The sequence below is a fragment of the Pseudocitrobacter sp. 2023LY-00077 genome, assembly GCF_055796175.1.
The window spans coordinates 170887-538018 of record NZ_JBSPEI010000001.1; the positions used below are offsets into that span (position 1 = coordinate 170887).

At 53.8% G+C, this 367132-nt stretch carries 312 protein-coding genes, 2 tRNA genes, 5 pseudogenes, 2 riboswitches and 1 other annotated feature (1 of these 322 cut by a window edge); of the genes and pseudogenes, 201 read left to right on the forward strand and 118 right to left on the reverse strand.

All coding sequences use genetic code 11. From position 1 onward, the window contains the following. A protein-coding gene (pgtP, locus tag ACWWFX_RS00850) for a phosphoglycerate transporter PgtP (RefSeq protein WP_276219684.1) crosses the window boundary here: on the reverse strand, positions 1 to 593 show its beginning. The gene continues 796 nt to the left of window position 1, outside the view; 593 of the gene's 1389 nt are visible here — the first part of the coding sequence; it begins with the start codon at positions 591 to 593; the stop codon falls past the left edge of the window. A 413-nt stretch (positions 594 to 1006) separates the two neighbouring features. Between pgtP and pgtC the strand changes: the two genes are divergently transcribed. From pgtC to pgtA, 3 genes are read left to right on the forward strand one after another with little or no spacing between them, the layout of a single operon-like run. Next, a complete protein-coding gene (gene pgtC, locus ACWWFX_RS00855; protein WP_473223136.1) occupies positions 1007 to 2218 on the forward strand; it encodes a phosphoglycerate transport regulator PgtC in 1212 nt (403 codons plus the stop codon). Then, positions 2215 to 4224: a two-component system sensor histidine kinase PgtB gene (pgtB, locus tag ACWWFX_RS00860; protein ID WP_473222983.1), complete on the forward strand. Its 2010-nt coding sequence runs from the start codon at positions 2215 to 2217 to the stop codon at positions 4222 to 4224. Before pgtC ends, pgtB begins: the two co-directional genes overlap by 4 nt. After that, positions 4214 to 5461: a two-component system response regulator PgtA gene (pgtA, locus tag ACWWFX_RS00865; protein ID WP_276219688.1), complete on the forward strand. Its 1248-nt coding sequence runs from the start codon at positions 4214 to 4216 to the stop codon at positions 5459 to 5461. The genes pgtB and pgtA overlap by 11 nt, the downstream gene beginning before the upstream one ends. Positions 5462 to 5492: 31 nt before the next feature. Here pgtA and ACWWFX_RS00870 read toward each other — a convergent pair. Both ACWWFX_RS00870 and ACWWFX_RS00875 read right to left on the reverse strand, forming a co-directional pair. Beyond that, positions 5493 to 5567: transfer RNA gene (locus ACWWFX_RS00870), tRNA-Arg, on the reverse strand. 75 nt (positions 5568 to 5642) lie between these two features. After that, positions 5643 to 6572 carry a formate/nitrite transporter family protein gene (locus ACWWFX_RS00875; protein WP_473222984.1) on the reverse strand — a complete coding sequence of 310 codons (930 nt, stop codon included), beginning with the start codon at positions 6570 to 6572 and terminating at the stop codon, positions 5643 to 5645. 289 nt (positions 6573 to 6861) lie between these two features. On the opposite strand from ACWWFX_RS00875, the gene mlaA reads away from it, so the two are divergent. Further along, positions 6862 to 7617 carry a phospholipid-binding lipoprotein MlaA gene (mlaA, locus tag ACWWFX_RS00880; protein ID WP_231826616.1) on the forward strand — a complete coding sequence of 252 codons (756 nt, stop codon included), beginning with the start codon at positions 6862 to 6864 and terminating at the stop codon, positions 7615 to 7617. A 63-nt stretch (positions 7618 to 7680) separates the two neighbouring features. On the opposite strand, the gene fadL is transcribed toward mlaA, so the two are convergent. Then, positions 7681 to 9000 (reverse strand): long-chain fatty acid transporter FadL, encoded by a 1320-nt coding sequence (gene fadL / locus ACWWFX_RS00885; RefSeq protein WP_276219693.1) that lies wholly within the window; start codon positions 8998 to 9000, stop codon positions 7681 to 7683. A 372-nt stretch (positions 9001 to 9372) separates the two neighbouring features. On the opposite strand from fadL, the gene ACWWFX_RS00890 reads away from it, so the two are divergent. The 4 genes from ACWWFX_RS00890 to sixA all read left to right on the forward strand — a co-directional run bounded on the left by ACWWFX_RS00890 (position 9373) and on the right by sixA (position 13975). Beyond that, positions 9373 to 9657 carry a YfcZ/YiiS family protein gene (locus tag ACWWFX_RS00890; protein ID WP_015963594.1) on the forward strand — a complete coding sequence of 95 codons (285 nt, stop codon included), beginning with the start codon at positions 9373 to 9375 and terminating at the stop codon, positions 9655 to 9657. Positions 9658 to 9819: 162 nt separating this feature from the next. Next, positions 9820 to 11130 (forward strand): acetyl-CoA C-acyltransferase FadI, encoded by a 1311-nt coding sequence (fadI, locus tag ACWWFX_RS00895; protein ID WP_276219695.1) that lies wholly within the window; start codon positions 9820 to 9822, stop codon positions 11128 to 11130. Further along, positions 11130 to 13280: a fatty acid oxidation complex subunit alpha FadJ gene (gene fadJ, locus ACWWFX_RS00900; RefSeq protein ID WP_473222985.1), complete on the forward strand. Its 2151-nt coding sequence runs from the start codon at positions 11130 to 11132 to the stop codon at positions 13278 to 13280. The genes fadI and fadJ overlap by 1 nt, the downstream gene beginning before the upstream one ends. Positions 13281 to 13489: 209 nt before the next feature. Beyond that, positions 13490 to 13975 carry a phosphohistidine phosphatase SixA gene (sixA, locus tag ACWWFX_RS00905; RefSeq protein ID WP_149461970.1) on the forward strand — a complete coding sequence of 162 codons (486 nt, stop codon included), beginning with the start codon at positions 13490 to 13492 and terminating at the stop codon, positions 13973 to 13975. Between the two features lie 86 nt (positions 13976 to 14061). Here the strand turns inward: sixA and smrB are convergent, their stop codons facing one another. Then, positions 14062 to 14613: an endonuclease SmrB gene (gene smrB / locus ACWWFX_RS00910; RefSeq protein ID WP_015963598.1), complete on the reverse strand. Its 552-nt coding sequence runs from the start codon at positions 14611 to 14613 to the stop codon at positions 14062 to 14064. Positions 14614 to 14777: 164 nt separating this feature from the next. On the opposite strand from smrB, the gene prmB reads away from it, so the two are divergent. The 6 genes from prmB to ACWWFX_RS00940 are packed head-to-tail and all read left to right on the forward strand — an operon-like array spanning position 14778 to position 19321. After that, positions 14778 to 15710, forward strand: a complete 933-nt coding sequence (gene prmB, locus ACWWFX_RS00915; protein WP_276219704.1) for a 50S ribosomal protein L3 N(5)-glutamine methyltransferase — start codon at positions 14778 to 14780, stop codon at positions 15708 to 15710. A 39-nt stretch (positions 15711 to 15749) separates the two neighbouring features. Continuing rightward, positions 15750 to 16835: a chorismate synthase gene (aroC, locus tag ACWWFX_RS00920; RefSeq protein ID WP_456146076.1), complete on the forward strand. Its 1086-nt coding sequence runs from the start codon at positions 15750 to 15752 to the stop codon at positions 16833 to 16835. A 2-nt stretch (positions 16836 to 16837) separates the two neighbouring features. Then, on the forward strand, positions 16838 to 17662 hold the full coding sequence (gene mepA / locus ACWWFX_RS00925) for a penicillin-insensitive murein endopeptidase (protein ID WP_473222986.1): 825 nt from the start codon (positions 16838 to 16840) through the stop codon (positions 17660 to 17662). Further along, positions 17662 to 18471: a sulfite exporter TauE/SafE family protein gene (locus tag ACWWFX_RS00930; RefSeq protein ID WP_456146074.1), complete on the forward strand. Its 810-nt coding sequence runs from the start codon at positions 17662 to 17664 to the stop codon at positions 18469 to 18471. The genes mepA and ACWWFX_RS00930 overlap by 1 nt, the downstream gene beginning before the upstream one ends. Then, the gene (locus tag ACWWFX_RS00935) at positions 18471 to 19019 is read left to right on the forward strand and encodes an elongation factor P hydroxylase (protein WP_276219711.1); all 549 of its coding nucleotides are present in this window, start codon (positions 18471 to 18473) and stop codon (positions 19017 to 19019) included. Before ACWWFX_RS00930 ends, ACWWFX_RS00935 begins: the two co-directional genes overlap by 1 nt. A 26-nt stretch (positions 19020 to 19045) precedes the next feature. Next, positions 19046 to 19321: a YfcL family protein gene (locus ACWWFX_RS00940; RefSeq protein ID WP_108473553.1), complete on the forward strand. Its 276-nt coding sequence runs from the start codon at positions 19046 to 19048 to the stop codon at positions 19319 to 19321. A gap of 57 nt (positions 19322 to 19378) precedes the next feature. On the opposite strand, the gene mnmC is transcribed toward ACWWFX_RS00940, so the two are convergent. After that, on the reverse strand, positions 19379 to 21379 hold the full coding sequence (gene mnmC, locus ACWWFX_RS00945) for a bifunctional tRNA (5-methylaminomethyl-2-thiouridine)(34)-methyltransferase MnmC2/FAD-dependent 5-carboxymethylaminomethyl-2-thiouridine(34) oxidoreductase MnmC1 (RefSeq protein WP_473222987.1): 2001 nt from the start codon (positions 21377 to 21379) through the stop codon (positions 19379 to 19381). Positions 21380 to 21539: 160 nt separating this feature from the next. Here mnmC and fabB point away from each other — a divergent pair, with 160 nt between their 5' ends. Together fabB and ACWWFX_RS00955 are read left to right on the forward strand one after the other, a co-directional pair. Then, entirely contained in the window at positions 21540 to 22757 is a 1218-nt protein-coding gene (gene fabB / locus ACWWFX_RS00950) for a beta-ketoacyl-ACP synthase I (RefSeq protein WP_276219716.1), read from the forward strand. 202 nt (positions 22758 to 22959) lie between these two features. Further along, complete coding sequence (locus ACWWFX_RS00955) at positions 22960 to 24138, forward strand: MFS transporter (protein ID WP_276219722.1); 1179 nt, start codon at positions 22960 to 22962, stop codon at positions 24136 to 24138. Between the two features lie 21 nt (positions 24139 to 24159). Here ACWWFX_RS00955 and ACWWFX_RS00960 read toward each other — a convergent pair. Then, a pseudogene (locus tag ACWWFX_RS00960) lies at positions 24160 to 24883 on the reverse strand (GntR family transcriptional regulator). Positions 24884 to 25116: 233 nt separating this feature from the next. Here ACWWFX_RS00960 and ACWWFX_RS00965 point away from each other — a divergent pair. Together ACWWFX_RS00965 and ACWWFX_RS00970 are read left to right on the forward strand one after the other, a co-directional pair. Continuing rightward, positions 25117 to 26448, forward strand: a complete 1332-nt coding sequence (locus ACWWFX_RS00965; RefSeq protein WP_473222988.1) for a PTS sugar transporter subunit IIC — start codon at positions 25117 to 25119, stop codon at positions 26446 to 26448. 26 nt (positions 26449 to 26474) lie between these two features. Beyond that, complete coding sequence (locus ACWWFX_RS00970; RefSeq protein WP_473222989.1) at positions 26475 to 27275, forward strand: HAD family hydrolase; 801 nt, start codon at positions 26475 to 26477, stop codon at positions 27273 to 27275. Here the strand turns inward: ACWWFX_RS00970 and flk are convergent. Further along, positions 27272 to 28276, reverse strand: a complete 1005-nt coding sequence (gene flk / locus ACWWFX_RS00975; protein ID WP_473222990.1) for a flagella biosynthesis regulator Flk — start codon at positions 28274 to 28276, stop codon at positions 27272 to 27274. The two genes, ACWWFX_RS00970 and flk, sit on opposite strands and share 4 nt — an antisense overlap. Before the next feature lie 111 nt (positions 28277 to 28387). On the opposite strand from flk, the gene pdxB reads away from it, so the two are divergent. From pdxB to hybG, 17 genes are all read left to right on the forward strand, one after another. Then, entirely contained in the window at positions 28388 to 29524 is a 1137-nt protein-coding gene (pdxB, locus tag ACWWFX_RS00980; protein ID WP_456146068.1) for a 4-phosphoerythronate dehydrogenase PdxB, read from the forward strand. Positions 29525 to 29586: 62 nt separating this feature from the next. After that, entirely contained in the window at positions 29587 to 30600 is a 1014-nt protein-coding gene (locus ACWWFX_RS00985; protein WP_276219728.1) for an aspartate-semialdehyde dehydrogenase, read from the forward strand. Further along, a complete protein-coding gene (gene truA / locus ACWWFX_RS00990) occupies positions 30600 to 31412 on the forward strand; it encodes a tRNA pseudouridine(38-40) synthase TruA (protein ID WP_473222991.1) in 813 nt (270 codons plus the stop codon). The genes ACWWFX_RS00985 and truA overlap by 1 nt, the downstream gene beginning before the upstream one ends. Positions 31413 to 31440: 28 nt before the next feature. Then, positions 31441 to 32100, forward strand: a complete 660-nt coding sequence (locus ACWWFX_RS00995; protein WP_276219729.1) for a DedA family protein — start codon at positions 31441 to 31443, stop codon at positions 32098 to 32100. Positions 32101 to 32253: 153 nt separating this feature from the next. Continuing rightward, on the forward strand, positions 32254 to 33168 hold the full coding sequence (gene accD / locus ACWWFX_RS01000; RefSeq protein ID WP_231828311.1) for an acetyl-CoA carboxylase, carboxyltransferase subunit beta: 915 nt from the start codon (positions 32254 to 32256) through the stop codon (positions 33166 to 33168). A 72-nt stretch (positions 33169 to 33240) separates the two neighbouring features. Beyond that, entirely contained in the window at positions 33241 to 34509 is a 1269-nt protein-coding gene (gene folC, locus ACWWFX_RS01005) for a bifunctional tetrahydrofolate synthase/dihydrofolate synthase (protein ID WP_473222992.1), read from the forward strand. Continuing rightward, positions 34499 to 35200 (forward strand): cell division protein DedD, encoded by a 702-nt coding sequence (gene dedD, locus ACWWFX_RS01010; protein WP_456146066.1) that lies wholly within the window; start codon positions 34499 to 34501, stop codon positions 35198 to 35200. The genes folC and dedD overlap by 11 nt, the downstream gene beginning before the upstream one ends. Positions 35201 to 35466: 266 nt before the next feature. Then, a complete protein-coding gene (gene cvpA, locus ACWWFX_RS01015; protein ID WP_015963619.1) occupies positions 35467 to 35955 on the forward strand; it encodes a colicin V production protein in 489 nt (162 codons plus the stop codon). Between the two features lie 33 nt (positions 35956 to 35988). Further along, entirely contained in the window at positions 35989 to 37506 is a 1518-nt protein-coding gene (gene purF, locus ACWWFX_RS01020; RefSeq protein ID WP_473222993.1) for an amidophosphoribosyltransferase, read from the forward strand. Between the two features lie 386 nt (positions 37507 to 37892). Continuing rightward, on the forward strand, positions 37893 to 39011 hold the full coding sequence (gene hybO / locus ACWWFX_RS01025) for a hydrogenase 2 small subunit (RefSeq protein ID WP_015963621.1): 1119 nt from the start codon (positions 37893 to 37895) through the stop codon (positions 39009 to 39011). Between the two features lie 2 nt (positions 39012 to 39013). After that, positions 39014 to 39997 (forward strand): hydrogenase 2 operon protein HybA, encoded by a 984-nt coding sequence (gene hybA / locus ACWWFX_RS01030; RefSeq protein WP_473222994.1) that lies wholly within the window; start codon positions 39014 to 39016, stop codon positions 39995 to 39997. Continuing rightward, positions 39987 to 41165: a Ni/Fe-hydrogenase cytochrome b subunit gene (gene hybB / locus ACWWFX_RS01035; protein WP_108473566.1), complete on the forward strand. Its 1179-nt coding sequence runs from the start codon at positions 39987 to 39989 to the stop codon at positions 41163 to 41165. Before hybA ends, hybB begins: the two co-directional genes overlap by 11 nt. Then, positions 41162 to 42865 carry a hydrogenase 2 large subunit gene (gene hybC, locus ACWWFX_RS01040; protein WP_473222995.1) on the forward strand — a complete coding sequence of 568 codons (1704 nt, stop codon included), beginning with the start codon at positions 41162 to 41164 and terminating at the stop codon, positions 42863 to 42865. The genes hybB and hybC overlap by 4 nt, the downstream gene beginning before the upstream one ends. Then, the gene (locus ACWWFX_RS01045) at positions 42865 to 43359 is read left to right on the forward strand and encodes a HyaD/HybD family hydrogenase maturation endopeptidase (RefSeq protein ID WP_276219735.1); all 495 of its coding nucleotides are present in this window, start codon (positions 42865 to 42867) and stop codon (positions 43357 to 43359) included. The genes hybC and ACWWFX_RS01045 overlap by 1 nt, the downstream gene beginning before the upstream one ends. Next, complete coding sequence (gene hybE, locus ACWWFX_RS01050) at positions 43352 to 43843, forward strand: hydrogenase-2 assembly chaperone (protein WP_276219736.1); 492 nt, start codon at positions 43352 to 43354, stop codon at positions 43841 to 43843. The genes ACWWFX_RS01045 and hybE overlap by 8 nt, the downstream gene beginning before the upstream one ends. Then, on the forward strand, positions 43836 to 44177 hold the full coding sequence (gene hypA, locus ACWWFX_RS01055; RefSeq protein ID WP_276219737.1) for a hydrogenase maturation nickel metallochaperone HypA: 342 nt from the start codon (positions 43836 to 43838) through the stop codon (positions 44175 to 44177). The genes hybE and hypA overlap by 8 nt, the downstream gene beginning before the upstream one ends. Positions 44178 to 44189: 12 nt before the next feature. Next, positions 44190 to 44438, forward strand: coding sequence for a hydrogenase maturation factor HybG (gene hybG, locus ACWWFX_RS01060; protein WP_149461992.1), 249 nt, complete (start codon positions 44190 to 44192; stop codon positions 44436 to 44438). Positions 44439 to 44646: 208 nt separating this feature from the next. Here the strand turns inward: hybG and ACWWFX_RS01065 are convergent, their stop codons facing one another. Both ACWWFX_RS01065 and ACWWFX_RS01070 read right to left on the reverse strand, forming a co-directional pair. Continuing rightward, a complete protein-coding gene (locus ACWWFX_RS01065; RefSeq protein WP_473222996.1) occupies positions 44647 to 46608 on the reverse strand; it encodes a glycoside hydrolase family 127 protein in 1962 nt (653 codons plus the stop codon). A 10-nt stretch (positions 46609 to 46618) separates the two neighbouring features. Beyond that, complete coding sequence (locus ACWWFX_RS01070) at positions 46619 to 48025, reverse strand: MFS transporter (RefSeq protein ID WP_473222997.1); 1407 nt, start codon at positions 48023 to 48025, stop codon at positions 46619 to 46621. Positions 48026 to 48358: 333 nt separating this feature from the next. On the opposite strand from ACWWFX_RS01070, the gene ACWWFX_RS01075 reads away from it, so the two are divergent. The 7 genes from ACWWFX_RS01075 to hisP all read left to right on the forward strand — a co-directional run bounded on the left by ACWWFX_RS01075 (position 48359) and on the right by hisP (position 54314). Beyond that, positions 48359 to 49345, forward strand: coding sequence for a LacI family DNA-binding transcriptional regulator (locus ACWWFX_RS01075; RefSeq protein WP_473222998.1), 987 nt, complete (start codon positions 48359 to 48361; stop codon positions 49343 to 49345). A 58-nt stretch (positions 49346 to 49403) separates the two neighbouring features. Beyond that, on the forward strand, positions 49404 to 49973 hold the full coding sequence (locus tag ACWWFX_RS01080; RefSeq protein WP_276219741.1) for a UbiX family flavin prenyltransferase: 570 nt from the start codon (positions 49404 to 49406) through the stop codon (positions 49971 to 49973). 294 nt (positions 49974 to 50267) lie between these two features. Next, a complete protein-coding gene (gene argT / locus ACWWFX_RS01085) occupies positions 50268 to 51050 on the forward strand; it encodes a lysine/arginine/ornithine ABC transporter substrate-binding protein ArgT (RefSeq protein WP_276219742.1) in 783 nt (260 codons plus the stop codon). A gap of 232 nt (positions 51051 to 51282) precedes the next feature. Continuing rightward, positions 51283 to 52065 (forward strand): histidine ABC transporter substrate-binding protein HisJ, encoded by a 783-nt coding sequence (hisJ, locus tag ACWWFX_RS01090; protein WP_276219743.1) that lies wholly within the window; start codon positions 51283 to 51285, stop codon positions 52063 to 52065. 68 nt (positions 52066 to 52133) lie between these two features. After that, a complete protein-coding gene (locus tag ACWWFX_RS01095) occupies positions 52134 to 52820 on the forward strand; it encodes a histidine ABC transporter permease HisQ (protein ID WP_015963632.1) in 687 nt (228 codons plus the stop codon). After that, positions 52817 to 53533: an ABC transporter permease gene (locus tag ACWWFX_RS01100; protein WP_015963633.1), complete on the forward strand. Its 717-nt coding sequence runs from the start codon at positions 52817 to 52819 to the stop codon at positions 53531 to 53533. Before ACWWFX_RS01095 ends, ACWWFX_RS01100 begins: the two co-directional genes overlap by 4 nt. A 7-nt stretch (positions 53534 to 53540) precedes the next feature. Then, entirely contained in the window at positions 53541 to 54314 is a 774-nt protein-coding gene (gene hisP, locus ACWWFX_RS01105; protein WP_473222999.1) for a histidine ABC transporter ATP-binding protein HisP, read from the forward strand. Positions 54315 to 54340: 26 nt separating this feature from the next. On the opposite strand, the gene ACWWFX_RS01110 is transcribed toward hisP, so the two are convergent. The 6 genes from ACWWFX_RS01110 to yfcG form a co-directional block, all read right to left on the reverse strand. Next, complete coding sequence (locus tag ACWWFX_RS01110; protein ID WP_473223000.1) at positions 54341 to 54847, reverse strand: GNAT family N-acetyltransferase; 507 nt, start codon at positions 54845 to 54847, stop codon at positions 54341 to 54343. Positions 54848 to 54902: 55 nt separating this feature from the next. Continuing rightward, positions 54903 to 55466, reverse strand: coding sequence for a helix-turn-helix transcriptional regulator (locus ACWWFX_RS01115; RefSeq protein ID WP_473223001.1), 564 nt, complete (start codon positions 55464 to 55466; stop codon positions 54903 to 54905). 3 nt (positions 55467 to 55469) lie between these two features. Next, entirely contained in the window at positions 55470 to 55727 is a 258-nt protein-coding gene (locus tag ACWWFX_RS01120) for a hypothetical protein (RefSeq protein WP_276219747.1), read from the reverse strand. A gap of 201 nt (positions 55728 to 55928) precedes the next feature. After that, positions 55929 to 56822, reverse strand: coding sequence for a TIGR01777 family oxidoreductase (locus tag ACWWFX_RS01125; RefSeq protein WP_473223002.1), 894 nt, complete (start codon positions 56820 to 56822; stop codon positions 55929 to 55931). A 21-nt stretch (positions 56823 to 56843) separates the two neighbouring features. Further along, positions 56844 to 57206, reverse strand: a complete 363-nt coding sequence (folX, locus tag ACWWFX_RS01130; protein ID WP_015963638.1) for a dihydroneopterin triphosphate 2'-epimerase — start codon at positions 57204 to 57206, stop codon at positions 56844 to 56846. A gap of 58 nt (positions 57207 to 57264) precedes the next feature. Continuing rightward, entirely contained in the window at positions 57265 to 57894 is a 630-nt protein-coding gene (gene yfcG, locus ACWWFX_RS01135) for a GSH-dependent disulfide bond oxidoreductase (RefSeq protein ID WP_473223003.1), read from the reverse strand. Positions 57895 to 58044: 150 nt separating this feature from the next. Here yfcG and yfcF point away from each other — a divergent pair, with 150 nt between their 5' ends. The 3 genes from yfcF to yfcD are packed head-to-tail and all read left to right on the forward strand — an operon-like array spanning position 58045 to position 59904. Further along, positions 58045 to 58689, forward strand: coding sequence for a glutathione transferase (gene yfcF, locus ACWWFX_RS01140; protein ID WP_276219750.1), 645 nt, complete (start codon positions 58045 to 58047; stop codon positions 58687 to 58689). 56 nt (positions 58690 to 58745) lie between these two features. Continuing rightward, a complete protein-coding gene (yfcE, locus tag ACWWFX_RS01145) occupies positions 58746 to 59297 on the forward strand; it encodes a phosphodiesterase (protein WP_473223004.1) in 552 nt (183 codons plus the stop codon). A 55-nt stretch (positions 59298 to 59352) separates the two neighbouring features. Then, positions 59353 to 59904, forward strand: a complete 552-nt coding sequence (gene yfcD / locus ACWWFX_RS01150; protein ID WP_108473583.1) for an NUDIX hydrolase YfcD — start codon at positions 59353 to 59355, stop codon at positions 59902 to 59904. 98 nt (positions 59905 to 60002) lie between these two features. On the opposite strand, the gene pta is transcribed toward yfcD, so the two are convergent. Together pta and ackA are read right to left on the reverse strand one after the other, a co-directional pair. Then, positions 60003 to 62144: a phosphate acetyltransferase gene (gene pta, locus ACWWFX_RS01155; RefSeq protein WP_276219752.1), complete on the reverse strand. Its 2142-nt coding sequence runs from the start codon at positions 62142 to 62144 to the stop codon at positions 60003 to 60005. Between the two features lie 78 nt (positions 62145 to 62222). After that, on the reverse strand, positions 62223 to 63425 hold the full coding sequence (gene ackA, locus ACWWFX_RS01160) for an acetate kinase (protein ID WP_015963644.1): 1203 nt from the start codon (positions 63423 to 63425) through the stop codon (positions 62223 to 62225). 337 nt (positions 63426 to 63762) lie between these two features. On the opposite strand from ackA, the gene yfbV reads away from it, so the two are divergent. The 4 genes from yfbV to ACWWFX_RS01180 all read left to right on the forward strand — a co-directional run bounded on the left by yfbV (position 63763) and on the right by ACWWFX_RS01180 (position 67384). Beyond that, entirely contained in the window at positions 63763 to 64218 is a 456-nt protein-coding gene (yfbV, locus tag ACWWFX_RS01165) for a terminus macrodomain insulation protein YfbV (RefSeq protein ID WP_108473586.1), read from the forward strand. An 82-nt stretch (positions 64219 to 64300) separates the two neighbouring features. Next, on the forward strand, positions 64301 to 64795 hold the full coding sequence (locus tag ACWWFX_RS01170; protein ID WP_149462008.1) for a YfbU family protein: 495 nt from the start codon (positions 64301 to 64303) through the stop codon (positions 64793 to 64795). A gap of 11 nt (positions 64796 to 64806) precedes the next feature. Beyond that, positions 64807 to 65466: a sugar phosphatase gene (locus ACWWFX_RS01175; RefSeq protein WP_473223005.1), complete on the forward strand. Its 660-nt coding sequence runs from the start codon at positions 64807 to 64809 to the stop codon at positions 65464 to 65466. Between the two features lie 85 nt (positions 65467 to 65551). Continuing rightward, a complete protein-coding gene (locus ACWWFX_RS01180; protein ID WP_015963648.1) occupies positions 65552 to 67384 on the forward strand; it encodes an SLC13 family permease in 1833 nt (610 codons plus the stop codon). A 114-nt stretch (positions 67385 to 67498) separates the two neighbouring features. Here ACWWFX_RS01180 and yfbR read toward each other — a convergent pair whose 3' ends face one another. Both yfbR and ACWWFX_RS01190 read right to left on the reverse strand, forming a co-directional pair. Further along, positions 67499 to 68098: a 5'-deoxynucleotidase gene (gene yfbR, locus ACWWFX_RS01185; protein WP_276219755.1), complete on the reverse strand. Its 600-nt coding sequence runs from the start codon at positions 68096 to 68098 to the stop codon at positions 67499 to 67501. Positions 68099 to 68175: 77 nt separating this feature from the next. Beyond that, on the reverse strand, positions 68176 to 69393 hold the full coding sequence (locus ACWWFX_RS01190; RefSeq protein ID WP_473223006.1) for a pyridoxal phosphate-dependent aminotransferase: 1218 nt from the start codon (positions 69391 to 69393) through the stop codon (positions 68176 to 68178). Positions 69394 to 70323: 930 nt separating this feature from the next. Between ACWWFX_RS01190 and lrhA the strand changes: the two genes are divergently transcribed. From lrhA to ACWWFX_RS01270, 16 genes are all read left to right on the forward strand, one after another. Next, complete coding sequence (lrhA, locus tag ACWWFX_RS01195) at positions 70324 to 71265, forward strand: transcriptional regulator LrhA (protein WP_015963651.1); 942 nt, start codon at positions 70324 to 70326, stop codon at positions 71263 to 71265. Positions 71266 to 71894: 629 nt separating this feature from the next. Next, positions 71895 to 72341: an NADH-quinone oxidoreductase subunit NuoA gene (nuoA, locus tag ACWWFX_RS01200; RefSeq protein WP_276219756.1), complete on the forward strand. Its 447-nt coding sequence runs from the start codon at positions 71895 to 71897 to the stop codon at positions 72339 to 72341. Positions 72342 to 72356: 15 nt separating this feature from the next. Further along, positions 72357 to 73031: an NADH-quinone oxidoreductase subunit NuoB gene (nuoB, locus tag ACWWFX_RS01205; RefSeq protein WP_015963653.1), complete on the forward strand. Its 675-nt coding sequence runs from the start codon at positions 72357 to 72359 to the stop codon at positions 73029 to 73031. Between the two features lie 86 nt (positions 73032 to 73117). After that, positions 73118 to 74923: an NADH-quinone oxidoreductase subunit C/D gene (gene nuoC, locus ACWWFX_RS01210; protein ID WP_276219757.1), complete on the forward strand. Its 1806-nt coding sequence runs from the start codon at positions 73118 to 73120 to the stop codon at positions 74921 to 74923. Positions 74924 to 74925: 2 nt separating this feature from the next. After that, complete coding sequence (nuoE, locus tag ACWWFX_RS01215) at positions 74926 to 75426, forward strand: NADH-quinone oxidoreductase subunit NuoE (protein ID WP_015963655.1); 501 nt, start codon at positions 74926 to 74928, stop codon at positions 75424 to 75426. Then, complete coding sequence (gene nuoF / locus ACWWFX_RS01220; protein WP_276219758.1) at positions 75423 to 76760, forward strand: NADH-quinone oxidoreductase subunit NuoF; 1338 nt, start codon at positions 75423 to 75425, stop codon at positions 76758 to 76760. The genes nuoE and nuoF overlap by 4 nt, the downstream gene beginning before the upstream one ends. A 56-nt stretch (positions 76761 to 76816) precedes the next feature. Beyond that, a complete protein-coding gene (gene nuoG / locus ACWWFX_RS01225; RefSeq protein ID WP_473223007.1) occupies positions 76817 to 79543 on the forward strand; it encodes an NADH-quinone oxidoreductase subunit NuoG in 2727 nt (908 codons plus the stop codon). Continuing rightward, the gene (gene nuoH / locus ACWWFX_RS01230) at positions 79540 to 80517 is read left to right on the forward strand and encodes an NADH-quinone oxidoreductase subunit NuoH (protein WP_015963658.1); all 978 of its coding nucleotides are present in this window, start codon (positions 79540 to 79542) and stop codon (positions 80515 to 80517) included. Before nuoG ends, nuoH begins: the two co-directional genes overlap by 4 nt. Before the next feature lie 14 nt (positions 80518 to 80531). After that, positions 80532 to 81074: an NADH-quinone oxidoreductase subunit NuoI gene (gene nuoI / locus ACWWFX_RS01235; protein WP_000172742.1), complete on the forward strand. Its 543-nt coding sequence runs from the start codon at positions 80532 to 80534 to the stop codon at positions 81072 to 81074. 11 nt (positions 81075 to 81085) lie between these two features. Next, positions 81086 to 81640, forward strand: coding sequence for an NADH-quinone oxidoreductase subunit J (gene nuoJ / locus ACWWFX_RS01240; RefSeq protein ID WP_015963659.1), 555 nt, complete (start codon positions 81086 to 81088; stop codon positions 81638 to 81640). Next, entirely contained in the window at positions 81637 to 81939 is a 303-nt protein-coding gene (nuoK, locus tag ACWWFX_RS01245) for an NADH-quinone oxidoreductase subunit NuoK (RefSeq protein WP_003861496.1), read from the forward strand. Before nuoJ ends, nuoK begins: the two co-directional genes overlap by 4 nt. Continuing rightward, positions 81936 to 83777, forward strand: coding sequence for an NADH-quinone oxidoreductase subunit L (gene nuoL, locus ACWWFX_RS01250; RefSeq protein WP_276219760.1), 1842 nt, complete (start codon positions 81936 to 81938; stop codon positions 83775 to 83777). The genes nuoK and nuoL overlap by 4 nt, the downstream gene beginning before the upstream one ends. Before the next feature lie 174 nt (positions 83778 to 83951). Then, positions 83952 to 85481, forward strand: coding sequence for an NADH-quinone oxidoreductase subunit M (gene nuoM / locus ACWWFX_RS01255; protein ID WP_276219761.1), 1530 nt, complete (start codon positions 83952 to 83954; stop codon positions 85479 to 85481). Between the two features lie 6 nt (positions 85482 to 85487). Beyond that, complete coding sequence (gene nuoN / locus ACWWFX_RS01260) at positions 85488 to 86945, forward strand: NADH-quinone oxidoreductase subunit NuoN (protein ID WP_015963662.1); 1458 nt, start codon at positions 85488 to 85490, stop codon at positions 86943 to 86945. Between the two features lie 150 nt (positions 86946 to 87095). After that, positions 87096 to 88418 (forward strand): AAA family ATPase, encoded by a 1323-nt coding sequence (locus tag ACWWFX_RS01265; RefSeq protein ID WP_473223008.1) that lies wholly within the window; start codon positions 87096 to 87098, stop codon positions 88416 to 88418. Further along, entirely contained in the window at positions 88419 to 89018 is a 600-nt protein-coding gene (locus ACWWFX_RS01270; protein ID WP_473223009.1) for an HNH endonuclease family protein, read from the forward strand. It begins immediately after the preceding gene. Here the strand turns inward: ACWWFX_RS01270 and ACWWFX_RS01275 are convergent. Next, positions 89015 to 89995: a M28 family peptidase gene (locus ACWWFX_RS01275; protein ID WP_473223010.1), complete on the reverse strand. Its 981-nt coding sequence runs from the start codon at positions 89993 to 89995 to the stop codon at positions 89015 to 89017. The two genes, ACWWFX_RS01270 and ACWWFX_RS01275, sit on opposite strands and share 4 nt — an antisense overlap. A 376-nt stretch (positions 89996 to 90371) precedes the next feature. On the opposite strand from ACWWFX_RS01275, the pseudogene ACWWFX_RS01280 reads away from it, so the two are divergent. Beyond that, positions 90372 to 91862: pseudogene (locus ACWWFX_RS01280) on the forward strand (vWA domain-containing protein); the annotation flags it as partial. Positions 91863 to 91892: 30 nt separating this feature from the next. On the opposite strand, the gene rbn reads toward ACWWFX_RS01280, so the two are convergent. Continuing rightward, positions 91893 to 92810, reverse strand: coding sequence for a ribonuclease BN (rbn, locus tag ACWWFX_RS01285; protein ID WP_473223011.1), 918 nt, complete (start codon positions 92808 to 92810; stop codon positions 91893 to 91895). A gap of 51 nt (positions 92811 to 92861) precedes the next feature. On the opposite strand from rbn, the gene ACWWFX_RS01290 reads away from it, so the two are divergent. From ACWWFX_RS01290 to menE, 8 genes are all read left to right on the forward strand, one after another. Continuing rightward, entirely contained in the window at positions 92862 to 93323 is a 462-nt protein-coding gene (locus ACWWFX_RS01290) for a GNAT family N-acetyltransferase (RefSeq protein ID WP_276219767.1), read from the forward strand. 55 nt (positions 93324 to 93378) lie between these two features. Continuing rightward, complete coding sequence (elaB, locus tag ACWWFX_RS01295; RefSeq protein ID WP_015963665.1) at positions 93379 to 93675, forward strand: stress response protein ElaB; 297 nt, start codon at positions 93379 to 93381, stop codon at positions 93673 to 93675. An 86-nt stretch (positions 93676 to 93761) separates the two neighbouring features. After that, positions 93762 to 95054 (forward strand): isochorismate synthase MenF, encoded by a 1293-nt coding sequence (gene menF, locus ACWWFX_RS01300; RefSeq protein ID WP_473223012.1) that lies wholly within the window; start codon positions 93762 to 93764, stop codon positions 95052 to 95054. Between the two features lie 78 nt (positions 95055 to 95132). Next, positions 95133 to 96803, forward strand: coding sequence for a 2-succinyl-5-enolpyruvyl-6-hydroxy-3-cyclohexene-1-carboxylic-acid synthase (menD, locus tag ACWWFX_RS01305; RefSeq protein ID WP_473223013.1), 1671 nt, complete (start codon positions 95133 to 95135; stop codon positions 96801 to 96803). Further along, positions 96800 to 97561, forward strand: a complete 762-nt coding sequence (gene menH, locus ACWWFX_RS01310; RefSeq protein ID WP_473223014.1) for a 2-succinyl-6-hydroxy-2,4-cyclohexadiene-1-carboxylate synthase — start codon at positions 96800 to 96802, stop codon at positions 97559 to 97561. Before menD ends, menH begins: the two co-directional genes overlap by 4 nt. Before the next feature lie 14 nt (positions 97562 to 97575). Next, positions 97576 to 98433, forward strand: coding sequence for a 1,4-dihydroxy-2-naphthoyl-CoA synthase (menB, locus tag ACWWFX_RS01315; protein ID WP_108473603.1), 858 nt, complete (start codon positions 97576 to 97578; stop codon positions 98431 to 98433). Continuing rightward, on the forward strand, positions 98433 to 99398 hold the full coding sequence (gene menC / locus ACWWFX_RS01320) for an o-succinylbenzoate synthase (RefSeq protein WP_473223015.1): 966 nt from the start codon (positions 98433 to 98435) through the stop codon (positions 99396 to 99398). Before menB ends, menC begins: the two co-directional genes overlap by 1 nt. After that, positions 99395 to 100756: an o-succinylbenzoate--CoA ligase gene (menE, locus tag ACWWFX_RS01325; protein ID WP_473223016.1), complete on the forward strand. Its 1362-nt coding sequence runs from the start codon at positions 99395 to 99397 to the stop codon at positions 100754 to 100756. The genes menC and menE overlap by 4 nt, the downstream gene beginning before the upstream one ends. Here the strand turns inward: menE and nudI are convergent. After that, positions 100748 to 101173: a nucleoside triphosphatase NudI gene (gene nudI, locus ACWWFX_RS01330; protein ID WP_276219774.1), complete on the reverse strand. Its 426-nt coding sequence runs from the start codon at positions 101171 to 101173 to the stop codon at positions 100748 to 100750. The two genes, menE and nudI, sit on opposite strands and share 9 nt — an antisense overlap. Before the next feature lie 256 nt (positions 101174 to 101429). On the opposite strand from nudI, the gene ACWWFX_RS01335 reads away from it, so the two are divergent. Continuing rightward, entirely contained in the window at positions 101430 to 101972 is a 543-nt protein-coding gene (locus tag ACWWFX_RS01335; protein ID WP_231826680.1) for a YfaZ family outer membrane protein, read from the forward strand. Positions 101973 to 102066: 94 nt separating this feature from the next. Further along, positions 102067 to 103263 carry a nicotinamide mononucleotide deamidase-related protein YfaY gene (locus tag ACWWFX_RS01340; protein WP_276219775.1) on the forward strand — a complete coding sequence of 399 codons (1197 nt, stop codon included), beginning with the start codon at positions 102067 to 102069 and terminating at the stop codon, positions 103261 to 103263. Positions 103264 to 103656: 393 nt separating this feature from the next. Here ACWWFX_RS01340 and glpC read toward each other — a convergent pair whose 3' ends face one another. The 4 genes from glpC to ACWWFX_RS01360 form a co-directional block, all read right to left on the reverse strand. Then, positions 103657 to 104850, reverse strand: a complete 1194-nt coding sequence (gene glpC / locus ACWWFX_RS01345) for an anaerobic glycerol-3-phosphate dehydrogenase subunit GlpC (protein ID WP_456146045.1) — start codon at positions 104848 to 104850, stop codon at positions 103657 to 103659. Then, positions 104847 to 106106 carry a glycerol-3-phosphate dehydrogenase subunit GlpB gene (glpB, locus tag ACWWFX_RS01350; protein WP_473223017.1) on the reverse strand — a complete coding sequence of 420 codons (1260 nt, stop codon included), beginning with the start codon at positions 106104 to 106106 and terminating at the stop codon, positions 104847 to 104849. Before glpB ends, glpC begins: the two co-directional genes overlap by 4 nt. Then, positions 106096 to 107718, reverse strand: coding sequence for an anaerobic glycerol-3-phosphate dehydrogenase subunit A (glpA, locus tag ACWWFX_RS01355; protein WP_473223018.1), 1623 nt, complete (start codon positions 107716 to 107718; stop codon positions 106096 to 106098). Before glpA ends, glpB begins: the two co-directional genes overlap by 11 nt. A gap of 116 nt (positions 107719 to 107834) precedes the next feature. Continuing rightward, positions 107835 to 108713, reverse strand: a complete 879-nt coding sequence (locus ACWWFX_RS01360) for a LysR family transcriptional regulator (RefSeq protein ID WP_473223019.1) — start codon at positions 108711 to 108713, stop codon at positions 107835 to 107837. A gap of 169 nt (positions 108714 to 108882) precedes the next feature. Between ACWWFX_RS01360 and ACWWFX_RS01365 the strand changes: the two genes are divergently transcribed. Together ACWWFX_RS01365 and inaA are read left to right on the forward strand one after the other, a co-directional pair. Next, positions 108883 to 110073: an MFS transporter gene (locus tag ACWWFX_RS01365; protein ID WP_276219780.1), complete on the forward strand. Its 1191-nt coding sequence runs from the start codon at positions 108883 to 108885 to the stop codon at positions 110071 to 110073. A gap of 76 nt (positions 110074 to 110149) precedes the next feature. Further along, positions 110150 to 110800 (forward strand): lipopolysaccharide kinase InaA, encoded by a 651-nt coding sequence (gene inaA / locus ACWWFX_RS01370; protein WP_473223020.1) that lies wholly within the window; start codon positions 110150 to 110152, stop codon positions 110798 to 110800. A gap of 27 nt (positions 110801 to 110827) precedes the next feature. Here the strand turns inward: inaA and yfaE are convergent, their stop codons facing one another. The 3 genes from yfaE to nrdA all read right to left on the reverse strand — a co-directional run bounded on the left by yfaE (position 110828) and on the right by nrdA (position 114620). Next, positions 110828 to 111082 carry a class I ribonucleotide reductase maintenance protein YfaE gene (gene yfaE / locus ACWWFX_RS01375; protein WP_015963680.1) on the reverse strand — a complete coding sequence of 85 codons (255 nt, stop codon included), beginning with the start codon at positions 111080 to 111082 and terminating at the stop codon, positions 110828 to 110830. After that, positions 111082 to 112212 carry a class Ia ribonucleoside-diphosphate reductase subunit beta gene (nrdB, locus tag ACWWFX_RS01380; RefSeq protein ID WP_015963681.1) on the reverse strand — a complete coding sequence of 377 codons (1131 nt, stop codon included), beginning with the start codon at positions 112210 to 112212 and terminating at the stop codon, positions 111082 to 111084. Before nrdB ends, yfaE begins: the two co-directional genes overlap by 1 nt. A gap of 122 nt (positions 112213 to 112334) precedes the next feature. Continuing rightward, a complete protein-coding gene (gene nrdA / locus ACWWFX_RS01385) occupies positions 112335 to 114620 on the reverse strand; it encodes a class 1a ribonucleoside-diphosphate reductase subunit alpha (protein ID WP_276219782.1) in 2286 nt (761 codons plus the stop codon). 689 nt (positions 114621 to 115309) lie between these two features. On the opposite strand from nrdA, the gene yfaL reads away from it, so the two are divergent. After that, positions 115310 to 119104 (forward strand): AIDA-I family autotransporter adhesin YfaL/EhaC, encoded by a 3795-nt coding sequence (gene yfaL, locus ACWWFX_RS01390; RefSeq protein ID WP_473223021.1) that lies wholly within the window; start codon positions 115310 to 115312, stop codon positions 119102 to 119104. A 29-nt stretch (positions 119105 to 119133) separates the two neighbouring features. Here the strand turns inward: yfaL and ubiG are convergent, their stop codons facing one another. Further along, a complete protein-coding gene (gene ubiG / locus ACWWFX_RS01395) occupies positions 119134 to 119856 on the reverse strand; it encodes a bifunctional 2-polyprenyl-6-hydroxyphenol methylase/3-demethylubiquinol 3-O-methyltransferase UbiG (protein ID WP_015963684.1) in 723 nt (240 codons plus the stop codon). A gap of 158 nt (positions 119857 to 120014) precedes the next feature. On the opposite strand from ubiG, the gene gyrA reads away from it, so the two are divergent. Both gyrA and rcsC read left to right on the forward strand, forming a co-directional pair. After that, entirely contained in the window at positions 120015 to 122651 is a 2637-nt protein-coding gene (gene gyrA / locus ACWWFX_RS01400) for a DNA topoisomerase (ATP-hydrolyzing) subunit A (RefSeq protein ID WP_473223022.1), read from the forward strand. 121 nt (positions 122652 to 122772) lie between these two features. Then, positions 122773 to 125622, forward strand: coding sequence for a two-component system sensor histidine kinase RcsC (gene rcsC / locus ACWWFX_RS01405; protein ID WP_276219786.1), 2850 nt, complete (start codon positions 122773 to 122775; stop codon positions 125620 to 125622). 45 nt (positions 125623 to 125667) lie between these two features. On the opposite strand, the gene rcsB is transcribed toward rcsC, so the two are convergent. Next, entirely contained in the window at positions 125668 to 126318 is a 651-nt protein-coding gene (rcsB, locus tag ACWWFX_RS01410) for a response regulator transcription factor RcsB (RefSeq protein WP_015963687.1), read from the reverse strand. Between the two features lie 16 nt (positions 126319 to 126334). After that, positions 126335 to 129010: a phosphotransferase RcsD gene (gene rcsD, locus ACWWFX_RS01415; protein WP_276219787.1), complete on the reverse strand. Its 2676-nt coding sequence runs from the start codon at positions 129008 to 129010 to the stop codon at positions 126335 to 126337. An 808-nt stretch (positions 129011 to 129818) separates the two neighbouring features. On the opposite strand from rcsD, the gene ACWWFX_RS01420 reads away from it, so the two are divergent. From ACWWFX_RS01420 to mgtE, 6 genes are all read left to right on the forward strand, one after another. After that, entirely contained in the window at positions 129819 to 130949 is a 1131-nt protein-coding gene (locus tag ACWWFX_RS01420; RefSeq protein WP_276219788.1) for a porin OmpC, read from the forward strand. A 104-nt stretch (positions 130950 to 131053) separates the two neighbouring features. Then, entirely contained in the window at positions 131054 to 132106 is a 1053-nt protein-coding gene (gene apbE / locus ACWWFX_RS01425) for an FAD:protein FMN transferase ApbE (protein ID WP_456146035.1), read from the forward strand. 72 nt (positions 132107 to 132178) lie between these two features. Then, positions 132179 to 133243, forward strand: coding sequence for a bifunctional DNA-binding transcriptional regulator/O6-methylguanine-DNA methyltransferase Ada (ada, locus tag ACWWFX_RS01430; RefSeq protein ID WP_473223023.1), 1065 nt, complete (start codon positions 132179 to 132181; stop codon positions 133241 to 133243). Continuing rightward, entirely contained in the window at positions 133243 to 133893 is a 651-nt protein-coding gene (alkB, locus tag ACWWFX_RS01435; protein ID WP_473223024.1) for a DNA oxidative demethylase AlkB, read from the forward strand. The genes ada and alkB overlap by 1 nt, the downstream gene beginning before the upstream one ends. 76 nt (positions 133894 to 133969) lie before the next feature. Further along, positions 133970 to 135613, forward strand: coding sequence for a multidrug ABC transporter permease/ATP-binding protein (locus ACWWFX_RS01440; RefSeq protein WP_473223025.1), 1644 nt, complete (start codon positions 133970 to 133972; stop codon positions 135611 to 135613). A gap of 139 nt (positions 135614 to 135752) precedes the next feature. Then, positions 135753 to 137189 carry a magnesium transporter gene (mgtE, locus tag ACWWFX_RS01445; protein WP_108473624.1) on the forward strand — a complete coding sequence of 479 codons (1437 nt, stop codon included), beginning with the start codon at positions 135753 to 135755 and terminating at the stop codon, positions 137187 to 137189. Here the strand turns inward: mgtE and ACWWFX_RS01450 are convergent. Then, entirely contained in the window at positions 137152 to 138390 is a 1239-nt protein-coding gene (locus ACWWFX_RS01450) for a SulP family inorganic anion transporter (RefSeq protein WP_276219793.1), read from the reverse strand. The genes mgtE and ACWWFX_RS01450 overlap by 38 nt on opposite strands. Positions 138391 to 138664: 274 nt before the next feature. Between ACWWFX_RS01450 and mqo the strand changes: the two genes are divergently transcribed. Then, positions 138665 to 140317, forward strand: coding sequence for a malate dehydrogenase (quinone) (gene mqo / locus ACWWFX_RS01455; protein WP_276219794.1), 1653 nt, complete (start codon positions 138665 to 138667; stop codon positions 140315 to 140317). A 161-nt stretch (positions 140318 to 140478) separates the two neighbouring features. Here the strand turns inward: mqo and eco are convergent, their stop codons facing one another. Then, on the reverse strand, positions 140479 to 140964 hold the full coding sequence (gene eco / locus ACWWFX_RS01460) for a serine protease inhibitor ecotin (RefSeq protein ID WP_015963697.1): 486 nt from the start codon (positions 140962 to 140964) through the stop codon (positions 140479 to 140481). A gap of 141 nt (positions 140965 to 141105) precedes the next feature. Next, complete coding sequence (locus ACWWFX_RS01465) at positions 141106 to 141855, reverse strand: DeoR/GlpR family DNA-binding transcription regulator (protein ID WP_276219795.1); 750 nt, start codon at positions 141853 to 141855, stop codon at positions 141106 to 141108. Between the two features lie 83 nt (positions 141856 to 141938). On the opposite strand from ACWWFX_RS01465, the gene ACWWFX_RS01470 reads away from it, so the two are divergent. After that, positions 141939 to 142538: an NUDIX domain-containing protein gene (locus ACWWFX_RS01470; RefSeq protein ID WP_276219796.1), complete on the forward strand. Its 600-nt coding sequence runs from the start codon at positions 141939 to 141941 to the stop codon at positions 142536 to 142538. A gap of 83 nt (positions 142539 to 142621) precedes the next feature. Then, positions 142622 to 143572, forward strand: a complete 951-nt coding sequence (locus tag ACWWFX_RS01475) for a helix-turn-helix domain-containing protein (protein ID WP_473223026.1) — start codon at positions 142622 to 142624, stop codon at positions 143570 to 143572. Here ACWWFX_RS01475 and ACWWFX_RS01480 read toward each other — a convergent pair. The 5 genes and pseudogenes from ACWWFX_RS01480 to ACWWFX_RS01500 all read right to left on the reverse strand — a co-directional run bounded on the left by ACWWFX_RS01480 (position 143569) and on the right by ACWWFX_RS01500 (position 148745). After that, positions 143569 to 145308, reverse strand: a complete 1740-nt coding sequence (locus ACWWFX_RS01480; protein WP_473223137.1) for a cytochrome P450 — start codon at positions 145306 to 145308, stop codon at positions 143569 to 143571. The genes ACWWFX_RS01475 and ACWWFX_RS01480 overlap by 4 nt on opposite strands. 15 nt (positions 145309 to 145323) lie before the next feature. Continuing rightward, positions 145324 to 146319: pseudogene (benC, locus tag ACWWFX_RS01485) on the reverse strand (benzoate 1,2-dioxygenase electron transfer component BenC); the annotation flags it as partial. A 265-nt stretch (positions 146320 to 146584) separates the two neighbouring features. Beyond that, positions 146585 to 146661: transfer RNA gene (locus ACWWFX_RS01490), tRNA-Pro, on the reverse strand. Between the two features lie 76 nt (positions 146662 to 146737). Next, positions 146738 to 148498 carry an LPS biosynthesis-modulating metalloenzyme YejM gene (yejM, locus tag ACWWFX_RS01495; protein WP_276219798.1) on the reverse strand — a complete coding sequence of 587 codons (1761 nt, stop codon included), beginning with the start codon at positions 148496 to 148498 and terminating at the stop codon, positions 146738 to 146740. A 19-nt stretch (positions 148499 to 148517) separates the two neighbouring features. Further along, a complete protein-coding gene (locus tag ACWWFX_RS01500) occupies positions 148518 to 148745 on the reverse strand; it encodes a YejL family protein (RefSeq protein WP_108473632.1) in 228 nt (75 codons plus the stop codon). A 186-nt stretch (positions 148746 to 148931) separates the two neighbouring features. Between ACWWFX_RS01500 and yejK the strand changes: the two genes are divergently transcribed. Further along, entirely contained in the window at positions 148932 to 149936 is a 1005-nt protein-coding gene (gene yejK, locus ACWWFX_RS01505) for a nucleoid-associated protein YejK (RefSeq protein ID WP_015963704.1), read from the forward strand. Positions 149937 to 149990: 54 nt separating this feature from the next. On the opposite strand, the gene rplY is transcribed toward yejK, so the two are convergent. Together rplY and radD are read right to left on the reverse strand one after the other, a co-directional pair. After that, complete coding sequence (rplY, locus tag ACWWFX_RS01510; RefSeq protein WP_276219799.1) at positions 149991 to 150275, reverse strand: 50S ribosomal protein L25; 285 nt, start codon at positions 150273 to 150275, stop codon at positions 149991 to 149993. Between the two features lie 123 nt (positions 150276 to 150398). Continuing rightward, positions 150399 to 152159 carry a DNA repair helicase RadD gene (gene radD, locus ACWWFX_RS01515; RefSeq protein ID WP_473223027.1) on the reverse strand — a complete coding sequence of 587 codons (1761 nt, stop codon included), beginning with the start codon at positions 152157 to 152159 and terminating at the stop codon, positions 150399 to 150401. A gap of 151 nt (positions 152160 to 152310) precedes the next feature. Here radD and rsuA point away from each other — a divergent pair, with 151 nt between their 5' ends. From rsuA to ACWWFX_RS01530, 3 genes are all read left to right on the forward strand, one after another. Further along, positions 152311 to 153018: a 16S rRNA pseudouridine(516) synthase RsuA gene (rsuA, locus tag ACWWFX_RS01520; protein ID WP_473223028.1), complete on the forward strand. Its 708-nt coding sequence runs from the start codon at positions 152311 to 152313 to the stop codon at positions 153016 to 153018. A 14-nt stretch (positions 153019 to 153032) separates the two neighbouring features. Next, on the forward strand, positions 153033 to 154226 hold the full coding sequence (locus ACWWFX_RS01525; protein WP_473223029.1) for a Bcr/CflA family multidrug efflux MFS transporter: 1194 nt from the start codon (positions 153033 to 153035) through the stop codon (positions 154224 to 154226). A gap of 341 nt (positions 154227 to 154567) precedes the next feature. Beyond that, positions 154568 to 154912, forward strand: coding sequence for a YejG family protein (locus tag ACWWFX_RS01530; RefSeq protein WP_015963709.1), 345 nt, complete (start codon positions 154568 to 154570; stop codon positions 154910 to 154912). Between the two features lie 3 nt (positions 154913 to 154915). Here the strand turns inward: ACWWFX_RS01530 and yejF are convergent, their stop codons facing one another. The 9 genes from yejF to ACWWFX_RS01575 all read right to left on the reverse strand — a co-directional run bounded on the left by yejF (position 154916) and on the right by ACWWFX_RS01575 (position 166504). Then, the gene (yejF, locus tag ACWWFX_RS01535; RefSeq protein ID WP_473223030.1) at positions 154916 to 156505 is read right to left on the reverse strand and encodes a microcin C ABC transporter ATP-binding protein YejF; all 1590 of its coding nucleotides are present in this window, start codon (positions 156503 to 156505) and stop codon (positions 154916 to 154918) included. 1 nt (position 156506) lies between these two features. Beyond that, positions 156507 to 157532 carry a microcin C ABC transporter permease gene (locus ACWWFX_RS01540; RefSeq protein ID WP_276219804.1) on the reverse strand — a complete coding sequence of 342 codons (1026 nt, stop codon included), beginning with the start codon at positions 157530 to 157532 and terminating at the stop codon, positions 156507 to 156509. After that, the gene (locus ACWWFX_RS01545) at positions 157529 to 158626 is read right to left on the reverse strand and encodes a microcin C ABC transporter permease YejB (RefSeq protein ID WP_473223031.1); all 1098 of its coding nucleotides are present in this window, start codon (positions 158624 to 158626) and stop codon (positions 157529 to 157531) included. The genes ACWWFX_RS01540 and ACWWFX_RS01545 overlap by 4 nt, the downstream gene beginning before the upstream one ends. Positions 158627 to 158635: 9 nt before the next feature. Then, positions 158636 to 160429 (reverse strand): extracellular solute-binding protein, encoded by a 1794-nt coding sequence (locus ACWWFX_RS01550; protein ID WP_473223138.1) that lies wholly within the window; start codon positions 160427 to 160429, stop codon positions 158636 to 158638. 70 nt (positions 160430 to 160499) lie between these two features. Next, on the reverse strand, positions 160500 to 162065 hold the full coding sequence (locus tag ACWWFX_RS01555; protein WP_473223032.1) for a cyclic di-GMP phosphodiesterase: 1566 nt from the start codon (positions 162063 to 162065) through the stop codon (positions 160500 to 160502). Positions 162066 to 162186: 121 nt separating this feature from the next. Continuing rightward, entirely contained in the window at positions 162187 to 162759 is a 573-nt protein-coding gene (gene mepS / locus ACWWFX_RS01560; RefSeq protein WP_108473642.1) for a bifunctional murein DD-endopeptidase/murein LD-carboxypeptidase, read from the reverse strand. A gap of 413 nt (positions 162760 to 163172) precedes the next feature. After that, positions 163173 to 163889 (reverse strand): phosphatase PAP2 family protein, encoded by a 717-nt coding sequence (locus ACWWFX_RS01565; protein ID WP_276219807.1) that lies wholly within the window; start codon positions 163887 to 163889, stop codon positions 163173 to 163175. A 44-nt stretch (positions 163890 to 163933) separates the two neighbouring features. Continuing rightward, a complete protein-coding gene (locus ACWWFX_RS01570; protein ID WP_473223033.1) occupies positions 163934 to 164911 on the reverse strand; it encodes a CobW family GTP-binding protein in 978 nt (325 codons plus the stop codon). A gap of 123 nt (positions 164912 to 165034) precedes the next feature. After that, complete coding sequence (locus ACWWFX_RS01575; protein WP_473223034.1) at positions 165035 to 166504, reverse strand: mannitol dehydrogenase family protein; 1470 nt, start codon at positions 166502 to 166504, stop codon at positions 165035 to 165037. 205 nt (positions 166505 to 166709) lie between these two features. Here ACWWFX_RS01575 and uxuA point away from each other — a divergent pair, with 205 nt between their 5' ends. Beyond that, positions 166710 to 167900: a mannonate dehydratase gene (uxuA, locus tag ACWWFX_RS01580; RefSeq protein WP_473223035.1), complete on the forward strand. Its 1191-nt coding sequence runs from the start codon at positions 166710 to 166712 to the stop codon at positions 167898 to 167900. Between the two features lie 175 nt (positions 167901 to 168075). Here uxuA and yeiP read toward each other — a convergent pair whose 3' ends face one another. Beyond that, positions 168076 to 168648 (reverse strand): elongation factor P-like protein YeiP, encoded by a 573-nt coding sequence (gene yeiP / locus ACWWFX_RS01585; RefSeq protein WP_456146020.1) that lies wholly within the window; start codon positions 168646 to 168648, stop codon positions 168076 to 168078. A 150-nt stretch (positions 168649 to 168798) separates the two neighbouring features. Here yeiP and ACWWFX_RS01590 point away from each other — a divergent pair, with 150 nt between their 5' ends. The 4 genes from ACWWFX_RS01590 to ACWWFX_RS01605 all read left to right on the forward strand — a co-directional run bounded on the left by ACWWFX_RS01590 (position 168799) and on the right by ACWWFX_RS01605 (position 178021). Beyond that, entirely contained in the window at positions 168799 to 169053 is a 255-nt protein-coding gene (locus ACWWFX_RS01590) for a YkgJ family cysteine cluster protein (protein WP_276219858.1), read from the forward strand. Between the two features lie 577 nt (positions 169054 to 169630). Then, positions 169631 to 174901: a peroxidase family protein gene (locus tag ACWWFX_RS01595; RefSeq protein WP_473223036.1), complete on the forward strand. Its 5271-nt coding sequence runs from the start codon at positions 169631 to 169633 to the stop codon at positions 174899 to 174901. 49 nt (positions 174902 to 174950) lie between these two features. Then, positions 174951 to 176693: a type I secretion system permease/ATPase gene (locus ACWWFX_RS01600; protein WP_473223037.1), complete on the forward strand. Its 1743-nt coding sequence runs from the start codon at positions 174951 to 174953 to the stop codon at positions 176691 to 176693. Between the two features lie 2 nt (positions 176694 to 176695). Next, entirely contained in the window at positions 176696 to 178021 is a 1326-nt protein-coding gene (locus ACWWFX_RS01605; protein WP_276219814.1) for an HlyD family type I secretion periplasmic adaptor subunit, read from the forward strand. Here ACWWFX_RS01605 and setB read toward each other — a convergent pair. Then, positions 178018 to 179199, reverse strand: a complete 1182-nt coding sequence (gene setB, locus ACWWFX_RS01610) for a sugar efflux transporter SetB (protein WP_473223038.1) — start codon at positions 179197 to 179199, stop codon at positions 178018 to 178020. The genes ACWWFX_RS01605 and setB overlap by 4 nt on opposite strands. A gap of 370 nt (positions 179200 to 179569) precedes the next feature. Here setB and fruB point away from each other — a divergent pair, with 370 nt between their 5' ends. From fruB to ACWWFX_RS01640, 6 genes are all read left to right on the forward strand, one after another. Next, on the forward strand, positions 179570 to 180700 hold the full coding sequence (gene fruB / locus ACWWFX_RS01615) for a fused PTS fructose transporter subunit IIA/HPr protein (protein ID WP_473223039.1): 1131 nt from the start codon (positions 179570 to 179572) through the stop codon (positions 180698 to 180700). Next, complete coding sequence (gene fruK / locus ACWWFX_RS01620; protein WP_015963724.1) at positions 180701 to 181639, forward strand: 1-phosphofructokinase; 939 nt, start codon at positions 180701 to 180703, stop codon at positions 181637 to 181639. A gap of 16 nt (positions 181640 to 181655) precedes the next feature. Next, positions 181656 to 183341: a PTS fructose transporter subunit IIBC gene (gene fruA / locus ACWWFX_RS01625; RefSeq protein WP_276219816.1), complete on the forward strand. Its 1686-nt coding sequence runs from the start codon at positions 181656 to 181658 to the stop codon at positions 183339 to 183341. Between the two features lie 287 nt (positions 183342 to 183628). Beyond that, on the forward strand, positions 183629 to 184570 hold the full coding sequence (locus ACWWFX_RS01630; protein ID WP_276219817.1) for a pseudouridine kinase: 942 nt from the start codon (positions 183629 to 183631) through the stop codon (positions 184568 to 184570). Then, the gene (locus ACWWFX_RS01635) at positions 184558 to 185493 is read left to right on the forward strand and encodes a pseudouridine-5'-phosphate glycosidase (protein ID WP_473223040.1); all 936 of its coding nucleotides are present in this window, start codon (positions 184558 to 184560) and stop codon (positions 185491 to 185493) included. Before ACWWFX_RS01630 ends, ACWWFX_RS01635 begins: the two co-directional genes overlap by 13 nt. Positions 185494 to 185582: 89 nt before the next feature. After that, on the forward strand, positions 185583 to 186833 hold the full coding sequence (locus ACWWFX_RS01640) for a NupC/NupG family nucleoside CNT transporter (protein ID WP_276219819.1): 1251 nt from the start codon (positions 185583 to 185585) through the stop codon (positions 186831 to 186833). A gap of 22 nt (positions 186834 to 186855) precedes the next feature. On the opposite strand, the gene ACWWFX_RS01645 is transcribed toward ACWWFX_RS01640, so the two are convergent. The 3 genes from ACWWFX_RS01645 to ACWWFX_RS01655 form a co-directional block, all read right to left on the reverse strand. Next, complete coding sequence (locus tag ACWWFX_RS01645; protein WP_473223041.1) at positions 186856 to 187950, reverse strand: sugar kinase; 1095 nt, start codon at positions 187948 to 187950, stop codon at positions 186856 to 186858. Between the two features lie 2 nt (positions 187951 to 187952). Next, positions 187953 to 188810 (reverse strand): deoxyribonuclease IV, encoded by an 858-nt coding sequence (nfo, locus tag ACWWFX_RS01650; RefSeq protein ID WP_473223042.1) that lies wholly within the window; start codon positions 188808 to 188810, stop codon positions 187953 to 187955. A gap of 80 nt (positions 188811 to 188890) precedes the next feature. Further along, positions 188891 to 189940, reverse strand: coding sequence for a YeiH family protein (locus ACWWFX_RS01655; protein WP_276219822.1), 1050 nt, complete (start codon positions 189938 to 189940; stop codon positions 188891 to 188893). A gap of 118 nt (positions 189941 to 190058) precedes the next feature. On the opposite strand from ACWWFX_RS01655, the gene yieE reads away from it, so the two are divergent. The 3 genes from yieE (at position 190059) to cirA (ending at position 194871) form a co-directional block, all read left to right on the forward strand. Further along, on the forward strand, positions 190059 to 190928 hold the full coding sequence (yieE, locus tag ACWWFX_RS01660) for a DNA-binding transcriptional regulator YeiE (RefSeq protein ID WP_276219823.1): 870 nt from the start codon (positions 190059 to 190061) through the stop codon (positions 190926 to 190928). A 164-nt stretch (positions 190929 to 191092) separates the two neighbouring features. Next, positions 191093 to 192562, forward strand: a complete 1470-nt coding sequence (locus tag ACWWFX_RS01665; protein ID WP_473223043.1) for an amino acid permease — start codon at positions 191093 to 191095, stop codon at positions 192560 to 192562. Positions 192563 to 192900: 338 nt separating this feature from the next. After that, positions 192901 to 194871, forward strand: coding sequence for a catecholate siderophore receptor CirA (cirA, locus tag ACWWFX_RS01670; protein WP_473223044.1), 1971 nt, complete (start codon positions 192901 to 192903; stop codon positions 194869 to 194871). A 132-nt stretch (positions 194872 to 195003) separates the two neighbouring features. Here cirA and fghA read toward each other — a convergent pair whose 3' ends face one another. Beyond that, positions 195004 to 195840, reverse strand: coding sequence for an S-formylglutathione hydrolase (gene fghA, locus ACWWFX_RS01675; protein WP_473223045.1), 837 nt, complete (start codon positions 195838 to 195840; stop codon positions 195004 to 195006). Between the two features lie 138 nt (positions 195841 to 195978). Here fghA and ACWWFX_RS01680 point away from each other — a divergent pair, with 138 nt between their 5' ends. From ACWWFX_RS01680 to mglC, 7 genes are all read left to right on the forward strand, one after another. Further along, on the forward strand, positions 195979 to 197127 hold the full coding sequence (locus ACWWFX_RS01680; RefSeq protein WP_276219827.1) for a YbfB/YjiJ family MFS transporter: 1149 nt from the start codon (positions 195979 to 195981) through the stop codon (positions 197125 to 197127). Between the two features lie 102 nt (positions 197128 to 197229). Then, positions 197230 to 197898 carry a GTP cyclohydrolase I FolE gene (gene folE / locus ACWWFX_RS01685; RefSeq protein WP_041686408.1) on the forward strand — a complete coding sequence of 223 codons (669 nt, stop codon included), beginning with the start codon at positions 197230 to 197232 and terminating at the stop codon, positions 197896 to 197898. A gap of 14 nt (positions 197899 to 197912) precedes the next feature. Beyond that, entirely contained in the window at positions 197913 to 199070 is a 1158-nt protein-coding gene (yeiB, locus tag ACWWFX_RS01690; protein ID WP_473223046.1) for a DUF418 domain-containing protein YeiB, read from the forward strand. Between the two features lie 155 nt (positions 199071 to 199225). Further along, positions 199226 to 200248 (forward strand): HTH-type transcriptional regulator GalS, encoded by a 1023-nt coding sequence (gene galS / locus ACWWFX_RS01695; RefSeq protein WP_276219859.1) that lies wholly within the window; start codon positions 199226 to 199228, stop codon positions 200246 to 200248. 293 nt (positions 200249 to 200541) lie between these two features. Then, the gene (gene mglB, locus ACWWFX_RS01700; RefSeq protein WP_276219829.1) at positions 200542 to 201540 is read left to right on the forward strand and encodes a galactose/glucose ABC transporter substrate-binding protein MglB; all 999 of its coding nucleotides are present in this window, start codon (positions 200542 to 200544) and stop codon (positions 201538 to 201540) included. Positions 201541 to 201642: 102 nt separating this feature from the next. After that, the gene (gene mglA / locus ACWWFX_RS01705) at positions 201643 to 203163 is read left to right on the forward strand and encodes a galactose/methyl galactoside ABC transporter ATP-binding protein MglA (RefSeq protein ID WP_276219830.1); all 1521 of its coding nucleotides are present in this window, start codon (positions 201643 to 201645) and stop codon (positions 203161 to 203163) included. A 15-nt stretch (positions 203164 to 203178) separates the two neighbouring features. Further along, on the forward strand, positions 203179 to 204189 hold the full coding sequence (gene mglC, locus ACWWFX_RS01710) for a galactose/methyl galactoside ABC transporter permease MglC (RefSeq protein WP_015963738.1): 1011 nt from the start codon (positions 203179 to 203181) through the stop codon (positions 204187 to 204189). A 100-nt stretch (positions 204190 to 204289) separates the two neighbouring features. Here the strand turns inward: mglC and ACWWFX_RS01715 are convergent, their stop codons facing one another. The 10 genes from ACWWFX_RS01715 to ACWWFX_RS01760 form a co-directional block, all read right to left on the reverse strand. Next, entirely contained in the window at positions 204290 to 204757 is a 468-nt protein-coding gene (locus tag ACWWFX_RS01715; RefSeq protein WP_456146005.1) for a DUF1097 domain-containing protein, read from the reverse strand. A gap of 46 nt (positions 204758 to 204803) precedes the next feature. Beyond that, entirely contained in the window at positions 204804 to 206039 is a 1236-nt protein-coding gene (preA, locus tag ACWWFX_RS01720) for an NAD-dependent dihydropyrimidine dehydrogenase subunit PreA (protein WP_473223047.1), read from the reverse strand. Then, positions 206033 to 207274 (reverse strand): NAD(P)-dependent oxidoreductase, encoded by a 1242-nt coding sequence (locus ACWWFX_RS01725; RefSeq protein ID WP_473223048.1) that lies wholly within the window; start codon positions 207272 to 207274, stop codon positions 206033 to 206035. Before ACWWFX_RS01725 ends, preA begins: the two co-directional genes overlap by 7 nt. Positions 207275 to 207505: 231 nt before the next feature. Next, positions 207506 to 207964, reverse strand: a complete 459-nt coding sequence (locus tag ACWWFX_RS01730; protein ID WP_473223049.1) for a helix-turn-helix transcriptional regulator — start codon at positions 207962 to 207964, stop codon at positions 207506 to 207508. Next, complete coding sequence (locus ACWWFX_RS01735) at positions 207961 to 208458, reverse strand: hypothetical protein (protein ID WP_473223050.1); 498 nt, start codon at positions 208456 to 208458, stop codon at positions 207961 to 207963. Before ACWWFX_RS01735 ends, ACWWFX_RS01730 begins: the two co-directional genes overlap by 4 nt. Before the next feature lie 121 nt (positions 208459 to 208579). Further along, positions 208580 to 209290, reverse strand: coding sequence for an outer membrane permeability protein SanA (gene sanA / locus ACWWFX_RS01740; protein WP_015963741.1), 711 nt, complete (start codon positions 209288 to 209290; stop codon positions 208580 to 208582). 122 nt (positions 209291 to 209412) lie between these two features. Next, complete coding sequence (gene cdd, locus ACWWFX_RS01745; RefSeq protein WP_276219836.1) at positions 209413 to 210297, reverse strand: cytidine deaminase; 885 nt, start codon at positions 210295 to 210297, stop codon at positions 209413 to 209415. Positions 210298 to 210423: 126 nt separating this feature from the next. Then, positions 210424 to 211119 (reverse strand): CidB/LrgB family autolysis modulator, encoded by a 696-nt coding sequence (locus ACWWFX_RS01750; RefSeq protein ID WP_149462464.1) that lies wholly within the window; start codon positions 211117 to 211119, stop codon positions 210424 to 210426. Further along, positions 211116 to 211514 carry a CidA/LrgA family protein gene (locus tag ACWWFX_RS01755; RefSeq protein ID WP_149462463.1) on the reverse strand — a complete coding sequence of 133 codons (399 nt, stop codon included), beginning with the start codon at positions 211512 to 211514 and terminating at the stop codon, positions 211116 to 211118. Before ACWWFX_RS01755 ends, ACWWFX_RS01750 begins: the two co-directional genes overlap by 4 nt. 105 nt (positions 211515 to 211619) lie before the next feature. Beyond that, the gene (locus tag ACWWFX_RS01760) at positions 211620 to 212543 is read right to left on the reverse strand and encodes a LysR substrate-binding domain-containing protein (protein WP_015963745.1); all 924 of its coding nucleotides are present in this window, start codon (positions 212541 to 212543) and stop codon (positions 211620 to 211622) included. A 125-nt stretch (positions 212544 to 212668) separates the two neighbouring features. Here ACWWFX_RS01760 and mhbT point away from each other — a divergent pair, with 125 nt between their 5' ends. The 6 genes from mhbT (at position 212669) to dusC (ending at position 218651) form a co-directional block, all read left to right on the forward strand. Continuing rightward, positions 212669 to 214027 carry a 3-hydroxybenzoate transporter MhbT gene (gene mhbT / locus ACWWFX_RS01765; RefSeq protein WP_276219838.1) on the forward strand — a complete coding sequence of 453 codons (1359 nt, stop codon included), beginning with the start codon at positions 212669 to 212671 and terminating at the stop codon, positions 214025 to 214027. An 11-nt stretch (positions 214028 to 214038) separates the two neighbouring features. Beyond that, positions 214039 to 215076, forward strand: coding sequence for a gentisate 1,2-dioxygenase (gene gtdA / locus ACWWFX_RS01770; RefSeq protein ID WP_473223051.1), 1038 nt, complete (start codon positions 214039 to 214041; stop codon positions 215074 to 215076). Positions 215077 to 215090: 14 nt separating this feature from the next. Beyond that, positions 215091 to 215792 carry a fumarylacetoacetate hydrolase family protein gene (locus tag ACWWFX_RS01775; RefSeq protein WP_276219840.1) on the forward strand — a complete coding sequence of 234 codons (702 nt, stop codon included), beginning with the start codon at positions 215091 to 215093 and terminating at the stop codon, positions 215790 to 215792. Between the two features lie 8 nt (positions 215793 to 215800). Next, positions 215801 to 216445, forward strand: a complete 645-nt coding sequence (gene maiA / locus ACWWFX_RS01780; RefSeq protein WP_473223052.1) for a maleylacetoacetate isomerase — start codon at positions 215801 to 215803, stop codon at positions 216443 to 216445. 14 nt (positions 216446 to 216459) lie between these two features. Beyond that, entirely contained in the window at positions 216460 to 217653 is a 1194-nt protein-coding gene (locus ACWWFX_RS01785) for a 3-hydroxybenzoate 6-monooxygenase (protein WP_276219842.1), read from the forward strand. A gap of 62 nt (positions 217654 to 217715) precedes the next feature. Further along, positions 217716 to 218651: a tRNA dihydrouridine(16) synthase DusC gene (dusC, locus tag ACWWFX_RS01790; RefSeq protein ID WP_276219843.1), complete on the forward strand. Its 936-nt coding sequence runs from the start codon at positions 217716 to 217718 to the stop codon at positions 218649 to 218651. Here the strand turns inward: dusC and ACWWFX_RS01795 are convergent. Beyond that, on the reverse strand, positions 218648 to 219379 hold the full coding sequence (locus ACWWFX_RS01795; protein WP_276219844.1) for a class I SAM-dependent methyltransferase: 732 nt from the start codon (positions 219377 to 219379) through the stop codon (positions 218648 to 218650). The two genes, dusC and ACWWFX_RS01795, sit on opposite strands and share 4 nt — an antisense overlap. A 259-nt stretch (positions 219380 to 219638) precedes the next feature. Here ACWWFX_RS01795 and mdtQ point away from each other — a divergent pair, with 259 nt between their 5' ends. Continuing rightward, positions 219639 to 221078 (forward strand): multidrug resistance outer membrane protein MdtQ, encoded by a 1440-nt coding sequence (gene mdtQ, locus ACWWFX_RS01800; protein ID WP_473223053.1) that lies wholly within the window; start codon positions 219639 to 219641, stop codon positions 221076 to 221078. Here the strand turns inward: mdtQ and ACWWFX_RS01805 are convergent. Next, positions 221073 to 221636 carry a DedA family protein gene (locus ACWWFX_RS01805; RefSeq protein WP_456145998.1) on the reverse strand — a complete coding sequence of 188 codons (564 nt, stop codon included), beginning with the start codon at positions 221634 to 221636 and terminating at the stop codon, positions 221073 to 221075. The two genes, mdtQ and ACWWFX_RS01805, sit on opposite strands and share 6 nt — an antisense overlap. Positions 221637 to 221787: 151 nt before the next feature. On the opposite strand from ACWWFX_RS01805, the gene ACWWFX_RS01810 reads away from it, so the two are divergent. Together ACWWFX_RS01810 and pbpG are read left to right on the forward strand one after the other, a co-directional pair. Then, complete coding sequence (locus ACWWFX_RS01810; protein WP_015963755.1) at positions 221788 to 222375, forward strand: Yip1 family protein; 588 nt, start codon at positions 221788 to 221790, stop codon at positions 222373 to 222375. A gap of 179 nt (positions 222376 to 222554) precedes the next feature. Further along, positions 222555 to 223499, forward strand: coding sequence for a D-alanyl-D-alanine endopeptidase (gene pbpG / locus ACWWFX_RS01815; protein ID WP_456145997.1), 945 nt, complete (start codon positions 222555 to 222557; stop codon positions 223497 to 223499). A 125-nt stretch (positions 223500 to 223624) separates the two neighbouring features. Here the strand turns inward: pbpG and ACWWFX_RS01820 are convergent, their stop codons facing one another. Both ACWWFX_RS01820 and dld read right to left on the reverse strand, forming a co-directional pair. After that, positions 223625 to 224173 (reverse strand): GNAT family N-acetyltransferase, encoded by a 549-nt coding sequence (locus ACWWFX_RS01820; protein ID WP_276219848.1) that lies wholly within the window; start codon positions 224171 to 224173, stop codon positions 223625 to 223627. Positions 224174 to 224271: 98 nt separating this feature from the next. Then, positions 224272 to 226035, reverse strand: coding sequence for a D-lactate dehydrogenase (dld, locus tag ACWWFX_RS01825; protein ID WP_276219860.1), 1764 nt, complete (start codon positions 226033 to 226035; stop codon positions 224272 to 224274). 196 nt (positions 226036 to 226231) lie between these two features. Here dld and bglX point away from each other — a divergent pair, with 196 nt between their 5' ends. The 5 genes from bglX to osmF all read left to right on the forward strand — a co-directional run bounded on the left by bglX (position 226232) and on the right by osmF (position 234189). After that, positions 226232 to 228529 carry a beta-glucosidase BglX gene (gene bglX / locus ACWWFX_RS01830; RefSeq protein ID WP_473223054.1) on the forward strand — a complete coding sequence of 766 codons (2298 nt, stop codon included), beginning with the start codon at positions 226232 to 226234 and terminating at the stop codon, positions 228527 to 228529. A 441-nt stretch (positions 228530 to 228970) separates the two neighbouring features. Then, positions 228971 to 230308 (forward strand): glycoside hydrolase family 28 protein, encoded by a 1338-nt coding sequence (locus tag ACWWFX_RS01835; protein ID WP_473223055.1) that lies wholly within the window; start codon positions 228971 to 228973, stop codon positions 230306 to 230308. Between the two features lie 66 nt (positions 230309 to 230374). Continuing rightward, on the forward strand, positions 230375 to 231934 hold the full coding sequence (locus ACWWFX_RS01840; RefSeq protein WP_276220527.1) for an MFS transporter: 1560 nt from the start codon (positions 230375 to 230377) through the stop codon (positions 231932 to 231934). Between the two features lie 54 nt (positions 231935 to 231988). Further along, positions 231989 to 233224, forward strand: a complete 1236-nt coding sequence (locus ACWWFX_RS01845) for an MFS transporter (protein WP_473223056.1) — start codon at positions 231989 to 231991, stop codon at positions 233222 to 233224. Between the two features lie 47 nt (positions 233225 to 233271). Further along, a complete protein-coding gene (gene osmF / locus ACWWFX_RS01850; RefSeq protein WP_276220525.1) occupies positions 233272 to 234189 on the forward strand; it encodes a glycine betaine ABC transporter substrate-binding protein OsmF in 918 nt (305 codons plus the stop codon). 34 nt (positions 234190 to 234223) lie between these two features. Here osmF and ACWWFX_RS01855 read toward each other — a convergent pair whose 3' ends face one another. The 6 genes from ACWWFX_RS01855 to ACWWFX_RS01880 form a co-directional block, all read right to left on the reverse strand. Beyond that, positions 234224 to 234943: a fimbrial assembly chaperone gene (locus ACWWFX_RS01855; RefSeq protein ID WP_473223057.1), complete on the reverse strand. Its 720-nt coding sequence runs from the start codon at positions 234941 to 234943 to the stop codon at positions 234224 to 234226. After that, positions 234909 to 236234 (reverse strand): fimbrial usher protein StbD, encoded by a 1326-nt coding sequence (stbD, locus tag ACWWFX_RS01860; protein ID WP_276220523.1) that lies wholly within the window; start codon positions 236232 to 236234, stop codon positions 234909 to 234911. Before stbD ends, ACWWFX_RS01855 begins: the two co-directional genes overlap by 35 nt. A gap of 4 nt (positions 236235 to 236238) precedes the next feature. After that, a complete protein-coding gene (locus ACWWFX_RS01865) occupies positions 236239 to 238794 on the reverse strand; it encodes a fimbrial outer membrane usher protein (RefSeq protein WP_473223058.1) in 2556 nt (851 codons plus the stop codon). Then, positions 238778 to 239533, reverse strand: a complete 756-nt coding sequence (locus ACWWFX_RS01870) for a fimbria/pilus periplasmic chaperone (protein WP_473223139.1) — start codon at positions 239531 to 239533, stop codon at positions 238778 to 238780. The genes ACWWFX_RS01865 and ACWWFX_RS01870 overlap by 17 nt, the downstream gene beginning before the upstream one ends. A gap of 53 nt (positions 239534 to 239586) precedes the next feature. Further along, on the reverse strand, positions 239587 to 240123 hold the full coding sequence (locus tag ACWWFX_RS01875; RefSeq protein WP_276220521.1) for a fimbrial protein: 537 nt from the start codon (positions 240121 to 240123) through the stop codon (positions 239587 to 239589). Positions 240124 to 240509: 386 nt separating this feature from the next. Beyond that, on the reverse strand, positions 240510 to 241340 hold the full coding sequence (locus tag ACWWFX_RS01880; protein WP_473223059.1) for a winged helix-turn-helix domain-containing protein: 831 nt from the start codon (positions 241338 to 241340) through the stop codon (positions 240510 to 240512). A 531-nt stretch (positions 241341 to 241871) separates the two neighbouring features. On the opposite strand from ACWWFX_RS01880, the gene ACWWFX_RS01885 reads away from it, so the two are divergent. Genes ACWWFX_RS01885 through ACWWFX_RS01895 form a run of 3 tightly spaced genes read left to right on the forward strand, consistent with a single transcriptional unit; the run spans position 241872 to position 244693 of the window. Continuing rightward, complete coding sequence (locus ACWWFX_RS01885) at positions 241872 to 243032, forward strand: ABC transporter permease (protein WP_473223060.1); 1161 nt, start codon at positions 241872 to 241874, stop codon at positions 243030 to 243032. Continuing rightward, positions 243025 to 243972: an ABC transporter ATP-binding protein gene (locus ACWWFX_RS01890; protein ID WP_473223061.1), complete on the forward strand. Its 948-nt coding sequence runs from the start codon at positions 243025 to 243027 to the stop codon at positions 243970 to 243972. Before ACWWFX_RS01885 ends, ACWWFX_RS01890 begins: the two co-directional genes overlap by 8 nt. Further along, positions 243956 to 244693, forward strand: coding sequence for an ABC transporter permease (locus tag ACWWFX_RS01895; protein WP_473223062.1), 738 nt, complete (start codon positions 243956 to 243958; stop codon positions 244691 to 244693). Before ACWWFX_RS01890 ends, ACWWFX_RS01895 begins: the two co-directional genes overlap by 17 nt. Here ACWWFX_RS01895 and ACWWFX_RS01900 read toward each other — a convergent pair. Together ACWWFX_RS01900 and ACWWFX_RS01905 are read right to left on the reverse strand one after the other, a co-directional pair. Next, entirely contained in the window at positions 244668 to 244781 is a 114-nt protein-coding gene (locus ACWWFX_RS01900; protein WP_015963773.1) for a protein YohO, read from the reverse strand. The two genes, ACWWFX_RS01895 and ACWWFX_RS01900, sit on opposite strands and share 26 nt — an antisense overlap. Before the next feature lie 59 nt (positions 244782 to 244840). Then, a complete protein-coding gene (locus tag ACWWFX_RS01905; RefSeq protein WP_456145983.1) occupies positions 244841 to 245572 on the reverse strand; it encodes a MerR family transcriptional regulator in 732 nt (243 codons plus the stop codon). A 210-nt stretch (positions 245573 to 245782) separates the two neighbouring features. Between ACWWFX_RS01905 and ACWWFX_RS01910 the strand changes: the two genes are divergently transcribed. Genes ACWWFX_RS01910 through ACWWFX_RS01920 form a run of 3 tightly spaced genes read left to right on the forward strand, consistent with a single transcriptional unit; the run spans position 245783 to position 248700 of the window. Then, positions 245783 to 247468, forward strand: coding sequence for a sensor histidine kinase (locus ACWWFX_RS01910; RefSeq protein WP_276220515.1), 1686 nt, complete (start codon positions 245783 to 245785; stop codon positions 247466 to 247468). After that, positions 247465 to 248184: a two-component system response regulator BtsR gene (btsR, locus tag ACWWFX_RS01915; RefSeq protein ID WP_015963776.1), complete on the forward strand. Its 720-nt coding sequence runs from the start codon at positions 247465 to 247467 to the stop codon at positions 248182 to 248184. Before ACWWFX_RS01910 ends, btsR begins: the two co-directional genes overlap by 4 nt. Positions 248185 to 248229: 45 nt before the next feature. Beyond that, positions 248230 to 248700, forward strand: a complete 471-nt coding sequence (locus ACWWFX_RS01920; protein ID WP_149462426.1) for a YehS family protein — start codon at positions 248230 to 248232, stop codon at positions 248698 to 248700. 85 nt (positions 248701 to 248785) lie between these two features. On the opposite strand, the gene ACWWFX_RS01925 is transcribed toward ACWWFX_RS01920, so the two are convergent. Both ACWWFX_RS01925 and metG read right to left on the reverse strand, forming a co-directional pair. Further along, positions 248786 to 249298, reverse strand: coding sequence for a YehR family lipoprotein (locus ACWWFX_RS01925; RefSeq protein WP_276220514.1), 513 nt, complete (start codon positions 249296 to 249298; stop codon positions 248786 to 248788). Positions 249299 to 249593: 295 nt separating this feature from the next. After that, a complete protein-coding gene (gene metG, locus ACWWFX_RS01930) occupies positions 249594 to 251627 on the reverse strand; it encodes a methionine--tRNA ligase (protein WP_473223063.1) in 2034 nt (677 codons plus the stop codon). 531 nt (positions 251628 to 252158) lie between these two features. Here metG and yehD point away from each other — a divergent pair. The 5 genes from yehD to apbC all read left to right on the forward strand — a co-directional run bounded on the left by yehD (position 252159) and on the right by apbC (position 258181). Then, positions 252159 to 252695, forward strand: coding sequence for a fimbrial protein YehD (gene yehD, locus ACWWFX_RS01935; protein WP_473223064.1), 537 nt, complete (start codon positions 252159 to 252161; stop codon positions 252693 to 252695). A gap of 55 nt (positions 252696 to 252750) precedes the next feature. Then, positions 252751 to 253434 carry a fimbria/pilus periplasmic chaperone gene (locus tag ACWWFX_RS01940; RefSeq protein ID WP_473223065.1) on the forward strand — a complete coding sequence of 228 codons (684 nt, stop codon included), beginning with the start codon at positions 252751 to 252753 and terminating at the stop codon, positions 253432 to 253434. A 12-nt stretch (positions 253435 to 253446) separates the two neighbouring features. Beyond that, on the forward strand, positions 253447 to 255927 hold the full coding sequence (locus tag ACWWFX_RS01945; protein WP_473223066.1) for a fimbrial biogenesis outer membrane usher protein: 2481 nt from the start codon (positions 253447 to 253449) through the stop codon (positions 255925 to 255927). Positions 255928 to 255942: 15 nt separating this feature from the next. Further along, on the forward strand, positions 255943 to 256962 hold the full coding sequence (locus ACWWFX_RS01950) for a fimbrial protein (RefSeq protein ID WP_473223067.1): 1020 nt from the start codon (positions 255943 to 255945) through the stop codon (positions 256960 to 256962). A 109-nt stretch (positions 256963 to 257071) separates the two neighbouring features. Further along, positions 257072 to 258181: an iron-sulfur cluster carrier protein ApbC gene (gene apbC / locus ACWWFX_RS01955; RefSeq protein WP_473223068.1), complete on the forward strand. Its 1110-nt coding sequence runs from the start codon at positions 257072 to 257074 to the stop codon at positions 258179 to 258181. Positions 258182 to 258223: 42 nt separating this feature from the next. Here the strand turns inward: apbC and ACWWFX_RS01960 are convergent, their stop codons facing one another. Together ACWWFX_RS01960 and ACWWFX_RS01965 are read right to left on the reverse strand one after the other, a co-directional pair. Continuing rightward, positions 258224 to 258538 (reverse strand): RcnB family protein, encoded by a 315-nt coding sequence (locus ACWWFX_RS01960; RefSeq protein ID WP_015963781.1) that lies wholly within the window; start codon positions 258536 to 258538, stop codon positions 258224 to 258226. A gap of 130 nt (positions 258539 to 258668) precedes the next feature. Then, positions 258669 to 259676: a zinc-binding alcohol dehydrogenase family protein gene (locus tag ACWWFX_RS01965; protein ID WP_473223069.1), complete on the reverse strand. Its 1008-nt coding sequence runs from the start codon at positions 259674 to 259676 to the stop codon at positions 258669 to 258671. A 104-nt stretch (positions 259677 to 259780) separates the two neighbouring features. Here ACWWFX_RS01965 and ACWWFX_RS01970 point away from each other — a divergent pair, with 104 nt between their 5' ends. Continuing rightward, positions 259781 to 260689 carry a LysR family transcriptional regulator gene (locus ACWWFX_RS01970; RefSeq protein ID WP_473223070.1) on the forward strand — a complete coding sequence of 303 codons (909 nt, stop codon included), beginning with the start codon at positions 259781 to 259783 and terminating at the stop codon, positions 260687 to 260689. Here the strand turns inward: ACWWFX_RS01970 and crcB are convergent. Then, on the reverse strand, positions 260686 to 261060 hold the full coding sequence (gene crcB / locus ACWWFX_RS01975) for a fluoride efflux transporter CrcB (RefSeq protein WP_149462419.1): 375 nt from the start codon (positions 261058 to 261060) through the stop codon (positions 260686 to 260688). The two genes, ACWWFX_RS01970 and crcB, sit on opposite strands and share 4 nt — an antisense overlap. A 15-nt stretch (positions 261061 to 261075) precedes the next feature. After that, positions 261076 to 261498 (reverse strand): universal stress protein, encoded by a 423-nt coding sequence (locus tag ACWWFX_RS01980; protein ID WP_276220501.1) that lies wholly within the window; start codon positions 261496 to 261498, stop codon positions 261076 to 261078. A gap of 77 nt (positions 261499 to 261575) precedes the next feature. Next, positions 261576 to 261643, reverse strand: a riboswitch (Fluoride riboswitch). Positions 261644 to 261739: 96 nt separating this feature from the next. Further along, positions 261740 to 261837, forward strand: a riboswitch (TPP riboswitch). A gap of 34 nt (positions 261838 to 261871) precedes the next feature. On the opposite strand from ACWWFX_RS01980, the gene thiM reads away from it, so the two are divergent. Together thiM and thiD are read left to right on the forward strand one after the other, a co-directional pair. Further along, positions 261872 to 262657 carry a hydroxyethylthiazole kinase gene (gene thiM, locus ACWWFX_RS01985; RefSeq protein WP_473223071.1) on the forward strand — a complete coding sequence of 262 codons (786 nt, stop codon included), beginning with the start codon at positions 261872 to 261874 and terminating at the stop codon, positions 262655 to 262657. Continuing rightward, complete coding sequence (thiD, locus tag ACWWFX_RS01990; protein ID WP_473223072.1) at positions 262654 to 263454, forward strand: bifunctional hydroxymethylpyrimidine kinase/phosphomethylpyrimidine kinase; 801 nt, start codon at positions 262654 to 262656, stop codon at positions 263452 to 263454. The genes thiM and thiD overlap by 4 nt, the downstream gene beginning before the upstream one ends. Positions 263455 to 263644: 190 nt before the next feature. Here the strand turns inward: thiD and ACWWFX_RS01995 are convergent, their stop codons facing one another. After that, entirely contained in the window at positions 263645 to 264988 is a 1344-nt protein-coding gene (locus tag ACWWFX_RS01995; protein WP_253897544.1) for an NCS2 family permease, read from the reverse strand. Continuing rightward, entirely contained in the window at positions 264989 to 266773 is a 1785-nt protein-coding gene (locus tag ACWWFX_RS02000; RefSeq protein WP_473223073.1) for an adenine deaminase, read from the reverse strand. It abuts the gene before it with no gap. Positions 266774 to 266911: 138 nt separating this feature from the next. On the opposite strand from ACWWFX_RS02000, the gene ACWWFX_RS02005 reads away from it, so the two are divergent. Next, positions 266912 to 267829: a LysR family transcriptional regulator gene (locus ACWWFX_RS02005; protein WP_456145964.1), complete on the forward strand. Its 918-nt coding sequence runs from the start codon at positions 266912 to 266914 to the stop codon at positions 267827 to 267829. Between the two features lie 79 nt (positions 267830 to 267908). After that, complete coding sequence (locus ACWWFX_RS02010) at positions 267909 to 268655, forward strand: GntR family transcriptional regulator (RefSeq protein WP_015963798.1); 747 nt, start codon at positions 267909 to 267911, stop codon at positions 268653 to 268655. Here the strand turns inward: ACWWFX_RS02010 and ACWWFX_RS02015 are convergent. The 3 genes from ACWWFX_RS02015 to ACWWFX_RS02025 are packed head-to-tail and all read right to left on the reverse strand — an operon-like array spanning position 268629 to position 271866. Next, complete coding sequence (locus ACWWFX_RS02015; RefSeq protein WP_473223074.1) at positions 268629 to 269585, reverse strand: PfkB family carbohydrate kinase; 957 nt, start codon at positions 269583 to 269585, stop codon at positions 268629 to 268631. The genes ACWWFX_RS02010 and ACWWFX_RS02015 overlap by 27 nt on opposite strands. After that, positions 269582 to 270586 carry an ADP-ribosylglycohydrolase family protein gene (locus ACWWFX_RS02020; protein ID WP_473223075.1) on the reverse strand — a complete coding sequence of 335 codons (1005 nt, stop codon included), beginning with the start codon at positions 270584 to 270586 and terminating at the stop codon, positions 269582 to 269584. The genes ACWWFX_RS02015 and ACWWFX_RS02020 overlap by 4 nt, the downstream gene beginning before the upstream one ends. Continuing rightward, positions 270583 to 271866, reverse strand: coding sequence for a nucleoside permease (locus tag ACWWFX_RS02025; protein WP_473223076.1), 1284 nt, complete (start codon positions 271864 to 271866; stop codon positions 270583 to 270585). The genes ACWWFX_RS02020 and ACWWFX_RS02025 overlap by 4 nt, the downstream gene beginning before the upstream one ends. 247 nt (positions 271867 to 272113) lie before the next feature. Here ACWWFX_RS02025 and fbaB point away from each other — a divergent pair, with 247 nt between their 5' ends. The 7 genes from fbaB to ACWWFX_RS02060 all read left to right on the forward strand — a co-directional run bounded on the left by fbaB (position 272114) and on the right by ACWWFX_RS02060 (position 279820). Beyond that, entirely contained in the window at positions 272114 to 273166 is a 1053-nt protein-coding gene (fbaB, locus tag ACWWFX_RS02030; RefSeq protein ID WP_149462408.1) for a class I fructose-bisphosphate aldolase, read from the forward strand. Between the two features lie 282 nt (positions 273167 to 273448). After that, positions 273449 to 274603 carry a mandelate racemase family protein gene (locus ACWWFX_RS02035; RefSeq protein WP_473223077.1) on the forward strand — a complete coding sequence of 385 codons (1155 nt, stop codon included), beginning with the start codon at positions 273449 to 273451 and terminating at the stop codon, positions 274601 to 274603. Between the two features lie 39 nt (positions 274604 to 274642). Then, entirely contained in the window at positions 274643 to 276265 is a 1623-nt protein-coding gene (locus ACWWFX_RS02040) for an ABC transporter substrate-binding protein (RefSeq protein ID WP_473223078.1), read from the forward strand. Next, the gene (locus ACWWFX_RS02045; protein WP_473223079.1) at positions 276262 to 277299 is read left to right on the forward strand and encodes an ABC transporter permease; all 1038 of its coding nucleotides are present in this window, start codon (positions 276262 to 276264) and stop codon (positions 277297 to 277299) included. Before ACWWFX_RS02040 ends, ACWWFX_RS02045 begins: the two co-directional genes overlap by 4 nt. Next, on the forward strand, positions 277296 to 278201 hold the full coding sequence (locus ACWWFX_RS02050) for an ABC transporter permease (RefSeq protein WP_473223080.1): 906 nt from the start codon (positions 277296 to 277298) through the stop codon (positions 278199 to 278201). Before ACWWFX_RS02045 ends, ACWWFX_RS02050 begins: the two co-directional genes overlap by 4 nt. Beyond that, positions 278173 to 279036, forward strand: a complete 864-nt coding sequence (locus tag ACWWFX_RS02055) for an ABC transporter ATP-binding protein (RefSeq protein ID WP_473223081.1) — start codon at positions 278173 to 278175, stop codon at positions 279034 to 279036. The genes ACWWFX_RS02050 and ACWWFX_RS02055 overlap by 29 nt, the downstream gene beginning before the upstream one ends. A 10-nt stretch (positions 279037 to 279046) precedes the next feature. Further along, complete coding sequence (locus ACWWFX_RS02060) at positions 279047 to 279820, forward strand: ABC transporter ATP-binding protein (RefSeq protein ID WP_276220490.1); 774 nt, start codon at positions 279047 to 279049, stop codon at positions 279818 to 279820. Positions 279821 to 279909: 89 nt separating this feature from the next. Here ACWWFX_RS02060 and yegS read toward each other — a convergent pair whose 3' ends face one another. The 12 genes and pseudogenes from yegS to ACWWFX_RS02120 all read right to left on the reverse strand — a co-directional run bounded on the left by yegS (position 279910) and on the right by ACWWFX_RS02120 (position 296267). After that, positions 279910 to 280809: a lipid kinase YegS gene (yegS, locus tag ACWWFX_RS02065; RefSeq protein ID WP_276220489.1), complete on the reverse strand. Its 900-nt coding sequence runs from the start codon at positions 280807 to 280809 to the stop codon at positions 279910 to 279912. A gap of 265 nt (positions 280810 to 281074) precedes the next feature. Beyond that, a complete protein-coding gene (gene trhP / locus ACWWFX_RS02070) occupies positions 281075 to 282436 on the reverse strand; it encodes a prephenate-dependent tRNA uridine(34) hydroxylase TrhP (RefSeq protein WP_015963810.1) in 1362 nt (453 codons plus the stop codon). 101 nt (positions 282437 to 282537) lie between these two features. Continuing rightward, positions 282538 to 282699: pseudogene (locus ACWWFX_RS02075) on the reverse strand (type II toxin-antitoxin system RelE/ParE family toxin); the annotation flags it as partial. Between the two features lie 26 nt (positions 282700 to 282725). After that, positions 282726 to 283023, reverse strand: a pseudogene (locus ACWWFX_RS02080) (type II toxin-antitoxin system ParD family antitoxin). Positions 283024 to 283100: 77 nt separating this feature from the next. Next, a complete protein-coding gene (locus tag ACWWFX_RS02085; RefSeq protein ID WP_473223082.1) occupies positions 283101 to 284594 on the reverse strand; it encodes a HEAT repeat domain-containing protein in 1494 nt (497 codons plus the stop codon). Then, entirely contained in the window at positions 284512 to 285198 is a 687-nt protein-coding gene (locus tag ACWWFX_RS02090; protein ID WP_473223140.1) for a tetratricopeptide repeat protein, read from the reverse strand. Before ACWWFX_RS02090 ends, ACWWFX_RS02085 begins: the two co-directional genes overlap by 83 nt. A 56-nt stretch (positions 285199 to 285254) precedes the next feature. Further along, on the reverse strand, positions 285255 to 285977 hold the full coding sequence (gene baeR, locus ACWWFX_RS02095; protein WP_015963811.1) for an envelope stress response regulator BaeR: 723 nt from the start codon (positions 285975 to 285977) through the stop codon (positions 285255 to 285257). Further along, positions 285974 to 287401, reverse strand: coding sequence for an envelope stress sensor histidine kinase BaeS (gene baeS / locus ACWWFX_RS02100; protein ID WP_456145956.1), 1428 nt, complete (start codon positions 287399 to 287401; stop codon positions 285974 to 285976). Before baeS ends, baeR begins: the two co-directional genes overlap by 4 nt. Next, positions 287398 to 288813 carry a multidrug transporter subunit MdtD gene (gene mdtD / locus ACWWFX_RS02105; RefSeq protein WP_473223083.1) on the reverse strand — a complete coding sequence of 472 codons (1416 nt, stop codon included), beginning with the start codon at positions 288811 to 288813 and terminating at the stop codon, positions 287398 to 287400. The genes baeS and mdtD overlap by 4 nt, the downstream gene beginning before the upstream one ends. Next, positions 288814 to 291891, reverse strand: a complete 3078-nt coding sequence (gene mdtC / locus ACWWFX_RS02110; RefSeq protein ID WP_473223084.1) for a multidrug efflux RND transporter permease subunit MdtC — start codon at positions 291889 to 291891, stop codon at positions 288814 to 288816. It lies immediately after the preceding gene. After that, positions 291892 to 295014 (reverse strand): MdtB/MuxB family multidrug efflux RND transporter permease subunit, encoded by a 3123-nt coding sequence (locus tag ACWWFX_RS02115; protein WP_473223085.1) that lies wholly within the window; start codon positions 295012 to 295014, stop codon positions 291892 to 291894. Beyond that, on the reverse strand, positions 295014 to 296267 hold the full coding sequence (locus tag ACWWFX_RS02120; RefSeq protein WP_473223086.1) for an MdtA/MuxA family multidrug efflux RND transporter periplasmic adaptor subunit: 1254 nt from the start codon (positions 296265 to 296267) through the stop codon (positions 295014 to 295016). The genes ACWWFX_RS02115 and ACWWFX_RS02120 overlap by 1 nt, the downstream gene beginning before the upstream one ends. A gap of 276 nt (positions 296268 to 296543) precedes the next feature. On the opposite strand from ACWWFX_RS02120, the gene ACWWFX_RS02125 reads away from it, so the two are divergent. Further along, positions 296544 to 296603: a type I toxin-antitoxin system Ibs family toxin gene (locus ACWWFX_RS02125; protein WP_473223141.1), complete on the forward strand. Its 60-nt coding sequence runs from the start codon at positions 296544 to 296546 to the stop codon at positions 296601 to 296603. A gap of 87 nt (positions 296604 to 296690) precedes the next feature. Here ACWWFX_RS02125 and yegD read toward each other — a convergent pair whose 3' ends face one another. After that, entirely contained in the window at positions 296691 to 298043 is a 1353-nt protein-coding gene (yegD, locus tag ACWWFX_RS02130; RefSeq protein WP_473223087.1) for a molecular chaperone, read from the reverse strand. Between the two features lie 133 nt (positions 298044 to 298176). Between yegD and alkA the strand changes: the two genes are divergently transcribed. Then, a complete protein-coding gene (alkA, locus tag ACWWFX_RS02135; protein WP_473223088.1) occupies positions 298177 to 299016 on the forward strand; it encodes a DNA-3-methyladenine glycosylase 2 in 840 nt (279 codons plus the stop codon). A 4-nt stretch (positions 299017 to 299020) separates the two neighbouring features. On the opposite strand, the gene ACWWFX_RS02140 is transcribed toward alkA, so the two are convergent. Next, positions 299021 to 301606 (reverse strand): diguanylate cyclase, encoded by a 2586-nt coding sequence (locus tag ACWWFX_RS02140; RefSeq protein ID WP_473223089.1) that lies wholly within the window; start codon positions 301604 to 301606, stop codon positions 299021 to 299023. A gap of 324 nt (positions 301607 to 301930) precedes the next feature. Between ACWWFX_RS02140 and udk the strand changes: the two genes are divergently transcribed. The 3 genes from udk (at position 301931) to asmA (ending at position 305107) form a co-directional block, all read left to right on the forward strand. Then, on the forward strand, positions 301931 to 302572 hold the full coding sequence (gene udk / locus ACWWFX_RS02145; RefSeq protein WP_015963820.1) for a uridine kinase: 642 nt from the start codon (positions 301931 to 301933) through the stop codon (positions 302570 to 302572). Positions 302573 to 302651: 79 nt separating this feature from the next. After that, on the forward strand, positions 302652 to 303233 hold the full coding sequence (gene dcd / locus ACWWFX_RS02150; RefSeq protein ID WP_276220476.1) for a dCTP deaminase: 582 nt from the start codon (positions 302652 to 302654) through the stop codon (positions 303231 to 303233). Positions 303234 to 303259: 26 nt separating this feature from the next. Further along, on the forward strand, positions 303260 to 305107 hold the full coding sequence (gene asmA, locus ACWWFX_RS02155; protein ID WP_473223090.1) for an outer membrane assembly protein AsmA: 1848 nt from the start codon (positions 303260 to 303262) through the stop codon (positions 305105 to 305107). 121 nt (positions 305108 to 305228) lie between these two features. Here asmA and cbpM read toward each other — a convergent pair whose 3' ends face one another. From cbpM to ACWWFX_RS02170, 3 genes are all read right to left on the reverse strand, one after another. Next, positions 305229 to 305522 carry a chaperone modulator CbpM gene (cbpM, locus tag ACWWFX_RS02160; protein WP_276220474.1) on the reverse strand — a complete coding sequence of 98 codons (294 nt, stop codon included), beginning with the start codon at positions 305520 to 305522 and terminating at the stop codon, positions 305229 to 305231. Further along, complete coding sequence (gene cbpA / locus ACWWFX_RS02165; protein WP_276220473.1) at positions 305522 to 306439, reverse strand: curved DNA-binding protein; 918 nt, start codon at positions 306437 to 306439, stop codon at positions 305522 to 305524. Before cbpA ends, cbpM begins: the two co-directional genes overlap by 1 nt. A gap of 162 nt (positions 306440 to 306601) precedes the next feature. Further along, complete coding sequence (locus ACWWFX_RS02170) at positions 306602 to 308188, reverse strand: TerC family protein (RefSeq protein ID WP_473223091.1); 1587 nt, start codon at positions 308186 to 308188, stop codon at positions 306602 to 306604. 673 nt (positions 308189 to 308861) lie between these two features. Here ACWWFX_RS02170 and ACWWFX_RS02175 point away from each other — a divergent pair. From ACWWFX_RS02175 to wzzB, 37 genes are all read left to right on the forward strand, one after another. Beyond that, positions 308862 to 309995 (forward strand): polysaccharide export protein, encoded by a 1134-nt coding sequence (locus ACWWFX_RS02175; protein WP_276220471.1) that lies wholly within the window; start codon positions 308862 to 308864, stop codon positions 309993 to 309995. Between the two features lie 6 nt (positions 309996 to 310001). Then, positions 310002 to 310445: a low molecular weight protein-tyrosine-phosphatase Wzb gene (gene wzb / locus ACWWFX_RS02180; protein WP_473223092.1), complete on the forward strand. Its 444-nt coding sequence runs from the start codon at positions 310002 to 310004 to the stop codon at positions 310443 to 310445. Positions 310446 to 310447: 2 nt separating this feature from the next. Beyond that, positions 310448 to 312610, forward strand: coding sequence for a tyrosine-protein kinase Wzc (gene wzc / locus ACWWFX_RS02185; protein WP_473223093.1), 2163 nt, complete (start codon positions 310448 to 310450; stop codon positions 312608 to 312610). A 135-nt stretch (positions 312611 to 312745) separates the two neighbouring features. Next, positions 312746 to 313588 (forward strand): colanic acid biosynthesis glycosyltransferase WcaA, encoded by an 843-nt coding sequence (wcaA, locus tag ACWWFX_RS02190; RefSeq protein ID WP_473223094.1) that lies wholly within the window; start codon positions 312746 to 312748, stop codon positions 313586 to 313588. Between the two features lie 2 nt (positions 313589 to 313590). Further along, entirely contained in the window at positions 313591 to 314079 is a 489-nt protein-coding gene (gene wcaB / locus ACWWFX_RS02195) for a colanic acid biosynthesis acetyltransferase WcaB (RefSeq protein WP_456145946.1), read from the forward strand. Next, entirely contained in the window at positions 314076 to 315293 is a 1218-nt protein-coding gene (gene wcaC / locus ACWWFX_RS02200) for a colanic acid biosynthesis glycosyltransferase WcaC (protein ID WP_473223095.1), read from the forward strand. The genes wcaB and wcaC overlap by 4 nt, the downstream gene beginning before the upstream one ends. Next, positions 315268 to 316491, forward strand: a complete 1224-nt coding sequence (wcaD, locus tag ACWWFX_RS02205; RefSeq protein ID WP_473223096.1) for a colanic acid polymerase WcaD — start codon at positions 315268 to 315270, stop codon at positions 316489 to 316491. The genes wcaC and wcaD overlap by 26 nt, the downstream gene beginning before the upstream one ends. Before the next feature lie 13 nt (positions 316492 to 316504). Further along, positions 316505 to 317251: a colanic acid biosynthesis glycosyltransferase WcaE gene (gene wcaE / locus ACWWFX_RS02210; protein ID WP_473223097.1), complete on the forward strand. Its 747-nt coding sequence runs from the start codon at positions 316505 to 316507 to the stop codon at positions 317249 to 317251. A 15-nt stretch (positions 317252 to 317266) separates the two neighbouring features. Then, positions 317267 to 317815, forward strand: a complete 549-nt coding sequence (gene wcaF, locus ACWWFX_RS02215) for a colanic acid biosynthesis acetyltransferase WcaF (RefSeq protein ID WP_473223098.1) — start codon at positions 317267 to 317269, stop codon at positions 317813 to 317815. A 27-nt stretch (positions 317816 to 317842) separates the two neighbouring features. Continuing rightward, complete coding sequence (gene gmd / locus ACWWFX_RS02220) at positions 317843 to 318964, forward strand: GDP-mannose 4,6-dehydratase (RefSeq protein ID WP_015963835.1); 1122 nt, start codon at positions 317843 to 317845, stop codon at positions 318962 to 318964. Between the two features lie 2 nt (positions 318965 to 318966). Further along, entirely contained in the window at positions 318967 to 319932 is a 966-nt protein-coding gene (gene fcl, locus ACWWFX_RS02225) for a GDP-L-fucose synthase (RefSeq protein WP_473223099.1), read from the forward strand. Between the two features lie 3 nt (positions 319933 to 319935). Next, complete coding sequence (locus ACWWFX_RS02230; protein WP_473223100.1) at positions 319936 to 320415, forward strand: GDP-mannose mannosyl hydrolase; 480 nt, start codon at positions 319936 to 319938, stop codon at positions 320413 to 320415. Continuing rightward, on the forward strand, positions 320412 to 321635 hold the full coding sequence (wcaI, locus tag ACWWFX_RS02235) for a colanic acid biosynthesis fucosyltransferase WcaI (protein WP_473223101.1): 1224 nt from the start codon (positions 320412 to 320414) through the stop codon (positions 321633 to 321635). The genes ACWWFX_RS02230 and wcaI overlap by 4 nt, the downstream gene beginning before the upstream one ends. Before the next feature lie 3 nt (positions 321636 to 321638). After that, positions 321639 to 323075, forward strand: coding sequence for a mannose-1-phosphate guanyltransferase (gene cpsB / locus ACWWFX_RS02240; protein WP_473223102.1), 1437 nt, complete (start codon positions 321639 to 321641; stop codon positions 323073 to 323075). Positions 323076 to 323182: 107 nt separating this feature from the next. Beyond that, the gene (gene cpsG / locus ACWWFX_RS02245) at positions 323183 to 324553 is read left to right on the forward strand and encodes a colanic acid biosynthesis phosphomannomutase CpsG (protein WP_473223103.1); all 1371 of its coding nucleotides are present in this window, start codon (positions 323183 to 323185) and stop codon (positions 324551 to 324553) included. Positions 324554 to 324678: 125 nt separating this feature from the next. Continuing rightward, positions 324679 to 326073 (forward strand): undecaprenyl-phosphate glucose phosphotransferase, encoded by a 1395-nt coding sequence (gene wcaJ / locus ACWWFX_RS02250; RefSeq protein WP_276220457.1) that lies wholly within the window; start codon positions 324679 to 324681, stop codon positions 326071 to 326073. A gap of 9 nt (positions 326074 to 326082) precedes the next feature. Then, on the forward strand, positions 326083 to 327561 hold the full coding sequence (gene wzxC, locus ACWWFX_RS02255) for a colanic acid undecaprenyl disphosphate flippase WzxC (protein ID WP_473223104.1): 1479 nt from the start codon (positions 326083 to 326085) through the stop codon (positions 327559 to 327561). 15 nt (positions 327562 to 327576) lie between these two features. Then, positions 327577 to 328857, forward strand: coding sequence for a colanic acid biosynthesis pyruvyl transferase WcaK (wcaK, locus tag ACWWFX_RS02260; RefSeq protein ID WP_473223105.1), 1281 nt, complete (start codon positions 327577 to 327579; stop codon positions 328855 to 328857). Next, positions 328854 to 330080: a colanic acid biosynthesis glycosyltransferase WcaL gene (wcaL, locus tag ACWWFX_RS02265; RefSeq protein ID WP_473223106.1), complete on the forward strand. Its 1227-nt coding sequence runs from the start codon at positions 328854 to 328856 to the stop codon at positions 330078 to 330080. Before wcaK ends, wcaL begins: the two co-directional genes overlap by 4 nt. A 6-nt stretch (positions 330081 to 330086) precedes the next feature. Continuing rightward, positions 330087 to 331478, forward strand: a complete 1392-nt coding sequence (gene wcaM / locus ACWWFX_RS02270; RefSeq protein WP_473223107.1) for a colanic acid biosynthesis protein WcaM — start codon at positions 330087 to 330089, stop codon at positions 331476 to 331478. 146 nt (positions 331479 to 331624) lie between these two features. After that, positions 331625 to 332518, forward strand: coding sequence for a GalU regulator GalF (galF, locus tag ACWWFX_RS02275; RefSeq protein ID WP_001572832.1), 894 nt, complete (start codon positions 331625 to 331627; stop codon positions 332516 to 332518). 543 nt (positions 332519 to 333061) lie between these two features. Then, a complete protein-coding gene (locus tag ACWWFX_RS02280) occupies positions 333062 to 334273 on the forward strand; it encodes a polysaccharide biosynthesis protein (protein ID WP_473223108.1) in 1212 nt (403 codons plus the stop codon). A gap of 18 nt (positions 334274 to 334291) precedes the next feature. Next, positions 334292 to 335254, forward strand: coding sequence for a polysaccharide pyruvyl transferase family protein (locus ACWWFX_RS02285; RefSeq protein ID WP_473223109.1), 963 nt, complete (start codon positions 334292 to 334294; stop codon positions 335252 to 335254). A 61-nt stretch (positions 335255 to 335315) separates the two neighbouring features. Then, entirely contained in the window at positions 335316 to 336569 is a 1254-nt protein-coding gene (locus ACWWFX_RS02290) for a glycosyltransferase (protein ID WP_473223110.1), read from the forward strand. A gap of 2 nt (positions 336570 to 336571) precedes the next feature. Next, on the forward strand, positions 336572 to 337765 hold the full coding sequence (locus ACWWFX_RS02295; RefSeq protein ID WP_473223111.1) for a hypothetical protein: 1194 nt from the start codon (positions 336572 to 336574) through the stop codon (positions 337763 to 337765). After that, entirely contained in the window at positions 337762 to 338469 is a 708-nt protein-coding gene (locus tag ACWWFX_RS02300; RefSeq protein WP_473223112.1) for a glycosyltransferase, read from the forward strand. Before ACWWFX_RS02295 ends, ACWWFX_RS02300 begins: the two co-directional genes overlap by 4 nt. Next, positions 338466 to 339545 (forward strand): glycosyltransferase family 4 protein, encoded by a 1080-nt coding sequence (locus tag ACWWFX_RS02305; protein ID WP_473223113.1) that lies wholly within the window; start codon positions 338466 to 338468, stop codon positions 339543 to 339545. Before ACWWFX_RS02300 ends, ACWWFX_RS02305 begins: the two co-directional genes overlap by 4 nt. Further along, positions 339546 to 340664, forward strand: a complete 1119-nt coding sequence (gene gmd / locus ACWWFX_RS02310) for a GDP-mannose 4,6-dehydratase (protein ID WP_473223114.1) — start codon at positions 339546 to 339548, stop codon at positions 340662 to 340664. A 3-nt stretch (positions 340665 to 340667) separates the two neighbouring features. Next, positions 340668 to 341633 carry a GDP-L-fucose synthase gene (gene fcl, locus ACWWFX_RS02315; RefSeq protein ID WP_473223115.1) on the forward strand — a complete coding sequence of 322 codons (966 nt, stop codon included), beginning with the start codon at positions 340668 to 340670 and terminating at the stop codon, positions 341631 to 341633. Between the two features lie 2 nt (positions 341634 to 341635). Beyond that, entirely contained in the window at positions 341636 to 342097 is a 462-nt protein-coding gene (locus ACWWFX_RS02320; protein ID WP_473223116.1) for a GDP-mannose mannosyl hydrolase, read from the forward strand. Positions 342098 to 342102: 5 nt separating this feature from the next. Continuing rightward, positions 342103 to 343518, forward strand: a complete 1416-nt coding sequence (locus ACWWFX_RS02325; RefSeq protein WP_473223117.1) for a mannose-1-phosphate guanylyltransferase/mannose-6-phosphate isomerase — start codon at positions 342103 to 342105, stop codon at positions 343516 to 343518. Then, positions 343518 to 344264, forward strand: a complete 747-nt coding sequence (locus tag ACWWFX_RS02330; RefSeq protein WP_473223118.1) for a glycosyltransferase family 2 protein — start codon at positions 343518 to 343520, stop codon at positions 344262 to 344264. Before ACWWFX_RS02325 ends, ACWWFX_RS02330 begins: the two co-directional genes overlap by 1 nt. Before the next feature lie 5 nt (positions 344265 to 344269). After that, positions 344270 to 345691 (forward strand): phosphomannomutase, encoded by a 1422-nt coding sequence (locus tag ACWWFX_RS02335; protein ID WP_473223119.1) that lies wholly within the window; start codon positions 344270 to 344272, stop codon positions 345689 to 345691. A gap of 201 nt (positions 345692 to 345892) precedes the next feature. Then, the gene (gene gndA, locus ACWWFX_RS02340) at positions 345893 to 347299 is read left to right on the forward strand and encodes an NADP-dependent phosphogluconate dehydrogenase (RefSeq protein WP_473223120.1); all 1407 of its coding nucleotides are present in this window, start codon (positions 345893 to 345895) and stop codon (positions 347297 to 347299) included. A 293-nt stretch (positions 347300 to 347592) separates the two neighbouring features. Continuing rightward, positions 347593 to 348726, forward strand: a complete 1134-nt coding sequence (locus ACWWFX_RS02345) for an acyltransferase family protein (protein ID WP_473223121.1) — start codon at positions 347593 to 347595, stop codon at positions 348724 to 348726. Positions 348727 to 349288: 562 nt separating this feature from the next. Further along, positions 349289 to 350455: a UDP-glucose 6-dehydrogenase gene (ugd, locus tag ACWWFX_RS02350; protein WP_473223122.1), complete on the forward strand. Its 1167-nt coding sequence runs from the start codon at positions 349289 to 349291 to the stop codon at positions 350453 to 350455. A 169-nt stretch (positions 350456 to 350624) separates the two neighbouring features. Beyond that, complete coding sequence (gene wzzB / locus ACWWFX_RS02355; RefSeq protein ID WP_473223142.1) at positions 350625 to 351599, forward strand: LPS O-antigen chain length determinant protein WzzB; 975 nt, start codon at positions 350625 to 350627, stop codon at positions 351597 to 351599. Positions 351600 to 351830: 231 nt separating this feature from the next. Here wzzB and hisIE read toward each other — a convergent pair whose 3' ends face one another. From hisIE to hisL, 9 genes are all read right to left on the reverse strand, one after another. Next, positions 351831 to 352430, reverse strand: coding sequence for a bifunctional phosphoribosyl-AMP cyclohydrolase/phosphoribosyl-ATP diphosphatase HisIE (gene hisIE, locus ACWWFX_RS02360; protein WP_231826868.1), 600 nt, complete (start codon positions 352428 to 352430; stop codon positions 351831 to 351833). Next, entirely contained in the window at positions 352424 to 353200 is a 777-nt protein-coding gene (gene hisF, locus ACWWFX_RS02365) for an imidazole glycerol phosphate synthase subunit HisF (protein ID WP_473223123.1), read from the reverse strand. The genes hisIE and hisF overlap by 7 nt, the downstream gene beginning before the upstream one ends. Continuing rightward, positions 353182 to 353919: a 1-(5-phosphoribosyl)-5-[(5-phosphoribosylamino)methylideneamino]imidazole-4-carboxamide isomerase gene (gene hisA, locus ACWWFX_RS02370; RefSeq protein ID WP_473223124.1), complete on the reverse strand. Its 738-nt coding sequence runs from the start codon at positions 353917 to 353919 to the stop codon at positions 353182 to 353184. Before hisA ends, hisF begins: the two co-directional genes overlap by 19 nt. After that, positions 353919 to 354509, reverse strand: a complete 591-nt coding sequence (gene hisH / locus ACWWFX_RS02375) for an imidazole glycerol phosphate synthase subunit HisH (RefSeq protein ID WP_473223125.1) — start codon at positions 354507 to 354509, stop codon at positions 353919 to 353921. The genes hisA and hisH overlap by 1 nt, the downstream gene beginning before the upstream one ends. Beyond that, the gene (gene hisB, locus ACWWFX_RS02380) at positions 354509 to 355576 is read right to left on the reverse strand and encodes a bifunctional histidinol-phosphatase/imidazoleglycerol-phosphate dehydratase HisB (protein WP_473223126.1); all 1068 of its coding nucleotides are present in this window, start codon (positions 355574 to 355576) and stop codon (positions 354509 to 354511) included. Before hisB ends, hisH begins: the two co-directional genes overlap by 1 nt. Continuing rightward, on the reverse strand, positions 355573 to 356634 hold the full coding sequence (gene hisC / locus ACWWFX_RS02385) for a histidinol-phosphate transaminase (protein WP_473223127.1): 1062 nt from the start codon (positions 356632 to 356634) through the stop codon (positions 355573 to 355575). Before hisC ends, hisB begins: the two co-directional genes overlap by 4 nt. Next, the gene (gene hisD, locus ACWWFX_RS02390) at positions 356631 to 357935 is read right to left on the reverse strand and encodes a histidinol dehydrogenase (protein WP_473223128.1); all 1305 of its coding nucleotides are present in this window, start codon (positions 357933 to 357935) and stop codon (positions 356631 to 356633) included. Before hisD ends, hisC begins: the two co-directional genes overlap by 4 nt. A 5-nt stretch (positions 357936 to 357940) precedes the next feature. After that, positions 357941 to 358840, reverse strand: coding sequence for an ATP phosphoribosyltransferase (hisG, locus tag ACWWFX_RS02395; protein ID WP_015963868.1), 900 nt, complete (start codon positions 358838 to 358840; stop codon positions 357941 to 357943). Between the two features lie 33 nt (positions 358841 to 358873). Further along, positions 358874 to 358994, reverse strand: a sequence feature (His leader region). Further along, positions 358970 to 359020: a his operon leader peptide gene (gene hisL, locus ACWWFX_RS02400; protein WP_113857321.1), complete on the reverse strand. Its 51-nt coding sequence runs from the start codon at positions 359018 to 359020 to the stop codon at positions 358970 to 358972. Its footprint overlaps the feature before it by 25 nt. 178 nt (positions 359021 to 359198) lie before the next feature. Here hisL and ACWWFX_RS02405 point away from each other — a divergent pair, with 178 nt between their 5' ends. The 6 genes from ACWWFX_RS02405 to tsuB all read left to right on the forward strand — a co-directional run bounded on the left by ACWWFX_RS02405 (position 359199) and on the right by tsuB (position 364103). Next, entirely contained in the window at positions 359199 to 360023 is an 825-nt protein-coding gene (locus tag ACWWFX_RS02405) for an SDR family oxidoreductase (protein ID WP_473223129.1), read from the forward strand. 37 nt (positions 360024 to 360060) lie between these two features. After that, positions 360061 to 360978, forward strand: coding sequence for a LysR substrate-binding domain-containing protein (locus ACWWFX_RS02410; RefSeq protein WP_473223130.1), 918 nt, complete (start codon positions 360061 to 360063; stop codon positions 360976 to 360978). Positions 360979 to 361208: 230 nt separating this feature from the next. After that, complete coding sequence (gene yoeI, locus ACWWFX_RS02415) at positions 361209 to 361271, forward strand: membrane protein YoeI (protein ID WP_108475379.1); 63 nt, start codon at positions 361209 to 361211, stop codon at positions 361269 to 361271. Then, positions 361261 to 362619: a putrescine/proton symporter PlaP gene (gene plaP / locus ACWWFX_RS02420; RefSeq protein WP_015963871.1), complete on the forward strand. Its 1359-nt coding sequence runs from the start codon at positions 361261 to 361263 to the stop codon at positions 362617 to 362619. The genes yoeI and plaP overlap by 11 nt, the downstream gene beginning before the upstream one ends. Before the next feature lie 186 nt (positions 362620 to 362805). Next, positions 362806 to 363861: a thiosulfate utilization transporter TsuA/YeeE gene (gene tsuA / locus ACWWFX_RS02425; protein WP_456145921.1), complete on the forward strand. Its 1056-nt coding sequence runs from the start codon at positions 362806 to 362808 to the stop codon at positions 363859 to 363861. Between the two features lie 14 nt (positions 363862 to 363875). After that, positions 363876 to 364103 carry a thiosulfate utilization sulfurtransferase TsuB/YeeD gene (gene tsuB / locus ACWWFX_RS02430; RefSeq protein WP_015963873.1) on the forward strand — a complete coding sequence of 76 codons (228 nt, stop codon included), beginning with the start codon at positions 363876 to 363878 and terminating at the stop codon, positions 364101 to 364103. Positions 364104 to 364135: 32 nt separating this feature from the next. On the opposite strand, the gene sbcB is transcribed toward tsuB, so the two are convergent. Then, complete coding sequence (gene sbcB / locus ACWWFX_RS02435) at positions 364136 to 365560, reverse strand: exodeoxyribonuclease I (protein ID WP_473223131.1); 1425 nt, start codon at positions 365558 to 365560, stop codon at positions 364136 to 364138. 190 nt (positions 365561 to 365750) lie between these two features. Here sbcB and dacD point away from each other — a divergent pair, with 190 nt between their 5' ends. Continuing rightward, positions 365751 to 366917: a serine-type D-Ala-D-Ala carboxypeptidase DacD gene (gene dacD / locus ACWWFX_RS02440; protein WP_473223132.1), complete on the forward strand. Its 1167-nt coding sequence runs from the start codon at positions 365751 to 365753 to the stop codon at positions 366915 to 366917. Positions 366918 to 367132 lie beyond the last annotated feature (215 nt).

Sequence of the window (367132 nt, forward strand, 5' to 3'; positions counted from 1 at the left end):
ACGGCCACGCAGGCCGGGACAATATAGCTGGCGCTTTGCCAGTGCTCGCTGCCCAGAATAGCAAATCCGGCCCCAACGATTGGTGCGACAATACCACCGCCCACGTTATGAGAAATATTCCAGAACGCCCCTACGCGCCCGCGTTCCCGACGAGGGAACCAGTTGGCAATAGTAATAAAAGAGGGGCCAACGCCCATCCCCTGAAACAGACCATTAAGAATAACCAAAGCAGCGAAAATCCAGAAAGCGGTGCTGAAACCCAGGCCTACGTTGACGATGGCGCACAGCACCAGACCCGCAGCCATAAATACTTTCGGGCTGGCTTTATCTGCCAGACTACTCATCACGCCCTTACTGATGCCGTAGGCAATAAGCATACAGCTGCTGAGTAAACCGATCTGGGTTGCGCTGAGATCTAATTGCTCTTTTAAATAGGGCGTCGAGAGAGTGAAGTTATTACGTACTATATAATATGCCAGATAGCCCAAAAATACGCTAAGCAATGCTTGCATCCGGTATCGATTATAGGTTGCCTGAACTTTCTCCGCAGGAACTTTGTCTGCGGATTGTCCTGTTTTAAATATTGATAACATGTCGTCACCTGTACTTTTAATTGATATAGACAGCAGGAGTAATCGACAGAAAGAGTGCGGTAATTACCGTGTGTCTTCAAGTTCATGTAATGTGTCAAAAATGACTCAAATTAATGGGCTGGCTGGATATTTTTGACTCAATTATTAATGAGTGAATGACCTGTTATTCTTTTTGATATCAGATTTATCTTCGTCTTGTGCGGCTATTAACATATTCCGCAACCATCATCTGGTATCCTTATTACGGTTCATCAATGCTTGCGAAGATATCTCCGTGTTCGTCGCAGTCGTTACGGATAATTGAAAACGGGTAAGTTTTGCCACAATTTTTATTTCGCGGGAAATTGAGATTTATGAGAGGGATCACAATCGTGTTTTGTCACCGGCTCAAAACACTCTGCAAAATCGGCGTTTTGTTATCGCTGATTCTGCTTTCCAGGCCGGTGCTGGCACAACATGGCGAACTGGTGATGGCGACAACATTTTCACCCGGCGCTACCGCGTGGATTATTCAGCGCTGGCAAACACAGCCCGACGCCGTGACTATTCGCACACTCAACCGTACCAGCGCTTCTCTGGAGCAATTGCTGGATACGTCTAACGCTGAGAATGTCGATCTTATTCTGACCTCCTCACCGATGCTGCTACAGCATCTTCAGGAACATCAAAAGCTTGCACCACTGGAAGACATTCCACAGAACAGTCAGCGCCTGGTGCCAGAATCGATTCGTTCCACCTCCGTTGCCGTTGCGATTTCGGGGTTTGGCCTGTTGATTAACCGTTCGGCACTGGCTGCACGTCATCTTCCCGCTCCCGCAGATTGGGATGATTTGATGCATCCGCGCTACCAGGGTGCTTTGCTGATGAGTAGCCCGTCCAGATCGGATACCAACCATTTGATGATTGAAGCGCTGTTGCAGCAAAAAGGCTGGGCGCAGGGCTGGGAAACGCTACTGGCGAGCGCCGGCAATTTAGTGACGATTTCATCGAGAAGTTTTGGCGTTGCCGATAAAATTAAGAGCGGGCTCGGCGTCGCCGGGCCGGTTATTGATAACTATGCCAATTTGCTGTTAAACGATCCGCATCTGACGTTTAGCTATTTCCCACAGTCGGCGGTCTCGCCTACCTATGTGGCTGTGCTTAAGAAAAGCCAGCATGCGGGGGAAGCCAGGCGTTTCATGCGTTACCTGCTCAGCCCCGAAGGTCAGCGCATCCTCGCAGACGCCAACACCGGGAAATATCCGGTTACGCCGTTGAGTTCCGGGAATCCAAGAGCCGCGCAGCAGGCCGTGTTGATGAATCAGCCGCCGTTGAACTATCGCCTGATACTGAAACGTCAGCAGTTGGTGCAGCGCATGTTTGATACGGCGATTAGCTTTCGTCTCGCGCAATTAAAAGATGCCTGGCGAGCGCTACACAGTGCTGAAGCGCGACTTAAACGTCCCTTGCCTGAAATTCGTTCGCTGCTTACCCGCGTGCCGGTTGATCCTGCGAGCAGTGAAAATGAAGCCTGGCTGGCGCAGTTCGATAATAAAAGTTTTGCAGAGCAACAAATGATGGAGTGGCAGCTTTGGTTTCTGAATAACCAACGCCAGGCAATCAATAAACTGGAAGAGCTGAAATGAAGGGTAGGTCGCTTCTGCAACGTTTGCGGCAAATGAGCATCAGTAATAGCCTACGTGGCGCTTTTTTAATGGGGGCGCTTCTTACCCTGATTGTCAGCAGCGTTAGTCTTTACTCATGGCATGAACAAAGTTCGCAGATCCGTTATTCACTTGATGAGTATTTTCCGCGTATTCATTCTGCTTTTCAGATTGAGGGAAGCTTAAATCTGGCCGTCGATCAGTTAAACGAGTTTTTACTGGCGCCCAACACCACGGTACGTTTACAGCTGCGAAAGCAGATTATCCAGCAATTAGATAAAATTGAGCGGCTCAGCCAGGGCCTGACGCCCGAGGAGCATCAGCAGCTATCGATGATTTTGCAGGATAGCCGGAAATTGTTATCCGAGCTGGACAGGGCGCTCTATAACATGTTCCTGGTGCGTGAAAAAGTGAGTGAGCTCTCCGCCAGAATTGATTGGCTGCATGATGATTTTACGACCGAACTTAATTCGCTGGTGCAGGATTTTACCTGGCAGCAGGGAACATTGCTCGATCAAATAGAAACACGCCAGGGCGATACCACACAATACCTGAAGCGTTCTCGGGAAGTGCAGAATGAGCAACAGCAGGTCTATACGCTCTCGCGAATTGAAAATCAGATTGTTGACGATCTGCGTGACCGCTTAAACGAACTGAAATCCGGGAATGACGACGGGATGTTGGTCGAGACACATATTCGTTATCTTGAAAACCTCAAGAAAACGGCAGATGAAAATATCCGCGCGCTGGATGACTGGCCCAGCACCATTACGCTGCGACAAACTATCGATGAGCTGCTGGAAATCGGCATGGTGAAGAACAATATGCCTAATACCATGCGTGATTACGTCGCCGCGCAAAAAGCGCTTATCGATGTCAGCCATACCCGTGAAGCAACGCTGGGGCGATTTCGAATATTGCTTGAGACACAGCTCGGTAATAGCCATCAGCAAATGCAACGGTTTAATCAGCGAATGGAACAGATTGTGCGCGTGAGCGGCGGATTAATTCTGGTGGCGACATTTCTCGCGCTGTTGCTGGCATGGGCATTAAACCATTATTTTATTCGATCGCGACTGGTTAAGCGGTTTACCGCGCTGAATCAGGCGGTGGTGCAGATTGGATTGGGCACAACCACCACGGATATCCCTGTATATGGCCGGGATGAACTTGGGCGCATTGCCGGTTTACTGCGTCATACGCTTGGCCTGTTAAATTCGCAAAAACGGCAGCTGGAGCAGGAAATTACCGAGCGAAAAGCCATCGAACAGGATTTACGCTCAACGCAGGATGAACTGATTCAGACGGCAAAACTGGCGATGGTCGGGCAAACGATGACTACGCTTGCGCATGAAATTAATCAGCCACTGAATGCGTTATCGATGTATTTGTATACTGCGGGCCGTGCTATCGATATGGGGCAAACCGATCAGGCCAAGGCAACCTTGCTTAAAGGAGAGGGGCTGGTCAGCCGGATTGGCGCCATCATACGGTCATTGCGGCAATTCACGCGGCGAGCGGATCAGGATATTGCGCTAAAACCCGTCGACTTGACGCAGACCTTTAATGCAGCCTGGGAATTACTCGCTATGCGCCATAAACCGCAGCAAGCAGTAATGAATCTGCCCGAGAGAAATGCATGGGTGTCCGGGGAAGACGTTCGCCTGCAACAAGTTCTGGTGAACGTTCTGGCGAACGCCCTTGATGCGTGTCCTGGCGGCGCGGAAATTACCGTAAGCTGGCAAACAGAGGGAAACACACTCTGTGTGTTTATTGCCGATAATGGCCCTGGGTGGCCCGAATATTTGCTGCCGACGCTGTTGAAGCCTTTTACGACCAGTAAAGATGTTGGGCTGGGCATTGGTTTATCGATTTGCGTCTCGCTCATGACGCAAATGGGGGGAGAGCTGCGTCTGGCATCGACCGTAACAAAAAATGCCTGCGTGGTGCTGGAATTCAAAATAATGGAAGTAAGCGATGTCGAGTAACGATTTTTCCATTCTGCTGATCGATGATGATGCTGATGTGCTGGATGCCTATACTCTTCTGCTTGAACAGGCGGGTTACCGCATTTTTGTGTGTAATAACCCGCTGGATGCACAGCAATGGATTCAGAAAGACTGGCCAGGGATTGTGCTCAGCGATGTCTGTATGCCGGGATGCTCTGGCATCGATTTAATGACGCTGCTGCATCGTGATGATAAACAGTTGCCCATCTTACTGATTACCGGTCATGGCGATGTCCCAATGGCCGTAGAGGCGGTGAAAAAGGGGGCCTGGGACTTCCTGCAAAAACCCGTAGAACCTGGAAAATTACTGACTCTGGTTGATATCGCGCTACGTCATCGGAAGTCGGTTATCGCCCGCCGTTTACGCCACCAACAAAGATTACAGGTTGAGGTGGTAGGGCGCAGCGAATGGACGCAACGCTTCCGACAGCGTCTTGAGCAACTCAGCGAAACGGACATTGCCGTCTGGTTTCATGGAGAAGCGGGAACCGGGCGTATGACAGGTGCGCGTTATCTCCATCAGTTAGGGCGCAATGCAGACGGGCCGTTCATCTGTCATGAAGTGATGCCAGAAAATAAGACTCTGTTTCAGGAGATCGTTGCACAGGCTTACGGTGGCACGCTGGTTTTGAGTCGTCCTGAGAATCTGAGTCGCGAGCAACAATATCAACTTGCGCAGCTTCAAAGTCTGGAACAACGTCCGTTCCGTTTGATTGGTATCAGCCACTCTTCTCTGGTTGAGTTAGCCGCCGCCAATAATATCGTTGCTGAGCTTTATTACTGTTTCGCCATGACGCAAATTGTCTGTCAGCCCTTATCACAGCGCCTGGACGATATAGAGCCTCTATTTCATTACTATTTAAACAAGGCCTGCCAGCGGCTAAATCATCCTGTTCCCGAAGTAGGGGCCGAAATCCTTAAAAGAATGTTGCGCAGAGGGTGGTCAAATAATATCCGTGAACTGGCAAATGCTGCTGAATTATTTGCGGTTGGCGTTTTGCCGCTGGCGGAAGTGGCTAATCCTCACATGCATGTCAGTGAACCGACGCCACTGGATCGGCGCATTGACGAAATTGAACGGCAGATCATTACTGAGGCGTTGAATATTCATCAGGGAAGAATTAACGAAGTCGCAGAGTATTTGCAAATTCCGCGCAAAAAGCTGTATCTGCGAATGAAAAAGCATGGCCTGAGTAAAGAGCATTACAAGATGTAGTGGAACGAAAATGATGGCAGGCGGGGATACATGGTGTCCCCTGCAGGAATCGAACCTGCAACTAGCCCTTAGGAGGGGCTCGTTATATCCATTTAACTAAGGGGACGAAGCGGCACGAGTATAGCGTTTTTTGCCCTGCCGGGTAAGTCTCGTGCCGCTTAACTGCTCAAAGCATCGCCATTTAGCGCTGTTTTTTCGACATTTTTTGCTGGCTATCGGGCTGTTTTGCCTCTTCCTTGCGCTTGTTACTCATATCATTGCGAATTTGCGCGTGGCTCATCAGCGCGAAGATAAAGGTGCCGCCGCAAATGTTTCCGGCAAGGGTGGGCAGGGCGAAAGGCCAGAAGAATTCGCTCCAGTGCACGGTGCCGTTGAAGACCAGATAGAGGATCTCGACCGAACCGACCACGATATGCGTGGTGTCTCCCAGTGCGATAAGCCAGGTCATCAGAATAATGACCACAATTTTCGCCGCACCGGCGGCGGGGAACATCCATACCATCGTTGCGATAAGCCAGCCGGAAATAATGGCATTGGCAAACATCTCGCCAGGGCTGTTTTTCATCACGTCCATGCCGATTTTGACAAACGCGTCGCGCGTCTCTTCATCAAATATCGGCATATACTCAAACGCCCATGCCGCTACGCCGGTGCCCAGCACGTTGCCAAAAAGCACGATGCCCCACAGGCGCATCAACAGGCCGAAATTACCGGTCGTCGGTTTCTGCATGACCGGCAGAACCGCGGTGACGGTGTTCTCTGTGAAAAGCTGCTGGCGCGCCATGATGACAATAATGAAGCCGAAGGTGTAGCCGAGATTCTCCAGCAGAAAACTACCGGGCACGCCGTCCAGCTGGACGTGAAAAATGCCTTTTGCCAGCAGCGAAGCCCCCATTGAAAGCCCGGCGGCGATGGCGGACCACAGCAGCGCCATGGCGTCGCGCTCCAGCTCTTTTTCGCCGTCCTGGCGGATATGCTCGTGGATAGCCATCGCGCGCGAGGGAAGACGCTCTTCGTCTATCTCAATTTTCTTCCCGCTTTGCTTCTCTTCGCTTTCGACTTCCAGCTCGTCGCTGTGACCGTCAATTTTATCGTCTTTGAGGTTATCCATCGCGTTGTCCTTTTCTGTACACAAACCTGTTAAAGCGTAGCGGTTTTTGTAACAGTCAGGTCGGGAGTTATTCTGAAATGACAAGAATGGTAACGTTTAATGTCAACGGCTTCGGTAGAATAGATATGCACAATGCGGCGGTTACCAGGCTAAAATTAGAGCAACGAGACCGCGAATATAGACATCATTCGACGTGCTGTTACAATCGCTCACACCTAAACAGGCGGACACTCATGCGTTCCGTCATGGATGGCAATCAGCGATAGCCATAATTAACAGGGAGACACTTATGAAGCTTCGCCTGTCGGCGGTTGCGCTGGGCACCACACTGCTTGTCGGGTGTGCGAGTTCCGGCACTGAACAGCAAGGGCGGTCAGACCCTCTGGAAGGTTTTAACCGCTCGATGTACAACTTCAACTTTAACGTGCTGGACCCTTATGTGCTGCGTCCGGTGGCCGTTGCGTGGCGCGACTATGTTCCACAGCCCGCGCGTACCGGCCTGGGTAACTTCACCAGTAACCTGGAAGAGCCCGCCGTGATGGCTAACTACTTCCTGCAGGGCGATCCCTACCAGGGGATGGTGCACTTTACGCGCTTCTTCCTGAACACCATTCTGGGGATGGGCGGCTTTATTGATGTGGCCGGTATGGCAAACCCGAAACTGCAGCGCGTAGAACCGCACCGCTTCGGCAGTACGCTGGGGCACTATGGCGTCGGTTACGGCCCGTATATGCAACTGCCATTCTACGGAAGTTTCACCCTGCGTGATGAGGGGGGCGATATGGCCGATACGCTGTATCCGGTGCTCTCCTGGCTGACCTGGCCCATGTCTATCGGTAAATGGGCGGTGGAAGGTGTGGAAACGCGAGCTCAGTTGCTCGACTCCGATGGCCTGCTGCGTCAGTCCTCTGACCCGTACATTCTGGTACGTGAAGCTTACTTCCAGCGCCACGACTTTATCGCCAACGGCGGTAAGCTGAAACCGGAAGAGAATCCGAACGCCCAGGCGATTAAGGATGATTTGAAAGATATCGATTCTGAATAAATCGCAGGGTATAGATAAAGAAAAGGTGAGCACTGAGGCTCACCTTTTTTATTGGGGTAAAACTTAGAAGCGGTAGTTGAAGTTGGTACCGAACAGCCAGGCTTTACCTTCAGATTTAAAGGTGTACGGGCCTTCCTGGAATTTAACGCTCTGTCCGTGCATGTAGGATACGCCCACATCAACAGACGCATCTTCATTAAGCGCATAGGTCGTACCGGCGCTCAGCCACAGGCGGTCCTGATCCGGAATAGAGATTGAACGATAGTTAGACGGAACCGGGCTATCATCGAAGGCGATACCGGTACGGAAGGTCCAGTTATCGTCATAGTAATAGGTGGTACCCAGCGCCAGGCGCCATGCATCTTTAAAGTTCTCGTCTTTCTGGAACAGCGTGCCGCTGCTGTTGGTTGCTTTCAGTTCTTCGAACTGGCTCCAGCTGGTGTAGGTTGCGCTATAGTGGATAGCCCACTGCGGAGCCACACGGTTGTAACCGGAGATTTCCCACATTTCTGGCAGATTCAGCGTCAGAGAACCGTTGGTGGTGCTGCCATTGGTGCCTGCCGGAAGGCCGAAATTACCGAGGATTTGGTTATATGCGGACGGCAGGTCGCTCTTATAATCGCCATCAAAGTCGATTTTCACTTCAGAACGATAGGTGAAGCCGTAACGGTTATTCTTATCCAGTTCAAACAGAATACCGGCGTTCCAGCCAAAGCCCCATTCGTCACCTTTCAGGTGCGCGATTTTAGTATCCGCCGGGATCTGGCCTACCTGGCCTGCCAGAGCCGGAGGAAGCACGCCAGAGCCTGCAACGATCTGACCTAAATCACCCGCATAGCGGTCGATCTTTGCACGGGCATAAACAGCGTTAACACCGGCCCCGAAGCTCCACTGACTGCTGAGGCGGTATGCGCCGCTCAGATTCAGGTTCACGGTTTGCAGGTCGGTTGTACCGCCGTACGCGCCAGCGGCGTAGGTGTCGTTAAACTCGGTTGCCAGACCATAGTTAGAGGTCACGGAAGCCCCCCAACCGAACTGATCGTTGATAGGCATCACGAAGTGAACGTTTGGCACCCATGCGGTAGGCGCAATGTTATCCGCTTTCAGACTGTTGCCGGTTGGCGAACGGCCTGAAACGTTTACATCCGGGTCAATATAAACCGCACCGGCAGAAAACGTCGGGCGATCAAACATCATAATCAGCGCGGGGTTACGGCTGGCGTTGCCTGCATCGTCAGCGATGGCACCTTCACCGGAATAGGCGCGGCCCAGACCAGAGGAAGAAAACTCATTAAGCTGGAAGCCTGCAGACCAGGCGTGGGTAGAAACGAGTGCCACTGCGACTGCGAGAGCAGACTTTGTAAACCGGGTTTTCTGGCTCATGACCATAACCTCATTGAGTTATTTTTATACAAAAAATGTTACATGTAGTAACAGAAGCGCGAAGTGTAGGGGCTGGACTACGTCAGAGAAATCAGACCAGTGACGAGAGTATAGGTCTGACCAGATGTGATGTTGCAATATTGTTTCTCAGATTTTACGCAGATGATCACCGAAACGGGATCTGGTTAGCAAATTTGGTGAGGTCGAGCTTCATCTGTTTGGGTGATTTTTGTTTTAGATCATTTTTAAGTGTGATTTCGGTCACTTATCTCAATTGGCATAATTAACAACTGGAGGGAGCTTTCCGGGGAGCGTAAAATAACGGCATCGTTTATCTGGCACCTTCGCGTGCATATACAGAGGAAATCTACAATGAGTAAATGCAGTGCTGATGAAACCCCGGTTTGCTGCTGTATGGATGTTGGTACCATCATGGACAACTCCGATTGCACAGCCTCCTATAGCCGCGTTTTTGCAACTCGCGCTGAAGCTGAAGAAACCCTCGCTGCGCTGACTGAACGCGCGCGTGGCGTTGAATCCGATCCGTGCGTCATCACCCCGGTCTTCAAAGACGTTGAGGGCGGCGTACAGATGGATATCGATTTTGTTTTTGCCTGCGAAGCAGAAACGCTGATCTTCCAGCTGGGTCTGCGTTAATCCTTCCCAAACGCCTCTGCGATGCAGGGGCGTTTTCTTTTCCCCCTCCAGTGTGTTTTAGCTCCCATTTTTCTCTCTCTCCGATTGGCTTAATGTAAAAAATTAGTTAAGACTGTTATCAGGTCCGACCACTTTGGTTTTATCTTTTAACAGGGGAGTTTTATGAGTCAGGCATTACCGCTTATCACCCGTCAGGGCGATCGCATTGCCATTGTCAGTGGTTTACGTACCCCATTTGCCCGTCAGGCCACCGCCTTTCACGGCGTACCGGCGATTGACCTCGGCAAAATGGTCGTGGGCGAAATGCTGGCGCGTAGCGAAATTCCCCCTGAAATGATCGAACAACTGGTCTTCGGCCAGGTTGTTCAGATGCCAGAAGCGCCAAACATTGCCCGCGAAATTGTCCTCGGTACGGGGATGAACGTGCATACGGATGCCTACAGCGTTAGTCGCGCCTGCGCTACCAGTTTTCAGGCGGTCGCCAACGTGGCCGAAAGCCTGATGGCAGGGACTATTCGCGCGGGTATTGCGGGCGGGGCGGATTCCTCTTCCGTGCTGCCGATTGGCGTCAGCAAAAAGCTGGCGCGAACGCTGGTGGATGCCAATAAAGCGCGTACGCTTGGGCAGCGTCTGAAACTCTTTTCCCGCCTTAAGCTGCGCGACCTGATGCCGGTCCCCCCGGCGGTTGCGGAGTATTCTACCGGCCTGCGGATGGGCGATACGGCTGAACAGATGGCGAAGACGTACCACATCACGCGTGAACAGCAGGATGCGCTGGCACATCGCTCGCATCAACTGGCAGCACAGGCGTGGGCGGAAGGCAAACTGGCGGATGAAGTAATGACGGCCTACGCGCCGCCGTTCCGCGACCCGCTGGAGCAGGACAACAACATACGCGGCACCTCGACGCTGGCGGATTACGCCAAACTGCGCCCGGCATTCGACCGTAAACATGGTTCTGTTACGGCGGCCAACAGTACGCCGCTGACCGATGGCGCGGCGGCGGTGATATTAATGACCGAATCGCGTGCCCGCGAGCTGGGCTTAACGCCGCTGGGCTATCTGCGCAGCTACGCGTTTACCGCCATTGAGGTGCAGCAGGATATGCTGCTCGGCCCGGCATGGGCCACGCCGCTGGCGCTCGATCGTGCGGGCCTCACCCTCGCAGATTTAACGTTGTTTGATATGCATGAAGCGTTTGCCGCACAAACGCTGGCGAATATTCAGTGCCTCGCAAGCGATCGGTTTGCCCGCGACGTGCTGGGGCGTGCTCAGGCCACCGGTGAGATTGACGAAAGCAAATTCAACGTTCTGGGCGGATCGATAGCCTATGGGCACCCCTTTGCCGCCACTGGCGCGCGAATGATCACGCAAACGCTCAATGAGTTACGCCGCCGGGGAGGCGGTTTTGGCCTGGTCACCGCCTGTGCGGCGGGTGGTTTGGGCGCGGCAATGGTACTGGAGGCTGAATAATGACGACAATATCCGCATTTTCTCTCACCGTTCGCCCGGATAACGTCGCCATAATTACCATCGATGTGCCGGACGAGAAAATGAATACCCTGAAGGCTGAGTTTGGCACGCAGGTGCGGGCTATCCTCAAGCAAATTCGCGACAACAAAGCGCTTCAGGGCGTGGTGATTACCTCTGCCAAGCCTGACAACTTTATTGCCGGGGCCGATATCAACATGATTGGCAACTGTGCCAGCGCGCAGGAAGCCGAAGGGCTGGCGCGGCAGGGGCAGCAGATCATGGCGGAGCTGAACGGCTTGTCTCTCCCGGTGATCGCCGCCATTCACGGGGCGTGCCTTGGCGGCGGGCTGGAGCTGGCGCTTGCCTGTCACGGGCGCGTCTGTTCTGACGATCCTAAAACGGTGCTTGGGTTACCGGAAGTGCAGCTTGGTCTGCTGCCGGGCTCTGGCGGTACCCAGCGATTGCCGCGCCTGGTTGGCGTGAGTACGGCGCTGGATATGATCCTGACGGGGAAGCAACTGCGCGCGCGTCAGGCGCTGAAGGTTGGGCTGGTGGATGACGTGGTGCCGCAGACCATCTTGCTGGAAGCCGCGGTTGAGCTGGCAAAGCAAGCGCCATCACGCTCACGCCATCTGCCGGTAAAAGAGCGCATTCTCGCGGGCCCCCTGGGGCGCAATATTCTCTTTACGCTTGCCGGAAAGAAAACCGAGCAGAAAACGCACGGTAACTATCCGGCGACCAAAAAGATTCTGGAAGTGATTGAAACCGGGCTGGCGCAGGGCACCAGCAGCGGCTATGACGCGGAAGCGCGCGCGTTTGGCGAGCTGGCGATGACCTCACAGTCTAAAGCGCTGCGGCATATTTTCTTCGCCAGTACGGAGATCAAAAAAGATCCGGGTGCCAGCGTCGAGGCCGGACCATTGCGTGCGGTGGGGATCTTAGGCGGCGGCCTGATGGGCGGGGGGATCGCCTTCGTGACCGCGACCAAAGGCAAACTTCCGGTACGTATCAAAGACATCAATGCTAAGGGCATCAACCATGCGTTGAAGTACAGCTGGGAGCTGCTTGATAACAAGGTGCGTCGCCGCCATATCAAGGCTAATGAGCGTGATAGCCAGCTGGCGTTGATTTCCGGATCGACCGATTATCGCGGATTTGCGCATCGGGATCTGGTCATTGAGGCGGTGTTTGAAGATCTGGTGCTGAAACAGAAGATGGTCAGTGAAGTCGAGCAGCAGTGCGCGCCGCATACGGTCTTTGCGTCGAATACGTCGTCGCTGCCGATTGGCGATATTGCCGCCCAGGCGCAACGGCCTGAACAGGTCATCGGCCTGCACTTTTTCAGCCCGGTCGAAAAAATGCCGCTGGTGGAGGTTATCCCCCACGCGACAACCTCTGAGCAGACTATCGCCACCACGGTGAAGCTTGCGAAGAAACAGGGGAAAATGCCGATTGTGGTGGCCGATCGCGCTGGGTTCTATGTAAACCGTATTTTAGCGCCGTACATTAACGAAGCGATGCGTATGCTGACCGATGGCGAACGCATCGAAGATATTGATAATGCTCTGGTTAAATTCGGTTTTCCCGTTGGGCCCATCCAGCTTTTGGATGAGGTGGGAATTGATACAGGCACCAAAATTATGCCGGTGCTGGAAGCGGCGTATGGGGATCGTTTCAGCGCCCCTGCAACGCTTATTTCAGCGATTTTGAACGACGATCGCAAAGGCAGAAAAAACGGTCGTGGATTCTATCTTTATGGCCCAAAAGGGCGTACAAGCAAGAAACAGCCGGATAGTGCAATTTATTCGTTGCCGGGAATGGCGTCGCGTAACAGCCAGCTTTCGCCGCAACAGATAGCCGAACGCTGCGTGTTGCTGATGCTCAACGAAGCGGCGCGCTGCTTTGATGAACGCGTGATCCGCAGCGCGCGCGATGGCGACATTGGCGCGGTGTTTGGCATTGGTTTTCCACCGTTCTTAGGTGGCCCGTTCCGTTACATGGATTCGTTGGGCGCGGGTGAAGTGGTTGCCAGATTGCAACGACTGACGACGCAGTACGGTCCACGTTTTACGCCATGCGAGGCGTTAGTCGCTATGGCAGAGCGGGGAGAAACTTTTTGGTCTCCCGTGGAAACTGGCTTACAGGCTTGAGGTCAAAGGTATATCTTTCGGCGAGTGACGTTGTCCCGGTCAGTTCTGGTTATTTTGTAAACAAAGATTGACTATACTTACGCCATTAAGGTAAAAGACAGCGTTTCATTCATTGGATGGATCAGGCACAATGCCCGGCTACCGAAACATCGCAGGTCTCGTTGCCTGCGATATTGATCGGTGCTTCTGTTTAACAAAAGCGGTGCAATATGCAAGTTTTTATTATGCGTCACGGCGACGCTGCTCTTGAAGCAGCCAGTGACTCGGTTCGTCCTCTTACGGGATGTGGTTGTGATGAATCCCGTCAGATGGCAACCTGGCTGAAAGGCCAAAAAGTGGATATTGAACGTGTTCTGGTTAGCCCGTTCCTGCGTGCGGAGCAGACTCTTGATGTGGTAGGGGAGTGCATGCACCTGCCTGAAGATGTCGAAGTGCTGCCTGAACTGACACCATGCGGCGATATCGGCCTCGTCGGCGCGTATCTGCAAGCGCTGGCGAACGAGGGTGTCGCGTCCGTGCTGGTGATATCCCATCTGCCACTGGTTGGCTACCTGGTCTCTGAACTCTGCCCTGGCGAAACGCCGCCAATGTTCACCACCTCTGCAATCGCCTGCGTCACGCTGGAAGCTGACGGGCTGGGCGTTTTCAAATGGCAAATGAGCCCCTGCAATCTGAAAATGGCGAAAGCGATTTAAGATCCTGCCTGATGTTGTGCCGGATGGCGCTTGCGCTTATCCGGCCTACAGGTATACCCGAGTTGCCATCCGGCAACGCTTTGCGCCTACGGCAACTCCGGCGGTAGCCACTCTTCCACTTCAATCAGCACCAGCAGCGCGGCGTCTCCGCCATACTCTTTCGATGCCTGATGAAATGCCATGACGTGCGGATGCTGCGCCAGCCACAGCGGCGTTTGCTGTTTAAGAATATGCTTTCCGTGTCCGTGCATTACGCAGGCGCAAAACACATGTTCGCGGCGGCAGGCGGCAATCAGCGCGCCCAGCTCCTGCTTGGCCTGTTGTTGCGTCAACCCGTGCAAATCCAGAAACAGCTCCGGGGAGTAATCGCCACGGCGCAGTTTTTTCAGCTCGAAATGGCTGACGCCTTCTCGCACGTACCTTACCGGCCCTTCGCTATTCAGCAGCGGTTGAAACTCGTCGGAAAAATAGTGGCTGTTGTCCACCTGCTCCTGAATCAGCCGTTTCACCGGCACTTCACTCACTTTCTTACGTAACGGGCGATGGACAATGGTGTCCTGCTTAATTTTGCGCGTCCCCGTCATCAGTTGCTGAAACAGCGCCTGATCCTCCTCGCTAAGTGATGCTTTCTTTTTCATCGATTCTTCTCATCTGGCATTTCCGTTAGTTTACCTTCTGAATGCGGCGGTTGGCAGTGAAAACGGTTTTTTCCCCTGTCGCCTGCGCAAGAATGCTGATTTATCGGCGTCTTCGTGGCAAACTAGCCGCCGAATTTACCCCGACGCATGCCCTGGAGAATAATGTGGATAAGATTTTTGTCGATGAAGCGGTCAATGAGCTGCAAACCATTCAGGACATGCTGCGCTGGGCGGTGAGCCGTTTTAGCGCGGCGAACATCTGGTACGGCCACGGCACCGATAACCCGTGGGATGAAGCCGTACAGCTGGTTCTGCCTTCACTCTATCTGCCGCTGGATATCCCGGAAGACATGCGCAGCGCGCGCCTGACCTCCAGTGAAAAGCATCGCATCGTGGAACGCGTGATTCGCCGCGTCAACGAGCGTATTCCGGTCGCGTATCTGACCAACAAAGCCTGGTTCTGCGGCCATGAATTTTACGTCGATGAACGCGTGCTGGTGCCGCGCTCGCCGATTGGCGAATTAATCAACAATAAGTTCGCCGGGCTTATCAATCATCAGCCGCAGCACATCCTCGATATGTGCACCGGCAGCGGCTGCATCGCGATTGCCAGCGCCTATGCCTTCCCGGAAGCAGAAGTGGATGCCGTGGATATTTCGCTGGATGCCCTGGCCGTCGCCGAACAAAATATTGAAGAACACGGCATGATCCACAACGTCACGCCGATTCGCTCAGACCTCTTCCGCGACCTGCCGAAGTTGCAGTACGATTTAATCGTCACTAACCCACCGTACGTCGATGCTGAAGACATGTCCGATCTGCCGAGCGAATACCGTTTCGAGCCAGAGCTGGGCCTCGCATCGGGTACGGATGGGCTGAAGCTGACGCGCCGCATTCTGGCCTGCGCGCCGGATTACCTTGCGGACGATGGCGTGCTGATTTGTGAAGTTGGCAACAGCATGGTGCATCTCATGGAGCAGTACCCGGACGTACCGTTTACCTGGCTGGAGTTTGATAACGGCGGTGACGGCGTCTTCATGCTGACCAAAGCGCAGCTGGTGGCTGCCCGCGATCATTTCGCGATTTACAAAGATTAATCCAGCACGCAACAACACAACAACGACAGCGGAGCCGTGATGGCAGGAAATACAATTGGACAACTCTTTCGCGTAACCACCTTCGGTGAGTCGCATGGTCTGGCACTTGGCTGTATTGTCGATGGCGTGCCGCCAGGCATTCCGTTAACGGAAGCAGATTTGCAGCACGACCTCGACCGTCGTCGCCCGGGCACCTCGCGCTACACCACCCAGCGCCGCGAGCCGGACCAGGTGAAAATTCTCTCTGGCGTATTTGAAGGCGTGACCACCGGTACCAGCATTGGCCTGCTGATTGAAAATACCGATCAGCGCTCGCAGGATTACGGCGCTATCAAAGATGTGTTCCGCCCAGGGCATGCTGATTACACCTATGAACAGAAATATGGCCTGCGCGACTATCGCGGCGGTGGCCGTTCTTCTGCTCGTGAAACCGCGATGCGCGTGGCGGCTGGCGCCATTGCCAAAAAATTCCTCGCGACAAAATTCGGTATTCAAATCCGTGCATGCCTGACTCAAATGGGTGAGATTCCTTTGGCGATCAAAGACTGGGATCAGGTTGAGCAGAACCCGTTTTTCTGCCCGGACCCGGACAAAATCGACGCGCTGGATGAACTGATGCGTGGCCTGAAAAAAGAGGGCGACTCTATCGGGGCGAAAGTCACCGTGGTTGCCGATGGCGTGCCTGCGGGCTTTGGCGAGCCGGTCTTTGACCGCCTGGATGCCGATATCGCGCATGCACTGATGAGCATCAACGCGGTGAAAGGCGTGGAAATCGGCGACGGTTTTGAGGTGGTGAAACTGCGCGGTAGTGAAAACCGCGATGAAATCACCAAAGAAGGTTTCCAGAGCAACCACGCGGGCGGCATTCTGGGCGGGATCAGCAGCGGTCAGCAGATCGTCGCGAACATCGCCCTGAAACCGACCTCCAGCATTACCGTGCCGGGTAAAACGCTCAACCGCTTTGGTGAAGAAGTTGAGATGATCACCAAAGGCCGCCACGACCCGTGCGTCGGTATTCGAGCAGTGCCTATCGCGGAAGCGATGCTGGCCATTGTTCTGATGGATCACTTTATGCGTCAACGCGCGCAAAACGCCGATGTGACGACCACTCTTCCACGCTGGTAACCATGAAAAAAACCGTTCTCGCTCTGCTGGCCCTTGTGGCCAGCACCGCCAGCCTGGCGGCAACGCCGTGGCAAAAAGTTGTTCAGCCGATCCCCGGAAGCGCGCAGTCAATCGGCGCTTTTGCGAATGGTTGTATCGTCGGAGCAGAAGGGTTGCCGCTGCAATCCAGTACGTATCAGGTGATGCGCACCGATCAGCGTCGCTATTTCGGCCACCCGGACCTGGTGCGCTTTATTCAGCGCCTCAGTCAGCAGGTGCAGAACAACGGCATGGGAACGGTGTTGATTGGCGATATGGGCATGCCTGCCGGTGGGCGTTTTAACGGCGGTCACGCCAGCCACCAGAGCGGTCTGGATGTCGATATCTTCCTGCAACTGCCGAAAACCCGCTGGACGTCGGCGCAGCTGTTGAAACCGCAGGCGCTGGATCTGGTCGCGGCTGATGGTAAAAACATCAATTCGCGCGTCTGGCAGCCGGAAATTGGCAACCTGATTAAGCTTGCCGCGCAGGACAGCGAAGTCACGCGTATCTTTGTGAACCCGGCAATTAAGCAACAGCTTTGCCTGGAAGCGGGGAGCGATCGCGACTGGTTACGTAAAGTTCGCCCGTGGTTCCAGCATCGTGCGCACATGCACGTGCGTCTGCGTTGCCCGGCGAACAGCCTCGAATGTGAAGATCAAGCTTTGCCGCCGGCAGGTGACGGTTGCGGTGCGGAGTTACAAAGCTGGTTCGAACCGCCCAAACCGGGCGCCACCAAACCTGTGAAGAAGACGCCGCCGCCATTACCGCCTTCCTGCCAGGCGTTACTGGATGAGCACGTACTCTGATGGACAGTTTTGTTGAGATATTCACAGTCTCCCCCCTCATGCTGGCGGTGCTGTTTTTTATCGCCGCGCTGGCCGGGTTTATCGATTCTTTAGCGGGCGGCGGCGGTTTACTCACCGTTCCCGCGCTGATGGCAGCGGGGATGTCGCCTGCGCAGGCGCTGGCAACCAACAAATTACAGGCCTGCGGCGGCTCGCTTTCCGCGTCGCTCTACTTTGTCCGCCAGAAGGTGGTGAACCTGGCCGATCAGAAGCTCAATATCCTGATGACCTTTATCGGTTCAATGGCTGGCGCGCTGCTGGTTCAGTATGTGAAAGCGGATGTGCTGCGCCAGATTTTACCGCTGCTGGTTATTGGTATTGGGCTGTATTTCCTGCTGATGCCGAAAATTGGCGAAGGCGACCGCGCGCGTCGTCTGCATGGCCTGCCGTTTGCCCTGGTGGCGGGCGGCTGCGTCGGTTTTTATGACGGCTTCTTTGGCCCCGGCGCGGGCTCTTTCTACGCACTGGCGTTTGTCACTCTGGCGGGTTTTAACCTCGCCAAATCGACCGCCCATGCGAAAGTACTGAACGCCACGTCAAACGTTGGCGGGCTGCTACTGTTTATTCTGGGCGGCAAAGTTATCTGGGCAACCGGCTTCGTGATGATGGTCGGTCAGTTCTTCGGTGCCCGAATGGGGTCACGGCTGGTTCTCAGCAAAGGGCAATCGCTTATTCGCCCGATGATTGTCATCGTCTCGGCGGTGATGAGCGCCAAACTTCTGTACGACAGCCATGGACAGGAAATCCTTCAGTGGTTAGGGATGAATTAATGAACGCAACGCATAACGCGCAGCAGCTGATCGCTATTTTCGATGGCTGTTTTGCCGATGATTTTAATACCCGTCTGATTAAAGGCGACGACGAACCGATCTATCTTCCTGCTGATGCCGATGCGCCCTATAACCGCATCGTCTTCGCCCACGGCTTTTACGCCAGCGCGTTGCACGAGATTTCGCACTGGTGCATCGCCGGAAAGGCGCGCCGTGAACAGGTCGATTTCGGTTACTGGTACTGCCCGGACGGGCGCGATGCCAAAACACAGGGGCAGTTTGAAGATGTGGAAGTGAAACCACAGGCTTTTGACTGGCTGTTCTGCGTGGCGGCAGGCTATCCGTTTAACGTGAGCTGCGACAATCTGGAAGGCGACTTCGAGCCGGACCGCATCGTTTTTCAGCGCCGCGTGCATGCGCAGGTGATGGAATATCTGGAGAAGGGCATTCCTGCACGCCCGGCCAGATTTATCAACGCATTACAAAACTATTATCAGACGCCGCCGCTCGCGGCAGAACAATTTCCGTGGCCGGAAGATCTTAACTAACGCCACGTTCAAAAAGAGGAAAGAAGATGATCGCCGAGTTTGAATCACGCATTCTGGCGTTAATTGATGACATGGTGGAGCACGCCAGCGACGATGAACTGTTTGCCAGCGGTTATCTGCGTGGTCACCTGACGCTGGCGGTTGCCGAGCTGGAAGAGGGCGACGATCATACTGCTGATGCCGTGTCGCATAACGTGACCCGCAGCCTGGAGAAAGCGATTCAGGCGGGCGAACTGTCACCGCGCGACCAGGCCCTGGTGCTGGGAATGTGGGAGACGCTGTTCCAGAAAGCGCAGCAGTAATTATCGCAGCGATGTAGGCCCGGTAAGCGCAGCGCCACCGGGCAACACACGCCGCACTTACTTAACCTGCTTCCCCTTCAATAACTTCCTCACCCACAACCGGTTCGGATTCAACGCCGATAATGTCCGGGCATCCAGCGGCAGCGGTTCATTGCTCATCTGCGATGCCAGCACTTCCGCTGATAACGGCGCGGTACATAATCCGCGAGACCCAAGCCCACCCAGCATAAACAGATTCGGATAAACCGGGGCCGTGACTGCGGTTTCCTGCTCCTCAAGCAGTTGAGCATATTGCGTCAGCGTGGCGTCATAATCCGGCACATTGCCGAGCATCGGCAGATGGTCACGCGTGGCGCAACGCACGCCAACACGCGCCTCGTTGGCACTGACATCGACCTCTTTCGCCCATTCGGCATCGGGGAAACAGTTGAGCAATCGCTGACGATTATGCTGCTGGTCTTCCTCGTTAAAGGTCATCTCTCGTTCGCCACGATGGTAGCTTGCGCCAATGCAGTGATGCTGATTGGCCGGGTTTTGCGGCGTCAGATAACCGTCATAGCACAGTACCTGGCGAAGCTGCGCCAGCGAAGGGCCCGTGGGAATATGGCTTACCTGTCCGCCTACAGCGTACACAGGCAACGCTGCGGTTTGTGGTAGCTGGTTAATATTATGCCCGGTCGCCAGCACCACGCTCGCTGCGCGGGCGCTTTCACTATGAGTAAAATTCAGTTGCCAGGCACCATCCTGCTGTTCAAGCGAGACGAGGGATCTGTTCCAGTGCACGATCAGCCCTTGTTGCCGGGCCAGCGCCAATACGCCTGCCGTGAGCTGTGCCGGAGAGAGCCAGCCGCCCGCCGGATACTGAATGCCGCCGCAGCCTGTTTCTACGCCGATACTTTCGGCAACGTCCTGCGCGCTCACCGCGTGTGCCAATGCTTCAGGCAGCTCCAGCAACAGCATCTGGTCGATTTTCTGCTGACTTTTTTCATCCCAGCCAAGCTGGGTAACGCCGCACCACTGATGATCAAATGCCACCGGGAGCGAATCATAAAGCCGACGTGCGAAGGTGAACGCTGCCGGGAAGAACGTTTCCAGCGCGGGATCGTGCGCGCTCAACAACGGATACAGCGCCCCCTGACGATTACCGGATGCGCCCTGCGCCGGGGCATCGTCGGCACAGTAAAGTGTCACCTGCCAGCCGCGTCTCAGCAGGGCCAGTGAGAGCAGGGCGCTGGCGATACCGCCGCCGATAATCGCGGTTTCACGCGTGCTGGCGCCGGTGCGGGCAAACCACGGCGCACGCGCGGGAAGTGCGTTCGACTGCGTCATTTCACCGACCAGCATCTCACGCTTGCGGCCAAAGCCTTTGGTTTTATGCATCGTAAAACCAGCGTCCTGCAACCCGCGACGGACAAAACCCGCCGAGGTGAACGTAGCCAGCGTGCCGCCGGGCCGGGCCAGGCGCGCCATCGCGGAAAAGAGCTGCGGCGTCCACATATCCGGGTTTTTCGCCGGGGCAAAACCGTCAAGGAACCAGGCATCTACCTGCTGATTGAACGAATCATCCAGTTGGTCAGTTAGTTCGTTGATATCGCCGAACCATAAATCGAGCGTCACCCGTCCGCCGTCGAGCAATAAACGGTGGCAGCCCGCCAGCGGCAGCGGCCACTGGGCCTGAAGCTGTTCCGCCCACGGCGTCAGTTCCGGCCAGTGCTGATGCGCCAGGCGCAGGTCGCCGGCGGTGAGTGGGAATTTTTCAAAGCTGACAAAATGCAGCCGTTGCAGCGTCGCCTCAGGGTTGGCGAGGCGGAAGGCATCGAAAGCCTGCCAAAGCGTCAGGAAGTTGAGCCCGGTTCCGAACCCGCTTTCCGCTACCACAAACAGAGGATGCGGATGGGTAGGGAAGCGTGCCTCTAACTGGTTACCCCCCAGAAAGACGTAGCGCGTTTCTTCCAGACCATTGTCATTGGAGAAGTAGACGTCGTCGAAATCTCGGGAAACAGGTGTACCCTCACTGTTGAATTCGAGGTTGGCAGATTGTATGGCGTTTTGTTTCACGTAAGTTACTCGTGCGGCAAGGAGTCCGCCGATCTTAGCGATGCGTGCCGGAAGGCGCAAATTTATGCATAAATTGGCTGATCGGACTTGTTCGGCGTACAAGTGTACGCTATCTTGCCTCTCGAAACTTTAAAATAGTGATGACTTACAGAGGTTATGAATGAAACGTGCAGTGATTACTGGCCTGGGCATCGTTTCCAGCATCGGTAGCAACCAGCAGGAAGTCCTGGCATCTCTGCGTGAAGGACGCTCGGGGATCACTTTCTCTCAAGAGTTCAAAGATTCTGGTATGCGTAGCCACGTATGGGGTAACGTCAAACTGGACACCACCGGTCTTATCGACCGCAAAGTGGTCCGTTTCATGAACGATGCCTCTATCTACGCTTACCTCTCTATGCAGCAAGCCGTTGAAGACTCTGGTCTGAAAGCTGAAGATTATCAGAACAACCCGCGTGTGGGACTGATTGCAGGTTCCGGTGGCTCCTCCAAAGCGCAGGTATTCGGCGCTGACGCAATGCGTAGCCCGCGTGGCCTGAAAGCGGTCGGCCCTTACGTGGTGACCAAAGCCATGGGTTCTGCGGTTTCCGCGTGCCTGGCAACACCGTTTAAAATTCACGGTGTGAACTACTCTATCAGCTCTGCGTGTGCCACTTCCGCGCACTGTATTGGTAATGCGGTAGAACAAATTCAACTGGGCAAACAGGATATCGTGTTTGCAGGCGGCGGCGAAGAGCTGGGCTGGGAAATGGCCTGTGAGTTCGACGCAATGGGCGCACTGTCCACTAAATTCAACGAGACGCCGGAAAAAGCGTCCCGTACGTATGACGCACACCGTGATGGCTTCATCATCGCGGGTGGCGGCGGTATGGTTGTCGTAGAAGAGCTGGAACACGCTCTGGCGCGCGGCGCGCATATCTATGCAGAAATCGTGGGCTACGGCGCAACGTCTGATGGCGCTGACATGGTTGCTCCGTCTGGCGAAGGCGCAGTGCGTTGCATGAAGATGGCGATGAACGGCGTTGATACGCCAATCGACTACCTGAACTCCCACGGTACTTCTACGCCGGTTGGCGACGTGAAAGAACTGGGCGCTATCCAGGAAGTGTTTGGTAATAACAGCCCGGCTATCTCCGCAACCAAAGCCATGACCGGTCACTCTCTGGGTGCGGCTGGCGTGCAGGAAGCTATCTACTCTCTGCTGATGCTGGAACATGGCTTTATCGCGCCAAGCATCAACATTGAAGAGCTGGACGAGCAGGCTGCTGGTCTGAACATCGTTACCGAACCGACCGAGCGTGAATTGACTACCGTTATGTCCAACAGCTTCGGCTTCGGCGGTACCAACGCAACGCTGGTGATGCGCAAGCTGAAAGCGTAATTGCTGAATGTGATAAAAAAGGAGCCGAAAGGCTCCTTTTTTGTGCGTTGACATCTTGCTGTTAAAAAAGGCAAAATCTGCCCTCAACACTCTTATATGAGTGCGTAAGCGTTTAACGTCAATCAACGCGCCGACACCCTGATTATCAGGTGGAGGAGGCGTGGTCTTATTCCCCGCCTTACTCTGCATTCTGGAGTAAAGCATGTCTGAAGTTTCTCAATCTGTTCCAGCATCTTCCGGTAACGGATCGCTGTTCCGTATCGCATTTGCCGTTTTTCTCACCTATCTGACCGTAGGCATTCCGCTGCCCGTTATTCCGCTATTTGTGCATCAGGAACTGGGGTATGGCAATACCATGGTTGGTATCGCCGTGGGTATTCAGTTTCTTGCCACCGTGTTAACGCGCGGCTATGCCGGGCGTTTGGCCGATCAGTACGGTGCGAAGCGTTCGGCGCTTCAGGGAATGGCCGCCTGTGCGCTGGCCGGAGCGGCCTGGCTGGCGGCGGCACTGCTGCCCGTCGATGCGATGGTGAAGTTTGGCCTCCTGATTGTGGGCCGTTTGATTCTGGGCTTTGGTGAAAGCCAGTTGCTAACCGGAACACTCACCTGGGGCATGGGGCTGGTTGGCCCAAAACGCTCCGGGAAGGTGATGTCGTGGAACGGGATGGCGATTTTTGGCGCGCTGGCGGTCGGTGCGCCGTTGGGGCTTTTCCTCAACAGCCATTACAGTTTTGCCACGCTTGCCGTGGTGACGATGCTGTTGCCCGTGGCGGCGTGGGCCTTTAACGGCAGCGTACGCAAAGTGCCCGCTAACGCAGGCGAGCGGCCTTCGCTGTGGAGCGTCATTGGGCTTATCTGGCAGCCGGGTCTGGGCCTGGCGTTGCAGGGCGTGGGCTTTGCGGTGATCGGTACTTTTGTGTCGCTTTACTTTGCCAGCAACGGCTGGGCGATGGCGGGTTTCACCTTAACGGCCTTCGGCGGCGCGTTTGTGCTGGTGCGTATTCTGTTTGGCTGGATGCCTGACCGTTTCGGCGGCGTGAAGGTGGCGGTAGGCTCGCTGCTGGTTGAAACGGTGGGCCTGGCGCTGCTGTGGCAGGCACCAGATGCATGGATGGCGCTCGCCGGTGCGGCACTGACCGGCGCAGGTTGTTCGCTGATTTTCCCGGCGCTGGGCGTCGAAGTCGTCAAGCGTGTACCGCCGCAGGTGCGCGGCACAGCGTTAGGCGGCTATGCGGCATTTCAGGATATCGCGCTCGGTGTCTCCGGCCCGCTGGCGGGGATGCTGGCGACAATGGCGGGATATCCTTCCGTCTTCCTCGCCGGGGCGATTTCGGCGCTGCTGGGCATTGTGGTGACGCTCGTCGCGTTTCGTAAAAAGTAAGTAATGGTGTTCCTCAGCCCTCTATTCCTGAGGGCTGATACCCGCTTTGCGCGGCAGAAAATACTTCACCTGAAACTCAAACATATTGGTGTACAGAATCGAATAGTCGATGGGATTGTGCTGTTCGTCGATCGCCTGCGTGTGCATTTTGATGATGGGGTCCTGCTGGCTGATTTGCAGTAGCTGCGCCAGCTCAGGGGAGGGCAGTGCCGGGACGATTGACTCATAGCAGCCATGTATACGGATCCCGCAAATATTCTCGATATAGGCAAATTTCGATGTCTTCATGTGCGCCAGCGTCAGGTCAGGAAAACGACTGGCGGAAAGCCAGGTTTCTTCCATCTGCATCGCCACGTTATCAATAAAACGCAGCCTTTTGGCGTAGTAAACCTGCTCGCCGTCCTCCAGTTGCAGACTTTTGGCAATCTCCGCCGAAGGGGTTTGCAGCTCGAAGCGTAAAATCTGACTGGACGGCGTCTTCCCTTCATTGCGTGCAATTTCGGTAAAGCTGTCCAGGGGGGGTGACCGACGCCTGAAAATGTTTATTGCGGATCCAGGTTCCCGCGCCATGTCGACGCTCAATGAGCCCTTGATCTTCCAGTTCCTTCAGCGCCTTACGCAGCGTGTTGCGCGAGACGCCGTACTGCACGGCTAAGGTTTTTTCCGCCGGAAGAAGGTCGCCCACGCTGTAGAGCGGGCTGTTGATTTTGGCCTTAAGCTGCCGGGTAATCTCTTTATGAACCACTTTTGAACCTCTGTGTTTGATTTAAAAACATAGGGTTAGTGAAATGTATAGTTTAATTTACCCCGTGACGTTCATCTTTATCCTTGTTTTTGAACATCTTTCTGACTGCTAACTGTGATCCATTAAGTAGTTGAAAAACGTAATCCTGATTACAGTTCCCGTCAATTGCTCTCGCCGGGAAAGCGAACAGGCAAGGAAATAACAGACTACTCATCAATAACAAAGGATTCAGTATGAGTCTAATGGACAGCTTTGAGCGCGGGATGGAAAAGGTCCTGGTTCCGGTTGCGATCAAATTAAATTCGCAGATCCATGTTTCCGCCATTCGGGACGCATTTATTTTATCGTTCCCCATCGTGATGGCCAGTTCGCTCATCATTTTAATCAACTTTGCCATTCTTTCGCCCGACGGTTTTATTGCCAGCCTGCTGCATCTGGGCGCGCTGTTTCCCAATCTTGCCGACGCACAGCAAATATTTACGCCGGTCATGAACGGTTCGGTCAGTATCATGTCGATCCTGATCACTTTCCTGGTGGCGCGAAATATTGCTATTCAGTATCGCCAGGACGATCTGCTGTGCGGGCTTACCGCGATTGGCGCGTTTTTTGTGGTTTATACGCCTTATAAAGTGATTTATGGGCAGACTTACCTGACCACGAAATTTCTCGGGCCGCAGGGGCTTTTTGTGGCGGTGATTGTCGCGCTGATTGCCAGTGAGATCTTTTGTCGGCTGGCGCGCAACCCGAAAGTGACCATCGCAATGCCGGACGCGGTGCCGCCTGCGGTGGCGCGGTCGTTTAAAGTCTTACTGCCGATATTTTTCGTGATGATCCTCTTTTCTGTCATGAACTATCTGCTGACTAAAATCTCTCCTAACGGGCTTAACGATCTGATCTACACCCTGATTCAGGCTCCTCTCAAGGATATGGGAACCAATATTGTCACCGTGTTAATTCTTGGTCTGGTCTCTAATTTCCTGTGGGTGATCGGCATCCATGGGCCGAATACGGTGGCGGCCATTCGCGAAACGATTTTCTCGGAAGCGAATCTGGAGAACCTCTCATATGCCGCATCGCACGGCACGACCTGGGGTGCGCCATATCCGATTACGTGGGTGGGCATTAACGATGCGTTCGCCAACTGCGGCGGCTCGGGCATGACGCTCGGTCTGTTGCTGGCGATATTTATTGCCTCACGGCGTCAGGATTATCGCGATATGGCCAAAATGGCCTTTGTACCAGGCCTGTTCAATATCAACGAACCGGTTATGTTTGGTTTGCCCGTTGTGCTTAACCCCATTCTGATTATTCCGTTTGTACTGGTTCCGTTTATTAATTCCCTGATTGGTTATTTCTTTATCGTGATGGAGTTTATTCCGCCGATGGCCTACGCAGTGCCGTGGACCACGCCCGGCCCTTTAATTGCTTTCTTTGCGTCAGGCGGAAACTGGCTGGCCTTATTTGTCGGAGTATTGTGTTTAGGCGTCTCTACGCTGGTATATCTGCCGTTCGTGATTGCCGCGAATAAAGTGAATATGTCGGCGGCGAATCAATCTGAGAATTAACCGAAGCGCACTTTTACGAGGTAAACATGATTAAACTGATTATCACCGATCTCGACGGCACGTTTCTCAACAGCCATGGCGATTACAATCGTCCGCTGTTTCCAACAGTCAGAAAGATGATGCAGGCTCAGGGCGTGGCGTTTGCGCTCTGTACCGGCAAGCAGTGTGAACGTGTGGAAGAGTTGTTTGGCGACCAGGCTCGCGATTTCTGGATTCTGGGCGATAGTGCCACGCGCATCAAACATCAGGGTGAATATGTTTACCAGTCACTCATTGCCAACGCGCTGGGGCGCGAAATGATTGCCTGCGTGGAGGCGGTAAACCCTGAGGTCGTGATTATCGCCTGTACGCCGGTGGGGGCATTTGTGCGTGAGTCCGTCTCACCAGATATGCTGCAGAAAGTGAAAATGTCTTATGCGAAAGTCACGCAGGTTGCTGATTTTGCCGAGGTGCAGCACGACTTCGTGAAAATTTCGGTGTTTGATCTTAAAGGCCGTTGCCCACAAATCAAACCGCATCTCGCGCCCTGGTTCGATAAAGCTTACATTGTGGTCTCTGAAGATGCGTGGATCGACATCGCCGATGCGGGCGTTCACAAAGGCCACACGGTCGAGATCCTGCAAAAGCAGCTGAAGGTTAGCGCCGAAGAGACGCTGGTGTTCGGCGACGGCCTGAACGATATCGAACTGATGACCCGGGCGACGTGGAGCTTTGCGATGCGTAACGGCTTTGAGGAAACGAAACGGGCGGCGAATTTTATTACCGGAACGAATGATGATGACGCGGTGATGACCACCATCATTCGCCTGTTGTCATTGCAGGCTTAAAGCACCATCCATAACAGCGCCATCACCACGATGACGACAATCAGCATCAGGCCAGGGCGCGCAGAGGCAGCTTTATACGCCTCAATAAGCGGTGCGAACGGACTGGTGATAGGCTGCACATATCGCACATCCAGCGTGTCCTGCGAACGCTCGACGCGCTTAAGGAACAGCTGATTCAGCAGCGTTTGCACCTGCGTCATCGTCAGCACCGTCTGTGGCGTAATGTTCCAGTTTTGCTGACCGTAATCCTTCAGGGCCTGCCATTCGTGCGGCTCCATCGGCTGTTTGAGCGCGGCCTGCAACGCATTGAGCGTCGGCGCGGGCTGGGTGCTTAGCGTTTGACGGGCCTGTAACCAGGTCGCCAGTGCCGTAAAATGCTTGGCCGGAATCAACTCGCCGGTTTTCACGCCGGAAAGCTCCAGCATCGACTGCCAGATAATCTTGCTCGACTCGCCCGTGGCCGCGGCAAGTTTGGTCACCAGCTGATTCAGCGTATTGTGCTCGGCTGGCTGCAATGGGCGATCGGTCGCCGGACGCTGCTGCGGTTGCGGAATCGACAGTTGACCGTTTTGCAGCAGCTGTAACACGTTTTTCAGTTGGTCGGGCGTCAACTGGCTCAGCGCGGTTTGCCCGTACTGTTGGCGAATGAAATCGCTGACCGCCTGGCGATTATTACCGTGATTCAACAGTTCCGTCAGCTGTGACAGGGTTTGTCGGGTGCTGAGATTCTGCTGCGCCGTTTCGAGGCGCTGATTCAGGTTCTGCTCGGCGGCAGGAAAATTACGCGACACCAGCGGGGCGTCGTTCTTCAACCCCAAATCGTGACGCACGCCAGCCCACACCTGCGCATTCGTTTGTGAGGTCAACGCCATAAGGCGCGTGATGAGGCGTTCAAGTACCGTGCGCTGCTGCGTGGAGAGCGGTTGTTCCCCTGCGACGGAAGGGGCGGCAGTGCCTTCCCCCGGAGGGCGCGAGGGCATACCTGAAATGGGTTGCGTCATGATTTATCCTTAACCTTATTGCTTTACTTAACCAGGAAGTCGAGTATGCCTGGCGGCCAGATTATGGCACACTTCCCCGGTTAACTCTCGTTCTCAGACAGGTACCGTAACGTGAAAATCCTTGTTGATGAAAATATGCCCTACGCCCGTGAGCTCTTCAGCCGTTTGGGTGAGGTGAAGGCTGTTCCTGGACGCCCCATTCCGGTTGCGGAACTGGCGGGCGCCGACGCGCTGATGGTGCGATCCGTCACGAAGGTGAACGAGACCCTGCTGGCGAATCAGTCGATCAAATTTGTTGGCACGGCGACCGCGGGTACGGACCATGTCGATCAGGCGTGGCTTGCGCAGGCGGGCATTGGTTTTTCCGCAGCTCCTGGCTGTAATGCCATTGCGGTAGTGGAATATGTTTTCTCCTCGCTGCTGTATCTCGCTGAGCGTGACGGTTTCACGCTTACTGACCGTACGGTCGGGATTGTAGGCGTCGGTAATGTGGGCGGACGCCTGCAAAAACGCCTGGAAGCGTTAGGTGTACGCACGCTGCTGTGCGATCCGCCACGTGCCGATAACGGCGACGAAGGCGATTTCCGTACGCTGGATGAACTGGTACAGGAAGCCGATATTCTGACCTTCCATACGCCACTGTTTAAAGATGGCCCGTATAAGTCGCTGCACCTGGCGGATGACGCGCTGATTCGCCGCCTGAAACCAGGGGCGATTTTAATTAACGCCTGCCGTGGCCCGGTGGTGGATAACGCAGCCTTGTTAAAATGCCTTGAAGCCGGTCAGGACCTGAGCGTTGTGCTCGACGTCTGGGAGCCAGAGCCGGATCTCAATCTGGCGCTGCTCGATAAGGTGGATATCGGCACATCACACATTGCGGGCTATACGCTGGAAGGCAAAGCGCGCGGCACCACCCAGGTGTTTGAAGCCTATAGCAAGTTTATCGGTCAGGCGCAGCAGGTGGCGCTGGATACGCTGCTGCCGCCGCCAGAATTCGGCCGCATCACCTTGCACGGTAAGCTCGATCAGCCAACGCTGAAAAGGCTGGTGCATTTGGTGTATGATGTGCGCCGCGATGATGCGCCGCTGCGAAAAGTAGCGGGCATTCCGGGTGAATTCGACAAGCTGCGTAAGAATTACCTTGAGCGCCGCGAGTGGTCGTCACTGTATGTCCAGTGCGATGACGCAGATGCGGCTACGCTTTTGAAAAAGCTCGGGTTTAACGCTGTGCATCACCCAATTCGTTAAGATTATTTCTTTTGTGCCTTGCCTGTCGGCGAGGCACGTCGCTATTTCTGGAGTAAATCACCATGTCTGAAGGCTGGAATATTGCCGTACTGGGCGCAACGGGCGCCGTTGGGGAAGCCCTGCTTGAAACACTGGCGGAGCGAGAGTTCCCGGTAGGTGAGCTCTATGCGCTGGCGCGAAGCGAAAGCGCCGGGGAATCTCTGCGCTTTGGCGGGAAAACCGTGCGCGTTCAGGATGCGGCGGAATTCGACTGGACGCAGGTTCAACTCGCGTTCTTTGCGGCGGGCGTGGAAGCCACGTCCACTTACGTGGAAGAAGCCACTAACTCAGGCTGCCTGGTTATCGATTTGAGTGGACTGTTCGCGCTTGAACCGGACGTGCCGCTGGTGGTGCCGGAAGTGAACCCGTTTGTGCTGGCCGATTATCGTAACCGTAACCTGGTTGCCGTACCGGACAGCCAGACAAGCCAGCTGCTGGCCGCGCTGAAACCGCTGATCGACCAGGGCGGTCTGGCGCGTATCAACGTGACGTGCCTGCTTTCCGCATCGGCTCACGGCAAGAAAGCCGTCGATGCGCTGGCGGGGCAGAGTGCAAAACTGCTCAACGGCATTCCGATTGATGATGACGATTTCTTCGGTCGCCAGCTGGCGTTCAACATGCTGCCGCTGCTGCCAAATCGTGAAGGTATCGTGCGTGAAGAGCAGAGAATCGTCGATCAGACGCGCAAAATTTTGCAAGACGAGGGCCTGATTATCTCCGCTAACTGCGTTCAGTCGCCGGTCTTCTATGGTCATGCACAAATGGTCGGATTCGAAGCCATGCGCCCGCTGGCAGCCGACGAAGCCCGTGATGCTTTCGCTCGTGGCGAAGATGTCGTGCTTTCTGAAGAGAATGAATTCCCGACGCAGGTGAACGATGCTTCCGGCAGCGCGCATCTTTCTATCGGTTGTGTGCGCAATGACTACGGTATGCCGGAACAGGTACAGTTCTGGTCGGTCGCCGATAACGTTCGCTTTGGCGGCGCGCTGATGGCGGTGAAAATCGCTGAAAAATTAGTGCAGGAGTATATGTACTAATGTCGGAAGTGCAGCAACAGCCCGTCTTTAAAATTGCGCTGGGCATCGAGTATGACGGCAGCAAATATTATGGCTGGCAGCGTCAGAATGAAGTACGCAGCGTGCAGGAAAAGCTCGAAAAGGCACTGACTCAGGTCGCCAATGAACCGATCACCGTATTTTGCGCCGGGCGTACCGATTCCGGCGTACACGGTACCGGGCAGGTGGTGCATTTTGAAACCACCGCCGATCGCAAAGACGCGGCATGGACATTGGGTGTAAATGCGAATTTACCTGGTGACATTGCCGTGCGTTGGGTGAAACATGTGCCGGAAGATTTTCATGCACGTTTTAGCGCCACGGCTCGCCGTTATCGCTACATCATCTACAATCATCGGTTGCGTCCGGCGGTGATGAGTCAGGGGGTGACCCACTATCATCAACCGCTGGATGAAGCGCGGATGCACCGTGCAGCGCAGTGTTTGCTTGGCGAGAACGATTTCACCTCGTTCCGCGCGGTGCAGTGCCAGTCACGCACGCCGTGGCGCAATATTATGCATATTAATGTTGCTCGCTATGGCGCGTATGTGGTGGTGGATATCAAAGCCAATGCCTTTGTGCATCATATGGTAAGGAATATCGTCGGCAGCTTGATGGAAGTCGGCGCCCAAAACCAGCCAGAGAGCTGGATTGCTGAGTTGTTAGCCGCAAAAGACAGAACGCTGGCGGCAGCAACGGCGAAAGCGGAAGGTTTGTATCTGGTTTCTGTTGATTACCCGGAACGTTTTGACCTGCCGCGCGTACCCATGGGGCCGCTATTTTTAGCGGACTGAGAGCAGTTCACAAAGGCTGAAGACAATTATGGATCTGATTCACTTTCTCATTGATTTTATTCTACATATTGATGTGCATCTGGCAGAGCTCGTCGCGCAATACGGCGTGTGGGTTTATGCCATTCTGTTTTTAATTCTCTTTTGTGAAACAGGCCTGGTTGTTACGCCGTTTTTACCAGGAGATTCCCTGCTGTTTGTTGCCGGGGCACTGGCCTCTCTGGGCACCAACGACATTAACGTCCATCTGATGGTGGCATTAATGTTGGTTGCCGCGATTGCCGGTGACGCAGTGAATTACACGATAGGGCGACTGTTTGGTGAGAAGCTATTCAGTAACCCGAACTCGAAAATTTTCCGCCGCAGCTACCTGGATAAAACACACCAGTTTTACGAAAAACACGGCGGAAAAACGATTATTCTGGCGCGATTTGTACCGATTGTGCGCACCTTCGCACCGTTTGTCGCCGGGATGGGGCACATGTCCTATCGTCATTTCGCGGCCTATAACGTGATTGGCGCGGTGCTGTGGGTACTGCTGTTCACCTATGCAGGCTACTTCTTTGGCACGATTCCGATGATTCAGGATAATCTTAAGTTATTGATTGTCGGCATTATTGTGGTCTCTATTTTGCCGGGAATTATCGAGATTGTGCGCCATCGTCGCGCGGCGGCAAAACAAGCGAAGTAAGCGCGAATTCGCGGTTCGACCACTTTTTTGTCCAAAGTTTCGGGCTGTTATGTTTTAATGTGCAACATTCATGGTCTGTAAGGGGCAAAAATGGCATCATGCGCCCCTTATGACAAAACTGGCATCGACCAGGTTCAGGCAGAAAGGTTATCAATGAGCTGGATTGAACGAATTAAAAGCAACATCACCCCTACACGCAAAGCGAGCATTCCTGAGGGTGTATGGACCAAGTGCGACAGCTGTGGGCAGGTTCTCTACCGCGCCGAGCTGGAGCGTAACCTGGAGGTTTGCCCTAAGTGTGACCACCACATGCGTATGTCAGCGCGTAATCGCCTGCATAGCCTGCTGGATGAAGGTTCACTGGTGGAACTGGGAAGCGAGCTTGAGCCCAAAGACGTGCTGAAGTTCCGTGACTCCAAAAAATACAAAGACCGTCTGGCGTCTGCTCAGAAAGAAACGGGCGAGAAAGATGCGCTGGTGGTCATGAAAGGCACGCTGCACGAAATGCCAGTGGTGGCTGCGGCATTCGAATTCGCCTTTATGGGCGGTTCGATGGGCTCCGTGGTCGGCGCGCGTTTTGTCCGTGCGGTTGAGCAGGCACTGGAAGATAACTGCCCGCTGATTTGCTTCTCCGCATCCGGCGGTGCGCGTATGCAGGAAGCGCTGATGTCGCTGATGCAGATGGCGAAAACCTCTGCGGCGCTGGCGAAAATGCAGGAACGCGGTCTGCCGTACATCTCCGTACTGACCGACCCAACCATGGGCGGCGTATCGGCGAGCTTCGCGATGCTGGGCGACCTGAACATCGCTGAACCGAAAGCGCTGATCGGCTTTGCCGGCCCGCGTGTAATCGAACAAACCGTTCGTGAAAAACTGCCGCCGGGATTCCAGCGCAGTGAGTTCCTGATTGAGAAAGGGGCAATCGATATGATTGTTCGTCGTCCGGAAATGCGCCTGAAACTGGCGAGCATCCTGGCGAAGCTCATGAATCTTCCGGCGCCACATCCGGATGAAGCCCACGAAAGTGTGGTGGTACCGCCGGTACCGGATCAGGAACCAGAGGCCTGATAATGCAAAGGGCAGGGCCAGACGGCGCTGCCCTTTTTGCTTCTCATCACCGTTAAAGAAATCGCGGGCACCATGGACAACAAACTTATTCCTCAGGCCACGTCGCCCCTGGCTACGTGGCTTTCTTATCTGGAACACCTCCACACCAAAACTATCGACCTCGGTCTGGAACGCGTGGGCGAGGTGGCTGCCCGGCTGAATGTGCAAAAGCCAGCGCCATTTGTTTTTACCGTTGCCGGAACCAACGGCAAAGGGACCACCTGTCGGACGCTGGAAGCGATACTGACGGCGGCGGGCTTCAAGGTCGGCGTTTACAGTTCTCCGCATCTGGTGCGTTATACCGAACGCGTACGCGTGCAGGGCGCGGAACTCGCAGAAAGCGCGCATACGGCGTCGTTTGCCGCTATTGAGCAGGCGCGCGGCGAAATCTCTTTGAGCTATTTCGAATATGGCACGTTGTCGGCGCTGTGGTTGTTTAAACAGGCCGGGCTGGATGTGGTTATCCTTGAAGTGGGGCTGGGCGGACGACTGGATGCGACGAATCTGGTGGACCCGGACGTGGCGGTCATTACCAGCATCGCGCTGGATCACACCGACTGGCTGGGGTCGGATCGCGAAAGTATTGGCCGTGAAAAAGCCGGTATCTTCCGTGCCGGGCGTCCGGCGGTTGTGGGTGAACCGGATATGCCGACAACAATTGCTGATGTGGCGCGTGAAAAGGGCGCACAGCTGTTACAACGTGATATTGCCTGGCAGTATGGTGTGGACGCTGAAAGCTGGTGGTTTAGCGATGCGACAGGCCGCCTGAACACATTGCCGTTGCCACAGGTGCCGCAGCCGAACGCCGCCACTGCGCTGGCGGCACTGCGCGCCAGCGGCCTTAATGTCAGCGAGCAGGCCATTCGTGAAGGCATATCCAGCGCGATTCTGCCGGGACGCTTTCAGACTATCCAGACCTCGCCGCGCGTGATTCTGGACGTCGCGCATAACCCGCATGCCGCTGCGTATCTCGCCGGGCGTCTCAAATCTGAGCCGCTGACCGGGCGCGTTCTGGCGGTTATTGGTATGCTGCATGATAAGGATATCGCCGGTACGCTGGCGTGTCTGGAAGGTATTGTCGATAGCTGGTATTGTGCGCCTTTAGAAGGGCCGCGCGGGGCCACCGCTGAAGAGCTGGTGAAACACTTACGCGCAGGAACCGTCTACGCCAGCGTGGCGCAGGCGTGGCATGCGGCAATGGCCGATGCCGGGCCAGAAGATACGGTGCTGGTGTGTGGTTCATTCCACACGGTAGCGCATGTAATGGAAGAGTTAGACGCGGGGAGAACCGGTGGCAAGTAAGTTTCAGAACCGCTTAGTCGGGACAATTGTGCTGGTAGCGCTGGGCGTCATCGTGCTGCCAGGGCTGCTCGACGGGCAGAAAAAACACTACCAGGATGAGTTTGCCGCGATCCCGTTGGTGCCAAAACCGGGCGACCGGGATGAGCCCGATATGCTGCCGACGGCGACGCAGGCGCTGCCTGCGCAGCCGCCGGAAGGCGCGGCGGAAGAAGTGAGGGCGGGCGATGCGGCAGCACCGTCGCTCGATCCGGGGCGTTTTGCTGCGGCAAACAATAACGGCATCGATCCTGCGCCGGAACCGGTGGAACAACCGAAGCCAAAACCAAAACCGGTTGAACCGCCGAAACCGAAGCCGCAGCCAACGCGTGATGTCGCCAGCGAGCAAATCGCCGCCGCGACCGAAACGCCGCCAGCCAAACCGACGCCAGCTGAAAAACCGGCCCCGGAAGGGAAGGCGTACGTTGTGCAGCTTGGCGCGTTGAAAAACGCCGATAAAGTAAATGAGATTGTCGCGTCGCTTCGCGGTGCGGGCTATCGCGTCTACACGTCGCCTTCCACGCCGGTTCAGGGTAAAATTACCCGCATCCTGGTGGGGCCTGACGCGTCGAAAGATAAGCTGAAAGGCTCGCTTGGCGAGCTTAAGCAGCTTTCCGGGCTGAGCGGGGTGGTGATGGGGTATTCGCCGAATTAAAGGCGACCCCTCACCCTAACCCTCTCCCTCAGGGAGAGGGAACCGATCGAGCACGATGTAAAGTTCGGAGCGTGCTTTCTCCCTCTCCCTGAGGGAGAGGGCCGGGGTGAGGGGATTAAAAACCCCCTCCATAAGCGATGGCGTTGAACATTTTTTCAGCGCCTTTTTTATTTTCGCAGGGAAAGGAAATCCCTACGCAAACGTTTTCTTTTTCTGTTAGAATGCGCCCCGAACCGGATGACAGGGCGTAGCATCGTGGGACACATATGGTCTGGATTGATTACGCCATTATCGCGGTAATAGGTTTTTCCTGTCTGGTTAGCCTTATCCGTGGCTTTGTTCGTGAAGCGTTATCGCTGGTGACATGGGGCTGTGCCTTCTTTGTCGCGAGTCATTACTACACTTACCTGTCCGTCTGGTTCACGGGCTTTGATGATGAACTGGTTCGCAACGGGATTGCTATCGCGGTACTGTTTATCGCGACGCTTATCGTCGGCGCTATCGTTAACTACGTTATCGGTCAACTGGTGGAAAAAACCGGTTTGTCGGGAACGGACAGAGTGTTGGGCATCTGCTTTGGTGCACTGCGCGGGGTGTTAATCGTCGCCGCCATTCTGTTCTTCCTTGATACCTTTACGGGCGTTGCGAAAAGCGAAGACTGGCATAAATCGCAGCTTATCCCGCAGTTCAGTTTCATCATCAGATGGTTCTTTGACTATCTGCAAAGCTCGTCAAGTTTCTTGCCCAGGACATAAGTCCTGAGATGTGGCTTAACGAGGAAAAGACGTATGTGCGGTATTGTCGGTATCGCCGGTGTTATGCCGGTCAACCAGTCGATTTATGATGCGTTAACGGTGCTGCAGCATCGTGGACAGGATGCCGCGGGCATCATCACCATTGATGCGAACAACTGCTTCCGTTTACGCAAGGCAAACGGGCTGGTCAGCGATGTCTTTGAAGCTCGCCATATGCAGCGTATGCAGGGCAACATGGGGATTGGCCACGTGCGCTACCCAACCGCTGGCAGCTCCAGCGCGTCTGAGGCGCAGCCTTTCTACGTCAACTCCCCGTATGGCATTACGCTTGCCCATAACGGCAACCTGACCAACGCGCACGAACTGCGTCAAAAACTGTTCGAAGAGAAGCGCCGCCACATCAACACCACCTCTGATTCCGAGATCCTGCTGAATATCTTCGCCAGCGAACTCGACAATTTCCGCCATTATCCGCTGGAAGCCGATAACATCTTCGCCGCGATTGCCGCGACTAACCGCCAAATCCGTGGCGCTTACGCCTGCGTGGCGATGATTATCGGTCACGGCATGGTCGCCTTCCGCGACCCGAACGGTATCCGTCCGCTGGTGCTGGGCAAACGCGATATCGGCGATGGCCGTACGGAATATATGGTTGCTTCCGAAAGTGTGGCGCTCGATACCCTGGGCTTTGAGTTCCTGCGCGATGTCGCGCCGGGCGAAGCGATGTACATTACCGAGAAGGGCCAGCTCTTCACCCGCCAGTGCGCGGACAACCCGGTCAGCAACCCGTGTCTGTTCGAGTACGTCTATTTCGCGCGTCCGGACTCCTTTATCGATAAGATTTCCGTTTACAGCGCGCGTGTAAATATGGGCACCAAACTCGGTGAAAAGATTGCCCGCGAGTGGGAAGATCTGGACATCGATGTGGTGATCCCGATTCCGGAAACGTCCTGCGATATCGCGCTGGAAATTGCGCGTATTCTGGGTAAACCGTATCGCCAGGGTTTCGTGAAAAACCGCTACGTTGGCCGTACCTTTATCATGCCGGGCCAGCAGCTGCGTCGTAAATCCGTACGCCGTAAGCTGAACGCTAACCGTGCCGAGTTCCGCGATAAAAACGTCCTGCTGGTTGATGACTCCATCGTGCGCGGCACCACCTCAGAGCAGATTATCGAGATGGCGCGTGAAGCAGGGGCGAAGAAGGTGTATCTGGCGTCAGCCGCACCGGAAATTCGCTTCCCGAACGTGTACGGTATCGACATGCCAACCGCCACCGAGCTGATTGCCCACGGTCGTGAAGTTGACGAAATCCGCCAGATCATTGGCGCAGATGGTCTTATCTTCCAGGATCTGGACGATCTGATCGACGCGGTACGTGCAGAAAACCCGGATATTCAGCAGTTTGAGTGTTCGGTGTTTAACGGGATTTACGTCACCAAAGATGTCGATCAACAGTACCTCGATTATCTCGATTCCCTGCGTAACGACGACGCCAAAGCGGTGCAGTTGCAGAACGAAGTGGAAAACTTAGAGATGCATAACGAAGGTTAACGCGTCTAACGCCAGGGAAACCTGGCGTTTTCTTTTCTGTACCCCCAATCCTATCCCTCTCTTTTCGCAGTAATTTCGCCTTCCTCACATTTTTCAGAATCCGTTTTTCAATAGTGTGAACAAACCGGATAAACATCACTGCCATAAATTTTATAGTAGCCCCATTAACCATTTTTAATATGTGGATAATGCCAATTAGGGGTTAATGGGGTGGTAAGAAAAACTGCTTTCATTGGTTACAAAACCCTCTCGACCCTTCGTTTTGTCTATATGGCGGAGTAGTATGCTGCCAATAACCATAAAATAAATGTGGTCAATGGTGCGCCTTTTGCAACCTGCGAGAGGTGCAGGAGAAACCCAAGTCTTCGTTACGGAATAACAACAAGATGACTGGAGATAACACCCTCAGCACTTCTCATGGCGTTAACCGCCGTGATTTTATGAAGCTTTGTGCAGCGCTGGCCGCCACGATGGGGCTCAGTAGTAAAGCGGCCGCCGAGATGGCCGAATCAATCACCCGCCCGCAGCGTCCGCCGGTTATCTGGATTGGCGCGCAGGAGTGTACCGGATGCACGGAATCTCTGCTCCGCGCTACCCACCCAACCGTCGAAAACCTCGTGCTGGAGACTATCTCTCTGGAATACCACGAAGTACTCTCCGCCGCCTTCGGCCATCAGGTTGAAGAGAACAAGCACAACGCCCTGGAAAAATACAAAGGTCAGTACGTGCTGGTGGTCGATGGCTCGATCCCGTTAAAAGATAACGGTATTTATTGCATGGTCGCCGGTGAGCCGATTATCGACCATATCCGCAAAGCGGCAGAAGGGGCAGCGGCAATTATTGCGATTGGCTCCTGCGCTGCCTGGGGCGGCGTGGCGGCGGCGGGCGTTAACCCGACCGGCGCGGTAGGGCTTCAGGAAGCCTTGCCGGGCAAAACGATAATCAACATTCCTGGCTGCCCGCCCAACCCGCACAATTTCCTCGCGACCGTCGCGCATATCATCACCTTTGGTAAACCGCCGAAGCTGGATGCCAAAAATCGCCCAACCTTCGCCTATGGTCGCCTGATCCACGAACACTGCGAACGTCGTCCGCACTTTGATGCCGGGCGCTTTGCGAAAGAGTTTGGCGATGAAGGTCACCGTCAGGGCTGGTGTCTGTACCATCTGGGCTGCAAAGGGCCGGAAACATACGGTAACTGCTCAACGCTGCAATTCTGCGACGTCGGTGGCGTGTGGCCGGTGGCGATTGGTCATCCGTGTTACGGCTGTAACGAAGAGGGCGTCGGTTTCCACAAAGGTATCCACCAACTGGCAACGGTTGAAAATCAAACACCGCGCGCGGAAAAACCCGATGTAGACCTGAAAGAGGGCGGCGAGATTTCAGCGGGCGCCGTGGGTTTACTGGGAGGCGTGGTTGGCCTGGTGGCGGGCGTCAGCGTGATGGCCGTTCGCGAGCTGGGGCGTCAGCAGAAGAAAGATAACACTGACTCACGGGGAGAATAACCGTGAACAGAAGAAACTTTATTAAAGCTGCCTCCGGCGGCGCCTTGCTGCTGGGGGCTGCCCCTTCCGTGGCTCAGGCGGCGGAAAACCGTCCGCCCATTCCTGGTTCGTTGGGGATGTTATACGACTCAACGCTTTGTGTCGGCTGCCAGGCCTGCGTGACCGAGTGCCAGAATATCAACTTCCCGGCACGCAACCCGCAGGGCGAACAAACCTGGTCCAACAACGACAAACTTTCGCCCTACACCAATAACATCATTCAGGTGTGGCGTAGCGGAACGGGGGTTAACAAAGACAGCGAAGAGAACGGTTACGCCTACATCAAAAAGCAGTGCATGCACTGTGTAGACCCGAACTGTGTCTCCGTTTGCCCGGTTCAGGCGCTGAGAAAAGATCCGAAAACTGGCATTGTGCATTACAACAAAGATGTCTGCACCGGCTGCCGTTACTGCATGGTCGCCTGCCCCTATAACGTGCCGAAATACGATTACAACAACCCGTTTGGCGCGATTCACAAATGTGAACTGTGTAATCAGAAGGGCGTTGAACGTTTAGATAAAGGCGGATTGCCCGGCTGCGTCTCTGTTTGTCCGGCGGGTGCGGTGATTTTTGGTACGCGCGAAGAGCTGATGGCGGAAGCGAAAAAACGTCTGACCCTGAAGCCAGGAAGCGAATACCACTACCCGCGTCAGACCCTGAAAACAGGGGATACCTACCTGCATACGGTACCGAACTACCATCCACACCTTTACGGTGAGAAAGAGGGCGGCGGAACGCAGGTGCTGGTGTTGACCGGTGTGCCTTATGAGAATCTGGGTTTGCCGAAGCTGGATGAGCTCTCTACCGGGGCGCGTTCTGAACACGTACAACACACCGTTTATAAAGGCATGATGCTGCCGCTTGCGTTGCTGGCGGGGTTAACCGTGCTGGTGCGTCGCAATACCAAAAGCGGCCCTCACGATGGAGGAGACGATCATGAGTCATGATCCAAAACCGCTGGGCGGGAAAATTATCAGCAAGCCGATCATTATTTTCGCTCCGCTGGCTGTGCTGTGCCTGATCATGATCGTCAAACGTCTGATCTGGGGATTGGGTTCCGTTTCCGATCTTAACGGTGGATACCCGTGGGGGATCTGGATCGCCTTCGATTTATTGATCGGCACCGGCTTTGCCTGCGGCGGTTGGGCGCTGGCCTGGGCTGTATATGTCTTCAACAAAGGGCGTTATCACCCGCTGGTGCGTCCGGCGCTGCTGGCCAGCCTGTTTGGCTACTCTCTCGGTGGCCTGTCGATCACCATCGACGTTGGGCGTTACTGGAACCTGCCGTACTTTTACATTCCGGGGCACTTTAACGTTAACTCGGTGCTATTTGAAACCGCCGTCTGTATGACCATCTATATCGGCGTCATGGCACTGGAGTTCGCGCCCGCGCTGCTGGAACGTATGGGCTGGAAGGTGCCGCTGAAGTTCCTCAATAAACTGATGTTCTTCATCATTGCGCTCGGCGCGCTGCTGCCGACAATGCACCAGTCCTCCATGGGGTCATTGATGATCTCGGCAGGCTATAAAGTGCATCCACTGTGGCAAAGCTACGAAATGCTGCCGCTCTTCTCGGTGCTGACCGCGTTCATCATGGGCTTCGCCATTGTGGTGTTTGAAGGTTCGCTGGTGCAAACCGGGCTACGGGGAAGAGGGCCGGATGAGAAATCGCTGTTTGTGAAGCTGATGAATACCGCCAGCGTATTGCTTGCATTGTTCCTGGTATTGCGCGTCGGTGAGCTGATTTATCGCCACAAACTGTCGTATGCCTTTGCGGGGGATTTCTACTCCTTCCTGTTCTGGCTGGAAGCGCTGCTGATGCTCTTCCCGCTGGTGGTACTGCGCGTCGGGAAACTGCGCAATGATTCGCGCATGCTTTACCTGTCCGCACTGAGTGCGCTGCTGGGCTGTGCGACCTGGCGTATCTCCTATTCGCTGGTGGCATTCAACCCCGGTGGCGGCTACCACTACTTCCCAACCTGGGAAGAACTGCTGATTTCTATGGGTTTTGTGGCAATTGAGATTTGTGCATACATCCTGCTCATTCGTCTGTTGCCGATACTTCCCCCTTTAAAACAAAACGACAACAAGCGTCATGAGGCGAGCAAAGCATGAGCCAGAGAATTACGATTGACCCGGTAACCCGAATTGAAGGGCACCTGCGCATCGACTGCGAAATTGAAAATGGGGTGGTGTCTAAGGCCTGGGCGTCCGGCACTATGTGGCGCGGCATGGAAGAGATTGTCAAAAATCGCGACCCCCGCGATGCCTGGATGATTGTGCAACGTATTTGCGGCGTGTGTACCACCACGCATGCGATTGCCTCCGTGCGTGCGGCGGAGAGCGCGCTGAAAATTGATGTGCCGGTGAATGCCCAGCATATCCGCAATATCATCCTGGCGGCGCACACCACGCATGACCATATTGTGCACTTTTATCAGCTCTCGGCGCTCGACTGGGTGGATATCACGTCAGCCCTGAAAGCCGACCCGGCGAAAGCCTCGGCGATGCTGACCGGCGTATCGAGCTGGCACCTGAACAGTGCGGAAGAGTTCACCAAAGTTCAGAATAAAATCAAGGACCTGGTGGCCAGCGGTCAGTTAGGGATTTTCGCCAACGGCTATTGGGGGCACCCGGCGATGAAACTGCCGCCGGAAGTAAACCTGATTGCTGTTGCGCACTATTTACAGGCGCTGGAGTGCCAGCGCGACGCGAACCGCGTGGTGGCGTTGCTGGGCGGTAAATCACCGCACATTCAGAACCTCGCCGTCGGCGGGGTAGCGAACCCTATCAACCTTGATGGCCTGGGCGTGCTGAACCTTGAACGCCTGATGTACATCAAATCCTTTATCGATAAGCTGAGCGATTTCGTTGAGCAGGTTTATAAAGTTGATACGGCGGTCATTGCGGCGTTTTATCCGGAATGGCTGGAGCGCGGTCGCGGAGCGGTGAACTATCTGGCAACGCCGGAATTCCCGACCGACGGTAAAAACGGCAGCTTCCTCTTCCCGGGCGGCTATATCACCAACAGTGACCTCTCGACCTATCGCCCTATCAGTTCGCAGTCTGATGAGTTCCTGATTAAAGGGATTCAGGAGAGCGCGAAGCACGCGTGGTATAAAGACGAAGCACCGCAGGCGCCGTGGGAAGGCACCACCGTGCCGAACTATACCGGCTGGTCAGACGACGGGAAATACTCGTGGGTGAAAGCGCCGACCTTCTACGGTAAAACCGTCGAAGTGGGGCCGCTGGCGAATATGCTGTGCAAACTGGCGGCAAAACGCGAATCAACCCACGCGAAACTCAACGAAATCATCGCCATTTACACTAAGCTGACGGGTAAAACGCTGGGCGTTGAACAACTGCACTCAACACTTGGTCGCATCATCGGGCGTACCGTTCATTGCTGCGAACTGCAACATATTCTTCAGCATCAGTACAGCGCGCTGGTGACGAACATCGGCAAGGGTGACCATACCACCTTTGTGAAACCGAATATTCCGGCAACGGGTGAGTTTAAAGGCGTCGGCTTCCTCGAGGCACCGCGCGGTATGCTGTCACACTGGATGGTGATCAAAGACGGCATTATCAGCAACTATCAGGCGGTTGTACCCTCTACCTGGAACTCCGGCCCGCGTAACTTCAACGACGAAGTCGGCCCGTATGAACGTTCGCTGGTGGGTACGCCGGTCGCCGATCCGGAAAAACCGCTGGAAGTGGTGCGCACGATTCACTCCTTTGACCCGTGCATGTCCTGCGCGGTGCATGTTGTGGACGCCGACGGCAATGATGTTGTCGCGGTGAAGGTGCTGTGATGCGGATTTTAGTCTTAGGCGTTGGCAACATTTTGCTCACCGATGAGGCTATCGGCGTGCGTATTGTGGAAGCGCTGGAGCAGCGTTACATCTTGCCGGATTACGTCGAGGTACTTGACGGCGGCACGGCGGGCATGGAGCTGCTGGGCGATATGGCCGATCGCGATCATCTGATTATCGCCGATGCTATTGTTTCACGCAAAAATGCGCCGGGCACGATCATGGTGCTGCGTGACGATGAAGTTCCGGCGCTGTTTACCAATAAAATCTCCCCGCATCAGCTTGGGCTGGCCGACGTTCTGTCGGCCCTGCGCTTCACAGGGGAGTTTCCGAAAAAACTCACCCTGGTAGGCGTTATCCCTGAATCCCTTGAGCCCCATATCGGTTTAACGCCAACCGTAGAGGCGATGATCACGCCCGCGCTGGAGCAGGTGCTGATGGCGCTGCGCGAATCGGGTGTTGAAGTAGTTGTCCGGGAGGAAACGCATGTCTGAAGAGATCAGCGGTTTCTCAACGTCGCCGCAGTTATTGGTGCAGGCGGCGTTTGAAGAGGTGGCTCGTCGTTCGATGCATGACCTGGCGTTTCTCCACCCAGCAATGCCCGTTTCCGTGTCGAACTTCACGGTATTTGAAGGGCAGTGGACGGGCTGCGTTATCACTCCGTGGATGCTGAGCGCAGTTATTTTCCCTGGCCCGGACCAACGCTGGCCGCGTCGCACCGTCAGTGAAAAACTGGGGCTGCAACTGCCTTACGGTACCATGACCTTCACTGTGAGTGAGCTGGAAGGCGTTTCGCAATATCTATCATGCTCGCTGCTGTCGCCGCTGCCTAAAGCGCTTTCGGTGGATGAGGGGCTGCGGCTGGTGGATGATTGTGCGCGGATGCTGCTTTCCCTTGCGGTGAGCAACCCGGATGCGCCGAGTATGGCAAGTCGTCGCTCGCTGTTGTTTGGCCGTCGGAGCGTGGCGGATGCATGAGCTGTCGCTGTGCCAGAGCGCGGTGGAAATCATCCAGCAGCAGGCCGAGCAGCACGGTGTTAACCGCGTGACGGGCGTATGGCTGGAGATCGGCGCGCTCTCCTGCGTGGAAGAGAGCGCCGTGCGTTTCAGCTTTGATATCGTCTGTCAGCACACTGTCGCGCAAGGCTGTGAATTGCATATTGAGTACCGACCCGCACAGGCCTGGTGCTGGGATTGCAGCCGCGCGGTTGAAATCACCCAGCATGATGCGCGCTGCCCGCAGTGTGATGGTGCGAATTTGCGCGTCGATACGGGCGATTCGTTGCGGGTAAAAAGTATTGAAGTGGAATAACCGGAGTTAATTATGTGTATTGGCGTACCGGGCCAGGTGCTGGCCGTGGGTGAAGATATTCACCAGCTCGCGCAGGTGGAAGTCTGTGGCGTGAAGCGCGATGTGAATATTGCGCTTATCTGCGAAGGCGACACCGCCGACCTCGTTGGGCAGTGGGTGCTGGTGCACGTGGGGTTTGCCATGAGCATTATTGATGAAGCCGAAGCGCAGGCGACGCTGGCAGCGCTGCGGCAGATGGAGTATGACGAAACGGTAGCCTAAGGCGCTCCCGTGTGGGAATGCCTGAGACTGATGACAAACGCAACATTGCCTGATGCGCTGCGCCTATCAGGCCTACAGCGTTTCTGCAATTTATTAAATTTGCACTGTTTTGTAGGCCGGATAAGGCGCTTACGCCGCATCCGGCAAGAACAAAGCGCACTTTGTCCGCTATCTGAGGCGTTCCCTTATGGGAACGCCTGTCTAATCATTACGCTTGTTCGTTTAGCCAAATACGCATTTCACCTTCGCCACGATTTGCCCAACTGAACCACGGTATAAAGGTGAGCGTTTGCGGCTGAAGGGCAGTGCGTCGATGGTTAAAGTGATACAACGCTTCGCCTTCTGAGGGCGTCGCCAGTCGGGTGCCTTCAGTCTGAAGCAGCACTTTTCCTTTCAGTACACCGATACCTTGCTTGAGACGAAATTCAGCGCCTTGCGGCAAATTAAGGTTGTGCAAGTCCGCCCCGTTATCTGCTTCTTCCAGACAGTAAACCAGCGGCCCACGCTGTATAGCGACTTTCCCGGCAATGTGGCGGACCCGAGGATTGGCGTATACACGCATGATCGTCATCGGTAAGGTGAGCGTTATGCAGTCTCCCTTTTGCCAGTGGCGATGGACGTGAAGATACCCTTTAATGACCTCTCCCTGCGCTCGTTCACCGTTAACCTGAACAGTTGGGTTTTCGCACCATTCCGGAAGGCGCAGGGCGAGCGTATGCGCAACTGGTGTCGCATTATCGAAGGTTATGGTCACCCGTTCTTCCCACGGATAGTTGCCGTCTATACGCAGTTGCAGCGATTTCCCTTCAATTTCAAACCGTGCTTTGCTCCCCGCATAGATGTTGATAAACAGCGCATCTTTACGCGGAGTGAAAAGATAATGCCCGATAGCGACCAGCGTGCGGGCGATATTGGGCGGGCAGCAGGCGCAGCCGAACCAGCGCTGACGTACCGGTTTGATATGATCGTACACATGGTTGCAGGCTATGCTTTTGGGCTGCGTTTCCAGCGGGTTAACGTAGAAGAAGTGTTTACCATCCAGCGCCATACCGCCGAGCACGGTATTGTAAAATGCGCGTTCCATGACGTCGGAATACTGGGCGTCGCCTTCCATCTCCAGCATTCGACGGGCGAACATCATCAGGCCGATGGAGGCGCAGCTTTCGGCGTAGGCGGTATCTGAGGGCAGATCGTAATCGCTGGTGAACGCTTCACCCACGGCCTGCGAACCAATGCCTCCGGTGATATACATGCGCTTGTGTACCATATTGTTCCAGATCCGCAGGCAAGTTTGGCGTTTTTCTTCGTCGTGAGTCATGCGTGCGAGATGGGCCAATCCCGTCATCAAATAAACAGAACGTACGGCATGGCCGACGGCTTGATGCTGCTCGTTGAGCGGTTTATGCGCGTGGGTGTATGCTTTGTCTTTCACCATCCACGCGTCACCCCAGTCATTCCAGTGCCAGGTTCCGCCACGCTTCTCAAATTCAATATCGTAGTAGTAGGGCTGTTTTCCACGCTCTTCAAGGAAGAAGCGAGCCAGCTCTTTATAGCGGTTATCCAGCGTGACTTCGTAGAGTCTCATCAGCGCAAGTTCAATTTCCGGGTGTCCTGGGTATCCGCGTCGTTGACCTTCATTAGGGCCAAAAACCGTGTCGATATGGTCGGCAAAGCGACAGGCGATTTCCAGTAGACTACGCTTCCCGGTCGCCTGATAAAAGGCGACTGCTGCCTCGAACAGATGACCCGCACAATAAAGCTCATGACACTCCGCAACGTTTGTCCAGCGCAGGCCAGGCTCCTTCACGCTGTACCAGGTATTAAGATAGCCGTCTTCACATTGTGCCTGAGCCAGTAATTCAATAACGTCATCCGCCGTTTGTTCAAGCGCCGAATCGGGTTTCTGTGACAATGACCAGGCAACGGCTTCCAGCCATTTCGTGACGTCACTATCCTGAAAAACCATGCCGTAGAATTCGCCCTTCTGCATTCCTGCGGCAATGCGATAGTTAGCCAACGCATGGCTGGGTTCCGCTTCCGGAATGGCATCGTTAAGCGCCTGCCATTGATAAGGGATAACCACATCGCGGATAAGTCTTTGATACTCTCCAAGAAATGGGTCAGTAATGGTGATGTGATTCAAAGGTGCTTCTATCACTTCAGCGTGCATTTTCTATTCCTCAGGATAACTGTGAATGACGTTGATGAAGATCGGTGGAAATGCGCTGCATCATAGGGCCATTCAAACGGCACTTGAGCAGGCATAACGCCAGTACCAGATGGAAAATGGCGGGCGCGAGGCTTTGCAGCGCGGTGATACCCTGAATTGACGCCGCAGTCTGATTTTCAAGCCCAGGTTGATAAGCGACCATGATGAGAATCAGGCTGATAATTCCGCCGGAAGAGGCCCAGGAGAGCTTGATAAAAAAGAGGTTAAAGGCAAAATTCATACCCGAAGAACGGACGCCATTTTTCCATTCGCCGTAGTCGTCGGCGAAAGCCATAATGGAAAAGTGCAGGGGCAGGGTGAATCCCAGAACGATGTTGTTGATCAAAATGCAGCCTAACCACAACGTTTGATGCTGCGCTCCGGTTGGCAGGAACCACATCATGACGCCAAAGGCGACCAGCACCAGATTGGTGTAAAAATAGAGCTTCACCATGTCGATGCGGCGGGAGAGCGGGTTAACCACAATGGCGCCAAGAATGGCCGCAATGGTCACCACCGCGAAAAACAGCGACATAAACCCGGCGCTGCCTTCCAGCGCGTACGAGATAAAGTACATATAACCGCCGCCGCGAATGCACAGAATATTCACCAGCAGAAAGGACATCACCAGCATCAGCAGTAACTGGTCGTTCTTCCATAAGCCTTGCAGGTGCTGACGCAACGTAAATTTTCCGGCAAGTGAAAGCGGTACGCGTTCCTTCACCCAGAAAAAGCACAGAAGAAACATCACCACGCCGACCGTACAGATAACAGTGACGCCGTATTGATAGCCTTTTGCCAGATTCCCCTTGCCGAAAAATTCCACCATCCACGGCAAGCCTACGGCGACAAGAAAACCAGCAATGCCGCTTAATACAAAGCGCCAGGATTGACAGGACATCACCTGGTCGTGGCGATTGGTCATTGCATTTATCAACGCACAGTACGGGACGTTGATGGCGGTATAGCCCACAGAGAGCAGGAAATAGGTACCGAATGCCCAGGCGATTTTCATATTCGGGCCCATCTCAGGAACGGTGAAGGTAAGAATGCCAATAACGCCTAATGGCACCGCAATCCATAACTGCCAGGGGCGGAAGCGGCCCCAGCGGCTACGTGTGCGGTCCGCGATGACGCCCATCACCGGGTCAGAGATGGCATCGAAAATACGCAAGATCAGGAACATTGCCCCAACGATAGCGGGGCTTAAACCAAATATATCGGTGTAAAAAAAGAGCAGAAAGCCGCTGATTAAATCGGAGATACAGTGCCCGCCCGCATCACCTAATCCATAGCCGATTTTTTCGCGTGTTGAGAGCGTCTCTCCGGCATCCTCTCTCCTGAGTACATCACCATCCAGATTATCGGCAGTAGCCATAATCAATCTCCATAAGTGTTAGCAGTTTCTATTGGCTAAACAGTCATTACGGCGCATCTCTGACAGTTTTTTAGTAAAAATAGTGCGATTTTTAGAGTAGGGCTGATGAGGCTAAGACGTAAATGATGAGATGTTTTCAATGTGAATTTGATCTATTTTTTACTAGAAACAAATAATTAAATGTGATTTGAGTCACTTTTGAGGGCTGGAATGGCCGTTGGCGGGCTTGCTAATCGTTCGCATTTTGAAGAATTAACGATTGTTTTTTAGTAAAAACACTTATACTGAAACGCTAAATGAACAACGGATGGCGAAAGGCGGCAAAAGAGAGGGATGGTAAAAAAAACACGAATCAAGGATATCGCGGCAGCAAGCGGTGTCTCTATTGCCGCGGTATCCCGCGCGCTGAAAGGGCAATCTGGCCTTGCTGAAGAAACACGTCAGCGCATTCTGGCAATTGCCGAAGCGCAGGGCTATGACTTTACGCGACTACGTGGCGGGCGTATTAAGCGACTGTTGTTTCTGCTCCATCGTCAACATAACATCGCCAGCGCGCTGCCGTTTTATTCGAACGTCATGCTCGGCGTTGCCGATGCCTGTCGCGAAAATGACATTGCCATGAGTTTTCAGCCCGTTGGGCCGGACGATGCGCTTGCTGAAGTAATTCAGTTGCATCAGCCGGATGCGGTGATGGGGGCCGGGTATCTGGAGCCTGAAATTCTGGCAGAGCTTAGCAAAATCACTTTACCGACGGTGTTGGTTGATCTGTGGGCGGCTGATTTTCCCTGCGTAAACCCTGATAATTTTTACGGTGGGTTTATCGCTACGCGCCACCTGATCGAGCAAGGTCGACGCCGGGTTGCATTTTTAGGTAATTCACAGGGGCATTACAGCATTCGCCAGCGTGTAGAAGGCTACCAGCAGGCGATTTTTGATGCGGGTTTAACCGTTTCTTCTGACTACAGAATTGAAGTTCCTCCGGTTAAAGATATCGAAGATGCGCTGGTGAATGGGATGGAAAAGCTGTTGGCTTTGCCCGAACCGCCCGATGCCATCTTTGCCTACAACGACGTGGCGGCGCTGGTCGCGATGCGGGAATGCGCGCGTCGGGGCGTACGCGTACCGCAGGATATCGCGATTGTTGGTTTTGATGATATTGACGCTGCAGCCTGGGCTTATCCCCCGTTAACTACCGTGGCTATCGACAAGCGTGAACTGGGCCGCGATGCTTTCCGCTTATTGCTTAATGATGAGAGCGACAGGAATATGCTCCTGCCAGTAAAACTGGTGGTGCGTGAAAGTTCGGTTAATGGCGCATAGTTGCACGGCAGACAATAATTCGGCAAAGTTGCAGCATTACGCAAAAAGGGCAGTCACAGTGAAACGACTTATTATTGGAATATCCGGTGCCAGCGGCGCAATTTATGGCGTACGCCTGCTTCAGGTTTTACGCGACGTGCCTGATATTGAAACGCATCTGGTGATGAGCCAGGCCGCGCGGCAAACCCTTTCGCTGGAAACGGATCTCTCGTTGCGCGATGTGCAGGCCTTTGCTGATGTCGTGCACGATGCGCGCGATATCGCCGCCAGCATTTCATCAGGGTCCTTCAAAACCATGGGCATGGTGATTCTGCCGTGTTCGATGAAAACCCTTTCCGGCATTGTGAACAGTTATACCGACGGGCTGCTGACCCGCGCGGCGGATGTGGTGCTCAAAGAGCGTCGCCCGCTGGTGCTCTGCGTGCGGGAAACACCGTTGCATCTGGGGCATCTGCGCTTAATGACTCAGGCCGCCGAAATTGGCGCGGTGATTATGCCGCCTGTTCCGGCGTTTTATCATCGGCCGCAAACCATTGATGATATTATAAATCAAACAGTTAACCGCGTTCTCGATCTCTTCAATATCGACCTGCCGCAGGATCTCTTTACCCGCTGGCAAGGTGCCTGAGCTGCACCAATGTGGTGCTAATCTGTGCTTTTCGCCCTGTTGCAGGGCGATTTTGTAACGCCGATCAAATCCTCGATATTTAATCACGTATTTTGCGTTTTACTGCTGCGGATTATGTGTCCGAACTGCTATCTTCCTATCTTGTTACCATATTGCATCTTTTTATTAACAAATTTAACGTCAAAGTCAGCGCTGACGATAAAGATGGCATAAAAGCTGCACTGTTGGTCTGCAACACACAACACAACCTATTAGATAGCAGCTCACTGCATCACGATTTTTAAAGGGGTATGTATGAAGAAGACGGTTCTGGCTCTCTCTTTACTGCTCGGTCTTGGCAGCGTGTCCAGCGCGTTCGCCGCGTTGCCGCAAAGTATCCGCATCGGCACTGACACCACCTATGCGCCGTTTTCCTCGAAAGATGCCAAAGGCGATTTCATCGGCTTTGATATCGATCTGGGTAATGAAATGTGTAAACGCATGCAGGTGAAGTGTTCCTGGGTCGGCAGTGATTTTGATGCCCTGATCCCCTCCATGAAAGCGAAGAAAATCGACGCAATTATCTCTTCTCTCTCTATCACCGAAAAACGACAGCAGGAGATTGCCTTCTCCGACAAGCTCTACGCGGCAGATTCACGTCTGATTGCCGCAAAAGGTTCGCCTATTCAGCCAACGCTGGATTCGTTGAAAGGTAAGCACGTCGGCGTATTGCAGGGCTCGACTCAGGAAGCGTACGCTAACCAAAACTGGCGCAGCAAAGGCGTTGATGTCGTCGCGTACCAGAACCAGGATCTGATTTATTCCGACCTGGCCGCGGGGCGTCTGGATGCCGCTTTGCAGGATGAAGTGGCCGCCAGCGAAGGTTTCCTCAAACAGCCTGCCGGGAAAGATTTTGACTTCGCCGGGCCTTCCGTGAAGGACAAAAAATTCTTTGGCGACGGCACGGGCGTTGGATTGCGTAAAGATGACGCTGAGCTGAAGCAGGCGTTTGATAAAGCGCTTTCTGAACTCCGCGCCGATGGCACGTACGACAAGATGGCGAAGAAGTACTTTAACTTCAACGTCTACGGGGATTAATTTCTCCGGCAGCGTCAATGCACTTAAATGGTGCATTGACACTGCCAATGTTTCGAAGCTGTGCACTCCGTGCACAAAAGTGGTGCATTCCTGCATAAATACGCATTTTTAGTGAGAAAAAAGCCAACAGACAGGGCAGAATGCTTTGCCATTCTGGGCTGAAAAGTGGCACGATAACTGCTCAGGATTTTTTGGACAAACCCGCAGAAATCAAAGGCAGTCGAGGATAATTATGAAAAAGCTGGCGTTATCTTTTTCTCTGGTATTGGCGCTTTCAAGCGCTTCGAGTGTTTTCGCAGCAATCCCACAAAAAGTACGAATTGGCACCGACCCAACCTATGCACCGTTTGAATCAAAGAATGCGAAGGGTGAATTGATTGGTTTTGATATCGATCTGGCAAAAGAGCTGTGTAAGCGTATCCAGACACAATGTACCTTCGTTGAGAACCCGCTGGACGCGCTGATCCCGTCTTTGAAAGCGAAGAAAATCGATGCCATTATGTCTTCGCTGTCGATCACCGAAAAACGTCAGCAGGAAATCGCGTTTACCGACAAACTTTATGCAGCAGACTCTCGCCTGGTCGTGAAAAAAGGCTCTCCGGTAACGCCTGATCTCGCCACCCTGAAAGGCAAACGTGTCGGTGTATTGCAGGGCACTACCCAGGAAACCTACGGGAATGAACACTGGGCGGCAAAAGGGGTTGAGATTGTCTCTTATCAGGGTCAGGACAACATCTACTCCGACCTGACCGCAGGCCGCATTGACGCTGCTTTCCAGGATGAAGTCGCGGCAAGCGAAGGTTTCCTGAAACAACCGATTGGTAAAGATTACGCATTTGGTGGCCCGTCCATCAAAGATGAAAAACTGTTTGGCGTGGGCACCGGTATGGGCTTGCGTAAAGACGACAATGAACTGCGTGAAGCGCTGAATAAAGCGTTTGCTGAAATGCGTGCTGACGGCACGTATGACAAGCTGGCGAAAAAGTACTTCGATTTTAACGTATACGGCGAATAACCTTCGCTGACCACCCGTCGCCCCGCCTCAGAATGGGGCGACGGTGATAATAAGACAGGACAGGCTGAATGCTTTACGGGTTTTCACAAGTCATTTTTCAGGGCGCGCTGGTGACCCTCGAGCTGGCAATCAGTTCGGTGGTACTGGCGGTGCTTATCGGCCTGGTTGGGGCTGGCGCAAAGCTTTCCAATAATCGCGTGATGGCGCTGATATTTGAAGGCTATACGACGTTGATTCGTGGCGTGCCAGATCTCGTGCTGATGTTATTGATTTTCTATGGGTTGCAGATGGCGCTGAACGTGGTGACCGATTCACTCGGCTTGAGCCAGTTCGACATCGACCCAATGATCGCCGGTATTATTACGCTTGGGTTTATCTACGGCGCCTATTTTACCGAGACCTTCCGCGGCGCGTTTATGGCGGTGCCGAAAGGGCACATCGAAGCGGCGACGGCCTTTGGCTTTACCGGCGGGCAGACGTTTCGCCGCATTCTGTTCCCGGCGATGATGCGTTACGCGCTACCGGGGATTGGCAACAACTGGCAGGTTATTCTCAAATCGACAGCGCTGGTGTCGCTGCTGGGGCTGGAAGATGTGGTGAAAGCCACGCAGCTGGCCGGGAAAAGTACCTGGGAACCTTTCTATTTCGCCATCGTCTGTGGCCTGATTTATCTGGTATTTACAACCGTTTCCAATGGTGTGCTGCTGTTGCTCGAACGCCGTTACTCCGTGGGCGTGAAGAGGGCTGACCTGTGATCGAGATTATTCAGGAATACTGGCAATCCCTGCTGTGGACGGATGGTTATCGCTTCACCGGCGTCGCCATTACGCTGTGGCTGCTGATTTCTTCGGTGGTGATGGGTGGAATTCTGGCGCTGTTTCTCGCCATTGCCCGCGTCTCCAGCAATAAATACATCAAATTCCCGGTGTGGCTGTTTACCTATATTTTTCGCGGCACGCCGCTGTATGTACAGCTGCTGGTGTTCTACTCCGGCATGTATACGCTCGAAATCGTGAAAGGCACCGAGCTGCTTAACGCTTTTTTCCGTAGCGGCCTGAACTGTACGGTGCTGGCGCTAACGCTGAATACCTGCGCTTATACTACCGAGATTTTCGCGGGCGCGATTCGCGCGGTGCCGGCGGGTGAAATTGAAGCGGCGCGCGCCTATGGTTTCTCCTCCTTTAAGCTTTACCGCTGCATTATTTTACCGTCGGCGCTGCGTATTGCGCTGCCGGCTTACAGCAATGAAGTGATTCTGATGCTGCACTCGACGGCGCTGGCATTCACCGCCACCGTGCCGGACTTACTGAAGATTGCCCGGGATATCAACTCTGCCACTTATCAGCCGTTTACGGCATTTGGGATTGCGGCGGTGCTTTATCTGATTATCTCGTATGTGCTGATCTCTCTGTTCCGCAAAGCGGAAAAACGCTGGTTGCAGCATGTAAAACCTTCTTCTTCGCACTGAGAACACGATGCCTGAGAATAAATTAAACGTAATCGATCTGCATAAGCACTACGGCGAACACGAGGTGCTGAAAGGGGTATCACTGAAGGCGGACGCCGGGGATGTGATCAGTATTATTGGCTCGTCCGGGTCGGGGAAAAGTACTTTTCTGCGCTGCATTAACTTCCTCGAAAAACCAAGCGAAGGCACGATTGTGGTGAGCGGCCAGAATATCGGGCTGGTGCGTGATAAAGACGGTCAGTTGAAAGTCGCTGACAAAAATCAGCTGCGCCTGCTGCGTACTCGCCTGACGATGGTCTTCCAGCATTTTAATCTCTGGAGCCACATGACGGTGCTGGAGAACGTGATGGAAGCGCCAATTCAGGTGCTGGGCCTGAGCAAGCAGGAAGCGCGCGAGCGAGCGGAAAAATATCTCGCGAAGGTGGGCATCGACGCGCGTCAGCAGGCGAAATATCCGGTGCATCTTTCCGGCGGCCAGCAGCAGCGTGTTTCGATTGCCCGCGCATTGGCGATGGAGCCGGAAGTCCTGCTGTTTGATGAGCCGACCTCCGCGCTGGACCCGGAGCTGGTAGGCGAGGTGCTGCGTATCATGCAGCAACTGGCGGAAGAGGGGAAAACCATGGTGGCGGTGACGCATGAAATGGGCTTTGCTCGTCACGTTTCGTCACACGTTATCTTCCTGCATCAGGGAAAAATTGAGGAAGAGGGTAACCCTGAACAACTGTTCGATAGCCCGCAAAGCCCGCGTTTGCAGCAGTTCCTCAAAGGTTCGCTGAAGTAATCTTTTCAGCCCGGCGCTCCGCCGGGCTATTCGTGCGGACGTTCCAGCCGATAGACCCAGTCGTCGTAGTCAATACCGTTCAGATGATAGGCATTTTCCAGTACCTGAATGCGCACAAACCCCTGTTTTTCCAGCAGGCGCGAAGAACTGCGGTTCTCGCCCAGCACCCAGGCATTAATGGCATTCACACCCAGTTCAGTAAACCCGTACTGGCAGATAGCGCTCAGGGCTTCGCGTGCATAGCCTTTTCCCTGCGCGCACGGTAACAGCGCATAGCCGACGTCTGCTTCATGTGGGTTTTTACTGCTGATACGTAAGCCAATATCACCGATTGGCTCAACGCTGTTTTCGCGCAGCACGAATACGCCACTATCGGCGCAGCGCGCATCGAAAACCGTTCGCAGCGCAGCGTCACTCAATACATCCCCCATATAACGCATCACCTGAGGATCCTGGCGGAGTCGCAGGAAAAAAGGCCAGTCAGATTCGTTGAAGGATGAGAGCAGCAGACGCGGCGTGGTGAGGGTAATCATATTCAATGCCATAACGGGTAAAGAAGCGATTACCTTAACACCTCAACGTGTGGGATTACAGGCTCTTGAGTGCAGCGTGGTGATTGCTAAGATCATGGTAATAGTTGAGTACCGTCTGGCTTTCCAGTGAGGCTCGAAGCTGTAGCGCAAGGTTCAGGCTATCCATGATGTGTGCCTGCGTGACCAGTGGGGAATCTGCGGAAATGCGTGCTTCAGAGACCAGCCAGTCAACGATGCTGCTCCAGCGCCAGAGCGGGGAGTTACCTTTCACGCGTTGTACAGGCCCTGGGAAATTACCGCTACCACGCGCACCTTCCTTTAAAAGTGCAACTGCCTGGCGCGTCAGCCCGGTTAATCCGGCGATATCACTTAAGCCAACCAGCGCAGAATCGACGGACTCCACACGAGCATGTAGCGAGGTGGATGATTCGATGTCACGAATGGCGGATAGAATGGCAGCATCCAGCGAGGGGCTTTCACGGTCAAATTCAAGATAGACCGAAGTGCCGTAAAAACAGACTAGCGCATCCTGGCAGCCTGCTGCATATAACGCATCCTCAAGGCCGGGTGTGCTGGCGTTGACGCCCGAGAGCGTTAACGTGAAATTAAAGAGTGGCATTGTTCACTGCTCCTTTGTGTTGTTTCGGATGAGTATCACGCCTGGCTTACACCTTTCCACCATACGGATAATTTGGTGTGCGTGGTGTACGGGTACGGCAGGTGTAGACCAGATGCTCATCATATGTTCCTGATGTTTGGGAGTGCCGCATTTCAATCTGCCAAAACAGTGGGCGCTTTTACCGCCAGCGACAAATATCCAATCTTGTTCCAACGCGTAGTGGATTGCTGCTCTGATATGTTTATCTGGATGTTCCTTCATCAGCGAGGTCCCGTGAGTATGAAGAGGGTGTTGACGTTCGTCAACATTATTGTGATGTAAAATAATCACGGGAGGGTTATGACAGAGCTTTTTTGACGATGTTGGAAGCGACCTCACGTTGATGAAAGTCGTTAACCAGGCAAAGTGACGTTATGCGAGGCGCCTTCAGGAAAGCACTCCCGTTTACAGGAGTGCCCTGTTTCAGGCTAAAAGATCCTCTAGCGCTTCATCGAGATCGTGCCAGCGGAAGACAAAACCGCTCTCTTCCAGCCGTTTTGGCAGGGCGCGTTGCCCGCCCAGCACCAGTACCGACGATTCCCCCATCAGCAGACGAATGGCCGTGGCGGGTACGCGAAGAATGGCGGGGCGATGTAATGCGTGCCCGAGGGAATGGGCGAATTGTTCATTGTGGACCGGGTAGGGGGAAACCATATTGAACGGCCCGCGCAGCGGATTATCGAGCAACCACAAAATGCCGTTGACCATATCGTCGATGTGGATCCACGCCAGATATTGTCGGCCGCTACCGATTGGCCCGCCGAGCCCAAGTTTGAACGGTGGCAGCATTTTGCCGAGAATACCGCCTTTCGCGGCCAGCACGACGCCGGTGCGAAGTAGGCAAACGCGGGTACGATCGCTTTGCGCGGTGCAGGCGATCTTTTCCCACTTCGCACAGAGTTTGTGGGTAAATTCATTGTGCGGCGGTTCTTCTTCGGTCACCACAACTTCACCGAGATCGCCATAATACCCCGCCGCAGAGCCGGATATCAGCACTTCAGGCGGCATTTCGCTGGCCTGAATTAATGCGCTAATCTTTTCCGTGATATGCCAGCGACTTTCGCACAGCCGTTGTTTTTGCGTATCGGTCCAGCGCTTATCGGCGATCGGCTCGCCCGCCAGATTGATGACGGCATCAATGCCATCGAGCGTGCGCTTGTCGTCAAGCCCCTTCCAGACCTCAACGCGCGAGCCAAAACGCTGCCGGGCTTTATCCGGGCTGCGGGTAACCACGGTCACCGCATGACCCAGCTCCAGCAGGCGCGGAATTAAATGGCCGCCAATCAGCCCGGTTCCTCCGGTAATCAGAATCTTCATGCCACCTCCGTCAGGAAGCGCTTAACGTTGCCAGCTCATTGCAATGGAAACGGAGTCGGCGTAACGCAGCGCGTGAAGTTTATCGACCTCAACTTCAGCATAGGTGACCCAGTGATGTTCACGTGCGATATCGAGCACATCCTGAGTTAATTTCTCCAGCAGTGAGAAGCGGTTACCCTCAATGTGGCTAATGATATTTTTGGTGATCGTGCGGTAGTTCAGCGCATCGTTAATATCTTCGCTGTTGCGCGCCCGGTCCGCCGGATAGCGGATTTCGATATTGATAACCACATCCTGTCGGTTGGCTATCTCTTCGTCTTTAATCCCGATGAAGGTGCGCAGGCGAAGGTTTTTGATGCGGATAATAGCGTCTGGCTGAGACATTGCAGATTACTCCCTTTTATAGTTGTCCCAGCCATCATACACGAAAGCAATCGGCCACTTAATGGGGCTGCGCCTGTTGCATGGCCCGCGCGGTTGCCGGGCGCTGGCGGATGCGCTCAAACCAGTTTTGCACCGCCGGGTAGGTGGTAAGATCGATACGTTGCCGCACGTGGGAATTTACCCACGGCCAGCAGGCGATATCGGCAATGCTGTAGTGATCGCCTGCAATCCACGGGTGACTGGCAAGGCGTTGATTCAGCACGCTATACAGGCGCTGGGTTTCCACCTGGTATCGCTCAATGGCGTAGGGAACGGGTTGCGGGGCGAAGTGATTAAAGTGATGGTTTTGCCCCAGCATCGGGCCCAGGCCGCCGACCTGCCAGAACAACCACTGTAACGTCGTGTGGCGCTCGCGCAGTTCGCCGCTCAGCAACTTGCCGGATTTTTCTGCCAGATAGAGAAGGATGGCCCCGGATTCAAACAGGCTAAATGGGGCGCCGCCGTCCTCCGGCTGATGATCAACAATGGCCGGGATTTTGTTATTCGGTGAAATATCGAGAAATTGCGGCTTAAACTGCTCGCCTTTATTGATATCGACGCGAATCAAGCGATAGGGCAGTTCAGCCTCTTCAAGGAAAAGCGTAATTTTGTGGCCGTTCGGGGTGGGCGCATAGTAGAGATCTATCATCGTCTCTCCGATTTTTGGCGGGTTGATTTCTACAGTATAGGCTCAAGTATCGACTCGGGGCTGACATGCAAAATCCTCATGGCGGCGATAAGTGACAAGCATGAAAAGACAGGATATGTTGATTTATCGCCATCAGACAGTGAGTATATTATGAGCACCCCTGCAATTACCCTTTGGTCCGATTCCGATTTTTTCTCGCCTTATGTTTTGTCCGTTTACGTGGCGCTGCAGGAAAAAAGCCTGCCGTTCACGCTCAAAACCGTGTCGCTGAATAACGGCGAACATCTTCAGTCAGGCTGGAAAGGCTATGGTCAGACGCGACGCGTACCCTTGCTGGAAATCGACGAGTTCCAGCTGAGCGAGTCATCGGCAATCACCGAATATCTTGATGAACGTTTTGCCCCGCCGCAGTGGGAGAGACTTTATCCGCATGATATGCAAAAACGCGCCCGCGCCCGGCAAATTCAGGCATGGTTGCGCAGCGACCTGATGCCGATTCGCGAAGAACGATCGACGGATGTGGTATTTGCTGGTGTAAAAAAACCGCCATTAACCCGCGCGGGAGAAGCAAGCGCCGCTAAACTGTTTGACACGGCGAGCGCGTTACTGGCTCACGGGCAGCAAAATTTGTTTGGTGAATGGTGTATCGCGGATACGGATCTGGCGCTGATGCTTAATCGCCTGGTGCTGAATGGAGATGATGTTCCTCAGGCGCTTGCCGACTACGCCGAGTTCCAGTGGCAACGTTCTTCGGTTCTGCGCTACGTTGCGCTTTCAGCGAAACGCGCAGGCTGAAAACGCGCACGGAATCCATTATGATAGTACGGTTTTCATGTGTGGAGATTTGATAAATGAAGCTGATGTTTGCATCGGATATTCATGGTTCTCTGCCCGCGACTGAACGCGTATTGTCACTCTTTGCACAAAGCGGTGCCCGCTGGTTGGTTATCCTTGGCGATATCCTCTATCACGGGCCGCGTAATGCATTGCCTGAGGGCTACGCACCGGCGCAGGTAGCCGAACGCCTCAACCCGCTGGCGAGCCAGATTATTGCCGTTCGCGGCAACTGCGACAGCGAAGTGGACCAGATGCTGTTGCACTTTCCCATCACCGCGCCCTGGCAGCAGATCCTGACTGAAAATCAGCATCTGTTTTTGACGCATGGTCATCTCTATGGCCCCGATAACCTTCCGCCGCTGGCGGCAGGTGATGTGCTGGTCTCCGGGCATACGCATCTCCCGGTTGCCGAGAAGCGCGGCGAGATTTTCCTGTTTAACCCCGGCTCGGTCAGCATTCCGAAAGGCGGTAATGTCGCCAGTTACGGCATGCTGGACGGCGATAAACTGCAAGTTTTCGCACTCAATGATCAACAGGTTATTGCAGAGGTTGTGATTAACCCGTAATTTAGCCGACAAACGTAAAATGCGCCGCAAGAGCGCTTCTGGAGAAACTTTTCTGATGGTCGAGCAGAATCATTTGGCAAGCACGGAATGGGTAGATATCGTCAACGAAGACAATGAGGTTATCGCGCAGGCCAGCCGTGAACAGATGCGGGCTCAGTGTCTGCGTCATCGCGCTACCTACATTGTCGTTCATGACGGTATGGGGAAAATACTGGTGCAGCGTCGCACCGATACCAAAGATTACCAACCTGGCTTGCTGGATGCGACGGCAGGCGGTGTGGTGCAGTCTGATGAGCAGATGCTCGACTCAGCGCGTCGCGAAGCAGAAGAAGAGCTGGGCATTGCTGGTGTGCCGTTTGCCGACCATGGACAGTTTTACTTTGAAGATAAGCACTGCCGCGTCTGGGGAAGCCTGTTCAGCTGTGTTTCTCACGGGCCGTTTGCGTTGCAGGAAGAAGAGGTCAGCGAAGTGTGCTGGCTGACGCCGGAAGAGATCACCGCGCGCTGTGACGAATTTACCGCAGACTCGCTAAAAGCGCTGGCGCTGTGGATGAGTCGCAATGCGAAGAATCAGTCACACGAACCGGAAACTGCTGACAAAGAGTAGCGTGCTGAAAATGTGATGGCGTATCGCGCCCATAAAAAAATCCAGAGGTTTAACCCCCTGGATTTTTTTTCGCCCCGGTGAAGGGGCGGCAGGCTGTATTAGTCCTGCTGAGACGACTGAATCGCGGTCAAAGCGATGGTGTAGACGATATCGTCAACCAGCGCGCCACGGGACAGGTCGTTAACCGGTTTGCGCATGCCTTGCAGCATCGGCCCGATGGAGATCAGGTCGGCAGAACGCTGTACCGCTTTGTAGGTGGTGTTACCGGTGTTCAGATCCGGGAAGATGAACACGGTAGCGCGACCTGCAACCGGAGAGTTCGGCGCTTTAGATTTCGCAACGTCAGCCATAACGGCGGCGTCATACTGCAGCGGGCCGTCGATCATCAGGTCAGGACGTTTTTCCTGCGCCAGACGAGTCGCTTCGCGAACTTTCTCTACATCGCTACCTGCACCAGAGGTACCGGTGGAGTAGGAGAGCATCGCTACGCGCGGTTCGATACCGAAAGCAGTAGCGGAATCAGCGGACTGAATCGCGATTTCTGCCAGCTGTTCAGCGGTCGGGTCTGGGTTGATCGCGCAGTCACCGTAAACATAAACCTGTTCCGGCAGCAGCATGAAGAACACAGAGGAAACCAGAGAGCTGCCCGGCGCAGTTTTGATCAGCTGCAGCGGCGGACGGATGGTGTTCGCAGTGGTGTGAACCGCACCGGAAACCAGACCGTCAACGTCGTCCTGTTCCAGCATCAGGGTGCCGAGAACCACGTTGTCTTCCAGCTGTTCGCGGGCAACGGTTTCGGTCATCCCTTTGTTTTTACGCAGTTCAACCAGACGAGCAACATAGCTTTCGCGAACCACATCCGGGTCAACGATTTCTACGCCAGCGCCCAGTTCAACGCCCTGTGCAGCAGCAACGCGGTTGATGTCATCCGGGTTACCCAGCAGCACGCAGGTTGCGATACCACGTTCAGCACAGATAGCGGCTGCTTTAACGGTACGTGGTTCGTCGCCTTCCGGCAGAACAACACGTTTACCCGCTTTACGCGCCAGCTCGGTCAGCTGATAACGGAACGCTGGCGGAGACAGACGACGGCTGCGCTCGGAGGTCGCAGTCAGAGACTCGATCCAGTCTGCGTTGATGTAGTTAGCAACGTATTCCTGAACTTTCTCAATACGCTCGTGATCGTCAACCGGGACTTCCAGGTTGAAGCTCTGCAGGCTCAGAGAGGTCTGCCAGGTGTTGGTGTTCACCATGAATACCGGCAGGCCGGTCGCGAAGGCACGTTCACACAGTTTGCTGATACGCGCGTCCATTTCATAGCCGCCGGTCAGAACCAGTGCGCCGATCTCCACGCCGTTCATTGCTGCCAGGCAAGCGGCAACCAGAACGTCAGGACGGTCAGCGGAGGTCACCAGCAGTGAACCCGGACGGAAGTGTTCCAGCATGTGCGGAATGCTACGTGCACAGAAGGTCACGGATTTCACGCGGCGGGTGTTGATATCGCCTTCGTTGATGATGGTCGCATTCAGGTGACGCGCCATGTCGATAGCGCGCGTCGCGATCAGATCGAAACTCCACGGAATCGCGCCCAGAACCGGCAGAGAGCTGGCAGAGCTCAATTTAGCAGGATCGACTTTAATCACTTTTGCAGTGGTGGAATCGTCGAAGATCTCAGACAGATCCGGGCGAGTACGGCCCTGCTCATCAACCGGGGCATTCAGTTTGTTAACGATAACGCCGGTGATGTTGGTGTTTTTCGCGCCGCCGAAGCTGCTGCGGGTCAGCTCAATGCGTTCGTTGATCTGTTCCTGGGTATCGGTACCCTGGGACATTACAAAGACGATTTCGGCATTCAGCGTTTTAGCAATTTCATAGTTCAGAGACTGGGCAAACTGATGTTTGCGAGTCGGAACCAGACCTTCAACCAGAACCACTTCCGCGTCTTTGGTGTTCGCGTGGTAGTTAGCGATGATCTCTTCCATCAGCACATCTTTCTGATTGCTGGACAGTAGAGACTCAACGTGGCTCATCTTCAGCGGTTCAGCCGCCGGGATAGCAGAGTTCGCACGCACGATAGTGGTGGTCTGGTCTGGCGCATCGCCACCGGTACGCGGTTGAGCGATAGGTTTGAAGACGCTCAGACGAACGCCTTTACGTTCCATAGCACGGATGACGCCCAGGCTGACGCTGGTCAGGCCGACGCTGGTTCCGGTAGGAATAAGCATGATAATACGGGACACGGTTTATCCTCTTTTGCTCGTTGCCGCCGATTTTGGCGGGCACAAAACAGCACCGCCAGCATTGCTGGCGGTGTGGAATCAGGCGGTCAGACGGCAGGCGTCTTGCGCGATAACCAGCTCTTCGTTGGTCGGGATCACAACAGCAGGGCGGGTGCCTTCTTTGTTGATGAAGCCAGATTTACCGAAACGAGCAGCCAGGTTACGTTCGTGATCAACTTCGAAGCCCAGAACGCCCAGTTTACCCAGGGAGAGTTCGCGAACCATTGCAGCGTTTTCACCGATACCACCGGTGAAGACAACCGCGTCCAGACGACCGTCCATCAGTGCAGTGTAAGAACCGATGTATTTCGCCAGACGGTGGCAGTAAACGTCCATTGCACGTTTAGCGTCAGCTTTCTCTTTGTAGTTGTCTTCAACATAACGGCAGTCGCTGGTGACTTCGGTCAGACCCAGCAGGCCAGACTCTTTGGTCAGCATTTTGTTGATAGCGTCAACGCTCATGCCCAGGGTGTCGTGCAGGTGGAAGATGATAGCCGGGTCGATATCGCCAGAGCGCGTACCCATTACCAGACCTTCCAGCGGAGTCAGACCCATAGAGGTGTCAACGCATTTGCCGTTACGGATTGCAGAAACAGAACCACCGTTGCCCAGGTGGCAGGTAATGATGTTCAGTTCTTCAACCGGTTTGTTCAGCATTTTGGCCGCTTCCTGAGTCACGAAGAAGTGGCTGGTGCCGTGCGCGCCATAGCGACGAACGCCGTGCTCTTTGTACAGGCTGTACGGCAGAGCATAAAGGTAAGATTCTTCCGGCATGGTCTGATGGAACGCGGTATCGAATACAGCCACGTTTTTGTCTTTCAGATTCGGGAAGGATTTCAGCGCTTCGGCGATACCGATCAGGTGAGCCGGGTTGTGCAGCGGAGCAAAAGAGGCAGAGTCTTTGATGCCCTGAATGACGGATTCGTCGATAACAACGGAGCTGGTGTACTTCTCGCCGCCGTGTACGATACGGTGACCAATCGCAGTCAGCTGTGCAGACAGTTCTGGTTTTTGTGCCAGAATAGTGTTAACGATAAAGTTCAGCGCTTCACTGTGAGCGGCGCCTGCACCTAAAGCCGCTTCTTGTTTGCTGCCGTCCATTTTCCATTTGATACGTGCTTCAGGAAGATGGAAACATTCGGCCAAACCAGAGAGGTACTCGTCACCGTTCAGTGCATCGATGATGGCAAATTTCAGTGAGGAGCTACCGCAGTTCAGAACCAGTACTAACTTACTCGACATGGAAGTACCTATTTATGATACGTGGCTAAAAAAACGTCAGGAGTCACAAAGCGTAGCGCAGGATGAAGCTGACATTTATGATTAACATCATGCCTGAATCGATTTTGAGGCAGGATGAAAGAAATACATATTGATTCTAAGTCATTTTGCATATTTTTCAGCCAATGGCAGAATATGCGATAATTTGACGGACTGGACGAGATAGACTAGCCCTCATCTCAGGCTGGCACAGGATACCCGATTGCAGGGTTTATGCCAAAATGTTTTGAACGTTGTCATACCCAGTTGTGGATTTGCACGAATTTTTTAATTTTTATATGTGAAGTTGAGGTAAGCCATGTCGACGCCCGAAAATCGCTCGGTCAGTTTTTTTAGTTTGTTCCGCCGGGGGCAGCACTACTCTAAGACGTGGCCGCTGGAAAAACGCCTTGCGCCGGTGTTTATTGAAAACCGCGCGATCCGTATCACTCGCCACGCAATCCGCTTTATGCCGCCGGTAGCGGTCTTTACCCTGTGCTGGCAAATTGCCCTGGGTGGGCAACTTGGTCCGGCCGTCGCCACCGCGCTGTTTGCCCTGAGCCTGCCGATGCAGGGGCTATGGTGGTTGGGGAAACGCTCCGTTACGCCGCTGCCGCCGTCCACCTTGCAGTGGTTCTACGAAGTGCGTGGCAAATTACAGGAAGCCGGGCAGGCGCTCGCCCCGGTAGAAGGCAAGCCTGATTACCAGGCGCTGGCTGACACGCTTAAGCGCGCCTTCAAACAACTGGATAAAACTTTCCTTGATGATTTGTAATTAACCATCAAAAACGCATATAAAAGAAGGCACAACGTTTGTGTCTTTTTTTATGCTGCAAAGCGCAACAGGAGTCGTAAAAATGGAAATGACCCATGCTCAACGTCTGATTTTGTCTAATCAATACAAAATGATGACGATGCTTGATCCCGATAACGCGGAACGCTATCGCCGTCTGCAGACCATCATCGAGCGCGGTTTTGGCCTGCAAATGCGCGAACTGGATCGCGACTTCGGTGAGTTAAAAGAAGAAACCTGCCGCATTGTTATCGACATCATGGAGATGTATCACGCGCTGCACGTTTCATGGACCAACCTGAAAGACGCCGACACTATCGATGAACGTCGCGTCACCTTCCTTGGTTTTGACGCGGCAACCGAAGCCCGCTTCCTGAGCTATGTCCGCTTCATGGTTAATGTTGAAGGCCGCTATACCCATTTCGACGCAGGAACGCACGGCTTTAACGCCCAGACCCCAATGTGGGAAAAATATCAGCGCATGCTGAACGTCTGGCACTCCTGCCCGCGCCAGTACCACCTGAGCAGCAACGAAATTAATCAAATCATCAACGCCTGAGGGAGGCGCCTGTGCAGTGTAAAGGTTTTCTGTTTGATCTGGACGGTACGCTGGTGGATTCTCTGCCGGTCGTGGAACGCTCATGGTGCAGTTGGGGCGATCGTTTCGGGATACCGCACGATGAGATCCTCGGTTTTATCCACGGTAAACAAGCGATCACCTCGCTGCGCCACTTTATGCCGGGGCAATCTGAAGAGGCGATCCAGGCCGAGTTCACCCGCCTTGAGCAGATTGAAGCCAGCGATACGGACGGCGTGATTGCACTGCCAGGCGCGCTTGAGTTGCTCGAAACGCTGAACGCGAACCACATTCCGTGGGCGATTGTGACGTCGGGCTCGATTCCGGTTGCTCATGCGCGCCACAAAGCGGCGGGGCTGCCGATGCCGGAAGTCTTTGTCACCGCCGAGCGCGTGAAACGCGGCAAGCCAGAGCCGGATGCGTATCTGCTTGGCGCGGAGCTGTTAGGGCTCGCCCCGCTGGATTGTACCGTCGTGGAAGATGCGGCGGCGGGCGTGCTCTCCGGTCTGGCGGCAGGGTGTCATGTGATAGCGGTTAACGTGCCGGCAGATGCGCCACGTCTTAACGAAGCCGATTTTGTGCTGACGACGCTTGATGTGCTCAATATTGCTAAACAGCCCGACGGCACCGTTGATGTGACGTTAAAAGCATAAACTTATGATTTGGCCCCGCATACACGGGGCTTTTTTCTGCCATGATATAACCACTTATCACTTATCTTTCTGACAAGGATGTGTTTTGAACGGTGAATTGATTTGGGTGCTCTCTCTACTGGCTATCGCGGTTGTGCTGTTCGCGATGGGCAAAGTGCGCATGGATGCTATCGCACTGTTGGTCATTGTGGCCTTCGTACTAAGTGGCACCTTAACCCTCAGCGAAGCCTTTTCAGGTTTTAGCGATCCCAACGTTATTCTGATTGCCGCCCTGTTTATCATCGGCGATGGCCTGGTGCGTACTGGCGTCGCCACCAAGATGGGCGCGTGGCTGGTGCAGGTTGCCGGCAGCAGCGAAACCAAGATGCTGGTCTATCTGATGCTCACCGTCGCCGGTCTCGGTGCGTTTATGAGCTCAACCGGCGTGGTGGCTATCTTTATTCCCGTCGTCCTCAGCGTGTCGATGCGCATGAATATCTCGCCGTCGCGCCTGATGATGCCGCTCAGTTTTGCCGGGCTTATCAGCGGTATGATGACGCTGGTGGCGACGCCACCGAACCTGGTGGTCAACAGTGAATTACTTCGCGAAGGGCTGCACGGCTTTGGCTTCTTCAGCGTCACGCCGATTGGCCTGGTCGTGCTGCTGCTCGGCATCGTTTATATGCTGCTGATGCGCTTTATGTTCAAAGGCGAAGACCCGTCATCGTCACGCGATGGCGGCAAACGCAGCTCGTTTCGCGATCTCATCAAAGCTTATCGCTTAACGGGGCGTGCGCGCCGCCTGGCGATTCGCCCCGGCTCGCCAATGATTGGCCAGCGACTCGATGACCTGAAGCTGCGTGAACGCTACGGCGCGAACGTTATCGGCGTGGAACGCTGGCGTCGTTTTCGCCGGGTGATTGTGAACGTTAACGGGGTCTCTGAATTCCGCGCGCGCGATGTGCTGCTGATCGACATGTCGGCGGCAGACGTGGACCTGCGTGAGTTTTGCGCCGAACAGATGCTTGAGCCAATGGTGCTGCGTGGTGAATACTTTGCCGATCAGGCGCTCGATGTAGGGATGGCGGAAGTCTCGCTGATCCCGGAATCGGAACTGCTGGGGAAAACGGTGCGCGAAATAGCGTTTCGTACCCGTTATGGTCTGAACGTCGTTGGGATGAAACGTAACGGCGAAGCGCTGGACGGCTCGGTGGTAGACATCCCGCTGGAACTTGGCGATATCGTGCTGGTGGTGGGGAACTGGAAACTCATCAATCAGCTGGCGCAGAAAGGGCGCGATTTCGTGGTGCTTAACCTGCCGGTTGAAGTGAGCGATGCTTCGCCAGCGCATAGCCAGGCTCCGCATGCGATTTTCTGTCTGGTGCTGATGGTTGCTTTGATGCTCACAGATGAAATACCTAACCCGATTGCGGCGATTATAGCCTGCCTGCTGATGGGGAAATTCCGCTGTATTGATGCGCAAAGCGCGTATAAATCCATTCACTGGCCGAGCATCATTTTGATTGTGGGGATGATGCCGTTCGCGCTGGCGCTGCAAAAAACCGGTGGTGTTGATTTGGTGGTGAAAGGGCTGATGGATATCGGCGGCGGGCAGGGACCGTACTTGATGCTGGGCTGTCTGTTCGTGATGTGCGCCACTATCGGGCTGTTTATTTCCAACACGGCAACGGCGGTATTGATGGCGCCGATTGCGCTGGCGACAGCGAAATCGATGGGCGTTTCACCCTATCCGTTTGCCATGGTAGTGGCGATGGCGGCCTCGGCGGCCTTTATGACGCCGGTATCATCGCCGGTGAACACGCTGGTGCTGGGGCCAGGGAAATATAGCTTCAGTGATTTCGTGAAAATCGGGGTTCCGTTCACCATTCTGGTGATGATTGTCAGCGTGCTGCTGATACCGGTATTGTTCCCGTTTTGAGTGGCGGTAAAGCCGGATGGCGGCTTCGCCTTATCCGGCCTAAGCGGGTTGATAATGTTGGATGCACCTGTAGGCCGGATAAGCGCCAGCGCCATCCGGCAACAACAGACCGCACTACAGCGGCGAATCGGTACTGATCTCGTCCAGCGACAAATGGAAGCTCGGCACAAACACGTCCATAAAGTAGTCCATCTCTTCGCTACGCCGTTCTGACAGCGTTTTCTCCAGCCGACCTTTTGCCAGCAAAAACTCGTTATTCCCGGCCGATAACTCTTCCAGGCATTTCAAATACGCACACAACGCATCGGCCTGTTTAACCAGCGATTTCTCTTCCTCGCTGTATTGATGTTCATCGATCAGCGGTGCAAAGATATCCTGCAACTCCTCCGGCACCATCTCGACCAGCTTCTGCTGGGCAATCTTTTCGATAGCTTTATATTCCTGGGCGATTTGCGAATTGAAGTATTTCACCGGTGTCGGTAAGTCTCCGGTAAGCACTTCCGATGCGTCGTGATACATCGCCAGCAGTGCGATGCGCTCGGCGTTAACCTGTCCGCCAAATTTACGGTTTTTAATCGCGGCCAGCGCGTGGGCAACCATCGCCACCTGCAAGCTGTGTTCAGAGACGTTTTCCGTGCGCACGTTGCGCATCAATGGCCAGCGGTTGATTAATTTGAGGCGGGAGAGGTGGGCAAAAAAATGACTCTGATTCATAGCGACCCTTACTCGGTTACATCAGTAAGGGTCATTGTGCGCTGAGATGCGGGCCGGATGCAAATCCGGCCAACGCCTTACGCCTGACGATAGCCCGACAGGAAGCGGCCAAAGCGGGTAATTGACATCTCGAGGTCGTCGATGCGCGGCAGTGTGACGATACGCACATGGTCCGGCCACGGCCAGTTAAACGCCGTTCCCTGAACCAGCAGCACTTTTTCCTGCAACAGGAAATCGAGCACCATTTTCTGATCATCGTGAATGTTAAAGCGTTTAGCATCGATTTTCGGGAACATGTAGAGCGCGCCGTTAGGCTTCACGCACGAGACGCCAGGGATCTCGTTAATCAGTTCCCACGCGCGGTTACGCTGCTCATATAAACGACCGCCCGGTACGATAAACTCGCTGATACTCTGATACCCGCCCAGCGCCGTCTGGATGGCGTGCTGCGCCGGAACGTTGGCGCACAGGCGCATTGAGGCCAGCATTTCCAGCCCTTCAATATAACCTTTCGCATGTTTTTTCGGCCCGTTCAGTACCATCCAGCCCTGACGGAAGCCCGCCACGCGATAGGTTTTTGACAGGCCGTTAAAGGTCACGGTCAGTAAGTCTGGGGCCAGCGCGGCGATAGAGTGGTGCTGGGCGTGATCGTAGAGGATCTTATCGTAGATTTCGTCAGCGAAGATGATCAGGTTATGTTCGCGGGCGAGCTCGACGATTTCCAACAGCAGCTCTTTGGGATAGACCGCCCCGGTTGGGTTGTTCGGGTTGATGATCACAATGCCGCGGGTTCGCGGGGTGATTTTGGCGCGAATATCGTCGAGGTCCGGGAACCAGCCTGCGGATTCATCGCACAGATAGTGCACCGCATTGCCGCCGGAAAGCGAGACTGCTGCTGTCCATAACGGGTAATCCGGTGCCGGCACCAGCATTTCATCGCCGCTGTTCAGCAATGCCTGCATGGCCTGCACAATCAGTTCAGATACGCCATTGCCGATATAAATATCTTCTACCGTCACATCGCGCATGCCGCGTGCCTGGTAGTGTTGCATGATAGCTTTACGGGCGGAGTAGAGCCCTTTGGAGTCGCAATAACCTTGCGCTGTTGGCAGGTTGCGGATCACATCGACCAGGATTTCATCCGGCGCGTCAAACCCGAAGGGGGCCGGGTTGCCGATGTTGAGCTTCAGAACTTTGTTGCCTTCTTCTTCAAGGCGTTTGGCCTCTTTCAGAACCGGGCCACGGATGTCGTAACAGACGTTGTCTAACTTGCTGGATTTTTCGATGGGGGACATGAACCTTTAACCTTTTTAGCTGTTATCGCCACTCCCAGCCATGGAAGTCAGCTTGGAATAATGTACTCCGCATCACCGGTGTTTTGAAGGGTCAACAGGAGAAGATTTTGTCAGTTTTAATGTCGCAGCACATTCTTTTTATCTAAAATTCAGCGACAATGCCGATTGTATGTATTGTTAATTTATTGTTTTATAGCGTCTTGTGTTGGTTGCTTGTTGATTTTCAGTTGTTTTAACTGATTAAAAACAAAACAGTTAAGTCAGGCGAAAATGTGCCGCGATATACTTTAGCAATGCTTTAGTAATATTAATTGTGAATGAATTTATGAAACATATACATCATGGCTAATACATTTCTCTGTGAATTCAATGTTAATCATTGTTAATGAACACCTCTGCCGGTCATTAATGTTTTATTTTAAATTGCAAAGTAATCATTAAGAATTGTTAGTTTTATTAAAGCATTTTGATTTTAATGGAATTTTTGCCTAAAGATCTTACTTATTAATACTTATAAATATAATGGTTTTAGGTTAGGATAATGATGTTATCGCGGACATTCATTCATCATACTTGTGAGTGATTATCGCTGCAAACAGACAACGTGATGTTATTAAACACTTTTTAATCATTTGTTTCCCTCCGGTATTATTGGGTAGTCAGCATTATATCGACTGGCCAGACAACCGGATTTTGAAAGAGCTCACACAAAGGTACTGAGAACAATAGTCTCACACCTGAAGATAAACACTTTATCGCAGAGGGGACTGTCACCCGATGGGAGGCAGACAATTTTAATGTAATACCGCTCCGTCAGGCAGTCATTCGGTTGCATCATGCCGAAGGATGGGCTTTTAAAAGGATGAGCCTGATTTTAGAGCGCGGCATCAACAAGGCAGGTTAGCCTTAGCGACCTGTAAGTGAATAAATATGATAAATGCAAATCGTCCGATACTGAACCTCGACCTCGATCTGCTGAGAACATTTGTTGCGGTCGCCGATTTGAGCACTTTTGCCGCAGCAGCAGCAGCCGTTTGTCGCACCCAATCCGCCGTTAGCCAGCAAATGCAGCGGCTTGAACAACTTGTTGGCAAAGAACTTTTTGCCCGTCATGGCCGTAATAAACTGCTGACCGAACACGGTATCCAGCTCTTAGGCTATGCACGTAAAATCCTGCGCTTTAATGATGAAGCCTGTACATCGCTGATGTTCAGTACGCTTCAGGGGCAACTGACGATTGGTTCGTCCGATGAGTCAGCGGATACCATCCTGCCGTTCCTGCTCAACCGTATTAGCTCCGCCTGGCCGAAGCTTGGGCTTGATGTGCGTGTTAAGCGACACGCGGACATGGCGGACATGCTCCATAAGAACGAGGTTGATCTGGTACTCACCACGCACCGGATCGACGCGTTCCACTCGACGGTGTTACGTACCTCGCCGACGCACTGGTACTGCGCCGCAGAGTTCGCCCTGCGTCCGGGAGAGCCCGTACCATTGGTGTTGCTTGATGATCCGAGCCCGTTCCGCGATATGATTATCTCCACCCTGGATGCGGCAAATGTGCCGTGGCGTCTGGCGTATGTGGCCTCTACACCGTCAGCGGTACGCGCTGCGGTGAAGGCGGGGCTTGGCGTTACCGCAAGGCCGGTAGAGATGATGAGCCCGGAACTGCGCGTGCTGGGAAGAGCCGACAAAATGCCGGTGTTGCCAGATACCGAATATTTACTAAGCTGTAACGTGCAGAATCCAAATGAATTAATGCAGATGATCTTCCAGTCGGTTGAGACGAGCATCAAGCCATGGACACAGAGCACTGTCTATACCCTGGAAGGGGGAGATAATTCCCATGCTGATGACGAGGTTATTGAGTAACAACCTTGTAGAAAACTGGTAACAAAATGTAAGTGTAAAAAAGAGTCACTGGCCAGCGAAAATGAGCCAGTGGCTTTTTTTTCGCCTGCGCTAATGCTTTTTGCAATTAATGCTTTTTACTATTCGTAATGCAATCAGTTAATTAAGTGATTACTTGCCGTAAATTCGGGCAATTGTGATCCACTTTTAACATATCCTGCTAATGTTAAAAAACCGGGTGTTTTGTTGCTGTTTTTCAGGTCGAATTAACAGAACCGTGTCTTAGATCAAGAAAATACTCCTCCAGAGGGGGAGGAATCGTGTGAAATTCCTGTCAAAATAGAAGGGTACTAATTGTTATTGTTCTTAAACGGACACGATTCACCAGCACTCAATCCGGAGGGTGACATGAGTCGAAATGCCGCAAAGGGCACGTAATGTTAATGAAATGGAATTGATGTAAATTAATGTGATGAAACCTTTGTTAAAGTTGACAAAAGGTTATCGAAAGGAGTAAAAAACCTCAAATTTTTTCGGTCTATGCTTTGATTCTGGCCGTTTTGCTGGTTTTTTAATCCTCCCCATGAATCGATGTAGCGTCCATCTGCCGGTAAGAGCAGAAGTGGTTATGCTACCTATTTGGTAAAGCTTTGCGTATGTCAACATCCACTGAAATCATCGCTCATCACTGGGCATTTGCTATCTTTCTGCTCATCGCCGTTGGCCTGTGCTGCCTCATGCTGGTTGGCGGTTGGTATCTTGGCGGTCGCGCGCGCGCAAGAAGTAAAAACACGCCGTTTGAATCGGGTATCGACTCTGTGGGTACCGCACGCCTGCGCATGTCCGCGAAGTTCTATCTGGTCGCCATGTTCTTCGTCATCTTCGACGTGGAAGCGCTCTACCTTTTCGCCTGGTCAACCTCTATCCGCGAAAGTGGCTGGGTAGGGTTTATCGAAGCCGCAATTTTCATTTTGGTGCTACTGGCTGGTCTGGTTTACCTCGTTCGTGTTGGCGCACTTGACTGGACGCCTGCGCGTTCTCGCCGCACCCTGGTGAACTCCGATACTGACAGCGTCACTAACCGTAATACGCAGTAAAAGCGAGGCAATAAGATGGATTATACGCTCACCCGCATAGATCCTAACGGTGAGAACGACCGTTATCCCCTGCAAAAACAGGAGATTGTTACCGATCCCCTGGAGCAGGAAGTTAACAAAAGCGTGTATATGGGCAAGCTCGAACACGCGATGCACGATATGGTCAACTGGGGTCGCAAAAACTCAATCTGGCCATACAACTTTGGTCTTTCTTGCTGCTACGTTGAGATGGTGACGTCTTTCACTGCGGTGCATGACGTGGCGCGTTTCGGTGCGGAAGTTCTGCGTGCTTCCCCGCGTCAGGCTGACCTGATGGTGGTAGCGGGAACCTGCTTCACCAAGATGGCCCCGGTTATTCAGCGCCTGTATGAACAGATGCTGGAACCTAAGTGGGTTATCTCAATGGGCGCCTGCGCGAACTCTGGCGGCATGTACGACATTTACTCTGTCGTGCAGGGCGTTGATAAGTTTATTCCGGTTGATGTTTACATCCCGGGCTGCCCGCCGCGTCCGGAAGCCTATATGCAGGCACTGATGCTGCTGCAAGAGTCTATCGGCAAAGAGCGCCGCCCGCTGTCGTGGGTGGTGGGCGATCAGGGCGTTTATCGCGCCAACATGCAGTCGGAACGCGAGCGTAAACGCGGCGAACGAATTGCAGTGACGAATCTGCGCACGCCTGACGAGATTTAATTTGCGCCTGCGGGCGGGATAAAAACTTCGCAAATCAATCTACTACAACGCGAAGCCTCGTCAGCAGTCACCACGGACCTTTTGCAATGGTGAACAATATGACCGATTTAACCGCGCATGACGCAGCCGTTTGGCAAACCCGCGATCACCTTGATGATCCGGTCATCGGCGAACTGCGCAACCGTTTTGGGCCGGATGCTTTTACCGTTCAGGCGACCCGCACCGGGGTTCCCGTCGTTTGGGTCAAGCGCGAACAGCTGCTGGAAGTCGGCGACTTCCTGAAGAAACTGCCTAAGCCTTACGTCATGCTGTTTGATTTACACGGCATGGACGAACGTCTTCGCACGCACCGCCAGGGTTTACCCGCGGCGGATTTCTCCGTTTTCTACCACCTGATTTCTATCGATCGCAACAGCGATATCATGCTCAAGGTGGCGCTGTCTGAAAACGATCTGAACGTGCCGACCTTCACCAAACTCTTCCCGAACGCCAACTGGTATGAGCGTGAAACCTGGGAGATGTTTGGCATTACCTTTAACGGCCACCCGAATCTGCGTCGCATCATGATGCCGAATACCTGGGAAGGCCACCCGCTGCGTAAAGATTATCCGGCGCGCGCCACCGAATTCGATCCGTTTGAGCTGACTAAAGCCAAGCAGGACCTCGAAATGGAAGCGCTGACCTTTAAACCGGAAGAGTGGGGCATGAAGCGCGGTACCGAAAACGAGGACTTTATGTTCCTCAACCTCGGCCCGAACCACCCGTCTGCGCACGGTGCATTCCGTATTATCCTGCAGCTTGATGGCGAAGAGATCGTTGACTGCGTGCCTGACGTGGGTTACCACCACCGTGGCGCGGAGAAAATGGGCGAGCGCCAGTCCTGGCACAGCTACATTCCGTATACCGACCGTATCGAATACCTCGGTGGTTGCGTCAACGAAATGCCGTACGTGCTGGCCGTTGAGAAGCTGGCGGGGATCACCACGCCGGATCGCGTGAACGTTATTCGCGTGATGCTCTCCGAACTGTTCCGCATCAACAGCCACCTGCTGTATATCTCTACGTTTATTCAGGACGTCGGCGCGATGACGCCGGTATTCTTTGCCTTTACCGATCGTCAGAAAATCTACGATCTGGTGGAAGCGATTACCGGTTTCCGTATGCACCCGGCATGGTTCCGCATCGGCGGCGTAGCGCACGACCTGCCGAAAGGTTGGGATCGCCTGCTGCGTGAGTTCCTTGAGTGGATGCCGAAGCGTCTCGACTCTTACGAGAAAGCCGCGCTGCGTAACACCATCCTGATTGGCCGCTCTAAAGGCGTTGCTGCCTATACCGCGAAAGAAGCGCTGGAGTGGGGCACCACCGGTGCTGGCCTGCGCGCCACCGGTATCGGCTTCGACGTGCGTAAATGGCGTCCGTATTCTGGCTATGAAAACTTCGACTTTGAAATCCCGACCGGCGGTGGCGTTTCTGACTGCTACACCCGCGTTATGCTGAAAGTGGAAGAGCTGCGCCAGAGCCTGCGTATTCTTCAGCAGTGCCTCGACAACATGCCGGAAGGCCCGTTCAAAGCGGATCACCCGCTGACCACGCCGCCGCCGAAAGAGCGCACGCTGCAACATATCGAAACCCTGATCACCCACTTCCTGCAGGTTTCCTGGGGCCCGGTCATGCCGGCGCAGGAATCGTTCCAGATGGTGGAAGCGACCAAGGGTATTAACAGTTACTACCTGACCAGCGACGGCAGCACCATGAGCTACCGCACCCGTATCCGCACGCCGAGCTATGCGCACCTGCAGCAGATCCCGTCGGCTATTCGTGGCAGCCTGGTATCAGACCTTATCGTCTATCTGGGTAGTATCGATTTTGTTATGTCAGACGTGGACCGCTAATTATGCACGAGAATCAACAACCACAAACCGAGGCTTTTGAGCTGAGTGCGGCAGAGCGTGAAGCTATTGAGCACGAGAAGCACCACTACGAAGACCCGCGTGCGGCGTCCATCGAAGCGCTGAAAATCGTTCAGAAACAGCGTGGCTGGGTGCCGGACGGCGCGATCCACGCGATTGCCGATGTGCTGGGTATTCCGGCAAGCGACGTCGAAGGCGTGGCAACGTTCTACAGCCAGATCTTCCGCCAGCCGGTGGGCCGTCACGTGATCCGCTACTGCGACAGCGTGGTGTGTCACATCACGGGTTACCAGGGTATCCAGGCGGCGCTGGAGCAAAAGCTTAACATCAAACCGGGGCAGACGACCTTTGACGGTCGCTTTACGCTGCTGCCGACCTGCTGCTTGGGGAACTGCGACAAAGGGCCGAACATGATGATTGATGAGGATACTCACAGCCATCTGACGCCGGAAGCCATTCCTGAACTACTGGAGCGGTATAAATGAAAAACGTTATCCGTACTCCCGAAACGCATCCGCTGACCTGGCGTCTGCGTGATGACAAACAGCCGGTCTGGCTGGACGAATACCGTAGCAAAAACGGCTATGAAGGCGCGCGTAAAGCGTTGCTGGGGCTTTCCCCGGATGAAATCGTCAATCAGGTGAAAGACGCAGGCCTGAAAGGGCGTGGCGGCGCAGGCTTTTCTACCGGCCTGAAGTGGAGCCTGATGCCGAAAGACGAATCCATGAACATCCGTTACCTGCTGTGTAACGCCGATGAAATGGAGCCGGGCACCTATAAAGACCGTCTGCTGATGGAGCAACTGCCGCACCTGCTGGTGGAAGGCATGCTCATTTCCGCGTTTGCGCTGAAAGCGTATCGCGGCTACATCTTCCTGCGCGGTGAATACGTTGAAGCGGCGGTCCATCTGCGCCGCGCGATTGCCGAAGCAACCGAAGCCGGTCTGCTGGGCAAAAACATCCTCGGCACCGGGTTTGATTTTGAACTGTTCGTGCATACCGGGGCAGGGCGTTACATCTGCGGTGAAGAAACCGCACTGATCAACTCGCTGGAAGGGCGTCGTGCCAACCCGCGTTCCAAGCCGCCGTTCCCGGCGACCTCTGGCGCATGGGGCAAACCGACCTGCGTTAACAACGTGGAAACCCTGTGCAACGTTCCCGCTATTCTCGCCAACGGCGTGGAGTGGTACCAGAACATCTCTACAAGCAAAGATGCGGGTACCAAGCTGATGGGCTTCTCCGGTCGGGTGAAAAATCCGGGCCTGTGGGAACTGCCGTTCGGCACCACCGCGCGTGAAATCCTCGAAGATTACGCGGGCGGCATGCGCGATGGCCTGAAATTCAAAGCCTGGCAGCCAGGCGGTGCGGGAACTGACTTCCTCACCGAAGCGCATCTTGACCTGCCAATGGAGTTCGAAAGCATTGGTAAAGCGGGCAGCCGTCTGGGTACGGCGCTGGCGATGGCCGTTGACCACGAAATTGGCATGGTTGGCCTGGTGCGTAACCTGGAAGAGTTCTTCGCCCGTGAGTCGTGCGGCTGGTGTACGCCATGCCGTGATGGCCTGCCGTGGAGCGTGAAAATTCTGCGCGCGCTGGAAAAAGGCGAAGGCCAGCCGGGCGATATCGAGACACTTGAGCAACTGTGTCGATTCCTGGGCCCAGGTAAAACATTCTGTGCGCACGCACCTGGCGCGGTAGAACCGTTACAGAGCGCGATTAAATATTTCCGCGAAGAATTTGAAGCGGGCATCAAGCAGCAGTTCAGCAATACCCATGCGATCCATGGGATTCAGCCGAACCTGTTGAAGACGCGCTGGTAAAACAGAGAATTTCGATTAACGCTCAGTCTCTGACTGGGCCAACTGGAAGCATGCTAATGGCTACAATTCATGTAGACGGCAAAGAATATGAGGTCAACGGGGCGGACAACCTGCTACAGGCGTGTCTCTCCCTCGGCCTTGATATTCCGTACTTTTGCTGGCATCCGGCGCTGGGCAGCGTCGGCGCTTGCCGCCAGTGTGCGGTGAAGCAATACCAAAACGCGGAAGACACGCGTGGCCGCCTGGTGATGTCCTGTATGACACCGGCCACCGATGGCACCTTTATCTCTATTGATGACGACGAAGCGAAGCAGTTCCGTGAAAGCGTGGTCGAGTGGTTGATGACCAACCACCCGCACGACTGTCCGGTCTGTGAAGAGGGCGGTAACTGCCACCTTCAGGATATGACCGTGATGACCGGCCACAGCTTCCGTCGCTACCGTTTCACCAAGCGTACCCACCGCAATCAGGACCTGGGGCCGTTCATCTCTCACGAAATGAACCGCTGCATCGCCTGCTACCGCTGCGTGCGTTACTACAAAGATTATGCGGACGGTACCGACCTGGGCGTGTATGGCGCACACGACAACGTCTACTTTGGTCGTCCGGAAGACGGTACCCTGGAGAGCGAATTCTCCGGCAACCTGGTCGAAATTTGCCCGACCGGCGTATTCACCGACAAAACGCACTCCGAGCGTTACAACCGTAAATGGGACATGCAGTTTGCGCCGAGCATCTGCCAGCAATGTTCGATTGGCTGTAACACCAGCCCGGGCGAGCGCTACGGTGAACTGCGTCGTATCGAAAACCGTTACAACGGTACTGTTAACCACTACTTCCTCTGCGACCGTGGTCGTTTCGGCTATGGCTATGTGAACCTGAAAGACCGTCCACGTCAGCCGGTGCAGCTGCGCGGTAGCGACGTCATCACCCTCAACGCCGAACAGGCGATGCAGGGCGCGGCGGATATTCTGCGTCAGTCGAAGAAAGTGATTGGTATCGGCTCCCCGCGCGCCAGCGTGGAAAGCAACTTCGCGCTGCGTGAACTGGTCGGTGCGGAAAACTTCTATACCGGCATCGCGAAAGCGGAGCAGGAACGTTTGCAACTGGCACTGACCGTGCTGCGTGACGGCGGTGTGCATACACCTGCGCTGCGTGAAATTGAGTCTTACGATGCGGTGCTGATTCTGGGCGAAGACATTACCCAGACCGGCGCACGCGTGGCGCTCTCTGTTCGTCAGGCGGTGAAAGGTAAAGCACGCGAAATGGCGGCGGCGCAGAAAGTGGCTGACTGGCAGATTGCGGCAATCCTCAACATCGGCCAGCGCGCGAAGCACCCGCTGTTTGTCACCAACGTTGATAACACCCGTCTGGATGACATTGCCGCGTGGACCTATCGCGCACCGGTTGAAGATCAGGCGCGCTTCGGTTTCGCTATCGCCCACGCCCTGGATAACAGCGCTCCGGCGGTAGACGGTATCGATCGCGACCTGCAAAACAAAATTGACGTCGTGGTTCAGGCCCTGGCTGGCGCGAAGAAACCGCTGATTATTTCCGGTACCAACGCCGGAAGCGCGGATGTCATTCAGGCGGCAGCAAACGTTGCGAAAGCACTGAAAACCCGTGGCTCTGACGTTGGCATCACCATGGTTGCCCGCGCGGTGAACAGCATGGGCCTCGGCATGATTGGCGGCGGCTCTCTTGATGATGCACTGAACGAGCTGGAAAGCGGCGCGGCAGATGCGGTTATCGTGCTGGAAAACGACCTGCACCGTCACGCTTCCGCCAGCCGTGTGGATGCCGCACTTTCCAAAGCGCCGCTGGTGATGGTGATTGATCATCAACGCACGGCGATTATGGAAAAAGCGCATCTGGTACTGCCTGCGGCAAGTTTTGCCGAAAGCGATGGTACGGTCATCAACAACGAAGGCCGCGCACAGCGCTTCTTCCAGGTTTATGACCCGGCGTACTACGACAGCAACACCGTGATGCTGGAAAGCTGGCGCTGGCTGCACTCCCTGCACAGTACGGTGCAGAGCCGTGAAGTAGACTGGACGCAGCTTGACCACGTCATCGACGCGGTTGTCGAAAAACTGCCACAGCTGGCTGGCATCAAAGATGCTGCGCCGGACGCGACCTTCCGTATTCGCGGCCAGAAACTGGCGCGTGAACCGCACCGTTACAGTGGTCGTACCGCAATGCGCGCCAATATCAGCGTGCACGAACCGCGTCAGCCGCAGGATAAAGACACCATGTTCGCCTTCTCAATGGAAGGGAACAACCAGCCAGGCGCGCCGCGCTCGCAAATTCCGTTTGCATGGGCACCGGGCTGGAACTCCCCGCAGGCATGGAACAAGTTCCAGGCCGAGGTGGGTGGTCATCTGCGTCACGGCGATCCGGGCGTGCGTCTGATTGAAGCGTCTGAAAACGGTCTCGATTACTTCACCACCGTTCCGGCAAGCTTCCAGGCGGAAGAAGGCAAATGGCGTATTGCACCGTATTACCATCTGTTTGGTAGCGATGAAATGTCACAGCGTTCTCCGGTCTTCCAGACGCGTATGCCGCAACCGTATATCGCCCTTAACCCGGCGGATGCGGCGAAACTTGGCGTTAACGCTGGCGCGAAAATCGCCTTCGGCTATGACGGTCAAACCGTCACCCTGCCGCTGGTGATTTCCGAAGGTCTGACGGCAGGGCAGGTTGGCTTACCGATGGGGTTACCTGGCATCGCGCCAGTGCTGGCCGGTGGACGTCTTGAAAATCTGCAGGAGGCACAGCAATGAGTTGGTTAACACCGGATCTGATCGAGATCCTGCTCACTATTCTCAAGGCGGTGGTCATCCTGCTGGTGGTTGTCACCTGCGGCGCATTCATGAGCTTCGGCGAACGTCGTCTGCTCGGTCTGTTCCAGAACCGTTACGGGCCGAACCGTGTAGGCTGGGGCGGCTCGCTCCAGCTGGTGGCGGACATGATCAAGATGTTCTTTAAAGAGGACTGGATCCCGAAATTCTCGGACCGCGTCATCTTTACCCTGGCACCGATGATTGCCTTTACCTCGCTGCTGCTGGCGTTTGCGATTGTGCCAGTGAGCCCGACGTGGGTGGTGGCTGACCTGAACATCGGTATTCTGTTCTTCCTGATGATGGCAGGGCTGGCGGTTTACGCCGTGCTGTTCGCAGGCTGGTCGAGCAACAACAAATACTCCCTGCTGGGCGCGATGCGTGCCTCTGCCCAGACTCTGAGCTATGAAGTGTTCCTCGGACTCTCCCTGATGGGCGTGGTGGCGCAGGCCGGTTCATTCAACATGACCGACATCGTCAACAACCAGGCCGACATCTGGAACGTGATCCCGCAGTTCTTTGGTTTTGTGACCTTCGCAATCGCGGGCGTGGCGGTGTGTCACCGTCACCCGTTTGACCAACCCGAAGCCGAGCAGGAACTGGCCGATGGTTACCACATTGAATATTCCGGTATGAAATTCGGTCTGTTCTTCGTGGGGGAATACATCGGTATCGTGACCATTTCGGCCATGATGGTGACTCTGTTCTTCGGTGGCTGGCAAGGCCCGTTCTTACCGCCGTTCATCTGGTTCGCGATCAAAACCGCGTTCTTCATGATGATGTTCATTTTGATTCGCGCCTCATTACCGCGTCCGCGTTATGACCAGGTAATGTCCTTCGGCTGGAAAATTTGTCTGCCGCTGACGCTAATCAACTTGCTGGTAACGGCGGCTGTCATTCTCTGGCAGCAGCCATAAGGGGCGAATAGACCATGACCTTAAAAGAATTATTGGTAGGTTTCGGCACCCAGGTACGCAGTATCTGGATGATCGGCCTGCATGCGTTCGCCAAACGCGAAACGCAAATGTACCCGGAAGAGCCGGTTTATCTGCCGCCGCGCTATCGTGGCCGTATCGTGCTGACGCGCGACCCGGACGGTGAAGAGCGCTGCGTGGCCTGTAACCTGTGTGCGGTAGCCTGCCCGGTAGGCTGTATCTCGCTGCAGAAAGCAGAAACCAAAGATGGCCGCTGGTATCCGGAGTTTTTCCGCATCAACTTCTCACGCTGCATTTTCTGCGGCCTGTGCGAAGAAGCGTGCCCGACCACGGCGATTCAGTTAACCCCGGACTTTGAACTGGGCGAATACAAACGTCAGGATCTGGTGTACGAGAAAGAGGATCTGCTGATTTCCGGCCCGGGCAAATACCCGGAATATAACTTCTACCGGATGGCGGGTATGGCAATCGACGGCAAAGATAAAGGCGAAGCAGAGAACGAAGCCAAGCCTATCGACGTCAAGAGCCTGTTACCTTAAGGAGAGGGGCAATGGAATTCGCTTTTTATATCTGTGGCCTTATCGCCATCCTCGCGACGTTGCGGGTTATTACGCACACTAATCCGGTACACGCCTTGCTGTATCTGATTATTTCGCTGCTGGCTATCGCAGGCGTCTTCTTCTCGCTGGGCGCGTACTTCGCCGGGGCGCTGGAGATCATCGTTTACGCCGGGGCCATTATGGTGCTGTTCGTGTTTGTGGTGATGATGCTGAACCTCGGTGGGGCAGAAATTGCCCAGGAACGCGAGTGGCTGAAGCCGCAAATCTGGATTGGCCCGGCGATCCTCTCCGCCGTTCTGCTGGCGGTGATGGTGTACGCCATTCTGGGCCTCAACGACCAGGGTATCGACGGCAATCCAATCAGCGCGAAAGAAGTGGGTATCGCCCTGTTTGGTCCGTATGTTCTGGCGGTTGAACTGGCGTCCATGCTGCTGCTGGCAGGCCTGGTTGTCGCCTTCCACATTGGCCGTGAAGACCGTCCGGGTGAGCTTATCAGCAACCGTCCGAACGACAGCGCGAAAAGAAAACCGGAGGAGCACGCATGATCCCCTTAACACATGGACTGATCCTCGCCGCGATCCTCTTCGTTCTCGGTCTGACCGGTCTGGTTATCCGCCGCAATCTGCTGTTTATGCTGATTGGGCTGGAAATCATGATTAACGCCTCTGCGCTGGCCTTTGTGGTCGCCGGAAGCTACTGGGGCCAGACCGATGGTCAGGTGATGTATATCCTCGCCATCAGCCTTGCGGCTGCGGAGGCGAGTATTGGCCTGGCGCTGCTGCTGCAGCTCCATCGTCGCCGCCAGAACCTGAACATCGATTCAGTAAGTGAGTTGCGCGGATGAATATGCTTGCCTTAACCATTATTCTGCCATTGATTGGCTTTGTTCTGCTGGCCTTCTCCCGTGGTCGTTGGTCGGAAAACCTTTCCGCCACCGTGGGCGTGGGTTCAATTGGCCTGGCGGCGCTGGTGACCGCGATTGTCGGCGTCGATTTCTTTAATAACGGCAAACAGGCGCTCAGCGTTCCGCTGTGGACCTGGATGTCAGTGGGCGATTTCAACATCGGTTTCAACCTCGTGCTGGACGGCCTGTCGCTGACCATGCTCTCGGTCGTGACGGGCGTTGGCTTCCTGATCCACATGTTCGCCTCCTGGTACATGCGCGGTGAAGAGGGGTACTCCCGCTTCTTCGCCTACACCAACCTGTTTATCGCCAGCATGGTGGTTCTGGTGCTGGCCGATAACCTGCTGTTGATGTATCTCGGCTGGGAAGGCGTGGGCCTCTGTTCCTATCTGCTGATCGGTTTCTACTACACCGATCCGAAGAATGGCGCGGCGGCGATGAAAGCGTTTGTCGTGACCCGCGTGGGTGACGTCTTCCTCGCCTTCGCGCTGTTTATTCTCTACAACGAACTGGGCACCCTGAACTTCCGCGAAATGGTGGAACTGGCGCCGGCGCACTTCGAGGCGGGCAACAACATGCTCACCTGGGCGACGCTGATGCTGCTGGGTGGCGCGGTCGGTAAATCGGCACAGCTGCCGTTGCAAACATGGCTTGCAGATGCGATGGCGGGCCCGACGCCTGTCTCCGCGCTGATCCACGCCGCAACGATGGTCACCGCCGGTGTCTACCTGATTGCGCGTACCCACGGTCTGTTCCTGATGACCCCGGAAATTCTGCATCTGGTCGGTATCGTGGGTGCGGTCACGCTGGTTCTGGCAGGCTTTGCCGCGCTGGTGCAAACCGACATCAAACGCGTACTCGCCTATTCCACCATGAGCCAGATTGGCTACATGTTCCTGGCGCTGGGCGTTCAGGCGTGGGATGCGGCGATTTTCCACCTGATGACGCACGCCTTCTTTAAAGCGCTGCTGTTCCTGGCGTCCGGCTCGGTTATCCTGGCCTGCCACCACGAACAGAACATCTTTAAGATGGGCGGCCTGCGTAAATCCATTCCGCTGGTGTACGCCTGCTTCCTGATTGGTGGTGCTGCGCTCTCCGCGCTGCCGCTGATTACCGCAGGCTTCTTCAGTAAGGATGAGATTCTGGCGGGTGCGATGGCGAATGGTCATATCAACCTGATGGTGGCGGGCCTGGTCGGCGCGTTCATGACCTCGCTTTACACCTTCCGTATGATTTTCATCGTCTTCCACGGAAAAGAACAAATTCACGCTCACGCAGGGAAGGGGATCACCCACCACCTGCCGCTGATTGTGCTGATGATCCTCTCCACCTTTGTTGGCGCGCTGATTGTTCCGCCGCTGCAGGGTGTACTGCCGGATACTGCCGAGCTTGAACATGGCCGCGTACTGACGCTGGAAATTACCTCCGGTGTGGTGGCGATTGCGGGCATCCTGATTGCCGCATGGCTGTGGCTGGGCAAACGGACTCTGGTGACGTCGATTGCCAACAGCGGCCCTGGCCGTCTGCTGGGAACCTGGTGGTATAACGCCTGGGGCTTCGACTGGCTCTACGACAAAGTGTTTGTTAAACCGTTCCTGGGTATTGCGTGGCTGCTGAAGCGCGACCCGATGAACGCCATGATGAACATTCCGGCCATTCTTTCTCGCGTTGCGGGCAAAGGGCTGGTGTTGAGTGAGAACGGTTATCTGCGTTGGTATGTGGCTTCCATGAGCATTGGTGCCGTGGTTGTGTTGGCGCTGCTGATGGTATTGCGTTGAGTTTGACGAATGCGGTTTTGCCCGGTGGCGCTGCGCTTACCGGGCCTACAGGGTTCCGTAGGTCGGGTAAGCGTTAGCGCCACCCGACACCACAAACCGCACTCAACCGTGAAATTTGTCGAATTCGTTGAAAATCGGTCCTTGATAGGACTTTAACAAGGAATAAAGATCGCCATGTTATTACCCTGGCTAATACTGATTCCCTTTATCGGCGGCTTCCTGTGCTGGCAGACTGAACGCTTTGGCGTGAAGATGCCGCGCTGGATTGCGCTGATTACCATGGGATTGACGCTCGCACTTGGCCTGCAACTGTGGCTGCAAGGCGGTTACTCACTGACGCAATCCACCGGCCTGCCGCAGTGGCAGTCTGAGTTTATCCTGCCGTGGATCCCACGCTTCGGTATCACTATCCATCTGGCTATCGACGGACTGTCGCTGCTGATGGTGGTGCTGACCGGCCTGCTGGGCGTGCTGGCGGTACTCTGCTCGTGGAATGAAATCCAGAAATATCAGGGCTTTTTCCACCTCAACCTGATGTGGATCCTGGGCGGTGTTATCGGCGTGTTCCTCGCCATCGACATGTTCCTGTTCTTCTTCTTCTGGGAGATGATGCTGGTACCGATGTACTTCCTGATCGCGCTTTGGGGCCATAAGGCGTCCGACGGTAAAACGCGTATCACGGCGGCGACCAAATTCTTCATCTATACCCAGGCGAGTGGTCTGGTGATGCTGATTGCGATTCTGGCGCTGGTCTTTGTGCACCATAATGCGACCGGCGTCTGGACCTTCAATTACGAAGACCTGCTGAAAACCCCGATGTCCCACGGCGTGGAATACCTGCTGATGCTGGGTTTCTTCATCGCCTTCGCGGTGAAAATGCCGGTGGTTCCACTGCACGGCTGGCTGCCGGATGCGCACTCTCAGGCTCCGACCGCTGGTTCCGTTGACCTCGCGGGGATTTTGCTGAAAACCGCGGCCTACGGTCTGCTGCGTTTTGCACTGCCGCTGTTCCCGAATGCCTCTGCCGAGTTCGCACCCATTGCCATGTGGCTGGGCGTGATTGGTATCTTCTACGGCGCGTGGATGGCTTTCACCCAGTACGATATCAAGCGTCTGATTGCGTACACCTCCGTTTCCCACATGGGCTTCGTGCTGATTGCTATCTATACCGGCAGCCAGTTGGCCTACCAGGGCGCGGTGATTCAGATGATTGCTCACGGTCTGTCGGCGGCGGGTCTCTTCATTCTGTGTGGCCAGCTTTACGAGCGTCTGCATACCCGCGACATGCGTATGATGGGCGGCCTGTGGAGCAAAATTAAGTGGTTGCCAGCCTGTTCCCTGTTCTTCGCTGTGGCGACGCTGGGGATGCCGGGCACCGGTAACTTCGTCGGTGAATTCATGATTCTGTTCGGCAGCTTCCATGTGGTGCCGCTGATCACCGTCATCTCGACATTCGGTCTGGTCTTCGCTTCCGTTTACTCGCTGGCGATGCTGCACCGCGCTTACTTCGGTAAAGCGAAGAGTGAAATTGCGGCCAAAGAGCTGCCAGGGATGTCGCTGCGTGAACTGTTCATCATTCTTCTGCTGGTCGTGCTGCTGGTTCTGCTGGGCTTCTATCCTCAGCCGATTCTGGACACGTCACACTCTGCGATGGGCAACATTCAGCAGTGGTTTGTTAATTCTGTTTCAACTACAAGGCCGTAATTCGCCATGACAATAACTCCACAACAACTGATCGCGCTGTTACCGCTGCTGATCGTCGGCTTGACGGTGGTGGTTGTGATGCTCTCCATTGCGTGGCGACGCAATCACTTCCTCAACGCTACGCTTGCGGTTATCGGGCTTAACGCGGCGCTGGTTTCGCTCTGGTTTGTTGGCCAGGCGGGCGCAATGGATGTGACGCCGCTGATGCGCGTCGACGGCTACGCCATGCTCTACACCGGTATGGTGCTGCTGGCGAGCCTCGCGACCTGTACGTTTGCTTACCCATGGCTGGAAGGCTACCCGGATAACAAAGAAGAATTCTACCTGCTGGTGCTGATTGCCGCACTGGGTGGCATTCTGCTGGCGAACGCCAATCACCTGGCCGCGCTGTTCCTGGGTATTGAGCTGATCTCGCTGCCGCTGTTCGGTTTGATTGGCTACGCTTTCCGTCAGAAACGTTCGCTGGAAGCGAGTATCAAGTACACCATTCTGTCTGCCGCAGCATCGTCTTTCCTGCTGTTCGGTATGGCGCTGGTTTACGCCAACTCTGGCAATCTGTCGTTCGTCGCGCTCGGTAAGAGCCTGGCGGATAACATGCTGCATGAACCGCTGCTGCTGGCGGGGCTGGGCATGATGATCGTTGGCCTTGGCTTTAAACTCTCTCTGGTGCCGTTCCACCTGTGGACGCCAGACGTCTACCAGGGCGCGCCAGCCCCGGTTTCCACCTTCCTGGCGACGGCGAGCAAAATCGCTATCTTCGGCGTGGTGATGCGTCTGTTCCTCTACGCGCCAGTGGGCGACAGCGAAGCGGTACGTATTGTGCTGGGCCTGATTGCCTTTGCCTCCATCATCTTTGGTAACCTGATGGCCCTGAGCCAGACCAACATTAAACGTCTGCTCGGTTACTCTTCTATCTCTCACCTCGGCTATCTGCTGGTGGCGCTGATTGCGCTGCAAAGCGGCGAAATGTCGATGGAAGCGGTTGGCGTGTATCTGGCCGGTTACCTGTTCAGCAGCCTCGGCGCGTTCGGCGTAGTGAGTCTGATGTCCAGCCCGTACCGTGGCCCGGACGCAGAATCTCTCTTCTCCTACCGTGGCCTGTTCTGGCATCGCCCGATTCTCTCTGCGGTGATGACGGTGATGATGCTGTCGCTGGCCGGTATCCCGATGACGTTGGGCTTTATCGGTAAGTTCTACGTACTGGCCGTCGGTGTGCAAACTCACCTGTGGTGGCTGGTTGGCGCGGTGGTAGTTGGTTCGGCAATTGGCCTCTACTACTACCTGCGTGTGGCGGTAAGCCTGTACCTGCATGCGCCGGAACAGCTGAACCGCGATGCGCCGTCGAACTGGCAGTACAGCGCGGGCGGTATCGTGGTGCTGGTTTCCGCACTGCTGGTACTGGTGCTGGGCGTCTGGCCGCAGCCGTTAATCGACCTGGTGCAGATGGCGATGCCGCTGATGTAAGGTTGAGTGTTGATGTGAAAAAACCGCCGATTTCGGCGGTTTTTTTATGTATGGAACTGCGAGGGATTACGCAGAAAAGAGCGCATGGTGATTACAGATGTGACAGTGAGTGTAGTATGTGTTCATGGAGAGTGATTCAGGGATTGAACGATGGAACAACGATACCGAATTGAGAGTGTAACGCTTAGAGATACCGGCGTTTTCGAGCACACCCATATTGAATTCCCCGAGGGGAGTCGTTCCGGTCACGAAGCGAAAAAAGCGGAAATTCATATTTTTACCGGGCCCAACGGATGTGGCAAAAGCACCATGCTGTATGCGCTTGCTGGCATTTTTGATCACGCCTCACCCAATCTTTCACCTCTCCATCAGCGATTCCGTAGCCGTAAGGCATCCGTTGTGTGTCGTTTCTGCGAAGAGCGTGCTGTTATCTCTGCCGGGGAAGAACGCGCTACGCGAAAAATAGCGATTGTTGGTGATGAACTGAGCCTCCTTACGTCATACAGGATGATTTCCCAGAGCGAACATTGGCCTGTAGAGGCATACGTAGATTTCGCCGCGTTTGCCTACTCAGGGCAGCGTTCGAACAGAGAAAAACTGCATACGTCAAAGATCGAAGAACTCGCTATTTCGCCATTTGAAGATGCTTTATCTTTCGATGCAACGGTCAGGCCTGCTGTTCTGGCAAAGTGGATTGCCAATAATCGAACCAAGGCCGCGCTGGCGCGCCTGGATTTAGCAGAAAGTGAGGCTGAAATTTATGATGAATCCTTATTAAGGATTTGCCGGTTTGTGAAAAATGTCTCGGGGCTCACGATATCATTTCGTTTAGAACGTTCGCCGCTGAGCGTAAAAGTTGAGCTCGAAGGCGAGAGCATTAAATATGATGTTCTACCCGATGGCCTGAAGTCCATCATCTCCTGGATTGCCGATTTAGCATTGCGTCTCGAATCCGTTCCGTGGCGTGTGCCGCGCGATATTTTTTCGCAACCTATTATTCTCTTTCTCGATGAAGTCGATATCCATCTTCACCCTGGCTGGCAACGTCGCATTTTACCGGCAATTCAAACGCTCTTACCTAACGCGCAGGTTTTTGTCTCAACGCACTCTCCGTTTGTGGTGGGCTCGGTAGAAGATGCCTGGGTATATCGACTGCCAGAGCAACGCTACGATCTGTGTAAGGATTCGGGGTCAATGGAATTAATTACCGCCATGAATTCATCTGCGGGGAAAAGCTATCAACTTATCCTGTCTGAAGTATTTGATATCAATGAGGAGTTTGACGTAGAAACCGAGTACCAGCTTGCCGAATTTAAACAGGCAATTCGAAAACATATTGTAGATAAGAATAATAAAGATGCCGTTATGCAGCTGGCCGCGCTTTTACAGGCTAAAGGTGAAGAGCTTAATGCCCTGGTAACAATGGAACTGCGCCAGATGCAACGGATATTGGCAAAATATACGGGAGATTAAATGTACGCATTTCACCGCAGCCAATGCCCGGATTATCTTACCGATTGCTGGGAACGCCTGGGACGTCATTACGAAGCGCGAAAACTACGTAATCAACGCTATCGATTCAAATGGTTTTCTGAATTTCGTTATCCGCTAACCAAACAGAAACTTTACGAGATGACGCAAGGGCATTGCGCCTTTTGTGATGGAGGAAGCTTAGGCGCTGAAAGTCGCATGACGCTCGAACATTTTAAACCTAAATCCCGAAAGCAATTTTATCGGCTAGCTTATCAATGGGAGAACCTCTATCCGTGTTGCGATACGTGTCAGGCGCAAAAGAGGGACGACTATGATGCAGCATTATTAGTTGGCGACCAACCTGGCTACGTTTTTGGTGATTACTTTATGGTGAACTATATTACGGGTGACCTGGAGCCTAATCCGTTGGTCGCATCTGAAAACCAGCATCGCGCTGATGTCACCATCGCGACATATGGCCTGAATTTAGGTGTGCGTAAAATCAGCCGCAAAAGAGAACTGCGCTATTTCCGACATCGTGATGCAAGTTTAGAGTTTATTGATGATTTTAGTTATCGCTACTTTTTAAGCGATGCTTAACGGTGATGAGTCAATAAGGCTAAAACCCCATCCACCACCTGCGCCATCCGCTCATAATCCAACCTTTCCGCGGTATCGCCCTTTAAATGGTACTCGGTATTTCGGAAAAACGCCGTGTCGGTAATCATCACTGCCGGAATACCTCGCTGCCAGTAGTTAAGATGATCCGAAAAGTCGATGCCGGGAACAAATGACGGTGCGTTGATGGAATATACGGGTAATGTTTTAACTGATAATAAACCGGCCTTTACCTGACGTACGGCGCTAATATCCTGCATTCTACCGACAACGGCAATGAAATTGCCGCGACCAGGGTACAGCCAGTTCAGCCCGGCGATGGGGTAACGTTGGCTGTCGGGCGCGTCGTCATAAAAGCCAATCATCTCCAGCGCCACCATTAGCTTTACCGGGCGGGTGAGTGACGCGGCATGTACGGCGCTGCCCATTTCATCACTGCGAAAGAAGGGCGGTTCTTCTGAGGCATAGGCAACCAGCTCAACGCTCGCAGTGGGGGCCTGCTGCCCGAGCAGGCGCGCCAGTTCCAGTAACCCGGCAACCCCACTGGCGTTATCATCAGCGCCGGGCGTCCAGCGTGTTTGCTCGCCCTCCATGGCGACCGCAGCATCATAGTGCGCGCCAATGATGATAAGCGGCCCTTGCTGCGAACCATAACGGGCGATGATGTTTTTGTAAGGCCCGCCGACGATCGGAACATCCTGCTCGCTCACCGATGCGCCGCTACGCTGGAATGTTTCGCGAATATATTTCGCAGCGGTATTGAGATGTTCGGTGTTATCAAAACCGCGTGGATAGAGCGTTTCCGACAGGTAGCGAACATCTTTTTCCAGCCTGGCAGGGCTGGCATGTTGTGTCAATGTGGGCAATGGAGAAACCCATGGCTGATAAACAGCAAATATAAAACTCACCAATATCACTATCGATATAAATATTATCTGCACCCAGCGTGCTTTTTTCATGTTTTTCAATGTGGCTGTATTTTATTTAGTGCTGAATCTTATCTCTTTAAAGGGTGCCGTGAAATGTTATTTTTTATCATTCATGCAATGAATGTGAAGGTGTTTATTATTCATAATTTCCATCCTCTCCAGGAATAATCCGCAAGATAGAGCTTGAGTGATAATTAACTGTATCAGATATAATGCTGGGTATATTTTATGATTTAGGTGTTGTTTTATTTAAAAAGGATTTTATATGTACAAGAATAAACTATTAATAATATCAATATGTAGTTTAACCCTCAGCGGTTGTTCTCATGGGCCCGCTTATACATCGGGTTCGATGTCAGGTTATACCTTGATGGGATCAGTAGCTGGCGCCTCTGCGCAGTTCGATACCTCTCGCTACACCCATTACGACGACAATCCGGTAAAACAGGTCGCACAATCTCCACTGGCGACGTTTAGCCTCGATGTGGATACGGCCAGCTATGCGAATGTGCGTCGTTTTCTGAACCAGGGGCAATTGCCTAACCCGGATGCCGTGCGGGTTGAAGAGATGCTGAATTATTTTCCCTTGAGCAAACGCCCGAATGATAAAACTGCTTTTGGGTGTCAGGAGGGACAGAATTCCGCAGAGCGCGGCGTTCATATTGAAATTACCTCCGGCTGCGAACCTGTTTCTCATCCTTTCACCGTTCAGTACGAACTCACTCCCGCTCCGTGGAATGAACAACACACCTTATTACGTCTGGATATTGCCGCGAAAGACTTAGCCAGCAGCGAGCGTCCAGCCGCCAACCTGGTTTTCTTGATTGATACCTCCGGTTCGATGGAAGGAGATGGCCGACTGCCGCTGATTCAATCGGCGCTTAAAATGATGGTCAATGACCTGCGCCCGCAGGATCGCGTCTCTATCGTCACCTATGCAGGTTCTTCCGAAGTCTTGCTGTCAGCGACCTCCGGGTCGGAGAAACAAACAATTATTCATGCGCTTAACGATCTCAGCGCTGGTGGCAGCACCAACGGCGGCGCCGGGCTTCAAATGGCCTACGAGCAGGCGCAAAAGGGTTTCATCAAAGGCGGCGTAAACCGCATCCTGCTGGCGACGGATGGTGATTTTAACGTCGGTATCGACGACCCGAAAGCCATCGAATCGTTGGTGAAAAAAGAGCGCGACACCGGCATTACGCTCTCCACGCTCGGCGTGGGTGATGACAACGTCAATGATGCAATGATGGTGAAAATTGCCGATGTGGGCAACGGCAACTACAGCTATCTCGACTCGTTATCGGAAGCGCAAAAGGTGCTGGGTCAGGAGATGCAACAAACGCTGGTCACGGTCGCCAAAGATGTCAAAGCGCAAATCGAGTTTAACCCGGCGCAGGTGATTGAATATCGCCAGATCGGTTACGAAAAACGCCAGTTGCGCGATGAAGATTTCAATAATGACGCTGTTGATGCCGGTGATATCGGTGCGGATAAACACGTCACTGTGCTGTTTGAGCTGACGTTAGCCGGGCAGAAAGGTTCGGTGGATGCGTTACGCTATGGCAACACGTTCGCGAAAGCCGCCACCGGCAAAGAGAATGAACTGCTGTGGGTGAAGCTGCGCTACAAAGCGCCGCAGGGTGAAACCAGCCGCTTGATGAGCCAACCGGTGATGGCGACATCGTTACAAAACAGCTTTGAAATGGCGTCCACGGATATGCGTTTTCTCTCAGCGGTAGCCGCTTACGGGCAAAAACTGCGCGGTTCTGATGAACTGGCAAAAACGTCCTGGCAGCAGATTGCCGGCTGGGCGGAGCGGGCTAAAGGTACGGATGAAAAAGGTTACCGGGCGGAGTTTATCCGGCTGGTGGATCTCACCGCAGGGCTGTCGCGCTGAACGAAGGGGGCGGTTTCGCCCCCGTCACGATTACAGCGAAATGACGGTAAAATCCTCCGCCATTTCGCTGGCCGGAAAAATATCCCGGCACTCTGCCAGCATTCGCCTGCATCCTTCGGCGTCATAGCGCGAGCTGACGTGCGTAATAACCAAACGCCCCACGCCCGCATCGCGCGCCAGTTCGGCGGCCTGACGCGTTGATGAGTGCCCGCGGCTGTTGGCTTTCTCTTCCATCGCCGTTTCCAGGGTGGTTTCATGCACCATCATATCCACCCCGTGTGCCAGTGCGGACGCGCCCTCGCAGGGTGCCGTATCGCCAAAAATCGCCAGCGTTTTACCCGGCGTGTTGGGAGAGAGATAGTCGCGACCATCAATCACGCGGCCATCTTCCAGCGTCACGCGCAGCCCGTCCTTAAGCTGCTGGAACAGCGGCCCCGGCTTCACGCCTGCGTTAATCAAGGCTTTTGCATCGAGTGCGCCCGGTTTTTCATGCTCTTCAACCCGATAGCCGTAGCACTCAACCGGGTGATTAAGCGGATAGGCCGTAACCTTTCGCAGACCATCGTCCATCACAAAACCGGCGCTCACCTCGACGACTTCCATTGGATAGTCAGTCCATGAGCCGCTCAGGCGCAGCGTGGTTTCAACAAACTCGCGTAAACCTTTTGGCCCGTATAGCGTTACCGGGTTCATATTGCCCGCCATTGAACGACTGCACAGCAGCCCCGGCAGGCCAAACAGATGATCGCCATGCAAATGGGTGATGAAGATGCGGTCGATTTTTCCCGGATGCAGCGTGGTTTCCAGCAGTTGATGCTGCGTGCCCTCGCCGCAGTCAAACAGCCAGACTGCCGGTTGCGTTGGATGCTGATGATGCAGCAGAATGGCGGTGACGTTGCGCGTCCGGGTCGGTACGCCAGCGGATGTTCCCAAAAAAGTCAGTTGCATAACGCCGCTCCCATGGCGGTAATAAAAACAATAACGATTAAGGAGCCTACCATGATTCAGTGGCAAGATTTGCACCATTCTGATTTAACCGTCCCGCAGCTGTACGCGCTGCTTCAATTACGCTGTGAAGTTTTTGTGGTTGAGCAGGCTTGTGTCTATCAGGACATCGATGGCGATGATCTGGTTGGCGAGAACCGTCATCTTCTCGGCTGGCAGGGCGATACGCTGGTGGCATATGCGAGACTTCTGAAAAGTGAAGATGATTTTTCCCCCGTTTCTATTGGTCGGGTGATTGTCAGCCCTGCCGTTCGTGGGGAAAAAGTGGGTTATCAACTGATGGAACGCGCGTTAGCAAGTTGCGCGCAACACTGGCCGGAACACGCGCTGTATCTGGGCGCGCAGGCGCATCTGCAGAATTTTTATCGCCACTTTGGTTTTATTCCGGTCACCGATGTTTACGACGAAGATGGTATTCCGCACGTCGGGATGGCGCGCGAGGTCGGGCAGGCGTAACCGGCAAGCGTTGACTATAGTTATCCCACAGGTTTAGCAAACATGGAGATAAACTATGGTTAATGAAACACATATTGACGACGACCTGACTCTGCTGAGCGATACCCTGGAAGAGGTGCTTCGTTCTTCCGGCGATCCCGCTGACCAGAAATACGTCGAGCTGAAAGCCCGTGCGGAAAATGCGCTGCATGATGTTAAATCCCGCGTGAGCCATGCTTCTGACACTTACTATTACCGGGCGAAAAAAGCGGTGTATCGCGCCGACGACTATGTGCACGAAAAACCGTGGCAGGGTATTGGCGTAGGTGCAGCGGTCGGGCTGGTGTTAGGTCTTTTATTGACCCGTCGCTGAGCCAAATCACACTCCCTAATCATGGGTACTGCTTTTTATAACCAGTACCCCGTATAATGTACGGTTTTTAGAATAGGGAGGTTCGCGTGCTATCCGTTTCTGCTGCGCTAAAGAGTCTGGCTGACTCTCTGTCGGACGATTTTCCCGCTTCACCCGGCACGCGAATTATCGAGATCCCATTCCCGTTAACTGACGCATTCGACCCGCTTTGCTGGTTGAATGCGCAGGCCATCTGGCCGCAATTCTGGTGGCAGCAGCGCAGCGGCGCTGATGAACTTGCTGCCCTTGGCGCGGCCGTGTCGTTTTCCTCACTGGCTCAGGCCGAAGAATATTTAGATCGCTATGATGCTGATGATATTCGTATTTGTGGCCTGAATAGCTTTGATGACAGGCAGAGAGCACTTTTTTTGCCGCGTCTGGAGTGGCGTCGTGAGGGCGGACATGCGTCGTTAAGAGTAAACCTCGCGAGCGACACCTCGTTGCAGGCAGACGCCGTGGCAGCGAAAGCGTTTATTGCGCAGCTGTCGTCACAAAGCGTCTGTCATACCTCCGCGCTGACGCTGGAAAGCGAGATACATCGACCGGGTGAAGCCGGATGGCGCGGGCTGATTGAACAGGCTACGCGTGCCATCGCCGACGGCGAGCTCGATAAAGTCGTGCTGGCGCGCGCTACCGATCTCACGTTCACGACACCGCCCGATGCTGGCGCATTAATGGCCGCCAGCCGCCGGGTAAATCTCAACTGCTATCACTTCTTTATGGCGTTTGACGCTCAGCAGGCTTTTTTCGGCTCGTCCCCGGAACGGCTGTGGCGCAGGCGCGGTCTCGATCTGGTCACTGAAGCGCTGGCGGGGACCGTCGCCAGCCATTCTGACCCGGCTCAGGCGCAGCATCTGGCCGACTGGCTAATGAATGACGACAAAAACCAGCGCGAGAACATGCTGGTGGTGGACGACATCTGTGCGCGTTTGCAGGGGTACGTCGATACGCTGGATATCCTGCCTGCGGAAACGGTCCGCTTGAGAAAAGTTCAGCATTTACGCCGCATTATCCAGGCTAAGCTGAAGGAAGCGAATGATTACCGCTGTCTGATGCAACTGCAACCCACTGCAGCCGTGTCTGGCTTACCGCGTGCGCAGGCCTTCGATTTTATTGATTGCTTTGAGCCGTTTTCGCGGGAATGGTACGCGGGCTCGGCGGGCTATATCAGCCGCCGTCAGAGCGAGTTTTGCGTCACGCTGCGTTCGGCAAAAGTGAGTGGCAACACGGTGCGCCTGTATGCGGGCGCAGGAATTGTCGCCGGTTCGCAGGCCGATTCGGAATGGCAGGAAATAGAAAATAAAGCAGCGGGGCTGCGTTCTTTATTGTTCTCTGAGTAGAACATTAACGACTCATATCAAAATCTCATTGTTTCGTATTATTTATACTGAGTCGCAATATTGATACCGGACAAACATATGTCAGTAAGCGCTTTCAACCGACGCTGGGCGGCGGTGATCCTTGAAGCTTTAACCCGTCACGGCGTGCGCCATATCTGCATCGCTCCGGGGTCACGTTCCACACCGCTTACCCTGGCGGCCGCTGAAAACCGTACATTTATTCATCACACGCATTTTGATGAGCGTGGGCTGGGCCATCTGGCGTTAGGGCTGGCGAAGGTCAGTCGCCAGCCGGTCGCGGTGATTGTTACCTCAGGAACTGCGGTGGCGAATCTCTATCCAGCGCTGATCGAAGCCGGGCTCAGCGGGGAAAAAATCATACTTCTGACCGCCGACAGGCCGCCGGAGCTGATTGACTGTGGGGCGAATCAGGCGATTCGTCAGCCGGGCATGTTTGCTTCACATCCCTCTGAAACGCTTTCTCTGCCGCGTCCGAGCCAGGATATTCCGGCTCGCTGGCTGGTCTCTTCGATTGATCATGCGTTGGGCTCGCTCCATGCGGGCGGCGTACACATTAACTGCCCGTTCGCTGAGCCGCTGTATGGCGAAATGGACGACACGGGCCTCGACTGGCAGCAGGCGCTGGGCAAGTGGTGGCAGGAAGACAAACCCTGGCTGCGCGAATCGCTGCATCTTGAAAGCAATAAGCAGCGCGACTGGTTCTTCTGGCGGCAAAAACGCGGCGTTGTGGTTGCCGGGCGCATGAGCGCCGAAGAGGGTAAAAAGGTTGCCGAATGGGCGAAAACGCTCGGCTGGCCGCTGATTGGCGATGTCCTTTCGCAAACCGGCCAACCGTTGCCCTGCGCGGATTTGTGGCTGGGTAATGCGGCGGCAGTGAGTGAACTGGCGCAGGCGCAAATCGTGGTGCAGATTGGCAGCAGTCTGACGGGCAAACGCCTGTTGCAGTGGCAGCAGGCCTGTGAGCCGGAGGAGTACTGGCTGGTGGATAATCTCACCGGGCGGTTAGACCCGGCACATCATCGTGGTCGCCGACTGGTAGGCGAAATTGACCATTGGCTGGAACTGCATCCGGCAGAAAAACGCACGCCATGGTGTACAGCGATCCCGCGTCTTGCTGAGCAGGCATGGGAGAATGTCCGCGCCATTAGCGAAACTTTCGGCGAAGCGCAGCTGGCGCATCGCATCCGCCATTATTTGCCGCAGCAGGGGCAGCTTTTTGTCGGCAACAGTCTGGTGGTCCGTTTGATTGACGCGCTAAGCCAGCTGCCTGCCGGGTATCCGGTCTACAGCAATCGCGGGGCCAGCGGTATCGACGGTTTGATCTCAACGGCGGCGGGGGTGCAGCGCGCCAGCGCCAAATCAACCCTGGCGATTGTGGGCGACCTCTCCGCGTTATATGACCTCAACGCGCTTGCGCTGCTGCGCCAGGTTTCCGCGCCTTTCGTACTCATCGTGGTGAACAACAACGGCGGGCAGATTTTCTCGCTGCTGCCCACTCCGGTGGAGGAGCGTGAACGCTTCTACGCCATGCCGCAGAATGTGCATTTTGAACATGCGGCGAAAATGTTTGGCCTGAATTATCATCAGCCGCAGGACTGGGCCGCGCTTGAAGCCGCGCTCGATAAAGCCTGGCGTACGCCCGCCACCACGGTAATTGAACTGGTGGTGAACGACACCGATGGCGCGCAAACTTTGCAACAGCTGCTGGCGCAGGTCAGTCATCTATGATGTTAAATGCCGTTGCGCGCGAAGGTGATGCCGGGCAACCGTGGCTGGTATTCCTGCACGGTTTCTCCGGTGATTGCCGTGAGTGGCAAACGGTAGGCGAGGCGTTCCCACGCGCCTCGCGGCTTTATATTGATTTGCCCGGTCACGGCGGTTCTGCCGATTGCCGGGTAACCCATTTTGCCGACGTCTGCGCGGCGCTCCAGGCGACGCTACTTAGTTACAACATCCTCAAATACTGGCTGGTGGGTTACTCGCTGGGCGGACGCATTGCGATGACATTTGCCTGCCAGCATCATCGGGAAGGATTGCTGGGCGTGGTGGTTGAGGGCAGTCATCCGGGGCTGCAAAGCGCAGAACAACGCGCGCAGCGCTGGCAATCGGACAGTTGCTGGGCGCAGCGTTTTGCCCGTGAACCGCTGAACCAGGTGTTTGACGCCTGGTATCGGCAGCCGGTCTTTGCCAGCCTGACGCCTGCGCAGCGCGACGCGCTGGTGGCGCTACGCCAAAACAATGACGGCAGCGCGCTGGCGGCTATGCTATTAGCAACGTCGTTAAGCGTGCAGGACGATCTGCGCGATGCCCTGCGCGATCGTCACTTCCCATTCTGGTATCTCTGCGGCGAACGCGACAGCAAATTCAGGGCCATAGCCGATGAGCTTGCCGCGCCTTGCCATGTAATTCGTAACGCCGGACACAACGCGCATCGGGAAAACCCCGAGGGCGTGGTGGCGTGTCTGGCGCAGATTGTGCATCTCTGACTATAGGACACACTATGATCTATCCTGATGAAGCTATGCTTTACGCGCCGATTGAATGGCAAGACTGTTCTGAAGGCTACACCGACATTCGTTACCAGAAATCTGCTGACGGCATTGCCAAAATTACCATCAACCGTCCGCAGGTGCGTAACGCCTTCCGTCCGCTGACCGTTAAAGAGATGATTCAGGCGCTGGCGGATGCGCGCTATGACGACAATATCGGGGTGATTGTCCTGACTGGCGAAGGCGACAAAGCGTTCTGTTCCGGTGGCGATCAGAAAGTGCGCGGCGACTACGGCGGATACCAGGATGATGCAGGCACGCACCATCTGAACGTACTCGATTTCCAGCGCCAGATCCGCACCTGCCCGAAACCGGTAGTCGCGATGGTGGCAGGCTATTCCATTGGCGGCGGTCACGTACTGCATATGATGTGTGACCTGACGATTGCGGCAGAAAACGCCATCTTCGGTCAGACGGGCCCGAAAGTGGGCTCCTTCGACGGCGGCTGGGGCGCATCCTACATGGCGCGTATCGTCGGGCAGAAAAAAGCGCGTGAAATCTGGTTCCTGTGCCGTCAGTACAATGCTCAGGAAGCGCTGGATATGGGTCTGGTCAACACCGTTGTGCCGCTGGCTGACCTCGAAAAAGAGACCATTCGCTGGTGTCGCGAAATGCTGCAAAACAGCCCAATGGCGCTGCGCTGCCTGAAAGCTGCACTGAACGCCGACTGTGATGGTCAGGCGGGTCTGCAGGAACTGGCGGGTAACGCCACGATGCTGTTCTACATGACCGAAGAAGGTCAGGAAGGGCGCAACGCGTTTAACCAGAAACGCCAGCCTGATTTCAGCAAATTTAAACGGAACCCGTAATGCGACACGCGCAGGTTTACCGCTGGCAGGTACCAATGGACGCGGGCGTGGTACTGCGCGAACGGCGGCTAAAAACCCGCGACGGATTGTTTGTCTGGCTGCGTGACGGTGAGCGCGAAGGCTGGGGAGAAATCTCCCCGCTGCCGGGCTTCAGCCGTGAAACGCTGGACGAGGCGCAATCCGCTTTGCTGGGCTGGGTGCAAAACTGGCGACAGGGTGCTGAGACCCCGTTGCCGGAACTGCCCTCGGCGGCGTTTGGCATTAGCTGTGCGCTGGCGGAACTGGACGACACGCTGCCGACGACGGCGGATTATCGTGCCGCGCCGCTGTGCACTGGCGACCCGGATGAACTGGTGCTGGCGCTGGCTGACATGCCCGGCGAAAAAGTGGCGAAGGTGAAAGTCGGACTGTATGAGGCCGTGCGAGACGGCATGGTGGTGAATCTGCTGCTGGAAGCGATCCCTGATTTGCAGCTGCGGCTGGATGCCAATCGCGCCTGGACGCCGCTAAAAGCGCAGCAGTTTGCCAAATACGTCAACCCGGCATTCCGCGATCGCATCGCGTTTCTCGAAGAACCGTGTAAAACACGCGATGATTCGCGCGCGTTTGCTGCGGAAACGGGGATTGCTATCGCGTGGGATGAAAGCCTGCGCGATGACGATTTCCGCTTCGAAGCCGAGCCTGGCGTGCGCGCGGTGGTGATTAAACCGACTCTCACCGGTAGCCTGCAAAAAGTGCAGGCGCAAGTGGCGGCGGCGCACGCGCTGGGTTTGACGGCGGTCATCAGCTCTTCCATTGAGTCGAGCCTTGGCCTGACGCAGCTGGCGCGCATTGCGGCCTGGCTGACGCCGAATACGATCCCGGGCCTTGATACCCTCAATCTGATGCAGGCGCAGCTGATTCGCCGCTGGCCGGATAACCCGCTGCCGTGCCTGGATATGCTGTCGCTGGAGCCGTTGCTGTGAGTTTTTCTACCTGGCCCTGGCGTGACTGGCGAGAGCAGCGGGGCGTTGCGTCTGCGCTGCGCCTCGACAATGAGACGCTTCACTGGACGCAGCTGTGTGAGCGAATCGACGCGCTGGCAGCCGGTTTTCAGGCGCAGGGCGTACGCGATGGTGACGGCGTAGCGCTATGCGCGCGCAACCGGGGTGAAACGGTGCTGGCCTGGCTGGCATTGTTACAGTGCGGGGCGCGTGTTTTACCGCTTAACCCGCGTCTGCCCACCACGCTGATTAACGCCTTACTGCCGGGGTTAACGCTGCGTCACGTGCTCAACCTGGAAAACAGTGAGATTGCCGATTCACTGCCACGCCTCACGCTGCGAGAATCCCCGGGTTATCACGATGTTGGCTGGCGGCCTGAACGCCTGGCCTCGATGACTCTCACCTCGGGCTCCACGGGCCTGCCAAAAGCGGCGGTGCACACCTGTGCGGCGCATTTTGCCAGCGCGCAGGGCGTGTTAAGTTTGATTCCATTTGCGCAGGATGAATGCTGGCTTTTGTCGTTGCCGCTGTTCCATGTCTCCGGGCAAGGGATTTTCTGGCGCTGGCTCTATTCTGGCGCGCAGATGGCGGTGAGCGAGCGACCACTCGCCCAGGCACTACACGGATGTACACATGCCTCACTCGTGCCGACTCAGCTTTGGCGCTTGTTGAATGATGAACAGCCGCTGTCGCTGAAAGCCGTGCTGTTGGGCGGCGCGGCCATTCCTGCCGACCTGACCAAACAGGCAAGCTCTATGGGGATCCGTACCTTCTGTGGCTACGGACTTACCGAATTTGCCTCGACGGTTTGTGCGCGTGAAGCCAACGGCGGCGATGATGTGGGAACGCCGCTTGCCGGGCGTGAGCTCAAACTGGTGAAGGATGAAGTCTGGCTGCGCGCGCAAAGTATGGCCTCGGGCTACTGGCGCGATGGCGCGCTTGTGCCGCTGGTGAATGCCGAAGGTTGGTTTGCCACGCGCGATCGTGGCGAAATTCGCGACGGTAAGCTCTATATTGTCGGGCGCATGGATAACCTCTTCTTTAGCGGCGGGGAAGGTATCCAACCTGAAGCCGTGGAGCGGGTCATTGTGGCGCATCCTGCGGTCTCTCAGGTGTTTATCGTTCCTGTGGATGATCCTGAGTTTGGGCAGCGCCCGGTCGCGGTAGTGGATAGCGAAAGCGATGTCGATCTTTCTGTACTGGCGGGTTGGGCGAAAGATCAACTGGCGGGCTTCCAGCAACCGTGCCGCTGGCTGCGGTTACCGGAAACGATGAAAAATAGCGGGATTAAGGTCTCTCGCCATCAGTTGCGAGAGTGGGTTGCGCAAAAATTAAAGTAACCCTTTCAGCGTCAATGTCTTGCGAGTGGCGACGTTCAGATCGTAGCTCGCGAGATCTTCCGGTTTTACCCACGCGTAGTCCTGAAACTCATCGTTCAGCACAATCTCACGGTTGGCGCTGACGCAGTCGAAAATCAGGTAAATCATATAAATCTCTTCCTGATGGCCATCGGCGTAAGTTTTGGTGCGCACGTCGTCGCTAAAGGTCCACGGTGTAATGTGGCTTAACACCAGTTTTTCCCCAAGTTCTTCGCGAATTTCGCGACGTAGCGCCTCTTCAATTTTCTCGCCGGGCTCTACGCCGCCACCCGAAAGCGCCCACTGACCGGGGAAGACGCCACGATCGTCCGCCATTTTGCACAGTAACCAGGCGCCATTATTTTGAATGAGCGGGCATACAATCGTTCTTTGACGCATAAGTAAATCCTTATATAAGACGGAGTTAATCCTATTGTACGTTGATAATCGTCAGTAATTTGCGAGGCTTCTCCGGAATGAGAGAAAAGACCGTATTAAGGTCCACATTCCCTCACCTTGAGTGATACTTTCATGTCGCAATTAGTTACAATTTGAAGAGTGATCGCCCTTTTAGTTCATGGATTTGGCGATATTCAGCAGTACAATTCGCCTGATTTTTTGGTGATTCACACTGTGCTTGCGGGAAAGGATTAAAATGAAAAAGAGCATACTATTTGGCCTGATGGGGATGCTGTTGCTCCCGGTTGCGGCAAATGCAATCAGCGTTAGCGGCCAGGCTGGCGAAGAATATACCAACCTTGGCGTCGGCTTTGGCACCGAATCGACGGGCCTTGCGCTGAGCGGTAACTGGGCGCATAACGACGATCACGGCGATATCGTGGGTGCGGCGTTGGGAGTGAACATTCCATTAGGGCCGTTTATGGCAACAGCGGGCGGCAAAGGTGTTTATCTGAGCCCGAACTACGGTGATGATGGTTACGCGGCGGCGGTTGGCGGCGGTTTACAGTGGCAAATCGGCGAACGCTTCCATCTGTTTGGTGAGTATTACTACTCGCCGGATTCGCTGTCCAGCGGCGTAAAAGACTACGAAGAAGCCAACGCGGGCGGTCGCTTTATGATTATGCGTCCGTTGAGCGTGGAAGCGGGATACCGCTATATCAACCTCGCCGGCAAAGATGGCAATCGCGACAGCGCCGTCGCAGATGGCCCTTACGTCGGCGTCAGCGCTAACTTCTGATTCTCCCCGGCGCGGCACTCAGCCGCGCCAGTTTTCTCGTTTTTATTCCTCGCCTTGCGCTATAGTAAATCGTCCTCTTTTACTGGAGAAAGCGATGATTAACGTAGAGATGCTGTCTACGGGCGACGAAGTCTTATACGGGCAAATTGTTGATACCAATGCGGCCTGGCTTGCTGATTTCTTATTTGAACAAGGTTTACCGCTTTCCCGGCGTAACACGGTGGGCGACAAACTCGATGACCTGGTGTCGATTCTGCGCGAGCGCAGCACGCAGGCTGATGTCCTGATTGTTAACGGCGGTTTAGGACCGACGAGTGATGATTTAAGTGCGCTTGCCGCTGCAACGGCGAAAGGCGAATCACTGGTTCTGCATGAACCATGGCTGGCGCAGATGGAGAAATTCTTCAAAGAGCGTGGCCGCGTGATGGCGCCGAGCAATCGCAAACAGGCGGAAATTCCTGCCAGCGCCGAGTTTATTGATAACCCGGTGGGTACGGCCTGCGGTTTTGCCGTTAAGCTCAACCGTTGCCTGATTTTCTTCACCCCTGGCGTGCCGTCTGAATTTAAGGTGATGGTTCAGCAGGAAATTCTGCCACGCCTGCGCGCACGTTTTGATATCCCTGAGCCGCCGCTGTGTTTGCGACTCACCACGTTCGGGCGTTCGGAAAGCGATCTCGCGCAAAGTCTCGATCACCTGACGCTGCCTGCGGGCGTATCGATGGGCTATCGTTCATCGATGCCGATTATTGAACTCAAGCTGACTGGCCCGGCGAGCGAACGTCAGGCAATGGAAGCCCTGTGGCCGGAAGTGAAAAAGGTGGCGGGCGATAGCCTGATTTTTGAAGGCACCGAAGGCTTGCCGAAACAGCTTGCCCGCGCATTGCAGGATAAGCAGCTGAGCCTGACGCTGAGCGAACAGTTCACCGGCGGGCTGCTGGCGCTGGAGCTGCAACGCGCGGGTGCGCCGCTGCTGGCCAGTGAGGTGATTCCTTCGCAGGAAGAGACGCTGGCGCAAACGGCACGGTGGGCGGAAGAGCGCCGCGAAAACCATTTTGCCGGCGTAGCGTTGTCGGTGACCGGGCTTGAAAACGAGCATCTGAACTTTGCGCTCTCCACCGCAGAAGGTACGTGGGCGCTGCGCGTGAAGTTCAACACCACGCGTCACAGCCTGGTTGTGCGCCAGCAGGTTTGCGCCATGATGGCGATGAACATGCTACGCCGCTGGCTTAACGGGATGGATGTCGCCAGCGAGCACGGCTGGATTGAAGTGGTGGAAACGCTGAAAGTGTAGCGGCGTGGCATTGCCGGATGCGGCTACGCCTTATCCGGCCTACAGATTTCGCATAAACCGGTAGGCCTGATAAGCGAAGCGCATCAGGCGTTGTGCAGGCGGAATTGCCGGATGGCGGCTACGCCTTATGCGGCCTACAGATTTCGCATAAACCGGTAGGCCTGATAAGCGAAGCGCATCAGGCATTGTGCAGGCGGCATTGCCGGATGGCGGCTACGCCTTATCCGGCCTACAGATTTCGCATAAACCGGTAGGCCTGATAAGCGAAGCGCATCAGGCGTTGTGCAGGCGGAATTGCCGGATGGCGGCTACGCCTTATCCGGCCTACAGATTTCGCATAAACCGGTAGGCCTGATAAGCGAAGCGCATCAGGCATTGTGCAGGCGGAATTGCTTATGCCGATAGCGCTTGAGCCAGCAGGGTAATCGGATGCTCGCAGCGCTTGCTGGTCGACATCTCGATTTGCCATTTACAGGTTTCGCAATCGGTCACCACGATATCCGCGCCGCTTTCCTCAATCTGGCGGAACAGCGGCGCGCCGACGGCCTGCGAGGTGGGGTAATTCTCCGACTTAAAGCCATAGGTGCCCGCAATGCCGCAGCACTGGGAATCGAGCACTGTTAGCTCCAGCCCTGGGATTTGCCGCAGCAGTTCCAGGGTGTAGAGCGTCCAGCCCATTTTCTCCATATGACACGGCGTGTGATACACCACCTTCAGCGGCAACGGTTTAAGCGGCAGCGTTTTCCCTTCATCCAGCTTCCGCCACAGCCAGCGTGTGGCAAGGTCGATATGCTCACGCAGGCCGCCGTTATCGACATTTAGCAGATGCGGATATTCATCGCGCAGCGTAAATGTGCAGGTAGAGGAGGTTGCGATCACGGGCAGCGATTTATCCTCAATGGCCTCGCGCAGTGACGCGACGTTGCTTTGCGCCTGCTTGCGCGCCTTATCGGTAAAACCGTTAGCAATCAACGGCACGCCGCAACATTTCTCTTTGCTCAATAGCTGGACGCCTGTTCCCAGCGCATTCAGCACCTTAATTAGATCTTTGCCCAATTGCGGATGGTTGTAGTTGACGTAGCAGCCATGGAAAAATGCCACCTGCTCGGCAAACTGCGCCTGCTGTTTTGCCACGCTGCGATACCAGCGGCGGAAGGTGCCGAAGGAGTATTTCGGCAGCGTGCGACGATGATCAATTTTTAGCGCCGCATCAAGCAGATGACGCACGGGCTTCAGCCCCGTTGCCGCATTCACCAGCGGCGCAAACGGCGTGGACATCTGCCCCATCAGGTCTGTATGGCTCAGTATGCGGTTACGCAGCGACGGTGGGGTGACGTCATAGCGCGCGCGGGCGCGCTGGATGATATCGCCAATTTTGACATCAGACGGGCACGCCACTTCGCAGCGTTTGCAGTTGATACAATATTTCAGCGCCTCATCGTACAACGCGCCGTCTTTCAGGCGCAGCCTCTCGCCGTCAGGGCCCGCCTGTTTCGGCCCCGGATAGCGCGGATTCACCCGGCTTACCGGGCAGGCCGTGGTGCAGGCGGTACATTTGATGCAATTCTCGAACTGGCCGCTACTCATGCTTCACCTCCCGTCAGCAGGGTAATTTGCTGCGCGGCATGGAGCGCCGTCACCGCACAAACGCCGCCGCCGCAGCCCTGAGCGATGGCATCGCAGCCGCCCAGCACTGAACCAATCACAAACAGATTTTCCAGCCGCTGGCCGGCAATGGCCGGACGCAGCGTTGCATCGGTCGCGACGCCAAACTGCTGCCATGGCTGAGGGTCAAAGACATCCGGGCGATACCATAATGCGCGGGTGGCCGCCTGCATCACGTCAAGATTAAGCACTGGTTCGCGAATCGTTTCACGGTTGGCGATTAACCCATTACTGAAGAAACTGCCGCTCGCCAGCACGACATAACGTGCGCGCAGGGGAATGTCGGCGTGATTACGCGTCCAGACGGCGGTGGCAAGTTGATTTTCCAGCGTCACCTTTTGCACTTCATCGCCCGGCATCCAGACGCCACCCGCGCGGATAAATTGCCGTTGAAGCTGCGCCTGCAAACGCATGCCGGGTACGGATGGCGGCAGCGTCGGCAACAGATGTAGCGCACAGCTGAGCGTTGCGCAGAGCCAGTCATACAGCTGGCTATCGCTGGCGCCAAAACAGGCCGGAAGCCACAGGGCATCGTAACCTTCCGCCAGCGGAGCGAGCGCATCGTACAACGGTTGCCACTGTTCCGGCTGGTCGAGCAGGCGAGCGATGTTTGCCGCGCGGAATTCGCTGGCGTTTTCGCGCAGCACATCCAGCTGTGGCAGGTCGATTTCAACCGTATCGACGTCAAGTCCCTGTTTGCGTAATGATTCGGCGGCAAGGGGTGCCTGAAAATCGAGAAAACCGGTTATCCCCACAACGCGGACTTTACTGGCCGCTGGCGGGAAGTGTGGCGTTTCGCGAGGGCTAAGCCAGGCGCTACGCAACAGGCCCAGCGGGGTAACTCGCTGATGCGACTGTCCGGCGTCGCCCTGAAAATCGATGCCACAATCACTGAGCAGCACCTGCGCCTGACGGGCGTACGACAGGACGTTTTCGCAGCCTACCTTGTTGTAAGGATGTTCCGGAGCTTGCCGCGTTAATGCTTCCAGTCCGAGTTGAATATCCTCTACGGGCTGCCCGTCGGGCAACGTGCTGAGGAGATCCAGCGAACCCGATGCGAAGTTCAGCGCACTTTGCCCGCGGCTGACAATGGCGCAGCGCAGGCCTTGTGACTGCAGCTTTAACCCGCACAGTAACCCGGCCAGACCGCCGCCGATGATAACCGTATCAAATTTCATCCTGATGCTCCTTTTGCAGCCCGCACAATCCCTGATAGACCCAGCGTGTCAGTTCGCTTTCGCGCAGCGCATCACCCCAGGCAATTGGCTGCACGCCTTTCCAGCGCTCATTGAGGAAATCCGACAGCTGTTTTAGCGACTGGCTGGCATCGGTCGCGTGAAAACGTGGCAGCAGTCCCGCCGCTCGGCAGGCGCACAGTTCGCCCTGGCAGGTACCCATGCCGACGCGGGTGCGGCGACGCAGATCGAGCAAATTGCGCACATTCAGGTTTTCTACCGCGTATTGTACTTCCCCTGCCGTAACGGCTTCGCATTCGCACACCAGGCTACGATGCAGACGGTTGTCGCCGATCCAGCCCGGCGTGCGGTCACCGTGGCGATAAATCACGGAACCGCGTAGCGGCGCAGGCAATGAGATGATGCGCTGGAGTGTTTTCTCCTGGCTTTCACGCGAGCCGGGCAGTGGGGTAGTGGCGGTGGTACACGATGTCGTGTTGCCCACTTTGCGACACACCGCATCGGTGGCCCATTCGGCCATCAGGCGATAGGTCATCAGTTTGCCGCCGGTGATGGTTATGAAACCTTCCATGCCGTCGCGCTGCGCGTGATCGAACAAGACAATGCCACGGCTGACGTTGCGCCCGGTCGGGTCATCATCGCAGGCAACTAACGGGCGTACGCCCGAGTAAGCGCGCAGAATACGCGTGCTGCCCATGCGCGGTGCCAGTTTTTCGCCTTCGCGGATCAATGTATCGACTTCCTGCGCGGTAACGCGGTTGTCGTCAATTTCGTCGTAATCGATGTGCATGGAGGTGGTGCCAATCAGCGAAATGGTATCGCCTGGCACCAGAATATCGGCATCCGCAGGCTTGCGGCAGCGGTTAATTACGTGCTGGTTGATACGATGATCGAGAATGAGCAGCGACCCTTTGGCCGGGAACATACGGATGCTCAGGTCGGCATATTCGGCGATGCGTTGCCCCCAGATCCCGGCGGCGTTGACCACCACCTGCGCACGGAGCTCACGCGTTTCCTGCGTTTGACGATCGTGCAACCGCACGCCGCGCACGTTCGCGCCGTCGCGAATAAGCCCGATGACTTCATGCCCGGTGAGAATGTCAGCACCGTGTTCGCGTGCATCCAGCATATTGGCTGCTGTCAGACGGAAGGGATCAACCGTGCCATCCGGGACTTTTACCGCGCCTGTCAGCGCCGGGTTAACGCCCGGCTCAATGCGTCGCGCTTCCTGCGGGTCAATCGCCTGCGCGTCAATACCTGCGCTGGCGCAGGCTTGTAAAAAGGTGGCCTGAAAGTCGAGGTTGTCTTCCGGCAAGGTGATAAACAGCCCGCCGGTGGGTTCGATACAGTGGCGGGCGATATGTCTCAGAATGCGGTTTTCGCTGATGCATTCCCGGGCCGATTCGCTATCGGTGACGGCATAGCGTGCGCCGCTGTGAAGCAGACCGTGGTTACGCCCGGTCGCGCCGGTGGCGATGTCGTGGCGTTCGACCAGTACTACCCTGAGACCACGTAGCGCGCAGTCGCGAGCAATTCCCGCGCCGGTTGCGCCACCGCCGATGATAATCGCATCGTACTCCCCTGATTGCTGCATTCTCCTGCCCCTACATAACAATATCCTTGTCTTCAGTAGGCCATAATTTGTAGGGAATTTGTTTGATTCTGCGCACATTCGAACTTATTACTTTCGTTTTCGAGCATTTATTGGTGTCAGAATGCGCGGCTTTCGACCAGGTTTTGCAGACAATCGCTCAACAACTGTACCGGGCTTCCTTCGGTGGGGGGCGTTTGGGCGATAAGCGAAATATGGCGATAAAAATCGGGTTCCAGAGGCACGGAACAGAGCGTGTGTTCTACCGCCTTTAAGGTCAATTCCGGTAATAAGGCAATCCCTAATCCCTGGCGAATAAAACTGATTGCCGTACCGGGATGATTAAATTCGTAGCGAATTTGCGGGGTGATATTTCGTGCCTGAAATAACGACATAATGGTCAACTCATAGCGCCCTTTACTGATAATCAGCGGCTGATTCACCAGGTCTTCCAGGGTAAGAGCGGTTCGCGCGGCAAAAGGATGATCGGCGGGCACGACGACGGTGAATTTATCTTTGTAGACGGCGTGAGAGTAGAGCGAGGTGACCGGAAAATGCACCAGCCCGGCGCTAAATTCTCCGGCGCGTACGGCATCAATAATTTCCGGGCCGTTTGCTTCGTGGGGAATAATATGAATATGCGGATGATGCTTCGTGAAATAACGGACAATCGGTGGAAGAATACAGGCGCAGGCGCTGGGAAAACAGCCAATATGTAGCCAGCTTACCGGCTGCGTTTTTTCCAGCGCGGCAATTTCTTTGATGGTGCTGACTTCCTGCATCACGTTGCGAAAGTGACTGACGATACGCTCGCCCACGGGCGTCAGGCGAATGGCACGCGCGCGTTCGCGAATAAAGATTTTTACCTGCAACTCATCTTCGATAGCTGAGATGGCCTGGCTTACCGCCGATTGGGTCATAAACAGGCGTTTTCCCGCTTCGGTAAAACCGCCGTAATCCAGCACCGCAAGGAGCGCGGTCATTTGGGTTATTGTCATTAGTTTTTACTACTGTTGATTATTAAAGCAATGAATTTTACTAATAGAATAAAGCGCGCCTAAAATAGGTTCTCTTCACGGTGTCACAAAACGGCGTTAATGCTTTATATATTTGTTTTGTGAATGTTTTTTTATAATTCATAAATGCTATTTATTTGGTTATCAGGATATGAAAGAAAAATTATGGACGAAGGATTTTTGGGCGATAACAATAATTAGCTTTATTATCTTTTTTGTCTTCTATGTGCTGCTTACGCTATTACCGCTTTATATCGCCGATCAACTACATGCTTCGGCGAGCAAAGCAGGCCTGCTGGTTACCTTCTTTTTAGCTGCCGCGATCGTCATTCGCCCATTTTCCGGGCAGTGGGTCGGCAAATTTTCGAACAAAAAAATTCTGGTGCTCTCCTCTCTGGCCTTTTTTATCGTCAGTGCGTTGTATCCTTTTTGCCAGTCGATTGAAGCGTTGCTTTTTATTCGCGTGCTTCATGGTATCACCTTTGGGGTGATCACTACGGTAAAAGGGACCATTTCCGCACGGCTGATACCGGCCTCCCGACGTGGCGAGGGCATCAGCTTTTTCTCATTAGCAATGGGGCTGGCGATGGTCGTCGGCCCGTGGGTGGGGCTGAACCTGGCGCAGCATCAGATGTATAACGCGGCGTTTGGTTTGTGCGCAGGCGTGGCGGCGGTGGGCATTATTTTGTCGTTCACCATGAACGTACCGGCGGTGCTTCAGCATGCGGATGGCGCGAAACCGAAAATAGGCTTTGCGGCGATGTTCGATCGCGCCGCGCTGCCGTTCGCGCTGGTGACCTTCTTCATGACCTTCTCGTATGCGGGCGTGTCGGCTTTTCTGGCTCTCTACGCACGTGAACTCGACCTGATGTCTGCTGCCAGTAATTTCCTGCTGTGCTACGCTATTTTCCTGATGATTTGCCGAACCTTCACCGGAAATATCTGTGATAAGAAAGGGCCTAAGTGCGTGGTTTATCCGTGCCTTGCCTTTTTCGCCGTGGGGTTAGTGGTGCTGGGCTACGTTAATGGCAGCGCGATGATGATTTTTTCCGGGGCGCTTATTGGGATTGGCTATGGTTCCGTGACGCCGGTATTTCAGACGCAAATTATCAGTTCTGTCGAACCGCATAAAATTGGTGTCGCCAACTCCTTGTTTTTCAATGCAATGGATGCCGGTCTGGCGTTGGGGGCTTTCGTTATGGGAATGATGGCGGAAGGCTGCGGCTATCGTGCAATTTATCTTTGTGGCGCGGTGCTGGTGGTTATTGCCGGGGGCATCTATGGTGCGCAGATGAAAACAAACGTTAAACGCCAGATTGATTTGCACAGCAATGCCGGATAAACGCTAAAAACTTTGCCGAAGGTAATATATGATTATTCCTTTGCATATTCTTAAGCGTTAACGGGCGAGGCAAGTCATGGCAGTATCAACTGGGCTGGATGAATTTAATCAGTGGTGGGCAACAGAAGGCGACTGGGTTGAAGAGCCGAACTACCGCCGAAACGGAATGAGTGGCGTCCAGTGTGTAGAGCGTGATGGTAAAAAACTGTACGTGAAGCGTATGACGCAGCACCTGTTCCGCTCGGTGCGTTATCCGTTTGGTCGCCCGACCATTGTGCGTGAAATCGCAGTGATTAAAGATCTGGAAAAAGCGGGCGTTATCGTGCCGAAGATCGTTTACGGCAAAGCGATGAAAATTGATGGCGAGTGGCGCGCGCTGCTGGTCACTGAAGATATGAAAGGTTTTATCTGCATCGGTGACTGGTATCACCAGCATGCGGTCACGCCATTTCCGGACGACGTGCGTGAAGCGATGCTGAAAGCCGTCGCCGTTGCCTTCAAAAAGATGCACAGCGTGAATCGTCAACACGGTTGCTGCTACGTTCGTCATATCTATGTGAAAACGGAAGGGACGGTGGAAGCCGGTTTCCTCGATCTGGAGAAAAGCCGTCGTCGTCTGAGCCGCGAAAAAGCGATTCATCATGATTTCGCACAGCTGGAAAAATACCTCGATCCGATTCCGAAAGCGGATTGGGAGAAGGTCAAAGCGTACTACTACGCGCTGTAATGAAATGGCCGCCCAACGGGCGGCCATTTACATTTCTATCTCAATATCACCCTTCGCCCGGCAACAGCAGGGCAAAATTTCCCCTGGCTGGATGAACGCCAGCGGTTCCGTTAGCCAGTCGACCTGGCCTGCAACCAGACGCGTGCGGCATGAGCCGCAGTAGCCTTCACGGCACTGATACTCAACCTCAACATTGTGGGATTCCAGCGCGGCCAGCAGGGAAGGGTGTTCATCCTGGCACAGCAGTTGTGTGCCAGAGATGCGAAGGATAACGCGGCTCATCAGAGCTGGAAATCACTCAGGTCGTCAGTGTTGACTTCAGAGTCTATCTGGCCGACCAGGTAAGAACTGACTTCCACTTCCTGCGGTGCAACCTGTACGTTATCGGACACCAGCCAGGTGTTGATCCACGGGATCGGGTTAGAGCGCGTCTGGAAAGGCAGATCAAGACCTACCGCCTGCATGCGGATGTTGGTGATGTATTCCACGTACTGGCAGAGAATATCTTTGTTCAGGCCGATCATCGAACCGTCGCGGAACAGATAATCTGCCCACTCTTTCTCCTGAAGGGCTGCCTGCACGAACAGGTCATAGCACTCCTGTTTGCACTCTTCGGCGATTTCAGCCATTTCCGGATCATCGACGCCGCTGCGCAGCAGATTCAGCATATGCTGAGTGCCGGTCAGGTGCAGCGCTTCATCGCGGGCGATCAGGCGAATGATTTTGGCGTTGCCTTCCATCAGTTCACGTTCCGCAAAGGCGAAGGAGCAGGCGAAGCTGACGTAGAAGCGAATCGCTTCCAGCGCGTTTACGCTCATCAGGCACAGGTAGAGTTTTTTCTTCAGTTCGCGCAGGCTGACGGTGACGGTTTTACCGTTCACGGAATGCGTGCCTTCGCCCAGCAGATGCCAGTAGCTGGTCATCTCGATCAGTTCATCGTAGTAGCTGGAGATGCCTTCCGCGCGCTTCTGAATCTGCTCGTTGGTCACAATGTCATCAAACACAATCGCCGGGTCGTTGACGATATTACGGATGATATGGGTGTAAGAGCGGGAGTGGATGGTTTCAGAAAACGCCCAGGTTTCTACCCAGGTTTCCAGCTCCGGAATAGAAATCAGCGGCAGCAGCGCGACGTTCGGGCTACGGCCCTGAATGGAGTCGAGCAGGGTCTGATATTTCAGGTTGCTGATGAAAATATGTTTTTCGTGCTCCGGCAGCGCCTGATAATCGATGCGGTCGCGGGAGACGTCAACCTCTTCCGGACGCCAGAAGAAGGAGAGCTGCTTTTCAATCAGCTTTTCAAAGATGTCGTATTTTTGCTGATCGTAGCGGGCCACGTTGACCGGTTGGCCGAAGAACATCGGCTCTTTGAGCTGGTCATTTTTCGTCTGTGAAAAGGTGGTATATGCCATGAATGTGTCCTGTGGTTTTAATGCCCCCTCACCCTAACCCTCTCCCGGAGGGAGAGGGAATGGCTCGGTGCTTTTTCACCCTCTCCCTCAGGGAGAGGGCCGGGGTGAGGGGAATATAATTATCAGATCTTACACGCGCCGCTTTCGCAGCCATCGTCCTGAATAGACGGCACCAGGTCATCCTGTGCATCTTCAGCCCCGTCGCGGGTGTTCTGATAGTACAGGGTTTTCACGCCAAATTTATAGGCGGTGAGCAGGTCTTTCAGCAACTGCTGCATCGGCACTTTCCCTGACGGGAAGCGTGACGGATCATAGTTGGTGTTAGCAGAAATCGACTGATCGATGAATTTCTGCATGATGCCCACCAGTTGCAGGTAGCCGTCGTTGTTCGGCATATCCCACAGCAGTTCATACGCGTCGTGCAGGTGTTCGTAGTCCGGCACAACCTGACGCAGGATACCGTCTTTCGACGCTTTGATGCTGACGTAGCCGCGCGGCGGTTCAATGCCGTTGGTGGCGTTGGAAATCTGCGACGATGTCTCGGATGGCATCAGGGCAGAGAGCGTGGAGTTACGCAGGCCGTGGGCCTTAATAGACTCGCGAAGCGCTTCCCAGTCCAGATGCAGCGGCTCGTTGGCGATCGCATCCAGATCTTTCTTATAGGTATCGATCGGCAGAATACCTTTGGCGTAGGTGGTTTCATTGAACCACGGGCACGCGCCCTGTTCGATAGCCAGCTCGTTAGAGGCTTTCAGCAGGTAGTACTGAATCGCTTCGAAGGTTTCGTGCGTCAGGTTGTTGGCGCTGCCGTCGGAGTAACGTTTACCGTTCTTCGCCAGCCAGTACGCAAAGTTAATCACGCCAATACCCAGAGTACGACGACCCATCGCACCGCGTTTGGCCGCCAGAATTGGGTAATCCTGATAATCGAGCAGCGCATCCAGCGCACGCACCGCCAGCACTGCCAGTTCTTCCAGCTCGCTGAGATCTTTAATCGCACCCAGGTTGAACGCAGAGAGCGTACACAGGGCGATTTCACCGTTTTCGTCGTTAACGTCGTTCAGCGGTTTGGTCGGCAGCGCGATTTCCAGGCACAGGTTAGACTGGCGCACTGGCGCAATCGCCGGGTCAAACGGGCTGTGGGTGTTGCAGTGGTCAACGTTCTGAATATAGATACGGCCGGTAGAAGCACGTTCCTGCATCATCAGCGAGAACAGTTCAACCGCTTTCACGCGCTGTTTGCGGATGCTGTCGTCGTTTTCATACTGCACGTACAGGCGCTCGAACTCGTCCTGATCGGCGAAGAACGCATCATACAGGCCAGGGACGTCGGACGGGCTGAACAGCGTGATGTCGCCGCCTTTCAGCAGACGGGTGTACATAAGTTTGTTGATCTGTACGCCGTAGTCCATGTGACGCACGCGGTTGCCTTCGACGCCACGGTTGTTTTTCAGTACCAGCAGGCTTTCCACTTCCAGATGCCACATCGGGTAGAACAGCGTTGCCGCACCGCCGCGCACGCCGCCCTGAGAGCAGGATTTTACTGCCGTCTGGAAGTGTTTGTAGAACGGGATACAGCCAGTGTGGAAGGCCTCGCCGCCACGAATCGGGCTACCCAGCGCACGGATACGACCGGCGTTGATACCGATACCGGCACGCTGGGAAACGTATTTCACAATCGCGCTGGAGGTGGCGTTGATGGAATCCAGGCTGTCGCCGCACTCGATCAGCACGCAGGAGCTGAACTGGCGAGTCGGGGTACGCACGCCGGACATAATCGGCGTCGGCAGCGAGATTTTGAACGTGGAGACCGCATCATAGAAGCGTTTCACGTAGCTCAAGCGGGTGTCGCGCGGGTAGTTCGAGAACAGGCACGCGGCAACCAGAATATAAAGGAACTGCGCGCTCTCGTAGATTTCGCCGGTAACGCGGTTCTGTACCAGGTATTTACCTTCCAGCTGTTTGACAGCAGCGTAAGAGAAGGTCATGTCACGGTCGTGAACAATGAACGAGTCCATCTGCTTGAACTCTTCTTCCGTATAGTCTTCCAGCAGATGATTGTCGTATTTACCCAGCTCAACCATTTTCAGTACGTGGTCGAACAGCTTCGGCGGCTCAAACTGGCCGTAGGCTTTTTTACGCAGGTGGAAAATCGCCAGGCGCGCGGCCAGGTACTGGTAATCCGGGGCGTCGCGGGAGATCAGATCGGCTGCGGCTTTGATGATGGTTTCATGGATATCGGAAGTTTTGATCCCGTCATAGAACTGGATGTGAGAACGCAGTTCAACCTGAGAGATAGAGACGTTTTCCAGACCTTCAGCCGCCCAGTCGAGCACGCGATGGAGCTTGTCCAGGTTGATGCGCTCAGTACGGCCATCACGCTTAGTCACCAGCAGACTCTGATTCATGTATGTAGTACCTGTTTGAGTTATCTCCGCAATAGTTCCGCCTGAACAACCTGTAGTGAGGTACGTCACGGCGAACACTATATATAGGGGGTGTGTTTACGATTTACTGCAAGATAGTGTGAAAATGGGTGTCTTGCAAGTGCATAACATTGTGGATAAGTCAGGGGGAGAAAACGGGCTCCGGCGCAACTTAGGTCACACAAGGTGTTCAGGAAAGTCAATGGGAAGAGAAAAATTTGTTAAAAATATCTGTTCGCTGATTTCTTGAACGCCTGAATAACACAGCTTATTGATCCAGTCGATTTACTGCCTGTTCATTATGCATCACTAAAATTGATTTTTAACCTGTTTTCGATGCGAAAAAGTGATGCTCATTACCGTTGTTCATAATATGAACGTATGTAAGCGTGTGTTATTTTTCATCAGCCGTTTACTTAAACAGCAAATGTTAACAATATGTTTATTTTGTTTGACTGTCGGAGCAAAAGAAATCTGCACATTAAAATTGCATATATTATTTTCGACTTTTGCGTTCTCCGGTGTAGATTTGCTTAATTTCTTTTTTAATAGAATTAAATGTTGTGCGGTAATTCTTATTGTAGTCGTTATTATTTTTACAAATCTGTGTTTCGCTTATTTCCGAGTTAGATTTTAAATGATTTTCTGTATTGACCCATCGGTTTTGGATTATGCGAAATAAAAAACAGCGAGTTTTTAGAAGGAAAGGATACCTGCTGATACTGCCCCCTGTGCTGGCCTGGCCAGCGATACAGGCGCAGGCGGTGCAGACATGCCAGGGAGACCAGGTCATCACCAGTTGTCAGGCCAGCCGCCAGAGCCTCTCGGGAGGCAGTGCGAACTGGCGCGTAGCCGATGACCAATGGCTCATCTTCCAGAATGCGAATGAAAATACCAGCGGCGGGGCGGTTTTTCTTGCCGGAGGGGCGAGCTTCAGCGCCTCACCGAAAAATAATAATGGAATGACACTCTTTGCCAACAACCATGTGAGCGGAGAATATAATAATGGTGGGGCGATTTTCGCTAAAGAAAACGCGACGATTGATCTTGACCATGTGATCTTCAGTAATAATATTGCGGGCGGTTATGGCGGGGCTATCTATTCCGGGGGCACGAACGATAGCGGCGATGCGGATCTGATTGCCACAAATACGCTCTTCACCGGGAATATTGCCAACGATGGCAAAGGTGGGGCAATTTATTCTATTAATAACAGCAACTATTTTAGCGATGATGTATTTGATAATAATCAGGCCTATACATCAACCACTTATAGTGATGGCGATGGTGGTGCGCTGGACGTTACGGATAATGAAAGTGATAAATCGCATCTTTCTGGTGTAACTGTCATTAATAATACCCGCTTTACTAATAATATTGCTGAAGGGGAAGGCGGTGCAATTTATACCAACAGTGGGAGTGACCCCTACATTATTGATATCTCACTGGATGAAAGTTACCAGCAAAATGGGGGCGTACTGATAAATGACAATAATAGTGCACAGGGATATAGCGGCAGCGCCTCAACGGCAGCGGGCGGTTTCCTGTATGTTGGCAACAGCAGCGTGGATTTTGATATTGCAGCTAATAAAACCATGGTGATTGGCGACGTCGCCAATGACGGTGCGATAGATTCGATTGCGGGCACCGGGCTTATTACCAAAACCGGTGCGGGTGAACTGGTGCTCAATGCCGATAATAACGATTTTACCGGTGAAATGACTATCCAGAATGGGGAAGTCACGTTAGGGCGCGATAATTCACTCATGAATGTCGGAGATACCCATTGTCAAAGCGATCCGCAGAATTGCTATGGGCTGCAAATAGGCACTCCGCTTAACGCCGACAATCAGGCCGAATTGAATGTGGGGAATACGCAGCAGACGTTTGTCCACTCGCTGACCGGGTTTGAAAATGGCGTGCTGCATATTGATGAGGGCGGAAATGTCACCGTCAACAGCGGCGTATTCCGCGGCACAATCGAAGGTGCGGGGCAGTTAACCGTCGCGCAAAACGGCAGCTATACCCTGGCAGGCGCAGCGGCAATGGCCTTAACCGGCGATGTAGTGGTGGAAGATAACGGCGTGCTTTCTCTGGTGGGCGATCAAAACGATTTGCAGGCCATGCAGGCTGATCCTCAGTCGATTGTCTTAAACGGCGGCGTGCTGGATCTCTCTGATTACGCTACCTATGACGGCGAAAATACCGCCAATGATGGCCTGGCAATCAGCGGCAGCGGCGGTACGGTGATCGGTCAAAACGATGTGGTGGATATCAGCGGCGGTGAGAACACGCAAATTGCTGGCGACGGTGTTTACGTGGTGATTAATGCCAGCGACCAGCGCGTGAGCCTGGCGAACGACAATACCTATTTGGGTGATACGCAAATTGCCTCGGGCATTCTTGAGGTCAGTGATAACACACAACTGGGCAATACCGATTACAACCGCTCACTGATTTTTACCAACCCTCAGCAGCACAGCGAAATGGATGTGACCGCCGATGTCGATACCCGCTCAGCAACCGCGGGTCATGCGCGCAATATCGAAATGCGCGCCGATGGAGAAGTTCGCGTGGAAGACGGCGTGGATACCCAGTGGGGCGGGCTGATGGCCGACAGTACGGGCGCACAGCAGGATAGCACCAGCACGTTCACCAAAACCGGCACTGGGACACTCGAACTGACCGCCAGCGGCACGGCGACGTCGGCGGTGAGGGTGGAAGACGGAACACTGAAAGGCGATGCGGTAGACATCATTCCCTATGCGTCATCGCTGTGGGTCGGCGAGGGCGCGACCTTTGAAACCGGGATGGATCAGAATGTGCAATCTATTGACACGACTTCCGCCGGAACCATCGACATTACCGACGGTACCGTGCTTCGCCTTAACGATCAGGATACCGCCAGCGCGTTAGATGCCTCGATATTTAGCGGCACGGGGACGCTGGTGAATGCCACTGACGGCGTAACGCTGAGCGGTACGTTAGACACGAATCTCCAGACCGACAGCGTCACCAATCTGGCCGGTGTGACGGTGAACGGCAATCTGACCAATACCACGGGAACCATCAGCATGGCGAACGGTACGGCGGGCGATACGCTGACGGTCAACGGTGATTATATCGGCGGCGGCACGCTGGAGATGGACAGCGAACTGGATGGTGATGATTCAGCCAGCGATATGCTGGTGCTTAACGGTAACACCTCCGGCACTACGACGGTGGTGATTGATCCGGTTTCCGGCATAGGGCAGCCGACGGCGACAGGAATTAAAGTGGTCGATTTTACGGCCGATTCTGGCAGTTATCAGAATGCGGCGCAGTTTAGCCTGGCGGGCAATGGCTATATCAATATGGGCGCGTACGACTATAGCCTTGTGGAAGATAACAATGACTGGTATCTGCGCTCCCAGCAGATTGCCCCGCCCGCGCCACCAGAACCACCTGCGCCGCCCACGCCGCCAGATCCTCCCGCACCGCCGTCGCCCCCGGCACCACCTTCGCCTCCCGATCCGGATCCAGACCCAACGCCGGATCCAACACCCGCATTTGAACCCGTGCTCAATGCCAAAACGGGGGGGTATATGAACAACCTGCGCGCGGCAAATCAGGCGTTTGTGATGGAGCGTCGCGACCATGCGGGCGCGGATGGGCAACCGCTGCATGTGCGGGTAGTCGGAGGTCGCCGTGACAGCACGCTCGCCGACCAGCTGGCGCAGCATGAGGATTTTTCTACGGTACAGCTCAGCGGCAATATCTTAACGCGGCTCACGGGGGAAGATGGCCGGTGGATGCTGGGCGTGGTCGGCGGTTATAGCGATAACCAGGGCGAAAGCCGCTCAACGGTCACCCAAACCCACGCCGATAACAGCAACCACGGTTATGGCCTGGGCATCACCGCAACCTGGTTGCAGCATGGTTTTAACCGGCAGGGCGTGTGGCTCGACAGCTGGTTGCAGTACGCGTGGTTTGATAACCAGGTGTCTGAATCACAGGCCGGGGAAGATCGCTACCACAGCAACGGCGTACTGGCCTCGCTGGAAGGCGGCTATCAATGGCCGCTGGGCAACGGTTTTCTGCTTGAGCCGCAGGCGCAGGTGATTTATCAGGGGGTGAAGCAGGCGGATTTCACCGCCAGCAACCACTCTCGGGTTACGCAGGCGCAGGGCGATGATGTGCAAATGCGGCTGGGTCTGCACAGCGAATGGCGTGTTCCTTCGACGAACGCACTGCACATAATCCCGACGCTTGATGTCAATTATCTCCGCGAGCCGCACGCGGCCACGCTGGATGAAGATGGCAGTACGATAACCGATGAGGCAGGCGATACGCGCGGTGAAGTTAAAATGGGGATTCAGGCGGCGCTCAGCCCGCGCATGTCGCTACGCGCCAATGTGGCGTGGCAAAAGGGAACGCAGGATTTCTCACAGACGGCGGGGTATCTTTCGTTTACGGCGAAGTGGTAAAAGGCCCGCGCGCAGGCGCGGGCAGACAACTATTTATTTTTGGTATGCACCATGTAATTCACATCGACGCCCGGGGCCAGCTTAAAGGTGTTGGTCAGCGGGTTGTAGTGCAGGCCGATCATATGCTGTTCGCGCAGGTCGGTTTCATCGACCCAGCTCAGCAGTTCGGCGGGCTTGATAAACTTCTTAATATCGTGCGTCCCTTTTGGCACCATTTTCAGAATGTATTCCGCGCCGATCACCGCCATCAGCCAGGATTTGCCGTTGCGGTTCAGGGTGGAGAAGAAAACATGACCGCCCGGTTTCACCAGTTGCGCGCAGGCTTTTACGACGGATTGCGGGTCCGGCACGTGCTCCAGCATTTCCATGCAGGTGACAACATCGTATTGCTGCGCATGTTTTGCCGCGTGTTCTTCCACAGTTTCCTGCACGTAATCGACGTGAATGCCAGACTCCAGCGAGTGCAAACGCGCGACCTGTAACGGTTCAAAGCCCATATCCAGGCCGGTGACTTCCGCGCCTTCGCGCGCCATGCTCTCGGCAAGGATGCCGCCGCCGCAGCCGACATCCAGCACTTTCTTGCCGAAAAGGCCGTCAGCGCGTTCGGCGATATAGCCCAGACGCAGCGGGTTGATCCGATGCAACGGTTTAAACTCGCCTTCCAGATCCCACCAGCGCGAAGCCACGGCTTCAAATTTGGCGATTTCGTCGTGGTCAACGTTGGGCGCTAACGTGTTTTTTTCGGCATTCATGGGCACTCCTGGTCCTTATTTCATTATTACCGCGAGTATATCAGCACAACGACGCGAATAAAGCTCTGGCAGAACGCTATAGGTTTACCTGTCTTTACGCGGTTGTGTTATAATTTGCGACCTTTGAATCCGGGATACAGTAGAGGGATAGCGGTTAGATGAGCGACCTTGCGAGAGAAATTACACCGGTCAACATTGAGGAAGAGCTGAAGAGCTCCTATCTGGATTACGCGATGTCGGTCATTGTTGGCCGTGCGCTGCCGGATGTCCGAGATGGCCTGAAGCCGGTACACCGTCGCGTACTTTACGCCATGAACGTATTGGGCAATGACTGGAACAAAGCCTACAAAAAATCTGCCCGTGTCGTTGGTGACGTAATCGGTAAATACCATCCCCATGGTGATTCCGCGGTGTATGACACCATCGTCCGTATGGCGCAGCCGTTTTCACTGCGTTACATGCTGGTTGACGGCCAGGGTAACTTCGGTTCTATCGACGGCGACTCCGCTGCGGCAATGCGTTATACGGAAATCCGTCTGGCGAAAATTGCCCATGAGCTGATGGCCGATCTCGAAAAAGAGACGGTAGACTTCGTGGATAACTATGACGGCACGGAAAAAATTCCGGACGTCATGCCAACTAAAATTCCTAACCTGCTGGTGAACGGTTCTTCCGGTATCGCAGTAGGTATGGCGACGAACATTCCGCCACACAACCTCACGGAAGTGATCAACGGCTGTCTGGCTTACATCGATGATGAAGACATCACCATCGAAGGCCTGATGGAACACATTCCGGGTCCGGACTTCCCTACAGCGGCCATCATCAATGGTCGTCGCGGTATTGAAGAAGCCTACCGTACCGGTCGTGGCAAAATTTACATTCGCGCCCGCGCGGAAGTGGAAACTGACGCGAAAACCAACCGCGAAACCATCATCGTGCACGAAATTCCGTATCAGGTGAACAAAGCTCGCCTGATCGAGAAAATCGCCGAACTGGTGAAAGACAAACGCGTGGAAGGCATCAGCGCGCTGCGTGACGAGTCTGATAAAGACGGTATGCGCATCGTGATTGAAGTGAAACGCGATGCGGTGGGCGAAGTGGTTCTTAACAACCTCTACTCCCAGACTCAGCTACAGGTTTCCTTCGGTATCAACATGGTGGCACTGCACCATGGTCAGCCGAAGATCATGAACCTGAAAGATATTCTTTCCGCGTTCGTACGTCACCGTCGTGAAGTGGTGACGCGTCGTACCATTTTCGAACTGCGTAAAGCGCGCGACCGTGCGCACATCCTTGAAGCGCTGGCTGTTGCGCTGGCGAACATCGACCCGATCATTGAACTGATCCGTCGTGCGCCGACGCCTGCTGAAGCAAAAGCAGGCCTGGTCGCACAGCCGTGGGATCTGGGCAACGTTGCCGCGATGCTGGAACGTGCGGGTGATGACGCGGCGCGTCCTGAGTGGCTGGAGCCGGAATTCGGCGTACGTGACGGTAAATATTACCTGACCGAACAGCAGGCACAGGCCATTCTGGATCTGCGTCTGCAGAAACTGACCGGCCTGGAGCATGAAAAACTGCTCGACGAATACAAAGAGCTGCTGGAACAGATCGCCGAACTGCTGCACATTCTGGGCAGCGCCGATCGTCTGATGGAAGTGATCCGCGAAGAGCTGGAGCTGGTGCGTGAACAGTTTGGCGATAACCGTCGTACTGAAATCACCGCGAACACCGCTGACATCAACATCGAAGACCTGATCAGCCAGGAAGATGTTGTTGTGACTCTGTCTCATCAGGGCTACGTGAAATATCAGCCGCTTACCGATTACGAAGCACAGCGTCGTGGCGGTAAAGGCAAATCAGCAGCACGTATTAAAGAAGAAGACTTTATCGACCGCCTGCTGGTGGCCAACACCCATGACACGATCCTCTGCTTCTCCAGCCGTGGTCGTTTGTACTGGATGAAGGTTTATCAGTTGCCGGAAGCCAGCCGAGGCGCGCGTGGTCGTCCGATCGTCAACCTGCTGCCGCTGGAAGCCGACGAACGTATCACCGCCATTCTGCCGGTACGCGAGTACGAAGAGGGCGTGAACGTCTTTATGGCGACCGCCAGCGGTACCGTGAAGAAAACGGCGCTGACCGAGTTCAGCCGTCCGCGTTCTGCCGGTATCATCGCCGTGAACCTGAACGACGGCGACGAACTGATTGGCGTTGACCTGACGTCCGGTTCTGATGAAGTCATGCTGTTCTCTGCTGCCGGTAAAGTGGTGCGCTTCAAAGAAGACGCCGTCCGCGCCATGGGTCGTACGGCGACCGGTGTACGCGGCATTAAACTGGCAGGTGAGGACAAGGTCGTTTCTCTGATCATTCCGCGTGGCGAAGGCGCAATCCTGACCGTCACCCAGAACGGTTACGGTAAACGTACTGCGGCGGAAGAGTATCCGACCAAGTCACGTGCGACACAGGGCGTTATCTCGATCAAAGTGACCGAGCGTAATGGTTCCGTTGTGGGCGCGGTGCAGGTTGACGATTGCGATCAGATCATGATGATCACTGATGCCGGTACGCTGGTGCGTACGCGCGTTTCCGAAGTGAGCATCGTCGGTCGTAACACCCAGGGCGTTATCCTCATCCGTACTGCGGAAGATGAAAACGTAGTGGGTCTGCAACGTGTGGCTGAACCGGTTGATGACGAAGAACTCGACGCCATCGACGGCAGCGCCGCAGAAGGTGACGATGAAATCGCACCGGAAACGGACACCGATGACGACGTAGCGGACGACGCTGACGAGTAAATCGTGAGACGCAACAATAAAGGCCGGTTATAAACCGGCCTTTTTTCTGCGTTGCGGCAAATGGGTTTTACCGTTACCTTAACCACATCCTGTTAGCCTTTGATGGCGGAGTTTCGCCCCTTTGAAATATCTTGTCTCCTTTCGTACGACGCTTAAAGTCTCACGCTACCTGTTCCGGGCGCTGGCGCTGCTACTCTGGTTGCTGATTGCCCTCGCATCGGTTTTCTATATCGTGAATGCCTTGCATCAGAAAGAGTCAGAGATACGTCAGGAATTTAACCTGAGTTCCGATCAGGCACAGCGCTATATCCAGCGTACGTCGGATGTCATCAAAGAACTGAAGTACATTGCCGAAAACCGTCTTACGGCAACGAACGGCGTGCTGCCTCCCGCGTCGATAAAAGATAATACTGAAGTCCCGGACTTCGAGCCTCTGTTTGCCGATTCAGATTGTTCCGCGCTGGACGATGCGTGGCGCGGCTCGCTGGAGTCGCTTTCCTGGTTCCTGCGTTACTGGCGCGACAATTTCTCCGCCGCCTACGATCTCAACCGTGTGTTTTTAATTGGCAGTGAAAACCTGTGCATGGCGAACTTTGGCCTGCGGGATATGCCGATTGAACGTAACCAGGCGCTGAAAACCCTGCATGACCGCATTGTGAAGTACCGCAGTGCGCCGCAGGATGAGAGCGGCAGCAACCTGTTCTGGATTAGCCAGGGGCCGCGACCGGGTGTCGGCTATTTCTATGCCTTAACGCCGGTGTATCTGGCAAACCGTTTGCAGGCGTTGCTGGGCGTTGAACAAACCATCCGTATGGAAAACTTCTTCACGCCGGGGAGTTTACCGATTGGTGTCACCATTCTTGATGAAAACGGCGATTCGCTGATCTCCCTCACCGGGCCGGACAGCAAACTGCGCATCGATCAGCGCTGGATGCAGGAGCGTGCGTGGTTTGGCTACAGCAGCGGCTTCCGCGAACTGGTGCTGAAAAAGAATCTGCCGCCCTCGTCGCTGAGCATTGTCTACTCCGTACCGGTGGATTTGGTGCTTGAGCGCATCCGCATGCTGATCCTCAACGCCGTGCTGCTTAATATCCTGACCGGGATAGCGCTGTTCACCATGGCGAGAATGTACGAGCGGCGGATATTTATTCCTGCCGAGTCAGATGCCCAACGTCTGGAAGAGCATGAGCAGTTCAACCGTAAAATCGTTGCCTCCGCGCCGGTCGGGATCTGTATTCTGCGCACCCAGGACGGCACCAATATACTGAGTAATGAACTGGCGCATAACTACCTGAATATGCTGACGCACGAAGACAGGCAGCGCTTAACGCAGATTATCTGCGGCCAGCAGGTTAACTTTGTCGATGTGCTAACCAGTAACAATACCAACCTGCAAATCAGCTTTGTGCATTCGCGCTATCGCAATGAAAACGTGGCAATTTGTGTGTTGGTAGACGTAAGCTCGCGCGTCAAAATGGAAGAGTCGTTGCAGGAGATGGCGCAGGCGGCGGAGCAGGCCAGCCAGTCGAAATCGATGTTCCTTGCCACCGTCAGTCACGAACTGCGTACGCCGCTGTATGGCATCATCGGTAACCTTGATTTGTTGCAAACCAAAGAGTTACCGAAAGGCGTCGGGCGTCTGGTGACGGCGATGAACAACTCCTCGAGCCTGCTGCTGAAGATCATCAGCGACATTCTCGATTTCTCGAAAATTGAATCTGAACAGCTAAAAATCGAGCCGCGCGAGTTCTCGCCGAAAGAGGTGATGAACCACATTACCGCCAACTACCTGCCGCTGGTGGTGCGTAAACGGGTCGGAATGTACTGCTTTATCGAGCCTAATGTGCCGCCGCAGATGCTAGGCGATCCGATGCGTTTGCAGCAGGTTATCTCCAATATCCTGAGTAATGCCATCAAGTTTACCGATATTGGCTGCATCATTTTGCATCTTAAGCGTGAAGGTGATTACCTGAGTATCAGCATCCGTGATACCGGCGTGGGCATTCCGGCGAAAGAGGTGGTACGCCTGTTTGACCCGTTCTTCCAGGTCGGAACCGGCGTGCAGCGCAACTTCCAGGGCACCGGGCTGGGGCTGGCGATTTGTGAGAAGCTCATCAACATGATGGACGGTGATATTGCCGTCGATACGGAACCGGGCATGGGCAGTCAGTTTACGGTGCGTATTCCGCTGTACGGCGCGCAGAATGCCGCGCCGCTGGTGATTGACGCGCTGGCGCAAAAACGCTGCTGGCTGGCGATTCGCAACGAATCTCTGTATCAGTTTATTGAAACGCTGCTGACATGGCACGGCGTGGACGTGCAGCGCTACGAAGGTGAAGAGCCGGCACAGGATGATTTGCTGATCACGGACGATGATCTGGAGAAACCGTGGGCGGGCAGGGCGGCGGTGATCTTCTGTCGTCGCCATATCGGCATTCCTCTCGAACGCGCGCCGGGCGAATGGGTGCACAGTATTGTTTCCCCGCACGAGTTAATGACCCTGCTGGGGCGTATTTACCGGATTAAAGTGGGCAATGCGGATCACGCGGAGTCGTCATCGGCGCACGAAGTGGCTGTGGATAGCAATGACGATATGATGATCCTCGTGGTGGACGATCACCCGATCAACCGTCGCCTGCTGGCGGATCAACTGGGTACGCTGGGTTATCAGTGTATGACGGCGAATGACGGTGTCGATGCGCTCAATGTGCTGAGCAAAAATCATATTGATATTGTGCTCAGCGACGTGAACATGCCGAACATGGATGGCTATCGTTTAACGCAGCGTATCCGTCAGCTTGGCCTGACGCTGCCGGTTGTCGGCGTTACCGCCAACGCACTGGCGGAAGAGAAACAGCGCTGCCTGGAGTCAGGGATGGATAGCTGCCTGTCAAAACCGGTGACGCTGGATGTGCTGAAGCAAACACTGGCAGTCTATGCGGCGCGGGTGAGAAAAACGCGGGAATCATAAGATAAAAAAATCCCCCGGCTGGCCGGGGGATTCATTCTTAGAGCATTACTCTTTATCTGTCGGGGAAAGCGTGACAGAGGAGAGATAGTTCAGCAGAGCAATATCGTTTTCCACACCCAGTTTCATCATTGCTGATTTCTTCTGGCTACTGATGGTCTTGATACTGCGATTCAGTTTCTTGGCAATCTCGGTCACCAGGAAGCCTTCTGCAAACAGGCGCAACACTTCGCTCTCTTTTGGTGACAAACGTTTGTCGCCATAACCGCCCGCGCTGATTTTCTCCAGCAGGCGAGAGACGCTTTCCGGGGTGAATTTCTTCCCTTTTTGTAACGCGGCCAGCGCTTTAGGCAGGTCGGTCGGCGCACCCTGTTTCAGGACAATACCTTCGATATCCAGATCCAGCACCGCGCTCAGAATAGCCGGGTTGTTATTCATGGTCAGAACGATAATGGAAATACCTGGGAAATGACGCTTAATGTATTTGATAAGCGTGATCCCATCGCCATATTTGTCGCCCGGCATGGAAAGGTCGGTGATCAGGACATGTGCATCCAGTTTCGGTAAATTGTTAATCAGCGCGGTGGAGTCTTCAAATTCGCCGACAACGTTGACCCATTCGATCTGTTCCAGTGATTTGCGAATACCAAACAGAACTATCGGATGATCATCGGCAATAATTACGTTCATATTGTTCATAATAAAGGCTACCTTGCTACAGCAAGCTCTTGACGTAGGCGTCAATGTCGCTGACATATTTTTCTATGGCCGGAGCATCTTTCTCACGAATGACATGCTCAAGCGTTTCACACAACTGCTTGCCAGGAACCAGGTTAAGCATAGCAAACACCCCCTTCAGGCGGTGGGCTGTCTGTGCCAACGCGGCAAAATCACGCGCGTCGCATTCAGTATACAGCCTGCTAACATCTTCCGGTACCGTATCAACAAACAGCGCATAATAGCCGCTGGCCTGAAGCTCGGCGTTTTCATCGCCGCCAAGAGGTGATTCCGTGACCTCTTCCTGTGCCAGTTGCTCTTCAATAAGCTGAAGGACAGCGTCCTGCATAGCATTACTGATATTAAAGTTAACACGCAGTTGGCCAGGGCCAATTTTGCGTATCCCAGCTTCATCATCGCTTAAAAGCAAGCCCGAAGCAGTAAGATTAGACGGATTATCTGTTAAAAAGATATCAAATTCTTGACTCGTCGCCCTTTCGTCCGGCGTGATGCAGGTCGCCCCCCAGCTTTCCAGCTGACGCGTCACGATGGTGCGAATCTCGTTTGAGGTGATATCCACCATGGCAACCACGTCGTCCAGCAGGCGTTCTTCCTGCTCGCTGTCCTCTTCGCGCGGTGCCATTTTTACGTGCAGCGAGTAGCGGGTACCCAATGATTCGCGCGCTTTAATATTCAGATGCCCGCCCAGCTTACGAGCCAGTTGGTCACACAGCCAGAAGGTGAGGGCGTTCGCTTTACCGTAACGATCGGACTGGGTGTCGTTCAGATACGGGAAATGCAGGTTATCAATTTCACCGTGTGATACGCCGTTGCCGGTATCCAGAATGCGGAAGGTCAGGCGCTCGCCCGCAGACTCATCGGCATTCACTTCCAGCGTGATTTTGCCAATCTGAGTCGTGGTTACCGCGTACTGAATCAGCAGCAACAGAATACGGCGCAAGGCATCGCGATCGCCGTGACGCTGCTCTTTGGCCGGAAGCTGATTGTTGATTAGCAGTTGCAGGCCTTTACGTTTGATTGCGGGCAGGACTTCAGGCACTACTTCATCAATCAAATCCTGGAGCGAGAAGAGCGTGGATGCGCCTTTCCAGCTGTCATTCTCCAGCATATTGGCGAGCTGTATTTCATCAACCAGACGGACCAGCAGGTCGGCATTATTCGCCAGCTTCTGGCTTTCAGTGGTGTCTATCGCGGCGGCCTCGGCGGCCAGCGTTTTGATCGGTTGCTTTAAGGTGTCGCTGATATTTTGCATAAAGGCCGCGCGGCCCTGCTGATTTTTTTCATACAGACGCTGCGCCTGCTTGAGCTTCTTATTCACCAGCACTTCGCGGTCTTGATCGCGAATAATGAAGATCTGCATCCGTGGTGAGACCTGACTGCGGAACTGGCGAATTTCGTACAGTTCATTATTAATAGTGGCCTGAATCACGCCCTGATGCTGATCCGCCATGCTGGTGATATTTTGCAGGTTAAGGTGCGGCAACAGATGATCGGCGATTTTATTGCTAATTAACGTACGGTTCGATTCCTGATCGTGCACCAGCAGCCCCAGCGGCAGCAGCGACACAATCTCTTCATTGATAGCGCGCAGTAAACGCAGTTCGTTATTAGCGCCAGACACCGGCGCGGTAGCTGCGCTTTTGCGGCCCGTCTGATGGCGGAACGTGGAGTAACCGAACAGCGCCAGCGCCAGCAGGCCGATATTCAGCAGCAGCGGTAGCATGATGTTCTGGAAGGTATCCAGCAACAGCGTGCCAAACGGGACCTGCCACACCAGACGCATGCCGGTCGAATTCAGCGATGAAGAGATCTCAATACGCGAGCTGTTGAAGTTAATCGCGACGCTATCACTGGGCTCTTTATCCTGGCTACGCAGGGCGTTCTGCGACGGGTCCTGTTCGAGGCGGAAACTGTCGAGAGACATCGCCGGTGGCACAAGATCGTTAATCGGCAGGTCAAATGCCACCACCGTCGCAAGATGTCCCGGCTGGTTAAAGGTGGTGCGCAAAGTGAAGTAGTGGCCGTTTTGCCACGCCAGCCGGCGCAGGGAAGAGAAGGTTTCACGTTCGTCCAGCGTATTTGCCTGCTGGAGCATCTCGGCGCGGCGCGAATCGACGATGCTACCCACCGTAGATTCTTTGAATCCGGAGGAGAGATCTTTTAACGGCAGCGTAGAAATAAGGATCAGGCTGTTATCCTGGCCGTTCAGGTAATACATCGACCATGGGATGGTTTCCGCGCCCCACAGTGTATCGAGATAGGTGGACATGCGCTGAGTAATTTCCAGCGTCGAACTGTCGTGGGAGCCGAAAATCAGCGCCTCGGTTTTACGTCGCGGCTTTTCCAGATAATAGACGTCCTGTTTAAGACGCGTTTCCTGTAACCCTTCGCTGGACGTGGCGCTAGAGGGGGCGGCGGCAATGTTGTCGTAAATCTGCCAGGTCGCATAACGCCAGGTATCAATGCGCTTATGCACGGCATGGGTCATGTCGACTATCTGATAGCTTTTGTCCTTCAGCCACGCGTTTACCGCGCTCTGAATCATCACACCCATCGTTACCAGTAGTACGATGATCATTAACAGGAAGAAGCGGGTGATGCTGCCCGGCAGCAGGGAAAATTTACCGGACGTTTTCTTGTCAGACTGACTCATTGGCGTGTGTAACCCATCATAACGGCATCTGAATGAGAATATGCTCAGACATAGGTGAGCGTGGGACGTCTTAACCTGTTTTGCGCGGCGAACCTACGTCAAATTCTCTCTAACAGGTGAGAGTACAGCAGGCAGTATAAAGGGAACTGTGCCAATTGCCATACTTCAGCGGTTTTCAGCTCCTGAAAGGGAGAAAAATGCGAGGAATAAAAAGGCGATGGAGAGGTAAAACCGCATTTGCGTTAGGTAAAAACAGCATGAATTAACAAGAAATTATCACGTGAAATTATGTTAGTAATTTGTTATGGATTTTGCGGATGATTAATTAATGAACGTTATAATTCACGAGAGTTAGCATGTGGGGATTAAAGTTACGTAAAGAAAGGTAAAAAAAACCGGATGCGATGCATCCGGTGGAAATAGGGGTAAACAGACATTCAGAACTGAATGACGGTAATAAATAAAGTTAATGATGATAGCGATATCTATTTTAGTTGCGGGTGAAACTTTTGTTTTACCATTCAGTGCTATACCTGTAACCAATTTTAATTCATTGATTATGAAAGACTATTTCAAAACTCTTTGTTTATCCGTGCTATTTTTCTTACCCATTTGTGCGAAAAAAAGTTCCGTAGAATTTACATTTTGAAACACCTATATGGATAAATGAAACACCTTTAAGGTTTTAGTATCATTTTGGTGTTGGATTATTCTGCATTTTGCAGCACAATGGGTTTGCCGACTGGTTAATGAGGGTTGACCAGTAAGCAGTGGCATATAAAAAGGCATATAACAGAGGGTTATTAACATGAAAGTTAAAGTACTGTCCCTCCTGGTACCAGCACTGCTGGTAGCGGGCGCAGCAAATGCGGCTGAAATTTATAACAAAGACGGCAACAAATTAGATCTGTACGGTAAAATCGACGGTCTGCACTACTTCTCCGATGACAACGGCGTAGACGGCGACCAGACCTACATGCGTATCGGCGTTAAAGGCGAGACTCAGATCCAGGACCAACTGACCGGTTACGGCCAGTGGGAATACAACGTTCAGGCGAACAATACTGAAGATTCCAGCGATCAGGCGTGGACTCGTCTGGCATTCGCCGGTCTGCGCTTCGGTGATGCAGGTTCCTTCGACTACGGTCGTAACTACGGCGTTGTTTACGACATCACTTCATGGACCGACGTTCTGCCGGAATTCGGCGGCGACACCTACGGTTCTGACAACTTCCTGCAGTCTCGTGCTAACGGCGTTGCAACCTACCGTAACACTGACTTCTTCGGTCTGGTTGATGGCCTGAACTTTGCTCTGCAGTACCAGGGTAAAAACGGCAGCGTAAGCGGCGAAGGTACGACTAACAACGGTCGTGGCGATCTGAAACAGAACGGTGACGGCTTCGGCGGCTCCCTGTCTTATGACATCGGCGAAGGCTTCAGCGTGGGTGGTGCGATTGCCAGCTCTAAACGTACTGATGCTCAGAACACCAACCCGGCCTTTGGTCGTGGTGACAAAGCGACTACCTACACCGGTGGTCTGAAATATGATGCGAACAACATCTATCTGGCCGCGCAGTACACCCAGACTTACAACGCAACTCGCTTCGGCAAAGTTAACAATGACACGAACTTCGGTGGCTACGCTGATAAAGCGCAGAACTTCGAAGTGGTTGCACAGTACCAGTTCGACTTCGGTCTGCGTCCGTCCGTTGCTTACCTGCAGTCTAAAGGCAAAGACCTCGTAGCTGCTGGTGGCCGCGACTTCGGCGACCAGGATCTGGTTAAATATGTTGATGTTGGTGCGACCTACTACTTCAACAAAAACATGTCTACCTATGTTGATTACAAAATCAACCTGCTGGATGACAACACCTTCACCCGCGCTGCTGGCATCTCTACCGATGACGTCGTAGCACTGGGTCTGGTTTACCAGTTCTAATCGACTGCGAACCTGCAAAAAAGGAGCCGAAAGGCTCCTTTTTTTATGCCTTGTTTAAGATAATTGGTGTACTCTTGCGCGCATTGCAGGAGAAATAATACCGGATGGAAATGAATATCTTACGTGCGGCCCTGGTGAGCGTCGCGTTACTGCTTGCTGGCTGCGATAATGCCAGTACTGCCACGCCATCAAAAGAAACCGCAACGGTGCTCGAAGGCAAGACAATGGGCACCTTCTGGCGCGTGAGCGTGGTGGATATCGATAAAAAACGCGCCGATGAACTGCGCGAAAAAATCCAGACACAGCTTGATGGTGATGACCAGCTACTCTCGACGTGGAAAAACGACTCCGCGTTGATGCGCTTTAACCTCTCTTCCAGCACCGCGCCGTGGCCGGTCACCGAAGCCATGGCGGATATCGTCACCGAATCCCTGCGTATCGGGCAAAAAACCCGGGGTGCGATGGACATTACCGTGGGCCCGCTGGTGAATCTGTGGGGCTTTGGCCCGGATAAACAGCCAGTCAGTACGCCGACGCAGGAACAAATCGATGCGGCAAAAGCCAAAACCGGCTTACAACACCTGACGGTGATTAACACCGCAGGTCGCCAGTATCTGCAAAAAGATCTCCCTGAACTCTATGTTGATCTCTCGACCGTTGGCGAAGGGTATGCGGCGGATCATCTTGCGCGCCTGATGGGACAGGAGGGGATCTCGCGCTATCTGGTGTCCGTTGGCGGCGCGCTGTCGAGCCGCGGCATGAATGCGGAAGGCCGCCCGTGGCGCGTGGCGATTCAAAAACCGACTGATAAAGAGAACGCCGTACAGGCGATTGTCGATATCAATGGTCACGGGATCAGCACATCCGGCAGCTATCGCAACTACTACGAACTGGACGGTCAGCGAATCTCTCACGTTATCGACCCGCAAACCGGCCGACCCATTACCCACAAACTGGTTTCCGTGACGGTGATTGCGCCGACGGCGCTGGAAGCCGATGCCTGGGATACCGGCCTGATGGTTCTCGGCCCGGAAAAAGCCAAAGAAGTGGTGCGCGAGCAGGGGCTCGCGGTGTATATGATCATGAAAGAGGGTGATAACTTCACCACCTGGATGTCGCCGCAGTTCAAAGCGTTTCTGGTAAACGGTAAAAATTAAAAAGCAAGATTGCCGGTTTTTTGCTGTCTCCTCCAGGGCAAAGTCGTCGTACACTTACTGGAGGAGCCTGATATGACATCTCACACTTTCCATACTGATGAGCGCCGCTGGCAGGCGGTGCTTGAGCGCAATGCCGGAGCCGACGGGCAGTTTGTCTTTGCGGTCCGCACCACCGGTATTTTTTGTCGCCCCTCCTGCAAAGCGCGCCATGCGTTGCGCCAGAATGTGCAATTTTATCCTGATGCTGATGCGGCGCTGCAGGCAGGTTTTCGCCCCTGTAAACGCTGCCAGCCGGATACGCTCGATCCCCAGTTGCAAAAAGTGAACAAAGTGGCGATAGCCTGCCGAATGCTCGAACAGGATGTGCCCGTTACCCTGGACACGTTAGCCGAGGCGGTAGCTCTCAGTCCCTACCATTTCCACCGTTTGTTTAAGTCGGTCACCGGCGTCACGCCAAAAGCGTGGCAGCAAGCGTGGCGCGCCCGGCGCCTGCGTGAAGCGCTGGCGGAAGGCGAGGCGGTGACCCATGCCGTACTCAATGCCGGTTTTCCGGACAGCAGCAGCTACTATCGCCATGCCGATCGGCTTCTGGGTATGACGGCAAAACAGTATCGACGCGGTGGTGAAGAGGCCGTTATCCATTATGCGCTGGAAGATTGCCGTTTCGGACGTTGCCTGATAGCGCTGAGCACGCGTGGCATCTGCGCCGTGCTGTTGGGCGATAGCGATGCACAGCTGACGACAGAGCTTCAGCAACTTTTCCCCTCGGCGCAATCGCAGCAGGGCAGCCCGGCTTTTCATCAGCAAATTCATGAGGTGGTGAGGCGGCTGGATGATCAACAGTTGCCGCTGAATTTGCCGCTGGATATTCGCGGCACCGCCTTTCAGCAGCAAGTCTGGCAGGCATTGCGCGCGATTCCGCTGGGTGAAACGCGCAGCTATCAGCAAATTGCCACCGCCATTGGCAACCCGAAAGCCGTGCGTGCGGTGGCCGGTGCCTGCGCGGCGAACAAACTGGCGATCGTTATTCCGTGCCATCGGGTGGTGCGTGAAGATGGTAGCCTGTCGGGATACCGCTGGGGCGTGGGGCGCAAAGCGGCGCTGCTGGCGGATGAGAAAAATGCCGGAGGGAAATAATGCTCGATCTCTTTGCTGATGAAGCCCCCTGGCAGGAACCGCTGGCGGCGGGCTCCATCATCCTTCGTCGCCAGGCGTTAAGCCAGGCCAGCGAATTGCTGGCGGCGATTGAACAGGTTGCCGCGTTGTCACCGTTTCGCCAGATGGTGACGCCCGGCGGCTATACCATGTCGGTGGCGATGACCAACTGCGGCCCGCTGGGCTGGAGCACCGATCTGCACGGTTACTGCTACACGCCGCGCGATCCGCTGACGGGCAAATCCTGGCCGTCCATGCCGGATGTGTTCCGCAGCCTGGCGCTGGAGGCGGCGACGCTGGCGGGCTATGCCGATTTTTCGCCGGACGCCTGCCTGATTAACCGCTACCTTCCGGGCGCGAAACTGTCGCTTCATCAGGATAAAGACGAAGCCACGCTGAGCGCGCCGATTGTGTCGGTTTCGCTGGGCTTGCCCGCTGTGTTCCAGTTTGGCGGCCTGAAGCGTAACGATCCGCTCCAGCGCGTGTTGCTGGAACATGGCGATGTGGTGGTGTGGGGCGGCGAATCGCGCCTCTTTTATCATGGTATTCAGCCGCTCAAACCGGGTCACCATCCACAGGTTGGCCCACTGCGCTATAACCTCACCTTTCGTCATGCAGGTAATAAAGAATAAAAATAAGAATTATTCTTGATGTACTCGTACGGCAGTTTACACTGCACGCTGTTTTTATTTTCCGGGTTGCTGTTTTATGGAACTTCTCCTGCTTGTCTGGCGCCAGTACCGCTGGCCATTTATTGCCGTTATGGCGCTGAGTTTACTGAGCGCGGCGTTGGGGATTGGGCTGATTGCCTTCATTAACCTGCGTTTAATCACTACGGTAGATATGTCACTGACAGTGCTGCCAGAGTTTCTCGGGCTGCTGCTATTGCTGATGGCGGTTACGCTGGGTTCGCAGCTGGCGCTGACCACGCTCGGACATCACTTTGTTTACCGTCTGCGCAGCGAATTCATTAAACGTATTCTGGACACCCAGGTTGAACGCATCGAAAAACTCGGCAGCGCGGCGCTGCTGGCGGGCCTGACCAGCGATGTACGGGCGATCACCATCGCTTTCGTCCGTCTGCCGGAACTGGTGCAGGGGATTATCCTGACCTTTGGCTCCGCCGCTTACCTGGCATTTCTGTCGACCAAAATGCTGCTGGTGACCGCACTGTGGATGGCGGTGACCATCTGGGGCGGGTTTGTGCTGGTGGCGCGGGTCTACAAACATATGGCGATTCTGCGTGAGACGGAAGATGCGCTGTATCAGGATTATCAGACCGTGCTGGAAGGGCGCAAAGAGCTCACCCTCAACCGGGAACGCGCAGAGTATGTCTTTAATCAGCTCTATATTCCTGACGCGAAAAGCTACCGTCACCATATCGTGCGCGCCGACACCTTCCACCTGAGCGCTGTGAACTGGTCGAACATTATGATGCTGGGCGCTATCGGCCTGGTCTTCTGGATGGCGAACAGCCTGGGCTGGGCGGATACCGCCGTGGCGGCGACCTACTCGCTGACGCTGCTGTTCCTGCGCACGCCGCTGTTGTCGGCCGTTGGCGCGCTGCCGACGTTACTCAGCGCGCAGGTAGCGTTCAAAAAACTCAACACCTTCTCGCTTGCGCCTTACCAGGCGGAATTTCCGGTGCCGAAAGCGTATCCGAACTGGCAAACGCTCGAACTGCGTGATGTGGAGTTTCACTATGAAGACAACACCTTCGCCGTGGGCCCGATCAATCTGACGCTCCATCGCGGCGAACTGGTGTTCCTGATTGGCGGCAACGGTAGCGGTAAATCGACGCTGGCGATGCTGCTTACCGGGCTCTATCAACCGGTTAAAGGGCAGATTCTGCTGGACGGTAAACCGCTGGCGGCGGACAAACCGGAAGATTACCGTAAGCTGTTCTCAGCGGTCTTCACTGACGTCTGGCTGTTTGACCAGTTGCTGGGACCGGAAGGAAAACAGGCCGACCCGGCGCTGGTGGATAAGTGGCTGGAACAGCTGAAAATGGGGCATAAGGTGAAGCTGGAAAACGGCAAAATCCTTGACCTTAAACTCTCGAAAGGGCAAAAGAAGCGCGTGGCGCTGCTGCTGGCATTAGCGGAAGAGCGAGACATCATTATGCTGGATGAGTGGGCCGCCGATCAGGATCCGCACTTCCGCCGTGAGTTCTACCAAATATTGCTTCCGCTGATGCAACAGATGGGTAAAACGGTCTTTGCTATCAGCCACGACGACCACTACTTCATCCATGCCGATCGTCTGCTGGAGATGCGCAATGGTCAATTGAGTGAGTTGACCGGTGAGGAACGCGATGCCGCCTCGCGCGATGCGGTCGCCCGAACGGCATAACCTGATGAAAAAAGCGGCATTCGCCGCTTTTTTCATGGGTATTAAAATGCTGTTTATTATTATTTACATTTCTCCACGCTATGCTTAATGCTCCCGGCCTACCTGCCGGGCATTCAGATGACCGAAAGGATGACCGGCAATGTCCGCAATAATGAAAAACAGCGCGAAGCTGCGTGATGAAGAGCGCGCGCGTCTTATCTGGCTATTAACCACCGATAAAGCCATTACCTCCGTTCTGCTGGGCAAACTGACGCTCGCCGAGCAGTATGATGAGAGCACCCTGATTGACGACCTCGCGGAAGTCAGCGCGCTGGTGGCACATCTTCCTGGCCCGGACCTGGCGGACGTTCTGGAGGCATTGCCCTCCGATGAGCGTCACGCGTTATGGAACGTGGTGGAAGATGACAAGCGCGGCAAAGTGTTGCTTGAAGCATCGGAGAACGTCTGGGACGACCTCATTGACGATATGAGCGACCGGGCGTTGCTCGATGCACTGCAAACCCTGGACATCGATGAACAGATTTACCTGGTTCAGCATCTGCCGCGCGATTTAACCGGACGCCTGCTGGCAACACTCCCGCCGTCCGAGCGCGCCCGCGTGCGTCAGGTGATGAACTATGCCCACGATCGCGTTGGCTCGATCATGGAGTTCGAAGTCATTACCGTACGCCCGGAAGTGACGCTGGCGACCGTCCAGCGCTACCTGCGGCGGCTCGGAAAAATGCCGGAAAACACCGATAAACTGTTCGTCACGCGGCGGGATATGACGCTGGTTGGCGAGCTGGAATTGACCACCATTTTGCTCAGCCCGGCACAAAGCACCGTTGAAGCGGTAATGGAATCCGAACCGGTGGCTTTCCACCCGGAAGAAGAGTCGGAAAAGGTGGCCCGTACCTTCGAACGTGACAACCTGGTCAGCGCCGCGGTTATCGATCAGCAGGGCAAACTGATGGGACGTTTGACCATCGATGAGATTGTTGACGTGGTTTACGAAGAAACGGATAGCGATCTGCGTCGCATGGGTGGCCTGAGTGCCGAAGAGGACGTGTTTGCGCCAGTGACCAAAGCGGTGAAAACCCGTTGGGCGTGGCTGGCGATCAACCTCTGCACCGCATTTATTGCTTCGCGCGTCATCGATGGCTTCGAACATACCATCTCACAACTGGTGGCGCTGGCGTCGTTGATGCCGATCGTCGCAGGAATTGGCGGTAACACCGGGAACCAGACCATTACCATGATCGTGCGCGCGCTGGCGCTACAGCAGATCCAGCCGGGTAACTTCTCGTTTCTGATCCTGCGTGAAATGGGCGTGGCGTTGATTAATGGCCTGGTGTGGGGCGGGATCATGGGCTGCGTCACCTGGCTGCTCTACAGCGACCCGCACCTGGGTGCGGTGATGACGCTGGCGATGGTATTGAACCTGCTGGTTGCGGCGCTAATGGGCGTACTGATCCCGATGATCATGGTGAAGTTTGGCCGCGACCCGGCGGTAGGCTCCAGCGTAATGATCACCGCAATCACCGACACCGGCGGCTTCTTTATTTTCCTTGGGCTGGCGACGATTTTTCTGCTTTAACCGCAAGCTTTTCTTTCAGGCGGGCAGGGATCAGCGCCATGCTGACCACGCCCGCCAGCACGCCAATCGCCAGGTTGCCGGTGCTGACGGTTGCCGCGACCGTTATCACCATCACCATGGTCTCCGGCCACGGGGCGCGTTTCAGCGTTGCAGGCTGGACGCTGTGCCAGCTAAAGGTTTTGAACGCCACAATCACCATAATTCCGGCCAGTACCGACATTGGAATGTCAGCCATAACCTTGCTTAACGCCGTCACCAACAGCAGCAGCACGAGGCCTGCCATGATTGTTGAAACGCGGCTACGGCCTTTCCCCATCTCGACGTTGACAATCGTCTGACCAATCATCGCACAGCCCGCGATGCCGCCATAAAAACCGGCCAGAATGTTGGCGATGCCAAGCCCGGCGCTTTCGCGCGCTTTGTTTGACGGCGTCGCGGTCAAATCATCGACCAGCTTTGCCGTCAGCAACGACTCCATTAACCCGACAAACGCAATGCTCAGCGCGCAGGGCCAGATGATGTTCAGGGTGTCGAGATTCATCGGCACCAGTAACTGCGTCAGGCCGGGCAGGCCACCGCTCATCGAACCTTCATCGCCAACGGTGGGCAGTAGCTGGCCGCTGGTGATGGTGAAAAGGGTTAACAGCACGATGGCAATCAGCGGTGATGGCACGCTCTTAATCACCCGCGGTGCCCACAGCACAATCAGCAGGGTCGCGACGAAGAGCGCGATAATCAGCGGATTACGGCTCCAGAAATGCGGCACTTGGGCGAAGAAGATCAGCACCCCTAGCGCGTTGACAAAACCGGTCATCACCGGCTGCGGAATAAACCGCATCAACCGTGCCATACCGCACAGGCCGAACAGAATTTGAATCACGCCAGCCATCACCACGGCGGGCAGAATGTAACCGACGCCGTGTTGATGCACCATCGGCCCGATGACCAGCGCCACAGAACCGGCAGCGGCAGTCACCATCGCCGGACGCCCGCCGAGAAATGACATCGCCAGACACAGCACCACCGAGGCAATCAAACTGACTTTGGGATCGACGCCAGCAATCACGGAAAAGGAGATGACTTCGGGGATCAATGCCAGTGCGGTAATGACGCCAGCCAGCGTTTCGCGCAGCAGCAGTTTGGGCGAGCGCATTACGGAAAGGATGCGGCCATCCTGGGGAGCAAAAGGGGTGTCTGACATGGGATCTTCATTGGTTATCGATAGCCGGTTTTCTATAAGCCGTACTTTCGTGCTATTTATCACAAAACGGAGCAGTTTACCGCTCTATGTCACAGAATGCCAATACAAAAATTTAATTGACGTATACATTTATTAAACATTTTGATAACAGGTCTCAAAACACAACTTAAAATTTAAACAATATTTAAATTTTATGTTGCTGGTGATACCGTATACCCACGAATTGTTTTTACCTGCGTGTAACAAATCGCATCTCAAGTAAGGCCTCCCTACAATGAAGAAAAAGACAGCTGTACCCAATGCACAGAAAGCGGGTTCCGATACTGCTTCTGATGTGGCCAAAACCAACTCCCGCGTTATACACGAGACGGATGTTTTGTTGATCGGTGGTGGTATTATGAGCGCTACGCTGGGTACCTGGCTGCAAGAGCTGGAACCGAACTGGTCGATCACCATGGTCGAGCAAATGGAAAGCGTCGCGGAAGAGAGTTCCAACGGCTGGAACAACGCAGGCACCGGCCACTCCGCGCTGATGGAGCTCAACTATACGCCGCAGAAAGCGGATGGTTCCGTCAGCATTGAAAAAGCTATCGACATCAACGAAGCGTTCCAGGTTTCTCGTCAGTTCTGGGCGCATCAGGTGAAACGCGGCGTTCTCACGCAGCCGAAATCCTTTATTAATACCGTTCCGCACATGAGCTTTGTCTGGGGCGATGCGAACGTCAACTTCCTGCGCGCGCGCTACCGTGCACTGCAGCAGAATCCACTGTTCCGCGGTATGCGCTACTCAGAAGATCATCAACAGATTAAAGAGTGGGCGCCGCTGGTGATGGAAGGGCGCGATCCGCAGCAGAAGATCGCCGCGACGCGCACCGAAGCCGGTACCGATGTGAACTACGGCGAGATCACCCGCCAGCTGATTTCCTCGTTGCAGGCGCATAAAAACTTCAATCTGCAACTCAATACGGTGGTGCGTCGTTTCCGTCAGAATGCAGACAAGAGCTGGACCATCACCGTTTCCGATGCCAATAACAGCCACGCGAAACGCACGATTAAAGCCAAATTTATCTTTATCGGCGCGGGTGGCGCGGCGTTGAAACTGCTGCAACAGACCAAAATTCCGCAGGCGAAAGAGTATGCTGGCTTCCCGGTTGGCGGCCAGTTCCTGGTGTGCGAAAACCCGGACGTGGTGAATCATCATCTGGCGAAAGTGTATGGTCAGGCCGATGTTGGCGCGCCGCCGATGTCGGTGCCGCATATCGATACCCGCGTGATTGACGGTAAACGCGTCATTCTGTTCGGGCCGTTCGCGACCTTCTCAACGCGTTTCCTGAAAAACGGTTCGCTGTGGGATCTGCTGGCGTCGATCAACAAATCGAACATCATGCCGATGATCAACGTCGGGATGGACAACTTCGATCTGGTGAAATACCTGGTTAGCCAGGTTCTTCAGAAAGATAAAGATCGTCACGCCGCGCTACGTGAATACTACCCGATGGCGCAGAAAGGCGACTGGCGCTTGTGGCAGGCGGGGCAGCGCGTGCAGATTATCAAACGTGATGCACAGAAAGGCGGGGTTCTGCGTCTGGGCACAGAAGTGGTGAGCGACGATGAAGGTACCGTAGCGGCACTGCTCGGCGCGTCTCCGGGTGCTTCTACCGCTGCGCCAATCATGCTGCAACTGCTGGAAAAAGTATTCCATGAGAAAATGCAGACCGCGGCCTGGCAGGCGAAAATCAAAGCCGTAGTGCCGACTTACGGCTCGCGCCTGAACGAACATCCGCAGGCGATTGAAGAGACTCTGGCGCACACCAGTGAAGTGCTGGAGCTGAGCTACGTGCCGGTTCGTGATGCCGATCCAACCCCGCAACCGCAGACTAAATCGCAGCCGGTGGTGGTGAATGAGATGGCGGATATTGCGCTGTAAATGATAAAAAGCCCCGAATGTCGGGGCTTCTTGTAGATTGCCAATGCCTGATGCGCTATGCTTATCAGGCCTACATAAAAACTGCAATGTATTGAATTTGCATGATTTTGTAGGCCGGATAAGGCGTTCACGCCGCATCTGGCATCAACATGGCCACTTTATTAACGCTCTACAGCGTTATGTACTTCTTCTTCGGCTTTCCAGACGCGGTATTTAACTTCCACGTTATCCGGGGTGTAGACCACGATCGGCAGTTTGCTGTTGTAACGCAACATGCCGTCGTCACCGAGATACGCCGCAACAAACTGTTTGGTCTTCGTTTTGTCCGGGCAGGCCATCATGGTGGAGACCGGCTCGCCAACTTTATCAAAGACATAGTAGTCGTAACCCCAACCTTCCAGCGTTTTGCTTTCCAGCTTGCCGCCCAGGCGGTGACGGTTACAGTCGACTTCCAGCGTTTTACCAATCATCAGCTCAACTTTCAGCGCTGATTCGTCCTGCTGCGCAGGTAACTGAATCACCTGGCGCTTCATGCCTTTTTCCGCTTGCGGATAAGGCGCAACTTTTTCCAGCGGTTGCTCTGCCGCCGTGGCAGAAAGCGAAACAGCGGTCAGTAGTAAAGCAGCGAGCGTAAATGTGTTTTTCACTGTGAATCCTTTTTATCAGTAGTTCATCGGCAAGATTATCATCATTGTCGTGAATGTTAAGTGCCATTTACTGATTTTTGCATTAAGAGTAGTGAACTGTTTTGCGTATTAATCCGAAAACGAAGTTTCTCGCTGTCAGGATCAAAGCAGTTCTATCTGCTGTTTTGCACAGGCTTCGCGTAACGCGGCATCGGGTTCCCCATCGATGATAATCGCGCTGGCAAGGGAAAGCGGGCCGATGGCAAAAGCAGAAGCGGCGTTCATCTTTTCAGTCGAGGCCATGACTACTGTTTCTGCCGCGCGCTGCGACAGGGCGCGTTTCACACAGGCTTCTTCGTAATCACCCGTGGTAAAGCCTGCGCTGGCATGAATGCCCGTCACTCCCATAAAAAACAGATCGGCATTGATATGGCTGATGGCATCGATCATTGCCGATCCCACGGTCACAACCGAATGTTTAAACAATCTCCCGCCGATGACGATCACCTCAACCAGCGGGTGATCGACCAGACTGACGGCAATCCCTGGGCTGTGAGTGACGACGGTAAAAGCGATATCCTGCGGTATGCGCGCCACCAGTTCGTGTGCGGTGGTTCCGCCATCAATCATCACCACCTGACCTGGCTGTATCAGTTTTACCGCTTTTTCTGCCACTTTCTGCTTTGAACGGTTTTGCACGTTTTTGCGTGTTTCGATTGGCGCTATTGCGGCTGATGCGGGCAGCGCACCACCGTGAACGCGCTGCAACAGTCCTTCAGCCGCCAGTTCCCGTAAATCACGCCGAATAGAGTCCTCTGAGATCATGAACTTTTGGCTCAGTTCGCTGGATAAAACCTGCTTATGTTGCGCAAGCAGTTCGAGGATCATTTTTTTACGTTGGCTGGCGAGCATGAATATTTCTCTTCGCGTTTTTTCTTGATGTTGCACGATTGTGCATGACATTATCGTTTTTGTCATTCACCTGAGGAATAAAAATGCACAATAACACGCCACACCTTCGCAACGTTCAGGAACAGCTTCTTTCCGATAACTGGTACGTACTGAAAAAATATACCTTCGATATACAGCGCCGCGACGGCAGCTGGCAGACGCAAAATCGCGAGGTCTATGACCGGGGCAATGGCGCCACAATTCTGCTCTATAACCGCGAGAAAAAAAGCGTGGTGCTGACCCGACAGTTTCGCTTCCCGGTTTCGGTGAACGGCCATTCAGGTTTGTTGATCGAGGCGGCGGCGGGTTTGCTGGATCAAGCGTCGCCGGAAGCGCGGATTATGGCGGAGGCCGAAGAAGAAACCGGTTTTAAAGTGAGCCACCTGGAAAAAGTTTTTGAAGCCTATATGAGCCCCGGCTCGGTCACGGAGAAACTCTACTTTTTCATCGCGGAATATAGCGAGCGCGACCGTACCGGTGACGGCGGTGGGCTGGAGGAAGAGGGCGAAGACATTGAGGTGCTGGAATGGCCCTTTGAACAGGCGCTGGCGGCGATTACGCGCGGTGAAATTGTGGACGGGAAAACCATCATGCTGTTGCAGCATCTGGCGCTGAAGGATGTCTTTCACGAAATACGGGGCTGAATCGAGGTTTTAGACACTCTGGCAGGCGGGATGCGGAAATCCTGCCTATAAAAGAGTCTTTCATGCAGACTTCCGGGTGACCTATGTTAATTGACTGGCCGTGTCGTCGTGCGCTGCCTAACTACGCGCTCTATGGCGCAGAGGCCGGGCAGTCGTCGCTGGATATGGTGCATTATGAGCGCATTCCCTCACGCGCCAGCCGCTTTGGTTTTGATATCGAGCCCCATTTCCACGATGTTCTGATTCAGACGCTGTATGTTACGCACGGCAGCGGCGAAGCTACCATTGACGGCGAGGTCTGGGCCTTTCACGCACCGTGCCTGGTCGTCGTTCCCGCTCGCGCAGTACACGGATTTCGTTTTCGCGACGATGTTGATGGTCATGTCATCACCACGGCGCAGTCGGCAATCGAATCGGTCGCGCTGACTGCCGCCCCGGATTTACTGGACTTTGTGCGTACACCCGCGATGCTGACCGTCGACGTCGCTCATCGACGCGGAGTGCGTCTTGAAACGCTCTTTGACGCGATTGGCCGGGAAGCGGAGAACAGCGAGCGCTGGCAATACACCGCCGGGCTGGCGCTGACCATTGCGCTGTTTGTGCAGATCGCGCGTTTGAGTGAAAAAGCGGAGCTGGCGGGCAATCCTGCAAGGGCGGCGCTGGTCGCCAGGATTGAACGTTTTCGTACTTTACTGGATGAACGTTGTCGACAGCGGCAACCCGTGGCTCATTATGCGGCGGCAATGGGAATTTCCACCGGGCAACTGACGCGAATCTGTCGCGAAGCCTTTGGTATTTCGGCGATTGAAGCCATCGATCGGCGTGCGGTGCACGAAGCGCGGCGTCTGCTGGTCTACTCCTCGTTTAGCGTCAAGCAAATCTCGGCGGAATTAGGATTTCGTGATGAAGCCTATTTTGGCCGCTTCTTCCGCAAGCAAACCGGCCTGCGGCCCACGGAGTATCGCCTGCAAGAGCAGGGGCGGTTATCGCAGAGAAAACCGGCTTCCATCAAGAAAGCCGGTCTGGCTGATTAACGCAGCTTCACAAACAAATGCGCGGGCCCGGAGTTGGTCAGATTATTGCCACGAACGTACTCGATAGGCTGCGCGGGATCGAGCGCAATAGCTGAGACTTTACGCGCCACCAGTCGGGTGGCGATCAGCGTTTCAAGCTTCGCCAGCGGCTGGCCGAGACACTTATGCATCCCGTTGCCAAAACCCAAATGACCGGTGGTATCACGGTCGATATTAAACGTATCGCCGGCCGCAAATTTACGGCTGTCGCGATTGGCGGACGAGAGCAACAATCGCACCACCGCGCCTTTGGGCAACTCAACGCCAGCCACAGTGGTGGCTTCGGTGGTCATGCGGCTGACGCGTTGCACCGTCCCGCGATAGCGCGCCACCTCCTCGACAAATTTATCCGCATCCGCTTCGTTTTCGCGAATACGCTGCACCAGATGCGGATGTTCCGCGAACATGCGAAAGGCATTCGCAACCAGAATGGTAGTGGTGTCGTGCCCGGCAATAAAGACGAAGGCGCACAGCTCTTTAGCCTCTTTCTCACTGAGTAACCCCTCCTTCCACATGCGGGCGATATGTCCCCCAATCGACTGGCTATTACTGAGGTAAAGTCGCTCCATGGCCTCTTTCAGATAGGCAAAAAAGGCCATCGCGCTTTGTTCATCGGTGCCGGTGCCGGGGGCGTTACGCGCCAGGCGACCGAAGTAGCTGAAGGTTTCGTCCGACCAGAACTTCATCTTTTCTTCGTCTTCATTCGGCACATCGATCATCGCTGAGATGGTGGCGATGCTGAGCGGAATGGCAAACTCTTCCACCACATCGCCACCGCCTTTGGCGATCAACGCATCGATTAATACCTCCGCGCGGCGCTCGATCTCGGCGGCAAACGGCTCAATGGCCAGCGGCATAAAGGAGGGCTGAGCAATCTTACGCAGGCGCGTATGATCGGGCGCATCATACAGCGTCAGAAAAGTGAGCGGCGGCGGGCTGACCACTTCTGATGAGAAGAGTTTCGGGTTGCGAATGGCCTGCCAGACATCATCGTAGCGCGACAGGAACCAGACATCCGAGGTGGCAGACTGGCAGCGCAACACCGGGGCATGCTCGCGCATCCAGCGATAATGTTCGTATGGATCGCCCTGCGAACCGTCGTCCACCACTTTGAAGGGTTGCAGTTCTTGTGGCCAGCTCAGCTCATGAGAGTAGGGCGGCTGTTCAGCCATTGCTGCGAACGGGCAGCGTGCGGGCTCCGGTTGCGGGGCGGGCGCTAAGGCAGCAGACGCGGATTTCTTGCCCAGCGCGCGGCTCATGGTCGCTTTGGAATGAAGGGCGTGTTGGGCGATCACTTCACGCGCGGCGTTGATGTCACCATACTCAAACGCGCTAACCAGATCACGATGTTGCTGAACAATATCGCCCACGATTTCAATGTCATCCCGCAGTGCCCGACCAATGTAGTCCTGTACCGCGAGTTGCTTATAGAGGGTAATCAGCGGCGCGTTTCCTGATGCTTCAATCAGGAACAGGTGAAATGCATGATTGGCCTGCGCGTAGCGCGTGACATCGCTAAAGCGCTTACCGACAACAAACGGTGCGGTCGCATCGGCCAGCCGGCGGAATTCAAGCAACTGTGTGCCTGATAAGCGCCCCAGGGTGAGCTGTACCGCACCCAGCTCCAGCGCCAGACGCAGATCAAACGTGTCATCGACGTCCTCCGGAGCAATGTGTTCTTCCCCCGTCTGCACCACCTGCCCGGCCCCGGCAAACTTCTCATAGTAGAAGTTACGCGGCTTAACGCCTTCCGCAGCCAGCCAGTCGCGCACGGCTTCCACCATCGGCGGCGGCCCGCAGAGATAAATATCGACATCGCCGCCGTTAAGCTGCGAGGCAGTAATATGTTGCGTGACGTAGCCTTTGTGTGGCGACGAACTTTCAGGGCTGGCGACCGTGCAAAGATAGCTAAAATTCGGCAGGCGACGGGCGTAATCCTCAAGCCGTGCCAGTTCAACCCGATCCTCGTCGTGGGTGACGCCGAAGATCAACTGGATCGGCTGCGTGATATCACCTTCTTCAGCGATCTTATCCAACATGGACAAAAACGGCGCGAGCCCCGTGCCGCCCGCGAGGAATAAAAGCGGGCGTTCGATGGGACGCAGGTAGAAACTGCCCATCGGCCCGCGAAAGGTAATGGCGTCGCCGGGTTTGGCCTGCTCGCGAAGATAGCTGGACATTAAGCCCTGCGGAACATTGCGGATCAGGAAGGACACTTCGTTTGCCGAAGGGCCTGAGCTAAATGAGTAGGAGCGCGTTTGTGTGCTGCCAGGTACCTGTACATTGACATACTGACCCGGCAGGAAGCGGAGAGCACTGCGGTTTTCCAGCTCCGCCGAGAAAGTAATTGCAGTGGGGGAGAGCGCTTCGCAGGCGGTGATACGCCCGGTAAAAGCCGTGCTGCTGATACCCGCCGCATCAGACGTAGCGGCAATCTGCACCACGCAGTCGCTGGATGGCCGCATCTGGCAGGTCAGCACGTGTCCGGCTTTCGCTTCATCGTCGGAGAGTGCGTCTGGCACATAATCGCCGAGCGCAAACTGACCCGATTCACAGGTGGCTTTGCAGGTGCCGCATACGCCGTCGCGACAGTCGAGTGGAATAGCAATTTTTGCACGCAGCGCCGCATCGGCGACAGACTCACCGGTAAGACATTGAATAAAATGCGTCGCGCCGTCTTCAAAGCGTAGGGTGACCTGATGGCTCATTGTTTTTATCCTCGGGTAGCAGGTGATTCCAGCCTCTGGCGGACTGGTATGAAACTCGAGGCTCCATATCATGCCGGAAGCCCTTTTCAGTCAACGGACAGAAATGACGTAAAACAGGACAAACCGTGCATTAGGCGGAGTTGGTGAGCGGGGGCACATTTTGGGAAGAGAGGCGAAAAACAGGCATTAAAAAACCCGCAAACTCAGAGAGAATGCGGGTTCTTAAGGGGTACTGAACGTTTAAAAACGTATCAGAAAATCTTTTTGGTCGGCACGAGAGGATTTGAACCTCCGACCCCCGACACCCCATGACGGTGCGCTACCAGGCTGCGCTACGTGCCGACACGTGGAGGCAATAGTACCCTTTTCGTTGCTGATTGCAAGTCAGCGAATGCGCGATTGATGCATAAGTAATCAATCAGTTAGCGATGAATCGTTTTTCCTCAGTCAGTACCTGCAGCAGCAGGCTCAGCTGTGGTTTTTGCTCGCGTTCTTTCTCGCCGTCGCTGTTCCACGTCTGGTAATGACCATTGTGGTCAAGCACAACGGTAAAGCGCGGGGTCGTAATCGCCAGCGTACTGTTATCCGCAGCGGTTACCCAAACGTGGCGACGCGTGGCGCTGAAGAGATCCTGCCCCTGCGAGTATTCATTTGCTGGCGTACTGACGTGCAACAGACGCTGCATCAGGGTGGTCATCACGTCTTTATGCTCGGTCAGGGCGTCGATACGCTGCGCCGGGGTGCCCGGCCAGTGGACGACCAATGGTACCTGTAGACGCGCGCGTGACCAGTCGAACTGCTCGCGTTCATCGCCCAGCGGCACGCCGTGACCTGCGGTAATAATCACCACCGTGCTATCCAGTTTGCCAGAATCACGCAGCGCGCTCAGCACGCGGTTAATCTGTGTATCGACATCGGCGGCGGCGGCAGCATAGCGGCGGGTGAAGCCTTGCTGTTGACTGTCGTCGAGGTTGGTACCGTTAAAGGATACCCATGAGAACCAACGGTTTTCTTCCTGCGCGTAGCGGCCCAGCCAGTTAATCCACTGATTTGCCGTCTGCGCGTCGTTTTGCGATTTACTTGGCGGCAGTGAGAAGTCCGAAAGCAGCGCCTGACGGTAAACCGGGCTGTTGAAGCCATCGGATGAGAACAGACCCAGCTGATAACCCTGCTGGTTCAGCGCGGTTATCAGCGCCGCCGGAATACGCGCCGAGAGCACGCCATCCATATAAGCGGGTGAAATGCCGTAGAACAGGCCAAAGGTGCCGTTGTCTGCGGTATTGCCCGAGCTCATATGCTGGGTAAAGTTGACGTTTTCACCGGCGAACTGGGCCAGAGAAGGCATCTGTTTTTCGAAGCGTGAATAGTTCAGGCCATCGACGGTGATCAGCAGGACGTTTTGCCCCGCGCCCATATCACGGTAGCGCAGTTCGCTCAGCGGATACTGCACCGATACCGCTTCCGGATCGCCTTGCTCAACCAGACGACGCTGGTAATCCTGTGCATCCAGCAAGCCGTGTTTTTCCAGGAAGCGGCGCGCGGTCATTGGATAAGAGAGCGGCAGATTCGCTTTCTGCATGGTAATCGGGCGATAGAAGTTGGCATCCGCCCAGATGTACATCACATGCGAGCTGATAAAGGCCACAAAAAAGAGCCAGGCGACGGGGCGGAAGTAGCGGCGTCGGCGCATCAGGCTGCGCAGCTTTTGCCAGCTCCAGGTGGCGAACAGCATTTCGATAAGCAATATCACCGGCACGCTGATAAACATCAGCTGCCAGTCGCGGGCCATTTCGTTTTGGTCCGGGTTGATAACCAGCTCCCATACCACCGGGTTAAGGTGCAGGTGGAAGCGGGTGAAAACTTCGGTATCGATAAGCAGCAGCGTCATTCCGGCTGTCGCCAGAATCGCGGACAGGAACCGCATTAAGCGCTGCGAGCCGACGATAAACGTCAGCGGAAAGAGAATCAGCAGATAGGCGGCGAACACCAGAAAGCTGAAATGCCCGACAAGGCTCAGGTACGAGTAAACGCGACCGGTAAGCGTTGTCGGCCAGTCGGCAACAAAAAGATAGCGGCTGCCGAGCACCATGGCCAACAACATGTTGAACATAGCAAACCAGTGCCCCCAGCTAACCATCTGGGAGACTTTTTCTCGGTAGGGCTGACGATGAGTCACCATAAACTGTTGTGTGTATCCCTTAGTGCGCCGGGTCGTCGTTAATAGAAGACTGTAACGCCTGAGCAAACGAGCGGGCGATAGCCTGGCGCTGAGCCGGGGCGACGCTGCTGTTAATCAGGTTCGTCACCATGTTCCCCAGAACCATCAAAGAGAGGTCTGTTGGAGTCTTGTGTTGTTCCAGTACGTTGACCAGTTCACTGAGCAGTTGTTCAACGTGTTCATCACTGTAGCGGGATTGTTGTGGCATAAATCAAATCTGTCTATATATGGAAGGGCAATATATTACCGTAGCACCAGCATTTTTTCCGCATTTTTTCGCCTTAAACGTCATCCTTTCCTCATGGACGAAAGGATTAGGCGTTGGAAGAAAGAGCAAGTTGCACAGCAGCCTAAGGGGTGATTGAATACACCCGATCTAAAAGGAGAGTTTAACATGAGTCTGGATATCGACCAGATTGCGCTGCACCAGCTTATCAAACGCGATGAGCAGACGCTTGAACTGGTACTGCGTGATTCGCTGCTGGAGCCCACTGCGCCCGTCGAAGAGATGATGGCGGAACTGCATCGGGTCTACAGCGCTAAAAATAAGGCCTACGGGCTGTTTAACGAAGAAAGCGAGCTGGCGCAGGCCTTGCGTCTGCAGCGCCAGGGTGAAGAAGATTTTCTGGCGTTCAGCCGGGCGGCGACCGGTCGTCTGCGCGATGAGCTGGCAAAATATCCGTTTGCGGACGGCGGCATCGTGCTGTTTTGCCATTATCGCTATCTGGCGGTGGAATACCTGCTGGTGGCTGTGCTGAATAATCTCAGCAGCATGCGTGTAAATGAACAGCTGGATATCAGCTCTACGCACTATCTCGATATCAATCATGCGGATATCGTGGCGCGTATTGATTTAACCGAGTGGGAAACCAACCCGGAATCGACCCGTTACCTGACGTTCCTGAAAGGGCGAGTAGGGCGTAAAGTCGCGGATTTCTTTATGGATTTCCTCGGTGCCAGCGAAGGGTTGAATGCCAAAGTGCAAAACCGCGGCCTGTTGCAGGCGCTGGATGATTTCTCCGCCGAAGCACAGCTCGATAAAAACGAGCGTCAGACCGTGCGTAAGCAGGTTTACGACTACTGCAACGAGCAGTTGCAGGCGGGCGAAGAGATTGAACTGGAATCCCTTTCCAAAGAGATTTCCGGCGTTAGCGAAGTGAGCTTTAGCGAGTTTACGGCAGAAAAAGGCTATGAACTGGAAGAGAGCTTCCCGGCGGACCGCAGTACTTTGCGTCAGCTGACGAAGTTTGCCGGTAGCGGTGGCGGGTTGACGATTAACTTCGACTCTCTGCTGCTGGGCGAGCGCATTTTCTGGGATCCGGCAACGGATACGCTGACCATTAAAGGCACGCCGCCGAACCTGCGCGATCAGCTTCAGCGTCGCGTTGGCGGTAAATAAACGCTGCCCACAAAAAAGCCCCGCAAGCGGGGCTTTTTCACAACTTGTCAGCGATTACGCGCGAACGAAGTCGATGTGAGACAGTTTTGGCTTGAACGGGTGACGCTGAACAGCCTGAACTTTCACTTTTTCTTCTTTGCCATCGATTACGATGGTAACAACTTCTGCGTAAAACTCAGCTTTGTCCTGCATGTTCCACAGTTTGTCGTGATCCAGTTCGATTGCAACCGGAGCAGCTTCGCCACCATAGATGATAGCCGGGAACTTGTTAGCTGCGCGCAGGCGGCGGCTCGCACCCTTACCCTGCTCTTTACGTGCTTCTGCATTGATAGTAAACATTTAAATCTCTCTTAATTATTCCTGCTACAGGCGACCCAGCAGCAGGCAAATGATCTGCTTCACGGATGTGAAAGCGGGCGGCATTTTATACTTAAATGCGCGTCGTATCAATCAAAAGGACGCTTATCCGCGCAATTCATTGGCGCGACGGAAGCGGCCTTCGTAGTCGAAAACCTTCTCGCGCATCTGCCAGAACTGCCCCTTTTTACGGGCTACCACAAAATCGGGATGACGCAACAGCGCCTGCTGGGCAAGAATATCGGCGGGTGTTATCCAGCGCAGCGGCACGCCGGGCGTGCGGGTATGCGGGCGAATAAAGAGTTGTTCAAAGGCGGTTCGCTGCGCCGGTGTATGCAGACGGAAGCGCTCACTGACATCGGCACCGTCTTCATCGTAGTAGGTGATTTTCAGCCACGCGCCTTTGTCATCCGCGCCGTCCTGAAGTACCATGCCGCTACAGCGCAGCACCAGCGCATCTTTTAACTTCAGCGCCGCTTTCAGCATATCGTCCGGGTCGACCAGCACCGTGTCGCACTCCCGACAGCGGCGGGCGGCGATATCGTTTTCCGCATTACACTGTGGGCAGTTTTTGAAGCGGAAGCGGTAGTAGCACTGTTCCCGGTGCCCTTCGTCATCTTCCAGCCAGCCCTGACAGCGACGGCCAAAGTGTTCAATCAGCGTGCCGTCAGCGGTGGTTTTGCCCCAGAAGGTATTGGCAAAGCCGCAGCCGGGGCAGAAAACCTGGACCGGTACGTTGTCACTTTTGCCTTTTGGCGCGCCGACTTCCGGCGCGTAAAGGTCGTGAGGATTTCCGGCGTAGTCCAGAATCAGGCAGTCCTTTTTTCCCGGCGACAGGCGCAGGCCGCGTCCGACAATCTGTTGGTAAAGACTCACTGATTCGGTTGGCCGCAGGATCGCGATAAGATCGACATGCGGAGCGTCAAAGCCGGTGGTTAATACCGATACGTTCACCAGATAGCGAAACTTCTGCGCTTTGAAGGCATCGATGAGTTCATCACGCATCGGGCCGGGCGTTTCGCCGGTAATCAGCGCCGCATCGTTGACTGGCAGCAGGCCGGTAATTTCGCGCGCGTGCTCAACGGTGGCGGCGAAAATCATCACCCCTTTGCGGTCCTGAGCAAACTCTTCAATCTGGCTGATAATGTGCGGCGTAATGCGTTTTTGCTGCTTCAGTTCGCGATTAAGATCCGCTTCGCTGAACAGCCCGTTGCTGTTAGCCTGCAGGCGGCTGAAATCGTACTGTACCACCGGCATATCAAGCTGCTCGGGTGGCGTCAGATAGCCGTGTTTGATCATATAGCGCAGCGGCAGTTCATAAATACAATCACGGAAAAGCGCTTTTTCGTCGCCGCGTACCATACCGTGATAGTGGAACTGATAAATCCAGCCTTTTCCCAGGCGGAATGGCGTGGCGGTCAGCCCTAACAGGCGTACCGTTGGGTTTACGCTCTTCAGGTGGGCGAGGATTTGCTGATACTGGCTGTCGTCGTCATCGCTGATGCGGTGGCACTCATCGACGATCAACAGCGAAAATTCACTCTTGAAATGGTCGAGATTACGCGCGACGGACTGCACGCTGCCAAACACCACTTTGCCGTGGCTCTCTTTTTTCTTCAGACCCGCCGCGTAAATATCGGCCTCAAGACCCAGTGCACAATATTTGGCGTGGTTCTGTGCGACCAGTTCCTTAACATGGGCAAGTACTAACACACGCCCGCGCGCCAGCCTTGCCAGTTCGGCAATCACCAGGCTTTTGCCCGCGCCGGTGGGCAGCACAATTACGGCAGGGTGCTGATGGCGGCGAAAGTGGTTAAGAGTGGCGTCGACGGCTTCCTGCTGATAGGGGCGAAGTGTAAAAGTCATGGGGCTCGTTTATTGGTTTTGCTCGCGATTAGTATGCCACGAATCTTTTCTCTTGAGTGGTATAACAACCCCGTTATACTTGATCATTGTTGTTACTCCATTTTTCGGGCGCGTTGCCCGACACCCGGCATCATACAGGCTAAAAATTTTCATGCGACTTGATAAGTTTATCGCTCAGCAACTCGGCGTCAGCCGTGCTATTGCCGGGCGTCAAATCCGCGGCAACCACATCACCGTGGATGGCGAAATTGTGCGAGATACGGCGTTTAAACTGCTTCCTGAACATGAGGTGGCTTACGAGGGCAACCCTCTGGCCCAGCAGCACGGCCCGCGCTACTTTATGCTCAACAAACCGGAAGGGTATGTCTGCTCAACCGACGACCCGGATCATCCTACCGTGCTCTATTTCCTTGATGAACCCGTAGCGCACAAACTGCATGCTGCCGGTCGTCTGGATATCGACACCACCGGTCTGGTGCTGATGACCGATGACGGCCAGTGGTCGCATCGCATCACTTCACCGCGTCACCACTGCGAAAAAACCTATCTCGTGACCCTGGAAAACCCGGTCAGCGACGATACCGCGGAGCAGTTCGCCAAAGGCGTTCAGCTGCACAACGAGAAAGATCTTACCAAACCGGCGGTGCTGGAAGTGATTACCCCGACGCAGGTTCGACTGACCATCAGCGAAGGCCGCTATCACCAGGTGAAACGTATGTTCGCCGCCGTGGGCAACCACGTGGTGGGGCTGCATCGCGAACGTATCGGTGAGATTGCGCTCGACGACGACCTTGAGCCGGGCGAATACCGTCCGTTAACCGAAGAAGAAATCGCCAGCGTCGGCCTGTCGCCGCGCTAACATTGAGGTAACTTGTGACATCCAGGCAGCCTTCGTCATTCAATATCGTGTTTATCCTTGGCCTGCTGGCCATGCTGATGCCGCTTTCTATTGATATGTATCTTCCGGCGCTGCCGGTTATTTCACAACAGTTTGGCGTACCGGCCGGTAGCGCGCAGATGACCCTCAGCACCTATATTCTGGGGTTTGCTGTCGGCCAGTTGCTCTACGGGCCGATGGCCGATAGCCTTGGTCGCAAGCCGGTTATCCTTGGCGGCACGCTGATTTTTGCGGTTGCCGCCATTGCCTGCGCGCTGTCAAAAAGCATCGATCAGCTCATTGTGATGCGCTTCTTCCACGGCCTGGCGGCTGCGGCGGCGAGCGTGGTGATTAACGCCCTGATGCGCGATATTTATCCTAAAGAAGAGTTCTCAAGGATGATGTCGTTTGTCATGCTGGTCACGACGATTGCGCCGCTGGTGGCACCAATGGTCGGTGGGGCAGTGCTGGTTTGGTTTAGCTGGCGGGCGATCTTCTGGATACTGGCGGTGGCTGCACTGTTGGCGTCGCTGGCTATCTGGTTCTTTATCGCGGAAACGCTGCCCGTTGAAAAGCGGCAGAAGTTTCATATGCGCACGGTGCTGGGCAACTTCGCATCGCTGTTCCGCCATAAACGCGTGCTCTCTTACATGCTGGCGAGCGGTTTTAGCTTTGCTGCGATGTTCTCGTTTTTGAGCGCCGGGCCGTTTGTTTATATTGAGCTTAACCATGTTTCGCCCCAGCATTTTGGCTACTACTTCGCGCTGAATATCGTTTTCCTGTTCATCATGACCACCATCAACAGCCGCATTGTGCGTCGGGTCGGGGCGTTAAATATGTTTCGCGCCGGGTTGTTTGTGCAGTTTGCCATGGCGGTGTGGATGGTGGCGTGCGCACTGCTGGACGTTGGATTCTGGTCGCTGGTGTTGGGCATTGCGGTATTTGTCGGCTGCGTGTCGATGGTCTCCTCAAATGCGATGGCGGTTATTCTCGACGAGTTCCCGCATATGGCAGGTACGGCGTCGTCGCTTGCCGGAACCTTCCGTTTCGGGATTGGCGCTATCATTGGCGCGCTGCTGTCGCTGGCAACCTTCAATTCCGCCTGGCCGATGATCCTCTCCATTGGGCTGTGTGCAAGCTGCTCGCTCTTTTTCCTGCTCTACGCCAGCCGTCGGCGAAAGTGCGCGTAGTACAAACATTTTGATAAAGGGGCGATTTTTCGCCCCTTTTTTTTGATGCATATCAACCGAAGTACTATTCATGGTACTTATGTATGTTTCTTTTATGTAAAATCTAATAATGTAAAAAGTCACATTGTTGTAGATAAAAAGGTTGTGTTAGATCACAGAAACGGGTACATATAGCGCCGAAAAGCATCACCCAATTCGCTTGTCGCGACAAAAATAATCACTCAGTCAATGAACAAGCCGTAAGTTGCAGGCGTTTTTTCTGGATGCAGGACGATTTGTCAACAATGTGTTAATATGGATGTAAAATAATTGTGAAGTAAATTGCTTCCGGGGAAAAGAACGTGACCACATTACAGCTTTCAATAGTACATCGACTGCCGCAGGACTATCGCTGGGCGGCGGGTTTTGCAGGTTCAAGAGTTGAACCGATTCCGCAAAGTGGCGATAGCAACGAAAATGCGCTGGTGGCCCTTAAGCTGCTGAGCCCGGACGGTGATAATGCCTGGCCGGTGATGCATACCTTAAGCCAGGCGTTGTCAGATATCTCGCTGGAAAGCTCCGTACTCGAGTGTGAAGGGGAGCCGTGCCTGTTTGTTAAACGCCAGGACGAGTGTGCCGCAACCTGTCGTCTGAAAAATTTTGGCGTGGCGATTGCCGAAACGTTCTCCGGCAATAATCCGTTCTGACCGTCAGCTCAGCGTAATGAGCTGGCGGGTGTAATCCTGCTCTGGTGCAGCGAAAACGCGCTGGCACTCACCTTGTTCGACAACTTTTCCCTGTCGCAGCACAATCACCTGATGGCACAGCGAACGTACCACGTGCAGGTCGTGGCTGATAAAGATATAAGCCAGCCGGTACTTCTTCTGCAATCCCTTCAATAATGCCAGTATCTGCGCCTGAACGGTGCGATCGAGCGATGACGTGGGTTCATCAAGAATTATCAATTCGGGTTTCAGGATCAGCGCCCGCGCGATGGCGATACGCTGACGTTGACCGCCGGAAAATTCCGCCGGATAGCGTTGACGCGTGTCGGGATCTAACCCCACTTCCTGCATGGCCTGAATCACGCGTTGCTCGCGATCGATTGCCGACAATGCCGGGTGGTGTACCCGTAAACCTTCTTCAATGATTTGCAGCGCGTTCAGACGCGGGTTAAGCGACGAGTTCGGATCCTGGAAGACCACCTGAATGCGATGGCGCAGCGGCAGGAGCTGCTCACGGCTGCGGCCCTGTAGCATTTCTCCGGCAAACTGAATCTCGCCTTTGGAGGCAATAAGCCGCAGTAGCGCCAGCCCGGTGGTGCTCTTACCTGAACCCGATTCCCCAACCAGCCCCAGCGTTTCGCCCGCGCGCAGGGTAAAGCTTACGTTGTTCACCACGCGATTGTTATCGACAATGCGGCGCAGGACGCCTTTACGAATCGGAAATTCGACGCTGAGATCGTTCACCGTCAGCAACGTGGCGGCATCCGCCGGTAAAGGAACCGGAGAGCCCGACGGCTCGCTGTCGAGCAGCTTGCGGGTATACGGGTGAACCGGCGCGGCAAACAGCGCCTGAGCGCTATTCTGCTCAACGCAGCGGCCCTGCTGCATGACCGCCACCCGGTCAGCCAGCTTGCGTACAATGCTCAGGTTATGGGTGATAAACAGCAGCCCCATATTTAACTCGCGTTTTAGCTCGCGCAGCAGGGTGAGAATTTGTGCCTGAACCGACACATCCAGCGCGGTGGTGGGTTCATCGGCAATCAACAGGTCAGGGCGCGTCAGCAATGCCATCGCAATCATCACGCGTTGACGTTCGCCGCCGGAAAGCTGATGCGGATAATCCGCCAGCCGTTTAGCGGCATTACGGATGCCAACTCTGTCCAGACAATCTAACATTTCTGCCCGCGCGGGCTCTTTGCGCATTCCCCGGTGCAGGGAGAGCACTTCGTAAAGCTGTTTTTCCAGCGTATGCAACGGGTTCAGTGAAACCATCGGCTCCTGAAAAATCATCGCAATACGGTTGCCGCGCACACCACGCAGCGTCTGTTCGCTGGCATGAAGTAGAGATTGCCCCTGAAAACGGATATCGCCGCCAGGATAGCTCACCGGCGGCTGCGGCAGCAGGCGCAAAACGGAGAGCGCGCTGACGCTTTTTCCCGAGCCCGATTCCCCAACCAGCGCCAGCGTTTCGCCTGCGTCTATCTGTAAAGAGAGTTCGCTGACTACCGTGCGCGTGACGCCCTGATTGCGAAAGGCGATGGAAAGATTGTCTATTTCAAGGAGAGGATGACCCATCTTAAACCGCCTTATTCGGATCGAAAGCGTCGCGCACCGCTTCGCCGATGAAAATCAGCAGCGACAACAGCACGGCAACGGAAAGAAACGCCGTGATGCCGAGCCACGGGGCCTGAAGGTTATTCTTGCCCTGTAACAGCAATTCGCCCAACGATGGCGAACCCAGCGGCAGGCCGAAGCCGAGGAAATCCAGCGAGGTTAGCGTGGTAATTGAGCTGCATAAAATAAACGGCAGGAAGGTGAGGGTGGCGACCATCGCATTGGGCAGCATATGGCGGAAAATAATGCTGCGATCGCTCACGCCCAGCGCCTGCGCCGCGCGAATATAGTCGTAGTTTCGCGTGCGTAAAAATTCCGCGCGCACCACGCCGACCAGCGCCATCCAGCCAAACAGGACGGTGATTGCCAGCAGCCACCAGAAACCCGGTTGCACGACGCTTGAGAGCAGAATAATTAAGAACAGCGTTGGCATGCCGGACCATACCTCAATAAAACGTTGCCCCCACAAGTCAATTTTACCGCCGTAATAGCCCTGAATCGCGCCGGCCGCGACGCCCATCACGCTGGAACAAATCGTTAGCATCAGGCCAAACAGAATCGAGATGCGTGTGCCGTAGAGAATACGCGCCAGCACATCCCCGCCGTTGGCGTCGGTGCCCAGCCAGTTTTGCGAGGAGGGCGGAGAAGGGAAGGGGAGGTCCGTATTAAAGTCGATGGTTGTTGCACCGTAGCGAACCGGCGCCCACAGCACCCAACCGTTTTCGCGCAACTGCTTACGCAGCCACGGGTCCTGGTAATCGGCGGCGGTGGCGAACTGGCCGCCAAAAGTTTGTTCACTGTACTCTTTCACCAGCGGCACATAGAGGCTGCCTTTGTACTGCACCAGCAAAGGGCGATCGTTGGCGATGAGTTCGGAACACATGCTGCATACGAAGACGATCAAAAAGATCCACAGCGACCAGTAGCCGCGACGGTTATGGCGAAAGCGCGCCCAGCGCGCCTGATTAATTGGGTTTAACGGCATCATCCCCGGCCCTCAAAATCGATGCGCGGATCGACCAGCGTATAAGTGATATCACTGACGATATTCAGCAGCAGGCCAATCAGCGTGAAAATGTAGAGCGTGCCGAACATCACCGGGTAGTCGCGCGAGACGGTCGCCTCATAACCCAAAAGCCCCAGCCCGTTCAGGGAAAACATCACTTCAATCAGCAACGAACCGGTAAAGAACATGCTGATAAAGGTGGCCGGAAAACCGGCAATGACCAGCAGCATGGCGTTACGAAAAATATGCTTCCACAGGATGTTGTGCTCGCTCACGCCTTTGGCGCGGGCGGTGACCACGTATTGCTTGCGAATTTCGTCAAGAAACGAGTTTTTGGTCAGCATGGTAAGCGCCGCAAAGCCGCCAATCACCGTCGCCAGCACCGGCAGCGTGATGTGCCAGAGGTAGTCGGTGATTTTCTGATACCAGGAAAGCGTGTCGAAATTAGCCGATACCAGCCCGCGTAGCGGGAACAGGTCGTAATAGCTGCCGCCAGCGAAGAATACAATCAACAAGATAGCGAACAGAAACGCCGGAATGGCATAGCCGATAATAATCAACGCGCTGCTCCAGGTGTCGAAACGGCTGCCGTTTTGTACCGCTTTGCGAATACCGAGCGGTATCGACACCAGGTAAATAATCAGCGTGCTCCACAGGCCGAGCGTAATCGAAACGGGCAGGCTGTCCTTCATCAACTGTAAAACGGAAGCATTGCGAAAAAGGCTATTGCCGAAATCAAAGCGGATGTAATCCCACAGCATTTTGAAATAACGTTCGTGCAGTGGCTTGTCAAAGCCGTAGCGCTGAGTAATTTCGGCGATCACTTCCGGGTCAAGGCCACGCCCGCCGCGATACTGGCTGTCGGCGATATTCCCCACGCCCGCGCGTGCATGACCGCCGCCGGAGCCGCCACCGCCCGTACCGGGCAAGCCACCCGGATTACCGAATTCAACGGCAGCAATGGCCTGGTCGACCGGGCCGCCGGGGGCAATCTGCACAATAAAAAAGTTAAGCGTGATGATTGCCCACAGCGTCGGGATAATCAGCAATAAGCGGCGGAGCAAATAAGCGCTCATATTTTCTCCTTAACGCCGGGCTTCCGGCAGTTTCGCCGCTTTATTGACGTCATACCACCAGTTATCAAAGCCGCTGGCATAGAGTGGGCGAATCGGCGGATGCGAGAATTTATCCCAGTAGGCGACGTGATCTTCCGCCATATACCACATTGGCAGCATGTAGAAGTTCCAGGTTAAGACGCGATCCAGCGCGCGACCCAGCGGCAGCAATTTTTTCTCGTCACCTTTCGCCTGGATTATCTGATTGATCAACGCGTCAACGACCGGGCTGGCGACGCCGGGCGCGTTATAGGTTGAGTTGATGTACTCAGATGACCAGGAAATTTGCAGGTCGGAGCTGGGCCACGGCGTGGCGCGCCACAGGCTTGGCATCATGTCGTAATCGCGTTTACGCAAGCGGCTGAGCAACTGAGAGTTATCCACCTGGCGAATAGACATCTCGACCCCGAGGCGTTTCAGATTGCGCTGGAACGGCAGCACCCACTGGTTATTACCGCCAGAGGCGACCAGCAGTTCGAAGCGCAGCGGCTGGCCGGTTTTTTCATTCACCCGCTGTTGGTCTTTCAGCACCCAACCCGCGTGGGTGAGCATATCGCCCGCCTTCAGCAGGTTTTGGCGGTTTGCACCATCACCGTTTGAGACTGGCGGCTGATAAATAGTGGTGAAGACTTCAGGTGGAAGGTCCTTTTTCATCGGCGCAAGTAGTGTGAGTTCCTCGGCATTCGGATAATGGCGTGCCGCGTACTCTGTATTCTGGAAATAGCTGGCAGGGCGGCTGTAGGCGTTATAAAACAGCGCTTTGTTCATCCATTCAAAATCAAAGGCCATGCTGATGGCTTCGCGTACCTGACGATCGGCAAAGACGGGGCGCTGGATATTAAATGCCAGCCAGCGTGTGTCCTGGGCGGCCTCATTTTTTTGCGCTTCTTTAACGATATAGCCACTGGCGAAATTTTTGCCGATGTAGCGTGTGGCCCAGTTTTTGGCGCTGCTTTCATTACGCATGTCGAACGCGCCCGCCTTAAACGCTTCAAAGGCGACGTTGTCATCAAGGTAATAGTCGTAGCGCAGCGTATCGAAATTCCAGCGGCCACGGTTGACGGGCAAATTCGCGCCCCAGTAATTTTTCTCTCGCGAATAGACAATATATTGCCCCAGCCGCCAGTCGGTAATGCGATAGGGGCCGCTGGCGAGCGGTGGGGTAGAGAGCGGATCGCTTAGCTTGTGGTCGCGCCAGAATTTCTCTGGCATCACCGGCAGGGAGAAGAGGCTTAACATATCCTCTTTACCTGGTTTACCCAATTCGAAACGTACCGTGAGCGGCGCAATGGCTTTGACCGTCGTGCCTTTGTAGACCAAACGGAATTGCGGCACCCCTTCGGTCATAAACTTGTGAAAGGTAAATTCGACGTCGCGGGCGGTTATGGGCGTTCCATCATGAAAGCGGGCCTGCGGGTTCATGCTGACTTCTACCCATGAGTAATCATCGGCATAGCGGGCGCTTTCGGCAATCAGCGGATAATAGCTGCCCGGTTCATCGTCGGAGGTGGTGAAGAGGGCATCGTAGAGCGATTCGGTACGCACGCCAGGATTGCCGCGTAGGGCGTAACGGTTGAAGTTATCAAAGGTACCAATGGATGAGAGCGTGATCGTGCCGCCTTTGGGAGCAGCCGGGTTGACGTAATCAAAGTGATTAAAGTTAATGGCATACTTCGGCTCGCCGATCACGGCAAAGGCGTAACTCTCTTTAATCGTCTGTGCGCCGAGGGAAAAACTGCTCAGCGCCAACAGCACGAGACACATGCGCACAAATATCACCGGGTTACCTTCCCTTTATGATCCGTTCCTGATGTCCTTGAATCATAATTGACCCTTAGCGGCTTGTGAAATATTTCGCAGGCTCATTATGCGCTTCAACAAGCTGAGTCAGGGTGAGCGGCTGGCTTATCCAGTAGCCTTGCAGGAAATCCACACCGTGGTCGCGCAGCCACGTTGCCTGCTCCTGCGTCTCCACGCCTTCTGCGACGGTCACCAGATTCAAACGGTGCGTGAGCGTCAGCACCGTATCCAGCACTGGCGAGGTGACCGTTTCCATCCCAATGGCGTTAACGAAGCCGCGGTCGATTTTCAGATAATCAAGTGTAAAGCGCTCAAGATAAATCAGCGCGCTATGGCCGGTGCCGAAATCATCAATGGCAATCTCGATGCCTTCGCCGTGCAGCCACTCAAACAGTTTCACCGCCTGTTTCTCGTTGAGCATGTCGCGCTCGGTGAGTTCCAGCACGACCTGGAAATAGTTTTCGGGCAGGCTGGCAAGCAGATGGCGTATATCTTGTTTGAAGCTCTCCGCATGCAGATGACTTGGTGAAATGTTTATCCCAAGCTTTGCGCCAGGCGGCAGCACTTTTTGCAGGGCGGGGGCATCTTTGGCGATCAATTCAAAAAGATGGCGGGTGAGGGGGACAATCAGATTTTGCCCCTCAGCGAAGCTGATGAAGGCGTCCGGTGGAATATTGCCTGCCACCGGATGCGTCCAGCGCATCAGCACCTCTACGCCGCCAATATGTAAATCGCTGGCATGCACCACCGGCTGGTAGACCACGTAAAACTGGCCCCGGGTGATAGCCGAGAGAATTTCCCGACCCGGCCGCATTCTTATCGTCATTACATAAGCACACAGAATCCCACTCAGCAGGCCGCACATCGCCCCAAGCAGCAATGAGTAAAGCATATTATCCGTGGCGATTTCGTTGCCATACAGATAAATCTCCAGCGGAACGCCATTGATTTTCGCCTGACGAATGGGCCTGTTTTCAATGCTGGTCAGCGGCACGGGCTGGTGGTTAAAGGTCGAGATCGCCGTATTGCCATTAATCACCAGCGCGACACCACTGTACTGGCTTTGCTTCGAAGAATTCAGTATCCACGGCATCAGATTGGCGTTGATGGAGGTAAATACGCCCCGGTCGGCCAACAGTGGGCTTCGGTCCCACAGAATAAACGCCGGGCGGTGGGGCATCATGGGCGTGCCGGGTAGAATCGCCATCGCCTGGTTTTGTGAAAGGTCGAGAGAAGGGACCAGATCTTTAATCGCAATATCCAGCGGACCCGTGGCCGATGAACAAAACGCATGGCCCTCTTTTACCAGCAGAAAGGCGCGAATATTGAGGCTAAAGGCGGCGCGCGAGGTGAGCTCGGAGGAGACATTCTCGCACGAGCTCATGGTTAACGGTTGCAGGGTATCGATAGTATTGAGTACTTCGCCAAAGTAGCTATTGAGATAGGTCTTCAGCTCGGTGATGGTATTGTCAAACTGCTCAGTGCGTTTGTGGTAAGAGACAAGAAACTGAGTTCCGCCTGCCAACAGGGCAAAAAACACGCCAACCAGCAGGCTGGTGATGGCGATTCGGCGGCTTAACAGCGTTTTACGGCTTAGCATAAAGGATGCGTGTCTCGGTTATTTAAATCGGCTTCGCCAAATCATTGGAAAAAAAAAGCACTGCCAGAGCAGTGCTTTCTTATGCTTGCGGTCAATCAAGGGATACTGACAGCAAGTGATATTAAGAGCGGCTTAAAACTCGGCGCGCTTCATTATAGCGCTTCTTCCAGTATGGCTCATTCATGCTGGAGATCGTTACACCGCTGCTGGTAGACGCGTGAACGAACTGATTGTTGCCGATATAGATGCCGACATGACGACCGGTAGAACCTGCACGGAACAGGACTAAATCGCCGGTGCGAAGCTGGCTACGAGAAACGGATTTACCGGTTTCCTGCTGCTCCCACGTAGAACGCGGCAGCTCTAAACCAAATTGTTCGCGGAAGGTGCGCTGTACAAAGCTGGAGCAATCAACGCCGCGTTTGGTGTCACCGCCTAAACGATAACGAACGCCTTTCCAGCCTGCATACTGATCCATCAAACGTGATTTCACGTCGAGGTTGCGGACCATCGATTCAAATTCATCCTGAGAGGCTTGCAGTGACGAGGCATCGTTGGTGCCCACAGCATGCGTCTCAGAATGCATATTCCTGGCGGTGTCTTTTGTTGTGCTACAGGCAGAAAGCAGAACCGCAACTGCTACTGCTGGAATCGCTCGCAAGATATATCTCAAAATTGGTTGAGATTTGACCATTTTATGTGTTTTCCCTTGAAGTCCTTAACGACAATGTCGTTATAAAAAATGCCAAACGCGTCTGAGACTAAATACACGCTAACAATGAGACAATTCTTTAAAGTCAGATCTGTGGACTGGCGCACAAAATTATTCACTATGAGAATAATTGCTCATTATTGGCAAACGCGATTGAGATTACCCGATTGACAAGGGCATTGCGAGTGGTTTTACAGGATTTCTTATAAGAAATTGTGATACAGAAAGTTAAAATTTGTGAATGCGTAAAATAGTGTCAATTTAGCCTGAAAAATAGGCAACTCACTCATTCGTAAGACGAATATTCTTGAGGGGAAACGTAATTCAGAATGATTTATCGGCAGAAATAAATCAGGGATCGAAAACGATCCCTGATGATAATTTTATAACGTCCGTTATTTATTTTCGGAGCGAGCCATATTGAGACGCGGAAGATAGCGCTCAAAAAGCGATATTGCCTTGTCGCTGAGCGGGGTCATCAATACCCACGGAATGCCAATCAACACCGCCGTCAGAGAACCGACGGCAATATCGGTAAACCAGTGTGCGCCAATCATTACGCGCGGGAAGGCAAAAATCACGAAAATAGCCAACGCGATGGCGAACGCTTTTCTGCCGAAATAACGCCACATGAATGTCGAAAAAATGAGCAGCATCATGCCATGGTCGCCAGGGAAACTATCTCGCGAGGCATCCTTGGTCGAAATGTGCAAATAATCGCTCACCCGATGGGTATCCGGGAAAAATAGCGTTGGACTGGCGCGCTTAACCGGCATCAAATTCTGCGCCAGCTGGTTAATAATCACCGCGGCAAGCAGCATCACCAGGCCGATGATAATAATCCGGCGACGGCCAGCGGCATCCTCTTTCAGCCAGAAGCTAAGCATCAGGCAACCCATCGCCAGCAGCGAGCAGCCATCAAAGGCGCGGTTGTTGGTAATCGCGAGGAACCACTGATAAACGCGGCTCTCATCGAGGCCGTGATTAAAGAAGTGAAAAATAGCGGAATCAACATTAAACCAGACGCCATGGTTGGGCGGCAGGAACCAGCATAAAAAGAGTGCTATGCCCGCAGCGTTCAGCAGCAGGATTAACGGATATCGCGTCTTCATTTTTTCATCACCATAATTCAACAACGACCGCAACCTTAGCCCTTTCACGCTAAACGGAGCTTCAACAGAGTTGTTTGCAGTGCATTCCAGTCGGCGTCCGCATCATTAATCAGTTCGATGCGGCTGTCCGGCGGCGCGACGCTCTGCGTTTCAATGTGCAGATCTGCGCCCTGGCGGTTGATTCGCACCAGCCCCTCAGGAATACGCATGACCGCTTTGACGCGTTGCACGGGAGCCAGGCGCGCCCATTCAAGGATGCCCACCGTGTCGAAGGTGGTATCGGCGTCAAAAATCCAGCCGCAGGATTGATAACCCTGACCGCTGTTCAGGCTACGACGCCAGCGTTGATGCTCCGGCAGACTGAGCGCGGCGAGCCCTTTTTTCTCCGGGTGCGCGTGTGAGTGTGCGTCGCTTGTGGGAAGTTCCGTGAGGTTGCTGCGCGGCTGGTCGAGCAGGGCGATATCAATATTACCCTGTGTGGCATTCACACGCTGGCGCGCGCCACCGTACTGTTGCCACCAGCTTTCCAGTGCCCGCTCGCTTTCCGCAGTCGCGCGATCGCCTTTATTGGCAATGATAATATCGGCGGCGGCGAGCTGGTCGCGGAAGTTCTCGTTCAGAACCACTTTTTCATCCAGCAGCTGGCGCGGGTCAAGCACACAAAGCGTCGCCCGCAGGTCAATCCATGGCTCATAGACCGCGGCGGTGAGAATATCGAGGATCTGTTTGGGGTGACCCAGCCCGGTGGGCTCAATGAGCAGGCGGTCGGGCTTTCCCTGACGCAGCAGCGTATTCAGGCCCACCTGCATCGGCAAACCATTCACACAACACATACAACCGCCGGGGATCTCTTTAAGCAACGCACCGCTATCGGCCAGCAGCGCGCCATCAATGCCCACTTCACCGAACTCATTTACCAGCACCGCCCACTTCTCATCGGCGGGCTTATTGGCCAGCAGATGGAGGATGGAGGTGGTTTTACCGCTACCGAGAAAACCGGTTATCAGGTTGGTCTTTGTCACGAAAACTCCAGAATAAAAATCTGCAACGTTGCTACGGGTTGCGTTAATCCTGGCGAAAAGGCGATGAAAAGAGAAGTAATTCGCGAAGAGAAATGATTTCTCTTCGCATAAAAGCAGAAATTGTTAACTATTCAGGGTGGTAATGATCGCCTGACGCGCACCGGTTTGCACCAGGCGCTGCCACGCCTGCTGGACGTTTTCGACAAACGTCGCGTTGCCCGGCAGGTCAGTGCCAAAGATTTCACTGAGCGTTAGCAGAGCGACAACGCGCTCTTCATCACGGCTGTTGGCAACAATCCGGGCGATCTTCTCCGATAACGGGTCGCGGACATCAATTTTTTCACCCGCATCATCGATACCGCTGACGTAGCGCATCCAGCCCGCGACGCCTAATGCCAGCAGCGGCCACGCGGTGCCCTGTGCCAGGTGTACGCGAATGCCATCCAACAGGCGCTGCGGCAGCTTCTGGCTACCGTCCATCGCGATTTGCCAGGTGCGATGCTTCAGCGCCGGGTTGCTAAATCGGGTAATCAGGCTGTCGGCATAAGCGCCTAAGTCCACATCGGTAATCTTCAGCGTGGGGGCTTGCTCCGTCATCATTAAACGATGCGCCGCGAGGCGGAAATCGGCGTCCTGCATGCAGTCGCTGATATGCTGATAGCCCGCCAGATAACCCAGATATGCCAGAAACGAGTGGCTGCCATTGAGCATGCGCAGCTTCATCTCTTCCCACGGCAATACATCATAAACCAGCTGTGCCCCGGCGATTTCCCATGCCGGGCGGCCCGCCACAAAGTTATCTTCAATAACCCACTGGATAAACGGCTCACAGCTGATCGCACAGGGATCGTTCACGCCGCCCAGCTCATCGGTGATTTCCGCAAGCGACGCGTCGGTGGCCGCCGGAACGATGCGATCAACCATGGTGCCGGGGAAGGTGACATGCGTAGCTATCCACTCAGCTAATGCTGGATCGCGCTGTTTTGCCATGCCCAGCACGGCGTTTTTCACCACGTGACCGTTGTCCGGAATATTGTCACAGGAGAGAACCGTAAAAGCGGAAAGCCCGCGTTCGCGACGGCGGTGCAGGGCTTCGACCAGGATACCCGGCGCAGAGTGGGGCTCCTGCGGATGGCCGAGATCGTGCGCGATGCGTGGCTGATTCACATCCAGTTGCCCGGTCGCCGGGTCAATGCAGTAGCCTTTCTCGGTGATCGTCAGGGAAACAATCGCTACCTGCGGCTCGCAGAATTTCTCAATAATCGCCGCCAGCGAATCCAGTTTGGCGTTCAGACATTCATTCACTGCACCAATCACGATCGGTTGATTACCGTCGCCGCTTTTTTCCAGCACCGTGAACAGATGATCCTGCGCGCGAAGCTGGCTCATCAACTGGTCGCCGCTAAAAAGGCTGATCTCGCAGATCCCCCAATCGCCGCCTTCGGCATTAAGCACCCGGTCAGTCAGCAGAGCCTGATGCGCGCGATGGAAGGCACCGAAACCAAAATGCACAATCCGCGAGCGCAGTGCTTTTCTATCATAATGAGGCAGTTGCACATTCTCAGGGAGCGTACTGTTGGCGATTGTTTTCATTGTTTACACGTCCGATTAACCAGTAATTAACAATGCCAGTGTAAAGTTATATGACAACAAATTGAATTGGTGTGCCGAATTTATCCGGGTAATGTGAGCCAGATCAATCATTGCGGGGGCCGTATTTGACCACTACGAATAAACATGTATGGTAGTCGTCATTAACGAATATTTTATTGGTATAACAAGTTGAGAGGTTGAGGCGATGGAACAAACATGGCGTTGGTATGGCCCAAATGATCCGGTTTCCCTTGATGATGTACGTCAGGCTGGCGCAACAGGCGTCGTGACGGCGCTGCACCACATCCCGAATGGTTTGGTTTGGCCGGTCGAAGAAATTCAAAAACGTCAGGCGATGCTGGCGGAAAAAGGGCTGACCTGGTCTGTTGTTGAAAGTATTCCGGTTCACGAAGATATCAAAACGCATTCCGGCGAGTACAAAACCTGGATTGCTAACTATCAGCAGAGTATTCGCAACCTGGCGACCTGCGGCATTGATACCGTGTGCTACAACTTTATGCCGATCCTTGACTGGACGCGTACGGACCTCGAATACACGCTGGAAGATGGTTCCAAAGCGCTGCGTTTCGATCAAATCGCGTTTGCTGCTTTTGAGCTGCACATCCTGAAGCGTGAAGGCGCGCAAGCCGATTACACCGCCGAAGAGCAGCAGCAGGCAAAAGCGTATTTCGACGCCATGACCGCTGCGGACGTTGAAAAACTGACCCGCAATATCATTGCTGGCCTGCCGGGTGCGGAAGAGGGCTATACCCTTGATCAGTTCCGTGCGCGTCTGGCTGAGTACGATCACATCAGCAAAGATCAGCTGCGTGAAAACATGGCTGTCTTCCTGCGTGCTATTGTGCCGGTTGCAGAAGAAGTGGGCGTGCGCCTCGCGGTTCACCCGGACGATCCGCCGCGCCCGATCCTGGGCCTGCCGCGTATCGTTTCGACCATTGAAGATATGCAGTGGCTGAAAGAGACCGTCGACAGCATCAATAACGGCTTCACCATGTGTACGGGTTCTTATGGCGTGCGCGCCGATAACGACCTGGTGAAAATGATTGAAACCTTCGGTGACCGTATTCACTTCACGCACCTGCGCTCCACCTGCCGTGAAGACAACCCGAAAACCTTCCACGAAGCTGCGCATTTGCAGGGTGATGTGAACATGGTTGCGGTGGTTGATGCGATTCTGACTGAAGAACAGCGCCGTAAGAAAGCCGGTGATTTGCGTCCGATTCCAATGCGTCCGGACCACGGCCATCAGATGCTTGACGATCTGAAAAAGAAAACCAACCCAGGTTATTCCGCGATTGGTCGTCTGAAAGGGCTGGCGGAAGTACGCGGCGTTGAGATGGCGTTGAAAGCAACGAAGTTCCGCGACCTGTTGTAATCCGGTTTTAGAATATAAAAAGCCAGCTCATTGAGCTGGCTTTTTTACGTTAATGCGGGTTCTGCATTTTGCCGGGGGCGCTGCGCTTGCCCGGCCTACAAGTGAAAACAATTTGATGAATTGCGCCGACGTTGTAGGCCTGATAAGCGAAGCGCATCAGGCGAAGCCATCGCGATTAGTCCGCACGGCCCATATAGCGTTTTTCTTCAATATGGATACGAATTTTTTCGCCCGCGCTCAGGTATTCAGGAACCTGAATAACGAGGCCGGTGGTCAGCGTAGCCGGTTTGTTGCGTGCGCTTGCTGACGCGCCTTTAATGCCCGGTGCCGTTTCGACGATTTCCAGATCAACGGTCTGCGGCAGTTCCAGCGCCAGCAACTGGCCGTCCCACAGCAGAACCTGCATATCCGGCATGCCGCCTTCAGGAATGAACAGCAGTTCTTCTTCAATCTGATCTTTGGTGAAGGTGTATGGGGTGTAGTCTTCTTTATCCATGAAGACGTACTCATTACCATCGATGTAGGAGAAATCAACAAAGCGGCGGTTCAGGGTAACGGTATCGAGGATATCGTCGCCTTTAAAACGCTCTTCGACTTTCAGGCCGGTGCGCACATCGGAGAAACGCATTTTATACAGCGTTGCAGCGCCACGGGCGCTCGGTGACTGAATATCAATATCTTTTACAATCAGCAATTTGCCGTTGTAATTCAGCACCATACCTTTCTTAATTTCGTTCGCTCTTGGCATTGCAATTATCCTGTGTACAAGGGTGTCAAAAATATCGCGTAAAAGTACTCGCGACGGGCCTTTCAGGCAAGAGGAATTGAAGGGTTTTGCTATCTTCCGCTAAAAGGTGATACTGTGCGCGCCATTGCGCCCCTGATAAGAGTCTACATTATGGAATGTCGCCCGGATTGTGGGGCCTGCTGCATTGCGCCGTCTATCTCCAGTCCGATCCCTGGCATGCCAAATGGTAAGCCTGCCAATACCCGTTGTATCCAGCTTGCGGATAATAATCTGTGTAAGATTTTTGGCATGCCGGAACGTCCTCTGGTTTGTGGGGGGCTGCAACCCGTGCGCGAGATGTGCAAAACGCATCGTGATGAGGCGATGGTTTATCTGCTCAAACTGGAAGAAGATACGCTGCCGTAACTCGAATTGTGATGGCTGAATGCGTGTATTAACCCGCCCGTTGTATTGAGAATATTTCTCGACAACATCTATTAATATATTCACCAGAAAAATGATTCAATCTCATTGAGTTAGCGCTCTGAAAGATATATGACAAAATTAGTATTAATCGCCCTTTTTTAATGAAAAAGTATGATACTAAGAAAGTAGGGAGCCTTCATATTTAATATTACAATAATAACGAAGTGCAACTATATTAGTCTGGTAATTAATATGAGCGATACCAATTTTATATATTAACGTGATGACTGTTTTTTTACGCACTCACTTCTGTTGAGGCTTCAGTCTGCCTGTACGTTTAATTTTCATCGCATTTATTGATTAAATGTGACGGTTTCACTTAAGCATTTTTTCAGGAGATAACGCTTACCTCTCAATTATTATCTTGGGTTCAAAAGATATTCATCAATGACAAAAGGGAAATTGTAATAGTAAACAGATAATTGATTTTATCTACTCCAGTTCGCTCTTTTTCCGCCTGTCATTAAACACGGCAGGGAAAGCGCAAAACTTTATATTTAATAAAGAGGTAATGGTTATGGCCTCACAATATGATTTCACCGTCACACTGCACGATCTTGAATTTATTTTGAAGCAAATCAAGATCTCCGAAGCAGCAACCAATGCTGATGGCAGTATCAATGGCGATCTCCTGCGCGACCTCGTCTCCAGCCCTCTGTTACCCTATGGGATACGCACCGTCGATGGTTCCTGGAACAACCTGTTGCCGGGGCAGGAACTGTATGGTTCTGCCGATCAAACCATGCCGAGGCTGACGGCTATCAACTGGGCGGATGCCGACGCATTGACCAGCTACACCCAGTTGAATGGCGCAACGGTTATTGATGCAGATCCACGTATTATCAGTAACCTGATCTCAGATCAAACCGACTCTAACCCGGCGGCGGTTGAGGCGCATGAAGAACTTTCGGGTTCTCCTGGCGGCGGAACGGTATCGGATAATGGCAGTTTATCCATTCCTAACCTCTCACCCGATATCGGTTTATCCCCGGCATTTAATGGCTGGATGACGTTCTTTGGCCAATTCTTTGACCATGGTCTGGACTTAATCCCTAAAGCGGGTAATGGTATTGTATTTATTCCGCTTCAGGAAGATGACCCATTATTTGTTCCAGGCTCCAGAACCAACTTCATGGTTCTTACGCGATCGCAGGTTGATGAAAATCATAATACCGTTAACCTGACTACGCCTTTTATTGATCAGAACCAAACCTATACCTCTCATCCCTCCCACCAAATCTTTATTCGTGAATATGTCATGGTGGATGGGAAACCGGTTCCAACCGGTCATTTATTAGAAGGTGCCAACGGTGGTTTGGCGACCTGGGCGGATGTTAAACAGCAGGCAGAAATGCTGCTGGGGATTAAATTAACCGATCAGGATGTTTTTAATGTCCCATTATTGGCAACGGACCGCTACGGTAATTTGATCCTGAGTGAAAATGGGAAGGTACAAATTGTTACCACTGGCGGGCTGTTTGAGGCAGACGGTGGGCCGCTTCCTGCGGGAACGTTGCGCACCGGGCACGCCTTCCTTGATGATATCGCGCACAGTGCGGTACCCACCGCAGGGCTTACGGCTGATGCCGATACCGCTATTGGCGGTGCGCCGGTCGCAGGCACATATGATGACGAACTCCTTGCCCGCCACTTTATCACCGGCGACGGGCGCGGGAATGAAAACATCGGCTTAACGGCGGTGCACTCTGTATTCCATAGCGAACACAACCGTTTGGTGGAAGAGTACAAAAATACGCTGCTGGCAACCAACGATGTCGATCTCATTAACCAGTGGCTGATGCCGGATCATCAGATAACCGCGATTCCGGCGAATCTTAATTCACTGCAATGGAACGGCGAATACCTGTTCCAGGCCGCGCGCTTCGCCACGGAAATGCAGTATCAGCACCTTGTTTTCGAAGAGTTTGGCCGTACCGTGCAGCCTGCGATCGACCCGTTTGTCTTCTCGAACAGCGCGGATATTAACCCGGCGATTTTTGCCGAGTTTGCCCACGTGGTCTACCGTTTTGGTCACTCGATGCTGACGGAAACCGTTGATCGTACCAATATGGCAATGCAGGGGGATGATGTCGGCCTGATTGAGGCTTTCCTGAACCCGGTAGCGTTTAATGAATTCAACGGACAAATCATTTCTGACGACCAGGCGATTGGCGCTATTGTGCGCGGAATGTCGCGGCAGGTCGGTAACGAAATCGATGAATTTATTACCGATGCGCTACGTAACAACCTGGTGGGTTTACCGCTGGATTTAGGCGCGCTGAATATCGCGCGTGGGCGTGAAACCGGGATGCCAACCCTGAATCAGGCGCGTGAACAGTTCTATGAACTGAGCGGAAACAGTCAGCTGCGGCCTTATACCAGTTGGGCAGATTTTGCCTCGTTCCTGAAAAACCCGGCGTCAATAATCAACTTTATGGCGGCCTACGGTCAGCATGAGTCGATCCTTGCCGCGTCAACCATTGAGGGCAAACGCGCGGCGGTGAATTTCCTGCTCTTTGGCGATGACACGACCTCGCCACCCGCTGATGCCATGGATTTCTTCAACAGCACCGGCGACTGGGCGACAAAAGAGTCAGGTCTGAATAATGTCGATTTCTGGATTGGCGGCCTGGCAGAGCGGAAAAATGAGTTTGGCGGTATGCTCGGCTCAACCTTCAACTTTGTCTTTGAAACCCAGATGGAGATGTTGCAGGACGGTGACCGTTTCTACTACCTGAGCCGTACTCAGGGGCTGAACATGCTCAACGAGCTGGAAGCGAACTCCTTCTCGGCGCTGGTGATGCGTAACAGCGACCTGGGCGCTGCCGGGTCGTCACATCTTCCGGCTCACCTGTTCCAGACGCCGGACTTCATCTTCGAAGTGAATCGCGCGCTGCAAACGGATGCGGACCCGACCTGGGGCAACCCGCTGAAAGATTTGCTGACGCCGCTGCTGGTACGTCGTGCCGCCACAACGGATGTGAATGGTGACGGTGCCGCCGACGGCGCTTACCTGAAATACTCCGGTGACGGACACGTGGTGCTCGGCGGCTCCGCCGGGAACGACACGCTTATCGGCGGTAAAGGAATCGACAGCCTGTGGGGGGATGGCGGAGACGACCGTCTGGACGGCGGCGATGAAGCTGACGTGGTGCACGGGGGCGATGGTAACGACATTATTACCGACACCAATACGCCTATCGGCGGGGCTGACTTCCTGCATGGTGACGCAGGCCATGACGTTATCTTCTCCGGTAACGGGAACGATCTGATCTTTGGCGGCAGCGGCAGCGATTTCCTGTCGGTGGGCGAAGATGCACAGGAAGTTTTCGCCGGGCGTGATAATGACTTCGTGCTTGGCGGCTCTGGCGGCGATGCCCTGCTGGGTAATGAAGGCGATGACTGGCTGGAGGGCGGTGATGGCTTTGACAGCCTTACCGGGGAGAACTCTGAGCTCTTCTTCAACAGCACCATCATCGGCCACGACATTCTCAATGGTCAGGGCAACGACACCGACTACGATGGCGAAGCGGGTGACGACATCATGGTGCAGGGTGCCGGTATCCAGCGTAACAACGGCATGGCCGGGTTCGACTGGGCTATCCATAAGGGCGATCCTAATGGGGCGAACTCGGATCTCGGCATTCCTATCTTCGTAAACCAGCAGGAGTTTATTCTGCGAGACCGCTTCGACCTCGTAGAAGGGCTATCAGGCTGGAAGTTCAACGACGTGCTGATCGGGACAGAGCAACCTATTGGTACTGCACCTGTTCAGGGTGTGCCGTTGTCAAACAACCTGACTCAGGAAGGGGTCGATCGCATCAGCGGGTTGCAGAGCATTATCGGGGGGACACGGAGCAACAATCCAAATGCGGTGGTGTTTAACCCGGATAACGGCGGCGATATTCTGCTCGGCGGCGGTGGCAGCGACCGGATGATGGGTAAGGCTGGCGATGACATTATCGATGGCGACGCCTGGCTGAATGTCCGTCTGGCGGTAAGCGGCCTGGCGGGCGTCACCAGCGCCGATAGCCTGAACGAGCTGAAATCCTACATGCTGGCGGGCACCCTGAAACCGAACCAGATTACGATGGTGCGCGAAATTCTGCGTGAAGGCGCAGGCACGGAAACGGACATTGCGGTTTATCGAGACCTGAGCAGTAATTACCTCTTTACCCGCATGGCGGATGGCAGCCTGAGAGTGGACCATGCCACACCCGCAGCCGGGATAGTCAACGATGATGGCGTTGACCGCCTGCTCAACATCGAAAAAGTGGAGTTTGGTGATGGCGAGCAACTGTGGGTCACCGCGCAGGCAGCGACCGGGAGTCTGGCCATCAGCGACACCACGCCTTCGCAGGGCGATTTACTGCGCGCCGACCTCACGAATTTACGTGATGGTAACGGGATTGCCGCAGCGACCGTGGTCACCCTGACGTGGCAGGCACTGAGCGGTGGGCAATGGCTAGATCAGGCGACTGGCCCTGAATTCCGTGTACCTAACGGGTTACAGGGCGCGCAGTTACGCGTCGTCGCCAGCTTCACCGACCGGATGGGCGATGCCGAGCGGATTATCTCGTCGCCCACTCAGGCCGTTACGCCGCGCAACCAACCCACCATGGGGCTGCCGGTTATTAACGACCTGACGCCAACCGAAAGCCTGACGCTGACCGCCATTGTCTCCGGGATTGCGGACGCTGACGGCCTAAGCGGCGGTAACTTCAGCTACCAGTGGCGAATGAGCAATGGCAACGGCTTCGTCAACATCAATGGCGCAACCGCCGCGACCTATACGCCGACCCAGACGGTTGTTGGTCGGACGCTACAGGTGGTGGTCACCGTCCGTGACGACGAAGGCAACCCGCCGGTCGTGCTGACGTCTGCGGCAACGCAGGTGGTCGGCGATCTCAACGTTGGCAACAATCAATCTAACAACCTCACCGGTACCGCAGGAAGCGACATTCTGCGCGGCGAGGGCGGTAGTGATGTGCTGTCAGGGCTGGGGGGCGATGACACGCTGATAGGCGGTGCCGGAAACGACACGCTCGATGGCGGCGCGGGCCGGGATATCCTGGAAGGCGAAGCCGGAGACGACACGCTGAACGGGGGGCTGGATGCCGACACCATGTCTGGTGGAACCGGTAATGATACCTACATTGTGGATAACCTGGGCGACGTGGTTAGCGAAGGCGTCAATGCGGGAACGGACGTGGTGGAAACCAGCCTCGCCAGTTATGTGCTGGCCGATAACGTTGAGCAACTGGTCTTCACCGGCAACGGGAACTACACCGGGACCGGTAACGCGCTGGCCAACACCATTACCGGCGGAAATGGCAACGATTCGCTCTCCGGGCTTGGCGGTAACGATCTGCTGCGAGGGGGGAACGGCACCGATCGCCTGGACGGCGGCGACGGTAACGATACCCTTCAGGGCGACGGCGGTACCGATACGCTGCTGGGTGGTGCAGGTAACGACGTTCTCTCGGGCGGCGCAGGTAATGACATCCTTAACGGCGGTGCCGGAAACGACACCATGAACGGGGATGCTGGCAATGACACCTTTGCTTTCTCTGCAAGCTTTGGGCGCGACCTTATCTCCGGTTTCGACAGCAATGCGGCAGGTGGGCAGGATTTCATCGATCTGCGGTTGTTAAACATCACCAACTTTGCGAATCAGGTTCGTGTCACGACCGTTGCCGGGGATGCCACCATCACCATCGGAAACGACGTCATCACACTGGATGGGGTGAGTGCCAATACCATGAGCGTCGGTGATTTTATTCTCTGATAACGCTTAAGGCATTCATCCGATAATAACCGGTTATAAGGAGAAGACTATGTCGGGCCAGCATACGCAATCAGAACTGAACAGGGCGCTGAAAGGAACTCGGTCCACTTTTATTTTGCTGCTGTTTTTTAGTTGTGTAATTAATATGCTTATGCTGGCACCGGCAATTTATATGTTGCAGGTGTACGACCGCGTGCTGGTCAGCAAAAACACCACCACGCTGTTAATGCTTACCTTACTGATATTTGGTCTGTATATCGTCATTGGCCTGATTGAGTCGGCGCGCGCCAGCGTGATGGTGCGCCTCGGCAATCGGCTGGATGTGAATCTCAACCAACTGGTATTTAACGCGGCGTTTAAGCGCAAAATAACCGCTGGCGACAATAACCCCGCGCAGGCGCTGGCGGAATTAGATCAGGTGCGCCAGTTTTTATCCGGCAATAGCCTCTTTGCATTGTTAGATATACCCTGGACGCCTTTCTATTTATTGATCGCATTTCTGGTACATCCGCTGCTGGGTTATCTCTCTGTCGGAGGGATTATTATTCTGTTCACGTTAACGCTGTTTTCAGAGATTTCTACCAAACGCGTGATTCAGCAGGCGCACGCGTTGACGGTGAATAACAGCAGCAAGCTCAATAAGCAACTGCAAAATGCGGACGCGATTGAAGCCATGGGTATGCTTCCCACGCTGAAAAATCACTGGCTGGAGCAACACAATAAAGTGCTGGTTCTGCAAACGCAGATTGCGGATAAAACGGCGCACTTAAGCGGCCTGAGCCGATTTGTGCGTATCCTGCTGCAATCGGTCGCTCTGGGGGCCGGGGCCTTGCTGGTCATTAAGGGGGAAATCACGCCAGGCCTGATGATCGCCGCGTCGATCATTCTCGGGCGAGTGCTGAACCCGGTTGAGCAGGTGATTGGCAGCTGGAAACAGTTTGTGCAGTTTCGCGGCGCGTGGCAGCAGTTGGCCACCTTACTGAAAAGCTATCCCGCGCCGAAAGCGGTGCTCACCCTGCCGCGCCCGACGGGCAAAATCAGCGTGGAAAATGTGTTCGCCGCGCCTCCGGGGCTGAGTTCGCCGACGCTGCGCAATATCTCCTTCCAGCTCGATGCCGGGGAGGTGCTGGGGATTATCGGCCCGTCAGCCTCGGGTAAAACGTCGCTCGCGAAACTGCTGGTGGGCGTATGGAGTACGCTATCCGGTAAAGTCCGCCTTGATGGTGCGGATATCTGCCAGTGGGATAAAGCACTGCTCGGCCCGGCCATAGGCTACCTGCCTCAGGACGTCGAACTGTTTGATGGCAGCATCGCGCAAAACATCTCGCGTTTTGCACTGATGGACAGTGAAAAGATCGTCGCGGCAGCACAGCTGGCGGGCGTTCACGAAATGATCCTCCGCTTTCCTCAGGGCTATGATACCCCGCTTGGCGTCGGTGGATATCAGCTCTCCGGCGGCCAGCGTCAGCGCATCGGGCTGGCGAGAGCGGTGTATAACAATCCCGCGTTTATCGTGCTCGACGAACCCAATGCCAATCTCGACGATGCTGGCGAGTTCGCGCTGATTAAAGCCATTAATACCTTACGCAATCAGGGGCAAACCACGGTCATTATTTCTCATCGCCCGACGCTGCTTGGGGTGGTCAACAAAGTGTTGTTACTCAACGACGGGGCGATGCAGCAGTTCGGTACCCGTGACCAGGTGTTTGCCAGCCTCCGTCAGGCTAACGTTCTAAAACCGGTGGCTGAAATGGCTGAACCGTCTGCTAATAACGACCAACGCGAGGCCTGAAAATGAAAAAGCAGAATTCCGTAAACGACGATGACTGCGTTGATACCCGCATCTGGCCGCCGTTGCTGCGAGGGCTTGTGGTCATACTGTTCGGTGTCGGCGGCTTTTTGCTGTGGTCGGTAAAAGCGCCACTCGATGCAGGGGTGGTGGCTGATGGCACGGTCACCGTTTCCAGCAACCGGAAAACGCTTCAGCACCTGAGCGGTGGCCGCGTGACGGCTATCGACGTAAAGGAAGGCGATACGGTTAAGAAAGATCAGGTGCTGGTACGGTTGGATAAAACGCCGCTGGAGATGCGCTACAGCGCGCTGGGCGCGCAATATTTGTCAGCAAAAACCATTGAAGAACGCCTGCTTGCGGAGCGAGATGGGTTAGAAGCCATCGTTCTTGACGCATCGCTGACTCAACAGTTCTCAGGAAGTAAACGCCTCGTCGAGGCCCGCCAGCTGCAGGCGCGTTTGTTTGAAACCCGGCGCAAAACCGTTCAGGACGAAGTGGCGATGCTTGAGGAAAACCTGGAAGGCCTGGTCGGGCAGATAAATAACCTGAACAAAGTCAAAGGATTCCGCGACCATCAGTTTAGCCTTATCAGCCGTGAACTCGGTGCAATTCGTTCTCTGAGTGAGAAAAACTATTATCCCAAAGCCCAGATGCTGGTGCTGGAGCGGGAGGCGGCGGAAATCTCAGGCAGCATATCCGAGGATATTTTAAATATCGCCAAACTGAAGTCGCAGCAAAATGAAATCAAAATCAAACTCTACCAGGTGCGGCATGAATACTTGCAGGAGGTGGAGTCTGAATTAACCTCGAAGCAAAAAGAGCTTTCAATGCTTGAGGATGAACGCATTTCAACCCGTCACGAGCTGGATAATACGGAAATTCGTTCGCCGATTAACGGCACGGTGCTGGATGTGAAGGTAAGTACCGTCGGCGGGGTGATTCAGCCAGGGGAACATCTGATGGATATTGTTGCGGCCGGGCAACCTCTGCAAATTGACGCGCGTATACCGGTGCACGCGATTGATAAAATGGCGCCCGGATTAATGGTGGATGTTCTGTTTCCGGCGCTAAACCACGCGTTATTACCGTCGGTGCCTGCACGCGTGCTGACCGTTTCGGCGGATCGCTTAATTGATGAAGCCACCCAGCAGCCGTATTACCTGGCGGAAGTTCAGGTCTCACGAGAAGGCGTAAAACTGCTGGGTGATTACAAAATTAAAGCCGGTATGCCGGCAAGCGTCACGATAAAAACCGGTGAGCGGACCTTCCTGAGTTACCTCTTTAAACCGCTGCTGGCCCGCCTTGAGCTGGCATTTAAAGAGTATTAAACGTCTTTCACACGCATCAGACAGCCGCTGGTGATGACACACATCACCAGCGCTATCCAGAACACCGCGTGATAACTCCAGATTTCCGCGACGACGCCCGCCAGCGACCCGGCGATGATCCAGCCGACGCGGGTGGTATTGGTGTACAGTGTGGTCGCTGAACCGGCCTGCCCCGGCATCAGATCCTGAAAATAGAGCATGCCAATACCGGCGAGAATACCAATGTAGATTGCGTTAAGAAGCTGTAAACCAAGCAGTAAAACCGGTGTATGTACCGTCAGTATTCCGGCATAGAACAGCAACCCACTTACGGCGGCGATACGCATTAAAAAGCGCTTACCGAAGCGTTTAGCGTAATATCCGGCAATCAACATGGTTGGGATTTCGAGGCCCGCCGCCGTACCCATCATCACGCCCGCCAGTTTTTCCGGCAGATGTAACTCTTCAATAATAAACAGCGGCATATTAATGATGTACAGACTGTTGGTGCCCCACATCAGCGTGCAGATGGTAAACAGCAGCAGGGCATCGCGGCGATTAGTGCGCGGCGCTTCTATGTGTCCGGCAGTGGCGCCTTTACCTTTATGCATGCTGGGCAGTAAAAACCAGACGATGATACCGCAGACAATAAAGGCTATCGCCGCGCTGAGATACATCACCGTAAAGCCAAAGCCCATCGCCAGCGCATAGGCCAGCGGCGGGCCAATAACCCAGGCGAGTGACACCTGCGCACGCAGAATAGAGCTGAACATGACTGCTTCACGCCCCGTTTTATCCGCATGCTCGCGCGCAAGAGCGAACATTTGCGGGTTGGCGGTGGAGCCAAAGCTGCTCAGAAAAACACCGACAAACAGCAAAATAAAGTAGTTACGATTCCAGGCAAACAGCACGCAGGCGAGCACGCCCAGCAGGCAGCAAAACACGATCAGGCTTTTGCGATCGCCTTTGCGATCGGAACGCCCGGCCAGAAACTGGCTCACCAGGATGCCAATGATCGCGCTACCGGTAAAGAAGAAGCCAACCATCGCCGGACGCGCGTGGACTTCATTAGTCAGAAACAGGCTCAGGGTCGGCGTTTGCAACGCCCCGGCGATACCGGTTAAAAACGCAACAATCAGAAACGACGATGAGGTGAGATCAAACGAACGTCGGGGGGCGGCGGCAGAACTGTTTTGCATATCTCTTAATCGCTAGCGTGACAGGAGGCGGGAGTTTACGTCGCCACTCAGAAAATGAACAGTCATCTACATCAAATTCCGCACATAAAAATTAAAAAGCCATTTCAAAATAATTCTCACTCAAGCTGACGTTTGCTGACGCCTGAACTTCAGCTGATTAAGGTGTCAGCAGTTGTGGTATTAATGCTAATAAAATGTGCTGTAGATCTAACTTTAAACATCAGAAATTCAACTTATCTTGCAGGCTGGTTAAGAAAGGGACAGACTCAATTGAAACGTTTCAGCGTCATCTGACCTTTATTTTGGCATAAGGTGACGCCTTTTTTCTCATGTTAGCTGAAACGATTCAATTCAGCAGGAGAGGAGAACCATGTTCCAGTTATCTGTTCAGGATATTCATCCCGGTCAGCAGGCCGCGGATAAAGAAGAGGCTATTCGGCAGGTTGCTTCAGCACTGGTCAGTGCGGGCAACGTGGCGGAAGGCTACGTCGCCGGGATGCTGGCGCGTGAGCAACAAACGTCCACTTTCTTGGGCAACGGCATCGCTATTCCGCACGGCACTACCGACACGCGCGACCAGGTGCTGAAAACCGGCGTCCAGGTTTATCAGTTTCCGCAGGGCGTGACCTGGGGTGAAGGGCAAACGGCATATGTGGCTATCGGTATCGCCGCGAGCTCAGATGAACACCTGGGTCTGCTGCGTCAGCTGACGCACGTGCTGAGCGATGATTCCGTGGCTGAACAGCTGAAAAGCGCCACCGCCGCTGAAGAGCTGTGTGCGTTGCTGATGGGCGAAAAGCAGAGCGAATCGCTGAAGCTTGATAACGACACCCTGTCGCTGGATGTTGCGGCAAACGACCTGGTGACGTTGCAGGCGCTGAACGCCGCGCGTCTGAAAGAGGCCGGAGCGGTGGATAGCGCTTTTGTCGCGCACGCTATTAACGAACAGCCGCTGAATCTCGGTCAGGGTATCTGGCTGAGCGATGGCGTAAACGGCAACCTGCGTAGCGCCGTGGCGGTTAGCCGTGCGGCGAACCCGGTCAGCGTTGGCGAATCTCAGGCCGCGATGTTGATTACCGTGGCAATGGCTGACGATCAACCGACTGCCGTGCTCAGCCGCCTGAGCAATCTGCTGCTGGAAAATAAAGCTGAACGTCTGCTGAAAGCGGATGCCGCCACCGTGCTGGCGCTGCTGACCAGCGACGACGCGGCAGCGGAAGACGTATTAAGCGAAGAATTTGTGGTGCGCAACGAGCATGGTTTACATGCGCGTCCGGGCACTATGTTAGTCAATACAATCAAACAGTTCAGCAGTGATATCACCGTCACCAACCTTGATGGCAGCGGTAAACCGGCGAACGGTCGTAGTTTGATGAAAGTCGTCGCACTTGGCGTGAAGAAAGGCCATCGCCTGCGCTTCACCGCTCAGGGGGACGATGCTCGTCAGGCACTGGACGCAATTGGAGAGGCGATCGCCTCTGGCCTCGGGGAGGGCGCATAAATGAGCAGACGCGTTGCAACAATCACACTGAATCCGGCCTACGATCTGGTTGGCTTCACGCCAGAAATTGAACGTGGCGAAGTTAACCTGGTACGTACTACCGGCCTGCACGCCGCAGGTAAAGGGATTAACGTTGCAAAAGTGCTGAAGGATCTGGGCATCGATGTCACCGTCGGTGGTTTCCTCGGGAAAGATAATCAGGACGGTTTTCAGCAACTGTTCAGCGAACTTGGAATCGCTAACCGCTTTCAGGTGGTGCAGGGCCGTACCCGCATTAACGTTAAGCTGACGGAAAAAGACGGCGAAGTCACCGACTTCAACTTCTCTGGTTTCGACGTGACTGCCGCAGACTGGGAACGTTTTGTTAACGACTCCCTGAGCTGGCTGGGTCAATTCGACATGGTTTGCGTAAGCGGCAGCCTGCCAGCGGGCGTCAGCCCGGAAGCGTTTACCGACTGGATGACGCGTCTGCGCAGCCAGTGCCCGTGCATCATTTTCGACAGCAGCCGTGAAGCGCTGGTGGCGGGCCTGAAAGCAGCACCGTGGCTGGTCAAACCGAATCGTCGCGAACTGGAAATCTGGGCCGGTCGCAAGCTGCCGGAAATGAAAGACGTGATCGACGCGGCTCACGCCCTGCGAGAACAAGGTATCGCCCATGTGGTGATTTCCCTCGGCGCAGAAGGCGCGCTGTGGGTGAATGCGTCCGGTGAGTGGATTGCTAAGCCGCCGTCAGTGGAAGTGGTCAGCACCGTTGGTGCAGGCGATTCCATGGTCGGTGGCCTGATTTACGGCCTGCTGATGCGTGAATCCAGCGAGCACACACTGCGTCTGGCGACGGCGGTGGCGGCACTGGCGGTCAGCCAGAGCAATGTCGGCATTACCGACCGTACCCAGCTGGCGGCCATGATGGCGCGCGTTGACTTACAACCGTTTAATTAACAGCAGGAGAGAAATCATGAGAACGCTGCTGATTATTGATGCCGGACTCGGACAGGCTCGCGCCTACATGGCGAAAACCCTGCTGGGCGCGGCGGCGCAAAAAGCAAAGCTCGAACTGATTGATAACCCGAACGATGCGGAACTGGTGATTGTGCTGGGTTCTGCTCTTCCGGCGGACAGCGCGCTGGCCGGGAAGAAAGTGTATCTGGGCGATATCAATCGCGCAGTCGCGCACCCGGAACTGTTCCTGGGCGAAGCGAAAGGCCATGCGCTGCCTTACGAAGCGCCTGCCATTGCGGCTCCGACAACCTCCGGCGCGGTAAAACGCATCGTGGCGGTAACCGCGTGCCCGACCGGTGTCGCGCACACCTTTATGGCGGCAGAAGCGATTGAAACTGAAGCCAAAAAACGCGGTATGTGGGTGAAGGTTGAAACCCGTGGTTCCGTGGGCGCAGGCAATGCCATCACCCCGGAAGAAGTTGAGCAGGCCGATTTGGTTATCGTGGCGGCGGATATCGAAGTGGACCTGGCGAAGTTCGCCGGTAAACCGATGTATCGCACCTCGACCGGTCTGGCGCTGAAGAAAACGGCGCAGGAGTTTGATAAAGCTGTTGCCGAAGCGAAGCCGTATCAACCGACCGGTCAAACTCAGGCTGCGGCCAGCGCCAAGAAAGAGGGCGGCGGCGCTTATCGCCACCTGCTGACCGGCGTTTCTTACATGCTGCCGATGGTGGTGGCGGGCGGCCTGTGTATCGCGCTCTCCTTTGCCTTTGGTATCAAAGCGTTCGAAGTACCAGACACGCTGGCGGCTGCGCTGATGCAAATCGGCGGCGGTTCAGCCTTTGCCCTGATGGTTCCAGTGCTGGCGGGCTTCATTGCCTTCTCAATTGCTGACCGTCCTGGCCTGACGCCGGGTCTGATTGGCGGTATGTTAGCCGTGAGCACCGGGTCTGGCTTCATCGGCGGTATCATTGCAGGCTTCCTGGCCGGTTACGTGGCGAAAGCCATCAGCACGAAGCTGAAACTGCCGCCGAGCATGGAAGCGCTGAAACCGATTCTGATCATTCCATTGGTATCCAGCCTGATCGTCGGTCTGGCGATGATCTACCTGATTGGTAAACCGGTTGCCGGTATTCTGGCAGGCCTGACGCACTGGCTGCAAACCATGGGCACGGCGAATGCGGTCCTGCTGGGCGCAATCCTCGGCGGTATGATGTGTACCGACATGGGCGGCCCGGTGAACAAAGCGGCTTATGCGTTCGGCGTTGGTCTGCTCAGTACGCAAACCTACGCGCCGATGGCGGCAATTATGGCCGCAGGCATGGTGCCACCGCTGGCAATGGGCGTTGCCACGCTGGTTGCGCGTAACAAGTTTGATAAAGGACAGCGCGAAGGTGGTAAAGCGGCACTGGTGCTGGGTCTGTGCTTCATCTCTGAAGGGGCAATTCCTTTCGCGGCGCGTGACCCGATGCGTGTTTTGCCATGCTGTATCGTCGGCGGGGCAATCACCGGCGCTATCTCCATGGCGGTGGGCGCAAAACTGATGGCGCCGCACGGCGGTCTGTTTGTTCTGCTGATCCCTGGCGCAATCACTCCGGTTCTGGGTTATCTGCTGGCGATTGTGGCGGGTACGCTGGTGGCGGGCTTGTCCTACGCGGTGCTGAAACGCGCTGACGCGGAAGGGGTAGCGAAAGCGGCGTAAGGTTTTATCTTCTTGTTAAAAAGGGCGGAGATTATCTTCGCCCTTTTTCATGCCTCAAATATTTGTGTCCTTAATCCCACTTTTGTTACTGCAAAACGCATATTGCTAATATATTTGTGATTCACTTCATATCTCTTCCATAACGCTCCTGTCGATAGCTTTACTTTACATTCATACCTGGCCAGGATAAACACATGTTCAATAGTGAACATGTGTTTAATGAATGTGTTTTATGGCGTTAATAACGAACTCTGCATGAAAAGGACGAATATGTCCGGGGGCGTTCTATGCTTGAAGATAATTATATTGTTACGATTGGTTCTGCGAACATGGATGTCGCTGGATATTCGCAGAATCAATTGAATTATGCTGATTCAAATCCCGGAAAGATAAGGTTTACCCCGGGGGGCGTGGGTAGGAATATTGCCCATAATATTGCACTGCTCGGTAAAAGCTCCTGGCTTCTGACGGCTGTCGGTGATGATTTTTATGGCAAGTCTTTGCTTATGCAAACAGAATTATCAGGTGTGCATGTAGATAAATGCCTGAAAGTTTCTGATGAAAGTACCTCCAGTTATCTTTCTCTTCTCGATAATACCGGCGAAATGCTGGTTGCTATTAATGATATGAGCATCTCTGAATGCTTATCACCAGAATTTTTGGCGCACCATCGGGAATTTATTCGGGGGGCACGCGTCATCGTTGTTGATTGCAACATTAGCGAGGCGGCCCTGGCGTGGATAATGGAAAATCGAGGTGAAACGCCGATTTTTGTCGATCCGGTATCAGCGTGGAAGTGCGTGAAAATCCGTGACTGGCTCCCTCACATCCATACCTTAAAACCGAACCGACTTGAAGCGGAAACATTGAGTGGGATACCTCTTGTCTCACGCCAGGATGTCCCTGCTGTCGCGGCATGGTTCCACCAACAAGGCCTACAACGGCTGGTTCTGAGTATGGGGGGCGACGGCGTTTATTACAGTGATATGCAGGGTGAATCTGGCTGGTCATCACCTCTGAAAACGCAAGTCGTGAACGTTACGGGAGCCGGAGATGCCATGATGGCGGGGCTTGCTGCATGCTGGCACGAAGGCTTTTCATTACCTGAATCCGTTCGTTTTTCCCAAGGGTGTGCCTCAATGGCGCTCTCCTCTGAATATACCAATAACCCTGAATTGTCGTTTTCTAACGTATTAGCTTTAGTGGAGAAAAAAGAATGTCAGAATTAAATATTTCATCTGATTTATTACAGGTTTCACCGGAAGTTAAGCAAGCGCTTGCGGATAACAAACCGGTCGTGGCACTGGAATCGACGATTATTTCCCATGGAATGCCATTTCCACAAAATGCACAAACAGCCATTGAAGTGGAAGAGACAATCCGCAAACACGGTGCGGTTCCTGCCACTATTGCTATTATCGGCGGAGTCATGAAAGTTGGGCTTAGCCAGGAGGAAATTGAATTATTAGGTCGTGAAGGGCACAACGTAACCAAAGTAAGTCGCCGTGATTTACCCTTTGTTGTGGCCGCCGGAATAAATGGTGCGACCACCGTTGCGTCAACCATGATTATTGCCGCTCTCGCTGGTATTAAAGTTTTTGCCACAGGAGGGATAGGCGGTGTTCACCGTGGTGCCGAACATACCTTTGATATTTCTGCCGACTTACAGGAACTCGCCCATACCAATGTTGCGGTGGTTTGTGCCGGTGCGAAATCTATTCTTGATCTGGGCTTAACAACTGAGTATCTCGAAACATTTGGGGTACCGCTTATTGGCTATCAAACAAAAGCGTTACCCGCCTTTTTCTGTCGTACCAGCCCGTTCGAGGTGAGTATTCGTCTGGATACACCGGAGCAAATCGCACGAGCGATGGCCGTAAAATGGCAGTCCGGCCTGAACGGTGGTCTGGTAATCGCCAACCCTATCCCTCAGGCATATGCCATGCCAGAAGAGCAGATCAATTCGGCCATTGATCGCGCGGTGGCCGAGGCGGAACAGCAGGGCGTTGTCGGGAAAGAAAGCACGCCGTTCCTGCTGGCGCGCGTTGCTGAACTGACCGGCGGCGATAGTCTTAAATCCAACATTCAGCTGGTCTTTAATAACGCGATTCTGGCCTGCGAAATTGCCAAAGAGTATCAGCGTTTGCAGTAAATCAGCATCGGGCAGGAGGCTGTCGCCCGTCACTCTGTTTTTGAAAACCTGGCCTGTGCCAGGTTTTCTACCAGGTAAGGGTATTCATTATGGATATTATGAGAAGTGTTCTGGGAATGGCGGTACTCCTGATCATTGCGTTTTTACTCTCGGTGAATAAAAAACGGATTAGTCTGCGCACAGTGGGGGCGGCGCTGGCTTTGCAGATTGCCATCGGTGGCATCATGCTCTATTTCCCGCCAGGAAAATGGCTGGTAGAGCAGGCGGCAATGGGTGTTCATAAAGTGATGTCCTACAGCGATGCCGGGAGTGCATTTATTTTTGGCTCACTGGTTGGGCCCAAGATGGATGTGCTTTTTGATGGAGCCGGGTTTGTCTTTGCGTTCCGTGTTTTGCCCGCCATTATCTTTGTGACTGCGCTGATAAGCCTGCTTTACTACATCGGCGTAATGGGATTGCTGATCCGTATTCTTGGCGGTATTTTCCAGAAAGCACTGAATATCAGCAAAGTTGAATCTTTTGTCGCGGTAACAACGATTTTCCTCGGCCAGAATGAGATCCCGGCGATCGTGAAGCCGTTTATTGAGAAGTTGAACCGCAATGAACTGTTTACCGCTATCTGCAGCGGTATGGCCTCGATTGCCGGATCGATGTTGATCGGATACGCCGGAATGGGCGTGCCCATTGACTATCTTCTGGCTGCGTCATTAATGGCAATCCCCGGTGGCATACTGTTCGCCAGATTGATGAGCCCGGCGACGGAGGCGTCTCAGGTAACGTTCGAGAATCTTTCCTTTACCGAAACACCGCCAAAAAGCATTATTGAAGCGGCGGCGAGCGGGGCCATGACCGGGCTGAAGATTGCCGCCGGTGTGGCGACAGTCGTAATGGCGTTTGTGGCGATTATCGCGTTGCTGAACGGCATTATCGGGGGCGTTGGCAGTTGGTTTGGTTTTGATCATGCATCCCTTGAAGGGATTTTTGGCTATGTGCTGGCACCGCTGGCATGGATTATGGGTGTTGACTGGAGTGATGCTACGCTTGCAGGTAGCCTGATTGGGCAGAAACTGGCAATCAACGAGTTTGTCGCCTATCTGAGTTTTTCACCCTACTTACAGGCCGCCGGAACTCTGGACGTTAAAACTATTGCCATTATCTCGTTTGCCCTGTGTGGATTTGCCAACTTCGGTTCGATTGGCGTCGTTGTCGGGGCCTTTTCGGCAATTGCCCCGCAGCGGGCACCGGAAATCGCGCAGTTGGGCGTGAGAGCGCTCGCCGCGGCAACGCTTTCTAATCTGATGAGTGCGACCATTGCGGGTTTCTTTATTAGCCTTGGGTAATAAAAACTGTTAGCAGCGCACATTACTGTGCGCTGTTTTTTAGCAGATACCAGGCGTTGTCCACTGAGAGCGTTGGGTTGTTGATACTGATGCTGGCACGCGCTAAGGCCGCGCAGGCAACGGCAAATTGTGCGCCGTCCCTGAACTCGCTTCCGTCGAGGAAGCTATAAAGCAGCCCAGCCATCAGTGCATCATCAGCGCCAAAACTGTCCACCACCGGATGCGCAGGCGGCGTCAGCGCAAAGGCTTCACCCTCTTTTTCGCTACAAAAGACCGACTCGTCTTCCAGACATACGACGATGCGCTGTACGCCCTGAGCGTGCAAATCGTTAACAGCATAACGTAGCTGCTCATCATTATTGATAGCGTTCCCCCACAGGATCTCGAGTTCTCTGCGTGTCGGTTTTAACGTGTGAATACGGCCCAGCCAGCTTTTAACTTTTTCCGCTTTGAACTCTGAGACGGTATCAACAAATACCGGAATATTTCCGGCCAGCGTAAAGACCCACTCCAGCGCTTGTGGCGTTAGATTGCAGTCCACGAGGATCACCCCTGCATGTGTGAGCAGCTCCCGCGAGGCGTTGAGAAGTTGAGGAGTTAGCGCATCAAGTAAATGCGTGTCGTTGATGGCCAGGACCGTTTCATCCTGCGGATTGGCAATGGATAAATAGGTTGAGGTATTTTGCCCATGCAGGCGAATGCAGTTCTGGGTATTCACGCCGGCCTGACGCGTTTGCTCAAGCAACGTATCACCATAAAAATCGCTGCCCACCGCCGAGAGTAAATGAACATCCCGCCCCAGCAGTGCCATATTGTGGGCGATATTACGTGCCACACCTCCGGCAGAACAGCGAATATCGCCTGGCTGAGAGGCCGCTTGCGGATAATGGATATCAGCGACCCCGCGAATATCCATATTGATTGCGCCCAGCACGACGCAGTAATCCTGTTCAGTCAGGATGTAGCCTTTACCTTTGATTAACCCTTTGCGCGTGAGATCCATAATGTGCGCCGCGACGCGTGAACGACTCACCTGCAAAATGTCGGCGATTTCGTTTTGCTGAATAAGCGGGTTACGGCGCAGGATGTTGAGGATCTGCTTCTCCCTGTCAATCATGCTTACGCCACCTCTTCAGCAACCTGCTGCGCTTTCAGCCACGCAATCTCTTCCGCCCAGATATCCGGGTTTGTGGTTTCCAGAATCAGCGGAATACCGTCAAAACGGTTATCCTGCATAATCCAGCGGAAGGCGTTGTGGCCAATATTGCCCTCGCCGAGGCTGTTATGGCGGTCAACGCGGCTGCCGAAGGCGCTTTTCGCATCGTTGAGGTGCATCCCGCGCAGGTAGTTAAAGCCCACGATACGTTCAAATTCGGCAAAGGTTTTTGCACATTCGTCAGTGGTACGCAGATCGTAACCGGCGGCAAAGGCGTGGCAGGTATCAATGCAGACGCCGACGCGGGATTTATCTTCTACGCCGTCGATGATGGCTGCAAGATGTTCGAATTTAAAACCGAGATTACTGCCCTGACCGGCGGTGTTTTCAATCACGGCGGTCACGCCTTCGGTTTGCGCCAGCGCGATGTTGATGGATTCAGCGATACGCGCCAGACACTTATCTTCATCAATTTGCATCAGGTGGCTGCCCGGGTGGAAGTTCAGCAGCGTCAGGCCAAGCTGCTGGCAGCGGCTGAGCTCATCAATAAAGGCTTCGCGAGATTTTTCCAGCGCGTCTTCCACGGGATGACCAAGGTTAATCAGATAGCTGTCGTGGGGAAGGATCTGCGCGGCGGTGTAATGGTATTTTTCGCAGGCCGCTTTGAAATCATCAATCACTTCTGTGGTGAGGGGGGCGGCGCGCCACTGGCGCTGATTTTTGGTGAACAGGGCGAAAGCGGTCGCTTCTAATTCTGCTGCACGAATGGCGGCGTTGGCTACGCCGCCGGAGGCGCTCACGTGCGCTCCAATGTATTTCATAACGACTCCTGTTAAACCCGCCAGAGGAGGGGAAAGCAAACCGTAATCATAGCGGGTTAACAGGGAGAAGTCGTGATGGATTATGCCATCAGGGCGTGGACCGCAAGGTTAATTGCGCCACCGCCGACGATTAACCAGATGAACAGCACCAGCGCCATCAGCATCGGTTTTGCACCCGCTTTTTTCAGTGCGCTCACGTGGGTGGTTAAGCCCAGCGCCGCCATCGCCATCGCCAGCAATACCGTATCCAGCGTCACCAGCACATCCACTACGGCTTTCGGCAACAGGTGGAAGGAGTTGAAAATCGCGACCACAATGAACAGCACCGCAAACCAGGGGATAGTGATTTTGCTTTTCTGGCCGCTGCCCGCCGGCGCCAGCTGTTTTACGCGTGCTGCCAGGATAAGCAGGAACGGAGCCAGCATCATCACGCGCAGCATTTTCGAAATCACCGCCGCGTTTTCAGCTTCCGGGTTAATCGCATGACCCGCAGCAACCACCTGCGCCACTTCGTGCATGGTTGAACCAATATAGATGCCGTACGTTTCCGGGCTGAACCAGTGTGCCAGCAGCGGGTACATTGCCGGATAAAGGAAGATAGCCAGCGTACCGAAGATAACGACGGTCGCCACTGCCACGGTCACTTTACTCGCTTCTGCTTTTACTACCGGTTCCGTCGCCAGTACGGCCGCCGCGCCACAGATACTGCTACCCGCGCCAATCAGCCAACTGGTGTGTTTATCGAGACCAAACACTTTTTGACCCAACCAGCAGGCCAGTAAAAAGGTGCTGGTCAGGGTGAGGGCGTCCGTGGCAATCCCGCTGACGCCCACTTCAGCAATTTGCGAAAATGTCAGGCGGAAGCCATAAAGAATGATACCGAGCCGCAGCAGGTGCTGTTTGGCGAACAGGACGCCGCCGTCGCAGGGCTGCCAGATTTTAGGGTAAACCGTGTTACCGATGACCATCCCCAGCAGGATAGCCAGCGTTAATGCACTGAAGCCTGCGCCTGAAATAGCGGGAATGCTCCCGGCCCACAGTGCTGCCCCGGTGATGACCGCGCTGAGCGCCAGCCCGGGGAGATAATGTCTTACGGTACGATGAGGTTCGCGTAATGTGATTTCTGCCATAACCTTCTCCTTTGTCTGGGCAAAAGATTACGCCGTACTGGTTTAAAGATAAAATTGATTATATATTTATAATTAATCGTAATAACTGGTAAGCGCCGATTGAACAGGCAGGAAAGATATGCATATCACGCTGCGACAGCTTGAAGTGTTCGCGGAAGTACTCAAAAGCGGTTCCACCACCCAGGCCTCGCAGATGCTGGCGCTGTCGCAGTCTGCGGTCAGCGCGGCGTTAACCGATCTCGAAGGGCAACTCAGCGTGCAGCTTTTCGACCGCGTCGGTAAACGGTTGGTGGTAAACGAGCACGGGCGTTTGCTTTATCCGCGCGCGCTGGCATTGCTGGAGCAGGCTACCGAAATTGAGCAACTGTTCCGCGAAGATAACGGGGCAATCCGCGTCTACGCCAGTAGCACCATTGGTAACTATCTTTTGCCGGAAATGATCGGCCGCTATCGCCGGGATTTCCCTGATTTGCCGATTGAGCTTAGCGTCGGCAACAGTCAGGATGCCATTAATGCCGTGGCGGATTTTCGCGTCGATATCGGTTTTATCGAGGGGCCGTGTCATTCAGCGGATATCGTGGCGGAGCCCTGGCTGGAAGATGAGCTGGTGGTGTTTGCCGCACCGGATTCGCCACTACTGGAAGGGGAGGTGACTCTCGCCCGTCTGTCGGCACAGCCGTGGATTTTGCGCGAGAAAGGCTCCGGTACCCGCGAAATTGTCGATTATCTTCTGCTCTCGCATTTACCGCAGTTCCGCCTGGGAATGGAGCTTGGCAACTCCGAAGCCATTAAACATGCGGTGCGCCACGGGTTGGGTATCAGCTGTCTGTCACGCCGGGTGATTGCCGAACAACTGGAAAGCGGAAAGCTGGTGGAAGTGACGGTGCCGTTACCGGGGCTGAATCGCACGCTGTGGCGCATTCATCATCGGCAAAAGCATCTTTCTAATGCGTTACTGCGCTTTCTCTCGTACTGCACCATTTCATAGACTGTCGCCAGCTGGCGAGAAACTCGCCAGTAACAGCATGTGCTGCTTTACTTATAATTGGCCGTTCATCATGAAGGTCTCTTATAACTGCGCATTTCTGCCAGAAGACAGGCTTTTCGTCTGCTACAATCGCGCCTCAATTTTTGGATGGACAGTATTTTCAAATGGTTTCCGAAACTAAAACCACACAAGCGCCCGCGCTCCGTCGCGAACTCAAGGCGCGTCACCTGACGATGATCGCCATTGGCGGTTCAATCGGTACAGGTCTTTTTGTCGCATCAGGCGCAACCATTTCCGCAGCAGGCCCCGGCGGGGCGTTATTCTCATACATTCTGATTGGCCTGATGGTGTACTTCCTGATGACCAGTCTGGGCGAACTGGCGGCATATATGCCGGTTTCCGGTTCGTTCGCTACCTACGGCCAGAACTATGTCGAAGAAGGCTTCGGCTTCGCGCTGGGCTGGAACTACTGGTACAACTGGGCGGTGACTATCGCCGTTGACCTGGTGGCCGCACAGCTGGTGATGAGCTGGTGGTTCCCGGATACGCCGGGCTGGATCTGGAGCGCCCTGTTCCTGTGCGTCATTTTCCTGCTCAACTACATCTCCGTAAAAGGCTTCGGCGAAGCGGAATACTGGTTCTCTCTGATTAAAGTCGCCACCGTTATCATCTTCATCATTGTGGGCGTGATGATGATTGTCGGCATCTTCAAAGGCGTTGAGCCAGTAGGCTGGAGCAACTGGACAACCGGCGATGCGCCATTTGCCGGTGGCTTGTCGGCGATGATCGGCGTGGCAATGATTGTCGGCTTCTCCTTCCAGGGCACCGAGCTGATTGGTATCGCGGCGGGTGAGTCTGAAGATCCGGAGAAAAACATTCCGCGTGCGGTGCGTCAGGTGTTCTGGCGAATCCTGCTGTTCTATGTGTTCGCGATCCTGATTATCAGCCTGATTATTCCTTACACCGATCCGAGCCTGCTGCGTAACGATGTTAAAGACATCAGCGTTAGCCCGTTCACTCTGGTATTCCAGCATGCGGGTCTGCTTTCTGCGGCTGCGGTGATGAACGCCGTTATCCTGACGGCGGTACTGTCTGCGGGTAACTCCGGGATGTACGCATCAACGCGTATGCTTTATACCCTGGCGTGCGACGGTAAAGCGCCGCGCATCTTCTCTAAGTTGTCGAGAGGCGGAGTGCCGCGTAATGCGCTGTACGCGACCACGGTGATTGCGGGTCTGTGCTTCCTGACCTCTATGTTCGGTAACCAGACCGTTTATCTGTGGCTGCTGAATACCTCCGGGATGACGGGCTTCATCGCCTGGCTGGGGATTGCCATCAGTCACTATCGCTTCCGTCGCGGTTATGTGATGCAGGGGCACGATATTAACGATCTGCCGTACCGTTCCGGGTTCTTCCCGCTGGGGCCGATCTTCGCTTTCGTACTGTGCCTGATTATCACCCTGGGCCAGAACTATGAAGCGTTCCTGGCCGATACCATCGACTGGGGCGGCGTTGCAGCTACCTATATCGGTATCCCGCTGTTCCTGATTATCTGGTTCGGCTACAAGCTGAGCCGTGGAACACGCTTCGTTCGCTACAGCGAAATGCACTTCCCGGAGCGCTTTAAGAAATAATTAGCGCCGCTGTCTAAGAAGCCCTCTTCACGCAAAGAGGGCTTTTTTTTACCCTAAATTACATCCCGCCTAAGATTATTCCCGTATTGATAGAATTAAACGATTACATATTGACATAACTTTAAATAACTTAATTGATAATTGTTATCATTCTCTTTATCATCACCCGCGTTAATACTGGATGAAGCCACTCCCTCTCTTACGGTAAATCGTGACCGACAAGAGGCGACAGCCACATCTGCATAAAAAAATAAGCGCTGAAGGTCAGCAGCGTGAAGCAGTCAGTGTGAGCAATACCCTTTTGAAATAATTACGTATTCACCTCATGGAGATTTGGAATGTTCAGGTTAAACCCCTTCGTCCGGGGCGGGCTCTGCGTGTCCGCTTTGTCACTGGCGCTGCCGGTTACCGCCGCCACTGAAGGCGAACAAATGGTCGTCACCGCTGCTGCAACCGAGCAGAGCGTCAAAGATGCCCCCGCCAGTATCAGCGTGATCACTCAGGAAGATCTGCAACGCAAGCCGGTGCAAAACCTGAAAGATATCCTCAAGGAAGTGCCGGGCGTACAGCTCACCAATGAAGGCGATAACCGCCAGGGCGTGAGTATTCGCGGCCTCGACAGCAGCTACACCCTGATTCTTATCGATGGCAAACGCGTGAATTCGCGCAATGCCGTTTTCCGCCATAACGACTTCGATCTGAACTGGATCCCGGCAGATTCCATCGAGCGTATCGAAGTGGTGCGCGGGCCGATGTCTTCGCTCTACGGTTCCGATGCGCTGGGCGGCGTGGTGAATATCATCACCAAAAAAATTGGTCAGAAGTGGACGGGCAGCATCACGGCTGATACCACCATTCAGGAAAACCGCGATCGCGGCGATACTTACAACGGCCAGTTCTTTACCAGCGGCCCATTGGTGGATGGCGTACTGGGGGTGAAAGCCTTTGGTAGCCTCTCCAAACGTGAGAAAGATAAGCAGGAATCGTCCACCACCAGCGCCACCGGTGAAACGCCGCGTATCGAAGGTTTCACCAGCCGCGATGCCAACGTCGAATTTGCCTGGACACCCACGGATAATCAGGATATCACCGCCGGTTACGGTTTTGACCGTCAGGACAGAAATTCAGATTCGCTGGATCAGAACCGTCTTGAGCGTCAAAACTATTCCCTGAGTCATAACGGTCGTTGGGATGTCGGTAACAGCGAGCTGAAGTTCTACGGTGAAAAAGTCGATAACAAGAACCCCGGCAACAGCAGCCCGATCACCTCGGAAAGCAACACCATTGACGGTAAATATGTGCTGCCGGTAGGCGCTATCAACCAGTTGATCACGTTCGGTGGGGAATGGCGACACGACAAACTGAAAGATCCGGTTAACCTGACCGGCGGAACCAGCAGCGAAACGTCAGCCAGCCAGTACGCGCTGTTTATTGAAGATGAGTGGCGTATTTTGGAACCGCTGGCGCTGACCACCGGTATTCGTATGGACGATCACGAAACCTATGGCGATCACTGGAGCCCGCGTGCTTACCTCGTGTATAGCGCGACGGATACCATTACGGTGAAAGGCGGCTGGGCGACGGCCTTTAAAGCGCCATCATTGCTGCAATTGAGCCCGGACTGGACGACCAACTCCTGCCGTGGCGGCTGCCGTATCGTCGGCAGCCCTGACCTGAAACCCGAAACCAGCGAAAGCTGGGAAATCGGCCTCTACTATCAGGGTGAAGAGGGCTGGCTGGAAGGCGTGCAGGGTAGCGTGACCACCTTCCGCAACGATGTGGAAGATATGATCAACATTGCGCGTACTTCTGATGTCAGCGCAGCGCCTGGCTATTCCAACTTTGTCGGCTTTGATTCCAGCGGCAAGCCAATTTTCGCCTATTACAACGTGAATAAAGCACGAATTCAGGGTGTGGAAACCGAGCTGAAAGTCCCGTTTGGCGAGCAGTGGAAAGTGACGCTGAACTACACCTATAACGATGGTCGCGATCTCAGTAATGGCGGGAATAAACCGTTGCAGGAGCTGCCGTTCCATACGGCTAACGGTCGCGTAGACTGGACGCCGGTACAGGACTGGTCGTTCTATCTGGCGGCGCGTTACAACGGTGAACAGCGTGCGGTGAGCGCAACCTCGAAAACACCGGGCGGCTACACGACGTGGGACATGGGCGGCGCATGGCAGGCCACGCAAAACGTTAAGCTGCGTGCGGGTGTGCTGAACCTGGGGGATAAAGACCTGAGTCGTGATGACTACAGCTATAACGAAGATGGTCGTCGCTACTTTATGGCGGTGGATTACCGCTTCTGATGGTGCGGTAGCGGTAATGTCGGATGGCGGCTACGCCTTATCCGACCTACGGGTTATGTGTATTCGGGTAAATCCACCGACCGCACACACTCGTAGGCCGGATAAGCGTTAGCGCCATCCGGCAACCCACGCTTACTTCAACAAATACTGCGCATGGAAGCGCAGATGATCCTCAATAAACGACGCAATAAAGAAGTAGCTGTGATCGTAACCCGGCTGAATGCGCAGGGTTAGCGGCCAGTCTTTTTGTCGTGCGATCTCCGCGAATACCGCAGGCTGCAATTGATCGGCCAGGAACTGGTCGCTGTCGCCCTGATCGATGAGCATCGGTGTTGCCGCGTCAGCCTGGCTGGCATGTAACAACGCACAGCTGTCCCACTGCGGCCAGGCGGATTGATCCTCGCCCAGATACGCTGTAAACGCTTTCTTACCCCATGGCACATTGCCGGGGTTCACAATGGGTGCAAACGCCGATACGCTGACATATTTGCCCGGATTCTTCAGCGCCAGCAGCAGTGCGCCGTGCCCGCCCATTGAGTGTCCGCTGATAGCACAGCGATCGCTGACATTAAATTTATCCTGAATCAGTGCTGGCAGTTCATCGCGAATGTAGTCATACATCCGGAAATGTGCTGCCCACGGCTGCTGCGTGGCGTTCAGATAAAAACCCGCGCCCTGGCCCAGATCATAGCCGTCATCATTCGCGACATCCGCGCCGCGCGGGCTGGTATCGGGCATCACCAGCACCATCCCCAGCTCGGAGGCAACGCGTTGCGCGTTGGCTTTAGTGGTAAAGTTCTCGTCCGTACAGGTCAAACCCGACAGCCAGTAAAGTACCGGTGGCGGCGTTGTTCCATTCGTTGGCGGTAAAAAGATGCTGAACGTCATGGCGCAGTTCAACGTAGTGGAGTCGTGCCGCCAGCGTTGTTGCCAGCCTTCAAAACAACGATGTTCTTCAAGCAATTCCATGCAAGGCTCCTTATATTCAAAATCAGAAATACTGGGATCATCATACAGATAATTCATCGCCGTTGAGTAACTTTCACTTCCGCATCGTCTTGATATGTCGCATCATACGTATAACTTATTGTTAACAATTGAGGCGGTATGGCCTTACGAATCGCATTCAGTGGCTTTACGGTGTTGGTGGTTATCATGGGGATAGGGCGGTTTGCCTTTACGCCCCAGGTGCCATTAATGATTGCCGACAACCAGCTCACGCTGACCAGTGCCGGGCTGGTCGCGGCGATGAACTATCTGGGCTATCTGATTGGCGCGTGGGATGCCATGCGCGCGCAGCGTCACGTCGAGACGCGCCTGTATCTGGGCATTGCCGGGGCGGTGGTGTTCACGCTGCTTTCCGCATGGGCCGATAATGCCTGGCTACACGGTGTGCTGCGCCTGATTCTGGGATGTATGAGCGGTTGGGCGCTGGTGCTAACCGCCGCCTGGACCAACGAGCGTCTTGCGCAGTTGGGCCATGCCGGGCTGAGCGCCGCAGTGTTCGCCGGGCCGGGGGCGGGGATTGCCCTCAGCGGCCTGCTGGCGGTGTGGATCCACTCTCAGTCGCTTGCCGCGTCGCAGGGCTGGCTGCTTTACGGCCTGCTGGCGTTAGTGCTGATTATACTGGTCGTCCGCTGGTTGCCGCGTCCTGGCGCGCTGCATCCGTCGGGCATAAAGCCCGAGCCGCTGCATCTCACCGCCGACCTTAAACGTCTGGTCTGGAGCTACAGCCTGGCAGGATTCGGCTATATTTTGCCTGCGACCTTTCTCTCACAAATGGCCGCGCAGCGTTTTCCCGGTAGCCTGTTTGCGCAGTTTGTCTGGCCGATATTTGGCCTCGCGTCGGTTATCGGTATCGCCCTGAGTATTGCGATGCGTCATGTGGGGCAGAGCCACCACCGTCTGGCGGTGGTATTGTGGTTACAGGGGCTTGGCGTGTTGTTCGCATGGCTGGTACCTGGTTTGCCGGGCTTAGCCCTGGGCGCAGCGCTGGTGGGCGGCGGCTTCCTTTGCGCGGTGCAGCTTTCGCTGTTATATGGTCGGGAGCTGGCGCCGCGTCACTCACGCTATATGGCCGGATTGCTGACTACCGGCTATGCCGTAGGTCAATTGGTTGGCCCAATGACCTCGGCACTGTCGACCTGGCTTACGCATCGCCTGGACCCAGCGCTTGGGGTCGCGGCGCTGGCGCTGTTTATCGGCGGCGTGCTGGTATGGCGACCGGAGCATGCAAGGCAGCAGCAATTGCAATAATTATCGTTACGAATACTGGATTATGTGCGCGGCCTCACGCACAATAAGTGCAAACTTTGCCCCATGAAGGGCGGAGCGCCCCACCTGCTGGAGAAAGAAAAGATGTCATCACTGAGTAAAGAAGCTGCACTGGTTCATGAAGCCCTCGTGGCCCGTGGACTGGAAACGCCGCTGCGCCCGCCGGTGCGCGAAATGGATAATGAAACCCGTAAGCGTCTGATTTCAGGGCATATGACCGAGATTATGCAGTTGCTGAATCTCGATCTGAGTGATGACAGTCTGATGGAAACCCCGCATCGCATTGCCAAAATGTATGTGGATGAGATTTTCTCTGGCCTCGATTACGCCAATTTCCCGAAAATCACCGTCATTGAAAACAAGATGAAGGTTGATGAGATGGTGACCGTGCGCGATATCACCCTCACCAGCACTTGTGAACACCATTTTGTGACCATCGATGGTAAAGCAACGGTGGCGTACATCCCGAAAGAGTCGGTGATTGGCTTGTCCAAAATCAACCGTATCGTGCAGTTCTTCGCTCAGCGCCCACAGGTGCAGGAGCGTCTGACGCAGCAAATTCTCACCGCGCTGCAAACCCTGCTCGGGACCAACAACGTGGCGGTTTCCATTGATGCGGTGCATTACTGCGTGAAAGCGCGCGGTATTCGCGATGCCACCAGCGCGACCACCACGACGTCGCTTGGCGGCCTGTTTAAATCCAGCCAGAATACCCGTCAGGAATTCTTGCGCGCCGTACGCCACCACAACTAAGCGGGGCAGGATACATGGAACGAAATGTCACCCTGGATTTTGTGCGGGGCGTGGCTATCCTCGGTATCCTGCTGCTGAATATAAACGGCTTTGGCTTGCCCAAAGCCGCCTATCTTAATCCCGCCTGGTATGGCGATATCACCTCAAGCGATGCCTGGACCTGGGCGGTGCTCGACCTCTTTGCGCAGGTCAAATTCCTCACGCTGTTTGCGCTGCTGTTTGGTGCCGGGTTGCAACTGCTTATGCCCCGCGGTAAACGCTGGATCCAGTCGCGGTTAACGCTGCTCGCTTTACTCGGTTTTATTCACGGTTTGCTCCTTTGGGATGGCGATATTCTGCTGGCCTACGCGCTGGTTGGATTAATCAGCTGGCGTTTAATCCGTGAAGCGCGCGATGTGAAATCACTGTTTAAGACCGGGGCGATGCTGTATCTGGTGGGCGTCGGCCTGCTGGTGCTGCTGGGGCTGATTGCCGACTCGGGCCAGAGCCGCTCCTGGGTGCCGGATGCCTCCACGCTGCTTTATGAACACTTCTGGAAGGTGAACGGCGGCAGGGAAGCAATCAGCAACCGGGTAGATATGTTGTCCGCGAATCTGCTGGCGCTTGGCGCACAGTATGGCTGGCAGCTGGCGGGGATGATGCTGATGGGCGCGGCGCTGATGCGCAGCGGCTGGCTGAAAGGGCAATTTAGCCTGCGACATTACCGACGCACCGGCGCATCGCTGATTGCTATCGGCATGTTGATCAACCTGCCGGCGATTGTCGCGCAGTGGCAACTGGGATGGGATTATCGCTGGTGTGCTTTTCTGTTACAGGCACCACGCGAACTGAGCGCGCCACTGCAAACGCTGGGCTATGCGGCGCTGGCGTGGGGCTACTGGCCGCAAATTTGTCACTCCAGGTTGGTCATCGCTATCGCCTGCGTCGGGCGGATGGCGCTCTCAAACTACATTCTACAAACACTTATCTGCACCACGCTGTTCTATCGGTTTGATCTGTTTATGAAATTTGACCGCCTGACGCTGCTGGCATTTGTCGTGCCGGTCTGGCTGGTTAACATTGTCTTCTCGCTGCTGTGGCTGCGTTATTTTCGCCAGGGGCCACTCGAATGGCTGTGGCGTCAGCTTACTGCACGCGCCTCCGGTGTTTCCTTACGTAAAACATTCAGATAACGATCTGGATCACAATCATTAACAAAACGGATGTAACCGTTTCCAGCCGTGTGACCTCCTTCACGTAGTGCTGGTGCATTCATTGCCAGAATAGCGCTCTTCCCAGACAGAGGGTTTGGCTATGAATGGCAGCAATGCACAGCAGGGTGGTGGCGATGATCACCATTCGTGACGTGGCGCGTCAGGCGGGCGTATCGGTGGCAACGGTTTCTCGCGTTCTGAATAACAGCGCGCTGGTCAGCCCGGAAACGCGCGAGACGGTAATGAAAGCGGTTGCGGCGCTGGGCTATCGGCCTAACGCCAATGCGCAGGCGCTGGCGACGCAGGTGAGCGATACCATCGGGGTGGTGGTGATGGACGTCTCCGATCCCTTTTTTGGCGCGCTGGTAAAAGCCGTCGATACCATTGCCCAGTTGCAGCAAAAATATGTCCTTATCGGCAACAGCTACCATGAAGCGGAAAAAGAGCGTAATGCCATTGAGGTATTGATCCGCCAGCGGTGCAGCGCGCTTATTGTGCACTCAAAAGCCCTTAGCGATCGCGAGCTGGGTGATTTTATGGATCACATTCCGGGAATGGTGCTGATTAACCGCATCGTGCCGGGATATGCGCATCGCTGCGTGGGGCTGGACAATGTGAGTGGTGCCGTCATGGCGACGCGCACATTGTTGAATCATGGTCACCAGCGCATTGGTTATCTTGCCTCCAGCCATCAGATTGAAGATGAAGACCTGCGCCGTGAAGGCTGGCAACGCGCATTACGCGAGCAGGGCATCACGGCACCTGATAGCTGGATAGGTACCGGGTCGCCGGATATGCAGGGTGGGGAAGCCGCAATGGTTGAACTGCTGGGGCGCAATCCGGGCCTGACGGCGGTGTTTTCCTATAACGATAATATGGCCGCTGGCGCACTCACTGCGTTAAAAGATAACGGTATTGCGGTGCCGCAGCAGGTTTCAGTTATCGGTTTTGATGATATTCCGCTGGCGCGTTACACCGATCCGCAACTCACCACCATTCGCTACCCGATTGTTTCCATGGCTAAACTGGCGACTGAACTGGCTTTACTGGGCGCGGCAGGAAAACTTGATGCGTCGGCAACGCATTGTTTTATGCCTACGCTGGTGCGACGTCATTCGGTGGCTCAGCGGCAATCTGTGCTGCCCGTCACTAACTGATTTCATGACCCGATGTAACCGTTTTCAATCTGTGAGTGATTTCACAGTATATTAACATTACGCTGACTATGATGTCAGCGTTTGTAAAGGCCGAAAGTTACGTCACGGTGATTAATCACTTTTTCTATAGCAGTAAAGCCGAAAACAAGCAATAAAGCGCACTCTGGAGCGTTATCGACCACGGAAGAGTAATTTTACTTAAGAATAAATTTCGTCGTGCAGTAACGTTTCGGTAACACTGCCCGCCGACTTTTTCCATACGAACTACCCTGCATAATAAAACCGGAGATACCATGAATAAGAAGGTGTTAACCCTGTCTGCCGTGATGGCAAGCATGTTATTCGGTGCCGCGGCGCACGCTGCTGATACCCGCATTGGTGTGACGATTTATAAGTATGACGATAACTTTATGTCCGTGGTCCGCAAAGCTATCGAGAAAGACGCCAAAGCAGCGCCGGACGTACAGCTGCTGATGAACGACTCACAGAACGACCAGTCCAAGCAGAACGACCAGATTGACGTCCTGCTGGCGAAGGGCGTAAAAGCGCTGGCGATTAACCTGGTTGACCCGGCAGCGGCAGGCACCGTGATTGAGAAAGCGCGTGGCCAGAATGTGCCTATTGTTTTCTTCAACAAAGAACCTTCCCGTAAGGCGCTGGACAGCTACGACAAAGCGTTTTACGTCGGTACCGACTCCAAAGAGTCCGGCATTATCCAGGGCGATCTGATTGCCAAACACTGGGCGGCTAACCCGAACTGGGATCTGAACAAAGATGGTCAGGTACAGTTCGTACTGTTGAAAGGCGAACCGGGACACCCGGACGCTGAAGCGCGTACCACCTACGTTATCAAAGAGCTGAATGACAAAGGGCTGAAAACCCAGCAGCTGCAGTTAGATACCGCCATGTGGGATACCGCACAGGCGAAAGACAAAATGGACGCCTGGCTCTCTGGCCCGAATGCCAACAAAATCGAAGTGGTTATCGCCAACAACGATGCGATGGCAATGGGTGCAGTTGAAGCGCTGAAAGCGCACAACAAGAGCAGCATTCCGGTCTTCGGCGTCGATGCCCTGCCAGAAGCGCTGGCGCTGGTTAAATCCGGCGCAATGGCCGGTACGGTTCTGAACGATGCTAACAACCAGGCAAAAGCCACCTTCGATCTGGCGAAAAACCTGGCCGATGGTAAAGCAGCGGCGGAAGGCACGAACTGGAAAATCGAAAATAAAGTGGTTCGCGTACCGTATGTTGGCGTAGATAAAGAAAACCTCAGCGAATTTACCAACAAGTAATTTTATTTTCTTTGGGCGTGCGTGCGTACGCCCTTTATTACCGATTAAGACCATGGCTATTTTGTATAAATAGCCATTAAAAACCAGCAGCCAGGTAAAACTATGGTCAGCGATAATAGAGAGTCGTCGGGCGAATTCTTGTTGGAAATGAGTCATATCAACAAGTCGTTTCCAGGCGTTAAAGCACTCGATAATGTCAATTTAAAGGTCCGCCCGCATTCTATCCATGCGCTTATGGGGGAAAACGGTGCCGGTAAATCGACGTTATTAAAATGTCTGTTTGGGATCTATCAAAAAGATTCCGGTAGCATTATTTTTCAGGGCAAAGAGATTGATTTCCATTCGGCGAAAGAAGCGCTGGAAAATGGTATATCAATGGTGCACCAGGAACTGAACCTGGTACTGCAACGCTCCGTGATGGACAATATGTGGCTGGGTCGTTACCCGGCAAAAGGCATGTTTGTCGATCAGGAAAAAATGTATCGCGACACCAAAGCGATTTTTGATGAACTGGATATCGATATTGACCCGCGCGCGCGCGTCGGCACGCTGTCCGTTTCGCAAATGCAGATGATTGAAATTGCCAAAGCCTTTTCCTATAACGCCAAAATCGTGATCATGGATGAGCCGACTTCGTCTCTGACTGAGAAAGAAGTTAATCACCTGTTTACGATTATTCGCAAGCTGAAAGATCGTGGCTGCGGCATTGTGTATATCTCTCACAAAATGGAAGAGATCTTTCAGCTGTGTGATGAAATCACCGTTCTGCGCGATGGCCAGTGGATCGCCACCCAGCCGCTGGAAGGGCTGGATATGGACAAAATCATCGCCATGATGGTGGGCCGCTCGTTGAACCAGCGCTTCCCGGATCGTTCCAATACGCCGGGTGAAGTTATTCTGGACGTGCAGAACCTGACCTCGCTGCGTCAGCCTTCCATCCGCGATATTTCATTCCAGTTGCGTAAAGGTGAAATTCTGGGTATTGCCGGGCTGGTGGGGGCAAAACGTACCGACATCGTTGAAACGCTGTTTGGCGTGCGCGAAAAATCGTCCGGTACCATCACGCTGCACGGCAAAAAAATTAATAACCACAACGCCAATGAAGCCATTAATAACGGCTTTGCGCTGGTGACCGAAGAGCGTCGCTCAACCGGTATTTATGCTTATCTGGATATCGGCTTTAACTCGCTGATTTCAAATATTAAAAATTATAAAAACAAAGTCGGGCTTCTCGATAATTCACGCATGAAGAGCGATACCCAATGGGTCATTGATTCCATGCGCGTGAAAACGCCGGGCCACCATACGCAAATTGGTTCGCTCTCGGGCGGTAACCAGCAAAAGGTCATTATTGGCCGTTGGCTCTTAACGCAGCCTGAGATTTTAATGCTGGATGAACCGACCCGTGGAATTGACGTCGGTGCGAAATTTGAAATTTATCAGCTGATTGCCGAGCTGGCGAAGAAAGATAAAGGGATCATTATTATTTCATCCGAAATGCCGGAATTGCTGGGTATTACCGATCGTATTCTGGTAATGAGCAACGGTCTGGTTGCCGGAATTGTTGAAACAAAAACAACAACGCAAAACGAAATTCTCCGTCTTGCGTCATTGCACCTTTAAGATCAGGGGCTCGACATGAGTGCGTTAAATAAAAAAAGCTTTCTCACTTATCTGAAAGAGGGCGGTATTTACGTCGTTCTTTTGGTTCTGCTGGCAATTATTATTTTCCAGGACCCGACGTTTTTAAGTTTGCTTAACTTAAGTAACATCCTGACCCAATCTTCTGTGCGTATTATTATCGCGCTCGGCGTGGCGGGGTTGATTGTCACTCAGGGTACCGACCTTTCTGCTGGTCGCCAGGTGGGGCTGGCGGCGGTCATCGCCGCGACGCTGCTGCAATCCGTCGATAACGCCAACAAGGTCTTCCCGGAAATGGCGACCATGCCGATTGCGCTGGTTATCCTGATTGTTTGCGCGATTGGCGCGATTATCGGCCTGATCAACGGCATAATCATTGCTTATCTGAACGTGACGCCGTTTATTACCACGCTCGGCACCATGATTATCGTTTACGGGATTAACTCTCTGTATTACGACTTCGTGGGCGCATCGCCGATCTCTGGCTTTGATAGCGGCTTCTCAACCTTTGCTCAGGGCTTTATTGCGCTCGGCAGTTTCCGTCTGTCGTATATCACCTTCTACGCGTTGATTGCCGTGGCATTTGTCTGGGTGCTGTGGAACAAAACCCGCTTCGGTAAAAATATCTTCGCCATCGGTGGCAACCCAGAGGCAGCAAAAGTTTCCGGCGTAAACGTGGCGGTAAACCTGCTGGTGATTTATGCGCTGTCGGGTGTGTTCTATGCTTTCGGCGGCCTGCTGGAAGCGGGGCGTATCGGGTCGGCAACAAACAACCTTGGCTTTATGTATGAGCTGGATGCCATTGCAGCCTGCGTGGTGGGCGGTGTTTCCTTCAGCGGCGGCGTGGGTACCGTGCTTGGCGTGGTGACCGGTGTGATTATCTTTACGGTTATCAACTACGGCCTGACCTATATCGGCGTTAACCCGTACTGGCAGTACATTATTAAAGGGGCGATTATCATCTTCGCCGTGGCGCTGGATTCACTGAAATACGCGCGTAAGAAATAACGCTGTAATTGCCGGGTGGCGCTACGCTTACCCGGCCTACATTATCCTGGTAATGCATTGATTTTGTAGGCCAGATAAGCAACGCGCCATCTGGCAGTTGTTACGATTTTTTCGGCTTTGGCCAACGTTCGGCGAGTAATAAACCGCTATTTTTCATCGCGTAACCAAACAGCAGACCCACTAAAAGTGACGGGACTACCGCCTGCCAGTCTCCCTGACCGGCAAAGGTAGAACATGCGCCAATAAACGTGCCTGGAACAAAAGAGAGCCACTGACTTTTCGCCTGAATACACATCACGAAAGCCACGACAGCTGTAAGTAAATACCCCAGCATGGCCCACTCAGGAGATAGCTGACTGCCGTAGATAATCACTTCTGCCCAAAACACACCACTCATTACAGTACACAGAGATATTCCCAGACCTTTCACCCCACCCTGTGGGCAGGCAAAATAGGCGGTACAACCCAGAAACCCTGCCCAACTGAGCAGGCTCCATGTCACGGCGACCCAGCCCCAAATTCCCGATAAAATACCGGTAGTGAGGGCAATAGCGACAAGTGTACTCATGGTTAATCCCGGCCTGCATGAACAGGCCGGTCCTCATCCTTAGAGGTTAAAGTGAAACGGCGTGCTCTTTCTCGCCAGGCTTGAACTCTACGCGTCCAAGGCTGATACACGCTACCGGACAAACATGTCCGCAGAGCAGGCAGCCAACGCACTTCTCGGTGTTACAGTGCGGCGTACGGGTCTCTTCGTTCCATTCCATTGCCTGGTGGCCGCCGTCGTAGCAGGAAATATAGCAGCGCCCGCAGCCAACACATTTATCTTCATCAATATGCGGATAAACGATATAGCTGCGATCCAGTTCTTCCGCCGGAACAATGTTGGTGTTCGCCAGGCCTAACATCTCATCGATCGAATCAAAGCCCTGATCGGCCAGGTAGTGCGAAAGGCCGCTGCTCATATCTTCTACGATGCGATAGCCATACTGCATGATGCCGGTTGTGACCTGAAGCGTGGCCGCGCCGAGGAGTAAAAACTCAGCTGCGTCTTCCCAGGTTTCTATCCCGCCGATACCGCTGATCGGGAAATCGCGCAGTTCAGGATGCATGCGCATTTGCTGTATAAAGCGCAGAGCGATCGGTTTCACCGCTTTGCCGGAATAACCGGAAATACTCGATTTGCCGTTGACCACCGGCATCCCGATTTTGCGATTCAGATCGATGTTAGTGATCGATTTCACGGTGTTGATTGCCGCGATACCGTCCGCACCGCCGCGTTTTGCCGCCAGCGCCACGTCGCACATATCACCAATGTTCGGCGTCATTTTTGCCAGCATCGGCAGGGAAGAACCGCGTTTCACCGCGCGGCAATATTTTTCCACCAGTTCCGGGCTTTGACCGACATCGCTACCCATCGCATGAGAGGTCATCTGCGGGCAGGAGAAGTTACACTCGATCATATCGGCACCGGCTTTCTCAACCAGATGAGCCAGATCCTGCCACTGCTGTTCGTTCTCCCCCATGATCGAGGCGATCAGCACTTTATCGGGGTAATCTTCTTTCAGCCGACGAATGGCTTCCAGGTTTTCCGCCAGCGGATGCTCGGCAATCTGCTCCATATTTTTGAAGCCGATAAAGCCGGTATCCTCTTTGGTTAAATGATCGAAACGTGGCGAAACTTCATTGGCAATAAAGAAGCCGATGGTTTTGAACACCACACCACCCCAGCCGGTATCATACGCCTTGGCGCACATTTCATAGCAGTTGCCGACCGGTGAAGAAGAGAGGCAGAACGGGTTAGGAAATTTAACGCCGCAAAAGGTAACAGAAAGATCTTTCGTTAACATGAGCACGCTCCCTCTAAATAGTGGTGAATGGACTGTGCGGCTTCCTTCCCGGTTTTCACCGCATAAACCACCGTTTTATCTCCCTGAACAATATCGCCCGCAGCAAATAGCGTCGGGTCAGATGTCTGATAATCTGTTGTTTCCACTGTATTACGCTGCACGTTCAGATGATTAAAGGCGGTAAACTGCGCATGCTGGCCGACGGCGAGAATGATTTTCTCGGCGTGCAGTTTCAGTTCGCCCGGTAAGCTAACGTGCTGGAAGGTGACCGAATGACCGGCAACGCCAATCGGTGTGAACCCGTCAATAATGGAAACACCCAGTGCCTGAGCGCTGGTAAACTCTTTATCGCTTGCCGGGAATTCATCCAGCGTTTCACGCGCGACGCAGGTGACAGAAGGGCAGCCCAGCATTTTCAGCGTGGTGGCGACATCCATCGCCACGTCGCCGCCGCCGATAATCAATGCACTTTGAGGAATGGCAATTTCACCGTTCGCGCGGCTGGCGCGTTGTAAAAAGTCGACGGCGATTTCAACGTCTTCAGTATCATCAAAGAGTGAGAGGGAAGAACCCTGCGATAAACCAACGGTCAACAGTACCGCGCGGTGGCGAGCTTTCAGCTCTTCCAGCGTCAGGCCTTTACCCACTTCGCTGTTGCATTTGATGGTTACGCCCATATCGGCGATGCACTGGATTTCGTTATCCAGCACGGCCTGCGGTAAACGGAATTCCGGAATACCGTGGCGCAACCAGCCACCGGCCTGCGCCTCTTTTTCGAAGAGCGTAACGTCATAGCCCAGATTAGTGAGCGTGACGCTCGCCTGTAAGCCCGCCGGGCCTGCCCCGACAATCGCCACTTTACCGAGCGTTTTGCTGCCCGGTTGATAAACCTGCATACCCGTTTGTTGCTCAAAGTCGGTCACAAAGCGTTGCAGGCGGGCGATGTCGATTGGTTTATCGATCCCCGAACGCGAACATTCCGCCTGGCATAATTTCTCCGTTGGGCAAACACGAGCGCATACGGCACCCAGCGCATTATTTTCACGAATGGTTTCGGCTGCGCCTTTAAAATTACGGAAATAGATGGAGCGGATAAATTTACCCGGGTCCGTTTGGGCTGGACACCCCTGGCTGCAAGGCGCATCGTGGCATAACAAACAACGCGAGGCCTCCTTTATCGCCAGCAATGGCGTAAAGGCCGGAATTAGCTCATCCAGATAATCTTGTTGCGACATATAATCTTCCTTAATGATTAGGTAAATTAAAGCGAACGCAAAGAACGTTATAAAAAATGAAAATAACCTGTTAGCAAGGCTATGCCTGGGGATGAGCGTATTCTGTGAGTCTATTCACACACAGGGGAAATAACGTGATGGTTTGCAGGGGATAGCAGTAAATACTAACTTGCAAACAATAACCATTATCAAAATGATAACTGCTTATTGTTTGCAATAATATATTCGCTTTTATTTTTCTGCGGAATTCAACAAGCTTATTAGTCGTTGTGGCGAGGTGGGGATTAGCCCTAATTGCAGGCCGAAGGGCTTGAATACTTTATTGAGTGTTTCAATCGAATTATTTATTTTATTGTTTTCAATATCGGAAATGGTTTTACGTGATACGCCAACAAGCTGGGCATAAGCATCCTGTTTCATTCCCACCAGGTTGATACGCATGCGCTTCAGGGCTTCTCCCTGCGTGATATTCCCCATGAGAAGTTGCAAACTGATTGCATTCATCAGCGCGTTTCTCTCTGCGGTATCTATTTTTTCAATATTCTCCGTTACGCGAGTGCGCAGCAATTTTTCCTCCTGGGGCTGTAGGCTCGGTGCTGCTACACCTGAAGTTGAATAGGGTTGTCGGTTTTGCTCACGTAATCGGGCAATGGTTTTTTTGATATCGCCGTCTCTGTCTTTTTCTGTCATAGCAAACCCCAGCGATGTAATTTATCAGCAATAAATTTGAATCCAATCGATGGCATGGACATGATTTGTTCCGGCACACCGCGTTGTCTGAGTCGATTTTCAAGTCCATAAAGTTGTCTTGCGGTATGTTGTAGCGCAGCCAGTAAAGTGTCCGGTTCAACAAGATCGGCCAACGCTTGCGCAATGGCGGGAAAATGGTATTCACCGCCGGTTTCCAGCGTGGGAGCCCATTTTGTGCTGCGTGGAATGCCTTTCGGGTCAGCTTTCATTGGGGCAAAATCATAAATCGGGGCGAGTTTTATTTCGCCCTGATAGCGCATAAATGCCGTGTTGCGGCCATGATTATCGTCGCACTCCAGATACTCAATGGCATAGTCTGACTGATAGTGTAACTCGGTAATTCGCCAGTTGTTTTCATCACTGCGGGGGAATGAGATCTGGGCAATGTCGACCCACTCGCGTTGCAAAAACGCCTGTATCGTTAAATTCTCCATGATGACTCCCGAGTGACATAATGAGTGATATTTTACGCATTAATGCCATATTTCGCAATTAATGCGTAAATATTTACTCGTTAACGGGCGGTTTGGAAGGTGATGCGTAATATTCTACACATTACGGCTTCTGCAATTTCAACAATTGCTCTGGCGTGACAGCCGGATACCCCTGCGCATCTTCCGGCACTTCATGCTGTGTCGGAATCGGAATGAGTGGGCCTAAAAAGCGGGGTTCGCGTTTGAAGACATACAGGTCAGCCAGTGCGCCAAACCGCGCGCCAAATTCGCGCAGGCGAACGTTCCACATATCTTTAGGCGATGGCACAGCGTAGCACTGAGCCTGAATGCCCATATGCAGCGCGATAAACAGCGCGCGTTCGCAGTGGAAGCGTTGGGTGATGATAATAAAATCGTTGGTATCGAAGACTTTACGCGTACGGACGATGGAATCAAGCGTACGGAAACCGGCGTAGTCGAGCACGATATCCGCCGGGTCGACGCCGGCGGCAATGAAATCTTTGCGCATGGTCATCGGCTCGTTATAGCTTTGCAGCGCATTATCGCCGCTCAGCAGCAGATAGTTCACCTTGCCGCTGTTATAAGCATTAAGTGCGCCCTGAATGCGATAACGGTAATACTGGTTAATCACGCCTTTGCGGTAATACTTGGCGGTGCCTAATACGACACCCACCTGGCGGTAAGGGAGATCCTGCAGATCGTCGTAGATATACGGCGCGGTTTTCCAGCTCATCCAGCGATCGAGACCTAACACGGTCAACAGCAGCAGGCCGAGCAGGACTAACAGGCTGTAAAACACGCGCTTCAACATAAAAGGCTCAATGATGGTGAAAAGGAGTCTTCAGGCTACTTTACCCGTCGCTTAAGAGCAAGAATCAGCGCGTTAATTGCAGGGAAATTCGCCAGTTGCGGGCTTTCGCCCGCACTGAAAGATTAACCGAGAAGGACGCGGTCGATGTTCTGGCAGCCTAACGCTTTCAGCGTCGCTACCGTCGCATCCCACTGGATGAGCGGCGCATCGGCGCGTTCGGCAAGCATCGCACGGGTAATGGCAGGATAATCATAGCCATGCAGGCTTAACAGATTCAGTGCGCCCTGCAATGGCGGTAGAGTTGGGTTGAAGGCAGCATTTTCAGCGTAGCTCCCGCTAAAAATGGTACCGTCGGCCAGTTCCAGCGCCACGCCGGAGGGCGACTTGCTGTATGGCGTATGACTTTTGTTCGCGGCTTTAATGGCAGCCTGAGTTAACGCATCGCCTTGCAGCGGGTAACCGTGGTCCTGCTCATCCATCAGCAGCGTTTTGATGTCGAGATCTTTCGGCCCGAACGCATCCGGCAAATAATCTTTCAGCGTATGGGGCGCACGGCCCGGCAGGTTGATACGCAGCGCCAGCCCGCTGTTCAGTTCATTCATAAACTGACGGCAGTGGCCGCAAGGGGTGTAGTTGACGGTGATCGCAGCGAGAGCTTTTTCACCGCGCAGCCAGGCGTGGCTGATAGCGCTTTGTTCGGCATGGACGGTTTGCTGCATGGTCGCGCCCAAAAATTCCATATTGCCGCCGAAGTACCAGGTTCCGCTTACGCCGCGCGCAATGGCGCCAACGTTGAAGTGGGAAAGGTCGGCGCGCGCGCAGGCGGCAGCCAGCGGCAGAAGCGCGAAAGCCAGCGCGTCTTCGTCCAGTCCTGTCGCATTACGCAGCGATGAGACCTGCCCGGCGCTCAGCATCGCGGAGAAGTGCGCATCAGCCAGCACGGGGGCGATGGCTGTTTGCAGGTCCGCAGGCAGTTGCGAAAAAGCAGATTGAAAACGTGGGTGCATGGCGTTGCCTCGTAACAGTGTAAGGGTAAACAGTGTACGTGCCGATTACGCTTAAATGAGTGATCTAAATCTCATTATTTATGCAACGTATGCAAGCGTTTTGCAAAATGTGTGACCTGTCGCATTTTAGCCGACGACAGAGAGAATTATCGGGAACAGGAACGGGGCCACGAGCGAGGTAATAATCCCGCACAGTACCAGCGCCAGCGAACTGAATGCGCCTTCCTGATAATCCACTTCCGCACAGCGAGCGGTACCCAGGGCGTGCGACGCTGTTCCCATCGCCAGGCCACGCGCGGCTTTGGTATTAATGCGCATCAGGTTCAGCAGAGTATGGCCAAATACCGCGCCCAGAATCCCGACGAAAATCACGCAGACGGCGCTAATGGCTGGAATACCGCCAATACTGCCGCCGACCGCCATCGCGATCGGTGTCGTGACCGATTTCGGTAAAATAGAGGCGGCAATTTCGGGCGATGCGCCCATCAGCAGCGCCACTGAGGTACCGGTAACCATCGCCACTACGCTGCCGAAAAAGCAGATAGTGATAATTGATTTCCAGCGCGCGCGGATTTGGTGCAGCTGTTCATACAGCGGAAAGGCGAGGGCCACGACGGCGGGTTGCAGCAGATCGTTAAGCACTTTGCTGCCCTGGAAATAGTGATCGTAAGGCGTGCCGGTCAGCAGGAGGATGGGAATAATCACCACCATCGCCACTAACAGCGGATTGAGCAGCGGAAATTTAACCCGTGCAGCCAGCCAGCGCGCGGCAAAAAAGACCACCAGCGTCAGCGGCAACGACCACCAGATATAGTGCATCATTCGTCAGTTCCTTTTTGACCAACTACTTTGCGTTCACCATGGATAATGTGCGAACTCCAGCTCACCACCAGGAAGACGACGAGCGTACTGACCGCGCAGGAGACGACGATAGGGCCGAACTGGGCGCTGAGCAGGTCGTAATATTGCATAACGCCAACGCCGATAGGCACGAACAGCAGCGCCATATAGCGGATGAGAATGTAGCAGCCCGGCAAAACCCACTTCGACGGCAGGATTTGCAGTGCCAGTAAAACGAACATAATCAGCATCCCGATAATACTGCCGGGGATGGTGATCGGTAGCAGCGAGGCGATAAAAATTCCCGCATACAAACAGGCATATATCAGGACGAAAGCACGCAGGTATTGCCAGATAATATTCAGCGATTTGCTCATGTTGGTTACCCTTGATGGAACGCATTCATCATACAATTAAAGCCAGAAATGTGCTACTGATCACATCATGAATTGTGAGCATACCTGACATAGACAAGCGGAACATCAGGCATCTGACTGAAGCGGATGTGATAAATGATAAAGAAAGCGACTCAGGGCCTGCGAGGGCTGATCGTTTTTTCTCCAGAATACGCCGACGCTGCCTTTCTGCTCAATCTTTGGCAACGCCAGAATCGTGAGCTGCCCTTGTTGGGCGTAGCGTTCTGCCAGCCGTAAAGAAAGAATCGAAATCATATCGCTGCTTTGCAGCAGGTTCACGCTGACGTTCATTGAGGCAGATTCAATGGTGTTTTCCGGCAGCATCACGCCGTTATCAACAAGGGCGTTATCAATACTCTGGCGGATGGGCGTGCCGGTGGGCCAGACTATCCAGCGCCAGGGTTCCAGATCCTTCCAGCTCAATCGGTCGTAAGCCGCGAGAGGGTGATCGGTGCGGGCAACAAAGCAAACGGGTTCCGTATAGAGCACCTGATAATTCAACGGCAGCTCCAGCGCTCGCCCACCGATACGTCCGACCACCACATCCACCACGCCTGACTGCAAATCATGCAGCAGCGGCGTCATTACCTTTTCTTCGATGTTCAGATGCAGGGAAGGCATCTCTTTGAGCAGCGGAAAGATCGCCTGCGAGACGCAATCGGTCGCTACCGGAGAGCAGCCGATTTTCAGGCTGCCGACCAGGCCGCCCTGTTTGAAACGTTCCATCTCAAACTGCGAACGTTCGAGATCGTTGATTAAGCGTTGCGCGTGCGCAAGCAGTAGTTTTCCCCCTTCAGAAGGGCGTAAGCCTTTGCTGTGACGCTCGAAAAGTGTGATCCCGACCTCTTCCTCGAACTGTGTCAGCCACTTGGAAAGGGCGGGTTGCGTGATGTGCATCTTTTTCGCCACCTGGGTCAGATTGCACTGCTCGCCCAGCGCGACCAGCATTTGCAGGTGATGAAGCTTCAGTTTTTGCGTCCAGTTTGCCATCAGCAATAACCTCCAGGTTATGACTCTGCACGGAAAGCCATTGTACAACTCATTTCAATTACCACAAACTTGCTACATACAAACAACAAATACAACATCTACCCTACACACCTGAGGCATTTACCATGACTCAACGACGTGAACTACAAGCTCTGATTGATGCAGCCCCCATCGGCGCGCTCCAGTGGCGTGTCATTATCTGCTGTTTTCTGGTGGTGATGATGGATGGATTCGACACGGCGGCGATCGGGTTTATTGCCCCCGATATCCGCGCACACTGGCAGTTGACGGCGGCAGAACTGGCCCCGCTATTTGGTGCTGGCCTGCTCGGCCTCACCGCCGGGGCGCTGCTTTGCGGGCCACTTTCCGATCGTTTTGGCCGTAAGCGCGTCATTGAATGGTGCGTGGCGTTTTTCGGCATCCTCAGCCTGCTCTCCGCCTTTTCGCCGGATCTGGAAACGCTGGTTATCCTGCGCTTCTTAACCGGGCTGGGATTAGGCGGCGCAATGCCCAATACCATCACCATGACCTCCGAATATCTGCCAACACGCCGTCGTGGCGCGCTGGTGACCCTGATGTTCTGCGGCTTTACCCTTGGCTCCGCCTTTGGCGGGATCGTCAGCGCACAGCTGGTGGGTATGATCGGCTGGGCGGGCATTCTGGTGCTTGGCGGCGTGCTACCGATGATCCTGTTTTTCTACTTACTGGTTGCGCTGCCGGAATCTCCTCGCTGGATGGTGCGTCGTCAGCGGCCTCAGGCGCACATCGCGCGGCTGGTCGGCGAGATGACCAACGCGCGCTATGACGACACCACTTTCTGGCTCGATGAGCCGACCTCGGTGCACAAAGGCAGCATTGGCCAGCTTTTCGCCGGACGTCAGCTCGCTATCACGCTGATGCTATGGGTGGTGTTCTTTATGAGCCTGCTGATTATCTATCTGCTCTCAAGCTGGATGCCGACGCTGCTTAACCATCGTGGCATCGACCTGCAACATGCGTCATGGGTGACGGCGGCGTTCCAGATTGGCGGCACGATGGGCGCAATTCTGCTCGGCGTATTAATGGACAAATTCAACCCCTTCCGGGTGCTGGCGGTGAGTTACGCGCTGGGTGCGGTATGCATCGTGATGATTGGCCTGAGCGAAAACGGCCTCTGGCTGATGGCGCTGGCGATTTTCGGCACCGGGATTGGCATCAGCGGTTCGCAGGTTGGCCTGAATGCCTTAACCGCCATGCTTTACCCAACCCAAAGCCGCGCGACAGGCGTGAGCTGGTCTAACGCGGTAGGGCGCTGCGGCGCGATTGTCGGCTCGCTTTCCGGCGGGGTGATGATGGCGATGAACTTCTCTTTCGACACTCTTTTTTACGTGATTGCCGTCCCGGCAGCCATTAGCGCCATCATGTTGACGCTACTCACCCTGGCTGTTCGCCGGACGACAACGGTACCCAACACGCTGCCTGCCGCGGGCGTGGCGAATAAATAAGGAGAATAACAATGAGCCAGATGAATCCGGACGTCAAAAATGAACGCCAACAATACTACCAGCATATTTCCGGGCAGAACCTGACGCCGCTGTGGGAATCGCTGCATCACCTGGTGCCGCAAACACCAAATCCGACCTGCGCGCCTGCCCACTGGAGCTACCAGGAAATTCGCCCGCTGCTGCTGGAAAGCGGTTCCCTGATTGGCGCGAAAGAGGCGATACGCCGCGTGCTGGTGCTGGAAAACCCGGCCCTACGCGGACAGTCTTCCATTACCTCATCGCTGTACGCCGGTTTACAGCTGATTATGCCGGGTGAAGTAGCCCCAAGTCATCGCCACAACCAGTCGGCACTGCGCTTTATTGTGGAAGGCAAAGGCGCGTTTACCGCCGTCGATGGCGAGCGCACCCAGATGCATCCGGGCGATTTTATCCTCACCCCGCAATGGCGCTGGCACGACCACGGTAACCCGGGGGATGAACCGGTTATCTGGCTGGATGGTCTGGACTTGCCGCTGGTGAACTACCTTGGCTGCGGTTTTGCCGAGGATTACCCGGAAGATCAGCAGCCGGTCACCCGTAAAGAGGGGGATTATCTGCCGCGCTACGCTGCCAATATGCTGCCGTTGCGCCATCAAACCGGTAACTCATCACCGATTTTCAACTATCGCTATGACCGCAGCCGCGAAGCGCTGCACGACCTCACTCGGCTGGGTGATGCCGATGAATGGGATGGTTACAAAATGCGCTATGTCAACCCGGTAACCGGCGGCTACCCGATGCCATCAATGGGCGCATTCCTGCAACTGTTGCCGAAGGGATTCCGCTCCCGCCAGGCGCGCACCACTGACAGCACGATTTATCACGTGGTGGAAGGCAGTGGCCAGGTCACGGTTGGCGATCTGGTGTTCAGCTTTAAAGAGAAAGATGTCTTTGTCGTGCCAACCTGGCACAGCGTGTCGTTCGATGCGCAGGACGAGACCGTGTTATTCAGTTTCTCGGACCGCCCCGTTCAGGAAGCGCTGGGCCTGTTCCGCGAAGCACGCTACTAATCAGGAGAAGAATAATGAGCAAATATGTTTTTGAACCCCAGGCCCCCGTTGCGATCCCGGTTGTTGGTAGCGAGGAACAGTTCCCGGTCCGCCGCGTCTATTGCGTAGGCCGTAACTACGCCGCCCATGCCCGCGAAATGGGCTTCGATCCGGACCGCGAACCGCCATTCTTCTTCTGCAAACCCGCTGATGCGGTTGTTCCGGTTGCCGCAGGCGAAACGTTGAATCTGGCATATCCGGCGCAGACCGATAACTATCACTATGAAATTGAGCTGGTAGTGGCGATTGGCAAAAAAGGCAGTGATATTCCGCTGGAAAATGCCCATGAATACGTCTGGGGTTATGCGACCGGCCTGGATATGACGCGCCGCGACCGTCAGATGGAGATGCGCCAGATGGGCCGCCCGTGGGAAATCGGTAAAGCGTTCGATAACTCCGCACCCATTTCGCCGCTGCATAAAGCCGCTGACGTTTCCGGCGTCGATAACGCGCCCATCTGGTTACAGGTCAACGGGGAAGATCACCAGCGCAGCGACATTAAACATCTTATCTGGTCAGTGAATGAAACCATCAGCTATCTGTCGGGCTTCTTCGAGCTGCAACCGGGCGACCTGATTTTCACCGGCACGCCGGAAGGCGTTGGGGCAGTAGTGAAGGGCGACACGATTACCGGCAACGTGGATGGTTTAACGCCTATCGCCGTGAAGATTGTTTGAGGTGACGGATGAAGCTGTACAGTTTTTTCAATAGCTCGGCCTCCTATCGGGTGCGCATCGCGATGGCACTCAAGGGAATCGATTATGACACCGTCGGCGTCAATATTCGTATCGGCCAGCAAAACGCGCTGGAGTACCGCAGGATGAACCCGGTTGGGTTGGTACCCGCACTGGTGACGGACGATGGCGAATCGCTGGGGCAATCACTGGCGATTATTGACTGGCTGGACCGCCATTTCCCGCAAGCTCCGCTGCTGCCGCAGAACGATCCTGCGCGGATGCGGATTCTGGAAATCGTCTATGCCATTTGTTGCGATATCCACCCCATTAACAACATGCGCGTCCTGCGCTACCTGAGCGATGAGCTGAAGGTCAGCGAAGAGGACAAAAAACGCTGGTATGCGCACTGGGTCCAGCAGGGGCTGAGTGCGGTGGAGCAACTGCTGCGCCACAGCCAGTCGGGGCAATTCTGCGTGGGCGATACGCCGACGCTGGCCGATTGCTGCTTAGTGCCGCAGTGGGCCAATGCGTTACGTATGGGTTGCGATCTTAGCGGGTATCCCCGCTGTAAAGCCGTGTATGAAGCCTGTTCCGCGCTGCCAGCGTTCGTCGCTGCCGCACCCGAGAACCAACAGGACAAAATCCCGGCATAATAAGGAGAGTTATCATGGCAAAAGTGACGAGTGCAATTATTGTCGGTGGCGGGATTGGCGGCGCGGCGACCGCGTTGTCTCTGGCGCGTCAGGGTATCAAAGTGATGCTACTGGAAAGAGCGCATGAAATTGGTGAAATCGGCGCGGGCATTCAGCTTGGTCCGAATGCGTTTTCGGCGCTGGATAGCCTGGGCGTAGGCGACGTTGCCCGCCAGCGCGCGGTGTTTACCGACCATATCACCATGATGGACGCGGTGAACGGCGAAGAAGTGGTGCATATCGAAACCGGGCAGGCGTTCCGCGACCACTTTGGCGGCCCGTATGCGGTTATTCACCGTGTGGATATTCATGCGACGGTGTGGGAAGCGGCGATGGTGCATCCGTGCGTGGAATATCGCACCTCAACGCACGTGGTGGATATCCGCCAGACCGACCATGATGTCACCGTGTTTGATGACAAAGGTAATAGCTGGACGGCAGATATTCTGATTGGCTGCGACGGCGTGAAATCCGTGGTGCGTCAGAGCCTGCTGCAGGATACGCCACGCGTTACCGGACATGTGGTGTATCGAGCAGTGATTGACTGCAACGATATGCCGGACGATCTGCGCATCAACGCCCCGGTGCTGTGGGCAGGCCCGCATTGTCACCTGGTGCATTATCCGCTGCGCGGCGGAAAACAGTACAACCTGGTGGTGACGTTCCATAGCCGCGAAACGGAAGAGTGGGGCGTGAAGGACGGCAGTAAAGAAGAGGTGCTCTCTTACTTTAAAGGTATTCACCCGCGTCCGCGCCAGATGCTCGACAAGCCAACGTCCTGGCGTCGCTGGTCCACCGCCGATCGTGAGCCAGTGGAAAAATGGGGTAACGATCGCATTACGTTAGTGGGCGACGCGGCACACCCGGTAGCGCAGTATATGGCGCAAGGGGCGTGCATGGCGCTGGAAGATGCGGTCACCATCGGCAAAGCGCTGGCGCAATGCGACGGCGATGCGGCAGAAGCGTTCGCGCTGTATGAGTCTGTACGTATTCCGCGCACCGCGCGCATTGTCTGGTCGACCCGTGAAATGGGGCGCATTTATCACGCCGCAGGCGTCGAGCGTCACGTGCGAAACCTGTTGTGGAAAGGCAAAACCCAGGCCGAGTTCTATCGCGCGATGGAGTGGCTCTACGGCTGGAAAGAAGATAACTGCCTCGAACCCCGCTAACAGGCTTTTAACCGATGAAAAGAGGCGCTAACATAGCGCCTCTTTTTTTACCGGGTATCAATATGCGTGTTTTACTGGCGCCGATGGAAGGCGTGCTCGATTCGCTGGTGCGTGAGCTGCTGACCGAAGTGAATGATTACGATCTCTGCGTCACCGAATTTCTGCGCGTGGTGGATAAACTGCTGCCGGTAAAATCTTTCCATAAACTGTGCCCGGAACTGAGTAACCACAGCCGCACCTCGAGCGGCACGCTGGTGCGCATCCAGCTTCTGGGCCAGTATCCCGAATGGCTGGCCGAAAACGCCGCCCGCGCGGTGGAGCTCGGTTCATGGGGCGTGGACCTCAACTGCGGTTGCCCGTCCAAAATGGTTAACGGCAGCGGCGGCGGGGCGACGTTGCTGAAAGATCCCGAGCTTATCTATCGCGGCGCGAAAGCGATGCGTGAAGCGGTGCCAGAGGATCTCCCCGTTACCGTCAAAGTGCGGCTGGGCTGGGACAGCGGCGCGCGCCAGTTCGAAATCGCCGATGCGGTACAGCAGGCGGGCGCAACCGAGCTGGTTGTGCACGGTCGTACCAAAGAAGATGGCTACAAGGCTGAGCGTATTAACTGGCAGGCCATTGCTGACATTCGCCAGCGCCTGACTATTCCGGTAATCGCCAACGGCGAAATCTGGGACTGGGAGAGCGCGCAACAATGCCTGGCGGTGACCGGATGTGACGCGATAATGATTGGCCGTGGGGCGCTGAACGTGCCGAACCTGAGCCGGGTCATTAAGTATAACGAACCGCGAATGCCCTGGCCGGAGGTGGTGCGTCTGCTGCAAAAATATTGTTTGCTGGAAAAACAGGACGACACCGGGCTGTATCATCTGGCGCGCATCAAGCAGTGGTTGGGCTATCTGCGTAAAGAGTACGAGGAAGCCACAGAACTGTTTATGGCGGTGCGGGCGTTGCAGGACTCCGCCTCGGTGGCGCGCGAAATCCTGCGCTGGCGTTAAGCTTTTCGGGCACTCAGAATAAAAATCATCGGGCGCTCTTTCTCTTCGTCCAGCGCCGGGTTTGCGGCGATTTGCTCAGCCGTCGGCCCCCATTCATCCAGCGCTTCAATGATGAAACCTGCGGCAATTAACGCATTAATCCAGGTGGCGAGTTTGCGGTGCTGCTTCTTAACGCCATCGGCAAACCAGTTGCTGATGCGCTCGCCTTCCTGCTGATACTGGCTGACCGGCCAGTGCTTGTTTCCCTGATTATCCACTACCCATTGTTGATTCGCTGGCGCGGTATAAACAGGATGCTCGGCGGAGAAAACCAGTTTGCCGCCGGGCTTTAAGGTCTGATGCAATGTGCGGAATAAGCGGTCAATATCCGTTAGATAGTGCAGCGCCAGTGAACTGTAGGCCAGGTCGAAGGTGCTGGCTGGCAGAACAAGCGTTTCAAGGTCAGCACGCTGATAGGTAATGTGTTGACCGGACGTCATCTCCTGCGCTTTCGCGAGCATTTTCTGCGAAACATCCAGCCCCAGCACATTCGCAGCGCCGTTATCGCGCGCCCAGCGGCAAAACCAGCCGTAGCCGCAGCCTAAATCAACAACCTTCTTGCCCTGAATTTCAGGCAGCATTGTTTGAATACTCGGCCACTCCGGTGCGCCGTCTAACCCTTTTACCGAGCGTTCCAGCGTAGCGTAACCGGCAAAAAAGTGCGGATCGTCATAAATATTTTGTGTCATCAATAACCTCTAATTCATTCACGTAATAAATAATTATGCCAACGTTTGCGGTTAAATTATATTAAGTCGCGCGCTTTAATTCGATCTGAATCAAAAAATAGCAGTAAAGGTATTTCAAAACATGATTAACGTATTTATAAGATGCATAAATAACGCGATGTGATCACTTTCTCCTGATTATTCTTCCACACGGGTTACTAAAGCAAAGCGCCTGATTTTCTCTATTATTTGCGCCTCTTTTCAGACGCTCGCAAATTCCATGAAACATTCTGTCAGAACGCTCGCGGTATTAAGCTTACCGATTATATTTACGCTTTGCGCCTGCGCGCCATCTCATGAAACCGAGGCGCGTCTGGCAAAAACGCTGCCCGTTTCGCATATTGATTCGTCGCTGCCCGTGGCGCTGAAAAACGGCTGGCCGCAATCCACCTGGTGGCACGATTACCACGACCCGCAGCTTAACGCGCTGATTGAACGTGCGCTGCGCGATGCGCCGGATATGGCCGTCGCGCAGCAGCGTATCAAACTTGCGGAAGCGCAGGCCAAACTGGCCGAAGCGAACGGTGGACCGCAGGTGAATTTCTCCGCTGACCTGGAACGCCAAAAAATGTCAGCGGAGGGGCTGATGGGGCCGTTTGCTTTTGACGATCCGGCTGCGGGTACCACGGGCCCGTGGTATACCAACGGCACCTTCGGCTTAACGGCGGGCTGGAATATCGATTTGTGGGGAAAAGATGCCGCGCAGGTGAGCGCGCGAATTGGCAAAGTGAAAGCCGATATTGCCGAGATGGCGCAAACTCGCCAACTGCTGGCGAGCAGCGTGGCGCGGCTATACTGGCAGTGGCAAACGGAATCGGCGATTCGCCAGCAGCTTGAACAGATTCAGAATGAACAAAATCTGATTGTGTCGGTGGATAAAAAACTCTATCAGGCGGGCATTACCGACTCGGTGGAAGGCGTTGAAAATGATATTAACGTCGGTAAAACCGGGCAGCAACTGGCGGATATCGACGGGGATCTGAAAGAGATTGAAGCGCGGTTGATGGCGCTCACCAACGCGCAATCAACGACGTTGCCGTTGAAGACGGTGGCGTTACCCACGGTGGCGACACAATTGCCGGCGCAACTGGGCTTTGAGCTGCTCGCACGTCGCCCGGACTTACAGGAAGCGCGCTGGCTGGTGGAATCCACCCTGAGCGATGTCGATGCGGCGAAAGCGGCGTTTTACCCGGATATCAACATCATGGCGTTCCTGCAACAGGACGCTCTGCACCTGAGCGATCTGTTCCGCCACTCCGCACAGCAGATGGGCGTCACGGCAGGGTTAACGCTGCCCATCTTTGACAGCGGCAGATTAAACGCGAATCTGGATATCGCCAGCGCGGAAAATAATTACTCCATTGCCCGTTACAACAAAGCGGTGGTTGATGCCGTTAACCAGGTGGCGAAGTGCGCCAGCCAGATGGAAACGTTGGCCGCGAAAAACCAGCAGCAAACTAATGTGCAACGTGATGCCGGACGCGTGGCGGCGCTTGCGCAGGCGCGGCTGAAGGTGGGGATTATTTCCAACGCGCAGTACAGCCACGCGAAGCTGCCGGCGCTGCATGAGCAGATTAATGCTCTGAAGTTGCAGGGCGAATGGCTGGATGCCTCCATCCAGCTGACTTCTGCGCTCGGCGGCGGGTATCAGGCGTTATGATTTATCCGTGCGGCGTTTAAACCACCAGCGTAACGCCAGCACGATGGCGACGGCCAGGATAACCCAGATCCAGTGTTTCAAATGAGTATCGAGGTCGTGCAGCCACGGCGCAATCACTTCACCGCCCACATAGCCGAGGGTGGTGAAGATCAGCGCCCACAGCAGCGCGCCAAAAATATTGAGCGGCAGAAAGAGTTTCGGTGGTATACGGCTGGCACCAATCAGTAGCGGGCCGATAATACGAAAGCCATACATAAAGCGGCTGCCAATGACGAAGAGGTAGGGATGACGCTGGATCAGCCGTTGCGCTTTGCGGATTTTGCTGTGCTGACGCGAGTAGCGCTTCAGCATGCGTCCGCCAAAGTGGCGGCCCAGTAAATAGAGCACCTGATCGCCAATCATCCCGCCGAGCGCGACGGAAACCACCACCAGCGGGAAACGCAGTAACCCCTGATGCGCCGCCACGCCGCCCAGCAGCGTCACCGTTTCGCCTTCCGCCATACTGCCCAGCACCAGCACGGCATAACCATATTGTGAAATCAGAGCCGGTATATCCATCGTTATCTTCGTTTCCTTTAAACATCTCCTTTAAGCATACACCCCTGAGCCGAAGCCGGGGACGACGTTATTTTTTGTCTGCTCAATAAATAATCTATTAGTGTGAATTATACTTACGCTACGTGGTACGAAGCCGTGTCGAGGAGGCGTTATGAACCATGTCTGGGGTCTGTTTTCCCATCCCGATCGAGAAATGCATGTCATTCGGAGTGAAAACGAAACCGTTTCACACCATTACACGCACCATGTTCTGTTGATGGCCGCGATTCCTGTTATCTGTGCATTTATAGGAACAACACAGCTGGGCTGGAATTTCGGCGATGGCAATGTGGTTAAACTGTCACCCGTGACCGGTTTAATCCTGGCCGTACTTTTCTATGGGGTAATGCTCGGGGGCGTCGCGGTGATGGGGCGCGTAATCTGGTGGATGGCGCGTAACTATCCGGAGCGTCCGTCGCTCAAGCGCTGTATGGTGTTTGCCGGTTATGTGGCGACGCCGATGTTTCTGAGCGGTATCGTGGCGCTCTATCCGTTGGTCTGGCTCTGTGCGCTGATTGGTACCGTTGCGCTGTTCTACACCGGTTATTTGCTTTATGTCGGTATCCCGACGTTCCTCAATATTGACCGGGAAGAGGGGCTGAGCTTCGCCAGTTCAACCCTGGCAATTGGCGTGCTGGTGCTGGAGGTGCTGCTGGCGATCACTGTCATTCTGTGGGGCTATGGTTACCGATTGTTCTGATCCGTTCTTATGCATTGCTGGTGTGAATTATTTCACGCCAGCAATGCAGCATTTATTCACTATTCTTTTCTGGTAGGTGCCTTGCGCTCCGCGCTATGATGACGACCTCGCTGCGTTGCCTTAACGCGCGCGGCGACCATATTCCATACAGTGCATAAATAACCACCAGAAAACACATCATGCAGAAATTTCGCGTTTCCCTGCTCAGCCTGGCGTTAATGCTGGCTGTGCCTTTTGCGCCTCAGGCGAGTGCTAAAACGGCGGCGACTGCCGCAGCTTCGCGCCCGGAAATTGCTTCCGGGAGCGCGATGATTGTCGATCTTGAAACCAACAAAGTGATCTACGCCAGCGAACCGGATCTGGTGCGCCCGATTGCGTCCATCACCAAAGTGATGACCGCGATGGTGGTGCTGGATGCGCGCCTGCCGCTCGATGAGATGCTGAGCGTTGATATCAGCCACACGCCGGAGATGAAAGGGATCTACTCCCGCGTGCGTCTGAACAGTAAAATCAGCCGTAAAAATATGCTGTTGCTGGCGCTGATGTCGTCGGAGAACCGCGCGGCGGCAAGCCTGGCACATCACTACCCAGGCGGTTACGATGCCTTTATTCGCGCCATGAACGCGAAAGCCAAAGCGCTGGGGATGACGCACACGCGCTATGTGGAACCGACCGGGCTGTCGATTCACAACGTGTCAACGGCGCGCGACCTGACCAAAATGCTGATTGCCACCAAACAGTATCCGCTGATTGGTCAGTTGAGCACCACGCGTGAGGATATGGCGACCTTCGCTAACCCGGCGTACACGCTGCCGTTCCGCAACACCAACCACCTGGTGTATCGCGATAACTGGAATATCCAGCTGACCAAAACCGGCTTCACCAATGCGGCGGGTCACTGTCTGGTGATGCGTACGGTGATGAACAAACGTCCGGTGGCGATGGTGGTCATGGACGCGTTTGGCAAATATACCCACTTCGCCGACGCCAGCCGTCTGCGTACCTGGGTCGAAACTGGTAAAGTGATGCCGGTTCCTGCGGCGGCGCTGAGCTATAAAAAGCAGAAAGAGTCGCAGATTGCGGGCAACCTGGCGCACGGTAAAGTGACGACCCAGGAAGATTAAGTTTATTCGGCTTCGGCGCAGTAACGCCGGATGGCGGCTACGCCTTATCCGGCCTACCAAACCCCAGCACCGCCCCGTAGGCCGGATAAGCGCAACGCATCCGGCAAAACCCGGCACCGAACCTACTACTCCGGCAGCGTCCAATCCCCATCATTGAGCGGGCGCTGCATGATCAACGTATCCCGCCAGTCACCCAGCTTATAACCCACGCTGCGCAACTGCCCGGCAATCTCAAATCCCATTTTTTTATGCAGGTTCAGTGACCCCGGGTTGTTGTGGCCATCGCCGACCACCGCCAACATTTGTCGCCAGGGCCCCTGCTCGCAAATCTCAATTAACCTGCCCAGCAGCGCGCTGCCAATGCCGTGTCCGGTCATGGAGGTATCCAGATAAATCGACTCCTCCACCGTATAACGATAGGCCGGGCGAGGGCGGTAGGGTGACGCATAGCAATACCCAACCACGACGCCGCGATAAAGCGCAACCAGCCACGGCAGACCGTGGTCATTGACCTTCTTCATGCGTTCGCGCATTTCATCAATGGACGGCGGGGTTTCTTCAAAGGAGGCTCGCCCGTTCAGCACATGCCAGGCGTAAATAGCGGAAATTGCGTGGACGTCATCAGGCTGGGCTAAACGAATTTCAACATCAGTAGCGGCTTCGCGCGCGGACATACTCAGATTCCTTGTGAAAAAAATCGCCGGAGAAACGTTCCCCCGGCGTCATTCACTCACTCTAATACGGCGCGAATCTGAATAACAATCCGTCTCTCTTATTTCACGGAGGGCTCGTCGCTTGTGGCGGGAACGTGATTATTCTGCGGCTTTCCTTCACCCCAGTATTTCTGTTTACTGGTTTTACCGATGCCGGGGTTCATGCTGTTCGTCGGATCGTTTTCACGATAAAAACGTTTTAACGTGTCGGCGGCTTCGTACAGATGGCCGACATTGTGCTCCGCCGGATACTGCGCGCCGCGTTCGCGAAGCAGCACCAGCATTTTTTCTTTCAGCTCGTGCGCGTCCACGCCTTTTTTGACGATGTAATCCTGATGGAATACGTGGCACATAAAGTGGCCGTAGTAGAGCTTATGCACCAGTTGGCTGTCGATTTCCGGCGGCAGATGTTCGAACCACTCGGTATCATTACGACGCAGGGCGATATCCAGCGCCAGAATGTCTTCTACTTCATCGGCGTGTACCGCCTGATAGCGAATGGCCGCGCCCGCCGCCGCGAAACGGTGCAGGAAGGCTTTGCTTCCCTCTTCGGCGGTACAGACAAAATAGCCGCCTTCCGCCTGTTTAAAGTACTCCGCCAGCCAGGCCTGCGCTTCTTCAATACCGTCGCCCGCCATTTTCAACAGCAGGTGATGCTCATATTTATCGCGCCACTGTTTCATGCGCGCCGGAAGGTGCGCCGGGAAGACGTGCCCGACCTTCTGCATAAAACGGTCGGTAAAGTGCGGCTTAAACAGCGACACTTTGTCCAGCATCGCGTCGGTGCGCCCCTTCAGGGTGAAGAAGAACGGCATTTTGTCGGTGCCGAGTTTATCGATCATCAGGAAGGTGTCTTTGCCGTACTGCTCGGCGATATCGTAAATATCGCGATGCATATATTCGCCCGCCACCGGCAGGTTCTTGAATTCCGCCAGAATGTGGCGACGGATTTCCGTCAGCACGTCCGGCTGATTGGTGCCGATATAAAACACCTGCTGACGTTTTTCCGCCGGGAAGGTGTCCAGACGCACGGCGAAAACGGCCAGTTTCCCGGCGCAGCCGGATGACTCGAACAGGCGTTCCGGGTCCGCGTTGTAGCGGGCAGGGGTGTCGGCTTCAACATCACGTACGCGAGTGACGTAATCGTGATCGTGCGCGTGGCGGCCATCGTGGCGCACGTCGCTGTCTTTCACGCGTTCATCATCGAGTTTACTGAGGATCTGCTCGGGCGTTTCACCCAGATCAATGCCCAGGTGGTTAACCAGCGTCAGCTTGCCGTTCTCGTCAATGCGCGCAAACAGCGACATTTCAGTATACGCCGGGCCACGCTGCACCAGCGACCCGCCGGAGTTGTTGCAGATCCCGCCGATAACCGATGCGCCAATGCATGAAGAACCAATCACAGAGTGTGGCTCGCGTCCCAGCGGCTTAAGCGCTTTCTCCAGAGAATAGAGGGTGGTGCCCGGCCAGGCCAGCACCTGTTCGCCTTTATCGAGCAGATGCAGCTTATCAAGACGCAAGGTACTGATGATGACAATCTCGCGATCATAATCGTTGCCGCTTGGCGTAGAACCTTCGGTCAGGCCGGTGTTCGCCGCCTGCATCAGAATGATTTTATCCGCGTTCACGCAGGCGTTGAGTACGCGCCACAGTTCAAGCAGTGAACCGGGGAAGACAACGGCCAGCGCGTCACCGTGACCGGAGCGGAAGCCCTTGCGATAGCGGGCAGTTTTCGCCGGGTCAGTCAGCAGGTGAGCGTGACCGACCAGGCGGGTGAGTTCGTTAATTAGCGCTTTATTATCAGTGGTGGCTTGTGCAGACATTATTCCACTCCTTGTGGTGAGACTAATTTGTCGTCCCTAAGAATAGCGCTTTGCAGATTTATTGGGAGTACGAATGTTTCGAAAATTCAGAGAATAACCTTCGCTTTCTGCTCCTCAGCCGTTTAGGCTTATGGCAAACTGCGGTTTTTCATCAACTTTCGCCGATTGACTGGCATGGAATAAAGAGACTAACAACATGAAATGGTTATGTTCTGTAGGCGTCGCCGTGAGCCTGGCGCTGCAACCCGCGCTGGCGGAAGATCTGTTCGGCAATCACCCTTTGACGCCCGAGGCGCGGGATGCGTTTGTTACCGGGCTGCTCAAAAAGATGACGGTTGATGAAAAAATCGGTCAGCTTCGTCTGATAAGCGTCGGCCCGGATAACCCGAAAGAGGCGATCCGCGAGATGATTAAAGAAGGCCAGGTTGGGGCAATCTTTAACACCGTCACCCGCCAGGATATCCGCAAAATGCAGGATCAGGTGATGGAACTGAGCCGCCTGAAAATTCCACTGTTCTTCGCCTACGACGTGCTGCATGGCCAGCGTACCGTCTTCCCGATAAGCCTCGGCCTGGCGTCCAGCTTTAACCTTGATGCGGTGCGCACCGTTGGCCGCGTGTCTGCTTATGAAGCGGCGGATGATGGTCTGAATATGACCTGGGCACCCATGGTTGACGTCTCGCGCGACCCGCGCTGGGGCCGTGCTTCAGAAGGCTTTGGCGAAGATACCTATTTGACCTCAATCATGGGCAAAACCATGGTGGAAGCGATGCAGGGCAAAAGCCCGGCGGATCGCTATTCGGTGATGACCAGCGTGAAACACTTCGCCGCCTACGGCGCGGTTGAGGGTGGGAAAGAGTACAACACCGTTGATATGAGCTCGCAGCGTCTGTTTAACGACTATATGCCGCCGTATAAAGCGGGGCTGGATGCGGGCAGCGGTGCGGTGATGGTCGCGCTGAACTCGCTGAATGGCACGCCTGCAACCTCGGATGCGTGGCTGCTCAAAGAGATCCTGCGTGATAAGTGGGGTTTCAAGGGCATCACCGTTTCCGATCATGGTGCGATTAAAGAACTGATTAAACACGGTACGGCTTCTGACCCGGAAGATGCGGTACGCGTGGCGCTGAAGTCCGGCATCAACATGAGTATGAGCGATGAATATTACAGCAAGTACCTGCCGGGACTGGTGAAATCCGGCAAGGTGACGATGGCGGAACTGGACGATGCCGCGCGTCACGTGCTGAACGTCAAATATGATATGGGGTTGTTTAACGACCCGTACAGCCACCTTGGGCCGAAAGAGTCTGATCCGCAGGACACCAACGCCGAAAGCCGTCTGCATCGTAAAGATGCGCGTGATGTCGCGCGCGAAAGCCTGGTGCTGCTGAAAAACCGTCTCGAGACGCTGCCGCTGAAAAAATCGGGCACCGTGGCGGTGGTTGGCCCGCTGGCCGACAGTAAGCGCGATGTGATGGGTAGCTGGTCCGCCGCGGGCGTGGCAGACCAGTCGGTGACCGTGCTCACCGGGATTAAAAACGCGCTGGGCGATAAGGGCAAAGTGGTTTACGCCAAAGGCGCGAACGCCACCAACGATAAAGGCATTGTCGATTTCCTGAACCTGTATGAAGAAGCGGTCAAAGTTGACCCGCGCTCCCCGCAGGCGATGATTGATGAAGCGGTGGCGGCGGCGAAACAATCCGACGTCGTGGTGGCCGTGGTGGGCGAAGCGCAGGGGATGGCGCATGAAGCCTCCAGCCGCACCAACATCGAAATCCCGCAAAGCCAACGCGATTTGATTGCCGCGCTGAAAGCCACCGGCAAACCGTTGGTGCTGGTGCTGATGAACGGGCGTCCGCTGGCGCTGGTGAAAGAAGATCAGCAGGCTGATGCCATTCTGGAAACCTGGTTCGCCGGTACCGAAGGCGGCAACGCCATCGCCGACGTGCTGTTTGGCGATTACAATCCGTCCGGTAAATTGCCGATGTCCTTCCCGCGCTCAGTGGGGCAGATTCCGGTTTACTACAGTCATCTCAACACCGGTCGCCCGTATAACGCGGATAAACCAAACAAATACACCTCGCGCTACTTCGATGAAGCCAACGGCCCGCTTTATCCATTTGGTTATGGCCTGAGCTACACCACCTTCACCGTTTCTGACGTGAAAATGTCAGCACCGTCAATGACGCGCGACGGCAAGGTCACCGCCAGCGTAGACGTTACCAACAGCGGTAAGCGTGAAGGCGCGACGGTCATTCAGATGTATTTGCAGGATGTGACAGCGTCAATGAGTCGCCCGGTGAAACAACTGAAAGGCTTTGAGAAAGTGACGCTGAAACCGGGTGAAACGCAAACCGTCAGCTTCCCGATAGATGTAGAGGCACTGAAGTTCTGGAATCAGAGCATGAAATACGATGCAGAACCGGGCAAATTCAACGTCTTTATCGGCGTGGATTCGGCGCGCGTGAAGCAGGGGGAGTTTGAGCTGAAGTAGGCCTTCGCCCCTCACCCTAACCCTCTCCCGCAGGGAGAGGGAACCGATCGTGCCAATCTGCTTGTTCTGCGCTGGTTTTCCCCCTCTCCCTGCGGGAGAGGGCCGGGGTGAGGGGGGCACTCACCGCACCTACCAAAAATCAATCCCCATCCTCCATCCATTTCCCACTTCCGTGAACATCGTCACCTTCCGCAATAACATTTCGCCGTCACCCCCATTTTGCTCGCTCTTTTATTCCTCATTGCGCATGAAAATGTGATCTTCAACGCATTTCCCGTTCCTCTGTGGCGTTGATTTTGTGCGCGCCATCAAAAGCTATTTCTCCCCCGTTCGGCGGACGTGATGATTTTCACTATTACGTAAAAAAGCCTGGAAACGGAGCGCGAGCGAAGGGCGAAAACTTCGTTAAATGCGGCTATCGAAAATCAAACAGGTAGCGCAATGAAACTCTCCCTCGAACAGGCCGGGCTCGATAACACCGGCACGCGTCCGGTTACGGCACAGTTGCAGCAGATGATTGATACCCTGGCGGCGGCAGGCGGCGGTACGCTGATCATCCCGCCCGGCATCTGGTTGACCGGCACGCTGGTGCTACCTTCCCATTTTACATTGCACCTGGAAGCCGGGGCCTGCTTGCGCGCAAGCCCGAACGTGGCGGATTACCCGGCAGACCTGACGCAGTCTATGGCCGAGTTGTCACATATGGCGCTGTTGTACGCCCGCAATCAGCAACAGATTACCCTCAGCGGGGAAGGGCGCGTGGAAGGCAATGCGGCAGCCTGGTTTGCGCCGCAGGCGGATGCGCAGGGCTATCGTCAGCCTGCCGCGCAGCGACCGCGCCTGCTGGTGCTGGAAGGGTGTGAGCAGGTGCGGCTGTGCGATATCACGCTGGCGGATTCGCCGATGTGGACCGCACACCTGGTGAGCTGCAAACATATTTTCATTCATCGCTTAACGATTGATAACGATCTGGCGCTCTCCAATACCGATGCGCTGGATCTCGATAGCTGCCAGTTTGTGCACATCAGCGACAGTTACTTCAGCGCTGCCGATGACGGCATCTGCCTGAAAACCACCCGTAAAGCGTCTGCGCTGCAACAGCCTACCTGCCATGTGGTGGTGAACAACTGCATCATTCGTTCGAAAAGCTGCGCCATTAAAGTGGGCACTGAAACGGCGGCGGATATCAGCCACATCATCGTCAGCAACTGCACCATTTTTGAGTCTAATCGCGGCATCGGTCTGGTGTCGCGCGATGGCGGCACGTTCAGCCAGATGAGCTTTAGCAACATTCTGTTTGATTGCCGTCACGGTCATCCGTGCCATTGGGGAAAAGCCGATCCGGTGTATCTCTCCGCGCGCCGTCGCGACCCGCAGGTTGCCGCCGGGCAGATTCAGCACATCACCTTCAGCAACCTCTCCGGTATCAGCGAAGGGGCAATCAACCTGCACAGTGAAACCGCAGGCGATATTCACAACATCACTTTCAACGGCGTTCAGCTTCAGCAGGTGCAGGGTGATGCGCAGGAGCAGGGCTGCTTTGATGTTCGCCCACCGTGCAATCCGGCGAAACCGACCGGGATGGGGCTGGATAACGCCTACCTGGTGAACCCGGAAACCGGGCGCGCGTGGGGCGTCGAGCCATACCCTGGCGGGCTCCCGGCGCTGTATGCCGACGGCGTTACCGGGCTGGTGCTGCGTGAATTCAACGCTGTGCGCCCGACGCCGTTGCCGGCGGGCTGGCATTCGCAGGACGTGGTGATAGTGAACGGGAAATAAGCATTCAGAGCGGCGGCGCGGCTCTGGGGTCGCTATCGCCGGATGTCAGTTTAAGGGGATGGAAAAATGATAAAAAAAGTCAGGGAGATAAAACTCCATAACTATGTCTGTTACGGCCTGGCGGATGTGATTGGCTCGGGGGCCTTCACGCTGGTCAGCGCCTGGTTGCTGTTCTTCTTAACCACCTTCTGCGGCCTGACGCCGATTGAGGCCGGGTCGCTGTTTGCGGTCGCGCGTATTGTCGATGTGATTATGTGCCCGCTGATGGGCTACATTTCCGACAACTTCCACAAAACCTGGCTGGGCCGCCGCTTTGGCCGTCGCCGCTTCTTCCTGCTGCTCAGCATTCCGCTGGTATCGGTGTACAGCCTGCTGTGGGTGGACGGTTTTAACTACTGGATGTATCTGCTGGTCTACATCCTGTTTGAAATCGTCTATTCGATGATTTTGATCCCGTACGATACCCTGTCGGCGGAAATGACCTCTGATTTCACCAAACGGTCGAAACTGACCAGCGCCCGTATGTATATCGCGCAGTTTGCTGGCTTTACCGCCGCGTTTCTGCCGGGGCGTCTGATTAACTATTTTGGTTCCGATTCGGCGGATTCCTTCTTCTACGCCGGGGCGATTTTCACCGTGTCGTTCATGGTCGTGTTGTTCTTTGTCTATTTCGGCACCTGGGAACGCTCTATCGAAGAGATTGAACAGAGCGAGCGCACCATCGAAGCCGCCGAGAAACTGCCGCTTTCCACGCGTATTTTCAATATCTACTACGACTTTGTTTCTACGTTAAAAATCAAAACATTCCGCTCTCACCTGGGCATGTATCTGGGCGGTTCCGTGGGGCAGGATATCTTTAACTCCGTCTTCACCTACTTTGTGGTGTTTGCGCTCTCCACCTCGTCGATTGTGGCCTCTAATCTGCTGAGTGCGATTAATGGTCTGCAATTCTTCGGCGTCGGCGTCGCCACCTGGCTGACCCTGCGCTACTCGCCGTCTCGCGCGTTTGCCACCCAGGCCAGCATGGCGTTAATTGCCTTTGCCTTGTTCACCTTCACCTACCTCAGTGGCTCAACCAGCATGGCGCTGCTCTATCTGGCGGCGGGGATTGCGGGCCTGGCGCGCGGCGGTATCTACTCCATTCCGTGGAACAACTACACCTTCGTGGCGGATGTGGATGAAATTCTCACCTGTAACCGTCGTGAAGGGATTTTTGCGGGCTTTATGAGCCTGCTGCGTAAAGCCTCTCAGGCGCTGTCTATCTTCCTGGTGGGTGTTGCGTTGCAGATGTCTGGCTTTGTTACCGGTCAGGCAAGCCAGCCACAATCGGCTATCAACATGATCCTCGCCATCATGATAATCCTGCCGGTGATCCTCACCGTATGGGGTATCTGGTCTGCCTTCCAGTTCAAAGTGAATGGTCGTACCCACGCGATTCTCAACGATGAAGTGGCGCGCCTGAAACAGGGTGGCAGCAAAGCGACGGTCACCGCCGAAACCAAAGAGGTTATTGAGTCGCTGACCGGCATGCCTTACGAGCAGTGCTGGGGAGATAACACCGTCGGCTGTGTAAACCGCAGCCTGATGAAAGCGAAAGAAAACGCGGTGCAGTTGAAGAACGCGTAATCATTGACCCGCCCGGCGCACTGTGCGCCGGGCTTACTTTTTTGACTGGCATTTATGACTGAACATAGCGTGTACATTCAACAAGGCATCTGGGCGCGAATTGGCCTTCCTCGCCAGCTGCTGTGGGGCTTTATTGGCGTCTTTTTGTTTATTACCGGCGCGACTATCGAGCAGAGCTGGCTGGCGTCGCTGCTGCAACAGCGCGGCTTTGACGCGCGCGATATCAGCATGATGTCGTCGGTCTTCGGCCTGTGCGTGGCGCTGGTCTCCTGGTTCTCCGGGATTGGCGCTGGCGTGCTGGGGATTCGTCGCCTGATGTGGGCGGCGACGCTGGTTTATTTTATCGGCTCGGTGCCGTTTATCTTCTGGGCTCTGCCCAACGGCAACTATCTGTTGATGGTCGGCAGCTATGCGCTGCGTGGGGTGGCTTATCCGCTTTTTGCCTACTCGTTTCTGGTGTGGATTAACCAGTGCTGTGAAACGCGCATTCTGGGGCGGGCGGTTTCCTGGTTCTGGATTGCCTTTGGCGTGGGCATGACCATCGTCGCGCCGTGGTTTTCGGGTTTTATGATCCCACGCAGCGGGGAAACCACTACCTTGCTGATTGGCTTCGTTTTTGTGCTGGCGGGCAGCGGGTGCGCGCTGGTGCTTAATCGGGTACAGCCCGAGCGCGAGTCAGATAGCAAAATTTTACCGGCGCTGGGCGAAGGGCTGATGGTGCTGGCGCGCGAGCCGAAAATGCGCCTGGCGGTGCTGGTAAAAACCATCAATGATATCGGTAAATTCTCGTTGGTGATTTTAATGCCGGTTTACCTGCCGCGCTTTGGTTTCAGCATTCAGGAGTGGCTGACTATCTGGGGGCTGGTCAATGTGCTGAATATCTTTGCCGGATACTTCTTCGGTTGGCTGGGCGATACCATTGGCTGGCGTAAAACCGTGGTCTTTTTCTCCGGCACGCTCTGCGGCGCAGCGTCGCTGGCGGTGTGCTACGCCCCGGTGCTGTTCGGAAATAGCGGGGTGGCGTTGTTTGCCGCACTGGCTATTTACGCCATCGGCCTTGGCGCATTCGGCCCGCTGAGCGCGCTGATCCCCGCGCTGCTGCCGGAAAACAAGGGCGCGGCGATTTCCTGCCTTAATTTAGGCTCTGGCTTAAGCAACTTTGCCGGGCCGCTGATTGTCACGCTCTGCGTCGAACCGCTCGGCGTGGAAGGTACGCTATGGGTGATTGCGATACTTTATTTCGCCGCCAGCGTGCTGGCGATTCCGCTAAAGGTGCCACAAGAAGATTGATCGACTACGCTTTTTCCTCAGGAACATGAAAATAATGAGGAATAAGTATGTCAGGTACAAAACGTTGGGCAGGTTCACTGGCATTTCTGGCAGCCGTGAGCCTGCCGCTTCAGGCGGCGTCTCCGGTAAAAGTCGGCTCGAAAATTGATACCGAAGGGGCGCTGCTCGGAAATATCATTTTGCAGGTGCTGGAAAGCCACGACGTTAAAACGGTCAACAAAGTGCAGCTTGGCACCACGCCGGTTGTGCGCGGCGCGATCACCTCCGGCGAGCTGGATATCTACCCGGAATATACCGGCAATGGCGCATTCTTCTTTAAAGATGAAAACGATGCGGCATGGAAAAATGCCCAGCAGGGTTACGAGAAAGTCAAAAAGCTCGATGGTGAGAAAAATCATCTTATCTGGCTGACGCCTGCGCCCGCCAACAATACCTGGACCATTGCCGTGCGCCAGGATCTCGCGGATAAAAACAAACTCACCTCACTGGATGACCTCAGCCGCTATCTGAAAACGGGCGGAAGCTTTAAGCTTGCGGCGTCCGCTGAGTTTATCGAACGCCCGGATGCGCTTCCGGCCTTTGAGAAAGCCTACGCGTTTAAACTTAACCAGCCACAGTTGTTGTCGCTGGCGGGCGGCGATACCGCGGTAACGATTAAAGCCGCCGCCCAGCAAACGTCCGGCGTGAATGCGGCGATGGCCTACGGCACCGATGGCCCGGTGGCTGCGCTGGGATTAGTTACCCTGAGCGATCCGAAAGGTGTGCAGCCGATTTATGCGCCAGCGCCGGTGGTGCGCGAAGCGGTGTTGAAGGAATATCCGCAGCTGGAAAACTGGTTGAAACCGGTATTCGAAAGCCTGGATGAGAAAACCCTTCAGCAGCTTAACGCCCGCATTGCGGTAGAAGGCGTCGACGCGAAGAAAGTGGCGGCGGATTACCTGAAAGAGAAGGGGCTGGTGAAATAACTTTTCAGGGCGTCTGCAATGACGCCCTGAACGTTTACCCGCTTGCGGTAAGGTTTGCCTGATAGCGGCGATAGTTGCCGTCATCGGAAATCACATCATAAACCAGATGGCTTCCTGAATGGAGGGAAGCAGGCCGTGATATCTGTTCTTCGCCGTAAGGCGCAATCATCATACTGGTCGGTTTCTGCTGGCCAGGAAGATGCAGCGATAAGCTCATATACCAGGGGGAGGGGTTCGCCACCCGTAACGTATCTCCGCTAACGCTAAAGCGCAGCCCGCGCTCATTTTTATCTTCTGGCGGCTGCAAGCCCGCCGGGCGAACGAATACCTTCATGCGCAACCGCAGCGGCAAAATCACTTTTTGCCCTTCACGGCCGCTTGCCGCGTTATCCGGGGCAATCTGATAAATATTGAGCCAGAATAGTGATTCCCTGTCCTCAGCCAGTCCCTGGCGAGAGGCGAGCATCAGCTTTAATGACCGAAGCTCGCCCGGGAGCATCTTAAAGACCGGTGGAATAACCACCACCGGCGTAGGGTTCACATCCGGCGTGCTGGCCGGATCGCCATCGTCCGCCCATACCTGAATCACCATCGGCGTCGTTCCATCGTTAGAGAGATTTAACGAGCGAGCGACGTCGCTGCCGCCGAAAACGATCCGCGTGCGATCAACGTTTACTGCGGCGCTCACCTGAGCCGAAAATGCCAGCAGTAACGCCACCTTACTGAAAACTGACCACCACTTGTAATTGCGCATTGACTGTTCCTGCGGTAACCGTTTGACCGCTGATGGCCTCAAGAGAGGCGGTGAAATCGCCGGTATACGTTGTCACGGTGTCCGAGGAAACCAGCGTGGTGAGATCTTTATAGGCGTACCAGCCCCGCGTATTTCCGGTGCCCATACTGGATTGATCCGGCAGCAGATTGAGCGCCGTGCCATTGCTGTTATAAATCTTAATGCCCACGCCTGAGGCGACCCCTTTGCTGCCGTACTGGGTATCCAGCAGCCATGTCAGGCCACCGCCGGAGGTCACCAGATTCAGCGTTCGCGCGGCAGCCACCGCGGCTGGCTGATTGACCAGAAAGCCCATGGCTACGTTGGCAGCGCTGGCGGTCGAGGCGCTGGTACTTGAAATCGCACCGGATTCACACTGCAGGCTAACGCTGAACGGAGCCTGGCTGACGTTTCCGGCCTGCAGCTGAGCGACGCTCATCGTCGGTAAAGGCACGCGCGCGGGATAATCGCTGACCTGGCAAATCGCCCCGCGAATATAGGTGACGCTGCCGTAGCTGCCCCATGCGCCCGGCCAGCCCCAATGCCAGCCCGAGTAATTTGAAAGGCTATCAGCGCCATTTGCCAGAGCGTCTGAAACACCTGGCCCTTTGAACGCGATATAACCGCGCGGTTGGGTAAAGAGATCGACATAACGCTTAGAGCCTTCGGCGCCGTAGGTGGTTGAGTTGATTTTAAACATCTCATAGAGCACGTTACTGAACGCGCTGGCCGGGATGTAAATGTAGGTCCCGTCACTGTACCAGTCGCTGGCGGTGAATTTGCGCGACTTCCAGTAGCGGCTGTAGGGCTCGCCGGTGGTGAGGTTGGTCATACGTACCGCGACGTTTTTCACATAATCGTAGTAGGCCCCCTCCACCTCTGAGGTGGTATATTTCCCGGCATAAGTAGAATCGCCGTTGGTGGCATAAAACTCATACAGACTGTCGGCATCCGCGACGGCGCAGCGGAACAGAATCTGATTCGCGGTATAGGGCTTATTGGTGGCGGCGGTCAGGAAACTCCCCACACCGCTACCCAGCAGTGTGCCAGACGGTTGAAAGTTGCTGCCGCTATTCAGGCTAATGACTGCCGGAAGGCCCACGTTGCCGCTACAGGTATCGCAGGCCCCTGTCCAGTCAGCTGCCGTATAGCCTGCGCTTTTGGCAGCTTCGGAGAGTGAACTTGTGCTGGTAACGCGGGCGCAGGTGGCCCACAGCGAGGTGCTGAAGAGAATGCCAACGAGGATGCTCAGGATTTGAAGCCAGGCGCGCATGATGTTATTCCTTCTCGCAGCGTTGATTTAAGGTGATTATCTGTTTCTCGTCATCGGCGGGGAGTTGATACGGCACGCGGCAACGCTGATGAACGTTATCGCCCCAGCGCACCTGCAGCGTGCCGGATGCCGCCGGAATACGCGCGTAAATTTGTCCACCCTGGCCGACCATACCTATCAATGTGCCTTCGCTGTCCAGCACATCCGCCCCCATCGGGGGCAGAACGCCGCTGTTTGCGTTAAGGTTTATCAACACCGCTTTCCCTTTCAGAGTATTGAAATTCACCCGCGCGATAGCGCCGGAATAGGGCACCACGCGCTGACTGCCGCCGGTGAGTTCGGCATCGGCGGTCATTTGTTGCGTATCAAGGCTGACGTTATTGACACGATACGGTGCCAGTGAAGGCAGAATGGCATAGCCGAAGCTGTCGACCACCGCGCCCTGGCCGTTTTGCACGCGTGCACCCTGCGCGCCATCTGCATGAATAAGCGCAAAGGTATCGCTGGTGTACGGCCCGAGAGTCATGCCGCCAGGATGTAGCACAAGCGTGCCCGAAGCGCCCAGCCCGGTCTGACGGTAGTTGTTCCCCTGGTCATAATTGGCCCGCAGCGCGCCAATGCGGGTATTTTCCTGAACACCCGCGCCGAAGGTCGCGGAACTGCCTGTGCTGCCATCGCGATAACGCTCATATCCGCCATACATGGACCAGGAAAAATCGCCGCCTTCCCCTGCGGAGCCGGTCATCGAGACGGTGGAGGAGCGGCTTTGGCGCGTCTGGTTGTAGTTCATGGCGACAGACGAACGGCTTTGCCCCCAGTCGAGTGGGATGGAAATGTTCATCGAGACGGTGGTTTCGGTATATTTTTGCCGGCTACTGGCGTCATCGGGATCGTTCACGCTGCTATAAAAACGTCCGTAATCCCACGACGTGCGCTGGCGTGCAATGTTGAAGCCGTAGCTGATACGCTGCCACTGATTGCTGTAGCCCAGCTGCAACTGCGTAATGCGCGACTGATTATTGTAATAATCCGCCGTGCTGGCGCTCATGTTGAGCGTGCCAAAACCCCATAAAGGCTGGCTTACCGTCGCCGACAGTCGGTTGCGCTGATGCAACGTATCAGAGTAGTAATCTTCACCACTTTTGTTTTCCCGACGAACACCCAGCACATCCTGGAGATCGCGAAACCCGCTGGTGGAATAGCGGTACGCCGCCAGTACCAGATTCGTGCCGGATGAAAACGTTTTGCTGTAGCTTAACTCGCTGCGCCAGCCTTGCTGACGGTCGCCATTTTCAACCTGCGCGTTTGACCAGGTGGCATTCATGCCAAATGCGCCAAGGTCGGTCGCCCACACGCCACCAGCCAGCCATGCCTGATATTCTTTGGCGATACGCGCCCCGGCGTTGAGCGTAAAGTTGTTATTGATGCCGTGTTGCAGCGTGCCTTCAAAGAAGTTGTTATTCACGCTGTAATACTGACGCACGCGCCCCATCGAGAGGGAATAGTGCCAGTTTCCGGGGCGAACCGAGTCGGGTACGGCTGAGTAGGGCACCGTGAATGTCGATGTTTTGCCGTTGGCTTCTATCACTTCAACCTGGAGATCGCCCTGATTGCGGGTGTTATAGAGATCGTTAATGACAAATGCCCCCGGAGGAACATTTGTTTCATAGATAGTTTTGCCTAACTGACTGACGATGACTCGCGCGCTGCTGCCGGCAATACCGCGCACTTCTGGTGCATAGCCGCGTTTGCCCTGCGGCCACATTCTTTCGTCGGTGGCGAGCTTAATCCCATTAAATGACAGACTGCCGAACAGGCTGCTGTCGGTATAGCTATCACCGAGCGTCATGATGCTCTCAAGCTGCTCAATTGGGCGTTGAACCCAGGTTCGCACGCGGTTATAGCGCCAGGCGCTGCCGGTCTGATTATTATCGACATAGCGAAAATTGCCCTGGTGGCGCACTTGCCACAGGCCAAGATTGGTGCCGGCGTTAATGCCGCTCCATAAATATTGATAGCGATAGTGGCTGTCGGTATTTTCATTAATCGTATAGCTGGTGTTGTGGCGTAAAAAAATCGCTGACGCGCCGCTATCCCACTCTTCAGGTGAGATATAGCCACGCGGGTTGTGCACCAGTTCGGTCATGGGAATGGCAAGCTGCAACCGCAGAGTGGACGACTCGAATTGCCAGCTTCCGTCCGGCACCCAGACGGTAAACGGTCTGCAAGTTGTGGGCTCGTCGTCTTCCGACACGGTTTTGAGCTGTGCGCTTTTCATCAATGAAGCCGTCAGACAGGGTTCCGGCGCACTGTCGGTACCCTTATCTTCAAATGTCACTTTGACACCTGTTTTCACCAGCGTGTTATTCACATAGACATCCGCCAGGTAATTCCCTGGAGAAATATGCTGCTGATTAAACTGCCCGATATTTTGCCCATACGCCGAGCCCTGAAACAGCGCCGGATCAAAATAGTAATCATCAGCCTGCGCTGTGCCTGCAACTATCAGGGCAATCAGCGATGTGAGCCGCTTTAAGGGGAAATCAGGGGTACGTGACATCGTAGTGCTCGCTTATCCTTGCGCCCTGGTCATTAATCGCCGTAAGGATGACTTTGCCCCGACCCTGCTGAGGCGTGTTTTTACCGTTCAGCCAGAATGTTGCACTGGAAAAGGGCGAGACCATATCCACGTTGACAGGGATCCTGGTATCTCCTGCTTCGACGGTCATATTCGAAAGTGAAGCAAACCATGCCGACGTATTTTTAACCTGAATACCAAAGCCTTTACGGCCATCGCGTACGGCAGAAACATGCAGGCTTTTGGTGATATCTCCCGGCGCGGAGAGGCCTTCCGGGCGGTAAAACAGCTTCACCCGGGTACGCAGCATGATCAGCATCTTGTTTTGCTTTTGCGAACCCGCAACGTTAGTCGGAGGAACCTGTAAGAAGTTGAACCAGAAGACGGATTCTCTGTCCTTCGGCAACGGTTTCGCACCGCTGTAAACAATGCGCACAATTTGCCCGGCCTTAGCCTGAATGCGGAAAACCGGCGGTGTTGATAAAAACGGCACCGCATGGCTATTCTGCGGATTGGCATCGACATTGCCTTCGTCAAACCACGTCTGCACAACGTAGGGATAGGTGTCATTATTTTTGAGCTGAACATCCACGGAGGAAGACTTCGCGTTGTAAATAATACGGCTGCCCAGCATGGTGACGCTGGCATGGGCCGAGATAAGACCGCTCAGGCTAAAGGCGACCAGCCACAGGAAACTGCGATGAAAAACGCGCATTGAAATCATGGATTCCTTCCGTCGATAAAGGCACAGCCTGGGCTGTGCCCTGAAGAGAATTACTGGTAAGAGACGGCGTACTGCATGGTGGCTTCAACGGTACCCGCGGTCGCTTTACCATTCGCGTAGTACTGCGCGGTATAGGTTGCAGACACTTCTTTTTCGCCCGCTGCTAACGTCAGGTCGCCGGTACCGGTGAACCCGTCCGTCAGGTTAATTTCGGTGCCTTTGGTATCCAGAATTTGTACTTCAACGTTGGATGCGGTGCCGGTATTGCCAAGGTTACCGTTAGTGGTCACCTGGTTTCCGACGAATACGGTGGAAATCTTGGTGGCGTTGGTGGCATCGCCGGTGCAGCCGGTAAGGCCGATATCAAAGGTCACCGGGCCTGCGGTATCTCCACTGGCGCCGAGATCGGCGCTGCTCACCGTTGGCAGCAGTACAACGGGCGTCGCCTGGTTGCCGTTAATGGCCACAGAACAGGTTTCGTCCGTAACTTCGCCCTGGAAAGTGATGGTGTTATCTGAAAGAGCCATTGCGTTAGCGGATACCAGCAGAGAGCCTGACAGCATAGCTAAGTAACATTTTTTCAACATGATGCGTTTCCTGTTAATCCTGAGTAGACCTGATTGCTTGTTCCATGGCTTCTGCGGGCAGCTTTAAACGCGGGTAAACGAGGTGTTGCGAACCAGCAGTAACATGTACGAAAAGGTTAAGATATTTCCTAGGTGGTGTAATCATTAACTATTAACAGGTGAATATTAAGATTAATATTCTGTTAATCATGCGTAAATGTACTTACTGGTGGTGTTATGCGCTGAGATTACCAGAAGTAATGTTATCGGTAAGTAAAGGTGACTTAGGTAAAATCTGTGGTGGTAAGCACCAAACAGGATCGAGATCGCATTTCTCTTCTCGATTCGAAAGTAGTGAATTTGATGTGAAACAAGAAAGGGCAGCCAGGTGCTGCCCTTCGGGGAAATTAATGGCTGGTGCTGGAAGCGGGTTCGTTCAGGCTCCAGCATACCTCCGCTTTATTCTCACGAAGTGAGCCGCATAACATCATATACAGGCGAGAAAGATCGTTACTGTAGACCCTGAAAGTATTGCTTTTTATCACCAATACGTACTGATCGCTGCGACATTGCGGGTTTAACGATTGTGCGTAATTCAGAATTCCCTTTTTTAAACTCTCGGTATCGGTGTTGTTAGGTAAAGGGACAGAGACCAGGACATTACAGTTTCCCGCTTCACCGATATAAATTTCCCGACGGTCTTCCGGGCGATGCTGATACCAGAATGCGATCGTCACGCTAAGCGCAAGCATTGCGCAGAAAAGCGTAATGATAGAGAGGGTTTGAATTTTCCCTGACGAGGGTTGCGCTTTTGCCGCGACAGTCGATGCTGCGGGGGAATCATTGTTTTTACTCATTGAAATATCATTAAAAATTTCAATGGGGGTATTCGTTTCAGGCTCGGGGAGCAGTTCAACCGCGACCTGTTGATGGAACATAAAACCCATCTTGGGTACGGTCGTGATGACCTCATCTTCCAGCCCAAGGTTACGGAGTATTCGACGCAGTTTGCTGATGCAATGGTTAAGGTTGTTATTACTGGAAACCATACCAAAGTCATCCCAGACTTTTTTAAATATTACCTCACGGTTAATAACTTCCCCTTGATGACATGCGAGTAATAATAATAATCGCTTAGTTGGGTTGGATATTTGTACCGCGTCATCGGGGGTATCAGCCAGAAACAAGGTGCCGGAATCTGCGTCAAAGATTACTTGTTTGTTAAATAAAAATCTCATAGTTAGAACTCATTAAAGGTTTTTTCTTAATGCAAAGAAGAATCATCTCCTTTTGGTGGTAAAACAGTGAAAAGTCTGGCTGTTTGTTTTAGATTGTAAAGTACCCGGTTGATATCTTAAGTTTCGGTAAGTTCGTTAGATAGACAAAAATATCACGTCTGCAACATTTGTTGGCGGTATTTACTGTTTGTAGAGAAAAATTAACATTTTTATGCGGTAAAAAAGAAAAGGTTAATCTGCTTTACGGATAAAATAAGATTTTTCTAACAGAGATAAGATTTTAATTTATGGGTTTTGTAAATTAATAAATCATGGATTTGGGTAGATCTAGTATATTTTAACTACTACACCGACAAGAGAATATTCAAATTTGTCAGGTTAAATCTGAGAATGCGTATAAACTGAAAACTCATCATGTGTAGAGGATCGGGAGGCTGGCTTGACGATAAAGGGAGAACATAAGCATCAGAGGGATCGACGCCCGTCAGACAAGGTGTCGCTTGCCACCCGCAAAAGGATATGAACGCGTCGATGACGATACCTGCTTGCCACAATCGCGTGCAGTTTCTGCTTGTCCTGCTGATATCAGTTGCTGTGCTGTTACCTTTCGTTAACTATGCACCTAACCGCCTTGTTTCAGGGGAATCCCTGGCGCTGTGGCAGACAGATGGGTTTCGCCCTCTGTGGCTGTTTGTATTTCCTCTGCTGCTGATTGTCCTGAGTTTTATACCCGGGCGTAGCGCCATTATCTCAAGTTTCGTGTTGGGGCAAGCGCTATTCAGCCTGCTGGTGTGGGCCGTTGGTGAGGTGGCAAACTCTCTTGCGTTGACGGGAAGTTCCCTTGCGCGAACCTCACCCGGAAGCGGGCTCTGGCTTTGGATGTTGCTGGCTTTACTTATCTGTAGCGACACATTACGCCGGTTACGGCTCAGCGCGCTGTGGCGCTGGATTCTGCAAATACAGATTTGGCTACTGCCGCTGCTGCTACTGTGGATGGGGCAGCTCGACCATCTCTCTTTGTTAAAAGAGTACGCCAATCGCCAGGATGTCTTTAATGATGCGCTTTCGCAGCACCTGGTGCTGTTGTTTGGCACGCTGCTGCCCGGTCTTCTGATCGGCATTCCTTTAGGACTGTGGTGCTGGCGCCGCCCGGCGCGTCAGACCAGGGTCTTTGCCATCCTTAATGTCATTCAAACCATTCCCTCCGTGGCCTTGTTTGGCCTGCTTATTGCGCCGCTGGCTGGCCTCGCGCAACAGTTTCCGTTGCTTGCGCGTCTTGGCGTTGCGGGAACCGGGCTGACGCCTGCCTTAATTGCACTGGTGCTCTACGCGCTGTTGCCGCTGGTTCGCGGCGTGGTGGCGGGTATGCAGCAGGTGCCAGAGGATGTGCTGGAAAGCGCTCGGGCAATGGGCATGGGGCGCGGGCAGCGTTTCTGGCAGGTGCAGCTTCCGCTGGCATTGCCGGTTTTATTGCGCAGCCTGCGGGTGGTGGCGGTGCAAACGGTCGGTATGGCCGTTGTGGCGGCGTTGATTGGCGCGGGCGGTTTCGGCGCCCTGGTCTTTCAGGGGCTGCTCAGTAGTGCGCTGGATCTGGTGTTACTGGGCGTCATCCCGGTGGTGGCATTAGCGGTTATTACCGATGCGCTGTTTAGTTTGTGCATCGCGTTAGTGAAAGGAGAGCAGGGTGATTGAGTTTCAGCAGGTCAGTAAATATTTTGGCGACCGGGCAGCGGTAAAAGATCTCACTCTGCATGTCAAAGAGGGCGCCTTCACGGTGCTGATTGGTACCTCCGGCTCCGGGAAATCGACCACCCTGAAGATGATTAATCGCCTGGAATCTCACGATAGCGGCACCATCCGTTTCGCCGGTGAAGATATTCGCCAGCAGCCGCTGCTGGCGCTGCGGCGGCGAATGGGCTATGCCATCCAGTCTATCGGCCTGTTTCCTCACTGGACGGTGGCGCAGAACATCGCCACCGTGCCGCAGCTGTTGAAGTGGCCGAAAGCGCGTACCCAGGCGCGTATTGATGAACTGATGGCGCTGCTGGGGCTTGAACCCGAGCTTCGCGATCGCTATCCGCATCAGCTTTCCGGTGGGCAGCAGCAACGCGTCGGTGTGGCGCGTGCGCTGGCGGCAGATCCGGAAGTGTTGCTGATGGATGAACCCTTCGGCGCGCTGGACCCGGTGACGCGTGGCGCTCTCCAGCAGGAGATGCGTCGCATCCACCAGTTACTGGGGCGCACGATTGTACTGGTGACCCACGATATCGATGAAGCCCTGCGCCTGGCGGACCATCTGATTTTGATGGATAACGGCGAAGTCGTACAGCAGGGTACGCCGCTGGAGATGCTCACGCAGCCAGCCAATGCGTTTGTACGAACCTTCTTTGGCCAAAGCGAGCTGGGCGTACGTCTGCTTTCGCTGCGTCAGGTCGGGGATTATCAGCGTCGCGGCGAACGGGTGCCGGGTGAAGCTCTGCGGGTATCCATGTCGCTGCGTGAAGCGTTATCACAGTTTGTGGCACAGCGGCGTCTGGTGCTTCCTGTGATGAATGAAAACGATGAGATTTGCGGTGCGCTGCACTTCGCCGATCTGCTGCGCGAGGAGGGCGACGGTGAGATTTCTGCGTGACCCTTTGCTCTGGCTTGTGCTGTTTTTCCTTGCGCTCTTAATCGGTTTGCCGCACAGCGAGCCCTTTTTTCATGCGCTATTCCCGGAACAGTCACGCCCCCTCTATCAGCAGGAAAGCTTTGTCTCGTTGACGTTGGCGCATTTCTGGCTGGTGGGCGTCTCAAGCCTGGTAGCGATTGTGTTGGGCACCGGCGCAGGCATTGCGGTGACGCGTGACGCAGGCAAAGAGTTTCGCCCGCTGGTCGAGACCATTGCCGCAATGGGCCAAACATTCCCGCCCGTTGCCGTACTGGCGATTGCCGTTCCGGTGATGGGTTTTGGCCAGCAGCCAGCGATTATTGCATTAATTCTCTACGGGGTTTTACCGATTCTTCAGGGAACGCTTGCCGGGCTGGCATCCGTTCCCGTCGGGGTAAGCAGCGTAGCGCAAGGGATGGGGATGAGCAGTATTCAGCGGCTGCTGAAAGTTGAACTCCCGTTGGCCGCGCCGGTGATGCTGGCGGGTATTCGCACGTCGGTCATCATTAACATCGGCACGGCAACGATCGCCTCGACCGTCGGCGCAAACACGTTGGGTACGCCGATTATCATTGGGCTAAGCGGCTTTAATACCGCCTATGTGTTGCAGGGCGCGGTACTGGTGGCGCTGGCTGCGGTCATCGTTGACCGCGCGTTTGAACGCGTGAGCCGCAGGCTTAGCCGATACCGCCGCGAACAATAAATGAGTAGCCGGCGAGCATCACGCCGCCAATTCCGCTGACGGCCATGAACAGAAATAGCGCCACGACGGCAAGTTTAGCTGGCTTCATAGTGTGCTCCTTATGTTAATTAAAGGATTATACTGCGAAGCATGCTTGTTGATGAACCATTAATTTGTACATAAACGAATCGCGTAGCCCTGTTCCTGCCAGCGCTGAATCTGCAAGGTCTGCTGCGGAGCGGAAACGGCGCCGCACCACACCAGCAACGTCTGCTCAGGAAAAAGGCCCGGTTGCAGCTGCGGCAGAGAATGCGCCAGCACGTCAACCCGCCAGCCCTGCTCGCAGGCGACCCACCCCTCCAGCCATAATGGCGTGATATCGTTAACGTTCCAGCCGACCACCAGTGCATCATGGCCCGGTTTTTTACGCGATGCGGCAAGGATAAGCGCAATAGTATTGATCAGCACGCCATCCAGAATGCCCAGCATGGCGCAGAACGTCGATTGCGAACCGGCCAGACGCTGGCGTAATGGGGTGATGAGTTGATTCACCAGCGTGCGTGCCGGATAGTGACGCGTGCTCTCTTTCAGCCACTGGCGTAACCGATCGATGCGTCCGCTTTGCAGATAGCGCAGCACTTCCTCCTGGCGCTCCCGCCAGTCCTGTTGCTGCTCCTTACTGCCATCAATCAACAGCTTTTTGACTTTACTGACCTGCACGCCCGTATCCACCCAGCGTTTAATTTCGCGGATGCGTTCAATATCGGACTCGGTGAACAAACGGTGCCCGCCGTCGGTACGCTGGGGCTTAAGCAGATCATAGCGACGCTGCCACGCGCGGAGCGTCACCGGGTTGATGTCACACAGCTGCGCCACCTCGCCAATCGTATACCACGCCATGATAACTCCCTGGATGAATATATCCTTTTAACTGTAGGTCGGGTTTTCCTCCTTGCCCTGTGGTGATGGTTTTTTAGGCATTACTTAACCGACGGATAGATTAAAAATGTGATTTTGGCCGCTATTTCAGCTTTTTTTGCATAGCTTCAAAGAAAGTTATGTTCACTCGGTGTATGTTACGCAGCTTCATGGGTCTTGTGGTTTTCGGGTATGTACGAATTTGATCTGGTGTTGCTGCTGCTTCAGCAGATGTGTGTGTTTCTGGTCATAGCGTGGCTGATGAGCAAAACGCGCCTGTTCATCCCGCTCATGCAGGTGACCGTGCGCCTGCCGCATAAACTGTTGTGCTACGTGACCTTCTCGATTTTCTGCATCCTCGGCACCTATTTTGGCCTGCATATCGAAGACTCTATCGCTAACACCCGCGCCATCGGCGCCGTGATGGGCGGCCTGCTTGGCGGGCCGGTGGTAGGGGGCTTAGTGGGGCTAACCGGAGGCTTGCATCGCTACTCAATGGGTGGCATGACAGCGTTGAGCTGTATGATCTCCACCATCGTTGAAGGCCTTCTGGGCGGGCTGGTTCACAGCATGCTGGTGAAACGAGGCCGCCCGGACAAAGTTTTCAGCCCGTGGACCGCCGGGGCGATCACCTTCTTCGCCGAACTGGTACAGATGCTGATCATTCTGTTGATTGCGCGTCCGTTCCAGGACGCCTTTCACCTCGTGCAAAGCATTGCTGCGCCGATGATGGTGACCAACACCGTCGGGGCAGCGCTGTTTATGCGTATTCTGCTCGACAAGCGTGCGATGTTTGAAAAGTACACCTCGGCATTTTCCGCCACAGCGCTGAAAGTGGCGGCATCGACGGAAGGGATTTTGCGTCAGGGGTTTAACGAAGAGAACAGCATGAAGGTGGCGCAGGTGCTGATCAAGGAACTGGATATTGGCGCGGTGGCAATTACCGATCGTGAGCGCCTGTTGGCCTTTACCGGGATAGGAGAAGATCACCATCTTCCCGGCAAGCCTATCTCTTCCAGTTATACCCAAAAAGCGATTGAAACCGGCGAGGTGGTGTATGCGGACGGTAACGAAGTGCCGTATCGCTGCTCGATTCATCCGCAGTGTAAACTCGGCTCAACGCTGGTTATTCCGCTGCGCGGTGAGAATCAGCGCATTATTGGCACCATTAAATTGTATGAAGCCAAAAATCGCCTGTTCAGTTCGATCAACCGCACCTTAGGTGAGGGGATTGCCCAACTGTTGTCGGCGCAAATTCTGGCAGGACAGTATGAGCGGCAAAAAGCGCTGCTCACCCAGTCGGAAATTAAACTGCTGCATGCGCAGGTGAACCCGCACTTCCTGTTTAACGCGCTTAACACCCTGAAAGCGGTGATTCGCCGCGACAGCGAACAGGCAAGCCAACTGGTGCAATATCTCTCAACCTTTTTCCGTAAGAACCTGAAACGCCCGTCGGAGATTGTGACGCTGGCCGATGAAATTGAGCATGTGAATGCGTATCTGCAAATTGAGAAAGCGCGGTTCCAGGAAAATTTGCAGGTTCAACTGCATGTCCCCGAAGAGCTGGCGCATGTCCGGCTTCCGGCCTTCACGCTGCAACCGATTGTTGAGAATGCCATTAAACACGGCACATCGCAGTTGTTGAGCGTGGGCGAAATTCGTATCAACGCCAGCCGTGACGGGCAACACCTCTTGCTGGCGATTGAAGACAACGCCGGGCTGTATCAACCGGATGCGCAGGCCAGTGGGCTGGGCATGAGCCTGGTGGATAAGCGCCTGCGCACGCGTTTTGGTGATGACTGCGGGATCAACGTCGCCTGCGAACCCGATATTTTCACCCGTATCACCCTAAGGCTGCCTCTGGAGGAGAACGCATGATTAAAGTGCTGATTGTCGATGATGAACCGTTGGCGCGGGAGAATCTGCGGGTGCTGTTGCAGGCGCAGCCGGATGTCGAGATTGTCGGCGAGTGCGGTAACGCGGTGGAAGCGATTGGCGCGGTGCATAAGCTTCATCCCGACGTACTGTTCCTTGATATCCAGATGCCGCGCATCAGCGGGCTGGAGATGGTCGGTATGCTCGACCCGGAACATCGTCCATACATCGTTTTTCTGACCGCGTTTGACGAGTACGCGGTTAAAGCTTTTGAAGAGCATGCGTTTGATTACCTCCTTAAGCCGATAGAAGAAAAACGGCTGGAGAAAACTCTCACGCGTTTGCGTCAGGAACGTAATGTGCAGGATATCTCCGCGCTCACCGAGAATCAGGAAGCGCTGAAATTCATTCCCTGTTCCGGGCATAGCCGCATCTGGCTGTTGCAAATGGATGATGTGGCGTTTGTCAGCAGCCGAATGAGCGGCGTTTACGTCACCAATCACGAAGGGAAAGAAGGCTTCACCGAGCTGACGTTAAGAACGCTGGAGCAGCGCACACCGCTGCTGCGTTGTCATCGACAGTATCTCGTCAACATGGCGCATCTGCAGGAGATTCGCCTGGAGGACAACGGCCAGGCCGAACTGCTGCTGCGCAACGGACAAACCGTACCGGTCAGCCGCCGCTACTTAAAAAGCCTGAAAGAGGCGTTGGGCCTGTAAATCGTGTTAAACTAGCCGACCGCATTTTTCATTACCGAAGGCACTATGGTCAGTAACGATATTTTACGTAGCGTGCGCTACATCCTGAAAATGAACAATCAAGATCTGCTGCGTATTTTTGCGCTGGGCGACACCGTGGTCACCGCCGAGCAGCTGGCACCCTGGTTGCGCAAAGAAGATGAAGAGGGGTTTGTACGCTGCCCGGATATTATGCTGTCCTGCTTCCTGAACGGGCTGATTTACGAAAAACGCGGTCGCGATGAATCCGCGCCCGCGCTGGCGGTTGAACGTCGCGTAAATAACAACATCATGCTCAAAAAGCTGCGCATCGCGTTTTCCCTGAAAACGGATGATATCCTCGCCATTCTGACCGAGCAGAAATTCCGCGTCTCGATGCCGGAAATCACCGCCATGATGCGCGCGCCAGACCACAAAAACTTCCGCGAATGCGGCGACCAGTTCCTGCGTTATTTCCTGCGCGGCCTGGCGGTACGTGAGCACGCGGCGAAAAGCTGATTACGCTTGCTGAGGTGATTACGGCGATTATTCGACTCATTTTTTGAGTCGAATAATCGATAAAATAGTGAATACCGTTACCTGCCTACTCCTGCTTCTTAAATCCCTGTTTTAGCACCATCTTCTCGGACAACAGCATCGAAAGATACTGCGCATTGCAATCGGTCAACGATGTGCCCGGGAGTTTACACAGCTCGCTGATATTCGCTTTTGTGTAATCAACGGTGATGTTCTCTGTGACATAATCGTCCTGATAATTAATGGTCTCTGTCACTCCTGCCGTGTTCTTATACGCGTTACTGATCTGCTCAAATCGCCGCTGCGCTTCTTCTTTGTTGCTCACGCCTGCGCTGGCGTAGGTCATTTTGTTATCAACGTCCTGACGCAGGACGACATCCCCTTTGTAGTAATAGGTTACTTTCACCTCAACACCATTTGCGGCATTAAAGAACGTGGCTTTTTCCTCCGGCGTATTGCTGGCGGCGATGCTCTGGACATAGGTCTGCGGCTCTTTGGGTGTGTCTTTGTTGTCGCAGCCGATAAGGCTACCCATAAGGCAGAGGCTAATCAGTGTGAGAGTGGGGCGAAGTTTGCGCATGAGAGTTCCTTTTAGCAAATGCAAACTATTATCATATAGGCTAAAAGAAAAAAGCATAGCAGTACGGCATTTTTTAAGAATACATAAAAAAAGCGCTGCCGGAGCAGCGCTGAGATTGATGGCAAACGCAACATTGCCTGATGCGCTGCGCTTATCAGGCCTACAAGGTTTCTGCAATATATTGAATTTGCGATGTTTTGTAGGCCGGATAAGGCGTTTACGCCGCATCCGGCAAGAATAACGCGCACTTTGTCAGCAATCCGGGCGCTGCCGGAGCAGCGCTTTATGCGGAAGGTTATTTCACCTGCTGGCCTGGTTTCGCGCCGCTGTCCGGGCTTAACAGGAAGATATCTTTCCCGCCTGGGCCTGCGGCCATCACCATTCCTTCGGAGATGCCGAAGCGCATTTTACGCGGCGCCAGGTTGGCGACCATCACCGTCAGGCGGCCAATCAGCGCTTCAGGTTCCGGGTACGCGGAACGAATGCCGGAGAAGACATTGCGTTTCTCGCCGCCGAGATCCAGCGTCAGGCGCAGCAGTTTATCAGAGCCGTCAACGAATTCCGCGTTTTCAATCAGCGCCACGCGCATATCCACTTTGGCGAAATCGTCAAAGGTGATGGTTTCCTGAATCGGATCGTCCGCCAGTGGCCCGGTGACCGGTGCCGCAGCGGCTTTCACTTCTTCTTTCGACGCTTCAACCAGCGCTTCAACCTGTTTGGTTTCGATGCGGTTGTAGAGCGCTTTGAAGGTGTTCACCTTGTGCGACAGCAGCGGCTGGGCGATAGCATCCCACTCAAGCGTGGTGTTGAGGAACGCTTCGGCGCGTTCGGTCAGCGAAGGCAGAACCGGTTTCAGCCAGGTCATCAGCACGCGGAACATGTTCAGACCCATAGTGCAGATAGCCTGCAGGTCGGCATCGCGGCCTTCCTGTTTCGCGACCACCCACGGAGCTTGCTCGTCAACGTAGCGGTTAGCCACGTCGGCCAGCGCCATGATTTCGCGAATCGCTTTACCAAACTCGCGGCTATCCCAGGCTTCGCCAATCGCGGCAGCCGCGTCGGTGAAGGTTTTATACAGTTCAGGATCGGCCAGTTCAGCAGACAGCACGCCATCGAAACGCTTGTTGATAAAGCCAGCGTTACGCGATGCCAGGTTAACCACTTTGTTGACAATATCGGCGTTCACGCGCTGGATGAAGTCTTCCAGGTTGAGGTCAATATCATCGATGCGTGAAGAGAGCTTGGCGGTGTAGTAGTAGCGCAGGCTGTCGGCATCGAAGTGGTTCAGCCAGGTGCTGGCTTTAATGAAGGTGCCGCGCGATTTTGACATCTTCGCACCGTTCACCGTCACATAACCGTGCACGAACAGGTTAGTTGGCTTACGGAAATTACTGCCTTCCAGCATGGCAGGCCAGAACAGGCTGTGGAAGTAAACGATGTCTTTACCGATGAAGTGATACAGCTCGGCGTCGGAGTCTTTCTTCCAGTAGTCATCAAAGCTTACGGTGTCACCGCGTTTATCACACAGGTTTTTGAAAGAACCCATGTAGCCGATTGGCGCATCCAGCCAGACGTAGAAATATTTGCCCGGCGCATTCGGGATTTCAAAACCGAAGTACGGCGCATCGCGGGAGATATCCCACTGTTGCAGGCCGGATTCAAACCACTCCTGCATTTTATTCGCCACCTGCTCCTGCAACGCGCCGCTGCGGGTCCACGCCTGTAGCATCTCGCTGAAGGAAGGCAGATCAAAGAAGAAGTGTTCGGATTCACGCATCACCGGCGTCGCACCGGACACCACCGATTTCGGCTCGATAAGCTCGGTTGGGCTGTAGGTTGCGCCGCACACTTCGCAGTTATCGCCGTACTGGTCCGGTGATTTACATTTCGGGCAGGTGCCTTTCACAAAACGGTCCGGCAGGAACATGCCTTTTTCCGGATCGTAAAGCTGGGAGATGGTGCGGTTTTTGATAAAACCGTTCTCTTTCAGGCGACCATAGATAAGCTCCGACAGCTCGCGGTTTTCGTCGCTGTGCGTCGAGTGGTAGTTGTCGTAGCTAATGTTGAAGCCAGCAAAATCGGTCTGATGTTCCTGACTCATTTCGGCAATCATCTGCTCTGGGGTGATCCCGAGCTGCTGAGCTTTCAGCATGATCGGCGTGCCATGTGCATCGTCCGCGCAGATGAAGTTTACCTGGTGGCCGCGCATTCGCTGGTAACGGACCCAGACATCAGCCTGGATATGCTCCAGCATGTGGCCGAGGTGGATTGAGCCGTTGGCGTACGGCAGAGCGCACGTTACCAGAATTTTCTTCGCGACTTGAGTCATAATGAACATTACTTCTTATGTAGTGAAAAGGGCTTTTGATGTTACCTGAAAGGCGTTCCTTTGGTAAGCCCAAAGCACGTCTCAGGCCCTGCTAAATCAATGCATCGCACAAAATTGCCTAAAAAAACGGCGCTTCCTGGCGAGCGTGCTGCCTATCGCAGGTTGCAGAGTTCCGATTTCCTCTTCTTTAAACCGATTTTTTTGTCGTGGGTTGCGAACATATTTTTTAAATTATCGCGATCTTTCTCTAAAAAATGGCACGATCATAAAAAATAAAGATCATTTAAATGAATGATAATTGTAATTATATTTTTATGAGTGATCTGAGTGTCTGTTTTTTAAACTTTATTAATTTACGCTACAAATACTTTTTAGTTTAATTTATTTGTTGAAATTATATTGCTATATGTAAATTGTTTTAAATCAATAAAACAAAAGTATTACATTGCTGTAACCTTTTTGATGTGAGAATTTTGTTTCAAGAGTTAATTTCCTCTTAACACTAGAATCACAATTTCAAATAAGGACGCAATGATGAAACATTCTATTCTGACGATAGCCGTATTCTCTTCTCTGTTGGCGAGCTCTGCGGTATTTGCAGCGGACGACGAAGGCGTGTTGCAGATTAACGGTAAAGTACTGGGTTCGACCTGTAAAATTGAAGACGGGAAAAATCAGGCCACCATTACGATGCCAGACGTCAGCGTTGAGGCTTTTTCCGGGCTGAATGCCGGGGAAGAGTTGAAGACATATTCCAGTTCAGCCGTCGGGCAAATTAAATTCAAATGCGACCAGAATGTCGCGCCGCGAATTTCCTTCAGCGTTGATGGCTTTAACGGTAGCGGCAGCGATGTCACCAAAAATACCAGCGGTGATAACGGCGTCGGTTTCAAAGTACATATGAATAATGAAACGCAGGCGATCAGCCCGCAGAAATCGATGACCTTAGTGAAAGACAGTAGCGGTATTTACACCCTGGATTTCTCTGCATTTTATGCCCGTACCAGCGGTGATGTAAAAAGCGGCGAGGTAAATTCCAGCATCACCATGCAGGTGTTCTCTGATTAATATCATACGCGGCGGTATCTTCCGCCGCGTCTTTCTCAGCTAAAAATGAGTCTCTATGAAAAAATTACTTGTCCTGATGTTATTCGTGGTGAGCGGGGCCGTGCAGGCGGGTGTGGTGATTTATGGCACACGCGTGATTTATCCGGCAGACAAAAAAGAAGTCGTGGTACAGATAATGAATCAGGGCGACCGCACGTCGCTGGTACAGGCGTGGATCGACGATGGCGACACCGCGCAGTCTCCTGAGCATATCGATGTGCCTTTCTTACTGACTCCGCCGGTGTCGCGCGTGGCGGCAAAATCAGGGCAACAGTTAAAAATCAAAAAAATGAAGGGGAATTTACCGGCTGATGTCGAGAGCCTTTTTTTTCTCAATGTGCTGGATATTCCACCAAACGATGAGCAGAGCGCCGGGAAAAACGTCATTAAATTCGCCACACAAAACAGAATCAAACTGTTCTGGCGACCCGCAGGTATTGCACCGGTGAATAAAGCCAGTTTTCGGCAGTTGCAGTTATCGAGAACCACGCAGGGCATCATCATTAAAAATAACAATGCTAACTGGATAACGATTACGGAAGTATCAGGGAATAATCATAAGATAAATAAAGAGAGCCTGATGCTGGCACCGCGAGCTCAGCAGGCCATTCCCACGACAATAAAAAATGTCAGCGTGTTAACACTGACGATGATAGATGATTACGGTAATTACCTTACTGAGAAAATAACAATAAATTAAAAGGAGCTGGTTATGTTAAGGATGGCCCCGCTTGCCCTGGCCATCGTCTCTTCGTTATTCACTGCCAGACTCCAGGCCGAAGAAACGTTTGATACCCACTTTATGATGGGGGGTATGCAGGGTGTGAAAACCACAAATTTCCAGGTCAATAGCGATAAACCGATGCCGGGTGAATATGAACTGGATGTGTATATTAATAAACAGTGGCAGGGAAAATATACTCTGGCAGTGCAAGAAAAAACCGATGACACCTGTTTAACGTTGAATCAGCTTGCACAACTGGGCATTAAGTTTTCCAGCCAGCAAGAAAATCCTGTAGCACAGTGCATCACGATAAAGCAGGCGGTGCAGGGCGGTGAATATAAATTTGATATCGGTACATTTCGTCTGGACTTAACCGTTCCGCAGGCATTTATTGATGCCCGTGAACAAGGTTATGTTTCACCCGATAGCTGGGATCGCGGAATTAATGCGCTTTACAGTTCCTGGTATGTCAGCCAGTACTATAGCGATTATAAAAATGGCGGTCACAGTAAAAATCTGTACGCGCGCTTTAATAGCGGCATGAATGTCCTGGGCTGGCAATTACATTCAGATGCCAGCTACAGCCAGGTAAATGACTCACGTGGGGAGTGGAAAAGTAACACGCTCTATCTGGAACGCAGTCTGCCTTCTGTGCTCGGTGTTTTGCGCGCCGGGGAGATGTATACCGCGTCAGACATGTTCGATGCGGTGCGCTTTCGCGGCGTGCGACTCTACCGCGACATGCAGATGCTGCCGAGCGCCAAACAAAATTTCACGCCTCTGGTACAGGGTATTGCGCAGAGTAACGCGCTGGTGACGGTCGAGCAGAATGGTTTTGTGGTTTACCAGAAAGAAGTTCCGCCGGGCCCGTTTGCGATTGCTGATTTGCAAACGGCGGGTGGCGGCGCAGATCTCGACGTGACGGTAAAAGAAGCCGATGGTTCCGTGAGCCATTATCTGGTGCCGTACGCGGCGGTGCCGAATATGTTGCAGCCAGGCGTGACAAAATATGATTTTGTCGCCGGTCGCAGCCAAATAGAGGGCGCGAGTCGTCAAAGCGATTTTATCCAGCTCAACTATCAGTATGGTCTGAACAACGTGTTAACCCTGTATGGTGGCACGATGCTGGCGCAAAAATATCAGGCGTTCACATTAGGGACCGGCTGGAATACGCGGCTGGGGGCAATTTCGCTGGATATGATTCAGTCGCGCAGTTTGCAGGATAACGGCGAGTTTAATGGGCAGAGCTATCAGATAGCGTACAACAAATATATCAATCAAACGGCGACGCGTTTTGGTCTGGCGGCATACCGCTACTCTTCCTATAACTTCAGGACCTTTAACGATCACGTATGGGCCAATAACAAGGACACTTATTCGCGCGATCGCCATGACGTCTATGACATCGCTGATTACTACCAGAGCGATTTTGGTCGGAAAAATAATTTCTCCGCCAACATTAACCAGATGTTGCCACAAAATGCGGGAACCCTGTCACTGAACCTGTTGTGGCGTGATTATTGGGGGCGTAACGGCAGCAGCCAGGATTATCAGCTCAGCTACAGCAATAGCTGGCAACGGATCTCTTACACCTTTTCGGCCAGCAGAACCTGGTCTGAGGATCATGCGGCGGATAAGCGCTTTAACCTGTTTATTTCGATTCCCTTCGACTGGGGAGATGGCGTGAGTACGCCACGCCGTCAGTTGTCGGTTTCCCAATCGACGACCTTTGATAATCATGGTTATGCTGCGAATAACACGGGGATCTCGGGAATGGCGGGCGACCGCGATCAACTGAGTTACAGCGCGAACCTGAGTCATCAACGTCAGTCTGATGAAACGACTGCCGGGGTGAATCTGACCTGGAATACCCCGGTGGCGACCGTCAGCGGAAGCTATAGCCAGTCTGCGCAGTATCGGCAAACCAGCGGCACGCTTTCCGGTGGCATCGTGGCGTGGTCGGGCGGCGTTAATCTGGCTAACAGGTTATCAGAAACTGTCGCCATTCTGGACGCGCCTGGGCTTGAGGGCGCTTACGTCAATGGGCAGAAATATCGTACCACTAACCGCAACGGCACGGTGGTGTATGACGGTTTATCGCCCTGGCGTGAAAACCATTTAATGCTGGATGTCTCTGACAGTGAAACGCAAACCGAGCTGCTGGGTAATCGCCAGCGCGTGGCGCCGGTGCGAGGTGCGGTCACACTGCTGCGTTTTGAAACCGACTCGCGCAAGCCGTGGTTTATTAAAGCGCGGCTGGCAGATGGTTCCCCGTTAACCTTCGGTTATGACGTGGTGGACAGCCACGGGCACAACATTGGGCTGGTGGGCCAGGGAAGCCGCTTATTTATTCGCAGCAATGAGGTTCCTTATGGCGTCTCTGTGGTGCTCGACCCACAACAAGGGCGCACCTGTACGCTGAAGATTGCACCGCCGCTGGATGAAAACCAAACCTATATTTGTCACTGAAGCAGGGAGCGCGTCATGAAGTTAATGTTATTTGCGGTAATGTCATTGTGTTTATTGAGCGAGACGAGCTGGGCCACCTGTAAATCATCGGGAGTGACCAACAACCACACCACGGAAGTGGTGGTCGATGAGGTTTTCCCGGTTACACAGAAACATACTTCTGCGGTGACGGTTCACTTTGCGGGTATTAAGTGTGATTCAGCGAATGATAAAATTAGCTATATTCCGCTGGTGAAAGAGAGCGTTATTGGCCCGTTCAGTAATGGACAATCGTTAAAACTAAATATTGTGCTGGATAAAACGTCTGAGGCGGTTGGTACCACAAACACCACGGAGAAGAGCCTGCTTTATACCGTTACGCTAACACCCGCGACGACGGGAAGTGCGGGAAGCGGCGGAGAATCCATTTCAGTTCCCGGCGTGTTGGTGGCCAATACCGGCGGAAATTCAAATGGCTTTATAGATATCATTCTGGGGTTCTGTAAATCCTTAAGTTTGTCCGGATGCGTGAATTACATCACCAATAGTCTGAAGGGTGATTCCTATGTTGAAAACCTGACGGTAATCTATCGGCCCAAAAAAACCACCTGTCGGGCTGGTGATTTAACGCTCACGTTGCCCGATGTGTCGCTGTCTGAACTGCCTGATTCGGGCATGATGGATAAAAGCAGCAAGGGCGATATCTCGCTGTATTGCAGCAATATGGTGGGGGTAAATCAGCAGGCGACGCAGGCAATGTCGGTTTATCTTTACAGTGCTGATCTGATAGCCGGAAGCCGAACCGTGTTGCAGGGGAGCCCGGATAACGGTGTGGGTTTTGTCGTGTCGGGCGGAGGGAAAAAGCAGATCCAGATGTCGACAGTGAAAGGGGTAAAAGAGAGCGCCGATAACTTGTGGTCTGCGGCGAAAGGTACCTCGCTTTCCGCGCAGGGAATGACGATTCCGGTCGAAGCCAGCTACTACGTCTATGCGCGCAAAGCGGTGAAACCGGGCGCGCTTAAGGCGACGGCCCTGATCTTCGTTAACTATGAGTAATACCCGACGCACGCTTTTTTATCGCGAAATGCGCTTGTAGTGGGGGAATGACCACCTTTCAGGTAAACTAGGCTTACGAAGGTTTACTCACAAGAACAAAGGAGTCGGGATGAGTTCTCAATCCCAGGCCACATCCCCCGAGCGCCTGCGCGCGATGGTTGCCGGGACGCTGGCTAATTTTCAGCACCCAACATTGAAGCATAATCTCACCACGCTGAAGGCGCTGCATCATGTGGCGCTGCTGGATGGCACCGTGCACATTGAGCTGCAAATGCCGTTTGTCTGGAACAGCGCGTTTGAAGAACTGAAAGAGCAATGCAGTGCTGACTTGCTTCGTATCACCGGAGCGAATTCCATTGACTGGAAACTGACCCACAATATCGCCACCCTGAAGCGCGTTAAAAACCAGCCGGGCGTGAATGGCGTGAAGAACATCATTGCCGTGAGTTCCGGTAAGGGTGGAGTGGGGAAATCGTCTACTGCCGTCAACCTGGCGCTGGCGCTGGCTGCGGAAGGGGCGAAAGTCGGTATTCTGGATGCTGACATCTACGGCCCGTCAATTCCGACCATGCTGGGCGCGGAAAATCAGCGTCCGACCTCACCTGACGGCACCCATATGGCGCCGATTATGGCTCACGGTCTGGCAACGAATTCCATTGGTTATCTGGTCACCGACGATAACGCGATGGTGTGGCGCGGCCCAATGGCCAGCAAGGCGCTGATGCAGATGTTGCAGGAAACCTTATGGCCGGATCTCGATTATCTGGTGCTGGATATGCCGCCGGGTACCGGTGACATTCAGCTGACGCTGGCACAGAACATTCCGGTCACCGGCGCGGTAGTGGTCACTACGCCGCAGGACATCGCGCTGATTGACGCCAAAAAAGGCATCGTGATGTTCGAGAAAGTGGAAGTGCCGGTGCTGGGTATCGTGGAAAACATGAGCATGCATATTTGCAGCCAGTGTGGTCACCACGAACCTATCTTTGGTACCGGCGGCGCAGAGAAACTGGCGGAGAAATACCATACCCAGTTGCTGGGTCAGATGCCGCTGCACATCAGCCTGCGTGAAGATCTGGATAAAGGCACACCAACGGTGGTGAATCGTCCGGATAGCGAATTTACCCTGATTTATCGTCAACTGGCGGATTTAACCGCTGCCCAGCTCTACTGGCAGGGTGAAGTGATCCCCGGCGAAATTGCCTTCCGCGCGGTATAAGCGTTCAGGCGCATAACCCAGGCGGGTTATGCGCCCCTTTCATTAACGGTGATAGAAGATTTCGCCGTCGTAAACTTTACTGATTTTCCCGTCCGTGTCAGAAATCAGCACGTAGTTGCCGCCCATATATGTCCAGTGCGTTCCCGCGTCTGGCGCAGGCAGATTGCGCTGCTGCCACTGCTTGATGTTGTACTGGTCAGTACGGTACATCTCAGGAACGGCGTCCCCGATGTTAAAGTGGGTGAAATCAGCGACAAACTCTTTTAGTTCATACTTCTGAATGCCCGTACCTGGTGCGGCGAAGGCGGATCCGGCGGCCATCAGGCCAGCCAGAAGCCATAATTTATATTTACCCATTCTTTCTCCAACGATAACCAGAATGCTCAAGGGTGTAGAGTCTGCCTTTTTCTCTTAAAATTGACAGGCAGATCGACGCTCTTTTGTATCACAGAATAGGTTTTTTAGTAAAAAATGTAACAGCGCCGCCTCAGAAGCCTTCCAGCACCAGTTTGCCCATGGTTTTCCCGGTCTCAAGCTGGCGATGCGCCTGGCGAATATTCTCGGCGTTAATTGCTCCTAACTTCTCGCCCAGCGTGGTTTTGATCGTTCCGTTATCAATCAGCGAGGCCACGCGGGTCAGTAACTGATGCTGAGCGATCATATCCGGTGTTTCGAACATCGAGCGGGTATACATAAATTCCCAGTGCAGCGAGATGCTTTTGGTTTTTAACGGGCGCGCATCCAGGGTTTCAGGATCGTCAATCAGCGCCAGTTTCCCCTGTGGGGCGAGCGCTTCAATCAGCTGCAAATAGTGCTTATCCGTGTGCGTCAGGCTGGCGACATGCGTCACTGCCGGAATACCGATGCGGATCAGTTCTTCGGCGATCGGTTTGCTGTGGTCGATAACGTAATGTGCCCCGGCATCCGCTACCCATTTCTGCGTTTCCGGGCGCGATGCGGTGCCGATCACCGTCATTTTAGTGAGCTTACGCGCCAGTTGAGTCAGGATGGAACCGACACCGCCCGCTGCACCGACAATCAGCAGCACGTCGCCTTCATTGCCGTTTTCCTGAATGCCTAAACGATCGAACAACAGTTCCCACGCAGTGATGGAAGTCAACGGCAGGGCAGCAGCAGAAACGTTATCCAGCGAACGTGGCTTGAGGGCGACAATGCGCTCATCGACCAGCTGGAACTCGCTGTTGCTGCCAGGACGCGTTAACGCCCCCGCGTACCAGACTTCGTCGCCAGCTTTAAACAGTGTGACGTTCTCGCCAACGGATTTCACCACACCGACGGCGTCCCAGCCCAGTACGCGCGGCGTGTCGCCGCTAAAACCGGCACGCACTTTGGTATCGACCGGGTTAACGGAGATGGCTTTTACTTCTACCAGCAAATCGTGGCCCGCCGCTACGGGAACGGGCAGGGTAATTTCTTCTAATGCTTCAATGTTGCCGTGCGCGCCAGCCGCCTGAGTAATCGCAATCGCTTTCATAACCACCTCTGTGATGTTGGGTAAACTCTAAGAATGATATTATCCGGTGATATTTGCCGGAAAAATCCATTCGCGGTGACAGGACTTATCGTTGAGGAGTGAAAATGCTCAGGCTGGAAGATTTAACCCTGTTCGTGCGCGCGGCGGCATTAAGCAGTTTCAGCGAAGCGGCGCGCGAGGCCGGTCTGCCGCCTGCGCAGGTGAGTTCCGCCATTAAGCGTCTTGAGACGGCGCTTAATATCCGTCTGTTTGCCCGTTCAACGCGCAGCCTGCGCTTGACGCCAGAGGGCGAAACCTGGCTGCCCTACGCCACGCAAATGCTGGAAACGATGCAGGCCGGGCTCCAGCAGATTCAAACGCCCGACGATGAAATTCGCGGTACGCTGCAAATTGCGGTGCCTTCTGATTTGGGACGAAATCTCCTGCTCGGTATTTTCCGCCAGTTCCGCCAGCGCCACCCGGCGCTTAAATTGCGCATTCTTTTCTCTGACCAGGTGACGGATGTGTTTAAAGATCCGGTTGATGTCGCCTTTCGCTACGGCAGCAATGAGGATGCATCGTACGTCGCGCTGCCCATCGCACCGGATAATCGCCGCGTGCTGGTCGCATCGCCAGAGTGGATCGCCAAAAATGGCGAACCGGCAACGCCCGCTGATTTAGAAAAGTGTGATGCGCTGACCTATGTCCTGCGAGGTCGATTGTTCGATCGCTGGACGCTCACTGCGGGGGAAGAAACCCACGAAGTGCAGGTCAATGGCACGATTATCAGCGATGACGCGGAGGTTATACGCCGACTGGCGATTGCCGGGGAAGGCATTGCCAATAAGTCCTGGCTCGACGTCAGTGAAGATGTCTTTCAGGGACGACTGAAATTGCTGCTGCCGGACTATGAAGGCGACTGCGTGCCGCTGAACATGATTTGTCCGCATCGCAAGCAGCTCTCGCCTGCGGTGCGGTTGTTGTATGAGGCAGTGAAGGAACGCTGTGAAGCGCTGGTGCAGCGTAGGGGCTAAACCAGCGTCATCAAAAAGAATCCGGCAGCGGTCATCAGGAGCGATCCCACCACGTGAGTCATCACCGAAATCATCGCCCACAGATAGTTGCCGTTTTGCAAAAGGGTGACGATCTCCGCCGAAAAAGTGGAAAAGGTCGTCATCCCGCCGCAAAGTCCGGTGGTAATCAGTAACTTCCATGCCGGGTCCAGCTGCGGCTGGCGCAAAAAGAACGCCAGCGCCGCGCCAATAATAAAACCACCGACCAGATTAACCACCAGCGTTCCCGGTGGCAGGCTGGGGAAAAGGCTGTTCAGTTTCATCGACAGCCACCAACGAATGACACACCCGGTAGAGCCGCCAATAATAACGGCCAGTAATGAACGATACATCACGCGCGTAAATCCTTATGCTAAATGTTTGATCAGCACATCCACCGTCAGATGGTTGATGTACTCAAGGGAGTGGGAGGCGAGCACGCCCAGCAGGCGATTGTGATGTCCGGCGATGACCAGATCGATACGGCGATCGCGGATACAGGATTCGACATCTTCAAAGCGACGGGTCGTGACCAGTTCCAGCGTTTGTACCGGTAAGGAAACGGATTCCGCCAGCTCGCTCAACAGGGCTTTGGCCTGAATGACTTCCTGCGAAACCACGTCATCCATCAGGCTGTCGGAGACATAATTGAGGGCGCGATAATCGGTGCTGATATGCGCGATGGTTATCGTCATCGCGTTCTCCTGCGCCATTTTTGCAGCGTGATCGAGCAGGGGAATGCCATCAAGGCTGTTGTTAATCAGCACCAGCGCATGGTTGTAAACAGGCATAAAAAAACCTCGTCAGGTTGCGAGGTATGAGCGGGTCTTCAAACGACAGACAGCCTGACATACCTCCATGTTAAGAGGGTATACCAGGCGTCATCAGCCCCAGCAGGGCGGTTGGGAAAGGTGGAACGCCATCACCTTTGTGAATAATTTTGGACCGATGATGGGGGGATTGCAAATGGTTTGTGCGGCTTGCTTCCACCCGGCACTTGCCGTAACCTGCTGCGATACACGAATTTGTTGTATTGATGACTCGGGGTGCCCTTCCTTCGTGAAGGCTGAGAAAAACCCGTACCACCTGATCTGGATAATGCCAGCGTAGGGAAGTCAGAGACCGTCAGGTCATTGCTTCTGGACGTTCTGGCAGGAGCAAACCATGCAAGCAGAGCCGCTTAGTCCCGCGCAAATCGCGCATTCGTTACATCTTTTTCGTCATCACGCCCCCCTTGTTCACTGTATGACTAACGACGTCGTGCAGACCTTTACCGCCAACGTATTGCTGGCGCTCGGTGCATCCCCCGCGATGGTGATTGATGCGCAGGAAGCCGCGCAGTTCTCTGCCATTGCCGATGCGTTATTGATAAACGTCGGCACGCTAACGCAGCCGCGCGCGCAGGCGATGAAAGCCGCCGCGTTGAGTGCGAACGCTGCGGGTAAACCCTGGACTCTCGACCCTGTCGCCGTGGGCGCGTTAACGCTGCGCACCGAGTTTTGCCACGACCTGTTGACCTTAAAACCTGCCGCCATTCGGGGGAATGCCTCCGAAATTATGGCGCTGGCGGGAATGAGCGCGGGAGGGCGCGGCGTGGATACCACCGATACCGCCGCTGCTGCGCTACCGGCGGCACAGGCTCTGGCGCGTCAAATCAATACCGTTGTGGCGGTGACGGGCGAAGTGGATTACATCACCGATGGACAACGCGTTATCGCGGTAACGGGCGGCAATCCGCTGATGACCCGGGTAGTGGGGACGGGCTGTGCATTGTCTGCGGTCGTCGCGGCAAGCTGTGCGCTGCCGGGCGACAGGCTGGATAACATTGCCTCTGCCTGCGCCTTTATGAAACTGGCCGGTGGTCGTGCGGCGGTCGATAACGGACCGGGCAGTTTTGTCCCGGCATTACTTGATGCACTGTATGTGCTTGATGGGGAGGCACTGGCATGAAACGGATTAACGCATTAACCATTGCCGGTACCGATCCAAGCGGTGGCGCGGGCATTCAGGCGGATCTGAAAACCTTCTCAGCATTGGGCGCATACGGCTGTTCGGTGATTACCGCGCTGGTGGCGCAAAACACCCATGGCGTGCAGTCGGTCTATCGTATTGAACCGGATTTTGTCGCTGCGCAGCTGGATTCCGTGTTTAACGATGTGCGCATCGATACCACCAAAATCGGTATGCTGGCGGAAACTGATATCGTTGAAGCCGTGGCGGAGCGATTACAGCGCCATCGGGTGGAAAATGTGGTGCTGGATACGGTCATGTTGGCCAAAAGCGGCGATGCGTTGCTATCGCCCGCGGCGGTAGAAACGCTGCGTCAACGCCTGCTGCCACAGGTCTCGTTAATTACGCCGAATCTGCCGGAAGCGGCGGCATTGCTGGATGCGCCGCATGCGCGAAATGAGCGTGAAATGCTGGAACAGGGACGCGCACTGCTGGCGATGGGCTGCGGCGCGGTCCTTATGAAAGGCGGCCATCTTGACGATACGGAAAGCCCCGACTGGCTGTTTACCCGCGACGGCGAGCAGCGTTTTACCGCACCGCGCGTCATGACCAAAAACACCCACGGTACCGGTTGTACATTATCAGCCGCGCTGGCGGCACTGCGCCCACGCCATAGCAACTGGGGCGACACGGTGCTGGAAGCGAAAACCTGGCTTTCTGCCGCGCTGGCGCAGGCCGATACGCTGGAAGTCGGCAGCGGGATTGGCCCGGTGCATCATTTTCACGCCTGGTGGTAATCATGCAATGAAAACCTGCATTTGGATGGATGACAAATGCAAAATTGCCTGATGGCGCTGCGCTTATCAGGCCTACAAGGTGGGTTCAATGTATTGAATTTGCAATCTTTTGTAGGCCGGATAAGGCGTTTACGCCGCATCCGGCAAATATCAGCACCACGCCACCAAAACGCGCTTGATGAATTCCTGATTAATGGCGCACCAGCGTGGCAAAGTAATACACCAGCGGCACTGCCAGAATCCATAAGCCGAGAGGGATTTCCCGCCACTTCCCGGCAATGGTTTTAATCATCACATAGAACAGCAACCCACCCGCGATACCCGTCCCGAAGCTGTTGGCGATAAGCGTAATCATCACCATCATCAGTACCGGTAAGCCGTCGGTGAAATTCGCCAAATCCACCTTACGCAGGCCGCTAAACATATTCAGGCCAATCAGGATCAACGCCGGGGCTGTGGCTTCTTTGGGGATCATCAGCGCAACGGGGGTGAACAGCAGCATCAGCAAGAACATGATGGCGGCGGCAAGTGCAGTCATGCCGGTTTTACCGCCTGCTTCCGCCGAGGCTGAAGACTCAATCAGCGCCGTCGCGGCCGGAATACCGACCCACGGGCCCAGCGCGGCGGCAATGGAGTCAACCATAAACGGGCGGTTGATGTGCGGCATATTGCCTTCTTCATCCAGCAGGCCCGCTTCACCGCCGACGGCAAGCGTGGTGCCCATGGTTGAGAAAAACTCTGAGGCAAAAAAGACAAACAGATAAGGCAGGAAAGCGATATTCAGCGCGCCAATGATATCCACCTGCGCAAACACCGGAGTTAATGAGTGGGGCAGGGCGATAAAGCTTGATGGCAGGTGCGTGACGCCCGCCGGGATACCCACCAGCGTCGCACACAGAATTGCCCACAGGATAGCGCCAGGAATACGACGCGCCTGCAGGGCAATCGCCAGAAACAGCCCGCACAGCGCCACCAGCGCGCCCGGCGAAAGAAAATCCCCCAGCATCAAGGCGTTATTTTTGGCGCTTGCCAGCACCAATCCGGCATTACGAAAACCGAGCAGGGCAACAAAAATACCGATAGACGCCGTCAGCCCCAGTTTGATGGATTGCGGCACCGAGCGGGTGACCACTTCACGCAGGCCAAAACGGGTGAGCAGGAAGAACAGTACGCCAGACCAGCAGGCAATCCCCAGCCCAATCGGCCAGCCAATTCCGGCGTTTCCGGCCAGCGACACACCGACTAATACCGAGCCACCAATCCCCGGGCCAACAATAAACGGCAGATTGGCATAAAACGCCATCAACAGCGTGCCGACAACAAACACTAAAATGGTGCCGGTAGTCGCCGCGCCTTTATCCATCCCGCCCGCAGCCAGCAGACCGGGGATCACCACCAGCAGATAAGCGGCGGCGAGAAACCCCGTGATACCCGCCAGACATTCGGTGCGTGCAGAGCTTCCGCGAGCGCGTAGGGCAAAACAACGTTCCAGCCAGCTCTCAGAGGCAGGCGTATTGATTGAGTGGTCGGCCATTTAGTGGGCGCTCCTTTGCTGATGCGAATAGTGAATAACCGGGTCGATAATCTGACGCGTTGCGCCATCGGTGAGCCCCAAATCCGTCAGATGTGGCCCGGCGTTACAGGCAAGGCAGGTGCCTTCAATGGCCTTAAATACCCGATACGGCGGCTGCCAGTCGGCAATGTCACCGCTACGCTCGCGCAGATTGCGGAATGCGGCCGCCAGGTCAGGGGCCGGAAGATCGGAGAGCATGCCGGCAATCGGCATGGCCACGTGGGCGACTAACTCGCCATGCTGCGCCAGCGCCATCCCGCCGCCGCTGGCAATCAGGGTATTGGCTGCCAGCGCCATTTCTTGCGGGCAGCGCCCCAGCACCACCAGGTTATGCGAATCGTGTGAGTAACTGGTGGCGATCGCCCCCTGAAGTTCACCCCAGCCTTCCAGCAGGGCGATTTGCGGTTTTGCCTCGTGGCGACCATGGCGATGCTGAACCCAAATCAGACTGAACCCGGTAGGGAGCACGACGCGGCCTTCGCGGATTTGCACATCGACTTCACCCCATTCGGTAAAACGCGCGCCGCGAATATGTTTTAGCCGCGCGTCGCCATGCTCAACGTCGGCGATGCGCAGGGCGAAATCGTCCGGGCTGAGCGGCGCAAGATGCATGGTATCTGGCAACGCAGGGTGACTCGCCGCCGCCAACGGTTCAAGCATTGCGCCATCGCGGGCGATACGTTTCCCGCCGACGTAGACCTGGTGTGGTCGAATCGTTTGCAGGGAATCCAGCACCACCAAATCCGCGCGGCGGCCGGCGGCAATCAGCCCTAAATCATCGCGCTTAAGCCGCAAAGCACCGTTGAATGTCGCGAAACGCAGCGCATCGACGGCGGGTAAACCATGCTCAATCAACAGATTCAGCAGCGCCACGATACCGCCTTTTTCCAGTAGCATATCCGGGGGCACATCATCGGTGCAGAGGGTAATCTGCGAGGAGAGATGCGGGAGCGTCTTCAGCGCCGCCACGATATCCGGCAGCAGATAAGGATGCGAACCCCGAATTTCCAGCGTCAGCCCGGCGCGCAGTTTTTCCAGCGCATCTTCGGCGGAGGTGAGTTCATGATCCGACGTCACGCCCGCTGCGAGGTAAGCCTGTAACCCGGCCCCGCGCAACCCGCGTGCGTGGCCTTCAATCAGCTTACCGCTTTGTAAGCCGCAGCTAAGAATCTCCTGCATCCGCGCGCTGCCATTCAGCACGCCGTGCATATCCATTACTTCCGCGACGCCACACACTTCCGGCCAGTTGAGCATGGTTTCCATCTCCGCGCCGGCGAAATCGGCCCCGGACATCTCCAGCCCCGGCGTGGAGGGTACGCTGGACGGTGCGGCAATCATCACGTGCAGCGGAAGATTGCGGCTGGCATCAATGGCAAAACGCACGCCCTCCACGCCCAGTACGTTCGCCAGTTCGTGCGGATCCCAGAATACCGCCGTCGTTCCCTGCGCCAGCACGATTTCCGCGTAACGGGCAGGAAGAAGATGTGAACTTTCGAGGTGTACGTGGGTGTCGATAAAACCTGGAGAGAGGTAAGCGCCTGCCAGCGAGTGCGTCTCGGCGGCGTCGCTTCGGCTACCGCGCGGATGCACGCTGGCAATCATGTCACCGACGATACCCACATCCGCTTCGCGAATTTCGCCGGTGACCATATCCACAATGCGGGCATCGGTAAGCAGGAGATCGAAAGGCGCGTCGCCTTTTGCGGCGTCTATCGCCCGGCGGCGAGGGGAGGCAGTGGTAAGCATAGATATCGTCCGGTCATTCAATATGGGGGCTACTTTACGAAGTGTGAAAGGTGATGGCAAACGTTTGCCTCGCTGAAAAAATTTATCACCTGATAAGAAAAGGTTATTCTGCGACAAACGAACAATGCGAAACCCATCATGACTGAACCCTGGCAACGGCTTCCCGCACTCTCTTTAAAGCAGCTTCAGTATTTTGTGACCCTGGCCCGGTTGCGCCACTTCACCGACACCGCCAGTAAGCTTGCGATAAGTCAGCCCGCATTGAGTAGCGCGCTGCGGCAAATTGAAACGGTGCTGGGCGGTAAGCTGGTGAACCGTACCGCCGCCGCCGTGACGCTGACGGAGTTGGGCGTTGCCATTCTTCCTCATGCCGAACGGGTGCTGAACGTCGCCCAGCAGGCGTTCAGCGATATGCGGCAAATTGTCGAATCCGGGGGCGACGGCACCTTGCGTATTGGCCTGGTGCCCTCGGTCAGTTCGCTGTTGTTCCCGACCGTGGCTGAACGGCTGGCGCAGGCATTTCCCCGGCTGAAGGTGGAGTTTCACGATCTCACTAACGATGCTTTAGTGACGCAGATAGTGAACGGGCAACTGGATTTCGGCATTGGCGCGCTGGACAGTTCTGTCTCTCCGGCATTACAGGTTTTCCCGGTGCTGGAGGACCCCTTTGTCGCTGTCCTGCATGCCGACGATCCGCTTGCCCAATCGGCACATCTTCCGTGGCAGCAGCTTGCTGGCCGCGATGTGGCCGTCTTTTCCAAAGGCAATATTCAGCGGTTGGTGGGGGCGCTGGACGAGAGTCAGCGTCTCAAACTGCATATTCGCTATCACGTCGATTACATTGAAACCCTGTACGGCCTGGTACGCTCTCGGCTGGCGGCGGCAATTTTGCCGCAGCTTTATACTGCGCACCTCTGCGACCCGCAGCTGAGGGTGCTACAGCTTCAGCAGCCGGAACTCACGCGTACCGTCGCGTTGATGCGCAACGCAGCACCGCTGCCGCCGCAGGTAGAGCAGGTGTTTACGTTGTTACAGCGAGTCGTACGGGATGAATGAACACCATTTCCTCGTCGGGAGTAGTCTTCCGGCGTGACGCCACCTATACTGGCTCGGGGCCCATTGCAGGGAAAGATAAATGGAACAATCACATACACGGCTAATTGCGCAAATTACTGAGCGTATTGCTGCGGCGGATAACACGCCGCTGTACCTGAAGTTTGCTGAAACGGTGAAAAACGCCGTACGCAGCGGAATACTCGAGCATGGCAATATTCTGCCGGGCGAACGTGACCTGAGCCAGTTAACGGGCGTGTCGCGTATAACGGTGCGCAAAGCGATGCAAACGCTGGAAGATGAAGGCGTGGTCACGCGTGCCCGCGGTTACGGCACGCAAATTAATAATATTTTTGAGTATTCCCTGAAGGAAGCGCGCGGATTTTCGCAACAGGTTGTGCTGCGGGGGAAAAAGCCGGATACCCTGTGGGTGAATAAGCGTATAGTTCCTTGCCCGGAAGAGGTGGCTTCACAGCTGGCCGTTGCGCCGGAAAGTGACGTTTTTTTGCTCAAACGTATTCGGTATGTGGATGAAGAGGCCGTATCTATTGAAGAATCCTGGGTTCCCGCCCAGTTGATTCATGATGTGGATGAGATTGGCGTTTCCCTGTATGACTATTTCCGCAGCCAGCATATCTTTCCGCAGCGTACGCGCTCAAGAGTCAGTGCCCGGATGCCGGATGCCGAATTTCAGTCGCATATCAGAATGGATGAAAAAATCCCGGTGTTGGTTATCAAACAGGTTGCGCTTGACCAGCAGCAGCGGCCGATTGAGTACAGTATCAGCCACTGCCGCAGTGATTTATATGTCTTTGTGTGCGAGGAGTAGTTCTTCGCGCGTTGGGCTACAGTCGCCGCCCCGGTGACCGACCACCCAGGACGCTACCGCGTTTCCGAGCAACACGGATTCGCCGAGCGTCCAGCCGGACGCCAGTCCGGCCAGCGTGCCGCCTGCGTGGCTGTCACCCGCGCCGATGGTGTCGACGACCGTCACAGGAAACGGCGCTGCCAGCCCCTGTTCTTCCTGGCTGAAATACCATGCTCCCTCTTTATCATGTCGCACGATAAGCGGTGTGCCAAACGTCGCAAGCCATGCGTTACCGAGCTGCCGGGTTTCCGTCGGTAAGTTAAAGCGTGCGGCGGCGATTTCGGCTTCCTGGCGATTAAGCGAAATAACAGGCTTGCAGGCCATAATGCGTGCCATCAGCGCATCAGGAATATCGGCAATGCGCGGGCCAAAATCGATAAATGGCGTGACGTCTCGCAGACTTTCAAGCCAGTTGACAAGCAACTCGCCGCACGGCGACGCAAGCTGATAACCTGAAAGCGACACCAGGCTTTTAGGTGCCACGGATAACGCCTCCAGCCAGTCAGTATTCCACTGATTTTCGACACCGCTGAACGACATAAAGGTGCGCTCGCCGTCTGGCTCAACCAGCGCCAGACACCAGCCGTTATCCCCCTGCACGCCATCAATACAGCTGGTGAGACCTTCACGGGCCAGATTGTGGCGGATGATATCGGCCCAAACGCCTTGTCCGATGGGGAGCGCATTGTCGGCATGCATACCGAGGCGTTTGAGTGCCACGGCAATATTCAACGCACAGCCGCCAATATTGACGCTTTGCTGTTGCAGTTCGATATCGCAGCCGCGCCAGGGAAGGGCATAAGCATCGGCAATCACGTCAATCACCGCCGCGCCGACAACCGTGACCGGGCGTTGATTACCTAAGGTGGCTAAACGCGACGCGACATTCATACCGCCTCCCGTTGCTCGCGATACTGCGCCAGCGCGGTTGCATAGCGGGAAAAATCGAGTTGATTGACTTCGTCGAGCTGCTGCTTCAGCGCCGGGTCAATCGCCGATATACCGCCTAACGCCCCGCAAATTGCGGTAGCCATTGCCCCAATCGTATCGGTGTCACCTCCGAGATTAGCGCATAAAATGGCACAACGGTTGGGGCAGCCTTGCGCCAGTTCGACCATTGCGATGGCGCACGGAACGGATTCAATGGTACTGGTTCCCGCACCGACTACCTGATAAAGCTGTTCGCTGGCGGATTCCGTCCCGCTTGCACTGCGGACAATATTTAAGGCCAGCTCCAGGCGCGCGGCGAGTGATGCGCTGAAGGTGGTCACGCGTTTTTCTTGCGCGTGGCGGGCGACGGCAGGCAGCGAATCGACGATGGTTTGCCAGCGTTCGCCGTCGATGGCGTGGGAGATGGCCCAGGCCACCACCACTGCACCGGCGACCGCAAGATCGGACTTATGCGTCGGGCTGGAGGCGAGCGCCACGTCATCAATGAAATCATCGAGATTACCCGGCGGCAGCAGGCAACCCAGCGGCGAAACGCGCATTGCCGCGCCGTTGGTGACGCCGTTGTTTTCCAGTTCGCTAACAGGCTTACCCTCACGAATCGCGTTAAGCGCAATTTTGGAGGTTGGGCCCAGCACGTTTTTGTTGAACGCGTCGAAGCCCTCCGCCCAGGCCAGAATATTACGGCCAATAAGATCCGGATCGATCTTCCCCTGACGCTCAAGAATGGCATCGGCGAGGCACAAAGCCATCGACGTATCGTCAGTGAATTCCGCGCGGTTAAAGTAGCAGGCCGCATTGTTCTCGGCGGGTCCCGGCAGGAAACGGTCGATCCAGCCAAAATGCGCCTTCACGCGTGAGCGAGGCCAAAGCTCTGAAGGCATTCCCATCGCATCGCCCAATGCCTGGCCGTACAGCGCGCCAAGAATACGTTCTGTTTTCATTTCACTTCCCCTTGTGTCAGTGCCGTGTCGCGTGGGTCGTTTTGCACCTTAATGGCGGTGATCTCTTTGCCCGACTCGCGAAAGAAAATCATAAACAGCACGGCGATAATGGCGATCATGATGGCGCCGAAGCCCCACATGCCCGCCCAGTTGAAGGTCAACCCATTCACCGGCTCTTTATACGCGAACATTTTTTCCATCATCACGCCGCCCAGGCGATAGCCAAGCAGGCTGCCGAAACCCTGGCAGCAGAGCGTGATAAGCCCCTGCGCCGCCGTGCGCATATGCACCGGCGCTTTTTTATCGACATAAATATAGGCGGTTACGTAGTAGAAATCGTAGCTGACGCCGTGGAGCAAAATGCCGAGGAACAGCAGGGCATAAGTGAAGTATTGCTCTGCGCCGCCGTAGACGAAGAATCCATAGCGAATTGCCGCAGTGATAAGACCAAGTAATAATACCTTTTTAATGCCAAAGCGTTTGGTGAAGAACGGCAACGCCAGCATAAAGAAGATTTCAGAGAACTGCCCCAGCGTCATCCAGCCGGTCGCATTTTGCATACCCACTTCGGTGAGATACCCGTTGGCGAAGATGTAGTAGAACGCCAGCGGCATCGCGAACAGGAACGAGCAGAAGAAAAAGACGAGGAAGTTTTTATCGCGCAGCAGGATCAGCGCATCCAGGCCCAGCATCACTTTGAGGTCCAGTTTTCCCGTACTTTTCGGTGGGGTGTCCGGGAGCATGAAGGCGAAAACCCCCAGCAGCAGCGAACTACCCGCCGTGATCAACAGAGGAACGTTGGTCGGTGAAATATCGTTATAGCCCATCATTTGCGGCAGGAAGCCGCAAACCAGACCGGAGGCTATCCAGCCAATGGTGCCCATGACGCGAATGCGCGGGAAGTCTCGCTCGACGTCCGGCACGTTGGCAAAGGCAATGCTGTTGGTCAGTGCAATGGTCGGCATATAGGTGAGTGAGTAAGCGAGCAGCAGCGGGAAAAACCCGGCAAACGTGGTTTGCTGTGCGGCAAAATACATCAACACCGCGCCAACGAACATCAGCACCGCGAGAACCTTTTGTGCCGAGAAAAAACGGTCCGTCAGCGAGCCGACCAGAATCGGCGAGAGGATTGCCGCAATCGCCGTACAGGCATAAGACCAGCCAATTTCGCCTGCTGTAAATCCGCTCTTATTCAGCCATAGCCACAGGGGAACAAACCATGCTCCCCAGATAAACCACTCAATGAACATCATGAACGACAGCTTTACTGTAGTTTTCATCTTTAAATCCTTCATGACAGGTAAGGTACGTAGAAACAATACCATCATGCAATACCTTTTAAATACCTTTAAGGTGAAACTTTGACCTCTGTAACACTTTACCGTCCATGAATCGTGCCAGCAGATTGCGCTTAAATATGCTCGCGCAATGGAAAATTCCCGTATCCACGACCAGACTTATTGCTGCCCAAAAATTCCGGGCAGGAAATTCACGCCGACACGACGTTGGCATTACGGGAGCATCGCCATGACTGATATTACGCAATTGCTTGGCAAAGACGCCGACAGCCTTTTACAGCATCGTTGTATGACCATTCCAGCCGATCAACTCTACCTGCCGGGTCACGATTACGTTGACCGGGTGATGATGGACAACAACCGTCCGCCTGCTGTACTGCGAAACATGCAGACGCTTTATAATACCGGACGTCTGGCCGGAACCGGCTACTTATCGATTCTGCCCGTTGACCAGGGCGTGGAGCACTCTGCGGGTGCGTCGTTTGCCGCTAACCCGCTCTATTTTGATCCGAAAAACATCGTTGAACTGGCGATTGAAGCAGGCTGTAACTGCGTGGCGTCAACCTATGGCGTGCTGGCTTCTGTCTCACGTCGTTACGCGCACCGCATTCCATTCCTCGTTAAGCTCAATCACAACGAAACCCTGAGCTACCCGAACACCTTTGACCAGACGCTGTATGCCAGCGTCGAGCAGGCATTTAACCTGGGCGCCGTTGCCGTGGGCGCAACCATCTACTTCGGCTCCGAAGAGTCTCGCCGCCAAATTGAAGAGATCTCTGCCGCCTTTGAACGCGCGCATGAACTGGGGATGGTCACCGTACTGTGGGCCTACCTGCGTAACCCGGCGTTCAAGAAAGATGGCGTGGACTACCACGTTTCTGCCGACCTGACCGGTCAGGCCAATCATCTGGCAGCAACCATCGGCGCAGATATCGTGAAGCAGAAAATGGCCGAGAATAACGGCGGCTATAAAGCGGTGAACTTTGGCTATACGGACGAACGCGTCTACAGCAAACTCACCAGCGAGAATCCGATTGACCTGGTGCGCTACCAACTGGCGAACTGCTATATGGGCCGTGCCGGGTTGATTAACTCCGGCGGTGCGGCGGGCGGTGAAACCGACCTTTCCGACGCGGTGCGTACCGCGGTTATCAATAAACGCGCGGGCGGTATGGGTCTGATTCTGGGGCGTAAAGCCTTCAAAAAATCAATGGCCGATGGCGTACAGTTGATCAACGCGGTTCAGGATGTATATCTGGACGGTAAAGTCACCATCGCATAATGCCTTTCCCGGCGAGTTTTTGCCTCGCCGGGTTTACCTTTTCTCGTAACGATCCCCCTCACATTTCTCCCTCCTTTTGTGAAAACAGTCACGTCCCCTCGTGCTTATGCCCAAAAAACAGTCAATCGTTAGCGGGATTTGTCCGAGGCAGGTCTCATATTTTGTGCTTAGATTATCCAGTGAAACGCTTTTTCAATTACTTAAAACCGGCTTGCCGGGAAGTGTAAGTCACAGGGTTGTGGCATCCGCAATGCCCACTTTTTGTTGTACTAAGGACACATAATGAAAATTGAATCTGTAAACGTCACTGTATTTCAATACCCTACACGTCGAGTTTCCGACAGCGCAGGCCACTCGCACCCCGGTGCGGAAAGTCTGGCAAAAATGGCGGTGTTAACCATTACTGCTGACGACGGCACAAAAGGCTACTCCTTTGCGCCGCCGGAAGTGGTGCGCCCGTTTGTGGTGAATACTTTTTTCCGCAAAGTGTTGGTCGGGCAGGACCCGTTTAACCGCGAGCGTATCTGGCAGGATTTAGTGCACTGGCAGCGCGGGAGCGCACATCAACTGACCGAGCGCGCGCTGTCGTTTGTCGAGCAGGCGCTGTGGGATTTAATGGGCCGCAAACTCAATATGCCGGTGTATAAACTGCTGGGCGGCTTTCGCGACAAAGTACCGGCCTACGGCAGCACCATGTGCGGCGACGATCTGAAAGGCGGGCTCTCCACGCCGGAAGAGTACGCTGCGTTTGCCGAAACGCTGGTGGCGCGTGGGTATAAGGCCATCAAACTGCACACCTGGATGCCGCCGGTTTCTTTTGCGCCGAACCCGAAAATGGATATCAAAGCCTGCGCCGCCGTGCGTGAAGCCGTCGGTCCGGACATTGACCTGATGATCGACGGTTATCACTGGTACAGCCGCACCGAAGCGCTGTGGATCGGTAAAGAGCTGGAAAAACTCAACTTCGCCTGGTTTGAAGAACCGATGGAAGAGGACAGCATGTCGTCTTATGCCTGGCTTGCGGAAAATCTCTCTATTCCGGTGATTGGCCCGGAAAGCTTTGGCGGGAAGCACCACAGCCGCGCCGACTGGGTGAAAGCCGGAGCCTGCGACATTTTGCGCGCGGGCGCTAACGGCGTCGGCGGCATCACGCCAACCATGAAGGTCGCGGCGCTGGCAGAATCCTTTGGCATGGATTGCGAAGTGCATGGCAACGGCGCGGCGAGCCTGGCGGTGGTCGGGGCGATTCGCAACTGTCGCTGGTACGAGCGCGGCCTGCTGCATCCGTTCCTGGATTACGATCAGCCAGCGGCTTACCTGAACACCATTGTTGACCCGATGGACGCCGATGGCTTTGTGCATCTGCCGCAGGGGCCGGGTCTCGGGGAAGACATTAATTTTGCGTATATCGAAGCCAATACCGTCAGCCACGACTGACAGATAAAAATACTTCAACCCTACAAACGGTATACACAGATGAAAAAATCTTCCCTCGCGGGCGCGTGTTTACTCGCGCTGTCGCTGATGATGGGGAGCGGGGCGGCGCTGGCGAAAACGCCCCCCGATCAGCTCATCATTGGTATGAATATGAACAACCTGCTGACGCTCGACCCGGCGGCGATGACCGGGAACGAGGTGGTGGGTATTGTCGTTAACCTTTACGACTCGTTGGTGGAGCTCGATGCCAATCAGCTGACCAACGTGAAACCGGCGCTGGCGAAATCCTGGGATATTAGCCCGGACGGCAAAGTGCTGACGTTTCACCTGCGTGATGGCGTAACGTTCCACTCCGGCAATCCGCTTACGGCTGACGATGTGGTGTGGTCGATGCGCCGAATTTTGCACCTGAACCTTGCGCAGGCGTCGGTGTGGAAATCCTATGGCTTCAGTAAGAAAAATATCGATAACCAGGTGATCGCGCCCGATCCCTACACGGTGCAAATCACGCTGCCGAAGGCCAACGATCCGCAGCTGGTTATCTACTCCCTCGGCGCGCTGGGCAACCTGGGCGTGCTCGACAGCAAAACCGTTCAGCAGCATGAAGCCAATAACGATTGGGGCAATCGCTGGCTGACGACCAATGAAGCCGGTTCTGGCCCTTTTATGCTGGAAACCTGGCAGGCGAAAGATGTGCTGCGCATGAAGCGCAACCCGCACTACTGGCGCGAAGAGGCCAGGATGAGCCGGGTGGTGCTGCGCCATTTTCAGGAGTCGCAAACCCTGCGTCTGATGATTGAAAAGGGCGATCTGGACGTTGCCAATAATATGGCCGTGTCCGATATCAACGCCCTGCGTAAAGACCCCAATCTGACGGTGGAAGCTGTGCAGAAAGGCACGGTGTATTACGTGGCGATGAGCATGAAAGAGGCCCATTTCGCCAACCCGAAAGTTCGCGAAGCGGTGCGCTATCTGATTGATTATCAGGGTATCAACAAAGCGTTGATGCCGGGCTACGGTGTGCTGCACCAGCGCCCCATCAAAGCCGGAATGCCGTCAACGCTGCCGGACCCTGGCTATCAGCTCGATATCCCACGGGCGAAAAAGCTGCTGGCGGAAGCCGGTTATCCTGAGGGGTTTGACACCACGCTGCGCGTGCTGGCCGATCAGCCATTCCTCAATATTGCGATTGCCGTTCAGTCGACGCTGATGCAGGCGGGCATTAACGCCAAAATCATTACCGGCACCGGTAACCAGATTTACGGCGCGATGCGCGAACGCAAATTTGACCTGCTGGTGGGGCGCGGCGGCAGTGGGATGGAACCGCACCCGCACTCCAGCCTGCGTGCGCTGGTGTACAACCCGGATAACAGCGATGAAGCGCGGTTGACCAATTTCCAGGGATGGCGCACCGGCTTTTACGACAAACAGCTGAACGAGATGATCGATACCGCGCTGCTTGAGCGCGACCCGCAAAAGCAGCTGGCTGACTATCAGGCGATCCAGACCCGTTACGATCTGCTCATCCCGGCGCTGCAACCGCTGTCGCAAATGGTCGATTCGGTAGTGGTTCGTAACGAAGTCAAAGACTTCCAGTCGCACCCGTCAGCCACCACGTTTCTGCGGGAAGTCTATAAAGTCAGCGAAGGAGATAAAGGATGAGTATGGTCATACTTGCGCCAGGCTCGCGCGCCCGGCGATTCTCTAAGCGGTTGATGCAGGTTGCGATTACGCTGTTCGGCCTGCTGTTACTCACGTTTTTTATCGGGCGCGTGATGCCCATCGACCCGGTGCTGGCGATTGTCGGACCGGATGCGGACCAAAGCACCTATCAGCAGGTTTATCAGCAACTGGGCTTTGATAAGTCACTGGCGGCGCAGTTCTGGATCTATTTCAGCAACCTGCTGCACGGCGATTTAGGTAACGCGCTACTCACCGGCAAGCCAGTGCTCGACGATATTATCCGCGTCTTCCCGGCCACCATGGAGCTGGCGACGATGGCGATTATTGTCGGCGCGGGGCTCGGCATTCCGCTGGGCGTACTGGCGGCGGCGCGTCGTAACAGCGTTTCCGACTATGTGGTGAGAATTATCAGCCTGGCAGGCTACTCCACGCCTATCTTCTGGGTGGGGATGATGGGGCTGCTGGTGTTTTATGCCTGGCTCGGCTGGGTGGGCGGCGCGGGGCGTGTGGATTTAGGTCTGGACGGCCTCGTGCCGCGTCGTACCGGGTTAATGACCGTCGATGCGTTACTGGCGGGGAACGGCACGGTGTTCTGGAACGCGATAAACCACCTGATTCTGCCCGCCGCGCTGCTCGGTTTTCACTCGCTGGCCTACATCAGCCGCATGACCCGCAGCTTTATGCTGGCGCAGTTGTCGCAGGAGTTCATCATCACCGCCCGTGTGAAAGGGCTGACCGAACGTCAGGTCATCTGGAATCACGCGTTTCGCAACATTCTGGTACAGCTGCTGACCGTCGTCGCGCTGGCTTACGGCTCACTGCTGGAAGGCGCAGTGCTGATTGAAACCGTTTTCTCATGGCCGGGTTTTGGCTCCTATCTTACCGGCAGCCTGCTGCTGGGCGATATGAACGCGGTGATGGGCTGCGTGCTGGTGGTCGGGGTGATCTTCGTGATGCTCAACCTGCTTTCCGACATGCTTTATCAACTCTTTGATCCGAGGACAAAATCATGACCGTTTCTCTGGATACGCCCGTCGGCACGGGTGGCGGTGAAGGTGCGGCGCGTATCAAACGCGCGTTACAGCGTACGGGTGGTTTTATCGGCAAGATGGCGCGTAATCCGCTGACCGCTATTGGCGGCGGGATTATTTTCCTGCTGCTGGTGGTGGCGATTTTCGCGCCGCTTATCGCGCCGTACAACCCGCTGGTGCAGGATCTCAACAACGCGCTCACCGCACCTAATGCGCAGCACTGGTTTGGTACCGACGAGTTTGGCCGCGATATCTTCAGTCGCCTGGTGTACGGCTCGCGCATTACGCTTTACATCGTACTGCTGGTGTCGGTTACCGTCGGCCCGCTGGGGCTGCTGCTCGGCGTCACGGCAGGTTATTTTGGCGGCAAGGTCGATATGGTGCTGATGCGCGTCACCGACATATTTATCTCCTTCCCAAGCCTGGTGCTGGCGCTGGCGTTTGTCGCTGCCTTAGGCCCTGGGCTGGAGCATGTGGTTATCGCGATTACCTTAACCGCCTGGCCGCCGATTGCGCGCCTGGCGCGTGCCGAAACACTCTCGCTACGTCAGGCTGATTTTATTTCGGCAGTCCGTTTGCAGGGCGCATCACCGGTACGCGTGCTGTGGCGACATATTGTGCCGCTGTGCCTGCCGTCGGTGATTATCCGTATCACCATGAATATGGCGGGGATTATCCTGACCGCCGCCGGGCTCGGCTTCCTCGGCCTTGGCGCGCAACCGCCGGAACCGGAGTGGGGGGCGATGATCTCCAGCGGTCGCACTTACATGATGGAGTGCTGGTGGGTAGTCACCATTCCGGGGCTGGCGATTCTGATTAACAGTCTGGCATTCAATTTCTTAGGAGATGGCTTACGTGACATCCTCGATCCTCGCAGCATGTAATACGCCGTTGCTTGATGTGCGCGACCTGCACGTCGAGTTTGTTAACGGCCAGGCGGTGACCCACGCGGTGCGCGGCGTCTCCTTTCAACTGGGACGCGAAAAGCTGGCGATTGTCGGCGAATCGGGTTCCGGTAAATCAACCGTCGGGCGCGCGCTGTTGCATCTGCACCCGAAAAAATCCCGCATCACCTCCGCGCGGATGCAGTTTGGTGATATCGATTTGCAGCATGCCACGGAAGCGCAGATGCGCGGCATTCGCGGTAAGCGAATTTCGATGATCATGCAGGACCCGAAATATTCGCTCAACCCGGTGGTGTGCGTGGGTGATCAGATTGCTGAAGCATGGCTGACACACCATCCTGGGCGTAAAGCCGAGGCGAAAGCCAAAGCGATGGAGATGCTCGAGGTGGTGCGTATTCGCCAGCCGGAGCGTGCTTACGCGCTCTATCCCCATGAAATTTCTGGCGGGCAAGGGCAGCGCGTGATGATTGCCATGATGCTGATAACCGATCCGGAACTGGTGATCGCCGATGAACCGACCTCGGCGCTGGACGTCTCCGTGCGTTTGCAGGTGCTGGGCTTGCTTGACGATCTGGTGAAATCACGCGGGTTAGGGCTGATTTTTATCAGCCACGACATCAATCTGGTGCGCAGTTTTTGCGACCGCGTGCTGGTGATGTATGCCGGGCGGGTGGTGGAATCGATTGCCGCGAAAGATCTCGATAAGGCGCAGCATCCCTATACGCAGGGGTTGATTAACTCGCTGCCGGATATGCATCAGCGCCGCCCGGTACTGCCGGTGTTGCAGCGCCAGGCCAGCTGGCTGACGGAATAAGGAGCGCGTCATGATTGAAGTGAATAACCTGAATCTGGTGTTTGGTGAAGGTGAGAAGCGTAACCAGGTGCTGTATGACGTCAATTTCCACGTCAGGCCGGGTGAGATTTACGGGCTGGTGGGGGAGTCGGGCTCGGGCAAAACCACGGTACTGAAGTGTCTCGCCGGGCTGTTTACCCACTGGCAGGGGGCGCTGGCGATTAATGGTCAGCCGCTGGATCACAGCATCAGCCGCACCCGTTGTCGCCAGGTGCAAATGGTGTTTCAGGACCCGTACGGTTCGCTGCATCCGCGCCATACCATTGGCGATATTCTGGAGGAGCCGCTGCAAATCCACGGCATCGCCGATCGCGATCGACGAATCAACACGCTGCTGGATCGCGTGGGGTTAAACCGCGCCTTTCGCGATCGCTACCCGCATCAGCTCTCCGGCGGGCAACGTCAGCGCGTGGCGATTGCCCGCGCGTTGATTCTGGAGCCGCAGGTGTTACTGCTGGATGAGCCAACCTCGGCGCTGGATGTGTCGGTACAGGCGGAAATTTTGAACCTGCTGGCGGAACTGCAACAGGAATCGGGGCTGACCTATTTGATGGTGACGCACGACCTCGGCGTCATTGCCCATTTATGTCAGAAAGTGGCGGTGATGCAGTACGGCAAAATTCTTGAAACGCTCACCGTTGACGAGTTGGTTGCCGGGAAAGCGCAAACGGATTATACCCGGATGTTGGTTAATGCCAGCCAACAGTACACCCGCGAGATGGCGCGGGAGGTGGCGGCGTATTGAGCCATGCCGGGGGCGCTACGCTTGCCCGGCCTACGGGGGAGTCGTTGTAGGCCGGATAAGGCGAAGCCGCCATCCGGCATTCTTGCAAGCTAGCGCAACAGCTGACAATCTGGCGGCAGGCGCGCACGGAGCGCATCCGATAAAATATCGATGCGAAACGTCTGCCCGCTAAGCGGTTCACCGTCAAGGTTAAAGGTCATCGAATGCGGCGAGGTGATTTCTATCCAGCCAGAGCGCCCGCGCACCAGGTGCGGGTTCTCTTCCTGCTGCGTAATGGTGGTGAAAATGGCAGGCAGCAGCTCTTCCCCGGTAATCACCAGTAAATCCAGCAGCCCGTCATTAATCAGCGCGTCAGGGCAGAGTGGCTGTCCGCCGCCTGCCTGACGCCCGTTCCCAATGCCAATGACCAGCGCATCTCCCTGCCAGTGGAAATTTTCACCACGAATTTCACAGCGGTCGGGTTTGAGGGTATCCATCCGCATTAAGCCGTGAATCAAATACGATACCCCGCCCAGCGCCGCTTTCAGTTTTTCCGGGGTTTCGGTCGTAATGCGCGTACCAAATCCCCCCGTCGCCATATTAATAAAGCAGGTTTTATCGTTCACGCGCGCAGTATCAATCGGCACATCGCGCCCGGAAATAGCCAGACGCAGGGCTTTCTCCAGATCCATTGGAATACCGACGCTGGTGGCGAAATCATTGGCGGTGCCGAGGGGCAGAATCCCCAACGCCGGAGAATTGGCGTCTTTCAGCTCAATCAGCGCGGTAGCGATTTCATTAATGGTGCCGTCGCCGCCGCCGGAAATCACCGTCGCGACGCCAAGTTGCAGCGCTTCCTGGATATAGCGCGGCGCATCGCCTTTCTCCCAGGTGACGCGAACATGCAGTTCAGCGCCTTCTTTGCGCAGGGTATCAACCGCCTGACGCAACTGCGGATTATCCGTGCTCTTGCCGTTGAGGATCAATAAGCTGGCGGGAAAGTTGGTCATCCTTTTTCCTCGTTAATCAACGTAATAAAAGTATATGGCAGAAAAAGTATAGCGGGATAAGAACGAACTGATTTTCAGAAAAGGAAGGGGACAGATAAAAAATTAGCCTGCGTAAGGGAGATTACGCAGGCCAAGGAGGTGGTTCCTGGTACAGCTAGCATTTATGGGTTATGTTTTTCAGCGAAGCGATAATACCCGGAATAAACAATTAGGTATGTGATCCAATTCTAAGATTCTTCTCGCTTGCGAAATTACCCACTATGGACTACTTGCTGTGCGGGTTACGCGTCGATTCGCCGTTGAAGTTGCGCATCAGTAGCGCGTACTCCAGAGCGATATCTTCCGGCACCGGCAGCCAGACAATGTGGCCATCGCCCGGTGCGACCGGTTTGTCTGCACCTTTGGCGTCGACCATTTGCTCCAGCGTAAAGTTCACATTACCCTGCGGGGTCATCAGCTCCAGGCTATCGCCGACAGCGAATTTGTTTTTCACCGCCACTTCCGCCAGTGCGCCTTTACGCTGACCGGTAAATTCACCGACAAACTGCTGACGTTCAGAAACGGAGAAACCGTATTCATAATTCTGGTAATCATCATGCGTATGACGACGCAGGAAGCCTTCGGTGTACCCGCGATGGGCCAGACCTTCCAGAGTTTCCAGCAGGCTGGTGTCGAACGGTTTACCCGCTGCGGCATCGTCGATGGCTTTACGGTAGACCTGCGCGGTACGTGCGCAGTAGTAATAAGATTTGGTACGGCCTTCGATTTTCAGCGAATGCACGCCCATTTGCGTCAAACGTTCAACGTGGGCGATGGCGCGCAGATCTTTCGAGTTCATGATGTAAGTACCGTGCTCGTCTTCGAAGGCGGTCATGTACTCGCCCGGACGCTGTGCTTCTTCAATCATAAACACTTTGTCGGTTGGCTCGCCGATGCCCAGCGTCGGCTCAACGTTCTGCACCGGAATCGGCTCATATTTGTGCACGATATTGCCGACCACATCTTCTTTGCCTTCCTGCACGTTGTATTCCCAACGACAGGCGTTGGTGCAGGTGCCCTGGTTTGGATCGCGTTTGTTGATGTAGCCAGAAAGCAGGCAGCGGCCAGAATAAGCCATGCACAGTGCGCCGTGTACGAAGATCTCAATCTCCATTTCCGGCACCTGGGTGCGAATTTCTTCAATCTCTTCCAGCGACAGTTCGCGGGAAAGAATCACGCGGGAAAGCCCCATCTGCTGCCAGAACTTCACCGTCGCCCAGTTGACGGCGTTGGCCTGCACGGAGAGGTGAATCTGCATATCCGGGAAATTCTCACGCACCAGCATGATAAGACCCGGATCGGACATAATCAGCGCATCCGGCCCCATATCCACCACCGGCTTCAGGTCACGAATAAAGGTTTTCAGCTTGGCGTTATGCGGCGCGATATTCACCACCACATAGAATTTTTTACCGAGCGCATGGGCTTCGTTAATGCCGAGCTGCAAATTTTCGTGATTGAATTCGTTGTTGCGAACGCGCAGGGAGTAACGCGGTTGACCCGCATAAACAGCATCCGCGCCATAAGCGAAAGCGTAACGCATATTTTTCAGCGTTCCCGCCGGGGAAAGGAGTTCCGGTTTAAACATGATTTTCTCGTTCTGATGACAGGTCAGATCCGCGTCACGGTGTGCGCGGCAGGGAGGGTTCCCATACTTTTAGGGCGGGCATTGTAGCGCAATTCGGGCGTTTAGCTCCAGCGTAAATGTCTGCTCGCGTCCTGATTCTGGCTCAGAATACGGATGACTATGATTTCACGAGCGGTTTGAAGAAAGTAAAGGATATGGCGTTCGAAGGGGAGAGCGATAAAATCTGTTCCCAACTCGGGGCACGGAGTACCAATATTATTAGTGTGGGGTAAGCTTAACGATTCGCACTCTATTTCCTTATGCTGTGTTTCACCTTTTTCAGGAAAGCATCCTTTTCCCAGGTTTGTGGTTCACCGCTATTCAGCCCTTCAGCAAGCATATCGCGTAATGCCTGTAGACGAGACTCCGCGTGTTTTTCGCGCAGTAAGCGTAATGATTCACGGATAACTTCGCTTTGCGTTCGGTAATCGCCAGACTCAATCAGAGACTCGATAAATTCTCGCAGCTCATCACCGAGGTCCACGGTCATTGTTCTGGTCATTAATTGGCTCCTGTGTAAGTAAATGTCTTACGTTAGTGTAAGCCATAAAACGCGTTGCGCCACGGCGTTGATGGATAGATTGTTGTCTGTCATAGCACCGCTTAGCTGGCTTTAACACCCATATTATGTCCTTTTGAAGGGCAAATAGCTCCATAATGTCGCGTGAAATTCAGGGTGTCGGGTAAACAATTCATTAAGTTGCTGACGTTGTTGAGCATCAGGCTGAATTCCTGAGAGGTTGAAATTTTTCTGCCATATGGCGAGCTGCTTGTACCCGTTCTCTTCAGCCAGCGTCGGATGAAATTGCAGTAACAGAATTAAGCTGTCCCATTTATTCAGGTTATGACACAGACGATAATACGCCGAAGTATGTCGGACCGATGGCGCATGCTTCAGCAGATGGTGTATTTCATCACGTGTTATAGGAAAGCGATAACGAAGGATTAAATTCACCAGAAATGTAATCCCGCAAGCGTCCGGGGAAGCCAGCGCTGCCAGTACAGGCGCTTTTATTTCCGCATGTGGGGCGACTTCTGCAAGAATATGTATTGCGGTCAATTGCAGAGGGCGTAATTCCTGTGATAACCCCCAACGCGCCAGCGCCAGAACGTTCGGATCATGAATGTGATGTAGGCCATACAGGGCTGCACGACGTTGAGAAGGCGAATATTCGGCAGATACCACGGCACTAAGCCAGCATTGCGCTACGTTGATGTCGGGCATCAGCATATTCCGGGTTCGCAGACGGATCAGTGCTCTGTTGTCCATCAGTAGCCGGGTATAAAGCGTGGGAGGGATCGCCATTCCGCGATCGCCAAGGCAAAACAGGGTTGATTGACGAATGCGCGGCCAGCGGTCCTGTAGTAGACGAGCCAGAAGTTTGGCACTAAGCGGCAATTGTTGACCTAACCAGTGTTCTACCGCTTGGGTGCGCAATCCCGTATCGGGCTGGCGGAGGACAAGAAGCATCAGGTCTTCGTCATTAAAGCGATCATATTCAATAAGCGTTTGCAACACTGCGCGGGAGATCCTCCTGTCAGGACAAACCAGCCAGTGTTGCAACTGAGGCAGATTTTCATCGGTCAGCAGAAAATGCATGATTTCAGCCACGAACTGCGTGTGATCGCTGCGCTGGCAGATGAGCAGTTTGCGAACGGCAGGCAAATTCACCGCGAATGCCGCCGTATTGTTATGAGTCATCAGGCCGCGTAACGCTGTTTTTGCGGCCAGGCGAACTTCTTTTACCCAGTCATTGGCAGAGGCTAACAGTTCTTCAATAGCCGCAATATCCCGCCGGAGTCCCAGGCATTGCACCGCTTTTTCCCGCAGATGCCCGTTGTGGTGATGGGTGAGTTGGCAGAGCACAAAGGTGTCATGAATATCACAGTTTTCAGGCAGCGCATTGCGCGGATCGTTCACCATCGACTGAAGCTGCGCATTCAGTTGCGACACGTCATCAACAGGCCGTTTTTTTGCGCAAGTTGAGCCATTAAGCCTGGGTGAGAAAAGTGAAATCAGTTTTTTAATCATGGGGTTAATTGATACGAAGGTAATGCCCGTCAGCGCCGACGTAGGCGCCAAAACCGCAATCTTCCGGGGTATCAGTGCTGGCGTCAATGGCCTCTGGTGAAAGGCTCAGGCTGATATTGCAGTGAATCGTTTCATTGCCATCCTCACGCACTGCGATTACCCCTTTATCGTTTTTCAACGTCACCTTTTCAGAAAGCTCACCGATATTTGGCCCAACGTAAACCCCCATCATTCCGAAGTAATAACCTTGAAAATCAACCTGCCAGGTGTCTTTTGGCTGCGTGGGTTTAAGCGTTAATGTGTTCCAGGTCGCTTTCCCGGCGTAATCCCAGTACTCTCCCGTCGCTGAAGGAGGACGTGGCAGAGCCGCCAGCTTATCCTTGATTAGCTCCAAATTGTAGACTGATTTGGCGTCATCGGGTTTAATCATCAGCCAGGCACGGGCTTTGCGCCATTGCCCTTCACGCATCCAGGTCAGCGCCACATTGTTGTATGCCGTGGCGATGGATTTGTCATCGAGATTGCAAGATTCACTCCATGTCGCTTGTTGCTCGAATAAGTTACGTGCCATGGGGTAGTTTTTCGCTTTGTAGAATGATTCGCCCTGGCTGGCATAAGAGGGTATTTTGGCGCAATCGGCATCGAGTTGTTCCTGAGAGATTTCCGCATGAGCGAGACCCGATGCCAGCATTAAGAGTGCAGCGTACTTCCATGTTTTCAAGTAAATGTTCCTTTAAGTATGGGTTTCTACGCCATCCGGCACGCATCCGCTTCCCAGCGATATCCCACGCCATACACCGCGCGGATAAACGACTGTTCGGCGTCGAGCGCTTCCAGCTTGCGGCGCAGGTTTTTAATATGGCTGTCGATGGTGCGGTCAGTCACTACGCGATAGTCGTCGTAAAGGTGGTTCAGCAGCTGTTCGCGCGAGAAGACTTTTCCCGGTTCCTGCGACAGGGTTTTCAGCAGGCGGAATTCTGCGGGGGTTAAGTCCAGCAGGCGATCGCGCCAGGAGGCCTGAAAACGGTTTTCATCGACAATCAGCGGGCTTTGCGCGTCCAGCGCCTGCACGTCGCGGCGCGGTTTGCAGCGGCGCAGGATGGTTTTCACGCGCGCCACCACTTCACGCGGGCTGTAAGGTTTGCAGATGTAATCATCCGCGCCGATTTCCAGCCCCAGCAGACGGTCGATCTCTTCGATTTTGGCGGTGACCATCACGATAGGCACTTCTGAGAAGCGACGGATTTCGCGGCACAGCGTCAGGCCATCGGTACCCGGCAGCATAAGATCCAGCAGGATCAGATCCGGCGGCGTATCGTGTACAAAAGGCAGAACCTGATCACCGTGGCTGATAAGCGTTGGCGCGTAGTTGGCCGCCAGCAAATAATCAATCAGCAACTGCCCCAGCTTGGGTTCATCCTCGACAATCAAAATGCGCGGGGTGTTTTCATCTATCGGTAACTCAGTCATAACTCTCTCGATGTGTCGCGATCCAGCGGTAACTCTACTTTAATGCTTACCCCGCCAAAAGGCGAATGGGCGGCATCAAGCCTGCCGCCGTGGGCGGTAACAATGTTTACGCAAATCGCCAGCCCGAGGCCGGAGCCGCCGCTGGCGCGGTTGCGCGATCCTTCCGTACGGTAAAAACGCTCGCACAGCATGGCGAGCTGTTCATCGCTGACGCCCGGCCCGCTGTCGGCGAACTCAACCGTAACGTTTTGCAGCGTCTTCCTGGCGCGAATATGCACGTCGCCGCCGCTGTCGGTGTAACGCAGGCTGTTTTCCAGCACGTTATTGAACAACTGCATCAGGCGGTCGCGATCGCCGAAGACCATCGCGCTATCGGGCAATGAAAGATGCAGCGTTAAGCCGCGGCTGGCTAAACGTTCGCGGAAAGCGCCAGCGGCAATTTCCAGCAGGGAAACGAGGTCAACGGGCGCTTTTTGATACGCCAGCGCGCCTTCGTCAGACATCGAAAGCTGATGCAGATCGTTCACCAGTTTGGTCAGCGTGGCGACTTCCGCCTGTAATGAGGCGACCGATTCCGGGGTGAACTTACGCACGCCATCCTGAATCGCTTCCAGCTCTCCGCGCAGCACCGCCAGCGGGGTGCGCAATTCATGAGAGATATCCGCCATAAAATCGCGGCGCATCTGCTGATTGCGATCGAGCGTGCTGGCGAGCTGGTTGAAGTCCTGCGCCAGCCTGCCGAGTTCATCGCTGCCGCGCGCGTCAACGCGCGTTGAGAAATCACCCGCCGCCAGTTTATGCGTGCCTTCCACCAGCCGTTTCACCGGTGCCAGCAAACCGCGCGCCAGCGGGAAGGTCGCCAGCGCGGCGAGCAGCGTCGAGAGCGCGACAATCAGCCAACTGGTACGGCGCTGTTGTTCGTCGAAATTAATATCCGTATTACGCGTCAGGCGCTCCACCGGCGAGGCGATGACTGCGCCCACTTCCAGCCCATCGACAACGATAGCGCGGCGCGTGCCATCTGGCGGAACGGGCTCACGAGGGCCTACCAAAACGCGTTCGCGTTGATCGACGACCCAAAACTGTGTTCGCCAGCCGTGCGGTGGCATGGAAGGCCCCGGGGGCCCTGGCGGGCCCGGTGGGCGATGCTCATCATTATTATCATGCTCGAATGAGCGCAAAATCTGGAAGATGAAGCGATCGTTATTACGCAGAAAACGCCAGTTACCGTGCTGGGCGTACTGCTCCGCCAGCGCGTCACTCAGTAGTTCAAGGCGCTGCTCGTTGCCGTGTTTGATGTAATCAATAAACCCGCGTTCAAAACTGACGCGTACCGCCCAGTGCATCGTGATTAACAGCACGATACAGGTGGCGAAGATGGCGAGGAAAAGTTTTCCGGTGATCCCCGGACGCCATAGTTTCACTGTTCACTCCTTTTTCGTCGGGCGATAACCACGTTTTTGGTGACGTCGTCAGGTACGCGGGCAAAAATCAGGGCGGGCAGGGCGATAATCAGCGCCATGCACAGATAGGTGTACATAAAGACCTGGTGCGTGGCGGCGCTGTCGGCGGCAACATGCTGCTGGCCGAACATCCCCAGCAGTAAGCCCGCCACGGTGACGCCGATACTCATCGAGAGCTGCATGATCATCGACAGCAGGCTATTGCCGCTACTGGCGTGTTCATCGGGCAAATCTTTCAGCGTCAGCGTGTTCATCGACGAGAAGCGGCTGGAGTTGACCATCCCCTGAATAAACAGCACCAGCGGCAGCGCGTAGTACCATCCCGCCAGCGCTGTCGCCATAAACAACAGGCTGACCAGCGCGAGGCCAATCGTGGTGGTGACCAGTACATGGCGATAGCCAAAACGGTTAACCACCTGCACCACAATACGTTTCATCCCCATGCTGCCGAGCACCATAGGGATCATCATCAGCCCGGCGTGGAACGGCGAAAATCCAAGGCCGATCTGCAAAAAGACCGGCGTCATAAAGGGCAGCATGCCGCTACCGATGCGCCCGGCGAAACTACCCGCAAGGCCAAGGGAAAACGTCGGTGTATTAAATAGCTTCAGGCTAAATAGCGCGTTGTCGTTGCCTTTGGCGTGCCAGAGATAAAACAGAATCGAGGCAACACCGACGGCGACCAGAATCCCCAACGTCAGGCTTGAGATGCCGAGCCCTTTCTGACCATCGAGCGCCAGCGTCAGCACCGCCATGCCCAGCGCCAGCACAATGAAACCGCTCAGATCAAAACGGCGAGTTTGCAGCGTGTAGTTGGGCATCAGCATCAGGGTGGCGATGCCGCCAATAATGCCGACCGGAATGTTGATCAGGAAGATCCAGTGCCAGGAGGCGTATTCCACCAGAACGCCGCCGAGCGCCGGACCCAGCAGCGGTCCAACCTGGCCGGGCAGAGTGACGAAGGTCATCGCCGCCATATACTGTGAGCGAGGGACGATTTTCATCACCGTGAGTCTTCCTACGGGGACCATCATCGCGCCGCCAACGCCCTGTAATACGCGCGCCATTACCAGCGCATTGAGCGTACCCGCCAGTGAGCAAAACAGCGACCCGGCGGTGAACAGGACAATGGCGGTGAAGAAGATATTGCGCACGCCCACTCTGTCCGCCAGCCAGCCGGAGGCGGGAAGCATCACCGCGACCGTCAGTACGTACGAGACCACCACCATATGCATATGCAGCGGGCTCTCCCCCAGACTTGCTGCCATAGAGGGGAGGGCGGTATTGACGATAGTGGTGTCCAGCGACTGCATAAAGAAGCCGAATGCCACTATCCACAGTTGCCAGCGCACGCTGGCGGGAAGTTCTGTCATTTACTCGATCACCGATTGTCGGGATTGACGCGAAAAACGCAGGCGCAGACGATCGAAAAACAGATAAACCACCGGGGTGGTGTACAGCGTCAGCAACTGGCTGACCACCAGGCCACCAACAATGGTAATCCCCAGCGGCTGGCGCAGTTCCGAGCCATCGCCGCTGGAAATCACCAGCGGTAAGGCGCCAAACAGCGCCGCCAGGGTGGTCATCATAATCGGGCGAAAACGCAGCAGGCAGGCATGGAAAATCGCTTCTTCAGGCGACAGATTGCCGTTTCGCTGCGCGTCCAGCGCAAAATCGACCATCATAATGGCGTTTTTCTTCACGATGCCAATTAATAGCATGATCCCAATAAGCGCGATTAGGCTGAATGGGGCATTGAACAGCTCCAGCGCCAGCAGCGCGCCGACACCCGCTGAGGGCAGCGTGGAGAGAATAGTCAGTGGGTGAACGTAGCTCTCGTACAACATCCCCAGCACAATGTAGACGGTGGCGATAGCGGCGATAATCAAAATTATCTGCGAGTTCATGGTTTCCTGGAACACCTGTGCGGTACCGGCGAACGAGCCGCGCACCGTAGACGGCACGCCAAGCTGAGTCATCGCGCGGTCAATCGCCTCGCTCGCTTCCGACAACGACTTCCCGGTTGGCAGGTTAAACGACACCGTCGAGGCGGCCGATAATCCCTGATGGTTCACCGACAGCGGCGCGTTAGCCGGTTGCCATTTGGCGAAGTAGGAAAGCGGAATGGCTTTGCCTTCGTTGTTAATGACGAACATTTTATCCAGCGCGCTGACGTCCTGGGTGTAGACCGGATCGACTTCCATCACCACTTTGTACTGGTTAAGCGGTTGATAGATGGTTGAAATCTGCCGCTGACCAAAGGCGTTGTTCAACAGACTGTTGGCTGCCTGAACGCTGATACCGAGGCGCGACATGGTTTCCCGGTCATAAACCAGATCCATCTCTGCACCATTGTCTTCCTGATCCGAGTTCACGTCCGCCAGTTCCGGCAAGGCGGCCAGCGCTTTGCGAATTTTCGGTTCCCACTCGCGCAGGGCGCTCAGGTCGTCAGATAGCAGCGTGTACTGATAGCTGGCGTTGGACTGACGCCCGCCGACGCGGATGTCCTGCACCGCCATCAGAAACAGCTTAGCACCGGGCTCTTTCGCCAGCTTCTTACGCAGGCGGTCGATCACCTGTTGCGCTGAATCATGCCGTTCACCGCGTGATTTCAGGGTGATAAACATCATCCCGCTGTTCACGCGCGAGCCACCGGTAAAGCCGGTCACGTTGTCCACCGCCGGATCTTCACGGATAATTTTCATGAAGTCCTGTAATTTTCCGCGCATCGCCTGGAAAGAGATGCTCTGGTCAGCCTGAATACCGCCCATCAGCACGCCGGTATCCTGCTCCGGGAAGAAGGTTTTTGGGATGGCGATATAGAGCCAAACGTTCAGCGCAACGGTGGCGAGGAAAACCAGACCAACCATTCGCGAGTGTTTCAGCACCCAGTGCAGGGATTTGCCGTAACCCTGTTGCAGGCCAACCAGCAAACGTCCCAGTCCCTTATTCCGGGTTGGCGTATGGGCAGGCTGGCGCTTGAGCATCCAGCCGCACATCATCGGCGTTAAGGTCAACGATACCGCCAGCGAAATACCAATTGCCACCGACAACGTCACCGCAAACTCGCGCAACAGGCGGCCCGGAAGCCCGTCCATCAGCAACAGCGGCAGGAAAACGGCCACCAGCGACACGCTCATCGACAGCACCGTAAACCCGACTTCCCGGCTCCCCTGAAGGGCGGCCTGCATCGGTTTCATCCCGGCTTCGATATGCCGCGAGATGTTTTCCAGCACCACAATGGCGTCATCCACCACGAATCCGGTGGCGATAGTGAGCGCCATCAGCGACAGGTTATTCAGGCTGAAGCCGCACAGATACATGGCGGCAAAGGTGCCGATCAGCGAGACGGGAACGGCGACGGCGGGGATCAGCGTCGCGCGACCGGATCGCAGGAACAGGAATACCACCAGGATCACCAGCGCGACGGAAATCACCAGCGTCTGCTCGACCTCTTCGAGAGAGGCGCGAATGGTTGGCGAGCGATCCTGCGCAATTTGCAGGTCAATCGCCGCCGGAATGGTCTGCTGAAGCTCCGGCAGTTCGGCGCGGATGGCGTCCACCGTTTCGATAATGTTGGCTTCCGGAAGTTTGCGGATCATCAACAAAATCGCCGGCTTAGCGTTGGTCATCCCAGCGTTACGCACGTCCTGCACCGAGTCGATGACGGTCGCGACATCGCCCAGACGCACCGCCGCGCCGTTATTGTAATGGATGATTAACGGCTGGTATTCCGCCGCCGTCTTCAGTTCGTCGTTAGTCTGAATCTGCCAGCGATGGGCGTTATCTTCCAGCGCCCCCTGCGGTTTGCGCACGTTGGCATTGCTGATGGCGGTGCGCACATCATCCAGCGACACGCCCTGATTAAACAGCGCCTGTGGGTTTAGCCCCACGCGCACGGCTGGCAGAGAACTGCCGCCGACATCGACATCGCCCACGCCGTCGATCTGCGCAATGCTTTGCGCCAGCTGCGTCGAGGCGAAATCATACAGCTCACCCTGGGAGTAGGTCTCCGAGGTCAGCGTCAGGATCATGATCGGCGCATCGGACGGGTTGGCTTTACGATAGGTCGGACGGCTGGGCATGCCGCTTGGTAACAGGCTTTGCGCAGCGTTGATTGCGGCCTGCACATCACGCGCGGCGCCGTTGATATCGCGATCAAAATTAAACTGCAAAATGATGCGTGTACTGCCGAGCGAGCTGCTGGAGGTCATTTCGCTGACCCCGGCAATGCGCCCGAGCGAACGCTCCAGCGGCGTGGCGACCGACGACGCCATGGTTTCAGGCGACGCGCCAGGCAGCGAGGCGCTGACCATAATGACCGGGAAATCAACCTGCGGCAGCGGGGCCACCGGTAACAGTCGGAAGCCCAACACGCCACAGAGGGTGATGGCGATAGAGATTAAAATCGTCGCCACCGGGCGGTAAATGAAGAGAGCGAAAAACTTCATTTACGCCTCCTCCTCATGTCGCGGGAAGCGTTTTTTCAGATGTAGCGCCAGGCGGTCAAACAGCAGATAAATGACCGGCGTGGTAAACAGCGTCAGCACCTGGCTGACCAGCAGGCCGCCCACCATGCCAATCCCTAACGGGCGACGCAGTTCCGCGCCGACGCCGGTACTCAGCATCAGCGGCAGCGCGCCGAGCAGAGCGGCGAGCGTGGTCATCAGTATCGGACGGAAACGCAGCAGACACGCCTGATAAATAGCTTCATGCGGCGGCATGCCCTGTTCACGCTCTGCCGCCAGCGCGAAGTCGATCATCATGATGGCGTTTTTCTTCACGATCCCGATTAGCAAAATAATGCCGATAATAGCGATCACATCCAGTTCGCTGCCGGCAATCATCAGCGCCAGCAACGCCCCTACGCCTGCGGTCGGCAGGGTAGAGAGGATGGTAATCGGGTGAATAAAGCTTTCATACAGCACGCCAAGCACGATATACATCGCCACGACTGCCGCGACGACCAGCCAGACGGTGCTGCTGAGCGCAGACTGGAAGGCCAATGAACTGCCCTGGAATTCGGTACGAATATCCGTCGGGAAACTGAGCGTCTTCTCAGCGTTCATAATCGCATCGACCGCATCGCCCAATGAATAGTCGCCCGCCACGTTGAACGAAATGGTGGTGACCGGGAACTGATCCAGATGGTTGATGGAGAGCGGGGCAAAACGCTGCTCGACTTTGGCGATGGCTGTTAAAGGCACCACACCCCCGTCGCTGCTGGTCAGGCGCACGTTATCCAGCGCCGCGAGCCCCGGCGTGGCTTGTGTGTCATGTTCCAGCACTACGCGGTACTGATTGGCCTGGGTATAAATAGTGGAAATAAGGCGCTGGCCGAAGGCGTTATACAGCGCGTTGTCCACGTCCGCCATGGAAATCCCCAAACGGCTGGCGCTATCGCGATCAACGTTAACGTATGCCACCAGCCCCTGATCCTGCCAGTCACTGCTGACGTCCGAAAGCTGCGGCAGGGTTTGCAGTTGCTCGACCAACTGCGGTACCCACAGGCTCAGGGCATCGAGCGAGTTCGCCTGAAGCGTGAACTGGTATTGCGTGCGGCTCACGGTGGTATCGATAGTGAGATCCTGCGTCGGTTGCAGGTAGAGTGAGATACCCGGTACGCGATCGACATTCTGTTGCAGGCGCTTAATCACTTTCTGTACGCGGTCATCACGCTCATCCAGCGGCTTCAGGTTGATTTGCAAACGCGCGCTGTTCAGCGCCGGGTTGGTGCCGTCCACACCGACGTATGACGTCAGGCTTTCAACCGCCGGGTCCTTCAGAATGATTTCAGAAACCTGCTGCTGGCGCTGCGTCATGCTGGCGAAGGAGACAGACTGAGGAGCCTGAAGTGTGCCCTGAATAATGCCGTTGTCCTGAATCGGGAAGAAGCCTTTCGGAATAACCACCCACAGAATAATCGACAACGCCAGGGTGCCCAGCGCCACGCTAAGCGTCAGCCACGGATGCTTCAGGACGCGGGCCAGCATATGCCCGTAACCCGCAATGACGCGGTCAAAGAAACGTTCGCTGGCGCGGGAAAAACGGTTCTGTTTGCGCAGTGATTCATGGCTAAGCATGCGCGCGCACATCATCGGCGTTAGGGTCAGTGAAACCACGGCGGAAATCAGTATCGCCACCGCCAGCGTCACGGCAAATTCGCGGAACAGACGACCGACAATATCGCCCATAAACAGCAGTGGGATCAGCACCGCAATCAGCGAGAAGGTGAGGGAGATAATGGTGAAGCCGATTTCGCCCGCGCCTTTCAGCGCGGCGGTCAGCGGTTTTTCGCCTTTCTCGATATAGCGCGAGATGTTTTCGATGACCACAATGGCGTCATCGACCACGAAACCGGTGGCGATGGTGAGCGCCATCAGCGTCAGGTTGTTGATGGAAAAATCAAGGAACACCATCACCGCAAAGGTACCAATCAACGACAGCGGCACCGCTACGCCGGGAATGATGGTCGCCGGAACGTTACGCAGGAACAGGTAGATGATCATCACCACCAGCGCAATGGCGAGCATCAGTTCAAACTGAGTATCGGTAACCGAGGCGCGGATATTGGTGGTGCGATCGGACAACACTTCAACTTTTACTGATTTCGGCAGGCTTTCAGTGAGCTGCGGCAGCATCTGACGAATGCTGTCGGCGGTAGAGATAATGTTGGCGCCAGGCTGACGCTGGACGTTCATCACAATCGCGTGTTGATTATTGGCCCACGCGCCAAGCCAGGTGTTTTCCGCACCCTGCTCAATGGTAGCAACATCGCCCAGACGCACCGGGGAGCCGTTCTGATAAGCGATAATCAGCTTGCGATACTCTTCCGCTGACTGCATCTGGTCGTTCGCGGATAACGTTACCGCGCGGGTCGGGCCATCGAGACTCCCTTTGGCCGAGTTGACGTTCGCGCTGGTGATAGCGGTGCGTACGGTTTCACTGGTTAACCCCAATGCCGCAATGGCCTGTGCATTCAGCTTCACGCGCACGGCAGGGCGCTGCCCACCCGCCAGCGTCACCAGCCCGACGCCGGAAACCTGGGAAATTTTCTGCGCCACGCGCGTTTCCACCATGTCTTCCACCTGGGTCATTGGCATGGCGGAAGAGGTGACGGCGAGCGTCATAATCGGCGGATCCGCCGGGTTCACTTTGCTGTAGACCGGCGGGTTAGGCAGGTCATCCGGCAGCAGGTTAGTGGCGGCATTGATGGCGGCCTGCACCTCCTGCTCGGCAACATCCAGCGGTAACGTTAACTGGAACTGAAGGGTCACCACTGACGCCCCGCCGGAACTCTGGGAGGACATCTGTTTCAGGCCGGACATCTGGCCAAACTGGCGCTCCAGCGGCGCGGTGACGGCCGACGTCATCACGTCCGGGCTGGCGCCGGGGTAGAGCGTGACCACCTGAATGGTGGGGTAATCCACTTCCGGCAACGCCGAGACGGGCAGGAAGCGATAGCCGATGATCCCGGCAATCAGGATCGCCACCATCAACAGGGTGGTGGCGACCGGGCGCATGATAAACAGGCGGGATGGTCCGCCCGTATTGCTCGGCGGTAAAACTTGCATCAGGAGCGCGCTCCTTTATGGCCTGCGGCAGCCGCGGGTTCAGCGGCTTTTGCATCGTTGGCGGCGCTGTGCGCTTCCACCACTTCAACTTTCGCGCCTTCGGTCAGACGGTCAATACCGTCCGTCACCACGCGATCGCCGGCGGAGAGCCCGGCGCTGATCACCACTTTCTGGCTGTCCTGAATACCTGGAACCACGGTGTGCTTGCTGACTTTATTCTCGCTGTTCAGTACCCAAACGAAGTGTCCGTCATTGCCCATTTGCAGGGCCGCAGCCGGAATCACCACCGCATCCTGTTGGGTATCCACCAGCATCCGCGCGTTAACGAACTGATTCGGGAAGAGGGCGTCATCCTGGTTGGTGAAACGCGCTTTCAGCTTGATGGTGCCAGTGGTGGCATCAATCTGGTTGTCGAGGCTCAGCAATACGCCGTCGCTCAGTTTCTGTTTGTTGGTGCGATCCCACGCTTCGACGGTCAGCGGTTTACCGGATTTCTGCGCGTTGACTACCGTCGCAATGTCATTCTCCGGCAGGGTGAACACCAGGTCGATGGGGTGTGTCTGGGTGAGCACGACAATGCCGGTGCTATCGCCGCTGGCAATCTGGTTGCCGATATCAACCTGTTTCAGACCCACGCGCCCGTCTACCGGCGCGGTGATACGGCTCCAGTCGAGCTGGAGTTGCGCGCTGGCAACGGCGGCTTCATCGGCTTTGATGGTGCCCTGCGTTTCGCTGACCAGCGACTGTTGTGTATCGAGCTCCTGGCGCGAAACCAGATTGGTTTTCACCAGTTGTTGATAACGGGCAAGATCGCGACGGGCGTTAGCCAGCGTCGCTTTGTCTTTCGCCAGTTGCCCCTGCGCCTGGGCGAGGGCAACTTTAAACTGGCTCGGGTCGATTTCCGCCAGCAGATCGCCGGCTTTTACCTGCTGTCCTTCCTGAAAGTGCAGCGCCATCAACTGGCCGTCCACGCGGCTGCGCACCGTCACGGTGTTGGCGGCGGTGATGGTACCTAATCCGCTCAAATAACGCGGTACGGCTTCCTGGGTGGCGGTCGCGGCCTGAACCGGCGCAAGCGTTGCGCCGAAGCGGCCACCATGACGTCCGCCACTCGCCGGGCGCTCTCCCTGAGCGGCGGCTGCCGGGCCTGCGGATTCTGGTGTGCGATTCATCAGCCAGTAGCCTGTCACTGCGCCGGCCACAATCAGCAATGCCAGCACAACCAGCCAGCGGGATTTGTTACTGCCTTTCATTTTAATGAGTTTCTCGTCCTGAAGCATTTCGCGGAATGATACTAGTTTAGTTACCGGATGGTCGGAAAAAATGGAGGAAATATGAAACACCGGGACGAATCGTCCGAATCACGACCGCTTTGCGAGGCCGCTCGGGGAATTGACACGCAGGAAGCACAGCAGAAGGAGGCTGCGTTAGAGTGCATCCTGAATCGCTGCAACGCAGAAAAGATGTTCAGCAGGGGGCTGAAAAGGGAAAGCCCCTCCCGAAGAAGGGGCCTTAAAAAGGAAAGGGTTATGATGAGGCTAGTCATCATACTGGTGATTCTCTTAGTGATTAGCTCCCAAGCATACTAAGACACCAGGGGGAGGGGGAAACCTCTCCCTTACCCTCACTCCTTAATTTAGGATTGCATCCCGAAGAAGTCAATGGCCTGGTAAGGCTTAACCAAACACCACCTGCGCCCAGCGGGCCAGACCGGCGGTGACCGAGCCAAAATCATCGCCACCGGCAATCGGAATTCCCGGCAGTTGCTCCGCCAGCGCTTTTTTGATCAGCGGAGAACGGGCGCTGCCGCCGGTCAGATAGATGATATCCGGCTTCTCTGCACTTTCGTTCAGCGCCAGATGCACCTGCTCCATTATGCGCGTCAGCGGCTGGTCCAGCGCTGTTTCCAGCCCCTGCTGGCTGATGGCGGTGGCGAGCTCATCGCTGATAAACGGTAAGGTCGTCGCCACTTCCGGACGGTCAGAAAGCGCAATTTTGCTCTCTTCCGCGCAGCGCACCAGGCGGTAGCTCAGGCGCTGTTGCCACACTTTATAGAGCAGGGCGACTTTCTCGGCATCGCGAGCGTCACGCGCCAGGTCGCGCAGCATGCGGCCATTGGCGCTGCTGTAGAAATCGGTCTGCGCCGGAACGTCGTTAATCGCTACGGCATTCCACCAGGGCAGAATCGGCAGGGCGATGCCTTTTTCGGTTTCGCCCCCCATACCGAGTAACGGCATCAGGCTTTTGAAGGCCAGCGCGATGTCGAGGTCGTTCCCGCCGACGCGGCAACCGCTGTGGCCGAGCAGGCTTTGTTCGCGGTCGAGTTTCTCGCGCCACTGCGGGCCCATCAGCAATACGGAGCAGTCAGTAGTTCCGCCGCCAATATCGACAACCAGCACGCGCTGTTCTTTATCCAGCGTCGCTTCAAAATCAAGCCCGGCGGCCACGGGTTCATACTGAAATACCACATCGCGAAAACCGGCGCGTTTCGCCGCGCGTTCCAGAATGCCCTGCGCCTGCGCGTTGGCGTCATCGCCGCCCAGCCCCTGGAAGTTAATCGGTCGGCCAATAACCGCCTGATCAATGCTTTCCGGCAGTTGACCCTGCGCTTGCTGGCGAATATGCAGCATCATCGCGCACACGAGATCTTCGAATACCGCGACCTGCTGCGGCTTTAGCCCGTTTGCACCGAGGAAGGATTTTGGCGATTTGACGAAGTAGACCTCTTCCGGGTCATCGATGTACTGGCGCAATGAGGCGAGGCCGAACTGCACGCTGTTGCTCAGTACGTCGATATCTTCATCGCGATTGTAGTTGACCGCCCGCCGTAGCAGCGCCTGGGTTTCATCGCCGGTAGCGGGTACCTGATGATGGCGGTAGAGCCATTCGCTGACCGCTTCGCGGGTGGGGGCACAGAGCATCGAAGGAAGCAGCGTGCTGCCGTTTTCCATGGTCAACAGGCGAGGTTTTCCCTCCTGCATCACCGCCACTGAACAGTTTGCCGTACCGTAGTCAAAACCAATAAACACCTTTAAATCCCCATGCCGGTGAAGAAGGGGGGCGACTTTACTTGCATTTTTTCCTGACGACAAGTCGGAATATGAAAGCAAGGAACAAAAGCCGGTTTGCCGCTATGCTGTAGGCGCAAATCAGGGAGAAATTATGTTCGAATTATCGTGGCAGGCACCTTACGACTGGCCGTGGATGTGGGGGTTTTTACAGGCGCGTGCGGTGGCAGGCATTGAGCGTTTTGAGGCGGGTCGCTACACGCGCAGTTTTGAATACGACGGGCATCTCGGCGTCATCACCATGATGCCGGATGAAACGCGGCAGGTGCTGTGCGTCACGCTTTCGGAGGGCTTATTGCCGGTAGCGAATCATTGCCTGACGCGAATTTCTCACTTGCTGGATCTTAAATGTGCGCCTCAGATAATTAATGACACGCTTGGCACGCTGGCGAGCGCGCGACCAGGGTTGCGCTTACCGGGCGCGATGGATGCGTTCGAGCAGGGCGTCAGGGCGATACTTGGCCAACTGGTCAGCGTAGCGATGGCGGCAAAATTAACCGGCAAAGTGGTCGCCGCGTTGGGGGAGCCCTTGCCCGATTTTCCCGGCTTTTACCTTTTCCCACGTCCGGAACAGTTGATGAATGCCGATCCGCAGCAGCTTAAAGCGCTGGGCATGCCGCTCAAGCGGGCAGAATCGCTTATCTATCTGGCAAGCGCTGCGTTATCCGGCGAGCTGCCGCTCAACCCGCCTGAGGATATTGAGCAGGGAATGAAAACACTGCAAAGCTTCCCCGGGATTGGTCGCTGGACGGCAAACTATTTCGCCCTGCGCGGCTGGCAGGCCAGCGATGTATTTTTGCCGGATGATTATTTGATCAAGCAGCGTTTCCCCGGCATGACGCCCGCGCAGATCCGCCGCTATGCCGAGCGCTGGCACCCCTGGCGCTCTTATGCCTTGCTGCATATCTGGTATACGGAAGGCTGGGCCCCGTAAAGGGTTACTCTTTTTGTGAGAAGCGGTTATGGACGCGCGGCATGGCGTCCGGGTGCGCACCGTAGATTGTCACGCGCCCGCGGCCATTGTTTTTCGAGGCATAGCACGCGATGTCGGCCTGCGAAAGCAGGTCGGTTAGATTGGTGTTATGCCGGTCGATGAAGGTGATCCCCGCGCTGGCGCCAATGTGGTGCCCGCGGCCTTCCCAGGTAAAGTGGTAGTTATTCACGCCTTCGACAATGCGCTGCGCAATATCATGCGCGTCCTCTTCTTTACACTCCGGCAGCAGCAGGCCGAACTCATCGCCGCCAAGGCGGGCAAGAATATCGCCTTTGCGTAACAGGCTGAGCATCAGCGCTGAAATCTCGCGTAGCAGGGCATCGCCGGCGGCATGACCGGCATTATCGTTCACAGACTTAAAGCGGTCGAGGTCAATAAACACCAGCGCATGACGCTCCTGCGCGTTATCAATGTTGAGCAGATGCCGCTTAAGGTGGCTTTCAAAACTAGCCCGGTTCGCCAGATGGGTCAGCACATCATGTGACGCGCTGTAACTGAGCTGACGCAGCATCTCGCGTGATTCGGTGACATCCTGAATCACCAGCACTGAACCGATGTTTTCGCCATTCAGGGTACTCAGGGGGGTAATGCTGTACTGAATATCGAAGCTACCGCCGTGTCGGCTATGCAGGACTAAATCGTCGTCAATGTCGCTGCGGTAGAGGTCGCCCGTATGGAAATTCCCCATCAATGGACCATGATCGCCGACGCTGATATGCAGAACAGAAAGCAGCGGTTTGTTTAGCGCTTCCTGCTGAGTCCAGCCGCTCATTTTCTCCGCCACCGGGTTCATAAAGTTGATATTCATGTTGATATCGGTACACACGACGGCTTCGCCGATGGAGTCGAGCGTGATATGTAACCGCTCTTTCTCCTGGAACAGCGCTTCGTTCAGCTCTTTCACTTCGGTCATATCAATATTAATGCCGAGCAGGCGTTCCACTTCGCCCTGTTTATTCAGCACGCGATTCGCCAGCGAACGAATATGACGAACTTTACCCTTCAGCTTAACGCGAAACTCCAGCATCAGCGGCGCGCTGGATTTGAGCGAGTTCAACACTTTGCGGGTTGCGTTTTCGCGATCTTCTTCAACCAGGCAGGATTCCCAAACCTGCCAGGTGGGCTTCACATGTGAAGGGACGCCGTAGAGCTCAAACATCCGTTTATCCCAGCTGATTTTGTTCGGCTTGAGATCCCATTCCCAGATACCCACGCCGCCCGCTTCATTGGCAAGCGTAATGCGTTCCATCAGTCGCTGATTGATCTGCTCAGTTTTTTTCAGTTCGTTAATGTCTTCAATCTGGGCAATAAAGTACAGCGGCGTGCTGTCCGGGTTACGCACTAACGATACGGCGAGCAGCGCCCAGACCACTTCGCCCTGACGGGTGTAATAGCGCTTCTCCATGGTGTAGGTGTTGATGTCACCCCGTACCAGACTGTCGCGCTGGTGCAGGTCAGAATTTAAATCTTCCGGCAGAGTCAGTTCCTGAAACGTCATCTCGCGCAGCTCTTCCGGGCTGTATCCCAGGAAATGGCACAGGGATTTATTCACCTGTAGCCACTGGCCTTCGGTTCCCACCAGCGCCATACCAATGGCCGAATGTTCCATCGCATTGCGGAAACGTTCTTCGCTTTCAACGATATGCTTGCTTTCGGCGCGAAAGGCGTACATCACCATGGTCATGACGTTCGCCGGAAGCAGAATCATCACAAACGGCATCCACGACGCATTGGTAACGGTATAGACGACGGAAACGTGCTGCGAGAGCGTGGAGTCCGACATAATCAGCGACACCAGCATCACCGTGCACAGAAAAACCATAAACGCTTCCATACGCGGTAAGCGCACGGCGCTCCACATCAGTAATACGATGATGCAGGTATAAGGCCATGGCATATAAATCATCGACAGCGCGCTCAGCGCGAGGGTCACGGCCAGCGTTAGCAGCGTTTCCAGCAGCAGGCGCGGGTTGCGGTGACGCAGCAGGTAATGCGGCTTAAACAGCAGCCCTAATGGCACCAGCGCCAGCGCGCCAATGGCTTCGGAAAGCGTCCAGACAATAAACGATTGCAGCGGGTTATCGCTCGGCACCAGCAGATAGACCAACAATCCGCCGACCAGCGGCGGGATCAGCGCGCTGCCGATGGCGAGGCGGATCCAGTCATGCAGATTTTGCAGCGGGTTATAGCGCGGTAACAGCTTACGCAGCAGCAGGCCGCCCACGGCGGCTTCCGCGATGTTAATACCGGAGTAAATCAGGTTTAGCTCGTGCAGCGGGAAGAGCACCAGCGAGGCCGCCACATTACCCAGCGTACAGGCAATGGCAATGGCGGGCCATAATCTGCGGCTGTGGCGATAAAACGCCACCATCATGACCGACGTTGGGAACCAGAGCGGTGCCAGAAGCGTGCCAAGTTGCGTCAGCTCAAGCGAAAAAAGGGTGAAAATAAACGTCACCAGCCCCAGACTGGCCAGACGAAGCACAGGGTGAGAGGGAACAACGAATACTGGCCGGGATACTTTATTCATTACCATTTTCGCGAAGAGTGCCGTTGGGCGGGTTTCAGATTTATCTGATAGTGGATGACGCCATGCTAGTACAAAGCATTAATAATTTATACGGTGGTAGCACATAAATTGATAGCACCGAGACAGGGCTTGCGCAACCTGACGGAACGGAAAACGCACGCTTTCACCCCGACTGCGCGCGCGGCAGAGGAACTTTTCGCTGTCGGCCCGCGCAATCCCGTGCATTCGACTGGTATCGCGGGCGCGAAATCCCTATAATTGCCGCGTTTGACGCTCTGGCGTCGTCCTTCCTTATCATCCAGGTTAATCAGGTCGCAAAAATTTATGACTGATAAGTCTCATCAGTGCGTCATCATAGGCATCGCCGGCGCATCGGCTTCGGGTAAAAGTCTTATCGCCAGCACGCTGTATCGCGAATTGCGTGAACAGGTTGGTGATGAACATATTGGCGTTATTCCCGAAGACAGCTACTACAAAGACCAAAGTCATTTGTCGATGGAAGAGCGTGTTAAGACCAACTATGACCATCCGAACGCGATGGATCACAGCCTTTTATTGCAGCATCTGCAAATGCTCAAACGCGGCGAACCTATCGAATTACCGGTCTACAGCTATGTAGAACATACCCGCACCGCCGAGACGGTTCACGTCGAACCCAAAAAAGTCATTATTCTTGAAGGTATTCTGCTGCTGACGGAAGCGCGTCTGCGTGAAGAGATGAGCTTCTCTATTTTCGTCGATACGCCGCTGGATATCTGCCTGATGCGCCGCATTAAGCGCGACGTTAACGAGCGTGGCCGTTCAATGGACTCGGTGATGGCGCAGTATCAGAAAACCGTTCGCCCGATGTTCCTGCAGTTTATCGATCCCTCCAAACAGTATGCCGATATCATCGTGCCGCGTGGCGGGAAAAACCGCATTGCAATTGATATTCTGAAAGCGAAAATTAGTCAGTTTTTTGAATAACTCACGCGAATTGTGTAACGTGCAGTAATCGCCCCCGCGCATCTCATCATGGGGGCTGGTTGTACCAAAGGAGAATGGCATGCGTCTGTGTGACCGAGATATAGAGGCCTGGCTGGATGACGGCCGACTGGCGATTAACCCGCGTCCCCCCGTTGAGCGTATTAATGGCGCGACGGTTGATGTGCGCCTGGGCAATAAATTTCGTACCTTCAGCGGTCATACTGCCGCCTATATTGATTTAAGTGGCCCGAAAGCGGAAGTGAGCGCGGCGCTCGATCGCGTGATGAGCGAAGAGATTGTTCTCGCGGAAGGTGATGCGTTTTATTTACATCCGGGTGAACTGGCGCTGGCGGTGACGCTGGAATCTGTCACGCTGCCTGCGGATTTAGTTGGCTGGCTTGACGGGCGTTCCTCCCTTGCGCGTCTTGGCCTGATGGTTCACGTGACCGCGCACCGTATCGATCCGGGCTGGTCCGGTTGTATCGTTCTTGAATTCTATAACTCCGGTAAATTGCCGCTGGCGCTGCGCCCGGGGATGCTGATTGGTGCGCTGAGCTTCGAGCCGCTTTCCGGCCCGGCTGCACGCCCCTACAACCGTCGTGAAGATGCGAAGTACCGTGACCAGCAGGGCGCGGTCGCCAGTCGTATCGATAAAGACTGAGTTGAAGCTGGTCTGGTGAGGATGCAATGAGACGTATTTTAACGACGCTGATGATTCTGCTGGTGGTGCTCATCGCCGGCCTCTCGGCGTTAGTTCTTTTGGTCAACCCGAACGACTTCCGCAGCTATATGGTGCGGCAGGTCGAAGCACGCAGCGGCTATCAGCTTCAGCTGGATGGCCCGCTGCGTTGGCACGTCTGGCCGCAGCTCAGCATTCTGTCCGGCAGAATGCGTCTCACCGCGCCGGGAGCAACGGAGCCGCTGGTTCGCGCCGATAACATGCGTCTGGACGTGGCGCTGTTGCCGCTGCTTTCGCATCAGTTGCAGGTCAAGCAGGTGATGCTCAAGGGCGGGGTGATTCAGTTAACGCCGCAAAGTGAAGCCGCGCCGGCTGAACATGCCCCCGTTGTACCGAAAGAAAATACCTTACCGCTGGTGCCGGAAGATCGCGGCTGGTCTTTTGATATTTCTCGCCTCAAAGTGGCCGATAGCGTGCTGGTGTTCCAGCATGCCGATGATGAACAGGTTACGGTGCGCGATATTCGTCTGGAGATGGAGCAGGACGAACATCATCTGGCAACGCTCGATTTTTCTGGCCGCATCAATCGCGATCAGCGCGATTTAGCGCTGGCGCTGACCGCGCGCATTGAAGCTGGCGATTATCCGCATCGTCTGGACGCGCAGCTCTCGCAAATCACCTGGCAACTTCAGGGGGCCGATCTGCCTTCGCAGGGCATCAGCGGCGCCGGTAGTGTGAACGCGCGCTGGCAGGAAGAGCAGAAAACGCTGAGCTTCAGCGACATCAACTTTACGGCGAACGACAGCTCACTGCGCGGCTCTGGCAGCGTGGTATTGAGCGACCATCCGCTTTGGACGCTCGATCTGCAGTCTGACAAGCTCAATCTCGATAATCTGTTAACTCGTAGCGCGGCCATGACCGACGCCAACGGTGGCCAGCAGGCTCAGAGCACGCCAAAACAGGCTCGCCCGGTCATTGCCGACAGCGACAGCGTTCCGCAATACAGCGGCCTGAAAAGCTTTGATGGCGCTATTTCGCTGGTAGCAAAACAGGTGACCTGGCGCGGGATGAACTTCACCAATGTGGCACATCAGGCGACCAACAAGCGTGGTCTGCTGGATATTACCCAGCTTGAAGGCACGCTGGACGGCGGAAAACTCTCTCTGCCTGGCCAACTGGATGCCCGGGAATTAACGCCAGCGGCGGAATTCCACCCGCAGCTTGAAAACGTCCAGATCGGCAGCTTGCTGAAAGCCTTTAATTATCCTATCGAACTGACCGGGCGCTTAACGCTGGACGGCGAGTTTGCCGGTACGGCGATTGACGCGGAGAGCTTCCGTCGCAACTGGGAAGGGAAGGCAGATATCTCTCTGAAAGACGTGCGTGCGGAGGGGCTGAACTTCCAGCAACTGGTACAGCAGGCGGTTGAGCGCAGCACGGATGTCAAAGCGCAGGAAAGCTACGACAGCGCCACGCGTCTTGATAACCTGACGACGGTGTTCAGCCTGGATCGTGGCAAACTGACCCTGAGCGATATGCAGGGCGAATCGCCGCTGCTGGCGGTTGATGGCAAGGGTGCGCTGGATCTGGTCAAAGAAGAGGGCGACATGCAGTTTAACGTCCGCGTAGTTGACGGCTGGCAGGGACAAAGCTCGCTGATTCAGATCCTTAAAGAGACCGCCATTCCGCTGCGTGTTTACGGCAAGTGGCAGGCACTTAATTACAGCCTTCAGGTGGATCAAGCGCTGCGTAAGCATCTGCAAAGCGAAGCACGCCGACGTCTGAGCGACTGGGCGGATAAGAATAAAGATCGCCAGTCAGGGAAGGATGTGAAGCAGTTTTTAGAGAGTCATTAAGACACGTCCCCCTCACCCCGCCCTCTCCCACAGGGAGAGGGAGAAAACCCGCGCAGAACATGTAGATTAGCACACTCTGTCCCCTCTCCCTGTGGGAGAGGGTTAGGGCGAGGAGGGCGTTCTACCACCGCTCCAGCCTTTGCCTCAGCAGTGCATTTTCCCGCGCCAGTCGCGCATTCTCATCCAGCAGCGTCAACGCCACGGCGATCCCCGGCCAGTCCAGTTCCAGCTCATGACGCAGCCGTACGGCGCGATGTACCACCACCGCCGCATGATCATCAAACAACCACTCCTGCGTTTGCGAGACGTTCGGTTCAATCATCCCCAGCCCGACAATTTCATCCAGCTCTTCAGACGACACCCCCGTGCGCAGACAAAACTCAGTGACGGTTAAGGTTACGGTAACGGTAGTCATTATGCTTTCCCCCAGGTTTTACGCGGGTCGAAGCTGGCCTGACTCTCGGCCAGTTGTTGCCACAGCGCGCTCGTTTTCTCATCCGGTTTCGGCGGCATCACGATTTTAATCACCGCAAACAGGTCGCCGGTGACGGTTTTACTCACCAGGCCTTTGCCCTTAATACGCAGCCGTTGTCCGGCCTGACTGCCCGGTGGAATGGTCAGCAGAATGCTCTCTTTCAGCGTTGGCACTTCGACTTTGGTACCCAGCGCAGCTTCCCATGGCGCTAGCGGGAGTACGATCTCCAGATTGTGGCCGACGATATCAAACAGCGGGTGCGGTGCGATGTGAATAATCATCCACAGGTCGCCGTTTGGCCCGCCATTTTCGCCCGGCGTGCCCTGGCCTTTGAGGCGAATACGTTGCCCGTCGCTGACCCCCGCAGGGATTTTCACATTCAGCGTTTTCGGCAGTTCCTGCTCAACCATGCCGAAGACGTTATACACCGGCACCTTATAGCTGATGGTACGCTGCTGCTCGGCCAGCGTCTCTTCGAGGAACACCGCTACTTCAATTTCCAGGTCCTGGCCGCGCGAGGCGCGCTGGCGGCGGGCGTGATGCGCCTGCTGACCAAACATCGAAGAGAAGATATCGTCAAAATCCTGCTGGTTGTAGCTCTGCTCGTGGCCCTGCTGCTGGCGGCCAAACTGCGGATCGTTACGATGCGCCCAGAGCTCGTCATATTCGGCGCGCTTCTGCTCGTCTTTCAACACTTCCCAGGCTTCGGCGAGATCTTTAAAGCGGGCTTCGGCATCGTTTTCTTTGCTGACATCGGGGTGGTATTTGCGCGCCAGGCGGCGGTAGGCGGTCTTGATAGTCTTCAGATCGTCCGTTGGTTTAACCCCCAGAATCGCATAATAATCCTTTAATTCCATAATGTTATCTCATTAATGAATGCGGTGGTCATGGCCCACCTGAAAAAGGGCTCGTGTATAAGCGTAGGGCAAATGTGCGCGGTGGGGCAGAAGAAATGTGTGGGAAAATTGATAGAAGACAAGAAGAGTAAAGGGCTGATTAATAATCAGCCCTTATGTACTTTACACCTCGTAGTTCAGTTCATCCTCTTCCTGCGGCGGTGGGATGATCTGTACCTTTTGCACACGGTGGCTTTCGACCTGCAACGTTTTCAGCGTGAAGGGGCCAATTTGCACCTTTTCACCCGCTTTTGGTACGCGTTGCAAATGTTCCATCAGCAGCCCGGCGATGGTGTGATACTCACGTTTGTCATCCAGCGGCAGCGGAATGTACTGCACCAAATCTTCCAGCGGCATATGACCGTTCGCCGTCCAGGTTCCATCCGGGTTGCGCTGGATATCGTGGCGGGCGTCAATCTCTTCCACTTCGTTTGGCAGATTCCCGGCGATGGTTTCCATGACGTCACTGAGCGTCACAATGCCTTCCACCGAACCAAATTCATCGACCACAAACGCGAAGTGGGTGCGGGCGCTACGGAACTGTTCCAGTGCGGAGAGCAGCGGCAGCGTTTCCGGGAACACCAGCGGCTGGCGGATGAGCGCACGCAGGTCCAGCGGCTCATTGCGTAGCGACTGTTGCAGCAGGTCAATTACGTGTACCACGCCTAACAGCTCTTCTTCATCATCGCCGCCGGTGATAACCAGACGCGTGTGCTGGTTTTTCTCCAGCAGCGCGCGGATTTCGCTTTCCGGGGCGCTGAGGTCGATATGCTCGATATCGTGGCGCGAGGTCATAATACTGCTGACGGTTCGTTGGTTGAGGTTGAGCACGCGCTCAATCATCATCCGTTCCTGTGGCTCGAAGATAGGATCGTCCCGGTGGTCGGCAATCATGGATGCGCTATCGGCATCCAGCTCGGCGTCCTCTTTTCGCCCGCTCAGCAGGCGCATCACCGTTTCGGTCGTGCGCTGACGCATCGTCAGGTTTGCCGTCAGGAAGCGACGGCGGTTGAAGATGGCCAGCTGATTCAGCGATTCGATCATCACCGAGAAACCAATCGCCGCGTACAGATAGCCTTTCGGAATGGCGAAGCCAAAACCTTCTGCGACCAGGCTGAAACCAATCATCAGCAGGAAGCTGAGACAGAGAATAACGATAGTCGGGTGGCTGTTCACGAAGCGGGTGAGGGCTTTACTGGCGAGCAGCATCAGGCTGATGGCAATAATCACCGCCGCCATCATGACCGCCAGATGATCCACCATCCCGACCGCCGTAATGACCGAGTCGAGCGAGAAGACCGCGTCCAGCACCACAATCTGCGCGACGACGCCCCAGAAACGCGCACCGCGCCGCTGGGTGGGATTATCGCTGTCTTTACCTTCCAGCCGTTCGTTGAGTTCGACGGTGGCTTTAAAGAGAAGGAAGAGGCCGCCGAACAGCATAATGAGGTCACGCGCGCTGAAGCTTAAATCGCGGAACACAAAAAGCGGTTTGGTGAGCGTAACCAGCCAGGAAATCGAGGCCAGCAGCACCAGACGCATCAGCATTGCCAGAATCAGGCCGGTGACGCGTGCGCGGTCGCGCTGCGCCGGAGGCAGTTTTTCTGCCAGGATGGCGATAAACACCAGGTTATCAATCCCGAGAACGAGCTCGATGACGACAAGCGTGATAAGACCCGCCCAGATTGAGGGATCGGCAATCCATTCCATACGTTGTTTAATACCTTAAGTCATATGACATTTGTCACACTTCGATCATGGATAAAGCCGGAGCAAATTGCAATGTTTCCCTGAGATTTGTCCGACTAAAATTGCGTAACGGGGAGTAATAAAACCTTATTGTTACTCCAGTTTATTATAACAATAACCAATATCAGCTGAGAATAGTGTTCCGGCGGTGCGGATAATTACTTTATGTCAATATAAATAAAATCCTAAAAAATCGTTTTTGTGGCGCTTAATATTATTCTTAAAAACTATTTTTAAGCCGTCGTTACCTTGCCTGCTGTTTGCATTGCTGTAACAATTCTTCCGGCATTGAATGATAAAGGGCATGGGAACGTATCCGCTAGATATTTATTAGCCGAAAAGTTTTATGCCAGGAATAATCTTTATTCATTGCCGAAAATGTAGACTTATTTCTAACATTCTGAATTTTAGGTGATTTGGTAGCTTAAAGCCAAGGGCGGTAGCGTGCCTGAAGGCGAGATAATCAGCCTCGATTATTCTGTCAATAGCCTGCGGATGAATACGATCTTTTTTAGGATATATGCCATTTATATTCACGCACGATTAAATGCATTCTGAATGCTCAGGTAATGGAGATGTTCGGGTTTATTTAATTCGCACAGGATAATTTCTCTGCCAAAGTGATAAATAATCAATGATGAAATCCAAACTAAAATTGATGCCATTATTGGTGTCGGTAACCTTTATGAGTGGTTGCACCGTCCTTCCCGGCAGCAATATGTCTACCTACGGAAAAGATGTCATTAAGCAGCAAGACGCTGACTTTGATATCGACCAGATGGTGAATGTTTATCCGCTGACCCCGCGACTGATTGAACAATTGCGCCCGCGACCGAATGTCGCGCAACCGAACACATCGCTGGATCAGGAGTTAAGCAATTACCAGTATCGCGTGGGGCCGGGCGACGTACTGAACGTCACCGTCTGGGATCACCCGGAACTCACCACTCCGGCAGGCCAGTACCGCAGCTCCAGCGACACCGGGAACTGGGTGCAGCCTGACGGCACGATTTTCTACCCCTACATTGGCAAGGTGGACGTGAAGGGCAAAACGCTCTCGGAGATTCGCCAGATTGTCAGCCAGCGCCTGGCCGCTTACATCACCGACCCGCAGGTTGATGTCAATGTTGCCGCTTTCCGCTCACAGAAAACCTATGTCTCGGGTCAGGTGAATAAGTCCGGCCAGCAGGCTATCACCAACGTACCGCTGACAATCCTCGATGCGATTAATGCCGCCGGCGGTCTGACGGATGTCGCCGACTGGCGCAACGTGGTGCTGACGCATAACGGGCGTGAAGAGCGGATCTCGATTCAGGCGTTGATGCAAAACGGCGATCTGAAGCAGAACCGACTGCTGTATCCAGGCGACATTTTGTTTGTGCCACGCAACGACGATCTGAAAGTGTTCGTGATGGGCGAAGTGAAGAAACAGAGCACCCTCAAAATGGACTTCAGCGGCATGACGCTCACCGAAGCGCTGGGCCAGGCGGAAGGGTTGGATCTCACCTCCTCGAACGCCAGCGGCATCTTCGTGATCCGTCCGACCAAAGAGGGCAACAACGGCAAGATGGCGAACGTTTATCAGCTGGATATGTCCGATGCCACCTCTCTGGTGATGGCGACCAACTTCGTGCTGCAACCGTATGACGTCGTGTACGTGACGACCGCGCCGGTGACGCGCTGGAACCGTCTGATCAACCAATTGTTGCCGACCATCAGTGGCGTTCGCTACATGACGGACACGGCGAAAGACATTCACACCTGGTAAGCGGCCATGTTTAACAAAATTCTGGTGGTATGTGTGGGGAACATTTGCCGTTCCCCAACGGGGGAGCGTCTGCTGAAAAACCATTTGCCGTCGATCACCATTGCGTCCGCAGGTTTGGGCGCGCTGGTGGGGAAGGGGGCAGATGCCAGCGCGGTGAGCGTGGCAGCAGACCATCAGCTCTCTCTTGACGGGCATTGCGCCCGCCAAATTTCCGGCGCGATGTGCCGGGAGTATGACCTGATTCTGGCAATGGAACGCCGCCACATCTCGAAACTGCATGACATCGCGCCGGAAATGCGCGGCAAGGTGATGCTGTTTGGGCACTGGGATGATGAACGCGACATTCCCGATCCCTATCGCAAAAGCCGCGAAGCCTTTGAAGCGGTATATCAGTTACTCGACCGGTCTGCTCAACAGTGGGCGCAGGCACTGAAAGCTCAGCAGGGATAACAATGACAGAAAAAGTAAAACAGATAGCCCCGCAGGCCACGGGCAGTGATGAAATTGATATTGGTCGCCTGGTGGGCACGGTCATCGAAGCAAAATGGTGGGTGCTCGGTATTACCGGCGTGTTTACGCTGGTGGGTATCATCTACACCCTTTTTGCGACGCCGATTTACAGCGCCGATGCGCTGGTGCGCATTGAACAAAATCAGGGCAGCGCGCTGGTGCAGGATATCAGCAGCGCCCTGAGCAATAAGCCGCCGGCATCTGACGCGGAGATCAGAATGATCACCTCGCGTCTGGTGCTGGGCAAAACCGTCGACGACCTTGACCTCGATATTTCGGTTGAGAAAAACACCTTCCCGTTGATTGGCGCAGGGTGGGATCGCCTGATGGGGCGCAAAAACGAAACGGTCAAAGTCACCACCTTTAATCGCCCGCAGTCGATGGCGGAAAGCACCTTTACGCTGGAAGTGCTGAGCCCGACACGCTATCAGCTGAGCAATGATGACGGGTTCAGCGCTCAGGGAGAAGTAGGCAAACCGCTGGAGAAAGGCGGCGTGTCGCTGTTGGTGACGGCGATCGCCGCCCATGAAGGCGCGTCGTTTACCCTGACGCGATTCTCCACCCTCGGCATGATTAACTCGCTGCAAAACAGCCTGAGCGTCACGGAAGACGGTAAAGATTCTGGTGTGCTGACCCTGAGTATTACCGGGGAAGATAAAGAGCAGATCCGCAAGATCCTCGACAGCATTGCGCGCAACTACCTCGAACAAAACGTGGCGCGCAAATCAGAAGAAGCGGCGAAAAGCCTCGCCTTCCTCGATAAACAGCTGCCGGTAGTGCGCCACAATCTGGACGTTGCGGAAAACAATCTCAACGCCTATCGCCAGCAGAAGGACTCCGTCGACCTGCCGCTGGAAGCAAAATCCGTGCTCGACTCGATGGTCAACATTGACGCGCAGCTTAATGAACTGACCTTCAAAGAAGCGGAAATCTCCAAGCTGTACACCCGCATTCACCCGGCCTATCGGACGTTGCTGGAAAAACGTCGGGCGCTGGAAGAAGAGAAAGCGCGCCTGTCAAAACGGGTGACCGCGATGCCAAAAACGCAGCAGGAAATTGTGCGTTTAACGCGTGATGTGGAATCCGGCCAGCAGGTGTACATGCAACTGCTGAATAAGCAGCAGGAGCTGAAAATCACCGAAGCCAGCACCGTGGGCGATGTGCGCATCGTCGACCCGGCAATTGCTCAGCCGGGCGTGGTGAAGCCGAAGAAAGCGCTGATTATTCTCGGCAGTCTGATCCTCGGTCTGATGCTCTCTATCGTTGGCGTGCTGCTTCGCTCGCTGTTTAACCGCGGTATCGAAAGCCCGCAGGTGCTGGAAGAGCACGGCATTAATGTTTACGCCAGCATTCCGCTGTCCGAGTGGCAGAAAGCGCGTGACAGCGTGAAAACGGTGAAAGGCGTGAAGCGCTATAAACAGAGCCAACTGCTGGCGGTCGGTAACCCAACGGATCTGGCGATTGAAGCGGTGCGTAGCCTGCGTACCAGCCTGCACTTTGCGATGATGCAGGCAGGTAACAAGGTGCTGATGATGACCGGTGTGAGCCCGTCAATCGGTAAAACCTTTGTCTGCGCCAACCTCGCGGCGGTGATAAGCCAGACCGGCAAGCGCGTGCTGATGATCGACTGTGATATGCGTAAAGGCTATACCCACGAACTGCTGGGAACCAGCAACGATAACGGTCTGTCGGAAGTGCTGGTGGGGAAAGCAGATATTGCGTCCTGCGCGAAACGCACCTCGATTAACAACTTCGATCTGGTACCGCGCGGTCAGGTACCGCCGAATCCGTCGGAGCTGCTGATGAGCGAGCGATTCAGCGAACTGATGAGCTGGGCCAGCGCTAACTATGACCTGATCCTTATCGATACGCCGCCAATCCTGGCCGTCACCGATGCGGCGATTGTCGGCCGCCACGCGGGCACCACGCTGATGGTAGCGCGCTACGCAGTAAATACCCTGAAAGAAGTGGAAACCAGCCTCAGCCGCTTCGAGCAAAACGGCATCGACGCGAAAGGGGTGATCCTGAACTCCATCTTCCGTCGCGCGACGGGCTATCAGGATTACGGCTACTACGAATACGAATATAAATCTGATTCTAAATAAGGTGTGTTTGCCCTCACCCTAACCCTCTCCCACAGGGAGAGGGGATCGTACGGTGCTGGTTTTCTCCCTCTCCCTGAGGGAGAGGGCCGGGGTGAGGGGGAAAATGCCATGACTTTGCTTCTCCGGGGGATCCTCATGACCACAGAAAATCCATTGATCTCTATCTATATGCCGACCTGGAATCGCCAGCAGTTGGCAATCCGCGCCATCAAATCGGTGCTGCGCCAGGATTACCCGAACTGGGAGATGATCATCGTCGATGATTGCTCCGAATCATACGAACAGCTTCAGCAGTTTGTCACCGACCTGAATGACCCGCGCGTGTGCTACATCCATAACGATATTAATTCCGGCGCGTGCGCGGTGCGTAATCAGGCGATTAGGCAGGCCAAAGGCCAGTTTATTACCGGTATTGATGATGACGACGAATGGACGCCAAACCGTTTATCGGTGTTTCTCGAACAAAAGCACCAGCTGGTTACCCACGCCTTTCTTTATGCCAACGACTATCTTTGCCAGGGCGAGGTCTACTCACAGCCGGCGAGCCTGCCGCTGTACCCGAAATCACCGTTTTCCCGCAAGTTGTTCTATAAACGCAACATTGTCGGCAACCAGGTGTTTAGTTCGGCGTGGCGTTTCAAAGAGTGCTTGTTCGATACGCAACTGAAAGCGGCGCAGGATTACGACATCTTCCTGCGTATGGTGGTGGCCTACGGCGAACCGTGGAAAATCGAAGAAGCCACGCAAATCCTGCACATCAACCATGGCGAGATGCAAATCACCAATTCGCCGAAAAAGTTTTCCGGCTACTTCCACTTTTACCGCAAGCACAAAGACAAATTTGACCGGGCGAGTAAGAAGTACCAGCTCTTCACCCTGTATCAGATCCGCAATAAACGCATGAACTGGCGCACGTTGCTAACGCTGTTTTCGGTGCGTAACGGCAAACGCCTCGCTGACGGATTGCGGGGGAAATAATCATGCTGGAAGATTTACGCGCCAATAGCTGGAGCCTGCGCCCGTGCTGCATGGTGATGGCGTATCGCATCGCCCATTTTTGCTCCGTGTGGCGCAAGAAAAATGTGCTCAACAATCTGTGGGCTGCGCCCGTTTTAGTGCTGTATCGCGTGGTGACAGAATGCCTGTTTGGCTACGAGATTCAGGCCGCTGCGACGATTGGTCGTCGTTTCACCATTCACCACGGTTATGCCGTAGTCATCAATAAAAACGTGGTGGCGGGGGATGATTTTACCATTCGCCACGGCGTCACTATCGGTAATCGCGGCCCGAACAGCCTGGCGTGTCCTGTTCTCGGCAACGGCGTTGAACTCGGGGCTAACGTGGTGATTATCGGCGATATCACCATTGGCAATCAGGTCACCATCGGCGCAGGCAGCGTCGTGCTGGATAACATCCCCGACCATGCGCTGGTGGTGGGTGAGAAAGCGCGGGTGAAGGTACTGAAATGAATATTATGCAATTTAACGTCCGCCTGGCTGAAGGCGGCGCGGCAGGCGTGGCGCTGGATCTCCATCAGCGCGCGCTACAGCTGGGAATGAACTCGCAGTTTATCTACGGCTATGGCAAAGGCGGCAAAAAAAGCGAAAGCCATGACCGCTACCCGAATGTGATTAAACATACGGCGCGTGCCACCTCGATAGCCAATCTGGCGCTGTTTCGTCTGTTTAACCGCGATCTGTTCGGTAATCTGAACGGGCTGTATCGCACGGTGACGCGCACTACCGGCCCGGTGGTGTTGCATTTTCATGTGCTGCACAGCTACTGGCTGAATCTGGCAGAGGTGGTGAAATTCTGCCAGCGTGTAAAAGCGCATAAACCCGACGTCACCTTCGTCTGGACGTTGCACGATCACTGGAGTGTTACCGGTCGCTGCGCGTTTCTCGACGGCTGTGAAGGCTGGCAGCGCGGCTGCGCGCAGTGCCCGACCCTCAGTAACTACCCGCCGGTGAAGGTCGATCGCGCCCATCAGCAGGTTGACGAAAAACGTGCGCTGTTTCGCCAGATGCTGGCGCTGGGCTGTAACTTTATTTCTCCCAGCCATCACGTGGCCGATGCCTTTAACAGCCTTTACGGCGCGGGTCGCTGTCTGGTGATTAACAACGGCATCGATGTGGCGACAGAAACCATTCTGGCCGATCTCCAGCCGAAGGTGACAAACGCGCAGCGTCCGAAAATCGCCGTGGTGGCGCATGACCTGCGTTACGACGGGAAAACCAATCAGCAACTGGTGCAGGCGCTGATTGCCCTCGGCGATAACGTGGAAGTACATACCTTCGGTAAATTCTCACCCTTCAGCGCGGATAACGTGGTGAATCACGGTTTCCTCACCGATAAACGTCAGTTGATGAGCAAACTCAACGGGATGGATGCGCTGCTGTTCAGCTCACGCGTGGATAACTATCCACTGATCCTGTGCGAGGCGCTGTCGATTGGCGTGCCGGTGATTGCGACCCACAGCGATGCCGCGCAGGAAGTGTTGAGCAAATCGGGCGGGCGCACGGTCGATGACAGAGACGTTCTGCGTCTCGCGCAGTTACCGAAAGCGGAAATCGCGCAGGCTATTTTCGGTACCACGCTGGCGCAGTTCAGCGCCCGCAGCCGTCAGGCCTACAGTGGTCAACAGATGCTGGAGGAGTATGTCTCGTTCTATCAGAATCTGTAGCTATCTGCTGCTACCGTTAATCTACCTGCTGGTTAACGTCAAAATCGCCCAGCTCGGCGAGAGCTTTCCGATAACCATCGTTACCTTTTTGCCGCTGCTGCTTTTACTCTACGTTGACCTGATTAACCTGAAAAAGCTGATGATTGCGCTCGGCGCAGGGGGCGGGCTGACGCTGTTTAACTATCTGTTCGGCCAGTCTTTGGATGCCAGCAAGTACGTCACCTCGACGATGCTGTTTGTCTACATTGTGATTATTGTCGGCATGGTGTGGAGTATTCGCTTTAAGGTTATCTCGCCGCATAACCACCGCAAAATTTTACGTGGCTTTTATATGGTGATTGGCGTCATCGTCATGCTGGCGGCCATCGAGATGCTGCAAATTATTGTCTCCGGTGGCAGTAGCCTGATGGAGACAATTTCGAAATATCTTATATACAGTAACAGCTATGTTCTGAATTTTATCAAGTTCGGCGGTAAGCGTACCACCGCACTTTATTTCGAACCGGCATTCTTCGCTCTGGCGTTAATCTCAATTTGGCTCTGTATCAAACAGTTCGGTATCAAAACCCCTAAAGCAGATGCTATGATTCTGGCAGGGATTATTCTTTCAGGATCATTTTCCGGGGTAATGACGTTTATCCTGTTTTATTTACTGGAGTGGGCTTTCCAGTATCTGAACAAAGACGCCATTAAGAAAAAACTGCCGTTAGCGATTATCTCACTGGCCGTATTTTTGATTGGTTTAGTGTTTGCCTTTCCGTATATATCTGAGCGCCTGGGTGATTTGGGGACGGAGGGTTCGTCATCCTATTACCGTATTATTGGCCCATTGGTGATGGTCGGTTACTCGCTGACCCATATTGATGGCATTGTGCGTTTCGGTTCTCTTTACGAATATGTGGCATCATTCGGAATCTTTAACGGTGCGGACGTCGGAAAAACAATAGACAATGGTTTGTATCTGCTCATTATTTATTTTTCGTGGTTCGCAGTGATATTGACGGCATGGTACATGATTAATGTCGGAAAGATGACAATTAACGCTTTTGGGAATAATCGCAATTTCCGCGTGCAGTTGTTCCTTTTTACGCCAATATCGCTGTTTTTTACCGGTTCAATATTTAGCCCGGAATATGCATTTTTAATTGTCTGTCCATTTATTTTGCGTAAAGCACTCAATATGGCAGACAACGGATAAGGTGGAAAAAACAATGCTGCTGAGTGTCATTACCGTCGCGTTTCGCAACCATGACGGCATCGTCAAAACCTGGCGTTCACTGGCGCATCTGGCGAACGATCCGAGCATTCAGTTTGAGTGGATTGTGGTGGACGGCGGGTCGGCCGACGGCACGGCGGAGTTTTTGGAAAAACGTAATGGACAGTACAACTTACGTTATGTCAGCGAGCCGGATAACGGCCTGTACGATGCGATGAATAAAGGCATCACGATGGCGAAAGGTAAGTTTGCCCTGTTCCTGAACTCCGGCGATGTGTTTCACCAGGATGTCTCACAATTTGTCCGTCAGCTGCGTAATAAAAAAGATGATGCAATGTATCTGGGTGACGCGATGCTCGATTTTGGCGATGGCACACAGTTAACCCGTCGGGCAAAAAGCGGCTGGTATATTTATCATAGCCTGCCCGCCAGCCATCAGGCTATCTTCTTCCCTGGCGTGGGGTTGAAACAAAATCCGTATGATATGCAATATCGCGTTTCATCTGATTACGCGCTGGCCGCCAAAATGTATAAAGCAGGCTATGCCTTTAAACGCATTAAAGGGCTGGTGTCTGAATTTTCAATGGGGGGCGTGTCAACCACCAATAATTTACAGTTGTGTCAGGATGCGAAAAATGTTCAGCGTGAAATATTACGCATGCCAAAGCTTCTGACAGAATTGTCTTATTTATTACGTCTGCGCACCACCGGCAAAACAAAAGCCTTATATAACAAATCCTGAATATAAGGAAAAACTATGCAAGATTTATCGGGATTTACCGTTCCGCAGGGTTTTCGCGGTGCGGGTGGGCTGAAAGTGCAATTATGGTGGGCGGTGCAATCAACACTTTTTGCCTGGTCACCGCAAATACTCTACCGCTGGCGTGCATTTTTGTTACGTCTGTTTGGCGCGAAAATAGGAAAAAACGTAGTAATTCGTCCGTCAGTGAAAATTACCTATCCGTGGAAATTGACCCTCGGTGATTATGCCTGGGTGGGTGATGACGCCGTGTTATATACGTTGGGCGATATTACCATCGGCGCAAATTCGGTGGTGTCACAGAAGTGTTATTTATGTACCGGAAGTCATGACTTCCAGAGTCAACATTTTGATATTACCGCCACACCGATTGTGATTGGCGAGAAATGCTGGCTGGCAACGGATGTGTTCGTCGCCCCCGGCATTGAAATAGGCGACGGCACCGTCGTTGGTGCGCGAAGCAGCGTTTTTAAATCGCTTCCGGCAAACGTGATTTGCCGTGGCAACCCCGCAGTGGTGATACGCGAACGCGTTGAAACTGATTAATTTCTGATAAGTACAGAGGATAAAAACATGTCAAAAGTCGCTCTCATCACCGGCGTAACCGGTCAGGATGGTTCTTACCTGGCAGAGCTTCTGCTGGAAAAAGGCTACGAAGTGCATGGCATTAAGCGCCGCGCTTCCTCTTTTAACACGGAACGCGTTGACCACATTTACCAGGATCCGCACACCAGCAACCCGAAATTCCACCTGCATTACGGCGACCTGACCGACAGCTCCAACCTGACCCGTATCCTGCAGGAAGTACAGCCGGATGAAGTGTACAACCTGGGCGCGATGAGCCACGTGGCCGTTTCGTTTGAATCCCCGGAATACACCGCCGACGTAGATGCCATGGGCACCTTACGTCTGCTGGAAGCCATTCGTTTCCTCGGTCTTGAAAAGAAAACCCGTTTCTATCAGGCGTCCACCTCCGAGCTGTACGGCCTGGTGCAGGAAATTCCACAGAAAGAGACCACGCCGTTCTATCCGCGTTCTCCGTATGCAGTGGCGAAACTGTATGCGTACTGGATCACCGTCAACTACCGCGAATCCTACGGCATGTATGCCTGCAACGGCATTCTGTTCAACCATGAATCCCCGCGCCGTGGCGAAACCTTCGTGACCCGCAAAATCACCCGCGCGATTGCCAATATCGCTCAGGGCCTGGAGTCCTGCCTGTACCTCGGCAACATGGATTCCCTGCGTGACTGGGGCCACGCAAAGGACTACGTGAAAATGCAGTGGATGATGCTGCAACAGGACAAACCGGAAGATTTCGTGATCGCCACTGGCGTGCAGTACTCGGTGCGTCAGTTCGTCGAAATGGCCGCAGCACAGCTGGGTATCAAACTGCGCTTTGAAGGCACCGGCGTGGAAGAGAAGGGCATTGTGGTTTCTGTTACCGGCCATGATGCGCCAGGCGTGAAACCGGGCGATATCATCATTGCCGTTGACCCGCGCTATTTCCGCCCTGCGGAAGTGGAAACCCTGCTGGGCGACCCGACCAAAGCGCATGAAGTACTGGGCTGGAAACCGGAAACCACTCTTCAGGAAATGGTTTCAGAAATGGTGGCCAAAGATCTCGAAGCGGCGAAGAAACACTCTCTGCTGAAATCCCACGGCTACGATGTGGCGATCGCGCTGGAGTCCTGAGAATGACCAGACAACGTATTTTTGTGGCGGGCCACCGGGGAATGGTTGGTTCAGCCATTGTCCGCCAGCTTGAGCAGCGAGAAAACGTGGATCTGATTCTGCGTACTCGCGATGAGCTCAACCTGCTCGACAGCCAGGCCGTGAATGAATTCTTCGCCACCGAACAGATTGACCAGGTCTATCTGGCGGCGGCAAAAGTGGGCGGTATTGTGGCGAACAATACCTATCCCGCCGATTTCATCTACGAAAACATGATGATTGAAAGCAACATCATTCACGCCGCACATGTGCATAACGTGAATAAGCTGCTGTTCCTTGGCTCATCCTGCATCTATCCGAAGCTGGCGAAGCAGCCGATGGCCGAAAGTGAGCTGCTGCAGGGCACGCTGGAAGAGACCAACGAGCCATACGCCATCGCCAAAATTGCCGGGATCAAGCTGTGCGAATCTTATAACCGTCAGCACGGCCGCGACTATCGCTCGGTGATGCCAACGAACTTGTACGGGCCGAACGATAACTTCCACCCGAGCAATTCGCACGTCATTCCCGCGCTGCTGCGCCGCTTCCATGAAGCCGCCCAGCAGAATGCATCTGATGTGGTGGTGTGGGGCAGCGGCACGCCGATGCGCGAGTTCCTCCACGTGGACGACATGGCGGCTGCCAGCATCCACGTGATGGAGCTGGATCGCGATGTGTGGCAGGAGAACACCCAGCCGATGCTGTCGCACATCAACGTTGGCACCGGCATCGACTGCACCATTCGCGAACTGGCGCAGACGCTGGCGAAAGTGGTGGGCTTCAGGGGGCGCGTGGTTTTCGATGCGTCGAAACCGGACGGCACGCCGCGCAAACTGCTCGACGTTTCTCGCCTGCATCAACTGGGCTGGTATCACGAAATCACACTGGAAGCAGGACTTGCCAGTACTTACCAGTGGTTTCTGCAAAACCAGCAGCGTTTTCGGGGGTAACCGATGTTTCTGAGCACGCAGGATTTTGCCACCGTAGTGCGTTCGACGCCGCTTATCTCAATCGATCTGATTGTGGAGAACGCACAGGGCGAATATCTGCTTGGCAAACGCACCAACCGCCCGGCGCAGGGGTTCTGGTTTGTTCCTGGCGGTCGCGTGCAGAAAGATGAAACGCTCGCCGACGCCTTCGCCCGCTTAACGCAGGCGGAGCTGGGCCTGAGCCTGCCGATATCGGCAGGCCAGTTCTACGGCGTCTGGCAGCATTTTTATGATGACAACTTCTCCGAAGCGGATTTCTCGACCCACTACATCGTGCTGGGCTTCCGCCTGCGCGTTGAAGCAAGCGACCTGACGCTCCCGGATGAGCAACATAACGATTACCGTTGGCTGACGGCATCGGCGTTGCTGGCAACGGACAATGTGCATGCCAACAGCCGCGCTTACTTTCTCGAAGGGAAGCGGGCCGAGGTACCAGGGTTATGAAAATACTGGTCTACGGCATTAACTATTCTCCGGAGCTGACCGGTATCGGCAAATACACCGGCGAAATGGTCGAGTGGATGGCAAGCCAGGGGCATGAAGTCCGGGTGATCACCGCGCCGCCGTACTACCCGCAGTGGCAGGTTGGCGAACACTACTCCGCCTGGCGCTATCGCCGGGAAGAGGGCGCCGCGACGGTCTGGCGTTGCCCGCTGTATGTGCCTAAACAGCCCTCCACGCTCAAGCGCCTGATTCATCTGGGCAGCTTTGCCGTCAGCAGCTTTTTCCCGCTGTTGGCCCAGCGTCGATGGAAGCCGGATCGCATCATTGGCGTGGTGCCTACGCTCTTTTGCACGCCGGGGATGCGTTTGCTGGCAAAACTCTCTGGCGCACGAACCTTACTGCATATTCAGGATTACGAAGTCGATGCGATGCTTGGCCTGGGGATGGCGGGTAAGGGTAAACCGGGCAAAGTGGCGAAGCTCGCCAGCGCCTTTGAGCGCAGCGGCCTGCATAACGTGGATAACGTCTCGACTATCTCGCGCTCAATGATGAACAAAGCCTGCGAGAAAGGCGTACCGGAAGAGAAGGTGATTTTCTTCCCGAACTGGTCGGAAGTGGATCGCTTCCGTGAGGTAAACGGCACCCACGTTGCGGTGCTACGCGAGCAGCTTGGCCTGCCAGCCGACCGCAAACTGATTCTTTACTCCGGCAATATCGGCGAGAAGCAGGGGCTGGAAAGTGTGATTGAAGCCGCTGCCTTGCTGCGTGACAAACCGTGGCTGTTTGTGATTGTCGGCCAGGGCGGCGGGAAAGCGCGGCTGGAAAAACTGGCGCTGGAACGAGGTCTGGATAATGTCCGCTTCTTCCCGCTGCAATCTTACGACGCACTGCCTGCGCTGCTCTCGATGGCCGACTGCCATCTGGTGATTCAAAAACGCGGCGCGGCGGATGCGGTACTGCCGTCCAAACTGACCAATATTCTGGCGGTGGGCGGTAATGCGGTGATCACTGCTGAAGCCGAAACCGAGCTGGGGCAGTTGTGCCTCAATGAACCGGGGATCGCCGTTTGCGTCGTGCCGGAATCGGTTCCGGCGTTAATGAACGGTATCGAACAGGCACTATTGATGCCGAAACGCAACGCGCAGGCGCTGGCCTACGCGGAACGCACGCTCGAAAAAGAGAACGTGCTGAGCCAATTTATTGCTGATATTCGGGGTTAAACGATGAGTCAATCAACACTTTTTCCGGTAGTAATGGCCGGTGGCTCCGGCAGCCGTTTGTGGCCGCTGTCCCGAGTGCTTTATCCCAAACAGTTCCTGTGCCTGAAAGGCGAGCTGACCATGTTGCAGGCGACGATTAACCGCCTGCACGGCGTGGAGTGTGAAAGCCCGGTGGTTATCTGCAATGAGCAGCACCGTTTTATCGTGGCCGAGCAACTGCGCCAGATGAATAAGCTGACCGAGAATATCATTCTCGAACCTGTCGGGCGCAATACCGCCCCGGCGATTGCCCTGGCGGCGCTGGCGGCGGTACGTCGTGATACCGGCTGCGACCCGCTGATGCTGGTGCTGGCAGCCGACCACGTGATTCAGAATGAAGAAGCGTTCCGTGAAGCGGTGCGCAATGCGACGCCGTACGCAGAAAGCGGAAAGCTGGTCACGTTTGGTATCGTGCCCGATATGCCGGAAACCGGCTACGGATACATTCGTCGGGGTGATGTCAGCCCTGGCGAAAAAGACGCAGTGGCCTTTGATGTCGCCCAGTTTGTTGAAAAACCGAATCTTGATACCGCCCAGGCGTATGTCTCCAGCGGCGAATACTACTGGAACAGCGGCATGTTCCTGTTCCGTGCCGGGCGCTTCCTCGAAGAGTTGAAAAAATATCGTCCGGACATTCTCGACGCCTGCGAAAAAGCCATGAACGTCACCGACCCGGATCTGGATTTTATCCGCGTTGATGAAGCGGCGTTTGTCGCCTGCCCGGAAGAGTCTGTCGATTATGCGGTAATGGAACAGACCGCCGATGCGGTGGTGGTGCCGATGGACGCGGGCTGGAGCGACGTGGGTTCCTGGTCCTCACTGTGGGAAATCAGCAACCACACGCCGGAAGGCAACGTGCATCACGGTGATGTCATCAGCCACAAAACCGAAAACAGCTATGTGTACGCCGAATCCAGCCTGGTGACGACCGTCGGTGTAAAGGATTTGGTGGTGGTGCAAACCAAAGACGCGGTGCTGATCGCCGATCGCAGCGCGGTGCAGGACGTCAAAAAAGTCGTCGAGCAGATTAAAGCCGATGGTCGCCATGAGCATCATATTCACCGCGAAGTGTATCGCCCGTGGGGGAAATATGACTCGATTGATTCCGGCGAACGCTATCAGGTGAAACGGATCACCGTGAAACCGGGCGAGGGGCTTTCACTGCAAATGCATCACCACCGGGCAGAACACTGGATTGTGGTGGCGGGCACCGCCAAAGTCACCATCAACGATGAGATCAAGCTGCTGGGTGAAAATGAATCTATCTATATTCCGCTTGGCGCGACGCACAGCCTCGAAAACCCCGGCAAGATCCCGCTCGATTTAATTGAAGTCCGTTCCGGTTCGTATCTGGAAGAGGACGATGTGGTGCGCTTCGCGGACCGCTACGGGCGCGTGTAGCGCGTTTTGTTAGCCGGATAAGCGCAGCGCCATCCGGCAATTCACGACACTGAAAATAATGACCCTCACCGGTCAGGGCCAACTGTTGCCTGAAGAAAGGTAAAAACATGAAAACGTTAACCTGTTTTAAAGCCTATGACATTCGCGGCAAATTAGGCGAAGAGCTGAATGAAGATATTGCGTGGCGTATTGGCCGCGCCTATGGCGAGTTTCTGCAACCAAAAACCATTGTGCTGGGCGGCGATGTGCGTCTGACCAGCGAAGCGCTGAAGCTGGCGCTGGCACGCGGCCTGCGCGATGCGGGCGTCGATGTGCTCGATATTGGCCTTTCCGGCACAGAAGAGATCTACTTTGCGACCTTCCATCTTGGCATCGACGGCGGCATTGAAGTCACCGCCAGCCATAATCCGATGGATTACAACGGCATGAAACTGGTGCGCGAAGGCGCGCGCCCAATCAGCGGTGATACCGGGCTGCGCGATGTGCAGCGACTGGCGGAAGCCAACGACTTCCCGCCGGTGGATGAAAGTCAGCGCGGCAGCTATCAGAAAATTGATCTGCGCGACGCGTATATCGATCACCTGTTGCAGTACATCAACGTCAAAAACCTGACGCCGCTCAAGCTGGTGGTGAACTCCGGCAACGGCGCGGCAGGCCCGGTGATTGATGCGCTGGAAGCGCGCTTTAACGCGCTGAATGTGCCGGTGACGCTGATTAAAGTGCACAACACCCCGGACGGCAATTTCCCCAACGGTATTCCTAACCCGTTGTTACCTGAATGTCGCGATGACACTCGCAACGCGGTAATCGAACATGGCGCGGATATGGGTATCGCCTTTGACGGCGATTTCGACCGCTGCTTCCTGTTCGATGAGACCGGGCAGTTTATCGAAGGCTATTACATTGTCGGCCTACTGGCGGAAGCGTTCCTTGAGAAAAATCCGGGCGCCAAAATCATTCATGACCCGCGTCTGTCGTGGAACACGGTGGATGTGGTAACGGCGGCAGGCGGCACGCCGGTGATGTCGAAAACCGGGCACGCCTTTATCAAAGAACGCATGCGTAAAGACGACGCCATCTACGGCGGCGAAATGAGTGCCCATCACTACTTCCGTGATTTTGCTTACTGCGACAGCGGGATGATCCCGTGGCTGCTGGTCAGCGAACTGCTGTGCCTGAAAGGAAAAACGCTGGGCGAACTGGTGCGTGACCGCATGGCGGCTTTCCCGGCAAGTGGCGAGATCAACAGCAAACTGGCGGAGCCTGCTACGGCGATTGCCCGCGTGGAGCAGCATTTTGCTAATGAGGCGCTGGAAATTGACCGCACCGATGGCATCAGCCTGGCGTTTGCCGACTGGCGCTTTAACCTGCGTTCCTCGAACACCGAACCGGTGGTGCGTCTGAATGTGGAATCGCGCGGCGACACGCCGCTGATGCAGGCGCGAACGCAGGATATTCTGGCGCTGCTTAAGCAGTAGACCCTCACCCTAACCCTCTCCCTCAGGGAGAGGGAACCGATCGTGCCATGGGTTAAGTGTGTGCGGTTTTCTCCCTCTCCCTTGGGGAGGGGCGGGGTGAGGGGGATTATGAAAAAGGAACAACGATGACGACTCTAAAAAAGCGCGAGCGAGCCAAAACGAATGCATCGTTAATCTCAATGGTGCAGCGTTTTTCGGATATCACCATTATGCTCGGCGGGCTGTGGGTAGTGTGCAAAGCAGCGGCGCTGCCGTTTTTGTATCTCCATCTGCTGATGGCGCTGGTCACGCTGGTGGTGTTCCAGATGATCGGTGGGATCACCGATTTCTACCGTTCGTGGCGCGGCGTGCGCATTACCACCGAACTGCTCTTGCTGCTACAGAACTGGACCCTGAGCCTGGTGTTCAGCGCCGGGCTGCTGGCGTTTGACGATGATTTCAGCACCAATATCAGCGTCTGGCTGGGGTGGTACTTACTGACCACCTGCGGCATGTTGGCCAGCCGGGCGTTTATTCGTTATGGCGCGGGTGTGCTGCGCAATCACGGCTATAACACCCGTTTTGTGGCGGTGGCGGGCGATCTCCCGCAGGGGCAGGCGTTGCTGGAGAGTTTTCGCAATCAGCCGTGGCTCGGTTATGAAGTGGTGGGTACCTATCATGACGCCAAACCGGGCGGCGTCAGCGCCGATTGGGCGGGCAATATCCAGCAACTGCTGGACGATGCGCGCGCGGGCAAAATTCATAACGTCTATATCGCGATGTCGATGCAGGAAGAAAGCCTGATCAAAAAACTGATGCGCGAGCTGGCGGACACCACCTGCTCGGTGCTGATCATCCCCGATGTCTTTACCTTCAATATTCTTCACTCGCGTATTGAAGAGGTGAATGGCGTACCGGTGGTGCCGCTGTACGACACGCCGCTGTCTGGCGTGAACCGCATCATCAAACGGCTGGAAGATATTGTGCTGGCCAGCATGATCCTGCTGCTGATCTCACCTGCGTTGTGCTGCATTGCCCTGGCGGTGAAACTTACCTCTGCCGGGCCGGTCATTTTCCGCCAGACCCGTTACGGCATGGACGGTAAGCCTATCAAAGTATGGAAATTCCGCTCGATGAAAGTGATGGAAAACGACGCGGTGGTCACTCAGGCGACACAGAACGACCCGCGCGTGACGCCCGTTGGAAACTTCCTGCGCCGCACCTCGCTCGATGAACTGCCGCAGTTTATCAATGTGCTCACCGGCGGCATGTCGATCGTCGGCCCGCGTCCTCATGCGGTGGCGCATAACGAACAGTATCGTCAGTTGATTGAAGGTTACATGCTGCGCCACAAAGTGAAGCCGGGCATTACCGGCTGGGCGCAGATTAACGGCTGGCGCGGTGAGACCGACACGCTGGAAAAAATGGAAAAACGCGTCGAGTTCGACCTGGAATACATTCGCGAGTGGAGCCTGTGGTTCGATATCAAAATTGTTTTCCTGACGGTGTTTAAAGGCTTCGTCAGTAAAACGGCGTATTGAGGAACAGGTATGAGCCTGAGAGAAAAAACCATCAGCGGTGCGAAGTGGTCGGCCATGGCGACCGTGATCATCATCGGCCTGGGGCTGGTGCAGATGACGGTGCTGGCGCGCATCATCGATAACCACCAGTTCGGTCTGCTGACCGTTTCACTGGTGATTATCGCGCTGGCCGATACGCTGTCTGATTTCGGTATTGCGAACTCGATTATTCAGCGCAAAGAGATAAGCCATCTCGAACTGACCACCCTGTACTGGCTGAACGTCGGGCTGGGCGTGGTGGTTTGCGGGGCGGTGTTTGCCCTGAGCGGGGCGATTGCCAGCGTGTTACATAACCCGGATTTACAGCCGCTGATTCAGACCTTATCGCTGGCGTTTATTGTTATCCCCCACGGGCAGCAGTTTCGCGCGCTGATGCAAAAAGAGCTGGAGTTCAACAAGATTGGCCTGATTGAAACCAGCTCGGTGCTGGCGGGTTTTACCTTCACCGTGGTGTCGGCGCATTTCTGGCCGTTAGCCATGACCGCGATTCTCGGTTATCTGGTTAATAGCGCAGTGCGTACGCTGCTGTTTGGCTATTTTGGCCGCAAAATTTATCGCCCTGGGCTGCATTTCTCGCTGGCGAGCGTGTCGTCTAACCTGCGCTTCGGTGCCTGGCTGACGGCGGATAGCGTGATCAACTATGTGAACACCAACCTCTCGACGCTGGTACTGGCGCGTATTCTGGGGGCGAGCGTCGCGGGCGGCTACAACCTGGCCTACAACGTGGCGGTGGTACCGCCGATGAAGCTGAACCCGATTATCACCCGCGTGCTGTTCCCGGCGTTCGCCAAAATCCAGGACGACACGGCCAAACTGCGCGTGAACTTCTACAAGCTGCTTTCCGTGGTTGGCATTATCAACTTCCCGGCGCTGCTCGGGCTGATGGTGGTGAGCAACAACTTTGTGCCGCTGGTTTTTGGTGAGAAGTGGGTGAGCATCATTCCGGTGCTGCAACTGTTGTGCGTGGTGGGGCTGCTGCGTTCGGTGGGGAATCCGATTGGCTCGCTGCTGATGGCGAAGGCGCGCGTCGATATCAGCTTTAAATTCAACGTCTTTAAAACCTGCCTGTTTATCCCGGCGATTATCGTCGGCGGCCAGTTGGGCGGCGCCATTGGCGTCACGCTGGGCTTCCTGCTGGTGCAGATTATCAACACCATTCTGAGCTATTTCGTGCTGATCAAACCCATTCTGGGCTCCAGCTACCGTGAATACATTCTCAGCCTGTGGCTGCCGTTCTATCTCTCTTTGCCCACGCTCGCGGTGAGCTACGGCCTGGGGTGGGCGCTGAACGGCCAGCTGTCGCTGGCGCTGCTGCTGGCGGTGCAAATTGCCGCGGGTGTACTGGCCTTTGGGGCGATGATTGTGCTCTCCCGCCACCCGCTGGTGGTGGAGATGAAGCGCCAGTTGTGCCGTAACGAGAAGATGAAAACGCTGCTTCGCGCAGGCTAATTTTTTGAGGTCATTATGAAATTATTGATTCTTGGCAACCACACCTGCGGCAACCGTGGCGATAGCGCCATTTTGCGCGGGCTTTTAGATGCCATCAACACGCTGTCGCCTGAGGCCGAAGTGGATGTGATGAGCCGTTATCCGGTGAGTTCTTCCTGGTTGTTAAATCGCCCGGTGATGGGCGACCCGCTCTATTTGCAGATGAAAGCGCACAACAATGCGCCGGGCATGGTCGGGCGAGTGAAAAAAGTACTGCGCCGACGCTATCAGCACCAGGTGCTGCTCTCGCGCGTCACCGACAGCGGCAAACTGCGTAATATCGCGATTGCTCAGGGCTTTACCGATTTTGTGCGCCTGCTGTCAGGCTACGATGCGATTATCCAGGTGGGCGGCTCGTTCTTCGTTGACCTGTATGGTGTGACGCAGTTTGAGCATGCGCTGTGCACCTTTATGGCGAAAAAACCGATTTATATGGTCGGCCATAGCGTCGGCCCATTCCAGGCACCGGCGTTTAACCAGATGGCAAACTATGTCTTCGGCCACTGCGACGCGCTGTTCCTGCGCGAATCGGTGAGTCTTGACCTGATGAAGCGCAGCGACATTGACACCTCGAAAGTGGAGAAGGGTGTCGATACTGCCTGGCTGGTGGATCATCACAATGACAGCTTTGACGCGAGCTACGCCGTTCAACACTGGCTGAACGTGGCGCAGCAGCAGAAAACCGTTGCTATTACGCTGCGCGAACTGGCGCCGTTTGATAAGCGCCTCGGCACCACGCAGGAAGCCTACGAAAAAGCGTTTGCGGGCGTAGTCAACCGTATCATCGCCAGCGGCTGGCAGGTGATGGCGCTCTCTACCTGTACGGGTATCGACAGCTACAACAAAGACGATCGCATGGTGGCGCTGAACATGCGTGACCACATTCAGGACCCGTCGCGCTATCACGTGGTGATGGACGAACTCAACGATCTGGAAATGGGCAAACTGCTGGGCGCCTGTGACCTGACGGTCGGGACGCGTCTGCATTCAGCGATTATCTCCATGAACTTCGGTACGCCCGCCATTGCCATTAATTACGAACACAAATCCGCGGGCATTATGCAGCAGCTTGGTATGCCGGAGATGGCGGTGGATATTCGTCATCTGCTGAACGGCGACCTGGAAGCGATGGCGGCAGACACCCTGGGCCAACTCTCCACCCTGGTGCCGCGCCTGAACGAGGCGGTGGCGCGGGAACGTGCGGCGGGGCTGGCGATGGTGGAATCGGTCTTAACGCGCATCGGGGAGGGAAAATGAAGGTTGGTTTCTTCTTACTGAAATTCCCGTTGTCGTCTGAAACGTTTGTGCTTAACCAGATTGTGGCCTTTATCGAAATGGGCCACGAGGTCGAAATTATCGCCCTGCAAAAGGGCGATATGACCAACACCCACGCGGCGTACACCCAATATGACCTCGCGGCGAAAACCTGCTGGTTACAGGATGAACCGGTGAGTACGGGAGCGAAGTTTCGTCATCGCGCAGTCAGCACGCTGCGTGGGTTACATCGCCCGGCAACGTGGCAGGCGCTGAATATGAAGCGCTACGGCCACGAAGCGCGCAACCTGATCCTTTCGGCCATTTGCGGCAATAACGCCCAACCGTTTAGCGCCGATGTCTTTATCGCCCACTTCGGCCCGGCGGGGGTAACAGCAGCGAAACTGCGCGAACTGGGTGTGATCCGCGGCAAAATCGCCACCGTTTTTCACGGGATTGATATCTCCAGCCGCGATGTACTCAGCCACTACACGCCGGAATATCAGCAACTGTTCCGACGGGGCGATTTAATGTTACCCATCAGTGAGTTGTGGGCGAAACGGCTACAGGGCATGGGCTGCCCGAGCGCCAAAATCGCCGTCTCGCGAATGGGCGTTAACATGGAGCGCTTCGCCTTGCGCCCAACGAAAGCGCCGGGCGACACGCTGCAAATTATCTCTGTGGCCCGCCTGACCGAGAAAAAAGGTCTGCACGTGGCGATTGAAGCCTGCCGCCAGTTGAAAGAGCGCGGGGTCGCATTTCATTACCGCATCCTCGGCATTGGCCCGTGGGAACGCCGCCTGCGCACGCTGATCGAACAGTATCAACTGGAAGGGTACGTGGAGATGCCGGGGTTCAAGCCCAGCCACGAGGTAAAAGCGATGCTCGATGACGCGGATGTGTTCCTGCTGCCGTCAATTACCGGCGCGGATGGCGATATGGAGGGCATTCCCGTGGCGCTGATGGAAGCGATGGCGGTGGGCATTCCGGTGCTTTCTACCCAGCATAGCGGTATTCCGGAACTGATAGACGCCAACGCCTCCGGCTGGCTGGTGGCGGAGAACGACGCCCCGGCACTGGCGGGCAAACTCAGCGAACTGCGCCATCTTGATGAACAGGCGCTGCGCCCGGTACTCCAGCGCGCTCGCGAAAAAGTTGAAACCGAGTTCAATCAGCAGGTGATTAACCGCCAGCTCGCGAGCCTGCTGCAAACCCTTTGCTATTGAGGTTGCATGGATAAAAAATTCTCCCGACGTCGCTTCCTGTCGGCAGGCGCTGCGCTTGCCGCCGTTCCTCTGCTCCATAGCCCCGCAGCCCGTGCGCTGGGGCGCAATAACGCCGTCGATATCCGCAACTATCTGGTCGGTAATGACTGGATCCGAGCATTTCGTCAGGCGTTTGACGACGCCGACATTATCGACGTCCCCAAAGGCGTGATTTGCGACAATATCAACACCGGCATCATCATGCCGCCGGGTAAAACGCTGCAGGTTAACGGCAGCCTGAAAGGCAATGGTCGTGGGCGTTTTGCGTTGCAGGATGGCTGTAAAGTGGTGGGGGAGGGGAGCCTCAATAATATTACCCTCGACGTGCGCGGATCTGACTGCACCATCGAAGGGCTGGCGATGAGCGGCTTTGGTCCGGTGGCGCAAATCTATATCGGAGGCAAAGAAAAAAGGACGATGCGCAATCTCACCGTCACGCGGATTAATGTCAGCCAGGCAAACTACGGTATTTTACGCCAGGGATTCCATAATCAACTCGACGGGGTAAAAATCACCCACAGTAAATTTAGCCATCTTCAGGGCGATGCCATTGAATGGAACGTTGCTATTAACGACAAGAATATCCTCATCTCCGATCATGTGATTGACCATATCGATTGCACCAATGGCAAGACCAACTGGGGCATCGGTATTGGGCTCGCAGGCAGCACCTACGATAACGACTATCCGGAGCACCAGGCGGTGAAAAACTTTGTCGTCGCCAATATCACCGGCAGCCACTGCCGACAGCTGGTTCACGTTGAAAACGGTAAACACTTTATTATCCGTAATATTAAGGCACGAAATATCACCCCGGAATACAGTAAGAAAGCCGGAATTGATAACGCCACGGTAGCAATATATGGATGTGATAATTTCGTTATCGATGGTGTGGATATGGTTAATAGCGCGGGTATGCTAATTGGCTATGGTGTTATCAAAGGGAAATATCTGTCGATACCGCAGAACTTCAGGGTAAATAATGTGCGGATGGATAATCGCCAATTAACGCTAAAGCTTCGTGGGATACAGATCTCCTCGGGGAATGCGCCGTCGTTTGTTGCGCTGACCAACCTCGATCTTAACCACGCATCGCTGGAGATTCACAACAAACCACAGCACATCTTTATGCGTAATATCAAGGTGATACAACCTTCTTCGCGCGGGCCGGCGCTACAGCTCCACTTCGACTTACGTAAGGATGTTCGCGGGAAGTTTATGGCCAAACAGGAGACGCTGCTCTCGATGTCAAATATTCATGCGATCAATGAAAACGGCCAGCAATCGGTGGATATTGACCGTATTGATCAGCACGTTGTCAATGTTGATGCGCTGAATTTCACCCTGCCTAAACGCTGAATTTTTAGCCGAACCCACCTCTTCAGACGCATTCTCGGATTGTATCCAGAGATTTAGCGGTATTTACCCGATACTATGAGAAAACATAGTGGATCAAACATGTTTAATAGCTATAATTCATCAACCGTATATAGGTGGACACGATAATGGTTAATTTGAAAGCAGTCATTCCGGTAGCCGGGCTGGGCATGCATATGCTCCCTGCCACCAAGGCCATTCCTAAAGAGATGCTACCGATCGTTGACAAGCCGATGATCCAATACATCGTCGACGAAGTTGTTGCTGCAGGGATCAAAGAAATCGTCCTGGTCACCCACGCCTCTAAAAACGCCGTGGAAAACCACTTCGACACCTCCTACGAACTGGAAGCCCTACTGGAGCAACGCGTTAAGCGTCAGCTGCTGGCGGAGGTTCAGTCCATTTGCCCACCGGGCGTAACTATCATGAACGTGCGTCAGGCACAGCCGCTGGGCCTGGGCCACTCAATTCTTTGCGCACGACCGATCGTTGGCGATAACCCGTTTGTGGTTGTTCTGCCCGATATCATTCTCGATGGCGCATCCGCCGACCCACTGCGTTATAACCTTGCTGCGATGGTGGCACGGTATAACGAAACGGGCCGCAGCCAGGTGCTGGCGAAACGTATGCCGGGCGATCTTTCTGAATACTCGGTTATTCAGACCAAAGAGCCGCTGACCGTAGAAGGTAAGGTGAGCCGTATCGTCGAGTTCATCGAAAAACCGGACCAACCGCAAACGCTGGATTCCGACCTGATGGCAGTAGGGCGCTATGTGCTCTCCGCTGACATCTGGGCCGAACTGGAAAAAACTGCCCCAGGTGCCTGGGGACGTATTCAACTGACGGATGCTATCGCCGAGCTGGCGAAGAAACAGTCCGTTGACGCGATGCTGATGAGCGGCGACAGCTACGACTGCGGGAAGAAAATGGGTTACATGCAGGCGTTTGTCCAGTACGGGCTGCGCAACCTGAAAGAAGGCGCGAAGTTCCGTAAAGGAATTGAGAAACTGCTTTCAGAATAAGACTCTACGCAACAACACGGAATGTTGGTGATGTAACAGAACGGCAGTTGATTGTGGTTGAGGAACATCTCATTTCACAGCAGCTGCCGTTTTTGCTTTTAAAAACAACAACTAAAATTAGTGATTGCGCGGTGTTTTTTGACAAAAAATGCCGGATTTCTCCTTGTCTTACACAGGGATTGCGCCCAAAATAGTGGGCTGAATTGGTGGGTGAGATTCATCGCAAACGCTAAGGTTTGCGGGGGCTGGCCTGCGACATACTGAATTTTGTGCAGTGCACTGGTAGCTGTTGAGCCAGGGGCGGTAGCGTGCTTATTTAGCCTTGACAAAGATATGTGGTGAGATTTAGCAAACTTGTTAGTTTGAAATAGATAATAGATAAAAACGATATATATTACGTTCAATTTTAATACACTTTAAACAATCTAACTACAAGCTAAAAATAATTCTGAGGGTTGCATTATAAAAACAATCAATAAAATATCTCTTTATGCGGCATTATCTAGGGGTATAAAACTTCTAAGTGGGCCAATAACTATTTTGGTGGTTTCAAGAACATTAAGTTCGGAAGAAATTGGTTTTTATTACACATTTTTCAGTCTGATCACTTTGCAGCAATTGGTTGAACTTGGTTTGGGGCAGACTCTTCGATTACATATATCACATGCTTATAAATTAGATCCCCAAGGCTGGTCCTTGGAATCTAGAGTTACCGTGAAGGAATATATAAATCTTAGCTTGAGGTGGTTTTTTTTTGTAGCATTGGCGACAATTTTTATAATTGGTCCTGCAGGGATAATGTACTATAGTTCTTATGAGGGAATGGTTTCGTGGAGAGGACCATGGATAGCCTTAGTTCTGGTAACAGCAATATCATTATTGCTTACACCTATCCAGATTGCATTGGAATCATTGCAATATCAAATATTAGTGTTTAAGGCACAAACATATGTTTCCATAATAAATGGGCTGTCCATATGTGTATTTTTGTATTGTGGCTTAGGATTGTATACAATATCCTTAAGTTTGTTAATTAGTAATTTAGTTCTGTTTTCCTTATTATCGCCAAAATTAAAATGGCTTGCAGACACCTTGCAACAAGTCAATGTAAAAAGAAAATCAAAAACGGTTTTCAAAGAATTATGGCCGCTGTTTTATCGTGTGGCGATAGTTTCTGCATTTGGTTTTGTATTTTGGAATGGATTCAATTTAATAGCGTTTAAAGTATATGAACCATCTTTCGCTGGAAAATTGATCTTATCAATTACCCTTGCGAGAGCAGGATATGGATTTGCTGAATCTATTTTATATGGACAAATTACTTTTATTTCAAATCTTATTTCTAATGGGCAATATGAAGAATCAAAAAGAATATATAATAAAAATTCTATTCTTGCCTTCTTTATTTTGACAATTGGGTATGCTTGCTTTATTATATTCCAACTTATATTTCCCTCGTTCTACTTATTTGACAAGACAGTCGGGTTGCAATATTTTTTAAGTATATTTATATTTTTCTTGGCGTTATTAATTTTAACGTCTGGAAATAATTATATTCGTTGTTATAAAACAGAACCATTTGTTTTTGTTTCAATATTTCATGGTGTGATGGTGCCTGTGTTGTTCTATTTAACCGCAGCATTAAAATTTCAGTATTATTTGTATCCTTGCACAGTTGTCTTAATTGTATCGATAATTGCATCGAAAATGATAGCTAAAAAACAGCATCTAAAATTTAATCCAAATAAACAGTAAATTACTTACAGGTTTGAAATGAATAAAAAAGAAGACTTTATTAATGTGTTCGACACTAGCATTGCTTCACTTAATGTGGGGGATTATATTATAATGGATGCTGTCTCGAAACAATTAAATAAATTAGAGAATCTTCCACAGATCGTAACATTACCCACACATGATCATTTTGGAAGAGAAGGGCGTCGTTTATTGGGGATTGCGAAATATTCAATTGTAGGTGGAACAAATCTTTTATCATCACATGTCACTAAGTATAGGCAATGGCGTTTCCAAATGACAGATCTTCTCTGTCTGAAAAATTGCATTTTGATGGGGGTGGGTTGGTGGCAATATCAGGATACCCCCGATTACATAACAAAAAAAGTATGGAGTAGAATACTTCATAAGGGTATGCTGCATTCTGTTCGTGATTCATTTACAGTAGAGCAATTATCATCAGCAGGAATTAATAACGTTGTGAATACAGGTTGTCCCACAATGTGGGAATTGACACCTGAACACTGCAAGAGTATCCCTGAGCGAAAAGGTGATAGAGTTGTATTTACTTTAACGGATTATAATAAAGATTTAGTTGCTGATACTATAATGATCAACTCTCTAAAAGAGACATATAAAGAAGTAATATTTTGGCCGCAAGGAAGTGAAGATATTTATTATATAAACTCTTTTGAACAATCTGTAGTAAATGGCATAACGGTTTTGAAACCTAGCTTAAATGAGTTAAATAAAAATTTAGAGTTCGGAAATACAGATTATATTGGAACAAGATTGCATGCAGGAATTAGGGCTCTACAGCTTAATGCAAGAACTATAATTATTGGAATTGATAATCGTGCAATAGAAAAAGCGAAAGACTTTAATCTTCCAGTTCTTAACCGTAATGCTATAGCCAGTTTGGAAAAAATAATTAATGAGAAAGTAGTTACTGAAATTAACATGCCATGGGATGCCATTCACAAGTGGAAGTCCCAGTTTTAAATTTCTGTTGACATTCTGGACGCTGGAATAATTACATTCATAAATCTATTTCGAGAACTTAATGGATATTTTAGTTATTAACCATTCGGATAATGTTGGTGGTGCTGCTAAAGCCGCATTCAGACTTCATCAAGTTTTTAAGAAAAAATTCAACAAAACTGAAATGCTCGTAAGAGTTAAACGAAGTGATTGTTCCAGTGTAACATCGTTAAGTGGAACTGCCTCATATATTTCAAAAATTCGTTATCCTTTAGGGATGAAAATAAGTAAAATTATCTTTAAATCGAAAGAATTTATTAGTTTGAATATATTACCATCTTCTCTGGCAACTATTATCAATAGTCACTCAGCAGATGTTGTAAATGTGCATTGGATTGCGGGTGAAACTATTTCTCTGAGAGATTTTTCAAAAATAAAAAAACCAATTGTTTGGACCATGCATGATATGTGGCCATTTCTTGGTATTGAACATTATGCTTCCGAAAAGTCAGACGAATGGAAGTCTGGGTTTGTCAAAGTAAATTCTGATTTGTCAACAAGATTAAACTTCATAAATAGGTTGATTTGGAAGCGTAAGTTAAAAGCATATCGGAAGATGAATATCTGCTTTGTATCCCCAAGTAAGTGGTTAGCTGAAAGAGCAAAAGAAAGTTGTTTATTAAAAAATATGAGGGTGGAAGTTATTCCAAACCCAGTCGATTTTGATGTATTTAAACCATTAAATAAAGACTATTCTAGAAAAGCTCTAAATTTATCACCCACCGCCAAAATAATCTTATTCGGTGCTGTTGGTGGTGCTAAAGATGAGCGTAAAGGTTATAGTCTATTACATGAGGCTTTAACTCATTTTTCGAAAGAATGGAAAGATATAGAAAATGTCGAATGTGTGTTTTTTGGACAAAGTGAGCCACCTTCTGATTATTTAGCATTACCTTTGAAATGCAAATGGGTTGGTGTAATTCATGATGATGTAACGTTGTCACTACTCTACAATGCTGCTGATATCACCGTTGTACCATCAAAAATGGAAAATTTACCACAGATCTGCACAGAAGCTCAATCATGTGGCTGTCCGGTAGTGGCATTTGATTGCTCTGGTATAAGTGAGACAATTGAACATAAAAAAACCGGCTATCTTGCAAAAGCATATGATACATATGAACTATCTTCAGCTATAAGGACTTTACTCAGCGATAATAAATTGTTGGAAGAATACTCTCAGAATGCTAGCTGTCGGGCTCGTGAACTTTGGGACCATGATATTATTGCAAATAAATATGATGCAATTTTCTCTTGTATTGCTAAGAATGACTGAATATGGATAGTAAAAATGTCAATAACATTGGGGTAAGTAATACCCCAATTAAAATATTTAAAACAACGCTTGCCGCGTTGATGTTTACATATATTACTGTCATAAGTTGGAGTCCATTTTTTAGTGGCTATCTGAGCATACCACTTATCGTAACTTATCATATTCCATTTCTTTTACTGATAATGGCAATTTTAGTCACAAAAAAAATAAATCTTCCTCTTATTTTATTCTCAATACTTTTGGCTGCATTAATAATTCTATTCTCGTTATTTACTAAATCGACAGTTAACTTCAATAGATATATTTTTGAGCCATTAACAATCATACTGTGTTACTATTGTGCAACTAATTTAAATCTCGCTGAAAAAATATGTGAGTATGTTTCTAAGGTTGCAGTTATAGGTATAATTTTATCTTTGATAGCTTTATTGTATGTGTATTTCGGCGGTGAATCCCTGCTATCATTCCCAAACGTCGATGGGCGTTTAAATTATCTGTATTTAACGTCTTTTAGTAATTTTAGAGTTGGTGATGTAATCCGTCCCTCGTTTATATATGATGAGCCAGGCGCTTTTAGTTTTGTTATTTGCTTTGTTGTCATATTAAGAGAGTTGTTAGGAAAAAAATACAACTGGTTTTTCCTTATTGGAGGAATGGTTACATTAAGTCTAACGCAACTGGTTATACTTGCTTTATTTCTCTTTCTGAAGAATTGGCGTAATATGAAACAAGGTTTATTTATTATGGCATTGTTGTTACTCTGTGTACTAACAACTTACGATAATGATAAGTTTTCTTTCTTTTATGACCGATTCTCAACTGAAAATGGAACAATCTCGGGCGATAATAGAAGTATGCAAATTTCTAATTATCTCAAAATTGTAGATTCGGATATGTTTATTTGGGGGGATTACTTATGTCATCAAAATAAAAATCAAACATGCGAAAATCACGGAGATATATCATCAAGTGTCGTAACGCCTCTTTATAAAGGTGGGTTACTGCAATTGCTGATACAGGTCTTTACTCACATCTTACTTATTATTCTGGTCTTTAAAAATAAGAATTTTGTTTTTCCAGCATTAACAATGACAATTCTACTCATGCAACGACCATTTTTTGACGTTGTAGGTTATTCCATTATGATCTACTATCCCTTATTCATTATGTTTCAGTTAAAAAATTATAAATCATGATAATTATTACCATTGTCAAAAATGATCCAGCTGGATTAAATAAAACATATAAATCTATCATTTCAGAAGTCAACAATGGGTTAGAATGCTCTTTGTGGATAATAAAGCTTAGTGATGAAGATGATTATTCGCTTAGAGATCTTTCCGAATTGCCTTGCTACTGTGTGGTTTATAACGAGTCAGATAAAGGAATCTACTCAGCATTTAACCAAGCAATACTCAAAATCCCTGAAGTTTACAAAAACGAATTTGTGATGTTTTTAAATGCAGGTGATGAGATTACGAATGGAAAAAAAATCAACACCTTGTTGAGGTTGCAGGATGATGAAACTGAAATGTTTATTGGCAGTGCTAAGATACATGGACAAGATAAAATAATAGAACCAATTACTTCCATTATTGGTGTTGGTGGTTTAAATTTTTGTCATCAATCTATACTATATCGTGCAAGTACTCTTTTTAAATACTCTTACCCAGAACAATATAAAATAGCTGGAGACTACGCACATTTCTTAAGAATCAAGACCCGAAACAAAATTGTATGCAACATTGTTATATCGATATTTTCAGTAGATGGTATATCTGGGCGTAGTGTTTATAGAACTCGAAAAGAAAACTTTAAGGCGGGATATGATTTTCATGGTTTAAATGAAGTTTTTAGCCTACTTAAAATGCTTACAGTTAGATTCCTGAGTAAATTATGATAACGTTTTTTATAGGCCCCTCTAAAGGAAAAGTAACCGGACAATCTGTTGCATTTAATATAATTTATAATAATTATGATGGGGAGAAAATACTAATTAACTACCCCGATGTTAACGGTGGTTTCGCAAATGTATTTAAACAGTACTTATCTTCAATAATATTTTTTCTTTATAAAAATATAAGCGCATTGTTTGAAAGGAAAATAATTTACATTACAACAAGTCGAACGAAGACTGGTTTTATTCGTGATGCATTTTATATTTTTTTTGGTAAGTTATTTTTAAATAAAATCGTTAATCATCTGCATGGTTCCGATTTTAAGTACTTCAGAAGTAATCAGAGTAAAGCATTTCAAAAATTAATAGATTATATCTATAAAAAAATAGATACATCAATTGTTCTATCAGAAAGTATGAAAGAACAATATGATATTTACCCTAATATGAAAATTAAAGTCATTAGTAACTGTTATTATGATTTAGATTCTGATTATACCAAGCAAGTTTTTACAGGCAAACAAGTGAGACTTGTTTACCTGTCAAATTTATTATACTCGAAGGGTATCCTTCACTTGGTCCGAGTTGTAAAAAAAATAGCTAATGATGGCTTCAATGTTAATCTTGAAATCGCAGGTAAGATATTAGATGATGAATACCTTGACAGCAATGAATTAGCTAGTGCCTTGGATGCGGAAATTAAGAGTTGTGAATTCATTCAATACCACGGACCATTATATGGCAAGCAGAAAAACCAATTGCTATTGCGCTCTGATGTCTTTGTTTTACCGACATTTTATCGTTCAGAAGCTCAACCAATATCTGTTATTGAAGCAATGTATTATGGATGTGTAATTGTAATAACAGATCATAATTATATAAAGGATTTTGTTACTAAAAATAATGGGGCTATTATTAATAGTGATGATGAGGATTCTTTATATGAAGCGCTTCTATGTGTTTTTAAAGAAAGTGAATTTTATTCAAAAATAGCAACTGAGAACAGAAAATACGCAACAGATTTCTTTTCTCCATCAGTGTATATAGATAGTATAACTTCAGCAATTATTGAGGATTAAATGAAAAAGGCATTAATCACTGGTATTACAGGGCAGGACGGCTCATACTTGGCTGAGTTTCTCCTCGAAAAAGGTTATGAAGTTCATGGTATCAAGCGCCGGGCATCTTCTTTCAATACTGAGCGCGTGGATCACATCTATCAAGATCGTCATAATACCAATCCAAATTTTTTCCTGCACTATGGTGATCTTACCGATACTTCAAACCTGGTTCGTCTGATTAAAGAGATACAACCCGATGAGGTTTATAATCTTGGCGCTCAATCACATGTAGCAGTTTCATTCGAATCGCCAGAATATACTGCAGATGTTGATGCTATGGGGACCTTACGTTTATTAGAAGCTATCCGCATCTGTGGGCTGGAAAAGAAAACGCGCTTTTATCAAGCCTCAACTTCTGAATTATACGGTTTAGTTCAAGAGATTCCTCAGCGTGAAACTACGCCTTTTTACCCGCGTTCACCGTATGCTGTAGCAAAACTTTATGCTTATTGGATCACTGTTAACTATCGTGAATCATATGGCATGTATGCTTGCAATGGTATTCTGTTTAACCATGAGTCACCTCGCCGTGGCGAAACGTTTGTAACACGTAAAATTACTCGTGCAATTGCCAATATTTCTCAAGGTATAGAGAATTGCTTGCATCTTGGTAATATGGATTCACTAAGGGATTGGGGTCATGCAAAGGATTATGTTCGTATGCAATGGATGATGCTTCAACAAGAAAATCCCGAAGATTTTGTTATTGCAACCGGTAAACAGATATCTGTTCGTGAATTTGTACGCATGTCTGCAAAAGAGGTTGGTCTTGAACTTGAATTTACAGGTACAGGTGTTGATGAGATCGCTACTGTCATTAAGAAGACTTCAGATTGCGCTGTTGGGGTGAATGTTGGTGATGTAATTGTCCGTGTCGACCCTCGCTATTTCCGGCCTTCAGAGGTTGAAACTCTGCTTGGTGATCCGGCTAAAGCGAAGAAGGTTCTAGGCTGGGTTCCTGAAATCACGGTTGAAGAATTGTGTGCAGAAATGGTTGCTGGCGATCTGGCAAAAGCAAAACAGCATGCTCTTCTTAAAAGCCATGGTTATGATGTAGCGGTTTCTTTGGAGCGTTGATCCATGAATAAGAAAAGGATCTATGTTGCTGGCCATCGAGGGATGGTTGGTTCGGCAATTTGTCGAGAATTAAGCTTACGTGACGATGTTGAGCTTGTCACCAAAACACACCGTGAATTGGATCTTACAAAGCAACGCGATGTTCAGATATTTTTCGAAAATGAAAATATTGAGCAGGTCTACCTTGCTGCAGCTAAGGTCGGTGGAATTCATGCAAATAACACTTATCCAGCAGAGTTCATTTATCAGAACTTGATGATTGAAACCAATATCATTCACTCTGCTCATATGGCAGGTATTCAAAAGTTGCTTTTTCTTGGTTCGAGCTGTATTTACCCAAAACATGCCGAGCAGCCAATGAAAGAAAATGCTTTACTGACCGGTATTTTAGAACCAACGAATGAGCCTTATGCAATTGCGAAAATAGCAGGCATCAAATTATGTGAATCATACAATCGCCAGTATGGCAGGGATTACCGTAGTGTCATGCCTACAAATCTTTATGGTATGAATGATAATTTTCACCCTGAAAACTCGCATGTAATTCCTGCACTTATGCGCAGGTTCCATGAAGCCAAAGAATCTGAGGCTTCTGAGGTTGTTGTATGGGGATCAGGTACACCGATGCGTGAATTTTTGTATGTTGATGATATGGCTGCTGCATCTATTCATGTTATGGAACTTGACAGCGCTACCTATCAAAGCAACACGCAGCCGATGCTTTCGCATATCAATGTGGGAACAGGGGTTGATTGTACTATCCGTGAGATGGCCGAAACTATGGCTTCAGTAGTAGGTTTTAAAGGCAAGATAGTATTCGATCAAACAAAGCCAAATGGAACCCCTCGTAAGTTAATGGATGTTACTAGGTTAAATAATTTGGGTTGGAATTACCGCTATAATCTCAATGATGGTTTAACATTAACTTATAAATGGTATCTGGCTAACCTAAACTCATTCCGAGGCTAATTATGGTTAAGAGATTAGAACAGCAATTGTTTAAATCCATTGTTGAAAATACACCACTAATCTCGATTGATCTCATCATAAGAAATGGTGAAGGGAAGGCGCTGCTTGGGCAGCGCCAGAATCGTCCAGCACAAAATTTTTGGTTTGTGCCTGGAGGACGAATTTACAAGGATGAGTCTTTCGAAAAGGCGTTTAAAAGAGTTACTTTCGATGAATTGGGTTTAGAATTATCTCTGGATAAGTCTACCTTCCTGGGAATTTATGAACACTTTTATAACGATAATTTCTCTGGCGAAAATTTTAGTACTCATTATGTAGTACATGGTTATGAAATTTATCTTCAGAGTGGGAATCTTCTTCTCCCGACTGTTCAGCATAATGCCTATCAGTGGTTTGACCTAGAAACATTACTTGCCAGCAGTACTGTTCATCAGTACACCAAAAATTATTTTCTTTCAAGGTAATAGATATGCTCCTTCCCGTCGTAATGGCCGGTGGCTCTGGGACCAGACTGTGGCCTCTTTCACGTACATTATATCCAAAACAATTTCTTTCTTTGAATAGTCCATTAACTATGCTGCAGGAAACATTGCGCCGACTGGAACATGTTGAACATAATCCTGCTTTAGTTATTTGTAATGAATCTCATCGTTTCATTGTCGCTGAACAGTTGCGAAAAGAAGGTTTAGAGCATAGCGGAATTTTACTTGAACCTGAAGGGCGTAACACTGCACCAGCGGTTGCACTTGCTGCTCTGCATGCTCAAACTAAGGGGGAGGATCCTATTCTGCTCGTTTTAGCAGCAGATCATGAGATACAGGATCAAGATAGTTTTACTCAGGCTGTGCTTGCAGCAAAGGAATTCGCTGAAAAAGGAAAGCTAGTTACATTCGGTATTGTTCCGACCTCGCCAGAAACAGGATATGGTTATATCAAGACTGGGGCAGTGCTTACTAGCAATGGAAGAGATGGTTATAAAGTTGCTGCTTTTGTTGAGAAACCAGAGCTTGAGCTTGCTAAAGTATATTTAGCCGATGGCGGCTATCTCTGGAATAGTGGCATGTTTATGTTCAAGGCTTCAGCATTTATTCAAGAGCTAAAGAAATTTCGCCCTGACATTTTGTCTGCTTGCCAAAATGCACTTAATTACTCTAAACAAGATTTGGATTTCATTCGTATTGATGGTGGAGCATTTTCGTGCTGTCCTGAAGAGTCAATCGATTATGCAGTGATGGAGAAGACAACTGATGCAGTCGTTATGCCACTGAGCGCTCAATGGAGTGATGTTGGATCGTGGTCGGCTCTTTGGGAAATTAGTCCAAAGGATGAAAGCGGTAATGCTATTCGTGGTGATGTTCTTGTTGAAGATGCAACCGACAGTTATCTTTATTCACAACATCGTCTTATTGGTGCAGTGGGTATCAAAGATCTTGTTGTTGTTGAAACTAAAGATGCTGTTCTTGTTGCGCATAAAGATAAGGTTCAACAAGTAAAGGGAATTGTTGCGCAGCTTAAGCAAAACAAACGTTCAGAGTACTTGCAACATCGTGAGATTTTCCGTCCGTGGGGTAGTCATGACACTATAGCCGAGGGACAGCGTTATCAGGTTAAACAAGTTACTGTTCAACCTGGGCACGTGACAGCAAAGCAAATTCACTATCATCGTACTGAGCACTGGGTTGTCGTTTCGGGCACAGCTAAAGTCCATCTTAATGATAAGACTTATCTGGTTTCTGAGAATGAATCCACATATATTCCAGTTGGCATACCTCATGCAATAGAAAATCCAGGAAAAATTCCACTGGAAATCATTGAGGTAAGATCCGGAGTTTATCTGCAGGAAGATGATGTTGTCCGTGTACCATCCTCCGGAGTGGGATATTAATGCGTATTTCCATTATTACAGCGACATACAATAGTGAACGTACATTACTGGACACTTTAATATCATTAGAACGACAGTCTTATCCAAATATCGAATATATTATCGTGGATGGTGAATCGAAAGACGGTACTATCGAACTTGTAAAAAATAATTGTACGAAAGTAAGTAAAATTATCTGTGAGTCTGATCGAGGTATTTATGATGCTCTCAATAAAGGTATCAATGCAGCTACAGGTGATGTGATTGGCTTTTTACATTCAGATGATTTGCTTGCCAGTGATAATGTTATTGCGGATATAGCTGATGTATTTGTAAATACAGGATGTGATGCCATGTATGGCGATTTGGAATACGTTTCCCAGCATGACATTACAAAGCGAGTTAGGCTCTGGAAAAGCGGGGTGTTTAACCGAAGAAAGATGCAACTAGGATGGATGCCTCCCCATCCTTCGTTTTACATGAAACGTTCTTGCTACCAAGAATTCGGTAATTTTTCTCTGGATTATCGTATTTCTGCTGATTACGATTCCCTGTTACGTTACATTTTAAAGCAGCGTGTGAATATTGCTTATTTACCAAAAATTTTGGTTAAAATGCGAGTTGGTGGTATTAGTAATCGTTCTATATCTTCCGTGGTAAATAAGTCGATGGAAGATATTCGTGTTATGAAAAATAATGGAATTATATGGCCTCTAGCCCTTTTATATAAAAACCTTTCAAAACTTCCCCAATTTATTAAAAAGTGAATAACATGTTAAGTACCAGTACAGTTATCAGAGAGAGTGGTATTTCATTCGGCACAAGTGGTGCTCGTGGTTTAGTCGTTGATTTTAAACATGATGTTTGTGCGGCATTCACGCATTCATTTTTAACCAATGTTCGTAATCAATTTACTTTCAATACAGTTGCTCTGGCAATTGATAATCGTCCAAGCAGTTTTGAAATCGCTCAAGCTTGTGCTTACGCTATCAAGAAACAGGGGTTTGACGTTGAATTTCATGGTGTTATCCCAACTCCTGCCCTGGCTTACTATTCAATGCAGCACAAAATTCCCTGTATTATGGTAACAGGTAGCCACATTCCATTCGACCGCAATGGGTTGAAGTTTTACCGCCCGGATGGCGAGATTTCTAAAAGTGATGAATTAGCAATCGTAAATTGTGATTGCAAGTTTGATAAAGTAGCTGAGCTCCCTGAATTGCAGTTAAATTCTGCTGGGGCAAAAGACTACATTTCACGCTATGTATCATTATTTGATGAGAAAATGCTTGCTGGAAAACGCTTGGGTATTTATGAGCATTCTAGCGCTGGACGTGACTTATATGCACCTCTATTTAGCGCGCTGGGTGCTGAAGTGATTTCTCTTGGTCGTAGTAATGAGTTCGTGCCTATAGATACTGAAGCCGTCAGTGATGAAGATCGTGTTCGTGCAAAACAATGGGCCAAATTATTTCATCTTGATGCGATTTTTTCCACGGATGGTGATGGCGATCGTCCCCTTGTTTCCGATGAGAATGGAGAATGGTTAAGGGGCGATATCCTGGGTTTATTGGCGGCAGCCGAGTTGAACATTAAGGCTCTTGCTGTACCTGTTAGCTGTAACACTGCGATTGAACTTTCGAAAAAGTTCGATTTGGTTCAAAGAACTAAAATTGGCTCACCGTACGTCATCGACGCCTTTGGTAATTTGTTAACTCAGCATTGCACTGTTGCTGGATTTGAAGCGAATGGAGGCTTCCTTCTCGCCTCTAGCCTACAGGTTAACGATAAACCGTTAGCTGCATTACCTACCCGTGATGCTGTTTTGCCAGCACTTATGTTATTGGTTGCTTCACGTAATGGGCGCATTTCTGAATTGACTCATAAATTACCACAACGTTTTACCTGGTCAGATAGAATTAAAAACTTCTCCTCTGAATCAAGCTATCGAATCATTAATAGTGCTATAGCCGATCCTGAAGTATTTATAGGTAAAATTGGACTTGAATCTATTAATTGTACTTCTGTTGATAGAACTGATGGTGCGAGATTCTCTCTTTCAAACGGTGATGTTTTTCATTTACGCCCCTCTGGTAATGCACCGGAACTACGTTGCTATGCAGAGTCCTCCAGTGAAGCCATTGCAAAAAAATATGTTGTTGATATTTTGAATATAATTATGTCGTTAGGTTAATTTTTACCATAGTGAAGGCCCCTGTTTTTAAAGGATTTAGTCGTAATTGAGATTGAATTTTAAACAATATTTTTTTCTACAATGATGTTGGTATTGATAAAGGCATCTTACACTACACACGACCATAGATCCTGAGTTACCATCGAGTCCACATTCAAGCCGCGCATAACTCGCGGTGACCACCCCTGACAGGAGTACATAATGTCCAAGCAACAGATCGGCGTAGTCGGTATGGCAGTGATGGGGCGCAACCTGGCCCTCAACATCGAAAGCCGTGGTTATACCGTCTCCATCTTCAACCGCTCCCGTGAAAAAACTGAAGAAGTTGTTGCCGAAAATCCAGGCAAGAAACTGGTTCCTTATTACACGGTACAGGAATTCGTCGAATCTCTTGAAACCCCACGTCGTATCCTGTTGATGGTGAAAGCAGGCGCGGGCACCGATGCCGCAATTGATTCCCTGAAACCGTATCTCGATAAAGGCGACATCATCATTGATGGTGGCAACACCTTCTTCCAGGACACCATTCGCCGTAACCGTGAACTGTCCGCTGAAGGTTTCAACTTCATCGGTACCGGTGTTTCCGGTGGCGAAGAGGGTGCGCTGAAAGGCCCATCCATCATGCCTGGCGGTCAGAAAGAAGCCTATGAGCTGGTTGCTCCAATCCTGACCAAAATCGCTGCAGTTGCTGAAGATGGCGAACCGTGCGTGACCTACATTGGTGCCGATGGCGCGGGTCACTATGTGAAAATGGTTCACAACGGCATCGAATACGGTGATATGCAGCTGATTGCAGAAGCGTACTCTCTGCTGAAAGGTGGCCTGGACCTGTCCAATGACGAGCTGGCGAAAACCTTCACCGAGTGGAACGAAGGCGAACTGAGCAGCTACCTGATCGACATCACCAAAGATATCTTCACCAAAAAAGATGAAGACGGTAACTATCTGGTTGATGTGATTCTGGATGAAGCAGCCAACAAAGGCACCGGTAAGTGGACCAGTCAGAGCTCCCTGGATCTCGGTGAGCCACTGTCTCTGATCACCGAGTCCGTATTCGCGCGTTATATCTCCTCTCTGAAAGATCAGCGTGTTGCAGCCTCTAAAGTGCTTTCCGGCCCGAAAGCGGAACTGGCTGGCGACAAAGCGGCGTTCGTTGAGAAAGTACGCCGTGCGCTGTATCTCGGTAAAATTGTTTCTTACGCGCAGGGCTTCTCTCAGCTGCGTGCCGCGTCTGACGAATACAACTGGGATCTGAACTACGGTGAAATCGCGAAGATCTTCCGTGCTGGCTGCATCATTCGTGCGCAGTTCCTGCAGAAGATCACCGATGCCTACGCTGAAAATGCCGGTATCGCAAACCTGCTGCTGGCGCCGTACTTTAAAAATATCGCTGATGAGTATCAGCAGGCGCTGCGTGATGTGGTTGCCTACGCTGTACAGAACGGTATTCCGGTGCCGACTTTCGGCGCTGCTGTTGCCTACTATGACAGCTACCGCTCCGCGGTACTGCCGGCTAACTTGATTCAGGCTCAGCGTGACTACTTCGGTGCGCATACCTATAAACGCACTGATAAAGAAGGCGTATTCCATACCGAATGGTTGGACTAATCCTAAATAAATAATGAAAGCCCGGAGAAACCGGGCTTTTTTTTTGCCAGAAACCATTTTTAAATAACGAATTAAAATATCATTATTATGTTAGGCTTAAATATGGAAATGTATTGCTCCCCTATTGACGAGCCTTCTGTTTATAATGAAGGATTCTAAATCATTCCAAATGCTGCTGAAGGAAATATTGAAGGTTTAAGTTTATTGAAATATAGTATGAGCTTTATTTGAACAACCTCATTAAAAATAGTTATGATATATTGAAATTCCCACTTTTTTACGTAAGGTGAAAAATGTCATCTCAAAATAAAAATTGGTCTCCTGAGCTAGATGGATTACGAGGATACGCTTCATTATGGGTTCTCTTGGGGCACATCTGTTTGTTAACTCAAGTTAATATACCAATATTGAGTAATCCAGAGTTTGGTGTTGATCTTTTTATCATCCTGTCAGGATACTTAATGGCTAAAAATTATATTGAGAGAAAGGATAAAGAACCTTGGACTTCATGTAATACGATAAAAGCATTTTGGATAAGACGCCTCTTTAGGATCGCGCCTCTTTATTATATTATGTTAATCGCTGCATTCGCATTTGGTGAGCATGTAGGTCATTATAGGGATATAATTGCTTCAGTTTGGCCATCCACTCAAACTGAGACATCAAGGTATTCTGATTCGTCGATTAAGAATATTGTGATGCACATCTCTTTTTTATTTGGATTAACGCCATATTATTCATTTAGGACAGTTCTCCCTGATTGGAGTATTGGTCTAGAAATGCAGTATTATGCTATATTTCCTTTCATTATGTTGCTCGTGATGCGATTCGGATTTTTAATCTCATTAATTGGTTTAACGATTGTTTGTGTGGTTTTGCTTTATATATTTCCATTTTATTTTGATCAGTTTCACATGCCTTCGATGATAGTTTTTAAATTGCCATTATTTATATCGGGAATGCTTTTATATAAATTCATATCGACCGGTAATTTAAGGTTTGCTATTGCTTCGGCTCTGTCTCCATTGTTTATTATGTTTAGTGGGTATTTTATATCAAAAAAACAAATTGTAATAGATGAAGCATTGATAGTAGGTATGTGTTTTATTCTCATAAAACATGATCGATCATCTATTTTTGGAGAAGTAAATCGTTTTGTTCGTAAATTATTATCAACCAAATTGAGTCAGTTTCTAGGTGATGTGTCATATTCGGTTTATCTTCTCCATTTGCTGATTGTTATACCTGTTATTGGTTTGGCAATCCAGTATGCGAGTATTAATGAATTACAGCCAGTTAATCGTTTCTTGATAGTTACATTTATTGTTCTGCCACTGACGTATAGTATCTCCATGATAATGTTCTCGCTGATCGAATCAAAAGGAATACAATTGGGTAAATCCTGTTTAAAGAGATGGGGGTATTAATCATAAGAGAGCATGGTCACTTCATCTTCTGAGGTGACCTTTGATTTTTTATTTATTAATATGCTTATTCATAATAAATGTGACCATATAGATATAAGTTTATAATGTTGATTAGGTATTATCTTTAAAGCGCATTGAGGTTTTAAATATCTGTTAAATGGTTTTTTAGAGAGTGTCTATTTAAGTCAGTCAAATGGAAATTTACTAGCTTTCCAGAGAGCTGATTAAGTGATGTTTTTGTATAGTTATTGGGGGGCCTAAAAACCTGCACCATTTGATGGTGAGCTGCAAAATTCTTGTTTAATTTTTGTGTCATGCATAAAGCTTCAGAGTGAGTTAATTTATTTCGATTTCATTTTCTATATGAGATTGTGTGTCGTACTTAATGTAAATTCTTTTTTTAATCTTAATGTAAAATTAATGTTGATAGAGTAACTTTTCTAAAGAAATTCCGAATTATTTCTATAGTTATTGCAATTAATGTGTTTACACGTTAAAAAATTTTAAACGTATTGATGTGATATCACATTATAAATAATTAAGTTTATTCTGAGAGAATACAATGAAAGTTACCATCTCTGGTACAGGCTATGTCGGCCTCTCGAACGGCCTGCTGATTGCGCAACACCACGACGTCGTGGCGTTGGACATCATTCCTTCACGTGTGGATATGCTCAATGAGCGTGTCTCGCCTATTGTGGATAAGGAGATCCAGCAGTATCTGAACTCAGGAGAGCTGCGTTTCACCGCGACCACTGATAAATACCTTGCTTATCAGAATACTGATTACGTTATTATCGCGACGCCAACGGATTACGACCCTAAAACTAACTATTTTAATACGTCCAGCGTTGAGTCGGTTATTCAGGATGTCATTGAGATTAATCCGCAGGCCGTCATGATCATTAAATCAACGGTACCGGTTGGTTTTACGGATTCGGTGAAGAAAAAATATGCCACCGATAATATTATTTTCTCGCCAGAGTTTTTGCGTGAAGGTAAGGCGCTTTACGATAACCTGCATCCTTCGCGGATCGTGATTGGTGAGCGTTCAGAGCGTGCGGAACGCTTTGCTCGTATGCTCCAGCAGGGTGCCATTAAGCAAGACATACCTACGCTGTTTACCGATTCGACGGAAGCGGAGGCCATTAAACTTTTTGCCAACACCTATCTGGCAATGCGTGTTGCTTACTTTAACGAGCTGGATAGCTACGCAGAAACGTTGGGCCTCAACTCCCGCCAAATTATCGAAGGTGTTTGTCTGGACCCTCGCATCGGCAATCACTACAACAACCCTTCATTTGGTTACGGTGGCTACTGCCTGCCGAAGGATACCAAGCAACTGCTGGCGAACTACCAGTCGGTGCCTAACAACATCATCTCCGCGATTGTTGACGCTAACCGCACGCGTAAAGACTTTATCGCTGACGCGATTCTGGCGCGTAAACCGAAAGTTGTTGGTATCTACCGCTTGATCATGAAAAGCGGCTCCGATAACTTCCGTGCCTCCTCCGTGCAGGGCATCATGAAACGTCTGAAAGCGAAGGGGATAACGGTGATTGTGTATGAACCGGTGATGAAAGAGGATGAATTCTTCAGCTCACGCGTGGTTCGTGATCTGGAGGCGTTTAAACAGGAAGCGGATGTAATCGTTTCTAACCGTATGGCCGAAGAGTTAACGGACGTAGCAGAGAAAATCTACACGCGCGATCTTTTTGGCAACGACTAACTCAAATTATTGACAAGCTGAATGCCTTACGCGACGGGCGTTCAGCCTTTTTTCTTATTCTTTTCAGGTTTCTCTGTTTTTGGTGAAAATCCTATAGAAATTCGGAATGGTCCAGGTAAACTGATGCTCTCGTGGGTATTTCTGTTCGGATGTCACTAAGGTTTATATGATTCAAGATAACAATAACGGGCGCAACGGGTATGAGCGTGAGCCGGAGCAGATCGACCTTATCGATTTGTTGATGCAACTTTGGCGTGGCAAGTTGACCATCATCGTGTGTGTGGTTGTCGCCATTCTCCTTGCGGTTTCCTATCTTTTGGTAGCTAAAGAAAAATGGACATCCACGGCAACCATTACGCGTCCTGACGCCGCGCAGATTGCAACTTATCATAATGCATTGAATACACTGGATTCCTCCGTTGCGCTTTCCGATGTACAAAACCAGGTTATCAGTCGTTTTAATTCCGCGTTTATCGCGTTGACGGAAACACTGGATAACCAGGAAAAACCGGAAAAGTTGACGATTGAACCTTCAATCAAAGGTCAGTCATTGCCACTGACGGTGACCTACGCGAGTGATTCTGCGGAAGCTGCCCAGCGCGGCGTAGCCGAATACATCCAGAAAATCGACGAACAAATCGCCGACGAGCTGGAGCTTGACCTTAACGACACGATCAAGCTGCGTGTGACCAACATCAAGGACTCCCTGGAAAACCAGGAAACCGTTGCTCAGGAACAAAAAGACCTGCGTATTAAGCAGATCACCGAATCCCTGAAATATGCGCAGAAAAGTAACGTCACCAAACCGCAGCTTCAGCAGACGCAGGACGTTACCCAGGAAACCATGTTCCTGTTAGGTACCGAAGCGCTGGGCTCAATGGTTGCCAATGAGGCCAGCCGTCCGCTGACTTTTGGCGCAGGTTATTACGCGCTGAAGAAAAACCTGCTCGATATTGAAAAACTGAAAGTCGATCCGAAAACCATTCACGCCTATCGTTACGTGATGAAGCCGACTCTGCCAATTCGTCGTGACAGCCCGAAACGTGGCCTGACGCTGGTGCTGGCGGTGCTGCTGGGTGGGATGATTGGTGCCGGTGTTGTGCTGGGCCGTAACGCACTGCGTAACTATAAAGCCAAAGCATAACGCTTCGGTCAGATAACAAAAAACCGGGCGAGCCCGGTTTTAGACTGATGACAAACGCAACATTGCCTGATGCGCTGCGCTTATCAGGCCTACAAAGTTTCTGCAATATATTGAATTTACAGTATTTTGTAGGCCGGATAAGGGGTTTACGCCGCATCCGGCAAGAACAAAGCGCACTTTGTCGGCAATCTGAAACCGGGCTCGCCCGGTTTTTTTACGCTTAACGAAAACTTACTGATGACGTTTTCGCAGATTCTCTATCACCGTCGTTAAATCAAGATCCTGATCCTGCAGCAGCACCAGCAGGTGATACATCAGATCAGAAGCTTCATTGGTCAGCTCAAAGCGGTCTTTCACCGTTGCTGCCAGCGCAGTTTCTACGCCTTCTTCACCCACTTTCTGCGCGATACGCTTGGTGCCACTGGCATACAGGCGCGCGGTGTACGAGCTTTCCGGGTCTGCGGTTTTACGCTCGGCCAGCAGTTGTTCCAGTTGATACAGGAACAGCCACTGGTGGCTGGCATCGCCGAAACAGCTGGAGGTGCCTTTGTGGCAGGTCGGGCCAATCGGGTTGACCAGCACCAGCAGCGTGTCGTTGTCGCAGTCGGGCGTGATGCTCACCACGTTCAGGAAGTGGCCGGAGGTTTCGCCTTTGGTCCACAGACGTTCTTTGGTGCGCGAATAAAACGTCACTTTCCCGGACGACTCTGTCTGCGCCAGCGCCTCTTTATTCATATAGCCCAGCATTAATACTTCGCCGGAAACCGCGTGTTGCACGATGGCGGGCATCAGTCCGTCGGTTTTTTCCCAGTCCAGTTGTTCAGTTAACATACCCGTATCTCCACGCCCTGTGCGGCCAGGTACGTTTTTAATTCACCAATATTAATAATTTGCTTGTGGAATACCGAGGCGGCCAGCGCGCCATCGACATCCGCATCGCGGAAGGCTTCGAGGAAGTGTTCCATGGTGCCCGCGCCGCCCGAGGCAATCAGCGGAACGTGGCAGACTTCACGCACTTTTTTCAGTTGCGCCAGGTCGTAGCCGTTACGCACACCATCCTGGTTCATCATGTTGAGGACGATTTCTCCCGCGCCGCGTTTTTGTACTTCCTGCACCCAGTCGAGGGTTTCCCATTGGGTGACGCGGGTGCGGCTTTCGTCGCCGGTGTATTGATTGACGTGATATTTGCCGCTGTCGGCGTCAAACCAGGTGTCGATCCCGACCACGATGCACTGCACGCCAAACCGATCCGCCAGGCGGGTGATCAGCTCCGGGTCGGCCAGCGCTGGGGAGTTGATGGAAATTTTATCCGCACCGAAGGAGAGGATCTTCGCCGCGTCGTCGATGGATTTGATGCCACCTGCCACGCAGAAGGGAATATCGATGACTTCCGCGACGCGGGAAACCCAACTTTTATCGACCACGCGACCATCGCTGGAGGCGGTGATATCGTAAAACACTAATTCGTCTGCGCCTTCGTCGGCGTAGCGTTTTGCCAGTGGGACGATATCGCCGATAATTTCGTGATTACGGAACTGCACGCCCTTGACCACCTGGCCATCACGCACGTCCAGGCAGGGGATTATCCGTTTTGCCAGCATTGGATGGCCTCCGTTACGGTGAATTTATCTTCCAGCAGTGCTCGGCCGACAATCACGCCGCGCACGCCGGTGCCGCGCAGGGCGGCGATGTCAGCCAACGAGCCAATGCCGCCGGAAGACTGAAACGCCACCTGCGGGTAGCGGGCGCAGACTTCTTCATACAGCGAGACGTTGGAACCCGCCAGCGTGCCGTCGCGCGAAATATCGGTGCACAGCACATGTTGCAGGCCAACCGGCAGATAGGTTTCAACCAGTTCTTCCAGCGTGACGCCGGAGTTTTCCTGCCAGCCGCTAACCGCGACTTGCTTTGTACCTTGTTCGTCGATACGCACGTCCAGCGCCAGCACCAGGTGCTCCGCGCCAAAGCGGGTAAACCAGCCTTTGACGATTTCCGGGGATTTTACCGCCGTCGATCCGACGACCACGCGTTCAACACCGGCTTCCAGCAATGCGGCAACATCTTCTTCTGTACGCACGCCGCCGCCAACCTGTACCGGCACGTTCACGCCCGCAACCAGCTGTTTCAGCAAAGGGATCTGGCGCAGCGCCGGGTCTTTCGCGCCGGTTAAATCGACCAGGTGCAGCACCTGTGCGCCCTGAGCGGCGTAATCCTGCAAACGCGGTAGCGGGTCGTTACCGTAGTCGCGCTGTTGGGCGTAATCGCCCTGATGCAAACGCACTACCGTGCCATTAATTAAATCTAAAGCTGGAATGATCATTACATCTCCAGGAAGTTTTTCAGCAGTTGCGCCCCGGCCGCACCCGAACGTTCCGGGTGGAACTGCACGCCGTAAAAGTTTTCTTTCTGCACCGCCGCGGTGAACGGTTCGCCGTAATGACATTGCGCGATGGTGTACGGGTTCACCGGCATGGCGTAGCTGTGGACGAAATAGAAGTACGCGCCATCTTCGATACCCCGGAACAGTCGGTCACCCGCTTTTGGGTAGACGCGGTTCCAGCCCATGTGTGGCAAGGGCAGGCCGAAGTCGGTCATTTTCGGCACTTCCTGGTCGATAATGCCCAGCAGATTGACGCCGTTGCTTTCTGCGCTGCGACTGCCGAGGATTTGCATCCCGAGGCAAATGCCCAGCACCGGTTGGGTGCAGGCTTTAATCAGCTCGACCAGTTCACGCTCGCGAATCTGGTCCATCGCCGCCTGCGCGGTGCCGACGCCCGGCAGAAACAGTTTGTCGGCGCGCAGCACCACGTCCGGGTCACGGCTCACCACCGGATCGTAACCGTGGCGGCTGATAGCGGACTTCACCGAGTTCAGGTTGGCGCAGCCGGTATCGAGGATAACGACGTTCATCACAGCACTCCTTTTGAGGAGGGAAGGGTATCGCCTTCCACGCGGATCGCCTGGCGCAGGGTGCGACCAAAGACTTTGAACAGGCTCTCCACGCGGTGGTGATCGTTTTTGCCTTTGGTTTTCAGGTGCAGCGTCACGCCCATGGTGTAGGAGAGCGAGCGGAAGAAGTGCTCGATCATCTCGGTGCTCAGATCGCCGACGCGCTGGTAGGTATACTCGGCTTTATATTCAAGGTGCGGACGCCCGGAGATATCCAGCGCGCAGCGTGCCAGGCATTCATCCATGGGCAGCACAAAGCCGAAACGGTTGATGCCGCGTTTGTCGCCCAGCGCCATTTTTAACGCCTCGCCCAGCGCCAGCCCGGTATCTTCCACCGTGTGGTGATCGTCGATATACAGGTCGCCCTGCACGGCAATGTCCATGCGGAAGCCGCCGTGGGTGGCGATTTGGTCCAGCATATGGTCGAAGAAACCGACGCCGGTGCTGATTTTGCTGCCGCCTTCACGGTCCAGCCATACTTTGACGTCGATCTGCGTTTCTTTGGTTTTACGCTCAACGTGCGCGTAGCGGTCGCGGCGGGTGAGTTGCTCGCCAATCGTCGCCCAGTTCAGCGTTTCGCGGTTATAGCGCAGGCCGATGATATCCATGTTTTCTGCCAACTGGATATCGGTGGCGCGATCGCCAATCACGTAACTGTTGGCTTTATCCATCACGCCTTCGGCCAGCCAGGCGGTGACCAGCTTCGTTTTCGGTTTGCGACAGTCGCAGTTATCCGCCGGGAAGTGTGGGCAAATCAGCACGTCTTCGAAGTTAACGCCCTGCGAGGTGAAAATCTGCATCATCAGATTATGCGGGCCGTCGAAGTCAGCCTGCGGATAGCTATCCGTGCCAAGCCCGTCCTGATTGGTGACCATCACCAGCTTATAACCTGCTTTTTGCAGGGTTAGCAGCGTCGGAATAACGTCCGGTTCAAATTCCAGTTTCTCGAAACGGTCAACCTGGAAATCGCTCGGCGGCTCTGCAATCAGGGTGCCGTCGCGGTCAATAAAGAGAAACTTCTGGGTCATATATTCTCCGCATTCAAAGCGTCAATAACGCGCTGGCTCTCTTCGCGGGTGCCGATGGTGATACGCAAACAGCCGCTTAAAGAAGGTTGTTTATTCTGGTCTCGTAAGATAATGCCCTGATCCCACAAAGATTTAAACACCGCGCTGGAAGCTTTAATACGCACAAGAATGTAATTGGTTTCAGAGTCGAAGACCTGCTCCACGCAAGGGATGCCGCCAAGGTTCGCCACCAGATACTGACGCTCCGCCAGAATTTGCGCTACGCGTTCGCGCATCGCGGTGATGCCCTGCGGCGCCAGCGCCTGCGCGGCAATATCAGCAACCGGCGTAGAGAGCGGATAAGGGGCAATCACTTTCAACAGCAGGGCGATAACCTCTTCATTCGCCAGAGTAAAACCACAACGAAGGCCGGCGAGAGCAAAGGCTTTGGAGAGCGTGCGCAGAATCACCAGATTCGGGTATTCGTTCAGCCAGCCTGCCAGCGTCGCCTGCGGACAAAACTCAATGTAGGCTTCATCGGCAACCACCAGCGCTTTACCGCGCGTCATCTCCAGCAGCGTGCGGAAATCCTGCGGGTTAATCAGCTGCCCGGTTGGGTTGTTCGGGCTGCAAACGTAAACCACTTTCACGCCGTTGAGCTTGTCAGCGATAGCGGGGAGATCGAGCTGCCAGTTTTCCAGCGTCGGTACGGTGCGGCACTCTACGCCGATGGTTTCCGCGCTCACGCTGTACATGCCGTAAGTCGGCGGGCAGTAAAGAATTGCATCTTTACCCGGTTCACAAAACGCGCGCACCAGCAGTTCGATGCCTTCATCTGCGCCACGGCTGACCAGCACTTGTTCCGGCTTCACGCCTGCATAGGAGGCGTAGTTTTCAATCACCGCTTTGGGCTGACATTCCGGGTAGCGGTTCAGCGTTTGCGCGGTAAGCTGAAATTCGACCGGCGTCGGAAACTCGTTGGCATTGAGCCAGACATCGCCTTTGCCGCCCAGGCGGCGAGCGGACTGGTATGGCGTCAGATTACGCACATTCTCGCGGGCTAATTCTTCAATGCTCATGCTTGCTCCTTCAGGGCGTTTACGCGCAGGGTGACGGCATTTTTGTGGGCGGTCAGCAGCTCGGCTGCGGCCAGCGTTTCAATAGTGGCTGCCAGTGACGCGAAACCGTCGCGGGAGAGTTCCTGCACGGTCATGCGTTTCTGGAAATCCGCCAGCCCCAGGCTGGAGCAGGTTGCGGTGTAACCGTAAGTCGGCAGCACGTGGTTGGTACCGGAGGCGTAATCGCCTGCTGATTCCGGCGACCAGTCGCCGAGGAAAACGGAGCCTGCGCTGGTGATATTGTCCACCAGATCACGGGCGTTGCGGGTCTGAATGATCAGGTGTTCCGGGCCGTAAGCGTTGGAAATCTCCACGCACTGGGCGATGTCGCGGGCTACAATCAAACGGCTGGCGGAAAGTGCCTGGCGCGCGGTGTCGGCACGGGAAAGATCGGCAAGTTGACGTTCCACGGCTTCCGCCACGCCACGCGCGATGTCGGCATCCGGCGTCAGCAGGATCACCTGCGAATCCGGGCCGTGTTCCGCCTGCGAAAGAAGATCGGCGGCGATAAAGTCCGGCGTCGCGCCGCTGTCGGCAATCACCAGCACTTCGGACGGGCCAGCAGGCATATCGATCGCTGCACCATCAAGGCGCTGGCTAACCTGGCGTTTGGCTTCAGTCACAAAAGCGTTGCCCGGCCCAAAGATTTTATCCACCTTCGGAATCGATTCGGTGCCGAGCGCGAGCGCGGCGATGGCCTGCGCACCACCCACTTTAAACACCTCTTTCACGCCGCATAGCTGTGCGGCATAAAGAATTTCATCAGCAATCGGCGGCGGGGAACAGAGCACCACTTTCTGGCAACCGGCGATACGCGCCGGTGTCGCCAGCATTAAGACGGTGGAGAAAAGCGGCGCGGAGCCGCCCGGAATATAAAGGCCTACCGAGGCGATAGGGCGCGTAACCTGCTGGCAGCGCACGCCCGGCTGAGTTTCGATATCCACACCCGGCAGAATTTGCGCGGTGTGGAAGGTATCGATATTTTTCACCGCGACGTTCATCGCGGCTTTCAGTTCATCGCTCAGGCGGCTGCTGGCCTGGGCTATTTCCTCTTCGGTGACTCTCAGCGCCGTCACTTCGGTTTTATCAAACTTCGCGCTGTATTCGCGCAGGGCACGATCGCCGTTTTGCTTAACGTTATCCAGGATCTCCGCGACGGTGCGCGTAATGCTGTCGGAAGCCGAAATTGCCGGGCGCATCAGCAGCGCCTGCTGCTCTTCCTTATTACAACCATTCCAGTCGATCAGGGTGTTAAAGCTCATGGTCGTTACTCCATCATCTTCTCAATCGGCAGCACCAGAATCGAGCTGGCACCCAGCGCTTTCAGTTTTTCCATTGTTTCCCAGAACAGGGTTTCGCTGCTCACCATGTGCATCGCCACGCGCTGTTGGTCGCCCGCCAGCGGCAGAATAGTTGGCCGTTCGGCACCCGGCAGCAGGGCGATCACTTCATCCAGACGTTCGGTTGGGGCGTGCATCATGATGTATTTCGATTCGCGCGCCTGAATCACGCCCTGAATACGGGTCAGCAGGCGGTCAATCAGCTGTTGTTTGGCTTCGCTCATCTCGCCATCGCGCTGGATCAGGCAGGCTTTGGAGCGGTAAATCACTTCCACTTCACGCAGGCCGTTGGCTTCAAGCGTTGCGCCGGTGGAGACAAGGTCACAAATTGCATCGGCGAGGCCAGCACGCGGAGCCACTTCAACAGAGCCGTTCAGCAGGCAGGATTTAAACGCGATGCCTTTCTGGTCGAGGTAACGTTTGAGCAGGTGCGGATAAGAGGTGGCGATACGTTTGCCGTCCAGACCGGCAGGGCCGTCCCAGGCTTCGTCCACGGCGGTAGCCAGCGACAGACGACAGCCGCCGAAATCAAGGCGGCGCAGCGTGTAGTAGCGCGGGTCTTCGCCCTGCGCGCGGCGGCTCAGCAGTTCTTCTTCCAGCACGTTTTCGCCGATGATGCCGAGGTCCACCACGCCATCCATAATCAGCCCCGGAATATCGTCGTCACGCACGCGCAGAATGTCGATAGGCATGTTCTCCGCCATCGCAATCAGGCGCTGGGTGTGGAGATTGATTTTAATGCCGCAACGGGCGAGTAATTCGCGTGAATCATCGCTCAGGCGACCTGATTTCTGCATAGCTATGCGTAAACGACTGTTATCTAACATTCTGATTTCCTCTTACCCTGCTGAATTTAGTTCAAAAAAAAGCCCCCGGAAGAAATCTTCCGGGGGCTCTCTTGCGTTCATGCACCACTGGAAGATCTAGACGTCTCCCAGCACACATCGCCTGAAAGACTAGTCAGGATGATGGTGATGATGGTGGTGTTTAAATTGAACGCACATAATTAATTTCTCGTTGAATGAGTATTCACTTGATGTCTTTTAACCTAGCCCATTTTTACCGTTGAAGGCAAGGGGTTTTTTCAATCTTTAAATCATTTCATATTCACACTATAAATTGTCAGTTCCCGCAGGCTGGCGTAGCCTTATAGAAGAAGGATAGCCAGAAACCAGGAGAGCAGGCATGAAAAAGGTCGCGATTGTCGGATTAGGTTGGTTGGGCATGCCGCTGGCGCTGGCGCTGACGGCGCGTGGGTGGCAGGTTACCGGCAGCAAAACGACGCAGGATGGGGTGGAAGCGGCGCGGATGTGCGGGATTGACAGCTACCCGTTACGCCTTGAACCGCAACTGGTTTGCGAAGCGGAAGATTTAGACGCGCTGATGAATGTTGACGCACTGGTCATTACCTTACCGGCGCGTCGTAGCGGCGAGGGTGAGGATTTTTATCGCCAGGCGGTGCAGGAGATAGTGGATACCGCGCTCGCGCATCATATCCCGCGCATTATTTTTACCAGCTCAACTTCGGTGTACGGTAACGCGCAGGGGACGATTAAAGAGAGTTCGCCGCGCGACCCCGTCACATCGAGCGGCAAGGTCCTGAAAGAGCTGGAAGACTGGCTGCATCATCTGCCGGGGACGTCCGTTGATATTTTGCGTCTGGCGGGGCTGGTGGGGCCGGGGCGTCATCCTGGCCGATTCTTCGCCGGGAAATCCGCGCCGGACGGCCAGCATGGCGTGAATCTGGTGCATCTGGAGGATGTGATTTCAGCGATTACGCTGTTATTGCAGGCTCCGAAAGGCGGACATATCTATAATATATGTGCGCCCCTCCATCCGGCCCGCGAAATTTTTTATCCGCAAATGGCGCGCGAGCTGGGTCTGGAGACGCCGGTGTTTTCGCAGCATGCGGGCAGCGGCACGGGCAAACTTATTGATGGCAACCGTATTTGCCATGAGCTGGGTTTCGAATACCAGCATCCTGATCCGCTGTTAATGCCGATGGAATAACCCGCCTCGGCGTTCAGCCTGATGCAAGGGGACGACAATGAAGCCTTTGCTCGATGTGCTGATTATTCTTGATGCATTAGATAAAGAAGGGAGCTTTGCCGCGGCGTCGGCAAAGCTCTACAAAACCCCGTCAGCCCTCAGTTACACCATTCATAAGCTGGAAAGCGACCTCAATATTCAACTTCTCGACCGCAGTGGCCACCGGGCGACGTTCACCCGCACCGGACAGATGCTGCTGGAAAAAGGCAGGGAAGTGCTGCACACGGTGCGCGAGCTGGAGCAGCAGGCGGTTAAACTGCATGAAGGGTGGGAAAATGAACTGGTGATTGGCGTGGATGATACATTTCCTTTTTCACTGCTGGCACCATTAATTGAAACCTTTTATCAACATCACAGTGTTACCCGGCTGAAATTTATTAATGGCGTACTGGGTGGTTCATGGCAGGCATTAATTCAGGGCAATGCGGATATTATTGTCGGCGCATTACGTGAACCGCCGCCGCAGAGTGGTTTTGGCTTTCTGCCGCTTGGTCAACTGGAGCAGATTTTTGTCGTCGCGGCGCATCATCCGCTGGCGCAAATGCCAGAGCCTTTATCACGTCGCACCATTAAGCGTTTTCGCGCGATTGTTGTCGGTGATAACACCTCGCCAGAATGCGCCACATTTCAGCAACTTCTTGACGATCAGCAAGCGATCACGGTCTTCGATTTCAAAACCAAACTTGAATTACAAATCAGTGGGTTAGGGTGTGGTTATGTACCCCGATATCTCGCGCAACGCTTCCTCGAAAGTGGGGCGCTGGTTGAAAAATCTGTCGTTGCCCATATCCCCTTTGAACCGGTCTGGATTGGCTGGAATGAACAGACCTCCGGGCTCGCCAGTGCATGGTGGCGGGATGCTGTTTTAGCAAATAGTGCTATAGCTGCGGTCTATAATTCGACCGCTGCTGAATAATCAATCGGTTAGATAGCGAAGTTGGCCGATCGGCTTCACATTCTCTTGTATTTTTATGTCAATTTGATGCAGAATGTGCCGCTTGCAAAATATGAGACTAACCGACGTTTTAATACGCGTCGGTTATTTTTTTGCATCAAACAAATCATTCAATAAAAGAGGCCGGGCTTCGTACCGGATAGATACTTACTTAAAAAACGACAGTTGTTGTCGCTGAGGAAATCAAAAAAATGGGGCAATTTTTTGTTTTTGCGACGGTTTTCACCCGTAAGGAGAATAACCATGTCGCATAACGCTACTCCAAACACCTCTCGCGTGGAATTACGTAAAACGCTTACGTTGATTCCGGTTGTCATGATGGGCCTTGCCTATATGCAGCCAATGACGCTGTTTGATACGTTCGGTATCGTATCTGGTCTGACAGACGGTCATGTGCCGACTGCCTACGGCTTTGCACTGGTGGCGATTCTGTTCACCGCGCTGAGCTATGGCAAGCTGGTACGTCGCTACCCGTCTGCGGGTTCTGCCTATACTTACGCCCAGAAATCCATCAGCCCGACCGTAGGCTTTATGGTGGGCTGGTCATCGCTGCTCGACTATCTGTTCGCACCGATGATCAACATCCTGTTGGCGAAAATCTATTTTGAAGCACTGGTGCCGTCTATCCCATCGTGGGTATTCGTGATTGCGCTGGTGGCCTTCATGACCGCCTTCAACCTGCGCAGCATTAAATCTGTCGCCAACTTCAACACCGTTATCGTGGTGTTCCAGGTGGTGCTGATTGCCGTTATCCTGAGCATGATCATTTATGGTCTGTTCCACGGGGAAGGCGCGGGTACGCTGACCAGCACGCGTCCGTTCTGGTCTGGCGATGCGCACGTGATCCCGATGATTACCGGGGCAACGATTCTGTGCTTCTCGTTTACCGGCTTTGACGGCATCAGCAACCTGTCTGAAGAGACGAAAGACGCTGAGCGTGTGATTCCGCGTGCGATTTTCCTGACTGCGCTGATCGGTGGCCTGATCTTCATCTTCTCCACCTATTTCCTGCAGCTTTACTTCCCGGATATCTCTCGCTTTAAAGATCCGGATGCGTCACAGCCTGAAATCATGCTGTACGTAGCAGGTAAAGCGTTCCAGGTTGGCGCACTGATCTTCTCCACCATTACCGTTCTGGCGTCCGGTATGGCGGCGCACGCAGGCGTTGCGCGTCTGATGTACGTTATGGGTCGTGACGGCGTGTTCCCGAAAAGCTTCTTCGGTTATGTACACCCGAAATGGCGTACTCCGGCGATGAACATCATCCTGGTGGGCGCGATTGCTCTGCTGGCAATCAACTTCGACCTGGTCATGGCAACGGCGCTGATTAACTTTGGTGCGCTGGTGGCGTTTACCTTCGTGAACCTGTCCGTGATTTCACAGTTCTGGATCCGCGAGAAACGTAACAAAACGCTGAAAGACCACTTCCAGTATCTGTTCCTGCCAATCTGTGGCGCGCTGACCGTTGGCGCTCTGTGGGTTAACCTGGAAGAGAGCTCAATGGTTCTGGGGCTGATTTGGGCGGCTATCGGCCTGATCTACCTGGCGTGCGTGACCAAAAGCTTCCGCAACCCGGTTCCGCAGTATGAAGACGTTGCGTAATCGTTAAGATTCGCTGAAAACCGGAGGCCAAATGCCTCCGGTTTTTTTATGCCCTAATTTCACTCGGTTTCTAAAAATAATCGATAAATAACCAAACGGAATATCATAGAGGTTTTGGTTATTGGTTCCTGACAGGTGTGACTGGAATAATTTACGCACTGATATTTTCCAGGTTGATTAATTTTTATGTTGCAGATGATCGTGAGCGGAATAATTTGTGGCGCGTTGCTGGGGTTTGTGATGCAGCGTGGTCGCTTCTGCCTGACCGGCGGTTTCCGCGATATGTATATCGCGAAAAACAATCGCATGTTTTATGCCTTACTGATTGCCATTTCGGTACAAAGCCTTGGCGTCTTCGCGCTGATTCAAACCGGGCTGGTGCAGTATGACGCGGGCGCGTTCCCGTGGCTCGGCACCGTGGTGGGCGGTTTTGTCTTTGGTATTGGTATCGTCTATGCGGGCGGCTGTGCGACCGGAACCTGGTATCGCGCCGGGGAAGGGCTGATTGGTAGCTGGATTGCGCTGGTCACCTATATGGTGATGAGCGCGGTGATGCGCTCGCCGCACGCAGCCGGTCTGAACGCGTTTCTGGGGCAGCACACCACTGCGCATAACGGCATTGCGGAAACCCTTAATATCTCCGTCTGGCCGCTGATTGCCGTGTTGCTGATCGCCACTCTCTGGCTGGTCAGCAAAGAGTTACGCAAGCCGAAGCTGAAGGTTGCGTCACTACCGCCACGCCGTACGGGGCTGGCGCATCTGTTGTTTGAAAAACGCTGGCATCCGTTTGTCACCGCCGTATTGATTGGGTTTATTGCTTTGCTGGCATGGCCGCTGAGCGAAGCCACCGGGCGTATGTTTGGTTTGGGCATCACCTCGCCGACCGCCAACATTCTGCAATTCCTCGTTTCTGGTGAAAGCAAATACGTTAACTGGGGCGTTTTCCTGGTGCTGGGTATTTTCCTCGGTTCCTTTATCGCAGCTAAAGGTAGCCGCGAATTCCGCGTGCGTGCCGCCGATGCCAGCACCACGCTGCGCAGTGCCTCCGGCGGCGTACTGATGGGCTTCGGCGCCAGCATTGCGGGCGGTTGCTCGATCGGTAACGGCCTGGTGATGACCGCGATGATGACCTGGCAGGGCTGGATTGGCCTGGTATTTATGATCCTCGGCGTGTGGACCGCGTCGTGGATGTTGTATGTGCGTCCGCAGCGTAAAGCGAAGCTGAAAACCGCTACGGCATAACAGGAGTAAAAAAGATGACGGTAAAAAAACTCGATGTGGTCACCCAGGTGTGCCCGTTCCCATTGATCGAAGCAAAAGCAGCAATGGCTGAAATGGCCAGCGGCGACCAACTGGTGATTGAATTCGACTGCACCCAGGCGACGGAAGCGATTCCTCAGTGGGCGGCGGAAGAGGGGCACACCGTGACTGATTTCCAGCAGGCGGGCGACGCCGCCTGGAGTATCACAGTTCAGAAAGCCTGATAGAGTGCGCCCCGCAAGTGCGGGGCATTTCGTTAAACAATTTCCTGCGCGTACTGATAAAGCGCTTTCAGCAGCGCCAGTTTCTCACTGTTCCCTTCATACTGCGCGTAAAGCGCTTCCAGTTGCTGCATATAGGCCTGCAAAAATTCCGGCGTAAAGACATCGCGGCGATGCTCTAACCAGCGCATCTGCTCTTGCTCATCCAGCGAACCGGGGAAATTACGCGCCCGATAGTTAAACAGCAGTTTCTCTATGCGCGCATCGGCAAAGGTAAGGTCCAGCGCGGGCAGGTTGCGCGGCTCGGTTTCCAGCACAATTTTCATCGCGGCCCGATCGGCATCGCTGAAGAAGCCGTTATAGAGTTGCGCATCGACATTCGGTGAGGGCACGAACGGCTCGGCTTCGGCGAAGATTGCCACCACTTTTTCGCGCACCTGCGGGTTTTCGCGCAGCACTTTAAGATTATCCAGACAGTGCTGGCGGTTAATGCCCAGGCGTTCAGCATCTTCCGGGCGCAGGGTATTCGCGACGGCCAGCACCGGGCATTTATTCAGATGCACCAGTTTCACCGGAACCGGTGAGGTATCACCCAGCTCGGCTTTCGGCGTGTAGAGGCGTTCACGCAGAGTATCGGCGTCCAGATCCAGCAGCGGAGAGATATCGTCGGCCAGATCCACCATGATCACCGCATTGCGGTTGTCCGGATGCCACGCCAGCGGGGCAATCCAACTGGTATTACCGCGCCAGGCGCCAAACATCCCCGACACATGCACCAGCGGTTTCATCTGTGGTACATCAATCAGTGTGGTCAGTTTTTGCTTGCTGCGATAGGCATATAAATAGTCAAACAGCTTCGGCTGCTGGGTTTTCACCAGTTTCGCCATGGCGATGGTGGCATACACATCGGCCATCGCGTCGTGAGCGTTGCTGTGTTCGATACCATTGGCTTTGGTCAGATGTTCCAGGCGGAAGCTCGGCAGGCCGTCTGCGTTCTCTGGCCAGTTGATCCCTTCCGGGCGCAGGGCGTAACAGGCGCGCATTACGTCCAGCAGATCCCAGCGCGAGTTATGGTTTTGCCAGCTCCAGGCGTAAGGATCGTAGAAGTTGCGGTAAAAGATATTGCGCGTGACTTCATCATCGAACCGTACATTGTTATAGCCCACCACGCAGGTATTTGGGACGGTGAACAGATCGTGAATGCGGCGAGCGAACGCAGCTTCGTTATCGCCCTTCGCGCGCGCTTCCTGTGGGGTAATGCCCGTAATGAGCACCGCTTCCGGCTGCGGCAGGTAGTCGTCTGCCGGTTTACAGTAAAAGACCTCGGGCTCCCCGACGATAGTAAAATCGTTATCGGTACGAATGGCGGCAAACTGAGCCGGGCGATCCAGCGACGGGCTGGTGCCGAAGGTTTCGTAATCGTGGAAAAGGAATCCGGGGGTGTTGGCAGGTTCTTGCATGGTCTTAACGTAATCCCTGATAAGCGAGCGGGCGAATTAACACCATGGTAAACGATTTACAGGGCCATCAGAAGGGCGGTTTTTCGAGGCCGATTCAGGTTATGTCATATTTTCTTGCAATTAATGGCTGTATGAAAGTGGGAGATTCCGTAAAAAGGACGACGATTTTGAAATTGCTGAGGATTTGCTGTTGAAAGCCCGTTTGTTTATTGCTGTATCTTTGCTCGCTTCGAGTATTTCTTGCGCCTTTGCTACTGACAGCGCGGTTCCTCCCGTCACGCCGCCGGCGGTTAAAGCCGGTTCCTGGGTATTAATGGATTATACCACCGGGCAAATTTTGACCGCCGGAAATGAGCACCAGCAGCGCAATCCGGCGAGTCTCACCAAACTGATGACCGGTTATGTGGTGGATCGCGCCATCGACAGCCACCGCATTACGCCGGATGACATCGTCACCGTGGGCCGTGATGCGTGGGCGAAAGGTAATCCGGTATTTGATGGCTCGTCGCTGATGTTCCTGAAAGAGGGCGATCGCGTCAGCGTGCACGATCTGAGTCGTGGCCTGATTGTCGATTCCGGGAACGACGCCTGCGTCGCGCTGGCGGATTATATCGCCGGAGGCCAGCCGCAGTTCGTCGCCATGATGAATCATTATGTGGAAACGCTGAAACTTCGCGATACCCATTTTGAAACGGTTCACGGCCTGGATGCGCCAGGGCAGCACAGTTCTGCTTACGATCTTGCCGTATTGTCACGTGCGATCATTCACGGCGAGCCTGATTTTTATCACATGTACAGCGAGAAAAGCCTGACGTGGAACGGTATCACGCAGCAGAACCGTAACGGGCTGCTGTGGGATAAAACCATGAACGTTGATGGCCTGAAAACCGGGCATACCTCCGGCGCGGGCTTTAACCTCATCGCCTCGGCGGTTGACGGTAAACGTCGCCTGATTGCGGTGGTGATGGGCGCAGATAGCCCAAAAGGGCGTGAAGAGCAGGCGCGTACACTATTGCACTGGGGGCAACAGAATTTCGACACCGTGCAGGTGCTGCAAAACGGCAAGAAAGTCGGTACCGAGCGCATCTGGTACGGCGATAAAGAGACGATTGAGCTCGGTACCGATCAGGATTTCTGGCTGGCGCTGCCGAAGAAGGAAATTCCCAACATTAAGGCGAAATACGTGCTGGACGGCAAAGAGCTGGAAGCGCCTATCGCCGCGCATCAGCGCGTGGGGGAAATTCAGCTTTACGACCGCGATAAGATCGTCGCCCACTGGCCGCTGGTCACGCTGGAAAGCGTCAAAAAGGGCGGGATGTTCTCGCGCCTTAGCGACTATTTCCACCACAAAGCGTAACGCTGACATCACCGTCATTCCCCTGGCGACAATGTGAAGCAGTGCACATACTATCAGGTAAGGCACTGCTATATTTTACTGTATCTATATGGGTCTTCCCTTGTTGTGGTGGCTGAAGGCATGATAATGGTGTATTTAATCGCCAGAGGTCACCGCCATGGACGAAAAGTCCCTCTACGCTCATATTCTCAACCTGTCCGATCCGTGGCAGGTAA

What these genes read in the sequence shown, in the direction of transcription:
- pgtB (WP_473222983.1), top strand. Translation starts at nt 2,215, where the DNA reads ATGAAGGGTAGGTCGCTTCTGCAACGTTTGCGGCAAATGAGCATCAGT.
- pgtA (WP_276219688.1), top strand. Translation starts at nt 4,214, where the DNA reads ATGTCGAGTAACGATTTTTCCATTCTGCTGATCGATGATGATGCTGAT.
- ACWWFX_RS00875 (WP_473222984.1), bottom strand. Translation starts at nt 6,572, where the DNA reads ATGGATAACCTCAAAGACGATAAAATTGACGGTCACAGCGACGAGCTG.
- mlaA (WP_231826616.1), top strand. Translation starts at nt 6,862, where the DNA reads ATGAAGCTTCGCCTGTCGGCGGTTGCGCTGGGCACCACACTGCTTGTC.
- fadL (WP_276219693.1), bottom strand. Translation starts at nt 9,000, where the DNA reads ATGAGCCAGAAAACCCGGTTTACAAAGTCTGCTCTCGCAGTCGCAGTG.
- ACWWFX_RS00890 (WP_015963594.1), top strand. Translation starts at nt 9,373, where the DNA reads ATGAGTAAATGCAGTGCTGATGAAACCCCGGTTTGCTGCTGTATGGAT.
- fadI (WP_276219695.1), top strand. Translation starts at nt 9,820, where the DNA reads ATGAGTCAGGCATTACCGCTTATCACCCGTCAGGGCGATCGCATTGCC.
- fadJ (WP_473222985.1), top strand. Translation starts at nt 11,130, where the DNA reads ATGACGACAATATCCGCATTTTCTCTCACCGTTCGCCCGGATAACGTC.
- sixA (WP_149461970.1), top strand. Translation starts at nt 13,490, where the DNA reads ATGCAAGTTTTTATTATGCGTCACGGCGACGCTGCTCTTGAAGCAGCC.
- smrB (WP_015963598.1), bottom strand. Translation starts at nt 14,613, where the DNA reads ATGAAAAAGAAAGCATCACTTAGCGAGGAGGATCAGGCGCTGTTTCAG.
- aroC (WP_456146076.1), top strand. Translation starts at nt 15,750, where the DNA reads ATGGCAGGAAATACAATTGGACAACTCTTTCGCGTAACCACCTTCGGT.
- mepA (WP_473222986.1), top strand. Translation starts at nt 16,838, where the DNA reads ATGAAAAAAACCGTTCTCGCTCTGCTGGCCCTTGTGGCCAGCACCGCC.
- ACWWFX_RS00930 (WP_456146074.1), top strand. Translation starts at nt 17,662, where the DNA reads ATGGACAGTTTTGTTGAGATATTCACAGTCTCCCCCCTCATGCTGGCG.
- ACWWFX_RS00935 (WP_276219711.1), top strand. Translation starts at nt 18,471, where the DNA reads ATGAACGCAACGCATAACGCGCAGCAGCTGATCGCTATTTTCGATGGC.
- ACWWFX_RS00940 (WP_108473553.1), top strand. Translation starts at nt 19,046, where the DNA reads ATGATCGCCGAGTTTGAATCACGCATTCTGGCGTTAATTGATGACATG.
- fabB (WP_276219716.1), top strand. Translation starts at nt 21,540, where the DNA reads ATGAAACGTGCAGTGATTACTGGCCTGGGCATCGTTTCCAGCATCGGT.
- ACWWFX_RS00955 (WP_276219722.1), top strand. Translation starts at nt 22,960, where the DNA reads ATGTCTGAAGTTTCTCAATCTGTTCCAGCATCTTCCGGTAACGGATCG.
- ACWWFX_RS00965 (WP_473222988.1), top strand. Translation starts at nt 25,117, where the DNA reads ATGAGTCTAATGGACAGCTTTGAGCGCGGGATGGAAAAGGTCCTGGTT.
- ACWWFX_RS00970 (WP_473222989.1), top strand. Translation starts at nt 26,475, where the DNA reads ATGATTAAACTGATTATCACCGATCTCGACGGCACGTTTCTCAACAGC.
- flk (WP_473222990.1), bottom strand. Translation starts at nt 28,276, where the DNA reads ATGACGCAACCCATTTCAGGTATGCCCTCGCGCCCTCCGGGGGAAGGC.
- ACWWFX_RS00985 (WP_276219728.1), top strand. Translation starts at nt 29,587, where the DNA reads ATGTCTGAAGGCTGGAATATTGCCGTACTGGGCGCAACGGGCGCCGTT.
- truA (WP_473222991.1), top strand. Translation starts at nt 30,600, where the DNA reads ATGTCGGAAGTGCAGCAACAGCCCGTCTTTAAAATTGCGCTGGGCATC.
- ACWWFX_RS00995 (WP_276219729.1), top strand. Translation starts at nt 31,441, where the DNA reads ATGGATCTGATTCACTTTCTCATTGATTTTATTCTACATATTGATGTG.
- accD (WP_231828311.1), top strand. Translation starts at nt 32,254, where the DNA reads ATGAGCTGGATTGAACGAATTAAAAGCAACATCACCCCTACACGCAAA.
- folC (WP_473222992.1), top strand. Translation starts at nt 33,241, where the DNA reads ATGGACAACAAACTTATTCCTCAGGCCACGTCGCCCCTGGCTACGTGG.
- cvpA (WP_015963619.1), top strand. Translation starts at nt 35,467, where the DNA reads ATGGTCTGGATTGATTACGCCATTATCGCGGTAATAGGTTTTTCCTGT.
- purF (WP_473222993.1), top strand. Translation starts at nt 35,989, where the DNA reads ATGTGCGGTATTGTCGGTATCGCCGGTGTTATGCCGGTCAACCAGTCG.
- hybO (WP_015963621.1), top strand. Translation starts at nt 37,893, where the DNA reads ATGACTGGAGATAACACCCTCAGCACTTCTCATGGCGTTAACCGCCGT.
- hybB (WP_108473566.1), top strand. Translation starts at nt 39,987, where the DNA reads ATGAGTCATGATCCAAAACCGCTGGGCGGGAAAATTATCAGCAAGCCG.
- hybC (WP_473222995.1), top strand. Translation starts at nt 41,162, where the DNA reads ATGAGCCAGAGAATTACGATTGACCCGGTAACCCGAATTGAAGGGCAC.
- ACWWFX_RS01045 (WP_276219735.1), top strand. Translation starts at nt 42,865, where the DNA reads ATGCGGATTTTAGTCTTAGGCGTTGGCAACATTTTGCTCACCGATGAG.
- hybE (WP_276219736.1), top strand. Translation starts at nt 43,352, where the DNA reads ATGTCTGAAGAGATCAGCGGTTTCTCAACGTCGCCGCAGTTATTGGTG.
- hypA (WP_276219737.1), top strand. Translation starts at nt 43,836, where the DNA reads ATGCATGAGCTGTCGCTGTGCCAGAGCGCGGTGGAAATCATCCAGCAG.
- hybG (WP_149461992.1), top strand. Translation starts at nt 44,190, where the DNA reads ATGTGTATTGGCGTACCGGGCCAGGTGCTGGCCGTGGGTGAAGATATT.
- ACWWFX_RS01065 (WP_473222996.1), bottom strand. Translation starts at nt 46,608, where the DNA reads ATGCACGCTGAAGTGATAGAAGCACCTTTGAATCACATCACCATTACT.
- ACWWFX_RS01070 (WP_473222997.1), bottom strand. Translation starts at nt 48,025, where the DNA reads ATGGCTACTGCCGATAATCTGGATGGTGATGTACTCAGGAGAGAGGAT.
- ACWWFX_RS01075 (WP_473222998.1), top strand. Translation starts at nt 48,359, where the DNA reads ATGGTAAAAAAAACACGAATCAAGGATATCGCGGCAGCAAGCGGTGTC.
- argT (WP_276219742.1), top strand. Translation starts at nt 50,268, where the DNA reads ATGAAGAAGACGGTTCTGGCTCTCTCTTTACTGCTCGGTCTTGGCAGC.
- hisJ (WP_276219743.1), top strand. Translation starts at nt 51,283, where the DNA reads ATGAAAAAGCTGGCGTTATCTTTTTCTCTGGTATTGGCGCTTTCAAGC.
- ACWWFX_RS01095 (WP_015963632.1), top strand. Translation starts at nt 52,134, where the DNA reads ATGCTTTACGGGTTTTCACAAGTCATTTTTCAGGGCGCGCTGGTGACC.
- hisP (WP_473222999.1), top strand. Translation starts at nt 53,541, where the DNA reads ATGCCTGAGAATAAATTAAACGTAATCGATCTGCATAAGCACTACGGC.
- ACWWFX_RS01110 (WP_473223000.1), bottom strand. Translation starts at nt 54,847, where the DNA reads ATGATTACCCTCACCACGCCGCGTCTGCTGCTCTCATCCTTCAACGAA.
- ACWWFX_RS01115 (WP_473223001.1), bottom strand. Translation starts at nt 55,466, where the DNA reads ATGCCACTCTTTAATTTCACGTTAACGCTCTCGGGCGTCAACGCCAGC.
- ACWWFX_RS01120 (WP_276219747.1), bottom strand. Translation starts at nt 55,727, where the DNA reads ATGAAGGAACATCCAGATAAACATATCAGAGCAGCAATCCACTACGCG.
- ACWWFX_RS01125 (WP_473223002.1), bottom strand. Translation starts at nt 56,822, where the DNA reads ATGAAGATTCTGATTACCGGAGGAACCGGGCTGATTGGCGGCCATTTA.
- folX (WP_015963638.1), bottom strand. Translation starts at nt 57,206, where the DNA reads ATGTCTCAGCCAGACGCTATTATCCGCATCAAAAACCTTCGCCTGCGC.
- yfcG (WP_473223003.1), bottom strand. Translation starts at nt 57,894, where the DNA reads ATGATAGATCTCTACTATGCGCCCACCCCGAACGGCCACAAAATTACG.
- yfcF (WP_276219750.1), top strand. Translation starts at nt 58,045, where the DNA reads ATGAGCACCCCTGCAATTACCCTTTGGTCCGATTCCGATTTTTTCTCG.
- yfcE (WP_473223004.1), top strand. Translation starts at nt 58,746, where the DNA reads ATGAAGCTGATGTTTGCATCGGATATTCATGGTTCTCTGCCCGCGACT.
- yfcD (WP_108473583.1), top strand. Translation starts at nt 59,353, where the DNA reads ATGGTCGAGCAGAATCATTTGGCAAGCACGGAATGGGTAGATATCGTC.
- ackA (WP_015963644.1), bottom strand. Translation starts at nt 63,425, where the DNA reads ATGTCGAGTAAGTTAGTACTGGTTCTGAACTGCGGTAGCTCCTCACTG.
- yfbV (WP_108473586.1), top strand. Translation starts at nt 63,763, where the DNA reads ATGTCGACGCCCGAAAATCGCTCGGTCAGTTTTTTTAGTTTGTTCCGC.
- ACWWFX_RS01170 (WP_149462008.1), top strand. Translation starts at nt 64,301, where the DNA reads ATGGAAATGACCCATGCTCAACGTCTGATTTTGTCTAATCAATACAAA.
- yfbR (WP_276219755.1), bottom strand. Translation starts at nt 68,098, where the DNA reads ATGAATCAGAGTCATTTTTTTGCCCACCTCTCCCGCCTCAAATTAATC.
- ACWWFX_RS01190 (WP_473223006.1), bottom strand. Translation starts at nt 69,393, where the DNA reads ATGTCCCCCATCGAAAAATCCAGCAAGTTAGACAACGTCTGTTACGAC.
- lrhA (WP_015963651.1), top strand. Translation starts at nt 70,324, where the DNA reads ATGATAAATGCAAATCGTCCGATACTGAACCTCGACCTCGATCTGCTG.
- nuoB (WP_015963653.1), top strand. Translation starts at nt 72,357, where the DNA reads ATGGATTATACGCTCACCCGCATAGATCCTAACGGTGAGAACGACCGT.
- nuoC (WP_276219757.1), top strand. Translation starts at nt 73,118, where the DNA reads ATGGTGAACAATATGACCGATTTAACCGCGCATGACGCAGCCGTTTGG.
- nuoE (WP_015963655.1), top strand. Translation starts at nt 74,926, where the DNA reads ATGCACGAGAATCAACAACCACAAACCGAGGCTTTTGAGCTGAGTGCG.
- nuoF (WP_276219758.1), top strand. Translation starts at nt 75,423, where the DNA reads ATGAAAAACGTTATCCGTACTCCCGAAACGCATCCGCTGACCTGGCGT.
- nuoG (WP_473223007.1), top strand. Translation starts at nt 76,817, where the DNA reads ATGGCTACAATTCATGTAGACGGCAAAGAATATGAGGTCAACGGGGCG.
- nuoH (WP_015963658.1), top strand. Translation starts at nt 79,540, where the DNA reads ATGAGTTGGTTAACACCGGATCTGATCGAGATCCTGCTCACTATTCTC.
- nuoI (WP_000172742.1), top strand. Translation starts at nt 80,532, where the DNA reads ATGACCTTAAAAGAATTATTGGTAGGTTTCGGCACCCAGGTACGCAGT.
- nuoJ (WP_015963659.1), top strand. Translation starts at nt 81,086, where the DNA reads ATGGAATTCGCTTTTTATATCTGTGGCCTTATCGCCATCCTCGCGACG.
- nuoK (WP_003861496.1), top strand. Translation starts at nt 81,637, where the DNA reads ATGATCCCCTTAACACATGGACTGATCCTCGCCGCGATCCTCTTCGTT.
- nuoL (WP_276219760.1), top strand. Translation starts at nt 81,936, where the DNA reads ATGAATATGCTTGCCTTAACCATTATTCTGCCATTGATTGGCTTTGTT.
- nuoM (WP_276219761.1), top strand. Translation starts at nt 83,952, where the DNA reads ATGTTATTACCCTGGCTAATACTGATTCCCTTTATCGGCGGCTTCCTG.
- nuoN (WP_015963662.1), top strand. Translation starts at nt 85,488, where the DNA reads ATGACAATAACTCCACAACAACTGATCGCGCTGTTACCGCTGCTGATC.
- ACWWFX_RS01265 (WP_473223008.1), top strand. Translation starts at nt 87,096, where the DNA reads ATGGAACAACGATACCGAATTGAGAGTGTAACGCTTAGAGATACCGGC.
- ACWWFX_RS01270 (WP_473223009.1), top strand. Translation starts at nt 88,419, where the DNA reads ATGTACGCATTTCACCGCAGCCAATGCCCGGATTATCTTACCGATTGC.
- ACWWFX_RS01275 (WP_473223010.1), bottom strand. Translation starts at nt 89,995, where the DNA reads ATGAAAAAAGCACGCTGGGTGCAGATAATATTTATATCGATAGTGATA.
- rbn (WP_473223011.1), bottom strand. Translation starts at nt 92,810, where the DNA reads ATGCAACTGACTTTTTTGGGAACATCCGCTGGCGTACCGACCCGGACG.
- ACWWFX_RS01290 (WP_276219767.1), top strand. Translation starts at nt 92,862, where the DNA reads ATGATTCAGTGGCAAGATTTGCACCATTCTGATTTAACCGTCCCGCAG.
- elaB (WP_015963665.1), top strand. Translation starts at nt 93,379, where the DNA reads ATGGTTAATGAAACACATATTGACGACGACCTGACTCTGCTGAGCGAT.
- menD (WP_473223013.1), top strand. Translation starts at nt 95,133, where the DNA reads ATGTCAGTAAGCGCTTTCAACCGACGCTGGGCGGCGGTGATCCTTGAA.
- menH (WP_473223014.1), top strand. Translation starts at nt 96,800, where the DNA reads ATGATGTTAAATGCCGTTGCGCGCGAAGGTGATGCCGGGCAACCGTGG.
- menB (WP_108473603.1), top strand. Translation starts at nt 97,576, where the DNA reads ATGATCTATCCTGATGAAGCTATGCTTTACGCGCCGATTGAATGGCAA.
- menC (WP_473223015.1), top strand. Translation starts at nt 98,433, where the DNA reads ATGCGACACGCGCAGGTTTACCGCTGGCAGGTACCAATGGACGCGGGC.
- nudI (WP_276219774.1), bottom strand. Translation starts at nt 101,173, where the DNA reads ATGCGTCAAAGAACGATTGTATGCCCGCTCATTCAAAATAATGGCGCC.
- ACWWFX_RS01335 (WP_231826680.1), top strand. Translation starts at nt 101,430, where the DNA reads ATGAAAAAGAGCATACTATTTGGCCTGATGGGGATGCTGTTGCTCCCG.
- ACWWFX_RS01340 (WP_276219775.1), top strand. Translation starts at nt 102,067, where the DNA reads ATGATTAACGTAGAGATGCTGTCTACGGGCGACGAAGTCTTATACGGG.
- glpC (WP_456146045.1), bottom strand. Translation starts at nt 104,850, where the DNA reads ATGAGTAGCGGCCAGTTCGAGAATTGCATCAAATGTACCGCCTGCACC.
- glpB (WP_473223017.1), bottom strand. Translation starts at nt 106,106, where the DNA reads ATGAAATTTGATACGGTTATCATCGGCGGCGGTCTGGCCGGGTTACTG.
- glpA (WP_473223018.1), bottom strand. Translation starts at nt 107,718, where the DNA reads ATGCAGCAATCAGGGGAGTACGATGCGATTATCATCGGCGGTGGCGCA.
- ACWWFX_RS01360 (WP_473223019.1), bottom strand. Translation starts at nt 108,713, where the DNA reads ATGACAATAACCCAAATGACCGCGCTCCTTGCGGTGCTGGATTACGGC.
- ACWWFX_RS01365 (WP_276219780.1), top strand. Translation starts at nt 108,883, where the DNA reads ATGAAAGAAAAATTATGGACGAAGGATTTTTGGGCGATAACAATAATT.
- inaA (WP_473223020.1), top strand. Translation starts at nt 110,150, where the DNA reads ATGGCAGTATCAACTGGGCTGGATGAATTTAATCAGTGGTGGGCAACA.
- yfaE (WP_015963680.1), bottom strand. Translation starts at nt 111,082, where the DNA reads ATGAGCCGCGTTATCCTTCGCATCTCTGGCACACAACTGCTGTGCCAG.
- nrdB (WP_015963681.1), bottom strand. Translation starts at nt 112,212, where the DNA reads ATGGCATATACCACCTTTTCACAGACGAAAAATGACCAGCTCAAAGAG.
- nrdA (WP_276219782.1), bottom strand. Translation starts at nt 114,620, where the DNA reads ATGAATCAGAGTCTGCTGGTGACTAAGCGTGATGGCCGTACTGAGCGC.
- yfaL (WP_473223021.1), top strand. Translation starts at nt 115,310, where the DNA reads ATGCGAAATAAAAAACAGCGAGTTTTTAGAAGGAAAGGATACCTGCTG.
- ubiG (WP_015963684.1), bottom strand. Translation starts at nt 119,856, where the DNA reads ATGAATGCCGAAAAAAACACGTTAGCGCCCAACGTTGACCACGACGAA.
- gyrA (WP_473223022.1), top strand. Translation starts at nt 120,015, where the DNA reads ATGAGCGACCTTGCGAGAGAAATTACACCGGTCAACATTGAGGAAGAG.
- rcsB (WP_015963687.1), bottom strand. Translation starts at nt 126,318, where the DNA reads ATGAACAATATGAACGTAATTATTGCCGATGATCATCCGATAGTTCTG.
- rcsD (WP_276219787.1), bottom strand. Translation starts at nt 129,010, where the DNA reads ATGAGTCAGTCTGACAAGAAAACGTCCGGTAAATTTTCCCTGCTGCCG.
- ACWWFX_RS01420 (WP_276219788.1), top strand. Translation starts at nt 129,819, where the DNA reads ATGAAAGTTAAAGTACTGTCCCTCCTGGTACCAGCACTGCTGGTAGCG.
- apbE (WP_456146035.1), top strand. Translation starts at nt 131,054, where the DNA reads ATGGAAATGAATATCTTACGTGCGGCCCTGGTGAGCGTCGCGTTACTG.
- ada (WP_473223023.1), top strand. Translation starts at nt 132,179, where the DNA reads ATGACATCTCACACTTTCCATACTGATGAGCGCCGCTGGCAGGCGGTG.
- alkB (WP_473223024.1), top strand. Translation starts at nt 133,243, where the DNA reads ATGCTCGATCTCTTTGCTGATGAAGCCCCCTGGCAGGAACCGCTGGCG.
- ACWWFX_RS01440 (WP_473223025.1), top strand. Translation starts at nt 133,970, where the DNA reads ATGGAACTTCTCCTGCTTGTCTGGCGCCAGTACCGCTGGCCATTTATT.
- mgtE (WP_108473624.1), top strand. Translation starts at nt 135,753, where the DNA reads ATGTCCGCAATAATGAAAAACAGCGCGAAGCTGCGTGATGAAGAGCGC.
- ACWWFX_RS01450 (WP_276219793.1), bottom strand. Translation starts at nt 138,390, where the DNA reads ATGTCAGACACCCCTTTTGCTCCCCAGGATGGCCGCATCCTTTCCGTA.
- mqo (WP_276219794.1), top strand. Translation starts at nt 138,665, where the DNA reads ATGAAGAAAAAGACAGCTGTACCCAATGCACAGAAAGCGGGTTCCGAT.
- ACWWFX_RS01465 (WP_276219795.1), bottom strand. Translation starts at nt 141,855, where the DNA reads ATGCTCGCCAGCCAACGTAAAAAAATGATCCTCGAACTGCTTGCGCAA.
- ACWWFX_RS01470 (WP_276219796.1), top strand. Translation starts at nt 141,939, where the DNA reads ATGCACAATAACACGCCACACCTTCGCAACGTTCAGGAACAGCTTCTT.
- ACWWFX_RS01475 (WP_473223026.1), top strand. Translation starts at nt 142,622, where the DNA reads ATGTTAATTGACTGGCCGTGTCGTCGTGCGCTGCCTAACTACGCGCTC.
- yejM (WP_276219798.1), bottom strand. Translation starts at nt 148,498, where the DNA reads ATGGTGACTCATCGTCAGCCCTACCGAGAAAAAGTCTCCCAGATGGTT.
- ACWWFX_RS01500 (WP_108473632.1), bottom strand. Translation starts at nt 148,745, where the DNA reads ATGCCACAACAATCCCGCTACAGTGATGAACACGTTGAACAACTGCTC.
- yejK (WP_015963704.1), top strand. Translation starts at nt 148,932, where the DNA reads ATGAGTCTGGATATCGACCAGATTGCGCTGCACCAGCTTATCAAACGC.
- rplY (WP_276219799.1), bottom strand. Translation starts at nt 150,275, where the DNA reads ATGTTTACTATCAATGCAGAAGCACGTAAAGAGCAGGGTAAGGGTGCG.
- radD (WP_473223027.1), bottom strand. Translation starts at nt 152,159, where the DNA reads ATGACTTTTACACTTCGCCCCTATCAGCAGGAAGCCGTCGACGCCACT.
- rsuA (WP_473223028.1), top strand. Translation starts at nt 152,311, where the DNA reads ATGCGACTTGATAAGTTTATCGCTCAGCAACTCGGCGTCAGCCGTGCT.
- yejF (WP_473223030.1), bottom strand. Translation starts at nt 156,505, where the DNA reads ATGGGTCATCCTCTCCTTGAAATAGACAATCTTTCCATCGCCTTTCGC.
- ACWWFX_RS01540 (WP_276219804.1), bottom strand. Translation starts at nt 157,532, where the DNA reads ATGATGCCGTTAAACCCAATTAATCAGGCGCGCTGGGCGCGCTTTCGC.
- ACWWFX_RS01545 (WP_473223031.1), bottom strand. Translation starts at nt 158,626, where the DNA reads ATGAGCGCTTATTTGCTCCGCCGCTTATTGCTGATTATCCCGACGCTG.
- ACWWFX_RS01550 (WP_473223138.1), bottom strand. Translation starts at nt 160,429, where the DNA reads ATGTGTCTCGTGCTGTTGGCGCTGAGCAGTTTTTCCCTCGGCGCACAG.
- ACWWFX_RS01555 (WP_473223032.1), bottom strand. Translation starts at nt 162,065, where the DNA reads ATGCTAAGCCGTAAAACGCTGTTAAGCCGCCGAATCGCCATCACCAGC.
- mepS (WP_108473642.1), bottom strand. Translation starts at nt 162,759, where the DNA reads ATGGTCAAATCTCAACCAATTTTGAGATATATCTTGCGAGCGATTCCA.
- ACWWFX_RS01565 (WP_276219807.1), bottom strand. Translation starts at nt 163,889, where the DNA reads ATGAAGACGCGATATCCGTTAATCCTGCTGCTGAACGCTGCGGGCATA.
- ACWWFX_RS01575 (WP_473223034.1), bottom strand. Translation starts at nt 166,504, where the DNA reads ATGAAAACAATCGCCAACAGTACGCTCCCTGAGAATGTGCAACTGCCT.
- uxuA (WP_473223035.1), top strand. Translation starts at nt 166,710, where the DNA reads ATGGAACAAACATGGCGTTGGTATGGCCCAAATGATCCGGTTTCCCTT.
- yeiP (WP_456146020.1), bottom strand. Translation starts at nt 168,648, where the DNA reads ATGCCAAGAGCGAACGAAATTAAGAAAGGTATGGTGCTGAATTACAAC.
- ACWWFX_RS01590 (WP_276219858.1), top strand. Translation starts at nt 168,799, where the DNA reads ATGGAATGTCGCCCGGATTGTGGGGCCTGCTGCATTGCGCCGTCTATC.
- ACWWFX_RS01595 (WP_473223036.1), top strand. Translation starts at nt 169,631, where the DNA reads ATGGCCTCACAATATGATTTCACCGTCACACTGCACGATCTTGAATTT.
- ACWWFX_RS01600 (WP_473223037.1), top strand. Translation starts at nt 174,951, where the DNA reads ATGTCGGGCCAGCATACGCAATCAGAACTGAACAGGGCGCTGAAAGGA.
- ACWWFX_RS01605 (WP_276219814.1), top strand. Translation starts at nt 176,696, where the DNA reads ATGAAAAAGCAGAATTCCGTAAACGACGATGACTGCGTTGATACCCGC.
- setB (WP_473223038.1), bottom strand. Translation starts at nt 179,199, where the DNA reads ATGCAAAACAGTTCTGCCGCCGCCCCCCGACGTTCGTTTGATCTCACC.
- fruB (WP_473223039.1), top strand. Translation starts at nt 179,570, where the DNA reads ATGTTCCAGTTATCTGTTCAGGATATTCATCCCGGTCAGCAGGCCGCG.
- fruK (WP_015963724.1), top strand. Translation starts at nt 180,701, where the DNA reads ATGAGCAGACGCGTTGCAACAATCACACTGAATCCGGCCTACGATCTG.
- fruA (WP_276219816.1), top strand. Translation starts at nt 181,656, where the DNA reads ATGAGAACGCTGCTGATTATTGATGCCGGACTCGGACAGGCTCGCGCC.
- ACWWFX_RS01630 (WP_276219817.1), top strand. Translation starts at nt 183,629, where the DNA reads ATGCTTGAAGATAATTATATTGTTACGATTGGTTCTGCGAACATGGAT.
- ACWWFX_RS01635 (WP_473223040.1), top strand. Translation starts at nt 184,558, where the DNA reads ATGTCAGAATTAAATATTTCATCTGATTTATTACAGGTTTCACCGGAA.
- ACWWFX_RS01640 (WP_276219819.1), top strand. Translation starts at nt 185,583, where the DNA reads ATGGATATTATGAGAAGTGTTCTGGGAATGGCGGTACTCCTGATCATT.
- ACWWFX_RS01645 (WP_473223041.1), bottom strand. Translation starts at nt 187,950, where the DNA reads ATGATTGACAGGGAGAAGCAGATCCTCAACATCCTGCGCCGTAACCCG.
- nfo (WP_473223042.1), bottom strand. Translation starts at nt 188,810, where the DNA reads ATGAAATACATTGGAGCGCACGTGAGCGCCTCCGGCGGCGTAGCCAAC.
- ACWWFX_RS01655 (WP_276219822.1), bottom strand. Translation starts at nt 189,940, where the DNA reads ATGGCAGAAATCACATTACGCGAACCTCATCGTACCGTAAGACATTAT.
- yieE (WP_276219823.1), top strand. Translation starts at nt 190,059, where the DNA reads ATGCATATCACGCTGCGACAGCTTGAAGTGTTCGCGGAAGTACTCAAA.
- ACWWFX_RS01665 (WP_473223043.1), top strand. Translation starts at nt 191,093, where the DNA reads ATGGTTTCCGAAACTAAAACCACACAAGCGCCCGCGCTCCGTCGCGAA.
- cirA (WP_473223044.1), top strand. Translation starts at nt 192,901, where the DNA reads ATGTTCAGGTTAAACCCCTTCGTCCGGGGCGGGCTCTGCGTGTCCGCT.
- fghA (WP_473223045.1), bottom strand. Translation starts at nt 195,840, where the DNA reads ATGGAATTGCTTGAAGAACATCGTTGTTTTGAAGGCTGGCAACAACGC.
- ACWWFX_RS01680 (WP_276219827.1), top strand. Translation starts at nt 195,979, where the DNA reads ATGGCCTTACGAATCGCATTCAGTGGCTTTACGGTGTTGGTGGTTATC.
- folE (WP_041686408.1), top strand. Translation starts at nt 197,230, where the DNA reads ATGTCATCACTGAGTAAAGAAGCTGCACTGGTTCATGAAGCCCTCGTG.
- yeiB (WP_473223046.1), top strand. Translation starts at nt 197,913, where the DNA reads ATGGAACGAAATGTCACCCTGGATTTTGTGCGGGGCGTGGCTATCCTC.
- galS (WP_276219859.1), top strand. Translation starts at nt 199,226, where the DNA reads ATGATCACCATTCGTGACGTGGCGCGTCAGGCGGGCGTATCGGTGGCA.
- mglB (WP_276219829.1), top strand. Translation starts at nt 200,542, where the DNA reads ATGAATAAGAAGGTGTTAACCCTGTCTGCCGTGATGGCAAGCATGTTA.
- mglA (WP_276219830.1), top strand. Translation starts at nt 201,643, where the DNA reads ATGGTCAGCGATAATAGAGAGTCGTCGGGCGAATTCTTGTTGGAAATG.
- mglC (WP_015963738.1), top strand. Translation starts at nt 203,179, where the DNA reads ATGAGTGCGTTAAATAAAAAAAGCTTTCTCACTTATCTGAAAGAGGGC.
- ACWWFX_RS01715 (WP_456146005.1), bottom strand. Translation starts at nt 204,757, where the DNA reads ATGAGTACACTTGTCGCTATTGCCCTCACTACCGGTATTTTATCGGGA.
- preA (WP_473223047.1), bottom strand. Translation starts at nt 206,039, where the DNA reads ATGTTAACGAAAGATCTTTCTGTTACCTTTTGCGGCGTTAAATTTCCT.
- ACWWFX_RS01725 (WP_473223048.1), bottom strand. Translation starts at nt 207,274, where the DNA reads ATGTCGCAACAAGATTATCTGGATGAGCTAATTCCGGCCTTTACGCCA.
- ACWWFX_RS01730 (WP_473223049.1), bottom strand. Translation starts at nt 207,964, where the DNA reads ATGACAGAAAAAGACAGAGACGGCGATATCAAAAAAACCATTGCCCGA.
- ACWWFX_RS01735 (WP_473223050.1), bottom strand. Translation starts at nt 208,458, where the DNA reads ATGGAGAATTTAACGATACAGGCGTTTTTGCAACGCGAGTGGGTCGAC.
- sanA (WP_015963741.1), bottom strand. Translation starts at nt 209,290, where the DNA reads ATGTTGAAGCGCGTGTTTTACAGCCTGTTAGTCCTGCTCGGCCTGCTG.
- cdd (WP_276219836.1), bottom strand. Translation starts at nt 210,297, where the DNA reads ATGCACCCACGTTTTCAATCTGCTTTTTCGCAACTGCCTGCGGACCTG.
- ACWWFX_RS01750 (WP_149462464.1), bottom strand. Translation starts at nt 211,119, where the DNA reads ATGATGCACTATATCTGGTGGTCGTTGCCGCTGACGCTGGTGGTCTTT.
- ACWWFX_RS01755 (WP_149462463.1), bottom strand. Translation starts at nt 211,514, where the DNA reads ATGAGCAAATCGCTGAATATTATCTGGCAATACCTGCGTGCTTTCGTC.
- ACWWFX_RS01760 (WP_015963745.1), bottom strand. Translation starts at nt 212,543, where the DNA reads ATGGCAAACTGGACGCAAAAACTGAAGCTTCATCACCTGCAAATGCTG.
- mhbT (WP_276219838.1), top strand. Translation starts at nt 212,669, where the DNA reads ATGACTCAACGACGTGAACTACAAGCTCTGATTGATGCAGCCCCCATC.
- gtdA (WP_473223051.1), top strand. Translation starts at nt 214,039, where the DNA reads ATGAGCCAGATGAATCCGGACGTCAAAAATGAACGCCAACAATACTAC.
- ACWWFX_RS01775 (WP_276219840.1), top strand. Translation starts at nt 215,091, where the DNA reads ATGAGCAAATATGTTTTTGAACCCCAGGCCCCCGTTGCGATCCCGGTT.
- maiA (WP_473223052.1), top strand. Translation starts at nt 215,801, where the DNA reads ATGAAGCTGTACAGTTTTTTCAATAGCTCGGCCTCCTATCGGGTGCGC.
- ACWWFX_RS01785 (WP_276219842.1), top strand. Translation starts at nt 216,460, where the DNA reads ATGGCAAAAGTGACGAGTGCAATTATTGTCGGTGGCGGGATTGGCGGC.
- dusC (WP_276219843.1), top strand. Translation starts at nt 217,716, where the DNA reads ATGCGTGTTTTACTGGCGCCGATGGAAGGCGTGCTCGATTCGCTGGTG.
- ACWWFX_RS01795 (WP_276219844.1), bottom strand. Translation starts at nt 219,379, where the DNA reads ATGACACAAAATATTTATGACGATCCGCACTTTTTTGCCGGTTACGCT.
- mdtQ (WP_473223053.1), top strand. Translation starts at nt 219,639, where the DNA reads ATGAAACATTCTGTCAGAACGCTCGCGGTATTAAGCTTACCGATTATA.
- ACWWFX_RS01805 (WP_456145998.1), bottom strand. Translation starts at nt 221,636, where the DNA reads ATGGATATACCGGCTCTGATTTCACAATATGGTTATGCCGTGCTGGTG.
- ACWWFX_RS01810 (WP_015963755.1), top strand. Translation starts at nt 221,788, where the DNA reads ATGAACCATGTCTGGGGTCTGTTTTCCCATCCCGATCGAGAAATGCAT.
- pbpG (WP_456145997.1), top strand. Translation starts at nt 222,555, where the DNA reads ATGCAGAAATTTCGCGTTTCCCTGCTCAGCCTGGCGTTAATGCTGGCT.
- ACWWFX_RS01820 (WP_276219848.1), bottom strand. Translation starts at nt 224,173, where the DNA reads ATGTCCGCGCGCGAAGCCGCTACTGATGTTGAAATTCGTTTAGCCCAG.
- dld (WP_276219860.1), bottom strand. Translation starts at nt 226,035, where the DNA reads ATGTCTGCACAAGCCACCACTGATAATAAAGCGCTAATTAACGAACTC.
- bglX (WP_473223054.1), top strand. Translation starts at nt 226,232, where the DNA reads ATGAAATGGTTATGTTCTGTAGGCGTCGCCGTGAGCCTGGCGCTGCAA.
- ACWWFX_RS01835 (WP_473223055.1), top strand. Translation starts at nt 228,971, where the DNA reads ATGAAACTCTCCCTCGAACAGGCCGGGCTCGATAACACCGGCACGCGT.
- ACWWFX_RS01840 (WP_276220527.1), top strand. Translation starts at nt 230,375, where the DNA reads ATGATAAAAAAAGTCAGGGAGATAAAACTCCATAACTATGTCTGTTAC.
- ACWWFX_RS01845 (WP_473223056.1), top strand. Translation starts at nt 231,989, where the DNA reads ATGACTGAACATAGCGTGTACATTCAACAAGGCATCTGGGCGCGAATT.
- osmF (WP_276220525.1), top strand. Translation starts at nt 233,272, where the DNA reads ATGTCAGGTACAAAACGTTGGGCAGGTTCACTGGCATTTCTGGCAGCC.
- ACWWFX_RS01855 (WP_473223057.1), bottom strand. Translation starts at nt 234,943, where the DNA reads ATGCGCAATTACAAGTGGTGGTCAGTTTTCAGTAAGGTGGCGTTACTG.
- stbD (WP_276220523.1), bottom strand. Translation starts at nt 236,234, where the DNA reads ATGCGCGCCTGGCTTCAAATCCTGAGCATCCTCGTTGGCATTCTCTTC.
- ACWWFX_RS01865 (WP_473223058.1), bottom strand. Translation starts at nt 238,794, where the DNA reads ATGTCACGTACCCCTGATTTCCCCTTAAAGCGGCTCACATCGCTGATT.
- ACWWFX_RS01875 (WP_276220521.1), bottom strand. Translation starts at nt 240,123, where the DNA reads ATGTTGAAAAAATGTTACTTAGCTATGCTGTCAGGCTCTCTGCTGGTA.
- ACWWFX_RS01880 (WP_473223059.1), bottom strand. Translation starts at nt 241,340, where the DNA reads ATGAGATTTTTATTTAACAAACAAGTAATCTTTGACGCAGATTCCGGC.
- ACWWFX_RS01885 (WP_473223060.1), top strand. Translation starts at nt 241,872, where the DNA reads ATGACGATACCTGCTTGCCACAATCGCGTGCAGTTTCTGCTTGTCCTG.
- ACWWFX_RS01900 (WP_015963773.1), bottom strand. Translation starts at nt 244,781, where the DNA reads ATGAAGCCAGCTAAACTTGCCGTCGTGGCGCTATTTCTGTTCATGGCC.
- ACWWFX_RS01905 (WP_456145983.1), bottom strand. Translation starts at nt 245,572, where the DNA reads ATGGCGTGGTATACGATTGGCGAGGTGGCGCAGCTGTGTGACATCAAC.
- ACWWFX_RS01910 (WP_276220515.1), top strand. Translation starts at nt 245,783, where the DNA reads ATGTACGAATTTGATCTGGTGTTGCTGCTGCTTCAGCAGATGTGTGTG.
- btsR (WP_015963776.1), top strand. Translation starts at nt 247,465, where the DNA reads ATGATTAAAGTGCTGATTGTCGATGATGAACCGTTGGCGCGGGAGAAT.
- ACWWFX_RS01920 (WP_149462426.1), top strand. Translation starts at nt 248,230, where the DNA reads ATGGTCAGTAACGATATTTTACGTAGCGTGCGCTACATCCTGAAAATG.
- ACWWFX_RS01925 (WP_276220514.1), bottom strand. Translation starts at nt 249,298, where the DNA reads ATGCGCAAACTTCGCCCCACTCTCACACTGATTAGCCTCTGCCTTATG.
- metG (WP_473223063.1), bottom strand. Translation starts at nt 251,627, where the DNA reads ATGACTCAAGTCGCGAAGAAAATTCTGGTAACGTGCGCTCTGCCGTAC.
- yehD (WP_473223064.1), top strand. Translation starts at nt 252,159, where the DNA reads ATGATGAAACATTCTATTCTGACGATAGCCGTATTCTCTTCTCTGTTG.
- ACWWFX_RS01940 (WP_473223065.1), top strand. Translation starts at nt 252,751, where the DNA reads ATGAAAAAATTACTTGTCCTGATGTTATTCGTGGTGAGCGGGGCCGTG.
- ACWWFX_RS01945 (WP_473223066.1), top strand. Translation starts at nt 253,447, where the DNA reads ATGTTAAGGATGGCCCCGCTTGCCCTGGCCATCGTCTCTTCGTTATTC.
- ACWWFX_RS01950 (WP_473223067.1), top strand. Translation starts at nt 255,943, where the DNA reads ATGAAGTTAATGTTATTTGCGGTAATGTCATTGTGTTTATTGAGCGAG.
- apbC (WP_473223068.1), top strand. Translation starts at nt 257,072, where the DNA reads ATGAGTTCTCAATCCCAGGCCACATCCCCCGAGCGCCTGCGCGCGATG.
- ACWWFX_RS01960 (WP_015963781.1), bottom strand. Translation starts at nt 258,538, where the DNA reads ATGGGTAAATATAAATTATGGCTTCTGGCTGGCCTGATGGCCGCCGGA.
- ACWWFX_RS01965 (WP_473223069.1), bottom strand. Translation starts at nt 259,676, where the DNA reads ATGAAAGCGATTGCGATTACTCAGGCGGCTGGCGCGCACGGCAACATT.
- ACWWFX_RS01970 (WP_473223070.1), top strand. Translation starts at nt 259,781, where the DNA reads ATGCTCAGGCTGGAAGATTTAACCCTGTTCGTGCGCGCGGCGGCATTA.
- crcB (WP_149462419.1), bottom strand. Translation starts at nt 261,060, where the DNA reads ATGTATCGTTCATTACTGGCCGTTATTATTGGCGGCTCTACCGGGTGT.
- ACWWFX_RS01980 (WP_276220501.1), bottom strand. Translation starts at nt 261,498, where the DNA reads ATGCCTGTTTACAACCATGCGCTGGTGCTGATTAACAACAGCCTTGAT.
- thiM (WP_473223071.1), top strand. Translation starts at nt 261,872, where the DNA reads ATGCAAGCAGAGCCGCTTAGTCCCGCGCAAATCGCGCATTCGTTACAT.
- thiD (WP_473223072.1), top strand. Translation starts at nt 262,654, where the DNA reads ATGAAACGGATTAACGCATTAACCATTGCCGGTACCGATCCAAGCGGT.
- ACWWFX_RS01995 (WP_253897544.1), bottom strand. Translation starts at nt 264,988, where the DNA reads ATGGCCGACCACTCAATCAATACGCCTGCCTCTGAGAGCTGGCTGGAA.
- ACWWFX_RS02000 (WP_473223073.1), bottom strand. Translation starts at nt 266,773, where the DNA reads ATGCTTACCACTGCCTCCCCTCGCCGCCGGGCGATAGACGCCGCAAAA.
- ACWWFX_RS02005 (WP_456145964.1), top strand. Translation starts at nt 266,912, where the DNA reads ATGACTGAACCCTGGCAACGGCTTCCCGCACTCTCTTTAAAGCAGCTT.
- ACWWFX_RS02010 (WP_015963798.1), top strand. Translation starts at nt 267,909, where the DNA reads ATGGAACAATCACATACACGGCTAATTGCGCAAATTACTGAGCGTATT.
- ACWWFX_RS02015 (WP_473223074.1), bottom strand. Translation starts at nt 269,585, where the DNA reads ATGAATGTCGCGTCGCGTTTAGCCACCTTAGGTAATCAACGCCCGGTC.
- ACWWFX_RS02020 (WP_473223075.1), bottom strand. Translation starts at nt 270,586, where the DNA reads ATGAAAACAGAACGTATTCTTGGCGCGCTGTACGGCCAGGCATTGGGC.
- ACWWFX_RS02025 (WP_473223076.1), bottom strand. Translation starts at nt 271,866, where the DNA reads ATGAAAACTACAGTAAAGCTGTCGTTCATGATGTTCATTGAGTGGTTT.
- fbaB (WP_149462408.1), top strand. Translation starts at nt 272,114, where the DNA reads ATGACTGATATTACGCAATTGCTTGGCAAAGACGCCGACAGCCTTTTA.
- ACWWFX_RS02035 (WP_473223077.1), top strand. Translation starts at nt 273,449, where the DNA reads ATGAAAATTGAATCTGTAAACGTCACTGTATTTCAATACCCTACACGT.
- ACWWFX_RS02040 (WP_473223078.1), top strand. Translation starts at nt 274,643, where the DNA reads ATGAAAAAATCTTCCCTCGCGGGCGCGTGTTTACTCGCGCTGTCGCTG.
- ACWWFX_RS02045 (WP_473223079.1), top strand. Translation starts at nt 276,262, where the DNA reads ATGAGTATGGTCATACTTGCGCCAGGCTCGCGCGCCCGGCGATTCTCT.
- ACWWFX_RS02050 (WP_473223080.1), top strand. Translation starts at nt 277,296, where the DNA reads ATGACCGTTTCTCTGGATACGCCCGTCGGCACGGGTGGCGGTGAAGGT.
- ACWWFX_RS02060 (WP_276220490.1), top strand. Translation starts at nt 279,047, where the DNA reads ATGATTGAAGTGAATAACCTGAATCTGGTGTTTGGTGAAGGTGAGAAG.
- yegS (WP_276220489.1), bottom strand. Translation starts at nt 280,809, where the DNA reads ATGACCAACTTTCCCGCCAGCTTATTGATCCTCAACGGCAAGAGCACG.
- trhP (WP_015963810.1), bottom strand. Translation starts at nt 282,436, where the DNA reads ATGTTTAAACCGGAACTCCTTTCCCCGGCGGGAACGCTGAAAAATATG.
- ACWWFX_RS02090 (WP_473223140.1), bottom strand. Translation starts at nt 285,198, where the DNA reads ATGCTGGCATCGGGTCTCGCTCATGCGGAAATCTCTCAGGAACAACTC.
- baeR (WP_015963811.1), bottom strand. Translation starts at nt 285,977, where the DNA reads ATGACTGAGTTACCGATAGATGAAAACACCCCGCGCATTTTGATTGTC.
- mdtD (WP_473223083.1), bottom strand. Translation starts at nt 288,813, where the DNA reads ATGACAGAACTTCCCGCCAGCGTGCGCTGGCAACTGTGGATAGTGGCA.
- mdtC (WP_473223084.1), bottom strand. Translation starts at nt 291,891, where the DNA reads ATGAAGTTTTTCGCTCTCTTCATTTACCGCCCGGTGGCGACGATTTTA.
- ACWWFX_RS02115 (WP_473223085.1), bottom strand. Translation starts at nt 295,014, where the DNA reads ATGCAAGTTTTACCGCCGAGCAATACGGGCGGACCATCCCGCCTGTTT.
- ACWWFX_RS02120 (WP_473223086.1), bottom strand. Translation starts at nt 296,267, where the DNA reads ATGAAAGGCAGTAACAAATCCCGCTGGCTGGTTGTGCTGGCATTGCTG.
- alkA (WP_473223088.1), top strand. Translation starts at nt 298,177, where the DNA reads ATGTTCGAATTATCGTGGCAGGCACCTTACGACTGGCCGTGGATGTGG.
- ACWWFX_RS02140 (WP_473223089.1), bottom strand. Translation starts at nt 301,606, where the DNA reads ATGAATAAAGTATCCCGGCCAGTATTCGTTGTTCCCTCTCACCCTGTG.
- udk (WP_015963820.1), top strand. Translation starts at nt 301,931, where the DNA reads ATGACTGATAAGTCTCATCAGTGCGTCATCATAGGCATCGCCGGCGCA.
- dcd (WP_276220476.1), top strand. Translation starts at nt 302,652, where the DNA reads ATGCGTCTGTGTGACCGAGATATAGAGGCCTGGCTGGATGACGGCCGA.
- asmA (WP_473223090.1), top strand. Translation starts at nt 303,260, where the DNA reads ATGAGACGTATTTTAACGACGCTGATGATTCTGCTGGTGGTGCTCATC.
- cbpM (WP_276220474.1), bottom strand. Translation starts at nt 305,522, where the DNA reads ATGACTACCGTTACCGTAACCTTAACCGTCACTGAGTTTTGTCTGCGC.
- cbpA (WP_276220473.1), bottom strand. Translation starts at nt 306,439, where the DNA reads ATGGAATTAAAGGATTATTATGCGATTCTGGGGGTTAAACCAACGGAC.
- ACWWFX_RS02170 (WP_473223091.1), bottom strand. Translation starts at nt 308,188, where the DNA reads ATGGAATGGATTGCCGATCCCTCAATCTGGGCGGGTCTTATCACGCTT.
- ACWWFX_RS02175 (WP_276220471.1), top strand. Translation starts at nt 308,862, where the DNA reads ATGATGAAATCCAAACTAAAATTGATGCCATTATTGGTGTCGGTAACC.
- wzb (WP_473223092.1), top strand. Translation starts at nt 310,002, where the DNA reads ATGTTTAACAAAATTCTGGTGGTATGTGTGGGGAACATTTGCCGTTCC.
- wzc (WP_473223093.1), top strand. Translation starts at nt 310,448, where the DNA reads ATGACAGAAAAAGTAAAACAGATAGCCCCGCAGGCCACGGGCAGTGAT.
- wcaA (WP_473223094.1), top strand. Translation starts at nt 312,746, where the DNA reads ATGACCACAGAAAATCCATTGATCTCTATCTATATGCCGACCTGGAAT.
- wcaB (WP_456145946.1), top strand. Translation starts at nt 313,591, where the DNA reads ATGCTGGAAGATTTACGCGCCAATAGCTGGAGCCTGCGCCCGTGCTGC.
- wcaC (WP_473223095.1), top strand. Translation starts at nt 314,076, where the DNA reads ATGAATATTATGCAATTTAACGTCCGCCTGGCTGAAGGCGGCGCGGCA.
- wcaD (WP_473223096.1), top strand. Translation starts at nt 315,268, where the DNA reads ATGTCTCGTTCTATCAGAATCTGTAGCTATCTGCTGCTACCGTTAATC.
- wcaE (WP_473223097.1), top strand. Translation starts at nt 316,505, where the DNA reads ATGCTGCTGAGTGTCATTACCGTCGCGTTTCGCAACCATGACGGCATC.
- wcaF (WP_473223098.1), top strand. Translation starts at nt 317,267, where the DNA reads ATGCAAGATTTATCGGGATTTACCGTTCCGCAGGGTTTTCGCGGTGCG.
- gmd (WP_015963835.1), top strand. Translation starts at nt 317,843, where the DNA reads ATGTCAAAAGTCGCTCTCATCACCGGCGTAACCGGTCAGGATGGTTCT.
- fcl (WP_473223099.1), top strand. Translation starts at nt 318,967, where the DNA reads ATGACCAGACAACGTATTTTTGTGGCGGGCCACCGGGGAATGGTTGGT.
- ACWWFX_RS02230 (WP_473223100.1), top strand. Translation starts at nt 319,936, where the DNA reads ATGTTTCTGAGCACGCAGGATTTTGCCACCGTAGTGCGTTCGACGCCG.
- wcaI (WP_473223101.1), top strand. Translation starts at nt 320,412, where the DNA reads ATGAAAATACTGGTCTACGGCATTAACTATTCTCCGGAGCTGACCGGT.
- cpsB (WP_473223102.1), top strand. Translation starts at nt 321,639, where the DNA reads ATGAGTCAATCAACACTTTTTCCGGTAGTAATGGCCGGTGGCTCCGGC.
- cpsG (WP_473223103.1), top strand. Translation starts at nt 323,183, where the DNA reads ATGAAAACGTTAACCTGTTTTAAAGCCTATGACATTCGCGGCAAATTA.
- wcaJ (WP_276220457.1), top strand. Translation starts at nt 324,679, where the DNA reads ATGACGACTCTAAAAAAGCGCGAGCGAGCCAAAACGAATGCATCGTTA.
- wzxC (WP_473223104.1), top strand. Translation starts at nt 326,083, where the DNA reads ATGAGCCTGAGAGAAAAAACCATCAGCGGTGCGAAGTGGTCGGCCATG.
- wcaK (WP_473223105.1), top strand. Translation starts at nt 327,577, where the DNA reads ATGAAATTATTGATTCTTGGCAACCACACCTGCGGCAACCGTGGCGAT.
- wcaL (WP_473223106.1), top strand. Translation starts at nt 328,854, where the DNA reads ATGAAGGTTGGTTTCTTCTTACTGAAATTCCCGTTGTCGTCTGAAACG.
- wcaM (WP_473223107.1), top strand. Translation starts at nt 330,087, where the DNA reads ATGGATAAAAAATTCTCCCGACGTCGCTTCCTGTCGGCAGGCGCTGCG.
- galF (WP_001572832.1), top strand. Translation starts at nt 331,625, where the DNA reads ATGGTTAATTTGAAAGCAGTCATTCCGGTAGCCGGGCTGGGCATGCAT.
- ACWWFX_RS02285 (WP_473223109.1), top strand. Translation starts at nt 334,292, where the DNA reads ATGAATAAAAAAGAAGACTTTATTAATGTGTTCGACACTAGCATTGCT.
- ACWWFX_RS02290 (WP_473223110.1), top strand. Translation starts at nt 335,316, where the DNA reads ATGGATATTTTAGTTATTAACCATTCGGATAATGTTGGTGGTGCTGCT.
- ACWWFX_RS02295 (WP_473223111.1), top strand. Translation starts at nt 336,572, where the DNA reads ATGGATAGTAAAAATGTCAATAACATTGGGGTAAGTAATACCCCAATT.
- ACWWFX_RS02300 (WP_473223112.1), top strand. Translation starts at nt 337,762, where the DNA reads ATGATAATTATTACCATTGTCAAAAATGATCCAGCTGGATTAAATAAA.
- ACWWFX_RS02305 (WP_473223113.1), top strand. Translation starts at nt 338,466, where the DNA reads ATGATAACGTTTTTTATAGGCCCCTCTAAAGGAAAAGTAACCGGACAA.
- gmd (WP_473223114.1), top strand. Translation starts at nt 339,546, where the DNA reads ATGAAAAAGGCATTAATCACTGGTATTACAGGGCAGGACGGCTCATAC.
- fcl (WP_473223115.1), top strand. Translation starts at nt 340,668, where the DNA reads ATGAATAAGAAAAGGATCTATGTTGCTGGCCATCGAGGGATGGTTGGT.
- ACWWFX_RS02320 (WP_473223116.1), top strand. Translation starts at nt 341,636, where the DNA reads ATGGTTAAGAGATTAGAACAGCAATTGTTTAAATCCATTGTTGAAAAT.
- ACWWFX_RS02325 (WP_473223117.1), top strand. Translation starts at nt 342,103, where the DNA reads ATGCTCCTTCCCGTCGTAATGGCCGGTGGCTCTGGGACCAGACTGTGG.
- ACWWFX_RS02330 (WP_473223118.1), top strand. Translation starts at nt 343,518, where the DNA reads ATGCGTATTTCCATTATTACAGCGACATACAATAGTGAACGTACATTA.
- ACWWFX_RS02335 (WP_473223119.1), top strand. Translation starts at nt 344,270, where the DNA reads ATGTTAAGTACCAGTACAGTTATCAGAGAGAGTGGTATTTCATTCGGC.
- gndA (WP_473223120.1), top strand. Translation starts at nt 345,893, where the DNA reads ATGTCCAAGCAACAGATCGGCGTAGTCGGTATGGCAGTGATGGGGCGC.
- ACWWFX_RS02345 (WP_473223121.1), top strand. Translation starts at nt 347,593, where the DNA reads ATGTCATCTCAAAATAAAAATTGGTCTCCTGAGCTAGATGGATTACGA.
- ugd (WP_473223122.1), top strand. Translation starts at nt 349,289, where the DNA reads ATGAAAGTTACCATCTCTGGTACAGGCTATGTCGGCCTCTCGAACGGC.
- hisIE (WP_231826868.1), bottom strand. Translation starts at nt 352,430, where the DNA reads ATGTTAACTGAACAACTGGACTGGGAAAAAACCGACGGACTGATGCCC.
- hisF (WP_473223123.1), bottom strand. Translation starts at nt 353,200, where the DNA reads ATGCTGGCAAAACGGATAATCCCCTGCCTGGACGTGCGTGATGGCCAG.
- hisA (WP_473223124.1), bottom strand. Translation starts at nt 353,919, where the DNA reads ATGATCATTCCAGCTTTAGATTTAATTAATGGCACGGTAGTGCGTTTG.
- hisH (WP_473223125.1), bottom strand. Translation starts at nt 354,509, where the DNA reads ATGAACGTCGTTATCCTCGATACCGGCTGCGCCAACCTGAACTCGGTG.
- hisB (WP_473223126.1), bottom strand. Translation starts at nt 355,576, where the DNA reads ATGACCCAGAAGTTTCTCTTTATTGACCGCGACGGCACCCTGATTGCA.
- hisC (WP_473223127.1), bottom strand. Translation starts at nt 356,634, where the DNA reads ATGAGCATTGAAGAATTAGCCCGCGAGAATGTGCGTAATCTGACGCCA.
- hisD (WP_473223128.1), bottom strand. Translation starts at nt 357,935, where the DNA reads ATGAGCTTTAACACCCTGATCGACTGGAATGGTTGTAATAAGGAAGAG.
- hisG (WP_015963868.1), bottom strand. Translation starts at nt 358,840, where the DNA reads ATGTTAGATAACAGTCGTTTACGCATAGCTATGCAGAAATCAGGTCGC.
- ACWWFX_RS02405 (WP_473223129.1), top strand. Translation starts at nt 359,199, where the DNA reads ATGAAAAAGGTCGCGATTGTCGGATTAGGTTGGTTGGGCATGCCGCTG.
- ACWWFX_RS02410 (WP_473223130.1), top strand. Translation starts at nt 360,061, where the DNA reads ATGAAGCCTTTGCTCGATGTGCTGATTATTCTTGATGCATTAGATAAA.
- plaP (WP_015963871.1), top strand. Translation starts at nt 361,261, where the DNA reads ATGTCGCATAACGCTACTCCAAACACCTCTCGCGTGGAATTACGTAAA.
- tsuA (WP_456145921.1), top strand. Translation starts at nt 362,806, where the DNA reads ATGTTGCAGATGATCGTGAGCGGAATAATTTGTGGCGCGTTGCTGGGG.
- tsuB (WP_015963873.1), top strand. Translation starts at nt 363,876, where the DNA reads ATGACGGTAAAAAAACTCGATGTGGTCACCCAGGTGTGCCCGTTCCCA.
- sbcB (WP_473223131.1), bottom strand. Translation starts at nt 365,560, where the DNA reads ATGCAAGAACCTGCCAACACCCCCGGATTCCTTTTCCACGATTACGAA.